The organism is Bradyrhizobium sp. AZCC 2176, assembly GCF_036924645.1.
GTDB lineage: Bacteria > Pseudomonadota > Alphaproteobacteria > Rhizobiales > Xanthobacteraceae > Bradyrhizobium.
In genome coordinates, this window is sequence record NZ_JAZHRX010000001.1 from 1 (window position 1) to 461,373 (window position 461,373).

A 461,373-nucleotide genomic window follows, 5' to 3' on the forward strand; every position below is an offset into this window, starting at 1 on the left:
CGCCGACAACGCGCGCGGCTTTGCGCTGGCGCCGTTTCCGGCCTCGTTTCCGCACATGAAAGCGGGTTGGCTCAGGCCCGGCCCCGAGGTGTTATATTGGGTGCCGCGCCATGTGGCCAAACTATGGAACGTGAAGTCGATCTACATCACCGAGAACGGAACATCGGCGAGCGACCAACCGGCCGCGGACGGTACCATCTACGACGTCGATCGCATCATGTATCTGCGCAACTATCTGACGCAGTTGCAGCGCGCGACCGCCGAGGGCTTGCCCGTGCTCGGATACTTCCTATGGAGCCTGATGGACAATTTCGAATGGTCGGACGGATACGAACAGCGCTTCGGCATCTATCACGTCGACTTCGAGACCAGGCGTCGGACGCCCAAGCTGAGCGCGTCGTTCTATCGCGAGACGATCGCGCGAAACACCGTGGCGTGATCAGGCGATCCTCAATCCTTTATCAATCCTTGCGCAGGCCCTTGCCCAGCGCCTCAAACATCATCGTCTTCAGCGCCAGTTGGATCCGGCCGCCTTGCGTCGGGGCCTGCACCATGAAGACAACGAGCAGGTCGTCCTGGGGATCGACAAAATAGAAGCTGCCGCCCGCGCCGTCCCAGCGGTATTCGCCCAGCGGCCATGTCGTATTCGGCGGCGGCGAGGTGCGCACGGCGAAGCCAAGGCCAAAGCCGCTGCTCGGGCCCGGAAAATAGAAGGGGTCATGGATGATCCCGGTCTCCGGCCCGATCTGATCCGACGTCATCAGCGCGACGGTCTCGGGCTTGAGGTACCGCTTGCCGTCGAGCTCGCCTCCATTCAGCAGCATTTGCAGGAAGCGGGCGTAGTCGGCGGTCGTCGAGACCAGACCCGCTCCGCCGGATTCCCAGCGCCGTGCCACTGTCGGCTCGTTGATTCCGGCCACCCGAAGACGATCGACGGGAAATGGCTGGGCGACGCGCGGCCACTTCGACTTATCCGCAACGTAGTACGCGGTCTCGGACATGCCGAGCGGATCGAACAATCTTTGCTTCTCGAATTGCAACAACGTTTGCCCCGACGCCACCTCGACGACACGGCCGAGCACGTCGGTTGAATGGCTGTAGTTCCAGCGTGTTGCGGGCTGGTCGGCGAGCGGCAGTGTAGCTATCCGGTCGGCGAATTCGGCGTTGTCGAAATCGCCGGCGTATAGTTTGGGATCGGCATAGAGCTTCTGCACCGCGGTTTCGCCGAAGAAGCCATAGGTAATACCCGACGTGTGCCGCAGCAGGTCCCTGATCGTGATCGGGCGCTTCAACGGCTCGAGCTTGAGCGGATACTGTCCGGCTTCATCGGAAAGATCGACGCCGACTTTTGCATCGGCAAAGGCATGAATGTATTTCGACACGGGATCGTCGAGGGCCAGCTTGCCGTCGTCGAGCAGCATCATCGCGGCCACCGAGGTGACGGCCTTCGACATCGAATAGATCTGGAAAATCGCGTCCGGCGGCATCGGCTGGCCCGTCGCCGGATCCCGGACGCCAAAACACTCGAGATAGACCGGCTTGCCGTGCTGCTGGATCAGCAGGATTGCGCCGGGAATCTTGCCGGCAGAGACTTCATTGCGAACCTGGTCCCCGATCCGGTCAAGCGCCGCGCGTGAGAAAGTGGGCGCGTTCGGCGCTTTCGGCTCGGCTCGCACCTCATGCAGCCGTGCCGCGGCCAGGAGAATGGCCAGCGCCGCTACAACAAGGCAGCGCTCTGCGGCGCCGCTAGTTCTCCAGCGCTTCATAGACCAACTGCTTCAGCGTCCGCTGGACGCGCTGGCGCTCCGTCGGCGTCTGCTCCAGCACCACGAAGAACATGTCCTGCTTGCGGTCGACCACCATATAGCAGCCGGCGGCGCCGTCCCATTTGAGTTCGCCGAGCGATCCCGGCGGCGGCGGCTTGGCGTTGCCGGGATCGGTGCGCACGGCCAGCCCGAGCCCCATGCCGAAGCCGTCACCGGGAAAATAGTAATGATCCCGCGCAACACCGGAGTCCTTGCCGATGTGGTCCGATGCCATCAGCTCGAACGTCTTCGGGCTGAGATAGGTCTTGCCCTCGAACGTCCCACCATTGAGCAGCATTTGCGCAAATTTCGAGAAGTCCGACATGGTCGAAACCATGCCGCCGCTGGCGGATTCCCATTTCTGGCGAACTTCAGTCCTGTACAAGCGGCCGACCCGGAAATCACTGTCGTTCGGCACCGGCTGGGCGAGCCGGTTGAGCCGCTCCGGTTCGGTAACGAAGAAGCCGGTGTCGGTCATGCCGAGCGGATCGAGCAGCTTTTCCTTTTCGATCTCGAACAATGATTTTCCGGACACGATCTCCATAATCCGCGCCAGGATGTCGGTGGAATGGCCGTATTGCCAGAGAGCGCCCGGCTGGTTGTGCAGCGGCAGCTTGGCGATCCGCTCGGCAAATTCGGCAAGGTCGAATTCGCCCGCGTAGAGATTGGCCTCCTTGTAAGCCTTGCGCACCAGGCTGTCGCCATAGAAGCCATAGGTGATCCCGGAGGTATGACGCATCAGGTCGAGAATGGTAATAGGCCGGGTCAGCGGCGCCAGTTCGAGCGTCCTGGTGCCGTCCTCGGCCTTTTTCTCCACACCGACCTTCATATTGGCGAAGGAGGGAATGTACTTCGAGACGGGATCGTCGAGCTTGATCTTGCCGTCCTGGACCAACTGCATCGCCACAACGGAGGTGATCGCCTTGGTCAGCGAAGAGAGGCGGAAGATGGTCTTGTCCGATATCGGCGTCTTGGACACGACGTCCTGGACGCCGAAGGTTTCGTGATAGACCGGCTTGCCGTGCTGCTGGATCAGGACGTTGGCGCCGGCGATCTTCCCCGTCGCCACCTCGTTCTTGAAGAACTCGGTGATCTTCGCAAGCTTGTCCTTGCTGAAATGCGCGCCCGCTGGAATATCGAAGGCGCCTTCGGCGCGGGCGGACGACAGCGTGGCAAGCATCAGCGCGCCGAAAACCAGCGCGCGCAGCATTCCTGATGAATTCATTGGATCGTACCCCTCTCCCCGGAATTCGCAGGGGAGTGTAGCGGTGGCCTGTCAGTCGGCACAAGGCCTACCGAAGGTGTTCAATGCCGCCTGATGCAACTCCGCGCTGGCGTCGGAGAAGCAGCAGAAGATCACCCGCTCCAGTGCGGGCGCAGCCGAGAGCGTATCAACGACGGTCTGAACGGCGATGCCGGCCGCGCGTTCGGCGGGGAAGCGATAGACGCCCGTTGAGATCGCGGGAAAGGCCACCGAAACAAGGCCGTGCGTCGCGCACAGTTCGATCGAGCGGCGATAGCAGGAAGCGAGCAGTTCATCCTCGCGATGGTTGCCGCCGTGCCAGACCGGCCCGACGGCGTGGATCACATGCCTCGCCGCCAACAGGTATCCCCGGGTGATCTTGGCGTCGCCCGTTGCGCAGCCATTTAGCGTGCGGCACTCCGCGAGCAACTCCGGCCCCGCCGCCCGATGGATCGCGCCATCGACGCCGCCCCCGCCAAGGAGCGACGAATTCGCGGCGTTGACGATGGCGTCAACGCGCAGCGTGGTGATGTCGGCAACGATGACTTCCAGCCGCGCTCTGCCGATCTGGCGCGCGGGCCCGCTCAGGCCGAGGCCGCCGCGCCGACGGTGACGCCCTTGTCGGCGAGCATCTGCTGCAACTCGCCGGCCTGGAACATCTCGCGGATGATGTCGCAGCCGCCGATGAACTCGCCCTTGACGTAAAGCTGCGGGATCGTCGGCCAGTTCGAATATTCCTTGATTCCGTTGCGAAGTTCGGCCGATTCCAGGACGTTCAGGCCTTTGTAGCCGACGCCGACGTGGTCGAGGATCTGCACCACCTGGCCGGAGAAACCGCACTGCGGAAACTGCGGCGTCCCCTTCATGAACAGCACGACGTCGTTCGACTTCACTTCGTTGTCGATGAATTGCTCGATGTTCATATTGCTTCCTTTTGGGGCTTTGGCCCCTGGCGGCTTTCTTCTCACGGGCCGGCTCGTCCCGTTTAACCCGATTACTTGTCATATATGTAGCCCAAACCGTTGTGCATCCAAAGTAAAATGGCGAGGAGCCGGCATGGGCAGGGCCAATCGGGGGCCCCCCGGGCGACCAGCGCCCATAGTCTGACGACATCAATATCATAGCGGGCGAAGGCTTTTTTCCCGGATCGGAACCCCTATCTAGGACGGACCGCCCGTCGGGAACCAGTTTGCCGGACTAACGTTCTCCCCGCTCACCGGAGACACCTGTGACGAAATCAGTATCCGCCGCGTCGCTTTCCAGCCCTACCCCGTCACTTTTCTCCGATTCAGGCACCCTCGCCCAGAATTTGGTGGAAGCCTATCTGGCCGTCCGCGGCGAGACCGAGCGCCGGGCCGCACCCTTGAGCCCCGAGGATCAGCTCATCCAGTCGATGCCCGACGCCAGCCCGGCCAAATGGCATCGCGCCCATACCACCTGGTTCTTCGAGCAATTCCTGCTCGGCGAGCACTGCGAGGGTTACCAGCCCTTCCACCCTGACTACGCGTTTTTGTTCAATTCCTACTATGTCAGCGCCGGTCCCCGGCACGCCCGTCACCAGCGCGGCCATTTGACCCGCCCGAGCGCCGACGAAGTCACCGCCTATCGCCGGCATGTCGATGCGGCTGTGGTCAAATTCTTCCAGACCGCCGGCGAAGAGCGCCTCGCCCAGCTCGCCCCCCTGGTCGAGGTTGGCCTCAACCACGAGCAGCAGCATCAGGAATTGATGCTGACCGACATCCTGCACGCCTTTGCGCAGAACCCGATTCCGCCGGCCTATGATCCATCCTGGCGCTTCCCGGCATCGCAGCGTTCGGCAGAGGAATGGGTCACCCTCAACGAGGGCATCCACACGGTCGGGCACACCGACGACAGCTTCCATTTCGACAATGAAAAGCCCGCGCACCGCGCGCTGGTCGGCCCGGTCAGGCTCGCCCGCAATCTCGTCACCAATGCCGAATGGCTGGCCTTCATGAAGGATGGCGGCTACGGCACGGCCACGCTGTGGCTGATGGACGGCTTTGCCACCGTCGCCAATGAGGGCTGGCAGGCGCCCGGCCACTGGCGCCAGATCGACGGCGAATGGCGGATCATGACGCTCGGCGGATTGCAGCCGGTCGACCCGTCCGCCCCGGTCAGCCATGTCAGCTATTACGAGGCGGACGCGTTTGCACGCTGGGCCGGCCGCCATCTGCCGACCGAGATGGAATGGGAAGTCGCCGCCCGCGCCGGCCAGCTCAACGATGCCTTCGGCATCGTCTGGCAGTGGACCCGCAGCGCCTACTCCCCCTACCCCGGCTACCGCGCCATCGAGGGTGCGCTGGGCGAATATAACGGCAAGTTCATGGTCAACCAGTTGGTGCTGCGCGGCTCCTCGCTTGCAACCCCACCCGGCCACAGCCGTATCACCTACCGCAACTTCTTCTATCCGCACCACCGCTGGCAATTCACGGGGTTACGCCTCGCCGATTACGCCTGACCCAACATGGATCACAGCGCGCCGGAAAGCGCGTTCAGGAGAGTATCATGAATGTGCACGCCGCCGCTTTGGCCCAAAGCTACCCGTTCGATGAGCAGACCTCCGTCTTTGCCGGCGACGTGATCGGCGACCTCTCGCAATTTCCCAAGCGCCTGTCGCCGAAATATTTCTACGACGCCGCAGGTTCCGAGCTGTTCGAGCAGATCACGGTCCTGCCGGAATATTATCCGACCCGCACCGAGCTCGGCATTCTGCGCAGCCGCGGCGACGAAATCGCTGCCATCATCCCCAAGGGCGCAGCGCTGGTGGAATTCGGCGCCGGCGCGACCACCAAGGTCCGCCTGCTGCTGGAGCGCTGCGATTTCAGCGCCTATGTCCCGGTCGACATTTCCGGCGACTTCCTGAATGCGCAGGCCAGCGCCTTGCGCAAGGATTTTCCCGAGCTCGGCGTTTATCCGGTTGCCGCCGATTTCACCGCGCCATTTGCCCTGCCGGCCGAGATCGAAGGGATGCCCAAGGTCGGGTTCTTTCCGGGATCGACGCTCGGCAATTTCGAGCCGCATGAAGCGCGCGCCTTCCTGCGCAGCGCGCGCGAGATTCTCGGCGAAGGCGCGCAGATGATCATCGGCGTCGACCTCGAAAAGAACGAGCGTGTGCTTTATGATGCCTACAACGACGCTGCCGGCGTCACCGCGCGATTCAATCTCAACGTTCTGGTCCGCATCAACCGCGAGCTCGGCGGCAATTTCGACGTTTCCGCCTTCATGCACCGCTCGGTCTATAATCGCGAACGCCATCGCATCGAGATGCACCTGATCGCCAAGAAGGCGCAGACCGTGCGCATCCTCGGACGAAATTTTTCATTCCGGCCGGGTGAGAGCATCCATACCGAGTCGAGCTACAAATACAGCCTCGACCGCTTCACCGTACTGGCGCGCGACTCCGGCTGGGCGGTGCGGGAATCCTGGACCGATCGTGACCGGATGTTTTCGGTTCACGCGCTGGTGGCGTCAGACTGAGGAGTGGTCCGTGACCTTGCAGTTCAGGTCTGTGCATTTCAGATCCTGATTTCAAGGCCTGGCAATTCACGTCTTGCAGTCCGATCGCCTGCGGTCCGGTCGCAGCCTGCGTGCTGGGGCGATCCGGGGCGCAACAGATATCCAGTCATCGGACAATCGGTCTGCACCCAGCAACCATGCATGAATGATCCGCCACTTGTCCTGCCCGCGAGACTGGAAATCCAACAGCGGAGATCCAGCGTCCTGCAATTCGTGGAAGAACTTCAACGAGTCTTTTCCAGTTGGTCCGTCCTGCTCGATCGACTGCGTCAAGATCCAGCGGTCCCACTCCTGAATGATGCGTACTCTTGCTTCACTTTGTTTCATAGGCGCGTATTCCCACCACGGATCCCCGTGGGCACTGAGTGAATCGCGCTGGTCAAGGTCTGATGGAAAGTGCTACGCCGCCGCGCGTCCCCGCACCTTCCGCGCTCACTATAGACAAACTTCTTAACAAATCTTCATCTTTATCGACCCGCCCGCAAAACGCTCCATCTACGCTGTCGTTTGCCCTTCGAAAGGTCCAACTTTTGACGCGGACTCAGTTGAATTTCCACGGCAGGCTCGGCTAGGGGTGAGTTCGTGCCAGGGGATGTCAGTCATGGGAAATGCGTATCCAGCGTCCGGCAATCGGAAGGAATTTTCCAGCTCGTCGTCCGTTCACGGGGACCATGCCTGGGATCAAGAGGTGGACACCGAACGGGCGTCCCTTATTGAAGAGAACGCCAGACTGCGGGCGCTCGTCGTGCAATTGTCAACTCTCGTTCTTCGAAACGTCGTCGATCAGCACAGCACCTCGCCAATGATGCCGGTCAGGCGATCGCTGCCTGATTAAAGGTGCTACCCTCCCGGATCGGGTTGCAGCGAGATCGTTTCCCACACCGCGACCACGATCATGATCGCGGTGGTCAGGGTCGACAGCATCAGCGGCGACAGCTCGCTTGCGAACCAGGCAAGCATGCAGAGCGCGATGATGCCGGCCCCGTGCGAGAGCTGAAGGAAGCCGCGAAAGCTGTACTTGAACAGGACGGTCCCGAACAGAAACAGCAAGGGACCGCCGATCGCGCTTATTACTGTCTTGAGATCGGAATGACCGCCCGGGTGCTTCAGCACCAGTTCGTCCGCTACTGCCGAAACGATGATGCCGGCGACGATCGGCATGTGCAGATAGGTATAGGCGAGCCGCGCCAGCCTTCCCGGCTCGCTCGATTTTGATATCTGCTCGGAGCCGGCTTCCGCACCGATGTGGAAATAGATCCACCACATGGCGATGCTGCCGGCCGACACCGAAACGAACGCGGCAAGGCTTTCGGCCGACCAGGCCAGCTCGGCAAATGTTGCGCCCGTTACGACGACGGATTCGCCGAGCGCGATGATGACGAACAGCGCGCAGCGCTCGGCCATATGGCCGCCTTCGATCACCCAGTCCGCGACGGAAGATGCGCCATATCGGGGTATCCAGAACCGCACCGCCGGTGAGATATATTCGATGGCAAGCGCGATCGTCCAAAACACGAGGCGCGACTGGCCCTGCGCCAATCCGCCCGCGATCCAGAAGATCGCCGACATCGACAGCCACGCTGCGATCCGGATTGCATTCATGCGTGTCCGCGGGCGCGACGGCGGCGTGGACAACCACAGAAATATCGTCTTGCCGACCTGCATCGCCGCATAGGCAATGGCAAACCACAAACCGCGCCCGTCAAACGCCGCCGGAATCGAGGTCGACAACACCAGCCCGCCCAGCATCATCGCAAACAGCAGGAGGCGAACCGGGGTCTTTTCGGGATCGAGCCAATTGGTGATCCAGGAGGTGAAGACCCACACCCACCATACCGCAAGAAACAGCAGCGTGACCTGCACTACGCCTAGCGGCGTAAAGTGCGCCAGCAGCGTGTGCGAGATCTGGGTAACCGCAAAGACGAAGACGAGATCGAAGAACAGCTCGGCATACGTCACGCGGTGATGCTGGTGCGGCGCGATCTGGCGAAACATCGCGCCGTGTGGACTGTCCGTCATCGATGTGCCCCCGCTGCCGCCCGTCGGGGCTAGCTTTCCGGCACTCCGGGTCCCCCAGGTACCCCGGTTTGCAGCGCCAGCGCGTGCAGCACGCCGCCCATCTGTCCCTTGAGCGACTGGTAGACGATCTGGTGCTGCTGCACGCGCGACTTGCCGCGGAAGGATTCCGAAATCACGGTCGCGGCGTAATGGTCGCCGTCGCCTGCGAGATCGCGGATCGTCACCTCGGCATCGGGGATAGCTGCCTTGATCATCGATTCGATATCGTGGGCGTCCATCGGCATTCCAGCATGTCTCCGTCAGGTGCTTCGAATCACGGCCGGCTCGCGCGACCGTGACGGCCGAACCTAGCGCGTAGGCTCTTCTAGGTCACGCCTGGCGGCACTATATCCCGGGCCCGAACCGTTTGACACCGCGAGATCCCGTCGCGCCCTATCATTTCGGGCTGACAGAAAAAGAGGCTCAAAATCATGAAATTGCCCGGTCCCGACCATCCGATCACGATTACGGCAAACCCCAAGCGCGTCCGGGTCTCGGCCGGCGGCGTGGTCATCGCCGAGACCACCCGCGCGCTGACCCTCAAGGAAGCCAGCTATCCGGCGGTGCAATATGTGCCGCGCGAGGATGCCAATATGGCGCTCCTGGCCCGCACCGAACGGACCACGCACTGCCCCTACAAGGGGGATGCGAACTACTTCAGCATCAATGCCGACGGCAGGAGCATCGAAAATTCGATCTGGACCTATGAGACGCCCTTCCCGGCCATGGCCGAGATCGCAGGCCATCTGGCGTTCTATCCGGACAAGGTGACGATCGAGGAAGTGGCGTAGTAGGAGGCAACCTCATTCCGGAGCGATGCGAAAAGCATCGAACCCGGAATGCTGCGTGGAGCTAAGCCCTGAAGATCGTAAGCCCGAGGACCAGGAGTACCAGGAAGATCACGACGAAGACATAGAACAGGAAGCGGGCGATGTCGGCAGAAGCCGCCGAAATGCCGGTGAAGCCGAGAATGCCGGCAACGATCGACACCAGAAAGAAGATCAGCGCCCATTTGAGAATTGTCATTGCTTGCTCCGCGACCCCATGGCCGCGCCAATGGCGGCCGATCATCCACTTGGTTCTAACTGCGGGTTGCGTCGCGGGTTCCTCAGCAACCCGGCCGGGCACAATTCGTCCTTGCTGAATCAAGTTCCCGGCTGCAACATTTGACCACATAGCCTGGCCGGGAGGCCTGCATGACATCGATTTCCACCATGGGGCATGCCGACGTCAGCGCAGTGCCCAAAGCCAAATCGCGAAACCTTTCGCTTGATCGCGCCCGGACCTTCCTGACGCTGGTAGTGCTGCTCCACCATGCCGTCATCCCCTATACTTACTTCGGCCACACCGATCCGAAGTACTTCTTCGGCTTCGACATGGTCGTGCTCGCCACCGACAGTTTCTTCATGGCGATGTTCTTCTTCCTGTCGGGACTGTTCGCCTGGTCTGGTATCGCCCGGAAGGGACCGCTGAGCTATTTGACCGATCGCCTGCTTCGGCTTGGCCTACCCTTCGTGATCTGCGCCTTCACGGTCATTCCGCTCGCCTATTACGCTATCTCGCTGCGGCACCAGCCCGAGATCGGCTTTTCGGAATACTGGTGGAATATGGTCACGAAGGGCCCGTGGCCGAGCGGGCCGATCTGGTTCCTCTGGGTCCTGCTCAGTTTCGACGTGGTGGCCTGCATCTTGTACCGGCTATCACCCAACCTGCTCGATCCGATCAACCGCCTCTCGCTGCACGGTCGTCGCCGGCCCGCAGTGTTCTTCGCGATCATGCTTGCCGTCACCGCTGCGTTCTATGTTCCAGGGCTGGTTCACTACGGACCAAGCAGTTGGTTCGAGTTCGGGCCGTTCTCAGTGCAGCACGGACGCGTGATGCTCTATGCGAGCTACTTCTTTTTCGGTGCCGGCATCGGCGTTGCGCAAATGGATCGCGGGCTGCTCGCTGCAGACGGCCGGATGGCGAAAGTCAGCTGGGACTGGCTGGTGCTGGCGATCGTTCCGTATTGCCTCTTGTGGGTGCTGATCTTCATCAAGCGCGAAATACTCGGCAACCCGTCGCCGTTGCCGGACTGGTATGAGGGGCTCTATGCCATCTGCTTCACTGTCTTCAGCGTGGCCATCATGTTTCTGATCCTGGCGTTTTTCCAGAGGTTCAGGCAATCAGGCTCAGCCAAGCTGCTCGATCCGATGCAGGCGGACGCCTACGGGATGTTCCTGGTGCACTACCCGATCGCACTGTGGCTGCAATACTGGCTGTTCGACTATGACCTTCCAGCGATCGTCAAGGCCACGATCGGGCTGGTGCTGACAATCGCGGCGAGCTGGGCGCTGACGCGAGCGTTGCGGCAGATCCCGGGCGCGACGAGAGTGCTTTGACAGTCCGTAACCCGGGTGGAGCGCAGCGCAACCCGGGATTCACGGAGAGACCGTCCCGGATTTCGCGGAGCCTGTCATCGGGCGCGCATTCGCGCGACCCGTTGGCTACTCCGGGCTACAAGAGCCTACGCCTTGCCGCTCATATAGGCCGGCAGCCAGTGCTCGAACGCTGACTTGAGCGCATTCACCGCAACCTGTGCCTCGCCCGCAACCGCAATCGCGTCGCCGCCGGTGGTGCCGATCCGCGCGCAGGGCACGCCCGCGCCCTTCATCTTGGCCAGCACCAGGCCGGCATCCGCCGCCGGCACCGTGACGATGTAGCGCGCCTGGTCTTCGCCGAACCAGTAGGCGTGCGGCACGATCGAGGCCGGCCCCGCCAATAGCTGCGCGCCGATGCCGCTGGCAATCGCCATCTCGGCGAGCGCGATCAGCAAGCCGCCGTCGGAAACGTCATGTACCGCGGTTGCGGTGCCGGCGTGGATCATGCCGCGCACCACGTCGCCATTGCGCTTTTCGGCGGCGAGATCAACCGGCGGCGGCGCGCCCTCTTCGCGGCCGCAGATATCGCGCAGGTATACCGATTGCCCGAGCCAGCCCTGGACGTCGCCGATCAGCAGGATCGCCTCATTGGAAGCCTTGAAGGCCAGCGTGGCGGATTTGGCGAAATCGTCGAGCAGGCCGACGCCGCCGATTGACGGCGTCGGCAAAATGCCGCGGCCATTGGTTTCGTTGTAGAGCGAGACGTTGCCGGAGACGACCGGGAAATCGAGCGCACTGCAGGCCTCGGAAATACCTTTCAGGCAGCCGACGAACTGGCCCATGATCTCGGGCCGCTCCGGATTGCCGAAATTCAGATTGTCGGTGATCGCCAGCGGACGGCCGCCGACCGCCGTGATGTTGCGCCAGGCTTCCGCCACCGCCTGCTTGCCGCCTTCGAACGGATCGGCTTCGCAATAGCGCGGCGTCACGTCGACGGTGAGTGCGAGCCCCTTCGGCCCATCCTCGACGCGCACCACCGCCGCGTCGCCGCCGGGACGCTGCACGGTATTGCCGAGAATGACGTGATCGTATTGCTCCCAGACCCAGCGCTTCGAGCACAGCTCGGGCGTCGCGATCAGCTTTTCCAGCGCCGCGGAAATACCGATCGGCGGGTTTACCTCGCGCGCCTGCACCACCGGCAATGCCACAGACGGGACATGCGGGCGGTCATAGACCGGCGCCTCGTCGCCCAATTCCTTGATCGGCAGATCGGCCATGACGTCGCCGCCATGCTTGACCACGAAGCGCTTGCTCGGCGTGGTGTAGCCGACCACGGCAAAGTCGAGCCCCCACTTCTTGAAGATCGCCTCGGCCTCTTTTTCCTTCTCGGGCTTGAGCACCATCAGCATGCGCTCCTGGCTTTCCGAGAGCATCATCTCGTAGGCGCTCATGCCGGTTTCGCGCGTCGGCACCGCGTCGAGATTGAGATCGACGCCGAGATCGCCCTTGGCGCCCATCTCGACCGCCGAGCACGTCAAGCCGGCCGCGCCCATGTCCTGGATCGCGATCACGCAATCGGCTTCCATGATTTCGAGGCAGGCCTCCAGCAAGAGCTTTTCCGCAAAGGGATCGCCGACCTGCACGGTCGGCCGCTTCTCGGCGGAATCGTCGTCGAACTCGGCCGACGCCATTGAGGCGCCGTGAATGCCGTCGCGGCCGGTCTTGGAGCCGAGATAAACGATCGGCATGTTCACGCCGGACGCCGCGGCGTAGAAAATTTTGTCGGTCTCGGCCAGCCCAACCGCCATTGCGTTGACCAGGATGTTGCCGTCATAGCGGGTGTGGAAACGCATCTGGCCGCCAACCGTCGGCACGCCGAACGAATTGCCATAGCCGCCGACGCCGGCCACCACGCCCGACACCAGATGGCGCGTCTTGGGATGTTCCGGCGCGCCGAACGAGAGCGCATTGAGGCAGGCGATAGGCCGCGCGCCCATCGTGAACACATCGCGCAGAATGCCGCCGACGCCGGTGGTCGCGCCCTGATAGGGCTCGATGTAGCTCGGGTGGTTGTGGCTCTCCATCTTGAACACGACCGCCTGGCCGTCGCCGATGTCGATCACGCCGGCGTTCTCGCCGGGGCCCTGGATCACCCACGGTGCCTTGGTCGGCAGGCCCCGCAGATGAATGCGCGAGGACTTGTACGAGCAGTGCTCGTTCCACATTGCCGAGAAAATCCCGAGCTCAGTGAATGTCGGCACCCGCCCGATCAGCTTGAGGATGCGCTCATACTCGTCGGGTTTCAGGCCATGGCTGGCGACGAGTTCGGGGGTGATCTGGGGCTCGTTCATGGGTGCCTTAATAGGAAGATCGAGGCGGTGCGAAAAGGCCTTTTATGGCGCATTTTCGCCCTGTCCAGAGCTTTGCGGGGGGAGGTTTGCGGGATCGGCGTTTGCACATCGTTCCCGGATCGGATTTAAGGGCGGAAATACTCAATTGAAGGGCCATTTTTAGTGAACGAACTCCCCAAAAATGCATTCCAACAGCGCCCCGACCTGCATGTCGAAACCGAGGGCGAATTCAAGGGCTGGCGGACCTGGACCCGCGACAGTTTTGAGACCCATAACGGCCCGTTCTGGCACCGGATGGACGAAAACGGGCGCGTCCAATGCGCGTTCCGGGTCGAGAGGAAGCACCTCAACGGCATGCGCAACGTCCATGGCGGCTGCTTCATGTCGTTCGCCGATTACTGCCTGTTTGCGATCGCCTCCTCCGTGCTGGAGGGACCCGGTGTTACGGTATCGTTCGCCTGCGAGTTTCTCGATGCGGCGCGCGAGGGTGAAATGGTCGAATGCGAGGGCGAGATCACCCGCGCCGGCGGCTCGCTGATCTTCCTGCGCGGCGTGCTGAAATCCGGCGAACGGTCGCTGTTCACGTTCTCAGGCACCATCAAGCGGGTGAAGTGGAAGAAGCCATTAGGCACAGGCGCCGTTGCCACCTGACGCGCCACGGGCCTGCCGCGGCTGGCGCGCCTGTGCCTTGCTGCTCGCGCTGGCGCGCTGCTGGAGTTCGACCGGGATGCGAAATATCGCTGGCGACAGATAGCGCTGCCGCAGAGAGCTGACCGACGCGCCGTTAGCGATTTCAATTGTGGCCAGTGAAAATCTTCATCGGAACAGCAACGAACTGTGATCGGCAGGCGGGAACGCAGGCTGACGGATCTCGTTTGGCGTTCATGTAGCAAGAAGAGGAGCAATCATGAAACTTGCGACAATGGGATTGGCAACAGCGCTGGCAGTCACCGGCACTTGCGCGCTCGCGCAATCCACTGGCGGCTCTGCAGGCGGAAGTTCGGCTACGGGAGGCGCGGCAACAAGCGGCACGGCGACGGGATCTTCCACCAGCGGGACGGGAACGACTACGGGCAATGCGACGGGCAGCCCCGCTGATGCCGGCATGAGCAACAGCGCCGGCAGCGCCGCGGCCGGACGGAACAGTGCAGCGAACCCGTCGGGGAATACGCTCATCAATCCATCGCCCAGCGGCTCGACGCTGGCACCGACAGGACCCGGCTCGCCGACCGGTAGATAACAAGAAGCCCCGCATCGCGGGGCTTTTTCGTACACGTTGCTGAGCGCTATTTCTTCTCTTCCAGCAGCTTCCTGTATTTCTCGACGTCGCGCGTTACCAATTGGCCGAGCACGTCGCTGGCGTGCTCGTTGGCGTCTGGCGCGACGGTGGAAAGATCGTGAAAGCGCTTCTTCACCGCCTCGCTCTCGACGGCGGTCTTGGCCGCGGCGTTCAGCTTCGCGATGACCGCAGGCGGCGTGCCCTTCGGCGCGAACAGGCCGTTCCAGCCCTGCGCTTCGAAATCGGGAAGGCCGGCTTCCGCCGATGTCGGCAACTCGGGCAAGGTCGCAAGCCGCACCGTCGAGCCGACGACGAGACCCCTCACCAGCTTGTCGTCGATCGCCTGCGATACCGAGGCGGCCGAATCGCAGACGCCGTCGATCTGGCCGCCGATCGCATCCGTCAGGGCCGGCGCCGCGCCGCGATAGCCGACCAGCGTCACGTCGATGCCGGCGGCCTGCGCAAAGCTCTTGCAGATCAGGAAATTCGACGAGCCGACGCCGGCATGGCCGAGATTGACCTTGCCGGGATTTTTCTTCGCATAGGTGATGAAATCCTGCAGGTTCTTCGCCGGAAAATCCTTACGCAGCGCGACGATGCCGAAGGTTTTCGCAACCACCGCAATCGGCACAAAGGATTCCGGCGTGAACGGCAGTTTCGGATAGATCGTATAGGTCGCGGCACTCGTGCCGGCGTTGCCGATCGCGATGGTGTAGCCATCAGGCTCGGCGCGCGCCGCCCGCGTCAGCGCGGTCGAGCCGCCGGCACCCGCGACATTCTCGATCACGATCGGCTGCCCGAGCGACTTGGTCATCTCCTCGGCGACCACGCGCGCGATCACGTCGGACGTTCCCCCGGCCGCAAACGGCACGATCATGCTGATGGGACGCTTGGGATAGTCCTGGGCGTGGGCGACGGTGGCAAGCGAGAAGGCCGCAGCGGCAACGGCCAGGCGCATCATCAAGCGCATCATGAAGAATTTCACGCCGCTTTTTCCAGATGGGCGGCGAGGCCGGCGAACAGGCCGCGGCCGTCGGTGCAGCCCATGATGTCTTCGACGTGGTTTTCCGGATGCGGCATCATGCCGAGCACGTTGCCGCGCTCGTTGACGATGCCGGCGATCGACTGCGCGGCGCCGTTGATGTTGGATTCCTCGTCGACCACACCGTCAGCGGAGCAATAGCGATAGAGCACCCGCCCCCCGCCTTCGAGCCGCTTCACCGTCTCCTCGTCGGCTTCGTAATTGCCCTCGCCATGCGCGACCGGCACGCGAATGACCTGGCCGGCGTTGTAGCCGCGCGTGAACGGCGTATCCGAGCGCTCGACCCGCAGGTGCACATCCTTGCAGATGAATTTCAGCCGCGCGTTGCGCATCAGGACACCGGGCAGAAGTCCCGCTTCACAAAGAATCTGAAAACCGTTGCAGACGCCGAGCACGAGGCCGCCATCGCCCGCAAACTTGCGCACGGCATCCATCACGGGCGCCCGCGCGGCAATCGCGCCGCAGCGCAGATAATCGCCGTACGAGAAACCGCCGGGCACGACCACGAGATCGGTCCCCTTCGGTAACTCGGTCTCGGCATGCCACACCATCGCTGCCTCCTGGCCGGAGGCGAGTTTCAGCGCACGCGCCATATCGCGCTCGCGGTTGATTCCGGGAAAGACGAGAACGGCTGATTTCATGGAAGGCGCGCCTAGAGAAGTTCGACCCGATAATTCTCGATCACGGTATTCGCCAGCAGCTTGTCGGCGGCGTCCTTCAACGCCGCCTCGGCCTTGGCCCTGTCGGCGCCCGACAGTTCGATGTCGAATACCTTGCCCTGACGGACGCTGGCGACGCCATCGACGCCGAGCGATTTCAGCGCGCCTTCGATGGCCTTGCCCTGCGGATCGAGAATGCCCGATTTCAACGTAACGGTAACGCGTGCCTTCACGATCTCGACCTCAGCTCTTCACCAGCACCGGACCGGTACCGGCCGGACGCTCGTTCTCCATCAGGATGCCCAGCCGTTTTGCCACCTCGGTATAGGCCTCCAGGAGGCCGCCGAGGTCGCGGCGGAAACGGTCCTTGTCGAGCTTCTCGTTCGACTTGATATCCCACAGCCGGCATGAGTCGGGCGAGATTTCGTCGGCGACGATGATCCGCATCATCTCGTTCTCGAACAGCCGGCCGCATTCCATCTTGAAATCGACCAGACGGATGCCGATGCCCAGGAACAGCCCGGTCAGGAAGTCGTTGACGCGGATGGCGAGCGCCATGATGTCGTCGATTTCCTGCGGCGTCGCCCAGCCGAACGCGGTGATGTGCTCTTCCGACACCATGGGGTCGTTGAGCTGGTCATTCTTGTAATAGAATTCGATGATCGAGCGCGGCAGTTGGGTGCCCTCCTCGATGCCGAGGCGCTGCGACAGCGAGCCGGCCGCGACGTTCCGCACCACGACTTCCAGCGGCACGATCTCGACTTCGCGGATCAACTGCTCGCGCATGTTGAGACGGCGGATGAAATGGGTCGGCACCCCGATGTCGTTGAGGTGCTGAAACAGGTACTCCGAAATCCGGTTGTTGAGGACGCCCTTGCCCTCGATCACCTGGTGTTTCTTGGCATTGAACGCGGTCGCATCATCCTTGAAGTGCTGGATCAGGGTTCCCGGCTCCGGGCCTTCATACAGGACCTTGGCCTTGCCTTCATAAATACGGCGTCGACGGCTCATTGGGATGTACCGTGTTTTGTTGAAATCCATGAAATTGGTGTGCTCCGGATGACAAGGGTTTGCGACCACGACGGAGCTGCCGTGAAGGCCAGATCCCGACAGAACGACCGGAAACAGAACAAGAACCTCGCCTGATGGCAACCTATCCGATTGGCCCATCCAGCACAATCGACCCGGCCCAATTGGGGCCAACTTATCCCGGTTGCCTGCGGCCGAACGGCCTGTTGTTTTACCGATTCGCCCCCTCTATCTAGGTAGGCGATCGGGCCGCGACAACGCGGCCTTATTTACCTTTTGCGGGGATTGGAACCGAAGAATGACCACTTTCGACAAGCGCGAGGAAGGTTTTGAGAAGAAATTCGCCCTCGACGAGGAGCAGAAGTTCAAGGCCGAGGTTCGCCGCAACAAGCTGCTCGGTCTTTGGGCAGCCGAGAAGCTCGGCATGTCCGGCGACGACGCCAATGCCTACGCCAAGGAAGTGGTTTCGGCCGACTTCGAGGAAGCCGGCGACCGGGACGTCCAGAACAAGGTCGTCAAGGATCTTGCCGCCAAGGGCGTCGCCATCACCGCTGCCGAGGTGCGCGTCAAGATGGACGAGTTGATGGCGCAGGCCGCCGCGCAGGTGAAGGCGGGGACGTAAGCGCCCTCCAAGCCGTCATTCCGGGGCGTGCGAAGCACGAACCCGGAATCTCGAGATTCCGGTCTGGTCCTTCGGACCATCCCGGAATGACCGTGCTAATGTTTAAGCGTCTTCGTCCCGCGATACTCCTTCCGCACAATCTCCATCAAGCGCCGCGCCGCAGCGCTCAAAAATCCGCCGCGGCGCGTTACCGTGACGACGTCGTGGCTCGCCTTGAGATCACGCACGCCGATGGTCGAGATAGTCCCGTAGCGCAGTTCTTCGGCCGCATTCCTCTCCGACAGCAGCGCGATGCCGAAGCCGGCTTCAACCAGGCGCTTCTGCGCGGTCAGGCTGTCGACCGGCGTCCAGTCGATTTCACCGAGGCCATGGGTCTGAAACAGCGCAAACACATGTGACGCCGTGATCTCGCGCCGTCCCGGCACCACGGGAAAGGCGATCCAGCGCTCGCCGCGCAGATCGGCGAGTTTTGCGACCCGGCGGCCGGCGCGCGGATGGTCGCCCGCACACACCACCTGCAGCCGTTCGGCAAACAGCAATTCGCAATCGAGATCACGCGAGCGGTCGAGGTCATAGCGCAGGCCGATGGTCGCCTCGCCGCGCCGTATCATGTCGCTGACCTCCGCGCTGGTCGCGGTGCGCAGGCTCAATTCGACCTCGGGGTGTTCCGCCGCGAAACGTTTCAGGATCGCCGACAGCCGCCCACCGGCCAGCGTGCCGACCACCGCAAGCGCAATCGGCCCTGAATTCGGCCGCGCCAGCGCACGAACCGCGTTCTCAGCATCCTGCGCGGCGGCGACCGCGCGCTCGGCATAGGGCACCATCACCCTTCCCGCATCGCTCAGCATCGTACGCCCCGCGATCCGCTCGAACAGCGGCACACCGAGCTCCTGCTCGAGCAACGCAATGCGCCGCGAGATCGCCGGCTGCGAGCGGTGCAGCGCCTTCGCCGCGCTCGAAATACCGCCTCGGCGATGAACGGTCAGGAAGGTGAGAAGCGCATCGCTGTCCATGTTTCGTCCATGCAAAAAGCTGATGATATCTAGAGAAATAACAAATTTGGCTGATGGGAGATAGCCCGCTAGTTTCGCCGCCAGCCAGAACAGGCCAACAAACCAAGCGGAGCTCACCGATGCGAACCCAAAAAGAAAAAGCCGAAGCGTTCCGCGCGCTGCATGCGCACCCCGGCGCCTTCATCATTCCCAATCCGTGGGACGCCGGCACCGCAAAGCTGCTCGCCGCGATGGGCTTTGAGGCGCTCGCGACCACGAGCCTCGGCTTGGCCAATACGCTCGGCAGCGCCACCGTCAGCCTTGATGCCATCATCGAGAACTGCCGGATGATCGCTGACGCCACCGACCTGCCCGTCAACGCCGACCTGGAGAATTGCGGCGCCGACGATCCGAAGACCGCGGCGAAAGCGATCGCGCGCGCGGCTGAGGCAGGCTGCGTCGGCGGCTCAATCGAGGATTTTTCCGGCGATCCGCGCCAGCCGATCTACGCTTTTTCGCTTGCGGTCGAGCGCGTGCAGGCGGCCGTCGAAGCGGCACGCGCACTGCCCTTCCCGTTCACGCTGACGGCGCGCGCCGAGAACTTCCTGCACGGCCGCACAGATCTCGACGACACGATCAAGCGCCTGCAGGCGTTCGAGGCGGCTGGCGCCGATGTGCTGTATTCGCCCGGCCTGCACGACATCGACACCATCCGCAACGTTGTGGCGTCGGTCGGCAAGCCGTTCAATCTGGTGATGGGCTTTGCCGATCCGACGCTGACCGTCGATCAACTCTCGAAAGCCGGCGTCAAGCGCATCAGCGTTGGTGGCGCGATGGCCCGCTATGCGCTGGCCGCGTTCCTAAAGAGCGCCCGCGAGATGAAGGATCACGGCGCGTTCACCTATGTGCGCGAGATGGCGCCGATCAGGGAGGTACGGGCGGCGTTCAGGTAATAGTCACGCCTGCCGACAAGAAGATCAGCGATGTGACGCCGCTGTTCCAGATCGACGACGGGCGGCTGTTGAACCAGCTTCCGGTGTGGGCGCCGGACGCGGCGATCCGCAAAAAGATCCTGGTCGACAACCCGGCACAGCTTTACGGGTTCTGAAGCCCGGCGCTCGACATCGCGGCCTGCTCAAGTCCGAGCAGGTCGTGGTCGCAAGTGCGCAGCCAGTCGCCGGCCTTGCGCAGGCCGCCGAACGGGAACAGGTGAAATCCCGCGATCGGCGCGGTCGTGGCTGCAGGCGCGCAACGCAATCCCCTGACCACGTCGTCCGGCCCGGTGTCCGTCAGCAGGCGGCCGAACCGGCCGATCTGGGCCCGCACCGCGCGCATCGAATTGCCGATGCCGCAGCGGAGCGCGAATTTTGTCAATGTCGCCGGCGTGGCGGGCCCGGCAAGGCCGACGATGACAGGTAGATCGACGCCGGCGCGATCAAGGGCGCCGATCCATTGCAGAATCGGCGTGCTCTCGAAGCAGAATTGCGTGACGACATCGACCCGCGTTCCAGTCCGCCGCCCCCAGTCGCGCCACGCCTTCAAGCCGTTCAGTGCATCCAGCAGTTCGAGATAAGGATGGCCTTCGGGATGACCGGCCACGCTGACGGATGCAATCCCGTGCGCCTCGAGTAAGCCGCTGCTGCAGACATCGCGCGTCGATTTGAACGGGCCCTTGGCCGCCGCGACATCGCCCGCGATCAGGAGGATCCGCGACACCGCGGCCTCGCCACGCGCCCGCGTCAGGAAATCGTCGAGCGCCTCCCGCGAGGCCATTTCGCGCGCCGCGATATGGGGCACCGGATTGTAGCCGGCGCGGCGCAGCGCCGTGGCGGTCTCGACATTGTGGCGATAATTGTCGCCGGGCAGGAACGTGATGGTGACGTCGGTGCCTTCAGCGAAATGGTCACGCAGTTCGGCGATCTGATGCCCGCGCGAGGAGATTTCGACTGAGGCCGACGACAGCAGCGCGGCCAGTCTGGGAGATGCCTGATCGGAGACGGTCATGGGCGCCTCCCAAGGTCATGCCGGCGCGCGGCGGCGCGAGATCACATAGGTTTCATCGTTGAACCACAGGCCGCCATGCTTCTTCAGCACGCGGTCGGTGGCCTCGAGGTAACGGCCGTCGCGGACCACCTCCGACAATCTGTTGTCCTCGATCTGCGCGACATAGATCGCGGCGTTCCAGGCCGCGAACAGCGTCGAGGTCCCGATCGGGCCGCTGACCTCGTCCGGCAGCGTGTGCATGCGGTAACGGAAGATCGATCGCGCGTCGGAGGAGGCGTTGAAATTGTAGTGCCGGGCCGCCGCGCCAAGCTCGTGCTTGACCTGACGCAGGATCGCGTAGCGGTCGGTCTTGAAGGGATCATCGCCCGGCCAGACCTGGTCGATGATCTCGATGCCGGGATCTCTTCCATGTGAATGGATGCCGATCAGCCGCCCGCCCGGCCGCAGCGACTTGACCAGCGGCGTCACCACTTTCGAGGCCTTGAACTCGACGCTCGCCCGCGCCCGATAGGGCTGCGAAGCGATGACGAGATCGTAGTCGGCCATCACCCGGCCGGGCCGCGGCATGATCGGGTCAAGCAGGAACGAATGATCCTCGCGCCGCAGCGTCAGGATGACCGGACGCTGGTAGACCGGATTGCCCGTGGTCGGGCTGATACCCGCGCGCCAGTTCTCGGCCAGGAAGCCTTCGAGCTCGCCGATCTGCTCGGCGAAGCCGTGCGCGCTGTTGCCGGTCAGCGTGACATCCTTCCAGATCAGGCCTTGTGCTGATGTCACCGAGCGCGGCGTCAGCCATGGCGCCTCGGCGTAATAGAGGTTGGTGACGACCAGCACGGTGGCGGGATGCTCGAACAGGCGATCCGCCATCTTCTCCAGCATCAGGCGGACGTCTTCGTAGCTGATCTCCTTTGCCACGACATAGAGCGGCATGGTGGGGAAGCGCGCATGCACCGCCCGCATCACCCGCGACAGCACGGTGCCGTCGCCGACACCGGCGTCGAAGATGCGAAGCGCCGGCGGCGCCGGCTGCAGATTGCCAAGCTCTAGCGAGATGCGGTTGCCGACCTCGGTCTTCTCACTGCAGGTGGAGACGAACAGCAGGTATTTCTGGCGATTGTCGAAGAATCGGAAGCCCGGCGGCGCTACGGCGTTGGCGGCGGCCGCGCCGTTCAGCGGCTTGGCTGACGGCGACGGTTGGCCTTCCGCTGCGCTCGAAGCGGGCCGGTGCTCGGCGAGATACGCGCGGACCTTGTCGAGCGTGCCCGTCGTGATCCTGGCACCGTCGCGCAGCCGCGACACAAGCTTGCCGTCATTGACCACCAGCCGCCCGAAAGTCGATTCAGCGGTCTGCGTCTCGCGGCAGAAGTCGCGGATTTCGCCGAGAATCTGCTCGGCGGTCGGCGGCGATTTCGCCGGCTGCGCATGGCCGTTCTGTTGGCCTGTAGATCCCTGGCTTTCCTCGATCCGCATGGTGTTCTCCCGCGGTTGTCCCTGCCGACATCTGGGGACGGCCGCTGGATTGGGTCAACCACAAACCGAGTGGGCAGGAAACATGGGCACATGCCCACAGGGAGTTTACCGCGCGCGGCGCGAGAACACCGAGATCAGCACCGGCAACGTCACCAGAATCACGATCGGCGCCAGCATCATGCCGGTGACAACCACGATCGCCAGCGGCTTTTGCACCTGCGAACCGATCCCCTCCGAGACCGCCGCCGGCAACAACCCGACGCCCGCGACCACGCAGGTCATCAGCACCGGCCGCAATTGCAATTCGCCTGTGCGGACCACCGCGCGCACCCGCTCATAGCCTTCGTCGATGAGCTGGTTGTACTGCGACAGGATGATGATGCCGTCCATCACGGCGATGCCGAACAGCGCGATGAAGCCGATCGCCGCCGACACGCTGAAGGGAATGCCCGTGATCAGCAGTCCGAGCACGCCGCCGAAGATCGCCATCGGGATCACGCTCATCGCCAGCAACGTGTCGACCATCGAGCCGAAATTGAAGAACAGCAGCACGCCGATCAGCGCGAGGCTGATTGGGACCACGATCGAGAGCCGCTTGATGGCGTCCTGCAGATTGCCGAACTCGCCGACCCATTCGATGCGCGACCCCGGCGGAAGTTCGACCTGGGCGGCGACCTTGTCCTGTGCTTCCTGGATCGCGCTGCCGAGGTCACGGTTGCGAACCGAGAACTTGATCGGCAGATAGCGTTCCTGCCCTTCGCGGTAGATATAGGCCGCGCCCGAGATCAGGTTGATCGAGGCGACCTCGCTGAGCGGAATCTGGGTGATCGATCCGCCCGGCCCGGCCACGCCGATCCGCAAGTTATGGATCGCTTCCGCGCTCTTGCGGTATTCCGGGGCAAGGCGAACGATGATCGGGAAATGCCGGTCGCTGCCGGGCTCATAGAGGTCGCCGGCGCTGTCGCCGCCGACCGCGACCTTGATGGTGGCGTTGATATCGCCGGGCGACAAGCCGTAGCGCGCCGCACGGGCACGGTCGATATCGATCTGGATGGTCGGCTGGCCGAGCGAGGTGAACACCGCAAGGTCGGTGACGCCCTGCACGGTGCCGAGCACGGATTTGATCTTGTTGGCCGTATCAGTCAGCGCCTGCAGATCGTTGCCGTAGAGCTTGATCGAGTTCTCGCCCTTGACGCCGGAGACCGCCTCCGAGACGTTGTCCTGCAGATACTGCGAGAAGTTGAATTCGACGCCCGGGAATTTGTCCTGCAACTGGCCGAGCAATTGCGCGGTCAGTTCGTCCTTGTCGCGGGTGTCGGGCCATTCGCTGTTGGGCTTCAGGGGCGCGAAGAACTCGGCGTTGAAGAGACCGGCGGCGTCGGTGCCGTCGTCGGGGCGCCCGTGCTGCGACACCACCGATTCCACTTCGGGGCGCGCGCGGATCATCTTGCGCATCTCGTTGACGTAGGCGTTGCCTTCCTGCAGCGAGATGGTCGGCGGCAGCGTGGCGCGGATCCACAGGTTGCCTTCTTCCAGCTTGGGCAGGAATTCCAGGCCCAGCAGCCGTGCGAACGCCATCGTCATCAGGACGAGTACGGCAGCGCCGGTCAGCACGATCCTGCGGTTTGCGATCGCCCAGTTCAGCACCGGCACATACAGCCGGTCGAGCCGTTTCACGACCCAGGTTTCGGCTTCATCCAGGTGCGAGGGCAGGATGATTGCGCTGAGCGCCGGCGTCACCGTAAAGGTCGCGATCAGTCCGCCCGCCAAAGCGTAAGCATAGGTCCGCGCCATCGGCCCGAAGATATTGCCCTCGACGCCGCTCAGCGTGAACAGCGGCAGGAAGGCGGCGATGATGATGGCGGCGGCGAAGAAGATCGAGCGCGACACGTCGGCGGCCGCGGACAGGATGGCGTGGCTCTTCATCCCCATCGTAGTCTCGAAGGAGATGTGGCTCTGCTCGGCCGCGGAAAGCGCGGTGGTCTGCGTCAGCCGCCGGAAGATCGCCTCCACCATGATCACGGTGGCGTCGACGATCAGGCCGAAATCGATCGCGCCGACCGACAGCAGATTGGCGGACTCGCCGCGCATCACCAGGATGATGACGGCGAAAAACAGCGCGAACGGAATCGTCGCGCCGACGATCAGCGCGCTGCGGAGGTCGCCGAGAAACACCCACTGCAGCAGCACGATCAGGATGATGCCGACCACCATGTTGTGCAGCACGGTGTGGGTGGTGATGTCGATCAGGTCCTTGCGGTCGTAGATCCGCTCGATCTTCACACCGGGCGGCAGGATCGAGGAATTGTTGATGCTGCGGACGAGCTGCTCGACGCGGGCAATGGTCGGCGAGCTCTGTTCGCCGCGCCGCATCAGCACGATGCCCTGCACGATATCGTCGTCCTGGTCGAGGCCGGCAATACCGAGCCGCGGCTTCTCGCCGATCGTGACCTGCGCGATGTCGCGGACCAGCACCGGATTGCCGGCCGATTGCGACACCATGGTATTGTTGAGGTCGTCGATCGAGCGGATCAGGCCGACGCCGCGCACCACAGCGGATTGCGCGCCGATATTGACGGTGTTGCCGCCGACATTGATGTTGGCATTGCCGACCGCCTGCAGCACCTGCGGCAGCGTCAGCCCGTTGGCGACCAGTTTGTTGAAATCGACCTGCAATTCGTAGGTCTTGGTCTTGCCGCCCCAGCCGGTGACGTCGACGACGCCGGGCACGGCGCGAAAGCGGCGCTGCAATACCCAGTCCTGCAGCGTCTTGAGGTCGAGCACGCTGTAGTTCGGCGGGCCTTTCAGGCGGTAACGAAAAATCTCGCCGGTCGGGCTGAGCGGCGAGATGGTCGGCTGGGCATTGCCCGGCAACGGCGCAAGTTGCGACAGCCGGTTCAGCACCTGCTGCAGCGCCTCCTCATAGGTGTAGTCGAACGAGAACTGCAGTTTGACGTCGGACAATCCGTACAGCGAGATGGTGCGGATGGTGCGCAGGTTCTTGATGCCGGCGACCTGGGTCTCGATCGGGATCGTGATGTAGCGCTCGATTTCCTCCGACGACAGCCCCGGGCTCTGCGTCACGATGTCGACCATCGGCGGGGTCGGATCGGGATAGGCCTCGATGTTGAGCTGCTTGAACGCGATCAGGCCGCCGACCAGCACGGCGACGAACATGCCGACCATCAAGTAGCGGCGGCTGACGGCTAGGGCGACCAGGCGATCCATTCAGATCGAAGCTTTCAATGAGCGGGGCATCAGCTTCCGGATGCAGCCCGGTCGATGAACAGCGCGCCCTTGGTCACAATCCGCTCGCCGGGCTTCAAATTGCCGACCACCTCGACGAGGTCGCCATTGCTGAGGCCGGGCTTGATCTGGCGCAGTTCGATCGTCTTGTCCGCATGCGCGACCCAGATCCGCACCTGGTCGCCTTCATAGATCAACGCCTGCTTCGGCACGCCGACCGCCGGATGGTCGCTCGCCGAATAGATCGTGACGTTGGCGAACATTTCCGGCTTTAGCAGGAAGTCCTTGTTGTCGATGGTGGCGCGGACCAAGAGCCGGCGCGTCGCCGGGTCGATCGCGGTAGCGACATAGTTGAGCCGCGCCGACAGCGGCTGGCCGGGCAACGCCAGCACGTTGAAGGTCACGTCCTGCCCGATCGCGACGTTTGCGCAATCGCTCTCGCGGACGAAGGCCGTCATCCAGACGGTGGAGAGATCGCCGATCACGTAGACGGGATCGCTGGCGCCGGCATTGACATACTGGCCGGGGCCGATCTTGCGCTGGACCACGGTGCCGGCGAGCGGTGCGAAGATGGTGATCTCCGGATTGATGCGGCCCTTCTCCTGGAAGGTCGCGATGTCTTCATCGGTGAGGCCGAGAATGCGCAGCTTGTTGCGTGCGGCTTCCATCGCCGTCTGCGATGCGCGCATGTCGTTTTGCGCCTGGATCAGCGTCGCCTGGCTCTGCTGATAGTCCTTCAGCGGAACCGCCTTGCCTTCGAAGAGGTCCTTGGCGCGCTGGCCCTGCAACTCCGCCAGATCGAGCACGGACTTCGCCTTGTTCATGGCGCTCATCGCGGCGATGAAATCGTTCTGCGCCTGAACATTGTCGGCGGCCTCGATCACGAACAGCGGCTGGCCCTTGGCGACGCGATCGCCCGGGCGGGCCAAAAGTCTGGTGACGCGGCCGGCATAGGGCGAGAACACCGGCGTCGACCGATCCTCGTCGATCGCGATTTTGCCTTCGGTGACGTGTTCGGCGCGGAACCCGCGTTCGGTGACGGGCTGAATGGTCAGGCTGGCCCATTCGGCGGCGCTCGGCGTGTAGCGCTGCAATCCTCCCTTGCGGGACTGGCTCGAGACTTCCGAATGGCCGCGCTTTGGAGTGCCGATCTGGGCGTAGCCGTACGCGCCCGCACCAACAAGCGCCAGCAGGCCGACAGAAACGGCCAGCCGCTGCCGGGTAACGGTCTGCAATCGCTTGGTAAACACGTTATGCATCCGGCCCGGAACCACTCAGCGACGATTTGCCTCACCCTGCGCTAATAGTGCCCAATTCACATTCCAACAACATGAAAAACGAAAATAGCCCCGGCGGGAGGGATTAAAGTTTGGAGAGCCGGCCCGAACGCCGGCAGGGTCCTACGCCGGTGGCGGCCATTGCGGCGGGTGGCTGCCGAGCGGCATGGCCGGACGGGCCCAAAATGCAGGGGTTTTCGACAGGATCGCCGAATGCCGGACTGACCGCAGCGCACCAAAGCCTGACGGAAGCTCCCCGATAAAGGGCATCACCGCCTCCCCCGTAAGATCACGGGTACCGAGGCCGTCGGCGAGCCGGCCGAGATTCCACAGCCAGCCTCCGGTCTGCGCCAGCGATACCTGAACGTGCCAGCTTCCACCTTCACGCGCCTGGCGCGCTTTGGCCATCATGGCGCCGAACGCCATGATGTAGCCGGTGGCGTGATCGAGCATCTGTGCCGGGAATTCCTTCGGTCCGTCGACGCCGGCGGCCTGCCCCTCGGCATGGTTGAATCCGGTCGCGGTCTGCACCAGCGAGTCGAAGCCGCGCCGCTCGGCCCACGGACCTGCGGCACCATAGGCCGACAGCGTGACGTAAATGATGCCAGGATTGATGTGCGCGGCATCCTCCGGCGAGAAGCCGAGGGCGGCGATCGCGCGCGGCCGGTAGCCTTGCGAAAAAATATCCGCCTCGGCCAGCAGTTCGCGCAGCACGCCGCGCCCCTGCTCGCTCTTGAGTTCGACAAAACTCGTCAGCTTGCCGCGGCCGGTGTCGATGGTGAGCCACGGGATCGCCGGCAGCTCGGGCCCCGAGATCAGCAGCACGTCGGCGCCATGCGCGGCGAGCGTTCGCCCCGCCACGGGACCTGCGATCACCCGCGACAGATCGAGCACGCGAATGCCTGCGAGCGGCCGATCACCCCTGGGCCACGGCTTTGGCGGTGCTTCGCCGATCTTCGTGATCGAGATCAGCGGTAATCCGGCAAGCGCCTTGGCGTGCGGCGTCGCCGACCATTGATCATGGGAGCGCATGAAGGCGACGACGCAGCCGCCGGCATAGGCCGCGGTCTCGAACGCTTCGCCGTCCCATTGCATCAGAGCGGCCTGCACCGTGTCACGCTCCGGCCTGCAGTTCAGCACCTTGCAGACGGCGTCGCGGTGGTGCGGAAAATTGGTGTGCAGGCGCACGAAGCCATCGCGGGTCTTGTAGACGCCGGCGATCGCGTCCCAGGCCGGCGGCGGCGGATTGCCGTCGACGCGCAGATAGCGTTCGCTCCGGCATTCGACCACAGCGTGGCGCATGTCGACCGCAACCTTCTGCGCCTCACCGCTGCGCATCTTCCAGAGCCTGGCCGCCGCCAGTCCGGTTGCGGCGACACTGACCTGAGCGGCGGCGGCGACACGGAACGAGGACGGCAGTTGCGGCTCATCGCCGGTCAGCGTGAGCGCGTCGAGCGCGGAAGCTTCGCCGCCGGCAGAGGTCCAGATATCGGAGAGGATTTCCCTGGGGCTTTGCATCGGCTTTCTCCTCCGTAACGCTTTCTTTTTAATCGCACGCAACGTAGCAACGTAGCCCGGATCGAGCGTAGCGCAATCCGGGTAGACATCAATGCCGGTGCGTGTGGCGAGTGACGATGGGTTTCGCTTCGCTCTACCCATCCTACGGCAGACATACTTTCACGATCTCGCGGCGCATTGCGTCCGAGGTTTGATCTTCGTTTGCCCTCTTCGAAATTAGAGAGGGCGCAGGGAAGACCGGGTGCTTGCTGCACCCGCGGTCTCGCGTGCGATTTGCGCAAACAAAACTGCACACGAGCATACAGGGCAGCGGGAGCATTCCGGCCTTCCCTGCGCAATGGCTTTACGGCTTACTTCGTGCTCTTCCCGGAGAACGGCTCTGTTGCCTCCGTCGCCAGCGAGACACTTCCCGCCAACTTAACGCCAGCACCGCGGCGCCCGAACCACACGACTTCACCGTACGCGTCCGGCGCGTACGTCTAGCGCGCCATCAGCGTCCATCGCATCTCACCGCGCGTTCGTGACGATCGCGAGCCGCCCCTCATCTGCCGCGAGACGGGCGGAGTCATGCCGCTGATTTGGGTGACATGTTAAGCGGAATATTTTTGCGCGAAGGGCTGGACGACCCAAATCAGCTTGATCCGCCTTGCAAAATCGGCGTTTTGGCGCAACCGTCCGGGAGGTCATTCCGCGTCATGGCCGCTACAATGCGTGCGGATCAACAAAGGAAGAACAATATGGATTTGGGTTTGAAGGGCAGAAACGCGGTCGTGCTCGGCGGCACGCGCGGCATCGGACGGGCGATTGCCGACACACTGGCCGGCGAAGGTTCAGGCGTCGCGGTGTGTGCCCGCAACGCGGATCAGGTCGCCGGCACCGTTACTGAGCTGAACGCGGCGGGCGTGCGCGCAACCGGCGCTCCGGTCGACGTCACCGACGCCGCCGCGCTGAAATCGTGGATATCGGATGCGGCCAGAGAGCTCGGCAGCATCGACATGCTGTTTTCCAATGCCGGCGCCATGGCGCAAGGCGGTGATCCCGCTTCATGGGAGCAGAACTTCCGGCTCGACGTGCTCGGCGCCGTGAACGCGTTCGAGGCTGCGCGGCCCTGGCTCGAAGCCAGCGGCGACAAGACCGGCGACGCGGCCTTTGTCATTATCTCTTCGGTCTCGGCGGCGCAGGCCGATACCGCCAGTTCATACGGCCCGATCAAAGCGGCGCTGATCCACATGGCCAAGGGACTGGCGCGGCAATACGCGCCCAAGAAAATCCGCGTCAACGTGGTGTCGCCGGGCACGGTCTATTTCAGGGGCGGCATCTGGAACATGGTCGAGCAGAACATGCCGAAGCGCTATCAGGACGCGCTGGCGCGCAACCCGACCGGCCGCATGGCAACGCCGCAGGAAATCGCCAACGCCGCCGTATTCCTGGCGAGCCCGGCCTCCTCCTTCACGACGGGCTCCAACCTCGTCGTCGACGGCGCGATCTCGAACCGGGTAAATTTCTGAGAAGCTAGTCTGGCGCGTGCCGTCGGGGTGTAGGGTGGGCAAAGGCGCGCTTGCGCCGTGCCCACCACCTATCGGCAGCGGTGCTTGAATGGTGGGCACGCTGCGCTTTGCCCACCCTACCAGCCCGACTACTTCACCGTGTCCGCGCCGGCCTTGCAGGCGACAGCGTCCTGGTCGCCGGTCGCGCCGCTGCAACCGACCGCGCCGATGATCTTGCCGCCCTCGACAAGCGGAATTCCGCCGGGAGATGCCGTCGGCGAAGGCGACTCCAGCGTGGCGATATAGGCGCCGGCGGGCGTCTGCATCGCGTTGTTGAAGATCTGCGTCGGGCGCCGATAGCGCGCCGCAGTACGCGCCTTGTTCTGCGAGATCACCACCGACCCGTGCTGCGTGCTGTCCATCTTGTAGAAATAGACGAGCTCGCCGTGCGTATCGGCGACGGAAATGGCGAGCTTCCAGTTGCGGGGCGATTTCGTGGCCTCGGCAACGATCGCCTTCACGACATCGGCGGCGCGATCGGCGGTGATCGAATTTCCGTACGGGATATCGAACGGCATCTGGTCGGGCACCGCCGCCGGGGCGGCTGCCGGTTGCTGGGCCTGAGCCCGGCTGCAGATCGTAACGGCCACGCAAGCCGCAAGAATCGCCAAAACATTCCGACGCATGTCTTCCTCCCAAGTATATTGATTTGAGGGTATTGCTTGTGTTGCGGCCGGGTTTCCCCTGCGCTGCCCGGCTAACATCAACCGTAGGCGTTTTCCGAACTGGTTGAAACTCAATTTGGGCGTGCGTATCGCGGGCTACGCCCGGTTTTGCTGCGGCCGCGAAGACAATGGCTGATGCCCGAAAGCGCAGGACGATGCAGGCAAGTTGCGAGAGCTCGCCTTACAACTCGCGAACCAAACCAGTAAATTTGAAACGATAAGCTAAGGGAACTTTACGAAATTACCTTCATTCTGATGGCCTGTTTCGAAGACCCGGACGACTGGGTCCAACGACGGATGGTCACGATGATTGTCGACGAGCAAAGGACAAAAGTGCAACGCGAACCGCGGCGCGAGCTGCGCAAACGGCCGACATGGATGACGATCGACAACGGGATGACGAAGATTGAATGCGTCGTCCTGGACGTCTCACCGGGCGGCGCCAAGGTCGCGACCGACGCCGCGCTCGATATCAGGGACAGCTTTGAATTGGCGCTGGTGCCCGAACATGCGACGCGCCAGTCGTGCGAAGTCGTCTGGCGCCGGGGCAAGACCTACGGCGTGAAATTCCTGTCCTGAGGAGCGGCATCTTCGCCGCGTCTCGAAGGATGCAGGCCCGGCTGTCACAATCGTGGCCCTCCTCACGACCGGAGGGCCATCCCCGTCTCCTGCCCCTGCCCCACGGACATACTGCCGTCGTGATTGGCCTTGACGTATGACTGTATTATTACAGTCAGATGTCAGTTCGATTACGGCGGAGCGACAAATGAGCTTGGAATGGCAGGCGCGGTCAGGTTCCCTGGCCTGGTCAAATCCCGTGTCCTGGTGGTGGGGTCTGCTGACCCTGGTGAGCGGCGTCAATATCGCCGTCTGGTTCGTGCTGTATCGCGAGCTTCCGCTCCAGCCGGCCGGCGCTACCGGCAGCGCGGCCGGCGTCGGAGCCATGCTGCTGTTCTGTGCGGCCTATGTTTTCGGCTGCGCCTTCAGGTCGTTTCTGCCGCGCGCGGACGTTCAGCGGATCTGCCTGTTCGACACCTGGTGGTCGAGCGTCCTGGTCGGACGGACGGTGGCGACCGTGGCCGAGATCTGTTTTGTGGCGCAATGGGCGATCCTCCTGCACCAGCTCGGCACGATGACCGGGGCGGAAACGACCGTGAATGCCGCATGGGTGATCGTACCGCTGATCCTGATCGCGGAATGCCTCTCATGGTATGCGGTGCTGACCAGGAATTATCTCGGCAACGCCATCGAAAATTCGCTATGGGCGGTTGCCTTCTTCGTCGTCGGCGTCGGCCTTTGCCGCCTGCTGCCGGAATTCCATGGTGCGGTTCGCGTGGTCCTGGCCATGGCCATCGCAGGCATTGCGGGTTTTCTGGCGTTTCTGATGACGATCGACGTCCCGATGTACCTGAACCGCTGGCGGACCGGAGATGCCGATGGCGACAAGCGCCTGACGCCCCGCGAGGGCCTGCGCGACGTCAGCACGCGCTGGGTGGTGACGCACGACCTTGCCGAGTGGAAGGACGAGATCACCTGGATGTCGCTTTATTTCAGCCTGGCGGTCTGGTCTAGCCTCGCACTGTGCGTTTTCTACTCGCTCGAAAATCATCTGCCGCAGTATCGGACTGAAGCTGCGATCGTGAGCGTGTCGCCTGACGCAGTGGCCGGTCGTGGTGCGCACGTGCCGATGGTGAACGTTTCCACGGCGAATGCATTGAGGAAGAACGCGGCGCCGTAGTTCCATCGCGGTTGCCCGCCAAAGCCTTAACTCGCATGTCGCGTGACGGTGCTCGTTCGCCAGCAAGAGCAATCCAGCGCACGATGCATAGCAGTCACCGCACCGTGAGGGTGTTTCGCCGCTCGCGAATGGCATGAAATATTCCGCGCCTTGCACGAAGCCATTTTCCCGGCCGAAGAAGGAATCCCGAAACGATATCGTCGTAACGTGATCCTCAGACAAGGAGTCGATCATGTGGATGATCATCGACCTGCTCTACCGGGAATATTGCCTCGCTCGGTTGCATGAGATGCGCAAGATCACCCTTGCTCGCTGAAGCTTAGGGCCTCTTCCGTTCCGATGGAATCGGAACGGGGCCCTAGATTTTTAATTTGACGCGTTTTCTTGACGCGAACCGGTCCCCACTTCGCTGGAAAACGCTCTAACGAAGCGCGAGCAATCTGTCGCAGGCCGCATTTGCGATTGCGCTGGTTTGCCGACTTGCGGTGGACCGAAATCAGGAATCATCTGGCCTAACCGTGATCGAAGGAGAAGGTCATGCAGCCATCGACAGACGATCTGCTGATACGCCAAATCAGCGCGCTGATATCCGCGACCGCCGAAGCCGCGTCGACCAGCAGGGAACACGCACCCTTCATCGAGGCAAGGCTATACGAGACCCTGGCTGCACATTGCGCCGAAAAGCAAAGGCTCGCGGCGGCATTTGCCAGAAGCGGCGCCGAAAAGACAAAACGAGGATTGATCTACTGGTAGACCGGAACCAGCGGATCGGGGCGCGCACCTCAAAGGTCTCCACGGGATACCCTTTTGATTCCCTTCACGCCGTGCCCGAGGGAATGCCGGTTGGTCCGTCGCCTCCAACCAGGTCCAATCGGGCGCAGGATCGCTGGAATTGGCCCCTGAATTCTCCTGGCGGAACGCCGAACTCGCGCTTGAACGCCCGATTGAACGCCGCTTCCGAGTCGTAGCCTACCTCGGAGGCTATCTGGATCACAGCCTCCCGCGTGGTTTGCAGCATCCTTGCGGCGAGTTGCAATCGCCAGCGCGCAAGATAGGTCAGTGGCGGCTCGCCAAGAAACCGGGAGAACCTCTCGGCAAGGACCGAGCGTGAAACGCCGGTCTCGGCGGCAAGTTGCTCCACGGTCCAATGATGACAGGGTTTTCGGTGCAGCAGCGCCAGCGCACCACCGACGACCGCATCCCGCGCACCTGCAAGCCAACCGGTCTGTTCCGGCGGCAGCGCCTCCATGTAGCGGCGAATGGTTTCGATGAAGAGCGCCTCCGCCATCTTGGATAGCAGGACCGACTGTCCCGGTCGCACGGATCCAGCCTGGGAGACGAGATGGCGAACCGAACTCTCCAGCCATTCGCCGGCCGGGTCGCCCCGCAGGTTGATCTTGATCATCAGCGGCAGGCCGGCAAGGAAGAGCCGATCGGCATGACGTTCGCAGCCGAAATAGCCACAGACAAACCTCGTCACCTCGCCTCCGCCACCCAATCGCATCGTGGTCAGATGGCCGACCAGGAACTCGCCGAGCGAAGCTCCGCTGTCGTGGTAGGTCGATGGCGAGCCGTTCGAAACGGTATGGGCATCGCCGTGGGGGATGATCAGGATGTCGCCCGCAGCGACGGCGATGTCCCGTTCGCCCTGGAAGCGCACGATCGCCTTCCCGTCCGTGACCAGATGATAGCTGACCAGGCGCTCGGTTCCGGGGGCAAGCACATGGGCGACGTCTTGCAGGGGCGGCACCCGGAACCCCCAGGGAGCGGTGCACTCGGCGTGATAGAAGATGGCGCCGGTCATGCGCACAGACGTCAGCGCCTCCGATAGAGCATCCATTTCCGTGCTCCGCCGAACGTGGACCCTGGACAACCTGCAAAGAACCACGGAGTTTCGGCAAAGTTGCGGCTTCGGCTTCCCGCTAGCCTCGAATGTCATGGGTCCGGCCACCGCGACCAGTCAGCCTGGCTGCCATGAACCGCGGAAGAATTTTGCTGGGAGATTTCGATGGGCAAGACATTCGACGTGATCGTCGTGGGCGCGCGCTGCGCCGGTTCGCCGACCGCGATGTTGCTGGCGCGCAAGAGTTACCGGGTGCTGGCGGTCGACCGTGCTTCATTCCCGAGCGACACCGTGTCGACGCATCTCGTGCATCCTCCCGCCGTGAATGCGCTGGCGCGATGGGGGCTGCTCGACCGCCTGGTGGCGACCGGATGCCCGCCGATCCATACCTACTCCTTCGACTTCGGCGCGTTCACCATTGCCGGCGCCCCCGGCACCGACAAGGATCCCGTTGCCTACTGCCCGCGGCGAACCTTCCTCGACAAGCTGCTGGTCGACGCCGCGGCCCAATCCGGCGCGGAGATCCGTCAGGGTTTTGTCGTCGAGGAAATCATGACCGAAGGAGCGCGCGTCGTCGGCATCAAGGGCCGATCGAAGCACGGCGGCACCGTCACGGAATATGCCGACGTTGTCGTGGGCGCTGACGGCCGGCACTCCATGCTGAGCGAGGCGGTTCATCCCGAGCAGTACCGCGACAAGCCGCCTTTGCTGGTGGGCTATTACAGCTATTGGCGAGGGCTGCCCACCGACGGCCGCTTTGAAACCTTTGTCCGCGACAGGCGCGCATTTGCGGCGATGCCGACCCATGACGATTTGACGCTCGTCATTGCCGGATGGCCTTACGCAGAGTTTGCGGATAACAAGAGAGATATCGAGGGCAACTACCTGAAGGCCATCGAACAGGCGCCGGACTTTGCCAAAAGGGTGCGCAGCGCCACGCGCGAAGCGCCGTTCGCCGGCGCAGCGGTGCCGAACTATTTCCGCAAGCCTTACGGCCCCGGCTGGGCGCTCGTGGGAGACGCCGGCTATAACAGGGACTTCATAACGGCGCAGGGAATCCTCGATGCCTTCCGGGACGCCGAACTCTGCGCCGGGGCGATCGACCAATCATTGTCGGGCGCGCGGCCATTCGAGGAGGCCATGGGCGGGTACCAGCGCACCCGTGATGCGCAAGTTGGGGCGATGTACGATTTCACTTGCGAACTCGCAACGCTCGAACCGCCGCCACCCGAGTTACAACGGATCCTTGAGGCGGTTCACGGCAACCAGGCCGCCATGGACGGCTTTGCGCGTATGAACGCCGCGACGATATCGCCGACGGAATTTTTTGCACCTGACAATGTCGAAGCGATTTTTGCTGCCGCAGCCTCGGGAAATCAAAGGACGAGCATATCGTGAAAGCAGCGTCGGCTCCGATACTCCGATGGCGCCCGCAAGAAATCTGCTCAGTGAAAATCCCGTGACGGCGGCAGAATGCGGACGTTGCGCGGATGGCGGATTTTTTGCGCGGGAGCGTCCGGGTGCTCGCGGCGGTCGTCGTTGAGCGGCTCGACCAGCGCGGGGCCTGCCGGGACCGGATGCTTGCGGCTCGACCCATCATTGGCGAGGCCGATCAGGTCGTGGGAGCGGTCGAACATCCGCTGCGCCACCAGATGCGTCACCTGTTCCGGGCTGCTCTGGATATAGCCCTCGACCAGGATGAGGCGGGCGCCCATCACTTCTTTGCGGTACTGCTCCATCACCTTGGGCCACACCACGATATTGGCGATGCCGGTTTCGTCCTCCAGCGTCATGAAGACGACGCCATTGGCGCTGCCCGGCCGCTGCCGCACCAGCACCACGCCGGCGCAGCGGATACGGCGCCTGTCGTTTTTGTGGTTGACGTCCTTGCAGGCGACGACGCGTTCTTTGGTAAACCTCTCGCGCAAGAATTCCATCGGGTGGCCCTTCAGCGACAGCCGCACCGTCTGATAATCGGCGACCACCTGCTCCGGCAGCGGCATTAACGGCAGCGGCTTGGCGTTCTCGTCGGGCTGCTCGCGGGCGATCGCGGCCTGAAACAGCGGCAGTGGCACGTCATCGGGCAACCGCCGCACCGCCCACAGCGCCGCGCGGCGGTCGAGCCCGATCGAGCGGAACGCATCGGCATCGGCGAGCAGGATCAGCGCGCGCTTCGGCAGGCCGGTGTCGCGGGCGAATTCTTCCAGCGAGGTGAAGGGACGGCGGTTTCGGGCAGCGACGATGCGGTCGGCCCAGTCGGTGGCTTTCTCGTCGTCGTCATTCCGGGGCACGCGAAGCGTGAACCCGGAATCTCGAGGTTCCGGGTCTCGTGCTTGCGCACCATCCCGGAACGACATCTGCATTCGTTTCAACCGCTCCTCATCCTCATCAACCCAGCTAAACCCGTCGATCTGGCGGAAGCCGAGCCGCACCGCGCAGTATTTTCCACTCCCCTGCTCCAGCGTGTTCTGCGCAAAACTGTAGGACACATCGATCTCGCGCACCTCGACGCCGTTCTTGCGGGCGTCGCCGACGATCTGCGCGGGGGCGTAAAAGCCCATCGGCTGCGAATTGAGCAAGCCGCAGCAGAACGCATCCGGGTGGTAATGCTTCAGCCATGACGAGATATAGACGAGCTGGGCAAAACTCGCGGCGTGGCTTTCGGGAAAGCCGTAAGAGCCGAATCCCTTGATCTGGTCAAAACATCCTTTGGCGAATTCGGGGTCATAGCCGCGCGCGATCATGTTGCCGATCAGCTTGGTTTCGTACGTGCCGATGGTGCCGAGGTTGCGGAAGGTCGCCATCGAACGGCGCAGGCCATTGGCCTCTTCGGAGGAGAACTTGGCCGCCTCGATCGCGATCCGCATCGCCTGCTCCTGAAACAAGGGCACGCCGAGCGTCTTGTGCAGCACGCGATACAATTCATCCGCCGGGCCGCGGTCGGGCGACGGTGACGGATAGCTGACCTTTTCCTGGCCGTTTCGTCGGCGCAGATAGGGATGCACCATGTCGCCCTGGATCGGACCGGGGCGCACGATCGCCACTTCAATGACGAGGTCGTAGAAGGTGCGCGGCTTCAGCCGCGGCAGCATGTTCATCTGCGCACGGCTCTCGACCTGGAACACACCGAGCGATTCGCCGCGGCACAGCATGTCGTAGACCGGCGTGTCATCCTGCGGGACGGTGGCGAGCTCCCAGCGCGCGCCCTTGTGGTCGGCGATCAGGTCAAAGCATTTGCGGATGCAGGTCAGCATGCCCAAGGCCAGCACGTCGACCTTCATCATATGAAGCGCGTCGACGTCGTCCTTGTCCCATTCGATGAAGGTGCGGTCGTCCATCGCGGCATTGCCGATCGGCACATAAGTGTCGAGCCGGTCCTGCGTCAGCACGTAGCCGCCGACATGCTGCGACAAATGGCGGGGAAACTCGATCAGTTCGGTGGCAAGCTCAACCGCGAGCTCGACCATCGCATTGGCAGGGTCCAGCCCGGCCTGGCGAACCTGCATCTCGTTGAGGCCCTTGCCCCAGCTTCCCCACACGGTATCGGCGAGCGCCGCGGTGACGTCTTCCGTCAGCCCCAGTGCCTTGCCGACATCGCGGATCGCGCTGCGCGGACGGTAGTGGATGACGGTTGCAATGATCGCGGCGCGGTGGCGGCCGTAGCGGCGGTAGACATATTGCATCACCTCCTCGCGCCGCGAATGTTCGAAATCGACGTCGATGTCGGGCGGCTCCAGCCGCTCCTTGGAGATGAAGCGCTCGAACAGCAAATCGACCTTGGTCGGATCAACCGAGGTGATGCCGAGCACGTAGCAGACGGCGGAGTTAGCCGCCGAGCCCCGGCCCTGGCACAGGATGTTCTGGCTGCGCGCATAATGCACGATGTCGTGCACGGTGAGGAAATAATGCGCGTATTTCAGCTCGGCGATCAGCGCGAGTTCTTTCCGCAAGGTGGCGCGCAGCGTATCAGAAATCTCGCCGCCGAAATATCGGTCGACGCCGGCCCAGGTTAGATCCTCCAAATGCTGCTGCGCGGTCTTGCCCGGCGGCACCGGCTCGTCCGGATACTGGTATTTGAGCTGGTCGAGCGAAAAGCTGATGCGGGAAGCAAAGCGCATGGTCTCGGCGATCGCCTCCGGCAGGTCGCGAAACAACCGCACCATTTCGTGGGGCGGTTTCAGGTAACGCTCGGCATTGACCTCGAGCCGCCGGCCGATGGCGTCGATGGTGGTCTTTTCTCTGATACAGGTGAGCACGTCCTGCAGCGGACGGCGGGCGGGATGGTGATACAGCACCTCGTTGGTCGCGAGCAGCGGGACCTTTGCGGCCAGCGCCAGCCGATGCAGCCGCGCCAGCCGGCGTTTGTCGTCGCCGCGGTAGAGCAGGCTTGCGGCGAGCCAGATGCCGTCCGCCCGGCTCTGCTTCAGACGCTGCAGAATTTCCTGCGCGCTCGCCGCGTCGAAGCGATGCGGCAGCGCCAGCACCAGAAGCTGGCCCTCGGCGAATTCCAGGAGGTCATCGAACCGCAGATGGCATTCGCCCTTTTCGATCCGCGTGATGTCGTCGCCGCGCTTGCCGCGGGTCAGCAACTGGCAGAGCCGGCCATAGGCGGCGCGGTCGCGCGGATAGACCAGGATGTCGGGCGTGCCGTCGATGAAGACGAGGCGCGCGCCGATCAGGAGCTTTGGCCTGTATTTGACCTCGGGATTATCCAGTTCCTTGTAGGCGCGCACCACGCCGGCCAGCGTATTGTGGTCGGCGATGCCGATGGCGGGGATGCCGAGCAGGCTTGCCTGATGCACGTAGGCGCGCGGATCGGAGCCGCCGCGCAGGAACGAGAAATTGGTGGTGATGCCGATTTCGGCATAATCGTTGATGGGGCTTTTCATGCGAACAGCCCATGCACGAACCATCTGACAGGCGCGGGCTCGCCTTCCGCATCGGCCAACTCGCTTTCATAGAGCCCGTCGCGAAAGATCCAGAAGCGCAAGCCCGCTTCGTCCTCGATGCGGAAATAATCCCGCGTCGGGCCATCGCCGTTCTGCTTCCACCATTCCATGGCGATGCGTTCGGGCCCCTCCACCCGCACCACCGCATGCGTCACACGCCGCCAGGTGAACTGATGCGGCGGGCCGTCGGGCACGGTTGCAAACGGCACTTTGATCGGTTCCGGCCTGTCGAACAGCCGCAACGGCCGCAGCGGCGGCTCGCTTTCGATGCGCTCCGGCCATGCCGCCTGCGCGGCGGCCGTCAGATGATGCTGTGCTGCTACGGCCAGCACAGCGCGTTCGGGAATGTGGGTATCCTGCGGCAGATGCACGACGACGCGTTTTCCCCCGATGCGCGCAGCGATGCGGTCGATCAGCGCGGCCAGTTCGTCATTGTCATGCACATTGGCGTCGAGATCGCGCTGCTGCTGCACCACGATTTCGGTGCGGCTGGCGGACAGCCTGATGAGATCGAAGCCGAAGCCGGGATCGAGGGGATCGTTGAGCGCATCGAGCCGTTCGCGAAACAGGCGGTCGATCACCTCTGGCTTCGTCACCGGACGGCCGGTATCGACCGAGATGGTGCGCACCGCGCCGTCGGTGCGGAAGAAACTCGCGTCCAGCCGTCGCGCGCCCTTGCCCTGTCTGTCCATCGCCGTGACCAGCATGGCAGCGAGCGCAGACAAGTTCATCGCGATCACGGTGTCGGTGGCGACCGGTTCGGGAAAGCGTTTCTCGACGATGTAATCCGGCAGCGGCTTTCGGGGACTGATCGGCGCATCGCCCTCGCCCAGCGCCTGCTCCAATAGCGTCGTGAAGCCGGCGCCGAAACGCGCCGTGATCTCGTGACGTCCGCGCGAGGCAACGTCGCCGATGGTTTTCAGGCCGGCGCGGCGCAGGCCGCCGGTGATGGCCTCACCGGCGCCGAGCGCGGAGACCGGCAGCGGACCGACGGCGCAGGCCTCCTCGCCATCGGCAACGATCTTTCCGGAAGTCTGGCGCGTCAGCGTACGGGCGCAGATCGCGGTGCTCGCGATCGCGGCGCTGACGGCAAAGCCGCGACGGCTCAGCGCGCCGCACACAATCTGCAGCAGCGCGCGCTCGCCGCCGAACAGATGGGCGCAGCCGGTGATGTCGAGATAGAGTCCATGCGGCAGATCGAGCGCCACCAGCGGCGTGAAGCGGTCGCACCAGTCGGCGATGTCTTCGAGCGTCTTGCGGTCGGCGACTTCGTCGGCGTCGAACACCGTCAGCTCAGGACAGATCGCGCGGGCATTGGCGAGCGGCAGGCCGATCGAGAGGCCGGCATGCACGGCTGTTTCGTCGAGCGCGTAAATCAGAATGGCGTTGTGCTGCTTGGCGACGACGACGCTGGGGGTTTTATCCAGCTCTTCGTTGTCGCCCGACCTTTTTTTTGACGCGTTTTCTTCACGCGAACCGGTACCCACTTCGCTTGAAAACGCTATGTGCTTGCGCTTGATGCGGTCGATGGGCAGGCGTGGCAGCCACAGGCTGAGGATACGCCGACGGTTCTCTGAAAAGGCACTCATCACATTTCCATTCCATGATCCAGCGGCCGACCGGGCCATGACGGTTACGAACAAGCTGCGCGTCGAACACGGGCGCGCCCCAGGCGTGCCAGGGTACAGACGGCGGCGAATGCGCCGCGCGCACGATCCATCTGGTTTCCGCGGTCGAAGGCCGCGGCTCCGCCGCCATCCGCAGCAGCAGCGCGGTGACGCCGGAGGCTTGCGCGGCCAGCGTGAGCTTGCGGCTGGCGACGAGATCGAGCTGACGCGCCTGCCCCCAGACTTCCAGCACGACGGCGCCGAGCGCATCGCAGGCCAGCGCATCCGCGGCGGTCCGCAACGCGGCGTCGGTATCGGGCGCGCGCACGGTCACGAGCAGCCGCGGATCGAGACCCAGCTCGCAAAGCCCGCTCATCGACAGCGCACCCGATTCAATTTCCGAAAAGTCCTGCCGCACCCAGACCAGCGGCCGGCGCGGCGATACCCTTCCCGCGAGCCCTGCGATGAATCCGGTCGCCGCCGCGCTCTGGTGGCCCTCGGCGAACACTTCATGCACCACGGCGAGCGCAAACCCGCCGTGCAGCACAGAATCCGCTGCCGCATGGCCAAGAGCGACCTTGTTGAGATCATGCGCATCGCCATGCGTCTCGATCCGCTCGATGCTCCCGCGCAAAGTTGCAAGCGTGCTTGTGCGTGCGGTGCTCATGCCCCGCTCCTTAGAAATTTTGGCCTTTACCGCTTCTTCCCGAGTGAACCCGCGGCTGGCTCATTTGTTCATGATATGTTCTAATATAAAGCTAACCGGCCCGGCGGAGTCAATCAGGATCGACACTTTGGCGATTCATGAACGGAATCAAAGGGATTCAATGATGGATGTGCAATTTGAAATAGAAATCATGGTGGATGCCAACCTCGTACGCGGCATCCGCAGAACGAGAATGGAGAGTGCCGCATGCACCACATCACCCTCGATAGCGAAACCGATTTCGATGGCTGGCGCAAAGCCGCCCGCGCGCTGGCACTGAACAATGTAAACCCCTCCGACGTGACGTGGCGCGTGGCTGATGATGCGCCCGAACTGTTCGAGCCGGCGGCGCCGCCGCTCGATCCGCCACATGGCACCTTCAACGTATCGGCCAGGTTCGTCGAACTGGCAGAGATCGCGATCCTGCACCGCAACCCTGAACGGTTCGCCCTGCTCTACCGCCTGCTATGGCGGTTGCGGCACAACCACGATCTGCTCGATCTCGCGACCGATCCTGACGTGGCCGAGGTCGCCGCCATGGCCAAAGCCGTGCGTCGCGACGAGCACAAGATGCATGCCTTTGTCCGCTTCCGCGAAGTCGGCCGCGAGAAGTCTCACTTCGTCGCCTGGTTCGAGCCGGAGCACCACATCGTCGAACTGGCCGCGCCGTTTTTCGCGCGCCGTTTCGCCGACATGCCCTGGTCGATCCTGACGCCGGATGTCTGCGCGCATTGGGACGGCCATGCCGTCTCGATCACGCCGGGGGTCGCCAAGAGCGAGAAGCCGACCCAAGACCGGCTGGAGGAAACCTGGCGGCGCTACTACGCCAGCACTTTCAATCCTGTGCGACTGAAAGTGCAGGCCATGCGTAAGGAGATGCCCCGGAAATACTGGCGGAACCTCCCGGAGGCCTCATTGATTAAACCCCTGATCGAAGGCGCCGGACGTACCGCCAGCGCGATGACCGCGAACGCGGCGACCGAACCGCACAGGCCGCCGAAGCGGCTGGAACCGCCCAAGGAAAGCGACAGGGAAAGCGACAAGGAAAACAAAATGGCCCGCAAACAGGCAGACGATCTTGAAACGCTGCGTGAGGAAGCCGCCGATTGCCGCGCCTGTCATCTTTACAAGCATGCGACCCAGACCGTGTTCGGCGAAGGCCGGCAAACAGCACGGATCATGCTGGTCGGCGAGCAGCCCGGCGACAAGGAAGATCTCGCCGGAAAACCTTTCGTAGGGCCCGCGGGGTCGATGCTCGACCGCGCGCTGGAAGAAGCCGGGATCGATCGCCGTACAGTCTACGTCACCAATGCGGTCAAGCATTTCAAGTTCGTGCCGCGCGGAAAGATCCGCCTGCACCAGAAGCCGAACACGCCGGAGATCAAGGCATGCCGGCAGTGGTACGAACGCGAACTTGCCGCGATCAAACCCGAACTGGTGGTGGCGATGGGGGCCACCGCGGCGCAAAGCGTGTTCGGGAAAATTACGCCGATCAACAAGAACCGCGGCCATCCAATCGATCTCGATGATGGAACCAGGGCGCTGGTGACGGTGCACCCGTCCTATCTGTTGCGATTGCCGGACGCAGAAGCCAAGGAACGCGAATACCGGCGCTTCGTCCAGGACCTCAAAATAGCCGCCGACGTGCTGCGAAAATCAGCCCATGCGGCCTGAATTCCGCCAATCCGGCAGCCGCAACTTCTAGTGAAATATGCAGCCGCAATTTCTGGTGAAATATGACGGGAAAAATTGACAATCGCGTTTGCAACCATTAATTGATAAATGACACAATCGCATTCTCAAGGGAATGTGGGACGTCTGGTACGGCATGATGTCCCATACGGTCGACGCGCTGCGCGGGTCCCCTTCAGCCCCGGCACCGTGCAGCGCGCGACCTTTCTTCAAGATCAAGCCGAAGCGGTCCACCTGGGCTACTCAACTTTTTCGAAGTGATCGCGCAACGATCGCCGCCGGCCTGTCCATCCGCTGAACCGACAAATCAGTTGAAGCGGCAAGCACTCGCTTCAGGCGAGACATCTTCACGTCCCTGCTGAGCGGCAAATAAAGAAGGCCTGTATTGGGGATACAGACCTTCGTTGATGTGCATTCGAACTTCACGTGCGATGGAAGTTCAAGAGAGAAGCAAGGTGAGTTACGCCGCCGCCAGCTTGTTCTCGACCAGCTTGATCCAGTACGAGGTGCCGTACACGATCGCCTCGTCGTTGAAATCATAGGCGGGGTGATGGAGCCCGGCGCTGTCGCCGTTGCCGCAGAAGATGAAGGCGCCCGGCCGCGCCTCCAGCATATAGGAAAAATCTTCGGCGCCCATCAGCGGCGGCATCTCGTGGACGTTCTGGGCGCCGGCCACTTCCTTGGCCACCTGCGTGGCGAAGTCGGTCTGCTCGGCATGGTTCTTGGTCACGGGATAGCCGCGCTCGTAAACCAGATCGACTTTGGCGCCGGTCATTTTGGCTACGCCCTCACACACCTCGCGTACCCGCTTCTCGACCGTTTCGCGAACTTCCGGCGTCAGCGTCCGCACCGTGCCCCTGAGTTCGGCGGTTTGCGGGATCACGTTGCGAGCGTTGCCGGCATGGAATTCGCAGATTGAGATCACAGCCGACTCCAGCGGATCGATGGTCCGCGAGACGATCGATTGCAGGGCGGTGATCAACTGCGAGCCGACCAGCACGGAATCGATGCACTTGTTCGGGCGCGCGGCGTGGCCGCCGAGGCCCTCGATCTTGATGTCGATCGAGTCGGTCGCCGCCATGACAGGACCGGACCGGATGGCAAAGGAGCCGACCGGAATCCCCGGGCCGTTATGCATGCCGTAGACCTGCTCGATGCCGAACCGGTCCATCAGTCCGTCCTTGATCATGGCGTCGGCGCCCGCACCGCCCTCCTCGGCCGGCTGAAAGATCACGACCGCGTCGCCGGCGAAATTCCGGGTCTCGGCGAGATAGCGCGCTGCACCCAAAAGCATCGCGGTGTGGCCGTCATGGCCGCAGGCGTGCATCAGGCCCGGCGTCTTGGAGGCATGGGGCAGATTGGTCGCCTCCTCGATAGGCAGCGCGTCCATGTCGGCGCGAAGCCCGATTACCCTGATCTCGCCTCTGCCAGGCTGCTTGCCCTTGATGACGCCGACGACGCCGGTGCGGCCAAGGCCGGTCGCCACCTCGTCGCAGCCGAATTCGCGCAAGCGGTCCGCCACGAATGCTGCAGTGCGGTGGACATCGTACAGCAATTCGGGATGTTCATGGATGTCACGGCGCCAGGCCTGGATATCGGATTGCAGATCGGCGACGCGGTTGACGATGGGCATGGGAATTCTCTGGCCTCAAAGGTTGGAACGCTAGGGCTTCTGTAGCATGCAAGCGGCGGTCCACCCAGCACTCTGCCGCAGAGCCCCCATCCAGGTGCGTTGGCCGACCAGGGCTGGGAAAGCCCGGTGAAGCCTTAGCCCGGCAAAGCTTTGGGCGGTTACGCGGCCAGCGTGTTCTCGACCAGCTTGATCCAGTAAGAGGTGCCGAACACGATCGCCTCGTCGTTGAAATTGTAGGCGGGGTGATGGAGCCCTGCGCTGTCGCCGTTGCCGCAGAAGATCAGCGCACCCGGCCGCTGCTCCAGCATGAAGGCGAAATCCTCGCCGGCCATCAGCGGTGGCATCACATGCACATTGGCATCGCCGGCGATGTCTCTGGCTGCCCGCGTCGCGACATCCGTCTGCTGGCTATGGTTGACCGTTACCGGATAGCCGTGGGTGTACTCCAGATCGATCCTGGCGCCCGTGATCTGCGCCACGCCGGCGACGACCTCGCGGACCCGCCTTTCCACCATTTTCCGCACTTCGCCGTTCAGGGTGCGGACGGTACCCTTCAGCTCAGCGGTTTGCGGAATCACATTACGGGCGCAGCCGGCGTGAAATTCGCACATCGAAATGACCGCCGATTCCAGCGGATCGACGCTGCGCGACACGATCGACTGCAGCGCCGTGATCAACTGCGCGCCGACCAGAACGGAATCGATGGATTTGTGCGGCTGTGCGGCGTGGCCACCGCGCCCCTCGATCTTGATGATGACGGCATCGCCTCCGGCCATGATCGGACCGGGCCGAAGCGCAAACGCGCCGACCGGAATGCCCGGGCCGTTATGCATGCCGTAGACCTGCTCGATGCCGAAACGGTCCATCAGCCCGTCCTTGATCATTGCGACGGCGCCCGCGCCGCCCTCTTCGGCCGGCTGGAAGATCACGACTGCATCGCCTGCGAAATTGCGGGTCTCGGCGAGATAGCGCGCCGCCCCCAGCAGCATGGCGGTGTGGCCGTCATGGCCGCAGGCATGCATCAGGCCCTTCGTTTTGGAAACGTAAGGCAGATTGGTCGCCTCCTCGATCGGCAGCGCGTCCATATCCGCCCGCAGCCCGATGACCTTCACGTCACCCGTGCCGGCGGGCCGGTTGCCCTTGATGACGCCGACGACGCCGGTGCGGCCGATACCGGTAATAACCTCGTCGCAGCCGAATTCCCGCAGACGAGCCGCCACCAATGCCGCAGTGCGGTGCACGTCGTAGAGCAGTTCCGGGTGTTGATGAATATCCCGGCGCCAGGCCTGGATATCGGGTTGGAACTCGGCGACGCGGTTGACAATGGGCATGGAGATAACAGGCTTTCCGGGGTTGAATGCTTCTGCTCCTGTAGCATGCAAGGGACGGTCCAACCAACGCACCGCGCGGTCTCCCCGCCCAGCCGTCAGGGCCGGGCTTGTCCCGGCCAGCCGCGTCTGACTAATAGGCGAAAAGACGTGGATGCCCGGCACATCTGGCGCGAAGACGCGCTTCGCGCTTTTGCCCGGGCATGACGATAACTGACGAACGGGCGGATAATGCCGAAGCGGCTTGAAGGTGATTTCGACTATATCGTGGTTGGCGCAGGGACAGCCGGCTGCATCATGGCCAACCGGCTGTCGGCCGATCCGAAAAACCGCGTGCTGCTGCTGGAAGCCGGCGGCAACGACAACTGGATCTGGTTTCACATCCCGGTCGGCTATCTCTTTGCGATCGGCAATCCCCGTTCGGACTGGATGTTCAGGACCGAGCCGGAGCCCGGGCTCAATGGCCGGTCGCTCGCCTATCCCCGCGGCAAGGTGATCGGCGGCTCCTCCGCCATCAACGCCATGATCTCGATGCGGGGGCAGGCAGCCGATTACGACCACTGGCGGCAACTCGGCCTGGCCGGCTGGGGCTATGACGACGTGCGGCCGCTGTTCAAGCGGCTCGAGGACCATTTCCTCGGGGAAAGCGAACATCACGGCACCGGCGGCGGCTGGCGCATCGAGGCGCCGCGGCTATCCTGGGCCATTCTCGACGCGGTCGGCGACGCCGCCGAGGAAATGGGCATCAAGCGCATTGCCGATTTCAACACCGGCGACAATGAGGGCGTGAGCTATTTCCACGTCAACCAGAAGCGCGGCCGGCGCTGGTCTTCGGCGCGCGGTTTCCTCAAGCCGGTGCTGAACCGCAGCAATTTGCGGCTGGAAAAGAACGTGCTGGTCGACCGGCTCATCGTCGAGAACCGCCGTGCGGTCGGCGTGCGCTTCCAGCAAGGCAATGAAGTGGTCGAGGCCCGCACCAAGGGCGAAGTGGTTTTGTGCGCGGGATCAATTGGATCGACGCAGGTGCTGCACCGGTCCGGCATCGGGCCGGCCGACTGGCTGTCGCCGCTCGGCATCGATGTCGTGCTCGACAGACCGGGCGTCGGGCGCAATTTGCAGGACCATCTGCAGCAGCGCGCAATCTACAAGGTCGAGGGCGTGCGTACGCTGAACGAGACCTATTACAACCTGGTCCGGCGCGGCATGATGGGGCTCGACTACGCGTTCCGCCGCCGCGGGCCGCTGACCATGGCGCCATCGCAGCTCGGCATCTTCACCCGCTCCGATTCACGCCGCGCGCGCGCCAACATCCAGTTCCACGTGCAGCCGCTGTCGCTCGACAAGTTCGGCGATCCCCTGCATCGTTTTCCCGCCATCACCGTCAGCGCCTGCAATCTGCAGCCGACCTCGCGCGGCACCGTGCGCATCCGCTCGGCAAAGCCGGATGAGGCGCCCTCGATCGCGCCGAATTATCTCTCGACCGACGACGACCGCCAGGTCGCGGCCGACGCCATCCGCACCACGCGGCGGCTGATGAAGCAGAAGCGGCTCGAACGCTATCGCCCGCTAGAATACCTGCCCGGTCCCAGCGTCGGCGACGACGACGCTTCGCTGGCGAAAGCCGCCGGCGATATCGGCACCACGATCTTCCATCCGGTGGGGACGGCGAAGATGGGCATGGCGAACGATCCGATGGCGGTCGTCGACGAACGGCTGCGCTTCTACGGCATCGCCGGGCTGCGCGTGGCGGATGCGTCGGTGATGCCGACGATCACATCCGGTAACACCAATACGCCTACCGCGATGATCGCGGAGAAAGGTGCTGCAATGATTCTGGAGGATGCGCGCTGACGTGCGAGCGAACAAGTCCAGGGTGCGACCAAGTAGGCCAACCTCGCCGACTGCAGCCAACCAATGAGACCCAGAGCTGACACCGCACTCGCACGGACGGGAACGGCCGAACGCGAAGCGATGGTCCAACGCGCCGATCCGTCAATCGACATCGATCCCGTCGTAGAGGCTCAGGCTGCCGCGGCCGGCAGGCTGGTTATTTCGCCGCGCGCCGGATAGTCCTTTCCGATGACATAGTCGATCGCGCCGAGAATATCGGCGAAGTGCGGCCGCGCGAACGGCATCGTCTGTACGCTGGCGAAATAGAGCGTGTGGTCCGCACGCACCAGAAACAGCCCGGGCTCCGAAAACAAAGCCGGTTCGTCGACTCCGGCAGACGTCATTCCGCGGCCCGTCGAGACGTACAATCCCCATGCGCGAGCGATCCGGAGATCAAGGCCAAATCCCAGCCTTAGGTTCGGCAGCTTCCATTCTCGTTTGCTGCGTTCCGCGCGCTCGGCACTGTCGGATGATATCGCAACGACGCCAACGCCCCGCTTAGCGAAATCCGCCAGCTTTGCTTCCAAATCACCTAGCTGCGTCCGGCAAATCGGGCAGTGCAGACCACGGTAAAATACGACCATGGTGAAACGCTCCGGATTTTCGGCGGCAATATCGAAACGCCCGCCACCAACCAGGCTTACCGTAAGAGTCGGAACGAGCTGGCGCGGAACAAGCGGCTTGATGTCAGTCATCGGTCGGCTCCATTGCTTCTCAGCCCGCAAATAGGCAGGCCCCCCTGCATTTGGAATCCGCCATCGATCACGCTCAGGTGAACGAACAGCGCTGGTCGTTGCGCACGACGCTGCAACCGACGATCACCACGGACAATACCGACACGCCGATGGCGATGATCGCCGAGAAGAGAGCCGCCTGCCTCGCTTCATGTCTCACCACCGAGACTTTGTCTCGCGACGAGTGAGACATGCGCCCTGCGCGCCACCCCCGGCGGTGGGCCATGCGCCCAACAAAACCGGCCATTTCAGCGACAATTGAGCCCGATCCCGGCTGGCACACCGCTTGCTCCATTGCCGGAACCGCGCATCAAGACGCGTCCGCACGCAAGTAGACACTATCGAGGAGAAACGCCATGGAGATCGGATATTTCACGATGCCTTCGCATCCGCCGGAGTGCGGGTTGAAGGAAGGGCAGGACTGGGACCTCCAGGTCCTGCGCTGGCTCGACGAACTCGGCTATCAGGAAGCCTGGATCGGCGAACATCACACCGCGCCCTGGGAGCCCCACCCCGCGCCGGACCTGTTGATCGCGCAGGCCCTGCTGCAGACCAAGAACATCCGCATCGGTCCCGGCGGATTCCTGCTGCCCTATCATCATCCCGCCGAACTCGCCAACCGCGTCGCGATGCTCGATCATCTCTCCGAGGGAAGGCTGAATTTCGGCGTCGCGGCCAGCGGCCTGCCGAGCGACTGGGCGATGTTCAATGTCGACGGCATGAGCGGCCAGAACCGCGACATGACGCGGGAGGCGCTGGAGATCATCCTGAAGCTCTGGAGCGAGCCCGCGCCCTTTACCCACAAGGGCAAGTTCTGGACAGTGACGAAGCCGGACACGATGTTCGATTTTCTCAAGCCCCACATCAAGCCGGTGCAGGCCCCGCACCCGCCGATCGGGGTCGCCGGGCTCTCCAAGAACTCGGATACGCTAAAACTTGCCGGCGAGCGCGGTTTCATCCCGATGAGCCTCAACCTCAATCCGGCCTATGTCGGCAGCCATTGGGACTCGGTGGAAGCGGGTGCCGCGAAAGCCGGACGCAAGCCGAACCGGCAGGACTGGCGGCTGGTGCGCGAGGTGTTCGTCGCCGATACCGACGAGGAAGCCTGGAAGCTCTCGGCCGGCGACATGATGGGCCGGATGATGGGCGAGTACTTCCTGCCGCTGCTCGGGCATTTCGGTTTCAAGGATTATTTGAAGCACGCGCCTGATGTACCGGATAGCGACGTGACGGTCGACTATTGCGCCCGCCGCAACTGGATCGTCGGCTCGCCTGCCACCGTCGCCGAAAAGATCGAGACCATCTATCAGGAGGTCGGCGGCTTCGGCGTGCTGCTGGTGTTCGGCTTCGACTACAAGCACAAGCCCGAGGCATGGCGCCATTCGCTCGAGCTGTTGCGACATGAGGTGATGCCGCGGCTGAAACATCTCGGCGCCGATCGCATCAAGGCGGCGTGACAGCGAAAACAGCGGGTGCGGGACGATTGTTTCGCACCCGCTGGTCTGCGTTTGATCACAACCGTCAGCATCATCTCTGGAATCGAGGCATGAACATCGACGCGCCAAGTTTCAAGCAGGCCATGCGCGAATGTGCCGGCGCCGTTGCGCTGGTGACGGTGGGCACGGCGCCAGGGCAGCGCACCGGTCTGACGGTGACATCCGCCTGTTCGCTGTCCGACAAGCCTCCGTCGCTGCTTGCCTGCGTCAACCGCAATGCGAGCGCGCATGCGCGTATCTGCGAGGAGCGCGCCTTCGCGGTCAACTTCCTGCATGAGGAGCACGCGCTGCTGGCGCTGACCTTCAGCGGGCAGAAGGGCATCAACGGCGACGACCGCTTCGCCTTCGGGCGCTGGATCACCGGCGTCACCGGCACACCGATCCTGGAAGATGCCGTTGCCGCCTTCGACTGCGTGCTGACGCAGGAATTCGAAACAGCAACCCATTCGATCTTCATAGGTGAGGTACGAAACGTGTCCGTGTCCGCGCAGAATACGCCCCTGCTCTATCTCCGCGGAAGCTTTCACGGCGCGCACGAGATCAGGGATGCGCTCTCGCTCGGCGATGTCGATGCGAGGCGGCTGAGCTGGAGCGATTTTTCCTGACGCCCGCCCCGTGATCTCTGAGATTAACCCCAGACCGGACATGACGCGGACAATCGCGGTTGCGATTGACCCTGAAGAAAAACAAGAGCCCCGCCGAAGCGGGGCTCAGGGTGATCTCAATACTTGCGACCTGAACCGCCCTGATCAGACTGGCTCTTGGTCGCAGGTGCCGGCGCATTGTTGTTCTGGTTGGTCTGTCCGGACGGCTGGTTGGAGCTCGGCTGATTGCCGCCTCGCGCCGGGGCCTGTCCAGTCGTCTGACCAGCCGGAGGCTTTTGCGTGCCGGCCTGGCCGGTAGTTGCCGGCTGGTTTTGTCCAGCCTGACCGGTTGTCGCAGGCTCGTTCTGCCGGGCAGGCGCATTAGCCTGACCGGTGTTCTGGCCGGTCGCGTTCTGCTGCGCCGATGGCTGCTGGCCGGCCGTCGTCGGCTGGTTCTGAGTGGCACTTATCTTGTTGGACACTCCGAGCGCGGCAACAGTGCGTGTATCAATCGTGCCGCTGGCCTGCAGGCCCTGCTGCCGCTGGAAGACCATCAAAGCCTCGCGCGTCCGGACGCTGAACACACCATCCGCTCTGCCAGTCAGCAAACCGCGCTGGATAAGCACCCGCTGCACCACGCGGATTTCGTCGGGGCTGAGATCGAGCGCGGCGACGCTGCCACCGCCGATGCGGCCACGACCCGTGAACCGCGTCCTCGGTCCGGCCGGGATAACGTCCACGATCCTCCGGCCCCGATCCACGAACACGATCTCGTCCTCCACGACGAAGAAGCTGTAGTCGCGGTAGTCCGGGAACGTGTCGATCAATACGGGAAATGCCGTGACTGACACGAAGGAGACATGCCGCGGCACCACGACGCCCGTGTTGATCCGGAAGTTGATCGAACTGGCGTTGACCCGCGCGACGTTGCGCGAGCTGAGCACCGACTGCTGCAGCGTTGTCTGCTGTTGCGCAGTCACTGACACGCGGCCCGACATGCTCTGGGCGGCCGCGCCCTGGTTTTGTGCAGGCGCATTGGCCTGTCCCTGGGTGTTGGCGCCGGTCGTTGCGCCCTGACCTTGCTGCGCCTGACCTTGGGAAGGAGCGCTTGGCCTGGTGTTGGCGCCGGTCGTCGTACCCGGCCTTGCATTCGGACGCTCCGTTGCCGCACCGGTCTGGTCACGGCGCTGCTGGGTTGTCTCTGCGGTTGCCGGCTTCTGCTTTTGCTGCGCCTTTTGTTCGGACTGACGCGTCTGGTCGCGCTCGCCACGGCCTTGCCCCACGGTCTGGTCCTTTTGCCTGCCATGGGACTGGTCCTGCGCCTTTCGTTCGGACTGACGCAGTTGATCGCGCTCGCCACGGCCTTGCCCCACGGTCTGATCCTTTTGCCCGCGCTGCGACCGATCCGCGCCGATCTGTCGCTCGCCCCTGTCCATCGCGCGGCCGCCCTCTCTCATTCCTTCGCTACGCTGTGCGCGCGATGGCGCAACAGCAGGGCTTTCCACGCGGCCGCCTGCTCGGCCTTGCGTCATCCCTTCACTGCGGGATGCGCCGCCTGCGCCCTGCGAAATTCCACCTCCCGACTGCCTCTGTTCGGCGGCACCGCCGCCAGCTCCTCCGCCGGCACCCATTCCACCACCGCCGCCACCATCGCGCATGCCTTGTGCCGCCGCCAGACTGACGCCGGCGAGCAGCGCTGCTGTGGTCAGCAGGAACCTGCTCTTGCTAATGCTGTGCATGTGGAACCTCCTCCGTTTGCTCGCAGCATTTTTTCGACGCGGCACTTTCGAACGGCGCAGTTCAAGGCTCCGTTATGAGTGACGGACCTGCTGCAAACGAGCGCTCGTCCGAGTTTCCGATCTGCTGGGAAAACGAAAGCCCGTTGCCATTCGTTCCCATTCACGCCTGTTGCGTCAGCGGGACACAGACGGGTTCCGGTGCGAAACTGGGCTGCGCTGGCCGCCACGCCGAGGCGACCACGGTCGACGTCGAATTTTTGGGGTCATGCTCTAGCGCTAGTGCGGATCGATCTTCAGCAGCTTGATCTTGCGGTAGAGCGTGGCGCGGCTGACATGCAGCGCCCGCGCGGCATCAGTGACGCGCCCGCCATGGCGGCGCAGCGCTTCGGTGATTTCTGCGCGTTCGGCCGCAGCGGAATCAGGCTGCGCGGCGCAGCCGCCGAACGGCGGCAGATCGAGATCGGCATCCGTGATGACGCCGTCCTCGGCCGTGCAGCCGGCGAGCCGCAACGCGTGGCGTAGCTGCCGCATGTTTCCTGGGAACGGATAGGCCAGCAGCATCGACCACGCCGCGGGCGCAAGCCGGCAATCCGGCGCCTCCTCGCCTGCGATCAGCGCGATCAGGTCGGACCTGTCGGCGCGCTCGCGCAACGCGGGCAGCCTGATTTCCAGGCCCCGCAGCCTGTAGTAGAGGTCGGCGCGAAAGCTGCCGGCCTCCGCCATGCGGCCGAGATCGCGATGGGTTGCGCTGATGAGGCGGATGTCGACGGCCACCGGCTTCAGCGCCCCGAGCGGCCAGACCTCGCGATTTTCCAGGACGCGCAACAGGCGCGTTTGCAGCGCTATCGGCATGTCGCCGATCTCGTCGAGGAACAACGTTCCGCCGTCGGCCTGTACAATCAGGCCTTTCGATCCGTCGCGCCGTGCGCCGGTGAAAGCGCCGGCTTCATAACCGAACAATTCGGCATCGATCAGGCTTTCCGGCATCGCCGCGCAATTGAGCGCCACATAGTTTTGCCGCGCACGACTGCTCGAAGCATGAATGGCGCGCGCGAACACGTCCTTGCCAACGCCGGTCTCGCCGCGCAGCAGGATCGGTAGATTGTGATCGCCGATGCTCTTCAAGCGGTTCACGCCCCTGACCAGCACCGGATCACTGCCGGCGAGCTGGTTCAGGCGGTCAAACCGGCCTGCCGGGACTTCGGGGCGCCGTGCCGGTGGAAGTTTTGTCGGTTTCGCGCGCAGCGGCGGCGCAACGTGCCCTTCTCCCAACGGGCTGCCGTCGTCGGCACGATGAAGGTTGACACGGCCGTCCGCCATGCTTGCGGCTTGATTATCGAACCTGACGACATCGGACAATGCGATGCCGGATTCGAGCAGGCCGTCGGTCAGCGTCAGCATCGATCGCGCCGACCGGCAGGCGCCGACCACCCGCCGGTCGTCGTCATAGGCAATCAGGCCGCTGCCGCCTTCGCCCGGCACCGTCGCAATCCAGGCGTTGCGAAAACGCCGGCGGAAGATCGACCGCTCGATCCGGCGCGTGGCGTCCATGGTGACCGCCAGTGCGAGCTGGTGCGCGGCGCGGCTGAGGTCGTCGCGGCAGGACGTGATGTTGACCGCGCCGGCGAGGCGGCCGCCATGATCGAACAGCGGCGCCACCGCGCAACTGAAGATGCCCCATTGCTCGCGAAAATGTTCATCACGATGCACCAGGATCGGCTTCTGCTCGGCGAGCGCGGTGCCGAGCCCGTTGGTCCCCTCAAACGACTCCGAAAAATTCGACCCCGTGTAGACCTTCCATTGCAGGAACATCCGGTCATCGGTGCCGCCGGGAAGGCGGCTGATCAACATGGTCGCGTTGGGATCGGCCAGGTTGACGCAATATCCGGCGTCGCGCAGCACACGCGCGAGGTCCTCCAGTTCGGGGACCGCGGCCCGGATCAATTCCTCCATCGGTTCGGCGACGTGTCTGACTTCGGCTTCAGTGAATGTCTGCGGTGGCCCGCGGCGGGCGGGATCGAGCTTGTGATCGATCAGGCAGCGCCGCCAGGAGTTCGCGATCCGCGAACCATTATCGATGTCGGCCACCTGATCGGCGACGGACAAAACGCGGGCGACATGGTTCGAGGCCGAAAGGCTGGCCATGCGGACGTCTCCACCCCTGTAGTGCTCTGCAAAGTCTGGCACCGCAGGCGTGGAAGTCAATCGTCAAGCGAGACGCTGTGAGAGGCGGGCTGACCAGCCCGCATGGCGTGATGCGGTCACGGTCCCGCCCGCGACGCGGAACTGACCTGCGTCTGCAGGCGAGCCACTCGCGTTACTGCGCCCTGCGATAATGCTTTGGCGCGACTGACCGCTGCCGCAGCCGCGGTTCGGGCACAGCCTCGTTGTAATAGGCGTTGGAATTGTAATAGGCATTCGATCGATCGAACGATCGATACGCCGGCCGCCCGCCGAGCACGTCCGCGTTGGGATAAGCGAAGGAGTAGGCGCCGGGCTCCTGGATCGCGGCCTGCGCGAACACGGGTGTTGCGATCGCGGTCATCAGAAACGCGGCGGCGAGTGTCGGGATGGACCTGGTCATCGGGGACGATCCTTTTGTTATGAAGTCACTCCGTCCAATTGGGTATCGCACCGCAAAAGCGGAGAGCTGTACGATGGTTTCACCGCGATTTGAAAAGCCGTGCGCAAAAGTCCCGACGGCGTGAATGCGAAGACTATCTGCACCAGCAGATCCAGACTGCTGCAAGCCGCTACGCCTGCGGCGGAAAGCGCTCGAAGGTCGGCAGTTCGTGCGCGCGCTCCATCCAGCGAATGCGCTCTGCGGTCTGGATATGCATCATCGGCGGAACGGCATCGGGGTCGTCGTAGGTCGCGCTCTGGATGTCGACGATGCCGGGCAACACATTCGCATTGGTGTAGAAGAGACCTGTGCCGCAGTCGGCACAAAACTGCCGCCGGCCATGCTCGGAGGATTGGTAGACCTTCGGCGTCCCCTTCGTCACCTTGAGCGCGTCTTCCGCATACATCGACCAGCCGACAACAGGCGCGCCGGCGTGGCGTCTGCAATCAGCGCAGTGACACAAGGCATGAACGATGAGTTCGCCCTCGATCTCATAGCGAATCGCGCCGCAATGACAGCCGCCGGTGATGTTGACCATGCGGTTCTCCCGAAAAACGATGATGTGTAGCCCGGATCGAGCGCAGCGTAATCCGGGACATCCATCAACCAGCGGGACGCTTCCGGATTGCGCTTCGCTTCATCCGGGCTTCGAGGATTTACGCCGACTTCCTGACCGCGTTGTCGACCAGCGTCTTGCCGAGCGACCAGATCGCGCCGGGGACCTTGTGGCTGGCGGCGATGACGTCGTCGAACGACTTTTCGATCCAGGCGCAATCTTCTTCCGTGACCACGAGCGGCGGCAGCAGCTTGATGGTGTGGCTGCCGTGGCCGGAGACCTGCGTCAGGATCTTGTGATCCTTGAACAGCGGCACGGTGATGAGCTGGCAGAACAGGCCTTTATTCGCAGTCTCCAGCAGATTCCAGGAAGCCTTCAGCCGCAACGATTTCGGCGGACCGAACTCGATGCCGATCATCAACCCCTTGCCGCGTACTTCCTTCAGCAGTTCATAGCCGGGCACCATCCGCGTGAGCGCGAGGCGAAGCTCGGCGCCGCGCTTGGCGGCCTGCTCGACCAGCTTTTCCTGCTTGATCACATCAAGCGTTGCGATGCCGGCGGCCATCGCCAGATCGTTCTTCGCAAAGGTCGAGCCGTGCACGACCGCGCGGTCCATCTGGTTGAAGATTTTGTCGAAGATCGACTTGCGCGTCAGCAGCGCGCCGACCGGGACGTGGCCGCCCGACAGCGCCTTCGACAGCAGCACCATGTCCGGCTCGACATTCCAGTGCTCGACCGCGAGGAATTTTCCGGTGCGACCGATGCCGGTCTGGATTTCGTCGGCGATGAAGATAGAGCCGTATTTCTTGCAGAGCGCGGCGACGCCCGGCAGGAACTCATCCGTGGGCAGGTTGACGCCCTTGCCCTGGATCGGCTCGACGATGAAGGCCGCGACCTGGCGCGAGGACAGCGCCTGCTCCAGCGCGGCGAGATCGTTGAACGGAATCTGCGTGCATCCCGGCAGCAGCGGTTCGAATCCGCTACGGAAGTTCGCATCGTCCATCAGCGAGAGCGCGCCGTAGGACAGGCCGTGGAAGGAATGCGAGCAGGAGACGATGCCGGGGCGGCCGGTCGCGCCGCGCGCGAACTTGATCGCGGCCTCGACGGTCTCGGCGCCGGAATTGGCGAAGAACACCTTGTCCAGATATGGAACATGTTCGAGCAGGCGTTCCGCCAGCACGCCGGCGAGCGTCGAGACGTCAAGCTGCACCAGATTGGGAAAATCGCTGTCGAGCACGCTCTTGAGCGCCTCGCGCAGCGCCGGATGATTGCGGCCAATCGCAAAAACGCCAAATCCGCTGAGTAGATCAAGATAGCGGGCCCCATCGCGATCGAACAGGTATTGACCTTGACCCTTCTGAAAGCCCACATCGTAGCCGATGGTCTTCAGCACCCGGACGAGCTGTTCGTTCAGGTGGCGCGCATGCAGGGAACTGCGCTGCGCCTGCCGCTCAACAAACAGCTCGGAAACATCTAGATATGAATCTGGCATTGGCTACATACGTCGGTTGATGGCCGTTTCGTCAACTGAAAACACTCAATGCGGCGTTTTGACCCCCGCTTTGGATCATCTACTTAAACACAGGTCTGAACCATGTTGCACTGCCCAAGAACGATCGCGCGCACAATAGTTTATTCGGGAGTTTTTTTAGCCACAGGTCTTAATGCGGCGCTTGCCGCCGATCCCACCGGTGACTGGAAAGTGGCCGACGGTGTGGCCAACATTCGCGTCGCTCAATGCAACGGCAATATGTGGGGCGTCGTCGCCTGGGAAAAGACGCCGGGCGGCAAGGACAAGAATAATCCCGATGCCGCCAAGCAGAGCCGGCCGACCTTGGGCATGCCGATCCTGATCGACATGAAGAAAAAGCCCGGCGTCGATGCCTGGGAAGGCCAAGTCTACAATGCCAAGGACGGACAGCTCTACAGCTCGACGATCAAGCCTGCCGGCACCGACCAACTCGAGATTCAAGGCTGCGTGCTGGGCTTCCTCTGCGGCGGAGAGACCTGGACGCGTGTCGGACCGCCGATTCCCTCGAGCCCTGCCAACAGCATGGCCAAGGGCGCGCCGAAGGGGCCGGCCGGCGCTCCGCCCAAAACCGCCGCGCCAGCACCCGCACCGTCGGCGCCGAAGACCACGGGTGCAGTGAATCCGGCGCCGGCGCCGAAAGCCGCGCCCGGTCAGAAGCAGGCGGCAGCCGCCCAGCCCGCCGATATCGGCGATATCTGCCTACTTCCCGACATCGCGCGGTTTGCCCATTAGCGCCGGCTGGAACAGCAGCACCGCGGCAAGCGTGATGACAAATGACAGCGCCAGCAATTTGCCCATGCTGGCGGTGCCGGGATGACTGGATAGCCACAGGCTTCCGAATGCGGTCGCCGTCGTCAGCGCAGAGAAAAAGATCGCGCGCGTCAGGCTCGACTGCAGCAGATTCGTTCTGCCCTCACGCCAGGCCGTCACGTAATAGATCTTGAAGGCGACGCCGACGCCGAGCAGCAGCGGCAATGCGACGATGTTGGCGAAGTTGAGCGGCAGCTCGATCAGCACGCAGAGTTCCAGCGTCACCGCGCCGGCCACCAGCAACGGCACCATCGTCATCAGCACGTCGGTGATCCGCCGCAGCGTCAGCCAGAGCAACAGGCTGATCACCAGAAGCGCCCAGATGCCGGCATGGATGAACGCCTTCACGATGGTATCGCCGGATTTGAGGATCGACACCGGCCCGCCGATCGCATTCGGCTCGGCGGCCAGCACCGCGTCGGCAAAGCGGCGCAGGTTGTCATTGTCGTTGGGGTCGCCCTTCGGGAGCGCCTCGACGCGGATCAACCCGTCCTTCGACTTCCAGCTATTCAACAGCTCCGGCGGCAGCGTCTTCAACGTGACAGGGCCTGCCTGCATCGTGTTCCTGAGCTGATCGAACACGATCTTGAGCGGAGTAACGAAGATGTTCTGCGCCTTGTCGCGCGTCGCCCGGTTGCTGCCGGCAAGTTTCGACAGCGCATCCGCCAGCCTTCGCGAGGCAACCGCGCCCGGCCCCTTGCCGTCGCCGGCGGTTCTGCGCAGGCTGTCGACCGAACTCTTCAGCGCATCGACATTCTCCTCATCGGTGGGCGCCGCATCGACAGAATCGGGATTGAGCGCAGGCCCCACCACCCTCGCCGCCTTCCCGATCAGTTGCAGCTTCGCCGGCTGATCCTCCGGCACGAAACTGTCGATCGACATCACGCGCAGGACTTCCGGCAGCTTTTCCAGCCGCGCCTCGATCTTCTTCGCTTCCGCTTCCGAATTGGTCAGCACGTTGATGGCGTTGGCGCCGGTGTTGGGGTCTTTGCGCAGGTCGAGGAAGGTCGCGATCGACTCAGCCTTCGGATTACGCAGGTTGATCGGGTTGAAGTCGAATTTCATGAAATAGAGCAGCGGCAGGCCGGCCACGACCAGCAGCAGCGTGCCAACGACGATGATGACGCGATGCCGTTCGAGGAATTCGTCCACCGGCGCCAGGAACGCGTAGCCGACCGCCTCGCTTTCGCCGGGCGGGTGAAGCAGCTTCAGCATGGCCGGCAGGGCGGTGATGCTGGTGATGAACGCGATCAGCATGCCGGCGCCGGCGATCTTGCCGAGTTCAGAAATGCCCTTGTAGTCGGTCGGCAGGAAGCACAGGAAGCCGGCGGCGGTCGCCATCGCGGCGAGCGACAGTGGCACCGCACAGCGCCTGGCCGCGCTCTCCAGCGCCAGCGCCAGATCTTCGTTCTTGAAACGCTCGGAACGGTAGCGAACGCTGAACTGGATGCCGAAATCGACGCCGAGGCCGACGAACAGCACGGCAAAGGCGATCGACAGCAGGTTCAGCGATCCTACCATCATCAGGCCCACGGCGGTCGTCAGCGAAAGGCCGATGAACAGGTTCACGAACACCGCGAAGATGATCTTCGACGAGTGCAGCGCCAACCAGAGAATCACGAGGACGATGAGGACGGTCGCGATACCGTTGAGGATCGCGCCGTCCTGCACCGTCGAATATTCCTCGTTCGCGATCGGAACCGGGCCGGTCAGCCGCACGCGCGCGCTGTATTGGCCCGCAAAATTGAGGTCGGTCGCGGCCTGGCGGATCGCGTCGGTCGCGTCCTTGCCGGGTTCGAGCGCATTGTAGTCGAGCTTCGGCTTGAACTCGATGAAGGCGCGCCGGTCGGCGTCGGTCAAAGGCTTGTCGCTGACGAGTTCGCGCCAGGAGAACGTCGCCGTTCCCTTGTTCAGGATGTCTTCGACCGTCTGGCTGATCAGGTTGAAGGGCCGTTCGGTATTGTCGAGCTTGACCTGCCCGCGTTTGACGCCGGCAAGCCCGGTTTCGAGCGCGCCGGTCAGGCCGCGGATCGAGGGATCGCCGGCCATGATCTCGATCAGGGGGGCGGCGGCTTCGAGCTGGCCCGCGACTTTGCCGACTTCTGCCATCGGCAGGAACAGCAGCCCGTTCTTTTCGAAGAACTCACCGGAACCCAGCGGCTGCACCGATTCGAAGTGCTTGTCGCTGGCGAGTTTCGTGGCCAGCGCCTTGCTCGCGGCGCTGGCGAGCTCCGGCGTCGGCGCCTCGATCACGGCAAGAATCAGTTTTTCGCGGTCGAACGCGTGCTCGAACTGATTGTCGCGCTTGCGCCAATCGAGGTCCGGCGAAATCAGCGTGTTGATGTCGGTGTTGATGGCGAAATGCCGGGCCGCGTAATAGCACCCCCCGACCGCCAGAAGCAGCGAGACGATGACGACGAGAGTGGCAAACCGCGTACAGGTTCTGACAACGGAGACAACAATACTGGTCAGCACTTCGTTTCTTTCTAAATCTCAAGGAGAGCTGGGCGAAAAACGCCCGCTGTCTAGCGGAGTTCCCGGAGCCGATCTAATGTTGTTTTTGGTTACTTGCACGAGGGTTCAAGCGAAGCGCCAAAACCGACGGGACGGGGTGTTCGGGGCCGGTATAGCCCGTCCTAAAGGGCGATAAAGTGACGAACCGGTGAGGAACAACGGTTTGTGCAAAGCGCTTTTAGGTATCTAATTACCTGAAACTCAGTAACCATTGCGCGATGCACCTTTTCCAGCCGCACAATTTTTGACACATAGTCCTGCGCTTCCATCTACTTGGGTGGGGATTACCTACGGGTTCCGGTCATGGTGCGGATATTGCACATATCCGAATGTGACCGGCTGCACGGAGACCTTCGGGTGAATTTGCGAATTCAGTACCTGGTGCAACAAGCGTAATGGACGTCCCATGGAAGTGTATCTAGCGCAGCCCCGCGGATTTTGTGCGGGCGTCGTGCGTGCCATTGAAATCGTTGAGCGTGCGCTCGAGAAATACGGTCCGCCGGTCTATGTTCGGCACGAGATCGTGCACAACAAGTACGTGGTCGAAAGCCTAAAGGCCAAGGGCGCGATCTTCGTCGAGGACCTGTCGGAGGTTCCGCCGCTGGCGGTAACCGTGTTCAGCGCCCATGGCGTGGCCCGCAGTGTCGAGGAAGAGGCCGCCGCCCGTGGCCTGCCCGTCCTCAATGCCACCTGCCCGCTGGTCACCAAGGTCCATAACCAGGGCAAGCGGTATATGTCCAAGGGCCGCACCCTGGTACTGATCGGCCATGCCGGCCACCCCGAGGTCGAGGGCACCATGGGCCAGGTTCCAGGACCGGTTCTGCTGGTCCAGAACGTCGATGACGTGGCGGCGCTACCGCTGCCGGTCGATGCGCCGGTGGCCTATATCACCCAGACGACCCTCAGCGTGGACGACACAAAGGACATAATTGCGGCCCTTCAGGCCAAATTTACAGATATTCAAGGCCCCGACATCCGGGATATCTGCTATGCGACACAGAACCGCCAATCTGCGGTAAGGGACCTGAGCAAGCTGGTGGACGTCATCTTGGTGGTGGGGGCCGCCAATAGTTCCAACTCGAACAGGCTTCGCGAAATCGGCACCGAGGTCGGGGTCGCGAGTTATCTCATTGCCGATGGCAGTGAGCTGAACCCTGATTGGCTGAAGGATGCAAAGGCAGTCGGCATTACCGCGGGCGCATCGGCGCCCGAAGTTTTGGTCGACGACGTGATCGAGGCTTTGAGACGTATCGGACCCGTCAAGGTATCGGTGCTTCCCGGCCGGGAGGAGAATATCGAGTTCCGGCTTCCGGCCGAACTGACTACGGGCTGATCTACTTCACGATTCCAAGTCTGGGCTCCAGGCCCAGACCCAAGTCCAGAAAGAAATCTCTCAAATGGCAATACCGTTCTTCAAGGAAATGCGTATCGGCGGCTATCTGATCAAGCAGAAGCTGCTTGGCCGGAAGCGCTATCCGCTCGTGCTGATGCTGGAGCCGTTGTTCCGCTGCAACCTCGCCTGCGTCGGCTGCGGCAAGATCGACTATCCCGATGCAATCCTGAACCGCCGCATGTCGGCGCAGGAATGCTGGGATGCGGCCGACGAATGCGGCGCGCCGATGGTGGCGATCCCCGGCGGCGAGCCGCTGATTCACAAGGAGATCGGCGAGATCGTGCGCGGCCTCGTAGCGCGCAAGAAGTTCGTCTCGCTGTGCACCAACGCGCTGCTGCTGGAAAAGAAGCTCGATCTGTTCGAGCCCTCGCCGTACCTGTTCTTCTCGGTGCACCTCGACGGGTTGAAGGACCACCACGACAAGGCGGTGTCGCAGAAGGGCGTGTTCGACCGCGCGGTTTCCGCGATCAAGGCCGCCAAGGCCCGCGGCTTCACCGTCAACGTCAATGCCACCATCTTCGACGGCCACGCCGCCGAGGACATCGCAAAGTTCCTCGACTTCACCACCGAACTCGGTGTCGGCGTCTCGATGTCGCCGGGCTACGCCTATGAGCGCGCCCCGGACCAGGACCACTTCCTCAACCGCACCAAGACCAAGAAGCTGTTCCGCGACGTGTTCGCGCTCGGCAAGGGCAAGAAGTGGAATTTTATGCATTCCGGCCTGTTCCTCGACTTCCTCGCCGGTAATCAGAACTATGAATGCACGCCCTGGGGCATGCCGGCGCGCAACATCTTCGGCTGGCAAAAGCCCTGCTATCTGCTCGGCGAAGGCTACACCAAGACCTTCAAGGAATTGATGGAAACCACGGACTGGGAGACTTACGGCACCGGCAAGTACGAGAAGTGCGCCGACTGCATGGCGCATTGCGGCTACGAGCCGACCGCAGCCAACGCCGCCCTGGTCAATCCCTTGAAGGCGATGTGGGTCGCGCTGCGCGGCGTCCGCACCACGGGTCCGATGGCGCCCGAGATCGATCTCACCAAGCAGCGCCCGGCGCAGTACATCTTCTCCGAACAGGTCCAGAAGAAGCTTTCGGAAATCCGCCGCGACGAGGCCACTGCCGCTGCCGCTAAGCAGCAGGAAAAGGCCTCCACCGCTGCTTGAGCGGGATGGCGAAAAGATCAGGGCCTCGGTTCCTGAGGGAACCGGGGCCCTTTCTTTTTGTTTAACGCCCTTCGAAAATCCAGAAGTCAGAAAATCTTGAAGCTGCTTTGTCGCGAGCTGCGGCTCAGATATTCGCCGTGGCGAGACCTTCCTCGCCGTGCAGGAAGCCGCGGCAGCCACGCAAGGAGCGCAGCGCGCGATTGAAATCAAGTCCCGTCGAGACCAGCGCGCGCAGCGTGGTGGGATTGCGCGCAACCCCGCGGAGCACCTTGCGGAGGTCGATGTCGCCGTTCGGCTTGATGACGCTCTTGGCCAGCGCCGGCAGCGCCCGGCTAGCCGGATCGGAGATGACCCGCAGCGCCGCGAATGGCAACCCGGCCTCGGCCGCATAGGCTGCGGCAATATGGCTCTCCATATCGACCGCTGCCGCGCCCGTCTCCGAATGCAGCGCGGCCTTGCAGGCGGTCGCCGCAATCACCTGTTCCACCCCGGCCAGGCCGCCGCGGACAACGCGCCGACGCCGCAGCGCCGCTCTAGCGATCAATTCCTCGTTCAGCGCCAGACCTGCCAGAAAACGGGTATCGCCCGCCAGAACCTCGGTCGCCACCACCACGTCGCCCGATTTCAGCGACGGATCGAGCCCGCCGGCGACGCCAAACGAGATGACACCCCTGAAAGTGGTGGAATCGAGCGTTGCCAGCAATGCGCGCAACTGCTGCGGATCGCTGGAACTGCAGATGACGATCATGCCGGGCCCGGCCGCTATGCGGGCCTCCTGCACCAATCCTGTTACGATCAACACCGGCCGTGGATCATTCGAATTGCGATCAACCGAACTGTCCACGATCGCGGCGGCCCCCGCCCCCAAAGTCACATCCCGACCCCTACCACCCTGCTGTTGGTGCTTCTCAAATTCCGATACCGCGCCAGCGCCCAGAGCGGAAAGAACTTCGAGTAGCCATGATACCGCAAATAAAACACCCGCGGAAAGCCCGTAGCCGTGTAACGCGCCTCGTCCCAAAGCCCTTTTTCGGTCTGTGTGGTTTTTAGGTACTCCACGCCCCGGACGACGGCTGGATTCTCGACCTCGCCGGCCGCCATCAGTCCAAGCAAGGACCATGCCGTCTGCGACGAGGTCGACGGGGCGTCCTCGAATCCCTTGTAATCCAGGCGATAGCTGACGGCATCTTCACCCCAGCCGCCATCTTTGTTCTGGATCGAAACCAGCCAATCCACAGCCTTGCGAATCATCGGGTCCTGGTGGTCCACGCCAGCGGCGTTGAGCGCACTCAGCACCGACCAGGTTCCGTAGATGTAGTTGAGGCCCCAGCGGCCGTACCATGACCCTTCCGCGAGCTGGGTGCGGCGCAAATAGGCGATCCCGTCCGCGACCGCCTTGCTGGTTTTCGCGGTCTCGCCGAGCTGCGCCAGCATCGAAATGCAGCGTGCGGTCACGTCCTCGGTCGGCGGATCGAGCAGCGCGCCGTGGTCGGAGAACGGGATGTTGTTGAGGTAATATTCGAGATTGTTGACGTCGAAGGCGGCCCAGCCGCCATCGCGGCTCTGCAGGCCCTCGATCCACTCGCGGCCGCGCGCAATGGCCTGATCGTACTCCTCGCTGCCGGACGCCCGCCGAGCACGGTCCATCGCCATCACCACCACGGCGGTGTCGTCGAGATCGGGATAGTAGTCGTTGTTGTACTGGAACGCCCAGCCGCCCGGGCGGACGTCGGGCGCCTTCGCTGCCCAGTCGCCCTTGAGATCGAGCACCTGCCGCGGCTTCAGCCAGTCGAGGCCCTGCTCCATCTTCTTGATCGTATCTTCGCCGCCCGTCTCCGCCAGCGCGTGGCAGGTCAGCGCGGTGTCCCACACCGGGGAGACGCAGGGCTGGCAATAGGCCTCGTGCTCGCCGATCACGAGCAACTTTTCGATGCCCCTGCGGGTGACCGCACGCGGCGGAAAATCCGGCCCCTTGCCGAGCGCGTCATACATCATGACGATGTTGGCCATCGGCGGATAGATCGCGCCCATGCCGTCTTCGCCGTTGATCCGCTCTTCGATGAACGCAAGCGCCGCATCGATCGCGCGCTGCCGCAGCTTTTTCGGAAATAACGGTTCGACGACGCGCAGGATCTTGTCGAGTGCGCTGAAGAGGGTGAACCAGCCCCAGCTTTGGTGGGGCGCCTTCGGCGTCATTCCGACCGATTTGGGATCCTGCAGGAACAGTTCGTCGATGCCGACGCCCTTGGGATTCTTCGCCAGTGGCTTCAACGCCGCCATCACCATCAACGGCACGATCGTGGTGCGCGCCCAGTAGGAAATCTTGTTGAGGTGGAACGGCGACCACATTGGCAGCAGCATGATCTCGATCGGCAGCACCGGCACCGCGCGCCAGGTCAGCACGCCGTAGAAGGCAAGCAGGAACCGCGTGAAGACGTTGACACGGGCAGCGCCGCCGTGGCTGCGGATCGCCTCGCGCGCGCGCACCATATGCGGGGCGTCAACGGAATCGCCGATCATCTTCAGCGCGAAATAGGATTTGACGCTGGCGCTCATGTCGAACGGGCCGTCCTGCACCAGCGGCCAGCCGCCATGGTTGCCTTGCGCGCGGCGCAGATAGTTCGCGATCTTGGCCTCGAGGGCGGCGTCGACGGGCTCGGCGAGATAATGCCGCAGCAGGATATATTCCGACGGGATGGTGCTGTCGGCTTCCAGCTCGAACACAAAGTGTCCATCGGATTGCCGGTAACCAAGCAACGCTTCGGTCGCCGACGAGATGCTCTTCTCCAGCGCGACGGGGTCGACTGTCGCGACGTCGACTGTCGCGACGGGATCGACTGCAATTTTTTTGTCTACGGAAAGCATAGCGCTAGACATCCCTCTATTCGCGACCGGGTTCTGTGAAGCCGGTCACGCAACGTCCGTTGGGCTTTTAACGCCCCGCCAGGATCAGATCGGCGGCGCGGTCACCCGACCGCACCGATCCCTCGATGGTTGCCGGCAATCCCGTATCAGTCCAGTCACCGGCGAGAAACAGGTTTTTGAACGATGTCACCGGCCCCGGGCGCAGCGCGTTCTGCTCCGGCGTGGCCTCGAACGTCGCGCGGCGCTCGCGCACGATCTGCCAGGGCGGCAACGGCAAATCACCCTGCAGGCTGGCTGCCTTGCAGACATCGCGCCAGATCGCCAGCGCGAGTTCTTCGCGCGGCATGTCGACGAGCCGGTCGCCATTGCTGATGGTGACCGACAGCCGCTGCGGGAATGCGAACAGCCATTCCACGAGGCCACCGACCACGCCGAGGATCGGCACGGCATCGCGGGGCGGATCGAACCGGAAATGCGCGTTGACGATGGCACGGAATTTCGACGGCGTCTTCAGACCCGGCAACAGCCCCGCCGCAGGGCGCGGCGGCACCGCGAGCACCACGACGTCGTCGGGACCGAGCGCTATCGCGTCGCTGCCGAATTTCAGCTCGCCGACAGCGTTGCCTGTCGTCGCGAATTCGCGCAGCTCATGGCCGAGCTGGATCGAGGCTCCCTTGTCCTGCAACAGCTTGATCGCCGGCTCGACCAGAACCGCGCTCAAGCCGTCGCGCGCGATCAGCGGCCGGCAGGCCTGCCCGCCCGCCAGCAGCGTTTCCCGCACGATCGCGCCGGCCAGGCCGGCCGAGCCCTCGGGCGGATCGACATTGAGCGCCGCCAGCAGCAGCGGCTGCACCAGCCGCTGGTACAGCGTGCCTTTGCAGGGGATGGTGTCGCCGACCAGCTTTGCGGTGCCTGCCCAGACCAGCGGCATCAATGCGAGGTAATCGAGCAACTTGGTATCGGGGACGCGGCGCGCTTCGTCGAACACCCATAGCGGCAATTTGCCGTCGCCGAGATCGAGCTGCCAGCGCTGGCCGGTCATGATGTCGACAAAAGGAAACTGCGCAACCTTCGGTCCGACCAGTCCCGCCTCGGTGCCAATCGACCGGGCATAGGCCAGCGCATGGCGGTTGCCGGACAACAGCAAATGGTTGCCGTTGTCGATGGTGAGATTGGTGGCCGCATCGAAATAGGACCGGCAACGGCCGCCGACCTGCTGCGTGGCCTCGTGGACATGCACCCGGTAATTGGCGTTGGCCAGCCGCACGGCGGCCGAGAGGCCGGAAATGCCGGCGCCGACGATATGAGCGTTTTTCTGCATCAGATGATCGCGTAACGGAGAAGGATGGCAATCTTCGCCCATTTGTGGACGCGGACCGGCTCGCGCGGGGCGGCAAAGCCCCGAGCCAGCAGTAGGTCCAGTATCGCGCGGTAATATTTCGACATGATCCGCGGCGCGCGCACCACGCGCCGCGAATTGCGTTTCATGATCTCGTCGGACTTCTCGAAATGTTTCTTGGCCCGCTCGGCCAGCGGCAGGCAGACTTTAGGAAGTGCGCGATCGGCAGTCACCTTCTGCGGATTGTCGCTGGTGATGCCGGCGAGCAGCAGGCCTTCGCGCGGCAGATAGAGGCGGCCGAGGCCGGCGTCTTCGTCGATGTCGCGCAGGATATTGGTCAATTGCAGCGCGCGGCCGAGATGGTGGGCGAGCAGGATGCCGTCTTCCTCCGGCATACCGAACACCCTGACCGACAGACGCCCGACGGCGCTGGCAACACGATCGCAATAGAGATCGAGCGTGGCAAGATCCGGGGCACGAATATCCTGTGGCACGTCCATCTCCATGCCGTCGACGACCGCGAGAAAATCCTCGCGCTTGAGGCCGAAGGTTTTCACCGAGGCGGCGTAATCCTGCACGCGCGGCGGCGGATGACCGTGATATAGCGCATTGATGTCGTCGCGCCATTGCTGCAGCGCGGCCAGCCGCTCGGGCCGCGGCCCGTCGGAATCGGCGATGTCGTCGACCTGCCGGCAGAAGCTGTAGATCTGGAACATTGCCTCGCGCTGCCTGCGCGGCAGGATGCGCATCGCCGCGTAGAACGAACTGCCCGACGCGGTGGTGCCGTAATCTGCGTTGGCCGCTGCCGTCTGTACCGTCATGCGCCGGCCGCCGGTTTTGTCAGGGGACGGCGTCGCGCGGCGCGCCTGATCATTTCGCCAGTGATGGCGCCGATGCTCTGCACGAGCAATTCGGGCTTGCTCAGGTGCACGCGCTCGCTCAGCGGATCGCGCACCTTCAGCATGCCGACGATCTTGTCGGCAAAGGCCTGGATCACGGCGACCTCGAGCCCGAGCCGGAAATCCTTCACCTCGGCGCTGAGCGACCTGCTTTCATTGAGCAGGGTTTCGGTGCGCACCGCGAGCGCATGAAGGCATTGCAGCAGCGCCGGCTGCGACTTCGCCTCGCCCAGCATCTCGACGGTGGCGCCGCTGGCAGCCAGCGCGTCGCGCGGCAGATAAACGCGGTTGAGGTTTTTGTAGTCCTTGGCGCAGTCCTGCAAATGGTTGTTGATCTGCAAGCCCGCGCACAGCGCGTCCGACGCGGCCCAGGTCGAGGTGCTCTCGCCATGGACGTCGAGCATGAAGCGCCCGACCGGCATCGCCGAATAGCGGCAATAGTGGATGACGTCGTCCCAGTTCTCGTAGCGCAGCTTGGTGACATCCATCCGGAACGCGACCAACACGTCGAGCGCGTGGCGCGGCGCCATCGAACGCTCGGCAAAAGCGCGGCGCAGATTGACCGCCTCCGGTTGCGTATCGCCCGTGCCCAGCAGCTCCGCCTCGAGCAGGTCGAGATAGCGCAGCTTCTCGTCAGCGCCGAGGGTTGCGTGGTCGGCGATATCGTCGGCGGTCCTGACGAAATTATAGAATGAGAGGATCAGCGCCCGGTGACGCGGATGAATGATCCATGACGCGACCGGAAAATTCTCGTCGCGGTGGGTCTTTCCGGATCGCAGGTCGCTCGCGCTGGTCATCAGGAACTGGCTACATTCATCGGAATTGACGGCATGCGCTGATGCTCAGCGCACGCGAGGAGATCGCGAGCCCCATATAGGGGAATACGCCGCCAAAACCAATGCTCTATGGGCTGATCAGCTCCACCCGTCGTAGCCGCGATTCCGTCGAAAAATGGGCTTTCCGCGACGGTTAACGGATGTGCGTGCGGCTATTGGCCGTTGTTCTTCAGAACCTGGTCGCAGGCGGCACTGATCTTGGAACGATGCTCCTTGAGGCACGCCAGGATGGTGAAGTCGCCCTGGTCGATGACCGGACGGCAGTGCTTCTGAACGTCGCGGGAACAGGCCTTCTGCTCCTCCGGCGTTCCGCTGCGTTGTTGCTGTTGCTGCTGGGCAAAGGCTCCGGACGAAGCCGAGAGCGACAACAGGGTGAGTGCGAGGAGAAATTTACGCATCGTATTCCTTCATTTCGGCGGCAAGAAATCCTGTTCCTCGATCTGCGCCGGAACGGATTTGTTGGGATGGCAGGCGCGCCGCGTAACGCAGCAACGAACCGATGACAAGCATGGTAAATGCGGACAAATTTACGGCGAGCTTTGCAGCGACCTGAGCACCTTCAATAACCGACTGATATCTAAAGTGTATTTCGGCCACACTTTCCCGACAATTGGATGTTGCAGACAATGCGGTGCAAAGCTAGATGCTGCGCCGACGGAGTCGGTGTGAATGCTTCGAATCCACTCGGCCGAGCGTGCACTTTTTCGTGCCGAGAGCGCCGGAAACCGCACTCTGTCATTTGAACCTAAGATACTGCGGGAACACTAAATCTTCGATGCGGCGAGACGTATCTTGCAAGAGAAGCGTCTATTTTATGGGAAAACTCACGATGAAACTGTTTGGTTCCAGCTTGTTCGGTCAGGCTCTCGCAGCGGCCGGCGTCGGCGCCGCGATCATGTTGTCGGTTACCGCAAGCCATGCCCAGGCGGGAGGCCCGTTCGCCGGTTTTGACGGCAACTGGAGCGGCACCGGCACCGTCGCGCTCTCCAACGGCACCACCGAGAACATCCGCTGCAAGGCCGACTACAAGGTCAACGCCAGCGGGCTCGGCCTGAAGCAGAATCTGCACTGCGCCAGCGACAGCTACAAATTCGACCTGTCGAGCGACGTAACCAGCCAGGGTGACCGCATCTCCGGCAACTGGAGCGAAAAGAGCCGGAATATCTTCGGCAATCTGCAGGGTACCGCGGGCGGCGGCCAGATCGAGGTGTTCGTCGAAGCGTCGGGCTTTGCGGCCAACCTGAACCTGCGCACCACCGGCAACAAGCAGAGCGTGCAGATCGACTCCAAGGGCGAAATCCGCGGCGTCAAGATCACGATGACGAAGACCTGACGCTGCCCTTCGAAACAGCGTGAGAGGCAGCGCTCCGGCGCTGCCTTTTCTATTTTTACGACCAGCTACACTGGATCAGCCAAATTTCCAGCGCCAGCAGGCGTCGCCGCGGTCACGGCGCTCGGCCACTTCGACGCGCATGAAGCGATCATGCGCAAGCGCTGCCCCCACCCACAATTCGTTCCAGGCATCGAACACTTCAGGCGATAGCGCTTCGCGCTCCGCCATCAGGCGCCACGACGTCTGGCGCACGGTCACGCCCGAACCTTCCACCTGCAGTTCCGCATCGTCGTCCTGCCCGCGGGCCAGACGGGCGAAGGCCTTGGCGAAACCCCCAGCGCCCGCGTCCACGCCGCCCAACAGCCGAGCGACCTCGTCGAAGGTATTCATCCCGACAAGCCGCGCCGCGGCGCCGGCGAGATGGCCGCCCTCTTCCGGGCCGAGCACCCTGATCGTCTCCGGCACGATCGAGGTGACGTACTCCATCGCATAATTGCGCAGCACCTTCTGCAGCCGTTCCTCCGGCCAAGTGTTCTCGGGAAGGCGCGGCGCGAGATCGGCCCGGAACGGCGGACAGCGCTCGCCGGGAGAAAACTGCAGCCGCTCCTCGGACGCGAGATCGTGATCCCACTCCTTGTAGTAACCCTCCAGCCCCGGCTGGCCGTCGACGGTCTGCCCCGTGCAGACGAAGCCGAGCCTGGGATTGCCGAGGACTACGCCGTTGTTGGCGTGCCATCCGCGCAGCATCGCCCGCGAGACTTCGGAAGGGATGCCGCAGATCGCGGTGCCGGACCAGATCCAGCGCGGCGGCGGATAGCGCACCCAGGCCTTGGTGTCGCTCTCGTAGACATACTCGACCTTCACGCCGCCGACCTGGTTCGACAGAAAATGATATTGGGCGCACGCCACCGCATGCGGGAGCCGGTCGAGGCCAAGTTTCTTCAATCCGGGAAGAAAGCGCGCCAGTTGCTGCCGCCGAAAGGTGCGAAACACCACCTCGGCCGCGCGCGGCGCGCCGGCCCGCGACGCCAGCATCAGGATCAGCCCGGTGAGATAGGAATGATAGATGTGTTCGACCGCGCGATAGGCGGCAGCGTCCGCCGCAGCGCGAGCAGCTAGTCCCGCTGACGTCATTCCTCAGCCTCTCTTCGGCACGCCGTTGCCCGGCAGACCTCGTTTTCAGTAGCGCTTGTTATTATTCCGCCGGCATTATTCCGCCGGCTTGGCGTGACTGACGCCGCGAATCTTTTCCGACAGGTTGATCAGGAACATCGAGGTCGGACGCAGGATGAAGAGATCCGCGACCAGGGCTGCGATCATCGAGAATGCGCTGAGCCAGCCGAACAGCCGCAGCGACGGCAGGTCGGAGAACACGGTGACGACGAGGCCGCAGGCCAGCACCACGGTGGTCAGGATCAGCGCCGGACCAACCAGCACGGTGGCACGCTCGACCGCCAGCGCCGAGCCGACGCCCGGCTTGCTCTCCAGCCGCAACCGGTTGAGGAAGTGGATGGTGGCGCTCAGCCCCAGGCCGAACGAGACCGTCAGCGCGACCACGCTGGCGAATTGCAGCCCCTCGCCCATTATCCATAGCACCGTGCCCGATGCCACCACCGGGAAGATGCCCGGCAGGATGCAGGAGAACATCACCACGACCGAGCGGAATGCCAGGCCGATGAATATCGCGACCAGCAGGAATTCGATCGTCAGGCCGTGATTGAGCTTCTCGATCATGTTGGCGCTGTTGCGCGCGGCAATCGCCGACAGGCCGGTGACCGCGATCTCGAAGCCGGGATGCTCTGATCGCACCTTGTCGAGCGCCTTGTCGAGCTTGTCGACCACGGGAAGGATTTCGCTGGAATCGAGATCGGGAACGCGTCCCGAAACCACCACGGCATCCTGATCGGCCGAGATAAAGCGACGGACCAGATGCTCCGGAATGACGCTGACATATTCCTTCAGCGTCGCGACATCGGTCGCGCCGGCTTTGTCGGCGAGCCAGCGGCGCAGCGTTTCCAGCGACCAGACATTGCCGACGCCGGCCGACTTCTCAACCATCGCGTGAACGTCGGCGATCGTCTTCAACGTATCCGGCGCGTAGAGCGAGGCGCCCTTGGGGAATTCGATCAGCACGTCGATCGGATTGGCGCCGGTGAGCTTGGCGTCGAGGCGGCCCGAAGCCGCCACCGCCTGCCGCTTGTCCGGCACCTGATCGGCGAGCCGATAGCGCGGCTCCAGCGTGGCGTAGATGAAGCCGAGGCCGGCGACGAGGGTCAACGCGAGCAGGCTGAACAGCCCGGGGCGGCCGACCATGCGCACCGCGATCCAGTAGCAGAAATTGCGCAGCGCCTGCACGCCGGCGTCGGCGCTCTGGAACTTGACCGCGAAGATCTTCTCATTGCGGACGAACAGCACGCCGAACACCGGAACCAGCGAAAGCACGGCGATCAACGCGATGATGGTGGCGGCAAGTCCGGCCTCGCCGAATTTGCGGATCAGCTCGGAATCGGAGAATTGCAGCGCGATGAACGAGATCCCGGCGGTGCCGTGGGTCAGCACGCAGGCCGGGCCCACCACCAGCACGGCGTTCCTGAAGGCGGTGGCCTTGTCCTGGCCTGCGATCAGGCGGTCGCGCGCCGCGAACGTGAGCTGCATCGAGTCCGAGAAGCTGATCACCATGATCAGCGGCGTCATCACGTTCAGGAACATGTTGAGATTGAAACCGGCCCAGCCGAGGCCGCCGAGCGCGAGCAGGATCGCGATGATCGGCGGAAAGGCCGCAACCACCATGAACGATATCTTGCGGAAGAAGATGATCGCGATGATGCAGCCGGCCAGAATGCCGAGAATGTTGTAGGTCAGCCCGTCGCGTTTGACTGCGTTGCGGATCTCGAGCTGCATGACGGGAACGCCGGAGAGCTGGGCGTTGAGACCGCTGCCGGCGAGATCCTCCGCCATGATCTTCCGCATTTCGCCGACCACCTTGCCGAGATCGTTTGAGGAAACGACCTTCGGCTCCAGCGACAATACGATCAGCGCCAGCGTGCCGTCCTCCGACAACAGCTTGCCGCGAATGATCTCGTTGGCTTTGACGGTCTCGACGAACTTGTCGTAGGCAGCACCCTCCGGCAGTTCGGGCGGGAACAGCGCGGCCGGCAGCTTGCCGGGCTCCGGCGCCTGACGCGCCGAAAACAGCGAGACCAGACCGCGCACGCCCTCGACCAGTTGCAGGTCGGTGACCATGTCGCGGATCTTTTCGAGGTTCTCGCGGGCCATCAGCGTCTTGCCTTCGACCACGACCAGCACGTCGAATTCGGTCGCCGGGAAGCGCTTGGTCACGGCCTCGTATTGCTTGTAGTCCTTGGAATCGGAGCGGAACAACTGGCTCAGGGAGTCATCGATCTTGATCCGCTCGATGCCGAACAGCGCCGCCACGATCAGTGCGGCGAGAATGATCATCGACAGGATCGGCGCCTTGACCGCAATCAGCCCCATGCGCTCGAGCCCGAAGGCGATGCTCTTGCCCGGCGGCGGCTCCTCGATGGCTGCGACGTGGACGCGACTTTCGGAGTTCTTGTCGAGCATACCCTGTCCAGTTCTCACGTCGGCCTGTTTGTGCAGCTTGGTTTTTTATGCAGCTTGGTGGCGCGAATGCGGCTTTGAAGGCCCCATCCGATCAGCGCTAGCCATTGAAATCACGCGGTAAATTAACCGGCGCCGTTTTACAGGGCCGAACCCCATCCGGCAAGCGCGCGGGGCGGGGCAAATCGGCGCGCAAATGACGAAAATGCGCGTTAAGTCTCTGATTTGCCACACCCGCCGGCACGCCCCTGGGGCGTTCCGACAGTTAACGCCAACGCCGGTCCGGACGGCGCGGCGCGACCACCTCCGGTCAATTTTTCGGGAAGCGGCTCAGCCAAGGAAATCGCGCGGCAAGTGACACGGCGCTCAGTCCTTTTTCTTCTCCGCAGCCCCGGCGATGAGTGCGGTTCCGCTTTCGTCCTTCAGCGCCACGCCGGTGACCTGGCGCGCGATGCCCTGACGCACCAGCCACGCGATCTTGAAGGCGGCCTCGTCGTAGCTCAGGCCTGCGGCGTGGATGTTGGACACGCAATTGCGCTTGTCGTCGGTGAGGCCGATGCGGGGCGCAAAGGTCAGATACGCGCCGAGGCTGTCGGGCGCCGACAGGCCGGGCCGCTCGCCGATCAGCACCACCACCATTCGCGCGCCGAGCACGGCGCCGATCTCGTCGCCCAGCGCCACCCGCGCGCCCGATGCGACCACGACATGGCCCAACGAGATTCCCGCCTCCGTCAGGCGCGGTGCCAGGTGGCGAACCAGTTCGACCGCGTGAACGTTGACCGCTGCCGGCGACAGCCCGTCGCCGATCACGATCACGATCTCGCTTGCGCTGCCGCTTTGCTTTTCCAGTGCGCGCCGCGAATCCGGATTGAGCATGCGTCCGAGATCGGGACGGCGCAGATAGTCCCGCCGGTTCTGCGCCTGGCTGGAAACCTCGCCGACCTGCAGGCCGAGGCCGGCCAATCCGGCAACCAGATGCTGCGCATCGAAAGCGCTGTGAACGGCATCGCGCGCACGCGCGTGGTCGAGGGTGAAGGCGAGAAGTGCGTCAGTCGGCAGGCTTGCGCCGGAGCGGCCAAGCCCGACGCGCGCCGGCGTCAATTCCCGCAAATCCTCAAGCGAGCGGGACGGCGGCGCCGGCGTTTTCATCGCATGCTACTCGGCAGGAACCGAGGCCTCGCGCAGCCGGATCGAATAATTCGACGCGTTTTGCCGGCCACTGGTGGCGGCGCGCGCAAATTCGATCAGGTGGTGCGCAATCGTCGCCGAGCCAATCAGCCCCTCGATATCGCCGCGACGTAGGCGCCCCAGCGCAAATTTCCAGAACACTTTTCTGTAGTCGCCGAGCACGCCGACCTTCCAGAAGATGTTCCGGAGCATGATCAGGGCGCGCTTGATGTTGGCCCAGCTCTTCTGCTCGGGCGCGACCGGCACCTTGATCCGCTGCGCATAGGTGTAGTCGCACTGATACTGGTAGCGCGCGTACAGCTTCTCCGGCTGGTAGGCAACTTCCATGCATTTGCGCCAGGAATCGACCACCTGATCATAGGGCAGCAGGAACTCGACGTTGGAATCGCGGCTGTCGTCATGATTGAGCCGGCCTTCGCGCTCCAGCCGGTCCCACAGCGGCGTCTTCGGCAGCGCCTGCAACAGATTGATCGTCAGCAGCGGAATTCGGGATTCATCGACAAAGTGGAGCAGCGCGTCGGCAGTCCCCGGCTTGTCGGTATCAAGCCCCATGATAATGCCGGAGACAACCTCCATGCCGTAGGAGTTGATGGTGTGGATGCCTTCCTGGATCGGGACCATCATGTTGTGGTCCTTGTGCATCGCCTTCAGCGCATCGGGATCTGGCGTCTCGATACCGCAGAAGACGGTAACGAACATCGCCTCGCGCATCAACGAGAGGATTTCAGGCCGCTTCGCGATGTTGAGCGTTGCCTCGCAGGCGAGCCGCGTGACGTAGCCGGTTCGCTTCTGCCATTCGACGAGGTGCGGCAGCAGATCCAGCGCCGCTTTCCGGTTGCCGATGAAATTGTCGTCGACGAAATAGATCGTGTCGGTCATGCCGCATTCGCGCAGCCTGTCCAGTTCGGCGATGATCTGCTGAGGGGTCTTCAGCCGCGGATTGCGGCCATACAGACCCGGGATATCGCAGAACTCGCACTGGTAGGGGCAACCGCTCGAATACTGGATGCTGCCGAGCAGATATTTCTTCACTTCCGCCAGCTCGTAGGCCGGAATCGGAAACTCGCTCATGGCGATCCGGTCGTTGGTTGTCAGCACCACCTGCTGCTCGGGGCGCGACGGATCACGCGCCAGCCGCGCGATCAGCTCATTGGTGGCGTCGCCGAGCTCGCCGACATGCAGATAGTCGAACGAGGGATAGTAATCCGGGCAAGCGCTCACCGACGGTCCGCCGATCGCCACCGCCAGATCGAAGGCATGCGCGCGGCGGCAGATGTCGTTCATCTGCTGGCGCTGGATGTGCATGCCGCTGACGAACACCGCTTCCGCCCATTCGAAATCTTCTTTTGTAGCGGGGCGGATGTTCTCGTCGACGAAACGGACCGGCCAGTTTTCCGGAAGATAGGCCGCGATCAGCAACAGGCCCTGGGGCGGCATGAAGGCCTGGACGCCGGCGGTCAGGGGATAGGCGTATTCGAATGTACCAAAAGAGGAGGTATAGCGCGGGAAGACGCACAGGATACGCCGTACCGTTCCGATGCCTTCAGCTCTCATCAAATTTCCTCAAGGCTTCCATGAATTTAAGCACGACATTGAAAACTGGGCCAGAAATTCTTCAACATTGTGACAGCAATTCTAACTCTTTGCGGGTTCAATTGGTTGCAAGAAAATCTGCGGGTCGCGGGCCGCGGCGCTGCAGGCCGGCGTTCAGGCGATCAGCCGCGCGGCAAATTCGGGCAGCGGAGCCGCATTGCCCGCAAGCCGGAAATCGCCATCCGCGAGGCCTGAGCGAACCAGCCAATCGTCGAACTCCGGCGCCCGCTTCAATCCGAACAGGTCGCGGATATACAGCGCGTCGTGGAACGAGGTCGACTGATAATTCAGCATGACGTCGTCGGCGCCCGGCACGCCCATGATGAAGGTGACGCCGGCGGCGGCCAACAGCGTCAAGAGATTATCCATGTCGTCCTGGTCGGCTTCGGCATGGTTGGTGTAGCAGACGTCGACGCCGAGCGGCAGGCCGAGCAGCTTGCCGCAGAAATGATCCTCGAGGCCGGCGCGGATGATTTCCTTGCCATCATACAGATATTCCGGACCGATGAAGCCGACCACGCTGTTGACAAGCAGCGGATCGAAGGCGCGCGCCACCGCATAGGCTCGCGCTTCGAGAGTCTGCTGGTCGACATTGTGATGGGCGTTGGCCGACAGCGCCGAGCCCTGCCCGGTCTCGAAATACATCACATTGTCGCCGACCGTGCCGCGGCGAAGCGACAGCCCGGCCTCCCGCGCCTCGCGCAACAGCGCGAGATCGACGCCAAAGCTGCGGTTGGCGGCCTGCGTTCCCGCGATCGACTGGAATACCAGATCGACCGGGGCGCCCTGCCCGATCAATCCGAGCGTCGTGGTGACGTGGGTGAGCACGCAGCCCTGTGTCGGGATCTGCAACCGCGAGATGATGCCGTCGAGCAACCGCAGCAGCTCTCCGATCACAGCCGGATCGTCGCTGGCCGGATTGATGCCGATGCAGGCGTCGCCCGATCCGAGCAGAATGCCATCGAGGATCGAGGCGGTGATGCCTTTTGCGTCGTCAAAAGGATGATTGGGCTGCAGCCGCACGCTCATCCGCCCCTTCAGGCCGATGGTGTTGCGGAACGCCGACGTCACGGCGCACTTCTTCGCGACCAGGATCAGATCCTGGTTGCGCATCAGCTTGCAGACTCCGGCGGCCATTTCCGGCGTGATCCCGCGCGAAACGCCGCTAAGCGTTTCGCTGGTTGCGGCATCGGACAACAGCCAGTCGCGGAAGCCGCCGACGGTCAGCGAAGAGATCAGCGCAAAAGCCTGCGCCGCATGGGTATCGAGGATCAGCCGGGTGACCTCGTCGTCCTCGTAGGGGATCACGGCCTCGTTGAGGAATTGCTTGAGCGGCACGTCGGCGAGCGCCATCCGCGCCGCGATCATCGCTTCCGCGCTTTCGGCAGCAATGCCGGCAAGCCGGTCGCCGGACCGCGGCGGCGTCGCCTTGGCGAGCAGCTCGCGCAAATCGGCGAATACGTAGGAGGTGGCACCGATGATCTGGCGATAGACCATGCTGACTTTCCTCGAGCCTGTACCTGCCTGCTCAGTTGCCGCACTATCCTATCATCATGCGCGCGACCGTGCGGAAGAGGATTTTTTCGAGGGCGGCGTGGCCGCTCCAGCCGACCCGCCTCCAGCTAGTTCAGCGTCGTGTAGTAGCGAGCGAAAAAGCTTAGCTCATAAGCGAACGCGGCGAATACGAACAGCGCATGGAACCTGAGATTACGTGTTGTCGCGGCCACCGCGCACAACAATATGAATACGCCGATCCGGGGCAGATATTCCGGTCCCAGCGATTGCAGATGGCCATCGCCCTTTATCAGAGTATCGACCACATCGAACGCTTCTGTCAGGGCCACAAAGCCGAAGAACCAGCGGCGGCGCGAGAGAAAGTAGTCCTGAAAACCCTTATATTCCTCGAGGTCCTGAGGAAAAAGCAGGGCGCTCAGGAAATAGTACATCGACGCGTAAACGCAGACGAAGATGTACAGCGCAAACGTCCAGTGCTGGACGAAGCTCAGACGAAACTCCCACCACCAGAACGTGACCACGTTCAGAAGCGCCCAGGCAACCCAGCCCAGATGAACAGACCAGATCGGGGAACGGCCGGGATGCTGGATCAATCCCGCGACACCGCTGATCAACCGCGTGACGCTGAGCCCGAGGATGATGGCGATCAGTACGCGGATGTGAAGATAGAGATCGACGTTGGCCGGCAAGGCAGCACTTTGAACCATTAAGTCCCCGTTCTCACGCACAATCAAAGCAGCGCGGCGCCTTTCAACAGGCGTCACGTGGTGGATCGAGCGATGGCTCAGGGGTTGCGCGCTTGCCGCCCCGACAAGACGTGTTCGACCAATTTCCGTCGCCGCCGCTCGCTGTCTAGCTTGATTCGTGCGACAAGTGTTTGCCGATGCGGACCGCCCTCAGGAGCGCCAGGCGATCGCGGGATTCGGGCGCCCGACCGCGAAAATGGCCACCTCCAATTGCACAGGCTCACCAAGGCCCGCTCCAGTCGCGCGGAATTGCCAAATTTTCCAGTCAACGGCGCGAGCGATTCGATCGTAACTTGTTGCAATAACGTTGTAATTTCCATTGGTTGCAGATTTTACAGTTTCTCGGATTAAGAAATTATCCATCTAGATTCCGCACAAATGCGGGATGGCCAACGGTGCCCGCTCGCCCTCATTCTGGAGTGCCGATATGGCTCAAATTGCAAAATCCCCTAGCTCAATTTCTGGTGGCGTCATGGCATCCCGGTTTTCGCTCGCAGCCAAATTGTACTCCATCTTCGCGCTGTTCGCGGTGCTCGTCGCCGCCATCACCGCCTTGTCCGATTACAACACCCGCCAGAATGCCGAACTCACCGAAGCGGTCTCGACCGCCAGCCGCGCCGCGCTCAATGTCGAGCGCGTCAATTCGCTGGTCTATGCGGTCGTGATGGAATCCCGCGGCGTCTACATGTCGACGGATCCGAAGGTGGTGAAGAAATACGGTGACGGGCTGCTCAAGTTCAACGAGCGCATTCTCGAGGTCGTCAAGAACTGGCAGGCGCTGGTCCAGGCCGACGACGCCCAGCAGTTCGCCACTTTCAAGCAGCGCATCGAACAGTTCGTCGACTTTCGCAAGGAGCTGGTCCGCCGCGGCGTCGAGATCAACGCCGCTGCGGGGCGCGAATGGGGCGACAACGACGCCAACCGTGAAGTGCGCACCGCGCTGAACAAGGACCTCGAGGCGCTTTCCAAGGTCTACGCCGAACGCAGCAAGAAGCTGGCACAGCAGACCGACACCAACCACACCATGGCCTTTGTGCTGACCTGCCTCGGCGTCATGGCGCTGGCAGTGGTCGTCATCGGCGTGCTGATCATCGCCCGCTCGATCGCGCGGCCGCTTTCGGTCATCACCGCAACCATCAAGAAGGTCGCCGACGGCGCCGAAGGCGTCGAGGTTCCGCATACCGGCCGCGCCGACGAAATCGGCGCGCTCGCCCGTGCCATCAATATCTTCCAGGAGGCGATGGACCGCAACCGCAACCTCAATTCACAGGTATTGGAAGATTCGAAAGCGCGCGACGAGCGCACCCGCCACATCGAAGCCTCGGTCGACGCTTTCCGCGAAGCGATCGGCGGCGTGCTGCGCGCCGTCACCGACAATGCGACCTCGATGCGCGGCACCGCCCAGACCATCGCGAGCGTTTCATCTGACGCCAGCGGACGCGCGGTGGCTGCTTCCAGCGCGACGGAGCAGGCGTCCAGCAACGTTTCCGCCGTCGCCAGCGCCGCTGAAGAACTCTCCGCTTCGGTCGAGGAAATCGGCCGCCAGGTGCGCCAATCGGCCAGCGCCGTCGAGCAGGCGGGCCATCGCACCGAGAAATCGGTCGCCGAAATCGAGGGGCTTGCGGCTGCGACCCAGCGCATCGACGGCGTCCTCAACCTGATCCAGGCGATCGCCGAGCAGACCAATCTTCTCGCGCTCAACGCGACCATCGAAGCCGCGCGCGCCGGCGATGCCGGCCGCGGCTTCGCCGTAGTCGCCCACGAGGTCAAGGCGCTGGCCGAGCAGACCGCGAAGGCGACCGCCGAAATCGGCCAGAACGTCGGCTTGATCCAGACGTCGACCAAAACCTCCGTCGAAGCGGTTCGCGAGATCGGCAACGCGGTGCGCGACATCAACGAGGTGACTTCCATCATTGCCAGCGCGATCGAGCAGCAGGATGCGGCGACCCGCGAGATATCGTCGAATGCGCAACTGGCGGCGCAGGGCAACGGAACGCTCGTCGTCAATATCGGCTCGCTCAGTGACGCGATCGGCACGACGAGCACGGCAGCAGCCTCCGTCCTCACCGCATCCAGCGAACTGACGGCGACGGCCGAGACGCTGTCACGTGAGGTCGAGAAATTCTTCCGCAACCTGCGCGCGGATTCCTCCGAGCAGCCGCGCAAGACCGGGACGTAAGCGAACAACATCTCCCGGTTCGCGCCAGATCGGCACTGAATCCGCCGACACGCCCTCACGCCATGGGATTGTTCGGCAAGAACGGCCTGATGGCAGTCGATAAAGCGTGAGTCATATCTCATGATTTGACGCGCCGGTTTGGGAGCTTGAATTTTGCCCATCTCGCCTTTCGCAACGTCGAATTGGCAGGTCGCCCCGACAGGAGGCAATACGGCAGAAATTCCAATATCGATTTTGGGCGAACCGCCTAGGCCGACCGGACGGTGGCGAGGAACTTGCCGACCTCGGCCTTGAGGCGCTTGTTTTCGCTGGAGAGCAATTGCGCGGAGGCCAGCACCTGTGACGACGCCGTGCCGATTTCGCCGGCGCCACGGTTGACGTCGGCGATGCTGGTCGCGACCTGGGTGGAGCCCACCGCCGCCTGCTGCACGTTGCGGGCGATTTCCTGGGTCGCCGCGCCCTGCTCTTCGACGGCAGCCGCAATCGCTGCCGCGATTTCGGAAACCCTGCCGATGGTGCCGCTGATCTCCTTGATGGCCAGCACTGAATCCTGTGTCGCGGCCTGCATCTCGGCAATCTGGCTGGAAATCTCGCTGGTCGCCCTGGCGGTCTGCGTGGCGAGCGCCTTGACCTCCTGGGCGACCACCGCAAAGCCGCGACCGGCGTCGCCGGCACGCGCCGCCTCGATGGTCGCATTGAGCGCGAGCAAATTGGTCTGCTCGGCAATCGTGGTGATCAATTTGGTAACGTCGCCGATGCGGTTCGCCGCATCGGACAATTCGGCGATCCGGACGTCGGTCTTTTGCGCCTGAACCACCGCCTCGTTGGCGATCCTGTTGGAGTTCGCGACTTGCCTGCCGATTTCATTGACGGAGCTGGCCATTTCCTCCGTGGCTGACGCCACCGACTGCACGTTGGTGGAGGTTTCCTCCGAAGCCGCGGCGACGACGGTAGAGAGCTGCTGGGTGTCCGCGCTGCTGTTGGTCAGAAAGGCGGCGGAATTTTCCAGCTCAGCCGATGCCGAGCCGACGTTTTCGACGATATTGCCGACGGCGACCTCGAAGCTCTCGGCCAGATTGTGCAGCTCGGCGCGGCGGGCGGCTGCCAGCTCGCGGAGCTTCTCTTCGCGCTCCGCCGTCTCGCGTTCGGCCTTGGCGATCGCCTGCACCTTGAATTCCTGGATCGCATGGGCCATCTGGCCGACTTCGTCGCGGCGCTCGAGGCCGGGCAACTGGACCTCGAAATGCCCGGCGGCGAGTTCGCGCATCGCACCCGACATCGCCACGACGGGGCGGGATATGCTGCGGCCGATCAGAAACGAAACGAGGATACCGGCAATTGCGACCACCAGAAGGGCCGCCATCAGCGTCATCTGCTGCTGCTCGAGCTTGATTCCGGCACGGGCAATCTCGCGATCCTTGCTCTCGCTGCTATGCGTGATCAGGTCGTCGGCCAGCTTTTCGATGACGGCAAAGTTGCGTTCCGCGCCCTTGATGAAGATCAGCGCCGAACCGGCGTCGCCGTCGGCCATCTCGATCGCGTTTTTCGATTGCTTGAGATAGCCTGCGACTGCGGCTTTCAGCTTGTCGAAAATCTCCGCGCCGACCCCATCCTTGATGCCTTCGACGGCTTTCAGCGCGTCGGAAATCTTGCTCGCCGCTACGGAAGCTTCCTTGGCGACCGCTGCAATTTTCTTCTCGTCCTTTTCATTGGCTGCGGTGGCAGCAAGACGATAGAGCTTGGCGTGCGCCGTCCACACCGTGGTGGTGAGATCATTGGCCAGTTCCGATTGCCGGACCGGTCCGGATACCAGCGCGTCGACGGCGGCCTGATTCGACCGCAACGTCTGCAACGCATAAGCGCCGAGCCCGATCAGGACGACGATCAGGAAAGCCGGCGCGAGCTGGACTTTCCAAGAAAGACCAATGTGCCTGATCCAGCCGAGCATATCACCCCTTCGGTGCGGCGATCGCCGCACGACAACGCAAGACGCTTGATCGGCGTCAGAGCTTGTAAACGCCCGCGCAGACCGCCGTGTTGTCCAGCTTCTCGCAGTACATTTCCTTCGGCTCGACCTTCTTGCTGACCGGATTGACAAACTTGTAGTCCTGCCAGAACGAGGCCTGCTTGCCAGCGAGTTCGACGCGCTCCTTGACGTAGAGCTTGCCGTCGACGTCCTGTGCATCGATCAGGTCCTTGCCGACGAACTTTTCATTGGAGCCGTGCGCCAGCACTTTGCCGTCGAGCTGGTAGACCACGACATAGAGGTCGCGGTCGTGGAACTTGCTCGCCTTGTTGGTGATCTCGGGATACGCCTTTTCGGCCCCCTGATCCTTGATGAAGGCAACGGCCTGCTTGACCATGGCGACCGCTTCATCCTTGTTTGCGCCGCCGTTCGCGCTGGCGGCGCCGCCGAAAACGAGCATGGCTGCCACGGCGGAAACGAAAGGCTTTGTTGACCAATTGTTCACGATTGTCTCCCGGCTAGGTGGAAATCGATTGCAAGCGCAGTCCCGCTGCACGTCATGATGGCAACAAAGAGCAAACCGTCCGTTAAAATGCCTATCCGTAAGGCAGCGGGGATCGATGCGACTTAAGCCGCATATGAGATCCGGCGCCTGATCAGGGGATAGCGGTCCGGAAGAGGCGCCAGCCGCCTCACTCCACCAGCAGCACGTCCACGGCGACGGTGAGTTTCTGCTTGCGCGATCCGACGATGATGCCGTCGACCGGGGAGACGTCGGAGAAGTCCCTGCCCACCGCCAGGATGATGTGGTCGTTCTCGACCAGAAGGTCGTTGGTCGGATCGAGCCCGATCCAGCCAAGCTCGGCGCCGCACCACACCGAAACCCAGGCGTGGCTGGCGTCGGCGCCCTGCAGGCGCGGCTGGCCGGCGGGCGGAATGGTGCGCAGATAACCGCTAACATAGGCCGCCGGCAGGCCAAGCCCGCGCAGGCCCGCAATCATCACATGGGCAAAGTCCTGGCAGACGCCATGACGCTTTTCGAATACTTCCCTGAGCGGCGTCGAAATCACGGTGGCCTTGGGGTCGTACCTGAAATCACGGCGGATCCGGTACATCAAATCGGCGGCGCCCGAGAGGATGCCGCCGCCCGGCGGAAAGCTTGGCGCAGCATAGGCAGTCAGCGGTGCCAGCACCGGCACCAGCGAACTCGCAAAGACGTAGCCGACCGGCGAAGCGGGGCCGAGGCTGGTGGCTTCAAAAGCCACGTCGCGAATATCTTCCCATGACGGGCTCGGCGCAGTGCGCGCCGGCGCCTGGCGCGACACCGAAACCCGAGCGCGGGAATCGATCCGCAAATTGCGATGTGCAGCCTCGATCAGCACGCTCTCGGTATGGGTTCCGTAAAAATCGCGCCGCACCGTGCGTTCGGCCGGCCGCGGCCGGATCTCGACCGTGTGCGAGATCAATTGCTGTCCGTCGCCGCTCCGCGGCTCCAGCCGCAGCGAGCACCGCGCAAAACTCACCGGGCTTTCGTAAGCGTAGGTCGTGACGTGACGGATGTCGTAGATCACGCGAGGCCCGTGAGCTTCTCCGGCCGGCTCGCATTGGGCCCGTGCGGGAAGTAATGCAGGCCGATGGCGTCGGCGAGATTGAGCAGATCCTGCTCCAGCGCGAACAGGGTTTTCACATCCAGCGCGGCGGCCTCCGCCGTTGTCAGCGTCGCCTGCAATGCCACCGCCAGCCGCTGCGGCCGCTCGATCAAACCGTGCTCCTTCAGGCTTGGCAGTGCGGCGATGTGATCATTCAGCGCGGCCACCTGAAACGCCACCGAGCGCGGGTTATACGGATCGAGCACCGCGAGATCGCGCACCGGCGCCAAGGCCGGGCCGACCAGATAGCGCGAACGATAGGTGATCTGACAATCCACCAGCGTCAGCAGAACGTCGAGATCATCATCGCCCGCTTCGTCATAGGCGAACTGCCGCGCAAATCGCACGGTGTTGATGGCGCGCTCGGCGCGGCGGCCTATGTCGAGGAAGCGCCAGCCGGCGGCCCGGTTCATATTCTCCTGCGCCAGGCCGGCAAGACCAGCCAGTTCCTGCAGCGTCAATTCGGCGGCGCTGACGATGCTGTCGTCGTCGTCGACCTGCAAAGCCAGGCGGTCCACCATCTCGGTGATGATCTGCCAGGCGTCGGGCGAAAGCCGCTCGCGCAAGGAGCTCGCGGTCCGCTGCACTGATCGCACCAACGAAAGCGCCGAGCCGAACTTCTCCGCGCTTTGCAGCGCTTCGGCGATCACCCGCGCGGGGTTCGTCCGCGTCGCATGCGAGGTGGCGCCCCATGTCACGAGAATTCGCTGGATGCGCTCGACCGAATGCAGCGCGGTGGAAGGCCCCCTGTCCGGATCGCGCGTCGACGTTCCGAGCACACGGATCAGACGCAGCGTCGCCTCGGCGCGTTCGAGATAGCGGCCGAGCCAAAACAGGTTATCCGCAGCACGGCTGGGCACGACGCCCGCGATCCGCCTGATCCGCACGGTGTCAGCCCCGGGCAGCAGCGTCGAAGCCGATACCGCCTTGTCCGACACCACCCAGACATCCGCCGATCGCGCCCCGTCGCCCATCGATACCGCCCGGGCATCCGCCTGTTCGGCGATCCGGCAAAAGCCGCCGGGCAGGATGATCCAGCCCTGGGGCGTTGCTGCGGCAAACACGCGGAGTACGAATGGGCGCGGCGTGATCCGGCCCTGCTCCCACACCGGCGTCGTCGATAGCCGCACCAGCTCCTGTCCGACATAATCGATGCCGCGATCAGTAATCGCCCGCCGGAGCTGGTCGCGTTCGGCGGGCGCCAGTTCACCGGCGAGCACGGGGCCGTGGCTGGAAAAGCCCGGAACAGCGCGGCCATAGGCGCCCTCGATCGCAAAATCCTCCAGCCGCGACAACACTTCTTCGCGCGCCGATTTCTGGCCGCACCACCAGGTCGCGATGTGCGGCATGATCAGATTCTCGCCGAGCAGACGTCGGCACAGGCTCGGCAGGAAGCCAAGCAGCGCCCGCGCCTCCAATATGCCGGAGCCCGGCATGTTGGCGACGACGACGCCGCCCTTGCGCAGCACGTCGATCAGACCGGGCACGCCGAGATGCGACGACGCATCGAGCTCCAGCGGATCGAGGAAGTTGGAATCGACCCGGCGCAGCAGCACATCGAGCCGCTTCAAGCCTGCGACGGTGCGAATATGAATCCGATCGCCGCTGACGGCGAGGTCGTCGCCCTCGACCAGCAGGAAGCCGAGATAGCGCGCCAGCGTCGCATGCTCGAAATAGGTTTCGCTGAACGCGCCCGGCGTCAGCAATCCGATCCGCGGCTCGTCGCGGTCGGCACTGGCGCGAAGTGCATCGCGGAACGCCTCAAAGAACGGCGCCACACGCTCGACGTTCATGGACTTGTAGAGGCTGGAAAAGGCGCGGGACAGCACCAGCCGATTTTCCAGCGCGTAGCCGGCACCTGACGGCGCCTGGGTGCGGTCGTTCAACACCCACCAGCGACCGTCGGGACCGCGGCCGACATCGGCGGCATAGAAATGCAAATAGCGGTTGCCCGGCGGTTTGACGCCGCACACCGCACGCAGATATTCGTTGCTGCCGGCGATCGCGGCCGCGGGTACCGCGCCATCGGTGACCAGCCGGCCCTCGCCGTAGAGATCGCGCAGCACCATTTCGAACAATTGGGCGCGTTGCGCGATGCCGGTGGTCAGTTGCTGCCAATCGGCCTCGTCGATGATGAGCGGCAGATGGCTGAGCGGCCACAGCCGGTCGGCGGTCTCGCCAGGCGCGCGATAGGTGACGCCGGCCTCGCGCAGATGGCGGTCGGCGGACGCGAAACGCCGCTCGATATCAACAGGCGAAAGTGCGGCAAAGGCATCGAAGAACCGGCTCCACGCCGCGCGCGGCGCGCCGTCCGGTCCGATATATTCGTCGGGGATTCCGGGCAGCCGCGCATAGTCGCGCGTCCATTGCGCCATCCGGCGCTGGCCCGGGCGGGCCTTGCTTTCCTGACTGTTGCCTTGACTGCTGCCTTGGCCTGCCATTCCGATTCCCCGAGAGCGTCGCTCCCGATTAGATCAGGAGCGGCGTCCTCAAGTCGAGCGTCAAAGGGAATTCAATTGTGCGTTCCTCGGGCGGCGGGTCGATTCTGCCCGGGGTGTGGCCGTGGTCCTGAAACCGGGCCAACCGCCGGGCTTCCGCCTCATAGGAATTGACCGGCTTGGTATCATAGCTGCGGCCGCCGGGATGGGCGACGTGGTAGACGCAGCCGCCGAGCGAGCGGCCATTCCAGCTATCAATCAAGTCAAATGTCAGCGGCGCGTGCACCGGAATGGTCGGATGCAACCCCGAGGCCGGCTGCCAGGCCTTGAAACGGACGGCGGCAACGGCCTCTCCGGAGCGGCCGGTCGGCGTCATCGGCATCCGCCGGCCGTTGCAGGTCACGACGTGGCGGCCTTCGACGAAGCCGGTTGCCTTGACCTGCAGCCGCTCCACCGAACTATCGACATAGCGCACGGTGCCGCCGGCCGAGCCCTCTTCGCCGAGCACATGCCAGGGCTCTAGCGCCTGCCGCAATTCCAGCGCGACACCGCCATGATGGACGCGGCCGAACACAGGAAAACGAAACTCGAGCTGGGCTGAGTACCATTCCGGCGAAAATTCGTAGCCGGATAGCCTGATATCATCGAGCACGCCGAGAAAATCCTCCCAGAGGAAATGCGGCAGCATGAAGCGATCGTGCAGCGTGGTGCCCCAGCGGACGAACTTGCCTTGTTGTGGCTCGCGCCAGAGCTTTGCGATCAGCGCGCGGATCAGCAATTGCTGCGCCAGCGACATCCTGGGGTCGGGCGGCATTTCGAGCGCGCGAAATTCGACCAGTCCGAGGCGGCCGGTCGGGCCGTCGGGCGAATAGAGCTTATCGATACAGATTTCGGCGCGATGGGTATTGCCTGTTATGTCGACCAGGATATGCCGGAATAGCCGGTCCACCAGCCATAGCGGCGCTTCGACATCAGGCGGCGGCACATGAGCCAGCGCGATTTCCAGTTCATAGAGCCCGTCATGCCGCGCCTCGTCGATGCGCGGCGCCTGGCTGGTCGGGCCGATGAACATGCCGGAGAACAAATAAGACAGCGACGGATGCCGCTGCCAGTACAGCACCAGGCTCCTGAGCAAATCGGGGCGGCGCAGGAACGGCGAATCCTGCGGCGTCGAGCCGCCGACCACGATGTGATTGCCGCCGCCGGTGCCGGTGTGGCGGCCGTCGACCAGAAAGCGATTGGCACCGAGGCGAACTTTCGCGGCGTCTTCATACAGGCCGAAAGTGATGTCGACCGCCTCGCGCCAGTCTTGCGCCGGCTGGACGTTGATCTCGATGACACCAGGATCGGGCGTCACCTTGATCACCTCGACGCGCGGATCGTAAGGCGGCCCATAGCCCTCGACATGAACCTGGACTTGCAGTTCCTCGGCGGCCGCTTCAAGCGCCGCGCTCAGTTCGAGATAATCCTCGAGCCTCTCCACCGGCGGCATGAACGCGCACAAGACGCCGTCGCGGACTTCAACTGACGTCGCCGTGCGAACCGGCTTCGGTTTTGGCTTGGGCTTCTGCGCCAGTTTTGTTGATACGCCGTCGGCGACCGCGTCCGTCTCTTCGGCCGCGAGTTCGAGCCGCGGCTCCATTGGATCCTGCTCGACGACGTAGGGATATTCTTCCGGCGGAACATGCGGCAGTGACGCCATCGGCAGCCGCAGCCCGAGCGGGGAATCCCCCGGGATCAGGAACAGGTGGCTGCGCCGAAGCTGCCAGCATTCGCTGATCCAGCCCTTCATCCATCCTTGGGTGTCTCCTCGGGTGTCTCCTTGGGCGTCGTCGCCCGCGTGCTGGATCGGCAGCACGTATCCCTTCGGTCCGTCGAGTCCCTCGTCGAACACCCGCGCCATTCGCGCGCGTTCCTCCGGATCGGACAATTTGGAATCGGCGGGATCAACGTTAACGGGAAGCGCGGCTTCCTTCTGCAGCCAGTGCACGGGGTCTTCATAGGCCGGCATCACGTAGGCCGGATCGAGCCCGAGCCGCCTGGCGATGCCTTCCATCAGCTTTTGAGCGTCGGCGATGCCGGCCTTGCGCGGGTCGTCGATCTCAGCGATCAACTCGGCATTCTTCCAGATCGGGACGCCATCCTTGCGCCAATAGAGGCCGAACGCCCAGCGCGGCAGGCTTTCGCCCGGATACCATTTGCCCTGCCCGTAATGCAGCAAGCCGCCCGGCGCAAAGCGGGCGTGCAGCTTGCGGATCAGTTCATCGGCCAGCGCCTGCTTGGTCGGACCAATGGCGGCGATGTTCCATTCAGCCGATTCCAGGTCGTCGACGGAGACAAAGGTCGGCTCGCCGCCCATGGTCAGGCGCACATCATCGCGCTTGAGATCGGCGTCGACCTGTTCGCCCAGGCGATCGAGACGCGCCCAGGATTCATCGGAGAACGGCCGCGTGATGCGCGGCGCTTCGCGGATGCGCTTGACGCTCATTTCGAAGCCGAAATCGACATTGGCGAAGCCGGCGCTGCCCGAGATCGGCACCGCCGAACGGTAGTGTGGCGTGGCGGCGACGGGGATGTGCCCCTCGCCCGTCAGCATGCCCGAGGTGACGTCGAACCCGATCCAGCCGGCGCCGGGCAGATAGACCTCGGCCCAGGCATGCAGATCGGTAAAATCGCTTTCGACCTCGCGCGGGCCTTCGACCGGATCGATGTCGGGCCGCAACTGCATGAGGTAGCCGGAGACGAAGCGCGCGGCGAGACCTAGGTGGCGGAAGATCTGGATCAACAGCCACGCCGAGTCGCGGCACGAGCCGGAGCCAGAGGCCAGCGTCTCCTCCGGCGTCTGAATGCCCGGCTCCATGCGGATGACGTAGCCGATCTTTTTCTGCAATTGCGCGTTCAGCCCGACCAGGAAATTGACGGTACTGTCAGCCTCGCGCGGAATCTCTTTCAAGTAAGCTGCGAACAGTGGTCCCTGCTCCGTTGCGGCGAGATAGGGAGCGAGTTCGGTCTTGAGGTCGTTGGTGTACTGAAACGGGAAGGAATTGGCGTAAGGCTCGACAAAGAAATCGAAAGGATTGACCACCGTCATCTGCGCAGTGAAGTCGACTTCGATCTTCAGCTCAGACGCCTTCTCCGGAAACACGAACCGCGCCAGCCAGTTGCCCTGCGGATCCTGTTGCCAGTTCACGAAATGGTTTGCGGGCGTGACTTTGAGCGAATAGCTCAGGATCGGCGTGCGCGTATGCGGCGCCGGGCGCAGGCGAACGGTTTGCGGGCCGAGATCGATCGGTCGGTCATATTTGTAATGCGTGACGTGATGTAGTGCGACGAAGATCGACACGGACCGAAAGCTCCAGCGGCTTTTTTAAGCAGAACACCGGTTCCGGGTGGGATCAAGCACTAACAACGGGCACGGGGTGCCTATGGGAAGTGCGGAACGCTGTCGTCCCTGCGGAACGAAGGGACCCATACCGCGTGATATCTCGGGTGAAACAAGATCGCTGACACCGCCTCAAACAACAAACGCCCGTGGTTATGGGCCCCTGCGTTCCGCAGGGGCGACGCGAGAGCGGAGCGAGAACTACATCGTCGCCCCAAGCACCCAGGGTGCGAACTCGGCGCCGCCGAAATCAAAACTTTCGCTCTTGGTCGGCTGGCCCGATGCCGTTTTCAGCATCAGTTCGAAAATGCGCTGGCCGCATTGCTGCACGGTTTCCTCACCGTCGAGGATGGTGCCGCAATTGACGTCCATGTCGTCTTTCATGCGCTGGTACATCGGCGTGTTGGTGGCGAGCTTGATCGAGGGCGCGGGCTTGCAGCCGAACACGCTGCCGCGCCCTGTGGTGAAGCACACCATGTTGGCGCCGCCGGCCACCTGGCCCGTGGCCGCGACCGGGTCGTAGCCGGGCGTGTCCATAAAGACAAAACCCTTCTTGGTGATGGGCTCGGCGTAGTTGAGCACGTCGACCAGATTGGTGCTGCCGGCCTTGGCCATCGCGCCCAATGATTTTTCCAGGATCGTGGTGAGGCCGCCGGCCTTGTTGCCGGGGCTCGGGTTGGCGTTCATCTCGGCGCCTTCGCGCTTGGTATATTCTTCCCACCAGCGCATCAGGCCGACGAGCTTTTCGCCGACCTCGCGGCTGACCGCGCGCCGCGTCAGCAGATGCTCGGCGCCATAGGTCTCGGGCGTCTCCGAGAGGATCACGGTGCCGCCATGGGCAACCAGCAGATCGCTTGCCGCACCCAGCGCCGGATTGGCTGATACGCCGGAGTAACCGTCGGAGCCACCGCATTGCAGCGCCACCGTTAATTCGCTGGCCGGCACGGGTTCGCGCTTGACCTTGTTGGCGTCCGTCAACGCCTCCTTCACAAAGGCGATGCCGGCCTCGACCGTCTTGCGGGTGCCGCCGACTTCCTGGATGTCCATCGCGCGCAGCCGGCCGGCGAGTTTCTGTTCCTGCATCAGCCCGCCGATCTGGTTGACCTCGCAGCCGAGCCCCAGCACCACGACGGCGGAGAAGTTCACATGCCGCGCGTAACCGCCGAGCGTCCTCCGCAGCAGCGCCAGCGGCTCATCCTGCGTCATGCCGCAGCCGGTCTTGTGGGTCAGCGCCACCACGCCGTCGACATTCGGGAAATCGGCCAGCGGGTTATTGCCGGTAAATGGATTCTTCTTGAACATGTCGGCGACGATGCCGGCGACATGGGCGCTGCAGTTCACCGAAGTGAGGATGCCGATATAGTTGCGGGTCGCGACCCGGCCGTCTGCGCGGCGGATGCCTTCGAAGGTCGCGGGCAGATCGAAATTCGGCACCGGCTTGACGTCGACGCCATACGCATAGTCCTTGGCGAAATCGCCCATGCCGCAGTTTTGCGTGTGCACGTGCTGGCCCGGCGCAATCGGCGCGGTGGCAAAGCCGATGATCTGGCCGTAGCGGCGCACCGGCTCACCCACGGCGATCGGCCTGATCGCGACCTTGTGGCCGGCTGGAATCCGCTCGACCGTGGTGACGCCATCAGCCACCACCATGCCCGGCGGCAGGCTCGCGCGCGCGATCAGCACGCCATCGTCGGGATGCAGGCGGATCACGGGTGCCGGGGTCATGGGGGTGTCTCCTCTAAAATTGGCGGGTAGCGAGTAGCGAATGGCAAATAGAAACTCTACTCGCTATTCGCCACTCGCCATTCGCATCTTACGCCTTCCCGCCCGAATCCTTCCGGGTCTGGTTCACCTGCATCTTGGCGTAGGTCATCATCAAGCCGCTCTCGTTCGAGAGCGTTACCAGCTTGAAGCCCATGTTGATCGCGCGCACCGCGCCGTCGGCGCCGGAGCAGTGGATGCCGGGATTGAGGCCGCGCTTGCCGCATTCCTTGACGATCTTCTCGTAGATCTTGAGGATTTCCGGCTCGTCGCGGTCGAGCTTCGGCACCAGGCCGTAGGAGAAGCCGAGGTCGGACGGGCCGATATAGACGCCGTCGATGCCCTCGACGTCGAGGATCGCTTCCATGTTCTCGACCGCGGTCCTGGTCTCCATCATCGGCAACAGCACGATCTCGTCGTTGGCCGTCTGCTGGTAGGAACCGGCGGAGCCGTACATGCCCGAGCGGATCGGGCCGTTCGAGCGGGTGCCCTTCGGCGGATACTTGGCGTACTGAACGAGGTTCTTGGCTTCCTGCGGGGTGTTGATCATCGGGCAGATCACGCCATAGGCGCCGCCGTCGAGCACCTTGCCGATGATGCCGGGCTCGTTCCAGGGCACGCGGACCATCGGCGTCACCGGATGGCCGTTCATCGCCTGAAAGCACTGAACCATCGAGAGGTAATCCTGCACGCCGTGCTGCATGTCGACGGTGACGCTGTCGAAGCCGCATTGCGCGATCACTTCGGCGGAGAAGCCGGACGGAATCGCGAGCCACGCGTTCACCACGGCCTTGCCGGAGGCCCATACTTTCTTGACGTTGTTGGTTGCCATTGATCGCTTTCCCTTTGTGATCGTTACAATTGTTGGAGTTCGCGGAGTTGATTAGCTGGCGGCGCGCTGGATGCTGGCTTCGCTCACGCCGACCTCGCGGGCGGTGTTGACGATGGCAGCCCAGGTATCGTCCGGCAGCGGCACGCCGTTCCTGGTGCGCTCGGCGCGCATCTTGCGTTCGGGGTCTCCGGGGACCAGCACGCTCTCGACGCCGGCGATCGGCTTGGTTTGCCGGATGAAATCAGTGTAGCGCGAGATTTCGCTGTCGAAGTAGTTGCTGGTGTCGATCACCTTGGGATCGACATAGAAGGCGAGCATGCCGTTGGCAAACTGGCGCCCGCCCGAGGTGGCGCCGGTGCCGGTCAGCGCGCCGCCGAGCAGTTCGCAGATGAAGGCAAGCCCCGAACCCTTGTGCTCGCCGAAGGCGCGGATCGCGCCGGTGCCCTTGGTGTGGTCACGCGGCCCGTCAGGCGTGTAGGGACCATAGAGCACGGACGGTTCTTCGCTCAGCGTGCCGTCGGCGTCAACGAGAGCGCCGGTCGGCAGCTTCTTGCCGCCGCGGCTCGCCACCAGCACCTTGCCCTCGGCGACAATGGAGGTGGCGAAATCCAGCACGATCGGGTCCTGCCCCTGCCGCGGAATGCCGACGCAATAGGGGGCGGTTGAAAGCCGCTTCTGCACGCCACCGAACGGCGCCACCAGCAGCGAGCCCGCGGCATTGACGAAATGGACCGACACCAGCCCTTCGGCGGCGGCCATTTCGGCCCAGTCGCCGACGCGGCCGATATGCCCGGCATTGCGCAGCGCGATCGCCGATAGCCCCGCCTTCTTGCACTTCTCAATGCCGGTCCGCACCGCGAACGGCGTCACGGTCTGGCCGTAGCCGAACTTGCCATCGACCACGGCGAGCGAGGGCGTATCGACAACGATCTCGGGGGTCTGGTTGGGGATGACGTTGCCCGTCTTCTTCCAGCGGATATAGACCGGCACCCGGATCACGCCGTGGCTATCATGGCCGGTGAGATTGGCTGTCGTCAGGTAGGTCGCGATGCGCCTCGCTTCCTCGGGCGAGGACTCCGAATGCGAAAAAACCTCGGCGACAAAATCGATCAGGTTGTTGACTTTTATTGTGACCATATCCGGATTTCAGCCCTGTCCTTGCACCGGGAACCCTGCATGTCAGCAGCTAAACCCGAGAACTCCCACACCGGTTTTGATGACCGGCTTGGCCGGCACTTTGAGCGAAAAACTGCGTGCGTGTCTACCGCCCTCACTCGCATTAGCCAATGATTGCAATCATTTGCCCGGCCGGTATGCATCGGGCCGCTAGCATCATGCAAATTTGCGCTTACTCGTCGGGCTCGGCGTCGCCCTCACCGGCCACCTCCATCGCGGCAAGGCTGCGCTCCAGTTCGCCCAGCATGTCCTGCAGTTCGGCGAGCTTGCGCGCGCCGTAGCGATTGGTGATCTCGGCATAGATCGCTTCCGACGTCGGCGCGACGGCCTCGATCAGCTTCAGCCCCTTGGACGAAATCGACACCTCGCCGCGGCGGAGGTCGGCCTTGGCGGTCCGCCGCTCGATCAGATCGCGTGCTTCAAGATCGCGCAGGATTCGCGACAGGCTCGGACCCAGCAAAAAGGCGACACGCGCCAGCTCAGTCACCTCGATGGTATCAACCGTCGTCAGTGCGCGCAGGATCCGCCACTGCTGTTCGGTCAGCCCATGAGTGCGCAAGGACGGGCGGAACTGGCGCATCACGGCTTCGCGGGCGCGCAGAAGCGACATCGGTAGCGAACGGGAGAATTCGCGCATCGGTGCGCGCCGGAGCTCGAGCGTTCCCTCGGGGTCCGAACGCGATCCGTTCGGCGATTTCTTGCCTGCCATCTTCAGTGGTCCGCCATCAGGAATCCTCGATTGCGCGAAGGATAAAGTTTTGCGGCGCAACAAGCACCAAATCAGTTTGCGCCGGATAACTTAACATGTTAAACAAATTTCAGCCTCTTTTTTTGCTGAGCCGCCGGACGCCCATGGCCCTTTCCAGAGACGAAATCCGAAGTGCCGCCGAGCGGCTCGATCAGGCCGAAAAAACCCGCCAGCAGATCCGGCAGCTTTCGCTCGAACATCCCGGCATAACGATCGAAGATGCCTACGCTATTCAGAAAGCCTGGGTCGAGATGAAAGTCGCAGGGGGGCGCGTCGTAAGGGGCCACAAGATCGGCCTGACCTCGAAGGCGATGCAGAGCGCGCTCAACATCGACGAGCCGGATTCCGGCATCCTGCTCGACGACATGTTCTTTGCCGATGGCGGGCTGGTGCCGTCGAACCGCTTCATCGCCACCCGCGTCGAAGCCGAACTCGCCTTCGTGATGAAGTCGCGGCTTTCGGGGCCGGACTGCACGATGTTCGACGTGCTGAACGCCACCGATTTTGTGGTGCCCGCGCTGGAGATTCTGGATACGCGGGTTGAACGGGTCGATCCGCAGACCAAATCCACCCGCAAGATCTTCGACACCATCGCCGACAACGCGGCGAATGCCGGCATCGTGCTCGGCGGCCGCCCGATCCGGCCGATGGATGCCGACCTGCGCTGGATCGGCGCGCTGTGTTTCCGTAACGGCCAACTCGAGGAAACCGGGCTTGCAGCCGGCGTTCTCAACCATCCCGCGACATCGGTAGCCTGGCTGGCCAACAAGATCGCGCCGAACGGGCTGGCGCTGGAAGCCGGACAGGTGGTGCTGGCGGGATCGTTCATCCGCCCGATCGAGACCCGCAAGGGCGACACGATCCAGGCGGACTATGGACCTTACGGTTCCGTGAGCTGCTACTTCGCTTGATGCGTTAGGAAAGCGGGAGTCATCGCAACATGCCGCACTTCACGATTGAATATTCAGGCAATCTCGATCGCAGCGTCGACATGGGCGCGGTCGTGGAGCTGGTTCGCAAGGCCGCGGCCGAGACCGGCATATTCCCGCTCGGAGGTATTCGCGTCCGCGCTGTCAGGTGCGAGCATTATGCGATCGCCGATGGCCGCCAGAATTATGGCTTCCTCGACATGGTGCTGCGGCTCGGCGAAGGCCGCGACCTCGCTACGCGCAAAAAGGCCGGTGAACATATTTTCAAGGCGCTGTCGGCCTGCCTTGATCCGGTGTTCGCGAACCAAAAGTTCGCGCTGTCGTTCGACATGCAGATCAACGACAAGGAAACAAGCTGGAAACGCAACAACATCCACGAAGCTCTGAAAGTGGAGGCTCTCAATGGATAAGGCGACACCCAAGGACCTGTTTCAGGCCAACCGTGACCGAGCCGTGCCCCTGCTCGCCAAACTAAAGAGTGAGGGCATCGGGCACCTGATCGACGGCAGGACCGTGTCGTCGATCTCGGGCCAGACGTTCGAGACGAGGTCCCCGGTCGACGGCGCGGTGCTGGCGTCGGTGGCGCGCGGCAATGCCGAAGACATCGACCGTGCCGCAACCGCAGCCGCGACAGCCTTCAAATCCTGGCGCGAGATGTCTGCGGCTGCGCGGAAGAAATTGCTGCATCGCGTGGCGGATGCGATCGAGGATCACGCTGACGACATCGCGGTACTGGAATGCATCGACACCGGCCAGGCCCACCGCTTCATGGCCAAGGCCGCGATCCGGGCGGCGGAGAATTTTCGCTTCTTTGCCGACAGGTGCGCCGAGGCCCGGGACGGCCTCAACATGCCCTCCGAAGAGCACTGGAACATCTCGACCCGGGTGCCGATCGGTCCGGTTGGCGTGATCACGCCGTGGAACACGCCGTTCATGCTGTCGACCTGGAAGATCGCCCCTGCCTTGGCCGCCGGCTGCACCGTCGTGCACAAGCCGGCAGAATGGTCGCCGGTAACGGCGGACCTGCTGGCAAAACTCGCGAAGCAGGCTGGCCTGCCCGACGGCGTGCTCAACACCGTGCACGGCATGGGCGAGGAAGCCGGCAAGGCGCTGACCGAGCACCCCGCGATCAAGGCGATCGGCTTTGTCGGCGAAAGTTCAACCGGCTCGGCGATCATGGCGCAGGGGGCCCCTACCCTGAAGCGCGTCCATTTCGAGCTCGGCGGCAAGAACCCGGTGATCGTGTTCGAGGACGCCGACCTCGACCGGGCGCTGGATGCGGTGGTCTTCATGATCTACTCGCTCAACGGCGAACGCTGCACTTCCTCCAGCCGGCTGCTGGTTCAGCAAGGCATCGCCGACAAGTTCATCGAAAAGCTGACAACCCGGGTGAAGGCGCTGAAGGTCGGCCATCCGCTCGACCCCGCTACCGAAATCGGGCCGCTGATCCACGAGCGGCATCTGGCGAAAGTCTGCAGCTATTTCGACGTCGCGCGGAAGGACGGCGCCACCATTGCCGTCGGCGGCAAGCTACATGACGGCCCCGGCGGCGGCCACTACGTGCAGCCGACGCTGGTTACCGGCGCCCATTCAAAGATGCGGGTGGCGCAGGAGGAAGTGTTCGGCCCGTTCCTGACCGTGATCCCGTTCAAGGACGAAAGGGACGCCATCGAAATCGCAAACGGCGTGCAGTATGGCCTCACCGGCTATGTCTGGACCGGCGACATGGGCCGCGCATTGCGTGTGGCCGACGCGCTGGAGGCCGGCATGATCTGGCTCAACTCCGAAAACGTCCGCCATCTGCCGACGCCATTCGGCGGCATGAAATCATCTGGCATCGGCCGCGACGGCGGCGACTACTCGTTCGACTTCTACATGGAGACCAAGCACGTCTCGCTCGCGCGCGGGACGCACAAGATTCAGAGACTGGGAATCTAGAACTCACCGTCGTTCCGGGGCCCGAAGCGAACCCGGAACCTCGAGATTCCGGGTTCGGTCCTCCGGACCGCCCCGGAATGACAGAGAATCCGAGGAAACGCTCATGCCCGTTCCGACACACATCTTCGATCCCCCCTTCAACATCATCCGCTGCAGCCATGCCGTGCTTGATGTCGTCGACCTCAACAAGAGCCGCGCCTTTTACGAGAACACCGTCGGCCTCCATGTCGAGGACAGCGACACCACGGCGGTCTACTTACGTGGCAGCGAGGAGCATCAGCATCATTCGCTGGTGCTGCGGAAGGCGCCAGTCGCGGCCTGCAGCCGGCTCGGCTTCAAGGTCGGCAATGACGGCGATCTCGACAGGGCCGCCACCTTCTTTTCCGAGAACGGCATCGCTTACGCTTTCGCCGATCAGCCGTTCCAGGGCCGCACGCTGCAATTCACCGATCCCGCCGGCTTTCAGCTCGAACTCTATGCGACGATGGACAAGCGCCCGCATCTGCTGCGGCGCTACGACCTCTACAAGGGTTGTCACCCGCAGCGGCTCGACCATTTCAACGTCTTCTCGCCCGAGGTTCAGGGAACCGTCGATTTCTACGCCCGGCTCGGCTTCCGCCTGACCGAATATGGCGAGGAAGACGGCCCGAACGGGCGCATCGCGGCGGCCTGGATGCACCGCAAGGGCAATGTCCATGACTTAGCCATCACCAACGGCCGCGGCCCTCGCCTGCACCACATCGCCTATTGGACGCCGACTGCGATGAACATCCTGCATCTGTGCGACGTCATGGCCTCCAGCGGCTATCTAAAGAACATCGAGCGCGGCCCGGGCCGCCACGGCATCTCGAATGCGTTCTTCCTCTATGTCCGGGATCCTGACGGGCATCGCCTCGAGCTCTATACCAGCGATTACTTCACCGGTGATCACGACCACGAGCCGCTGCGCTGGTCGCTGAAGGACCCGCGCCGGCAGACGCTGTGGGGCGCGCCCGCGCCGCGCTCCTGGTTCGAGGAAGGTACGCCCTTCGCGGGCCAGGCCGTGCGCGAACCGGCCTTCGTCGCCGACGTCACGATTGCGGATTGATCGGATTGCCAATGACTCATTCCCGCCTCGCTACCTACACCGTCAACGGCGCGAACAAATACGGCGCCGTGACCGATGCCGGCATCGTCGATCTCTCCGCGCGTTTCGGCAAAGACTACCCGACGCTGCGCGAAGCGATCGCCGCTGGCGCGCTGATGAAACTTGCCGAAGATGCCGCGAAGCGCACGCCGGACCATCCGCTTGATGCGATCGCATGGCAGCCGCCGATCCCTTCGCCGGAAAAGATCATCTGCATCGGCGTGAACTATCCGGACCGCAATGCGGAATACAAGGACGGGCAGGAGGCGCCGAAATATCCGAGCATGTTCATGCGGACGCCGCGCTCCTTTGTCGGCCACAACACGCCGCTGGTGCGCCCGCGCGCCTCGGCCCAGCTCGACTATGAGGGCGAACTGGTGCTTGTTATCGGCAAGGGCGGCCGGCACATCAAGGAGAGCGACGCGTTGGACCATATCGCCGCGGTCACGCTGTGCAACGAAGGCACCATCCGCGACTGGGTGCGCCACGCCAAGTTCAACGTCACCCAGGGCAAGAATTTCGATTCCACCGGCAGCCTCGGCCCGTGGCTCGTCCCCTACACAGACGAAAGCCAGATTGCCGACATCCGCCTCACCACGCGGGTCAACGGCGAGACCCGGCAGGACGACCGCACCGGCCGATTGATTTTCGGCTTCCGCTATTTGATCAACTATCTCTCGACCTTTACAACGCTGGTGCCCGGCGACGTCATCGTGACGGGAACGCCGACCGGCGCCGGCGCGCGGTTCGACCCGCCGCGCTATCTCAAGCCCGGCGACGTCATCGAGGTTGAAGCCGAGGGCGTGGGCGTGTTGAAGAACGGCGTGGTCGACGAAGCCTGATCAATCCTGAGAAGCGAGTGGATAGTGCAATGACCTCAACTTCCGGCGGCGAAGCGATCGTCAATGGCCTCGTCGCGCATGGCGTCGACACCGTGTTCGGCCTGCCCGGCGCGCAGATCTACGGCCTGTTCGACGCGTTCCATCAGGCGCAATTGAAGGTGATCGGCGCGCGGCACGAGCAGGCCTGCGGCTACATGGCCTACGGTTATGCGCGGTCGACCGGCCGCCCCGGCGTGTTCAGCGTGGTGCCCGGCCCCGGCGTGCTCAACGCCGGCGCAGCATTGCTCACCGCGTTCGGATCGAACGAGCCGGTGCTGTGCCTCACCGGCCAGGTGCCGACGCAATTCCTGGGTAAAGGCCGCGGCCATCTGCACGAGATGCCGGATCAGCTCACAACGCTGCGCACGTTTGTAAAATGGGCCGACCGCATCGAATATCCCGACGTCGCACCGGCCATGGTCTCGCGTGCTTTCCAGGAAATGATGTCCGGTCGTCGCGGGCCGGTGTCGCTGGAAATGCCGTGGGACGTGTTTACGCAGCGCGCGGAGGTCGGACCCGCCAGAGTGTTCGATACCCTCCCCGCCCCGCAGCCGGATCCTGATCGCATCAAGGCCGCCGCTGATCTCATCAAGGCCAGCAAGCGGCCGATGATCTTCGTCGGCAGCGGCGCGATCCATGCGCGCGAGGAAATCCTCGAACTTGCAGAGATGATCGATGCGCCGGTGGTGGCGTTCCGCAGCGGGCGCGGCATCGTCTCCAATGCGCATGAGCTTGGGCTGACCATGGCGGCGGCTTACAGGCTGTGGCCGACCACCGATCTGATGATCGGGATCGGCACGAGGCTGGAATTGCCGACGATGTCGCGCTGGCCTTATCGGCCGGACGGCCTGAAATCGGTTCGCATCGACATCGATCCCGTCGAGATGCGGCGGTTCACGCCCGACGCAGCCGTGATCGCGGATGCCAAGGCCGGCACGGCCGATCTGGCGGCGGCCGTGAAAAAGGCCGGCTACAGCAAGACCAGCGGCCGGCGTGCCGAAATCCGCGAGGCCACCGCGGCGGCGCATCAGGAGATCCAGAAGGTTCAGCCGCAAATGGCCTACCTGAACATCCTGAGGGAGGTGCTGCCGGCGAATGCGATCGTCACCGACGAGCTGTCGCAGGTCGGCTTCGCCTCCTGGTACGGCTTTCCGATCTACGAACCGCGTACCTTCATTACCTCGGGCTACCAGGGCACGCTCGGATCGGGATTTCCCACCGCCCTAGGCGCCAAGGTCGCCAATCCGGATCGGCCGGTGGTCGCCATCACCGGCGACGGCGGCTTCATGTTCGGCGTGCAGGAACTATCCACCGCCGTGCAATTCAAGATCGGCGTCGTGACGCTGGTCTTCAACAACAACGCCTACGGCAATGTCCGCCGCGACCAGCGCGAACGCTTTGACGGCCGCGTGGTGGCGTCCGACCTGGTCAATCCGGATTTCGTGAAACTGGCGGAATCCTTCGGCGTTGGCGCGGCACGGGTTACCTCGCCCGATCACTTCCGCCCCGCGCTTGAGAAGGCGCTGGCCGATGGCGGGCCTTACGTAATTTCGGTGGAGGTGCCGACGGATTCGGAAATCTCACCCTGGGCGTTCATCCACCCGGCGAAACCGTAGCCACCGTCATTCCGGGGCGCGCAGCGAACCTCGGATGCGCAATCGGGGAATCTCGAGATTCCGGGTCTGGTGCTAACGCACCATCCCGGAATGACAGCCGAGGGCGTTAGCCGCTTTCCGCCGCCACGCTCCGCTGCATCCGCGAGGCCGCGATTACCAGCAGGCCCGCACCAGCGACTGACCAGCACGCCACCGGCGCCCATTGCAGCAGCGGCGCGTATTCCGGCAGTTTTTGCAGGCCGCCGGCAACCGCCGCCATCCGCGCAAAGGTCGCGAGCGCCAGCGCGGAAAACACCAGCCCGACGATCTTGCCCTCGGCGCCGCTCTCCCCGATCGCGAGCGCCGCGGAGACCGCGGCCATCAGCATGCAGCCCCACGCAGCACCAGCGACGAACTGCGCCGCGATCAGCATGTTGAGATTGCCGGCCGTTTCAGCGCCCAGCACCGCCAGCGCGCCGAGCAGGCCTGCCGCGCCCATCACGACCAGCCCGCCGCGGTGCTTGACCACGACGCTCGCCGGAAACATCGCGATGTTGAAGCCGATCCAGAACACCGGCATCAGCCATGGCAACTCATCCGGTTTTGCGAACCGCAGATAAAACGGCGTGCTGTTGATGGAAAAATGCAGTTGATAGCCGAGCGAGAGAATGACCATCGAGGCGATGAAGAACATCGGCACCTGGCCGAGCGGTTTTGCGGGCGCGGCTGGTGGTTTCGCGGCGGAAGGCGCCTGCGCCAGGTCCCGTTCGACCTTCGACAAGGCAAGTGTCGTGATCAGCAGCACCACGCCCGAGATCACGAAGGGGAGTCGCGGGTCATGATTGCGCAGCACCACGCCGAGATAGGGCGACACCGCGCCCGCCAGACCATAGCCGAGCATCGCCAGTGCCGACAGGAACGGAATCGCCGGCCGCGCGGCATATTTGCCGAGTAACGTCAGCGGCGGCGCGCGCAGCGCCGATGACGTTACGACCCAGATCAGGATCAGAGCGATGAACGAGACCTGCGCACCCGGCCCGGTGCCCGCCACGAACGGCAGCGCGACAAAGGCCGCGCAGGAGATCGCGGTCAGAGTGCCCACGAACACGCCGAGCCTGCCGACGAACGGCGCGATTCTGTCGGCGGCAATTCCCATCGCGGTATCGGTGATGGTGAAGATCGCCTGATCCAGCATCAGGATCAGGATCACGGCCGATGGCGCGATCCCGACATCGGCGCACAGTTTCGGCAGGTAGATGACGTAAGTGGTCCAGCCCAGCGTGAACACCAGTTGCAGCACGGCAAGATAGACACCGGTGCGGTTGGCGCTGGTGTTGTTCTCGGACGTTGCCTCTGATGTGGTCATGTCAGCCCCCCGGCAGATCGAGCATAGACCAAGGTAGAATCACCGCGCTTTTCGAAAAGTCAGATTGATGCGCTGGCGACCCATGACGGCGTGTTCGCCCTCGGCGAGCGGGGCCACACCATGAAAGAACAGCCGCGACGGACCGCCCCAGACCACGACGTCGCCATGCTCCAGCCGGTAGCGGTTCGGCTTGTCGGCACGCTTCGGGCCGCCAAACAGGAAGATGACGGGCAGCCCCAGCGACACCGACACGATCGGCGCAGCAAAATCCTGCTCGTCCCTGTCCTGGTGCAGCGACATCCGCGCGCCCGGCGTATAGCGATTGATCAGGCAGGCGTCCGGCGCAAAGCTTTCGAAGCCGCCGGCAGTGGCCGCCCGCGCGGCAAGTTCACGAAACGCCAGCGGCATCGCAGGCCAAGGCTGCCCGGAATCGGGATCGATGCCGTCATAGCGATAACCGCTGTGGTCCGTGACCCAGCCGGCGCTGCCGCAATTGGTCATCGCCACCGACATCTGGTGACCGCCGGGCGTGAACATGCGCCGGAACGGCGCTTGGGCGATGATCTCGTGCAGCGCCGCGATCCCGTCGCTTTCAAAGGACTTGGCAAATCCGCGCAGCAACACGGCGCCATCAGCCATCACTTCGCGCGATGGCCGCACATCCGGAACGGTTTCGAACAAATCAGCGGTCAACGCAGCCTGCACTCACTCGTCACTTGGCATCATGGAAGATCACGCCGACGGTGTGGCGGTGGCCGGAGCGGATCCGGCTGACGCCATGGCGCAGATTAACCCGATAGGGCCCGCGCGTCCCCTGCACCGGCCGGTGATGCACAGCAAAGGCGACCGCGTCGCCCTGCGCCAGCGGAACCACCTCGGGCCGCGACTGCATCCGCGGCCGCTGCTCCGTCAGCACGAACTCGCCGCCTTCGAAATCGCGGCCCGGCTGCGACAGCAGGATCGCGACCTGCAGCGGAAACACGTGCTCGCCATAGAGGTCCTGGTGCAGGCAGTTGTAATCGCCCTCACCATACTGCAGCAGCAGCGGTGTTGGCCGCGTCTGCCCGGCGGCGTGGCAACGCTTCAGAAACGCCTCGTGACGCTCGGGATAGCGGATGTCGATCCCCATGGTCTCGTTCCAGCGATTGGCGACGGGATGAAGCCGCGCGTAAAGCGCCGGCCGCAGCTCTGCGATCGGGTCGGGCAGCGGGTAAGCGAAATATTTGTACTCGCCGCGGCCAAGCCCGTGCCGCCCCATCACGATCGTGCTGCGAAAATTCTTGTCATCCGGATAGAGCGCCGCCAGCGCGGCGCATTCTTCCGGCGACAGCAGGCCCTTCAGAACGGCGCAGCCCTGCGCGTCGAGATCGGCGGTCGCCTGCGCCCAGTCGATGGTAGCGACGCGGGCGGCAATGGTGGGCGAACGGTCTAGATTTCTTGCGGTTGCTTTCATGGCATCAATATCGCAATCAAGCCTCGCCGAAACCACCCGATTTCCGATCGACGTCGTCCCTACGAACGCAAGTACGCATATCCGCAGGTCATCGCGGTTTGCCGAGCTGTGGCTCCAGCCAACTGGAACAACGAACAGCGGTGGTTATGGGTCCCGGCTCGCGCGGAGCCTGTCATCGGGCGGCGCTTCGCGCCGACCCGTTGGCTTGGCCGGAACGACGTAGAGGGCTTACCCCAACACCGGCATCGTGATCACATCATACCCGTGACTGATCTTGCGCTTCAGCACGGGATCCTCCAGCTCGAACTCGAAACGATCTGCCGGACGGATGCCGCCCTTGGCGGCGAAGGTGCCGCCGAACATGGCGCAGCCGTCGGGCAGGCCCTTGCCGCCAAAGCCGCGGTCAATCAGGTCCTTGACCGGCAGCATCGCATCGAGCGTGCCTTCCTGGTAGAGGACGCGGGCGCCGCCAATGACGGACCAGGATCGCAGGATCATCCGGTCCCAATGCGCGATGACCTCCTCCAGTTCCCACAGCACGGAGGCTACCGGCTTGTCGCACATCTGCTTGGAGACGGTGACGCTGTAGCTCTCCACCTTGCGGTCGGTATGGTCGGAACCGCAGCCGACGAAGATGCGGCCCTGCCAGCCGATCAGCACGAACTCGACCTCGCCGCTGGAATTTTCACCGGAAACCTCGATGCGATCGGCCTGCGTGATCCGCCGGGCCGAGCAGCGGTAGTAGATCGGCGTTGAAGCCGGCCGCGCGATGCCGATCGCTTCGAGTTCGGCGATGTGCTTGTCGCGCGCCACCGGATCGCGGCCGGTCCAGCCGGCGATGACGGCCTGATCGATCGCGAGCGTCAGCGGCGTCAACATACCCTTGTCGTCGACATTGAAGGTCAGATCAAACACGGATGATGTCCTCCATTCCGGCGGCCAGTTCGAAGATGCGGCGGTCCGCTCCGCCCGCTGCCGCGAGCATCAGCCCGACCGGCACCGCGCCTTCGCGATGCACCGGCAGCGAAATCGCGCAGCCGTCGAGCATGTTGATCAGCGTGCAATTGCGCAACGCGCGCAAATTCTGCGTAGCGAAGGCCTGGTCATCGGCGAGATCGGCGATCTTGGGCGGCGTGTTGGCGGTGGTCGGCAGCACCAGTGCGTCATAGGGCGCGATACGCGTCTCTGTTCGCGCAATGAACGAGCGGCGGGCATTGACGATATCGATATAGTCAGCCGCGCTGATGCCTTCGCCGCGCAGGATGCGGACGCGAACGCGGGGGTCGTAGACGTCTCCCTTGCTGGTAAGCAGATAGCGGTGCCAGGCATAGCTCTCCGCGGCAGCAAAACCGCCCTTGCTGTTCATGACGCCGACATCGTGAAATTCCGGCACCTCGATCCGCTCGATCGACGCGCCCTGCCGCGACAGCATCGCTAGCGCGCGTTCAAATGTGTTTGCGACGTCAGCGTCGAGGTCATCCAGCGCGATCGTGGTCGGCACCGCCAACCGCATGCCCTTGATCGGACGCGGCTGCAATGGCTGTACGGCTTCGCCCGCAAGCACGGCGTCAAGCACCGCGCAGCAATCGACACTGCGTGCGAGCGGGCCGAAACTATCGAGCGAGAACGACAGCGGCACACCGCCGTCAAGCGGCACGCGGCGTTGCGTCGGCTTGTAGCCGACGATGCCGTTAAAGGCTGCCGGAATCCGGCAGGAGCCGCCGGTATCGGTGCCGAGTGCGCCATAGGCCATGCGATCGGCGATCGAGACCGCCGCGCCCGAGGACGAGCCGCCAGGCACGTGGCCGACGCTGCGATTGAAGACGCTTTTCGGCGTGCCGTAATGCGGATTGATGCCGATGCCGGAATAGGCGAATTCGGTCATGTTGGTGCGGCCGATGACGATGAAGCCCGCCCGGCGCAGCCGCGCCACGACAGGCGCATCGGCTTCCGCCGGCGCGGAGTCTTCCAGCGCGCGCGAGCCGGCGCGGGTCACCTGCCCCCTGATGTCGTAGAGATCCTTGATCGACACGGGAATGCCGGCATAGGGCGACGGCATGGCGCGCGCCTTGCGCAGCTGATCCATTGCGTCGGCGGCGACGATCGCCGCATCCTTGTCGACGTGGATGAAGGTCCGCGCGCCTTCGCCGGCGGGATCGGCAATCCTTGCAAGACATTCCTCGACCAGTTTGCGCGCGGTGGTGCGCCCAGTGTCGAGATCGGCGGCGAGGCTCGCAAGCGTCGGATGGTTCGGCATGGCTTCTTGATTACTTCCTGTGCGATTTACCGTGGCGCGGACTATCTCCGATGACGGGCTGGCATACAAGCGCTCTCACGCGCCGGGAATGCGGCCATGCGACAGCACCGCTGCTCGGACCGTTGACGGAGATCGGTCAATATCGCATCAAGACCGCAACAAGCGGGTGGACGCCCGCACTCTCAAGGAGAAGAGCCGATATGGCGGAGCCTGCGCGCGCGAAACCAAAACCCACGCCTGAAACGCAACATTTCTGGGATGGAACGCAGGCCGGCGAATTGCGCCTGCAACGCTGCGATGCCTGCGCCAATGTCTATTTCCCGCCGCGGCCGTTCTGCCCCTCCTGCGCCTCGCGCAAGGTCTCGGTCTTCAAGGCGAGCGGCAAGGGCAAGCTCTACAGCTATGTCATCAACCACCGCCCGGCGGCGCCCGGCTTCACGCCACCTTATGCAATCGCCGTCGTCGAACTCGACGAAGGTCCGCGCATGATGAGCAACATCATCGATTGCCCGCAGACGCCGGAGGCGCTCGAGCTCGACATGAAGCTCGAAGTCGCGTTCGAGAAGCTCGACGACAAGATCACCCTTCCCCTGTTTCGTCCGGCGAAGGGCTAAGCACCATGCGCAGAAATCAGGTCGCCGTCGTCGGCGCAGCCGAGACCACCGAACTCGGCGTCATCCCCAACATGTCGCAGATCCAGTTGCACGCGGATGCGGCGCTCAACGCCATCGCCGATGCCGGGCTGAAACTGTCCGATATCGATGGTATCGCCACCGCGGTGGAAACCCCGCAGCAGATCGCCCATTACCTCGGCATCACGCCGACCTGGGTTGACGGCACCTCCGTCGGCGGCTGCTCGTTCATGCTGCATGTTCGCCACGCGGCTGCGGCGATCGAGGCCGGCCTCTGCAAGACCGTGCTGATCACGCATGCCGAAAGCGGCAAGTCGATGATCGGCAAGCTGCCCCGCTCGACGCCGGCAGACAGCCTCAACGGCCAGTTCGAAGCTCCCTTCGGCGTCTACGGGCCGCCCAGCATGTTCCCGATCCCGGTGCTGCGCTACATGAAGACCTATGGCATCACCCACGAGCAGATCGCAATGGTCGCGGTCGCCCAGCGGGAATGGGCGGCGAAGAATCCGCGTGCCACCATGAAGGCGCCCATCACGGTCGAGGACGTGCTGAATTCGCGGATGATCGCCTACCCGTTCCGCATCCTGCAATGCTGCCTCGTCACCGACGGCGGCGGCGCACTGATCCTCACCTCTGCCGACCGCGCCAAGGATTTTCCGAACAAGCCGGTCTATATTCTCGGCACCGGCGAGAGCGTGGAAACGCCGATGGTCAGCCAGATGGAAACGTTCAACTCCTCGCGCGCCTTCAAGGTCGCAGGCCCCACCGCGTTTCGCGAAGCTGGCATCGCCCACAAGGACGTCGATCATTTGATGATCTACGACGCCTTTGCGCATCTGCCGCTCTATGGCCTCGGCGATCTCGGCTTCATGCCGCATGAGGAGACCGGCAGGTTCATCGCCGAGGGTAATACCCGCCCCGGCGGCAAGCTGCCGCTCAACACCAATGGCGGCGGCCTGAGCTACATGCATTCCGGCATGTACGGCATGTACGCGCTGCAGGAGAGCGTGCGGCAAATGCGCGGCATCGCGCCAGCGCAGGTCAAGGACGCAAAGATTTCGGTCTGCCACGGCGTCGGCGGCATGTTCGCAGCATCAGGCACGATCATCTTTACGAACGAGAAGTAACAACCTCCGTCATTCCGGGATGGTCCGAAGGACCAGACCCGGAATCTCGAGATTCCGGGTTCGCGCTCTGCGCGCCCCGGAATGACGGAGGACAACAGGAGAACTCCCAATGGCAAAATCACTGCAAGACAAGGTCATCATCGTCACCGGCGCAGGCCGCGGCATTGGCCGCGAGATCGCGCTGCTCTGCGCCGCGGAAGGCGCCAAGGTCGTGGTCAACGATCCCGGCGTCGCCGCCGACGGCGCCGGTTCGAGCGCTGCGCCCGCCGAGGAGGTGGTCGAGGAGATCAAGAAGCGCGGCGGCACCGCAGTCGCCAATTTCGAGTCGGTTGCTGAAGCGATTCCCGCGAGCAAGATCGTGAAGACGGCGACCGACCATTTCGGCCGGCTCGACGGCGTCGTCAACAATGCCGGCATTTTGCGCGACATGATCTTCCACAAGATGAGCGTGGAGGCGTTCGAGGCCGTCATCAAGGTGCACCTGATGGGCTCGTTCTACGTCTCTCATGCGGCGGCGCGACTGTACCGCGAACAGGAGAGCGGCTCCTTCGTGCACTTCACTTCGACCTCGGGCCTGATCGGCAATTTCGGCCAGGCCAACTACGCCGCCGCCAAGCTCGGCATCGTCGGCTTGTCGAAGTCGATCGCGCTCGACATGGGCCGCTTCAACGTGCGCTCGAACTGCGTCTCGCCGTTCGCCTGGACCCGCATGATCGGCACCATCCCGACCGAGACCGAGGCCGAGAAGGCGCGCGTGGCGAAAATCCAGCAGATGGGACCGGAGAAGATCGCGCCGGTCTGCGCCTATCTGCTCAGCGACGCCGCCAGGGACGTGACCGGACAGATTTTTGGGGTGCGCATGAACGAGATCTTCCTGATGAGCCAGTCGCGCCCGATCCGCTCGGTGCACCGCGGCGAAGGCTGGACGCCGGAAACCATCGCCGAGCACGGCATGCCGGCGCTCAAGGGATCGTTCTACAAGCTCGACCGATCTGCAGACATTTTCCCCTGGGATCCGATCTGACGGCTTTATCAAAATGGTCGTCCCGGCTGGTTGCTGGGACGACTATCTTCGATTACTCAGCGCGCCCCGCCCGCTTTATGCCGGATTGCGGGCCGATGTTTTTCTTCCAAACAAAAACTGGGAGGAAATCATGACAACATCGCTGACCTTTCGCGATCTCCAACATAAAGGCGGTTTCGACCGCCGCAAGATGCTGACAGGCGCAGCCGCGTTTGCCGCCTCGGCCGTGACGATGAAATCGGCCTCTGCGGCGACCGTAGCGCCATTCGGCCAAACGGGTGCGCCAACCTTGCAAACCCCGCTACCCTTGGGCCCGCTTCCCGGCGCGCGCTATCCGGATGCTCGCTTGGAATCGATGAAGAAGCCAAAGGTTTCGTTCGGGCCCACCGGTTTCCCGGCCTTCGCCGGCACCATGGCCGTCGAGCGCGTCGCAACCGGTTTCCGCTGGGCCGAAGGCCCTGTCTACTTTCCGGCTGGGCGATATGTTCTGTTTAGCGACATTCCCAACAACCGCATCATGCGCTTCTCGGAGGATGACGGTCACGTCAGCGTATACCGCCATCCGTCGATGAACTCGAACGGCAACACCATCGACCGCGAAGGGCGCCTGATCAGCTGCGAGCATAGCGGCCGACGGGTGACCCGGACCGAACTCGATGGCTCGATCACGATCATCGCCGACAAGTACAATGGCAAGAAACTGAACTCGCCGAATGACGCGGTCGTCGCGGCCGACGGTTCGATCTGGTTCTGCGACCCAGGCTACGGTATCGGCGGCTATTACGAGGGCATCAAGGCCGAGCCCGAGCAGGAAAAGAAAAACGTCTACCGGGTGGATCCGAAATCCGGCGACATCAAGGTGGTGGTCGATGACTTCGTAGAGCCGAACGGCCTTTGCTTCTCGCCTGACGAGAAGAAGCTCTATATCTGCGATACCGGCTTCACCGACGGGCCGGATAACCCGTCGCATATCCGCGTGTTCGACGTCGATCTCGGGGCCGGAAAGCTTTCGAACAGCAAGGTCTTTGCGGACATGCCCAAGCCCAGCATTACCGACGGGCTGCGCTGCGACACCGCCGGGCGCCTTTGGTGCTCCGTGGGTTGGGGCGATCCGAATGAGGACGGCGTGCGCTGCTACACGCCTGACGGCGATCTCCTCGGCAAGATCCACATACCGGAAACTGTCGCCAATTTGTGCTTCGGTGGCCAGCAGCGAAACAGACTTTATATCTGCGGCTCGTCATCGCTCTATGCAGTCTACACCAGTGCGCAGGGCGCCATGAAGCCGTAACTGGCGCCGAGGGCGCGAATAATTGCTGAATCTGCGATTCCACCACGAGTCGTCCCCGCGCACGCGGGGACCCATAACCACAGGGTCCCGTTGCTGAAGGATGGTGTCTCCCACCCCGCTTTACTGAGAGATCACGCGGTATGGGTCCCGGCGTTCGCCGGGACGACGGTGGAGGGAGTAGCGCCCCTCACCCGCTATTCCTCAACCCCGCCGAAATGCCGTTGATGGTAAGCTGAATCCCGCGCAGCACCTGCTCGTCCGGGTTCTGCGCGCGGTGCTCCTTCAGCAATTCCACCTGCACGTGATTGAGCGGATCGAGATAGGGGAAGCGGTTGCGGATCGAGCGTTCCAGCAGCGGGTTACCTTGCAGAAGTCGCTCGTGGCCCATGATGTCGAGCAGCGTCTCGATCGAGGAATGCCATTCGCGCCGGATGCGGCCAAAGATGCTTTCGCGCAAAGCCACGTCAGGCACCAGCTCGGCATAGCGCGAGGCGATCGCGATCGAGCTCTTGGCGAGCACCATGTCCATATTCGACAACAGCATGCGGAAGAACGGCCACTCACGGTAGAGTTCCTGCAGGAACGGCATGCCCTGCTCCGGATGCTCCGCAATCCAGGTCTCGACCGCCGAGCCAAAGCCGTACCAGCCCGGCAACATCAGCCGGCATTGCGCCCAACTGAACACCCAGGGAATCGCTCGGAGGTCTTCGATCTCACGGGTTTTCTTGCGCGACGCCGGACGGCTGCCGATGTTAAGCGTCGAGATTTCGGTGATGACGGTGGAGCCCCAGAAATAATCGGCAAAGCCTTCGGTCTCGTAGACCAGCCCGCGATAGGCCTTGAAGGCGAGCGCGGACAGTTGCTCCATCGCGGTGAGATATTCCTTGCGCGGCGCGCTCTGCCGGGGATGCAAGAGGCTTGCCTCCAGCGTCGCGGCGGCCAGGATTTCCAGATTGCTGCGGCCGACTTCGGGGTTGGAATATTTGCTGGAAATGATCTCGCCCTGCTCGGTGATACGGATCTGGCCGTTCACGGCACCGCCGGGCTGCGCGATGATGGCGTCATAGCTTGGCCCGCCGCCGCGGCCGACCGATCCGCCGCGACCGTGGAACAGCCGCAGCCGCACGCCGTGACGCTCGAACACATCGACCAGTTCGATCTCGGCCTTGTAGAGCTCCCAGCCCGAGGTGACGAAGCCGCCATCCTTGTTGCTGTCGGAATAGCCGAGCATCACCTCCTGAACACTGCCGCGACTGTCCACCAGCCGGCGGTAATCATGCAGCGCCAGCATCCGGTCCATGATGCCGGATGACGCCTGCAAATCCTCGATGGTCTCGAACAGCGGCACGATATTGATGGCGCTGCGGCCGGAAGGGTTGACGAGGCCGACCTCCTTCAGCAGCAGCGCCACCTCCAGCATGTCGGACATGCCCTTGCACATGGAGATGATGCATTGGGGAATCACATCGGCGCCGAATTTGGCGTGCGCCTCGGCGGCGGCGCGAAAAACCGCGAGCTCACCCAGTGTTTCCTCGCTGTATTTGACGAATGGCGACGCCAGCGGCCGGGGGTTGCGCAGCTCGTTCGCCAGCAGCGCCACGCGCGCTTCCTCGCCAAGCGCGAGATAGGACATCCCGGGCGTCGCAGCATCGAGCAGTTCGGCCACCGTGCGTTCATGCACGGCCGAATTCTGCCGCATGTCGAGCCGGGCGAGATGGAAGCCGAAACAATCCACCGCCCGCCGTAATAACCGCAGCCGTCCGCGCGCGATCACGCCGGAATTGTTCGCAATCAGCGAGCGATCGAGCACGTCGAGATCGGCCTTGAACTCCTGCACGCTTGCATAAGGCGCGGCCTCGCCGACCGGCCGGCGGGTGGTTTCAACCTCCAGCCGCACCGCGGTCGCCGTCAGTCGGGCATAAATGCCGGACACCGCCAGCCGATAGGGTTCGCCGCTCCGGTGCGGCGAGGTGTCCGGCGAGCGTCCGGCCAGGGCGCGCAGCTCGTCGGAAACGTCGGCAAGATGCGCCGCCAGCGACAGTTCCGAGCCGAGGACGTGCAATTCCTCGAGATAGAAGTTCATCACCCGGCTCGACTGCAGGCGCAGTGTGCCGCGCATGACGTCGGCCGTGACAAACGGATTACCGTCGCGATCGCCGCCGATCCAGCTTCCCATGGTCAGGAACGAGGCCAGCTCGCCCGGCGTGCCGCCCTCCTCCTGGTTCAGCCGGTCTTCCAGCGCGCAATGCAGCCGCGGCACCTCGTGCAGGAAGGTGTAGTCGTAGAATGACAGGCCGTTGGCGACCTCGTCGAGCACGGTCAGCTTGGTCCGGCGCAACAGATTGGTCTGCCACAGCGTCAGCACGGCGCGGCGCAATTGCTCGTCGCTGGCCTCGATTTCTTCAGGCGTGAGCTGAACGCGCTCGCGACGGTCGAGCAGCGCCGCGATCTCCATCTCGCGGTCGATCGTGCTCTTGCGGCGGACCTCCGTCGGGTGCGCGGTCAATACCGGGCTGACGAGCGAATCCTTGAAAAAACGCCGCAACTCGGCCGCACTGAAGCCGGCCGTCTTGGCATGTGACAACGTCTGCGTCAGCAGGCTCGGCCGCGGCCCGCCGGGACCTCGACCGCGCATCTGGCGGATGTTGTTCTGGTCCTCGGCGATATTGGCGAGATGCGAGAAATAGCTGAAGGCGCGGACGATCTGCACGGTGTCGCTGGTCGACATGCCGTCGAGAATGGTCTCGAGTTCCCGCCGCGCCAGCTTGTCTTCGTCGCGGTGGAACCGGATCGAGGTCTGCCGGATGCGCTCGACGAGGTCGAACACCTCGGCGCCCTCCTGGTCGCGGACGGTATCGCCGAGAATGCGCCCGAGCAGGCGGATATCCGTCCGCAGCCGCGCGTCTTCCTCCAAAGCCAGCGCCTCGTCGCTGCGATTGGACCGGACCTCGATCTCGGAAGGCATGGTCTGGGAAGACACTATCTGGGAAGACATGGCTGGCTACCTCAGAAATTGCCCGGCAATTCCGAGTGTGCAAGTTTTTTGCCGCAGTGCAAGATAAAGATGCGGGACGGTGCAGGTCCGTGTCCCGGACGCGGTGCGGCGCCCTTCGCGCTGCTTCGCAGAGCCGGGACCTACACCGCCGCAGCCGTGGGCCCCGGATCAGCAGCGCACCACGCCGCAAGAGCGGCGCGTTGCGCAGCATCCGGGGCACGCCGCCGTCGATCGGGTCAAATCCTCCGCCCCGCCCGTTCCCAATACGGATCGCGCAGGCGGCGCTTGAAGATTTTGCCGGAATCTTCCCGCGGCAGGTTGGACTGGATTTCGATATGTTTTGGCACCTTGTAATCGGCCAGCGATATCTTGAGCTGTGCGCGGACGAAGGCGATCTCGAGCGTCGCGCCCGGCTGCGGCTCCACCACAGCCATCAGCGCCTCGCCGAATTCGGCGTCGGGAATGCCGAACACCGCGCAATCATGTACTCCGGGAATCGCGTGCAGCGCGGCCTCGATCTCTGCCGGATAGATGTTGACGCCGCCGGAAATCACCATGTCGCGCTTGCGGTCGCAGATGAAGACATAGCCATCGGCGTCGATGTAACCGACATCGCCCGAGGTGATGAAGCCTTCACGATCGATCTCGGCGCGCTTTTCCGGCTTGTTGTGATAGGTGAAATCAGGGTTGCCTGATATGCGCGAATAGATTTCGCCGATCTCGCCCTGCGGCAATTCCCTTCCGTCGTCGCCGATGAAACGCAGCTCCGCACCCGGCGCGATCTTGCCGACGGTGCCAGGCTTTCTCAGCGCGTCCCCGGAAGTGGCGAAGGTGACGGCGCCCGACTCGGTCGAGCCGTAGAATTCGTAGATGATCGGCCCCCACCATTCGATCATCGCGCGCTTGACGTCCGCCGGACAGGGCGCGGCGGCATGGATGATGTGGCGCAGCGACGACACGTCGTACTTCTTGCGGATCTCCTCCGACAGCTTCATCAGGCGGATGAACATGGTCGGCACCATGAAGATGGTGTCGATCTTCTCGGTCTCGATCACCCGCAAAAATTCTTCCGCGTCGAAGCGCGGCATGATTACCAGTGCGCCGCCGAGACGGCCGGCGCGCAGGCCGAACGAGTTCGGGGCGGAATGATACAGCGGCCCCGGCAGCAGCGCGCGGGCGCCCGGCTTGAGGCCGTAGATCAGGCTGCGCATGCGCTCGGCGTTGGCGGTCTGCTCCGGCGTCGGCGCAAAGCGGCGCACGCCCTTCGGATGGCCCGTCGTGCCGGAGGTGTAGATCATGTTTTGCGGCTGCGGTACCGCAGGCCCGTCATAGCGCGGGTGCCGCTTCAGCCAGGATTCGAAATCGATTGCGAAATCGGGCGTGGTAAGGTGATCGGGATTGATCTTGTAGCTGGCGATAATTTCCGGCGGCGTCGGCACGCTGTGCGCGGTGACATCAGGCGGAATCGCCTCGCGCAACTGATGCAGCAAGTCGGCGTGCGCGATCAGCACCGAGGTGCCGGAATCCTTCAGCACATAGTTGATCTCTTCCGGCTTGAAGTGCCAGTTGACAGGTACGCCATAGGCGCCAAGCCGCATCGCCGCATAGGCCGCCTCGATGAAGGCGATGTCGTTGCGCATCAGCATGGCGACGCTGTCGCCCTGTTTGACGCCGAGTTTTTGCAAGCCGCTGGCGATGCGGTCGGTGCGATCGGCGACCTCGTCGTGATCGCGTCGGCGCGGGCCGCTGATGATGCCGAGGAAGGGGGATGAAGTTTCGGTCATTGCCTTGTTCTTTTTACAGCAAATTTCACTCGTCATTCCGGGATGCGCCGCAAGGCGTAGGCCCGGAATCCATCCAACCATAGGAGCGTGTGTCGCGATGGATTCCGGGTTCGATGCTTTGCATCGCCCCGGAATGACGGTGAAATTTATCCCACATCCGCGAACCTTGGCGCGCGTTTTTCCATATTGGCGCGCACCGCCTCGGTCTGGTTGGCGCTGCCGAGCAGCTTCTGCTGTTCGACGGATTCGGCGAGCAACGCCGGAGCCGGATCGACCGACAGTTTGTTCAGCATGCGCTTGGCGGCGCGGATCGCATCGGGACTCTTGCCGGCGATTTCGCGCGCGACCTCGAAGGCCACAGCAAGCGGGTCGTCGCAGATCCGCGTCGCGAGACCATAGCCCATGGCTTCCTGTGCCGAGAAGATGCGGCCGGTATAGGTGAGTTCGCGCAAAATATCGTCGCGGACGAGGCTTGCGAGAATCGGCGTGCCGGCCATGTCGGGCACCAGCCCCCATTTGATTTCCATGATCGACATCCGCGCGTCGGGCGTGAGGAAGCGCATGTCCGCGCCGAGCGCGAGCTGAAAGCCGCCGCCGAACGCCACGCCCTGGATCGCGGCAATCACAGGCACCGGAAGCTGACGCCAGCCCCAGACCGCCTGCTGCGGAAAGTTCGCGAGCCCATGCGTGCGTGCAGTGAGGTCACGTTTCTCGCCACCGGCGACCCCGTTACCGCCGTTCTCTTTCATGGCTGCAAAGCGTCCCATATCAAGACCGGCGCAGAACGCCCGCCCTTCCCCGGACAATACGACCACCCGGAGCCCCTTTTCGTGGGCAAGCCGTTCGGTCGCGGCCACCAGCGCCTCAAACATCGCGGCATCGAGCGCGTTCATCTTGTCCGCCCGCACCAGCCGGACGTCAGCGATGCCGTCTGAAATCGATATCGAGACGCGTTGTTCCATGAGAATTCCTCCACTCTTTCATCTCTTGACGCTTTACAGAACGGCGTCGTCCGGTTTTAGTCAATCGACCAATTAACAGACAATCCCCGTGGGTGGAAACGATGTTCAACGATCAGCTTCTCGCCGGGCGGCGCATTCTCGTGACCGGAGGTGGCACCGGCCTCGGCAAGTCCATGGCCGCGCGGTTTCTCCAACTGGGAGCCGAGGTCCACATCTGCGGCCGCCGCAAAATCGTGTGCGACGAGACCGCGACCGAATTGATGGACCTTCATGGCGGGCGCGCCATCAGCCACGGCGTCGACATCCGCAATGCGATGGCCGTCGACGAAATGATCGAACAGATCTGGACCGAAGGTCCCCTCACCGATCTCATCAACAACGCCGCCGGTAATTTCATCTCGCGGTCGGAAGAGCTCTCGCCGCGCGGCTTCGATGCCGTCGCCAATATCGTGATGCATGGCACCTTCTACGTCACGCACGCGGTGGGACGGCGCTGGATCGCCGAAAAACTGCGCGGCAATGTGGTGTCGATCACGGTGACCTGGGTGCGCAACGGCTCGCCCTATGTGGTGCCGTCGGCGATGAGCAAATCGGCGATCCACGCCATGACGATGTCGCTTGCGGTCGAATGGGGCAAGCATGGCATCCGCCTCAACACCATTGCACCCGGCGAAATCCCGACCGAGGGCATGAGCAAGCGCATCAAGCCCGGCGACGAGGCCGGCGCGCGCACGCGGGCGCAGAACCCGATGGGCCGGGTCGGCACCATGGAGGAATTGCAGAACCTTGCGGTGTTCCTGATCTCCGGTGGCTGCGACTGGATCAACGGCGAGACCATCGCCATGGACGGCGCGCAGGCGCTCGCGATGGGCGGCAATTTCTACCAGTTGCGCGACTGGAGCGACGACGACTGGAACAAGGCGCGCGACTCGATCAAGGCGCAGAACGAAAAGGACCGCGCGTCGCGAGGGTAACCTCTGCTGTCGTTCCTGCGAACGCAGGAACCCATCACCACCAGCGTCAATTGGTACGAAGGTAACTAGCCCCATCGCCTCACCGATAGGCCGCGGCGACGCGATGAGCGCAATTGCGCTCACGCTCGGGGTCACTGCGTTCGCAGGGACGACAGTGCCGTATTGTCTTTGTCGCGCGATGACGCCAAACTCGGCGCAACGATAACAAGACGATACGGGAGAGACATGTCCGCTTCGCAGCAATTGACGAACCTTGCCGACATGGTGCGCGAACGCGCCAGGACGCGCGGCGACGCCATCGCGTATGAGTTTGAAGGACGCCAGACCAGCTTCGCCGAGTTCGACATCAAGACCAACCGCGTTGCGAACGCGCTGATCGCGCAGGGCGTCAAGCCGGGCCAGCGGATCGCCTATCTCGGCAAGAACAGCGACTTCTATTTCGAGCTTTTGATGGGCGCCATGAAGGCCAAAGCGGTGATGGCGCCGGTCAACTGGCGTCTCGCCGGCCCCGAGGTCGCCGTCATCGTCGCCGACTGCAAGGCGCCGGTGCTGTTCGTGGGACCCGAGTTCATCACGCAGGTCCGCAATATCAAGGCGCAACTGCCAGACGTACGCCATGTGATCACCACCGAGGGCGGCGCACCGGAATGGCGAGATTTTATGGCCTGGCGCGATGCCGCCAGTGGTGACGATCCGAAGGTTCCGATCAGCCCGAAGGACATCGCGATCCAGCTCTATACGTCGGGCACCACGGGCAAGCCGAAGGGGGCGATGCTGTCGCATGCCAACTTCTTCAACCTGGTGCACGCCGGCAACGAGGCCGAGAAACCCGAATGGAACAAGTGGTCGGCCGATGACGTCTCGCTGGTGGCGATGCCAATCTTTCACATCGGCGGCTCCGGTTGGGGCGTGATGGGGCTCTATCACGGCGCCAAGGGCGTGATCGCGCGCGAATTCGATCCGACCAAGGTTTTGGATTTCTTCGAGCAGTCCGGAATTACAAAACTGTTCATGGTGCCGGCGGCGATGCAGTTCGTGGTGCGGCAACCACGGGCGCGGCAGGTCGATTTCTCCCGCCTGAAATACATGCTCTACGGCGCCTCGCCGATTCCCGCGGCGCTCTTGAAGGAGTGCATCGAGGTGTTCAAGTGCGGTTTCGTGCAGTTGTACGGCATGACCGAAACGACAGGCACTATTGTCGCGCTTCCGCCCGAGGACCATGTCGAGGGGCTGGAGCGCATGCGCTCCGCCGGCAAGGCGCTGCCGGGCATCGAGCTTGCGATCCTCGATGCCGACGGCAAGCGGTTGCCACCCCGCCAGGTCGGCGAAATCGCTACCCGCTCCGGCTCCAACATGGCGGGCTACTGGAACCTGCCCGAGGCGACCGCGAAGACCCTCGGCAGCGATGGCTGGTTGCGCACGGGCGATGCCGGCTACATGGATGAGGACGGCTACCTCTACATCCACGACCGCATCAAGGACATGATCATCTCCGGCGGCGAGAACATCTATCCGGCCGAAGTCGAAAGCGCGATCTGCGATCACCCAGACGTCGCCGAAGCCGCCGTGATCGGCATCCCCGACGACAAATGGGGCGAAGCGGTCAAGGCGGTCGTGGTGATGAAGCCCGGCAAGCAGGCTGACGCCACCGACATCATCAATTTTACCCGCGAGCGCATCGCGGGCTTCAAGACGCCGAAATCGGTCGACTTTTTGGAGGCGCTGCCGCGCAATCCGTCGGGCAAGATTTTGCGGCGGAATCTGCGCGAACCGTATTGGGCGGGCAAGGATCGTCAGGTGAATTGATCTCGCCTCGTAGGGTGGGCAAAGCGAAGCGTGCCCACCATCCGCTATCGTGGTTTGGATAGATGGTGGGCACGGCGCAAGGGCGCCTTTGCCCACCCTACAATTCCGAAATCGCTAATGCTTCCCCGCCCCCATATAGCCAAACAGGAATCCCGCCACTTTCCGCTTCTGGATTTCCTCGCTGCCTTCGGTGATGCGGTAGCGGCGGTGATGGCGGTAGATGTGTTCGAACGGCTTGTGGCGCGAATAGCCCATGCCGCCATGCACCTGCATGGCGCGGTCGGCGGCTTCGCAGCACAGGCGGTTGGCCCAGTAGTTGCACATCGACACGCGGTCGGAGAGCGTGTGCTCGACCTGCGCTTGCGTGAGTTGGTCCATCTCCCACGCGGTCTTGCGGATCAATAGCCGGAGCATCTCGGCCTGCGTCGCCAACTCTACCAGCGGCCATTGGATCGCCTGGTTCTCGGCTAGCGCCTTGCCGAACGGCTTTCGCTCGCGAGCGTATTTGACGCTTTCGTTGATGCAGTAGACCGCCGCGCCGAGCGAACTCGCGGCCTGCCGGATGCGGTTCTCATGCACGAAGCATTGCGCCAGCGATAGTCCCCGGCCGATCTCGCCGAACAGCGCATCCTCAGGCACGAACACATCCGTGAAGCTGACGCGCGGATGATCCGTCGGCATGTTGAAAGTCCACATGTATTCCTCGACCTTCACCCCCGGGCTCTTGGCCGGCACCAGCAGGCACGTGATGCCGCGCGCATCGCCGTCATTGCCCGAGGTGCGGGCAAACAGCGCGCAATGGGTCGCGACATGCATGCCTGTCGTCCACATCTTCTGGCCGTTGATGATCCAGCCCTTGACGTTGTCGCGGGTCGCCTGCACCGCCCTGGTTTCCATATGGGTCGCATCCGAGCCGTGCTCGGGCTCAGTCAGACCAAACGTGATGCGGTATTTTCCGGTGATCGAGCCCTCGATCATCGCCTTCTGCGCGTCGGTGCCGTAACGGTCGAGCATGGTGACGAGCGGCAGATTGCCGACGATCGAATGCTCGTTCTGCAGGTCGTTGTGCAGGCCGAGGCCCTTCGCGGCAAAATGCTCGCGGATGACAGCCATCCAGAGATTGGAACCATCCTTGCCGCCATAGCGCTTCGGGATAGCGAAGCGCAGATGGCCGGCGGCGTCGGCGAGGGTCTTCGCCTTGCGCAGCAGCGCTTCCCACTCATGACGCGGCAGGCCGCCGTTTTCGAAATCGGTGCGCGCCCATTCGCGGCGATGGTCGAAGAAGCGGATGTTGTCGTCGGCCTCCTCCAGCGGCTTGATCTCGCGCGCGATGAAGCGGTCGAGCTCGTCGAGATAGGCGACAAGGTCAGCAGGCAGGTTGAAATCCAAGGCAGTCTCTCCCGGAAATGTCGTTTGTTTTGATTTGCGTTTAGGCGCTACGCAGCGCTCCTGCTCGGATCGATTTAGGTTGGAAGACCACCGCCAAGTCAAGCGAGGCAATATCGCTTGGCACGCGCGGGGGCCTTGCGTAATTGGATGGTATCGGACGCCGGCGGCGCGCTACACTCACGGCATATTCTTCGCGGCAGAAAATCAACACGGGAGCAAACATGGACCTGAAATTCTCCAAGGTGACGCGCAAGGGACCGGTCACGATCATCACGCTGTCGCGGCCCGAAGTGTACAATGCGTTGCATATCGACGCGCATTTCGAACTCAACAAGGTGTTCGACGAGTTTGCCGCGGACCCTGCGCAATGGGTTGCGATCGTCACCGGCGCCGGCGACAAGGCGTTCTGCGCCGGCAACGATCTGAAATGGCAGGCCGCCGGCGGCAAGCGTGGCTGGGACAAGGGCGGTTTTGCCGGCCTCACCTCGCGGTTCGACTGCGACAAGCCGATCATCGCCGCGGTCAATGGCGTCGCGATGGGCGGCGGCTTTGAGATTGCGCTGGCCTGCGACCTCATCATCGCCTCGGAGAACGCCACCTTTGCGCTGCCCGAGCCGCGCGTCGGCCTCGCCGCATTGGCCGGCGGCGTGCACCGGCTGCCGCGCCAGATCGGGCTGAAGCGCGCCATGGGCATGATCCTCACCGCGCGCCACGTCTCCGCCAGGGAGGGGCTTGAACTGGGCTTCGTCAACGAGGTGGTTCCGGCCGGTGAAGCGCTGGCCGCGGCCGAGCGCTGGGCGGAGACGATCTGCAAGAACTCGCCGATGTCGATCCGCGCTTCCAAGCAGGCGATCCAGCGGGGACTTGACGGATCGCTCGAGCAGGCTATCGCCGAGCAGCGCGAGTACCCGGCCGTGAAGGCGATGGCGGCCTCGCAGGACTACATCGAGGGACCGAAAGCGTTTGCGGAGAAGCGCCCGCCGAAATGGCTGGGACGGTAGCAATTGACTCGCCATCGTCGTCCCTGCGGAAAGCAGGGGCCCATACCGCGTGATCTCTCTTGGCGGCGCGGTGGCAGAAACTTTTCGTCATTACCAACGCCTGTGGTTATGGGTCCCTGCGGTTCGCAGGGACGACGCCGAACTAGCTACCCTTGCCTCCAAGCTCCCGCCTGTACGAGGCATAGTTCGGCTGATCGACGGCGAGCTTGTCCATCGTGGTCTGCCAGAGATGTTCTGATAGTCCCGGCGTCTGCAGATCGACCTCGCCCTTTGCAATTTTCTCCGACAGCGCGCGATTCAACTCGATCAATGAACCGTCCAGTCCAAGCAGTTGCTTCAGCCGCGCGACTTCCGCGGCGTCACTCCCCTGCTCCAACGCCAATTGCCGGGCAACCAGATCCAGCGCATTGATGCCGACGCGAAGCTTGAAGGCGTTGTGTCCCTCGATCTGAGGGGCGATCTCGTTGCGGAGGAAATCCGCGACCGCCTTGATCAATTCGGTGGGTGTCGGTTCGTCCTGCATGTTATTTCCCCCGCGGGGCTAGCAGCCGTAGCAAATCGATTTCCGTCTCCGACGAGCGCCTTCCGATCATCGCGCGCTCCATCGAATGGTCGGGGCCTTGCCGGAACCGCTGCATCATGCCGCAGCACATGATGCCCCAGCGCAGCGTGCCCATCACTTCCCAGAACATCACGCGATCAGGGTCAGCCTTGCGGCCGGCTTCCTCGTAGCCCGCGAACAGTTCCTCGCGCGTTCCAAAGCCGCCGACCGGCTTGTCGATCCCGCCGAATCGCCAGGAGTTGACACAGATCCAGCCGAGATCTTCCATCGGGTCGCCGACATGCGCGAGCTCCCAGTCCAGCACCGCGCGGACGCCATCGGGGCCGATGATGAGATTGCCGTGGCGGAAATCGCCGTGCACCAGTGTCACCTCCTTCGACGGCCCGGGATCGCGCTCGGCCAGCCAGCGCAGCGCCAGCTCGAACACCGGACGCGGCCAGCCAAAACTGCGGTATTCGCGATCGAGGTCGGCGATTTCCTTTGTCGCAGTCATCTCGCGCAGTTTTGGCAGCTTCAAAGCCGGCAAGCCGTGAATGCCGGCGATCACGCGGCCAAGCTGCCGCGCCAGGATCGGACGCGCTGTTGCAAACTGTTCATCGCGAAGAATCTTGCGCGCGATGGTCTCGCCCTCGATGCGCTGCATGATGAATCCGCTGCCGAGTTCGTCCTGCGGCTGCAACACATGCATCACCCGCGGCGACGGCAGGCCGGCGTCGTGCGCGAGCTGCATCAACGCCGCCTCGGCATCGAGCCCGGCGGCCCGCCCCGGCGACGCGCCATAGCCCGGCGGGGCGCGGCGCAGGATCGCGCCGATATTGCCGTCCGGATGCACGATGTCGAACGTCCAGGTTTCCTGGCTGGCGCCGCCGGAGAGTTTGGCGGCGCCGGTGACGCCGGTCGCTCCCGGATACCAGGAGGCGACGCAACGTGCGAGCAGGTCCTCGATCATTTGCCCCTGAACTTGGCGGGGCGCTTTTCGAGGAATGCGGTGACGCCTTCCTTGAAATCTTCCGCGGCGCCCGCGATGCGTTGCGATTCGAATTCGAGGTTGAGCTGTTCCTCGAAGGAATTTTCCGGGCTGTCCCAATAGAGTTTTCGGATCAAGGACAGCGCGATCGTCGGTCCATTGGCGAGGTCATGCGCGAGCTTCATCGCTTCTTCCATCAATACCGCATCGTCGTAGACGCGGTTGACGAGGCCCCACTCCAGCGCCTTCTCCGCCGGCAGCCGCTCTCCCATCAAGGACAGTTCGACCGAACGTGCTTTCCCGATCATGCGCGGCAACAGCCAGGTCGAGCCGCAATCCGGCACCAGGCCGATGCGGCGGAACGCCTGCAGGAAATAGGACGAGCGCGCGCACAGGATCATGTCGCCCATCAAGGCAAAGCTCATCCCGGCACCGGCGGCGGGGCCATTGACGGCCGACACGATCGGGCAATGCAGCCGGCGCAGCCGCCGCAGGAACGGATGAAAGCCGATCTCCAGCGATTGCCCAGCATTGCTCTTGCCGGGCTTCTGGTTGTTGCGGCCCTGCAGGTTGGCGCCGGTGCAGAACGCGCGTCCGGCGCCGGTCAGCACCAGGCAGCGCACCTCATCCCGCTTCTCCTCGATCGCGTCGAGCGCCTCGCCAAGACCGCCCAGCATGTCCATCGAGACCGCGTTCATGACCTCCTGATGGTCGAGCTTGAGAATGGCGACCGGGCCATCGAAATCGAGCGTGACGTGCTTGAACTGCATTGCTTCCTCATGACTTGTGTTTACGCGCTATTTCGCTGCGCGGAAGATCTGACATCTCGACCCATATTTGATTTTCCGGGCGCGCTTGTCCATGCTTGCGCCAGAGCATCTGCCCGCCACCGGGCGCACGGCTTGATGTTTGAGCATGATCTCCGGGCAAACGCTTCGCGTTTTTCCCGAGGGAGAACCGGTGTCCACTTTTCCGGATCATGCTGTAACCCGTGCCAAACAAATGGAAACGTCCCATGAGCATTTTCGATCTCTCCGGCCGCACCGCCGTCATCACCGGCGGCAATGGCGGCATCGGTCTTGGCATCGCGCAGGCGCTCAACGCGCAAGGTTGCAACGTTTCGATCTGGGGTCGCAACGCCGAGAAGAACAAGAGTGCGGCGGCGACCATGTCGGCCGGGCCTGGCAAGGTGCATACACAGGTCTGCGACGTCAGCGACCCCGCCTCCGTGAAGGCGGCGATGAAGGCGACCCTCGATACATTCGGCCGGGTCGATGGCTGCTTTGCCAATGCCGGCATCGGCGGCGGCGGACGGCGCGCCTTCATCGACCGCACCGAGGAGGAATGGCGGCGCATGTTCGCGACCAATCTCGACGGCGTCTTCCACGTGTTTCAGGCGGCCGCCCGCCACATGACCGAACGCGCCGAGGCCGGCGACAAGTTCGGCCGGCTGGTCGCAACCTCGAGCCTCGCCTCGCTGTTCGGTACCGCGCGCAACGAGCATTACGCCGGCACCAAAGCCGCGCTGAACGCGCTGTGCCGGGCACTCGCGGTCGAACTGGCGCGCCACTGCGTCACCGCGAATGCGATCCTGCCCGGCTGGATCAAGAGCGACATGACCTCCGGCCTCATGGCCAACGACAAGTTCGTCGCCAACGTGATGCCGCGCATCCCGGTGCGCCGGTTCGGCGAGCCCACGGATTTCGGCGGCATCGCGGTGTACATCATGAGCAAGGCGTCGTCGTATCATACAGCGGACTGCTTTGTGATCGATGGCGGGTACACGGCGTTTTGAGATTGGGTGACGTAGGCGATCGCACCCATAACCATCGATGCCAGCAACGCTGTAGCTACAACTTCGCAGAACATGAACATTAGTGGTTATGGGCCCCTGCGTTTGCAGGAACGACAGCGAATGTGCGTTCGCGATCTCGCCACATCATCTGTGCGAGTTTTGCCTGATAACTTCCCGCCCTCTTGTTCAGAGGGCACAGGGAAGACCGATGGATTCTCTGATGTGCAATTGCACATCAGAACTCGCGCTACGCACACCCCCGGAATGACGGGCGAGCTTTAACCCCACGGTCCGCGCGAGGGTGAAGTCCGGCCCCACGGGCTGCGGCGCGGGTAGTTGCCGCGGGCGCTGACGGAGGCCGTTGCGCCGCTCGCGCCGATCTCCGCCGCAAGCTGCTGCAATGCGGCGATGCGGTTCTCCGTGGACGGGTGCGTCGTGAACAGATTGTCCATGCCGTGGCCCGACAGCGGGTTGATGATGAACATGTGCGCCGTCGCCGGATTGCGCTCGGCTTCCGGGTTCGGCACCACATGCGCGGCGTTCGCGATCTTGGACAGCGCCGAGGCAAGCCACATCGGCTGGCCGCAGATGCGCGCACCGAGATCGTCGGCGGCGTATTCGCGGGTCCGGCTGATCGCCATCTGCACCAGCATGGCGCCGAGCGGCGCCAGGATCATCATGGCGATCGAGCCGATGATGCCGGGGCCATGGTTGCTGTCGCGGTTGCCGCCGAAGAACATGCCGAACTGCGCCAGCATCGAGATCGCACCGGCAATCGTCGCGGTGATGGTCATCAGCAGCGTGTCGTGGTTTTTGACGTGCGCGAGCTCATGCGCGATCACGCCGGCGAGCTCCTCGCGGCTCAGCGACTGCATCAGGCCCGTGGTCACGGCGACCGCGGCGTTCTGCGGATTGCGGCCGGTGGCAAATGCATTCGGCTGCGCCTCATCCATCACGAACACGCGCGGCATCGGCAGGCCGGCACGGCCGGCCAACTCGGCCACGAGGTTGACGAGGTCGGGCGCGCTGCTCCCGTCGACCTCATGGGCGCCGTACATCGACAGCACCATGCGGTCCGAATTCCAGTAGGCGAATATGTTCGTCGCAGCCGCAATCACGAGCGCGATCAAGGCACCGCCGGCGCCGCCAATCAGATAGCCGACACCCATGAAGAGGCCGGTGAGACCGGCCAGAAGAATGGCAGTCTTCAGATAGCTCATTGTCGTCTCCCTGCCGCCCACAGCCGGACGCCTGAGCTGGCCTCCCAAAGGTAGGAATTGCTCTGGCTGCGCTGCAAGATGCCCGCGGTGCGTCGAGGCGCCGCGCTCGGGCGTGGAAACCAGTCTTCCGGGCTGGATTACCGAAACGTAATCTGACGGCCCCCGCGGGCTACCACTCGGCCAGCTTGTACAACGCCAATGACGGCGTCTACATTGCACGGCAACGGGCACCGCGCGGGGTTGTTCCGCCACGCGAAAAACAAGGGCGGGTGCTCATCCGAAACACTGGGGAGGAATTGAAGAAATGTTTTCGCATGTGATGATCGGCACCAACGACCTCGAAAAGGCCAAGGCGTTCTACGACGCGCTGCTCGGCACGCTTGGCGTCCGGCCGGCCAAAGTCGATGGCCACCGCATTTTCTACTTCACCAAGACCGGCGTGTTCTCGGTGACGAAGCCGATCAACGGCCAGGCGGCGACGCCGGCGAATGGCGGCACCATCGGCTTTGCGGCGGACTCTCCCGAGCAGGCCGACGCCTGGCACGCGGTTGGCATCGCCAATGGCGGCACCACGTGCGAAAATCCGCCGGGCATTCGCGAGGGCTCAGCGGGCAAACTCTATCTGGCCTATTTGCGCGATCTCGACGGCAACAAGATCTGCGCAATGCATCGGATGCCAGCATAGCTGCGGCTCCCTCCTCATGGCCGGGTAATAGCGCAAAGCGCTTCTTCGCGCTGGATGTCCCGGCCATCCACTCTTCGTCGCAAAGGAAAGACGTGGATACCCAAGACAAGCCCGGGCATAACGAGCTGGATGCCGAAGCGGCTGCTCACTGTTGATCACCGCTTTTGCAACGTGCCATGAGGCGGAAAATCGTGCCTCCAAGGCGCGCTTGTACAAGCCCCTTCCCGCCGTCTACATTGCCGGCCAACGAGCCGAGTGCGCCCGCAAGATGAACGTTCTTGCGCAAATGGGAGGGAATAATCCATGAAACACGCCTACATCCCGCGAACGACGACCTACAATCTCAATCCGGGCGAAGAACTCAACGATCTCAGGATGTCGGACGAGGTCCGTCCGCTGTACGAGCACGTCAAGAAGTTCATCCGCGAGACCGTCGATCCGATGTCGGTCGAGTTCATGCGGCTTGGCGAAAGCAAGAAGGACCGCTGGAGCTTTACGCCCGAGCAACTCGCGGTGCTGCAGAAGGCCAAGGACAAGGCCAAGGAAGAAGGGCTGTGGAATTTCTTCCTGCCCGACGACGAGACCGGCCAGGGCCTGAAGAACCTGGACTACGCCTATATCGCGGTTGAGCTGGCGAAAAATCCGCTCGCTTCGGAAACCATGAACTGCTCGGCGCCGGATACCGGCAACATGGAGGTGCTGGAGCGCGTCGGCACCAAGGAACAGAAGGAGAAGTGGCTGAAGCCGCTGCTCGCGGGCGAGATCCGCTCGGCCTACGCGATGACCGAACCGAATGTCGCCTCCTCCGATGCCAAGAATATTTCGACCACCGCAAAGCTGGTCGGCGACGAATGGGTGATCAACGGCGAAAAATATTACATTTCCGGCGCCGGCGATCCGCGCTGCAAGATCATGATCGTGATGGTGAAGACCAACCCGGATGCGCCGCCGAGCAAGCAGCAGTCGCAGATCCTGGTGCCGATCGATACCCCTGGCGTGGAAATCCTCGGGCCCATGCATGTGTTCGGCCACGACCACGCGCCGCGCGGGCACATGCACCTGCGCTTCAACAATTGCCGGGTACCGAAGGAGAACATGCTGCTCGGCGAAGGCCGCGGCTTTGAAATCTCGCAAGTCCGCCTCGGGCCGGGCCGCATCCATCACTGCATGCGCACCATCGGCAAGGCGGAAAAGGCGCTCGACCTGATGGTGTCGCGCGGTCTGACCCGCGAGGCCTTCGGCAAGAAGATCGCCCATCTCGGCGGCAATCTACAGATCATTGCCCAAGCGCGCTGCGAGATCGAGGCGATGCGGCTGATGGTGCTGAAGGCGGCCAAGGCGATGGACGTGCTCGGCAACAAGGAGGCGCGGATCTGGGTCAGCATGGTGAAAGCCATGGTGCCGGAACGCACCTGCAAGATCATCGACCAGGCGATCCAGATGCACGGCGCCACCGGCATTTCGCAATGGAGCCCGCTCGGCGAGATGTACCAGGACGTCCGCCACCTGCGCTTCGCCGATGGTCCTGATGAAGTGCACTGGATGGTGGTCGGAAGGCACGAGCTGAGCATGCCGTAGGCTGAGCTGTCGTAGGCAAAGGCGCGCAAGCGCCGTGCCCACCGCTACTTGCGCCCGCGCTGAATGGTGGGCACGCTGCGCTTTGCCCACCCTACGCGGAGCCCCCTACATGCAATACGACCCCAGCGACCTGAAACCCCGCGAGCGCTACAAGGTGCTCACATCCTTCGTGCTGCCGCGGCCGATTGCGTGGGTGACGTCGATGGGACCTGCCGGCGTGGTCAACGCGGCGCCGTTCAGCTTCTTCAACGTGTTCTGCGAGGATCCGCCGCTCTGCATGTTCGCCGCCAATCTGCGTCCCGACGGCCGCATCAAGGATACCGTGATCAACATCCGCGCCACGAACGAGTTCGTGGTCAACATGACCGACGAGCCGCTGGCGCAGGCGATGCATGAGAGCAGCGGCGACTTTCCCCCTGATATCGGCGAGCCGGATTACCTAAAACTCAAACTGGCGCCCTCGACCAAGATCGCCGTGCCGCGGCTGACGGATGCGCCGTTTGCGATGGAATGCAGGACCTGGAAGGAAATCGACGTCAACGGCGACCGGTTGCTGGTGATGGGCGAAGGCATCCATTTCCACATTCGCGACGAATTGTGGGATCACGCCGCGATGCGCGTGCATATGGAGCGCTATCACCCGATCGGCCGCATGTTCGCGGACCGTTATTGCCGGACGGATGATCGCGTGATGTTTCCGCCGGCCGAGGGGGCGAAGACGGCGGTTTAAGCTGACGGGTTTCGTAGGGTGGGCAAATCGGGATAGGGGGGAGCCTCTCGGCTCCTCCCCTCCCACACCACCGTACGTACGGGTCCGTATACGGCGGTTCGGTGGATTATGCATGTCGTAGTTCTGTGATGGAAGTCAGGCCGAGTGAACCGAAGAAAGCAATTGGCATTGCAGTGGTGAGCGCGGGGCTGCTTGCGAGCCGCCAAGGGCCACGCGGGCTTCCGGCGGTTCGCGCCGCCAGGTCCCGGCCGACGCCGCAGCGTCGCAGCTCGGCAAAGCGAGCAGGTCCACACTTCCATTGCTTCCAGGCGATGGCGCGCAACCGCCGCCTGATCCATTCCTCAAGCGCGCGCAACACCGACGGGGTTTGGCAGAAGCCGAAGTAACCCCGCCACCCGATGAGGTAGACCGACAGCTCCTTGACGATCTGCGCAAGGCTTCGTCCACGCGTGCGCCGCGTCAGCTCCCGAATTCTCGCCTTGAAGCGGGCGATGGCCTGCGGCGCAACGCGCCGTCGCGGCTTTCGTCCACTCGTGTAGCTGAAGCCCAGGAACTTGCGAACGCTCGGTTTGGCAACCGCACTCTTGGCTTTGTTGACCTTGAGCTTGAGGCGCTTCTCGATGAACCGCTCGATCCCGGCCAGCACCCGCTCGCCCGCCTTCTGACTGCGCACATAGATGTTGCAATCGTCGGCGTAGCGCACGAAGCGATGGCCGCGTTTCTCCAGTTCCTTGTCCAGCACATCCAGCATCAGGTTCGACAACAGCGGCGAGAGCGGCCCACCCTGCGGCGTGCCTTCCTCCGTCGGGCTGACAAGGCCTCCTTCCATCGCACCCGCGGTCAGAAAGCCGCGGATCAGCTTCAGGATGCGTTTGTCGGCAACCCGCTTGGCAACAAGCCCCATCAGGATATCGTGGTTGACCCGGTCGAAGAACTTCTCCAGGTCGATGTCCACGACGATGGCGTGTCCGGACGCAATATACGTCTGCGCCCGCTCTACCGCCTGATGCGCCGAGCGCTTCGGCCGGAAGCCGAAGCTCGTCTCGGAGAACGTTCCGTCCCAGTCGGCTTGCAGCACCTGCATCACCGCCTGCTGGATAAAGCGGTCGAGCACCGTCGGAATGCCGAGCAGCCGCATGCCACCCGACGGCTTCGGTATCTCGACGCGCCACACCGGCTGCGGCTTGTAGATGCCTTCAAGCAACTGGACCCGAACCGTAGGCCAGTGCTCCTTCAGGTAGGCCGACAAGTCATCGACATTCATACCGTCAATGCCTGCCGTACCTTTGTTGCGCTTCACTCGCGCCAACGCTTTCTTCAGGTTCTCACGCTCAACCACGTCTTCCATCGACGGTCCCGCAACCGCCGGGCGTTCGGGACAGGCTCTCGCCGGGCGCGCTTCGGGCTCTCGGGCGGCGGCGCTTCGGGCTTCACCCTCCGCTCCGGTGCCCAAGTTCAGCTCGACCTGGTTCTTCTGCCGCATGGCTCGCACGAGATCGCCGCTCTACTAACCGCTTCCACCGTTCAGGCCTTCGGCGGCGCGCTGCCGCCTACTACGCCCTCTGCTGACTTCTGCGCTGCGGTCAGGCCGCCTTGCGGCGGCCTCAGTCCCAAAGCTGGGACGCAGCGCAGACCTCCCGAGGTAAGACCGACCGCCTTCACCGCACGCCCCGCCGGATCTACCACCCCGACCTTTGATGACCATGGACTTCGCGATTGGCTGCTCGCTCGTCCGGCCGGGCAGGCCTCGTTATCCGGTGTTTGTCCATCGGGCCGCGGCTTTGCTCCACGCTTTCTTCAGACCCCACCTCGCGGTGACGCCCTTGCGCTTCGCTAGTCCTTCGCCGTCATCAGGCTAGACAGAGGACTTCCACCTCCAAGCTGTCGTTCATACTCGGCACACAGCCGCCGGGTCGCGCGAATGCGCGCCCGATGACAGGCTCCGCCTGCCCACCCTTCCGACCACGCATGAAGACGGTGGGCACGGCGCAAGAGCGCCTTTGCCCACCCTACAAATTTCAGGTTGGCCGGTGCGCGCGGAGGAAGGACCGGATCTGGCGCACCGCGAGCGTCACGCGCTCTTTCGGCTCCTTCCACGGAAATAGACTCACTTCCGCATTCGGCGCCAGCATCGCGCTCTCCATCGCGACGGCGTAAGGATGCGCGGGGATATCGTCGGGCAGGATCAAGACCGGCGTCCGGCACTGGCGGACGAAGTCACGGGTCACGGTGAAGACGAAATCCGGATTGGTGCGATACATCCGCGTCAGGAATTTCTCGGCCTGCTCCATCGTGATGTCGGGCCGGCGCTTTGTCAGTTCCGGCGCCCAGCCGGTCATGTTGTTATTGTAGAACAGATCGCGCATCTCGGGGCGCGAACCTGACGGCATCGCCAGCACGCCCGCAACGACGCGGTCCGGTGCGCGCTTGATCAGATTCCAGATCAAGGGGCCGCCGATGCAGAAGCCCAGCACCATGAACTTGTCGAAGCCCAGATGATCCATCAGCGCAAGCTGATCGTCGGTATGGGAATCCCAGGGACGGTCGATCTCGAGCGGGCCTGACGACTGACCGGGCGGCGCGTTGCGCAGGTCGTAGGCGATGCAGCAATATTCGTTGCCGAATTCCTTGATCGCGTTGAACGGCGGATAGTCGCCGGTGATCCCTGAGATGTTCGAATTCAATCCGCCGCCGGCGATCAAGAGCAGCGGGAAGCCGGAGCCGGCCTCTTCATAGTGGATGCGGACGGCGCCCTTTTCGAAAAAGCTCATCGCGTTCCCCCTCGCCTCACGCCTTCACGGGCTCGCCGATTTTGTCCTGCGTCTTGGTGTCGAAATCAGAGGCCTCGTGCCGCTCGTGCAACTGGCTGGCCGGATCGCCCGAGATACGGTTGACCATGCGGCCGCGCTTTACCGCCGGGCGTTTGGCGATCGCATCGGTCCAGCGCTGCACGTTCTTGTACTCATGTACGGACAGGAATTCACCGGCGCCGTAGACCAGGCCTTTCGCCAGTGCGCCGTACCATGGCCAAGTCGCCATGTCGGCGATCGTGTATTCGCTGCCTGCGAGAAATTCATTGTCGGCCAGACGCCGATCGAGGACGTCGAGCTGGCGCTTCACCTCCATGGCGTAGCGGTCGATGGCGTATTCGATCTTGGTCGGCGCGTAGGCGTAGAAGTGGCCAAAGCCGCCGCCGAGAAACGGCGCGCTGCCCATCTGCCAGAATAGCCATGACAGGCATTCGGCCCGCGACGCACCTCCGGCTGGCAGAAACGCGCCGAACTTTTCAGCGAGATGCATCAAGATCGCACCGGACTCGAACACGCGGATCGGCGTCGGCCCGCTGCGGTCCATCAGCGCCGGGATTTTCGAGTTCGGATTGACCGCGACAAAGCCGCTGCCGAACTGGTTGCCGTCGATCTTGATCAGCCAGGCGTCGTATTCGGCGCCGCTGTGGCCGGCGGCCAACAGCTCCTCGAACATGACGGTGACCTTGACGCCGTTCGGCGTCGCCAGCGAATAGAGCTGAAACGGATGCCGGCCGACCGGAAGCTCCGCCTCATGCGTGAGGCCTGCAATCGGGCGGTTGATGGCGGCGAAGCGGCCGCCGCTTTCCTTGTTCCAGGTCCAGACTTTTGGCGGGACGTAAGCTGTGGGATCGGTAACGGGGGCGTCGGTCATTCGGGTTGGCTCCAGGCTCCTTCGAGCCGTCTCGCGATTTGCGTGATCTGTCGCGCGGCGGCCGGCGCAATCCATGTAAGGCTTCGTATCAGCACTGCAACCAAACAAAAAGCGCGCAAAAGTCAGGGGAGGAATGCGCCATGCCGCGCCTGCCCTGATTGCACGAGGCAAGTGTACTCGGAGCAATGCTGCTGTGGCTGGCGTAGTCGAGATCGGCCATAATGGAGGTGTCGCCAGCAAAGAGACCATCCACATGCTCCCATCACAGCGCGCCCTGTTCGAGATACCGCGGCAGATCTGCTACCTGAACGCTGCCTCTTACAGCCCGCTGCCGCTTCGAACGCTGGAGGCCGGCCGCGCCGCGGTGCTCCGCAAGGGCACGCCGTGGACGCTCGAGGCCTCGTTCGCCAACCAACAGCATGAACGCGCGCGCATTGCCGCCGCCCGGCTGATCAATGTCGACGCCGCCGATATCGCGCTGATTCCCTCGATCAGTTACGGCGTTGCGACCGCGGCGAAGATGCTGCCGATCGCCCGCGGCACGCGCGTGATCGTGCTGGAGAACGATCATTCCTCGCCGGTGCTTGAATGGCAGACCCGGGCCGAGGCGGAAGGCTTTACCGTCGAGACGGTTCGGCAGCCGGACGACGGCGACTGGACATCGGCGGTCCTCGAAAACATCGAGCGATCCGGCGCCCATCCGCTCAGCCTGGCCTCGATCTCCTCGGTGCACTGGTCGGACGGCGGGTTGATCGATGTCGACAAGGTCGGCGCGGCGCTGCGGCTGCGGGGCGCCGCCTTCCTCGTCGACGCGACGCACAGCGTTGGCGTGCTGACGACCGACGTGAAGCGGCTCGACCCGGATTTTGTGATCTTCCCGACCTACAAATGGCTGCTCGGCCCCTACGGCCGCGCCTTTCTCTATGTCGCAAAACGCCATCAAGGCGGTCTCCCGCTTGAGCAGACCGCGTCCGGCCGCCGCAACGTGCGCGGCCGATAACGCGGTCTATTTCACCGATCTCAGTTACGTTCCCGATGCGCGGCGCTTCGACATGGGCGAGCGCGATCATTTCATCTCGATGGAGATGGCCTCGATCGGCATGGAGATGATGGCTGACTGGGGCGCGCCCGCCATTGTGCAACGTCTCACGATGCTGACGGAGCGGATCGCGCAAGCCGTGCGCGGCATCGGCGTCCACGTTCCCGAACCTCATCTGCGGGCGCCGCATGTATTGAGCCTCGCCTTCAAGGGCGGAATGCCGGCGGGATTGATCGAGAAAATGGCAAGCGAGGGCGTCTACGTCGCGCCGCGCCTGGGGCGGATGCGTGTGTCGCCGCACGTCTATAATGACGAAGCCGATGTCGATCGCTTTGCTGAGGTTTTGACGCGGCGGCTGCGAGACTTGTAGGGTGGGCAACGGCGCACTTGCGCCGTGCCCGCCACCTATTCCGATCGCGAAACCGAATGGTGGGCACGCTTCGCTTTGCCCAGCCTACGGAAGCGGATTACGACGCCGCCACCTTCCGCGGCGCCTCCGCCCGCTCCATCACGAACCCTTCATAGCCTTTCGCCGCAACATCGTTGCAGATCTGCCGGTAGGGCCCGACACCGCCGATATAGGGCATGAAGATGCGCGGCTTGCCGGGGACATTGGCGCCCATGTACCAGGAATTGGCCTGCGGATAGAGCGTCGTGTAGGCGACCTCGTTGACGTGGGCGACCCATTTGTCCTCGGCATCGACAGCCGCCTCCATGGTGTCGAGGTCGCGGTCGCGCATATAGGCCATGCAATCGGTGATCCAGTCGACGTGCTGCTCGATCGAGACGATCATGTTCGACAGCACCGACGGGCTGCCAGGACCGGTGATGACGAAGAGGTTGGGAAAGCCCGCGCTCATCAGGCCGAGATAGGTGCGCGGGCCCGCGGCCCATTTCTGGTTCAGCGTCTGGCCGTTGCGGCTCCGGATATCGATTTTCGCCACCGACCCCGTCATGGCGTCAAAACCGGTCGCCAGCACCAGCGCGTCGACCTCGTAGTCCTTCGCACCGACGCGCACCGCGTTATCGGTGATCTCCTCGATCGGACTGGACCTGATGTCGACCAGCGTCACGTTGGGACGGTTGAAGGTCGCGAAATAATCGGTGTCGATGCAGATGCGTTTTGAGCCGATCGGATGATTGTTCGGCTGCAGCAGTTTTGCGGTTTCCGGGTCCTTCACGATCTCGGCGATTTTTTCGCGGACGAAATTCGCGGCGGTGTCGTTGGCCGCCTGGTCGAGCGCGAGATTGTTGTAGACGGACATGAAAGTCAGCCCGCCGCGACTCCAGCGTGCTTCATATTTGGCGCGGCGTTCGTTATCGCCGTCGTCGAGCGCGCCGCGGTCGGGCATTTCGGTATAGATGCCGTTCTTCGCGACCTCGCGCGCAAAGCGTCTGATCTCGGGATAGTTGTCGCGAAACTTCTGCCGTTCCGCTTCCGAGAGTTGCGCATTGCGGGCCGGAATCGAGAAGTTCGCCGTGCGCTGAAACACGGTGAGCTGGCTGGCCTGCTCGGCAATGACCGGCACCGACTGGATCCCCGACGATCCGGTGCCGATCACGCCGACGCGCTGACCGGTGAAATCGACTTCTTCATGCGGCCAGTGGCCGGTGTGGTAGACCTTGCCCTTGAAGCGATCGAGACCCTTGATGTCGGGCATCCGCGCGTTCGACAGGCAGCCGGTGGCGAGCACGACAAATTTTGCTGACACCATCTTGCCGTCGGACGTCGTGACCGACCACAGCGACGTCGTCTCGTCGAACACGGCGCGATCGACGCGGGCGTTGAACTGGATGTCCGGCCGCAGGTTGAAGCGGTCGGCGACGTGGTTGGCGTATTTCAGAATCTCCGGCTGCGGCGCGTAGCGTTCGCTCCAGTCCCATTCCTGCTGCAGCTCTTCGGAGAACGAATAGGAATACTGCATGCTCTCGACGTCGCAGCGCGCACCGGGGTAGCGGTTCCAGTACCAGGTGCCGCCGACGCCGTTGCCCTGCTCGTAGACCCGCGCCGTCATCCCCTGCCCGCGTAACCGGTGCAGCATGTACATGCCGGCAAAACCTGCGCCGACCACAACGACGTCGTAGGTCCCGGTGGATTTGGCGGCGGTGGACGGCATCGCGGACATGAAGACTGGCTCCCTGATATTCTCTTTGATTTGGCAGGCAGCATTCCTCGCGTAGCGCCAAAGCGCAAGACGCAAATCGGCGGGCTGGCCTTGCATATTTTGCGAGGTGGAATGTCTGCTCCTCGGGACGGCCGTCCCGCTTGGCACGCATGCCCCCGATGGGCTAGCGTTCAACACCGCAATCAAAACCAACAATGAGCGGCTGGCCCAGCGGCCGCCACAGGGAGTGACACCGCCATGAAATCGCCGATCTGCGACATGCTGGGAATCGAGTTTCCGCTGCTCGCCTTCAGCCATTGCCGCGACGTGGTCGCGGCCGTCAGCCGCGCCGGCGGCTTTGGCGTGCTGGGCGCGACCGCGCATTCGCCGGAGACGATCGAGCAGGAATTGAAATGGATCGACGATCACACCGATGGCAAGCCGTACGGGCTCGACGTGCTGATCCCGGAAAACATCTCGACCGCGGGTGAAAAGGACGTCACCTGGAAAAGCCTGGAGCGAAGGATCTCGCCGCAGCATCGCGACTTCACCCGCAACCTGCTGAAGAAATACGGCGTCGAGTTGACGACGACCAACGTCGCCGACGACCAGCCGCAGCCGTTCGATGCGCAGCGCGCGCTCGACGTGCTTGACGTCTCGTTCCGACATCCGATCAAGCTGATCGCGAATGCGCTCGGCGTGCCGCCGAAGCAGATGATCGACATGGGCCGCAAGCACGGTGTGCCGGTCGCCGCGCTGGTCGGCTCCAAAGAGCATGCGCTGCGGCAGGTCGCAGCCGGGATCGATATCCTCGTGGCGCAGGGCACCGAGGCCGGCGGCCATTGCGGCGAAGTCTCGACCATGGTGCTGGTGCCCGAGGTGATCAAGGCGATCAAGCCGGTCCGCGACGTGCCGGTGCTGGCCGCGGGCGGCATCATGACCGGCCGGCAGATGGCGGCGTGCATGGCGATGGGCGCGGCGGGCGCGTGGACCGGCTCGGTGTGGCTGGCGACGGTGGAATCGGAGACGACGGAGATTTTTCGCGAGAAGATGATCGCAGCCTCGTCGCGCGATGCGGTCCGCTCCAAGGGCCGCACCGGCAAGCCGGCGCGGCAATTGCGTTCGGTGTGGACCGATGCCTGGGACCGCGGGCCTGACAGCCCCGGCGCGCTGCCGATGCCGCTGCAAAGCATCATCAGCCGCGACGCCTTCAACTCGATCGACCGCGCCGCCGCCGCAGGGAATGCGCAGGCACGCGACCTCGTGACGTATTTTGTCGGCCAGGGCGTCGGCCTGATCGACAGCGTGAAATCGGCCGGCGCGGTGGTGCAGGAATTCAAGGAAGATTTTGCCGACGCGGTGGAGCATATGAATATGCTGATGGAGGAGTGAGCGCGAACCTCCCGTAGGGTGGGCAAAGCGAAGCGTGCCCACCACTTCCGGGCAGGAAATTAGATGGTGGGCACGGCGCTGGCGCGCCTTTGCCCACCCTACGAGTCCTGCGATGACGAACTAACAATTCGAAAGCGAAACAAGAAGAAATGTCGAACAACAACTCCCCCCTCCCCGCAGATCGCATTCCCGTCATCGTCGGCGTCGGCGAAATCGTCGACCGGCCAACGGACATAGCCGCCGGCCTCGAGCCGCTGGCGCTGCTTGAGCAGGCCGTGCAGTGCGCGGAGGCGGACAGCGGAGCAAAACTGCTTGGTGAGCTCGGCTCGCTCGACGTCGTCAATTTCCTGAGCTGGCGCTACCGCGATCCCGAGAAGCAGTTGGCCGCGCGGCTCGGCGCCAGCCCGGCGCATTGCTATTACGGCCCGGTCGGCGGCGAGAGCCCGATCCGTTACATTCACGAAGCGGCCAAGCGCATCGCGCGCGGCGAATGCAGCGTGGCCGTGGTCTGCGGCGCGGAGGCGCAATCCACCGCAACCAAGGCCGAGCGCGGCGGCATCGCGCTGCCGTGGACGCCGTTCACCCACGACGTCGAGGAGCCGAAGCGCGGCGCGGCGTTCCAGAAGCCGATGGCGGTGAAGCTCGGCGTGTTCCGCCCGATCACGGTCTATCCGCTGTATGAATCCGCCACCTCAGCGCATTGGGGCCAGACCCCGCGCGAGGCGCTCGCCGAATCCGGCGCGCTGTGGTCCACCTACTCGAAGGTCGCGTCCGAGAATCCGAATTCGTGGCTGAAGAAGCGCTTTGCGCCCGAGGAAATCACTACGCCCACACCCGACAATCGGCTGATCGCCTGGCCGTACACAAAACTGATGGTGGCCAATCCGACCGTGAACATGGGCGGAGCCGTCCTGCTGACGTCGCTCGCGAAAGCGCGCGCGGCCGGCGTGCCTGAAGATCGCCTGATCTATCCGATCGGTGGTGCCTCGGCGGAAGAGCCGCGCGATTATCTCGTGCGCGACCAGTTCTATGAGAGCCATCCGCAGAACGCCGTGCTGAAGGCCGTCATGGACCTCGTCGATGGCGACGGCAAAAAATTCGACGTCATCGAGCTGTATAGCTGCTTTCCCTGCGTGCCCAAGATGGCGCGACGAACGCTCGGCCTTGGGCCTGACGTGCAGCCGACGGTAACCGGCGGCCTCACCTTCTTCGGCGCGCCGCTCAACACGTATATGACGCACGCCGCCGTCGCGATGGTGCGAGCCTTGCGTGAACGCGGCAAGCTCGGCCTGCTCTACGGCCAGGGCGGCTTTGTCACCAAGCATCACGCCCTGGTGCTGTCGCGCGAGGCGCCGAAGGAGGCGCTGGCGCAGGAGACCAGCGTACAGGCCGAAGCCGATCGCAACCGCAGCAAGGTGCCGGACTTCGTCACCGAGGCCTCAGACAAGGGCAAGGTCGAGAGCTTTACCGTGATCTACCTGGGCAAGGGCGAGGTCGAGCACGGCGTGGTGATGATGCGCACCGAAGGCGACGCGCGGGCGTTGGCTCGTGTCCCTGCCAGTGACGCAGCGACGCTGGCGCATTTGCTGAACATGGATAGAACGCCGGTGGGCTCGGTCGGCGATATCGTTACCGCAGACGATGGCGTGCTGGAGTGGCGTGTGGGGTAGTGTCTTGCTTCCCCTCTCCCCTTGTGGGAGAGGGTGGATCAATCGCGCGGAAAGCGCGATTGAGACGGGTGAGGGGTCTGTCTCCACGGAGAGAACCCCTCATCCGGCACGGACTTCGTCCGCGCCACCTTCTCCCACAAGGGGAGAAGGGAAAAGAATTCAAGCCGCCCGCACCGTATCCAGGAACTTGCCGACCTCGAGCTTGAGGCGGTTGGAGTCCGCCGACAGCGACTGTGCCGCTGAAAGCACCTGCGCGGAGGCCGAGCCGGTCTCGCCGGCCCCGCGCTGCACGTCGGTGATGTTGGCGGAAACCTGCTGGGTGCCCTGGGCCGCCTGCTGCACGTTGCGGGAGATCTCCTGCGTCGCAGCCCCCTGCTCTTCCACGGCGGCCGCAATCGTTGAGGCGATCTCGGCCAGCCGTTCGATGGTGCCGCTGATCCCCTTGATCGCGCCGACCGATTCCTGGGTGGCGCCCTGGATGCCGGTGATCTGCTGGCCGATCTCGCCGGTCGCCTTCGCCGTCTGTTCGGCGAGCGCCTTCACTTCGGAGGCCACGACCGCAAAACCACGGCCGGCTTCGCCGGCGCGCGCCGCCTCGATGGTGGCGTTGAGCGCGAGCAGATTGGTCTGGCCTGCGATAGTGTTGATGAGTTCGACGACATCCCCGATACGGCTGGCGGCCTTGGACAGCTCACTGACGCGGTCGTTGGTGATGCGGGCCTGATCGACCGCCTCGCCGGCCATCCGCGCCGATTCCTGCACCTGTCGGCTGATCTCGTTGACGGAAGAAGTCAGCTCTTCCGTCGCTGACGCAACCGATTGCACGTTGGTGGATGCTTCTTCCGAGGCAGCGGCCACCATCGTGGTCACCTGCTGGGCGCGCTCGGCGGTTGCCGTCAGCGTGCCGGCGGACGCTTCGAGTTCGGTAGACGCCGACGATACGGTTTCGACGATCTCGCCGACGGCTGCCTCGAAGGAATCCGCCAGCCTGACCATTTCGGTCTTGCGCTGCTGGGCCGCGATCTGGTCCTGCTTCGTCTTGGTTTCCGCATCCTCGCGCGCCTTCTGTTCCGAGACGACCTTGAACTTCTCGACGGCGCCCGCGACGGCGCCGAGTTCGTCCTTGCGGCCTAGGCCCGGCAGCACCACGGCGAAATTGCCGCCGGCAAGCTCGTCCATCGACACGCTCAATGCCCGCATCGGACGGGCGATCGTGAAGAAAGAAAATATGCTGGTTCCGATCAGCAACAGCATGGTACCGATACCCAGCGCCATGGATTCCCATTCCGCCGAAGCCATCTCCCGCGCGGCCTGGGCGGCCTGCTCCTCCACGCCGTGCTTGGCAAACTCGGTGATCTGGTTGGCAAGCGGCTCAAGTTCGTCGGCGATCGGCAGTGTGACTTCGCGGGCGATGCGAACGGCGTCTTCGTTCAGCTTCGTAATCCGTGCTGCGGCGTCGGCGCCGCCGCCTGCCGCGGCGATCGCTTCGGCGCGAATAGCCGCGATCTGCTGAGCCCCCTTCGAATAATCGCTCGCCTTCGCCTTCAGCTTCTCGATGCGCGCACGGTTTTCGGCGGACTTGGACAAGCTGAGCATCGCGTCGCCAAAATGGTTCACCGACTTCAGTCGGGCCGCAAGATAGCCGCTGGCCATTTGCAGGTCCGCCGGATTGTTGACGAGACGAAGGTCACGCACGCCGATCTGCATGCCGCGAATCGACGCTTTCGCGTCTACCGCGTCACGCGCAATCGATTGCTGCGCGGACTTACGCATATCGGCTTCGCGCATCGCCGCGTTGGACCGGATCTGGACGGTCACCATCGTGGCGACGAGCAGAACGCCGAGGCCGGAGGCGATGCCGAGCTTGGCGCCGATGGATAGATTCAGAACGAAGCGGGTGATGCTCGACATGATGGGCGTCCTTGAAAGCAGCAGCGTCAGTGAAATCGCGGTGATGCCGTTGTTTCCCGCGCGGCGGGATCACGGTTGAAAAGCGCCGGGCCGGATAATCGGACGAGCCGGTTCGTTGCGAACGAAGGGCTCCTGCGGCGGCTTCGCCACAGAGCGACACTCATGCCGCTAAGGTTTCATACGATGGTTAATCAGGGACTAAGCGGAGATACTTGGGGAAATCGTAGAACTACGGTATCGCCGCTCGCTTCGCCGCTATCAGGGCTGACTGTCCGTATTCCTACGTGCCGCCGACAAGGTCTGCTGCGGCGTTTCGCCAAACAACTCGCGATACAGCGCAGTAAACTCGCCCATGTGCCAGAATCCGTTCACGAGCGCGACCGCTTTCACCGACTGCACCGACGCGCCCCGCACCAGTTGTTGTCGTACGTTCCACATCCGCCGCAGCCGCATGTAGCGATGCATGCTCATGCCGCGAATGGCAACCACCGCGTTATGCAGCGTTCGCACCGAGACCCCGAGTTGCCGCGCCACGTCGGCGCTGTACAGCGTCTTGCCGGCGCTTTCGGCCACGAACTCGTCGAGCTTTCGAACCAGCGCCAGATAGTGGCTCAGGCTCAGGCGCTTGGCGTCGGGTGTGGGCGACGCCGCAGCTATCGCCAGATCGCACGCCTGCAGGATCGATTCTTCAACGTGCTCGATGACGTTCGGCTGTGCGAAAGTGTCGGGCGAATGCGAAGCGAGCGTCAGGACATCGCGAACTGTCGCCCGCAGCGTCTCGGATTTGTCCGGCAGCGTCACTATCAGTTGAGCGCTATCAGCATCGCCCGGCCAGCCGCGATCGTCGATGGAAGCGAAATTCACAAGCGCCACCAGATTGGCCTGCTGCTCCACGATCTCGCACGTTGCGGTACCCTTGACCAGGAGCAAGGTCGGTGCGCGGGCTTCGACGCCGTCGATGATCAACGAAGCCGCATCGTCCATCGTGAAGCCGACGATCGCCCCGGTCGTGGAATACTGCATCTGCAGAATTCGCGGGAACGTCCTCTGCAGATGGACCGAACAGGACTTCAGCTTCAACGTGGCGAAAGCGGCATCGAAGTCCTTGGCGTCGATCGGCATGCTCTTGGCATCGCCCAGCCCGTCGATGCTCCGGAAACGATCGACGTTCAGAGACCGGCTGACCTTTACGAACTCGGACTCAACTAGTTCATCAAGCAACGACACGCGGCGGTCATCCGAGCCGTCGGCAGCGATCGTTGCAACAACGACAAGGAACGCTAGCCGGGATTGAGAGGGATCGTTTGCGCAACTTGACCATGGCGGATGGGTGCCTCGATGCGCCCGGGCCATCGGATGAAGCGTCTTGAGTCCTGGCGCGTCTTCATTGACGCAGAACACTTGGCATCAGAACTTGATATCAGAACTTGGTATCAGATCATCACGATGCCTTTTTATATTACCAAGTTTTCCCGATTTCGGAACTGCATTGGCCACATTCGGCATCAGTTTCGCTCAGGGCGATTGATCGGCGCATGCCGCAATCGCAATTTTTCGATCTAGGGATGTCTCCTGCTTCTCGTGCAGCCGAAACAGGCTGCCTGCGGCAGTCGCGTTTCTGATTCGGATCATCGGCGATCGCGAAGCCGGCATGCGGAACTGGCTTCGGACGTAATAGTCAGTACGAAATCAGGCCGCCCGCACCGAGTCGAGGAACCGGCCGACCTCGAGCTTGAGGCGGTTAGAGTCGCCTGACAACGATTGCGCCGCTGCCAGCACCTGCGAGGACGCCGATCCGGTATCGCTGGCGCCGCGTTGCACGTCGCCAATATTGGAGGACACCTGCTGGGTACCCATGGCCGCCTGCTGCACGTTGCGGGAGATCTCCTGCGTCGCCGCGCCCTGCTCTTCCACGGCGGCTGCGATGGTCGACGAAATCTCCGACAGTCTTTCAATCGTGCCGCTGATGGCCTGGATCGCGTTCACCGACTCCTGCGTTGCCGCCTGGATGCCGGTAATCTGTTGTCCGATCTCGCCGGTTGCCTTCGCGGTCTGTTCCGCCAGTGCCTTCACTTCGGAAGCCACGACGGCGAAACCGCGTCCGGCCTCGCCGGCGCGCGCCGCCTCGATGGTGGCGTTGAGCGCCAACAGGTTGGTCTGGCCGGCGATGGTGTTGATCAGCTCGACGACGTCGCCGATGCGGGTTGCCGCCTTCGACAATTCGCTGACGCGGTCGTTGGTGGTGCGAGCCTGGTCCACCGCATCATTGGCCATCCGCGCCGATTCCTGGACCTGGCGGCTGATCTCGGTGACGGACGATGCCATCTCTTCGGTGGCCGATGCCACCGACTGCACGTTGGTCGAAGCCTCTCCCGAGGCCGCCGCGACCGTGGTCGCGAGTTGCTGCGCACGCTCCGCGGTCGCAGTCAGCGTACCCGCCGAGACCTCGAGTTGACTCGAGGCCGAAGACACGGCGTCGACGATCTGGCCGACCGCCGCCTCGAAATCGTTGGCCATCTTGTTCATGTCCGACTTGCGGCCCGCGACGGCGCGGGCCTCGGCCGCGCGTTGCTCGGCCTCCAGCGACTGGCGAGCCACGGCATTGCTCTTGAACACCTCGACCGCCTTGGCCATCTCGCCAACCTCGTCGCCGCGCCCGATGCCGGGTACCTCGACGTCGAGGTTGCCGCCGGCAAGGTCGTTCATCGCGACGGTCATCCGCTGCAACGGCGCGGTGATGCTCCGCGCCACGAAGATCGATACCGCAAGCATCAATAGCAGGATCACGCCGGCAATTATCAGGGAGCGCTGGGTCGATACCCAGGCCTGCGCCTTCAGGTCGTCGATGTAGACACCGGTGCCGATGACCCAGTTCCACGGCGCAAAACCAACCACATAGGACAATTTCGGCTGCGGCTTGTCGAAGCCCGGCTTGGGCCACTCGTAGGGAACGAAGCCGGAGCCGTCCTTTTTTACGGTGTCGACGAAGTCGACGAACAACAGCTTGCCGTTCGGATCCTTGTAGGTCGAGAGATCGCTGCCGTTCATTTCCGGCTTGATCGGATGCATCACCATTTTGGGATGCATGTCGTTGATCCAGTAATAGTCGTTATTGCCGTAGCGAAGCGCCGCAATCCGCGCCATCGCCCGCTTCTGCGCGTCGGCGTCCGGAGCACCGCCCTTCTGCGCCGCCGCATGCTCTTCCTTGACGATGCCGAGCGCGAGTTCGCCGAGGTGCCGCAGTTCGATCTGCTTCTGCTGATTGAGGCTCGACGCCAGTTCGCGCGACTCGAGGAAGGTCGCGCCCAGCAGCCCGACAAAGCTGAGAAAGATGAGGGCATAGATCTTTCGGCCAACCGTCATCCTGGCCTGACGAATCACTCCAAACATGCTCGATCTCCACGCAAAGGACGGGGCGCCCGTCTCATTGCACGGAATCGTATATGTCAGCCGCTTTCTTCCCGTTAATTTTCTACTCGGTAGATATACGGAATTTTATTAACCGGGGCGGCAGCAGCCTTATGCCGCCCGTACCGAGTTCAGGAACTTGCCGACCTCGAGCTTGAGGCGGCTCGAGTCCGACGACAGCGACTGGGCCGACGAGAGCACCTGCGTCGAGGCCGAGCCGGTCTCGCCAGCCCCGCGCTGCACATCCGTGATATTGGCGGATACCTGCTGGGTGCCGCGGGCCGCCTGCTGCACATTGCGGGAGATTTCCTGGGTTGCGGCACCCTGCTCTTCCACGGCCGCTGCGATGGTCGAAGATATTTCCGACAGCTTCTCGATCGTGGTGCTGATCGCCTGGATCGCGCCGACGGACTCCTCGGTCGCGGCCTGGATGCCGGTGATCTGCTGGCCGATCTCACCCGTCGCCTTCGAGGTCTGTTCCGCCAGCGCCTTCACTTCGGACGCCACGACCGCGAAACCGCGGCCGGCGTCGCCGGCGCGGGCCGCCTCGATGGTGGCGTTGAGCGCCAGCAGATTGGTCTGTTCGGCGATGGTGTTGATGAGTTCGACCACCGCGCCGATACGGGCCGCCGCCTTCGCCAATTCGCTGACCCGGCCATTGGTGGTGCGGGCCTGGTCGACGGCCTCGTTGGCCATCCGCGCCGATTCCTGGACCTGGCGGCCGATTTCGGTGATCGACGAGGCCATCTCCTCGGTGGAGGAAGCGACCGACTGCACATTGGTGGAGGCTTCCTCGGAAGCCGCGGCCACCATCGTGGTCAGCTCCTGGGCGCGTTCGGCAGTTGCCGTCAGCGTGCCGGCGGCGGCTTCGAGTTCGGTCGAAGCCGACGACACGGTCTCCACGATCTCGCCGACCGCACCTTCGAAATCATCGGCCAGTTTGATCATTTCCTGCTTGCGCCGCTGCGCCGCGACCTGGTCCTGCTGGACCTTGGCCTCGGCTTCCTCGCGCGCCTTGTGCTCGGCGTTCTCGCGAATGACAGTCACCGTCTTGGCGAGGTCGCCGATTTCGTCGCCGCGGCCGGCACCGGGAATTTCGACATCGAGATTGCCGCCGGCCATCTTGCCCAACGCGCCGTTCAGGCGCGTCATCGGACGTGCGACCCCGAGGAAAGAAAACACGACCGAGGCGATCAACGACACGACGACGACGATCGCCATGATCAGGTTGATCTGGTTGGCACGCTCGGTGTCGGCCATGACTTCGTCCTTGGAGGTCGTCGCATCCTTTTGCGCGCCAGCGACGGTGGCTTCCATCAGATCGACGACATCTGCGGCGGCCTTGACAGTGCGATTGGCGATGATGTCGTTCTTTACCTGCTCGGTCTTTACGGCGTCCTCGTTGGCGGCCAGGAAGCGCTTGACGATCGAAGACAGGTTGCTGACCACGACCAGCAACTCGCGGTCGTCGGCCTCACCGCGCAGCTTGTTGAAGACATCCTTCAGCGAGGCCTCGGTCTTGCCCATCTCGGTGACCAGGTTGGCATCGCCGGTGGCGCCGAGTTTCCAGGCCGCCGCCCGCAGCGCGTTCACCTTGGCATCGGCCTGAAACAGCAAACGTTCGATCTCGAGGCGGTTGTCCAGCTTCGCCATGGTCGGCGAACCCAACTGGGCTGCGACGGCCTTGGTCCATTCATCCGAGACGACCGAGCGCTTGTCGATCTGCGCCAGCAGCGTGATCTGCGCCTTCGCGAGATCTTCGACGGCGGCGGTAAAGCCGTCCATCAAGGCCTTGATCTTCTGCAGCCGTTCCCTGGCATCAGGCCGCTGGGCGGTTGCGAGCGCAGCTTCCAGTTCCTTCGCTGCGCTCGCCTTGTAGCGCTGCAAATCGGCAATGGTCTTTTCGACCTCGCCGGCGGCTCTCGACAGCCTTACGGCGCCGGCGGCAAGCTGAATCTTGCGCAGGTCGATATGTGCCGAGAGCGAGTTGTCGGCCACCTGCTGCGATCGGCCGGCGCGCCCGCTGGCTTCTTCAATTCTCGATTCAGTGACCATCTGGTTGGCCACCATGCCGATCGCCAGCAAGACGCCGACCGCCCCGGCCAAGCCCAGTTTGTTTCCGATACGGTTGAGCTTGATCATGTCGACGACCCCAAATTCTTCTGACGCGGTTTTTCCGGAGGCGGAATTTGCGGCGCAAAGGAACCGGCAACCTTCGCGCGCGAATTCCGAAGATGCGGCGCAGCGTAGCGGGGACCGGTTAATTTCCGCTTGCGTGAAACTACGGAAGACCCAGCCGGTTGTGGCGCCATCGATTTCGCGCCGAACGCGAAAAGGCCCGGCCCCCTTGCCGGCGGCCGGTTGTCAGGCTGCCCGGACCGACTCCAGAAACTTGCCGACCTCGAGCCGGAGGCGCTGGCTGTCGCCCGACAGCGACTGCGCCGCCGAAAGCACCTGTGAAGAGGCCGCACCGGTCTCGCCGGCGCCGCGCTGCACATCGGTGATATTAGTCGAGACCTGGTGGGTACCCCGGGCCGCCTGCTGCACATTGCGGGAGATTTCCTGGGTTGCCGCGCCCTGTTCTTCCACGGCAGCTGCGATCGCCGAGGAGATTTCCGCCAGCCTTTCGATGGTGCCGCTGATTTCCTTGATCGCGCTCACCGACTCCTGGGTCGCGCCCTGGATGCCGGTAATCTGCTGGCTGATTTCGCCGGTGGCCTTGGCCGTCTGTTCGGCGAGCGCCTTGACTTCCGAGGCCACGACCGCAAAGCCGCGACCGGCATCACCGGCGCGCGCCGCTTCGATGGTGGCATTGAGCGCGAGCAAATTGGTCTGGCCGGCGATGGTGTTGATGAGTTCGACCACGTCGCCGATCCGGCTCGCCGCCTTGGACAATTCGCTGACCCGGTCGTTGGTGACGCGGGCCTGACCGACCGCGTCGGTCGCCATCCGCGCCGATTCCTGTACCTGGCGGCCGATCTCGGTGACCGAGGAAGAAAGCTCTTCGGTCGCCGATGCCACCGACTGCACGTTGGCGGAGGCTTCTCCGGAAGCCGAGGCCACGGCTGACGTCAGCGTCTGCGAGCGTTCGGCGGTTGCCGACAACGTGCCGGCGGAGGCCTCGAGTTGCGTCGAAGCCGACGACACCGTCTGCACGATCTCGCCGATCACGTTCTCGAAATTGCGGGTGATGCCGTCTACCCGCCGGCCGCGCTCGATCTTGGCTTCGGCGTCGGCGGCTGCGGCCTCGTCGACGGCTTTCTTGGCAATCAGCGCCTGCTTGAATACCTGCAAGGTGTCCGCCATCGCGCCGATTTCGGTCTTCTCGCCCTGATGCGGCACATCCGCGCTCAAATCGCCTTTGCCGAGCGCCTGCATCGGCGTGACGATCGAGGCAATGCCACTCGAGACGTCGCGAACCAGATAGGTGCTGACGGCGATGCCGACGATGACGGCTGTGCCAAGAATCAGGCCAAGCATCACGAGCGCCGAGGTGTAGCTGTCGGCGGCGTCCCGCGCCGCCTTGTCGGCGCCCGTATTGTTGAGGTCGACGCTCTTCTTCAGGACCGCATCGGCCTCCAGACCGATCTTGTTGACAGTCGTCGTATTGAGGTCGTGAGCTTCAGTCGGAATCTGGCCCGCCGCCTTGCGGGATAGCGCCATCACTTCCTGCGTTCCCTTGCGGTACTTGTCCCAGAGCTGCGCCCACTCGTTATACAGAGCGCGCTCTTCGGACGAGGTGATTATCGGCTCATAGGCGGCGCGGATCTTGGTGTTGCTCTCAATGACGGTGGCGAGCGTCTTCTCCATCGCCAGTTTCTCTTCCAGCGTCTCGGACAGCATATGCTCGCGGATCACGTTACGGTAAGTGATGACGCCGGCGCGCAGGTCACCCAGCACGCGGATGCTCGGCAGCCAGTTGGTCGAGATGTCCACCGTGTTGGCGTCGATGGCCCGCATATTCCGGACCGCGAGCAGGCCCATGCCCGTCATCGCGGCGAGCAGGAAGGCGACTACGGCGATGATCTTGGTGCGGATCGAATAGCGGGCGAGCATGGCGCGGAATCTCTTGGTTTTGGGCGCGTGGGACGCGCCGGGTGGCAAAAGGCAGAGAGGTTGGAAAAGAGAAAAGGATTCGTTGCGGATATCAAACCCGACACGTCCTCAGGTTGAGTTAATGCGCGTCGGTACAAATACCTACGCGACAGTTCTCACCAGGAAATAAATGGCGGGCGAAGCGGTCAGCGCATCAGCTTCAGTGCATCGGAGAAGAACTCCGCGCCGCCGAAATTGCCCGATTTCAGGGCAAGCAGCATTTCGCCCGTGCCGGCGCCGACGGAGCGCAAAACCGGCACTCCTGCAGCGATTTCCTCGCCTACGAGGAATCCGGGAATGCGCAGGCGATCGACGACGGCGCCCGAAGTTTCACCGCCCGCGACCACCAGCCGCCGCACGCCTGAGCGCACCAGGCCTTCGGCGATATCGGCCATCGCCTGCTCGATGGCATGCCCGGCTGCATCGCGGCCATGCCGAGATTGCAGAGCTGAGACCTGATCCGGCGTCGAACTGCTGGCAATCAGGACCGGGCCGTCGGTGATTCGCGCAGTCGCCCAGGCCAGCGCCCGGCGGGCTTCAGCGGGACCGGCGATGATCTGCTCGGGGTCGAGATGCAGGACGGCCATGGCCTTCTCGGCGTTGGCGATCTGCGCCAGCGTCGCCTGCGAGCAGCTTCCCGCAAGGCATGCCGCCGGTCCGCCGACCGGCGCGCCGGTCGGCGCGCCCGTGGAAGCCGACGCCACCTTACCGGAGGCGACCAGCGCCCGTGCGAGACCGAGGCCGATTCCGGATGCGCCGACCGACAGGCGATGATCGAGCGCGACGCCGCCGATGGTCTCCAGATCGTGGTCGAACACGGCGTCGATGATGGCAGCGCCAATGCCCTTCCCGGCGAGATCGGCGAGGCGTCCGCGAACCGCGTCCGCGCCGCGCGAAAGCGTGGCGAGATCGACCAGCCCGACCTTGGTCTGGCTCTGGCGCGTCAGCACCCGCACCAGATTGGAATCGTGCATCGGGTTGAGCGGATGGTCCTTCAGCGGACTTTCGTTCAGTGGTACGGAACCGACGAACAGATTGCCCTGGTAGACGGTACGGCCGGTTTCCGGAAAGGCCGGCGTCACCAGCACGATCGCATCGCCGGAATCGGCGCGCAACGCATCCATGACCGGGCCGATATTGCCGGCGTCTGTGGAATCGAAGGTCGAGCAGATCTTGAACAGCACGTGACCGGCGCCGCGGCCGCGCAGCCATTTATCGGCGGCGCGCGACCGATCAACCGCAACGTCAGCCTCGATCGAGCGGCTCTTGAGCGACACCACCACCGCATCGACCTCGGGCAGCGCAAGATCGTCGGAAGGTACGCCGATGGTCTGCACCGTGCGCAGGCCCTGACGGGTCAGCGTGTTGGCGAGATCGGACGCGCCGGTGTAGTCGTCGGCGATGCAGCCCAAGGACAATTTCACGGCTTTACTCCGGCATAGGGCTTGAACCAGCCGAGGCCGTCGGTGGTCTTGCCGCGCGGGTTATATTCGCAGCCGACGAAGCCGCCATAGCCGAGCCGGTCGAGTTCTGCGAACAGGAACGGATAGTTCAGTTCCTCGCCGTCGGGTTCGTTGCGCGAGGGAATGCTTGCGATCTGGACATGGCCTGTGATCGGCATCATTTCGCGCAGCCGCATGGTGACGTCGCCGTGGATGATCTGGCAGTGATAAATGTCGAACTGCAGTTTCAGGTTCGGGATCTTCAACTCGGCGATCAGGTCGCGCGCGAAGCCAAAATCGTTGAGGAAGTAGCCGGGCACGTTGCGGGCATTGATCGGCTCGATCACGACGTCGAGACCGTGGGGCGCGAAGAACTCCGCGGCCCACGTCACCGATTTATAGAACTGCTCGACGGCTTTCGGTTCGCTGCGATTGGCGATGCCGGCCATCAGATGCAGCCGCTTGACGCCGGTCGCCTTCGCGTAAGGAAGTGCCGTCTCAAGGCTGCGCTTCAGATCGTCAAAGCGCTCCGGCAGTGCGGCAAATCCCTTTTCACCGGCGTCCCAATTGCCCGGCGGCAGGTTGAACAGCGCCTGCGTCAGGCCGTTCTGCTTCAACCGCTCACCGACGGCTTCTGCCGGATGATCATAGGGAAACAGGAACTCGACGGCGGTGAAGCCCGCTCTGGCCGCCGCCTCGAAGCGATCGAGGAACGGCACGTCGGTGAACATCATGGAGAGATTGGCGGCAAAACGCGGCATCGAGCGTCCCCTTCTTGATCTTGCTGTTACTTCGGCTCGCCGGGCAGATGCGTGCCGGTGACCTTGGCATACATCCGCGCCACCGAGGCGTCGTCGTCGCGGCCCATGCCGGATGCGGCCGTCATCAAGAACATCTGCAGCGCGGCAGCGGCCACCGGCACCGGGAACTTTTGCGAGCGCGCCATGTCCTGGATGATGCCGAGGTCTTTGACGAAGATCTCTACCGCGCTGCGCGGCGAATAATCACCGTCGAGCACATGCGGCATGCGGTTCTCGAACATCCAGGAATTGCCGGCGGACGCCGTGATCACCTCGTAGACCTTGCGGATGTCGAGGCCCTGCTTGGCGGCGAACGCGATCGCCTCCGACGCAGCGGCGATGTGCACGCCGGCGAGGAGCTGGTTGATCATCTTGAACGCGGCGCCTTGGCCGGCATCGTCGCCAAGTTCGTAAAGTTTTGCGGCCATCGCATCGAGCGCCGGGCGGGCTTTTTCAAAAGCGGCCGGGCTGCCGGAGGCGAGGATGGTGAGTTCGCCCTGCGCCGCCCGCTGCGCGCCGCCGGAAATCGGCGCGTCGAGGTAGTGCCGCCCGGTGGCTTCCAACTGCTTGGCGAGCCGGCGCGCGACGTCGGGGTCCATGGTCGCCGAGGAGATGAACACCGCGCCCTTCCCCAGAGTTTCGGCGACACCATTGGGACCGAACAGGATGGCCTCGGTCTGGGCTGCGTTGACGACCACGCTGACGACGATGTCGGCAGTTTTGGCGGCGTCCGCCGGCGTTTCGGCGCCCTTGCCGCCGTCGGCCACGAACCGTGCCACGGAGTCCGCCGAGACGTCGCAGCCCGTCACTTCGAGCCCGGCCCGGCGCAGCGAAGTCGCCATGCCGAACCCCATCGAGCCCAGCCCGACGACGGCAACGCGCAGTTTTGCGGATTCTGGCATGCGGCGGTCCCTCAATGCTTCATTTTAGCCGCCATCCGGTCGGCGGCTTTGCCTCTGGGTATCACGGCTTGGCCGCGCTGCCAAAGCGTGGGACAACACAAAAAACGAGACACCGCCGGAATACTGACATGAGCGAAACCAGAATCCGTGAGGAAATCTGTCGCCTCGGCCGCTCGCTGTTCGAGCGCGGGCTGACGCCGGGCTCCTCGGGCAATATCAGCGTGAAACTCGACGACGGCGGCTGGCTGGTGACGCCGACCAATGCCTCGCTCGGCTCGCTCGATCCGGCGCGGATGTCGCGGCTCGGTTCCGACGGACGGCTGGTGTCCGGCGACGCGCCAACCAAGGAAGTGCCCCTGCACACGGCGCTCTACCAGACCCGCAGCGCGGCGCACGCAGTCGTGCATCTGCATTCGACCCATTCGGTGGCCCTGTCGATGCTCCCGGAGATCGACCCTCGCGCCGCGCTGCCGCCGATGACGCCGTACTATCTGATGAAATGCGGCCACACTGCGCTGCTGCCGTATTATCGCCCCGGCGATCCTGATGTGGCCGACGCCATCAAGGGGCTTGCCGGCAAATACTCGTCCGTGCTGCTCGCCAACCATGGGCCGGTGGTATCGGGCGATACGCTGGAAGCCGCGGTGTATGCAATCGAGGAACTGGAAGAGACGGCGAAATTATATCTGCTGCTGCGCGGGCTGAACCCGAGGTTTCTGTCACCGGCACAGGTGGAGGATTTGACTGACACCTTCGGGCTGACGCTACCGGAGCATGGGGAGCATACATAGCGATTATATGCCAAACTCTCTCCACGTCATTGCCTGCGACAAACGCGAAGCGTTTGCGCAAGGGAGCGTAGCGACGAAGCAATCCAGACTGCCGTCGCGGAGGGATTCTGGATTGCTTCGCTTCGCTCGACAGCAATGACGTGGAGAGAGCTTGCCTCCCCCGATAAGGCTTACAATCCCAGATACGCCTTGCGCACATCCGGATTGACGCTGATGTCCGCCGCGCTCCCCTGCATCAACACCCGCCCCGTCTGCAGGATATAGGCGCGGTCGGCAATCTCCAGGCATTCGGCCATGCGCTGCTCGACGATCAGCACGGTCATGCCGGCGTCGCGGATGCGTTTGACCGCTTGGAAGATCTCATCGACCAGTTTCGGCATGATGCCCTGCGACGGCTCGTCCAGCATCAAAAGCCGCGGCCGCGTCATCAGCGCGCGGCCGATCGCCAGCATCTGCTGCTCGCCGCCGGAGAGCGTTTCGGCGCGCTGCTCCAGCCGCTCCTGCAGGCGCGGAAACAGCTTGAAGACCAGATCGAGCGGCGCCTCGCGGTTGGCCTCGCTGCGGTAGAGGTAGCTGCCGAGCCTGAGATTGTCGCGCACCGACAGGCGCGGAAACAGCCGCCGGTTTTCCGGCACATAGGCGATGCCGCGCGAGGTGATGACGTGCTGCGCCATGCCGTCGATCCGGGTGCCGTCGAACGACACGGTGCCGGAACGCGGACGCTCCGCGCCGGCGATCGATTTCAACAGCGTCGACTTGCCGGCGCCGTTGGCGCCGGCGACGCAGACGATCTCGCCCTTTGCGACTTCGATCGAGACCGCCGAGATCGCGACCAGGCCCTGATAGGCGGTGGTGATTTCATGCACCGACAGCATGACGGTCTCCCAGATAGGCGGTGATGACTTTCGGATCGCGGACCACCTCGGAAGGCTTGCCCTCGACCAGCACCTTGCCGAGATCGAGCACGATGGCGCGGTCGACCAGCGGCATCACGATTTCCATGACGTGCTCGACCATCAGCACGGTGACGCCGGTGTCGCGCACCTTGCGCACCAGCTCAACGCCGGTCTTGGCTTCGACCGGCGTCAGCCCCGTGAGCACCTCGTCGAGCAGCAGCAATTTCGGCTCGGTTGCGAGCGCCCGCGCCACCTCGAGGCGGCGCTTTTCGGAAGGCACGAGATCGCTGGCCAGCACGTTGGCGCGCGGGCTGAGGCCGCAAAATTCCAGCACCTCATGCGCCTTGCGGCGGGCATCGCGCATCACGGTCGATCGCACCAGCGCGCCGACGATGACGTTGTCGACGACGGTCATGGTCTCAAAACTCTTCACGACCTGAAAGGTGCGGCCAACGCCGCGCTGGCAGCGTTCCGCCGCCGGCAGCGCGGTGACGTCCTCACCGTCAAAGATGATCGAGCCCTGGGTCGGCGGCAGCACGCCGGCGATCAGGTTGAACAGCGTCGACTTGCCGGCGCCGTTCGGGCCGATCAGGCCGACGATTTCACCGCGCCCGACCGAGATCGAGACGTCGCTGTTGGCAATCAGGCCGCCAAAGCGTTGCCAGACGCCACGGGTTTCGAGGAGTGGCGTCGTCATCGGGCCGCCTCCTTGCGCCTGGGAGAGAACAGGCCGACCAACCCTTGCGGCCGAGCCAGCGAGATCGCGACAATCAGGCCGCCATAGACGATCAGGTCGACGCCGCGGCCGGAACCGCCGATGAAGGAGCGCGTCAGTTCCGTGAGTGGAATCAGGATCACCGCGCCCAGCAGCGGACCCCAGAGCGTTCCGATGCCCCCGAGCACGGCCGGCAGCGCCATCAGCAGCGAGAACTGAAAACCCATCACGCTCTCAGGATCGATGTAGGAGACGAACTGCCCATAGAAGCTGCCGCCGACCGCGACCAGGAACGCCGACACTGCGGCCGCCCCCATCTTGGAATTGAACACGACGACGCCGAGGCTTTCGGCCGCGTCCGGATTGTCCTTCACCGCGCGCCACCAGTAGCCCCACTTGGAATCTTCCAGCCACCAGGTGACGAACCAGGCGACGCAGGCCAGCGCCAGCGCGAAGTAGAAATACGGCAGCTTGCTGCGCGTGAACTGGAATTTCAGCCAGCTATCGCCGCGTACCGGGATATCGATACCCATGGCCGCGCCCGCCCAATCCCAGTTGTGGAACAAGAGCAGCACGATCTCGGCGATGACGATGGTGGCGATGACGAAATAGTGGCCGCGCAGCCGGAAGCACGGATATCCGAGCGCCATTGCAATGACGGCAGAGATGATGCCGCCGCCGAGCATACCGAACCAGGGCAGCACGCCAAACTTGGTGAACAACAGCGCAGTGGTGTAGGCGCCGATCCCGAAATACATCGCGTGGCCCAGCGAAATCTGGCCGCAGTAGCCGGAAAGAATATTCCAACTCTGCGACAGCGCGCCCCACATCAGCGTCAGCACCATGATGTTCTGGACATAAACGTCCTTGACGAACAGCGGCACGACGGCGGCGATTGCGGCGAGAACAAATGCGACGATGAGGTCGCGGCGCCGGCGTTCTGCGAAAGCGGTATCCATCACATCGATCCGAACAGGCCGCGCGGCCGGACAAAGACGACCAGGAGATAGACCGCATAGATGCCGACCGCTTTGAGCGAAGGCGGCAGCAGCAACGCGGTCGTGGCCTCGACGAGACCGACGATGATGCCGCCGGCGAAGGCGCCGAACACGCTGCCGAAGCCGCCGAGCGCCACCGTCACATAGGCGATCAGCGCGAATGAAGCCCCGACGTCGGGATAGACGTAGAAGAAGATCGCCATGATTGCGCCGGACAGACCGACCAGCGCCGCGCCCAGACCCCAGCCCAGCGCGAACACCTTGTTCTTGTCGATGCCGACCAGCGCCACGGCGCCGGCGTCCTCGCGGGTCGCTTCGAGCGCGCGGCCGAAGTCGGTGCGATTGATGAAGAGATAGAGTCCTCCGAATGCGGCGATCGCCACCAAGGCGCCTACCAGTTGCGGTACGGGCAAGAAGATGCCGGCCACCGAAACGGTCTTGCCGCCGAGCCATGAATGCGTGACGCTGCGGTAGTCCGGCGTGAAGAAGTATTGCGCCAGGCCGCGCATGACGATCGCCAGCCCAAACGTGGAAAAGATCTGCACCATGCCGGCGTTGGCTTTTGCGCGCACGGCAAAGCGCACAATTAACAGATAGACGACCGCCCCGAACACGAACAGTGCCGCCGCGACCAACGGCGCTGATAGTAGTGGATCGATCGCGAAGAACGCGAACAGGAAGAATGTCGCGTACATCGCGATCATCAGGAATTCGCCATGGGCGAAATTCACGACGTCCATCAGGCCGAAGATCAGCGCGAGGCCGACCGCGATGAGGCCGTAGAGCAGCCCCATGAGGAGGCCGCTTGCGAGGCTCTGGATGATGGTCTCGGCGGTCACCGGCATACCCCCATCGCTCGTCGTCCCTGCCTGGTGCGCGGTTGCGCACGGAGCAGGAACCCATTGCCACCGGAGTTGCATGTGAAGGAAGGATGTGAGGCCACGATGAAACCGATGCTCCTCGGCGTATGGGTCCCTGGGTTCGCAGGGACGACGCTGCGTTTGTGATGCGCCTCCAGAATACGATGCCCTACTTCATCGGCCAGACGGCTTCAGCAATCGCAGCCTGCGGCGGGAAGATGGTGACGAACTTGCCGCCGATATATTGCAGCAGCACCGGGTCGGCGTCGTTGTTCTGGCCCATCTCGTCGAACTTGACGCGCTTCCAGGGCATGATGGTCTGCTCGCCCGGAATGTCGGTCGCGACCAGCGCCTCGCGGATCTTCTCGCCGTCGGTCGACTTGGCGCGGTTGATGGCTTCCGCCATCACCAGGAGGCCCATGAACTGCCGTGACGTCAGGTCGTTGAAGTCCTTGCCCGACTTCTCCTTGAACATGGCGTTGACCTTGCCGACCATCGGCCGCTTGGCGGCGAGATCGAGCGAGAAGCTGCCGCGCGAGATCACGCCTTCCAGCTTGTCGCCGACCGCGTCATAGAGCGCCTTTTCGGAGAAGCCGGCGTCCTGCGCCACGATCGCGTTCGGCTTGTAGCCGAGTTCGGCCATCGTCTTGACCAGCAGGATGCCGTCGGTGGTGTAGCTCGAGGGCATCAGCACGTCGGCGTTCGCGGTCTTGAGCTGCTGCACTTCCGCCGAGAGTGACGGCGAGTTGGAGCGATACTTGATGTCGGTGGCGATCTTGTAACCGCGATCGGCCGCCAGCTTGAGCTGGGTATTGGCGGAGTCGGTGCCGAAGATGGTGTCCTCGTGGAACAGCGACAGCGTGTCGATCTTGGCGCCCTTCTTCTTCATCGCGTCGAAGAAATTGAACATGGCGGCCGAGAACATCTCGTCATGGGGAGCGGCGCGGAAATAGAATTTGAGGCCGCGGCGATGCAGGCTCGGCGATGAGTTATCCGCCGAGATGAACGGGATCTGATAGCGCTCGCAGATCTGGCTGACGGTGACGGCGACCGCGCTCTGATAGGTGCCGATGACGGCGCAGACCTTTTCCTGGGTGATCAGGCGTTCGGTCTCGGCGCGGCCCTTCTGCGGATCGGCCTGATGGTCGGCGAACACGAGGCGGATCTTGGCGCCGCCGAGGCCGGGCAGGCCTTCGCCTTTTGCCAGCGGCAGATCGAAATCGTGATTCTTGTTGATGATGTCGAGCGCGGTCTCGAACGATTTCTGCGCATCGACGCCCATCTGGGCGCTGGCGCCGGAGAACGGATAGATCACACCGATCACCACCTCGGAAGTCTGGGCGCGGGCCGCGATGGGTCCGAGCGCTGCGGCGGCGGTAGCTCCAAGCAGCACATTTCGGCGCGTGATGTTCATGGCGATATCCTCTGTTGGTCCGCAACTGTCGATGAAACGGGCGAAGGGTTAGGTAAAGCCTCAATGATCAGCAAGCGCTGCATCAAAGCACGGCAAGCGCTTTATTCCTGAGATCGGTCACAAGCATCAATCCGGGCGCGTGCGTGATCGCGAACGGCACCTTGGCGGCTTGGATGACCGATTGCGGGGTCACGCCGCAGGCCCAGAACACCGGAATTTCGTCCGCCTCGACCGGTACTGGATCGCCGTAGTCGGGTTTGGCGAGGTCAGCAATGCCGATCGACTCGGGAAGGCCGATATGAACCGGCGCACCGTGCACCGAGGGGAAGCGCGAGGTGATCTGCACCGCGCGGATCGCCTCCGCCGGCTTGAACGGCCGCATCGTCACCACCATCGGACCGGCAAACGGGCCCGCGGGGCTGCAGGCGATGTTGGTGCGGAACATCGGCACGCGCACATCGCGCTCGATATGACGGATCGGCAGACCTTCCTCCAACAGCGCCTCCTCGAAGGAGAACGAGCAGCCGAGCACGAAGGCGACGAGATCGTCGCGCCAGTGCGCCATGATGTCGGTCGGCTCCTCCACGATTTCGCCGTCGCGCCAGACGCGATAGCGCGGCAGGTCGGTGCGGATGTCGAGATCGATGCCGAGGGCGGGAATGCGGGGATCGCCGACGTCGGACATGCCGATGATCGGGCAGGGTTTGGGATTGAGCTGGCAGAAGCGATGAAAAGCGCCTGCGAGTTTTTCCGGCAGAATTGCAAGATTGCCCTGGACGAAGCCGTTGGCGACGCCCGCCGTGTGATGGGCCATGCCAGTGCGGCAGGCGTGCCGGGCCGCGACGCTCGGCGATAAATCCGCCGTATCGTGGCCGCGTGTTTCCGTCCTCGCCAAGCTGGTCATCGTTGTCCCCGCTTCCATTCTTGTCGACATCCACTCCCGCATACGACTATGATAATGTCTAATCGTCTTTTTTAATCAAGTTAAATAAATACAGCTTATCAATCTGCGGGCAGAGAGTGCATGACTGATTTCAAGGCAATTGAGACTTTCATGTGGGTGGTGACGCTCGGCAGCTTCCGCGGCGCCGCCCAGAAGCTCAACACCACGCAGCCTGCGATCTCACAACGGATCGCGCAGCTCGAACGCGAAGTAGGCGTGAAGCTGTTACAGCGCGATCGCCGCATGGTGCTGCCGACGCCGAGCGGGCGGCAATTGATGGTCTATGCCGAGAAGCTGATCGGGCTGCGCTCGGAAATGATGGCGGTCGTGGGGGATCATTCCGCGATGCGCGGCGTGCTGCGGCTCGGCGTAGCCGAAACCATCGTGCACACCTGGCTGCCGCAACTGATCAAGAGCGTCAACCATGCCTACCCGAACCTCTCGCTCGAAATCGAAGTCGACATCACCTCGAATTTGCGGACGCGGCTACTTGCGCAGGAAATCGAGCTTGCATTCGTACTCGGGCCGCTGACGGCGCCGATGGTCAACAACCGGACACTGTGTGATTATCCCGTGGGCTTTTTGGCGAGTCCCTCGCTTGGCCTCGGCAAGCATGAGTTGACCCTGCACGATCTGGCAAAATTTCCGATCATCACATTTTCGCGCCGCACCCAGCCCTATGAGATCGTGCGCTCCCTGTTCAACCGCCCTGACCTGCCGCCGATACGCCTGCATGCCAGTGCATCGCTCGCAACCATTATCCACATGGCGATCGAAGGTCTCGGCATCGCCCTGATACCGACCGCGATCGTCGAGAGCGAAATGGCGAGCGGGCGGCTTCAATTGCTGCCGACCGATCTGCAGATGGCTCCGCTGACGTTTTCGGCAAGCTGGCTGGCCTCCCCCGATACGGTCGCAGTCGAGCGCGTGGTCGAACTCGCCGCCAGCCTTGCGCGCGGCGGCGTCATTGTTGACGCGCCGCCGCAGGCGCGTCATTGAAAGCGATCTCTCGCGCGTACCGCCTGATGTCCGGAAGCACCCCATGACAAAAATCGCGTCCAACCTGCAAATCGATTCCGCCCGGCTGTGGGACACGATTCACGAAACTGCCAAATTCGGCGCGACGCCGAAAGGCGGTGTGCGGCGGCTGACGCTGGGGCCTGAGGACAAGCAGGTGCGCGACTGGTTCCGCAACGCCTGCGAAGCCGCGGGGCTCGAAGTCCATGTCGATGCGCTGGGTTCGATGTTCGGCCTGCGCAAGGGCCGCGACATGTCGAAGGCTCCTGTTGGCCTCGGCTCCCACCTCGATACCCAACCAACCGGCGGCAAATATGACGGCGTGCTCGGCACGCTGGCGGCACTCGAAGTGGTCCGCACGCTCAACGATGCCGGGATCGAAACCGAGATGCCGATCTGCGTCTGCAACTGGACCAACGAGGAAGGCTCGCGGTTTGCGCCGGCGATGATGGCTTCCGCTGCCTATGTCGGCGATTTCACCACCGACGACATTTTGTCGCGCCGGGATGCCGAGGGCGTCACGGTGGCGCAGGCGCTCGACAGCATCGGTTACCGCGGCGACCGACCGGTGGGGACGCAGAAATTCTCTGGGTTTGTCGAACTGCACATCGAACAGGGGCCGATCCTGGAAGCCGAAAACAAGACCATCGGCGTGGTCGATTCCGGCCAGGGCGTGCTGTGGTACGACGGCAAGATCACCGGTTTCGAGAGCCATGCCGGCTCGACGCCGATGCCGCTGCGACGCGACGCGCTGGCGACGCTCTCGGAAATCGTGCTGGCGATGGAGGCCATTGCGAAGAAGCACGGGCCGAAGGCCGTCGGCACCGTCGGCGAGGCCGTGATTGCCAACCCCTCGCGCAACGTCATTCCTGGCGAGATCGCCTTCACGGTCGACTGCCGCAGCGCGGATGCCGCCATCATGGATGCGCTGGATAAGGATTTGCGTGCCGCGATTGCCGAGATCGCGGCGCGGCGCAGGGTCGAGGTCCAGTTCGACCTGATCTGGCGGAAACCGCCGACGCATTTCGATCCCAAACTCGTGGACGCGGTGGAGAATGCCGCGAAGATGCTTGGGCTTTCCCATCGCCGCATCACCTCCGGCGCCGGCCACGATGCCTGCAACCTCAACACCGTGATGCCGGCGGCGATGGTGTTCGTACCCTGCAAGGACGGCATCAGCCACAACGAGCTGGAAGACGCCACGCAGGCCGATTGCGCGGCTGGCGCCAATGTGCTGATGCATACCGTGTTGGCGCTGGCCGGTGTCGTATCCTGATAATAGAACTTGATAAACAGAACTTGATAAACAGAACTTGGGGAAATGCCATGCGTGGAGTTTTCGTCGACGCCAACGAATCGCTGGCCGTGATCTTCGAGCGGCTGGAGAAACCAGGCGATCCCAAGGTGCTGATCCACCGTAACCCCGACATCACCTCGGATCAGTATCCCGCGATACTCGATGGCGCCGAAATCGCGATCGTCGATCACACCGCGCTGCCGACCGACGTCGCAAGGAAATGCACCGGACTGAAGCACGTCGTGTTTCTCGGCACCGGCGCCCGCAGCTACATGAACCCGGAAGAGCTTGCCGAGCTCGGCATTTCCGTACATCTGATCAAAGGCTATGGCGACACGGCGGTCGCAGAATGCGCTGTCGCGCTGATGTGGGAAGGCGCGCGCGGCCTCGCCAAGATGGATCGCGGGATCCGCGCCGGCAACTGGCTGCGCGACGACGGCATGCAACTGACCGGCAAGACGCTCGGACTGATCGGCTTCGGCGGCATCGCAGCCGAGGTCGCCCGGATCGCGATCGGTTCGGGCATGCGGGTGATTGCCTGGAACCGGTCGCCGAAGAAATATCCGAAGGTCGAATTCGTCGACCTCGACGAATTGCTGACCGAGAGCGACGTCATTTCGATCCATCTGCTGTTGAACGACGAGACGCGCGGCCTGGTCTCGCGCGCCTGCATCGAGGCGATGAAGTCCGGCGTCATCCTCGTCAACACCGCACGTGGCGCGATCGTCGACGAGGAAGCCATGATCGACGCCCTGAAATCAGGCCAGATCCGCCATGCCGGTCTCGACGTCTTCAACATCGAACCGCTGCCGGCGGATCATCCCTTGACGAAACTGGAGAACGTGACGCTGTCGGCGCATTCCGCCTTTCGCACGCCGGAGGCAAGCGAGAATTTGATGCGCGCGGCGTGGGAACATTGTCGACGGATCGTGAAGAAGTGATGCCGCTTCTTCCTTCTCCCCTTGTGGGAGAAGGTGCCGGAGCGAAGCGTAGGCGGATGAGGGGTCTCTATCCGCGGAGACAAACCCCTCATCCGGCTCGCTGTCGCTGCGCGCCAGCGATCCACCTTCTCCCACAAGGGGAGAAGGAATAACTCAATCCACCATCTCTGCGACCGCCTTGCCGCATGCCACAGTGTCGGCATTGCCACCGAGATCCCTTGTCCGCAGCGTGCGTTCACCCAGCGTGCGCTCGATGGCGCCGACGATCGATTGAGCCGCCTGCTTCTCGCCGAGATGCTCCAGCATCATCGCGCCGGACCAGATCATGCCGATCGGGTTGGCGATGCCCTGGCCTGCGATATCGGGCGCGGAACCGTGCACCGGCTCGAACACCGACGGGAAATTGCCTTCCGGATTGATATTGCCCGACGGCGCAATGCCGATGGTGCCGGTGCAGGCGGGGCCGAGATCAGAGAGGATGTCGCCGAACAGATTGGAGCCGACCACGACGTCGAACCAGTCCGGATGCAGCACGAAATTCGCGGTGAGAATGTCGATGTGGTACTTGTCCCACTTCACACCTGGATATTTCTTCGCCATCGCCTCCACGCGCTCGTCCCAATATGGCATCGTGATCGAGATGCCGTTGGACTTGGTGGCCGAGGTCAGGTGCTTCTTCGGCCGCGACTGCGCGAGGTCGAACGCGAATTTCAGGATGCGGTCGACGCCGGTGCGCGTCATCACGGTTTGCTGCGTCACGAATTCACGGTCGGTATCCGGGAACATACGCCCGCCGACGGAGGAATACTCACCTTCGGTATTCTCGCGCACCACCCAGAAATCGATATCGCCGGGCTTGCGGCCCGCGAGCGGCGACGGCACGCCGGGCATCAGCCGCACCGGGCGCAGATTGACGTATTGATCGAACTCGCGCCGGAATTTGATCAGCGAGCCCCACAGAGAAATGTGATCGGGGATTTTCGCCGGCCAGCCGACGGCGCCGAAATAGATCGCGTCGTGCTTGCCAATCTTCGCCTTCCAGTCCTCCGGCATCATCTCGCCGTGCTTTTCGTAATAGTCCCAGGACGCAAAGTCGAAATGGTCGAAATGCACGGCCACGCCGTGCTTTTTCGCGGCCGCCTCGAGCACGCGCAAGCCTTCCGGGACCACTTCCTTGCCGATGCCGTCACCGGGAATGACCGCGATCCGATATTGCTTTTTGGCGCTGCTCATCGAGAGTTTCCTTGGCTGTCTGTCAGGCGGCTAATGCCGGTTATTTGATTGCCTTGCAATGGACCAAACCTGCCGCCTGCGCAACACTGCACTGCAATGTTGACCGCCATGGCGCCACAAGCCTAACAATTTGCGGGCCCCTCTTCCTGCCTCCCTCACCCAAGCGAGTATTTCCATGGATCTGCATCTGCGCGGCAAGCGCGTCCTGATCACCGGCGCTTCCAAGGGCATTGGCGCGGCCGCGGCCGAAGTCTTTGCCGAAGAAGGCTGCGACATCATGCTGGCCGCCCGCAGCGGCGAGGAGTTGAAAGTACTCGCCGAGCGGCTGCGCTCAGCGCATCAGATCAGCGCGACCGCCCATGTCGTCGACTTGCGCAAGTCCGAGGACATCACAAGGCTCGCCAAGGATGCCGCCGACATCGACATCCTCGTCAACAACGCCGGCGACATTCCGGGCGGCTCGATCGACAAGATCGACGAGCCGACCTGGCGTCACGCGTGGGAGCTGAAAGTGTTCGGTTACATCAACCTCACCCGTGCGATCTATGCGCAGATGAAGGCGCGTGGGCACGGCGTCATCGTCAACGACATCGGGGCTGCCGGCGAAAAGTTCGACGCCAATTACATCTGCGGCAGCGCCGGCAACGCGGCGCTGATGGCGTTCACCCGCGCGCTCGGAGGCAAAAGCCTTGCCGATAATATTCGCGTGGTCGGCATCAATCCCGGTCCCGTCGGCACCGATCGCCACGTCACGCTGCTCAAGACGCGGGCGAAGAACCAGTTTGGCGACGAAAACCGCTACAAGGAATTCCAGAAGAACATGCCGCTCGGCCGCCCCGCCCACGCGCGCGAGATCGGCGACCTCATGGCGTTTCTGGCGTCGGACCGGTCGGGCTACACGTCGGGGGTGATCTATACGGTTGACGGTGGATATACGGCGGGGTGGGGTTGAGCGCCTCGCCACGCACACCGACCTCATCCTGAGGAGCCGCGCATTTGCGCGGTGTCTCGAAGGATGGGCCACGGGCCTCGTGGTTCGAGACGGCGCTATCGCGCCTCCTCACCATGAGGGTCTGACGTCAACCGGTCGTCCGGTCAAACAACTGCCGGATCAGCGTCGTGATCCTCCCCTTCGGCGACATCATCTCGTATATGATGGTGAAATGGTTCGCATCGGGAATTTCCTCGTACGTCACCGGCAATCCGTATCTGGCGCGGTGGCCGGCGAAATCGGCAGTCTGCTTGCGCAATAGCGGCAGCTCGGCGCTGCCGACCACCAGCGACAGTGGTTTTGGCGGACCGCCTTCCTGCATCATCGGCGAGTTGCGGCGAGAGGTTGCCTCATCGGCTCTCAGCTTTTCGTTGAGGTAGCTGTGGCGGATCGGCGCGAGATCGTAGATGCCTGATATGGCCATCCCCCCTCTCACCTTCGGATGCGACAGCGCCATCGAGGTCAGATGCCCGCCGGCCGACCAGCCGGACACCACGATGCCCCCGGCCGCAGCACCCAGCGCAGGCAATTGTCCGCTGAGGAAATCAATGCCAGCGTGGATTTCGGCGACGATTTCGTCCAGCGCAGCCTCAGGCGCCAGCGTGTAGCCGATCAGCGCGACATTGATGCCAATGCGCCATCGGTCCCTCGGCAACGATAGTGAAGACTTCCTTGGCCCGCGCCTGCCAGTAGCCGCCGTGAATGAACAGCAGCGTCGGCGCGTTGTCGGCGGCCTTCAGGAAATCGATCCGGTTGCGCTCGCCCGGGCCATATCGCAGATCGAGATGGTCGGGATAGCGCTTGCGCATCTCGCCGGACCGCCGCTCCCAGCCCGCGACCATCTCGGCGCTGCCGGGTACGGCGATGCCATTGTTGAGGCCGAGGTCGCGCGCCTCCTGGCTCATCGCACGCCAGTCCAGCGCAGAAAACAATGTCGTCATGCAATATCTCCGGCCGGCCACAATCTCGTGGCGTTTCCACTTTGCTGGAAAATGTTCTACAGCACCATCTGCGACTAAGAAACGGAAACGAACGGAGATAGCGAAGTGGCTGATCAGGGGCTGGTGCGTGAGACGGCGTGTGCCGTCGTCGGCAAACTAAAGTCGGGCGAAGTCACCCCGCTCGACCTGCTCGACGTACTGGAGAACCGCATCGCCGAGGTCGACGGTAAAGTCAACGCGCTGCCGACGCTGTGCTTCGATCGCGCCCGCAAGCACGCCGCCGCGCTGATGAAGAAGCCGGCTAGCGAGCGCGGGCTGCTCGCCGGCCTTCCGATCCCGATCAAGGACCTGACCAATGTCGCCGGCGTCCTCACCACGCAGGGCTCGCCGATCTACAAGGATAATATCCCCGCGAAATCGGACATTCTGGTCGAGCACCTCGAGAACAATGGCGGGGTGATCTACGCCAAGTCGAACACGCCGGAATTCGGCGCCGGCGCCAACACCTTCAACGAAGTTTTTGGCCCAACGCGCAATCCATGGGACACGTCCCGCTCCGCCGCCGGCTCCTCGGGTGGCGCGGCGGTGGCGCTCGCCACCGGCACGGCATGGCTGGCGCACGGCTCCGACATGGGCGGTAGCTTACGCAACCCCGCGAGTTTCTGCGGCATCGTCGGATTGAGGCCGAGTATCGGCCGCGTCGCGCACACGGTAGCTGCGGCGATCGATCGCAATCTCGGTGTCCAGGGCCCGATGGCGCGCAACGTGGAGGACTTGGCCCTGTTGCTCGATGCCATGAGCGGCGAGCATCCCGCCGATCCGCTGTCGCTGCCTATGCTGCCGACGTCGTTTCTTTCCGCCGCCCGTTCGGGCAGCAAGCCGAAGCGCGTCGCCTATTCGCCGGATCTCGGCATCACGCCGGTCGATCCTGAAGTCGCCGCCGTCACCCGTAAGGCCGCGCAGCGTTTTGCGGAAGCGGGCGCCATCGTCGAGGAAGCCCATCCCGACCTGCGCGAGGCCCATGAATGTTTCCATGTGCTGCGCGCGTTCGACTTTGCACTCTCCAAGGCGGCGCTCCTGCGCACCAAACGCGACCTGCTCAAGCCCGAGGTGATCTGGAACATCGAGGAAGGCCTGAAGCTGACGGTCGAGCAACTCGAACGCGCCGAGGCGCAGCGCGTCGCCATGACCGCGCGGACACTGGAATTTTTCGACAAATACGATCTGTTGCTGGCACCCGCCACCATCGTGCCGCCGTTCCCGGTCGAGAACCGCTACGTCGCCGAATGCGCCGGCAAGAAATTCGACAACTACGTCGAATGGCTCGGCATCGTGTACGCGATCACGCTGGTGTGTTGTCCCGCGCTGTCGCTGCCGTGCGGCTTTACCGCCTCGGGCCTGCCGGTCGGGCTGCAAGTGGTGGCACCGCCGCGCGGCGAGGCGCAGTTGCTCGCGGGAGCCAAGGTGCTGGAGGATATTCTGGGCGTGCGCGGCACGACGCCGATCGATCCAAGACCTCCGAAATAGATGGCACCTAAATAGTCACGATCGTCAGAACAACGTCTCCATCTGGTACAGCGTTCTCCGGTTCATGATCGGGGAACCCAGCGCGGCCGCCGTCGTTACCTGCTGTTGCGCACGGCGAACTGATCCGGACAAAGGGATCGTACATCGCCCCCTTGGAGACGGATCATGACCGATCAAGCCATCAAGCCCGCCGACGATCGTTTCGACATCCAGGACGTGGAGCGGCGGGTCAAGGCGATCTTCATCGGCTCGATCGGCAATCTCGTCGAATGGTACGATTTCTACGCCTACACCGCGTTCGCGCTGTATTTCGCACCGGCATTCTTTCCGAACAGCGACCCCGTGGTGCAGCAGCTCAACGCCGCGGTGCTGTTCGCGGCGACGTTCCTGATGCGCCCGCTCGGCGGCTGGCTGTTCGGCTTCATCGCCGACCGCTACGGCAGGCGGCTGTCACTGACGCTGTCGGTCGTCTGCATGTGCTTCGGCTCGCTGATCATCGCGGTGACGCCGACCTATGCCACGATCGGCATCGCGGCGCCCGCCATCCTGGCGCTGGCGCGCATCATCGAAGGCTTGAGCCTCGGCGGCGAATATGGCGCCAGCGCGACCTACCTGACCGAAGTCGCCGACCCCAGGCACCGCGGATTCTATTCAAGCTTTCAGTATGTCACCCTGATCGGCGGTCAGCTTACCGCAATCATGGTGTTGCTCCTGCTGCAGAAGGTATTTCTCACGCCGGAAGCACTGAAGGACTGGGGCTGGCGAATCCCCTTCGTGATCGGCGCCCTGCTCGCGATCTTCGCCGCCGTCATGCGGCGCAACCTGCATGAGACCGAGGCGTTCGAGGAAGCCAGGAAGGTGACAAAACCTACCGGCTCGATCCGCGGGCTTCTGAAGTACCCGCGCGAGTTGCTGCTGGTGGTCGGCCTCACCGCCGGCGGCACCGCAGCGTTCTATACTTTCACCACCTACATGCAGACCTTCGTCAAACTGTCTGTAGGCCTCACCGAAGACCAGACCACCTTCGTGATCTTCGGCTCGCTGATCTTCGCGACCCTGCTGCAGCCGATCTATGGCGGCCTTTCCGACCGTATCGGCCGCAAGCCGTTGCTGATTTTCTTCGGCGTCATGGGCACGCTGGCGACGGTCCCGATCCTGACCACGCTGAAAGGCGCCAAATCACCGTTCACAGCCTTCCTGCTGATCTGCGCCGCCTGGCTCTTCGTGGCCGGCTACACCTCGATCAATGCGGTCGTGAAGGCGGAATTATTCCCGACCAACGTACGCGCGCTCGGCGTCGGCCTGCCCTATGCCATCACGGTATCGCTGTTCGGCGGCACCGCGCCCGCGATCGCGCTCTATTTCAAGACGCTGGGGCATGAGGACTGGTTCTATTATTATCTCAGCGGCATGATCTTTATCTCGCTGATCATCTATGCGACGATGCGCGACACCAAACATACATCCGCAATGCATCGCCACGAGTGACTGGTCCCGATATGGCCGACGAGAACGAGCCGCCGCCGGAGAGCAAGCTGACGCGCAGCAAGGCGCGCTGGGCGCGCGAGGGAAAATTCCTTACCGGCAAGATTTCGCGGCCTGAGGAAGCGCGGCTGCCGCCGGGCCAGCACCTGACCAGGGATTGGCCGACGCTCGATCTGGGATTGACGCCGAACATCTCGCGCGAGCACTGGCGGCTCGATGTATACGGCGCGGTTGAGAATCCGATCTTCTGGGATTTTGCACAGTTTTTTGCGCAGCCGCAGAGCAAGTTCATCTCGGACATTCACTGCGTCACCACCTGGTCGCGCTACGACAATCAGTGGGAAGGGCTTGCAACCCGCGACCTCCTCGTTGCCTGTCGGCCGCGCGAGGAGGCGCGGTTCGTGGTGCTGCATTCGCATGACGGCTACAGCACCAACCTGACGCTGGAAGATTTTGCGGCCGAGGATGCAATCCTTGTCCATAGCTGGTCGGGTGCGCCGCTCGAGCTGGAGCACGGCGGCCCGGTACGGCTCGTCGTGCCCCATCTCTATTTCTGGAAAAGCGCGAAATGGCTGCAGAGCATCGAATTCCTCGCTGAGGACAAGCCCGGCTATTGGGAGGTGCGCGGCTATCACAACCGCGGCGACCCGTGGCAGGAACAGCGATATTCCGGAGACTAGAGCCGCAACATTGACCGGGGAGAACGTCCGTGCCGACCGAACGCTTCCAATTCACCGGCGAAGGCGGCCATCAGCTTGCCGCCGCGCTGGACACACCGGATGGACCGGTGCAGGCCTGCGCGCTGTTTGCGCATTGCTTTACCTGCGGCAAGGACGTACTGGCGGCAAAACGCATCGCGACTGCGCTGGCCGCAAAGGGCATCGCCGTACTGCGTTTCGATTTCACCGGCCTCGGCTCCAGCGAGGGCGAATTTGCAAATTCGACCTTCTCCTCCAACGTGGCCGATCTCGTCCGCGCTGCGGCACATCTACGTGACACCCGCGAAGCCCCCACGCTCCTGATCGGGCACAGCCTTGGCGGCGCGGCGATCCTTGCCGCCGCCGGGCAGATCCCGGAGGCGAAGGCAGTCGTGACAATCGCGGCACCGTCCGATCCCGTTCACGTCACCCATCTGTTCAGGGATCGCATCGAGGACATCCGCAAGCATGGCGAGGTCGAGGTTCAACTCGCCGGCCGGCCGTTTCACATCAAGCGCGAATTCCTCGACGACATCGCCGAACACAGCCTGATGTCGCACGTCGCAAAGCTGCGCAAGGCGCTACTGATCATGCATGCGCCCACCGACGACACGGTCGGGATCGACAATGCCACGAATATCTTCGTCGCGGCCAGGCATCCCAAGAGCTTTGTGTCACTGGCGGGCTCGGATCATCTGTTGAGCGACAAGCGCGACGCGAGCTATGTCGCCAACGTCATCGCCGCCTGGGCCGGGCGCTACATCGAGTCTGCCGTCATCGAGCCGCCCGTTGAGCTCGGCGAAGTCCCGCGCAAGGTCGTGGTTAGGGAAACCCGCAGCGGCAAGTTCCAGCAAACCGTCGCAACGGGACCGCATCGGATGCTGGCAGATGAGCCGGTTGCCGTCGGCGGCCAGGACAGCGGGGCCGGGCCGTACGATTTCCTGCTGGCGGGCCTCGGCGCCTGTACCTCGATGACGATGCGGATGTATGCCGACCGCAAGTCGCTGCCGCTCGATCGCGTCACCGTAACGCTCAAGCACAGCAAAATTCACGCGGCGGACTGCGCCGAATGCGAAACCCGCGAAGGCATGCTGGACCAGATCGATCGTGTCATCTCGATCGAAGGCGCGCTCGATGCCGATCAGCGCCAGCGCCTGATGGAGATTGCCGACAAGTGTCCGGTGCATCGTACGTTGACGTCGGAGGTGCGGATTGTGACGAAGGCCGCGGATTAGGCGGCCGCCAGCGGGCGGACGCGCAGCACGCCGCGCAGGCCGGCGGCGGTGCCGACCAGAATGCCGGCGAACGCAATCAGCGACGCCAGTGCGAGGGTGGAAAATCCGGTCAGGCCCTGCCCGATCGAGCAGCCGAACGCCATCACGCCGCCGATACCCATCAGCGCAGCCCCGCCGCCGGAGCGAAGCATGTGGCGCGGCGACTGATAGCCTTCGAGCTGAAAGCGGCCGGTCAGCAACGCGGTCGCGCGAGGCTGCCGGCGAACACGCCGAACACGGTGACGATGCCGAAATTCAGCGTCGATCCCGTCGACAGCATGACGTATTGCAGCGCATCCGCGATCGGTGCGATGAAGGTAAGCGAGGTCACCGGCGTCGGGTTGAAATCGTCGGCGCCGAGATAGCCGGTGGCAAACCAGCCGGCCACGACGAGCAGGCCGATCACCAAGCCTGCGGCGATCTGGCCCGGCGAGCGCCGGAACGCCGGATGGGCAAAGGCGAAGATGATCAGCGCCGCAGAGATGATCGAGGCCGCCAGCATGCGCGCGGCCGTTGGGCTCAAGCCTGCGGCGGCGAGCAGCGCCGGCACCGAGTTTGCGGTTGCCGTGGTCTGCGAAGCGCCGACCATCGCGATACGCGTCGGCGCGATCAGGCCTTTCAGCGTCATCTGGGCAAAGATTGCGAGGACGACGACCACGACGAAAGAACGGAGATTGCCGCGCCCGAGCAGCACCAGCGCGCGCGACCCGCAGCCGTTCGACAGCACCATGCCGTAGCCGAACAAGAGGCCACCGAAGAACATCACCGGCGCGGAGAAAGCAGGCTGCAGGTAGATCGATTTGCCGATATCGGCGAGACCTGCCGCCGCCAGCAATTGTGTACCGGCAACAGCCACGCCGATCGCCAGCGCATAGGTGCGGACCAGCCGGCCATCGCCTTCCGCCCAGAAACCACGAAGACTGCTGAGCAGGCAAAACCCGCTGAGCAATCCGACCGATCCATAAACAAGACCGATCAGCAATCCGCCCATCACGATAATATTGCCACTGTCCAGCACGGTTCTTCCCTGTTCCCTTGCACGGCCGCCCAGGCCGCCACCGCTCAAATAGGAAGCAATTTCCGTGCTGCTAATACGTTGGAAGCATGGGCCCGTCCACGGCCGGCGATGCAGAGAATGAATCTCTCGTTCCGTCAGGGCAGCGAAGGAATAAAAGCGCTGCCGGCGAGGGGAATAAGGGAGATTTGTTTTCCGCGCAAAAATAGGGAGACGGCGTGCGGCCAGCCTACGCCCAAGGCCGCAGGATCACGCGATCGCGCGACGAACCGGCCACCGCGATGAAAGCAGCCTTGGCCTGCTCCAGCGGATAGATCGCGTTCGACTTGATCGGAAACGGCTTGAGATGCCCGCTGGCGAAGCCCGGGCCGAGTTCCCTTAAGACCGCGCCGGTCGCAACCGAGGACAGGCCGAGCGTATCGATGCCCACGTAAGTGTGCTGGCCGCGATAGAACTCCAGGATGTTGAACGGCACGATGCGGTCGACCGCGGCGATCAGGATTTGCCGCCCGCGCAACGCCAGCGATTTGTGCGCGGCCTCGAAATAGGGATCGCCGACCGTATTGAACACGATGTCGGCGCCCTTGCCGCCGGTGAATTCGCGCATGCGCGGCGCGACGTCGGTTGCTGACGCGTCGATGACTTCCACGTTTGAATTGGCGTGGCCTTCGTAAGCCTCGCGCTTGCGCACCACGCCGATTACCCGGGCACCGTGCCAGCTCGCGATCTGTACGGCGGCCTGCCCGACCTTGCCGTTGACGCCCATCACGAGCACAGTCTCACCGGCTTTCGGGATGCCGGCGCGGCGCAGGCCTTCCATCGCGGTGACGAACGGCACACCGATGCCGGCGGCCTCCTCCCAGGAAATGCCGCTCGGCTTCTCCACCACGGCGTCGGCTTCGACCACCAGATGCGTGGCGTGGGTGCCATCGCGGCGGATGCCGAGATCGCCTGACGAGCCGAACACTTCGCGCCCGATCCAGCCCGTCGGACCATCGACCACGACGCCCGCATAGTCGCGGCCCGGCGTCCGCGGAAACACCGCATAAGGCATCAGCCCGGTCGCAGCCTTCACGTCAGATGGATTGACGGCGGCGGCCTTGATCTCGATCAGCAGGTCGGTTTCGCCGCGCGACATCGCGTGCGTCTCGACGACCGGCATGAGCGAAGCGGCATCGGCGGCCATTGCCGACAGGCGCACGCAACGGGCCTGGATGGCAACGGGGCTAACTTTGGCAACCAACATCACGGCCTTCCTGCTGTCTCATTCAATCAGGAGTTACCCTTTCGGCCGCTTGTCGTAAACACGTTTCGCCTTGCCGAGTGAACGTTCCAGCGTATCGGGGGCGACCGCCTTGATGCGCGCGGTGATGCCGATGGTGTTCTTGATGAAGACCGCGACCTTTTCGGCGTGCGTGGGCAGCCCGCTGCCGTCCCAGCGTTCCGGGCGGACTTCGGCGAGCACGGTCATTTCGTCCATCCGCCCCTCCCGCGTCAGTTCGATGATGAAATGGCCGCCGCACCAGTCGGTCGCAAGCAGCGCTTCCTCGATCTGGGTCGGAAATACGTTGACGCCGCGCAGGATGATCATGTCATCGGAACGCCCCGTCACCTTCTCCATACGCCGCATGCCCGGCCGGGCGGTTCCCGGCAGCAGCCGCGTCAGGTCGCGGGTGCGGTAGCGGATGATTGGAAAAGCTTGCTTGGTCAGCGAGGTGAAGACCAGTTCGCCCTTTTCGCCGTCGGGCAGCACCACGCCGGTCTCCGGATCGATCACCTCGGGATAGAAATGATCCTCCCAGATGTGCAGGCCGTCCTTGGTCTCCACGCATTCCTGCGCCACGCCGGGGCCGATCACTTCCGACAGGCCGTAAATATCAGTCGCATCCATGTCGAACGCCTGCTCGATCTCGACGCGCATCGCATTGGTCCAGGGCTCGGCGCCGAAGATGCCGAACTTCAGCGACGATTGGCGCGGATCGAGGCCCTGCCTTTTGAACTCGTCGAGAATGGCGAGCATGTAGCTTGGCGTGACCGTGATGATATCAGGCTTGAAGTCGTTGATCAGTTGCACCTGGCGCTCGGTCATGCCGCCGGAAACCGGCACCACCGTGCAACCGAGCTTCTCGGCGCCGTAATGCACGCCAAGCCCGCCGGTGAACAGGCCATAGCCATAGGCATTGTGAATGATCATGCCGCTGCGGCCGCCGGCGGCGCGGATCGAGCGCGCCATCACGTCCGACCAGATGTCGATATCTGCTTGCGTGTAGCCGACCACGATCGGCTTGCCGGTCGTGCCCGAGGATGCGTGGACGCGAACCAGCTTTTCGCGCGGCACCGCGAACATGTTGAAGGGATAGTTGTCGCGGAGATCAGTCTTCACCGTGAACGGGAACCTGGCGAGATCGGCGAGCTGTTTGAAATCGGATGGATGCACGCCGGCCGCATCAAACGCGTTCTTGTAATGCGCGACGTTGTCATAGGCGTGCTTGAGCGACCAGGCGAGGCGCCTGGTCTGCAACGCCATGATCTCGTCGCGCGAGGCGCGCTCGGCCTCGTCCAATTCAGCGCTGTAACCGCTTCCGCTGGATTTCAATCTTGCCATGGCCATGGCGCGTTCCCCTTGCTTTCTATTCTTGTGTGGCCTCGTTGTCCGCAACCGGCAGCCACGTTCCCGCTATGGTGCGGGAGTGGCCACGGAATTCCGCGATCACGACATCGCCTGATGTGACGCGAACGTCATAGATGCCAGACCGGCCGTTGCGCGAGATTTCCCGGGCGGTGGCGATCAGAACGTCGCCGAGCTTGCCCGGCCGGATAAAGGTGATGTCGCATTGCGCGGCGACGGCGCGCTCGTTGCGGGAATTGCAGGCAAAGGCGAAGGTGGAATCCGCCAGCAGGAAGATAAAGCCGCCATGGACGATGCGCTGGCCGTTGACCATGTGCGGCGCTACCGTCATCGTCAGCGTCGCCTGCCCGGGCTTGACCTCGACAATCTTCATGCCGAGGCCCTTGCTGGCGTCATCTTCCTTCCACATCGCATCCGCGCAGGCGCGGGCGATCTCGTCGGGCGAAAGCGCGACGTTCATGGCGGGTTGCCCGCTCTGCGAGACGGTTCCACGACGTTCTCTCCCTTTGCGTACGGGCCTGTTGTCAGGCCTCGTTAGTCTGTTCACCTTGAGACCAAGCACCTGGGTTGTCGAGATCCCAGGTTCTTTGCCCCGTCATTCCGGGATGGTGCGCGAGCACCAGACCCGGAATCTCGAGATTCCGGGTCTGGTCCTTCGGACCATCCCGGAATGACGACTTCACTCACACGTGATCGTAGTCCACCACCACCTTGTCCGAACACGGCCGCGCCTGGCAGGTCAGGATGAATCCCGCCTTCAGCTCCCATGGCTCCAGCGAATAGTTGACTTCCATCTTGGCGTCGCCCTCGACCAGCTTGGCGCGGCAGGTCGAGCACATGCCGCCCTTGCAGGCGAACGGCAGATCCATGCCGGCGCGCAACGCGGCGTCGAGGATCGATTCCTCCTCGGCGACCGGCACATCGCGCCGCTTGCCGTCGATGATCAGCGACGCCATCGCCTTGGGCGGCGCAGATGCTTCGATAATTTTCTTCGGACGCGGCTTGCCGCCGAACTCGGAAACGAAGCGCTCGACGTGAATGCGATCCTCGGCGATGCCGATCTCGCGACAGGTCGCCTCGATGTCCTCACTCATGCCCATCGGGCCGCAGATGAGGACATGATCGACGCTTGCCGCCGGCACCAGCGAGCGCAGCAGCACCCGCACCTTCTCGCCGTCGAGCCGGCCGTGCAGGATCGGAATGTCCTGCTCTTCGCCCGAAATGACGTGGAACAGCGACAGCCGCTGCATGAAGCGGTCCTTTAATTCCTCCAGCTCTTCGAGGAACAGCATGCCCGATGTCGAGCGGTTGCCGTAGAACAGGAAGAACCGGCTGTTCGGTTCGCGCGCGAGCACGCCCTTGACGATCGACAGGATCGGCGTGATGCCGCTTCCCGCGGCAAAGCCGACATAGACCCGCGCCTCATCAGGCGCATGGGCGACACCAAAACGGCCGGTCGGCGTCATGACGTCGAGCTCGTCGCCGGCCTTCAATTCGTCCGCGGCCCAGTTCGAGAACGCGCCGCCATCGACCTTTTTCACGGCGATGCGCAGTTCGCCGTCATCGGGCCCCGAACAGATCGAATAGGAGCGGCGCACTTCCTCGCCGTCCATGGTGGTGCGCAGCGTGAGGTATTGCCCGGGGGTGAAGCCGTAGTCGCCTTCCAGTTCCTTCGGGATCGTAAACGTCATCGACACCGCATCCGCAGCTTCGCGGCGCAGATCGTTGACGGCGAGACGGTGAAAGCGCGGGGCGTGGGACACTAGCGACCTCCCACAGTCATTGCGAGGAGCAAAGCGACGAAGCAATCCATTGTTTCTTTTCGCGGTGACATGGATTGCTTCGCTTCGCTCGCAATGACGGACATAACGACGGCCTCAATGACACTTGAAATAATCAAACGGTTCGCGGCAGGTCTTGCAGCGCCACATCGCCTTGCAGGAGGTCGAGCCGAATTCGGACAGCAGTTCGGTTTTTTCAGAACCGCATTGCGGGCACGCCACCTGCTGCTCCCCGAACAGCGCGCGGCGGGAAGTTGAGGCCTGCGGCGGAGCGATGCCGTAGGCCTGGAGCTTGTTGCGGCCGTCCTCGCTCATCCAGTCCGTGGTCCAGGCCGGCGACAGCACGGTGCGGACGGTCGGCCGGCCGATGCCCGCGCGCTCCAGCGCCAGCTCGATCTCGACTGCGATCATGTTCATGGCCGGGCAGCCCGAGTATGTCGGCGTGATCGCGACCTCGACCCGGCCGTCGTGGATCTGGACGTCGCGCAGCACGCCGAGATCGGCGATGGTGAGCACTGGTATCTCGGGATCGACCACTTGCGCTGCCGCCTCCCAGGCGCGACGGCGCAGATCGGTATCGTTGACGGCGCTTACCATGTCGCCCCCGGAAAGGTGCGTTGCATCGATTGCAGCTCGCTGAGGAGATGGCCGAGATGCTCGCTATGCCGGCCGCTGCGGCCGCCCTGTTGCATCCAGTCGTTCTTCGGCAACGCGAGCGTCGCTTCGTCGACCACGCCGGATACCGTCTTCAGCCATTGCGATTGCAGCGGCGCCGGATCGATCGCGATGCCGGTATCGATCAGCCCGCGCTCGCTGTCATCGACGGCGAACATTTCGCCGGTGAAGGCCCAGAGTTCGTCGATCGCGGCTTGCGCACGGGCGTGGCTCTCCTCGGTGCCGTCGCCGAGGCGGACGATCCATTCCGAGCAATGCCTGACATGATAGGCACTTTCCTTTTCCGACTTCGCCGCGATTGCCGCCAGCGTCGCATCAGTAGAGCGCATCATGGCGCGCCAGTAGAGATCAGCGAAGGTCGCACAAAAGAATTGCCGCACCATGGTGCGGGCGAAATCGCCGTTCGGCTGTTCCAGCAGCAGCAGATTGCGGTACTGTCTGACATCCCGCAGATAGGCGAACTTGTCCTCGTCGTTATCCCTGCCCTCGACCTTGGCCGCATAGGCATAGAGCTCGCGCGCCTGGCCGAGCAGATCGAGGCCCATATTGGCGAGCGCCATGTCCTCTTCCAGCATCGGCGCATGGCCGCACCATTCCGACAGCCGGTGCCCGAGGATCAGCGCATCGTCGGCGCGGCGCAGGGTGTAGAGCACCAGCGGCGTTTCGGAGACGGTGATGTTGGCTGCGGTCATGCCTGATTCCTGCCTATTCACATTCCGACCTCATCCTGAGGAGCGCGGAACGCGCGTCTCGAAGGATGGGCCACGGTCCCTTTGCCGCCATCCTTCGAGACGCTTGCTTCGCAAGCTCCTCAGGATGAGGTCTGAATTCCTGGCCACGGGCCTCGTGGTTCTCCCGGCGATGCGAAGCATCGTCCGGAGACGCCGCTCACGCGCCTCCTCACCATGACGGCTACATATGCCCTACTTCATCCGGCACATCGTAAAACGTCGGATGCCGGTAAATCTTGGATTCCGCCGGCTCGAACATCATGCCCTTCTCGGACGGATCGGACGCGGTGATCGCGCTCGACGGCACCACCCAGATCGAGAGGCCCTCGCCGCGGCGGGTGTAGATGTCGCGTGCGGCCTGCAGCGCCAGCGTCGCGTCGGCCGCGTGCAGCGAGCCGACATGCTTGTGCGCCAAGCCGTTGCGGCTGCGAATGAAAACCTCCCAGAGCGGAATGTTCGGCGTTGCCATTGCGGTCTCCCTACTCTGCGGCCTGCAGGGCGGTGCGCTGCCGGCGCTTCTCGGCATAGGCCATCGCTGCCTCACGCACCCAGGCGCCTTCGTCATGCGCCTTGCGGCGCGCGGCGAGGCGATCGCGGTTGCAGGGGCCATTGCCTGCCAGCACCTGCTTGAACTCTTCCCAGTCGATGGCGCTGTACTCCCAGTTGCCCGCTTCATTCTGCTTCATGCCGGGATCGGGAATCGAAAGTCCCAGGAAATGTGCCTGCGGCACGGTGGCGTCGACGAATTTCTGGCGCAGCTCGTCATTGGAAAAACGCTTGATCTTCCATCTGGTCGAGGTGTCGCTGTGCTGGCTGGCCTGATCGGGCGGACCGAACATCATCAGCACCGGCCACCACCAGCGGTTCAGCGCCTCCTGCGCCATCGCCTTCTGCTCTTCCGTGCCGCGGCACAGCGTCAGCATGATCTCAAAACCCTGGCGCTGATGAAAGGATTCCTCCTTGCAGACGCGGATCATCGCCCGCGCGTAAGGCCCGTAGGAACAGCGGCACAGCGGGATCTGGTTCATGATCGCGGCGCCATCGACCAGCCAGCCGATGGTGCCGATGTCGGCCCATGTCAGTGTCGGGTAGTTGAAGATCGAGGAGTACTTCGCCTTCCCGGCCAGCATCAGGTCGACCAGCTCTTCGCGCGAAGAGCCAAGCGTTTCGGCGGCGGCGTAGAGATAGAGCCCGTGGCCGCATTCGTCCTGCACTTTGGCGAGCAGCGCCGCCTTGCGGCGCAGCGACGGCGCACGCGTGATCCAGTTGCCCTCGGGCAGCATGCCGACGATTTCGGAATGCGCGTGCTGGGAAATCTGCCGCGTCAGCGTCTTGCGGTAGGCCGCCGGCATCCAGTCGTTCGGCTCGATGCGTTCGTTAGCGTCGATGCGCGCCTGAAACTGCGCAGCCCGCGCGGCGTCCTCAATGTTGCGGTCTTCGCCGTCGGACGAATTGAGCGCCTGCGTGTACATGGCGGACCTCCCGATATTTGTTGGGAGACAACATATAACAAAATTTAAGATATGCAATATATTTCTGTAACATATTCACGCGCCGTCGAACCGCCGAAACAGTTCCGCGCCGGGCTTCGGCAGCGGCCCGTTTTCGTTCGTCGCATGGCGGTCAAGCCATTGTTCGGACGCGGGAAGTAGCGCGCGATAGATTTCGCCACAGAGCGTTCGGGCCGGCCTGCCCGGCCAGTCTGCCGGTAACAGTGAGGTCGGCAACAAGGGATCGCGGAGCACGACGCGGCGGTAATGGTGGATCAGCAGCACGCGCGCTGTGAAGGCGTCGGCGTCCACCAGCCGCTCGCCCTTGGTGATCCAGCCGTGCAGCGGTTCGAAGGTCTTCATGAATTTTTGATAGGCGTCGGCGGTCCGGTGCAGCGGCCAGCTTTCGCTGAGCAGGCGTCGCCCGCTGTCGTCCTCGGCCGAGACTTCGAGGCGTATGGCCCCTGAGGCTTCGTTAGGGATGGGCACGCCCGACGGCGCGACCCACACGCCCGGCAGCGGGCTGCCGAAGCCCGCATTCTTCAGCCCCTCGCGCGCGGCGTCGCGGTCCCCGCCATTGCCGATCAGCAGCAGTTCGAACCGCCCGGTCCAGTCGGACGCGGGCGGCCCATAGATGTGTTTCGTTGCGATATCAAAAGTTTGCCGCCCGCTCTGCAGCAGACGATAGAAGCTGTTGCGGCCGATTTTATTGCGCTCGAACCAGCCATCGGCGGTCAGCCGCGACATCGCGGTGCGCACCACGCTGGCGTCGATGTCGAGTTGCTCGAAGAATTCAAGCAGCGTGCCCAGCCAGACCGAGCCGCCGCGCGGCACGATGGCATCGCCGAACACGGTGATGACGATCGAGCCGGTGCGCGACGGTTCGCGCTTCAACTGCTGGACGATGCGGGCAAGCGGCGGCGGCATGCGTCAAGGCATAGCGCGTTTTTCGTGATCGCGACAATGTCGGCAAGAGTCGGGCTTCATCCTTCGAGACGCGGCCAAGCGGCCGCTCCTCAGGATGAGGTCTTAGACCCTCATGGTGAGGAGCGCGGCAACGCCGCGCGTCTCGAACCATGCGGCCCCGATACACCCAATCGGGACTTCTGCCGGCTCTACCGATGCGGGTTCGGATACACCAGGCTGCGCCAGCCGCTTCGATCGAACGGCGCCCATTCGCCCTCCGGCTGCGCCAGGCGATCGGCGACCGCGTAGACCGCGGCGGGGTGATGGCCCATGCCGCAATGGCTGCTTTCGACCTCGATGCTCTCAGAGGTCGCTGACGTCTTTTCCATGCAGCCCTGCCAGGCGCAGATGCCGTCGGTGCGGCTGAAGATCGCGGTGGTCGGCACCGGCGGCGTGCCGGACAGCGCTCCGCCGAAACGGGCGTCCTCCTCGTCGGCGCGGCGGCCGCTCGCCATCTCGTAAACGCGCCAGGCGTTGGTCGCCTTCGGTCCCGCGGCAAACGGGCTGCCGAGCGTGATCACCGAGCGCACGCGCTCCGGCATCATCTTGGCGAGCTGGCGGGCGTAGAGACCGCCGAGGCTCCAGCCGACCAGCGAGACCTTGCGGCCATGCGTGTCGTTCAACTCGTGGACGAGATCGACCATCGCGTTCTGGACGCCGTGGCGCAGTCCGAGATTGCGGCCCTGGCGCCAGCCGCTGGCGGCGTAGCCGCGGCTCTTCAGAAAGCTGCGCAGTGGACGCGTCGAGGTATCGGACGCAACAAGCCCGGGCAGCACTAATACCGGATGGCCGTCACCACGCGGGGCGAGGCTCAGCAGCGGCAACGCGCCGAGAAACGCTCCCAGTTCGGAAATCGCACGCCCCTCCAGAAACATCAGGGTTCTGGACGGCGGCGAAAGCGTCTGTGTAGCAACGGACATCATGTCTCCTCTCGGGCTGGCCCCTTACGTCTCGGCAGCCATGCCACTGGTTCAGTTGAGTAGACGCAAGCGCAGCAGAATCGTTCGCAGTGCAATATAGTTCCACAAAAAGCTAAGGAACCGGTTTTGCTCTTGCAAGCGGTCGAGGTCACACCTGGGATAGTTAAAGACGTTGACGTGATTAATTAGTCACAGCAGCCGCAGCAGGTATTCGAGGGTGTAGAGCGCCAGCCCTGCAAGCCCGCCGATCAGCGAACCGTTGAAGCGGATGTATTGCAGGTCGCGGCCGATATTGATCTCGATCAGCGCAATCAGTTGTCCCATGTCCCACGACTTCACTTGATCCGAGATGAAGGTCGAGACGCCGCTCTTCTGTTCGGCGACGACCGTTCGCAGCACCGCCACGAGCCCCTGATTGATTTCGGTGCGCAGCTCAGTGTCGCCGGCCAGCGCCTCGCCTGCCGTCACGAACATGCGCACCAGATATTGCTCCAGCACCTGGGTCTCGCCGGAGGCGCTGCGCTCGAAGAATGCGCGCGCGTTCGCCCATATGTGGCGCGCGAGATCGGACAGTTCAGGCCGCGCCAGGAGATCGCGCTTCAGGCTCTGGATGCGTTCGGCGTAGGCCGGATCTGTGCCGAGCCGGTCGACAAAGGTCAGCACCATGCGATCGAACTCGCCGCGGAACGGATGTGCAGGATCGTTGCGGACTTCCTCGAAGAAGGCGGTGGCGGAGGCAACGATCTTGTTCACCAGAAACTTGTCGGCGCGATAGAGTTTCAACAACGTCGGCAATTCCGCGCGGATCTTTTCGCGGATCATCGCCATGGTTTCGGCCTGCGTCATCGTCTGATGCACGCCGCGCAGGAGATCATCGAGCAGACCTTGATGGCGTCCTTCCTTCACGAACGCGCGCAACGTTCCGGCGGCGAGCGGCGCGAGATCGATCGCCATCAGTTGCGCGGTGATGCGGCGGCTGACGAAGGTCATCAGCCCCGAGTTCTCGGTCGCCGCCACCGCCTCGGGCAACAGCCGCAGCGCAAAGCGCGCGAGATCCTCGCTGCGCTTGCGGTCGCGCAGCCAGTCGGCAATGAACGAGCCGAAATCGATCTGCCCCAGTTTTGCTTCGACCGGAGCAGATTCGAGGAAATGCAGCTCGATGAATTCGCCAAGCTTGTCGGCGATGCGGTGCTGGTTGCTCTGGATGATCGCGGTGTGCGGGATCGGCAGTCCCAGCGGCCTTTTGAACAAGGCGACCACGGCGTACCAATCGGCGAGACCGCCGATGGTGGCGGCCTCCGCAAACGCCGCGATGAAGCCGAAGACGGGATGCAGGGGCAGCAGTGCCCTCGCGCCAAGGAAAATTACAAACGTCGCCGCCAGCACCAGCGTCGCCAATAGCTTCACGCGCCGCAGTTCGGCGGCGCGTGCGGCGTCGACGGGAGCGTCGATGACGAAGGTGGCGGGAAGGGTCATGACGGCTTTCGGATGGACGACGACCCTCATCCTGAGGAGCGGCGTCTTCGCCGCGTCTCGAAGGATGCAGGCCCCATCGTGGCCTCATGGTTCGAGACGGCGCAAGGGCGCCTCCTCACCATGAAGGTCCAGACTGATGTATGAGGAGACCCGACAAAAAGAAGGCCCGCTAAGCGGGCCTTCGAAAATGCAGTTGTCAGGCGGATCGCGATCAGGCGGTCTTGGAGTAGACCTTGGCGAAGTTGTCCTGCGCGTTCTTGGCACCCTCGGTGACGAGCTTGCCGAGATATTCGGTGCTGGCCTTCGCCCGCGATACGAGCACTTCGCCACGCGCACGGACCAGGTCCGACTGGATCTGGGCGGCTTCGCTCAGCGACGTGGCCGACGCGAGCTTGTCGATGCCGGCGAAGAACGCTTCCGCGTCCTGGTAGAACGCCTGCTGGATGTTGCGGCTGATCTTGGCGGCCTCGGAAACCGAACCGGCAACGGCGGTCTCGATGGCAGCAGTAACCTTCTCGGAACCGGCATGCATGTCGGCGGCGCGAACCTTGGCGGTCTCGGCCTGCTTCTTCACGAACTCACGGGCAGCTTCCGGAACTTCCAGGTTCTGGAGCTTGGTGAACGCCTCGGTGACGGGCGCGAAGGCTTCCTTGGCGGTATTCAGCACGGAATTGGTTTCGGTGGTCATGGGGGTCTCTCCATCCTCAGGTTTGAGCTATGGGCTCACCCCGTCCGGATTGGCCCGGGGCACGAGTGTTGTGCCATAGTTAATGGTGCGGCGCAACATCAATGTTGCAGCGCGATATCACGAATTCGTGAAGAGCCTGATGGATAAGCGGTTCGCCCAGAGAACCGGCAAAAGTTCCACTTTAGGCTAATGCCGGAGCCGGCCCCATTTACTTTGCATGGGGTTGTTTTCGCGATTTTGTATCTGGCTAGTGCTGGACCGCCCCTGGCAACCCGTAGGCTTCCAACTGTGCCCGAACCTGCGCCACATTGTGTCCGAGCACGACGATGTCGTGCTTCTTGCCGTCGACGTCCCGGACGTGGTCCCGCAGCAGGGCCTCGGCCTTGAAGCCAAGGCTTTCGAACAGCGTGATCGCCGCCTGCTGATCGACCGTCATCTGCACCGACAGCTTTTCCAGGCCGGCGCCCAAGGCGAGCGCGAAGGTCTCCTGGGACAGCGCCCGGCCAACCCCGTGCCCACGGACGTCCAGCGACACCACCATCCGGATCTCGCCGACATGGGGCGACCACGAATGGGGATCGCGCACCAGCGTGCCGCAGCCGACCACCGTCCCGTTTTTCACCGCCAGCAGGCTGACGATGGCGCCGCGCTCGATCTCGTTGACCCAGGCCGACAGCACTTTGGGCTGGCTGATATTGCGCGGCAGGAACAGCAAATCATGCGTCGGAAGTTTTTGCGCGAACGCCAGCACGGCGGGCTCGTCGGCACGCGCCATCATGCGGAATTCGATGTCGCCGGCGTCGGTCTTGACGTGGCGCGGATAGGAACGTGTTTCGCTCATGTTGATCTCTTACCTAGCCAGGAGTCCAGTTTCGGCCACAGCCGCTTGATGGCATTGGCGCCGGCGACAAGGCTGACGTGACCGCCCTTCAGCATCACCTCTTCCTTGTCCGTCGAGCCGACCTTGGTGATCAGGTGTTTCGCCGCGTCGTAGGGCACGATGTGATCGTGCTCGGCGACCGCATGCAGGATCGGCACTTTGATCTTGGAAATATCCGCCGCCCGCCCGCCGACCGACATGGTGTCGTTGTAGAGCTTGTTGTCCCACATCAGGTCCTTGGTAATGGTGCGAAAGTATTCGCCGGCCAGCGGCAAGGTATCCGTGCCCCAGCGGTCCATCATCCGGTAAGCTTTGACATATTCGTCGTTCCAGATGTTCTCCCACAATTGCACCTGGCTGACGGTGCGCGAGGCCGGCCGCAGCATCTCGAACGAGGACAGGATCATTTCCGGCGGCACGTTGCCGACGCTGTCGACCAGCTTGTCGACATCGAAATAGCGGCGGTCCGAAAAATTCTGAAACAGCTTCATCTCGCGAAAATCGATCGGCGTGGTGAAACAGATCAAATTCTTCATCGGCCCGTCGTTGAAAATCGAGCCGTACAGCAGCGACAGCACGCCGCCGAAGCAATAGCCGATCACGGTGACGTCGTGCTCGCCGGAATCCTGCTGCACGCGGCGGACGCAATCGGGGATGAAGTCGAGGACGTAGTCCTCCATCCGCAGGGATTTTTCCTCCGGCTTCGGCGCGGTCCAGTCCAGCATGTAGACGTCGTAGCCGCTCTTTAAGAGAAACTCGATGAAGCTTTGGCCAGGCACCATGTCGAGGATGTAGCCGCGGTTGGTGGTGGCCATCACGATCAGGATCGGCACGCGATAGATTTCGTCCGCGATCGGCCGGTAGTGATAGAGGTTCATGGTGCCGCGGGCGGCCAGGATGTCCTTTGGCGTCGAGCCGAGCGACGGGCCGGACGAGGAAAAATATTCGACCCCCTTGATGCTGCGCTGGATCGCGCGCTGCACCTCGGACTGGACCCGCTCCGAGATCGAGGCGAAATCGACACCCGCGGGAGCGTTCATTTCTGCTCTCCCTCCGATGGCGGACGCTTGGTGCGCGGCGGTCGCGGCGTGCCATGGCCGCTCTCCGGCGACAGCGAGTTATGGTGCACCTGATGCAGCAGCGCCTTGATCTCGTTGAGCTGGCCCTCGATCGACTGCAGCCGCTCGGCCATGCCGACCATCTGCGCCCGGCTCGGCAGGTTCATCGCCAGCAGGTATTTCTCCATCAGCTCGCCGAGCTGCTTCTGCGCGCCCGCCGTCACGCCGCCGACCTGGTTCATCACCTTGGAGAATTCCGGCGACGTCATCGCCTGATTGGCGAAGGAGTTGAAGCCTTTCTCCATTTCCCCGATCATGGTCTGCCAGATCACGGCAGGATCGTTGCCTTTGTCGGCCATAGGCGCCCTCTCCCGAAAGGTTACGAGCGCTTGCCACGCTTCGCTTGTGTTGACCCCATACCACACCGTTGCGGCGGGGCGGTCAACCACTGCGAAGTCTTCTGCGGTGCGGGAAACCATGCCATAGTTACTCAAAGCTCAGGTCACCTAAGGGAAGACACACGCGATGCTCGCCCATCAGCCGCCACAGATTGCTCGCGCCAACGGCATCGACATTTGCTACGAGATTTTCGGCGATCCGGCCGCGGAACCGCTGGTGCTGATCATGGGGCTCGGCGCCCAGATGATCCATTGGGATGACGATTTCTGCCGCCAGCTCGCAGCGCGCGGCTTTCGTGTCGTCCGCTTCGACAACCGCGACATCGGCAAGTCCTCCCATCTTTCCGGCGGCAAGCGGCTGACGCCGTTCGAACTGCTGAAGCTGCGGTTCCTGAAGATTCCGGTCGCGGCAACCTATAAATTGATCGACATGGCCAAGGACACGGTCGGCCTGATGGATGTGCTCGGCATCAAGTCGGCACATCTGGTCGGCGCCTCGATGGGCGGCATGATTGCCCAGGAAATCGCGCTGTCGTTTCCGCAGCGGGTGCGTTCGCTGACCTCGATCATGTCGACGACGGGCAATCCCAAAATACCGCCGCCGACGCGCGAAGCCGCCGCAGTGCTGATGGCACCGCCGCCGCGAACGAAGGAGGAATATTTCGAGCGGTTCGCCAAGACCTGGAAAGTGCTGCGCGTCGGCTCGTTTCCTGAAGATGAGGCACTCGATCCTGCGCGCGCCGCGCGCACGTACGAGCGCGGCCTCAATCCAGCCGGTGTCGGCCGGCAGTTGCGGGCGGTGTTGGCTTCCGGCAGCCGCAAGGAACGGCTGGCTCAAGTGAAGGTGCCGACACTCGTCATTCACGGCACGGTCGATCCGCTGGTGCGTCCCGAAGGCGGCAAAGACACCGCAGCGTCGATTCCCGGCGCAAAGCTACTGATGATCGAAGGCATGGGCCACGCACTGCCGATCCCGATGTGGCCGCAGATTATCGGCGCGATCGACGAGCACGCGCATCGCGCGGCGGCGAAGGCGGCCTAACCTCTCTCGTCGTTCCTGCGAAAGCAGGAACCCATAGCCACAGGCCGCCGTGAGTTAAGCAAGGCGTCAACCACCGCGCTTCATCAGTCCTGCCGCGGCGTATGGGTCCCTGCTCCCGTGCGCAATTGCGCACTAGGCAGGGACGACGGCGAGAGTTATCACCACGCAACTTAACTCTTCGTGGCGATCCAGATGACGTGACGCGCACCGCCACCCCTTCCGGTGGCGCGGACGTTGACTTCGTTGACGTCGAAGTTTGCACCACGAAGACGCTTTGCGAACGCTGGATTGGGTCCGGACGACCAGACAGCCAGCACGCCGCCGGGCCGCAGCGCCGTCTGCGCCGCTTTCAATCCAGTTAAACTGTAGAGCGCATCATTGGCCTTGCGGGTCAGCCCTTCCGGCCCGTTATCGACGTCGAGGAGAACGGCATCGAAGGCTCCGCGATGCGACCGGATGATTTCGGCGACATCCCCCTCCCGAATGTTCACGCGGGGATCGCCGAGGCTGTCCCCAAAAATTTCCGCCATCGGGCCGCGTGCCCATGCAACGACAGCGGGGACCAGTTCGACTTGCACGATCTGCGCTTTGCTTCCGAACGCGCCAAGCGCCGCGCGCAACGTAAAGCCCATGCCTAATCCGCCGATCAGTACGCGGGGGTCTGTGACGTCAATCTTCTTTGCCGCAAGCGTGGCAAGCGCAGCCTCAGAACCTGACAGACGGCTGTTCATCAGCTCGTTGGTGCCGAGCATGATGGAGAACTCCTTGCCGCGGCGCATCAGGCGGAGTTCATCGTCGGTGCCGGGAATACGGGCGGTGTCGATCTTTTCCCAGGGAATCATCGATGGCTTTTAGCATGCTGTCTCAATGGTCGTCGTCCCTGCGTTCGCACGCGTTCGCGGGGACGACGGATAGGCGTTACCCGCCAGCCCACACATCAAGCACGTAGCGGTTCTTGGTGCCGAGATCGTCGATCCAGCGCAGCCCGGCGTCGGCGTCCGCACCTGACTTTTCGCGATAGATCGCAACCAGCGCGGCCTTGACGTCCGGCTCCATCTTGCCGCCGTCACCGCAGACATAGACGATTGCGCCCTGCTCGATCAGGCTCCAGACGCGGTCCTTCTGCGCCGCCACCTGATGCTGCACATAGGTCTTCGGCCCGTCGGCGCGAGAGAATGCGGTGTGCAGCTCGGCGATGCCGTCGGCGGCGAAGCCTTTCAGCTCTTGCGCATAGAGAAAATCCTGTTCGGGGTGCCGGCAGCCGAAGAACAGCATCGCGGGGCCAAGCTTCGCGCCTTGCGCCTTGCGATGTGCGCGTTCCTGCAGGAAGCCGCGGAAGGGTGCCAGCCCCGTGCCGGGGCCGATCATGATCACGGGTTGGGCCGCATCGTCCGGCAGGCGGAAGCCGGCCTTGGTCTCGCGTACCGTCGCATGCACGTTGTCGCCGACGCGGCGGCCGGCAAGATAGTTCGAGCAGACGCCCTTGTAGACGCCGCGGCCCGAGCTGGCGGGCGCTTCCACCACCCCGACGGTGACGCTGCAGCGCGCGGGATCGCCAGACGGCGACGACGAGATCGAATAGTAGCGCGGCGCCAGCAGCGACAGCATTTCCAGATAGGCGTGGAACGGCAATTCGCAGGCCGGATGCTCCTCCAGCAGATCGAATACCGATTTGCGCCGGGCCAGCACGTCCGAGCGGTAACGCTCCGCGGAAGCGTCATCGTCGCCGGTATAGGCGAGCAGTTTTGGCTTGGTGACGGGACAGCGCGTGTGTTCCGACATGATCTGGATCTGCTTGCGGGTCGCGACCTGCTGCAGCTCCACGAACTCGGTCAGCAAGCGGCCGACCGAGACGGCATCACCCACCGGCAATTGTGCGCGGCGGCCTTCCGCGACCTGCAGCCGGATCTGGTCGGCCGGCAGGAAGCCAAAGCGGCGCGCGACGGAATCGACCAGCGCCGGATCATTGCGCGGCACGACGCTGAGATGGTCGCCGACGCGGTAAGTAGTACCCGGCGGCAGTTGCACCTCGACATGGCGGGTCGACCGGTCGGAACCATTGGCGCCCGTCTTGTTCTGCAGCTCGGAATTGACCAGCACCTTCATCGGCGCGACGCCACCCTGCGCAACGAGTATGTTGACGGCGGACGGCGCCACCGGTTCGATCGAATAAAGCGGGGCGTCGTCGGCGCTGCGGGCGAAGCCGGAATCGACGCCCAGTTCCTTCATCGCCGCGGGCGCCGCCTTCGCGAACCATTTCTCGAACTGGCCGTCGAGATCGCTGCGGGCGTCGCCCTCGCCGCGGGCGTATAGGCTACGCGCGCCATGCGCCGCCAACTGTTCGTCGATCATGCGCGGCACGGATTGATAGGTCGCCGCCCAGTCGCTGTTGCCGCAGCCGAACACGGCGTAACGTACCTTGGCGAGCGCATCCTTCGGCAGCCCGCCGTCCAGCCATTTGACGAATTGCGTGGCGTTGTCGGGCGCCGCGCCATTGTACGAAGCGCAGAAGATCAGGAGCCCGCCCTCTTCCGGCAGCTTGCCGACATAATCGTCGAGCGCGCCGAGCCTGGTCGCGAAGCCGTTGACCTCGGCGAGATCGGCGACCCGCGTTGCCAGTTCTTCCGCGGTGCCGAGGTTAGAGCCGTAGAGCACCAATAGCGGCGTGTTGTGGCCCGGACGGGTCCGCGCCTGCGGCACCGCCGCGTTCGAAGCGGCTGCCGCCACCGCAGCAGGGCCGGCGAAGGCGCCGCGATCCTTGTCGGCGCGCGGCCGCACCTTGATCTTGAAGCCGTCGGGCTTGATCGTCAGCGTTTCCTTCAGGTGCATTTGGTAGCGGTGCACATCGAGCAGCTTGAAGCGCTGCAGGATCATGCCGATCGCCAGCGCCGCCTCGTGCATCGCAAAACCGCGGCCGATGCAGGCGCGCTGGCCGTTGCCGAAAGGCTTCCAGGCGTTGAGCGGCCGCTTGGCCTCGGCCTCGCGGCTGAAATTCTCGGGATCGAACGCGTCCGGGTTCGGACCCCAGACGCTGGGATCACGATGCAGCGCCATCACCAGCACCGTGACGAAGGTGTTCTTCTTCAGTCTGTACTTGCCGCCGATGGTCTCGTCCTGAAGCGGCGCGATGCCGTAGGCGGGCGCCGGCGGCCACAGCCGCAGCGCCTCCTTCAAAATCTGCGTGATGTAGGTGAGCTGCGTGACCTGCTGATAGGTCGGCCTTGCGTCGATATCGGGCCCGAGCACCCGGTCGACCTCTTCATACGCCTTCTTGAGCACTTCCGGATGCTTGAGCAGCGCATAGATCGTGCACGACAAGAGCCCGCTGGTGGTCTCGTGGCCCGCGATCAGGAATGTGTTGATCTGGTAACGGATGTTGACGTCGTCGAGCTGCTCGCCAGTGGTACGGTCGACACCGGTCATCATGGCGCCGAGCATGTCCTTCTTGGCATCAGTGGCTTCCGCATTGCTGCGGCGCTCGGCGATGATCTCGTCGACCATCCTGTTCATGAACATGACGTCTTCGGCCAGCGTCTTGCGCCGCTTCTGCATCCAAAGATTTTCCAGCGGCAGGCCGCGGGTCATCATGATGGTCTCGAGCGAGCGTACCAGCGATTCGACGAACGGGTGATAGTCGCGGCGGTAGAACGAATTGAAGCGGTAATCGAAGCCGCAGAGACCAATAGTGTCGAGCGTCAGCGCCGTCATGTCGTGGACGACGTCGATCTCCTCGTCGGCGTTGAGCCGCTCCCATTTCTTCACGAGCTGATCGGCAATGTCGACCATGCTCGGGTGATAGGATTGCATGGCGCGGTTGCCGAACGGCTGCAGCAGGATGTTGTGCGCCTTGCTCCAGTTCGGCTCTGACGTGTCGGCGGTGAACAAGCCGTCGCCGCCAACGGCGCGAACCCGTCGCAGCGAGCCGCGCACCGCCTTGTCGAAACGCTTCTCGTCCGAGAGTTCGTCGATGAGATCGTGGCCGCCAACAATAACGAGCGGCGCACCCATCATGTCCAGCCAGAAGATCGGCCCCAGTTCCTTGGTGAGTCGCACCAGATGCTGCACCGGCGCATTGGGATCCAGCGACAGCATATTGCCGACGACAGGCTTTTTCGGCGGATGCGGGATTGGACTAAGTTTATTGGGGGACGCCATTGTCGAAGTATCTCCTGCTCCGCTGCCGTCATCCCTGCATAACGGCTTCGCCGCTATTGCCGGAGGAGCGCGCCTCAGCGCGCGTCTCGAAGGATGCCCATTTGCACCACTACCTCTCATCCTTCGAGGCGCGCCGAACGCGGCGCGCCCCTCAGGATGACGTCTATCCGAATCGTCGCTTACGCCATTCGATCAGCTTGGCGCTGACCTCGTCCGGCTTTTCCTGCTGCGTCCAATGGCCGCTGTCGCGTACAAGATACTTCTCGAGATCCGGCACGAGCTTCTCCATTCCGTCCGCGGACGATGGCGGCAGTACCGCATCATTCTCGGCCATGATCATCAGCGACGGCACGTGCACCGTATGGTCGAGTCCTTCGGAGCGTCGCCAGTTGCGCGAAAAATTGCGGTACCAGTTGATGCCGCCGGTGAAGCCGGTCCTGGTGAAAGTATCGACGAAGACCTTCTTTTCCTCCGGCGACAGGATCGGCGTGCGCGGATCGTGCTTGGCATCGTAATTCGCGATCATCTGCGGAAACGCCAGATTGAGCCGCGGCGACGCGCCGACGCCGGCAATCGGCTGTTCCTCCGGCGTACCTTCGGGGCGCGCCACCGGCTTGCGCATGAACGCATCAAAGGTTTGCTCGACGCGGCTTGCGAAAATCCTGTCTGGCTCGCGGCCAGGGTCCTGAAATTGCACAATGTACATCTTGTCGCCGAACCGCTTTCGAAACAGCTCGATCGGGTCGGCCGGCAGGCGATCGTAATGCGGCGTGTTGACCCCGATCACGCCGGCGACGCGGTTGATGTGGCGCAGCGGCATCTGCCAGACGATGAAGCCGCCCCAGTCGTGGCCGACGAAGATCGCCTTGTCGATCTTGAGGTGATCGAGCAGCCCGACGAGGTCGCCGGTCAGATGCTCCATGTCGTAGGCCTCGACCGGCTCCGGTCGATCGGTCGCGCCATAGCCGCGCTGGTCCGGCGCGATTACCCGGATGCCGGCCTCGCTCAAGGCCTTGATCTGGTGACGCCAGGAAAACGCGAGCTCCGGCCAACCGTGGCAGAGAATGAGCGGCGGCGCGTCGGACTTGGGCCCCGCCTCGTAATAGCCCATGCGAATGCCGTTCACCTGGGCGAACTGCAGCGGTGGCATTTCAATCATCACCAGACCCCTATTCAGCCGCGCTGGTCATGCTCGGCGGCGGCGCGAACGCTGCCTCCAGCGCCTCAAACTCTACCGGCAGCATGTCGCACATGACCTGGACATGGGGAATGATGTTGGCGCCGGCGATGAAGCCGAAATCGAGCTTGGTCGCGGTAGCTCTGCACGGTAATGTTGAGCGCAATTCCGTGGGTCGAGATCGACACCGGGAAGATGTGCAGCAATTCCGCGCCCGCGGCATAAAGCGTCTGCCGCGGTCCGGGCACATTGGACACCGTGATGTTGGCCGATGGCGGCAACACGTTCGACAGGTCCGAGCGGCTGTAGAGCAGCGCCATAATCTGCACCAGAATCGGCGCTCCCAGCATTGAGACGTTCGAGACCTGCGGCATGAAGGCCCGCAGCGGATGCGACATCTCCTTCGATTTGGTGGATTGCGCGATGATCGCTTCCAGCCGTTCCTTCGGATCCTCGATATTGGTGGCGATCGAGCAGATCATGCCGAACACCTGGTTGTTGGCCTCGGTGTTGCCCTCCTCGCGCAGCGAGATCGGCACCGCCGCTGTCATCGACTTGGCCGGCAAGGCGCCGCGCTCCAAGAGATAGCGCCGCACCACGCCGGAGGAGAGCGCCAGCACCACGTCGTTGAGCTTGCCGCCGGATTGCTTGGCGACCGCCTTGGCCCGCGACAGCGAAATCGAGGTGCCGGCAAAACTGCGCTCGGACGAAATCGCCTTGTTCAAAATGGTCGGCGGCGAGACCATGCTGGCGATACTATCGCGCGACTTCGGATCGGAGATCTTGCCGACCACATCCGAGACGCTCTTGAGCATCGCCGGAATGCTGCCGGCGAACTTCACCGCGCTCTCGATCTGGAACATGGCGTTGTCGAACAGGATCGATCCGAGATCGCTCTTGCCCGAGCGCGGCAGATCAAGGCTCTTTGGTGTCGAGGAGCCATCGAACGGCTGGCGCCAGAGCTGCTGGTAGGAATCGATCAGGTTGGCGGCGATATCGCGCGGCTCGTTGCCGCCCTTCGCCTGCGGAACCGGTTTCTCGACCACGCGCGGCACGGGGGTGACGTCGTAGATCATGTTGGTCAGCGCAGCACCTGCACCGCCGTCGATGCAGGCGTGATGCATCTTGGAATAGAGCCCGATCTCGTTGTCCTTCATGCCCTCGAAGACATAGAACTCCCAGAGCGGCCGGGCGCGGTTGAGGAGCTTGGCATGCATCCAGCCGACGATTCGCTCGAGCGTGGCGCGGTCGTATGGCGCCGGAAGGCTGCCGCGGAAGATGTGACGATCGATGTCGAACTGGTCGTCCTCGACCCAGGACGGATGATCGATGTCGAGCGGCGCCTTTTCCAGGCGCGCTTTGAGGATCGGCGCAATGTGCAGCCGCGAGGCGATCATCGCCTTGAAATCCTCGAAGAAGTTGCCGTTGTAATTCTCGGGCAGGCGGAAGATCGCCATGCTGCCGACATGCATCGGCATCTCCGGCGTTTCCAGATACAGAAACGACGCGTCCATCGAAGACAGCTTCTTGGCGTCCGCCATGTTATTTTCCTCCCGCAGTAGAAAACGCGGCGCCTTGGCGGCGCTTCTGGCGTCTAGAATGTCTTTATTATTGGAGCATATCCGAAAACCTCTCACCATCCCGCATCAATTGCAGGGCGGGATCTTTCGGGGTCATGCCCTTAAGCTCAGGACGTTGGGCTCAGGATTGTGCATTTTCAGGGGGGCCGTAGGCAATGGCAAATGGTCCTGATCGGTCAAAATGCTTGAATTCGCCCTCGGGCTGCGCCAGCCGGTCGGCCACCGCCCATAATGCTGCGGGGTTGACGCCGAGTCCGATATGGCTGGCGAAGTGCACCTCGATGTTTTCGGCGGTCTCGGAGGGCCGCAACAGGCTCGTGTGCCAGTTCACGATGCCGTCGGTACGGGAATAGATCGAGGTTGCCGGCACCGGCAGGTCACCGGCGATCGCCTCCCGGATTTCCAGATTGTCGTCGACCGCCTCCCCCGACAGCGCCTCATAGAGTCGCGTGGCGTTGGTCGCGCGGATATCGTTGGCAAATGGACTGCCGAGCGTAATCACCGAGCGCACCATGTCCGGCATCTGCAATGCCAGATCGCGCGCATAGACGCCGCCGAGACTCCAGCCGACCAGACTGACCTTGCGGCCGGTCTCATCGTGAATGCGCCGCAGAAGGTCGCGCAATGCTCCGCGCTTGGAAGCGACGCCGCCGAAATTGCGGCCCATGCTCCACGCATGGGTATCGTAGCCGAGTTCTTTCAGATAGCGCCGCATCGGCGCCATCGACAGATCGCTGGCGAGAAAGCCTGGCAGCGCCAGCACCGGATGCCCGTCGCCCTTCGGCGCGCGCAACAATAGTGGCGACAACAGCAAGCTCGAATTCAGCTCGAACAATGCCCTCGCTTCGGCGAGCATCAGAAACAGGCTCGGCGGCCGCAGCCTTTGCTCGCCCATTGCTGCCTCGCCCTCCGCGACGGCCACTTACTTTTTGTCCTTCTGGCCCATGCCGCCGAGGCCGGCCATGGTCACGAACATATCCTGAAACCGCTCGGCGATCTTGGGATCGAACGTGAACCAGCTCTGGATCAGCGATTCCGGAGAAACCTTTTCGATATTGGCCATCACCTGCTGCTGCATCTTGTCCATCACGGCGGTCTGCATCGGCGAGACGTCGGGCAATCCGAAAAACTGTCTGGCTTCCAGCGGCGTGCAATCGATTTCGACGTTAACTTTCATGACCGCTCCTTTTGCTGGCTTGCTGCAGTATCGCCACGATGACCTCCGTCACGCAAGGACAAGACCGCTGCCTTATCCCCCTCAATCGTCCGATATGGTCAACCAAAACGTTCGACGGCAAAAGGCCTTGTATCGGCAAACGGGGTCTCGCCGGTCATCATTTCGGCCAGCAGGCGGCCGGTTGCAGGTCCGAGCGTCAGGCCGTGGTGCTGGTGGCCGAAATCGAACCATAGGCCGCCATGGCGGGGGGCCTTGCCGATGACCGGCAGCATATCGGGCAGACAGGGGCGCGCGCCCTTCCACGGCACGGCGTCGACCGGCGCCCCCAGCGGGAACAATTTATGCGCCCGCGGCAGCGCCCGCTCGACCTGAACCGGCGTGGGCGGCGCATCACGGTGGGCGAACTCGGCGCCCGTGGTGAGACGAATGCCGCGGTTCATGGGCGCCAGCAGATAGCCGAGATCGGTGTCCAGCACGGGGTGGTTCAAAACCGCATTGCCGCGCGGCTTGAGGTGCAAATGGTAACCACGCTTGACCTGAAGCGGGATCGAATAGCCGAGCGGCGCAAAAATCTGATCGGACCACGGTCCCATCGCCACCACGACCTCGCGCGCGGTGATCGTGCCTTCCAGCGTCGCCACCCGCCACCGACCGCCGGATTGTTCGAGCGTTCGTGCGTCACCGACAAGATATCGCCCGCCCTTGCGGCCGAACAGCGCTGAGTAGGCTTTGGCCAGGCCGCCGGGATCCGGCACAAATCCCGGCGCCGGAAAATGGATTGCACCGCTGAAATCGCCGGTTAGATGCGGCTCGCGGGCCATGATCGCCGCCCTGTCCAGGATTTCGCCCGCGACCCCATACTGCTTGGCACGCTCCAGCTCCCCCACCGCGCCTGCAAGCGTCGCCTCGGAGCGAAACAGCTTGATCCAGCCGCTCCGCCGCAGCAGATCCGGCACGCCTGCTTCCGCAATCAGCGCCTCATGCTCGATCAGGCTGCGCTGGATCAGCGGCAATTCCGCCATCGCGCTGTGCAGTGCACGCTCCGGCGACGAGGCGAGGAAATAGCGCACCAGCCACGGCAGGAAGGCTGGCAAATCCCTGAAATGGTAACGCACCTGCGGCGCGCGAAGCAACGCGTAACGCAGGATCTGACCCAGGTCCCGTGGAAACATGTAGGGAAAGACAGAGGCGCATTCTATCAATCCGCCATTGCCGTGACTGGTTTCTTCGCCGGCAACCTCGTGCCGGTCGATCAGAACCACGTTCCGGCCGCGCTTCTGCAGGTGCAAAGCGGCGCTCACACCGACCATGCCCGCACCCAGGACGAGCACGTCGGCCTTCAGTTCCGCCATCTGGCACTCCGAAAGTTCAATGTAACGTGCTTGCGCGCACGGCTTATGGTGAAACTAGTCAATACTGCACCGCCGCGCAAACCGGCACGCGGTGCGGGATAATGATGCTTGCGCGGTGGCTGGACTCTGGCAACATGGCTCGGCAATATCCGGCGTGACTTGCGGAAGTTGCTGATCAGAGTGGGGAAATCCAACAATGTCGGTACGTCAGAGTTTGCTTGCAGCGGCCACGGCTTCGATCCTCGCCCTGGCAATGGCGCCGGCATCGGCCCAGACCCTGCGCTACGCCAACCAAGGCGATCTCAAATCGCTCGACCCGTACACGCTTAACGAGAGCACCACCCATGCCCATCTCGGACATGTCTTCGAAGGCCTGGTGGCGCGCGACAGGGACCTGAAGATCATCCCGGCGCTAGCGGAAAGCTGGGAAATTCCGGAGCCGACCCGCTGGCGCTTCCATTTGCGCAAGGGTGTGAAATTCCAGAACGGCGACCCCTTCACTGCCGACGACGTGGTTTTCTCGGCGGATCGCGTTCGTAAAAAAGGCTCGAACCTGCAGACCCGCATTCCGACCGACGCCAAGGTCGTCAAGGTTGACGACTACACGGTGGACTTCGTTCTGACCTCGCCTAATCCCATTCTCAATTCGCAATGGGATACCTGGTACATCATGAGCAAGAAATGGGCCGAGGCGAACAATTCGGTCGACCCGACGCCCGCCGCGGCGACGACGCCGAGCTTTGCCTCGCTCAACGCCAACGGCACCGGCGCCTTCAGCGTCGAGAGCCATCAGCCCGGCGTCAAGACCGTGTACAAGGCCAATCCAAACTGGTGGCGCAAGCCAGAGCATAATCTCAAGGAAATCATCTTCACGCCGATCGGCTCGGACGCCACGCGCGTCGCCGCATTGCTGTCGGGCGAAGTCGACGTCATCGAGCCGGTTCCGATCCAGGATATTACGCGCGTTGATTCCAGCGCGAACGCCCAGGTGCTGAAGGGACCGGAACTTCGCACCATCTTCCTCGGCATGGATCAGGTGCGCGACGAACTGCTCTATTCCAACGTCAAGGGCAAGAACCCGTTCAAGGACATCAAGGTGCGCGAGGCCTTCTTCAAGGCCATCGACGTCGAACTGATCAAGACCCGCGTCATGCGTGGGCTGTCGACGCCCTCGGCGCTGATGATCGCGCCGCAACTTTTCAAGCTGTCCGGTGACTTCACCCGCCCGAAATTCGATCCCGACGGCGCCAAGAAACTTTTGGCCGAAGCCGGCTACCCTGACGGTTTCGAAGTCACGATGGACTGCCCGAATGATCGCTACGTCAACGACGCGGCGATCTGTCAGGCTGTCGTCGGCATGCTCGCCCGTATCGGCGTCAAGGTGACGCTCTTGGCCCAGCCCAAGGCGCAGTATTTCGCCAAGGTGCTGAAGCCCGGTGGCTACCAGACCTCCTTCTTCCTGCTCGGCTGGACACCCGGCACACTCGACTCCCATAACGTGCTGTTCGACATTATGGGTTGCCGCGACGACCCGAAATCGGCGCGCGGCGAAGCCAATCTGGGCGGCTACTGCAACAAGAAGCTCGACGAACTCACCGACAAGGTGCTGCAGGAATCCGACATGGCCAAGCGCGATCTTCTGATCAAGCAAGCGTACGAAATCGGCGCCAAGGACTTTGGATATATCCCGCTGCACCAGCAGGCGCTGGCGTGGGGCGTATCGAAGAAGGTGAAGCTGAGCCAGCGCGCCGACAACCAGGTCCTGCTGTACTGGGCGACCAAACAGGACTAGCCAGGCTGCAACACAGGTCCCGGCGGCTTGGCACTTCCGGGACTTTTCGCTTTCAGGCGACAGCGACGTCCGCCGCCGTACCGAAAGAGCAGTGAAAGGAATACATGCTCGCTTTCACTCTTCGCCGCGCTATTCAGGCCATCGGCGTCATGATCGCGGTCGGCGTCATCGCGTTCTCGATGTTCCGCTTCGCCGGCGACCCGGTCAACCAGATCGTCTCATTGGATACGCCTGCCGCCGAGCGCGAGGCGGTGCGCAAGTCGCTCGGCCTCGACGATCCCGTGCCGGTGCAGTTCGCCCGCTACTTCGCCAACGCCGCGCAATTCAAGTTCGGCGTCTCCTATCAATTCCGCCAGCCGGTTTCGAACCTGTTGATGGAGCGGATGCCAGCAACGCTGGAACTGGCCGCCTGCGCCACCGTTTTCGCCATGGTGTTCGGCATCCTGATGGGGGTCTATTCGGCGCTGCGGCGTGACACCATTCTCACGAAATTCTTCCAGGCGGTGTCGCTGATCGGAATCTCGCTGCCGACGTTCCTGATCGGTATACTCCTGATCTATCTGTTCTCGGTGACGCTGGGCTGGCTGCCTTCCTTCGGGCGCGGCGACGTGGTGCGGATCGGCTGGTGGACGACCGGACTGCTGACGGTTTCCGGGCTGAAGGCGCTGATCATGCCGTCGATCACGCTCGGCCTGTTCCAGATGACCCTGATCATGCGGCTGGTGCGCGCCGAAATGCTCGAAGTTCTCCGCACCGATTACATCCGCTTCGCTCGCGCCCGCGGCCTGACCACGCGCGCCATCCATTTCGGCCACGCGCTGAAGAACACGCTGGTTCCTGTCATCACCGTTGCAGGGCTGCAGTTTGGCTCGGTAATTGCTTTCGCCATCATTACCGAGACCGTCTTCCAGTGGCCGGGTATGGGATTGTTGTTCGTGCAGGCGGTGCAAAATGTCGATATCCCGATCATGGCCGCCTACCTGCTGATGGTCTCGCTGATCTTCGTCACCATCAATCTGGTGGTCGACATCCTCTACACCATCGTCGATCCGCGCCTGCGCTCGACCATCAGCCGTCCGGCCTGAAGCGAGACATAAGATGTCCGATGCCGTGGTCCCACATCGAGTAGAGCCCAGCGCGCCAGTGGCGCGTTCCGGCGCGAGCTGGCCGAAGCGCGCGCTCGACAGCGACATCTTCTATTCGTTCCGCCGTTCCCGGATGACCATGGTTGCGGCGGCCGTCACCGTGCTGTTCTTTCTGCTGGCACTCTTTGCATCGCAGCTGGCGGTGCAGAATCCGTTCGATCCGGCGCAACTGCAGTTGATGAATTCGCGGATCTCGCCGCTGTGGACGGCCGACGGCCAGAGCCCGTTCCTGCTCGGCACCGACGAACAGGGGCGCGACGTGTTTTCGGCCATTCTGTACGGTTTGCGGATTTCGCTCGTGGTCGGCGTGCTCGGCGTCATCTTTGCCGGCGCGCTCGGCATCACGCTTGGCCTGATCGCGGGCTATGTCGGCGGCGCGGTCGACGGGCTGATCATGCGCATCGCCGACGTGCAGCTCACCTTCCCCGCGATCCTGATCGCGTTATTGGTCAATGGCGTTGCCAAATCCGTGTTCGGCGACCGATTGGACGCTATGAGCACGCTGGCGGTGCTGGTGGTCGCGATCGGCCTGAGTTTCTGGGTGCAGTATGCCCGCACCGTGCGCGGCTCGGTCATGGTTGAGAAGAACAAGGACTATGTCGCGGCGGCCCAATTGATCGGCCTTCCCGCGCCCAAGATCATTTTCCGGCACGTGCTGCCGAATACGACGGGCCCGATCCTCGTGATCGCCACCATCAACCTCGCGCTCGCCATCATCACCGAGGCGACGCTGTCGTTCCTCGGCGCCGGCATGCCCGACACCATGCCCTCGCTCGGCACGCTGATCCGGATCGGCAACAACTACCTGTTCGCCGGCGAATGGTGGATCGTCGCCTTCCCCGGCATTGCGCTGGCGGGCCTGATCCTCTCCATCAACCTGCTCGGCGACTGGCTGCGCGACGCGCTGAATCCAAAGCTCCGATGACCGTTCCCGTCCTCTCCGTGCGCAATCTCGAGGTGGAATTCCTCACCCGCCGTAGCACGCTGCGCGCGATCAACGGCGTGTCATTCGACATCGCCAAGGGCGAAGTGCTTGGCGTGGTCGGCGAGTCCGGCGCCGGCAAATCGGTCACGGGCCTTGCCGTGATCGGGCTGATCGATCCGCCCGGCCGGATCGCCGGCGGCGAGATCTATCTGTCAGGGACGCGGATCGACCATCTGCCGCCGGAAGACATCCGCCGCATCAGGGGCAAGCGGATCGGCATGATTTTTCAGGATCCGCTGACCAGCCTCAATCCGCTCTACCGGATCGGCGACCAGATCGTGGAGACGATCCGGACCCACCTGAATCTGTCGGAGACCGCGGCGCGCAAGCGCGCGATCGACCTGCTCGCCGAGGTCGGAATCCCCGCGCCGGAAAAGCGCATCGACGCCTACCCGCATGAATTCTCAGGTGGTATGCGCCAGCGCGTCGTGATCGCGCTTGCGATCTGCGCCGAGCCGGAACTGATCATCGCCGACGAGCCGACCACGGCGCTCGACGTCTCCGTGCAGGCGCAGATCATCTCGCTGATCAAGCGCCTCGGGCGCGATCACGGCACCGCGGTGATGCTGGTGACCCACGACATGGGCGTGATTGCCGAGACCTCCGACCGGGTCGCGGTGATGTATTCGGGGCGGATCGCCGAGATCGGCCCGGTGCAGGACGTGGTACAGAATCCGCTGCATCCCTACGCCAAAGGACTGATGGGCGCGATCCCGACGCTTGCCGGCGAAGGCAAGCGGCTGGTGCAAATTCCGGGTTCGATGCCGCGGCTGTCGGCGATCCCGCCGGGCTGTTCGTTCAATCCGCGCTGCGCCTTCGCGTTCGACCGCTGCCGCGTCGAACGGCCGGAACCGCTCAAGCAAGGTTCGCATGCGGTGGCCTGCCATCTCTTCGATACCGCGCCCAACGAAGCCGCAAAGGAGACCGCGGCATGACGGCCTCCTTTGTCGATGTGCGAAATCTGCGCCGCGTGTTCGACGTCTCAAAACCGTGGCTCAACCGTGTGCTGGAAGGCGGCCATCTGGAATTCCTGAAAGCCGTCGACGGGGTCACCTTCGATATCAGGAGGGGCGAAACCTTCGCGCTCGTCGGCGAGTCCGGTTCGGGCAAGACCACCGTGGCGCGGATGGTGGTGGGATTGCTGCCGCCGAGTTCGGGCGAGGTCGTGATCGACGGCGTGTCGATGACCAACGCCCGTCAGGCGCAAGCGCGCCAGCGGCTGCGCCGCCGTATCCAGATGATTTTTCAGGATCCCTATGCAAGCCTCAATCCCCGCTTCCGCGTCGATGCCATCGTCTCCGAGCCGATCCGCGCCTTCGACCTGATCCAGGGCGAGCGCGATATCCGCTCGCGGGTCGGCGAATTGTTGAGCCTCGTCGGCCTGCATCCCGACGACGGGCTCAAATATCCGCATGAATTTTCCGGCGGCCAACGCCAGCGCATCGCGATCGCACGCGCTCTCGCTTCGGAGGCCGAATTCATCGTCTGCGACGAGCCGACCTCGGCGCTGGACGTTTCCGTGCAGGCGCAGATCCTCAATCTGATGCGCGACCTGCAGGACAAGTTCGGGCTGACCTATCTGTTCATCAGCCACAACCTCGCCGTGGTCCGCCACATGGCGACCCGGATCGGCGTGATGTATCTCGGCCGCATCGTCGAGATTGCGGAAGGGCGCGAGCTGTTCGCCAATCCGCGGATGCCTTACACCAGGATGCTGCTGGGCGCGGTTCCGGATCTCGCGATGTCCGGCCGCCAGCGGATTCCGGTCAAGGGCGAAATCCCTAATCCGATCGATCCGCCGCCCGGTTGCGCCTTCAACCCGCGCTGCCCGCTGGCGTTCGATCTCTGCCGCAGGGAAGCGCCTGTCCTGATCGACGGCGTCGCCTGCCATGCCGTCAACCATCCGGTTGAGACCGCAGCCTTGGTATGATCACGGAGATGGGTGCAATGCGTGGCATCCCAGCGGTTGGCATCCAGCCTCGCCTGTGGTCAAGTGCGTCCGCCTCGCAATACCACCAGCGCATCGGACTCCCATGAGCAACATCAATCCCGATCCATTCACCACAAGGCCGGAAATCGAAGGCACCTTTGGCGTGGTCACCTCGACCCACTGGATCGCGACCGCGGTCGGCATGGGCATCCTGGAAAAAGGCGGCAACGCGTTCGATGCCGGCGTCGCCACGGCCTTCACGCTGCAGGTGGTGGAGCCGCATCTCAACGGCCCCGGCGGCGACGTGCCGATCATCGTCCACGACACCAAGCGCGGCCGCACCGAGGTGATCTGCGGCCAGGGTCCCGCACCTGCGAAGGCCACCATCGCGCACTACAAAAGCGAAGGCCTCGAAATGGTGCCCGGCACCGGATTGCTCGCCGCCTGCGTGCCCGGCACGTTTGAATCCTGGATGCTGCTGCTTCGCGATTACGGCACGATGCGGCTGCGTGATGTGCTGGAGCCGGCGATTGCCTACGCTCGCGATGGCTATCCGCTGGTCGAGCGCGCGTCCGCGACCATTCAGGTCGTCGAGCAATTGTTCCGGAAGCACTGGACGACGTCGGCCGCCGTCTACCTGCCGAACAACGAGGTGCCGAGGCCCGGCACGCTGTTCACCAACAAAGCACTCTCGGAAACCTACGCCCGCATCCTCAAGGAAGCCGAAAGCGCCGGCGGCGATCGTGTCGCGCAGATCGAGCGTGCGCGAAAGTCCTGGTCGCAGGGATTTGTGGCAGAAGCGATCGACAAGTTCTGCCGCACGCAGGAAGTAATGGACGTCTCAGGCTCACCGCATCGCGGCGTGCTAAGCGCCGACGATATGGCGCGCTGGCAGCCGACGGTCGAGGCGCCGCTGACCTACGACTACGGCCGCTACACCGTTTGCAAGCCCGGCGTCTGGAGCCAGGGCCCGGTCATGCTGCAGCAGCTCGCGTTGCTGAAAGGCTTCGAACTCGACGGGCTCGATCCTGCCGGCCCCGAATTCATCCATCTGCAGATCGAGTGCGCAAAACTCGCATTCGCCGATCGTGAGAAGTTTTATGGCGACCCAAAGTTCACCGACATCCCGATCGCGACCTTGCTGTCGGACGCCTACAATGACGAACGCCGCAAGCTGATCTCCAGCGACAAGGCCTCGCTCGATTTCATCCCGGGCTCGGTGGAAGGTTTTGGCTCGATCGTAAAACTGCGCCGCGCCGAAGGGCATCGCGAGGCGGTCGGTGCCATGGGCGCAGGCGAGCCAACCGTCGGCCGGTTCGGCGAGGTGCGCGGCGATACCGTGCATTTCGATATCATCGACCAGGCCGGCAACATGGTCTCGGCGACGCCGTCCGGCGGCTGGCTGCAATCCTCGCCGGTCATTCCGGAACTCGGCTTCTGCCTCGGCAGCCGCGCGCAGATGTTCTGGCTGGAAGAAGATCACCCGGCGGCGCTCGCGCCGGGCAAGCGCCCGCGCACCACGCTCTCGCCGACCATGTGCTATCGCGACGGCGAGCCGTACATGGCGTGGGGCTCGCCCGGTGGTGACCAGCAGGATCAATGGACCACGCAATTCTTCCTGCGCCATGTGCACGCCAAGCTGAACCTGCAGGAAGCGATCGACGCGCCCGCTTGGCACTCCGAACATTTCCCGATCTCGTTCTGGCCGCGCACCGCGCGCCCCGGCGTGCTGGTGGTCGAGAACCGCGTGCCGAAGGCAACCGTTGACACCCTGAAGAGCCGCGGCCATGTCGTCGAGATCGGCCCCGACTGGTCGGAAGGCCGCCTCACCGCGGCCTCCAGGGTCGGCCGTCGCCGCCGCGCCGCTGCCAACCCAAGGGGCATGCAGGGCTACGCGGCCGGACGCTAGTTAGAGAAGACACAAGATGACCTGGTCGATCATCGCCCGCGATCCTTCAACCGGCCAAATCGGCATTGCGGTTGCGACCCGGTTTTTCGCGGTCGGCGCGCGCGTGCCGCATATCGCCCCCGGTATCGGCGGCGTCGCGACGCAGGCGCTGGTCAATCCATATTACGGCATCGACGGCGTGAAGCTGTTGCGCGAAGGGCGCAGCCCCCGCGAAGTGGTGGAGGCGTTGATTGCCACCGACGACGGCCGCGAGGCCCGGCAGCTTCATGTCATGGATATCAAGGGCCGGATCGCCGCGCATACCGGCAGCGAATGCGTCGACTGGTGCGGACATATTCAGGGCGACGGATTCTCGCTCGCCGGCAACATGCTGGCGGGCGCCGCCGTGCTGGACGATACCGCGCAAGCCTTTGTCGCCAATGCCAGCCTGCCCTTTGCGCAGCGGCTGATCACCGCCATGAAGGCCGGCGAAGCCGCCGGCGGCGACAAGCGCGGCAAGCAATCGGCCGCGCTGGTGATCCAGGGCGAGGAGGAATGGTCCGATCTCGACCTGCGCGTCGACGACCACACCGATCCACTCGCCGAGCTTGAACGGCTGGAACAGGTCAGCCGCGAGCGCTGGGTGCATTTCCGCCCGTTCCTGCCGACGCGGAAGAACCCGGCCGGAGTAACCGACCGCGCGGTCATCGACGCTAGCGTTCAAGCGGCGACGGCGGGCAAGGCATGACCGCGAGCCCGCTGATCGAAATCGAGGGCCTGCGCGTCGTCTTCCACGGCGATGATGGCCGCACCACGCACGCAGTGGACAGCGTCGATCTCAGCGTGGCCAATGGCGCGACGCTCGGCCTGGTCGGCGAATCCGGCTGCGGCAAGAGCGTGACGTCACTCGCCATCATGGGGCTGTTGTCAAAAAACTCGGCCGAAGTCTCCGGTTCGATCCGCTTCGACGGTTTTGATCTGCTCGATGTCCCTGACCAAACGCTGCGCGATCTCCGCGGTAATCGCCTTGCGATGATCTTCCAGGAACCGATGACCTCGCTCAATCCGAGCTTTACCATCGGCGACCAGATCATCGAGACAATTTTGCGCCATCGCGGCGGGTCGCGGCGGCAGGCGCGCGAGCGCGCCATCGAACTGCTGCGCCGCGTCCACCTCGCCTCACCCGACAAGCGGATCGACGAATATCCGCACAAGCTTTCCGGCGGCATGCGCCAGCGGGTGATGATCGCGATGGCGCTGGCCTGCGACCCGCGCCTCCTGATCGCGGACGAGCCGACCACCGCGCTCGACGTTACCTTGCAGGCGCAGATTCTCGACCTGATGCGCGAGCTCAAGGCCGCCAGCGGCGCCGCGATCATCCTGATCACCCATGATCTCGGCGTCGTCGCCGAGGTCTGCGACGAGGTCGCGGTGATGTATGCCGGTGAAATCGTCGAGCGCGCGCCGGTCGACGAACTGTTTGCCAATCCGCAGCATCCCTACACCGTCGGTCTGCTCGGCTCGATCCCTCGGCTCGGCCGCCGCACCGCGCATCTGGCGACGATCGAGGGCATGGTGCCGAACATGGCAAACCCGCCGGCCGGCTGCCGCTTCGCCGCGCGCTGCCCCTTTGTCATTGAAAACTGCGTCGCCGCACCACCGCCGCTCGCAATGGTCCTTCCCGGCCACGCCTCGCGCTGCATCCGTGCACCGCTGGAGCGGCTGGTGTCATGACCGCCCTTCTCGAGGTCGAAGGCCTGGTGAAGCATTTCGTCGCCGCGCGTTCGGTGTTCGGAACGCCCACCGCCTACGTCAAGGCGGTCGACGGCGTCAGCTTCACCGTCGAGGCCGGCAAGACGCTGGCGCTGGTCGGCGAATCCGGTTGCGGCAAATCCACCGTGAGCCGGCTGGTGCTGCGGTTGATCGAGCCGGATGCGGGTACTGTTCGCTTCGAAGGTCGCGACCTCGGCGCGCTCGGCGCCAACGAGTTGCGCGCCTTCCGCCGCGACGCGCAGATCATTTTTCAGGATCCCTATGCGTCGCTCAACCCGCGCATGACCGTCAGCCAGATTCTGACCGAGCCGCTGGCGCTGCACGATCTGGTGTCGGCTGCGCGCCGCCCCGAGCGGGTTGCAGAGCTGCTGCGACTGGTCGGGCTCGAGCCGCGCTTTGCCCGCCGCTATCCGCATGAATTTTCCGGCGGCCAGCGCCAGCGCATTGCAATTGCGCGAGCGCTGGCGGTCGAGCCGAAACTCATTATCTGCGACGAGCCGGTGTCCGCGCTCGACGTCTCGATCCGTTCGCAGATCCTCAATTTGTTGCGCGATCTGCAGGACCGGCTTGGTCTCGCCTATATCTTCGTCAGCCACGATCTCGCGGTCGTAAAACACATCGCCGACCGCGTCGCTGTGATGAATCTCGGCGGCATTGTCGAGACCGCGGACGCCGAAAGCTTGTTCGCCGCGCCCCGGCACCCCTACAGCCGCGCGCTGTTGTCGGCTATTCCGGTGCCCAAACCGCAGGCGAAGCGCAGCCGCATCGTGCTGGAGGGCGAGATGCCGAGCGCGCTCAATCCGCCCTCCGGCTGCCGCTTCCATACCCGCTGCCCCTACGTCATCGAGCGCTGCCGCACCGAAATCCCGCTGCTACTTGCCGACGGCACGGGACACGCCACCGCCTGTCACCGCACGGCGGAATTGCCGGCGCCCGAAAGCATCGTTCCCGCCGATGGCGGCTTTTCGCCGGTGCTGGAAAAATTGGTCGCCGCCTTCAGCGGCGGCACGGAAGGTGCAGACCGCGCCGGGGTTGATATATCAGGGACACGGCCAACAGCGTAATCGTGAATAAGGGGATGGCAGCATGAAAATCTTTCGTTTGGCAGTCACGGCGGCGGCGCTGCTGCTGTCGCTTCCGGCAACCGTTCAGGCCCAGACCACGCTGCGGATCGGGCTCGCCGAGGATCCTGACATCCTCGACCCGACCATGGCGCGCACCTATGTCGGCCGCATCGTGTTCGCCTCGTTCTGCGACAAGCTGTTCGACATCGACGAAAAGCTCAACATCGTGCCGCAGCTCGCGCTGAGCCACGAGACGTCGGCCGACGGCAAGGAAGTCACCATCAAGCTCCGGCCCGGCGTCAAGTTTCACGACGGCGAGGCCTTCAACGCCGAGGCTGCAAAGTTTTCGCTGGAGCGGCACCTGACATTTCCGGGCTCATTCCGGAAACCGGAACTGGCAGCCGTCGACCATATCGATGTCGTCGATCCCCTCACCATCAAGCTGACATTGAAGGCGCCCTATTCGCCCCTGGTCGCACAGCTCACCGATCGCGCCGGGATGATGGTGTCGCCCAAGGCAGCAAAGGAGGCCGGCGACAAGTTTGGACTGCGCCCGGTCTGCGCCGGCCCCTACAAATTCGTCGAACGCGTGCAGCAGGACCGCATGGTGTTCGAGAAATTCGCCGATTACTGGAACAAGGACAATATCCATATCGACCGCATCGTCTATCTGCCGCTGGTGGATGCGACGGTTCGCCTGGCCAATCTGAAGTCCGGCGGCCTTGATCTGATCGAACGCCTGCTCGCGACCGACCTCAAGGAAGTGCAGTCGGACTCGAAGCTGAAATTGTCCAGCGCGATCGAGCTGGGCTATCAGGGCGTGACGTTGAACGTCGGCAAGGACAAGGCCAAGGGACCGCTCAGCCAGTCCGCCAAGGTGCGGCAGGCGCTCGACCTCTCGCTCGACCGCGACGCGATCAGCCAGGTGGTATCCAACGGCGAGTTCAAGCCCGGCAACCAGTGGGTCAACCCCGATCATCCCTATTATCAGAAGGCCTTTCCGATACCGAAGCGCGACGTCGCCAAGGCCAAGGCGCTGTTGAAGGAAGCCGGCGTCACCCCGCCGGTCAGCGTCGACTTCATGGTTTCGAAAGGCGCGGAAACCGAAGCGGCAGCACAGGTGATCCAGTCGATGGCAGCGGAAGCCGGCTTCGACATGAAGCTCAGGGTCACCGAGTTCGCGACGTCGCTGAAGCAGGCCGAAGCCGGAGAATACCAGGCCTATCTTTTGGCCTGGAGCGGCCGGATCGATCCGGACGGCAATTCCTACATCTTCCAGAAGACCGACGCGCCGCAGAACTACAGTGACTGGTCCAACAAGGAGGCCGACAAGGCGCTCGATGACGGCCGCCTTGTGACGGATCAGGCGCAGCGCAAGGCGATCTATGAGAAGCTGGCCAAGATCGTGCTCGAAGAGAAACCGCTCCTCTACATCTACCACCGGCGCATCCTGATCGCGCATACCACCAAACTCGAGGGCTACAAGCAGATGCCGGACGGCCTGGTGCGCGTGGTCGGGCTGAAGCTGAAGTGAGCGCTGCAAACAGATCCTCGCGTCCCGGACGCGCTGCAGCGCGAAGCGGTGCAACGCTGCGCCGGGACCAACTTCTCTCGCGTGGGTCCCGGTTCTGCGGCGCACCGTTGCACGCTGCGCTGCGACCGGGACACGGATGACACCATGCTGAATTTCCTCGCGCGGCGCGTGATCCAGCTCATCCCGACGCTGTTCTTCGTGTCGGTACTGATCTTCTCGCTGCAGCAATTGCTGCCAGGTGATCCGGCGCTTGTCATGGCGGGCGAGGAACGCGACCCTGATGTCATCGCGCAGATCCGCCAGCAGTACCGGCTCGATCAGCCGGTGCCGGTGCAGTATGTCTATTGGGTCAAGGGCGTGCTGTCGGGCGATTTTGGCGAGTCGCTGCGCAACAAGGTGCCGGTGCGCGAGCTGATCGCGCAGAAACTGCCGGTGACAATGCAACTGGCGTCGATGGCGATCGTCATCGCCTTCCTGATCGGCATCCCCGCGGGAATCATCTCGGCGGTAAAGAAAGGCACGGCCTGGGACTATGGCGCCAATTTCTTCGCGCTGTGGGGAATCTCGACGCCCAACTTCTGGCTTGGCATCATGCTGATCTTCCTGTTCTCGATCAAGCTCGGCTGGCTGCCGGCGTCGGGCTATGTGCCGCTGACCGAGAACTGGCGCGCCAGCATCGCCTCCACCATCATGCCGGCTTTCGTGCTCGGCAATGCGATTGCCGCGATCCTGATGCGCCATACCCGCAGCGCCATGCTGCAGGTCTTGGAAAGCGATTACGTCCGCACCGCCCGCGCCAAGGGTCTCCTTGAGCGCTCAGTCATCCTCAAGCACGCCATGCGCAACGCGCTGACGCCGGTCATTACTCTTGGCGCGCTCGAACTCGGCACGCTGCTGTCCGGCGCGGTTCTGACCGAGCAGATCTTTTCAATTCCGGGCTTTGGCAAGCTGATCGTCGACGCGGTCTTCAACCGCGATTATGCGGTCGTTCAAGGCGTCGTACTGACGACGGCGACGATCTACATCACACTCAATCTCATAGCCGATATCGCCTATGTCCTCGTCAATCCGCGGCTGAGGGCTTGAGCCATGACCGACACGGCCCTCGGCACGATCAGGATGACCGCTTCCGACGAACTGGAGAGCCCGGCGCGGCGCGCGCTGCGGCGTCTGTTCAAGCGCAAGGGCGCGGTGGCGGGCCTTGTCGTGATCGCAGCCTTCATCCTGCTCGCGCTGTTTGCACCTCTGATCTCGCCTTACGAGCCGATCGCGACGAGTTGGTCGCTGGTACGCAAGCCGCCTTCCGCCCTGCATTGGTTCGGAACCGACGAGCTGGGCCGCGACATTCTTGCGCGTGTGATCTACGGCGCGCGGGCTTCGCTCTTGGCCGGCGCAATCTCGGTCGGGATCGCGCTTTCGATCGGCGTGCCGCTCGGCCTGTTGTCGGGCTACCGCGGCGGCTTCATCGACGCGCTGATCAGCCGCATCACCGATGCGATGCTGGCCTGCCCGTTTCTGATCCTCGCGATTGCGCTGGCCGCATTCCTAGGCCCCAGCCTCGGCAATGCCATGATCGCAATCGGCATATCGGCGACGCCGATCTTCGTGCGGCTGACCCGCGGCCAGGTGATGAGCGTCAAGGTCGAGGACTATGTCGAGGCCGCGCGCGCGATGGGTAATCCGCGCTGGCGCATCGCGCTGTTTCACATCCTGCCCAACATCATGCCGGCGCTATTGGTGCAGGCGACGCTGTCGATTGCGGCTGCGATCATTGCAGAGGCCGCGCTGTCCTTTCTCGGCCTTGGCCAGCAGCCGCCGGCGCCATCCTGGGGCAGCATGCTCAATGCCGCGCAACGCTTTCTCACCAACGCGCCCTGGATGGCGGTCTGGCCGGGCCTCGCGATCTTCCTCGTGGTGCTGTCGTTCAATCTGGTCGGCGACGGCCTGCGCGACGCGCTGGACCCGAGGGAGCGGTAGCCGCCGGAGCCGTCATTGCGAGCAGCGAAGCAATCCATCGCGCCGCAGGAAAGGTGGACTGCTTCGTCGCTTCGCTCCTCGCAATGATGGGCAATTCGCAGCCGCTAAATCACCACTTCCCGCAGCACTCTCCGGCAATCCATCTCGTATTCGAGATCGATCACCGGCGGCCGCGCGAAATGCCAGGTCAGGCCCGAATGCGCGGCGCCACGGCGAATCAGCGCATCGGCAAAGACGTGGTGAAAATCGTGGATGGTGTAGGTCTGCACATCGGTCGCATCCTTCCAGCCAAAGCCAAACTCGCCCATGCGCCGCTCCATCACGCTCGCGACATAACGGACTTTCTCCGCAATGCCCTCCGGACTCGTGTCGCGATAGCGCACCGTCCGCTCCGCATAGCTCGCGTTGCCTTCCTGCGATTCACCGCTGCCAGCGATGATGAAACTCGGCGCCGTGCCCTGGCTCGGCCGCGTGAACGAAAACGCATGGAACGAAGGCTCGGCCGGCGGGTCGATCTCCGGACAGACATTGCTGCGCGCGACCGGATTGGTCTTGCCGTCATAGATACCCCACTCCGCCAGCGTCTTGACGTAGTGCAGGTTGAAGTTGCGAAATCCCTTGTCAGTGAAGGCGGCCGGCGAGCGCAGCTCGCAGGCGCAGAACGATGTGAGCGGCCTTCCCGCCGCCTGAATGTAGTTTGCGATTTGCGCGAATCCCTCGGCCAGCGGCACCCATTTGTCGAACCGCACCCGCTCGATCTCGTATCCGGGATCGGCGGCCACCCCGCCGGAATACTGAAACACGGCCGGAATGAAGCGGTAGTTGCCAGCGGCAAAGTCGCTCGTCATGTTGGCTCCCTGTTTTTTTCTTTCCTAGCATGGAGCGCCGCCGGCGTCGCCCAGCTGCGTGATCCCCGGGCACACAAAAGCGACGGCAGCGGTGTCCGCTGCCGTCGCCCGTAACTTCTACCTCTGGAAAGACTCAAGTCGGCCTGAGCGCCTTCCCTCCGAGATCGAAATCGGCGATCTCCTTGGTCCGCTGCGAACCGGCTTTGGCCTGATGGTCGGTGGCCAGCCAGACATAGACCGCCGGCAGCACAAACAGCGTGAACAGCGTGCCGATCGACATGCCCGCGACCACCACGAGACCGATCGAGAAGCGGCTCGCCGCGCCCGCGCCCGTTGCTGTCAGCAGCGGGATCAGGCCGGTGACCATCGCCGCCGTCGTCATCAGGATCGGACGCAGCCGGATGCGGGCCGCCATTTCGATCGCCGAACGCTTGTCGAGACCTTCGTTGAGCTGCAATTCGTTGGCAAACTCGACCATCAGAATGCCGTGCTTGGTGATAAGGCCGACCAGCGTCAGCAACCCGACCTGGGTATAGATGTTGATGGTGGCCACGCCGAAGAACAGCGGGATCAACGCACCGACGATCGCCATGGGAACGCTGATCATGATCACCAGCGGATCCCGCAAGCTTTCGAACTGCGCCGCCAGCACCAGGAAGATGATGATCAGCGCGAAGCCGAAGGTGATCGCGAGTTGGTTGCCTTCCTGCACATATTGGCGGGAATCGGCCAGATAGTCGTGGCCGAAACCGGCGGGCAACTTTTTCGCTTCACCCTCCAGGAACTCCACCGCCTGCCCAACAGTTACACCCGGCATCGGCACCGCCTGGAAGGTCGCGGAGTTGAGCTGATTATAATGCGTCAGCGAATTCGGATCGGTAGCGGTCTCGATCGACACGATGGTCGAAAGCGGCACCAGCTGCCCGGTATTGGTCGGGACGTAGTAGCCGCCGAGCGATTCCGGCGACAGCCGCTTGTCCCGCGACACCTGCGGGATGACCTGATACGAACGTCCCTCGAGATTGAAGCGATTGACGTAATTGCCGCCCAGCAGCGTCTGCAAGGTGGCGCCGACCTGCGACATGTTGATGCCGAGATCACTCGCCTTGGAACGGTCGATGGAGACGCGCACCACCGGCTGGTTGAACTCGAGATCGCTGTCGGACACGATGAACAGCCCGCTCTTGCGCGCGGCGTCTTTCAGCTTCGCCATCTCGTCATAAACGGCCCGGAAGCCGGCGGTGGAATTGATCACCATCTGTATCGGCAGCCCGCCGGGTCCGCCCGGGAGCGGCGGCAGGTTGAACGCGAACGCCTGGACGCCTTCGATCTTGCTGATCTCCGCCTGCACCAGCGGCTTCAGTTTGATCGAGGAACGCTCGCGCTCATCCCACGGCTTGAGCAGCATGCCGGCAATGCCGCCCTGCGGGCCGGTGATGCCGTTCAGGACGAAGCGCAGGTCGGTTTCCGGAAATTTGGCAAATGCCTTGTCGAGCTTGTCGCCGTAGAAGTCGACATAGTCGATGTTGGCGTATTTCGGCGCCTTGGTCACCGAGAACACGATGCCCTGGTCCTCTTCGGGCGCGAGTTCCTTGGAAGTGTTCATATAGAGGAAGCCGACCAGACCGAGGATCGTCAGCGCGAACAGCCCGGTGATCGGACGGTAGTCGAGCGAGCGGTCGAGCTGACGTCCGTACCAGCGCGTCATCGCGCCGAACACCCGGTTGACCAGCCTGGAGAATCGCCCCTCGTCCGCGCTCTTCAGGAGGACCGAGCACATCATCGGCGACAGCGTCAGCGCGATCACGCCGGAAACGATCACGGAACCCGCGAGCGTGAAGGCGAATTCGCGGAACAGCGAACCGGTCAGGCCACCGAGGAAGCCGATCGGCGCATACACCGCCGCCAGCGTGATCGTCATCGAGATCACGGGGCCGACGATTTCGCGCGCGCCCTGCAGTGACGCTTGCACCGGGGTTTTTCCCTCCTCCAGATGACGGTGGATGTTCTCGACCACCACGATGGCGTCGTCGACCACGAGCCCGATCGCGAGCACCATCGCCAGCAGCGTCAGCAGGTTGAAGCTAAAGCCCATCGCCAGCATCAGGCTGCAAACGCCGATCAGCGACAGTGGAATCGTAACCACGGGAATGATGACCGAGCGGAACGAGGCCAGGAACAGGAAGATCACGACCACGACGATCAGCACGGCCTCGATCAGCGTGTTCTTCACCTCGTCGATCGATGACTGAATGAACTTGGTGGAATCGTAGGCCACCTTCATCTTCATCGATGGCGGCAGGTTGCGTTCCAGCTCCGGAAACAGCGCGCGCACGCCCTTGACCAGCGTCAGCGGATTGCCTTGCGGGGTCGCCTGCACGCCGATGAAGATCGCGCGCTCGCCGCTGAACGCGACGCTCGCGTCGGTGCTTTGGGCAGCAAGTTCGACGGTCGCGATATCCTCGACCCGCACGAAGCCGCCGTCCTTGGATTTGACGATCATCTTCTTGAACTGATCGAGGTTCCGAAGGTCGGTATTGGTCTGGACGTTCGAGACGATAAAATAGCCCTTGGACTGACCGGCCGCTGCCTGGAAGTTGTTGGCGGCGATCGCCGCGGAAACATCGCTCGGCGACACGCCGCGGCCCGCCATTCGTATCGGATCGAGCCACAGCCGCATCGCAAAAGTCTGGCCGCCGAGAATGTCGGCCGACGCCACACCATCGACCGTCGACAGCACCGGCTGCACCACGCGTGTCAGATAGTCTGAAATCGCCGACCCCGAGAGTTCTTCGCTGGAGAAGCCCAGATACATCACGGCCGTGGTTTGGCCGGTCGTCTTGGTTATGACCGGGTCGTTCGATTCCTTCGGGATCAGGTATTTGACCGAGTTCACCTTGGCGAGAACTTCGGTCAGCGCCTGATTCGGATCGAAATTCAGCTTGATGTAGACCTGGATCGTGCTGGTACCCTGCACGGACGACGAGGTGATGTAGTCGACGCCCTCGGCGGAGGCGACCGCCTGCTCGATCGGCGTGGTGATGAAGCCCTGAATGAGGTTGGCCGACGCGCCCGGATAAGAGGTGGTGATGTTGACCAGCGTGTTCGACAGCTTCGGATATTGCCGGATCGGCAATACGCTGGCGGCCCTGAGACCGATCAGGAGGATCAGCAGGCTGACGACGACCGAGAGGACCGGACGCTTGATGAAAATATCGGTTAAGGCCATCGCAAAATTATCCCGCTGAGTTCAGCATTTTTCGGGCGCGGTCAAGACCGCTGCCCGTCTTTCGTGAGCGCGGCCCCTTTGGGGCCGCATCACGTGTCAGTAGCGCGGCGGCTTCGCCGGAATTGGCGGCACCGCATCGTTCGAGATCGTCACGGCCGCTCCCGATTGCAGCTTGAGCTGGCCCACGGCCACGACACGGTCACCATCCTTCAACCCTTTGAGGATTTCGGCGCGTCCACCGATACGGTTGCCGGTCTGCACGAAGGTCCGCGTCACCGTGAGGCTGGTCTTGCCGTCCTCTTCCTTCTTCTCGTTGATGAGGTAGACCGAGTCGCCATAGAGCGTGTAGTCGACCGCAGTTTCGGGCACGGTGATGACCGGCGGCTTGTCCGGCAGCACCACGGTGGTGGTCACGAACATGCCGGGCTTGAGGATCTTGTCCGGATTCTGGATCGTTGCCTGCACGCGGATGTTGCGCGTCTCGGTCGCGATCTGCGGCTCGATGGTGGTGATCTTGCCCTCGAAGCTACGGCCCGGATAGGCATCGACCGCGATGCGAACGATCTGGCCGACCTTGAGCTGGCCGGAATCCTTTTCCGTCACGGTGAAGTTCGCATACAGCGCCGACAGATCGGTCAGCGAGACGATCTGCGTGCCTGCCGTGAGATATTGTCCAACCTCGACCTTGCGAACGCCGAGTTCGCCATCGAACGGCGCCCGCACCAGCTTCTGCGAGATGATGGCTTCCGTTTTTGCGATGCCGGCGCTGGCCTGATCGAACGCGGCCTGCGCGGAATCCACCGTCGCCTGCGGCCCGAACTGGCGTTCAGCCAGTTGCTTGGCGCGATCCAGCGAAAGCTGCGCCACCCGCTGCTGCGCCTTATAGTTTGCGAGGTCGCCCTGCTCCGGACCGTCGAACATCTGCACCAGCGGCGTGCCCGCCTTCACGCTTGCACCAGCGGTAAATTGGATGTCGGTGATGCGGCCGTTCACGTCGGAAGTGACGTTGACCTGATGCACGGCGGCGAGATCACCGACCGCGGTCAGGAGGTTCGGAATGGTCTCGGACTTCGCCGTGGCAACGTTGACGCTCATCGCCGGCGGCTTGTTGTTCGCGAAGAACTGCGCGATCATCTTGCCGCGGAAGTAATTGAACCAGACGAGGCCACCGACCAGCAAGGCCAGCAGCAGCCCCACGACCATGAACCAGCGCACCAACCGGACCGGCCGCTTGTGCGGCTTGTCGGAAATCGGCTTGCCCGAAATTTTGGGTTCAGTCACGATGTTCATGTCATGCACTTTCTGCAGTTACCGATTGTCCCGAATTCGGTGACAGCTCGCCGTCCAAATGAGAAGCAATTGCGGCGTCGGTAAGTCCGATGCCACGCAGGATGAATTGAGATAGCTGCCGCTCCAGATCGGCGGCGTTGCCGTAGGCAAGACAGGGCACGGCCGGAAGCCGCGTGAGCGCCGACATCAGCACGGTGTGGTGAGCGAACCAGAACAGGTTGAGCGGATCGCTACCGATCCGCGCCGCGTCACCGGCCCTTACAGCGCGTTCGATCGATGCGGTGAATACCGGCCCGATCAGACCGCTGATTTTGTCGTAGAGCAGTCGCGCGAACTCGCCATCGTCGAGATGGCTCGTCGTCATCAGCCGCAGCCGCTGCGCTTCCTCCTGATCCGATCCGTCGGATACTTCCATGAAATGGCCGACCATGCCCTTGACCAATTCGACCAGTGTGGCAGTTGAAGGCTCCTGGCCGAGCAGGTGCGCGAAGTCCGGATCGGCCTCGCACTCCTCGGCGAGGATCTCCGCATAGAGCGCAGCCTTGGAGGGGAAGTGCTTGAACAACAGCCCTTCCGAAATGGCAGCGGCCGCCGCCACGCTCTTGGTCGTGGTGCCGGCAAAGCCGTTGCGGGCAAAGCATCGCTTGGCGGCGCTCAAGATCAATTGCCGCCGCAAGTCACTGGTCATGCGCAGGGTAGACATGGGCGCGTGAGTAATTACTCACCTTGACGAAGTCAAGGATCTATTGCAGCGCACCAAGCGGATTCTGTTGCGGGGTGACGTCAAAGACACAGCCTCATCGCCTTGTTCGACCACGATTTTTCCAGGAATCGAGCACTCACCTTTTCGGTACATTCTAAATCGGCCGCAACCCCAGGGCGCCCGCGCGCCGTTTGGACGGCCGACTGTGCGGCTTGACGCCTCCGCGCCGGCATTTAAGATAGTTGCAAATGCGACTAATTTGATGTTCGTGTTTTCCAGAGCATATGGCGAGCCATGGATTTGAATGCGCACGAACTGGCGGCGACCTTCGATCTCGAAAAGCTGACGCCGGAGTTCTATGCCAACCCCTACCCGACCTACCGCGCGCTGCGTGAGACCGCGCCGGTCAAGCAGCTACCGAACGGGTCGTATTTCCTGACCCGCTACGACGATCTGGTTGCGGCCTACAAGAACACCAAAGCCTTCTCCTCGGACAAGAAGAAGGAGTTCTCGCCGAAATACGGTGCCTCCCTGCTCTACGAGCATCACACCACGAGCCTCGTCTTCAACGATCCCCCCGCTCACACCCGCGTCCGGCGGCTGATCATGGGGGCGCTCTCGCCGCGGGCGATTGCGAGCATGGAGCCAGACCTGATCCGCCTGGTCGACCGCCTGCTCGACGGCATCGCCGCCAAGGGCAAGGTGGACCTGATCGACGACTTCGCCGCCGCGATCCCGATCGAGGTGATCGGCAATCTGCTTGACGTGCCCGGGGACGAGCGTGAGCCCTTGCGCGACTGGTCGCTGGCCATCCTCGGCGCGCTGGAGCCGGTGATCGGCCCGGACGCCTTCGCCCGCGGCAACAGGGCGGTACAGGACTTCCTGTCGTACCTCGAAGGGCTGGTGGCGCGGCGACGTGCCAAACCCGGCAATCCCGACCGCGACGTGCTGACCCGGCTCATTCAGGGCGAAGATAATGGCGAGCGACTGACCGAAAAGGAGCTGCTGCACAACTGCATCTTCCTGCTCAATGCCGGCCACGAGACCACCACCAATCTGATCGGCAACGGGCTGGTGGCGTTGTCGAATCACGCCAGCGAGAAACGGCGGTTGATCGAGAACCCTTCGCTGATCAAGACCGCGGTCGAGGAAATGCTGCGGTTCGAGAGCTCCAACCAGCTCGGCAACCGCATGACGGTCGAGCCGTTCGAACTCGGCGGCATCGTGATGCCACCGGGCACGCCGGTGACGCTGTGCATCGGCGCCGCCAACCGCGACCCCGCGCAGTTCGCCGACCCCGAACGTTTCGACATCGGCCGTTCGCCGAACCGGCATCTGGCGTTCGGCACTGGCGCGCATCAATGCGCCGGCATGGCCCTGGCGCGGCTCGAGGGCACAATCGCGATCTCGCGCTTCCTCGCGCGCTTTCCGGATTATTCGCTCGACGGCGAACCGGTGCGCGGTGGCCGCGTGCGTTTCCGCGGATATTTGAGCGTGCCTTGCACGGTCGGCTAGCGCCTAGGCGAATTGCACCGGTCCTGCGTCGCAACATCGCAATCTAAGCCACGGACTCCAGGCGAACGATTTCTGCGCTTGCGCGTTGACATTTCCGGGCGATGAAGCACGAGGGAGTTGAGATCATGCTTCCGCGCGTCGCTCGCGTTGCAGCGCTTTTTCTCGGTGTCTCCGCGATCGCGGTGAGCACCGGCTCGTTTGCCCAAGTGGGAAGAGGTCACGGCCCGGGTGGCGTGGCTGCGCCAGCAGCCCGTCCGGCAGCACCACCTGCCATGTCCCGTCCAGCGGGACCACCACCTGCCATGTCCCGTCCAGCGGGACCACCGCCGGCGATGGCCCGCCCAGCAGCACCGCCCGCGATGGCTCGTCCTGCAGCGCCTCCGGCCATGGCGCGGCCCGCCGCACCAGCAATCCGTGCGGCTCCCGCGCCGCAGCGTCCAGCCATGATCCCGCATGCGGCGCCGCGTATCGCCGCGCCATCGCGACCGGAGATCCATCGTGCCGCGCCGCCGCAGCGACCAGCCATGACGGGGCGCCCGGGACCGCGCATCACCGCACCATCCAGCCCACGCACATCGCCCGCCGTGGGCGCGGGGCCGTCGCGCAAGGAACAAATCGAAACGCGTGCCCAGCAGCGTGAGCAGCGCATCCAGCAGCGGCAGCAAATCGTGCAGGAGCGGCAGCGTGACATGCTGTCGCGCCAGAGCACAGAGCGGCAGAGCCGCATCGATCGCCTGCAGCAGCGCGTGCAGCAATTGCAGTCGCAAAAACCGGAAGGTCTGCGGGCACAGCGCGCGCAGCAAAGGCTGCTGCAGACACAGAACCGCCTGCTCCAGCGCGAGCAGCGTATGCAGCAGACCGATCAGGCGCGCCTGCAGCGGCTCGCACCACCGCCTTCGGCTGAACGATCCGCCGCTGCTGCCGCCGCGCAGGCTGCGGCCCGCGGACGGTTTGCCGCGCACTTCCGCAGCAATGATGCAATGCAAGCCCGAACCGCGCTCATGGCCCGCGAGAACCGCTGGGCTCCCCGCCACGCTTGGCGGCACGGGCACCGCGCCGCGTTTGTGGCCTGGCTGGGCCCGGTATTCTGGCCCTACGCCTATTCCGACATCTTCGAGTATACGTTCTGGCCCACCGCCTACGACCCCGGCTATTGGGCCTACGCTTATGACGACTTCGTCGACACGGTGTTCTGGGGTACCGACAGCCCGTATTCCGCTTACGCCCGATATCCGGACCCCGGCGCGGCGATCACCGATTTTCGAGCGCGCGGACGCGCAAGTGTGAGCCCGCGGACTCTCCGGCAATTGTGCGCAGATCCGGATAAGGGCGTGACCGCCTGGCCGATCGCGGAGATCACGCGGGCCGTACGGCCGACGCCCAAGCAGCGCACCCTGCTCGACGAATTGAAGGCCGCTGCGGCAAAGGCCGCCAACGTGTTCAGGGAATCCTGCGCCGATTCCTATGCGATGACGCCGCCCGGTCGCTTGCGGGCAATGACGAACCGCGTCAGCGCAACGCTCGACGCGGTAAGGATCGTGCGTCCGGCACTCGAGCAGTTCTATAATTCGCTGAACGACGAACAAAAGGCGCGCTTCAACGCGCTCGGCCCGAATGTCGGCGACCGTTCGCAACAACAGCCCCAGCAGGAAGCGAACGCGCAAGCCGAGCGCTGCGGCGAGCCGAAATCCAGCCTCACGCAGCTTCCGATCGAGCGGATCGAGGCCGTGATTCATCCGGCAGGCAAGCAAAAGGAAGCGCTCGACCGCTTGAGCACGGCGACGAGGAGTGCAGTTGAGAAATTGCAAGCCGCCTGCCCGGACGAGGTACCGCTCACCCCGCTCGGACGTCTGGAGGCAATGGAAAGGCGGCTCGACGCCATGCTGGAGGCGGCCGCGCTGGTGCAGCCGGCATTGGATGAGTTTTATGCCGCGCTGGGCAACGAGCAGAAGGCGCGATTCAACACGCTGCCGCAGATCGCGGGCCCCTCAACGCAACCTTGACCCAGCCCGTCAGCTCACGAGGTGATCGAATGAAGCAATGGCACTTCACCACGCTCCGCGCCCCGCCAGCGTCCAGCCGGCGAGACGTATCCGTGCGACACCGCGACCGGGCGTTCTTGATCCTGGCATTGAGCGGAATGGCGTATGTGCTTTCGTCGCCTTCCGCCCTGCCCCAGGCATCGCAGGGCACCGAGGGCGTTTCAGGACAGCAGGCGTTCAACAATGCCTGTCGAACGTGCCACATGGTAAGGCAGGGCGACAATCGGCTGGGGCCCAACCTGCACGGCATTATCGGACGGAAAGCAGGATCGCTGCCGGATTACGCGTTTTCCAGCGCGATGAAGGAGGCAGGTTTCGTCTGGGACGAGGAGAAGCTCGATCGCTTCATCGCAAACCCGGATGAGGTCGTGCCGGGCAACGGCATGAAGCCGTATGGCGGCCTCCCATCGAGCGACGAGCGAAAGAAGATCATCGCCTTCCTTGCCCAACCGCGATAACGCTGCGGCCTCGAGCAGTGCAGATCGTGCCGGCACTTTTTGAGCCGCACGAGAGCTATCCGGAACAATGCTTCCCTACTTCCCCGCGCGCACCGATGCAACCGGACTGCCGGTTCGCAGCAGGCCGCCAGATTCCGCCCTAATGTGCGGCTGGTTTAATTGCCGGCGGTGTTGAAGCGGGAGAGATCGCAATCCCGTTCGGCATATCTCACGCGGCGCAAACCCTCGCGGTCTTCGACCACGGTCGGCCGGCAGCGTTCGTTCCAGGCGGCCTGGGCGGCTTCATCGGCCTTCAGTTCTTCCGCGGTCCGGGGCGCGATCTTCACGGTGCCGCCGCTGCCGACGTAGAAGTTGGTTTGCTGGCTCGGAAGCAGCGGCGCGCCGGAGGCGATGGCCGCGGCCTTGGCATCCGCGGCAGCCCGCGCCGTGCGGGCGGCCTGGGCGGCGTCTGCGGCGTGGCCGTGATCCATCGCGAATTGCGCGGACGCGGACGATACCGAAGCGACGACAATCGAGATTGCGATGAAGACGCGCATTGACACTGCCTCTTGAAATGAATGCCGAACGTCAGGAATGACCGACAAGCATTGAGGCGCCGTAAAGCGGCGTGACTAACCGGGTCGCAATTTGGTCGATAAAGATTTAGCGGTCTTTCGGGCGCGACAAGGCGCCGGAATTCGTCGAGCCAGCGAGCTCCGAATGCTCCTCGCTGGTTGCGAGAAGCGAAAGCGCGTTATTCGCTGCGGCCGAACTCGCAGCCCTTGCGCGCGTAAATCAAGCGGACGACGCCTTCGTCATCGTAGGTGCGCCTCGGCTTGCAGAACGCTTCCCACTTCTCGATGCTGGCGCGTCGTGCCCGTTCGTCTTCCTGCTCCTGCGCGGTGTTGCGCACAGGGTCGTCCAGGTAGGAGGTCGTGCACACCCTGCCATAGAACTTGCTGTAGGTGCAGCGTTCCACGATCTGCCACGCCTGTGCCGACGTCGACAGCAGGGCGAGGGTCGCAATTGCGTAAAGGATTTTCATGTTTGTCGCTCATCGCTCGCGGAGACGTCCTCCGTGCGGTGTAGCTAGCGCCGGAGTTCGCGGGGGCGCAACGGTAACCCTTTGTTAAGCTAAATACCCTCAACAAAGGTTAAATCTGGAACCTGCATACTGTCGCGTTCTGCTACGCCATTCGAAAAATGGCGCGCACCAGTTCGACAACGAGACAACATCGTCCGTCGATGACACAGCGAGCATGCGACTAACGCACGCCCTTGCTACACCACAGTCCGGTGCCGCTCGATGCAAGTCTTCAAGACCGCATCCATCGACTTGTTCCACCAGTCGTTGGAAAAAATTTCGATCTCGGAATAGCCGGCAAACCCCTGTGCCTCGACCGCCGATCGCACAGAGGTGATGTCGATGACGCCGTCGCCCATCATGCCGCGGTCGTTGAGAATGTCCTTGGTCGGCACCAGCCAGTCGCAGACGTGAAACGCCAGCAAGCGATCCTTTCCCGCGCGCGCGATCTGCGGCATCAATTCCGGATCCCACCAGATGTGATAGACGTCGAGCGCGACGCCGAGCGCGCCGGTGCGCTGTGGATCGAGCTGGTCGCAAATATCCAGCGCCTGCTTCGTCGTGTTCACGCAGGCGCGATCGGCGGCATAGACCGGGTGCAGCGGCTCGATCGCCAGCGGCATGCTGGCCTGCTTCGCATATTCGAGCATTTCGGCGATGCCGTCATGCACCTGCGTACGCGCAGCCGCGATGTCTTTCGAGGTTGCGCTTCCCGGCCGCGAATATTGCGGCAGGCCGCCGACGACCAGCACGATGCACGGCGCGCCCAGCGCCTTGGCTTCGTCGACGGCGCGGCGATTGTCGTCGCGCGCCTCGATGCGGTGCGCCGCATCGGCGGTGAACATCCCGCCGCGGCAGTAGCCCGACAGCTCGAGCCCGGCGTCGTGCACGGCCCTCACCGCACGCTCAAGGCCAACGGCAGCGACCTGATCGCGCCAGGGATCGATGGCGCGGATGCCATGGCGCGCGCAGGCCTCGATGATGGCTGTAAGATCGCCCTGCTTGCGGACGGTTGCCGTATTCAGCGACAGCCACCGATGATCGGAAGAAAAATCGCGCATCAGGACTCGATGCCGCGCGTTGCCAGCACCGTCTTCATGCGCCATGTCGCCCGTTCGGGGTTGGAGAGCAGCCCGGCCTTGTCGGCGAGGCGAAACAGTTCGGCCAGATGCAGCGTGGAGCGCGTGCTCTCCTGCCCGCCGACCATGGTGAAATGATCCTGGTGGCCGTTGAGATAGGCCATGAACACGATACCGGTCTTGTAGAACCGCGTCGGTGCCCGGAAGATATGCCGCGACAGCGGCACCGTCGGCCCCAGCACGTCGTGGAAGCCGGCCTCGTCGCCGGCGGCCAGCCGCGACAGCGCATAGGACGCCGCCGGCGCGATGGCGTCGAAGATGCCGAGCAGTGCGTGCGAAAATCCGCTGTCGTCACCGGCGATCAGTTCGGCATAATTGAAATCGTCGCCGGTATACATCTTGACGTTCTTGTCCAGCCGCCGGCGCATGTCGATCTCGCGCTGCTTGTCGAGCAGCGAAACTTTTACGCCATCGACCTTGGCGGCGTTGGCGTTGATGATGGCAACAGCCGTGTCCATCGCCTTGTCGAGGTTGCTGGTGCCCCAATAGCCAGCCAGCGCCGGGTCGAACATGTCGCCCAGCCAGTGGATGACCACGGGTTCGCGGACCTGTGACAGCACGCGGTTATAGACTTTTGCGTAGTCGTCGGCACTGCGGCCGAGCTTTGCCAGCGCGCGCGAGGCCATCAGGATGATGCGGCCGCCCGCCTTCTCCACCGCCGCGATCTGTTCCTCATAGGCGTGAATGACGTCATCAATCGTCCTGGCATCTTCCACCGCGAGATGATCGGTGCCGGCGCCGGAAAACACCAGCGCGTTGCCCTTTGCCTTGGCGGCCTTCACCGAACGCTGGATCAATTCCAGCGAAGTCGGCCAGTCCAGCCCCATGCCGCGCTGCGCGGTGTCCATCGCTTCGGCGACGCCGAGGCCGAGATCCCAGACATGCTCGCGGAACGCAATGGTGCGGTCCCAGTCGATCGCGGATGACAGCCACGGGTCGTTATCGGCAAGAGGATCCGCCACGACATGCGCGGCCGAGAAAGCCACGCGGTTGAGCGTGCCGTCAAGCCTTGCCGGAAACGTCCGCGACGCCGCCAGGCGATAGGTTTCGATCGAACGATCCGCGGTCGGCAGCCTCAAGGACAGCGATGACATCGGCAGGACGGGCTTGTTCATGGCTAGGCCTCCTCACACCTTGATCGGGGCAACGTCGATCCAGCGCCGCTCGCGCCAGCTCTGCAGCGCGCATTCGGCAAGCTGCACGCCCTTGGCACCCTCCAGCAGCGTGTATTTATAGGGCGCATCCTCGCAGACATGGCGGATGAACATTTCCCACTGCTCCTTGAAACCGTTGTCGTAGACGACGTTCTCCGGAACTTTCTGCCAGTCAGCATAGAAATCATGGGTGCGCTTCTCGTCCGGATTCCAGACCGGGCGCGGCGTCGCCTGGCGTGCCTGGATCACGCAATCGGTCAGGCCCGCCACGGCCGAGCCGAGCGTGCCGTCGACCTGGAAAGTGACGAGGTCGTCGCGGTAGACCCGCGTCACCCAGCTCATGTTGATGTGCGCGATCACGCCGCCCTTGAGGCGGAAGGTGGCATAGGCGGAGTCATCGGCGGTCGCCGTGTATTTCTTGCCCTTCTCGTCGAAACGCTCGGGGATATCGGTCGTGCCGAGGCAGGAGATGCTTTCGACCTCGCCGAAGAGATTGTCCAGCACGTAGCGCCAGTGGCAGACCATGTCGAGAATGATGCCGCCGCCGTCCTCGCTGCGGTAATTCCACGACGGCCGCTGCGCCTCCTGCCAGCCCCCTTCGAACACCCAATAGCCGAACTCGCCGCGCACCGAGAGCATGCGGCCGAAGAAGCCGGAATCGCGCAGGAAAGCCAGCTTCTTCAGGCCCGGCAGGAACAGCTTGTCCTGCACCGTGCCGTGCTTGACGCCCCTGGAATTGGCGAGTTTGAGCACCGCGACCGCCTCATCGAGATTGGTCGCGATCGGCTTCTCGCAATAGACGTGCTTGCCCGCATTGATCGCCTTGGTCAGCAATGACGGACGGGCCTGCGTCGTGGCGGCGTCGAAGAAGATCGTATCGTTCTTGTCGGCCAGCGCCTTGTCGAGATCGGTCGACCAGCGCTCGACGTTGAAGCTCCTGGCGAGGCGCTCGACCTTTTCTGCGTCGCGGCCGATCAGGATCGGGTCGGGCAGCATGCGGTCGCCGTTGGACAGCAGCACGCCGCCCTGGTCGCGGATCGCGATGATAGAGCGGATCAGGTGCTGGTTGAGCCCCATGCGGCCGGTCACGCCGTTCATGATCAGGCCGAGGCGTTTGGTCGTCATACTGCTTTCTCCAAGGGAATTCTGGCTGTGGGCTGCGCGAGCGGCGACATCGCCGACCAATCCGGATGAACTGAGGTGGCGAAGCCCGGTGTGGTCAGCGACCCCGTCAGGAGATCGCCGTCATGAATCGCGAGCCGGACCTTGCCGCTGTCGCCGACATAGAGATCGGGATGCGCCGATAAAAACGCGTCCGCCTCGGCAGCGGGCGTATCGCCGAAGCCGTCGACATAGTGATGGCCGTTGCGCTCGGCATGGGTAACGCCGATCAGCGCGCCGAGCGCGAGATCCTGCTGCACCGCCAGTCCCGCCTGGCAGGTGAGATCCTCGCCGGCGATGAAGCACTTTTCGCCGGCTGCGCTCCACTTGACCGCGCGCGTAGCGTTGATGGCCGACTTGTAGATGCCCTTGCAGGATTTCGAGGAAATGCCGCGATAACCGAGCGCCCGGGCCACCGGGAATGCCTCATAGGAATCGTCAGCCTCGTCGACGATGAAGTCGCGCCGAGCCAGTGCGCCGAGCGGTGTTTGACGCGTGATGTCGCGCGGCATCGGCTGCTCGATGTAGAGCAATTTTTCCGCGATCGGCCGCAGCGTGGCGTCGCGATCGAGCCGCTCGACCAGCGAGTTCAAGCCAGCAAGATCGGCATACTGCTCATTGGCATCGAGCGTGACGCGGTAGTCATAGGGCAGCGTGGCGAGCTCCTTGCCGATCCTTATCAGGCGATCCGCATCATGTGCGGGATCGCCGTTGAGCTTGAGCTTGAAGTAGCGTGCGCAAGCGTTTTCCTTCTGGTCGGCGACGCCGCCCTTGCCTTCGACCTTGTCATCCATCCCGACCGTGTGCCGGATCGCCACGCGCTCCAGCCGCTTGCGGCCTGCAAGAAACTGCGACACGTCGGCATCGGCCAGATCGCGCGACAGCCGCGCATCGACGCCAGCGATATTGGCCGCCATGCCATCGAAGAAATTGGTCCCGGTACAGCGCAGCAGTGCATCCAGGATCGCCTTGTCGATTTCAGCCGGCCCATAAGCCGCGGCCAGCGGCGGAATGTCTTCCCTGGCGCAGGCCGCCACCTGCGCGCCGATACACGCCGTGTGTAGACCGAATGCGGTCTCGAAGGTGGAATGCGCCAGATAGAGCTCGCGCGCGATCATCAGCGAGCGCCGCAATTCCGTGACTGTTTCCTCCGGCGAGAGGTGCGGCCGCTTGTCGAACCATTTTGCGACCAGGAATTCGGCGCTGGCGCCCGTCGCCCTGCCCTTGCCTTCGACCTCGATCTCGACGCGCACGAAAGCCTGCGGCGTCGCGTTGATAACGACCGCGCCGAACCGGAACGGCCGGGCGAAGCGCACCGGACGTTCAAAGAAGGAAATGTCCTTTACGGTCAAGCGATAAGGCATCGAGCCAGCTTTCAGTCCAGCGCGCTTTGGGTGAAAAAGTGCTTGCGAATCCGCTGCACCAGTTCGGTGAAGGCGGGATCCGCCATCGCATCCAGCGAGCGCGGGCGCGGCAGCGGCACGTCGTAGATCGCCGCGATCGCGCCGGGACGTTCGGTCATGACCAGCACGCGGTCGGCGAGAAACACGGCTTCCGGGATAGAATGCGTGATCAGCAGCACGGTCTTGCCGGTTTCGCGCTGGATCCGCATCAGCTCGACATTCATCTTCTCGCGCGTCATGGCGTCGAGCGCGCCGAACGGCTCGTCCATCAGCATGATCTTGGGGTCATGCACCAGCGCGCGGCAGATCGAGGCGCGTTGCTGCATGCCGCCGGACAATTGCCACGGCAGTTTCTTTTCGAAGCCTTCGAGGCCGACCAGCTTCAGCAGCGCTTTCGCCCGCGGCAGATACTCGTCGCGCGGCAACTTCTTCATGTCGATCGGCAACATCACGTTGGACAGAATGTTGCGCCAGGGCAGCAACAGCGCGTTCTGGAACACGATGCCGACATTGCCGTGCGGCTTCGTCACCTGCTCGCCTTCGACCAGGATTTCACCGGTCGACGGCGCCAGCAGCCCGGAGATCATTTTCAACAGCGTGGACTTGCCGCAGCCGGACGGCCCGACCACGACAAAGAACTCGCCCTCGTTGATGTGGAAATCCAGCGGCCGCAGCGACGGCACGTCGCCATCGCGCGAGCGATAGGTTTTTGAGACGCCGGACAGCGTGATGCCCGGCGCCGCGGCGCCGGCGCGATCGGACACCAGGCGCAGATGCGCGCCTGGCTGATCGATCTCGATTGGTTTGGTCGCCGGGTTCATTTAGCTCATTCCGTTGTCGAGATGCCCGTCATTCCGGGATGGTCCGAAGGACCAGACCCGGAATCTCGAGATTCCGGGTTCGATGCTGCGCATCGCCCCGGAATGACCGCTTGTGTTCACGAACCGCCCTGCGGCAGGTAGTCGTTGGTATAAAACGCCTTCGGGTTATCCTTGGCCTTGGCATCCAACCCGCCATACTCAACCATCAGATTGACGGTGTCGGTCATGTTCTGGTCCGTCACCTGGAACGGCCGCTTGGCCTTGGTTTCAGCCGTGCGGTAGAGCGGGATCGTCAACTCAAAGCCCTGCGTCAGCGTTTCGATCTTGCCGCCCTTCGGGTTGGCGTCGAGGATCGACTGCGCCGCGCCCTTCGGGTCCTTCTCGGCGGCTTCGACCGCTTTCGTCGTTGCCGACATGAAGCGCTTGACGAGATCGGCATTTGCCTTGACGAACTCGGTGTTGGCGACGACGCCCGAGCAGACCATGTTGATGCCGTAGTCGGCGAACTTGATCGCGTTGACGTCCTTGCCGGTGGCGTCCTTGATCTTCATCGACTGGTCCATGACGTAGCCGAGCAACAGGTCAGCCTGGCCGTTGATGACGGCGTTCAGCTTGGTCTGGCCGTCGCCCGCCACGGTCTGGAAATCGCTTTCCTTCAGGCCGGTCTTCTTCAGGAACAGCGGCCAGATCTGCGTCATCGAGTCGGCCGGCGTGATCGCCACCGTCTTGCCCTTGATGTCCTCGGGCTTCTTGATGTTCTTTTCGACAAAGCCCATCGCCGACATCGGGCTGGTCTGCAGCAATACGCCGGTGGCAACGATCGGTGCGCCCTTCACGGCCGCGCGCATCATGGTGGGCACGTCGACATAGCCGAAATTGGCGGTCTTGGCCGCAACGGCCTGCGTGGTCGCCGCCGAACCGCGGCCTTCCTGGATTTCGAGATCGATGCCCTCGGCGGCATAGATGCCCTTGGCCTTGCCGTAATAGAACGGCGCGTGCTCGCCATAGACGTACCAGTTCAGCATCAGCACCACCTTGTCAGCGGCCGATGCCGGCAGCACTGAAAGCGCGGTCCAGATCAAGGCGGCGGAAATCGCCGCTATCGTTCGTATCATGGTCATCCTCCCGTTGGTGTTGATGCGGCCCTTGAGGCGGGCCGATTTCTGGTTTGGCTTACGAAGCAAATATGACGTCGTCGCGCTGGCTGACGTGCCAGGGAATCACGAGGCGTTCGATACGGTCGACGACCCAGAACAGGATCACGCCGAGTAGCGCCAGAATCACCAGTGCGGCAAACATCGTCGGCAGGTCGAACGTTCCGATCGAGCGCTGCATCACATAGCCGATGCCGGAATTGGAGCCGACGAATTCACCGACCACGGCGCCGACGACGGCGAGCGTCACCGACACTTTCAGACCGGAAAAGATCGCGGGCATCGCATGCGGCAGATTGACCGCGCAAAATACCTGGAAGCGGCTGCCCTGCATCGCGCGCGCCAGATCGACCATGTCAGGATCGACCGATTTGAACCCCTGAACGGCCGACACGACGACGGGGAAGAATCCGAGCAGAAACGCCGAAATCACCTTCGGAATGATGCCGAAACCGAACCACACCACGAACAGCGGCGCGATCGCGATCTTCGGCACGGACTGCGAAAACACCAGCAGCGGATAGACATAGCTTTCCACCGTCTTCGATCCCGCGATCAGCATGGCAATGGGAATGCCGAACACGGCCGACAGCAGAAAGCCGCAAATGGTCGCGTAGGTGGTGGGCCAGGCCTGCCGCAACAGTTCCGGCCACTCCGTCCGCAGCACTGCCACGACATCGCCGGGCGCGGGGATCTGATAGGCCGGAATCTGGAACAGGCGAATGGTGACGTCCCAGGCCACCACGATGAACAGCAGGAACAGAAACGGCCGCACCCACGCTGCATTCAGCGCTTTCGACACGCCACTCTCGCGCTTCAACTCCGCCACGTCCCGCTCCCTGGTGATCCTCTCTTGGGGAGAATTTAACCCGTTGGATAAATACTGGCAAGCGGGTTTTCGTGCGGCAACTTGTGACTCGGTCGTCGTTCCTGCGAACGCAGGAACCCATAACCATCGGCGTCAATTGTTACTGCAGGATCAAAGGCTACCGCCTGACATCGAGGGGCCGCGGCGTATGGGTCCCTGCTTCGCAGGGACGACAAAATTAGACCGGCTGATGCGCCGGCGACCGCACGGCCGGCGCCTCGGCCTTGCCGAAATCCGCGGTCGATTTGCCCGTCAGCGCCGCCAGTACCAGCGCCACCATGTGGGCGAGGCGCTCGTCCCGCGCCTCCTTTTTCAGAAGATCGCGGCCGAAGATCACCGAGAGGGTCGCACTGTTGGAAAGATAGAAGAAGCATAGCCCGGCGATCGAAATGTAGAGCTGCACCGGATCGACCGCGACGCGAAAATCGCCGCTTTCGACGCCGCGCGTCACCACCGTGCGGATCATCTCGACGAACGGCGAGTGCATCGATTTAACCTTGGTCGAGCGCTTAAGATGGCGCGCTTTCGCAAGATTTTCGGTGTTTAGCAGGGCCAGAAACTCCGGGTTGCGGAGGAAATAGTTCCAGGTGAAGTCGATCAGCCGCTCGATCGCCTCGGGCGGATCGAGATGTTCGAGGTCTAGGCCGCGCTCTTCGGAGCGGATCTTTTCATAAGCACCTTCCAGCACCGCAAGGTAGAGATTTTCCTTGTTGCCGACGTGATAGTACAGCATGCGCTTGTTGGCACCGGCATTGACCGCGATGCGGTCGACGCGCGCGCCGGCCAGGCCATGGGCGGCGAACTCCTGCTTGGCGGCCTCGAGAATGCGGATCCGCATCCCCTCAGGGTCGCGCTGCCATTTCTGAACGTGTTTTGCCTTTGCCAAATCAATCGCCCGATGGTCGTACGAAGCAAGCTGTAGCACGCAAGGTGCGGTTTGAGAATGAAGGTTGTTCACCCTCCCCTGGAGGGGGAGGGTCGGCTCACGTTGAGCGAAGCGAAATGTGAGACCGGGTGGGGTGATCTCTCCACTCGCACCACCGCCTCAATGGAGAGACTGTCACCCCACCCCGTATCGCATCTTGCTTCGTGCGATACGATACGACCCTCCCCCTCCAGGGGAGGGTGAACTTCGCCTCACGCATCCTTCCCCGCCGACGGCTGCACCAGTAGCGTCGGGACGCCGCTGGTGCCGCTGCGTACCGTCATGACCCGCGTTCCCGGCTTGCGGCCGGTGCGGACTTCCGAGACATCGGCCCCTGCCTGAACGAGCCGCGCATGGGTGGCGTCGATGTCGGAGACGCGCCAGCACAGGCCGCGCAGCCAGTCCTGTGACGTATCCGTCTCCTTGCCCGGCCGGTGCGTCACCTCGACAATGAGATCGCCGCAGCGGAAGAACATCAGCCGGCCCCAATCGGGGTGCGAACGGTCGAGCGCCATGTCGAGGCCGAGCCGCGCGCCATAGAGCGCTGCGGCCCGTTCGGGATCCGACGTCGAAACCACGACATGGTCCATCGCCGTGATCGATCCGGGCGTGGTTCGCACCGACAGCGGCCGCTCCTTGTCGCGCTCGAGGAAGAACATGCGGACGCCGCGCGTGGCCTCTGTTGCGGCGCGCGTGCGCTTCCATGACAGCGTCGCGCCTGAGATCGCGTCCTGGCTTTCGACGTCGGCAATGGCATCGGGCTTCAGCGTCAGCCGGTCGAGCCTGCGATGCATCCTGGCGATGTCGCTGGTTCGGAAGCAGATGCTTGCGAGCCCCTCGCCCTGTGCGGCCAGCACGGCGCGAATGCGCTCCGCACTGGCGCCCTCGCCGCTCGGCGCCATCAATTCCAGCGTCGTGTTGTCGAGTGTGAACAGGACGCGGTCGGCGCCCTCGCCGCTGTTCCGCCAAGCCGGCATGCGGGCAAACAAGGTCTGGTAAGCGGCGGCGGCTGCGTTGATGTCGCCGGTGAGAACGACGACGTGATCGAGGCCGGTGATCACGGAAAAAGCCCCCGCACGTTCTTGGCGGCGCGCACCTTCTCGACGCCGATCGCCATCGCAGCCGTGCGGTGCGGAACCTTGTCGGCCCTGGCCCGCTGCAGCATCTGGTCGAAGGCGCGATCTAGGATCGCATACTCGCGCCGCGTCACCTCCTCTTCCTCCCAGAACAATTGCTGCAGGTCCTGCACCCATTCGAAGTAGCTGACCACGACGCCGCCGGAATTGCAGAGAATGTCGGGGATCAGGAACAATTCATCTTGACGCTTCTCCAGCACCAGATCGGCTTCCGGCGTGGTCGGCCCATTGGCGCCCTCGGCCAGCACGCGGCACTTGAGATTTTCGGCGACCTTGGCGTCGATCACGCGCTCCATCGCCGCCGGCACCAGCACTTCGCAAGGCAGCGTGAGAATCTGTTCGGGGTCGAAGGCGAGCTCGTTGGAGAATCCGGCGATGCTGCCATGCTTGCCGGCATGCCGCATCAGCGCAGGAATATCGAGCCCGGCCGGATCATGCAGTGCGCCAGTGTGATCGCTGACGGCGATGATCTTCAGGCCATATTGTTGTAGTTCCAGCGCGGCGTAGGAGCCGACATTGCCAAAGCCCTGGATCACGGCGGTCGCGGTGCCGGGATTGATCGACAACTCCTTCAACACGCGCTTGGCGAGATAGGCGACACCGCGGCCGGTTGCTTCGCGCCGGCCGAGCGTGCCGCCGGATGAGACCGGCTTGCCGGTGACGATCTCGGTCACGGTTTGGCCCTGATACATCGAATAGGTATCCATGAACCAGGCCATCACCTGCTCGTTGGTGCCCATGTCGGGCGCCATCACATCGGTGTGCGGACCGACGAACGGGATCATCTCCTGCATATAGCGCCGCGACAGCCCTTCCAACTCGCGCTTGGAAATGGTGGAGAGATCGACATTGACGCCGCCCTTGGCACCGCCATAGGGCAAACCGACAAGGGCACATTTCCAGCTCATCCAGATCGCGAGCGCCGCGACCTCGCCGATGTCGACCGAGGGTGCAAACCGCGTGCCGCCTTTGGTCGGACCGAGGGTGAGGTGGTGCTGGACACGATAGCCTTCGAACACCGCGACGGTACCGTCGTCGCGGTGGATCGGGCAAGAGACAGTCACTGCCCGCTTCGGCATCAGGATGCGGTCGCGCTCGTCCATCGGGATTTCGAGATGGTTGGCGATGACACCAAACTGGTTAACCGCCATGTCGAACACCGGACCGGAATAAACCGTCATCATTTCCTCCACTTTTGTCGCGCCGCTGGGGAAACCCGGGCAGCCGTCAGCCGTTATACGACGGTATGCCCAAGCCCCCCTTAAGGACGGTCGCAGTTTCCTCTATACTCCCATCTCAAGCTGCAAAGACGGCACGGTTGCGAATAATTTCAGCGAATGCATCCGATAACCGGTGCTAATGTACGCGCGCCGGGCCGGGACCACCCCTAAAGCTCATGACGGAAAACGAATGCAGGCTCTCTTCATCGGACAGACCTATATCGACGTTACCTTCATCACCGACCACATGCCGACCGGCGACGAAAAACATGTGGCGTCCGCCTATGCGGTGTCGTTTGGCGGCAACGCCGTCACGGCGGCATTCTGCTGCGCCAAGCTCGGCATCGTGCCGGACCTGATCGCGACTATGGCCAACGACTGGCTCGGCCGCATGTTTCAGGACATGGCCGCGAAATACGGAATCTCGATCCATCCGCGCAAGGTCAACTCCTCGTCACTGTCCTTCATCATGCCGAAGGAGGGCAAGCGCGCCATCGTGCGCTGTCGCGACGACGAGCACATTCATCCTTTCCCGATGCTGAATTTGAAGGGCTGCCGCGCTCTGCATATCGACGGCCACCAGCCGGACGCCGCAATCCACTACGCAAAGCTCTGCCGCGAGGACGGCATTCTGACATCGCTCGACGGTGGCGGCCTGCGCACCAATACCCACGAGCTGTTGGAGTTCATAGATGTCGCCATCGTTGCCGAGCGGCTGTGCGAGCAGATGGACAAGACGCCGGAGGCCATGCTCGACTATCTCAAGAGCCGCGGCTGCAGGGTCGGCGGCGTCACCATGGGAGAGCAAGGCCTGCTCTGGTATGACGAGACCGGCGCGGTCCGCAAGCTGCCCGCGCTGCCAATGGCGCCCGAGCGCGTGATCGATACCAACGGCGCCGGTGACGTATTTCATGGCGCTTACGTGTTTTCGTATCTCAACAATCCCGCGAAAGGCTGGCACGACCATTTCGAGTTTGCGCGCGCCGCCTCGACCTATAAGATCCAGCGCCTCGGCAACGAGGCCGGATTGCCGACGCTTGCCGATATCGAAGCCGTCAAGCAGGAGTTCCAGACCGGGCGTAAGAAGGAGTTTTGGGATTAGGCAATCCTTGAGAAGTAATTTGGGGCGCGTCTTCATCGCCGGCAGCATCAATATGGATGTGGTGGCGACAGCCAGCCGGCATCCCAGGGTCGGCGAAACCGTCGCAGGCCAAGCCGTGCATTATTTTCCGGGCGGCAAGGGCGCAAACCAGGCGGTGGCCGCCGCGAAGCTCGGCGCGACAGCCACGCTGATCGGCCGGCTCGGCACGGATGCTTTTGGGCAGCAGTTGCGCACGTTTCTTAGCCTGCAAGGCGTCGACCTCGCTCTGGTCAAGGACACCGCGGACATTCACACCGGAACGGCCATCATCACCATCGCCGATGCCGACAACACCATCGTGGTCGTTCCCGGCGCCAATGCACTTGTCAGTGCCGAGGATGTCGCGCTTGCCGCCCTTACAAAGGGCGACGTCGCCGTCAGCCAATTCGAAATCCCCTTGCCCACGATCGGCGCCTTCTTCAGACAGGCGCGCGCGGCAGGTGCCACCACGATCCTCAACCCGGCGCCGGCCATCGCCTGTGGGCCCGAGTTGCTCGACCTCGTTGACATCCTGATCCTCAACGAGACGGAGTTGGGGTTTCTCGCGCAGACCGAGCTTCACGATACCGACGAGCCCGCCCGTTTCATTGAAGCAGCGCGACGCCTGCCAACCGCTTCAGACAAGATCATCTGCGTCACGCTGGGCAAGCGCGGAGTGCTCGCGCTTGTAGGCGGCGAGCCTTCGCTGATTGCGGGACGTGCCGTGAAGGCGGTGGACACCACCGGTGCCGGCGATTGCCTCGTCGGCGCGCTCGCCGCGCAGCTCGCCAATGGAAAGGCGATCCGCGACGCGCTCGAATACGCCAATGCCGCCGCATCGATCTGCGTGCAGCGCATGGGCGCCGCACCATCGATGCCGACAGCGGCCGAGGTGGCGAGCGTCGTCGATTCGTAGCCCGGATAGAGCGAAGCGCAATCCGGGCTACGTGCTCGCGCTCCGCTTGTCAATTTAAGCCAGCGCGCTCTTCAGATCGAAGCTGCTATCAGCCGCCTGCTCAGGCGTGATCGACCCGTGGGCGGCGAGCAGTCTCCGGCCGAACATGTGGTCGCCAGCGCGGTTGACCGACTCGATACCGACGAGTTGCCCGGCCTTGTAGCAGAAGGCGGAGAACGCTCCCTGCGCGCGATCGCCACGCACCACCACGCGGTCGTAGCCGGTGGTCAGTCCCACCATCTGCAGCTTGTCGGGCCCCTGATCGCTCCAGAACCAGGGCAAGCCGTCGTAGGGCTTGGCATCGCCGGTCAGCCGGGCCGCAACGCAACGCGCGTGGTCGGTGGCGTTCTGCACTGACTCCAGCCGCAACGAGCCGCCGAACCGTGGGCTCGCATACAGCGCGCAATCGCCTATCGCCGAGATGTTCGGATCGGAGGTCAGCAAATGCTCGTCGACCACGATGCCGGCCGCAACCTTCAGCCCAGCCTCCGCCGCCAGTTCGACATTGGGCAGGACGCCGACGCCGACTACGATCAGATCGGCTTTGATATGCCGCCCGTCGCTGAGGCTCACACCGGTGACCTTGCTGCCGTCGCTCTCGATGCTGGTGACCTGGACGCCGAGATGAATCCGGATGCCGGCCGCGGTGTGCCGCGATTGAAAGTATTCCGAGATTTCCGCCGTCACCGCGCGTGCCATTACCCGCGGGGCGAGTTCGATGACGTCGACTTCAAGGCCTTTGGCCCGGGCGGTCGCCGCGAACTCCAGGCCGATGAATCCGGCACCGATGACGACGACGCGCTGGCCCGCCGTGATGTAGTCGCGCAGGGATTGGCTTTCGTCGAGCGTGCGCAGATAGCGCACGCTGTCGAGATTGGCGTTCGGGATATCGAGCAGGCGATTGCGCGCGCCGGTCGCCAGCACCAGGTGGCCGTAGTCGAGCGAAGCGCCGGAGGCGAGCGACACCTTGCGCGCGGCGCGGTCGATCGATACCGCGCGATCGGACATCAGGTCGAGGTTCTGGTCATGATAAAATTTTTCCGGCCGGAACATCAGGCTGTCGGGTCCGCCGGTACCCTTCAGATAAGCCTTCGAGAGCGGCGGCCGCTGATACGGCAGATGGCCTTCGTCGTTCAGCAGCGAGATGCGTTCGCAAAACCCGTGCTGACGCAGCGACATCGCAAGCTGAAAGCCCGCGTGGCCCGCGCCAATGATGACAACCGGTCCTGTCGTCATGGGAACATCCTACGTTCGAGCACACGGGAATGACCCATGTCGTTTCCTCTCCGCTGATTTTGGCTTGCCTGTCTCGTCCTTTGGGCGCGGCGCTCGTGTCCGTCCCGAACGATGACAGGCCCTATCTGACCTCATGGCGCGAGCAGACGCAAGAGCGCCGTGGCCCAGGAGGGAAGATCGCGGCGCATTTTGCGGGCCTTGCCGGGGATTGTCACCTCTTGCCTTCTGCTATTTAAATGCTGGGCCCGTTCAGAGCCGAGGCCCAGCCATGCCGACCTCCGATGATACCGCCGCCAGCGACCCTGCCCTGCTCCGGATCGAGGGTCCGATTGCCACCATCACCCTGAACCGGCCTGCGGCCTTCAATTCCATCAACCTGTCGATCGCGCAAAAGCTCGAGCAGCTCGGCGCGGAGGTCGAGGGCAACGACGATATCCGCGTGCTTGTCATCGAGGGCGAGGGCCGCGCCTTCTCCGCCGGCGGCGATCTGCAAACCATCGGCGCGGCCGCCGCCAATGATGCCATCGCGCCCGTGGTCGGCGAGTTGCTGAAGCACTACCACGCCTTTATCGAGACGGTGCGGCGGATGCCAAAGATCGTTCTGTCCAGCGTCCACGGCTCCGCCGCCGGCGCCGGGATGGGGCTGGCCTTCGTTGCCGACCTCTGCATTGCCGCCGACGACGCCCGCTTCACGCCGGCCTATGCCAAGATCGGCGTCTCGCCGGATGGCGGCAGCACGGTCGGCATGGTCGGCACCGTCGGCACGCGCCGCGCGCTGCAGCTATTCTTGGCCGAAGACAGTTTTACCGCGCAACAGGCCTATGAATGGGGCCTGGTCGCCCGCGTCGTTCCGGCAGCAGAGTTGAAAGCAGAAACGCGCAAATTCGCCGAGCGGCTGGCGCAGAACCCGCCCGCGGCGATCGCAGGCACCAAGTCGCTGGTCTATCAGGCAGCGGTCACGCCGACCAGGCAGCAACTCGATGCCGAGGAAGCGAAGATCATCGACGCCATGCAGACCGAGGATTTTCGCGTCGCGGTGAAGAAGTTCACCAGCAAGTCGAAGTGACCGGTGGCGGCGCCATCGGGCTCTTTCATCACGGCGCACCGTTTAGATTTGAAGCACCGGCGATGTGTGGACTGTCGATGAGTGGGTTAGTGGCGCCCACCCTCGGTGTCGTCGCTGCGAGCTCGCAGGGACGACATTGACCTACCCCTTGCCCTGCCCGCGCATGAAATCGAAGTCGCAGCCCTCGTCGGCCTGCAAAATCGTCTCGTTGAACAGGTGGGCGTAGCCGCGCCTGGCCCAATCGGGCGTCACAGCCGGCGCCAGCGCCGCGCGGCGTTTTTCCAACTCCGCGTTGTCGACGAGCAGATCGATGCTGCGCTTCGCGACATCGAGGCGGATCATGTCCCCGTTCTTGACCAGCGCCAGCGGACCGCCCACGGCGGATTCAGGCGTGATGTGCAGCACGATGGTGCCGAACGCCGTGCCACTCATGCGCGCGTCCGAGATCCGCACCATGTCCTTGGTGCCGCCGCGTGCGAGCTTCTTCGGGATCGGGAGATAGCCCGCCTCCGGCATGCCGGGCGCGCCCTTGGGACCGGCATTGCGCAGCACCAGCACGTCATCGGCGTTGACGTCGAGATCGGGATCGTCGACCCGCAGCGTCATGTCTTCGACGGATTCGAACACCACGGCACGGCCGGTATGCTGCAGCAGTTTCGGGCTCGCCGCCGATTGCTTGATGACGGCGCCGCGCGGCGCAAGGTTGCCATGCAGCACCGCCATCGCACCTTCGCTCTTGATCGGATTGTTGCGCGGACGGATGGCGTCCTGTCCCGGCACCTCCTCGGCGAGGGCTACGACATCGCGCAGCGTTTGCCCCGTAATGGTCTTGGCATCGAGGTCGACAAGATCGCCAAGCTGCGCCATCAGTTTGGGCACGCCGCCGGCATGATGGAAATGCTCCATGTAGTGCTCGCCTGAGGGCTTCAGGTCGATCAGCACGGGCACCTCGCGGCCGAGCTTGTCGAACGCTTCGAGATCGATGCGGTGTTTGGTGCGGTTGGCGATTGCCGTCAGATGAATGAGCCCGTTGGTCGAGCCGCCGATCGCCTGCAGCACCACTTGCGCGTTTTGGAATGAGGCCGCCGTGAGCAATTCGCTCGGCTTTGGCCCCTTCGCCTTGGCCATCGCGGCTGCGACCTTGCCGCTCGCCTCCGCCGAGCGAAAACGCTCGGCATGCGGCGCGGGAATCGTCGCGCTCATCGGCAGCGACAGGCCGAGCGCCTCGGTGATGCACGCCATGGTCGAGGCCGTACCCATCACCATGCAGGTGCCGACCGAAGGCGCAAGCCGGCCGTTGACGGCTTCGATCTCGACATCGTCTATTTCGCCGGCGCGATATTTTCCCCACAGCCTCCGGCAATCCGTGCATGCCCCGAGCACCTCGCCCTTGTGATGCCCGACCACCATCGGCCCCACCGGAATGACGACGGTCGGCAGATCGGCGCTGACCGCCGCCATGATCTGTGCCGGCAAGGTCTTGTCGCAGCCGCCGATCACGACCACGGCGTCCATCGGCTGCGCGCGGATCATCTCCTCGGTATCCATCGCCATCAGATTGCGCAGATACATCGAGGTCGGAAACGCAAAGCTCTCGGCGATCGAGATGGTCGGGAACACCATCGGCATGGCGCCCGACAGCATCACGCCGCGCTTCACCGCTTCGATGATCTGCGGAACGTTGCCGTGACAGGGATTGTAGTCGCTGTAGGTATTGGTGATGCCGACGATCGGCCTGTTCAGCGCATCGTCCGAATATCCCATCGCCTTGATGAAGGCCTTGCGCAGGAACAGCGAGAAGCCAGCGTCGCCATAACTCGTCAGTCCCTTGCGAAGTCCGTCGGCCATTTTTTCTTCCTGTCGTTGTGGATGGCACTTAAGGAGGCGGTCGAATTATTGTCAATGCTTGATTATTGTGCGCAGAAATAACTCATTTCGCCGCATCTGGCGCGATATTATTGACAATAATGCGAGTGCGTGCTGACTTTCGCCCATGATCGGAACGCGCCCATGAACCAACCTTTGCGCATTGGCCTGATCGGCGCCGGCATGGTGAGCCGCCACCATCTGATCGCCTGGGCGACTATACCAGATCAAGCCCGCGTCGTGGCGATCGCCGATCCCTCCGCCGAAAACGCGGCGCGGCGCGCGACCGAGTTCGGGATTTCGCAAACCTATGCCGACGCCGAGGCGATGCTCGCGGCCGTGGCGCTCGACGCCATCGATATCGCAGCTCCCCGCGAGATGCACGCGCCACTGGTGCGCCTCGCCGCCAAGCACCGGCTGCCGGTGCTTTGCCAGAAGCCGCTCGCGTCCAACCTGCACGAGGCAATCGAACTCGCCGCCGAGGTCGAGGGTTCAACGCGGCTGATGGTGCACGAGAACTGGCGCTTCCGCGGCTATTACCGTGACGCGGCGGCATGGCTGCGCGAGGGTCGCATCGGCCAAGTCAAACAGGCGCATCTCACGCTTTTGACATCGGGCGTGCTGCCGGGGTCGGACGGGCTTTGCCCGGCGCTGGAGCGGCAGCCCTTCATGCGCCGTGAGCGGCGCATGCTCCTCGCGGAAGTGTTGATCCATCATCTCGATGCGCTGCGCATGCTGCTCGGGCCGCTGCAGGTGACTGCGGCGCAACTCTCCCGTTCGAGTGAGCAACTCGTCGGCGAGGACGGCGCGGTGATTCAGCTTCGGACCGGCAGCGGCGCGGGCGTTGCGGTCTTTGCAAGCTTCGCCGCCCACGGGCATCCGGCCGTTCAGGTCGACCGGCTGGAGATTCTCGGCGACAAGGGCGCCATCAGGCTCGACGGGCCATCGCTGACTTGCTCGGGGGCGTCTGCCGGCGAGCACACCTACGATCTCGCGACCGAATATCAGGGCTCCTATAACCGGACGATCGCGCATTTCGTGAAATCGCTCCGCGACGTCTCGCCCTTCGAGACGGCACCGCAGGACAACCTCGAGACCTTGCGCCTGGTCGAGGATTGCTATCGGCTGTCGGGCTGGGAGGCTTCGCGATGAAGCCACAGGAATCATCGACCGAAACTCCCGCGCTGACGCGTGAGGAGGAGCAGGCCGAGGTCATCCGCCGGCTGGAGGAGGACATCATCTTCGGCCGCTTCGCGCCGGGTTCGCGGCTGGTCGAAGACACGCTGATGCAGCGCTACGGCGCCAGCCGGCATTTCGTGCGGCAGGCGCTGTTCCAGCTCGAGCGCCAGGGCATCGTGCTGCGCGAGAAAAACATCGGCGCCACGGTGCGGTTCTATTCGGCCGAGGAGGTGCGCCAGATCTACGAGGTGCGGGAAATGCTGACGCGGCAGGCGGCGTTGATGATCGCCCTGCCCGCCCCCGCCGGCCTGATCGCGCAGTTGAACGAATTGCAGCGGCAATACTGCGCCAGGGCCGACGCGCAGGATCTGCGCGGCATCCACGAGACCAATGACGCCTTCCACGTCGCGCTGTTTTCCGCCTGCGGCAACCCGTATCTGGTCCGCTCGCTGCAGGACTACATGAACCTGACGCTGCCGATGCGCGCCAAGAATCTCGCCGACCGAGAGGGGCTGACGCTATCCTGGCGCCAGCACGAACTCATGATCGAACTTTTGAAGGGCCGCGACAGTTGGGCGCTGGCGCAGCTCTGCGTCGATCACATGCAGTACAGCAAGTCTGACTATCTCGCCCGCATCGCCGGGGATGAGGACAAGCGCTAGCGCTTGCTCCAGTCCACGATGCGGTCCTTGTCGCCATCGAACTCCATGCTGCAGAACGTGCCGCCCTGGTAGTAATCGCCGACCGGATCCGGCTTCAGCTTGGCCTGCTCGGCCATGGCGTGTTCGCGGAAATCCTCGCCGCGGCCGGTCGGCCGATAGCCGAGCTCGTAGGCGCGATGATTGTCCCACCAGGCGCGCTCATTGTGGGAGGCGCCGTAGAAGATTTCGAAGTGAATATCGGGATGGTCGAGCCCGATGCGGCAGAGCTGCACCAGATCCTCCGGTTTCAGCCAGATCGACAGGCGGCGGTGGTCGAGCGGCATCTCGCCGAAATTGCCGATCCGGATGCAGGTGACGCCAAGCCCGTGCTTGTCGGCATAGAGCGCGCCGACCGCCTCGCCGAACACCTTGCTGACACCATAGCGGCTGTCGGGGCGCGCGGTGACGTCGGTGCCGATGCGGTGATGGCGCGGGTAGAAGCCGACCGCATGGTTCGAGGAGGCGAACACCACGCGCTTGACGCCCTTTTTGCGTGCGGCCTCAAACAGATTGTAGCCGCCGATGATGTTGGACTGCAGGATCGAATCCCAGGGCCCTTCCACCGAATAGCCGCCAAAATGCAGGATGCCGTCGACGCCTTCGCAGATCGCCTCGACCTGGGCGAGATCGGCGAGATCGGCCGCCTTGAACTTCTCGTCCTTGCCGAGATCGGCCGGCGCCTTCAGATCGCTCAGCAGCAGGTCCGGATAGATCGGCGGCAGCAGCTTGCGCAAGGACGTGCCGATCCCGCCGGCGGCGCCAGTCATCAATATGCGTGGCATTTCGTTCCTCTTAATCTCACGACCGATTTGCGGTCAATACCCGGGAATGATAGCAAACTCAAACGCTCAGGGAACGCAACAACGAGAACAGCAAATGTCCGATGCAGCATCGCATTCAGCCGGCTGGCGCCCGGCGACGTATTACCCCGATCCAGCCATCCGTGCACTCGATCCGCGCTTCGAGAAATACTGGCTGAAGCTGTCGGCGGTCGAACGGCTGACCACCGGCCTGCGCTGGGCCGAGGGCCCGGTGTGGTTCGGCGACGGGCGATATCTGTTGTGCAGCGACATTCCGAACCAGCGCATCCTCAAGTGGGAAGAGGAGACCGGCGCGGTCAGCATCTTCCGCAAGCCGTCGAACTTCGCCAACGGCAACACCCGCGACCGCCAGGGACGGCTGGTCACCTGCGAGCACGGCGGCCGCCGCGTCACCCGTACCGAATATGACGGATCGATCACGGTGCTGATCGACTCTTTCGACGGCAAGCGGCTGAATTCGCCGAACGACATCGTCGTGAAGTCCGACGGCTCGATCTGGTTCACCGATCCCGTGTTCGGCCTGCTCGGCAATTACGAGGGCTACAAGGCCGAGCCCGAGATCGATGCCAACGTCTATCGGATCGATGGCGCGACCGGCAAAGCGACTATCGTCGCCGAGGGCGTGCTCGGCCCGAATGGCCTGTGTTTCTCGCCGGATGAGAAGATCCTCTATATCATCGAATCCCGCGGCATACCGAACCGCAAGATTCTTGCCTACGACGTTTCCCCTGGCGGCGACACTATTTCCAACAAGCGCGTCCTGGTCGACGCCGGCCCCGGCACGCCCGACGGCATGCGCTGCGACATTGACGGCAATCTGTGGTGCGGCTGGGGCATGGGCGATCCCGAGCTCGACGGCGTCGTGGTGTTCGCTCCCGACGGCGTGATGATCGGCCGCATCGCGCTGCCCGAGCGTTGCGCCAATCTCTGCTTCGGCGGCCTGAAGCGCAACCGCTTGTTCATGGCCGCCAGCCAGTCGATCTACGCGCTTTACGTCAACACGCAAGGCGCGCCGGGCGGATAGGTCAGCGCCGACCAGCGCCAGTTCACCCCTTCTTCTCCTGTGCGGCGGCGGTTTGCTTGACCAGCGCGTCTTCGAACGCCTTCTCCAGCGTCGCCGCGTAGGCGTTGAACTCGCCGGGATTGACGAACGGATTGGGCGCGCCATCCGAGATCAAGGCTCGCTTGTCCTGCATCCTGTACATCTCCGGATGCGGCGCAAGCAGCACGTCCACCTTCATGTCCTTCGCCCGTGCGAACGTCTTCCTGTAATCGGTAACGATCCCGGGATAGGTCGGGTTGGGGACGAGCCGGTTCAGCGCGACGGTGCCGCTGCAGAAGATGAGCACGGAGCGCGTTGCGTCGCCATCCTTCACGGAGAATTCCCAACTCGTGCAGCCCGGCGAATGACCGGGGGTTTCGCGGGCGATCAGCGTGACATCCCCCACGGTGACCTTATCGCCTTCGCGCACCGTGCGATCCACCTTCACTGGCGGAAAATTGAGCGCGGTATCTTCCTTCGCGCCCGGATAGTAGCCGCCTTCGAGCAGCGGCTTGTCGGCTTCGCCGGCCACGAGCTGACCACCGCTGGCCTGCTTCAATTCGGCAAGACCGCCGGTGTGATCGATATGCGCGTGGGTGTTGAGGAGATATTTGATGTCGGTGACCTTGAAGCCGAGTTTCTCGATGCTCGCCTTGATCTGCGAGGTTGCTTCCGGCATCACCGTGTCCACCAGGATGTGGCCCTGTGGCGACGTGATCAGGTAGGACGCCAGACCGTCGGTTCCGACATAATAGACGTTGCCGATCATCTTGAACGGCTCTGTTGGCGTGTTCCACTTTACCTTGAGGGTCTCAAGCAGATCCTTGACGGTCTGGGCCTGCACTGTCCCGGCAAGCGGCAGCAGCGCGACAAGCGCAGCGACGATTTTCTTCATCTCCACCCTCTATTCTTCTTGCGACTTCACGTCGATGCGATCGTAAGGTGGGCAAAGCGAAGCATGCCCACCATTTCCTTGCGATGCGCGTGATGGTGGGCACGGCGCAAGCGCGCCTTTGCCCACCCTGCGAAGCTACGTCATTGCGGCGGAGGCTTTACGCCGCGTTGTAGCCGGCGACGGCCTTCACCTCGAGATATTCCTCGAGGCCATACTTGCCCCACTCGCGGCCGTTGCCGGACTGCTTGTAGCCGCCGAACGGCGCGGTGCGGTCGTTCGGCACGCCCTGCAGGTTGACGTTGCCGGCGCGGATCTGGCGGGCCACGCGGCGCGCGCTTTCCACCGTATCGCCCGAGACATAACCGGCGAGACCATAGGGCGTGTCGTTGGCGATCTTCACCGCATCGGCTTCATCCTTGGCACCGATGATCGTCAGCACCGGCCCGAAGATTTCCTCCCGCGCAATCGTCATGTCGTTGGTGACGTCGGCGAAGATGGTCGGGCGGACATAGAAGCCCTTGTTGACGCCTTCGGGGAGCCCAGGACCGCCGGCGACCAAGGTTGCGCCTTCATCGATGCCTTTCTTGATCAGCGCCTGGATCTTGTCCCACTGGATGCGCGACACCACCGGGCCGATGGTGGTGCCTTCGGCGCGGGGATCGCCCGCCTTGGTCTTGTCGGCGACGCCCTTGGCGATGGCTGCGACTTCCTTCATCTTCGACAGCGGCACGATCATTCGCGACGGCGCGTTGCAGGACTGTCCGGAGTTGTTGAACATGTGCATCACGCCGCCAGTGACGGCCTTGGTCAGGTCGGCGCCTTCGAGGATGACGTTCGGCGACTTGCCGCCCAGTTCCTGGCTGACGCGCTTCACGGTCGGCGCGGCGCGCTTGGCGACGTCGACGCCGGCGCGGGTCGAGCCGGTGAACGAGATCATGTCGATATCAGGGTGTTCGCTCATGGCGGCGCCGACTTCCGGGCCGAGGCCGTTGACGAGGTTGAACACGCCCTTCGGCACGCCGGCTTCATGGAGGATTTCCGCGAAAATCAGCGCCGAGCTCGGCGTGAATTCCGAGGGCTTGAGGATCATGGTGCAGCCGGCGGCGAGCGCGGGCGCGACCTTGCAGGCGATCTGGTTCAGCGGCCAGTTCCAGGGCGTGATCATGCCGATGACGCCGACTGGCTCGCGCACGACCACGGCCGAGGGGAGCGTCTCTTCGAAGTGATAGTTCTTCAAGACTTCCAGCGTCGACATGATGTGGCCCAGGCCGGCACCGGCCTGCAGCTTTTCCGCCATCGGCAGCGGCGCGCCCATCTCGTCGGATACGGCAGCGCCGATGTCCTTCATGCGGCCCTTGTAGATCGCAATGATCTTTTCCAGCAGCGCAACGCGCTCTTCGCGGCTGGTCTGCGAGAAGGTCACGAAGGCGCGCTTGGCGGCGGCCACTGCCTTGTCGACGTCGGCCTTGGAGCCGAGCGCAACTTCATACATCGCCTCTTCGGTCGCCGGATTGACGACGGGCGTGGACTTCTTGACGGCGGGATCGACCCAGGCGCCGTCGATGTAGAATTGCATGCGGTTGACCATCGTAAACCTCTTTATTTCGGGGCGAATGAAGGGGAACGGAAGCGTTCTGCAGGCATCCTTGCACGAAAGCCCTGACAAATGAACCCGCCATATGCGGGATGCCGCGATGCGGCAGGCGCTGCATATAAGGTCGGGGAGGTGAAGGTGGCAAGGCTCCTCCCTTCACCGTCGTCCCTGCCTAGTGCGCAATTGCGCACGGGCGCAGAGACCCATACGCCGGGTCCTCTCTTGGGGCACGCGGGCAGACACTTCCTTGAACAACTACTCCCTGTGATTATGGGTTCCTGCGGTTCGCAAGGACGACGGCTATACCGCCATCTTGCGGTGCCGCACCGGGGCGCCGACGGTCAGGGCTTCGGCCGCATCGATGATGGCGTTGGCGTCGACGCCGTGGTGGCGGTAGAGGTCGCCGATCGTGCCGGTCTGGCCGAACTGCTCGACGCCGAGCGCCTCGACCCGGTGACCGCGCACGCTGCCAAGCCAGCCCAGCGCCGCCGGGTGGCCGTCGATCACGGTCACAATGCCGCAGTCGCGCGACAGCGGCGCCAGCAATCTTTCGACATGGCTGAGATGCGCCACGCCGCGGCGGTCGCGGCGCAAATTCCGTGCGGCGGTCCATCCGGCATGCAGCCGGTCGGCGGAGGTTACCGCCAGGAGACCGACGTCGCGATGGCTTTCGCCGATGAAGCCTGTTGCCTCGATCGCTTCCGGCGCGACCGCGCCGGTATAGGCGATCACGAGATCGCAATTCGCCCCCGGCTCCCGCAGCCAATAGGCGCCCCCGGTGATATTCTTTTGCAGGTCCGGCGTCATGATCCGCTGCGGCTGGTCCAGCGTGCGGGTCGAGAGCCGCAAATAAACCGAACCGCCCTCGCCGCCTTCGCGCTGCATGTGGCGAAAGCCGAACGCCATGATCACGGCGAGTTCATCGACGAACGCCGGCTCGAACGAGGCCAGCCCGTCCTGCGCCATGCCGATCAGGGGCGTCGCGATCGATTGATGCGCGCCGCCTTCCGGCGCCAGCGTGATGCCCGACGGCGTCGCCACCACCATGAAGCGGGCGTCCTGGTAGCAGGCATAATTCAGCGCATCGAGGCCGCGCTCGATGAAGGGATCGTACAGCGTGCCGACCGGCAGCAGCCTTTCGCCGTTGATCTGATGCGACAGGCCGAGCGCCGATAGCATAATGAACAGGTTCATCTCGGCGATGCCGAGTTCGAGGTGCTGCCCCTTCGGCGAGAACTCCCAGGTGTAGGCGGACGGGATCTTCTCCTGGCGGAACAGGTCGTGGTTCTCGGCTTTGGCGAACAGCCCGCGGCGGTTGACCCAGGCGCCGAGATTGGTCGAGACGGTGACATCAGGCGACGCGGTGACGATCCGCGCGGCCAGTTCGGTATCGCCGCGCGCGAGTTCGTTGAGCACCAGCCCAAAGCCCTGCTGCGTCGACATCTGCGCCGCCGGCTTGAAGGTGAGCTGTTGCGGAACGTCGATCACCGGCGCGGTCAGGCGACGGCGGCCCTCCTGGTTGAACGGCGCTGCCGCGAGAAACGCTTCGAGCTCGGCCGGCGCCTGCGACAGGCCTTCGAACTTGTCCCACTCATGGCCCGGGCGGATGTTCTGCGCACCGCGCCACTTCTCCATCTGCGCAACCGTCATCAGGCCCGCATGGTTATCCTTGTGACCCTGCATCGGCAGGCCGACGCCCTTGATGGTGTAGGCGATGAAGCACACCGGGCGATCATGATCGATCGCCTCGAAAGCTTCGATCATGCTGGCCATGTCGTGGCCGCCGAGATTGGACATCAACGCCAGCAGTTCGTCATCGCTGCGGCGTTCGATCAGTTGTGACACCTGCCCCTGATCGCCGATGTCGTCCTGCAGATGCTTGCGGAAGGCGGCGCCGCCCTGGAAGCACAGCGCCGCATACATCTGGTTCGGGCAGTTATCGATCCAGCGCCGCAAGGCTTCGCCGCCGGGTTCGGCGAACGCCGCCTGCATCAGGCGGCCGTATTTCACGATCACCACGTCCCAGCCGAAATTGCGGAACATGGTCTCAAATTTCTCCCACAGCCCTTCCCGCACGACGGCATCGAGGCTCTGGCGGTTGTAATCGACCACCCACCAGGTGTTGCGCAGTGCGTGCTTCCACCCCTCCAGCAGCGCCTCGAAAATGTTGCCCTCGTCCATCTCGGCATCGCCGACCAGCGCGATCATCCGCCCCTCGGGGCGGTCCTTCATCCAGCCATGCGCGGTGACGTAGTCCTGCACCAGCGAGGAGAACAGGGTTTGCGCGACACCGAGGCCGACCGAGCCGGTGGAGAAGTCGACGTCGTCGGCATCCTTGGTGCGCGACGGATAGGACTGCGCGCCCTTGTAGCCGCGAAAATTCTCCAGCTTCTCGCGGGTCTGATGCCCGAACAGATACTGGATGGCGTGAAACACCGGGCTTGCGTGCGGCTTCACCGCGACGCGATCCTGCGGCCGCAGCACGGAGAAATACAGCGCCGACATGATGTTGGCGAGCGAGGCGGACGAGGCCTGATGGCCGCCGACCTTCAGCCCATCCGCGTTGGAGCGGATGTGGTTGGCGTGATGAATCGTCCACGACGACAGCCAGAGAACCTTAGCCGCCAGCGCGGACAACAGCTCAAGGCGTGCGGGCTCGATGGGCATGGCCATGCTCCGGACAGAGTCAGTATGCGCCGATTTTAGCGGGCGGTGGGGCGCCAAAATTCTCAATTTCCTGCAACATACCACCTAATATTGGGATAATTTACTACGCTGCGCCCCAAAACTATGAGTTCATCCCAATGCCTACTCTCGACGCTATCGACCGCAAGATCCTCAGCCTGCTGCAGACCGACAGCCGCATGACCATGCAGGAGTTGGCCGACAAGGTCGGCTTGTCTGTCTCGCCCTGCCATCGCCGGGTCAAGCTGCTGGAAGAGCGCGGCGTCATCACGCGCTACATCGCGACCGTCGACCAGAAATCGTTGGGGCTCCATGTCAGCGTCTTCATCTCGATCAAGCTGGCGCGGCAGAAGGAAGAGGACCTCAATCGCTTTGCCAAAGCGATTTCGAAATGGGACGAGGTGCTGGAATGCTATCTGATGACCGGCAACCGCGATTATCTCCTGCGCGTCGTCGCCGCCGACCTCTCCTCCTACGAAGCGTTCCTGAAGAACAAGCTGACGCGGCTCGACGGCATCGCCTCGATCGAGTCGAGTTTTGCGTTGAGCCAGGTGAAGTATTCGATCGCGCTGCCGGTGTAACCGTCGTTCCTGCGAACGCAGGGACGACGGAAGAATTTCAGATTCATCGTCAGAGCTGCCGCGCCTTCGCGTTCTCGCGGCGCATCTCGCCCGAGGTGTGCATCTTCGTTTGCCCTCTTCGAAATAGAGGGCGCAGGGAAGACCGGGTGCTTGCTGCACCCGCGGTCTCGCGTGCGATTTGCGCAAACAAAACTGCACACGAGCATACAGGGCAGCGGGAGCATTCCGGCCTTCCCTGCGCAATGGCTTTACGGCTTACTTCGTGCTCTCCCTGGTGAACGGCTCTTTTGCCACCATCGTTACGCAGAACTTCCGCGCAACTTAACGCCAGCACCGCGGCGTCCAGACCACACGACTTCGCCGTACGCGTCCGGCGCGTACGTCTAGCGCGCCATCAGCGTCCATCGCATCTCACCGCACGTTCGTGACGATCGCGAGCGCCCCTCTTCTTACGGTGAGACGAGCGGAGTTATGCGACTGATTTGGGTGAGAACGAAAGCAGAATATTTTTGCAAAGGAGACTGGACAGGTTTTGACTGATTTGCCCGACAAGTGGTTTTTGTCGCATCCACTGGCCTCCACATCGTCATTGCGAGCCACACCTGCCGGCCTTGCAATTGGCTGCATGTTCGATACAGCATCGCAAGGGGCGGTATATCAGAAGCGGTATATCGAATTGGAACGGTTGGACGATCTCGAAGCCTTTCTGGCAGTCATCGAGAAGGGCAGCCAGGCGGCGGCCTCACGTCATCTTCGGCGCCCGTTGCAATCGCTCAACCGGTCGCTGCTGGCGCTGGAGCGCGCCCTCGGCGTCGAGCTCGTGAAACGCACCACGCGGCGATCGGAACCAACCCAGGCCGGGCGGATGTTCTACGAGCGCATCAAGCCGGCGGTTGCAGCGATCATCGAGGCTCGGGCCGAGGCAGCCAATCTGCGCGGCGAAGTTCTGGGCTCGCTGAAAGTCGGCGCGCCAATTCTGTTTGCGTCATCCTACGTCGCGCCGATCGTCAGCCGCTTTCTAAAACTCTATCCCAATGTAGACGTCGAACTCCGCGCCTCCGATGAACAGGCCGATCTCGTGGCGGAGGGACTCGATATCGCCGTGCGGATCGGCGACACGATCGATGAGTCCCTGACTGCCCGGCGGTTGCATACGCTGCGCGTCGTTATCGTTGGCGCGCCGTCCTATTTCGCCGAACATGGCCGGCCGAAGCATCCAGGCGATCTCGAACAGCACGCCTGCATCCTGCGGGCCGCCACTGATGTGATCGACAAATGGCCGTTTCGCATCGACGGCCGGCTCGAGTCGGTCAGGGTACACGGCCGCTTTCGCTCAAACAGCGCGGCTTCGATCCGCGCGGCCGCGAGCGAAGGCTCGGGCCTTGCCCGGCTGCCGCTATGGCAAGTCGGCGATCTCGTCGCGCAGGGCGCGCTTGCAATCGTTCTGCCGGAATTCGAAGCCGAGGGCATGCCGATTCGGCTCGTCTGGCCGCCGACGCGGGCGCCGCTGGAACGCGTCCGGCGGTTCGGCGATTTTCTGACGAGCAGCCTGAAGACCGACCTGCTCTAGCACCTCGTAAGACACTTGCACGTCAGACTACATTATAGCCGGGCGTCAGCAGATGTCCGGGATCATAACGCCGTTTGGCGTCGCGAAGCTGTGGCCAGCCAGACTCAAAATGAATCTCCCAGTCGGCGGGCGACATGGCAAAGGCACCGACCGGATACTGAACGCCGCCGGCTTCTCGAATACGATCGAACAGCGTGCGGTTTTCCGCGACCATCCGCTCCGCCGTTGCCGCATCGTTCGGTGCCGGAATCCGAATGAGATTGAAGACAAAGACGATGTCTTCCGCCGGCAGGCGAACCAGCGGGGTATGAAATGCCTTCGTCAGCAAAGGATACAACGTTATCCGCCCGAACGGACCAACCGCATCGCCCTTCAGGCCGGCGAGGATGTCGCCGGCGACCCGTTCGGCATTGCTGCCGCGCAGGAACGTCAAAAGCCAGGGCTGCGGGTTGAACCACTGGCCTTTCGAGCGGAGCAGACTTTCGAACTTTCCAAACGCCAGGGCATCCTCGTGATAGGTCAGGTCGGCGATCACGGCGGCGCCGCGCTCATCCGACAACCCGGAAAGCACGGCCTTGTCGTCGGGAGCCGAGCCGTTCGCGTGATATACCGCGCCGTCGAGTTGATACCGCCAACCGCCGCTTCCGTCGGGAAGAACGGCGCCCTGCAACTGCTCGAAGCGTCCTTCCGTCAGCACGCGCCGCTGGTCTGCCATCAGCGATGGCAAATCGCGGTAGAAAAGCTGAAAGCGCCTGATACGCTCGGGCGCGCGCGTCAGGCGCAGCGTCGCCCGCGTGACAATGCCGCATTGGCCGAGGCCGGCGCGGACAGCGTTAAAGAGATCGGGATTTTCGGCCGCCGAGCAGCTTACCTCGTTCCCGTCACCGGTCACCACGTCCAGCGCGATGACGTTGTCGGTTTGCATGCCATGCCGGGATGATGTCGCGCCGATGCCGCCCACCGCGATCGTTCCGCCGATCGAGAGACCGAGATAGTTGGTCAGCACCGGCGGCGTGAGCGCTGGCGCCAATGTCGCATCCAGCAGATCTCGCCACGTCGCTCCGGCGTCGACCACGACGCGATCCGGCTTGATATCGCGGATCGCGCTCATTGCGCTCATGTCGACCACGACGCCGTCCTCAGCCAAGGCACGGCCATAGATCGAATGGCCCTGCCCGCGCGCTGCGACCTTGACGCCCTGCACTTTGGCCCAGCGCATCAGGCTCGCAATGTCCGCGCTCGACGCGGGCTTTAGTACGCCGCGCGGTTGCCTGTGAATGAGGCGGCCAAAATCGTTGGCCGCTGCGGCGCGAACCTCCGCGTCAGGGCTGACGTGGCCAGGGAGCGGCGGGCTTTCGGACGAGACCGCTTGCGCCGCGGTCGTGAGCCCAGTGGCGCGCGAAGCGAGCGTGGCGGTGGCGCCGAGGCCTGCGCTCAAAAACATTCGCCTGTCCGATGGCATGAAACCCCTCCTTGTCCAGAGGCCGTGATGCTTGGCCGTAAAGCTGCGGTGTCGCATGGCATGGGACAATGGGTGCCGCGCCGGATGGACATTCCCGCAAACCGGGAGGATCCCGGTGGCGGCGGTTGCCGCTCATAAGCGGGAGCGTAAACGACGCCCTCGCCGTGGAACCCGGGCTTCCGACAGATGGCCGTTTTCGCCGGATCTACGTCATTTCAGATCGATCATGGCAGCAGTAAAATTGGAATCGATTGATGATGAGGTGAGGCGAGCCGGCACACCATGAATTCACGACGTGTATTGTGGAGCGCGCTCGGCGTGGTCGTGCTTGCCGCCGTGAGCGGCGGCGCCTGGATTTTCTCGCTGCCGCCGACGCCCTCCGTCGCGGCGCCGCCGGCGATCGCGCAGGACGAGCGCGATGCGACGATCGCGGCACTGAAGCCGCCGAAGCGCCAGCGACCGCTGATCGCTGTCATCGGCATCAACAATGCTACCGAAACCACCGACTACCTCATGCCCTACGGCATCCTCAAGCGCGCCGATGTCGCCGATGTCGTCACGCTGGCAACCCGGCCCGGCCCTGTGACGCTGTTTCCGGCGCTGAAGGTCGAACCGCAGGCGACCACCGCGGAGTTCGATGCGCGGCATTCCGATGGCGCCGACTATGTCATCGTGCCCGCCATGAGCCGCGACGACGATCCCGAGGCGCTGCAATGGATCCGGGACCAGTCGGCCAAGGGCGCCATCGTCATCGGCGTCTGCGTCGGCGCCAAGGTGGTCGGCGATGCCGGACTGCTGCATGGCAAGCGGGCGACCACGCACTGGTATTCGATCAAGGAGTTGCGCGGCAAGCATCCGACGATGCGCTACGTCAGGGATCGGCGGCTGGTGGTCGATGACGGCGTGGCGACCACGACGGGCATCTCAGCGTCGATGCCGATGTCGCTCACGCTGATCGAGGCCGTTGCCGGTCGTGACAAGGCCAAGGCGGTCGGCCGCGATATCGGCCTCGCCGATTGGGACGCGCGCCACCAGAGCGACGCGTTCAAGTTCACGCGGCCGTTTGCGCTGACGGCGATCGGCAATACGGCCGCGTTCTGGAGCCACGAGCGGCTCGGCATCGAGCTTAAGGAAGGTGTCGACGAAGTGTCGCTGGCGCTGGTGACTGACGCGTGGTCACGCACCTATCGCTCGCAGGCGGTGACCTTCGCGCGCGCCGCCGGCGCCCAGCAAACCCGCAACGGCATGCGCATCCTGCCCGATCAGGTCGCGACGAGTTGGCCGGCGGAACGGTTGCTGCCATCCGTCGGGGATCGGAGACCAGCGGAAGCGCTGGACAACGCGTTAGAGGAAATTGCGGCCCGCTATGGCACGCACACGACCGACTTCGTCGCAATGCAACTCGAATATCCGCGGCACCGGGCGACGCAGTGAGGACTGCTCGATATCACCGCCACGGCTCGATGATGATCTTGGTGTGCGCTTCCGGGTTGGCGAGATCGGCAAAGGCTTTTGCGACACCGTCGATGCCGACGGTGGCCGTCACCATCGACGCCGCATCGACCAGCCCTTCCGCGATCAGGCGCAAGGAATAGGCGAACTCCTCCGGCGTGTAGCCCAGCACATATTGAACGTTGAGCTCCTTGAGAATGCCGAGCATCGGCTCGAAGCGGTCGGTTTCCATGCAGACGCCGACCACGACGATACGGGCATCGCGCGGCGCGCCTTCGAACACCTGCTGAATCAGGCCCGGAACGCCGACGCATTCGAAGATCAGCGCGGGTTTCAGCGCCGGCAACAGCGCCTGCAGCGGCGGGCGTGCGGCTTTTTCTTCCGGCGACATCTGGGCGTGCTCGGCCCAGGTGGCATAAGGCTGTGTGCGCGCGGGGTCGACGACGACGCCGGCGCCGAGCTTTTTGGCAAGCGCGGCGCGCCGGCGAATAATCGGCAGCGACGATCGGGTGCAATCCCCTGATCTTCAACGCCGCGATGACCGCGAGCCCGACCGGCCCGCAACCGATCACCAGCGGAACCTCGCCGCCTTTGATATTGGCTTTTGCTACCGCGTGTACGCCGACCGCGAGCGGTTCGGTCAGCGCGGCGTGCTCGGCCGCGAGGCCGTTGGGGACTTCGAGCAGCAAGGCCTCGCTGAGCAGCATGCGCTCGGCATAGGCGCCGATATTGTCGTTGGAGTAGCCGATGCCCCGCGGGCCTTCCGTCGTCAGCAGCGCCGGCAGCGAGCAGACTTTGGTGCCGGGCTTGAACTTGCCCGTCGTGCCCGGACCATAGTCCAGCACCTCGCAGCAGAATTCATGGCCGAACACGACGTCGCGCGAGAGATCCATCGCCTTGCGGTCGGGGAAGTGTTTTGCCAATTCGACCATGCGGTGGGCGTGCTTGCGCGCGTGCAGGTCCGAGCCGCAGATGCCGCAGGCGAGCGACTTCACCAGCACCATTCCCGGGCCTGGCTTGGGCTCCGGCATCTCGTCGACGACGATTTCCCCGTTGCGGAAAATGGCTGCGCGCATGGTTCCTCCCATGGTTTCCTTCACCTTAACACGGAGAATCACCACGAATAGCGAACAACGCCCTTGCCGGCGTAGGAATTGGTAACGCTGGAGAACTGGCCTTCGAAGATGGCCGCCGCCGACCAGCCGTTCAGCCGTCTCATTTCGGCCGCGCCCGTCATCAGCGCGGAGTCATGCGCCTGCGCCGCCTCGCCGCCAGGATCACACGTTCGGTGACGGTTCGCCCGAAAGAGCCAGAAGCTGCGAGCGGCGGACCCGCTCGCGATGGGCGGTGTAGAGCCCTGAGGCGACGATGAAGGCGGCGCCGGTGATGGTGTAGGCGTCAGGGACTTCGCCGAAGACCAGGAAGCCGAGCACGCTGACCCACAGCAATTGCGTGTAGGAAAACGGCGCCAGCACGGACGCATCCGCGTAGCGGAACGCCAGCACCACGATCCACTGCCCCGCGGTTGAGGCGACGCCGATCAGGATGCCGAAGGCGATGTCGTGCCAGGTCGGCGTCACCCAGACGAACGGCACCAGTGCGGAGAGAATGAGCAGGCCCGCGATCGACGAATAAGTCATGGTGGTGATGGCGCGCTCGGTGCCGCTCATCATCCGCGTCATGATCAGCGTGCAGGCCCAGGCCAGCGCCGAGACCAGCGGAAAGAATGCTGCGGGATGAAACGCGCCGGTGCCTGGGCGCAGGATGATGAGCACACCGATCAGGCCTACTGCCGTGGCGATCCAGCGGCGCAGGCCGACCTTCTCGCCGAGAAAGATGATCGACAGCGCCGTGACGAACAGCGGCGCGACGAAGCCGGTGGCGGAAGCTTCCGCAATCGGGAGGAACCGCAGGCCGGAGATGAAGAATAGCGACGAACCCAACAGCGCCGCACCGCGCATCAGATGCAGGCCGAGCCGGTTGGTCTGCAGCGCATAGAGCGGGGAACCCGGCATCATCGCCGGCGTCATGATCATCGCGAACACCAGGAAGCGGATCCAGGCGATCTCGATCGAGGGCAGCGTCGCCGAAAGATATTTCGCCGTCACGTCGGAGGTGCCGAGAAAGATCGTCGAGGCCAGCACCAGCGCGATGCCCTTGAACGGTCGGTCAGCGCGCGCAGGCGCCTTGCGAACGGCGGACGTCTTCTCGGGCAAAGGTAAAGGAGCGCTGTCCAGCCTCGCGGCTGCGGCGGGGGGCGGTGTCACGGCAATCTCGAAGGCAGTAATTGTCGAATCGGGCGAGGCTTCAAAAAACACCAATTGCCGCGATGCGACTAGGTCCGAAAACAGGATGCGGATATGCGCTGAGGGCGCGATTGCAACACTTTGTTAAGGACGGTGTTCCGGGTCGACGATCCGTCATCCTGAGGAGCCGCGGAGCGGCGTCTCGAAGGATGAGCGGCCCGGACGGTGGCCGTGCATCCTTCGAGGCTCGCTGCGCTCGCGCCTCAGGATGACGGGATACGCAACCCTATAGCATCGGCAGGCCGCGCGGCTTGGGTCCGCGCGGAAAGATCTTGTCGAGCGCGGCGATCTCGGCGTCGCTGAGCGACAATTTTCCGGCGCCGGCGTTCTCCGCGGCGTGTTCCGCGCTGGATGCTTTCGGAATCGCGAGCACCGAAGCCGCGCGCGTGAGGAACGCCAGCGCGACCTGATGCGGGCTCACCCTGTGCGCGTCGGCGATCGCCTGCAGCACCTCGCCGCCCTTGCTGCGCGGTGACGGAAAATCATTGTGGCCGAACGGCGAATAGGCGACGACGGCAACACCGTGTTTCTCGCACCATGGGATGACCGCGTGCTCGATCGCGCGTTCCTGAAGATGGTAGAGCACCTGGTTGCAGGCGATCTTCCCCTCGCCCGCGACATTGAGCAACTCGCTGAGATCGTCTTCGTCGAAATTGCTGACGCCCCAGGAGCGAATTTTTCCAGCCGCCACCAGTTCGTCGAAAGCCGCAACCGTCTCCTCGAATGGATATGAGCCGCGCCAGTGCAGGAGATAGCAATCGAGATGATCGGTCTTCAGCCGCTTCAGCGAGCGCTCGCAGGCGGTGATGGTGCCGCGCCGCGAGGCGTTGCTCGGCAGCACTTTGGAGACCAGAAATAGTTTTTCACGCGGCAGCCCCGCAATCGCATCCGCGATCACGAGCTCGGCGTCGCCATACATCTCGGCGGTGTCGATATGGGTCATGCCGGTTTCGATGCCCCGGCGGAGTGCGGCGATCGCCGCTCTCCGGTCGCCGCGGTCGAGATACCAGGTGCCCTGCCCGATCACGGAAACGTCGCGGTTATTGGTGCCGAATTTTTTCTGCTTCAAGATCACCTCAACTTCTGACGATGCCGACCAAACGACGACGATGCGGCGCGAGCGCGTTCTCGGCCGGCAGACCGCGTAGCCAATCGCGGAAGCTTGATATCTCGGGACAATCCGCCGTGCCGGCAGGCGCGATCAACCAATCGCCGAGTCCGGACCCTTCCGTCACGCGGTCGCAGCGGTAGCCCGGATGGTGGCCGAGCCCGCGGGCTATCAGCACATCGACCTTGCCCTCGATCAACTCGCGCAAGCCCGCGGGCTGCAGCACCCGCAAGCCGATTTCCGCGTGGCTTGCGCGAAACTGCTCCAGCTCCAGACGGCGCAGATCGAAGCTGCCGTGCACGCCGAGCTGCAGCAGCACCGCGCCCACCGGCTTCAATTGTGCGGTCGCATCGGCGATGCGACGAAAGCCGTCGGAAATTTCCGGCAGATAGGCATGGCCGGCCGCGGTCAGGATAAGTTGCTTATGCAGCCGTTCGAACAGGCGTACGCCCAGGCGCGCTTCCAGCGCTTTCACCTGCTGCCCCACGGCGGCAGGCGTCACATGCAGCTCATGCGCGGCCAGCTTGAAGCTGAGATGCCGCGCTGCGGCTTCAAACGCGCGGAGCGCATTTAGCGGTGGAAGGATGTAGGTCATCACCGTCCAGTTTGTCACTGATACGCGCTGGCCTTGCAATAGATTTTCTTGAGCTGGCCCGCAGCAACAATGCTTTGCCCCGTCGTGATGTCGCCGATTACGCTCCGTCCGCAGCATCCGGAGATCCCCATGCCACGCCTGATCGATCATCTCGTCATTTGCGTCCACGATTTGGCGCAGGCTGCGCAGGATTGGCAAACGCTAGGCTTTAACCTCACGCCGACCGGCGTGCATCCGTTCGGAACCAGCAACCGCCTGGCGATGTTCGGGAACAATTTTCTGGAATTGCTGGCCGTCACCGATGCGGCGGCGGTGCCGGCGGCCGCGCCGGGTCGCTTCAGCTTCGCCGCCCACAACCGGGATTTTCTTGCTACCGCGGCAGGAATGTCGATGCTGGCTTTGCACAGCGACGACGCCCATGCCGATGCGGCGCGCTTCAAGGCCAATCACATCGGTGCCTACGCGCCGTTTGATTTTGGCCGTGATGCGGTGCTTCCGGGCGGAGGCACGGCACGCATTGAATTCTCACTGGCCTTCGCCACCGATCCCGCCATGCCCGGGATCGCCTTCTTCACCTGCCAGCAGCGTCACCCGCCGGAACGGTTCTGGAAGCCCGACTATCAGCGCCATCCCAACGGCGCGTTGCGCGTGATCGAGGTCGTGATGTCGGCGCCGGAGCCGGCGGCGCATCGCGGATTCCTCGAGCACTTCACGGAAAGCGCAGCCGAGCGTTGGAGCTGGTCACTGACGGTCGGCGAGCGTGGGAATCGGATCACCGTGCTCGGCCCGTCCGAGATGGCGCACCGGCTGCCGGGCCTTCCCGTCGAACCTTCGGCGCGCTTTTGCGCAGCGCGTCTGGCGGTCACTGATCTGGATGCGACAAAGCAGGTATTGAAAAACAACGGCGCCACCTTCGAGGTTATCGGCGCCGTGCTGCTGATCCCGCCCACGGCGCCGCATGGTCTGGCGCTGGAATTCATCCAACAGGAGACAATCTGACATGGCTCAAATCGTCAGCCATAATCCCGCAAGCGTCCACGCGCCCTCCAGCGGCTACAGCATGGGGCTGGAACTTGGCCAGCATCGCCGGCTGCTGTTCGTCAGTGGCCAGGTACCGGAAAAACCTGATGGCAGCGTGCCGGAAGGTTTCGAGGCGCAATGCGAGCAAGCCTGGCGCAACGTCATCGAGGTGCTCAGCGCCGCCGGCCTCGGCGTCGAGCATCTGGTCAAGATCAATACGTTCCTGACCGATCGAAGCCAGGTCACGGCCAACCGCGCTATTCGCAGCAAGATGCTGCAGGGACATGAGCCCGCATCGACGGTGATGATTGCTGAAACCGTCGACGGAAAATGGCTTCTGGAGATCGAGGCGATCGCTGCGGAATGAAAGGTGGCCGCAGAGGCTGATCCTGTTGGAGTTGGCCGAGCGTATCGGCAGCCCGACTCAAATTGGAAAAGGAGCCCTCGCAGAGGGTGTTCGCTGATTTCAGCTGACATTCGCAGCATGGTGTCCGGTTTGTCGTGTACTAGGTCCGCTTGCGCACGCCAGCGGAAACGGTCTCGTGTGCACGCACCGGGGTGCAGGTCGTGACTACGAGCGCAAACCGGCTGCACTGCCAGTCAGCGTCGAGCGCGGCGCTGGTGGGTGATGTCAGGTTGGCCGACAGTAATGCCGCTACGCAGGCAAACATCACGTACGCCGCGATCAGCACCGCTACCTTGCGGGTCCTTGGGTGGGAAATCATGGCCTTGGCTCCTGTACGATGGCCCCCTTGTGATCTAATTCGCGTCCTGACCCACATTTCTCGCCGGTGGCAAGGCGTGCGCGATTGCTGGCGCTGGATCAGCACCGCAGCCGGACTCGCGCACCGGAGCAAACAGCATCTTTATTCGATCAACCTCGTCGGCACGGGCAAGCAGCGTGGGCGGAATGTCAACGCCGAGCGCCTTGGCTGTCTTGAGATTGATGACCAGCTCAAACTTGGTTGGCTGCTCGACGGGCAGGTCGGCGGGCTTCGCGTGCGGCTGCTGCCTGGGTTTGATCTTGATCAAGTTCAGCAGCGTCGCCGCCAGAATCATCACCAGGACGCCACCAACACTGAGCGCGATCTGCATCGTCAGCCCCTCCGAGATGTCGAGCAGCGCCAGGTGGCTGGCGAACGTCAGCAGAACGCCGAGGCAGTAGATTGGCAGCGAATTCTGGCCACAGCGGATCGCGCCGCGCATCACCGCCGTCGTCAGCCCTCGCCAATTGTGAGGCACGAACCATGCCGCCAAAGCCGCAAGGGCCAAAAAATGCAGCAGTCGCAATGGATCGAGATTCGATTTGTCCATCGGGTAAAGCAGCGTCAGCAGCGCCTGCGGGACCAACGCTTCCAGCGGTTTGATGCTCCAGCTCAATGCGATGATGAGGCTGAATACCAGATAGAGAACGGCAGCCACAAGCGCGGTGCGTGAGGTCACCCACGGCCGGAATCTCTTGCCCTCGATCATCCACCACGCGCCAAGCACGACCAGCAGCTGCCAAGCCAGCGGATTGAAGGCCCAGTGGCCGTTCGGCCACGCCGGGACGGTCCAGCCGAAGGCATGCACCAGCGCATAAAGCGCCAGCGAGGCGCCAAGCGCCACATTCGGCACTCGCAGCAGCAGCCACAGCAGCGGCGCGAACAACAGGTGAAGAAACACGAAGACCGGCAACACGTCGGCATTGACTGGACGGTATTGCAGGACCGCTGCGCGCGCGAGCGTCGCGCCCGGATGGTCCAGCAAGATGCGCGTATTGCTCTCGTCAGCAAGACGGCCACCGCCTGCGAGGTGAACCATGATGGCGCAGGCGAGCGTGAGCAGCAGAAATGCGACATAAATGTCCCAGCTTCGCTGCAGCGTCCGGCTGACCACTCCGGTCCAGCCCTCGCAGCGCCACGCCTTGCCGTAGGCCAGTGCGCAGGTTACGCCCGAGACGAACATGAATACTTCCGCGGCATCGCTGAAGCCGTAGTTCCGCAGTGTCAGCCAAGTTCCGATGTTGTTGGGGACATGGTCAAGAAAGATGCACCACAGCGCGATGCCGCGGCAGGCGTCAATGCGCAGGTCGCGGCCCTGGCCTTTCAGCTCCGGCAGCTCGCCGATCAATAGCTTTGGGGTGGCGATTCGATCGTGCATCTGGTTGCCCCGTCCGACGTGCGAGCACGCTTCAAGAGGGACCGAATTTGATAAAAAACATCGCCGCCGTACTGCCGGATCGTACCAACGTCACAGTCTAGAGCTGCCTCACGCCGAACCCGGCGACGAAAGCTGCGACAACGATCATATGGCGGCGCTTGGTAGAACATCCCAGCGCGTGAGGCTATCCGTTGACGATCATCGTGCAACGGCACAGCGCGTCAATCAGCCGGAGGTCCACACAGAGAGGTTCCTAGGTCCTATGATCAAGGTACCGTACAGATCTCGGCATCAATTGACATCCGTCAGACGCATCATGGACGTTCACCATTGCGCATGGACGAAGGAGACTCTGAGTGCCGCGAGTCTCGTCGTCCGCACTCGCTTTTTCGGTGTCCTACCGTGAGGTGATTACAATTGCAGCACACAACGGCATTCGGCTCCTACCTTGAGTGGCTGACGGTGGACCGCTGGTTGGGCCAAGGATGGAGGATGGATGGTTTCGGGAGCCAGCCTTCCGACAGCCTCTTCCTCGCCAACGACCCGAAGGTGGGTGTATGATTTTCTTTTATTTGGATCTCCGTGCAATGGGATGACGGAGAACTTTTCATGAAAGTTCTTATTGTCGACGACCATGCATTGATTCGCGAGGCGTTGCACGCTGTCCTGAAACAACTGAAGCAAGAAGCCGTCATATTTGAAGCTTCGAACAGCCGTCAGGCAATGCACATAGTCGAGGAACATCCCGACATCAGCCTTATTTTACTTGATATCAATTTGCCTGATCGAGATGGCTTCTCTGTCCTCCGCGAACTGCGAGACCGCTATCCGACCATTGCTATCATCATTCTTTCGTCCTCGGATGATCAAGACACAGTCAAGCGCGCTTTCAAACTTGGCGCTCTGGGTTTCATCCCGAAAACTACCGAACGAGAGGTCATGCTCAACGCCATTAAGTTAGTGTTCTCCGGCGGTATCTACATTCCCTCGGAAATTCTGGAGGAAACAACGACTCCGCGGCTTACAAACAAGCTAGCGACGCGCGACTCTCTTAAAGGTCTCGGGTTGACCGATCGGCAGATTGAAGTGCTTGCGCTCCTGATGAAGGGAAAAAGCAACAAGGTCATTGCCAAGACCCTCAATATGGCAGTGCCGACAGTGAAGAATCACATCACGGTCGTTCTCAAGGCGCTCGGCGTAACGAGCCGCACCGAGGCAGTAATAAAAGTAGGAAAAATGGGCTGGGAATCGTCGCCGAAATCTGAGTCATAAAGCCGGCCCGGTATCTCTCCTATCGTCATGATCCATAAAGAGCTCTTGCATGACAGCGCGGAGCCGCATTGGGTCGACAGGCTTGTGCAGTAAAGTGTATCCTCTATCCTTAGCGTCACGTAATGGTTCAGGTGCCGTATCGCCGCTGATGAGAATAGCTGGAATTGATGAACCAAACGCCGCATTGATTTGTTCAATTGCTCGGATCCCCGTCTTTCCGCTCGCAAGATGATAATCCGAGATTATAAGATCGGGGCGTTGTTGGCGCTCAGCAAGTTGGATAAGTGCCGCTTCGTCGGATCCGGCGGTAAGGACGGAGTATCCCCATTTGCCAAGCAATCCGCCCGTTCCCTCCTGCACAATTGGGGCATCGGCAATAACAAGAATTACCCTGCCTTCGACCGCAAAGGCTACGGGGTGAGGTGAGTCGATGGGCTCGGTGGACGTGACGCATTCATCGGCCATCGGAACCAGGATTGCGAATCGCGAACCTCGGCCCACAGTCGAAGCTAAGTCGATTTGATGGTTGAGAAGTAGGCGAAGCCTGTCGACAATAGCCAAGCCGAGCCCCAGGCCGCCGTACCGGTACCGTTCTGGGGCAGCAAGTTGAAAAAACTCGCCAAAGATATTCTGCTTCTGATCCTCAGGAATGCCGGGACCGCTATCCCATACTTCGATACGCAACATTTCACCGCGCCGACGACAGCCGACAATGATCCCGCCGCGCAATGTATAGCGCACAGCATTGGATACCAAGTTGAGAAGTATGCGTTCGAGCAGCATGGCGTCGCTCCTCACCCAGGAGTCACTTCGCCTAACGCGTAGACGCAAGCCCTTCGCTAGCGTTGCCTGATCAAACGTCGTCTCAATTTTTTGCAACAGGCGCGCGATCGGGAATTCAGTCAGTTTGGGTGTAAGGATCCCAGCATCGAGTCTGGACATATCCAGCAGCGAATTGAACATTTCATCCATTTCCTTGCGCGTTGCATCGACCAGATCGATCGTCCTTGTCCTTTCCCCCGATCTGAGCGGCGTGCGCAGCTGTGCAATAAACAAGCCTAGTGCATGTAATGGCTGCCGCAAATCGTGGCTTGCCATGGCAAGAAAGCGCGATTTTGCTGCATTTGCGAGCTCAAGCTCTTGCGTGCGCTCTGCGACCTTCCGTTCCAGTTCGATCTGCGCGCGGCGCAGACGTTTCTCCCCCTTCTTGCGCACCTCGACGTCGGCGCTCAACAGCAAGCTTGGAACGGTAATACTGATCAAGAACATCAACACCAGCAGGAATGAAGCGTTGAGATCCGCGGTCGTGAAGGGGCCGCCGCCCGTGAGTGTCCCCCAAATCGTGATGCCGGAAAGCACCAGCGCAACCGTTGCGGTGTCACGTGGACCGCGGCGCAGCGCCGCCCACAACATTGGCAGGATCGCAAGAAAACCCAGCGGATCTCGGCTCGGCGTTTGCTCGATCAGGGGACTGAAAGCAATGAGTCCAACGGCCGCCGCCGTTGCGAGGACGCCGACCGTCTCCAAAAAATCATTGCGGTTGAAAGCATGGAAGTGGCTTGATGCCCAAAGCACGATAACGGGGGCAATGACCAGCGCGCCGGTCACATCTCCCAGCCACCATGTGACCCAGGCGTTCGCGAAATTCGTCCGTTCGATGTACCCGGCAGTTGCCAGGCTGGTCAGTCCAATGCTGGCGCTGATCGGCGTCGCGATCACGAAGCAAATCAGAGCAAACTTCGCGACAGAATTTGGCGTCGAAAAAGTATTACATCCGCTCGACCATCGATTGATCAGGTAAGCACCAACAACCGCTTCAAGAGAGTTGCCGGTAGCAATCGCAATTGCGGTGGCAACCGAGCCGGCGGTCATCGCATTGGCAATCACCGCCGCCGCGAAAATTGCGGGCCAAGTCCGATATCCCCACAACAGCACCGCCGCCAGCGCGACACCCGTCGGTGGCCAAATTGGCGTTGCACTGGGATGAAGAGAGGCGAGAGCAAGGCCGGCTTTTGCCAGGGCGAAATAGATCACTCCAATTGCGAGCAGACCGCCGGCATAGCTAATGCCTCGGCGGAAATTTAACCCGGACCAACCCATCTGATTTGCTCGTGAGGCACGCGGCGTCACCGACGACGCGTGGCAGGAATTGTCAGGACGGCGGCGTTCGCGAGATAAGGATTGACCCCGCAATAGGCCGTGCGGCCCGATGCGGTGGCCTGACATTGCTGGTAGCTAGTGAATCCACAATCGCCCGCGCCAGCATAGTCGTCGCCTTGCAGGCAATACCGGTACTTGCTGGCTACGACCGGGGCGACGCCAGTTGCGAAGATGGTTGCAGACGTCGCGAGGGCAAGAAAGAGGGTACGCATTTTTCTTTCCCACATTGAAGTGCCCCAGTTGACGCTGGGACCAACCGTGCGGTGCCGATGTGAACCGGCTCACATCGGCGGATGCAAATTTTTGAGATCGACCGCAGATTGGTAAGGAAGCCTGTCAAGCTCGAGTTGGGTCAATCGTTACGATGTCCGGTTAGCGGGCATCTTCCAACATCGTGCAGTCAACAGCAGCCCCCTTCAGAACTGTCGATTGAGCGTCACCGTCACGGACTGATTGGTGACCTGCATCCTTGCGTTGAGATAGGCAATACCGCCACTCGTGAGCGGTCCATTCTGATTTGAGAAGCTCACCACGTCCGAGCGCTATGGGGTGGGCAAAGGCGCGTAGCGCCGTGCTCACCATCTCACAGCGACGTTCATCGCGAATGGTGGGCACGCGGAGCCTGTCATCGGGCGCGCGTTCGCGCGACCCGTTGGCTTTGCCCACCCCACAAACTCTAGGAAGCCTCAGTAATTCGTCGCCGTCGCCCCGTTCGGAATGCCGTCGATCGGGCATTCGTCGGTGCCCGCGGTCGGCCGCGTCATCGCCTCGACCATTTCGCGGGTGCCTTCGGGATCGGCAATCCACTTGGCATAGAAATCATAAGGACAGGCTGCGACACCGCGCGCGCTTTCGCCGGAATTGATCATGCCGGTGTAGCCACGATGCAAGAGCTTGAAGAGATGGTTCTGCGACTGGCCGTTGCGGCGCGCATCGCGGATCAGGCTCTTCGATAGCGCCGCGTACTGGATGCCGTATTCCTCCTCGCCGGTCTCACCCAGTGTGCGGCCGTCGAAGCCGATGATCGCGGAGTGGCCAAAATAGGAATAGACGCCGTCGAAGCCCGCGGCATTGGCGACCGCCACATAGACATTGTTGGCCCAGGCCATCGCCTTGGAAATCAGGATCTGCTGTTCCTTGGCAGGATACATGTAGCCCTGGCAGCGCACGATCAGCTCGGCGCCCTTCATGGCACAGTCGCGCCAGATCTCCGGAAAATTACCGTCGTCGCAGATGATCAGGCTGACCTTCAGCCCCTTGGGGCCTTCGGAAACGTAAGTGCAATTGCCGGGATACCAGCCTTCGATCGGCACCCATGGCATGATCTTGCGATACTTCTGGACGATCACGCCCTGGTCGTTCATCAGGATCAAGGTGTTATACGGCGCCTTGTGCGGATGCTCCTCGTGGCGCTCGCCGGTGAGCGAGAACACGCCCCAGACTTTTGCCTTGCGACAGGCTTCGGCGAAGATGTCGGTCTCAGCCCCCGGGATCTGCGAGGCGGTATCGTACATCTCCTTCGAGTCGTACATGATGCCGTGGGTGGAGTATTCCGGGAAGATCACGAGATCCATGCCCGGCAGGCCAGTCTTCATGCCGACGACCATGTCGGCGATCTTGCGGGCGTTGTCGAGCACCTCGGCCTTGGTGTGCAGGCGCGGCATCTTGTAATTGACGACCGCAACGCCGACTGTGTCGTTGCTGGAAGAAATGTCACCGTGGAGCATTGGATCGCCTCTTGTTCCGGTTTGAGTTCGATGAATCGCGCCTCAATGGCTGATCATCCAGGGCCGCGCGGTGGGAAAGCCCTTGGCGCCACTTCTGGTCTTGGTCATCAGCCGGGCCGGCTTCTTCTTGCCGGTTGAACAGCAGCCACAGCCGGGACCATGCGAGGCCTTGTATTCGGCTGATGTCTTCGGCGCATGGGCGCTGCGCTCGTTAGTGGCGTGCGCTTTCCGCTTGTCTGACGCCATGCAGAAGAACGCCGGCGCGGTCAGGATCACGCGCGGCGATTCGGACAAGCATTGCGGACAGTCCTGCGGATCGTCGCATTCGGCCATCGGCCGCATATCCGTGAACGGGCCGCAATCGTTGCAGAGATATTCGTAGACGGGCATCTGGTTTCCTTGAAGGCGAATGGCGAGTAGTGGATGGATTCTACTCACTGCGACCGCGGATGCGGGGCGACCGGCACGCTTGAGCCGTCCCGCATCCCTCTCGCGCCGAGATCACTTGTCCGGCGAGATCGGCATCTGGATGTCGCCGGTGATATGTTTGATCGGGCCCGCCGACGACGGCATGATGTCGAAGTCGAAGATTTCCGTCGGCAGCCACAGCGTGGCGCAGGCGTTCGGCACATCGACCACGCCCGAGATGTGGCCTTGGCACGGCGCGGTGCCGAGAATCGAATAGGCCTGTGCGCCGGAATAGCCGAACTTCTTCAGGTATTCGATCGCGTTCAGACAGGCCTGCCGATAGGCGATATGGACGTCGAGGTAATGCTGCTTGCCGGCTTCGTCGACCGAGATGCCCTCGAAGATCAGATAGTCCTTGTAGTTCGGCGTGATCGGAGACGGCTTGAACACCGGATTCTTGATGCCGTACTTTGCCACCCCGTCCTTGATGATATCGACCTTCAGATGCAGCCAACCCGCCATCTCGATCGCGCCGCAGAAGGTGATCTCGCCGTCGCCCTGGCTGAAATGCAGGTCGCCCATCGAGAGGCCGCCGCCCGGCACATAGACCGGGAAGAAGATCTTCGAGCCGCGCGACAGATCCTTGATGTCGCAATTGCCGCCATGCTCGCGCGGCGGCACGGTGCGCGCGCCTTCCGCGCCGACCTTGGCCTTCGCATCGCCCTTGGCGCGGCCGGCATGGGCGGTCGCGGCAAACGGCGGATTGGCGAGGCCCGGCACGCGGGTCGGATTGGTTGCGATCAGCGCGGTTTCGCGCTCGTTCCAGGTCGCCAGCAATTTCGGATCGGGCAGACAGCCGATCAGGCCGGGATGGATCAGGCCGGCAAAGTTCACGCCGGGCACATGGCGCGAGGACGTATAGAGACCCTTGATGTCCCAGATCGATTTCTGCGCCAGCGGGAAATGATCGGTCAGGAAGCCGCCGCCATTTTGTTTGGAAAAGAAGCCGTTAAAACCCCAGAGGCTTTCCTTGAGCGGGCCGACGTCAAGCAGATCGACCACCAGCAAGTCGCCGGGCTCGGCGCCCTTGACGCCGATCGGGCCGGACAGAAAGTGCACGATCGAGAGATCGATGTCGCGCACGTCGTCGGCGGAATCGTTGTTCTTGATGAAGCCGCCGGTCCAGTCATAGGTCTCGATGATGAAATCATCGCCCGGATTGACCCACGCCACGATCGGAATATCGGGATGCCAGCGATTGTGGATCATGTCGTTGTCGTAGGCCGACTTCGATAGATCGACCTTGATCAGTGTCTCTGGCATCGATAGCTCCCCTTTTTGACGGCACAGGTTGGTCTTCAGACGGACAGGAATTTCGAAACTTGCGCGGCATCGACGCTGTCGCGCGGGTCGTCGCGGACGATCTCGCCGTTCTCGATGACGAGCACGCGGTCGGCGATCTCGAGCGCAAAGCTCAACACCTGCTCGGAGACCACGATCGACAGGCCGCGCTCGTCGCGAATCCGCTTCAGGGTCCGCGCCATGTCCTTGATGATCGATGGCTGGATGCCCTCGGTCGGCTCGTCCAGCAGCAGCACTTTTGGCTTGGTGGCGAGCGCACGCGCGATCGCCAATTGCTGCTGTTGGCCGCCGGACAAATTGCCACCACGGCGGCCCTTCATTTCCAGCAGGACCGGAAACAGCTCGTAGATGTCTTCGGGTACCTCGGATCCGCCTGATACCACGAGGCCGGTCTCGATGTTTTCTTTCACCGTCATGGTCGAGAAGATCATGCGGCCCTGCGGCACATAGGCGAGGCCCTTGGCGACGCGCTCGTAGCTCGGCAACGCGCTGAGCTCGGCGCCGTCCATACTGACAGAGCCGCTCTTGGTCGGCAGAATGCCCATCAGCGACTTCATCAGCGTGGTCTTGCCCATGCCGTTGCGGCCCATGATCGCGACGATCTCGTTGGGCGCGACCGAGACATTGAGACCGTGCAGCACCTCGCTCTGGCCGTACGCGACGTGAAGGTCCGAGATAGCCAGCATGCCCTGCTCCTTATTCCTTGCGCATGATCTTGTCCGGAAACCGGACGCCACTTTCCGGGATCATGCGCTAATGACCCAGATAGACTTCAATGACCTTCGGATCGTTCTTGACCTTCTCCATCGTGCCCTCCGAGAGGATCTGGCCCTGATGCAGCACCGTGACCTTGTGGGCGATGTCCTCGACGAACTTCATGTCGTGCTCGATGACCAGCACCGAGCGGTCCTTGATGATGCGATTGAGCAGTTCAGCGGTCTTGGCGCGCTCGCTGACGCTCATGCCGGCGACTGGCTCATCGAGCATCAAGAGCTCTGGGTCCTGGATCAGCAGCATGCCGATCTCGAGCCATTGCTTCTGGCCGTGGCTGAGCTGATCGGCATAGGTATCGAGGCGATCCTTCAGGAAGATCATCTCGGCGACCTCCTCGACGCGCTGCTTGACGGCATCATCGCGCTGGAAGGCGAGCGATCCGAACACGGTGCGGCCGCGCGGGTAGGAAATCTCCAGATTCTCGAACACGGTGAGGTCTTCGAACACCGACGGCGTCTGGAACTTGCGCCCGACGCCGGTCTGCACGATCTGGTTCTCCTTCAGCTTCGTCAGTTCCTTGCCGCGAAACTGGATCGATCCCGAGGTCGCCTTGGTCTTTCCGCAGATCAGATCGAGTACCGTGGTCTTGCCGGCGCCGTTGGGACCGATGATGACGCGGATTTCGTTCTCCTCGACATAGAAGGAGAGATTGTTCACGGCCTTGAAGCCGTCGAATGACACCGTGAGTGCCTCGACCGCGAGCAGGAAGGGTTTGGGCTGGTGACCGATGAGCATGATCTATCTCCTTATTCCGCTGGTGGGGCATCGGCAATCGAGATGACCGATGAGCATGCTTGCGGACTCACTCTGCCGGTGCGCCGTCGGCGACGGAATTGTCGGCCCACGCGCCCGGCTTTGATTTGCGTGATGCCAGCAGCCGGTCGATACGTGGCTGAACGTAATCAGCCCAGATTCCCGACAGGCCGTTCGGGAATGCCAGCACGACTGCGATGAACAGCGCGCCGAGGCCGAACAGCCAAAGCTGCGGGAAGGATTCCGAAAGGCTGGTCTTGGCAAAATTGACCAGCAGCGCACCCCACACCGCGCCGAAAATCGACGTCCGTCCGCCGACCGCGGTGTAGATCACCATTTCGATCGATGGCACGATGCCTACAAAGGACGGCGACATGAACCCAACATTGAGCGCAAACATGGCGCCGCCCATCGCGGCGAAGATCGCCGCCATGCAGAAGGCAAAGATCTTGAAGTTGGCGACGCTGTAGCCGGAGAAGCGGACGCGATCTTCCTGTTCGCGCATCGCCACCAGGATGCGGCCAAGCTTTGTCAGCCGGATGAACTGCGCGATGAGGATGCAGCCGAACAGCAGGAACACTTCAAAGAAGTAAAGGACGACCTTGGCGTGGTCCGGCCTGATGTCCCATCCCTTCAGGGTACGCAGATCGGTCATGCCATTGATGCCGCCGGTGTAGCCCTGCTGTCCCACGATCAGGATGGTCAGGATCGCGGCGACGGCCTGGGTGATGATCGCAAAGTAGGTGCCGCCGACGCGGCGCTTGAACATCGCTGTGCCGATGATCAGGGCGAACAGCCCGGGCACCAGGATGATTGCAGCGATGGTAAAGGTCAGACTGTGGAACGGCTGCCAGAACAGCGGCAGCGCGGTGATCTGATTCCAGTCCATGAAATCGGGAATGCCGGGGGTCGACTGGATCTTGGTGTTCTCGACGCTGGATGCTTCCAGCTTGAGGAACATCGCCATGCAGTAGCCGCCGAGGCCGAAGAACACGCCCTGCCCCAGGCTCAGGATGCCGCCATATCCCCAGCACAGGACGAGGCCGATCGCGACAAAGGCGTAGGTCAGATACTTCGCGACCAGGTTGAGACGAAACACATCCAGCGACAGCGGCAGGATCACGAACAGGATCAGGGCCAGTGCAACGAAACCAATGAGCTCGGATCGATTGAAGAAGCGTGAGTTGATGATCATGACCGTGCCTGCTTTCGTTATTTGCGGACCTTGAGGGCGAACAGACCCTGCGGCCGCAGCATCAGAATTCCGACGACGGCGAGAAGCGTGAGCACCTTGGCCATCGAGCCCGACATGAAGAACTCCAGCGTCGACTGGGTCTGCGAGATCGAGAAGGCGGAAGCGATGGTGCCGAGCAGGCTGGCTGCGCCACCGAACACGACCACCAGGAAGGTGTCGACGATGTAGAGCTGGCCTGACGTCGGTCCGGTCGAACCAATCATCGTAAAGGCGCTGCCCGCGACGCCGGCGATGCCGCAACCGAGTCCGAAGGTGTAACGGTCGACCTTCTCGGTATTGATGCCGACGGCGCCGGCCATGATGCGGTTCTGCACGACGGCACGCACCTGGCGGCCCCAGCGCGATTTGTACAGGACATAGGCGACCACGACGGTGATCAGCACGGTCAGGCCCATCACGAACACGCCGTTGATCGGGACCTCGATGCTGTCGGTAACCTTGAGCGAGCCCAGCATCCATTGCGGCAGGTCGACGCCGACTTCGCGGGCGCCGAATACCGAACGATAGGTTTGCTGGAGGATGAGGCTGAGGCCCCAGGTGGCGAGCAGTGTATCGAGCGGGCGCTTGTAGAGATGACGGATCAACGCCCATTCGACCAGCATCCCCAGCGCGCCCGACGCCAGAAACGCCAGCAGCATCGCGAGGAAGAAATATCCGGAGAACAGTGAAGGCAAATAGTGCTGGAACGTGTTCGACGTCATCCAGGTGACGTAGGCGCCCAGGATCATGAATTCGCCATGCGCCATGTTGATGACGCCCATCTGGCCGAAGATGATCGCAAGACCGAGCGCCATCAGCACGTAGACGGAAAACAGGATCAGGCCCGCAAAGCCCTGCATGACGAAGATGGAGCCGAGATCGCCAATCGAATAGTCGCCGAACATCTGACTTCTCCGTCGGGGAAAGGGGCCCGCGCCGCGAGCAGAAGTCGCGACGCGGGGTCGTGAAGCGCGGATTGACGGTCCACGCCAGGGAGCTCGGGAAAGCTGCGGGACGTTTCGCGCGCTTACTGGTAGCCCTTCGGGAACGGGTCGGGCTCGATCAGGTCGGCGGTCTCGAAGATCAGTTCGAACTGGCCGTCGAGCTTGGCCTTGCCGACGCGGGTCTTCGACCAGAGGTGATGGTTTTCATGGATGCGCACGTACCCTTCGGGCGCTTCCTTGAATTCGACGCCGGGCGAAGCGGCGGCGATCTTGTCGACATCGAAGCTGCCCGCCTTCTCGCAGGTCAATTTCCACAGCCACGGACCGAGATAGCCGGCCTGCGTCACGTCGCCGATCACGGTCTTCTCGCCCCACAACTTCTTGAAGGCCGGAACGAACGCCTTGTTGTTGGCATTGTCGAGCGACTGGAAGTACTTCATGCAGGCATAGGCGCCGGCGATGTTTTCGCCGCCGATGCCGTCGATTTCGTCTTCAGTCACCGAGATCGTCAACAGCGCCTGCTTGGAGAGGTCGACGCCGGCGGCCTTGAGCTGCTTGTAGAAGGCGACGTTCGAACCGCCGACCACGTCGGTGAAGATCACGTCGGGCTTGGTCAGCTTGATCTTGTTGATGACTGAATTGAACTGGGTGCTGCCGAGCGCGTAATATTCCTCGCCGACGACCTTGCCCTTCAGCACGTTCTCGACGTGCTTGCGCGCGATCTTGTTCGAGGTGCGCGGCCAGATGTAATCCGAACCGATGAAGAAGAATGATTTGGCGCCCTTCTCCTTGGCGATCCAGTTCAACCCGGCGAGAATCTGCTGGGTCGCTTCCTGGCCGGTGTAGATGACGTTTTTGGACTGCTCGAGACCTTCATAGAAGGTCGGGTAATAGAGCATGCCGTTGTACTGCTCGACGACCGGCAACACGGCCTTGCGCGATGCCGAGGTCCAGCAGCCCATGATCGCCGCGACCTTGTCGTTGACGAGAAGCTTCTTGGCCTTTTCCGCAAATGTCGGCCAGTCGCTGGCGCCGTCTTCCTGGATGAACTTGATCTTGCGTCCGAGTACGCCGCCGGCGGCGTTGATCTGTTCGATCGCGAGCTTTTCGGCCTGGATCGAGCCGGTCTCCGAGATCGCCATCGTGCCGGTGGCGGAGTGCAGGATGCCGACGGTGACTTCTGTATCGGTTACCGCCAGCCCCGTGGTGTTGACCGTAGCGGTTGCGGGACCGGCCCCGAAGGAAGGTCTGGGAAGGATCGAAATGAGCGGCAACGCCGCCGCGCCCATCAGCAGTTTGCGGCGAAGCGGCGACTGCAGGCCCTTGTTTGGTTCGTCTGACATGAGCACCCCATTTTTGTTCGAGAACGCGTCTGGTCAGACGAGGATGGCTCGGATTTGTGCACTGCACAGATACGTGGGATTGCGTATATTGCACCGCAAAATAGCGACGTAGATTTTGGTACGGAGTTTGCTGGCTACACGGGGGTCGGTTGAACTGGGCAGGAGCAGCAAGTGGCAGGGCGGCAGCGGATAGACCGCGTCAGGCGCCAATATAATCAATGGGTTGCCAACCAGACGCTGGAAGACTACGCGCTGCGCTTCACCGCCAAAAGCGCGCGGCGGTGGTCGGCCGCCCGTGTCGCCAATACCGCGCTCGGCGCGATCTCTTTTCTGGCCCTGGAGGCAATCGGCGGCACCATCACGCTCAATTACGGCGCCACCAATGCCACCATTGCCATCCTGGTGGTCAGCGTCATCATTTTCTTCTGCGGCCTGCCGATTGCCTATCATGCCGCCAAATGCGGCATCGATATCGATCTGCTGACCCGCGGCGCAGGCTTCGGCTATATCGGCTCGACCATCACCTCGCTGATCTATGCCTCCTTCACCTTCATCTTCTTTGCGATCGAGGCGGTCATTCTCGCCTCTGCGCTGGAGATGTGCTTCGGCATCCCACGGCCGATCGGCTATCTCATCAGCGCCGTCGTCATCATTCCGCTGGTGACCTACGGCATTACGCTGATCAGCCGCTTTCAATTGTGGACGCAGCCGCTCTGGATCATCCTGCACATCCTCCCTTTCGTGGCGATCGCCTACGCCAACCCGCATTCGTTCACGGAATGGCGGAAATTCGCCGGCGAGCACGGCGATCCCGCGGGCCATCTCGATCTGCTGCTGTTCGGCACCGCCGCCTCGGTGGTGTTCTCGCTGGTGGCGCAGATCGGCGAACAGGTCGACTTCCTGCGCTTTTTGCCGCGCGACCGCCGCACGTCGCGGACGTCGTGGTGGATCGCCCTGCTGATCGCCGGCCCCGGCTGGATCATCTTCGGCGCGCTGAAATTATTGCTGGGCTCGTTTCTCGCCTTCTTTGCGTTGAGCCACGGCCTCTCCACCGAGCAGGCCGCCGAGCCTGCTCATATGTATCTCGAAGCGTTCCGTTACGTGCTATCGCAGCCCGATATGGCGCTGGCGCTGACCGGCCTGTTCGTCATTCTCTCGCAGATCAAGATCAACGTCACCAATGCCTATGCCGGCTCGATCGCCTGGTCGAACTTCTTCTCGCGGCTGACGCACAGCCATCCCGGCCGCGTGGTGTGGCTGGTGTTCAACGTCCTGGTCGCACTACTGTTGATGGAAATCGGCGTCTACAAGGCGCTGGAGCAGACGCTGGCGCTCTACTCCAACGTGGCAATTGCCTGGGTCGGCGCGCTGGTCGCCGATCTCGTCGTCAACAAGCCGCTGGGCCTGCGGCCGCAGCACATCGAGTTCAAGCGCGCGCATCTCTGCGACATCAATCCGGTCGGCGTCGGCGCGATGACGATCGCGACCATCGTCTCGATCTCGGCGTTCTACGGCCTGTTCGGGCCAACGGCGAAGGCGCTGTCGGCATTCGTCGCACTCGCGGCCGCCTTCGTGACCGCGCCCCTGATCGCATGGGCGACCGACGGCAAATACTACATCGCGCGCAAACCGAAACGAAGCTGGCAGAACCTCGAGGCAATCCAGTGCTGTATCTGCGAGCATTCGTTCGAGCCGGAGGACATGGCCTCCTGCCCCGCCTATGCCGGGCCGATCTGCTCGCTGTGCTGTTCGCTTGATGCGCGCTGCCATGATCTCTGCAAGCCGCATGCGCGCGCCGGGGCGCAGATCTCCGACATGCTTGGGAAGCTGTTGCCGGAGACGATCTACACCCGGATCAACTCGCAGTTCGGGCATTATCTCGGCGTGTTCGTGGTGTCCGCCGGCCTCGTCGGGCTGACGCTCGGGCTGATCTATCTGCAGACCTCGGCGACGATGCCCGTCGAGGACTTCGCGCTATCGGACGTGCTGTGGAAGGTATTCTTCGCGCTCACCATCATCATCGGCGTGGTGGCGTGGCTGTTCGTGCTGGCGCAACAGAGCCGCCGCGCGGCGGAAGCCGAGACGCGGCGGCAGACGGCGCTCCTGATCCAGGAAATCGACGCGCACAAGCGCACCGATGCCGAGTTGCAGCGCGCCAAGGAAGTGGCTGAGTCCGCCAATCTCGCCAAGAGCCGCTATGTGGTGGGCCTGAGCCACGAACTGCGCTCGCCGCTGAACGCCATCAGCGGCTATGCGCAGTTGCTGGAGCAGGATTCCAGCCTCGCCACCAAACCGCGCGATCAGGTGCGCGTGGTCCGCCGCAGCGCCGACCACCTGTCGGGACTGATCGACGGCATTTTGGACATTTCCAAGATCGAGGCTGGGCGGCTTTACCTGTCGCGCGACGAGGTTCGCCTGAGCGAATTCCTCGATCAGCTCGTCGGCATGTTTCGCGTTCAGGCCGCCGCCAAGGGCACCGACTTCGTCTTCAAGCGGCCGGCGGTGCTGCCCGTCGTGGTCTATGCCGATGAAAAGCGGCTGCGGCAGGTCCTGATCAACCTGCTGTCGAATGCGCTGAAATTCACGCAGACCGGCAGCGTGCAGTTCGTTGTGCACTACCGTAGCCCGGTCGCGGAGTTCGAGGTGATCGATACCGGCCCCGGCATTCAGGCCGACGATCTCGAGCGCATCTTCGCGCCGTTCGAACGCGGCGCGCTCGGCGTGTCGCAGCCGCAGACCGGCACCGGGCTTGGACTGACCATCAGCCGCCTGCTCGCCGGCGTGATGGGCGGCGACATCAGGGTGACGAGCGAGGTCGGCAGCGGCAGCACGTTCCGGGTGAAAATTCTGCTGTCGGAAGTCACCAATCCGACAAGGATCGCGCCGGTGGAGGCGCCGATCTTCGGCTATCACGGCCCGCGCAAGACGATTTTGATCACCGACGACGATCCGACCCACCGCGACCTCTTGCGCGAGGTGCTGGCGCCGCTTGGCTTCATCCTGCTCAGCGCACCCGATGGGCCCGGCTGTCTTGCGCTGGCGCAGCATTGCCGGCCGGATTTGTTTCTGCTCGATATCTCGATGGCTGCGATGGACGGATGGACGGTTGCGGAAACGCTGCGCGCCAGCGGCCATCACCAGGCGCGCATCCTCATGATATCGGCGAGTGCGATAGAAGCCCACGGCGCGCCGCTGGCGCAGCCGTTCCATGACGGCTACCTGATGAAGCCGATCGATATTCCGAGACTGCTGGAAACGATCAGGAAGTTGCTCAAGCTCGAATGGCAATACGAGGCCGACCAAGTTGCCGTGCCGCGCTGGAAACCGGACACCGGCTCGCGGCCGCCCGTAAAGCACGTCGAGGAACTGATCGGGCTCGGCCAACTGGGTTACATCCGCGCCATCCAGGTCAAGCTGGACGAGATCGGAATCGATTACCCCGAACATGCCGATTTCGTGTCGCAAATGCGCATGCTGGTCGACCGGTTCGATCTCGACCAGTACATGGCGACGTTAAAGACCTTGCACAGCTATGATCACTGAACAAAAAAAGCGCGACGTTGCCTTAGTCGTCGACGATTCACCGGAGACGCTGCGGCTGCTCACTGACGCACTCGACGGCGCGGGCATGACGGTCATGGTCGCGCTTGACGGTGCAGCCGCGATGCGGATCGTCGACCAGATCACGCCCGACATCGTGCTGCTCGATGCGGTGATGCCCGGCATGGACGGTTTTGAGACCTGCAGGCGGCTGAAGCGGGATGCCGGACTGGACCATGTGCCGATCATCTTCATGACGGGGCTGGCCGAAACCGAACATATCGTTCGCGGGCTGGAAGCCGGCGGCGTTGACTATGTGACCAAACCGATCGCTGTCGAGGAGATGCTGGCGCGCATCCGCGTTCACCTCGCCAACGCCCGGCTGACCCAGAGCGCGCGCGCCGCGCTCGACGTCTCCGGCCGCTATCTGCTCGCCGTGAACAGTCTGGGCAAGATCATGTGGGCGACGCCGCAGGCCCAGAAGCTTTTGTCGGATACGCTTAGCCCCGGCAGCGACGACGATGTCGTGCTGCCGGACCCGATCCCGCAATGGCTCGACCAGGCCCGCAAGGGCAAGGCCGGCTCGAAGGTCGCCATCATGGCCGCGCTTCCCGGCAACGAGCAGCTCCGGCTGCAGTACATGGGCAGGCTGGGCGCGAACGAGTTCCTGCTGCGGCTTGCGAAGGATTCCGGCTCCGAGACCCCGGCGGAATTCTCCAGCGAGCTTGGTCTGACAACGCGCGAGGGCGAAGTGCTGTCGTGGCTGTCCAAGGGCAAGACCAACCGCGACATCGCGCAGATCCTGGGCCTCTCCCCGCGCACCGTCGACAAGCATCTCGAGCAGATCTATTCCAAGCTCGGGGTGGAGAACCGCACCGCGGCGGCGGCGATTGCGGTGAATGCGAAAAACCGGAAGGGGTGAGGCCGTTCTTCTCCTTCTCCCCGCAAGAGCGGGGCGAGGGAGAGGATACACGGCCCAACGCTTCGTCATTGCGAGCGAAGCGAAGCAATCCATAGCTCCACAAATGGAGACGTGGATTGCTTCGTCGCTTTGCTCCTCGCAATGACGGTGCGGCCGGGGGCGTCAGTTCGCCGCCAACAGCTTCCGCTGCGCGGCATCACCCGGCCCCGCCTGCACGATCAGCCGCTTCAGCTCCGGAATGCAGGAGCCGCAATTGGTGCCGGCCTTCAGTTTCGTCCCGATATCGACAGCGGAACGCGCGCCGGCTGCGATCGCGTCGCAGATCGTGTTGCGGCCGACGCCGAAGCAGGCGCAGACGATCGGGCCGGCATTGGCGAGGCCGTCGATCGATTTGCCCGACAGCAGCATGCGGCGCTGGTCGGCACTGAGCGTATCGGCGGCAAACAATCCCTTCACCACATCCCAGTCGCCGGCATCCCGCGCCGGCCCGATGAACAGGCAGGTTTCGATGCGGTCGCCGCTAAAGGACGCCGCGCGATAGACACCGCCGCCGAAATCATTGTATTCGGCGAGATCGTCCGTCGCGAATGATTTCAGCCAGGATTGCCAGCCCGCCAGATCGGCATTGTCGGCAAACAGGTAGCCGTGACCGCCACTGACGGCGACGCGCGCGACCCACGCGTGACCAGGCAGCGCGAGCGGCTTGCGCGACAGCGCAAAGCCGCGGAACACATATTCGTAAGGCGCGATCGATGCCGGCGTCGCCTTGTTCTCGGGCTGGCCGGAGAACGGATCGGTCGCCGGCACCACCAGCGAGCCGATACGCGCGCCGGTCGCATTGGCTTCGCTCCAATGGATCGGCGCGAACAGCATGCCGCGCTGCTGGCGTTCGCTGATGACGACCCGAAGCGTACATTGCCCGTAGTCGGTCGTAACCCGCGCGAAGTCGCCGTGGTCGACGCCGTAACGCGCGGCATCGTCGGGATGAATCTCAACGAACGGCTCCGGCAGATGCTGGCCGAGCCGCGGGCTCATCCCCGTGCGGGTCATGGTGTGCCACTGGTCACGGATGCGGCCGGTATTCAGCCGCAGCGGACGTGCGGACGTGGTCTCGGTTCGCAGTGCCGGTATTTCCGGCGCGATGAAGCGGGCCTTGAAATCGTTGGCGAAGAAGCCGCCTTCGGCGAAGAAGCGCGCTTGTGGCTCACTGCCCTGCCGGACCGGCCACTGCACCGGCGCCATCGCGTCGAAATCGCTGTCCGACAGCGATTGCAGCGCACCGATGTCGAAGTCGCGCGCGCCCTCGTTCTCGAATGCCGAGAGCGCGGCATGTTCGCGAAAAATATCCGCCGCCGAGGTGAAGCCGAAGGCCGCGCCGACACCGAGGCGCCTGGCAACCTCGCCGATGATCCACCAATCGGGCTTGGCTTCACCGGGGGAAGCAAGGAACGCACGTTGTCGCGAGATGCACCGTTCCGAATTGGTCACGGTGCCGGATTTCTCGCCCCACGCCTGCGCCGGCAGCAGCACATGCGCGCCGGCCTCCACCGTGTCGTTGGAAACCACGTTCTCGGAAACCACGAACAGTTCGAGCTTCTTCAGGGCGTCGCGAACGCCATCGGCATTCGGCAGCGACACCGCCGGGTTGGTGCCCATCACCCACAACGCCTTGATCTCGCCGCGCGCGATGGCGTCGAACATCTGGACCGCCTTCAGGCCCTCATGGGTGGCGATGCGGGGTGCCTTCCAGAACCGGCGCACGCGATCGATGTCGGGCGGCGTAAATCCCATATGGGCGGCGAGCTGGTTGGCGAGCCCGCCAACCTCCCGGCCGCCCATCGCGTTGGGCTGCCCGGTAAGCGAGAACGGCGACGCACCCGGCAGGCCGATCCGCCCGGTCGCGAGGTGGCAGTTGAGGATGGCATTGACCTTGTCGGTGCCCTGCGCCGACTGATTGACGCCCTGCGAATACAGCGTCACCACGCGCGGCGTATTGGCAAACACCTGGAAGAACGCCGCGACGTCCTGCTCAGAGAGGCCGGTCGCCAGCGCAGTGGCTCCGGCGCTGCCCGCGATGTTGCGCGCGCGGGCGATGGCGTCGCCGAATCCGATGGTATGGAGTTCGATGTAGTCGCGATCGAGCGCGCCGCTATCGGCAAGATGCACCAGCAACCCGCTGAACAGCGCCGCATCGGTGCCTGGCTTCAATCCCAGGAACAGATCGTCGTCACCGACGGTATCGGTCCGGCGCGGATCGATGACCACCATGCGCGCGCCGCGCTTCTGCTTGTTAACGAGCATGCGCTGGTACAGCACCGGATGGCACCAGGCCGCGTTGGAACCGACCAGCACCAGAAGATCGGCCTCGTCGAGATCTTCATAGCAGCCCGGCACCGTGTCGGCGCCGAAGGCGCGGCGGTGGCCGGCAACCGAAGAAGCCATACACAGCCGCGAATTGGTATCGACATTGGCGCTGCCGATAAAACCCTTCATCAGCTTGTTGGCGACGTAGTAATCCTCGGTCAGCAACTGGCCGGAGAGATAGAACGCGACCGCGGCCGGACCGTCGCGCGCGATGATGTGCTGGAAGCGGTGCGCGACATGGTCGAGCGCGTCGCTCCAGGCGACCTGCTCCATGGTCCCCTTGCCGCAGCGGATCATCGGGTAGAGCAAGCGGTTAGTCAGGCCGAGCGTCTCGCCGAGCGCCGAGCCTTTGGAACACAGCCGGCCGAAATTGGCGGGGTGCTCAGGGTCGCCCGATATCGCCGCCCCGCCCCGCCCGTCCGGCGTCGCCAGGATGCCGCAGCCGACGCCGCAATAGGCGCAGGTGGTGCTGATAGCGCGCAGGTCAGGATCGATGGCAGTCATGGCAGCAACCGGGTCACGCAGCTTCGGAACGGATCGCGAGCGAGCGGCCGAACATCATGTCGGCGCGAATTCTTTGCGTCGGCTGCCGCGTACGGATCAGTTCGAGATACCAGAGCGCGTCGGCGACATCGCCGATCAGGACCGCGCCGGTCAATCGCCCGTCCGCGATCACGAGCTTCTTGTAGGTGCCATGATTGAGGTCGGACAGCACGATGGTCTCGCTGCCGTCACCGCCCATGAAATCGCCTGCCGAAAACACGCTGACGCCGGACACTTTCAAATTGGTCGCAACAACGCTGCCGGCATAGAAGGCTTCCCGCCCGGCCAGATGCCGCGCCAGCACCCGCGCCTGCTCATAGGCCGGCTCGACCAGTCCGTAGCAGATGCCGCGATGCTCGGCGCATTCACCGATCGCAAACACATCCGAAGCGACGGTTTGCAGATGGTCATCGACCATGATGCCGCGGTTGACGGCAATGCCGGCTCCCCTTGCCAGCGCGATGTTCGGCCGGATGCCGGCGGCAAAGATCACCGCGTCGGCGTCGATCCGGCGTCCATCGACGAGTTCGACGCCTTCGACGCGCGTCACGCCATGGATCTGCGCTGTGTTCGCGTCGAGCAGGATTTCGATCCCCTTGCGCGCGACGAGCGATTTCAAAAGTTCGGCTGCGGGCGCATCCAACTGGCGCTCCATCAGGCGGTCCATCAGATGCACCAGCGTCACCGGCGCGCCGGCCTTGGCGAGCCCGTAAGCTGCTTCGAGGCCGAGCAATCCGCCGCCGACCACCACCACGCGCTTCTTCTGCGCAGCCAGCGTCAGAAGAAGATCGACGTCCCGGCTGTCGCGAAAGGTATGCACGCCGGCGAGGTCGGCACCCGGCACGTTGAGCCGCAACGGCGACGAGCCTGTGGCGAGCACCAGTTTCGAGAACGGAACGCTTTCCTCGTTCTCGATCTTGAGTTCGCGGCGGCCGACATCGATCTCGGTGGCGACGCAGCCATATTTCAGGGTGACGCCACGGTCGCGCCACCAGGAGGCCGGCCGCAGCTCGATGTCCTGCGAGGTGGTCTCGCCGGCGAGCACCGACGACAACAGCACGCGATTATAGGCGAGCCGCGGCTCGTCGCCGATCACGGCGATGGCGTAGCGGCCAAGCGCTACTTTCGCCAGCTCGTCGACCAGACGCACGGCGGCCATTCCATTGCCGACAATGACCAGCGGCTCACTCACATGGCGCTTCCTTACTCTGCAGCCAGAGGCTGGCCGTAGGCTTCCGAAATCATGAAGCCGGACAGCGTGCCGTAGGCTGCCGTCCATGCAGCAGCGACTTCGGGCGTCCATGCCGCGCCAAGTCCCTTCTCCAGGGTCCACAGCAATGCGCCGCCGACGACCGGATAATGCTCGGCTTTAGCGCCATAGCTGACATGGCGCTTTGCCAATGCGCTCGCCGCGGGCAACACGGATTCAAGATTGCTCAACCCGTTCACGACCACGGCCAGGGTCGTCATCAGCTTCTTGCGCTGATCTTTCATGTCGGCAGGAAACATCGCCTTCACCGTTGGCGCGACTTCGAATAGGCGATCGTAGAATAAAACGGCGGCCTGCTCTGAAATCGGCGCGACTTTGGCGAAACTCTCCTGAACCAGATTGATTTGTGTTGGATTCACCGAAACTCTCCTGGCGTGTTAAGGGCAATCCAGTTGGTCGCGCGGCGGGAACAATAGTTCATCGCCAGAACTCCATAAGAGAAGGCCTACGCCGCTTCGACGAACCGATGCCGCTCGTAGAGGAATTCGAGCACGCGCTGCCGGCACTTCAGGTAGCCGGGATTGGTCGCGAGCTCGAGCCGCTTGCGCGGCCGCGCCAGCGGCACTTCCAGCACTTCGCCGATCCGTGCGCTGGGCCCGTTGGTCATCATCACGATGCGGTCCGACAGCAGCACGGCCTCGTCGACATCGTGGGTGATCATCAGGATGGTATTGCCGAGCTTCTGGTGCAGTGCCATCACCGAGTCCTGCAGATGCGCACGGGTCAGCGCGTCGAGCGCACCGAAGGGCTCATCGAGCAAAAGTACCTTCGGTTCCATCGCGAGCGCGCGGGCGATGCCGACGCGCTGCTTCATACCGCCGGAAATTTCAGATGGACGCTTGTCCTTGGCGTGGGCCATCTGCACCAGATTGAGATTGTGCATGGTCCAGCCATCGCGTTCCGCTCGCGTCTTGCTCGATGAGAACACCTTGTCGACGCCGAGCCGGACGTTCTCGTAGACCGTCAGCCACGGCAGCAGGCTGTGGTTCTGGAACACCACCGCGCGGTCCGGTCCCGGCGAATTGACCTCGCGGTTCTCCAGGAGCACGCAGCCCTGTGTCGTGTCGGTGAGGCCGGCGACGATGTTGAGCAGCGTGGACTTGCCGCAGCCGGAATGACCGATGATCGAGACATATTCGCCCTTCTCGATCGTCAGATTGATATCCTTCAGCACCTCGGTGGTGGCGTTGCCGCGGGTGAAGGTCTTGTCGATGTGGTCGAGCTTCAGATAGGCCTGCATGACATGTTTCCTTCAGTTCAGTGCGGTGCCGCGGGTCACGATCCTCGCCAGTCCCGCGATCAGGCGATCGAGGACGAAGCCGATGATGCCGACATAGAACAGCGCCAGGATGATTTCGCTGATGTGCGAGGAGTTCCAGGCGTCCCAGATGAAGAAACCGATGCCGACGCCGCCGATCAGCATCTCTGCTGCTACGATCGCCAGCCACGACAGGCCGATGCCGATGCGCAGGCCCGTGAAGATGTAGGGCGCCGCCGCCGGGATCATGATCTTGGAGAAGAACTCCAGCGGATTGAGCTGCACCACGGCAGCGACGTTGCGATAGTCCTGCGGGATGTTGCGGATGCCGACCGCGGTGTTGATGATGATCGGCCAGACCGAGGTGATAAAGATGACGAAGATCGCCGAGGGCTGGCCGTCGCGGAACGCGGCGAGCGACAGCGGCAACCATGCCAATGGCGGAATGGTGCGAAGCACCTGAAAGAGCGGATCGAGCCCGCGCATCGCCCAGACCGATTGCCCGACCAGCGTGCCGAGCGCGATGCCGACGATGGCGGCAATCGAGTAACCATACGCGACGCGCTGAAGCGAGGCGGACAAGTGCCAGAACAGACCCTTGTCGATGCCGCCATTATCGAAGAACGGATCGAGGATCAGCTCCTTGGTGTCCTTGAAGACTTTCGAGGGCGGCGGCAGCGTCGAGCCGGTGCGGCGGCAGACCAGTTCCCAGAACAGCAGCAGCAGCGCAAGCACGACCAGCGGCGGCACGATGCGCACCGCGGCCTCTTTCGCCATCTTGACGTACTTCTCGGCACGCGGCGCCTGCTTCGGCGTCATCGTGACGACTGGCGCCGCCGCGGTCGGAATGGCCACCGCGGTGGCTTCGGCTTTGATCGCAGGCATCGACATTGAAATTGTATCTCCGCGTTTCAATGAGCGGGCCGCCCGCGCTGGCGCGCGGCCCGGGCTTGATCAGACATCAACACGCTTGATCGACAGGGACTTCAAATACGCAGCCGGGTTTTCCGGATCGAACACCTTGCCGTCGAAGAAGGTCTCCTTGCCGCGCGACTTGGAGGTCGGAATCTCGGCAGCGGAAACGCCCATCTCCTTGGCCGCGTCGCGCCACATATCCTCACGGTTGACCTTGGCGATCAGCGCCTTGCTGTCGAAGCCCGCGTCATACTTGCCCCAGCGGATGTCTTCGGTGAGGAACCAGAGATCATGGCTCTGGAACGGATAGGACGCATGATCGCGCCAGTATTTCATGATGTGCGGCGAGTTCTCGGCGACCTTGCCGGGAATGCCGTAGTCGAACTTGCCCGCCGAACGGTCATAGACGTCCTCGACCGGGCAATTCATCCACTGCCGCTTGCCCATGATGGTCGCGAGTTCTTTCTTGTTCTCCGCCTTATCGGCCCATTGCTGCGCCTCCATGACAGCCATCAAGACCGCCTGTGCTGCCTTCGGATATTTGTCGACCCAGGCCGCGCGCATGCCCAATGATTTCTCCGGATGCTTGGCCCAGATTTCGCCTGTCGTGACCGCGGTGTAGCCGATCTTCTGATTGATCAACTGCAGGTTCCACGGCTCGCCGACGCAGAAGCAATCCATGGTGCCGACCTTCATGTTCGCGACCATTTGCGGCGGCGGCACCACGATGGTTTCGATATCCTTGTCGGGATCAATGCCGCCGGCAGCGAGCCAATAGCGGAGCCACAGATCGTGGGTGCCGCCCGGGAATGTCATCGCGGCCTTGATCGCCTTGCCGGAGGCCTTCTTCTTTTCAAGCGCGACCTTGAACGGCGCGGTGTCGACGCCGAGCCTGAGATCGGCATATTCGTTGGAAACGGAAATGCACTGGCTGTCGAGATTGAGCCGCGCCAGGATGTACATCGGCGTCGGCTGATTGTTCTGCGTCACCTTGCCGGCCGAGATCAGATACGGCATCGGCGTCAGGATGTGCGCGCCGTCGATGCCGTTGCCTTCGCTGCCGAGCACCAGGTTATCGCGCGTCGTGCCCCACGATGCCTGCTTGGCGACTTCGACATCCGGCATGCCGTATTTGGCGAACAGCCCCTTGTCCTTGGCGACGAACAACGGCCCGGCGTCACTTAGCGCGATGAACCCGAGCGTCGCCTTGGTGACCTCCGGACCCGCACCTTGCGCGAACGCGCCGGCGGGGAAGTTCAGCCTGGCCGCGGCGAGCAATGCCGCCGTGCCGCCGGTCGCCTTCAGAAGCTGGCGGCGGCTCAGACCACGGCGTGAGGTCGGATGGGTGGGCTTCGTCATGGGTATCGCGCTCCTTTGCGTTTGAATGGGGCCGTCCGACTGGTGTCACACGCGAGGCGCACGAGGGCGCGTTCCAGGGAGGCCCCGGAATGGCGGCGTCACAATTCGGATGAGTGGTCTCAAGGGACGGCATCAATGGCGTCGGCACAAACTATTCAAGCTTCGTGCCAAGCCTCCCGCATTGCAAAAATATTATAAGAATCAATTGATTGTTGGACTGTTGCCGCAAAAATCGGCAGCGGTCAGGAACCAGTCACCGCATTCCAAACTTGCGATTCGCTCAATTCTTGTGCGGCGCACAAGGATTGAGCAGAGGCCACCAAGGCCTGTGTTACGCGTCCTCGCTGGTCGCCGCCATCATCGGTTTCGGCGCGCTTCCCTCGCCCGGTTTCATCCTGAATTCGTAGGTCATGAGGTGCCAAGGCGCGGCCGCCGGCTTGCCGTCCGGCATTGTTGGATCGGTACGCTTTTCGATCTTGGCGACAAGCTCGTTCTTGACCCCGAACACCACATCGGAATCGAGATATTTGTCGCCCTCGATGAAGACATGCGTGATCAGCGGCTGGTGGCCGGGCGCGTCGACGAGGAAATGCACATGCGCCGGCCGCATCGGGTGGCGGGCTGTCTGCACGATCATCTCACCCACCGGACCGTCGGTCGGGATCGGATAGCTGCACGGAAGGATGGTGCGGAAGAAGAACCGCCCATCGGCATCGGTAACGAAGCGCGCCCGCGATGACGGCCCCTCCGTCGCGTAAGAAGCCTTCTGGGAATCATAAAAGCCATCATCATCGGCATGCCAGACGTCGACCGGCACGCCCGCCAGCGGCTTGCCCGCGAGGTCGGTGACGCGGCTCTGCACGAACATCCGCTCACCCGGCAGCGTGGCGGAGATGTCGGTGCCATGCGGCATCACCTTGTGTTCGCCGACGTAGAACGGGCCGAGCACCGTGGTTTCGGTGGCGCCCTCGCGCTCCCGATGGTTGACGGCATCGACCAACATCGAGACGCCGAGCACGTCGGACAGCAAAATGAACTCCTGCCGGATCGGGGTGCATTTCTGGCCGGTCCGGGTCAGGAAGTCGATCGCGTATTCCCACTCCTCGAAGGTAAGGTCGGTCTTGCGGACATAGTCGTGGAGCGACTTCACCAGTTCCTGCAGCAGGAATTTGGCGCGCGGATCCGGCGTATCGTCAAAACTGCGGATCACGGCGGCGGTCAGTTCGGTTTCGCTGAATTGGCGCATTTTTGCTGTCCTGCGGGATAGACGAAGGCTGGCGTCAGCCTATACCAGCGCTCCGCGCCGGTTAAGCGCGGCCGGTTGGAACAGAGCACACTTTTCGGCTATCAAGGCCGCATCGCCAGCCGGAGATCAGTGCCGATGTTAGCCCCCGCCTCGCCCGAGCAAGCCGGAATGTCCAAGGCGGCGCTCGACCGCCTCGAAAATCACCTGAAGCAGCGCTATGTCGACGCCGGCCGCTTCCCGGGGACGCAGCTCCTGATCTATCGCCGCGGCAAGGTCGTCCATTCGACCGCGCAGGGCTTTGCCGACCTCGAGCGCAAGGTGCCGGTCAAGGACGATACGATCTTCCGTATCTATTCGATGACCAAGCCGCTCACGAGCGTCGCCTTCATGATGCTGGTCGAGGAAGGCCGCGTCGCACTGGACGAGCCCGTGCACAAATACATTCCGGCATGGAAGAACCTCGGCGTGTTCGTGGCCGGAACGCATCCGGCCTTCCTGACCCGTCCGCCGTCGCGGCCGATGCTGATCGTGGACCTGCTGCGCCACACCTCGGGCTTGACCTATGGCTTCCAGCAACGCGGCAATGTCGATGCCGCCTATCGCGAGAACAAGATCGGCGAAGTGATCAAAGCCGGCACGCTGCAAGGCATGATCGATGATCTGGCAAAAATCCCGCTGGAATTTTCGCCGGGCGAGGCCTGGAACTACTCCGTCGCCACCGACGTGATCGGCTATCTCATCGGCCTGATCAGCGGCAAGCCGTTCGAGCAATTCCTTAAGGAGCGTATCCTCGATCCGCTCGGCATGAACGATACCGATTTCTTCGTGCCGAGGGACAAGGCGCATCGTTTCGCTGCGTGTTATTCGGCCGATCCGCAAGGCGGCTTCAACCCGCTCGCCGCCGAGCGCAAGGGTACGCTGACGCTGCAGGACGATCCGGCGACGAGTTCATTTCTGGAGCCGCCCTCCTTCATCTCCGGCGGCGGCGGCCTGTGCTCGACCGCGGCCGACTACCTCACCTTCTGCCGGGCCCTGCTCAATGGCGGCGAGCTTGGCGGCGTCCGGCTGCTGGGCCCAAAGACCTTGAAGCTGATGACGTCGAACCACCTGCCCGGCGGCGCCGATCTGCCGGCGATGTCGCGCTCGCTGTTCTCGGAAGCCGCCTATAACGGCATCGGATTTGGTCTCGGCTTCGCCGTCACCATGAACCCGGCGCAGACGCTGATTGCCGGCAGTCCCGGCGAATTCAACTGGGGCGGCGCGGCGACGACCTCGTTCTTCATCGATCCCGCGGAAGAGCTGATCACGATCTTCATGACGCAGGTGCTGCCGTCGAGCGCCTATCCGTTGCGGCGCGAGCTGCGCACCATGGTGTATGCTGCCATCACCGACAGCAATCTCTGAGACCGAACTGCCCCGGGGTCCGCGGCGCCAAGGCGATCGCCCCGGAACCCGGCCGCGTTGCCGCGAGCGGGATTCCATCCCTCTAATATCCTTGGCGAAATTCGGCGGCTTCTCCTATGCTTCGGCCGATTGGCGCCGACCCGGGGCTTGCGTTGCCGAAACTTTCATTGCCAGTGCGTCTCGCCCTGCTGGTCGCGGGAACCACGCTGCCGCTGATTATTTTCGCGGCCGGCATCGTCTACAACAATTACAAGCAGGACCGGCAGACCGCGACCCAACGGGTGCTTGAGACGGTGCGCAGCATTCGCCTCGTGCTCGACGCGGAGATGCAGCGGATCACCGGCGCCCTCCAAGTGTTGTCACTGACAAATGCATTGCGCGACGGGGATTTTGAGGCATTCCGCCGCATCTGCCAGGGTTTCCTCGACCAGTATGGCCAAGGCGGCGTCGTGCTGGTGGCGGACCGCGAAGGCCGCCAGTTGTTCTCCTCGCTCACATCGGACACGGCAAGCCTGCCATTGCGCAACAACCTTGCCATGGTCGACAAGGTCTTCGCGGAAAAGAAGCCGGTCTATTCCAACCTGTTCTTCGGGACCGTCAAGAAGCGCCTGATCGTGACGGTCGAAGTACCCGTCATCCAGGACGACCAGGTGCTTTACGACATCTCCTTCAGCCCGCCGATCGAGATCTTCCAGGCGATGGTCGAGCAGCAGCGGCCGAGCAAGGACTGGACGATCTCGATCTTCGACGGCGAAGGCACCAATTTCGCGCGCGTGCCGAACCCGCAGGAGACCATCGGCAAACGTGCGTCGCCCTCGCTCTATGCGGAGATGGCCCACAATCCCGAAGCCACCGTGCCGACGGTATCGCTCGAGGGCGTGCCGCTGATCACGAGCTTTGCCCGCTCCTCGCTCACCGGCTGGACGGTTGCCGCCGGCATCGCCGAAAGCTCGCTGGTCGCGCCGCTGTGGCGCAACCTTGCGATAACCAGCGTGATGGGCTCCGTTCTTTTGATGGTCGGCCTCGCCTTTGCGGTGCGGATGGCGACCCAGATCGCCCGCGGCGAGATGCTGCACAATCTTCTGATCGAGGAGCTCAACCACCGCGTCAAGAATACGCTTGCGGTTCTGCAGTCGATCGCCACCCAGACGTTCCGCAGCGCCAGCCGGGCGGAGCGCGAAAAGTTCGAGGGAAGGCTCGGTGCGCTGGCGGAGGCGCACAATTTGCTGAGCCAGGAAAAGTGGCAGGGCGCGGAGTTGCGGGAGGTGATTGCACGGGTGCTGCAGCCCTATCTGCTCAACAATCCGGAGCGGGTGCGGATGTTCGGGCCGCAGGTCCCGCTGTCGCCGCGGCTTGCCGTGGTGCTGTCGATGATCGTGCACGAGATCGCAACCAATGCCGCCAAATACGGCGCGCTGTCGAACGACACCGGCACCGTCGCGGTCGATTGGGAGATCCTTGAGGAAAGCGACGGGCGCAAGCTGCGGCTGATCTGGACCGAGACCGGCGGCCCACCCGTCACGGAGCCGGTGCAGCGCGGCTTCGGCTCGCGGCTAATCGAGCGCAGCGCGCGCGACCAGCTCGGCGGCGAAGCGACCGTCGACTTCCTGCCGCGCGGCGTCGTCTACACGCTGACCTGCGCGCTCGACAGCGACGAGTAATTATTTGAGCATCTGCGGCACGATCAACCGCGGCAGAAACAGCGAGACCTCGGGCCAGATGATCAGCGCAGCCAGCACCAGCAGCATCGGTACCAGCATGATGGCCGTGTCTTTGAGCGCATAGCGCAACCGAACGCCCGCGATCGAGCAGGCGATCATCAGGCACAGGCCATACGGCGGCGTCACCAGCCCGAACGCCAGCGAGACGATGGAGATAATCGCGAACTGAACGGGGTGCAGATCGACCGACTTCGCCAACGGCTCCAGCACCGTGCCGACAATGATGATCGCCGGAATGGCGTCGAGGAAGCAGCCCACGACCAGGAAGCAGAACGAGATGAAGAACCCTGCCGTGATCGCCCCCATGCCCCAGGTCGAGACGTTTGCCAGCAATTCCTGCGGAATCCTGTAGTAGGCCAGCAGCCAGCCGAACGCGCTCGCGGTACCGACGCAGAACAGCGCTACGCCGGCCAGACGTCCGGTATCCAGCAAGGCCTTGTAGAGTTCGCGCGCGCCGGTTTCGCGATAAAAGAATGCCGACAGCACGACAGAATAGAGCACCGCGACGCAGGCGGACTCGGTGGCGGTGAACCATCCCAGCAGGATGCCGCCGACGATGATGAACGGCGTCACCAGCGCCGGTATCGAGCGCCAGATGGCGTAGGCGATGTCGACCCAACTGGATTTCGGGTAGGTCGGGTAGCCGCGGCGTACGGCATAGACATGCACCGTCGCCATCTGCGCTCCGGCGATCAGCAATCCCGGCACGATGCCGGCCAGATACATTGCCGCGATCGAGGTCGAGATCAGCCCACCCCACACGATCATCAGGATCGAGGGCGGGATGATGACGGCGAGCACGGCGGAGACCGCGGTGATGGCGATGGAGAACGAGAGGTCGTAGCCCTCTTTGGTCTGGGCATCGATGAAGATTTTCGACTGGCTCGCGGCATCCGCGGTGGACGAGCCTGAGATGCCCGCGAAGAACACCGACAGCACGACGTTGATCTGCGCCAGCGACCCTGGCCAATGCCCAACCATCGAGCGCGACAGCGCGACCAGCCGGTCGGTGATGCCGCCGATGCTCATCAGGTTGGCGGTCAGGAGGAAGAACGGCACGGCGAGCAGGATGAACGAATTGTAGGCGTTGAAGGTCTCCTGCGCGAGCGTCATGATCGACAGGCGCGGCTCGATCAAAAGGATCGGCACACAGGCAAGGCCGAGCGCAAAGGCGACCGGCACGCGAATGATGAGCAGGCCGACGAAGACACCGAACAGGACCATGGCGGCCTGTCCGGCAGAAAGAACATTGCCGCTCATCGTTTTGCCCCAAGCAGAATCCGCAGCTCGTCGAGGATCTGTTCACCCGCAAACACGATCCACGTCACGCCGGCCACCAGCCATGCGACGTGGATCATCCAGAGCGGCAGATCCGCCAGCTCCGAGGTTCGGTTCCAGGCGAACCGCGTGAATTCGAGCCCGGCCCACACGAACACCAACGCCATCGCCAGCACGCCCAGCCGCGCGAGAATCCGTACCGCCGCCTCGCTTCGGCGCGACAGGTCAGGCCAGACGTCGACCTCGAAATGCTGCGACTCTCTGATGCCGACCATGGCGCCGATCATGATCGTCCAGATGAACAGGAAGCGCGCCATCTCCTCGGTCCAGATGTAGGACGGAATGAACGGCGTATAGCGCGAGATGATTTGCAGCGTGACCGGGATGACCAGAATGCCGACGCAGGCGGCGAGCAGGATTTCCAGCAGTTTCGCATAGGCCGCCGTCGCTCGGCGCCACAGCGACGGGTTAGGCGGCATCGATATTTCGGTCATCACGGCTCCGGGGATCACAATCACGAAATGGGGCAAGCCATCTGGCTTGCCCCGACTTCCTGCCGCGCAGGCAGCGACAATTCTCAGGCGACGTTGATCTTCTCGAAGATGCCCTCGGCGCCGATTTCCTTGGCGTAGGTCGCCATCACGGGATCGGCGAGCTTCTTCATGGCGTCGCGCTCCTCGAAGGGAACACGCTTGAGCTTGCCGGCCTTCTCCAGCGTGTCGAGCTTGACGACCTCCTCGCTCGACTCCAGTTGGCGGCCATAGTCGCCGGCTTCCTTGCCAGCCTTCATGATCGCATCCTGCAAATCCTTCGGCAGGGTCTTCAGCGTCTTCACCGAGAAACAGATCGGCCGGATCGATACCGCGTGTTGCGTCAGGTTGAGATGGGGCGCGACTTCGTAGAACTTCATCGCCTCGACACCGGCCGCCTCGTTCTCGCCAGCGGAAATCACGCCGTTCTGGATGGCGTTGTAGACTTCGTTGTAGGCGATCACGGTCGGGCTCATGCCGACGGCCGCAAATGTCTTCGACCAGATCGGCGCGCCCTGCACGCGCACCTTGAGGCCCTTGAGATCGGCGAGGTTCTTGAGCGGCTTGTTGGCGAAGATGTTGCGGATGCCACCTCCGGCATAGCCGATCAGAACCACCTCGGCCTTGGCCGCGACCTCATCGGCGACCGGCGCCAGAATGTTCGCTTCGACGACCTTGTTCATGTGCTCGATGCCCTTGAACACAAAGGGTGCATCGATAAACGGCGCCGCCTTGGCAAAGGTCGACATGTGGGCCGGCGAGACAATGCCGTAATCGACTGCCTTGCCCTGGGACATGTACTCGAAATACTGCTTTTCGAGCCCGAGTGATGAGTTCCTGTGCAGCGTGAAATTGATCGGCTTGCCGTAGTATTTCTTCACCAGCTCTTCAAAGCGCAGCAGCGCCCTGTTGAAGGCGTGATCGTCGTTGAACTGCACAGCCCCGTTGAGCGTGATGGGCGCTTGCGCCCTGAGGATCGATGGCATGCCCAAGACGCCGGCAGCCGCCGTCGCACCAAGGCCCGCAAGTACGGTTCTTCGCTTCATGGCGTTCCTCCCCTGTATGCCCGTCCCTTGTAAGCGGGACTTTGGCCTGGCCGACAACGCGGCCACTACCGCAAAGCGTATGCAAAACGGCGCGGCTGTGGAAGCCGATTTAAGTAGTATCCTCGGCAAATAGGCCGCAGACGGCCCAAGCGATGATTGCAATCATTCGGCCCCGCCCCGGCGGCGAGGGCCCAGCCGGTGTCCTTTTTTCGCAAATAGCCGCAAGCGCTCGTCAGGGCTTCGCCGCCCTATCAGTTGCCGAGGCAACGTCCTGCAATTCCGTCTGAAGCCGGCGGCGGTGCTCATGGCGCAGGCAACCGACACGCTACAACTGTTGCGCGACGTGAGGTCCGGTCCGCTCCGTCATGGTGCGCATGACGTGCGAGTACGCGGCTTGCCGCAATTTCCCATCACGCCTTATCTGAAAACCGGAATCTGAAGACCGGAGCTGAACTCTGCTGCATTTCATCAGGCGTCACCGCGTTACGGAAAATTCACGCGATCCATGCCGACATCCGGGCGGCACGTACCGCGAGCAATCGCATCATCTGTCGCCAAACCCCGTAGAAATCCGGTGCCTAGGCGCTGCACAGCAAGCATGCGAGCCAAAATCTGTGGCCATTGAACTCGCGGTGGTTGTGGTTTATCGAATATTTTGCCAAATGTAGAGGGCGGGGTTTTGCCAGGTACACCCCGGGTGTCGACAGCTTTAAGTGGTTGGCGATGCCGGTATCAGGATGCTTCCCATACGCGTGGTGCGTTTGGCTAGCCATCCCGCAAATCTCAGGATTCCCGTGGTTCCCTCTACTGACTCACGGTCCGACTGACTTTAACGCGGTAAAAATGGCTGAACCCCTGACCTACTTTTGCCAGGGTTTCCCGATTGAAGGACGGTAAAACCAGAATGAACAGATCAGCAGCGAAGAAGATGAAACAGCGCAGCGCCGGCAAACCCGATATCGAGTTGGGCAAGCGGATTCGCCTCCGGCGTGTGGAACAGAAAATCTCGCAAGCGGAGCTCGGCGACAAGCTCGGCGTCAGCTTCCAGCAGGTCCAGAAGTACGAGAAGGGCGTCAACCGTGTCGGCGCAGCTCGTCTTCAGCAAATCGCGACCGCGCTCGACGTGCCGGTGACGTTCTTCTACGACGGCGACGGCAAGGCGCGCGAAGTCGAGAGCCTGCTCTTCCTGGACAGCGCGTTCAGCCTGAGGCTGTTGCGTGCCTACAGCAAGATCAAGGACCAGACTGTACAACGTCAACTGGTGTCCTTGATGGAATCGATCGCCGCCAACGAGGGCTAGGCAATATCGCGCCTGGATCGCAGCACCGCGGACCCGATCAATCGACGCGAGAAATCGCCGGGTAGCCTGTTGCTGCGCTAGGCCTGATCTTGATCTGGGCCGGGACAAGATCGGTTCGCGCTAAATGGCGGAATCCGGCCGCATCGCAGCACGAAGCCTGTGCGGCACGTTCCGGCGAATAGTCGCGGGCTAAAGCTTGCGCAAAATCCCAACCACCGTCATGCCCATGCCCGCCACGCCGCCACCGCGTAAGCTTGGCCGGCCCCCTACACCAACGATCTCGGCTTCCCTCCCCGCACCCGTTCCGTCTCGACGCAACGCAAGATGCGACGATTGACCTCGGCGCGAAGCTTGTCCGACAATGGACCACGCCCCATGACCGGAAGCTGCAACCCAATGCTCGACATCGCCAAACCTGCCGAAATATCCCATGCCGACGGCAAGATCCTGCAAAGCGTCAGCGATGGCGTCGGCGTCATCACCTTCAACAATCCCGACAAGCGCAACGCGATGTCGCTGGAGATGTGGGAAGGGCTGGGCCACGCGCTGACCAGCTTGCGCGACAATCCCGACGTTCGCGTCGTAATCCTGGTCGGCGCCGGCGACAAGGCTTTTGTCTCGGGCGCCGACATCAGCCAGTTCGAGAAGACCCGGCACAACGCGGCGGCCTCGGAGGAATATTCGAAGCGGAGCGAGGCGCAGCGTGCGCTGCTCGCGAGCTACCCGAAGCCGACGATCGCCTGCATCCGCGGCTTCTGCCTCGGCGGCGGCATGCAGGTGGCGATGCTCACGGACATCCGTATCGCCTCCGACAACAGCCAGTTCGGCATTCCCGCGGCAAAACTTGGCATCGCCTATGGCTATGACGGTCTCAAACATCTGGTCTCGCTGGTCGGGCCATCCTGGGCGCGGCTCATCATGTATACGGGCATGCGCATCGACTCCGCTGAAGCGCTGCGCATCGGGCTGGTCGATCGCGTGCTGCCCGATGCGGAATTATCGGACGCCACTATGGAGATCGCACGCACCATCTCCGGCAACGCGCCGCTGGCGATCAAAGCCGCCAAGATCACCATTGCCGAAGTGCTGAAGGACGAAAGCAAGCGCGACATGGATGCGATCAAACAGATCGGCATGGCCTGCATGGATAGCGAAGATTTTCGCGAAGGCCGGACGGCCTTCATGGAAAAGCGCAAGCCTCAGTTCAAGGGGAGGTAATCTGTCGGGCGAACCGAGACGGCACGCACTGCAGCCTGGGGCGCAACCATCTTCCCGTCGTCCCGGCCTTGAGCCGGGATCCATACTCCGCGGCCCATCGGTGACACGCAGGCGTCCGATACCTTCCGCAACAACAAGCGCCGCAGGGTATGGGTGGCGGCTCAAGGCCGGGACGACGGGTGAAGGTTGTCCTACAGCGCAGCCAGTACCGCCTTCGTAATATCCGCCGTGCCGTTGCTGCCGCCGAATTCCATCGGCTTGATTCCGCCGGCATAGGCCTTGTCCACCGCGCGCTCGATGCGCTCGCTGGCTTCTGCCGCGCTTTCGAGGCCGTGCTTGTCGGCGAGCCAGTCCATCATCATCGCGGCCGACAGGATCATCGCGGTGGGATTGGCCTTGCCCTGCCCCATGATATCGGGCGCGGTGCCGTGGCACGGCTGGAACACGGCGTAGCGGTCGCCGATATCGGCTGAGGGGGCCATGCCCAGCCCTCCGATCAGACCGGCGGCGAGGTCGGAGAGAATGTCGCCGAACATGTTCTCCGTCACCATGACGTCGAAGTCCCAGGGCCGTTTCACCAGCATCAGCGAACAGGCGTCGACATAAAGCCGATCGGCCTTGACGCCGGGATGGCGGTTGGCGGCGTCATCGAACATCTCGCGAAAGAACGCGAACGCCCTGAACACGTTTGCCTTGTCGACGCAGGTCAGGCCGCCGTTCGTCTTGCCGCGCGCCTTGCGGCGTTCGGCGAGGCGGAACGAGAATTCAAACAGCCGCTCCGAGGTCTTGCGGGTGATGACGAGCGTCTCGCGCGCCTCGGTATCCGTCACGACGCCCTTGCCCATCGAGGCGAACAGGCCTTCAGTGGATTCCCGGATCAGCACGAGATCGATGCCGCGCTGGTCGGCGCCGACGATCGGGCTCGGCACGCCCGGAACGAGCCGCGCCGGGCGCACACCGGCATAGAGATCGAAATGGAAGCGCAATTCAATCTGCGGGGCGATCTCGGTGTTATCAGGATAGCGCACCGATGGCAGGCCGCAGGCGCCGAGCAGGATGGCGTCCGCCTCTTCGCACAGCCGCACCGTGCTGTCAGGCATCGATTTGCCGGTCGCCAGATAATTGTTGGCGCCGGCCGGGGCGTCGGTGAAGCGAAACTTCAGATCGCTGGTCGCCTCGATCTTGCGCAGCACGTCGATCGCCGGCGCCATCACTTCAGGGCCAATGCCATCGCCGCCGAGCACGGCGATGTGGAGGGCGTTATTTGCGGACATGGGGTTCCTTCGTCGCTCATTTGCGCCAAACTTTGAAAGTTCGTCATGCCCGGGCAAAAGCGCGAAGCGCGTCTTCGCGCTTTTGCCCGGCCATGACGGAGAAAGACGACGCGCTTCTACGGCGTCAGCACCGCGCGGCCGACCAGTTTGCCTTTCTGCAAATCGGTGAGCGCTTCATTGGCTTTGGCGAGCGGCATCGTCGTCACCGGGATCGGCGCGATCATCTTGTTGCGGACGAGTTCGAGCAGCTCCTGGGTTTCGCGCAGATTGCCGACATAGCTGCCCTGGATCGTGATCGCCTTGATCGGGATCAGCGGCAAGGCCCAGGGCGCGCCGCCGCCGAACAGGCCGACGATGACAAGCTTGCCGCCCTTGGTCAGGCAATCGAAGCCTAGTTGCGTAGTCTGGGCATTGCCGACGAGATCGATCACGGCGCGAATGGGTCCGCCGGCCGCCTTCGCCAGTTGCTCCAGCGCGTCCGGCGCCCTGCCGTCAACGGTGGCGAGCGCGCCGGCCGCTTCGGCGGCTTCGCGCTTGCGCGCATCGATGTCGACGACGATGGCGCCCTTGCCGCCCATCGCCTTCAACAACGACAGCGCCATCAGGCCGAGCCCGCCGGCGCCGAAGATGACGATCGGCGAGCTGAAGGCGAATTCGACCTTCTTCAATGCGCTATAAGTCGTGACGCCGGAGCAGGCATAGGGCGCCGCGGTGACGGGATCGAGTCCCTTCAGGTTCAGGAGATACTTCGGATTCGGCACCGTCATGTGGTCGGCATAGCCGCCGTCGCAATAGACGCCGAGCGAGTTCGGCTTGACGACGCACATGTTCTCATCGCCGCCGACACACGTCGCGCATTTGCCGCAGCCGAGCCAGGGGTAGACCAGCGCCGTGTCGCCCACTTTGAGATCGCCCTTGTCGGCGGCGCTGACCTCAGGCCCGAACGCCACCACCTCGCCGACCGTCTCGTGCCCCATCGTGCGCGGCAGCGACACGCCACGGTCCTTCAGCGACAGCGGCTTGCGGCCGTGGCCGAGATCATAGCCGCCTTCCCAGATATGGAGGTCGCTGTGACAGACGCCGGCCGCCTTCACCTTGATCAGCACCTGCGTGCCTGTGGGCTGCGGCGTCTCCTGATCCACCTCTTTCAGAGGTGCGTTGAACTCGGCGACCTGAAAACTCTTCATCGCTTCTCTCCCGTCGATGGTTCTTGATCTTATACAGGCTCTTGGCACAGGTATTTCTTGCGCGGACATTGCCACGTCCGCCCCATCGAGACAAATGTAGGCGACGCTCACCCGGTATTCAGATCAGCGGGTGATGGCAAGCCGCGAACTGGCCCGGCGCCACGGCGCGCAGTTCCGGCATTTCGTCGCTGCATCGCTGATCCGCACGGGGACAGCGGGTGCGAAAGCGGCAGCCGGACGGCGGCGCGATCGGCGATGGCGGCTCGCCCACCGGCACGGTCTCGGTGGGGCGAACGTCCGGATCGGGCACCGGAATCGCCTCGATCAGCAGCGCGGTATAGGGATGCGCCGGCTTCGCGAAGAGCTGCTCGGAAGGGCCGACTTCGCACAACCGGCCGAGATACATCACCGCAACACGGTCGCTGACGGCTTTCACCACCGCGAGATCGTGTGCGATGAACAACAGCGTCAAGCCGAACCGGGCCTTCATCTCTTCCAGCAGGTTGAGGATCTGGGCGCGAATGGAAACGTCGAGCGCGGAGACCGGCTCGTCGCAGACGATGAACTCCGGATTGAGAATGAGCGCGCGCGCGATGCAGATGCGCTGGCACTGCCCGCCGGAGAATTCATGCGGCAGCCGCCCCACCACCAGGGTCGGGTCGAGCCCGACCGCGCTCAACACCTCGTCGACGAGTTGCCTGCGCTTCTCCGGATCCTTGACGCCAGCGATCACCAGCGGCTCGGCGACGATGTCGCCGATCTTGCGGCGCGGATTGAGCGAGGCAATCGGATCTTGAAAGATCAATTGCACGCGCCGGCGCATCAGCCGCAAGGCGTCGCCCTGCATCGTCGTGAGATCGTGACCGTCGAACAGAACCCGCCCCGCTGTCGGCCGGCGCAACTGCAAGACCGCGCGCCCAAACGTCGATTTTCCGCAGCCGGATTCGCCGACCAGACCCAGCGTTTCGCCGCGGGCGATCTGCAAGGACACGCCGGACACGGCATGAACGACCTTGGTGCCGACGGGATATTCCACGACCAGATCGTCAACCGCGAGCAGCGGTTCGCCTGAAGCGGCCGACACGGCTTGCTGCATCATGCGCTGGCCCCCGCATGGATTTCGATCGGGTGGAAGCAGGCGTATTGATGTTCCCGCGATTCGGCTTCCGTCAATGCCGGCTTCTCGGTCCGGCAGCGGGCCACCACATAGCGGCAGCGCGGCGAGAACGAGCAGCCCTGCAGCGGCCGGGTTGGATCGGGCGGACGCCCCGAGATCGCCGGAAGCGGCGTGTGGGGCGCGGCATCCAGTTTGGGAAGCGCCGCCAGCAGCGCTTCGGTATAGGGCATCCGCATCTTCTTGAACAACGCAGGCGTCGGGGCGCGCTCGACCACGCGGCCGGCATACATCACGGCAACCTCATCGGTGCGACCGGCAACGACGCCGAGATCATGGGTGATCAGGATCATCGCCATGTGGCGGCGGCGCTGCTCGCGCGCCAGGAGGTCGAGAATTTGCGCCTGGATCGTCACGTCGAGCGCGGTGGTCGGCTCATCGGCGATCAGGAGCTTTGGTTCGCACGACAGCGCAATCGCGATCGCAACGCGTTGGCGCATGCCGCCGGAAAGCTGGTGTGGATACTGCGCCAGCCGCTGCTCGGGCGCGGGGATGCCGACGGCTGCGAGCAGTTCGATGCTACGTTTGGTGGCGGCGGCCACATCCAGTTCGAGATGCTCCTGCAGCGTCTCGATCAACTGGGTGCCGATCGTGAGCACCGGGTTGAGCGAGGTCATCGGGTCCTGGAATACGACCGCCAGCGACCGGCCGCGCAGCTTGCGCAATTTCTCCGGCGGGATCTGCAGCAGGTCCTGCCCGTCGAACATCACCCGGCCGGAGAGCTTTGCTTTCTTCGGCAGCAACTGCAGGATCGCCCGCGACAGCATGGTCTTGCCGCAGCCGGACTCGCCGACGATGCCAAGCGTCTGGCCGCCGCCGACGGTGAGGTCGACACGATCTACCGCGCGCAGATTGCCGCGCGGGGTCGGCAGGTCGACAGAAACGTCCTCAACGGAAAGCAGCGTACTATCGGTCACAGCGCGCCCTGACGTGGATCGGTGAGCGCCCGCAGCGTGTCACCGACGAGATTGAAGGACAGCACGGTCAGGAACATCGCGATCGCCGGCAGGAAGGCCAGCCTCGGCGCCACGTCGAGGCTCTCACGCCCCTCCCCGATCATGCTGCCCCAGCTCGAGATTGGCGGCGGCACGCCAAGGCCGAGGAATGACAAGGCGCCCTCAACCACGATGGTGACCGCAACGGCGAGCAGGAAGAAGGCCAGGAGCGGCAGCATGACATTGGGCAGCAACTCGCGCAGCAGGATGCGCGCATCGGTCGCGCCAAGCGCCTGTGCCGCGATCACGAATTCACGCCGCGCCAGCGTCAACGTCGCCGCCCGCGCCACCCGCATAAAGGCGGGAACGCCGAGGAAGCCAAGAATGAGAGTGAGATTGAGAATCGACTGGCCAAGAAAGGCGGTCACGGCCAGCGCCAGGATCAGCGGCGGAAACGCCAGCAGCACGTCCATGCTGCCGACCACCGTCGACTCGAACCGGCCGCGGAAATAGCCGGCGAGCATGCCGAGCGCCCCGCCGATCGTGAGCCCGATCACCGGCGCGCACAGCCCAACCACAAGCGAGATCCGCGCGCCGTAGATGAGCCGGGACAGTTCGTCGCGCCCAAGGCCATCCGTTCCGAGCCAATGCTCCATGGAAAACGGGGCGCGCCGCTCCAGCATATCCATGTCGGTCGGGCTCGGCAGCGGCAGCACGGCGGCAAAGATCGCCACGGCAAACATGAAGGTCATCCAGCCGATCGCCGTCCAGAACAGCAGCCCCAGCCTGCGGCCGCGCTTTGCCGGTTGCGCTGCAACGCCTTCGTCGATCGTGAGTTCAAGCGTGGCCATGACGGATCCTGGGATCGAGGACGGCATAGAGAAGATCGACGATGAAGTTCATAATCACGAAACCGGCGGCAACCAGCAGCACCACGCCCTGCAGGATGATGAGGTCGCGGGTATAAATCGCGCCGATCAGGAGCCGGCCGATCCCCGGAAGCGCGAAGATCGTCTCCACGATGACCGTGCCGCCGATCAATCGCCCGATATTGATGCCGGTGACCGTGACCAGCGTGAGCGACGAGGGCTTCAGCGCGTGTACGAACAGGATGCGTGAGGCCTTCAATCCCTTGGCTTTCGCCAGCGCAATATAATCTTCCTGCAGCGTTGCGATCATGTCGGAGCGCAGCACCCGCATGATGCCCGGCCATTCCGCCAGCGCCAGCGTCAGCGACGGCAGCACCATGAAGCGCAGATTTGCGACGGGGTCTTCGGTAAACGGAACGTAGCCCGTCGCCGGCAGCCAGCGCAGCTCCACCGCGAACAAATAGATCAGCAGGATCGCCGACAGGAAGGCCGGCACGGAGAGCATGGCAAACGCGCTGCCGGTCATGAAGCGATCGAAGGCGCTGCCGCTGCGGGCCGCGCACACGATCGCCAGGGGAACGCCGATGACGAGGCCCATGATCTCGGCCAGGAGCATCAGCTCGATCGATACCGGCAGCCGTTCAGTCACCGCCTGCAGCACCGTTTGCCCGGTGCGGAACGACCGGCCGAAGTCACCCTGCAGGATGTTGCCGAGCCAGCCGAAATAACGGATCCAGACCGGTTGATCGAGCCCCATATCCTTGCGAAGCGCTGCAACGTTTTCGGGCGTCGCCTGATCGCCGAGAATCGTATAGGCGAGATCGCCCGGCAGCAGCGACGCGATGAAGAACGTCAACAGCGATACGGCGATCAGGACCGGTGTCAGGTACAGAAGCCTACGCGCGACAAAGAACAGCATGGAAGGTCATTCCAGCCAGGCGTCCGATACGTCGATCACCCCATGATAGATTTTTGGCAGGCCCTTCAGCTTGGACGTGGAAATTGCGTAATAGGTGTTCTGGAAAGTCCAGAACCAGATCGCCTCCTTGTTCACGATGCGGCTGACCGCGCAATAATCTTCGATCCGCTTCTCCAGATCGGCCGTGACCCGTGCATGATCCAGTAGCCGGTCGAGCTCCGGATTGGAATAGTTTGCAAGTGCAACCGGACTGCCGGTACGGAAATTGGCATACATCTGCGGATCGGGATCGGCGAGATCGACGATCCGCCACCCTATCACCTGAAACTGGCGCATGAAGGCGCGTGGCGGGAACGTAGCTTGATCGACCTGCTCGATCTCCGCATTGGCGCCAGCCCGTTTCCAGAACTGCTGCAGCACCTGACCGATGGCGCGGCCGCGCGGCGTCGCGGTGACCAGCACCTTGAACTCGACCGGCTTGCCATAGTCCTTGATCAGCGCCTTTGCCTTCTCGAGGTCTTCGGGAAGCGCACCATCGTCCTTGCACTTGACCCAGGAACCGTCGCCATAGGGATTGCTCGCGGGGCGCGCGAGGCCATTGGTGATCGCCTGCGACATCTTCTTGCGGTCGAGCGCCATCACCAACGCCTGGCGCACGCGGACATCATCGAACGGTGCGACCTTGGTGTTGAAGGCGTAAACCTGCGCGCCGGAGCCAGCGTAGGTGTGCACCTTCATCTTTGGGTCTTTCTGCGCCTTCATGATGTTGTCGGCGTCGTATTCGTCGTCCCAGACGATATCGGCTTCGCCCGACTGCAGGCTGGCAAAGCGCGACTGCGCATCCGGCAGCGGTTTCAAAATGATGCGGTCGAGATAGGGATGGCCCTTGTTCCAGTAATCGGGATTCTTTTCCAGCACCATGCGGTCGCCCGCGGTCCATGACTTCAGAATATAGGGACCGGTGCCGACCGGGTTGCGGTTGTAGTCGTCGCCCTTGGTCTTCCATGCCGTCGGCGAGTGGACAACATTGTTTGAACTCTGAATGGTCATCAGTGCAGGCTGGTTCACCTGCGGATCATTCAGATTGTAGACCACCGTCAATTCATCAGGCGCCTGCACGTTATTAACGTAGGCGATGTAGAAAGCGCAGCGGCATTTGTTGGCCGGATCCTTCTGCCGGTCAAAGTTCTCCTTGACCGCTTGCGCATTGAACGGCGTGCCGTCGTGAAACTTGACGCCCGGGCGCAACTTGAAGGTCCAGGTCTTGTAGTCGTCCGAATGCGTCCAGGACAACGCCAGCTTCGGTACCGCCTTGCCGTTGTCGTCGAGCGCGACGAGCGTGTCGAAGATCGCAGCGGCCGCGGTTTCCACCGCCGTATCGTAAACACCAACCTTCAGCGGATCGAAACCGGGAATATCCAATTCGAGGCCGACCGTGATGCTGCCGCCCGGCTTCTGCGCGTTGGCGGGCATTGCCGACAACGCCACGCCAAATCCCGCCACAAGGAATATTCGCGCGAGCGCGCTCGAACGGATCGCCGCTTTCATGGATGTTCCCTCCGATATGTCGTTCGTCCGGTATTCCGGATCGTCGATGGCTGCCCGCAAGATTGTCTGGAAACGCAGTGGCGGGCAAGGCTGTTCACACGCCGCGGATGAAACGCCGCAGGTTGATGTTTCGCTATGCGGACCGTGCTGTCAGACGCGCGCGGTCGCCTGCGCCTTGCCGGCAAAGGCTGCGATTTCATCCTCTGACAGGCCGGTCTCCTTCAGGTAGGCGCGCGTGTGCTCGCCGAGCGTCGACATGCGCCGCGCCGCCGACACGTTGGCGCCCGACATGCGGAACGGCAGATTGAGCACTTTGAAGGTGCCGCCACCGTCCTCGACCTCGGCCAATGCGCCGCGGTGGGCAATCTGCGGATCGCGCAGCGCCTCGGCGACGGTGCGATAGGCCGATGAGGGAACGCCGCGCGCATTGAGAGCCGCGAGGCACTGCTCGGTCGTCACGGTGCGTGACCACGCCTCGACGCCGTCGATCAGGCTCGTCCAGTTTTCCCGCCGATCGGAATATTTGGCGAAGCGCTGATCGCTCACCCACTCGGGGTGACCGATCACCTGCATCAGGCTCTGAAAAGTTTTCTCGCTGGCGATCGCCATCATCACATAGCCGTCCGTCGTCTCGATCGGGCCGAACATCGGCCGCTGCGTCGGCTTCACTTCGAATTGCGACCATTGCAGTTCGTTCAACGTCAGGCTCAGCATGGATTCGAGCATCGAGACGTCGATATGCTGGCCCTGCCCGGTTGCCGCGCGCTGATACAGCGCCGCCGAAATGGCGCCGAACGCATAGACACCGGTGAGCACGTCGGCATGATAGATGCCGCAATAATCCGGCCGGCTTCGTCCCGGCTGGTAGGCCAGATGCGCCATCTCATAGCCCGAGGCTGCGTGAATCACCGGCGCATAGGCCGGCAGCTCCGCCGACGGCCCGGTCTGGCCGTATCCCGAGATCGAGCAATAAACCAGCTTCGGGTTGAGCCCATGCAGCGAGGCGTAGTCGAGCTTCAGTCGCCGCATCACGCCCGGACGGAAATTCTCCACCAGCGCATCCGCGGTCGCGACCAGCCGGCGGACGGCCTCCAATCCCTTTGGCGACTTCAAATCCAGAACCAGGCTGTTCTTGCCGACATTGAGCTGGCCGAAGGCGGTTGAGCAATTATTCCGCAGCGGCGGGCGGGTCCGCATCGTCTCGCCTTCCTCGGTCTCGATCTTGATAACCTCCGCTCCCATATCGGCGAGCATTCGTGTACAGTGGGGGCCGGCAATCGTGGTTGAGAAATCGAGGACCCGCAGGCCTGCGAAGCTGCCTGTCAAATTCCTCTGATCATTGCCGGCTATGGTCATTGCGTGAAGCTCCTTCGGCCTTTTGCGGCCGTTCGTTTTGGTTGGCGGCCGTGACCCTAAATTGTGCAGCGTCGACAGGAAAGTAGTTCGGTTAGGAACGACCGCCCCCTGCGCGCGTTGTAACAGGTAAGGAAATTGGACCCATTCTTGCATAAGTGACATTGCGGCAGGTACGAGGACGCTTGTCTTGAAGGTCTTGTTCGTCACCACTGAAATGGATGACTTCGTCCGGGTGGGCGGTCTCGCCGCCGTATCCGCCGCCCTGCCCCGGGCGCTGCGCCGCTGGAGCGACGTCCGGGTCATGCTGCCCGGTTATCGGGACATCATCGAACAGTTCACCCACATTGAAATCGTTGGGGAATGCCCCGCTCTGGCGGAGATGCCGGCCTGTTTGCTCGGGCGGGCGTCGACCAAGGATGACCTGCCGGTTTACGTCCTGCTCTGCCCGCAGCTTTACGACCGGCCGGGCAATCCCTATGGCGACGAATCGGGGCGCGACTGGCCGGACAACGACATCAGGTTCGGCCGCTTCGCATCCGCCGCCGCCGAGCTTGCCGCGGGCACCCTGGACAAGAATTGGGCAGCGGACCTGATCCATGCCAACGACTGGCAGGCCGCGCTGGCGCCGGCCTATCTGGCATGGAGAGGCTCAAAGCTCCCCTCGATACTGACCATCCATAACCTCGCCTATCAGGGACTGTTCCCGCCGGACTCGCTGCGCCGGATCGGCGCGCCCGAAAGTTCCTTCCACATCGACGGGCTCGAGTTCTACGACCATGTCTCGTTCCTCAAGGGCGGCCTGGTCTACGCCTCGCATCTGACCACCGTCAGCGCCACCTATGCCAAGGAAATCACGACGCGCGAACTCGGCTGCGGGCTCGAAGGCCTGCTGCAGCGCCGCTCGAACGCGGCGCAACTGACCGGCATCTTGAACGGCATCGACGAAAGCTGGGATCCCAGCGCCTGCGCGCATCTGGCGCAGACCTTCGCCCCCGGCGACTGGGAAGGCAAGCAGGCGAATGCCGATTACGTCCGCAAGCAGTTCGGCCTGGCATTGTCGCGCGGTCCGCTGTTCGGCCTTGTGGCCCGCCTGGTTCACCAGAAGGGCGTCGACCTCGTCCTGTCCGCCGCCGACGAAATCATCGGGGCCGGCGGGCAGATCGTGGTGACCGGCAGCGGCGAGGCCCAGATCGAACAGGCGCTGGTCAACGCGCACCGCCGCAGGCCGGATGCAATCGGCGTCGTCATCGGCTTCAACGACGCCCAGGCGCGGCGGATTTTTGCCGGCAGCGATTTCACGCTGATGCCGTCGCGGTTCGAACCGTGCGGGCTGAGCCAGATGTATGCGCAGCGCTTTGGTTCGCTGCCGATCGGTCACCAAACCGGCGGGCTGGCGGAAACCATCAAGGACGGCGAAACCGGATTCCTGTTTCCGAAGCCGTCCGCGGAATCCTTCCTCGGCGGTGTCAAGCGCGCATTCGATGCGTTCCGCGCCAAGGACCGCCTCGACGCGATGCGGCGCAGCGCAATGGCGCGGTCGTTTAGCTGGGATCTGTCGGCCGCCTGCTACAGCGCGCTGTATCGCAAGACGATCGCGCCTTCCATCATCGCGTAACTCGCGACTATTCCGCCGCTTCCGGCATGACTTCCATCTGCTCGTGAAGAATGACGCCGGAGAGCGGATCGAACTCGCCGACCCACGGCTTCTTCTCGAGTACCGACCTGGTGTGGCGGTAACCGGCGTCCCATCGCTGCGTGATTCCGGACGGACTGAAATCGATGTCCTTGGTGTGGTCCTCGCGGCTGAGCTGCGGGGCGAGCAGCCGCACGACATGCATCCGGGTCGGGCAGCCGTAACCCGTGAGCTCCCTCACCGCCTCGCTGCTGCGCTCGGATTCCGGCAGGCGCGCCGCGAGCTGGTTGATGACATGGCGCAGCCGATGCGCCTGCTGCTGCCGCGCAATGTGGCTGGCGATACGGCTCGAATACTGCACGTCCTTGTGGCGGTTGAGCACCTCCGCCATCGTGGTCGGCTCGGTGCCCGACGGATTCCACAGATGCACGGCGAAGATCAGCGAGTTCTTGCGCGGATTGTCGTCAAACACGGCCTCTGTCGGCGTGTTCGATAAGATACCGCCATCCCAATAAAGCTCGCCGTCGATACGTATCGCCGGGAAGGCCGGCGGCAGCGCGCCCGACGCCATGATGTGCCTGACGCCAAGTTCGCCATCGCGGCTGTCGAAATAGCGCATCTGGCTGGTGCGGACGTGGGCGGCGCCGACCGTCAGGCGTGGCGTGCACTGATTGACCAGATTGAAATCCACCAGCTCCGTCAGCGTCCGCTCCAGCGGCGAGGTCGAGTAATAGCCGGCATTGTCGGCGCCGAGCGGATAGCTGTCGCCGGCATGGGCCAGCGGGTTGGGCCGGAAGAAGCCGGGAATGCCGTTGGTCACCGTCGACCAGTAAGAGAGCTTTTCGTTGAAGCCCGGAAAGATGTCGCGAAAGCTCCAGATCGGATTCTGCTCCATCTTCTTCCAGAATTCGCGCAGGCGCGACAGCCGGTTCTGCGGCGCGTTGCCAGCGATCAGGCTGGCGTTGATGGCGCCGATCGAGGTGCCGATGATCCAGTCCGGCTCGATGCCGGCCTCATGCAGCGCCTGGTAGACGCCGGCCTGATAGGAGCCGAGCGCGCCGCCGCCCTGCAGCACCAGCACGACCTGGCCCGGCTCGGACCTGGCCAGCGATCGCAAGTTCGAAGAACCGACATTCTGAATATCTTCCATGGCACGCTCCCTCGGATGTTTTGTGGCCTAGTGTGAGGTCCAGCCGCCATCGACCGGCAATGCCGTGCCGGTGATCGATGCTGCTGCATCGCTGGCGAGAAAAACCGTCAGCGCACCCAATTCCTCAACGCTCGCAAAATGCTTGTTGGGCTGCTGGGCCAGCAGCACGTCGTGAATGACTTTCTCGCGGGAAATCCCGTGCGCCTTGGCCTGGCCGTCGATCTGCGCCTCGACCAGCGGCGTATAGACGTAACCCGGACAGATCGCATTGCAGGTGATGCCGTCCTCGGCGGTCTCCAGCGCAGTCACCTTGGTCAGGCCGACGATGCCGTGCTTGGCCGCGACATAGGCCGCCTTGAACGGCGAGCCGACCAATCCGTGGGCGGAAGCGATGTTGATGATCCGCCCGAACTTGTTCTGGCGCATCGCCGGCAGCGCCAGCCGCGTGGTGTGAAACGCCGACGACAGGTTGATCGCCAGGATCGCATTCCATTTCTCGACCGGAAACTTATCGAGCGGCGCGACGTATTGAATGCCGGCATTGTTGACCAGGATATCCAGCCGCCCGTGGCTGGCGACGGTCGCCGCGATCATCTCGGCGATCGCATCGCTGCTGGTCATGTCGGCCGCGGAATAGCTGACCTCGACGCCGAAATCGGCGGCCAACTGGTCTTTGGTCCTGTCGATCTCGGCCGCGGCGCCAAGGCCGTTCAGCACGACCGTGGAGCCTGCTTCCGCCAGCGCGCGGGCAATCCCGAGCCCGATACCACTGGTCGAACCCGTGACCAGTGAGACCTTGCCGGCCAGCGCTCGCGGAGCCGCGGCATCTTGCGTTTTGAGCTGGATAGTCATGGCCGTCCTTTCGGGTGGGATTCAGCGCCTTACGCTGACCATCTCCGCTCCACCCTGCCCGGCCGCCTTCAATTAAGGAAATGCCGTCTGGCTTCCGAAACCATACGCCGGCGCTATCGCGGTTATGTTGTCATCGGACGCCGCGATCGGGTACGTTCTCCGCACCATAGACCGAGGCACGACCATGGAGATGCATCAGGTTCGCTACTTCCTCGCGGTCGCGCGTGTACTCAACTTCACACGCGCCGCCGACGAGTGTAATGTCACGCAACCGTCGCTGACGCGGGCCATCAAGCAACTGGAGGCCGAACTCGGCGGCGATCTGTTTCGCCGCGAGCGCCCTGCCGCGCAATTGACCGAACTCGGCCAGCGCATGCATCCGCTGCTCAAGCAATGCTACGAGGCAGCGACCGGCGCGCGCGAACTTGCCTCATCCTTCAAAAGCGGCGAAGTCGGCGCGCTCCGGATTGCGCTGACCCATTCCGTCGACCTGTCGCTTTTGATTCCGCATCTCGACCAGATCAAGCGGATGTTCAATCGCCTGGAGTTCCGCTTTCTGCGCGGCAACGCCCGCGAGGTCGCCGAGTTTCTTAAGAAAGGCGAAGCCGAACTTGGCATTGCCGCCGAAATCAGCGAAGAGTGGGACCGCCTCGACACCTGGCCGCTGTTCACGGAAAACTTCCAGCTTGTCGTCAACAAGAACCATCCGCTGGCGGCCCGCGAGAAAATCGACTTCGGCGATCTTCGCGCCGAGCAATTGCTGTCGCGAAACTACTGCGAACATGCGGCGCGCGTGAACACTTCGCTGCGCGAGCACGGGCTCGACGTGGATCGCAGCCATGAAATCGCGTGTGAACGCGATTTGATCGAACTCCTGGAAGCCGATATCGGCGTCGCCGTAGTGCCCGATACCGCCTCGATCCCGCCGACGCTGAAGCGTGCCAATGTCGAGGGGCTGGATGCGCGGCGGACTGTGAACCTCTATGGCGTTGCCGGGCGTGAGCGGACGGCCGTGGCGTCCGCCGTGATGCGCATGCTGCGCGGTGCCGACTGGCAGCAATTTATGCACAAGGACGGAATCGCATAAGAAAGATTTCCTGCACGTCGGCCTCTGCGCGCGAGGCCGGATCGAGCCTTCGGCTGATGCTCCGGAACCGTCTCCCATTTCGGGAATTTCCTTAGTTGACGCGAGACCGCCGCGGCCAACAAGGGAAATCAGCCATGCCGCAGATCCATACCGACAAGCAGCCCGTTACCCAGATCACGATCATCGAGTCAGAGCCCGAGAAGCAGGCCGAGGCATTATCCGTCATGACCGAGCGCGCCCGCTTCATGGCGACTCAGCCGGGTTTCGTCTCCATCAGCCTGCATCGCAGTCTCGATGGCCGCCGCATCGTCAACTATGTGCAATGGCAGAATCGCGATCTGCTGCGATCGGCCCATCAATCGCCGGAATTTCGCAAACGGTGGGGTCATTTCGACGAGATAACGAGCGAGATCGATCCTCATCTGTACGAGGTTTCTGCGATCATGGACAGCGGACGTTAAGCATCGCAGCTCGATCCATGCCCCTTTGACTCGCTCAATAAGGAACGAGCGAAGATGCTGCGGGCATTGATGTAGAACATTGAGAAGGCTGCCGTCCGGCCCGAAAGATTCTGAAACTTCTCGGCACACCGCGGCGCCATCTTTCCGGTGACCGCTTCAAGGCAACGGATCGGCCCAATGTGCCCGAGCGCCGCCAAACCGACGCCGGCCATGCGGCGGGCACGGACACGCAACATCCGCAAGGCCCAGACGGCGAAACGCAAGCGCGCCTCCCGCTAAGCACAGTGCGAGGTTGGCGAGGAGTTACCGCTCGTCGCTTGCGCTCTTCAGCGCGGCAATCAGATCGTCGATTTCCATACGCTTGCGAAAATCCGGATCGACGAAGCGCGCCTTCACCAATCCGTCGCGGCCGACTACGAAGGTCGCCGGGATCGGCAGCACCCAGCCGTCATTGCCCTGGAAGCTCGCCATATCCTGGTATGACAAGAGCCGCTGGATTTCGCTGCCGAGCCAAATCGCAAGATTGAGCGACAGCGCGTAGCCGTTGTCGAGGTCTGTCAGCACCGGAAACGGCGCTTCCGCCTCGGATTTGAACTTCTCGGCATAGGCCTGCGTCTCCGGCATGATCGCAACCGTTTGCGCGCCCAAGGCCTTAATCCGGTCCTGGGCCTGGATCACCGCCCGCACGTTCAGCCGGCAATAAGGGCACCAGTGACCGCGATAAAACATCACCGCGACCGGGCCGCGCTCGGTCAGTGATTTCAGGCTAACCAGCCGCCCGGTTTCGTCCGGCAGCAGGAACGGCGGCATCACCTCGCCCGGTCGCGGCGCGTTTTCGCCGCCGCCATTTTCATTGACGCGCGCCACCAGCCGGTCGACCGCCTCGCCATAGGCCGGAAAGATCTCCCGCCCCGCCGCGGCATAGGCCTCGAGTTGCTCGCGCAAGGTGCCTTCCATGTCGCGGCACTGCAGGAACGCCAGCTTGAGGCGTTCGGCGTTCGCGGGCGATAGCGTTGTCGTCATGGTGGGCTCCGGCATATCAGCATTATTTTCCGGTCCGGGCCGCCCCGCAAGGGCGGCCCAAACGTTTCAGCGCCCAAAGGCTCAGGGCAGATAGAAGTTACCGGTCGGGTCGAGCATGCCCGAGGTCGAATAGAGCTGGCCCTTGTCCATGAAGAATACAGTGTTGCTCGGCACCTTCCTGGCGTTCTTCATCATCGCATCGTGGTTCTTCGGCGTCGCTGCCATGGCCATCGCCGACATTTTGCCGGGGCCGGCATACATATAGGCCATGCCCGGATTGAATTCCCAGGGAACTTGCGAGAAGGCCGTGGTGGCAATGGCGGCAAACGCCGCGGCGGCGATCAGGGTCTTGGAAAAGGTTTTCATGGGGATTCCTCCGGAGGATGAATGGTGACGCCCGCCAATCGGGCGCTGTCCCATCAGAGTGCCGCCTGACCTGAATGAGAAATGCCGTTGCACAATCGGTTCGATAGCTGCGACGTATCGAGAGGTGGCCAATAGCCCAGCGCTATCGACTTCAGAGCAAATGCGCATTTCATATTGGCCGGCTGAGCTTTCATCCTGTCCTCGAAGGCATGCGCCCAACGACAGGAGATTTCCGATGACAGCTCAATTGACGAACCGCCTTGCAAATTTCTGTGCCTCGCTACTGCTGGCCCTGCTGATCCTTTCCGTCGTCTCCACTGCACGCGCTGACAGCGACGATGGTATCGTTCGCGTCAAGAGTGCGGTGCCGATGGCAGAAGCGATCATCCGTATCAAGGCTGACATCGCCAGTAAGGGCATCAAGTTCTTCAGCGAGATCGACCAGTCGAAGCTCGCGACCGAAGCCGGCATCAAGCTGCGTCCCTCGACCCTATTGGTGTTCGGCAATCCGCCGCTCGGGACGCAATTCATCACCTCAAACCCGAATGCCGGACTCGACTGGCCGGTCCGGCTGCTGCTGACGCAGGACGATAATGGCGATGTCTGGGCGGTGTGGACCGATTTCGGATGGATCGCCAGGCGCCACAACATCAGGGATCGCACAGCGCAGTTCGAGATGGCGACCAAGGTGGTGGACTCGATCACGTCGACCATCACGACCAGGTAACGGTGCCGGCCTGCTTCCCGTAACGTCATCGGGCTGCGCCGCCGGGCGCAGCCTGATCGCATCAAGGGCTGCCAACTGAGGGGATAATTCGATGGTACCGGAAAAATTCGACGTGGTCATTCTGGGTGGGGGCAACGCCGGCATCGGTGTCACCGGTCCGGTCCGGCGCGCCGGGATGTCGGTCGCGATAATCGAGGCGGACCTGCTTGGCGGCACCTGCCCGAACCGTGGCTGCACGCCGAAGAAGGTGCTGGTCGCCGCCGGCCACGCGCTGCACGAAATCGAACGCGCCCCCATCCATCACATCGCCGTCGGCAAGCCGAGGCTCGATTGGGCGGCGCTGATCGACCGCGAGAAGGCCATGATCAAGGACATCCCGGCCAACCTCGCCCGCTCGATGGCCAAGCGCAACGTGGAGGTCATCAAGGGCCATGCCGCTTTTACTGGTCCGAATAGCATCCGCGTCGGAGACCGCAGGCTTGAGGCGAATCACATCGTGATCGCGACAGGATCGAAGCCGCGGCCGCTGCCGATTCCTGGAGCCGAACTGATGATCACTTCTGACGAGATGCTGAGCGAACGGGAACTACCCGCTTCGGTGATTTTCGTCGGCGGCGGCGTGATCGCGCTGGAATTCGGCCATGTCTATGCGCGTGCCGGCTCAAGGGTGACGATACTCGAAGCATTGCCGCAGCTATTGCCGGCCATGGACGCCGATGCGGTCGCGCGCCTGCAGGCCGAGAGCGAGCGGATCGGCATCCAGGTCAGGACCGCCGTCAGTGTCAAGCGAATCGAAACGGCAAACGGCCGCCTGCGGATCGTCTTCAGCCATGACGGCGCTGAGCACGCGGCCGAGGCCGACCATGTCGTCAACGGCGCGGGCCGCGTCGCCAATGTCGATACGCTTGATCTCGCCGCGGGCCAGGTCGAGCACGCCAATGGCCGCGTCGCGATCGACCGCCATCTGCGCTCCATTTCCAATCCCGGCGTTTATGTCTGCGGTGACGCGGTGCCAACCTCGCCGCAACTGTCGCCGATCGCGACCTATGAGGGCGATATCGTCGGCCGCAACATCGTGGAAGGCCCGAAATACACCCCGGACTACGCCAGCATGGCGACATCCGTCTACACTGTGCCGCCGCTCGCCTCGGTCGGCCTGACGGAGGCCGCCGCCAGCCAAAACGGCTTTTCCATCGACGTTCATACCAACGACATGCTCGACTGGTTCTCCGCCAAAACCTATGCCGAAACCGTGGCGTGGTCGAAGGTGATCGTCGATCAATCGACCGACCGCATCCTCGGTGCTCATTTCGTCGGGCATGCCGGCCAGGAGCTCGTGAACATCTTCGGACTGGCGATGCGCTTCGGCATCACGGCCGGCCAGATCCGGGAAAATGTCTACGCCTATCCGACGTTCTCCTCCGACATCAAGCACATGCTCGGCCACGGCTAGCCGCATAGCGCCGCGCTATGGATTCAAAAGCCAACCGGCATTTCCTCTCGTGCGCGATTTACCTGATGGTGGTGACGTCAGAAACAGAGGAGCACAACATGTCCACATCCAACGTCGCGTCACGCACAATCTGGCAAGGCCTCGCACTCGCCGGACTGATCGCAGGTTCGGTTGCGACCGCCTCGACTGCCATTGCAGGCGAATGCCCCGCCGGCAAGATGCAGCCAAATGTCCGCCCAATGGTCGACACCAAGCCGGTCGGCGTTACCGATGTTACGCTTGGCGCGATCAACCTCGAGAAACAGCCGGCCAATATCAGGGATCGCGAGCTGCGCTTCCGCAAGCTAACGATCGAGCCCGGCGGCATCGTGCCCTGGCACAGCCATGACGACCGTCCCGCGTTGATCTATGTCCAACAGGGCGAGATCGTCGAATATGCCAGCAACTGCGCCGATCCGATCCTGCACAAGGCAGGCGAGATCAGGCCGGAAGTCGCCGGCACTTCGCACTGGTGGAAGAACCTCGGCAAGGAAACCGTCATTCTCTATGTCGGCGATGTCCGCAAGGATCCGCACGACCACAACATGTAACGAGCGGTGACGAGCGCCATCCGACGTTCGTTGCCGGATGTGACGGCCTGGGATCCCGCGTGTCGCCCCACACGCCCGGCCGTCACATCCTTCTTTCAAGCGTAACATCGAGAAGCGCCATGACCGGCATTTCCGCGCACATGAAATCGGAAGCGATGGAAATGCAGGGTCATTCGTCCGGCGTGGTGCTGCGGTCCCTCGTCATCGGCCTCACGGCATTCCTGACCGTGGTCGATCTGTTCGCTACGCAGGCGATCCTTCCGTCTCTGGCCCGGCACTACAACGTAACCCCCGCCGCGATGGGCTTTGCGGTCAATGCGAGTACCATGGGCATGGCAGTCGCGGGGCTCGTGGTCGGCTTCCTGAGCCCGCATATCGACCGCCGGCTCGGCATCCTCGTCAGTCTGGTCCTGCTCGCGATCCCTACCGCACTGCTGGCCGGCGCACCCGACCTCACCGTGTTCACGGTCCTTCGTGTCGCGCAGGGCCTCTGCATGGCGTCGGCCTTTGCGCTGACGCTGGCCTATCTCGGCGAGCAATGCAATCAGATGGATGCGGGCGGCGCTTTCGCCGCGTATATCACAGGCAACGTCGCCAGCAATCTGATCGGGCGGCTGGTGTCGGCCGCCGTCGTCGATACGCTCGGGCTGGCCTCGAACTTCTATTTCTTCGCACTGCTCAATCTCGCCGGCGCGGTGCTGGTCTATTTCACCATCCGGCGCGTCAAGCCGATGCACGCGATGCCGACGGCGCAGTCGCCGTTCGCGGCGACGGTCGAGCATTGGCGCAACCCGGCGCTGCGCTCGGCCTTCGCCATCGGCTTCTGCATCCTGTTTGCGTTTATCGGCACCTTCACCTTCGTGAATTTTGTGCTGGTGCGCCCGCCGCTGTCGCTCGGGCGGATGGATCTCGGCGTCGTCTATTTCGTGTTCGCGCCGTCCGTCGTTACCACGCTGTTCGCCGGCAGGGCGGTGGCGCGTTTCGGCACGCGGCCGGCGATATGGGGCGCGCTTGCGGTCGCTGCTCTGGGCCTGCCGCTGATGCTGTCGTCGCATCTGCCGGAGGTGCTGGCGGGCATGGTGCTGGTCGGCATCGGCACGTTCTTCGCACAGGCCTGCGCCACCGGCTTCGTAGGCCAAGCCGCCCGCGACAACCGCGGCGTTGCCAGCGGAACCTACCTTGCTTGCTATTTTCTCGGCGGCCTCGTCGGCAGCGCCGTGCTGGGCCAGTTGTTCGACCGCTTCGGATGGACCGCCTGCGTCACCGGCATCACTGCCTCGCTGGCCATCGCGGCGCTATTGACCGCGCGCCTCACGCTCACTCGGTCCGCCGGGTCTCCGGCATGAGCAACCAGATCACCGTCAGGCCAAGGGCTGCGATCCCGGCCAGTCCCGTGAAGGCGACGCTGCTGCCAAAGGTATCGCTGATATAGCCCGCCAGCACCGTGCTCAACGACGCGCCGATGCCGGTCGCAGTCCCGACCACGCCTAGCGCGAGATTGAAGTGGCCACTTCCGAAGGCAACATCGGCCACGATCAGCGGCACCATCACGCTGAGCACCGCCGCAGTGATGCCGTCGAACACCTGCACCGCGACCAGGAGGTAGGGATCCCTGACGACCGCAAACAACAGGCCGCGGATCGCCAGCGCTCCGAACGCCAGCAGCAGCAGCGGCCGCCTGCCCCACGCCTGCGCCTTGCGCCCGACCGAGGGCGAGGTCAGCGCGACGATGGCCTGCGGCACGATGATGCAGGCTGCGATCAGCACCGGCGCCCATTGGCTCGACCGCGTGGTGACGACGCCGGCCATCAGCGGCAGCATGGCGGCGTTCGCGAGCTGAAACAGCAGCACGCCGCCGGCAAAGATCAGCAGCGGGCGCTGGCGCAGCAGATGGAAGACGCTGGTGGCCTCTTTATCGGGAACCTCCCGCACGACGGCGCCGTGGCTCTGAGCGACGTCGATCTCCCGCCCGCGGATACTGGAGAGCGCCAGCAATGTCGGGATCGCGAGCATGAAGGTCACGAGAAACACCGACCGGCTCGACAGCAGGTATCCGCACGCACCCATCAGGGCCGCCGCCGAGCCGTTGCCCAGCGAAGCGAAGCGGGCGTTGCGCCCAAGCCGTTCCCCCATGGCGAGCGGCCCGACCAGGCCAAGACTGATCGCCGCAATCGCAGGCCCCAGCACGCAGCTCGCCAGCGCGTGCAGAACGGCCGCCGCCGTCACCACTGGAAAGATCGGCCATAACGCATAGGCCAGTGCGGCGCTGCCGATGGTAGCGACCGCCAGGCCCGCGACCAGCCGCTCGGAACGCGCGGCGTCGACGATGGCACCGCCCGGCATCTGCCCGAGCAGGCCGATGATGCCGCCGATCGACAGCACAAAGCCGATCTCGACCTGCGTCCATTTCTGCGTGGTCAGATAGACCGCAATGAACGGACCGAAACCGGTCTGCACGTCGGCGAGAAAGAAGATGAACCAGTCGAGGCCGCGCTGGCTTTCACGCGACGGTTTTGGCCTGCCGCCCGGCGCAGGCGGCAGCGGCACAACGTTGCCCCCACCGGCGGATCGCCCATGGCGATCGCCGTCAATTCGCTCAATCGATTGGGATGGACGCGCGGCCAGGCTGCTCCTCCTTATTTAGGCATGAATCTCTCGAAAAAACGGTGCCGACTGTTCCGGATCATGCGCTAGTGATCGACATCCCACGGCTGCAGACGGCCGGCCGCACCAAGAACGATCACCGGCGCGTCCTCCTTGTATTCGGGCGCCGCCGCCACCTGAGCCTTGGTCAACTCGAGCGTGATGCTGTCACGCTTATTGGCTACGCGCCAAAAACCCAGCGCGCCCCAGTCGACGACGATCTTCCGGCTGCCGACGCCGAGAAAACCGCCGAAATCGATCACCGCGGCGCGCACGGTGCCCTCGCGGTCCACGATCACATCGACGACACGCCCCATGTCTTCATTCGCCGCGCTGCGAACTTCGCGGCCGAGAATGCCATGGGCGTCTCTGGCGCCAATCACGGTCACCGACGGCGGCGGGGGTTCCTTTGCGGCATCCGGCGGCGTGGTGCGGCTACCCTGCGTCGCGCCGGGGTCCTCCGCCGCAAAAGCCGCCGGGCTGCCGGCTAATCCGGCGACCAGAAACAGAATGAGAATACCGATGCGCATGTGGCCCTCCTGACTCTTCGCCGCATGAGCCGCGCATGGCTCTTAATGCGTCAATACGATCGACACCTGAATCTGGCCGCGGGTTCGCACGACCTCGAGCGACACTTCGTCGCCGTGGCGGCGGACCCTCAAATCGACGCTGGACGGTCCGAGCCGAAGATCGCGCAACAGCACCTCGTTGAGGAATTCCGGCAATCGCGGATCGCGCAGACGGATCTCGCCGCGCGCGGCATCGAATTCGAGGCCGAGCGCCGCTTCCAGCAGCGTGAACGGCGTCGCGCTGGCCCAGGCCTGCGGCGCGCAGGCGACGGGATAGAGCACCGGCCCGCGCCGCCTCTCGCGCTGGAATCCGCAGAACAATTCCGGCAGCCGCCGCAGATCCATGTAGCTCGCGGCATCAAACAGGCCCTTGAACAGATGCGCCACCGAATGTTTCAGGCCGTAGCGCGCGAGGCCGAGCGCGATCAGCGCATTGTCGTGCGGCCAGATCGATCCATCGTGATAGGACATCGGGTTGTAGCGGGCCTCGCCGCGCGCAACCGTGCGGATGCCCCATCCCGAAAAGAACTTCTGGCTCATCAGATCGGCCGCGACCCGCCGTGCGCGCTCGGTTCGAACGATACCGGTGAATAGAAGCTGGCCGGCATTCGACGTTCGCACCTTGCACGGCTGCTTGGCGCCGTCGAGCGCCAGCGCGTAGGTGCCGAGTTCCTCGCACCAGAACGCCCGCTCGAAGCGCTCGGCAAGCAGCAGGGCCTCAGATTCGAGCTTCGCCGCCTGATCGATCAACCCCAGGCGTCGGGCGCAGCGTGCCGCCAGCCGCTTGCCGGCAAAGACATATCCCTGCACCTCCGCCAGCGCGATATAGCCTTCGGCGAGTTGTCCGTCGGCATGGAAGATCGCATCGTAGGAATCCTTCCAGCCCTGGTTGGCAAGCCCCTGCTCGGTGGCGCGCTGATATTCGACGAAGCCGTCCTTGTCGGGATCGCCGGGGCCGTCGATCCATTGCAACGCCGCTTCGATCGCAGGCCACAACTCGGCCAGCGTCGCCTCGTCGCCGGTACGTTCGACATAGAGGCCGGCCAGCAGAACGAACAGCGACGTCGAATCGACGCTGCCGTAATATTGTGCGAACGGCACCTCGCGCAGCGCAGCCATCTCGCCGCCGCGCATTTCGTGCAGGATCTTGCCGGGCTCAGCGTCAGCGAGCGGATCGGTGGTCTTGGCCTGGAAGTAAGCGAGCCGCCGCAGCACGCCTTGGGCAATGCGCGGATCGACCCACAGCATTTGCAGCGCGGTGATCAGACCGTCGCGGCCGAACGTGGTCGAATACCAGGGAATGCCCGCATAGGGGTACCGCCCCTGCGGCGTTTCGGTCATCAACATGTTGAGGTCGGCCATCGCCTGGCACAGCACCTCGTTGAAGATTTGATTTGACGTCTCTATGCTCGCCGCACCTGATGTCGAGCGCCGCATCTCGCGGCGGTGCGCCAACAGGCCGCGGAAGAACGGCACCTGCTTCTGCATGATCGGCCTGTTGCAGGATACCGCGACGAACAACGCGATCACTTCCTTCGGCGCCAGCTCGAAATGATAAGTTGCCGCATTGACGGCGAGCCGCGTCGGCCGCGGCTCGAAATGCAACGCGGTAATGCGGGCCTGACCGTCGAGCCCGCTATACTCCAGCACGACATCGGCAGGGCCGAGCAACCGGCTGGAGCCTACTCCCCGGCGCGGCCGCCGTTCGCCGCGCACCTCGAACAAATCGGCGAAATCACTGTCGAACAGCAGCGTCAGGTCGAAACTTGCCGGCCGGTCGCCGTGATTTTGCAGGGCGATGCGCTGGTAGGCCGTGCCGCGCCACAGGAAAATCGAGCGCACGATGTGCAGCGTGTCCTTTTGCAGCGCCAGCCTGCCGTTGCGGTAGACATCGGAATTGGTCAGGTCGACGGTCAGCGCCGAATTGTCGTCACGCAGATTGGACCCGAGCAATAGCGGCTGAACTTCGTCAAGCACCATTTCCAGCCGGGCGAGATAGCGCGTATCGGCGTTGAACAGACCGTCGGGCCCGCCGGCGGAGGCGCCGATATCGCCATGGCTGTCCAACACGATAAAGGTGTCGTCGTGCTTGAGCGAGCAACGCGGCCGCGTCGCCGGGCCCGTCATCGGGATGTAGAATGGCGATTCCGCGACGTGTTCGGCAGCCTCAATGGTGATGAGTTGAGTGACTTCGGCTGTCATTTTCACCTCAAGCGATTTCCTTGCGTGGCAATGGACGCATCGGAACGCAAACGCTACTGCAGCAGATCAGGCCGCATGGCTGGCGAGACGACCCAGTTCGCGCGCAACCAATTCGCGGTAAGGGCCCCTTCCCTGCACGAGAATATCCGGCGGTCCGTCCTCGATGATCCGCCCCCCCTGCAGCACCACCACGCGGTCGAAATGGCGCAAAGTGGCGAGACGATGGGCGATGGCAATCACAGTGCGTCCGCGCATCAGCCGCGACAGCGCCTCGCGGATCGCCTCTTCGGACTCGCTGTCCAGCGAGGCGGTCGCTTCGTCCAGCAGCAGGATCGGCGCGTCCTTCAGGAAGGCGCGCGCGATGGCGATCCGCTGCCGCTGTCCGCCGGAGACCTTGATACCACGATCGCCGACCATGGTCGCCATGCCTTCGGGGAGATTTTCGATAAAGTCGCAACGCGCCGCGATTGCCGCGCGCAACACCTCGTCGTCGGTCGCGTTCGGCCGTCCGTAGCGGATGTTTTCCATGATCGAGCGGTGGAACAGCGAGATGTCCTGCGGCACCACCGAGATCGCCTCGCGCAGGCTTTGCTGCGTCACCCGCGAGATGTCCTGGCCGTCGATCGTGATGCTGCCGCGCTGGATGTCGTAGAACCGCTGCAACAGCGCGAACAGGCTGGATTTTCCGCCGCCGGAATGGCCGACCAGCCCGACCCGTTGCCCGGGCTGAATGCGCAAGGAGAATTTCTCGAACACCTGAACGCCGCCGGGATAGTGGAAGCCGACGTTGTTGAAGGCGACGGCGGCACCGCTGCGGACCAGCGCCTCGGCCTCCGGATGATCCTTCAATTCGTGCGGCAGCAACAGGGTGGCGATCGCTTCGGTCAGGCGGGCGACGTGCTGCGTCACGTCGACGAGCGCCACCGCGAGGTCGCGCGTCGCGCTCAGGATCGAAAGCCCGAGCGTACAGACCAGCACCACGTCGCCGGTGGTTGCGGCGCCCTGCTGCCAGAGCGTGATGACCCATGCCAAGAGCGCGATCGTCAGTGCGATGGTCACGACAGCGTGAAGGAGGCGCAGCTTCTCGAGATAACGCAGGCTGCGTCCACGGGCGTCGAGTTCCCGCTCGACGGTGGCGTCGAAGCGGTCGTGTTCGTAGCTGAGGCCGCAGAAGGCGCGGACCAGCGGCAGGTTGCTGATGACGTCGACCATCTCGCCGTCCACCGCAGCCGCCTTGTCGGCGAAGTCGTCATGCAGCGGCTTGCCGGCCGCAGCGAGGTGGAACATCGCCATCAGCATGATACCTGCAATGACGATCAATCCGGCGGACATAGCCAGGCTGACGGTTCCGATCAGCAGTATCGCCGAAACGGTTGCAATACACGGCGGCAACACGTTCCAGACAAACATGTTTTCAACGGTGAACACCGCGTTGGACGTCGCCGTGATGCGGCTGGTCAGCATGCCCGGCAGCCGATCGGAGAAATAGCTGGGGGCGTGACCGGTCAGATGGCGGAACATGTCGCGGCGAAGATCGCCGGTGACGCCGACGAAGGTAAAGCTCGCCGTCCAACTCGCGACCCGCCATAGCAGATTATCTGCCGCAATCAGCGACATGAGAAAACCGAATGCCAGCCATACGCTGCTTGCGTGCGACGAACCGGCCGTCAGGCTGTCGACCAGATTCTTCACGCCATATTGCGTGCCCACCGAGCAGGCAACCGCTGCAACGACGGCGGACACGATGACCACATGGGCCGCGCGACGCCGGCGCAAATAGCGCAGGACGAATGGAAACGGCCGTCGCACATACCCTGAAAGATTGTCCATGAGCTCCGCAAACCTGTTGAGAGTGAACGAGAATCCCTAGCGCGTATCGCACACGAGGACGTGAAGAATGCCGCTTCGGGTTTGCCCCCGCATGGCCATCACCGCGCAACAATTTTGCAGCATCGAGACGGCTGTAAATTTGTTTGTGTCAGATGGCATCAGCAAGACAGCCGTGTGGAAGAAGCAAGATGTGCTGATCAAGGGAACTTCGCAGATACGGGAACGTTCCCGCTATTGGCACGCCGGTGTCGACCGTGGGCTGAGGGCTTCGTTCAACCACCATTCGAAACAGGAGACGCAAATATGCGCATCGCGCAGGTCGCCCCGCTGACGGAGGCTGTCCCCCCCAAATTGTACGGCGGCACCGAGCGGGTGGTGCACTGGCTGACCGAGGAACTTGTGGCATTGGGGCACGATGTCACGCTGTTCGCCAGCGGCGATTCCCGCACGTCGGCGAAACTCGATGCGGCGTGGCCGAAAGCGTTGCGGCTCGACGGTTCGGTCCGGGATCCCAACGCGCTGCATATGGTGATGCTCGAGCGCGTGCGGCAGAAATGCGACGATGAAGAGTTCGATTTTCTGCACTTTCATCTCGACTATTATCCATTCTCGCTGTTCTACCGGCAGCCGACGCCGTTCCTGACGACGCTGCACGGCAGGCTCGACCTGCCGGAGCATCAGCCGGTGTTCACCACCTTCACCAAGATTCCGGTGATTTCGATCTCCAATGCGCAGCGCCGCCCGGTACCGCAGGCCAACTGGGTGCGCACCATTCACCATGGGCTGCCGGAGGACTTGCTGACGCCGCAGCCAGTGCAGCCATCCTATCTCGCCGTGCTCGGGCGGATCGCGCCCGAGAAGGGCGTGGATCGCGCCATCCGGATCGCGACACGATGCGGGATTCCGCTCAAGATCGCGGCCAAGGTCGACCGCGCCGACCAGGAGTATTACGATGAGTTGATCGCCCCGCTCATCAAGGCCAACCCGCTGGTCGACTACATCGGCGAGATCAGCGACCGCGAGAAATCCGATTTCCTCAGCGGCGCGATCGGCCTGCTGGTTCCGATCGACTGGCCGGAACCGTTCGGGCTCGTGATGATCGAAGCCATGGCCTGCGGCACGCCCGTGCTCGCCTATAACCGCGGGTCGGTCCCGGAGATCATCGACCCCGGTCTCACCGGCTTCGTCGTCGAAGATGAGACCAGCGCGGTTGCCGTGCTCGATCGTCTTGCCGGGCTGGACCGGGCCGCCATTCGCAAGCAGTTCGAGATGCGCTTCACCGCCCGCCGCATGGCGCTCGACTATCTCGCCGCCTATCGCGGCCTGATGGAAGAAGCCGAGCCGCGGATCAAGCTGGTGAGCAGCGCGGAGTAGCGGTCCGCGACATTCGATGGAATTCGGGTGGGCAATGTGACAGCGTGCCCACCCTTTCCAGGCAATATGGCGATGCATGGTGTGCATCGCGGAGCCTGTCATCGGGCGCGTTCGCGCGACCCGGCGGCTTTACCTGCCCTGCGCGTTCATCAGTTCACCACCGTCCGTTTCGGCTCGACGATTTCGAACATCCGCGGAAACTCGTCCATCAGCGACATCAGTTCGCCGAGCCGCATCAGATTGCCGCTGACCGTGATCCTCCCGGAGCCGACTGCTTCCGGAAATGTCGTCACCTTCGCGATCACTTCGTCGAGCACGCCGCGCGGAAGCGTGAAGCTGGCGTCGGCATCGGCGGCTTGCGTGCCCGCGATATAGGTCAGCGCGCAGTTTTCCAGGTTGAGGGCAAACGTCTCACCAGTGTCGGTGAAATTCCAGTTCAGCACGATACGCTTGCCTTCGGCCTTGGGGCCGTTGAGGCGCACGCCGAGCACGTCCCACAATTGTTCAGTGCGCAGCGCCGCCAGCGTTTCGCGCGGCATCGCCGATCGCGCCGGCACCTTGGGCATGCCCTGTCGCAATTCCTGCGCGCCGAACAGATAGGCGTTGCGCCAGGTCGAGCTCTCCGAGGCATAGCCGAGCTGCTCGAACGTATCGGCCAGCATCGCGCGTGCGGCCTGGTTGTCCGGCTCGGCAAACACCAGATGGCCGACCGCCTGCGCGACGAAGCGGAATTCGCCCTTGGCAAAATCCTTCTGGGCGCGCGCGAGAATCGCATCCGCGCCACCCATGTACTCGACATATTTCTTTCCGGACTCGACCGGCGGCAGCGGATCGAGATTGACCGGATTGGCATCGTACCAGCCGAGATACTTTTGGTAGATCGCCTTCACATTATGCCTGATGTGCCCATAGTAGCCGCGCCCATGCCAGGCCCCCTCGAGGCCCGCCGGCAAGCGGATGGTTTCCGCTATTTCGGCCGCGGTGAGCCCGTGGTTCATCAGGCGGATGGTCTGGTCATGCGCGAATTTGTAGAGGTCGCGCTGTTGCCGGATCATGGTGTCGATCCGTTCCTGCCCCCACACCGGCCAGTGATGCTGGCCACACATCGCATCCGCCTTGCCGCCCCACATCTGCAAGGCTTCGCCGAGATATTTTGACCAGGCCAGCGCATCGCGCACATCAGCGCCGCGGAACGGCAGCAGATTGTGGAAATTATGCGTGCAGTTCTCGGCGAGGTTCAAAAGCTTGTAGCGCGGGATAAAGAAATGCATTTCCGCCGGCGCTTCGCTGTTCGGCGCCATCTGGAATTCGAATTCGACGCCGTCGATGGTTCGCCTGTCACCGGTCGCGATGATGAGGTCGGTCGGGCGCAGCAGCGCGACCGCACCCGCCGCCATCGTCTTGCCGAGCCCGCAATCGACATGCCCGCGCACGCCCTTCGCCAGCAACGGCCCGAACTGGTACATCGCGCGGCGCAGCATCGCCGGCCCCGCGATGATGTTTTCGGAGACCGCGTGCTCCATGAACAGATTGGGCGCCATAATTGGCACCTTGCCGCCGGCAAGCGTTGCGTCGTCGAGCACGCCGCGCGCACCGCCCCAATGGTCAGTATGGGTATGCGTGAAGATGACGGCGCTGACCTGCCGCTTGCCGCGGTGCTGGAAGTAGAGCTCCATCGCGGCCCGCGCGCCCTCGATCGAGGTCAGCGTATCCACCACGATCACGCCGCTGTCGCCCTCGATCAGCGTCATGTTGGCGATGTCGAGCCCGCGCACCTGGTAGACACCGGGCACGACCTCGAACAGGCCGTGATGCATGTTGAGCCGCGATTGCCGCCATAGGCTCGGATCGACGGTCGGTGGGGCTTCCTCCGCCGACAGGAAGCCGTAGGGCTCAAGACTCCAGACCACTCTTCCCTGTGGCGATGTGATCCTGGCGTTCTCCACGGTGCCGAGGAAGCCGCGCGCTGCGTCGTCAAAATCTCGTACGTCCGAGAACGGCAGAGCCTTCAACGTCGCTGCATGCTGCGCGATGACAGGCGCAGAAGCGTCCTTCGGCGATTCCTTGGACATCTCCATCGTGGCCGGTTGGCTCATTGTTGTGTACTCCCTTGCGCAAACAAAAAAGCGGAACGCCGTCAGCGAAACTGCAGCCCCTCGAATCAGGTGCCGCCGAAGTCGCCGCCCTTCTCGATGATCCTGACATCTCTGATGCCGGCTTCGGACAGGCGCGCGGCGGTGGCGAGCCCGGCAAAGCCGCCGCCAACGAAGGCGAAGGTGACGTGGTCGGTTTTCGGATCGCGCGGCGTGACCGGCGTATAGGGATCGTCGAGATAATGCGCGAGTTGCCCCGCAACACGGAGATACTGGTCGTTGCCATCACGGCGGAGCCGCTTGTTGCGCTCCTCCAGATATTTCTGGCGCAGCCGCTCCCTGTCGATCGCAGTGCTCTGCGAGGCCCGGGGTTGATCAGTGATCGTCATCCCAAGATGCCTTTCAAAAAATTACCAGACGTTTCTGCCCTACCATCGCTCAGGACGGATGTGCGGACAGATAGGGCGAGTTGGCAATCGACCAGGACGGCATCGGCTCCATGCGGAAGATCTGCCGCAGATGGACTTCATCGGGACCGTCGCCGATGCGCAGCAGGCGGCCCCAGGCCAGCGCCTGATGGATCGGCGCATCGTCGGAGCCGCCCATGGCGCCGAACACCTGCATGGCGCGATCGGCGATCCGCTGCAGCATCGCGGGCATCGCTACTTTGATCAGCGACACGTCGCGCCACGCGTCCTGATGGCCGGCGTGATCGAGCCGCCACGCGCAGCGATAGGCGAGTAGCCGCGCTTGTTCGAGCTCGACGCGGGATTCGGCGATCCAGCGCTGCACCGTGTCATACTGGATCACGGTGCGCCCGAAGGCAGAGCGTTCGGACGAGCGCACCATCATCAGTTCGATCAACAGCTCGCAGAGTCCGATCGAGCGCATGCAATGATGGATGCGGGCCGGACCGAGCCTGAGCTGCGCGACCCTGAAACCTTCGCCCTCGGCGCCGAGCAGGTTCGCGCGAGGTACGCGCACATTGTCGAACGTGAGTTCGCCGATCGGGGCGACGTGATCCTCACATCCCATCCAGCGCAGCCGCCGCACCAGGCGGACGCCCGGCGTATCCATCGGCACGATGATGCAGGAATGGCGGCTGGTGCGGTCGGCACCGGAATCGGTCACGCCCATCACGATCAGGAAACTGCATCGTGGGTGCGCCGCGCCGGTGATGAACCATTTCCGTCCGTTGATGACGTAGTCGGCGCCGTCGCGGACCATGCGCGTGGCGATGTTCGTCGCATCGGATGAGGCCACATCAGGTTCGGTCATACCGAATGCCGAGCGGGTGCGGGCTTCCAGCAGCGGCTGCAGCCAGCGCGCCTTCTGTTCAGAAGTGGCGCAATTCTGCAGCGCGATCATGTTGGGCACGTCGGGCGCCTGGCAGTTGAAGACCTCGGGCGCCCAGGACAGCCGGCCCATGATTTCGGCCAGCGGCGCATATTCGAGGTTGGAAAGACGCGCGCCGGGCTCGTCGTCGGCCAGTTCGGGAAGGCCGAGATTCCACAGCCCGGCCGCGCGCGCCTTGCGCTGCAAGTCCCCCATGAAAGGCGCAGCCTCGCCTCTGGCCGCGTGATCGACCCAGGCGCGATGGCGCGGCAACACTTCGGCGTCGAAGAACGTCTGAAGTTTGTCGCGCCAAGCTTCCGATCGCCCGGAAAGATCGAAATCCATACCGCCCTCCCCCGACTTTTCTGGAACCTAAGCGTATATCGACACGATTTGCAAATTCATTTCGATATATTGACAAAAATGGGGACCATGGCCAAATTCCGGTCATGGCAGCGATCTCAAGCATCGATCCCCTAAAGCCGCGGGCGGCGGAGGACCAGGCCGATCCCGCCTTCGCGACCACGCTGGCGCATGGGCTCGACGTGCTGGCTGCCTTTCGCAATCGCAGCGGCTCGCTCTCGAACGCCGAACTCGCGCTGCATACCGGCCTGTCGCGGCCGACGGTGTCGCGGCTGACCTACACGCTGGCGCAACTCGGCTACCTCAAGCGCGATGCCAAAGGACGCTTCCAGCTCGGGCTCGGTATTCTGGCCGCCGCCTACCCCGTACTGTCGGCGCTGAAGGTGCGGCAACTGGCGCGGCCCCTGATGCGCGATTACGCCGCGTACACCGGCGGCACGGTTTCCATCGCGATGCCGTTCGGGCTCGACTTCATCTATGTCGAAACGGTGCGCACGACCGACGCCGTGACGCATTTGCCGGATGTCGGCTTTGCCAGCTCGCTGGCGCCGACCGCCGTCGGCCGCGCACTGCTATCGCTCTTCACCAGGGACGAGCTCGACGCCTATGTGGCGAACGTGAAGGCCGAGCGTCCGGAAGAAGCTGACTACGTGCAGGCACGGACGCTTCCGGACGTCGAGCTTTGCAAGGAGCGCGGCTTTGCGATCTCGCTCGGCGAATGGCGGCGCGAAATTTTTGGCGTCGCCGCACCGCTGTACCGCACGCCGTCGGGCGACTGCCTTTCCGTCAATTGCGGCATTCCCTCGTTTCGTTTCAACGCCGAACAGATCGAGCGTGAGTGCGGGCCGCGCATGCTGGGCCTGGCGCGCAGCATCCGCTCGCTGGTGGCCAACGACTGAATTCCCCCGACAGAGGGGCAAAGGCGCACCGTTCGACCGGTGCATGACATATGGGGAGGGAAGAATGAGCCCGGTCAAAACCGCGCTGGGCTTCGCCGTGGGATTTGCTTTGGGCGCAGCCATGCTGCTCGCCAATGCAGCGCAGGCGCAGGGCAATTACCCGAACCGTCCGATCCGCATCATCGTGCCCTATCCCGCCGGCGGCATTGTCGACATCGTCGCCCGCGCCGTGACCGAACAGGTGGGGCGCGACTGGAAACAGACCGTCGTCGTCGAGGCAAGGCCGGGCGGCAACAGCAATATCGGCACGGCCTCAGTGGCGCGCAGCGAACCCGACGGCTACACTTGGCTGGTCACCGGCCCGGCGGCGCTCGTCAACCCGACGCTCTACAAGGACGCCGGCTGGGACGCGCTGAAGGACCTCAGATGCGTCGGCCTCGCGGTCTGGAATCAAAGCGTGGCGCTGGTCCACCCATCGATGCCGGCCAGCACCGTCAAGGAATTCGTCGAGATCGCGCGCAGGAAGCCGGGCGAACTCAATTTCGGCAATCCCGGCACAGGCTCCTCCATCGATTTGAGCGCGCAAAAACTGTTTCAGGCGGCAAACATCAAGCTCACCAATGTCGGGTACAAGGGCCAACCGCAAGCTTTGATTGACCTGATGACGAACCTGATGCATTTCGAGATCGTCTCTCTCGAACTGGCATTGCCGCACATCAAGGCAGGAAGCGTAAAGCCGCTGGCTGTGATGACCGACAAGCGTGTCGCCGATCTGCCTGACGTGCCGACGATTGCTGAAGCCGGATTTCCGGAAGCCACTTACATGCCCTGGTATGGCATCTATGTTCAGGCGGGAACGCCCGACGGCATCGTTGGCAAGATCAACGAGGGCATCAGCAAAGCGCTGCAAAATCCGCAAGTGCAGCGCCAGCTCTCCGTCGCCAATATCCCGGGCAAGCCGATGCCGCTCACGGACCTCGCGGCGCTGATGAAGACGGATCACGAGAAGCTGACGAAAGTTATAGCGACCTCGGGCATGGCGCTGCAGTGATGCGGCGCTAGTTCAGCGCCCAGAGATAGGACAGCGTCGCCGCGAGCCCGAGGCCTGTCCTGACCGCGTGCAGGCCTCCCCACTTCACGATCAGGGCGCGCGATTGCGGGCCGGCATCGTCCTCGGCAATCGCCTTCAAGGCGTGATTGGTCGGCATGATACCAAACAGCGTATAGGGCCAGTTGGCGACAATGAGCACCGCGCCGACGATCCAGCGCCAATCCCCGGTCGCCCAGGCCGCGATCAGGCCGAGCACGCCCGAAATGACCGCGCAACTCGCCTGCATCGCAAGGCCGCGGTCGTAGCTTGGCTTCCATTGCTTCAAGAGGGCTCGATCATCAAGGCCGAGACGCGCCGGCTGCTCTGCGAAGTTGATGTAGAACGCGGCCCCGGCGAACGCGGCGGCGACGATCGTCGCAAGCTGTCCTGCAAACATGACTCACTCCAGTATCGCTTCGACAAGGCTTCGGCGGAAGTCGCTTCGCTCGCAATAACGGCTGTGTCTCCCTACTTCTTCACCTTGCTGGCATCCATCTTGATCGACGTATCCAGCATCTTGACCGAGAACGCCGTGTTCACGTCAAACGGCTTTTCCATGCCGAGATAGGTCTGCACCAGCTCGTAGTCCTTTTTCATGCGCTCGGCGTCAATCCAACCCAGCGCCTTGGTCGTCGTGAATTCGTCAGTCATCAGGAATTTGATCCGTTCCCACTGGCGCTGCTGGTTTTCCTTGTCGAGACCGGAAGCCTGGTCGAGCAGCGCCTTGAGGCACGGCGCGACGTCGGCGACGCAGGCCGCGTAGGCCTTCTGGCTGACCTTGACGAATTCCTCGACCAGCTTCGGGTTCTTCGCGAGGTACGCGCCGTTGACGATCAGCGAATTGCCGTAAGGATTGAGCCCGATATCCTTCCAGTTGACGTAGCCGAGATCGGCGCCGAATTCGATCACCTTGAGATCGTGCTCATTGTAGAAATCGCTGATGATATCGACGGTGTGGCTCTTCAGCGCTGCGATCTTGGCGGTCGGGCCGACATTGACGAAGCTCACGGAGTCAGGCGCGATGCCGGCAGCCTTGGCAAAGGCCGGCCACATCACCCGTGACGCATCGCCCGGCGGATTGCCGATCTTGTGGCTCGGGAAATCCTTCGGGCCGTTCACGCCGTAGCTCTTCAGCCAGTAGAAGGTCTGTCCGGTATTGGCGTAGATGCTCATCAGCGCCACCACATCGGCGCCCTTGCTCTTGGCCACCAGCATGGTCGCGAGGTCCGCGATGCCGAACGGCGAGCCGCCGGAGCCGACCTTCAGCGAGGAGACGCCCGAGCCCTTGCCGACCTCGATCGTCAGGTCGATGCCGGCCTTCTCGTACCAGCCTTGCGACTTGGCGTAATAGAACGGCGAATGATCCGCCGTCGGCGTCCAGTTCAGGATCAAATTGACGGCCTCGCCGGCCCCGCAGGGCACAGCCGGCATGGCAAGCGCAAGTGCCAAACCCGCAATTCGCAAAGCCTTCATTGTACCCTCCTCGTTCTGCAACCCGATCTTGTCGCCGCGTTCCCGTGACGCTACCAATGCAACAAGGGACCGGACGACTTGTCAACTATTTGGTTGGAAATGCCCAAAAAGCGCATCGACGATACCAAGCCGCAGCGACGCGATCCGGCTGCTACGCGCAAAAAATTGCTAACTGCGGCGCGGCGGGAGTTCGCCAGCAGCGGCCTTGCCGGGGCGCGGGTCGACGAGATCGCCGCGCGCGCAGGCGTCAACAAGCAACTCGTCTATCATTACTTCGGCGACAAGGACGCGCTGTATCTGGCGGTCCTCGAATGGGTTTACGAGGAGATCCGCGCCCAGGAGCGCAAGCTCAATCTCGAGGGGCTACCGCCTGAACAGGCGATAAAGAAGTTGATCGAAAGTTCCTTCGATCATCTCGCCGCGCACCCCGACTTCATCGTGCTGCTGAACGACGAAAACCGCGGCGGCGCCCGGCACGTCCGCGGCTCGCGCAAACTCGAGGCGATGCATTCGCCACTGGTCAGCCTGGTCTCGACCATTCTCGGCGAGGGCGTCAGGGCAGGCATATTCCGCAAAGGTATCAACCCGGTACATCTCTATATCTCGATTGCCGGGCTCAGCTATTTCTACTTTTCGAACACGCCGACCCTGTCGGCGATCTTCGGAAAGGACCTGTCGAGCCGGGCCGCCAGGCAGGCCCGCCGCAGGCATGTGGTCGATCTGGTGATGCATTCGCTGCGACCCTAATCAACCAGATGGTTGATTACCGGAAGAGGCCGCGATAGGATTGCCGCCACGCGGCCGGGAACCGGACGCGAGACCCAAGGGAGCGTGCGGTGTTCAGCGGTGACGGCGGATCGGCACGGTCTTTCGCGATCATCCTGGTCGTGCATCTGGCCGTGATCGTGCTCTGGCAGGTATTGGTCGACACCTTCCAGGTGCCGAAATTCATCCTGCCCTCGCCGCTTGCCACCGTCGCGACGCTCGGGTCGCCCAGCTACGCCTGGCTTTCCAATCTCGCGGTGACGGCGATCGAAATTCTCGGTGGGTTCTGCCTCGGCGCGCTGGTCGGCATCATGCTGGCCGTGATGTTCACCTGGTCGCCGCTGGTCAGCCTGCTGCTGCTGCCGCTGTTCGTGACGCTGAACATGATTCCGAAGGTGGCGCTGGGACCACTGTTCATCGTCTGGTTCTCCTACGGCATCTTTCCGAATATCCTGATCGCGTTTTCCATCTGTTTCTTTCCGATTTTGCTGACGACTGCGCGCGGGTTGAGCGAGGTCGAGCCTGATTTGCTTGATCTCGTGAAGTCGCTGCGCGGCTCGCGCTGGACGCTATTCCGGAAAATCCAGTTGCCGGGCGCGCTGCCTTACGTGTTTTCGGGGATGAAGGTCGGCGCGATCCTGGCGGTGGCCGGCGCGATCGTCGGCGAGTTCATCGCCTCCGAGCGGGGGCTGGGTTATCTCATGATCCAGGTGCAGTCCTCGCTCGATACCCCGGCGATGGTGATGGCCGTGGTGCTTCTGACGCTGCTGGGCGTAGCGCTGTATGGGCTCGTGCTCGGCTTAGAGCGGATGTTCGTCGTCCGCGATATCCGCTTGCAGTAACAAGACCAAGGAAGAAACATGCTGCTGACCCGCGACACCCTGCCGGCGACGATTGCCGATATTGCAGCCCTCGACGACTTGCTGTGCCGTCCGAGCCAGGCGCTGATCGACGATCTCCGCAAGGTCGACGGCGACATCATGATTTTGGGTGTTGCCGGCAAGATGGGGCCAACCCTGGCCGGCCTTGCGAAAGCCGCCGTGCCGGATCGCCGGGTCATCGGCGTCGCGCGCTTCAGCGATGCCGGCGTACGAGGCTGGCTGCAGGCCCGCGGTGTCGAGACCATCAGTTGCGATCTGCTCGACGAAGCCGCCATCAAGGCGCTGCCGAAGGTTCCCAATGTCGTGTTCATGGCCGGACGCAAGTTCGGCGCCGAGGGCGATCTTTCGCTGACCTGGGCGATGAATTCGCACGTCCCTGCGCTGGTCGCGCAGGCCTTTGCCGCTTCGCGCATCGTCGCGTTCTCGACCGGCTGCGTTTATCCGTTCGTGCCTGTCAGCGGCAAAGGCTCGGCTGAGGGCATGGCTCCCAACCCGCCCGGCGAGTACGCGCAATCCTGCGTCGGGCGCGAGCGCATGTTCGAGTATTTCTCGAAAAAGTATTCGACGCCCGGGCGCCTGTTCCGGCTCAACTACGCGATCGACATGCGCTACGGCGTGCTGCACGACATCGCCAGCAAAGTCTTGCTGGGCAAGCCGATCGACGTCAGCCTCGGCCATGTCAATTTCATCTGGCAGGGCGACGCATCGTCGCAGGCGCTGCGCTGTTTGGCGCATTGCGACATGCCGACTTCGCCGATCAATGTCAGCGGCCATGAAATCCTGGCGGTGCGCGACCTCGCCGCGAAATTCGGCCAGCGTTTTGGCCGCGCGCCCGTCATCACCGGCAAGGAGGAGCCGACGGCGTGGCTGACCGACACGTCGCAAGCCGTGAGATTGTTCGGCCTGCCGATCGTCGATACCGAGCAGCTCATCAGTTGGACCGCTGACTGGGTATCGCGATCGATGCCGAGCCTCGGCAAGCCCACCAAATACGAGGTGCGCGATGGCCGCTATTGAGCCGATCAACATCGTCGAGCTCGGCGTTGGCGACGCGCTGGCCGGGCTTGTCTTGTCGACCGAAGCGGGCTGGAACCAGAATGAGGCCGACTGGCGATTTTTCCTGAGCAAGGGAATCGTGCTCGGCGTGCGGGACGGCGCACGGCTGGTCGCAACTGCTGCGCTACTGCCCTACTCGGCGGGCAATGCCTGGATCAGCATGGTGCTGGTGACCGCGGAGTTTCGCCGCCGCGGCATTGCGAGCAGGCTCGTCGATGCCTGTCTCGACGTGGCGAGGCGACGCGGCCTGACGAGCTGGCTGGACGCGACCCCGGCCGGTGCCGCCGTCTACGGTCCTCTCGGCTTCATGCCGACGCTGCAGTTGCGGAGGCTGCGACTGCAGAAGCGGCAAGGCATGACGGCCACACGCCCATTATTGGCCGGCAACCTCGACGGCTTGGCCGTACGCGATGGCAGCGCCATGGGATTCGACCGCAGCACATTGCTGTCGGAATTTTCCGCGCGTCCGGGCTCTCGTATCGTGTCTGACGATGGAGCCATGGCCCTCGTCCGCAATGGACGCGCCGCGCGCCAGATCGGTCCGCTGCTGGCCGATCGCGCCGATCAGGCGCTCGCGCTGGTGGATGCCATCGTCCGCTCCGAGACCGGGCCCTGGCTGATCGACGCCGTCCATTCTCAGGAAGAGTTTCTGAACGGGCTTGTTCAGTCGGGCTGGAACATCGAGCGGCCGTTTCAGCGCATGCGCTTCGGCCGCCCCACCGCGCCGCCTGCGCAACTGCCGTTCGCGGTCGCCGGGCCAGAATTTGGATAGGAAGCGCGCTCATGCATCATAGCGAAATCAAAGCCGAAGTTCGCAAGCTGATCGCCGACGGCACGGTGCTTCCGGCGCATCCGCTCGCGCTTAATGCCAACCGCGCGCTCGACCTGCGGCACCAGCGCGCGTTGACGCGCTATTATCTCGATGCCGGCGCCGGAGGATTGGCCGTCGGTGTCCACACCACGCAGTTTGCGATCCGCGATGTCGGCCTGTATCGGCCAGTGCTGGAACTGGCGGCGGAGACCGCGGCCTCGTGGACCACGCGGCCGGTCGCGATGGTCGCCGGGCTCGCCGGCCCGATCCAGCAAGCCATGGCAGAGGCGCAGACTGCACGCGGCATCGGCTATCACGCCGGCCTGCTCAGCCTTGCCGCGATGAAGTCGGCATCCGAGGACGAGATCATCGCCCATTGCGAGGCGGTGGCGCGCGAAATCCCGCTGGTCGGCTTCTACCTGCAGCCGGCGGTCGGCGGCGTCATCCTCAGCGCTGATTTCTGGCGCCGCTTTGCCGCCATCGACAACGTCATTGCCATCAAGATCGCGCCGTTCAACCGCTATCGGACGCTCGACGTCCTGCGCGGGGTGGCCGCCGCCGGCGCGCTCGACCGCGTCGCGCTCTATACCGGCAATGACGATCACATCCTGCTGGATCTCACCCTCCCCTTCGACCTCCGCGACAAGGGCGTTACCACCCGCGCCTACTTCAAGGGCGGCCTGCTCGGACACTGGTCAGTATGGACCGCGAGCGCCATCAAGCATTTCGAGATGTGCAAGGCGGCACGTGGCAAGGACACCGTGCCGGCGGACCTGCTGGCGCTCGATGCCCGCGTCACCGATTGCAACGGCGCGTTCTTCGATGTCGCCAACAATTTCCACGGCTGCATCACCGGTTGTCATGAAATCCTGCGGCGGCAAGGGCTAATGCAGGGGCTGTGGTGCCTCGACCCTGACGAGGGGCTCAGCCCCGGCCAGATGGCGGAGATCGATCGCGTCTGCCGCGAGCATGCCGATCTGTCCGACGACGCTTTCGTGAAGGCGAACCTGCAGAAATGGCTGGCATGAGCGCCAACGAGCCTTTCATCAGCCTGAAGAACGTCCGCAAGGTCTATCGGTCCAAGGGCGCGGAATTCCTCGCCGTCTCCGACGTCACCATGGACGTGCAGGAAGGCGAACTGGTTTCGCTGGTCGGCCCCTCCGGCTGCGGTAAGACTACGGTGCTGAAAATCCTGGCCGGCCTTCATGACGCCGACGGCGGAACGATCACAATCGGCAGTTCGAAAACACCGTTCGACCCCGGCCGCGACATCGGCATGGTGTTCCAGCAGGCGCTATTGCTGAAATGGCGAACCATTTTGGACAACGTGCTGCTGCCGGCTGAAATCGTCGGCCTGCCGATGAAAGCCGCGCGGAGCCGCGCCCGCGAACTGCTCAACCTCGTTGGCCTGGCCGGCTACGAAGACAAATATCCGCAGCAATTGTCCGGCGGCATGCAGCAGCGCACGGCGATTGCGCGCGCCTTCATCCATGATCCAAAACTGATCCTGATGGACGAGCCGTTCGGCGCGCTCGACGCGCTGACCCGCGAACAGATGAACCTTGAAATGCTGCGGATCTGGCGCGAGAGCGGCAAGACCATCCTGTTCGTGACCCACAGCATCCAGGAAGCGGTGTTCCTCGCCTCGCACTGCGCCGTGCTCACCGCAAGCCCGGCGCGGATGGCCGAATATTTCCCGATTGAATTGCCGTTTCCGCGCGCCTTGCCGATCAAGACCACCGACGAATTCGGCGCCTATGCGCGGCGGATTTATGCGCGGCTGGGATTGAGCCCAAGCGCTTAGGTCGACGGGTTCCGCTAATTCCGCATTTTGCGGACTACTCAAACGCCACAGGTCCGGTATCGCGATAGGCCCAGCAACTCTCGCGCGGCAGCGAAACCTGGGTCTCGACACCCACCTGATGCCGGGCCGCGGTGCCGAGTTCAACCACCTCCAGCCGCCGGCCGAACAGTTCGATGCCGTAGGCCGTCTGCGTGCCCTGATAGCGGCGGTCGAGGACGCGAGCAGGAAAAATGTTGGCGCCGTTATGTTGGCCGATGGAGATATTTTCAGGTCGCAGCGCGATTCGCACCTTCTCTTCCGGACCAACCGCATGCAGCAAGGCCACCTCGCCCCGCCGCCCGTCGCCGAAATCGACCGTGCCGAACGCGCCGTTGCGCGACACCAGCGTGCCCGCAAGTTCGTTGGTCGCGCCGGTGAAGTTGGCAACGAACAAATCCGCCGGACGGTTATAGATTGCGTCAGGCGTATCCATCTGCAGCAACTTGCCGTCCCGCATCACGCCGATGCGGTCGCCCAGCACGACCGCTTCAGCCTGGTCGTGGGTAACATACAGCGCGGTCATCCCGGTCTGCTTGAGGATGACCCGAAGATCGTCGCGCAACCGCAGGCGCAGCTTGGCATCGAGGTTCGACAGGGGCTCGTCGAGCAGCAGCAATTGCGGCCGGTAGACGATGCTGCGCGCCAGCGCCACGCGCTGCATCTGGCCGCCGGACAACGCCACCACCGGCCGCTCGGCATATTCCGACAACCCGACCAGTTCGAGCGCCTCGTCAACCTTGCGGCGGGCATCGCTGCGCGAAAGCTTGCGGTGCTTGAGCGGATAGACCACGTTCTGCCGCACCGTCATGTGCGGCCAGACCGCATAGGACTGAAAAACCATGCCGAGGTCGCGCAACCGCGGCGGCACCAGAATGCCGCGCTCGGGCGACGAGACCACCCTGCCGGCGATGCTGATCTCACCCGAGGACGGGTGCTCCAGTCCGGCAACGCAGCGCAGCGTCGTGGTCTTGCCGCAGCCGGAGGGGCCAAGCAGGACCACGATCTCGCCGGCCGGCACGCCAAAACTGACGCCGTCGATCGCCGGCCGGCCGATCGAAAACTGCTTGCGCAGGTCGGTGACTTCGAGGGTCGCCGTCATCGGTTCGATCGTTTCCCTGATCTGACGATCATTGCCCATAGCCGTAGGTCTTGTTCCACTCTGCCACCCAGGGTGCGTGCAACTTCACATACTCGTCGAACTTGGGAAACCACACCTTGACCAATTTGGGATCAAAGCCTTCCGGATAGGCCGGCGGCACCTTCAGTGATGTAAGGTTGCCGAGTTCCTTGATCATGAACGTCTGCCCTTCCTTCGACAGGCACCAGTTCAGAAACAGTTTTGCAGCATTCGGGTGCGCCGCGGTCTTGGGAATGCCCGTCGCATAGGGATTGACCGGCGCACCTTCCGGCGGAAAGAATATCTGGATCGGCGCGCCGTCCTTCTGCTTCGGATAGATCGCGTTGTACAGCAAAGGCCCCATCGCGATTTCGCCGCGTACCAGCGAATCCGACATTGGCGCACCCGATGGATACAGCACCGGATGGGTCGCAGCCTGCTTGGCCCAGTAATCCTCGCCAAGCACCTGGCGCTCGAACATCACCCGGGTCCATGTAGTGCCGCCCGACGGAGCGATCACCTGCCCGGTCAATTTGTTGTATTCGGGCTTGGTGAGGTCCATCCAGGTCCTTGGGCGGATTCTTCACCAGCTCGGTGTTGTAGGCGATCGACCATACCAGTGTGGCGCGCGGCCAGAGCTGGGGTGCGATCTGCGCATCGGGATTGTAGTCGGCGGCATTCGGCGGCGCGTAGTCCTGGAACATGTCGGCCATCGGCTGCATCAGCGCGCGGTCGGAATGATCGACCACGTCGGCGATCAATTTTCCGGCCGCGGCTTCCGTCTTCACACGGGTGATGAGTTGGCCGCCCGGCGCGCGCACCATCTCGACCTTGATCTCGGGGAAACGCTTGTTGAAGGCCTTGATGACCTGCTGCTCGACCTCGGCGAAATTCGCGGTGTAGAAGACTAGCTTGCCCTCGGCCTTTGCGGCGGCAATCAATTCGGGCGAGCCGAACTCCTGCGCCTGCGCCGCGGCGCTCCATGTCAGCGCAAGACCGGCGATGCCGGCGATTGCAATTTTGGTGAAGATCCTTCCAGTCATAGCCAATCCTCCCCTTCGTCTTATTATCCGGTTCGGGCGATACTGCCTTGCGCCGCACCGCGCGACAGCCAGTTGGCGCCGCCGATGAGAACGCCGAGCAGAACGGTCTGGACCAGGCTGAAGGCTGCGGTCTTTCCAAGATTTCCGCCTTCGTAGTAGTCGAGCAACAGCACCGACATCACCATGGTATCGCTGGTGTAGAGAAACAGCGACGAGCCGAGTTCGCGGATCGCAAGCACGAACAACAGCGTCATCGAAGCGATCACGCCCGGCCGCGCCAAAGGCAGCACGATGGTCCGGATGGTGCCAAGCATGCCCTTACCGCACACCCAGGCCGCCTCCTCGAGCTCGCGATGAATCTGTAGGAACGAGGTCGACAGCGACTTGACCGTATCCGGCATGAAGCGCGCGATGAACGCCAGCGCCAGGATCCAGATCGTGCCGTAGAGCCCGCCGGGAATGCCGATCCATGCCCAGAGATAGGCGACGCCGACGACGAGGCCGGGGATCGCGACTGGTAAGGTCGAGATCACGTCGATCCAACGCCGGCCCGTCACCGGGGTGCGGTGAATGGTGTAGCCGATCGCAAACGCCAGCACGCCGCCGACCACGGCGGTGATCAGCCCGACCTCGACCGCGTTGTAGATCGAGCGCAGGGTCAGCGGATTGTCGAAGATGCTTTGGAAATGCATCAGCGAATACTGCCTGGCATCGAACAGGCTACTGACGTCGCGGATGAACATGAACTTGCGGAACGCGGCAACGATCAGCGCGAGCAACGGCAGCACCACCACGACCAGCAGATAGACAATGCCGAGACCGAAGGTGAACCAGCGCCAGCGCCCGAGATCGAGGCTGCGTGGACGGAATGCCTTGCCGGCGACGGTGGTGTAGCTGCGGCCGCTCAGAACCTTGTGCTGCAGGAACACAAGCAGCCCTGTGACGACCATCAGGATGATCGCCACCGCTGCGGCGGTGTTGTAGAGCGGCGGTGACCAGTTGGTGAGCTTGAAGATATAGGTGGTCAGCACGGCGAGGTTGGTCGGCGCGCCCAGCACCGCAGGGATGCCGTAGATGCCGAGCATGACGATGAACGACAGCAGCATGCCCGAGACGATCGCCGGCATGATCAGCGGAAACGTCACCGTGAACAGCGTCGCGAACGCGCTGGCGCCGGAAATCTCGGCGGCCTCCTCCAGGCTCGGATCCATGTTGCGCAGCGCCGACGAAGTGAACATGTAGACGTAGGGCGCGTAGTAGATGCCGAACACGAACACCAATCCCCACATCGAGTAGAAATCGACGCGCCAGTCCAGCCCCACCCATTTGAACATGGTGTTGATCAGGCCCGTCTTCGGCGAACCCAGAATGGCCCATGCAACGCCGGCGACCAATGGCGGCGCAAACAACGGCAGGATGCTGGCTGCCGCGATGAAACCCTTGAACGGCGTGTTGGTGCGGACGACGATCCAGGAAAACAGCAATCCGACCGCGACCGCAATCAATGTGCCGCCGCCGCAGGCGATCAGCGTATTGGCCAACGCCTCGACGACATTCGGGTTCGCCAGCACGGTGAGGAAGTTCGTGACCGAGAGATGACTGAGGCTGATGCCGTCGACCACCGGATTGGTATCGGTGAGCGCGCCGAGCAGCAGCATCAGGATCGGGTAGATGACGAGAAAGCCGAGGATCGCCAGCAGGAGCGAAACCCACAAGCCCGGCCATACGCGCCCACGCCTGGCCTCACCCGCGCTACGCATGACTTCGCTGTACCGGCTCGCCAGTCCGTTCAAAGCGCTTCCTCTCGCCGGCGACCGTCTTTTTATTGAATTACGGTCGCTGTGCGCCTCAAGCCTAGTCGATCACCCGGCGGGCGGAAAGGTATCCGAAAGTCGGCGCGCGGATATGGCGCGGAAGGGGCTTTTTCCCATACCGGCGGTCGCTTCGCATACGCATCATGCAGCGGCGTGCCTGTGGCTCGTGCCAGGTCCGTAGTACACGCCGCAGAGGGCGCGACCGCCCCTGGCGTGGAGAGCCCGATAGAATGTCACTGGATACAACTGCAAAGTCGCACGCCCCCGCGCCGATCGACGGCTTGCCCCCGGAACTCCGGCGCTGGGCGGTCGCGGCGATCTTTACCGCGCTGGCGCTGGCCTCGCTGGATACGGCGATCGCCAACGTGGCCCTGCCCGCCATTGCCGCCGATCTCCATGTCAGCCCGGCCGATGTGGTCTGGGTGGTCAACATCTATCAGATCGCACTGGTTGCGACGCTGCTGCCGCTCGGCGCGCTCGGTGAAATCGTCGGCCATCAGCGGATCTATCTCGGCGGCCTGCTGCTGTTCACGCTGGCCTCGCTCGGATGCGCTTTCGCATGGTCGCTGCCCAGCCTGACGGCGGCGCGGGCCCTGCAAGGGTTGGGCGCCAGCGGCATCATGAGCGTGAATGCGGCACTGGTCCGCTTCGTCTATCCGACCCACATGCTGGGCCGTGGCTTCGGCCACAACGCGCTGGTGGTCGGAACGGCGTTCACGTTCGGCCCGACGATCGCCTCCGCGATCCTTGCGATCGGAACATGGCCGTGGCTGTTCGCGATCAACATCCCCTTCGGCGTGATCGCCATCTGGATCGGCCTGAAGACTTTGCCGAAAACGCCGCGCGCGAAGCACCCGTTCGATTTTGCGAGCGCGGCGCTGACCGCAAGCTGCCTCGGGCTTTTCATTGTCGGAATTGGCAGCGCGGCGCATCAGGCGCCTCCGGCCCTGGTCGGACTGGCGCTTGGCGCAGCCTTGCTGCTCGGCTGGATGATGACCCGCAGAGATGCGGACCACCCGGCGCCGATGTTGCCGATCGACTTGTTTCGACGGCCGATCTTCGCGCTGTCGGCAGCCACGTCGGTCTGTTCATTTGCGGTACAGGGGCTGGCCTTCGTCTCGCTGCCCTTTTACTTCGAGGACGTGCTGCACAGGTCTCAGGTGGAAACCGGGTTCTTCATGACGCCCTGGCCGCTGGTGGTGGCGATCATGGCGCCGATCGGAGGCCGACTCTCCGATCGCTATCCGGTCGGCATCCTTGGCGGCATCGGGCTGGTGCTGCTCGGCATCGGCATGGTGCTGCTGGCGACGCTGCCACCAGATCCCGGCATTGCCAACATCGTCTGGCGCACGGTGATCTGCGGGATCGGATTCGGCTTCTTTCAAACGCCCAATTTGCGGGCGCTGATGTCAAGCGCGCCGCCGCATCGCAGTGGCAGCGCAAGCGGCATCGTTGCGACCGCACGCCTGACCGGACAAACCCTGGGCGCTGCGCTGGCTGCCCTGTGTTTTGCCCTTGCCGGCCATGATGGCGCGACGGTGGCGCTGATGCTCGGGGCCGGATTTGCCGCGCTTGGGAGCCTGATGAGTTTCCTGCGACTGGCGGTGGGCGCAGAACGGACATAACTGCTATGCAGGGGGCGCGTGCCCACGCAACACCGGTAGATCGGCTTTCTTCCCTAACGCCACCACGCATTTTCTTGATTTGAACGATTCCAGGTTGCAGGCCATCTTCCCGCGCGCAGCTCACTCGGTGGATTGAGCGAACAGGGGATACGCGATGGCAAATCTCACAATCAACGGCAAATCAATCAACGTGGACGTCGAAGACGACACGCCGCTGCTTTGGGCAATCCGGGAAAACGTTGGGTTGACCGGCACCAAATATGGATGCGGCATCGCACAATGCGGCGCCTGCACCGTTCACGTCGATGGGGTCGCAATGCGCTCCTGCGGCATGTCGGTCAGCGAAGCCGCCGGCAAGCAGATCACGACGATCGAGGGGCTCGCCAGCAACGGCGCCCTGCACAAGGTGCAGCAGGCCTGGGTGGCGAATGACGTGCCGCAATGCGGCTATTGCCAGAGCGGAATGATCATGGCGGTTGCCGCCCTTCTCAAGGAGAAACCGAAGCCGACCGACGAGGACATCAACGAGGCCATCACCAATATCTGCCGCTGCGGGACCTTCCAGCAGGTCCGCGAGGCGATCCACGCCGCCGCGAACGCTTGAGGAGGACGCCATGAACCAACACGTCATGCCCAAACTCAATCGCCGTGCCTTCGTGATCGGCACTGCCGCTGCCGGCGCCGGCCTGGCAATCGGTCTCGATATTCCGTTCGGTGGACCGACGGTCGTCCGCGCCGCCGACGGCTCACCCGAGGTTAATGTCTGGGTGGTGATCCGCCCCGACGACACGACCGTGATTCGCATTGCCCGGTCGGAGATGGGCCAAGGCACCCTCACCGGCCTCGCCCAACTCGTCGCCGAAGAACTCGAATGCGACTGGTCCAAGGTCATCACTGAATATCCGACGCCGGGTCAAAGTGTCGCACGCAAGCGCGCCTGGGGCGATTTCTCCACCGGCGGCAGCCGCGGCATCCGCTCCAGCCAGGACTACGTCCGCAAGGGCGGCGCCACCGCGCGCGTAATGCTGGTGCAGGCCGCCGCTAATGAATGGAAGGTACCGGCCTCGGAATGCACCGCTTCCAACAGCGTCATCACGCATACGCCGTCGGGCAGGACCACGACCTACGGCAAGGTCGTCGAAGCCGCCGCGAAGCTTGAACCGCCGGCGGACGTCAAGCTGAAGGATCCCAAGGACTGGAAGATCGCCGGCAAGGGCGTGAAGCGGCTCGATACGGTGGACAAGACCACCGGCGCGATGATCTACGGCTCCGACGTCAAGCTGCCCGGCATGCTCAACGCCGCGATCAAGGATTGCCCCGTCTTCGGCGGCAAGCTGAAGAGTTTTGACGAAGCCAAGATCACGGGCATGAAGGGCGTGAAGAAGGTGGTCCGTGTCGGTGACAGCGCGGTCGCCGTCATCGCCGATACCTGGTGGCACGCCAAGACCGCGCTAGATGCGCTGCCGATCGTCTGGGACGAAGGCGAGAATGCCAAAGTCTCCAGCGAGTCGATCGCCAAATGGCTGGCTGAAGGCCTCGACAATGCCCAGCCGGCGTACGTCGGCAACCAGAACGGCGACGCCAAGGCCGCAATTGCAAGCGCCGCCAAGAAGGTCGAGGCGGTCTACAACTATCCCTACCAGAACCACGCCACCATGGAGCCGCTGAATGCCACCGCGCTCTATACGCCGGACAAATGCGAGGTCTGGTGCGGCACGCAGAACGGCGAAGCGGCATTTGCCGCCACGCTCGAAGCTTCGGGATTGCCGGCCGAAAAATGCGAGGTACACAAGCTCATCCTCGGCGGCGGCTTCGGCCGGCGCGGCATGACGGACTATGTCCGGCAGGCGGTTCTGATCGCCAAGCAGATGCCGGGCACGCCGGTCAAGCTGTTGTGGTCGCGCGAAGAGGACATGGCGCAAGGCAAGTTTCATCCGGTCACGCAATGTAAGCTCACCGGGGCCTTCGATGCCGACAACAATCTTACAGCGCTGCACGTCAGATTGTCCGGCCAATCGATCCTGTTCTCGGTGCGCCCGGCGGCGTTGGTGAACGGCATGGATACGGCTGCGTTCCAGGGCCTCAGTCCTTCCGGCGATGCAGCGATCGGCTACTCGGTGCCGAATCTGCTGGTCGAGCATTCCATGCGCAACCCGCACGTTCCGCCCGGCTTCTGGCGCGGCGTGAACGTGAACCAGAACGCGATCTACATGGAATGCTTCATGGATGAACTGGCGCAGTCGGTGGGCCAGGATCCGGTTGAATTCCGCCGCAAGCTGATGAGCAAGCATCCGAAGCATCTCGCCGTGCTCAACGCCGTGGCGGAGAAAATCGGCTGGGGCAAGCCCGCGCCGCAAGGCGTCTATCGCGGGATTGCGCAGGTGATGGGCTATGGCAGCTATGTCGCGGGTGCCGCCGAAATCTCCGTCACCGAGGGCAGCAAGATCAAGGTGCATCGCATCGTCGCCTCGACCGATCCGGGCTATGTCGTCAACCCAGCGCAGGTCGAGCGGCAGATCGCAGGCTCTTTCGTCTATGGCCTGTCCGCCCTGTTCTATGGCGGCTGCACGGTGAAGGATGGCAAGATCGAGCAGACCAACTTCGACACCTACAACTCGATGCGCATCAACGAGATGCCGAAGGTGGAATGCGTCATGGTGCCGAGCGGCGGTTTCTGGGGCGGCGTCGGCGAGCCGACGATCGGTGTCGCGGCGCCCGCAGTGCTCAACGCCTACTTCGCGGCGACCGGCAAACGCATTCGCTCGGTGCCGCTGAGGGACCAGAACATCACGTTCGCCTGACGACAGCGGGCGGCGGCCTCAACGCGAGTGCCGCCGCTCTCCATCGGGAGATCAGCTAGATGAAAGCGCTGCGTGTCGCCGTCGCGATTGCGATGGTCATGGCGTCGGGCCTGCCGGTGCTTGCGGCTTCCGAGCCCCCGCCCGGCGCGGCATCCTGCTCCGGTTGCCACACCTCCGGAGCGGCGACAGCCTCCCCTGTGTCGCGGCTGTACAGCCGCGACGCCGGCGAGATCATGACTGCGATGACTGGATTTCGCGACGGCTCGCTTCCCGCCACCGTCATGAACCGCATCGCCAAGGGCTTCTCCGATGACGAACTGCGCGCGATTGCGACGTGGCTCGCGGCACAGAAGTAAAGGGGCGCCGGCATGAGTACCAGCCTTCGCATGACCCGCCGGGAATTCGTGGGCGCAAGCGCGGTCACCGTCACGGCCCTGACGTTTCCCTCGGCGTTTCCGCTGCCCGCGTTCGCGCAATCCGCGCCACGCGTGGTCGTGATCGGCGGCGGATTCGGCGGCGCGAGTTGCGCACGCGCGCTGAAAGCGATCGATCCGAAACTGCAGATCACGCTGGTCGAGCCGAACAAGACCTTCGTCGCCTGCCCGTTCAGCAACAATGTCATTGCCGGACTACGTTCGATCGAGGCGCAACAGTTCGGCTATGACAAGATCGCCGCCGGCGGGGTGACCGTGGCGGCGCAGGCGGCAACGGCGGTCAATGCAGCGGCGCGGACCGTCGGCCTCGCCGACGGCACGACGCTTTCCTACGACCGGCTGGTACTGTCTCCCGGCGTCGACCTGCGTTTCGACGCGTTGCAGGGCTACGACGAGGCCGCCGCGGCGAAGATGCCGCATGCCTGGAAAGCCGGTGACCAAACGCTGTTGCTGCGCAGGCAACTCGACGCCATGGACGATGGCGGCCTGGTGGTGATCGCAGCGCCCGCCAATCCCTTCCGCTGCCCGCCGGGACCTTACGAACGCGCCTGCCTGATTGCGCATTATTTGAAGACCAAAAAGCCACGCTCGAAGCTGCTCATCCTCGACGCCAAGGACACCTTTTCCAAGCAGCGTCTGTTTCAGAATGCCTGGAAGGAGCTCTATCCGGGGATGATAGAATGGGTATCGCTGTCACAGGGCGGCAAGGTGAACGCCGTCGACCCCGCGACCAACACGCTGATCACCGATTTCGGCAACCACACCGCCCAGGTGGCCAACGTCATTCCGCCGCAGCGGGCCGGCCGCATCGCCACCATTGCCGGCGCGACTGATAACACCGGCTGGTGCGCGATCGATCCGGTTACCTTCGAGTCCAAATCGGCGCCGAACATCCATGTCATCGGCGACGCCTGTCTCGCCGGCGGCATGCCAAAATCCGCATTCTCGGCTAATGCGCAGGCCAAGGTTTGCGCGGCCGCCATTGCCACACTGCTGTCAGGCGGATCGCCGGCCACGCCAAAACTGATCAATACCTGCTACAGTCTGGCGGCCCCGGACTACGGCATCTCAATCGCCGGCGTCTACCAGCCGAAGAACGGAGTGTTGGCCGACGTCGAAGGCGCCGGCGGCGTCAGTCCGGCGGATGCGCCACGCGAGTTCCGCGCGCGCGAGGCCGACTATGCGCAATCCTGGTTTTCGACCGTAACGGCGGAAGTCTTTGGCTAAGCACACCCATCGCATCTCGGGTCCGATCCTTGCCGGCGCCCTCTTGGCGCTGCCCGGTTTGACAGCCGCGGAAGACCTCCGCAGCCATGCTGTCATCGGCGATGCCATTCCGCAGTCGCTGACGGGCGCGGCCGGCGATGCGACGCGCGGGCGCGCGCTCGTCGTCGAACGTTCCAGCACTTGCATCCTCTGCCACAGCGGCCCATTTCCCGAGCAGAAGTTTCAGGGCGACCTGGCGCCCGATCTTTCCGGTTCCGGCAGCCGCGCGTCCGAGGGTCAGCTTCGGCTCCGGCTGGTGGATGCGTCTCGCCTCAATGGTGCGACCATCATGCCGTCTTATTACCGCGTGGACGGCCTCAACCGCGTCGGGACGCCATGGCGCGGCAAGCCGATCCTGTCGGCCGAACAGATCGAGGATATCGTGGCGTATCTCGGAAGCTTGCGCGAATAGGAAGCAATGATGCAGCAACCACCAAATTCATCACGCCGCCAGTTCCTCGGCCTCGCCGGCGGCGCGGCCGTGCTCGGCGCACTCCCGATCGTGATTGTTCGCCCCGCGGAAGCGACGCCCGCGATGCTGGCGTCAGCGATCCAGAACGTCACCGGCGGCGCGGCGGTGCGGACCGGCAAGGTCAAGCTCGACATCCCGCCGCTGGTCGAGAACGGCAACACGGTACCGATGACGGTGAGCGTCGACAACCCGATGGCCCCGGAGGATCATGTCCGGAGCATCCACGTCTTCAACGAAAAGAATCCGCAGCCGAACTTCGCCAATTTCCATCTCGGTCCGCATAACGGCCGCGCGCAGGTTTCGACCCGCGTCCGTCTCGCCGACAGCCAGAAGATCGTCGCGATCGCAAAGCTCTCGGACGGGTCGTTCTGGTCGACCAGCGTTGACGTCGTGGTGACGCTGGCGGCCTGCACCGAGGAGGTGATCTGATGGCTACAGCCCTGATCAACGTTCCAGCGAAAGCCAAACGCGGCGACATTATCGAGATCAAGACGCTGATGTCGCACATTATGGAAACCGGCTATCGCCATAAAGCGTCAGGTGAAGTCGTGCCGCGCAACATCATCACGAGCTTTACGTGCCGCTTCAACGGCGGCGAGATTTTCCGCGCCGACCTGTTTCCGGCGATCGCCGCCAACCCGTTCATTACCTTCTTCACCACCGCGACCGAAAGCGGCAAGTTCGAGTTCGAATGGATCGGCGACCAGGGGTTTTCAGAAACCGCTTCCGCCTCGATCATGGTCGAATGAGACTTTTCGGCGCCATAGCTGTTGCGCTGCTGATCGCGGGCTCTGCTTTCGCCGCTGAAATCCCGCAAGCCGAACGTCGCTCCGGCTACGACTTCATGAAGCCGGACACCAAGGCGATGCAGGACGAGGATACCGCCAATCCCGGCATGCTCTGGGTGCTCGACGGCGAAGGGTTGTGGAAGCGCAAGCTAGGCGCCGCCAACAAGGCCTGCGCCGATTGTCACGACGATGCGCGTACCAGCATGAAGGGCGTGGCCGCCCGCTACCCCGCCTTCGACAAGGCAACCGGCCGTCCCGTCGATCTGGAGCAGCGCATCAATTCGTGCCGCAGCAGCCATCAGCAGGCGACGCCGCTGCCCTTCGAGAGCCGCGAGTTGCTGGCGCTCACGGCCTTCATCGCGCGGCAGTCGCAAGGCATACGAATCGAAACCGGCGCCGACCCGCAGCTCGCGCCGTTCATCGCCAAAGGGCGCGAATTCTACATGCAGCGGCAGGGCCAGCTCAATCTCGGCTGCGCCAATTGCCATGATGATAACTGGGACAAGCGGCTCGCCGGCTCCCCGATCACACAAGGGCACCCGACCGGCTACCCGCTCTACCGGCTGGAATGGCAGTCCCTGGGATCACTGCAGCGGCGCCTGCGCGCCTGCATCACCGGGATCAGGGCGCAGGCCTATGATTATGGCGCACCGGAACTGGTGGAACTCGAGCTGTATCTGATGTCGCGGGCGCGTGGGATGCCGATCGAGGCGCCGGGGGTCAGGCCTTAGCTGTCGGCGTTCAGCGCTCCGCGAACGCTTTCTCGACCACGAACTGCGCCGGCTCGCCGTGATTGCCTTCGACGAAACCCTTGCCGTTGAGCAGCGCGCGCGTATCGGCCACCAGCGCCGGGCTGCCGCAGATCATGACGCGGTCATGCGCGGCGTCGAGCGAGGCCAGCCCGATATCAGCGAACAGCTTGCCGGAGTTGATCAGGTCGGTGATCCGGCCGCGATTGCGGAAGGGATCGCGCGTTACGGTCGGGTAATAGACCAACTGGTTACGGACATATTCGCCGATCAGTTCGTCGTTCGGCAGCTTTTCGGTGATCATCTCGCCATAGGCGAGTTCTTTCACGCGGCGGCAGCCGTGCAGCAACACCACCTTCTCGAACCGCTCGTAAGTCTCGGGATCCTTGATCACGCTGAGGAACGGGGCCAAGCCCGTGCCGGTCCCGATCAGATAGAGGTTGCGGCCGTCTTCGAGGTTGTCGATGACCAACGTGCCGGTGGCCTTGCGGCTGACGATGATCTCGTCGCCCTGCTTCAGGTGCTGGAGGCGTGAGGTCAGCGGGCCGTCCGGCACCTTGATCGAGAAGAATTCGAGCCGGTCCTCGTAGTTGGCGCTGGCGACTGAGTAGGCGCGGAGCAGCGGCTTCTCGCCGATCTTCAGCCCGATCATGGTGAATTCGCCGTTGCGGAAACGGAACGAGGGATCGCGGGTGGTAGTGAAGCTGAACAGCGTATCGGTCCAGTGATGGACGCTCAGCACGCTTTCCTGGTTGAAATTGCTCATCTTGCCGATCCCGTCGCTGGAGGCCGATTGCGATGCTCAAATCATTTGTATACGATCATTCGTATACAAATGAATAATCCTTCTTGATCCGGGCGTCAAGCCACGGGCAAGATGGTGTTCCGCGTTCCGAAGGCATTGAACCAAAAGGAAAAACCATGGCCCACGATGCGCCCCAGGCAGCCGGCCCGAGCAAGCTGGTGATCCGCAATATCGGGCTGCTGCTGTCGGGGGCCTTGGAGAAGCCGATCCTGGACGGCGACACGATCGTGGCCGAGAACGGCAGGATCACAGCCATCGGCCGCTTCAAGGACGTCAACACCGAGGGCGCAACCACCGTGGTCGATGCCAACGGCACCACCGTTGCCCCGGGCCTGATCGACAGCCATGTCCATCCCGTCGCCGGCGACTGGACGCCGCGGCAGAACCAGATCAACTGGATCGACAGCTATCTGCATGGCGGCGTCACCACCATGATCTCCGCGGGCGAGGTCCACATGCCCGGCCGTCCGCGTGATGTCGTGGGCCTGAAGGCGATGGCGATCTTTGCGCAGCGCGCGTTCTGGACACTGCGTCCGGGCGGGGTGAAAGTTCACGCCGGCGCGCCGGTGATCGAATGCGAAATGGTCGAGGACGATTTCAAGGAATTGGCCGCGGCGGGCGTCAAGCTGCTCGGCGAAGTGGGCCTGGGCGGCGTCAAGGACGGACCTACCGCGCGGAAAATGGTGGGGTGGGCGCGCAAGTATGGCATCCAGAGTACGATCCACACCGGTGGTCCCTCGATTCCCGGCTCCGGCCTGATCGACAAGGACGTGGTGCTGGAAGCCGACACCGACGTCGTCGGCCACATCAATGGCGGCCACACGGCGCTGCCCGACGACCAAATCCGCTGCATTTGCGAGGGCTGCAAGCGCGGGCTGGAACTGGTTCACAATGGCAACGAGCGCTCGGCGCTGTTCACGCTGCGCATCGCGCGCGAGATGGGCGACCTCAACCGCGTCATCCTCGGCACCGATGCGCCGGCCGGCTCCGGCGTGCAACCGCTCGGCATTTTGCGCATGGTGTCGATGCTGTCTTCGCTCGGCGACCTGCCCGCCGAACTGGCCTTCTGCCTCGCGACCGGCAACACCGCCCGCATGCGGGAGCTGGATTGCGGCATCATCGAAGTCGGCCGTTCCGCGGATTTCGTCCTGATGGACAAGGCGCAGCATTCGCCCGGCCGGAATATCCTGGAAAGCGTTCAGCTCGGCGACCTGCCGGGCATCGGCATGACCATCATCGACGGCATCGTCCGCACCCAGCGCAGCCGCAACACGCCGCCGGCCGGAAAAGTGCCGGAGATCGTCAGCGGGCATTGATGCCGGCGGGCCGTCGCTCCCAGGCGCGTCTGAAAAAGAAAGCGGCGAACGAATTGCCGGCCAGCCCCGTCAAGTGCGGGCTGCCTTGGTGGCGGACTGCCCTGCTCTGGTCATCGAAAGTTTTGATCTGAATACGTGCCGGGCGATCCGCCTCATTCTTGTGGACGTGATTGCGCTCACACTCAGCCCCGCCAGCCAGCGTGGAACCCTCGTACGGCTACTTTGCGGCGAACCGGCCAGCGTGGTACGCTGTCGGTGCTGGAAAGATTGTTTGCCTAACGCTGAGATTGCAGCAGTTCAAGGAAACCAATCTGAACCATGGCCCAGATTCGTGACATCAAGACAGGCCGAGTTGGCACGCCACCGCGCGAACCGACACCGCGTCGCCTTGCGGCCATCGTGGCAGGCGATATCTCCGGTTACAGCCGCCTGATGCAAATCGACGAAGAAGGCACGCACAACCGTGTCAAGCGCATCGAGCGCGATCTCATCGAACCCAGCATCATAGAACATCACGGCAGACTCGTTAAAACCACCGGCGACGGGTTCATTGCGATTTTCGACAGCCCTGTCGAAGCCGTCCGCTGCAGCATCGTAATTCAGCAAAATCTGGTGGGACGCAACGCGGCACTGCCGAAGCATCATTGGATCGAGTATCGCATTGGCGTCAATCTCGGCGATGTCATCATCGAAACCGACGACGTTTATGGCGACGGCGTCAATATTGCCACGCGACTTGAAGGCATAGCTCAGCCCGGCGAAGTCTATATCTCCGGCGGCATCTACGAGCAGATAAAGCATAAGCTGGTTTGCGGATACGAATCGCTCGGTGATCGCCATGTCAAGAACATCACCGACCCGGTGCGAGTCTATCGCGTGCTTTCCGATCCGGCTGCGCTTCTGCAAAGCCGGAAGCGGCGCGAGGGCATTCTGATCTTTTTGCTGAGCCTTGCCGTGCTGCTCATTGCGGCCGGCGCTCTCTGGTACATGCTCCTGCAAGCCGGCAAGCTGCCAAATCTGGTTTCGGCTCCCGTCTCACGTCCGGCTGAAGTGCAGAAGGCGCCCGCACGATCAGCGCCGCCCGCCCAGCCTGCGCCGACGGTCGCGCCAACCCAGCAGCAGGCGGCGCCGCAGTCTGAGCCCTCTCCGGCATCCAAACAGGCCGCGCCGCTACCGCCGTCCACTTCACCGGCCGCGCCTGCAGGTCAACCCGCCACGCCGGCGGCCGCGTCGATTCGAGAACCCGAGATGGTCTCGCTTCGGGGTGGCAGCTTCGCGATGGGCAGTAACGAAGACGCTTCGGAAAAACCCGTCCGTCAGGTATCCGTCAAGCCGTTTGCGATGGGGAAATTTCCTGTCTCCGTACAGGAATGGAACGCATGCGCCGCCGCAAAGGCATGCGGATTCACGGCGAGCGGAAAGGGCGATGCGCCGGTTTCAAACGTGAGTTGGAGCGACGCCAAGCAATATGTCGCGTGGCTCGCGGAAACCACCCGCAAGCCGTATCGGCTGCCGAGCGAAGCCGAATGGGAATATGCGGCGCGCGGCGGCACGCAGACCAGATTTTGGTGGGGCGATCAGCTTCAGCCCGGCATGGTCAATTGCAAGAACTGCAGTGACATTCCAGCCATCGACCAGCCGGTCAAGGTCGGCAGCCTGAAGCCAAATCCGTTTGGGCTGTTTGATATGGGCGGCAGCGTCGATCAATGGGTCGAAGACTGCTGGCACAGAAATTATCAAGGCGCTCCGGCGGACGGATCAGCGTGGGTTGAGAATGCATGTCCCTCGCACGTCATCCGTTCCGGCTCCTGGAGGAAAGACTCAGACTATGCCCGGACGTCAAGCCGCGGCAGCTATGACACCAACGTGCGATATCCCACACACGGGTTCCGCGTCGCACTGTCCCCCTAGGAAGCGTGAGAGACAGTCATGAAGGTGATGCAGTGGATCGCTCTGTCAGCAGCGCTCACTTGCCTGCCGTTTGCCGCGTGCGCTCAGGGAAAGCCCGCGCCGAAGGATGCCCTTCTTTATTTCGTGTGGCCGCAGAACGGCGCCGTCATCAAAGGTGCATTCTGGTGCCGCTTTGGTCTGCGCAACATGGGCGTAACCCACGCCGGCGACAACTACCCAAACAGCGGCCATCATCATCTTCTTGTCAATGTGAACGAGCCGCTCAATCCGAAAGAACCGATCCCGCAAGACAAGTCACATCTTCATTTTGGGGCGGGTCAGACCGAAGCCCGGATCGAACTTCCACCCGGCAAGTACACGCTTCAGCTCGTGCTCGGCGATGCCGAACACTACCCGCACGTTCCTCCGGTGGTCTCGCAGAAAATTACCGTCACGGTCAGATAGCGGAACTCTCTCCGCCGCCCTGAATCCTTGCGTTTCGAATTACCTGTTTTGCGTGATCGGCTGATTGGTCGTCCAGTCGAAGGTGCCCTGGTCACGCTCGTCGACGGCACGCTTCCAACCCATCTCCTCCGACCGCCGCTTGAAGTTCAGCCCCTCGGGGGAGTGCCGGGTGATGCCGTCGAATACGGTGGCGATCATCTGCGTGCCCATCAGGCCCATATTGTAGAGCGCTTGGTTGACCATCAGCTTCTGCATCATGAGCTGGTTCTGCGGCACCGTCGCAATCCGGTGCGCGAGCGCGTCGACCTCATCGTCCAGCCGATCGGCCGGAACGGCTTTCAGTACGAGGCCGAGCGCCGCCGCCTCAATGCCGGTGATCTTGTCGCCGGTGAACAGCATGCGCTTGGCCTTTTCGGCCCCTAACCGGTAGACCCACATCGCCGTGGTCGGACAACCCCAGACCCGAACCGGCGGATAGCCGATACGGGCGTCCTCCGCCATGACGATCATGTCCGAGCACAACGCAATGTCGGAGCCGCCGGCCACCGCAAACCCATGAACCTTGCAGATCACCGGCCGCTTCGAGCGGAACAGGCTCATGAACTTGTTGGTATTGTCGGACATCGCAGCGTAATCCCTCATCGGATCCCACGGCATTTCCTGCGTATAGCGATTGGCCTTATCGCCGGAGGCGTAGGCCGTCAGGTCATATCCGGCGCAGAAGGCCCGACCGGCGCCGGCAAGTACGATCACATGCGCGCCCGGATCGTTATCGGCACGCGCCACCGCGTCCGCGAGCGCGCCCGGCAACTCGTCGTCGATTGCATTCATGACTTCCGGCCGGTTCAGCGTAATGCGCGCGATGCGGCCGTCGCGCTCGTACAGGACTTTGGCCATGACGGGCTCCCTGGATCGAAGAATTCAGATCTTGGCAAAATCGCCGTGGCGACCCCTGCCGCCGGCAAAGCGCGCGGCGCCGCTGGCGCCTTCCTTAAAGATGGCTTCAACGCCGTTGGTCCATTCCTGGCGCAAGGCATCGCGGACCGGCAGGCCGTAGGTCTCGACCACCGAACGACGATCGGCACGAACTGCCGCTTGCGGAAACCGTGCGATCTCGCGCGCCATCGCCTCGGCCGCGGCACGCGCGCCACCGGTCTCGACTACTTGTTCGCACATGCCGATGCGCAGCGCTTCGTCGGCCGGGACCTTGCGCCCGGTGAGGATGATTTCCATCGCCCGTCCCTGCCCGACCAGCCGCGCCAGACGAACGCTGCCGCCGTCCAACAGCGGGATTCCCCAGCGCCGGCAATAGACGCCGAAATAGGCGCTCTCGGCCATCACGCGGATATCGCACCACAGCGCAAGCTCCATGCCGCCGGCAACCGCCGCTCCCTCCACCGCGGCGATCACCGGCTTCGACAATTCCAGCCGCGTCGGCCCGAGCGGACCGCGCGGCGCAGGATTTGCGCCGGTGGGGAACGCCAGGCCATCGACGACATGGCGCTGAAAGGCGTCGCGATCACCAAGCGTGCTGGCGAATTTGAGATCCCAGCCGGCGCAGAACCCGCCGCCCTCGCCCCACAGCACCGCGACGCTTGCGGAATCGTCGGCGTCGAATTCCCTGAAGGCCGCTGCCAGCGCGTCCGCGCTGTCGGGATCCATCGCGTTGCGCGCTTCTGCAAACCGGCTGTGGATGACGGTCCACACCGCGCCCTGCTTTTCGACCCGGACCATTTCGCTTACTCCCTTACTGTCTTGATTTGCGTGCGGCCTTTACGTTCTTCGACATCGTCGGGGCAAGGCATTGCGCCAGCATCATGCGAAGCAGTGCCTGCGCGCCGGTTTGGAGAAAATCCAGCCGGCCCGCGATCTGCAGCACGAGAGCCCCTATCATCTGGCTGGTGAGCAGCGCCACCCACGGCCGAACGTCTGAAGCCTTGAGGCCGCGCACTTTAGTTAGCGGCAAGGCGATGCGTTCGAGCACCTTCCATAGCGCCTGGTTGAGTTCCTCATCCGACGGCTTGCCGATGCCCAACCGCTTGAGGCCGCGGAATGCATAGAGGCCCAGATTTATCTCGAACCGGTGGTCGAGGTAGTAGTTCAGGAAGGCGCCGCAGGCGGCCTCGACCCGCGCCTCCGGCGTCCGCGCTTTAGCCACGGCCTTGGCAACACAGGCATCGAGCGCCGCCAGCGACTGCTTCAGCAGTTCGGCATAGATCGCCTCCTTGCTGTCGAACAGCGGATAGATCGCGCCCGTCGTGCAGCCGGCACGAACCGCGATGCCGCGCATGGTGGCGCCTTCCAATCCCTGCTCGGCGAATTCGTCGCGCGCCGCGCGCAGCAGAAGCTCGCGCTTCGCTCCCCTCACGACGTCCGACCAGTCCTTTGCAGCGGTTGCGGTCCTGCTCACGATAACATCGTTATCAAACAGTTCTGCATGCTGTCAATGGTAACAACAATTTCTACAGGGCACGCAAATCTGACGCCGTAGATCAAGGCATCGATTGCACGGGGAACGAGCGCGGGCGACGTCACATTTCCTCGCCGGACGCTGCTGAGCGATGACGAGCCCAGAGATGCCGCTGGGATTTTGCGGGCGCCATCGCTGGCGCCACCCCTGCGTCGCGAGCGGAACGGCGATGATCGAAGCTGCGCTGGCGCGTATTCCGGGCCCTTTGCGTCGCGCGGCGGATTGGTCGCACCATCGTTATTTTCGCTTGCCGTATTGCGGTGTATTGTCGATGGGGCAAACCTCGGCCGGCGGCACTCGCGAGAGGAACTCAACGCGCCGGGTCATTTCTTGCTGCTGCATGCCGCTGAGCCGTGTTGCTATCCATCGAGGCAAACAGGGAGGCAGTACGATGAACATTCGGCCCGACCCCACGTTTCACGCTTCGCCAAAGCTTGCCATGGAAGCTCCGCCGGAGAGCTTCGCCTACACTGTGCTGCTCAGCCCGGACTCTTCGAAGCCAGACGCATTGGCCGTCATCGACGTCAATCCAGGCTCCCAGAGCTACAGCCAGGTCGTTCACACCGTGACGATGCCGAACAAGGGCGACGAGTTTCACCATTTCGGCTGGAACGCCTGCTCGTCAGCGCTATCGCCGCTCACCGGACACGCCTTCCTCGAACGCCGCTATCTCATCATCCCCGGCATGCGGTCATCCCGCATTTACATCGTCGATACCAAGCCGGATCCCACCAAGGCGGCGATACACAAGATCATCGAGCCGGAGGAAATCTTCAGGAAGACCGGATACTCGCGGCCCCACACGGTTCATTGCGGGCCGGAAGGCATCTACGTCTCTACACTCGGCGGCGGTGGCAAGAACGGCACCGACGGACCGCCCGGCGTCTTCATCATGGATTGCGAGACGTTCGACGTGCTCGGACGGTGGGAGATCGATCGCGGTCCGCAAACACTGCACTATGACTTCTGGTGGAACCTGCCGCGTGACTACATGGTGACGAGCGAGTGGGCGTTGCCGCCACAGTTCGAGAACGGCATCGTGCCCGAGGATCTCCTCTCCAACAAATATGGCCATCGGATCCACTTCTGGGATCTGCGCGCTCGGCGGAATGTCCAGACCATCGATCTCGGCGCCAACCATCAGATGGCGCTGGAAGTGCGCCCCGCACACGATCCGGTTCGCGAATACGGCTTCCTCGGCGTCGTGGTCGACACCACAAATCTCGAAGGCTCGATCTGGACCTGGTGGCGCGAGGGCGGCAAGTTTCGTATCGAGAAGACGGCGACGATTTCCCCCGAGCCCGCGCCGAAGGAGCAACTGCCGCCGCTTCTGCAGGGCTTCGGTGCGGTGCCGCCATTGGTATCTGATATCGACCTGTCGATGGATGACAAATTCCTCTACGTCGCCTGCTGGGGCACCGGCGAGATGCGTCAATACAATGTCAGCGAACCGCGAAGGCCGAAGCTTGCCGGCTCGGTACGCATCGGCGGCATCGCGCGGCGCACGCCGCACCCGAACGGCAAGGCCTTTGGCGGCGGTCCGCAAATGGTCGAGATCAGCCGCGACGGCAAGCGGGTGTACTGGACCAACTCGCTTTACTCGACGTGGGATGACCAGTTCTATCCTGACGGTGTCCCGGGCGCCATGGTGATGGCCGATACGAAACCGGACGGCGGCCTCGAACTGGCACGAGACTACTGGGTCAGTTTCCCCGACGGATACCGCGCGCATCAAGTCCGGCTCGACGGCGGTGACTGTTCGACGGATTCGTTCTGTTATCCGTCGGTTTGAATTTGAGCGCAGCCGACTGGACACCTGCCTGGCTCTGGCTGGCAGTGATCGCAAGCGGCCTCTACCATGGCGTCAACCCGGGCATGGGGTGGCCGCTCGCCGTTTCGGCCGGATTGATGGAAAGGAATCCGCGGGCGCTGGTGGCTGCGCTTGGACCGCTCACGGCCGGCCATCTGCTCGCGATGCTGCTGGTGATCCTGCCCTTCGCGCTGCTGGTTGCCGTGGTCGAATGGCAACGCACGATACAGATCGGTGCCAGCCTCCTCGTCATCGCCTTCGGTCTTTACCGGCTTGCCAACCGGCGCCATCCGAAAGTGCTGGCGAGGATATCACCGGCGCAATTAGGACTTTGGTCGTTCGCCGTGGCGCTCGCGCATGGCGCCGCGCTGATGCTGGTGCCGATCTATCTCGGGCTCTGCCGGGAAGCCCAACTCGACAGCGGCCACGCCGCCGCCGGCACGCTCATCAATGCCAATCTCGGCATGGCCGTGCTGGTTGCCGCCGTCCACGCCGCCGCGATGATCGCCGCCGGCGGATGTTGTGCGTGGCTGGCTTACCGCTATCTCGGTCTCAAATTCATATCGCAGAGCTGGTTCAATCTCGATACGACCTGGGCCGTGAGCCTCGTTCTGGTGGGCGCGATCGCGCTGATGCTGAACCTGAGCTGATGCGGAAGCCGCCCGTTCAGCGCAACTTGTTCAACAGCTCGATCAGGGTTTCGCGCTCCTTTGCATCGAGCGGCGCCAGTGTCTCCCTCGTTATCGCGAGCGCGTTCGGCGCGGCCTTCTCGGCGAGTTGCTGGCCGGCGCGCGTCAGACTCACCAGCAGGCGGCGGCCGTCCTCGGGATCCGGGCTGGTCTCGGTAAGTCCTCGAGCGGTGAGGCGGTCGATCACGCCCTTGATGGTCGCGACGTCCATCGCCGTCAGCCGTCCGAGCAGGTTTTGCGAGCACGGCCCGGTCTCGGTCAATTTGGCAACTGCGGCCCATTGCGTCGGCGTCAGGTTGATGCCGATTTCGCGCGCGAAGATGGTGGCGTGGCGCTGCCAGACCTGGCGCAGGATGAAGCCGATCTGCTCGTCGAGGATGTAGGACGGCCGTGCGGGCTTGACCGCTCGTCTTGGCGAAACACTCCTTGCCATCTGCGCCCCGCCCTTCCCTTGCCAGTCGCCTACAGCGACAGATGCGCGTCCCGGATGTCCGGCCGCGCGTCGAGTTCCGCCATCGTGCCGCCGAAGCAGATCTTGCCCCGCTCGATGATGTAGGCGCGGTCGGAGATCAACCGCGCGAAATGCAGGTTCTGCTCCGAGACCACGATGCTGACGCCTTCTCGCTTCATCGCGAGAATGGCTTCGACCATCTGTTCGACGATCTTCGGCGACAATCCTTCCGACGGCTCGTCGAGCAGTACCAGCGACGGATTGCCCATCAACGTCCGCGCGATGGTCAACATCTGTTGTTCGCCGCCGCTCATGCGCCCGCCCGGGCGGTTGCGCATTTCGCCGAGGTTCGGAAACAGCGTGAACAGCTTTTCGCGCGTCCACTGCGGCGCGTTCGGCCGCTTCGGCTGACGGCCGACTTCGAGATTTTCCTCGACCGTCAGGTCGGTGAAGATGCGCCGCTCCTCCGGCACGTAGCCGAGCCCGCCGCGCACGATCGCGTGCGTCGGCTCGCGGGAGACGTCCTTGCCTTCGAATACAATCCTCCCCGAGCGGTTCTCGACCAGCCCGACGATGGAACGGAACGTCGTCGACTTTCCGGCGCCGTTGCGCCCGAGCAGCGCCACGACCTCGCCTTGGCCTACTTCCAGCGCGATATCGAACAAGATGTGCGCCGGGCCATAGAAACTGTTGAGATCGGCGACCTGCAGCTTCATGCGCCAGCCCCCTCGCGGTGGCGCGCGTCGTAGACAAGGCCCTCGCCGAGATAGATGGCGCGTACCTGCGGATTGCCGCGGACTTCCTCGGGCGACCCTTCGGCGATCAGGCTGCCGCGGTTGAGCACCAGGATGCGGTCGGCGTGTTCGAACACCACATCCATGTCGTGTTCGGTGAAGAGCACGCCGATCGATTGCTCGCGGGCGATGCGCGCGGTGAGCCGCATCAACTCGATCCGCTCGCGCGGCGCCATGCCGGCGGTCGGCTCGTCCATCAGCAAGAGTTTCGGCTGGTTGGCGAGCGCGATCGCGAGTTCCAGCCGCTTGAGATCGCCATAGGCGAGTTCGCCGCAGGGACGCCCCGCATAGGCGCCCATGCCGACGAGATCGAGCAGCCGGCCGGCTTCGTCGCGCGCGTAGCTTGCGGTCGAGCCCCAGAGATTGAACAATTGCCTGCCATAGGATACCAGCGCGACCTGCACGTTCTCGCGCACGGTCATGGTCGGGAACGTCGCCGTGATCTGAAACGTGCGCCCGACGCCGAGCCGCCAGATCGCGCGCGGCTTCCGGCCCACCGTGTCCTCGCCGAGCAGATTGATCCGGCCGCTGTCCGGGATGTTCTGGCCGTTGAGCATATCGAAGCAGGTGCTCTTGCCGGCGCCGTTGGGGCCGATCAGCGCCAGGATTTCGCCCGCGCGCAATTCGAACGACACGCTGCGCACGGCATGCACGCCGCCATAGGATTTGCTTAAACCCTCGACCGACAGCAATGTGGGGACCATGCTCATTCGGCAGTCTCGATCCGTGAGGTGGCAAGCCCGGATTTTCTCTCAGGGGATCGCCGGCGATTCCTGATGGCCTCCAGCGTGCCGACGATTCCCTTCGGGAAGGCCACTACCATCAGCACGATGAAGCCGCCCAGCACCAGTTTCGAGAGATCGGTCTGGCTGACCAGCCAGATGTTGGCCGCCTTGAAGACGATGGCGCCGATCACCGCGCCGGAAACTGTCTCGACGCCGCCGAGCAGCACCATGACCAGCGCGTCGACCGACAGCGAGATGCCGAGGCTGTCAGGAAAAACGCTCCCCTTCAGATAGGCGAACAGCGCGCCGCCGATCCCCGCGACCGTGCCCGATATGACGAAGGCCGTCCACTGCACGCGCTTGCCGTTGATGCCGATCGCTTCGCTGCGCAGCGGCGAATCCCGCGTCGCGCGCAACGCAAACCCGAACGGCGAGAATACGATGACGCGCAACACCATGACCGCGAGCGCGGCGATCGCGAGCGACAGCCAGTAAAAACCGGCCGGGCCCGCGGCCCACTTGTCCGGCCAGACGCCCAAAATGCCGTTGTCGCCGCCGGTCACCGTCACCCACTGGAATGCGATCGACCAGACGATCTGCGCAAAGGCCAGCGTCAGCATCGCGAAATAGACACCGGAGAGTTGCACGGCGAAGAAGCCGAACACGGCCGCGCCGAGCAGGCCCAGCAGCGGGCCGAGCAGCAGCGAGATGATCATCGGCAGTCCCGCCGCCTTGGCGAGGAACGCGACGCCATAGGCGCCAAGCCCAAAATAGGCGGCATGGCCGAACGAGGCGAGCCCGCCGACCGACATCAGGAAATGCAGGCTGGCGGCGAAGATAACATAGATCGCGATTTCCGAGCCAACCGTGAGCGCATAGTTGCCGGCGAACAGCGGCAGCATCGCCGCAAGGACCAGCGCGCCGAGCGACATCAGCCGCTCACCCGAGGTGAGCGGTCGCCACGGAGTGACGGTCAGCCCAGGCGTGCGGCGCGCGGCGGCTTCCGGCTTGCCGAACAGGCCCCACGGCCGCACGATCAGCACGACCGCCATTACCAAAAACACCAGGATGATGGAGATCTTCGGGAAAATGAGAATGCCGAAGGCATTGAGTTCGGACACCAGCACGGCGGCAACGAAAGCGCCGATGATGCTGCCGAGGCCGCCGATCACCACCACCACGAACACTTCGACGATGATGCGAAGGTCGAGCGCGTGATGCACGGCATCGCGCGGGATCTGCAGCGCGCCGCCGAGTGCCGCGAGGAAGACGCCGAGTGCAAACACGCTGGTGAACAGCCATTTCTGATTGACGCCGAGCGCCGCCACCATGTCGCGGTCCTGCGTCGCCGCGCGCACCAGCACGCCCCAGCGCGTGCGCTGGAACAATAGCCAGAGTACGCCGAGCACGACGGGGCTGAGCGCGATCAGGAACAGATCATAGCTCGGGATATTCTGGCCGAAGAAATCGACCGCGCCCCTGAAGCCCGGCGCGCGGCGGCCGAGCAGATCGTCGGGTCCCCAGATCAGCACGACGATATCCTGCACCATCAGGGTCAGGCCGAAGGTCGCGAGCAACTGGAACAATTCCGGCGCGTGGTAGATCCGCCGCAGCAGCACCATCTCGACCAGCACGCCGACAACGGCCACCACCAGTGCTGCGACGACGATGCCGCTCCAGAAGCCGAACGCGCTGGAGAACCGTTCGGTCAGCGTGAACGCGACGTAGGCGCCGAGCATGTAAAACGCGCCATGGGCAAAATTCACGATCCGCGTCACGCCGAAGATGATCGATAGCCCCGACGCGACCAGAAACAGCGATGCCGCGCTGGCGAGACCGGTCAGGAACTGAACGAAGTAAAAGGCCATCGGCGGTCCGGATTGGTGCGTGATCGCGTCGAATTAGATTCGCGTTGCAGGGCTCAACTCAACCTCGCCCCGCTTGCGGGGAGAGGTCGAAATTCAAGCGCCAGCTTGAATTTCGGGTGAGGGGTACAGGTCTATCAACCGACATACGGCTCGTGGAGAGAGCCCCTCACCCCAACCCTCCAAGAGCGAGCTTCGCTCGTCTCGACCCCGCGAAGGGCGGGGAGAGGGAGAGAGAGAAGATCAATCCTTCGGACGGAGCTTGGCCACTTCCGCATCGCCAGGGAGATAGTCCGCGCCCTTTCGATAGACCGAGTTCACCATCACGCCTTTGCCATCCTTCAGCGCGGTCTTGCCGACATAGGCCCCGAGCGTCGACTGGTGATCGATCTTGCGGAAGGTAATCTCGCCGAACGGCGACGGCATCGACAGGCCTTCGGTCGCGGCGATCAGCTTCTCCGGATCGGTCGAATTGGCTTTGGCGAGGATCGCCGCTGCCGCCTTGATGGTCTGGTAGCCGACGATCGAGCCGAGGCGCGGATAGTCGTTGTACTTGGCCTGATAGGCTTTCAGGAATTTGTCATGGTCCGGCGTCTTGATGTCGTACCAGGGGTAACCCGTGACGATCCAGCCCTCCGGCGTCTCTTCCTTCAACGGATCGAGATATTCCGGCTCGCCGGTGAGGAAGGACACCACCGAGCGTCCCTTGAACAGCCCGCGGGTGTTGCCCTCGCGCACGAGTTTTACCAGATCGGCGCCGAAGGTGACGTTGAGGATTGCTTCGGGATTGGCTGCAGCAACCGCCTGCACCACCGGACCGGCGTCGATCTTGCCCTGCGGCGGCCACTGCTCGTCGACCCACTGGATGTCCGGACGTTTCTCCGACATCAGCTTCTTGAACACCGCGACCGCGGACTGGCCGTATTCGTAGTTCGGCGCAATCGTCGCCCAGCGCTTGGCCGGCAGCTTTGCGGCTTCCTCCACCAGCATCGCCGCCTGCATGTAGTTGGAGGGGCGCAGGCGGAAGGTGTAGCGATTACCCTTGGACCAGGTGACGGCGTCGGTCAGCGGCTCCGCCGCCAGGAAGAAGACTTTCTTCTGGTTGGCGAAGTCAGAGACGGCGAGACCAATGTTGGACAGGAACGTGCCCGTCAGCATCGCAACGTTCTCGCTGGACACCAGTTCGTTGGCCGCCGTCTGCGCATCCGCAGGCTTGCCCCCGTCGTCCTTGGAGATGACCACGAGCTTCTTGCCGTTGATGCCGCCAGCCGCATTGACTTCCTCGACCGCAAGCTGCCAGCCCTTGCGATAGGGTTCGGTGAAGGCGGGCAACAGCGAATAGCTGTTGATCTCTCCGATCTTGATCTCGCTCTGCGCCATGGCGCTGCCCGCCATGCCCGCAACCGCGATCGCCAAACCTGCTCCCAGTACGTGTCTACGTCGCATCCCTACCTCCAATACCCTTGTTAAATTATCGCAAACCATCTTCGCCTTTGACTTCCGAAACCGTCAGTCCGCCGACCCGCGGCAACGGCCTGCCGCTGTCCGTGACCGCAACCGCGACCATGATCTCGTTGGCGCGCGGCGCATCGTTGATCTGCACTTCCATGCCGTCGAAATGGCTGCGCACAAACGCCGCATCCTTATGACCCAGCGGAATATCCAGCGTCGTCCCCGGGCCGCTGCGCTTCTTCGATGACGGGATCAGCGCCGCGCCCTTGCTCAGGACCTTGCGCACCGGCGCGCCCATCTTCGGATGCAGGATCGCTGCTGCATGTTCCAGTTCGCCGTTTTCGCCGACGGCTGCAGCCTTGCCATAGCTGTGCGCCTTGGCGCCGTCGATGCCGAGCGCCGCCACCGCTCTCTTCGAAAGCAGATCGCCTAGCTCTTCGCCGATTTCGATCAGGGGCGAGAGATCCTCGACATAGCGGCCCGCGAAGGGATTCTCGATGACAGCGATCGCTGCGGCCCGCCGCGTCGGCGGCGCAACCTTTTGTCCCATCTCCAGATGGGTCTCTTCGACCACCGTAACGATCTTGCGAATGATCGCGCTCATTGTCAGTCTCGCTCCCGATCAAACATGCATCGCTCTTTCTAGCGCGCTTCCATGAAGCGCCGGCAACGCTTGCTTCCCGATCCCTGTTGCACCCACCACAGCCATCTCGCCTAGTAGACGCAAGGCCGCACCTTCGATCAATCCCGCCGCAAGCAATTGCTGTGCCCGGCTAACCCCGGCCCTCAACGCGTCGTCGATCTCGCCTTGCCGGAGCACGCCGACGTCACGGGTGACAAGCCGCGTTCCGAGGTCGCTGTCGGGCTGCAACTCGTTCGCGGGGCAGCGGATCACGGCGGGATGGCCGGGCAGATCGACGGCGTTTGCGATGATGGTGGCCGCGGCATCCGCCTGCGACGCCGTTCTCGCCAGCACGGTGACGGCGTCGGCAATCCCAAGCGAAAAACTGCGGCCGTGCCGCCCGCTGGTCGCGACGCCCCGCGCCGAATCATCCGCGTCAATCGCCACCGTTCGCATCAGGCCATGCCGGTCGGGCCGATCCATCAGACCAACGGTGAATTGCTCGCCGCCGGCGAGATGCAGCGCGATGTCGCCGCCATTATTGACGTAAGCGCGGTCGAGCCGTGCCGCGGCAAGCATCGCGCCGAGGATCTCCTCCGCAACGCTGCCGGCCACGGCTGCCATCGGCGTGATGAAGGCAGCCGCTGCGAACGGCGCGACAGCCGCATGCATGCGGCGTGCGACTCCCCCCTTCAGTGGGCATCGGACCGGATCCGCGGCCCTCCGAAGTTCAACCAACTCCTCGCAGAGTTCATCGAGCAGGCCGGTAAAGCGTCGTGCCGCCGCCTCATACACAGCGCGCACTTCCCCATCCCTGCCCTTTGCCTCGATAATCAGGTCGATCGGACCGTCCTGCAAATGCAGCCGCTTGCCATCTGGAAGAAGTGCGATTTGCGGAAGCCGTTTCATGCGCGCCGTCCCGGTATGTAAGGCATCGGGCGGGTTTCAGTGTTGTCCCGCAGCGACGCCAGCGGACGGACGTGATCCATGTGGCCGCCAAGCGCGGCATAATCAGAAAGCCGCAGCGTGAATTCGATCGGCGCCACCAGTGCCGGCGTCGGCACATAGCCAAACGCGCCGGCCGGCATCTGTGTGACGTCGACCATGAAGGTGATGCCGCCGCCCGGCCAGACATAAACCGGCGCACCGCCGCTGGTGACCCGCGTCAACGCGTCCTTGACCGAGCGCGTCAGCCGCACCGGATTGTCGGTGACGCCGGCGCGCAGCGAGCCGCCAGCGCCGCCCATGAACAGCACCGTGCACAGCGCCGGCTCGCAATTCTCCTGAATACGCTCGACCGAGAACCGGAGATCGGGTGGCATCTGCTTTTCGATCGGCCGCAGCGCTTCATCAAGCTCGTAATAGGCCGCGTGCTCGCCCGTGGTCGAGACCATCAGCATGGTCAGGCCGGGCCGCGCCTCCTTCGGATTGAATGGCCCCAGCACAGACAGCGGATCGGAAATATTGGTGCCGCCCCAGCCGGTGCCGGGATCGGCGACCTGGAAGTAACGGCCGGGCGTCGAGCGCCGTCCCTTCATCTTGATCCCGGTATCGGGAATATCGAGCAGCTTGCCGGCCTGGTGTTCACTGAGAACACCGGTGATATGGTCGTCCACGACAACCACCTCATCGACCTTGCCATGCCATTGTTTGGCGAACATGCCGATCGTTGCCGAGCCGCAACCCACCCGCATGCGCTCTTCGGCGACCCCATTGACGATCGGGGGATGACCGGCCTGCACCACGACGGTAGCGCCGCCGTCGATCGTCAGTTCCACCGGCTTGCAGTTCGAGAGATCCATCAGCGCGTCGCAGGTGACGCGGCCCTCCTTCTTGGAACCGCCGGTCAGATGATGCACGCCGCCCAGGGAGAGCATCTGCGAGCCGTATTCGCTGGTCGTCACATGGCCGATCGCCTCGCCTTCCGCGCGGACGGTTGCCGTCTCCGGGCCGAGATAGCGGTCGGTGTCGATCTTCACCTTGACGCCGCAATAGCTGAAAATGCCCTCGGTCACGACGGTGACCATGTCGACGCCGTCGATCTCCGACGACACGATGAAGGGCGCCGGCTTGTAGTCAGGATAGGTGGTGCCGGCGCCAATGGCGGTGACGAATACGTTCGGCTCGTGGACGATCTTGCCGTCCCAATCGCCGCCGGCCTGGAACGGCACCAGCCGTCCGCCATGCGATACCGTCTGCTCCAGCACGATATGCGGATCGACGCGCACCAGTTCGCCGTTGTGATTGGCATAGCGATCGCAAGCGCCGGCCGCGCCCGGCTTGATGTAGCACATCACCGGACAGGCATCGCAGCGGATCTTGTCGCCACCGGCGACGGTCGCATCGGTCATGAACAAGCCTGCAGTCGAGAAGGCGCCGACCGGAGCCGCTTCCTCACGGCCCGATCACTTTGTTCGTATACGAATGATGTTGCGCGCGGACGGAAACACTGTCAAGCCGCCCCTGCCGCGAAAGGTACGACTTGCCGCATAATACCTCATTTGCCTCGCCGCTCTGTTCATAAAGCGAGCAGCACGCTGCAGCGCGGGATCGCACGGCTTGCACGTTTGTACACAAACGGTATCTTTCGGAAGCGTCCAGCGCGTAGTTTGCAGCGCAACGAAGGCTTAGGGGAGCATGACGCAGAGCACGATGCGCCTGACCGTCAACGGCAAGACTCACGATGTCGACGCCGCGCCCGACACTGCATTGCTTTACGTCCTGCGCAACGACCTTGCCTTGAACGGACCGAAATATGGCTGCGGGCTCGGCGAATGCGGCGCCTGCGCGGTGCTGATCGACGGCGTCGCCGCACGCTCCTGCGTGATCCCGATCGAGGGCTGTACCGGGCGCGACATCGTGACGCTCGAAGGTCTCGGCTCGCGCGAGCATCCCGACCCCGTGCAGCAGGCGTTCATCCGCGAACAGGCCGCGCAATGCGGCTACTGCCTCAACGGCATGATCATCGCGACCAAGGCGCTGCTCTTGCGTTCCCCTCACCCGTCGGATGACGAGGTGCTCGAAGCGCTGCGTCATCATCTCTGCCGCTGCGGTGCGCATGTCGAAATCATGCGGGCGGCAATGCGCGCGGCAGGCCGTGTCGTCGAGGCGCAGGCGTGATGGCGGCGCCCGATACGCCCGAGGATCGCGACCGGCTGCAAGGCACGCTCTCCGTCGTTCGTCTCGCTTCCCCCGTCGAGGCCGTCAAGTTCGAGACCTTCATCAGGATCACCGCCGACGGATCGGTCACCGCCTATAACGGCCATGTCGATCTCGGCACCGGCATCCGTACCGCGCTCGGCCAGATCGTCGCCGAGGAACTCGACGTATCCTTTGCGCGCGTCGTCGTCGTGCTTGGTGATACCTCGCTTGTTCCCAATCAGGGCGCGACGATCGCGAGCGAAACGATCCAGATCACGGCCGTGCCGTTGCGCGAGGCCGCAGCGCAGGCGCGACAGTTTCTGGTCGCACGCGCCGCGGCGCGACTGGAACTCCCGGTCGAGGATCTCCTCGTTGAAGACGGCCTGGTCCGCGGCAAGGACAATCGCAGCATCAGCTATGGCGAGTTGATCGCGGGCGAGACCATCCAGCTTGAACTTGTTGATGATGTCGCCGTGAAGTCTGCCGACAACTACACCATCGTCGGACAATCGGTGCCGCGCGTCGATCTGCCGGCGAAGGCGACGGGTGAACTGGTTTACGTTCACGACATGCGCGTTACCGGCATGCTGCATGGCCGCGTCGTCCGTCCGCCCTATGCCGGCGTCGATGTCGGCGACTTCATCGGCAATAGCCTGATCGCGGTGGATGAGGCTTCGGTACGCGACATCCCCGGGCTGGTCGCCGTCGTCAGGATCGGCGACTTCGTCGGTGTCGTCGCCGAGCGCGAGGAGAATGCGATCAAGGCCGCGGCGCAGCTCAAGATCACCTGGAAGCCGGTGCCGACGCTCCCCGACCTGAAGGACATCGAAACCGCGCTGCGCGCCAATCCGTCGACGCCGCGAACACTGATCGACAAGGGTAATGTCGACGCAGCGATTGCCGGCGCCGCGAAGCCGATGCCGCGCACCTATGTCTGGCCCTATCAGATGCACGCCTCGATCGGCCCGTCCTGCGCGGTCGCTGATTATCAGGAAGACCAGACCAGGGTCTGGTCGGGCACTCAGAATCCGCATCATCTGCGCACCGAGTTGGCGCGGTTGATCCATCGCCGCGAAGCCGAGATCGAGGTGATCCGGATGGAGGCTGCCGGCTGCTACGGCCGCAACTGCGCCGATGACGTTTCCGCCGACGCGGTGCTGCTGTCGCGCGCCGTCGGCCGCCCTGTGCGCGTGCAGTTGACGCGCGAGCAGGAGCATGCGTGGGAGCCCAAGGGCACTGCGCAGTTGATGGATGTGAACGGCGGATTGAACGCGGACGGCAGCGTTGCGGGTTATGATTTTGCCACGCGCTATCCATCGAACGGCGCGCCGACGCTGGCGCTGCTGCTGACCGGCACCATCCCGCACGCGCCCGCCATCTTCGAGATGGGTGACCGCACCGCGATCCCGCCCTACGACTACGAGAATCTGCGCGTGGTGGCCAACGACATGCCGCCGATCGTGCGCGCCTCGTGGCTGCGCGGTGTCTCGGCGCTGCCCAACACCTTCGCGCATGAATCCTGGATCGACGAATGCGCTGATGAAGCCGGCGTCGATCCGATCGAATATCGCCTGCGCTATCTGAAGGACCCGCGCGCGGTCGATCTCGTCAATGCGGTGGCGGAGCGCGCCGGCTGGAAGCCGCGGCCGGCCCGGCAGGAACGGGAATCCGAAGGAGATATCGTGCGCGGCCGCGGTTTTGCCTACGCGCTCTATGTGCACAGCAAGTTTCCCGGCTACGGCGCGGCGTGGTCGGCCTGGATCGCGGACGTTGCGGTCAACAAGGCGACCGGCGACGTCAGCGTGACGCGCGTGGTCGCCGGGCAGGATTCCGGCCTGATGATCAATCCGGACGGCGTGCGCCACCAGATCCACGGCAACGTCATCCAGTCGACCAGCCGCGCGCTGATGGAGGAAGTGTCGTTCGACCGCACCTCCGTGACGGCGCGCGAATGGGGCGCTTACCCCATCATCAAATTTCCAGAGGTGCCCGAGATCGACGTGTTGATGCTGCCGCGACAGGATCAGCCGCCGCTCGGCGTCGGTGAGTCCGCCTCTGTCCCGAGCGCGGCTGCCATCGCCAATGCGATCTATGATGCAACCGGCGTGCGCTTTCGCGAATTGCCGTTCACGCCGGAGCGCATCTTGCGGGGATTGCGCGGCGAGGAGCAGGTGGCGGCGGAGGCGCTGCCACCGCCGTCCGCGCCGCAGCCTGACACGAACCGATGGCGGAATCCATTCGCCGGGCGACGCGGTGCATTCGCGACTGCCGCCGCGCTGTGCGCGGCCGTGGTTGGCATCGGCGCTGCGGTATTGCCGTGGCGCGCGATCGCGCCAATCGCGCGGCCCGATGCTTCGGTCTATTCGGCGGCGACCATTGCGCGCGGCCAGCAACTCGCCGCGCTCGGCGACTGTGCGGTCTGCCACACCGCGGCGAGCGGGATCCTCAACGCCGGCGGCAAGCCGCTGCCTACGCCGTTCGGTACGATCTACTCCACCAATATCACCCCCGATGTCGAAACCGGCATCGGCGGGTGGTCCTATCCCGCCTTCGAGCGCGCGATGCGCGAGGGCATTCATCGCGACGGCCGGCATCTCTACCCGGCATTTCCCTATACGCATTTCGCCAGGACGACCGACGCCGACATGCAGGCGCTCTACGCCTATCTGATGGCGCAGCCGGCGGTGCGAACGGAGACGCCGACAAACGCGCTCGCATTTCCGTTCAACCTGCGTCCGCTGATGGCGGGATGGAACGCGCTGTTCCACACGCCGAGTACGTTCCAGCCTGATCCGACCAGGTCCGCGACTTGGAATCGCGGCGCCTATCTGGTGGAGGGTCTCGGCCATTGCAGCGCATGCCATTCGCCGCGCAACGCACTCGGCGCGGAAAAGGCGAACGCCTATCTCGCCGGCGGATTTGCCGAGAGTTGGGAAGCGCCTGCGCTGACGTCGTTGTCGCAGGCGCCGATCCCGTGGAGCGAGGACGAGCTTTACGCTTACCTGCGAACCGGCGAGTCGCGCTTTCACGGCGTCGCCGCCGGCCCGATGGCGCCCGTGGTGAAGGAGCTCGCGGCGTTGCCGGAATCCGACATTCGCGCCATGGCGGTCTATCTCGCTTCGTTCAACGAGACCTCCGTGGATCGAGCAGCACAGGAAGCGCTCGCCGCGCGACTGGAATCCTCGACCGGCACGCGCACGTCGGCCGCATCCGGCATCGGCGCACGGATCTACCAGGGCGCCTGCGCCGTGTGTCACGAGGTGGGCGGCGCACCGCTGTTCGGCAGCCGGCCGTCGCTGGCGCTGAACAGCAATCTGCACAGCGCGGTACCTGACAACCTGATCCAGCTCATCCTGCACGGCATCGCGAAGCCGGCCGCAACCGACCTCGGCTATATGCCGGCCTTCAAGGACAGCCTGACCGATGGCCAGGTCGCGGAACTGGCCGCCTACCTGCGGCGGCAATTTGCCCCGGACAAGCCCGCCTGGACCGATATTCACGCCGCGGTCGAGCGCATTCGGCAGGAATAGCGCGCTGAGCTGCCATGCCACGGCCAAAACCCACTGGTTGGGCGGCCTTCGGCACGATAGAGTTCCACCATGGCAGTTACAGACATTGCATCCCGGACCTATAACCACGGCTGGCGGCTCGACCCGATCGTGCGCAGCCTGCTCGATACCGACTTTTACAAGCTGCTGATGCTGCAGATGATCCGCGAATTCTATCCGGATCAGCGCGTCACCTTTTCGGTCATCAATCGCACCCGACAGGTCCGCCTTGCCGAGATCGTCGATGAGGGCGAGCTGCGCGCGCAACTCGACCATGCCCGCACCATCCGCTTCACCAAGAAGGAGCTGATCTGGCTCGCCGGTAATACGTTCTACGGCAAGACCCAGATGTTCTCGCCCGACTTCATCCACTGGCTCGCCAACTTCCGCCTGCCCGAATATGAGCTCAACAAGGTCGACGGCCAGTACGAACTGCACTTCCACGGGCCGTGGACCCACACCACGATGTGGGAAATCCCGGCGCTCGCGATCATGAACGAGCTGCGCTCGCGACAGGCGACCAAGGGACAGGGCCGCTTCGTGCTCGACGTGCTCTATGCCCGCGCCAAGGCCAAGCTGTGGTCCAAGGTCGAACGGCTGCGCAAGCTCGAAGGCTTGCGCCTTTCCGACTTCGGCACGCGGCGCCGCCATGGCCATCTGTGGCAGCGCTGGTGCGTCGAGGCCGTCAAGGAAGGGCTCGGTCCCTCCTTCACCGGAACCTCCAACGTGCTGCTGGCGATGGACAACGATCTCGAAGCGATCGGCACCAACGCGCATGAACTGCCGATGGTCGCAGCGGCGCTGGCGAACTCGGACGAGGAATTGCGCTGGGCGCCCTATCGCATTCTCGACCAGTGGCGCCACACCTACGGCGGCAACCTCCTGATCGCCCTGCCCGATGCCTTCGGCACCAAGGTGTTTTTGCGCGACGCGCCGGACTGGGTGGCTGACTGGACCGGCTTTCGCCCGGACAGCGCGCCGCCGATCACGGCCGGCGAGGAGATCATCAAGTGGTGGAAGCAGAAGGGCCGCGATCCCCGGGAGAAGCTGCTGGTGTTTTCCGACGGCATGGACGTCGATTCGATCGAGGAGACGTATCGCCACTTCGCCGGGCGCGTGCGCATCTCGTTCGGCTGGGGCACCAACCTCACCAATGATTTCGTCGGCTGTGCACCGGATGGATCCGCCGATCTCGATCCAATCTCGCTGGTCTGCAAGGTAACGTCGGTCGACGGACGGCCCGCGGTCAAGCTGTCCGACAATCCCGAGAAGGCCACTGGCACGCAATCCGAGATTGAACGCTATTTGCGCGTGTTCGGCAATGCCGGGCGCGTCCGCACCGCCGTGCACGTCTGAACTATCGAACACCTTCCTGCCAACCGTTGATCCGACGAGCCTCGCATGCCTGCACCCAAGCCGCCTGCTTTCGAAACCCTGAGCCTGCATGCCGGCCAGCGCCCGGATCCCGCGACCGGAGCCCGCGCTGTTCCGATCTATCAGACCACGTCCTACGTGTTCCAGGATTCCGATCACGCCGCCGCACTGTTCAATCTGGAACGCGCCGGGCACATCTACACGCGCATTTCCAACCCGACGACGGCCGTGCTCGAGGAGCGGCTGGCGGCGCTCGAAGCCGGCGTCGGCGCGATCTGCACGGCAAGCGGCATGGCCGCAATGCATCTGGCGATCGCAACGATCCTGAACGCCGGCGACCACATCGTCGCCTCCGCCTCGCTCTATGGCGGCACGATCAACCTGCTGGCGCACACGCTGCCGCGCTTCGGCATCACCACCACCTTCGTCAAGCCGCGCGCGCTCGATGAATTCCGCGCGGCGATCAAGCCGAACACGCGGCTCGTGATCGGCGAGACCATCGGCAATCCCGGGCTTGAGGTGCTGGATATTCCTGATGTCGCGCAGATCGCGCATGACGCCAGGATTCCGCTTTTGATCGACAACACTTTTGCGACGCCGTTCCTGAGCCGCCCGATCGAGTTCGGCGCTGATCTCGTGATGAATTCCGCCACCAAATGGATCGGCGGCCACGGCATTGCGATCGGCGGCGTCATCGTCGATGGCGGCCGGTTCGACTGGCATGGCTCCGGCAAATTCCCTCAGCTCACCGAACCCTATGCCGGCTATCACGGCATCGTCTTCGACGAGCAGTTCGGCCAGGCGGCCTTCATCATGCGCGCACGCACCGAGGGCCTGCGCGACTTCGGGGCGTGTCTCTCGCCGACCAACGCGTTCCAATTGTTGCAGGGCGTCGAGACGCTGGGTGTCCGCATGGAGCGTCACATGAGCAATACGCTCGCCGTCCTCGAAGCGCTTACCGCCAACAAGGCCGTCGACTGGGTGCTGCATCCGGCGCTGGAAAATCATCCCGATTATCAACTCGCGAAGCGACTGCTGCCGCGCGGTGCCGGATCGATTGTCTCTTTCGGCATCAAGGGCGGCCGTGCGGCCGGCAAAAAATTTATCGAGTCACTGCGGATGATCAGCCACCTCGCCAATGTCGGCGACGCCAAGACGCTGGTGATTCATCCCGCCAGCACCACGCATCAGCAGATGGACGCGGCACAATTGAAGGCGGCAGGGGTCGGCGAAGAGCTGGTGCGGCTGTCGGTCGGCATCGAAACCGTTTCCGACATTATCGACGATCTCGGCCAGGCGCTTCGCGCATCCCAGAAGGTTTGAACCATGCAGCTTTCCGTCAATGGTGCCGATGTCTTCGTTGCCACCGGCGGCCGTCCGTTCGATCCGGCGCTGCCCGCGGTGGTGATGCTGCACGGCGCGGGTTTTGATCATTCGACCTGGGCGCTGCACAGCCGCTGGTTCGCGCATCACGGCTATTCGGTGCTGGCGCCGGACTTGCCGGCGCACGGCCGCTCTTCGGGCGCGCCGCTTCCGACCATCGCCGACATGGCCGATTGGACCGCCGATCTGCTCAGTGCCGCCGGCGCACCGAAGGCGAAGCTGGTCGGTCACTCCATGGGATCGCTGATCGCGCTCGAGACTTCCGCGCGGCATCCGGAGAAGGTTTCCGGCCTCAGCCTGATCGGCACCGCCGCCACGATGACCGTCGGCCCGGATCTGCTCAAGGCCGCTGAGGTCAACAATCCCGATGCCATCGACATGGTCTCGATCTGGGGCCTTGGCTTCAAGGCCGAACTCGGCGGCAGCCTCGCGCCGGGACTGTGGATGCATCAGGGCGCGCAACGCGTGCTGCAGCAGACGCGGCCGGGCGTGCTGTACAATGACCTCAACGCCTGCAACGCCTATCAGAACGCGCTCGCGGCGGCCGCGCAGGTCAAGGTGCCCGCGACCTTCATTCTCGGCGAGCGTGACATGATGACGCCCGCGAAGGCCGGCAAGACGCTGGCGGCAGCGATACCGAATTCGCGTACCGTCATCGTTCCGGGCGCCGGCCATATGATCATGGCCGAAGCGCCGGATGAATTGCTCGCGGCATTGCAGCAGTAGCTACACTTGTCATTGCCGGGCTTGACCCGGCAATCCATCCCAAGAAGTGACTCTTGCGAAGATTGATGGATGCGCGGGTCAAGCCCCGCGCATGACGAGTTGAGGACATTACTGCCTCACCGCCGGCTTCCGCTCCACCGGATGAATATCGATCGCTCGCAGTCGGCCCAACCGCAACACGTCCATCGCAAGCGTGCGGCCGATGCGGTCGCGGTCGAGGGCGCGGATCAGGTCGTCGACGCCGTTGATCTCGACGCCATCGAGTTTGATCACGACGTCGCCCGGCAATAGTCCCGCCTTCGCCGCCGGACTGTCCGGCTCGATCTGCGCCAGCAGCGCGCCCATCTTGTTGTCGACACCGGCGACCACCGCGTGACGCCGCGGGATCGGCGCGGTCTGGCCGGCGACGCCGATATAGGCGCGGCGGACATAGCCGTGGCGGATGATCTCCGACAGCACGAATTGCGCGGTGTTGCTGGCGACCGCAAAGCAGATGCCCTGCGCGCCATTGATGATCGCGGTGTTGATGCCGATCACCTCGGATGCCGATGACACCAGCGGCCCGCCAGAATTGCCGGGGTTGAGCGCGGCGTCGGTCTGGATCACGTCCTCGATGGTCCGCCCGCTCACCGAGCGGATCGAGCGGCCAAGCGCGGACACTACGCCGGCCGTCACCGTCGATTCGAATCCGAGCGGGTTGCCGATCGCGACCACGAGTTGGCCGCGGCGCAGGCTCTTGGAATTGCCGAGCGAGGCGTAGTGCAGATCGCGCGCGCCGTCGGCCCGCAGCAGCGCGAGGTCGGTGTCGGGATCGACGCCAAGCACATGGGCATCGGTGACGAACCCTTCGATGTCGCGCAGCCGGATCTCTTTCGACGATCCGACCACGTGGCTGTTGGTCAGCACGAGACCATCGGGCGAAATGACGATGCCCGAGCCAAGTCCGCCGCGCTCACGCATGCTGCGCACTTTAGGTCCGGTTTCGACGCGCACGACGGCTGGGCCGACGCGTTCGGTCACGTCGATCACGGTATTGGAATAGGCATCGAGCAAAACCCGGTCATTGTCCCGGGCAGGCTCGGCCGTTCGCGATGACGGCCCGTCATCGGCGATATCTGAGGTAAAGTCCAACATGGCGAGATTCCTTCGGCTTCATCAGATGGTGGCCGGGAACCGCCTGCGCAAGATGCCCGCATCGGGGCGCAGGGCTGGCCTGCTAGGGCGCCCGCCTGAGCTGACCCGACCTCGCCTTGACCGGATCGAGCAGCGACCAGTCGCCCTGCTCCAGCGTGTAGCCCTTCGGGAACGGCGCGCGAAGTTCAAGCCCGAGCGAGCGCAGCACGCGGTCGTCGCGGTAGTAGCATTGCAGGACGACGCGAACGAGCGTTGCCGCCGCAGCGCCACCCGTGGCGCGGAACTCCTGCGACACGGCATCGCGTTTGGCCGTATCGAGTTCGGCCAGCGGCTGGCCGGCCAGACGCGCGAGATGATCGAGCGCCTGCGCCACCTGCGCGGTGTCGCGGCCGAGCGTCGCCAGCATGTCGGCCTGGATCGCGGGATCGTCTGCCCCCGGCACCTTGTACTCGTCGCTGGCGGGAACGATCATGGCGGCGACGGTGCGGAGGTCGTCGCGTTGGGCCGGGGCCAATTCATTGGCTGCGGACATGGCGATCTCAATCGAAGAGGTTGGCAAGGCGTTGCTTCATCTGGTCGGCGACATAGAGCGCGATCGCCTGGATGGTCGAAGTCGGGTTCACGCCGCCCGAGGTCACGAACACGCTGCCGTCGACGATGAACAGATTCTTCACATCGTGCGAGCGGCCCCATTCGTTGACCACGGAGCGCGCCGGATCGGTGCCCATCCGCGCGGTGCCGAGCAGATGCCAGCCGCCCCAGGGTATCGGGTTGTTGATGCAGATGTCGGTCGCGCCGGCGGCTTCGAGAATCTCCCGGCCGCGCGCCAAGCCGTGCTCCATCATCTTCCGGCTGTTCTCGCTGATCGTGTAGTCGATCTTTGGCGCGGGGATTCCGTGGCTGTCCTTGAGCACGGGATCGAGCGTGACGCGGTTGTGCTCCTCGGGCAGGTCCTCGCAGATCGCGGAGACCGCGAGCCGATGGCCGTTGAGCTTGCGGAACACGCGGTGATGATCCGCGCCCCACGGCAGAATGCCCTTCTGCTCGCTGGCCACCGCTTCGAACACGGGCCCTGCCCCGCGGCCGAACTGGATGCCGTAGCCGCGGACGAAGCCGCGTGACAGATCGGTGTCGTAAAACTCCTTGCTCCAGAGGCAGGTCGGCGGCGCGCGGTTACTATCGGTCGGCTCCTTCACGTAGCCGTAGATCTGCGCATAGGGATGGAACATCAGGTTCTTGCCGACCAGGCCAGACGAATTGGCGAGCCCATTCGGGAAGCGGCCGGAGACCGAGTTCAAGAGCAGCCGCGGCGTGCCAACGCCATTGCAGGCGATGATGACGACCTCGGCCGGCTGAAACTGCTCGACGCCATCCTGGTCGTAGTACACGACGCCCGAGGCCATGCCGTGCTCGTTGGTCAGGATCTCGCGCACGCGGCAATGGGTCTTGAGCTCGACGCCGGCGCGGATCGCCTGCGGCCAATAGGTGATGTCGGTCGAGGCCTTGGCGCCTTGCGCGCAGGCCGGCGTGCAATGGCCGAGATTGATGCAGCGCGCCCGGCCCTCGTAATCCATCGTCGCGACCGTAGTATCCGACGGCCACCAGTGCCAGCCGAGCTTGTTCATGGCCTTGCCGATCAACGGGCCGGAAAGTCCGAGCGGCTGCGGCGGCATCGGCGGGTGCGTCAGCGGCGACAGCGGATCGCCCGACAGACCCGATACGCCCATCATCCGGTCGTTCTCCTCGAAGAACGGCGTGAGTGCATCGTAGTCGATCGGCCAGTCGTCGGCGACGCCGTCGAGCGTCTTCACCTTGAAGTCAGAGGGATGCAGCCGCGGCCAGTGCGCGGTGTACATCACCGTCGAGCCGCCGACGCCGTTGAAGTTCACCACCTTGATCGGCGAATTGTCGTCGTTAACAGGATAGTCCTCGGGCCGGCCACGAATGTTCGGACTGGTCGACCAGTCGCCATAAAACTTCGCTTCCCAGTCGCGCCCCGTGCTCGGATATTCCGACGGCTTCATCCAGCCGCCCTGGTCGAGACAGAGGATGTGCATCTTGGTTTCAGCCAGGCTCCACGCCACCGCCGCGCCGGATGCGCCGGCTCCGATGATTAGGACGTCAACGGGATCGTTCTTCATTGTTTCTCAACTCTCTCGTCCGTCATTGCGAGCGAAGCGAAGCAATCCATGCCTTCGCAAGTGGCGACATGGATTGCTTCGTCGCTACGCTCCTCGCAATGACGGGGATAGGTTCGGGACAGCGTCATGCCAGCGACTCGTAGAGGTCGTTCCAATCCGGATTCAGCGCCTCGATCAGCGCCAGCTTCTTCGCCCGGCTGCCCGCCTTGATCTGCTTTTCCCGAGTGATTGCCTCGATCATGCTCTCGTGCACTTCGTACCAGACCAGTATCTTGCAGCCATACTTCTTCGAGAAGCCCTTCATCAGTCCTTCCCGATGCTCAAAAGCGCGCTTTGGCAGATTCGCGGTTACGCCTGTGTAAAGCGTACCGTGGCGTTTGCTCGCCATGATGTACACGCACGGCTGTTTCATGACTCTTTCTCAGCCCTCACTTCTCACCACCGTCATTGCGAGGAGCGCAGCGACGAAGCAATCCATGTCTCCGCAAGTAGCGACATGGATTGCTTCGCTGCGCTCGCAATGACGGGACAAATATCGCAAGGACGGTCCCAACTCACAATCCTCGCCGGCCGGAGCCATCGCTTCCCTCCCCATCCACCGTCGCCGCTTGCCGGGCGATCTGATCCCCGACGATAGAGGCAGATGCGGTCGTGAGTAAAGCCGACAGGCCGCAGGCAAACCTGCAACCCTGCCACGCGTCCATATGGGGTTTGTCTGGAGATGTGGATGCGGATAGCTTTGCTCCCAAACATGCGCTTGGGAGCGACGCCAATTCCGGACTACGACGCCATCATCATCGGCGCGGGCATGTCGGGCCTGTACCAGCTCTACCGGCTGCGCGAGCAGGGCTTTCGCGTGCGTGTGTTCGAGGCCGGCACCGATGTCGGCGGTACCTGGTACTGGAACCGATATCCGGGCGCCCGCTTCGATTCCGAAAGCTATTCCTACGGCTATTCGTTTTCCAAGGAGCTGTTGGAGGAATGGGAATGGTCGGAGCATTTTGCCGGCCAGCCGGAGACGCTGCGCTATCTCAATTACGTCGCCGACACGTTCGACCTGCGCCGCGATATCCAGTTTCGCAGCCGGGTGATGGCGGCGGCTTACGACGAGGACTCGCGGAGCTGGAGCATTTCCCTCGAAGACGGCAGCCGCTTCGACACGCGTTTCCTGATCACGGCGATCGGGCCGTTGTCGACCCCCACGCTGCCGCGAATCGACGGACGTGACGATTTCAAGGGCGCATCCTTTCACACCGCACGATGGCCGAAGGAGCCAGTCGATTTCACCGGCAAGTGCGTCGCCGTGATCGGCACCGGCGCGACGGGCGTGCAGACGATCCAGACCATCGCCGGATACGTCGGCCACCTCACCGTGTTTCAGCGCACGCCGAACTGGTGCGCGCCGTTGCACAACGGCAAGATCGACGCGGCGACGCAGGAGAAGATCAAGGCGGGCTACCCCGAGATGTTCGCCCGCTGTCAGGAGACCTTTGCCTGCTTCCTGCATACGCCGGACCCGCGCGGCGCGTTCGAGGTTTCGGACGAGGAGCGCGAGGCGTTTTATGAAAAGCTCTATGGCGAGCGCGGCTTCGGCATCTGGCAGGGCAATTTCCGCGACATCCTGATCGATCGCAAGGCGAACGCGACGATTTCCGATTTCGTGGCACGCAAGATCCGGCAGCGCGTGAAGAACCAGGCGATCGCCGAAAAACTGATCCCCAGGAATCACGGTTTTGGCACGCGGCGGCTGCCGCTCGAGACCTTCTATTACGAGGTCTACAACCAAAATAATGTCGAGTTGGTCGACATCAGTGAAACGCCGATCGAGCGGATCACGCCTGCGGGCATCAAGACCAGCGACAGGACATACGAATTCGACATCATCATCTATGCGACCGGCTTCGACGCCATCACCGGCAGTTTTGACAAGATCGATTTTCGCGGCGCAGGTGGGGTGCGTCTCAAGGACACATGGAGAAAAGGCCCGGAGACCTATCTCGGCATCATGGTTCACGAGTTTCCCAACATGCTGATGCTGATGGGGCCGCACACCGCGCTCGGCAATATTCCCCGCAGTATCGAATACAGCGTCGATTGGGTCACGGGGTTGATCCGCTTTGCGATGGACAACAAGCTGACACAGCTGGAGGCGACACCGGAGGGCGTGAAATCCTGGACCGATCACGTCAAGGCGCTCGGCGAAGGATTGCTGTCCAACGAAGTCGATTCCTGGATGACCGGCATCAATTCCAATGTCGAGGGCAAGCAAAGGCGCATCATCGCCCGCTACAGCGGCAGCGCGCCGGCGTATCGCGCAAGGTGCGATGAGGTGGCGGCGAAGGAGTATGAGGAGTTGCGGCTGGGTTGAACTGCCTTCGTCGTCCCTGCGAACGCAGGGACCCATACTCCGCGGCTTTTGTTGTGAAAAAGACAAGATACAACCACCCCACAAGACAATTGCGGTCGGTGGTTATGGGTCTCTGCGTTCGCAGGGACGACGAAGGAGTTTCGGATTCAATCTTCAAAGCGCTGACGCACCTTCACCTTCTCGCGGCGCATTGCGTCCGAGGTTTGCACTTGAACTGTACCCTCTCGTTCAGAGGGCGCAGGGAAGACCGGGTGCTTGCTGCACCCGCGGTCTCGCGTGCGATTTGCGCAAACAAAACTGCACACGAGCATACAGGGCAGCGGGAGCATTCCGGCCTTCCCTGCGCAATGGCTTTACGGCTTACTTCGTGCTCTTGTGTGAGCAAAATCTGCCAGAATGCGCGAACGGGCGGTTCTGAGCAACCGCCCGTCGCTGGATCTGATCCCGTGCGTGCTCAAAGGCGTGAGAGCCTGTCGGGAAGCGAGGGACAGATCCGGTGTCTTCCTCAACCCGAACAGTTGCATGGGCTTCGAGCCCGAACCGAGCAAGGAAGGGAGTGGATGATGGCACAAAACGAGCGTGTTGTCGCCGGTATCGACGTGGCCAAGGACAAGGTGGATGCGTGCATTCGCTCGTTGTCTCAACGGCGGACGTTCCCGAGTACCGCAGATGGACGGCGGGCACTGGTCCGTTGGCTTCGCAAGCACAAGGTCAGCAAAACGGCGATGGAGGCTTCCGGCGGCTACGAGCGGGGCTGGGCCAAGGCCTTGCGCGAGGCCGGGATCGAAGTCCGGATCGTCGACCCGAAGCGGGTGCGCAGCTTCGCCCAATCAGCCGGACGGCTCGCCAAGAACGATCCGATCGATGCGGAGATGATCGCCTGGTTCGCCGAGACCTTCGTCGAGGCGCCGGCCCAGGCCTTTGACGCGGAACGGGAGAAGCTGGCGCAGATCGTGAATGCGCGTCAAGCCCTGCTCGACCTGCAAACGAGCCTGCAAAACAGGAGCGAGCATTCCACACCGGACGTCGTGCAGAAGATGCAGCGGCGGCTGTTGAAGAACATCGCCCTTGAAGTTGCCAAGCTCGAGGCGGCGATCGCAGCCATGGTCAAGGCGACAACGCCTTTTGCCGAACTCGCCGGGATCATCGAGAGCGTGCCGGGGCTCGGCAGGATCACGTCCGCTGGTCTGATTGCGGCGATGCCGGAACTCGGCCAGGTCAGCAACGAGATCGCCGCGGCCCTGTTGGGGGTGGCCCCTTATGATGACGATAGCGGCCGACGTCATGGGCAGCGCCAGATCAAGGGCGGACGCCGCAAGGTCCGCAATCTCTTCTACATGGCCTGCGTTGGAGCCGCGACCCTGCACAACCCCGTGCTCAAGGCGTTCTATGCCCGCCTGATCGCGAAGGGAAAGGAGCCCAAAGTTGCGCTCACCGCCTGCATGCGCAAGCTCATCGTCATCGTCAACACCATGATCGCGCGGCGCCAGAAATGGGACACTAACCGTTACAACGTGAGCGATCCCGCTCGGCTTCCGCCGAGCGCATGCCCAGCCCAATGACCTGTGAGCGGACGGGGTCAAGGCCGTCAGCCGCCGGAGGCGGTGGCGCGCAGCGCCAGCCTTGAGCCCGGCCGATCACGGGTCTACGAAAACACAGTTGCTTCCCGGAGAACGGCTCTGTTGCCTCCGTCGCCAGCGGGACACTTCCCGCCAACTTAACGCCAGCACCGCGGCGCCCGAACCACACGACTTCGCCGTACGCGTCCGGCGCGTACGTCTAGCGCGCCATCAGCGTCCATCGCATCTCACCGCGCGTTCGTGACGATGGCCAACGCCCCTCATCTGCCGCGAGACGGGCGGAGTCATGCCGCTGATTTGGGTGAGAACGAAAGCAGAATATTTTTGCTGGGAGGGCTGGACAGGTTTTGACTGATTTGCCCGACAAGTGGTTTTGTCGCAGTTTGCCGCCGTCATTCCGGGGCGATGCGCAGCATCGAGCCCGGAATCCATCGGGCCACATGCTCTGCGGTGAAATAGATTCCAGGCTCGCGCTTCGCGCGCCCCGGAATGACGGAGCGGCCCTTCACCACGCGTCGATGCACGGCCGCTTCTTGGTCGTGCGCGCTTCCGGCTTCGGCACCGAGCGCAGGCCCGACATGATCCAGTGGCGCGTCTCGGCGGGATCGATCACTTCGTCAATCTCCAGCACGGAGGCGATCGAGACCGCCTTGCCGTTGGCGTAGAGTTCGGCGACCTTGGCCTGGTAGTACTCCTCGCGCTCGGCCGGGTCGTCGATCGCTTCCATCTCCTTGCGGAAGCCGAGGCGGACATAACCTTCCAGCCCCATGCCGCCGAACTCACCGGTCGGCCAAGCCACTGTGAAGAAGGAGGCGTGGAAGCCACCGCCGATCATCGACTGCGCGCCAAGACCATAGCCCTTGCGCAGGACGATGCCGAACAGCGGCACGGTGAGGCTCGCGCCGGTCACGAACATGCGCGCGACATGGCGCACGATCGCGGTCTTTTCGGCTTCGGGACCTACCATGAAGCCCGGCGTATCGCACAGCGACAGCAGCGGGATGTCGAAGGCATCGCAGAGCTGCATGAAGCGCGCGGCCTTGTCGCCGGCCGGGGCATCAATCGCGCCGCCCAGATGCTTCGGGTTGTTGGCGATCAGGCCGAACGGTTTTCCTTCAATACGGATGAAGGCGGTGATCATGCCGACGCCAAAGTCGCGGCGGATCTCCAGCACCGAGCCTTCGTCGGCGAGGAGATCGATGACGGTCCGGATGTCGTAAACCCGCAGCCGGTTTTCCGGGATGGCCCGCCGCAACAGGCGCTGGTCCGGCGCCTTCCAGTCGGCGACCGTGCCCTGGAAGTACGACAGATATTTCTGCGCGGCAGCCGTCGCTTCCGCCTCGTCCTCGACCAGGATGTCGATCACGCCGTTCGGCGACTGGAACGACACCGGGCCCACTTCGGCGGGATGATAGACGCCGAGGCCGCCGCCTTCGATCATCGCGGGACCGCCCATGCCGATCGAGGCGTTTTTCGTCGCGATGATGACATCGCAGCAGCCGAGCATCGCGGCGTTGCCGGCGAAGCAATAGCCGGAGACTACGCCGATGACCGGCACCAATCCTGAGAGTTTTGCGAACTGCACGAAGGACGGCCCGTCGAGGCCGGTCATGCCCAACCGGTCAGTGTCGCCGGGGCGGCCGCCGCCGCCTTCGGCATAGAACACCAGCGGCATCCGCCATTGCTCGGCAAGGCCCAGCATGCGGTCGATCTTCTTGTGGTTCATGTGGCCCTGGGTGCCGGCCAGCACGGTGTAGTCGTAGGCGATCACCATGCAGCGGGCGGTGTCCGCGCCGAATTTTTCGGCGTTCACGGTAGCGACGCCGGAGATCAGGCCATCGGCCGGGGTGTTGCGGATGAGGTCGTCGACGGTGCGGCGGCGGCGCTGGGCGGCGATGGCGAGCGAGCCGTATTCGACAAACGATCCTTCATCGACGAGTTGGGCAATGTTCTCGCGCGCGGTGCGCTGGTTGGTCTTGCGGCGGCGCTCGACCGAAGCCGGGCGGTTTTCATCCAGCGTGATGGCGTGGCGCTCAATCAGCTCGGCCAGATCGGCGCGGATGTGATCAAGATCGACATCCTCCTCTTCGGTCACATCATGGGCGTCGATCTCGGCAGGCTCCAGATAGAGGATCGCCTCGTCCTGCATCAGCGTGACGCCGGCTTCCGCGGCGACCTTCGTCACCCTGCCGCCATGCGGCGCGGTCACCAGATGCTCCATCTTCATGGATTCGAGCACGGCGATCTGCTGGCCGGGGCGGACGAGGTCCCCTTCCCTGACGTCAACAGCCACGATCGTGCCCTGCAGCGGCGCGGGAACGGGCTCCGAGCCTGCCGGTCCGGGACCGCTGACCGCAGCTTCCGTCATGGGTGGGCCGTCGTCGGCCGCGACGCCGGATTCGATCAGCGCCGTCTCGGCGGTGGCTTTGGCTTCGCCGACCAGATCAGCGACGTGGGCCTCGATGAAGCCGGTGCTGACGCGGTTTTCGATAAAATCCGGATGCGCCAGGATCGCAGCCAGGAACGGGATGTTGGTCGCGACGCCGCCGATCCGGAATTCGCGCAGCGTGCGCGAGGCCTTGTGCACGACGTCGGTCCAGTTGCCACCCGGCGAATGCACGATGACCTTGGCGAGCAGGGAATCGAAGGCGGTGCTGGTGCGGTAGCCCGAATAGCCGAACGTATCGACGCGAACGCCGGGGCCGGACGGCAGGTCGAACATCGCCAGCGTTCCACCGGTGGGCTTGGTTCCGCCGGTTTCGTCCATCACCTCCATGTTGACGCGAAGCTGCATCGCGAAGCCGCGCGGCCGCGGGATATAGCCTTGCGCGAGACCGAGCGAGCCGAGTGTCGCGCCGGCCGCCACCGCAAGCTGCGACTGCACCAGATCGAGGCCGAGCACCTGCTCGGTGACGGTATGCTCGACCTGCAGCCGCGGATTGGCCTCGATGAAGGCAAAGGCCTTGTCGCTGGTCCTGGCGTCGTTATCGACGAGAAATTCGAAAGTCCCGAGATTGTCGTAGTTGGCGGCGGCAGCCAGATCCTTGGCGGCATCGATGATGCGTGCGCGCAGGGCGTCGTTCAGGGATGGGCTCGGTGCGATCTCGATCAGCTTCTGGTTACGGCGCTGGATCGTGCATTCGCGTTCCCAGAGATGGCTGATCGCGCCGTAATGGTCGCAGATGATCTGCACCTCGATGTGGCGGGCGTTCCGGATCAGGCGCTCGACATAGACGTCGTCGCTGCCGAAAGCGGCCATGGCCTCGGACTGGCAGCGCGCATAGGCCTGTTCCAGCTCGTTGGCGTCGTCGACGATGCGCATGCCGCGGCCGCCGCCGCCGGCGATGGCCTTGATCATGATGGCGCCGCCGGGCCCCAAGGATTCCAGGAAGGCCCTTGCCTCTTCCAGGCTGGTCGGCCCGCTGGTGCCCTCGATAACAGGCACGCCGCACTTTCTTGCCAGCGCCTTGGCCTGCGCCTTGTCGCCGAACAGGTCGAGCGCTTCGGGCGATGGCCCGACGAAGACGATGCTTTCCTCGATGCAGCGCCGGGCGAGCGTGGCATTCTCGCTGAGGAAGCCATAGCCCGGATGCACGGCCTCGCAGCCGGTCGCCTTGGCGGCCGATATCACGGCCTCGATATCGAGATAGGCCCGCGCGCCGCGGCCCGGGATTTCGCAGGCCGCGTCGGCGGCGCGGACATGCAGCGATTGCGCATCGTCGGCGGAATGGATCGCGACCGTGGCAAGCCCGGCATCGCCCGCCGCGCGCGCGATGCGGATGGCGATCTCGCCGCGGTTGGCGATCAGCAGCTTGTGGAAGGACATCGACGTTTCCGTTCAGGCACCGGAGCGAAACGAACGGGTGACCGGCTCACCTCGCCCCGCGTGCTTCCCCATACGCCAACGGCAGTACGATACGGCCGCCGGCGCGTTTCTCGTTGCTGAACATGAAACCTTTGCCGGGATTCTGTGCAAGCGGAATTTCCTTCCATTGCACGGAATTCACACAGCAGGATGAGGCGGTTAGCGTGTCACCGGCAATCGAGCTGCGCTTCGAACCAGTTCTGCAGCGATGCCGACAGCGGCGGCCAGGCGCGTTGAAAGCCGGAGAGCTTGCTTGCGTTGGTCCGGTAAATCCCGCGCAATTCCGCGTCGATCGCGGGGAGATCGACGCCGGTGCAGCGGCCTTCGCTGACGATCTTCCGGCCATCCACGACCACGTCGCGCAACAACGACGCATTGCCGCGCGCGAACAGGAGGTCGACGGGATCGACCGGCATGATCTGGTCCCGGTCGAGCCGGTCGAGATCGATCGTGACGAAGTCGGCCGGCGCTCCAGGGACGAGCGCGCCGGTTCCGGGCGCGCCCGTCGCCTTCCGGCCATTGGCGATCGCAAGTGCAAGGAATTCGGAGCAGGTCCAGGTTCGCCTGAAGCCGAGCCCACCGTGCGTCATCTGCACCAGCCGCATCTCGCGCAGGACGTCGTCGTCCTCGTCGAGCGCCAGCCCGTCGACGCCGACCGCGATGGCGCAGCCGCATTTGTGCGCGGCGGCGATCGGCGCCAGCCCGGAGCGCAAATGGAGGTTGGAGGAGAAATTGGTGACGATGCGCGCGCCGGAGGCCGCGATCATCTCGATCTCATCGGGTCGGGCATGGATGCAATGCGCCAGCGTCAGCCGGTCCGACAGGAAGCCGATGTCGCGGAGGTAGCGGACGATACCGTCCGGAAAATGCCGGTCCGCCCAAGCGCGCTGATAGATGGTTTCCAGCAGATGCATGTGGATGTGGCGGCCGGTCTGCGCGGAGTTCTCCGCAACCGCCTCCAACAGTGGCTTTGAGCACCACTGCACGCCGGCCGGACCGAGCTGTACGTCGACCTTGGGGCCAGCGATAGCTGCGGCAATCGAGTCCGTCAGCTCGATATAGGCTCTGGGCGACATCGGTGCGCGGACGAACATCTGCTCGATCGTGCTGCGATCGTCTTTCGAAAGGTTGGAGAGAATCGGTTCATCATCGCCATACACGACCGGATTCTGGTCGCGCACGGCAAGTGCAAAGGCGATGCGAATGCCGACGTCGGATGCCGCCCGCGCGATGCCGCTGGCTTCGTCGACCAGCGGCATCGTGCCGCTCGGCCGGGTGTAATGGATCATCATCGCCGCGCAGCCGGCGCGCGCCGAACGCGCCAGCGCGGAAGCTGCGGTCAGATAGGGATCGACCGGCGCGCCCAGCGCGGAGCGGAGGATCCAGCTTTCCAGGGGCATGCCGACCGCACCGAACGAAGACGCCGGCGCGCGCGCATGGTCGTGGGCATTGACGAAGGCGGGAACGATGAGGGAGCGCGGGCTTGTGGCGGGAGGCGCTCCGGCGGAGATATCGGTGATAACGCCGTTGTCGTGCCGCAGCACGACGTTGTCGAGCAGGCCGCGGTCGGGACCGGAGAATAACGTGCTGGCTGTGACTTCTCCGGACATCATTGTCTCCCCGTCATTGCCTGCGACAAACGCGAAGCATTTGAAGGGAGCGCAGCGACGAAGCAATCCATCTTTCCCCGCGTTGAGGCATGGATTGCTTCCGCCTGCGCTCTTTGAGCTAAGGCGGACAAGTCGCTACGCTCGCAATGACGATGTGATACACCGCCGTCAGTTCGCCGTATACACCAGCTCCCGCTCCGCGCGCGGCGGCAAAAACTCGCGCGAAAAAATCTCCGCGGGCGTCGGCGCGCGGGCGAGCTGATAGCCTTCGACGATGATGCCGATGGCGCGGGCCATGCGGTCGTCCTTGACGTCGCCGACGCCGATTTCCTTCATCTCGGGCGACACGATCAGCTTGTCGAAGGAATATTGCAGGCGGCGCTTTTCGACCTCGACATTGATCAGATTGTCGTAGTTGACCGCGGCTTTCATCCCGGCATTCTGATCCCTGGCGATCGCGATCATGCCCTTGTTGACGGCGCGGACGAGACCGGCGACGGCCTTCGGGTTGGACGCCAAGAGCTTGCGCGAGACCATCACGCCGTTGGAATAGAGATCGAGGCCATAATCGCCGAACTGGAACCATTTGTAGTCCTTGTCGGGATCCTGGCGGTTCAGCACGAGGTTAAAGTAGCTCGTGATGTTGAACACCAGCGCGGCGTCGATGTCGCCCTTGATCAGCATCGGCTCCTGCAGGTTCGGCGCCATGTTGGAAATCTTGATCTTCTCGCCTTCGAGCTTGTTCTTCTGCGCAAACACCGGCAGCAGCCGTGTCGTCGGCGTTCCCTGCGCGCCGCCGAGCGTATGGCCCTCGAAATCCTTGATGGTGTTGATGCCGCTGGTCCTCTTGGTGACGATCGCAAACGGCGGCTGGTTCCAGATCATGTAGACCATGACGGGCGCATCCTGCGGCTTGGTCGAGGCGTTCTGGATGATGGCGTTGACGTCGCCGAAGCCCGCGTCATAGGCGCCGGACATGATGCGCGTCACCGTCGCGCCGGAGCCCTCGCCCTGGTCGATCACGACATTGAGGCCTTCCTCTTTGAAATAGCCGTGGTCCTTGGCGTAGAAGAACGCGGCGTCGGAGCCTTGCGTCTTCCAGCCGAGAGTGAACTTGATCGTCGTTTCCTGGGCACCGGCGGCGCCGGCGAACAAGGCAACTCCCAACAGCGCGGCGCTTATTCTGGCTAACATCGTGGTCTCCTGGATTAAGGGTTGGATGGCATCGGCGAAAACGTCTCTCATGTCGCGATCACGTCGTTCTTGCGGGTGGCCCAGCCGGTGACGCGCCCCTCGATCACCGAGAAGATCACGTAGAGCGCGACGCCGAGGCCGGCGAGCACGAACAGGCCGGCGAACACCAGTGGCACGTTGAAATTCGAGGACGCGGTCATCATGACGTTGCCGATGCCGCGGTTCGAGGCGACGGTTTCCGACAGCACCGCGCCGACAAAGGCGTAGGAGATTGCGACCTTCAGCGAGGCAAAGAAGAACGGCATGGCGCGGGGCAGACCGACGTTCCAGAGGATGTCGAGCTTGCTGGCGCCGAGCGCCTTCAGCACGTCCTCGAGTTCGGGTTCGGTGGTCGCGAGCCCCGTCGCAATGTTGACCACGATCGGGAAGAAGCAGATCGAGAGCGCGGTCAACACTGCCGGCACCGTGCCGGAGCCGAACCACAACACGAAGATCGGCACCACGGCGACTTTCGGAATCGAGGAGAAGCCGACCAGCAGCGGATAGGCGGTGTCATAAGCGGTCTTCGAAACGCCGATCACCGCGCCGAGGACTACGCCAAGGCCGACGCCGAGCACGAAACCGATCATCGTGGTCGCCAGCGTCTGCAGGATATGCGGCCACAGGATCGGCAACTTCTCGAACAGCGTGACGAACACCTGCGACGGGCGCGGCAGCACCAGATCGGACATCCCCGTCATCAGGCAGAACAATTCCCAGGCGACGAAGAACAGCACGATCAATGCCGCCGACCAGGCCTTCTGGCGATAATCGAGATCGGGCATGTCAGGCCGCTCCCTGTGCTGGCGAAGCCTCTTTTGACGCCGTCCGGGCATCCTCGATGAAGGCGCGCAGTTTTTGATTGAGCGCGACGAAGTCCGGCTCAAACGTCATCGCGACCGTGCGCGGCCGGGCGAAGGTGACGCGGCTGTCGTCGAGAATGCGGCCGGGCCGCGCGCTCATCACGCAGATGCGGCTGCCGAGAAACGCGGCCTCGCGCAGATCATGCGTCACCAGCAACACAGTCGGCTGGTGGGCGATCCAGAGGTCCTGCAGGATCGACCATAGCTCTTCCCGCGTGAACTGGTCGAGCGCGCCGAAGGGCTCGTCGAGCAATAGCATGCGCGGCTCATGGATCAGCGCGCGGCACAGATTGGCGCGCTGAAGCATGCCGCCGGAGAGCTGCCAGGGATAGCGATTGCCAAAGCCCTTGAGGCCGACCTGCTCCAGCAGCGCGTTGGCCTTGTCGCGGAATTCGGTCTTGCGCAGCCTGCGGAATTGCGAACGAAAGGGTTCGACGATCTTGAGCGGCAGCATGATGTTCCGCTCGATCGTCATCCAGGGCAGCATGGTCGGATTCTGGAACGCCATGCCAACCCGCAAGGCCCGCGCCGCCACTTCCCGGCCGCCGACGATCACGACGCCGGTGGATGGCTGCACCAGCCCGCTCACCAGCCGCAGGATGGTCGACTTGCCGCATCCGGACGGTCCGACCAACGCGACGAACTCGCCATCGGCGATCCGCAGCGTCGTGGTGGAAAGGGCCGGCACCGCGCGGGCGCCGCGGCCGAAGGTGACCGAGGCCTCCGACAGTTCGATGGCAATGGGCGCGGCGGAAGCCGGAACCGGCGATCCCAAGAATTCGGAATGTGGTTGCATGCGCATCATGGCTGGAAGTGCATGCAAGCCGAATGCCAGCCAAACTCGCGTTGGAAATCAAGGGGATCGCAAGTGAACCGCCAAACCCGGCGGATTCCTTTTGTGTTGTGCAATCCGGCCCTCAAACTGCATGCAATTGAGGCGCTCAATCCGTGCGCAATTGTGATAAGAGAGCGCCATTCGAAGCACACGTCCAAGGATTCGCCGATGGCGCCTCGCGCCGCCAGCAAAACCGCTGAATCATCCGACAAGGTCGGCGTGATCTGCCGCGCGCTCCGGCGCGCCATCATCGAGCAGGCGCTGGAGCCCGGCGCGAAACTGCCGGAGGATTCGCTCGGAGAACGGTTCGGCGTCAGCCGCACGATTGCGCGGCATGCGCTGGGCCAACTGGCGGCGGAAGGCCTCGTCGAGCTTCGCCGTAACCGGATTGCGGTGGTAGCGACGCCGAGCTGGCAGGAGGCGCGCGACGCCTTCGATATCCGGATCGAACTCGAACGTCTGGTGGTGCGCCAACTCGCCGGCAAGCTGACCAAGAGCCAGATCGCCGAACTCAACGCCCATGTCGATGCCGAGGACCGCGCCCGCGACGGCACGGACGCGGTGTCGATCAGGCTCGCGACGGAATTTCACATCCTGCTCGCCAACATGACTAACAGCCCGATCCTGGTTCGCTACGTCAGCGAGGTCGCCTACCGCTGCTGCCTGACGCTGTCGCTCTACAGCCGTCCGCATTCGTCGGAATGCGCGATCAACGAGCATCGCGCGATCATCGCAGCACTGGTCAAGGGCGACGAAGCCAAGGTGATGAGCCTGATGCACAGCCACCTGGATTCGGTAGCCAACCGCGCGCTGGTGGCCCCTGCCCCGCAGCGCGGCCGGGATCTGCTGGATATTCTGGCGCCTTATGCCGAGCAAGGCGACGGCGAGCGCGTGGTGAAGATGCCGAAGGTGGTGCGGGCGCGGTAGATTCGCTCCCTCGCCCCGCACTTGCGAACCACTACGCCTCGATCCCCATCTGCACCAGGATGCGCTCGGCGCTGTCGTTCCAGACGTCCATCTTCACGATCTGTCCGCCCCTGACGACGAAGCGGTCGACGTAGCGGTTGCCTTCGAACGGCGTGCCGTCGAGCCATTCGCCGTAGAGCGTGCCGATGCTGTAGACGACGGTCTCGTCCGCGCCCGAGCAGACATCGAAGCGGTCCATCTTCTTCTTGACCCAGCGATAGCGCCGCGCGTTGAAGCCGGTCGGCCCGCGCGGATGATCGAACTCCCGGCCGCCGGTGAAGGTGATGACCGTGCCGGGCTTCATATAGGCGGCGGCCGCCTCCGGATCCGGGATCATCGACGCCGTCAGATAGGCCTCGACCACCTCGGCATCGGACATTCCCTTACGTTCGGCTTTGGCGGCAACGGACATGGCGGTTCTCCTGACCGGAGAATACTACAATCGGTCGACCAAACTGCATGCACATATTTTGGACAATCCGGCCTCAAAACTGCACACAATCTGGAGCTGTCTGGCGCGCGCGCTTCCGCTAGGTTCAGGTTTTCCTCCAGCCTGCCGGTCCCATGAACGCCAAAACCGCCTTCGATCTCATCTTCCGCAACGCCAGGACGCGGTCCTCGGCAGCGGTCGATATCGGCGTCGCCGGCGGGCGTATCGTCGCCATCGAACCCCGCCTCGCCTGCGAGGCGGCCGAAATCGATGTCGGCGGCAAGCTCGTGCTATCAGGTTTTGTCGACACCCATATTCATCTGGATAAAGCCTGCCTGCTCGGCCGCTGCGGCCACGACCATGGCAGCGTCGCCGAGGCCATCGCCGCGGTCGCGGCCATGAAGCGCGATTTCACGGTCGAGGATATCCATGCGCGCGGCGCGCGGGTGATCGAGCGCGCCATCGTGCATGGCACCACCCGCATGCGCACCCACGTGGAGATCGATCCGCGCGTCGCCCTGCGTGGCTTTGAGGCGGTCAAGGCGCTGAAGCGCGACTATGCCTGGGCGCTCGATCTCTCGATCTGCGTGTTTCCGCAGGAAGGCCTGACCAACGATCCCGGCGCCGAAGAGCTCCTGATTGCGGCCTTGCGCGACGGCGGCGACGCGATCGGCGGTTGTCCCTATATGGACACCGACCCGAACGCGCATCTCGAAAAAGTTTTCGACCTGGCCCACGAGTTCGACGTCGATATCGATCTGCATCTCGATTTCGACCTCGATCCGTCGTGGTGGCATCTCGAAGAGGTCTGCCGGCAGACCGAGCGCCGCAACTACCAGGGCCGCGTCGCGATCGGCCATGCCACCAAATTGTCGGCGCTACCGCCGGACCGGCTGGAGGCAGCCGCAGCGCGACTGGCCAAATCAGGCGTCGCCGTGACCGTGCTGCCGGCGACCGATCTCTATCTGATGGGCCGCGACGCCACGCACAACGCGCCACGCGGATTGACGGTGGCGCACAAGCTCGTCGAAAACGGCGTCGTGTGTTCGGTCGCGACCAACAACGTGCTCAATCCGTTTACGCCGTTCGGCGACGCCTCGCTGCTGCGGATGGCGAATTTCTACGCCAATGTCGCACATGCCGGGATCAGCGAGTTCGACGCTTGCCTCGATCTGGTGACGGACCTTCCTGCACGCCTGATGAACCTCAGTGATTACGGCATCACGCCGGGCAATCCGGCCGACTTGATTATCCTCGATACCGACAGCGGGACAAACGCAATTGCGGAACTGCCCGACGTGCTGATGGGATTCAAGAACGGGCGGCAGGTGTTCGAGCGGCGGAAGCCGACGCTGTTTCCGCCGGCTTAGAAAATCTCTCCGTCGTGCTCGGGCAGAAGCGCGAAGCGCGTCTTCGCGCTAGATGTCCCGGGCATCCACGTCCTTTCTCCAACGCAATCAAGAAAGGCGTGGATGGCCGGGTCAAGCCCGGCCATGACGAGGAGCACGGCGACACGAAGAGACGCGTCGCCGGGCGAACCATGCAGGCCGTGCTCTGCCTTATGCGCTGCCCTGCAATTGACGGCCCCGCCGTTCCGTTGTTGTTATCGGCCAACCACAACAACAAGCCCCGGGGCAGGAAATCATGAAAAAAGCCACTCAAATCAGAAGCGTCGAAACGCTCGCCTGCGACGCCGGCTGGCGTAACTACCACTTCGTCAAGATCATGACCGAGGACGGCATCGTCGGCTGGAGCGAATATGACGAGGGTTTTGGCGCGCCGGGCGTAACGGCAGCAATCGAGCGGCTTGGCGCGCGCGTGGTCGGCAAGAACGCCTTCCAGCATGAGCGGATCTATGCGGAGCTGTTCGCGGCGACGCGGCCGGCCGCGGGCGGCGTGGTGGCGCTGGCGCTCGGCGCCATCGAGAACGCGCTGCTCGACGTCAAGGCCAGGGCGCTGGGCGTGCCCTGCTATGAACTGCTCGGCGGCAAGATCCGCGACCGCATCCGGGTCTACTGGTCACACTGCGCGACCTGGCGCATCAACCATCCCGACTGGTTCAAGCCCGCCATCACCAGCCTCGATGGCGTCAAATCGATCGGCAACGAGGTGCGCGAAAAAGGCTTTACGGCGATGAAGACCAACATCTTCGTCTACACCGACGGCAAGCCGCAGGGCTGGCGGCCGGGCTTCGGCGCGCCGTTCGAGCCCGAGATCAATGTCGACCGCAAGGTGCTGCGAAACCTCTGCATGCATCTCGAGGCGATCCGCGACGGCGCCGGGCCCGATGTCGACCTGCTGCTCGACCTGAACTTCAACGCCAAGACGGAAGGCTATCTGAAGATACTCCGGGCAATAAAGGACATGGACCTGTTCTGGGTGGAGATCGACACCTTCAACCCGCAAGCGCTGGGCTACATCCGCCGCCAGAGCCCGCACCCGGTCTCATCCTGCGAGACGCTCTTGGGCCTGCGCGAATTCCTGCCCTACTTCAACGAACAGGCGATGGATGTCGCCATCATCGACACGCCCTGGAACGGGGTCTGGCAATCGATGAAGATCGCCGCAGCCGCCGAGCACTTTGAGGTCAACGTCGCCCCGCATAATTTCTACGGCCACCTCTGCACCATGCAGAACGCGCACTTCTCCGCCGCGGTGCCGAATTTGCGCATCATGGAAACCGACATCGATCGCCTGGCGTGGGACCATGAACTGTTCACGCATGTGCCCGAGATCGTCGACGGCCATCTCGTGATGCCGGACCGCCCGGGCTGGGGCACCGAGCCCAACGAGGAAGGCCTGCGCGCCCATCCGCCGAAGAGCAAGGGCGGGCTGTTGAATTACGGGCAGGCTGGGAAGAGGTAGACGCTCGGTCTGCAGTCAGTCGTCATGCCCGGGCTTGTCCCGGGCATCCACGTCTTGACCGTCCATCGGCAAGAAAAGTCGTGGATGGCGGGGTCAAGCCCGGCCATGACGGAGAGTGAGTGACATCAATTATCATTCGGCCTACTCGCGAACGCGCTTTCGATCACGTCGCCGATCGGCTGCCAGGAATTGCCGTCGAACTGCACCAGCCGCATCTGCTCGATCGGATGGAAATCGGCCGGCCCGGTGTTGATCGCAATGCCCGGCAACGCGATCGGACTCTGGTAATTCCTGAGCGACGCCGCCTGCCGCATGATGTTCTCGCGCGACAGGTCGTCGCCGCACTGAGTCAACACCTTGACCAGGGTTTCGGCCGCCGCGTAGCCGAAGATGGCATAGCCATCTTCCCTGTCGCCATCGGGATAGTATCTGTCCATGAAGGCAAGCCATTCCTTGATGGCAGGGTCATCCTTCCAGGTGGTGTCGCTGGCATCCTTCAGGAACGTGGTCGAGATCACGCCGACGGAATTCTGAAGCCCGGCCGGCCTCAGCGCATTCGCGATCGAAGCCGCCGCATTGACCAGCAACAACACGGGATGCCAGCCCAGTTCGGCGGCCCTGCGGATCGCACGCGCCGAGATCGGCGGCGCGCAATTGAGCACGAGCACGTCAGCGCCGGAGTTCTTGAGGATGTCGACCTGGTCATCGATTGACATGTCCGCATCGATGGCGATGTCGGCCACGATCATGTTGGCGGTGAGGCCGAGCCCCTCCTGCAATCCCCGGAACAGATCACGGCCGAACTGGTCGTTCTGCCACAGCACGGCAATCTTCTTGCTGGGATAGGCGGCCTGGATGTAATTGGCGTAGATCCGGCCCTCGGCACGAAACGTCGGCTGCCAGCCCATCGTCCATGGAAATCGCTTCGGATGCCCCCACTCCTCGTCGCCGGAGGCGACAAAGAGCTGGGGGATGCTCCTCTCATTGAGATAGGTTCGCGTCGCCAGATTGCTCGGCGTGCCGAACGATCCGAACATCAGGTGCACGCGCTCCTGCTCGACCAGTTCACGCGTGTGCTCGACTGCCGTTCGCGGATTTGAGCTGTCGTCGCGGGAGATGAATTTGATCTTGCGGCCATTGATGCCGCCGCGCTCGTTGATCATGTCGAAATAGGCGGCCTCCGCCCTGCCGATCGAAGCGAACGCGGCCAGCGGGCCGGTATAGGGCATGATATTGCCGATGCGGATTTCGGTGTCGGTCACGCCAGCAGCCTGGGCCGGCTGCGGGGCGGCCAACAACAATGCGGCGAAGAAGGCTGGTAGCAGCCATTTTATTGTCATCAACCCGGCCTCGAACGCCAAGCTCGCGGGAGCCTGTGACGCCTACCCCCAGCGACCGCGATGATAGCGCCGCAAATGAGGTTGTGAAATCAAATGTTGGCCGCGTAGGGTGGGCAAAGGCGCTTAGCGCCGTGCCACCATCGGTCAGCGTGGACGGACAAATGGTGGGCACGCTTCGCTTTGCCCACCCTACACGCCTCATCGCATCAACGCAGCGCAACATCAAGCCACCCCAACGCATTGACGGTGACTTGATCGCCGGTATCGACCAGCACGGTCGTGGTTTCAGCCTCGATGATCGCGGGACCGGTCAGGGTGTGACCGGGCTGCAGGTCGTCGAGCGCAAAAACCGGGACTTCGCGCCAGCTGCCGAAGAAGGCCTGCCGTTGGCCGCGTGGCGCACAAACGCTGGACGTCGCGGCCGCCCGCGCGCGCTCATCCTGCCGCGCAACTTCGCCGACGGCGGCGACGCGGGCGTTGACGAAGACGACTTCCTGGCCGCGCGAGGCATAGGTGTACAATTCCTCGTGCCTGACGTGAAAGCGGTCCTCGATCCGGTCGACGAGATCGGCGGCGTTCCAGTCGAGACCGTCGAGCGAAACGTCGATTTCAAAGATCTGTTCGCCGTAGCGCATCTCCGCGGAGCGCTCGATCGAAACCGGGCCGTTGAACCATGAGCGCAGCCGGCCGGCGGCCTGCTGTTCAAGTCCGGCAAAGAGCTCGCGCACTTCATCGGCGGTAATGTGCGTCCCGGCACCGTAATGCGTGCGGCTGACTTCGTAGCGAAGATCGCTGGTCAGCATGCCCCAGGCCGACAGCACCGAGGCCACCGTCGGCACGATGATGCGCTTGATCTCGAGCTCACGCGCCACTTCCGCCGCATGCAGGCCCGCCGCGCCGCCAAAACTCAACAGTGCGAACTTTCTGGGATCGACGCCGCGACGCAGTGTCATCAGGCGGATGCCGTCGGCCATGTTGAGATTGATCATTCGGTAGATGCCGGCGGCGGCCTCGACGCGCGACAGCTCCATCGCCTTCGCGATGCGGTCGACGGCGGCTTCCGAGGCGGCACGATCGAGCGGGCGTTTGCCGCCCATGAAGGCGGCTGCATCGAGATAGCCGAGCACGACATTGGCGTCGGTGACGGTCGCGGCCAAGCCGCCATTGCCGTAACAGGCCGGGCCCGGCACCGAGCCGGCACTTTCCGGCCCCACCCGTAGCGTGCGGCTGGCATCGACGCTGGCGATCGAACCGCCGCCCGCGGCGATGCTCGCAATGTCGAGGCTGCGCAGCGCGATCCGCTGGCCCGCGAGCATGCCGTCTGCGGACAGCGAGGCCTGCCCACCCGCGATCAGCGAGATATCCGTGGAGGTGCCGCCCATGTCGAACGGCACGAGATCGGGAATGCCGACCAGATCGGCGCAGCGCCGGCCGCCCGACATGCCACCCGCGGGACCGGACAGCACGGTGCCCGCGGCAAGCCGCGAGGCTTCCTCGACCGGCGCCATGCCGCCATGCGACAGCACAACGAAGAGGCCGCCCTTGAAGCCGGCCTCGATGAGGCGCGCTTCGAGATTGGTCAGATAGTGCCGCACGATCGGTTCGACATAGGCGTTCACGATCGTGGTCGAGACGCGCTCATACTCCTTGATCTGCGGCAGTACGTCGCTGGAGCGCGAGATGCTGATATCAGGCAGCGCCTGCTTCAGCCGTTCGACGGTGGCGAGTTCATGCACGGGATTGAGGTAGGAATGCAGAAAACACACGGCGACCGAGGTCGCGCCTGACTGCTTGATCGCGGCAATCGCCTGATCGAGGGAAGCAGTATCCAGCGGAATCAGAACGTCACCGCTGGCCTTCAGCCTTTCCTTGACACCAAAACGCCGTTCGCGCGGCACCAGGGGTTCCGGTGGCGGCGAGCGCAGATCGTAGCGATCGGGCTTGAGGCCCTCGCGCATCTCGATGACGTCGCGATGGCCTTCAGTGGTCAAGAGCGCAACCTTGGCGCCCTTGCGCTCCAGTAGCGCATTGGTCGCAACCGTGGTGCCGTGAACCAGTCGGTCGGTCGCAGCGAGCATGTCCGCGCGCGTCACGTTCAGCCGCCGCGCCAGTTCTTCCAGGCCCGCCATCACGCCGATGGATTGATCCGCCGGGGTCGACGGCGATTTTGCAAACATCGTCCGCCCGCTCTCGTCCGTGGCCACGAGATCGGTGTAGGTTCCGCCGACGTCAACGCCTATCCTGAACTTCATGAGGACGCTTGCTCCGCCGATGCTTCCGTCAGGCCCTGCTCGCGGTCGCGTTGGCGCGCCTCTGCCGATCGCTTTGCAGGCGGTCCCCACCCGCCGCCACCGGACGAACGTATCTCGAGGCAATCGCCGGGGCGCAGGTCGATGCCGACTTCCTTGGTGAGCAGCACACGCGGCTCGCGGCCCTCGGACAGCAATCGATAGTGATGCGGCTTGCCGTCCTCGCCGCCGAGCATGCCGCAGGGACCGTGGCGCGCGCCATCTCCCGCGGTGTTACCCTTCGCGATCTTTTCAGTCTCCAGCACCAGATCGAGCGCCACGCCGAGGCCGCCGCGATGCTGGCCGTCGCCGCCGGAGCCGGCGCGGAATTCGTGGCGGCGGAAATGCAGGGGGAAGCGCCCTTCGGCGACTTCGAGGCTGCCGAACTTCAGTCCGCCGACCGAGTGCCACTCGCCGATCGACGACCAGCCGTCGCCACCCGACGACGCGCCGCCGCCGGGGCGCGCCTGGAACAGGTGCCAGATGAAATTCCTTCCCGTGCGCGGGTCCTCGCCCTGGATCGCGATCCGGAATCTTCGGCTCCAGCCCGCCATCGCACGCTCCGGACAGGACGCCGACAACGCCTTCACGATGGCTTCGACGACTTCGTTGGAGGGATGGCTGGTGCACAGCGTCACCGGCCGGCCTGGGTCGGCCCACACCACCGTGCCTTGCTTCGCGATCACCTTCAGCGGCCGCAGCGCGCCGGTATTCTTGGGGATTTCGGCATCGATCAGATAGGCAAAGGCCATCGCGACTGCCGCCTGCATATTGGCGTGCGAGGAGTTCACAAAGCTGGTGGATTGCGGATCGGAGTCGGACAGGTCGACCTCGACGTCGCTGCCGTTCTTGGTGACTTTCGCGGCGATGCGGATGTCGGTGCGGCCATGGCCGTCATCGTCGAGAAAGGCCTCGCCGTAAAACACGCCGTCCTTCCAGGTCGAGACGACAGCCCTCGTCTGCTGCTCCGTCGCGTCGAGGATCGCTTCCATGGCGGCTTCCACCACAGGCGCACCGAACTCGGCAAACAATCGCGACAGCCGCCGCTCGCCGAGATGCGCCGCGCCCAGCATGGCGGCAAGGTCGCCGCGGAATTCGCGGGGGTTGCGAATGTTGAGCGCCAGGAGATCGAGCAGATCGTCGCGTAACTTTCCAGCCTCATAGAGCTTGATCGGCGGGACGCGCAGTCCCTCCTGATAGATCTCGGTGGCGGCGGGATTATAGGCGCCATGGGTGGCGCCGCCGATGTCGCTCTGGTGCGCGCGCACGATGGTCCAGAGCAGGCGCTTGTCGCCGGCGAAGACCGGCACGAAGGCGGTGAGATCGGGCAGATGGCTGCCGCCGTAATAGGGATCGTTGAGCAGGATGACGTCGCCCCGCTGCACGTCCTTGAACCGTTCCTCGACCGCGAGCGTTGCCCACGGCAGCGCGCCGACATGGACCGGCAGGTGGTCCGCCTGCGCGATCAGGCGACTGTTCGTGTCGCAGATCGCCAGCGAAAAATCGCGGCTGGAATTGAGTATCTGCGAATAGGAGGTGCGAAGCATGGCTTCGCCCATCTCTTTTACGATCGAGCTGAGCCGGTGCTGGACGACGGAACGCGTGATGGGATCGATGTTGGCGGACATTCGTGGCCGTTTTTGTTGTGGCGCTATCGGAAAGGTCGAGAGCTACGTATACATCAAAAACACAATCGTCCCGACGATCAAGGTCGCAGCCATGAATAGCAGCACTGCGGGCAGGCCGAAGATCGTCGCGACCACGCCGGTCGACGATTGCATCAGCGCTGCGCCGAGGAAAAACGCGAGATTGATTGCCGACAGCGCTTTGCCGGCATTCTGCGCGTCCACGAGTTGCCGCGTCATGCCGTAGAGCAAGGGCTGCGTCGATATCGCGATGCCGATCAGGACGAACAGGGCGGCGTCGATCTGGGCGGGCACCGCTTTCACGCCGAGCAGCTCGGACAGCGGATAATGCGGCGCACCGGCCGCCATCAGAGCGAGCAGCACTGCGGCAAAACAATGCGTGGCGGCCAGCACTTCGCGGCGATGGCCGATCGTACGATCGAGGATTCCCATCAGCACCGGCCCCGCGATCAGCGCGAGCGTGAACAGGCCGAGCATATTGCCCGCCTCGATGCGGCCGAGCGCCTTGATTTCCATCAGCCACGGACCGCCCCATAATCCCCGCAGCACCAGCGAGGCGGCGAGCGACACCAGCGACAGCGCAATCAGGCCGCGAAGTGGTCGCGACAGGCCGATGCGCAGCACTTCGGCCATCTGCGACAATGGTGACGAATGATCGGCATGCGCGGCCGGCTGCTTCGGGACCAGCAGGACGACCGCAATCGCCACCACCGCGCCGAAGCCTGCGGAGATCCAGAATCCCGCGCGCCATCCCCAAAGCTCGACGACAAAGGCCAGCGGGCTCGCCGACAGCAGCATGCCGATATTGCCGATCGACAGGATGATCCCGGACCACAGGCCAAAGCGCGAGGCGGACATCTGTTTTGCCGCCAGCGTCATCGGGCACATCAGCATGCCCGATGTGGCGACGCCGAGCAGGAACTGGCCGAACACAAAACTCTCCGGCCCGGTGGCGAGTCCCGACGCCAGCGCGCCGACGATGGTTCCTGCGAGCAGGCTTAGGGAAACCGGGCGGACGCCGAAGCGATCCATCGCGGCGCCGACCGGAATCTGCGAGGCGGCGAAGGCGAAATGATAGATCGAGGTGAGGCTCGCCAGCGTCTGCGGAGCGGTGCGGAAATCGGCCGCCATCACGTCGAGGCTGATGGCCGGAATGGTTCGCAGCAACGTCGACAGCATGTGGCCGCAGGCCAGCGCCAGCAGCGCAAAAATCAGGACGCGGATGTTGACATCCGCGCCATCGGTCTTGCCGTCCATGATCCGTCTCGCCCCAAAATTGTCTTGGGGCGAGGTATCACCAATATGACGGGAACGCGAATCCGTCCGTTACGCGATCAGCGCTTGTGGAACACCAGTGTCCTGAGCTCGATGCTCTCGCGCGGAGCTGCATCGGCCGGCGTGGTCGGATCGGTGAAGGCAGTGTGCGGCCCAAACCGCGTGCGGCCGTCGGTTGCGGAATCGTAGCACTTCAGCAGCAGCGCCTCGTCGGTCCTCATTTCCGGAATGTAGTACCAGCGATGGTTCGGATTGTACCTGACGGAGTAGGTCTCGCCGCTGCGGTTCGGATAGATCAGGTCGGAGGCGACGAGATCGCCAGCCTCGACGGTCTGCCCGTCGCACATGGCAAGCGGCGCATCGCGCAGCGGCTCCCGGATCGGCCGCCACACATTGATGACCTGCACGCGCCCTTTCAGGAGTTCGTCAGCCTCGGCGGGCAGATGCTCGCGAACGCGATTGGCGCCCGAGACGTCGGTCTGGTCGACATGGACCCGCGTGGCCGGCTGACGCGGACCGGCACCCCTGATATCGGCGGCGCCCTCGACGCGCTTGCGTACGGTGTGATCGAAGATGAAGACGCGGTCCGCCTTTAGCGTTGCCTTCAGGAAGGCCTCCACCGCCGGATAGTAGACGCCTCTCACTTCCTTATCGTCGTAGAAATTTTTGACGATAGTGGGATGGCGGACCAGCGCGAAACCTTCACGGTCCAGCGAGAGGTTGCCGGCGATCAGACGCGCGTCGAAGATCGGGACGTTGTGCGGTTCAGGCAACGCGGTGGATTTGGGTTCGCCTGGCGGCGGATCGAAAGCGTAGGTGCGCGGCTTTCCTGGGGTAGGCGCGAGATAGTTCAGCTCGGCGGTGACGAAGGGAAGCGATTCGAGTTTTGCTTGTTGCAGGCCCATGGTGGTCTCCTGGACTCCATTGTTTGTTCTGTTTGATGTTGGCGGGACCGCCGAGCCTCGCAAGGCGCGTTAGAAAATAGCAAATTTGCCGTTCCCGACCGCGGCAAACGGGAAAAATCCTTGTCTGAAGCGCCGCCCGAACCGCAAGATATTTCGAGCCTTCACGCGCTCGTCATAGGACGCGAGCGCGCGTTACAGGGCGAGCTTGATCATGGCGGCGCTCGGAACCATGATGCCTTTCGAGCCGATAACGTTGCTCAACACCGCCTTGCTGGTCGGCCTGATCATGAGCGATCGATGGGGTGACGCGGCGCAGGCCCCGGACATGGATTTCGAGGTATTTGGATTTCGAGGTATTTGCCAAGAACTGACGGAGGAATTCGCCAACCTGGCGTGCTTCCTCGCCACCGAGCGGGGATCGTTCCTCACCGGCGCCGCCATCAATATCGACGGCGGCTGTTCGCCGGTGGTGTAAGGCGGATTTGACGCCGAAGGTGCGCCGCGCTCAGGTCATCTCGCCCCGCGTGCGGGGAGAGGTCGAAATTTGCGCTAGCGAATTTCGGGTGAGGGGGACTCTCCGCGAGTACCCCTGTTAGCGAGGTTGCGGAGGCAGCCCCTCACCCCAACCCTCCAAGAGCGAGCTTTCGCCCGTCTCGACCCCGTGAAGACCGGGGAGAGGGATTCTTACACCGCGTCCTTGGCGGCCTTGACCGGGCGGGCCCGGACGATCTTGCGGGCCGGCTTGGCCTTGAACATCATTTCCTCGCCCGTGAAGGGGTTGGTGCCCTTCCGAGCCTTGGTCGCCGGCTTCTTGACCACGACGAACTTCGCGAAGCCGGGGACGAGGAACACCCCGTTCTTCTTGAGCTCCTTGTGGCCAACGTCAACGAGCGTGTCCATCACGTTCTTGACTTCCTTCTTCGAAACTTCGGTGGTGGTCGCGATCTTTTCGATCAGCTGCGACTTAGACATTTGGGTAGCCATGGTTGCTCCATTGATTCTGGCACAGGCGACGATATGGCGGAAAACGCCTAAAAAACAGGGTTTCCGACATTCTGCACAACTATCTCGCTAGTCGAGTTGCAGTGATTCGTCCAATTTTTCGCTGGTTTTTTGGCCTCGGAAGCGGTCCGGAGCCTATTTTTATGGGGGTTTAGCTCGTCTACCCGCCCCATTTTCGAACAATCCCAGACTGCCGGGCGGCTTCTGCTTCTATTCAGGCGAGCCGCAATCGCCTGCGCCTGCGCAAAAATAAGCAGACCGATTACGCGCTGAGCACGTTGTTTTCAGGAAGGATTTTCCGCTCCGCGCGGCGATTAGAAAATGACTCGCGTTCCCGTTCCATCGTAACATCCCTCTCAAGGCGGGCGCCCGAACGGTTCGCCATCAATAGTATGTCCGGAGACTTCGCATGGATTTGACGCGCCTTGAGATCAATCGCCGCACCGCGCTGCTGACGTCGGCAGCCATCGCGGCCAACGTGATCAATCCGATGCGGGCTTTCGCGCAGGAAACGCCGCGCAAGGGCGGCGTGTTTACCGTGCATTACGCCGCCGAGCAGCGCCAGCTCAACCCGAGCATCCAGGCTTCCACCGGCGTCTACATCATCGGCGGCAAGATCCAGGAGAACCTGGTCGATCTCGACGCCAACGGCCAGCCGGTCGGCGTGCTCGCCGAAAGCTGGGAAGCCTCGCCCGACGGCAAGACCGTGACCTTCAAGCTGCGCAAGGGCATCACCTGGCACGACGGCAAGCCGTTCACCTCGGCCGACGTCGAATTCACCGCCATGAACATGTGGAAGAAGATCCTCAACTACGGATCGACGTTGCAGTTGTTCCTGACCGAGGTCGAGACGCCGGACGCGCAGACCGCGATCTTCAAGTACGAGCGGCCGATGCCGCTGAACCTGCTGCTTCGCGCCCTGCCCGACCTCGGCTACATCTCGGCCAAGCATCTCTATGAGAGCGGCGACATCCGCCAGAACCCGACAAATCTTTCGCCGGTCGGCACCGGCCCGTTCAAGTTCGTCAAATACGAGCGCGGACAATACATCATCGCCGACCGCAATCCGGACTACTGGCGTCCCAACGCGCCCTATCTCGATCGCATCGTCTGGCGCGTCATCACCGACCGCGCCTCGGCCGCGGCGCAAATGGAAGCCGGCGAACTTCATTACGCTCCATTCTCAAGCCTGACGATTTCGGATCTGGCGCGGCTCGGCAAGGACAAGCGCTTCATCGTCTCGACCAAGGGCAATGAAGGCAACGCCCGCACCAATACGCTCGAGTTCAACTTTCGCCGCAAGGAGCTGTCCGACATCAAGGTTCGCCGCGCCATCGCGCATGCGATCAACGTGCCGTTCTTCATCGACAATTTTCTCGGCGACTTCGCCAAATTGGGTACCGGGCCGATCCCCTCGACCTCGACCGATTTCTATCCGGGGCCGAACACACCGCAATATCCGTACGACAAGGCCAAGGCCACAGCCCTGCTCGACGAAGCCGGCTTCAAGGCGGGCCGCGGCGGCACGCGCTTCTCGCTGAAGCTGTTGCCCGCCCCCTGGGGCGAGGACATCTCGCTGTGGTCGACCTTCATCCAGCAATCGCTCGGCGAGATCGGCATTCCCGTCGAGATCGTGCGCAACGATGGCGGCGGCTTTCTCAAGCAGGTCTATGACGAGCATGCTTTCGATATCGCGACCGGCTGGCACCAGTACCGCAACGACCCCGCCGTCTCGACCACGGTCTGGTACCGCTCGGGGCAGCCCAAGGGCGCGCCCTGGACCAACCAATGGGGCTGGGAGGACAAGAACGTCGACAAGACCATCGACGATGCCGCGACCGAAGTGGACCCGGCCAAGCGCAAGGCGCTGTACGCCCAGTTCGTCAAGGAAGTGAATACCGAGCTGCCGGTCTGGATGCCGATCGAGCAGATCTTCGTCACCACGATCACGGCGAAGGCACGCAACCACTCCAACACCCCGCGCTGGGGTTCGACAAGCTGGCACGATCTTTGGCTTACAGCATGATCCGGAAAAGTGGGCTCCGGTTTTACGAAGAGATCATGCTCAGACAAAAAAGAAAGCGGGATGACAAAAGTCATCGCGCGCTGACGCTATCTCCGCCAGTATAGGCGCATGCGCATCCTTGGCCTTGCGGGGCGACGGCTTGCCGCCTCGATTCCGACTCTGGTTCTGATTCTGATCGGCGTGTTCCTGCTGCTGCAGTTCGCGCCGGGCGACACCGTTGACGCGATGATGGCGCAGATGGGCGGCGGCGATGCCGCGACCGCCAGGGAGCTGCGAAAATTCTACGGGCTCGACCTCTCGATCCCGGCGCAGCTTGGCCACTATCTCTGGCGGCTGGTGCGGCTCGATCTCGGCTTCTCCTCGATCTACGGCAAGCCGGTGGCGTCGGTCATCCTGGAGCGGCTGCCGCCGACTATCCTTCTGATGACCGCGTCGCTGTCGTTTGCGTTCTTCTTCGGGCTCGTGTTCGGGGTGATCGCCGCCCGCGGCGTCAACCGCTGGCCGGACACGCTAATCTCGACGCTTGGCCTGATCTTCTATGCGACGCCCTCGTTCTGGTTCGGGCTGATGGCGATCGTGGTGTTTTCCGTTTATCTGCAATGGCTGCCGCCCGGCGGGTTTGAGGACATCGGCACGGTGCGAACCGGCATCTGGCGCGTGTTCGATATTGCAAGCCATCTGGTGCTGCCGACACTGACGCTGGGGCTGATCTTTCTAGCAATTTACCTGCGCATCATGCGCGCCTCGATGCTGGAAGTGCTCAATCTCGACTATGTCCGCACCGCGCGGGCAAAAGGCCTCGACGAGACGCGCGTGGTGACGCGGCACGTGCTGCGCAACGCGCTGCTACCGATGGTGACGCTGATCGGGCTGCAGGCCGGCACCATGCTCGGCGGATCCGTCGTCGTGGAAAGCGTGTTCTCACTGCCGGGCCTCGGGCGGCTCGCCTATGAATCGGTGGTGCAGCGCGACCTCAACACGCTGCTCGGCATCGTGTTCGTCTCGGCGCTGCTCGTCATCACCGTAAACTTCGTCGTCGATCTGATCTATGCGCGGCTAGATCCACGCATCACGGCGGGTTAAGGCGATGGATGCGGTCAAGCGCTATTTCCGAAGTCCCGCCGCCGTCGCCGGCCTGATCCTGCTGTTGATCGTGATCGCGATGGCGATCTCGGCCGGCTGGTTCTTTCCACGCGATCCGTTGGCGCTGGCCGGCCGTCCCCTGATCTGGCCGTTCTCCAATCCGCGCTTCCTGCTCGGCACCGACAATTCGGGCCGCGATATCGCCGCTCAGATCTTCTACGGTGCGCGGATATCGCTGCTGATCGGTGGCGTCGCCACCGCGATTGCGATCCTGATCGGCATCCTCGTCGGCGCCTTCGCCGGCTATTACGGCGGCTGGGCTGACAATGTGCTGATGCGGATCACCGAAGCGTTCCAGACGCTGCCGAACTTCGTGCTGCTGCTGGTGCTGGTCGCCGTGTTCGGCTCGACGCTGACCACCGTCACCATCGCGGTCGGCGTGGTGTCATGGCCGGCGCCGGCGCGGCTGACCCGCGCCGAGTTCCTGTCCTTGCGCAACCGCGAATTCGTCCAGGCCGGGCGGACGCTCGGCATGAAAAACGTCCAGCTCATCTTTGGCGAGATCCTGCCCAATGCGCTGCCGCCGGTCATCGTCTACGCCAGCGTGGTGATGGCGGTCGCGATCCTGCTTGAAAGCGCGCTCGCGTTCCTGCGGCTGTCCGATCCCAACGTAGCGTCCTGGGGCAATCTGATTGGGCTGGGCCGCGACGTGTTGCGGGTGCAGTGGTACGTCTCGGCGATCCCCGGGATCGCCATTTTGGTCACCGTGCTGGCGGTGTCGCTGGTCGGCCAAGGGCTCAACGACGCACTCAATCCGAGGCTGAAGGGGCGATGAGCGAGCAAGACTCCATCCTCTCGCTCGAGCAGTTGAGCGTCCGCCTGCCCCGCGGCGCGGACCGGGCGCATGCGCTTCGGGATGTGTCGCTGGAGATCGCGTCCAACGAAATCCTCTGCGTGGTCGGCGAATCCGGCTCCGGCAAGTCGATGATGGCGAATGCCGTCATGCGGCTGCTGCCCAATGAGGTGACGATCGACGGCGGCCGGATGATGTTCGAAGGCCGCGACCTCTGCGCGGCTTCGGTTGGCAAAATGCGCGAGGTGCGCGGCGCCGGCATTGCGATGATCTTCCAGGAGCCGATGACCGCGCTCAACCCGCTACGCACCATCGGCGACCAGATCGCCGAGATGTTTTCGATCCATACCGAATTATCGAAGGCCGAAATCAACGCGCGGGTGCTGGCACTGCTGGCGGATGTGCGGATTCCCGAGCCGAAGGTGGCGGCAAAGGCCTATCCGCACGAGTTGTCCGGCGGACAACGCCAGCGCGCCATGATCGCGATGGCGCTGGCGCTCGATCCAAAACTTTTGATCGCGGACGAGCCGACCACCGCGCTCGACGTCACCACGCAGGCGCAGATCCTGAAACTGATCCGTGACCTGCAGCAGCGACGCAGGACCGCGGTCATGTTCATCACCCATGATTTCGGCGTAGTCGCCGAGATCGCCGACCGCGTGGTGGTGATGCAGCACGGCATCATCGTCGAACAGGGTACGGCCGCCGACGTCCTGCACCATCCACAGCATGCCTACACAAAACAGCTCATCGCCGCCGTCCCGCCGCTGAAGGCGCCGCCGCCGCGGGCGCTCGCGGCCGACAATATCCTGACGATTGCAGATGTCTCGAAAACCTATCGCACCGGCGGCTTTCTGGGACGTGGCGCGCGGGTGACGCCGGCCGTGAGGAATGTCTCACTCAACCTGCCGCGCGGCGCCACGCTCGGCATCGTCGGCGAGTCCGGCTCGGGCAAGTCGACGCTGGCACGCTGCATCGTGCGGCTGATCGATCCGGATACTGGCGCAATCGTGCTCGACGGCAGCGACTGGGCGAAGATGCCACGTGAAAAAGTGCGCCGCGAGACGCGGCATATCCAGATGGTGTTTCAGGACCCGTTCGCTTCCCTCAATCCGCGCCGCAAGGCGGCCGAACTGGTGGCGCAAGGACCGATCGTGCACGGCACGCCGCGCGCGCAGGCGATTGCAAACGCCAAAGAACTGTTTTCCCTGGTCGGTCTCGATCCTTCCTCCGCCGATCGCTATCCGCATGAATTCTCCGGCGGCCAGCGGCAGCGCATCGGGCTGGCGCGGGCGCTGGCGCTGAAGCCGGACGTGCTGGTCGCCGACGAGCCGGTGTCGGCGTTGGATGTCTCCGTGCAGGCGCAGGTGTTGAAGCTGCTCGCGGAATTGCGCGCACGGCTGGGGCTTTCGATCGTCTTCATCACACATGATCTGCGCGTGGCCGCACAAATCTGCGACCTCGTGGCCGTGATGAAGGATGGTGAAGTAGTGGAACATGGGCCGGCGGCGGAGGTGTTCGGCAATCCGCAGCATCCGTATACGCAGGCGCTGCTCGACTCGATCCCCGGCGGGGAATTTGCGAGAGAGCATGCGACGGAAGCGGTGTAGGTGCACTCCCTCTCCCCGCCCTTTGCGGGGAGAGGGAGAAGTGGCACCTCCCTTGCTCACATCACGCCATCTCGCGTGCATCTCTGCGGCGGTAGACCAGCAGCATCAGCGGCGCCAGCTTGCGCAGAATGCCGTGGGCCACAATGGGCACCGGCTCGGTGAACGGCAGCGCCAGTTCGTTTACGGGCACGCCGCGGACGGCTTTTGCCAGTTCATTGCCGAGCGGAATCGTCAGCGCCACCGCACGGCCGTTGCAGCCGGTCCAGCCATAGGCGTTGGGGCCGAGCTTGTGGATGCGCGGCAGGAAATCCGTGGTCATGCCGACATAGCCGTTCCAGACATAATCGAACGAGACCTCGCCGATCTGCGGCCATAGCCGCTGCAGCCGCTCGGTGACGCGCGCCTTGATGCGTTCCACCTTGTTGCCGGGGCCGATCACCGCGCCGCCGGTGACGAGACGGTTTCGGGCGTCGTAGCGCGCGAAATAAAGCTCGCCATGGGTATCCGACATCGCCTGCCGGCCGGGAATGATGGTTTTGCGAACGTTGTCGGACAAGGGCTGCGTCGCCATCTGCCAGGACAGCACCGGCATCACCTCGTGCGCAATCTGCGGCACCAGCGATTTGGAGAACTCGCCGCTATAGGCATTGGTCGCTACGACCAGCGCGCGGCCACTAATTTCGCCCTTGGCGGTCCTGACCACCCAGCGGTCGTTGCGCCGTTCAAAGCTTTCTGCCGGCGAGCGCACATAGATGCGCGCGCCGAGATCGAGCACGGTGTGCGCGAGGCCGCGGGCCAGCGCCAGCGGATTGATGTGGCCGCCGGTCCTGTTCCAGAAACCGCCGAACCATGCATCGGACCCGAGCATGTCCCGCGTCTGCTCGCGCGACAGCAGTTCGACCGGCGCGCCGAATTTCGACCATTGCCGCACGCGACGTTCGGCGATCTTGATGCGGCCGGGCGAATGCACCGGCTGAACCCAGCCGGCCTGTTCCGCCTCGCCATCGATGTTGTAGCGCCTTGTCACGTCGAAAAGATATGAGGCGCTGTCGCGTAGCATGCCGACAAAACGTTCTCCCGCCTCGCCGTGTTTTGCGACAATGTCCTCCGGATCGGGCCGCGACAGTGTCGGAATCACCTGGCCGTTGTTGCGCCCCGAGGCGCCCCAGCCCGGCTCCGCTGCCTCGACGATCGCAACGTCGACGCCGGCCTCGCGCAGATGCAACGCTGCGGAAAGGCCGGTAAAGCCGCCGCCGATCACAATCACGTCCGCCTGCTGTGTTCCGGTCAGTTCGGGCAGTTCAGGTCCCGATGGAGTCATCGCGGACCATAGGGAATCGGGCCAGCGGACGTTGCTCGTGTTCATCGTGATCCTTTCTTGCGGGCGCCTTATCCTTGCAGAGGCCTTGTCTCCTTGCAGGGGCTTTGTCGTTCTGCTTAGTTTAGCCCCCTGACATGCCCAGAGGAAATAAAAGAGTGGCACTCAAAAACGTCATCGGAATCGATCACGCCGTGGTCATGGTGAAGGACCTCGACAAGGCTGCCGAGAATTACAAGCGGCTGGGCTTCACCGTATCGCCGCGCGGCACCCACAGCGCGCATATGGGATCGGGCAACTACACCATCATGTTCGACCCTGATTATATGGAATTGCTCGGCGTGCTGACGCCGACAGAACATAATGCTCCGGCGCGGGCGCATCTTGAAAAGAATGGCGAAGGCATCGAGCGCATCGCGTTCACGGCGGTGGATTCCGCCGAGGGCGCCGAAGAGATTCGCGCGCGCGGCTATCCGCCGATTGGCCCGACCGACTTCGAGCGGCCGGTGACGATGCCGGACGGCACGATATCCGCGGCCAAATTCAGGACCTTTCAATGGCCGACGGCGGAAGCTCCGGGCGGCGTGCGCATCTTCGCTTGCCAGCACAAGACGCGGGAGACGGTGTGGATTCCCGAACTGATGAAGCACGCCAACGGTGCCAAGCGGTTGAAGCAGGTGCTGATCGTCACCCCGGAGCCGGCAGACGACGCCGCACAACTCGCGAGCATGATCGATCGTGAGGCAAGGATCGAACCTGACGGCGTCATTGCAGTCCCCTCGGGCGGCGACCGCGCCGATTTCGTATTCCTGACAAAGAGCCAACTCGGCATCCGCTATCCCGGCGTCCCGCTGGCCGGCCTGCCCGAGCGCGGTGGTGCGGGGCTCGTGATCGCGGCCGATGTCGCGGCGGCGGAGAAGGCGCTCGGTGCTGTCGGCGTGAAAAGCGCTGATGGCGTTGTAGTGCCGCCGGCGCAAGGCAACGGCACGATGCTGGCGTTTGTGAAGGCGTAAGGGGCTCGTATCCGTTCTGAGTTTGCGGAGGCAGCCCCTCACCCGACCCTCTAAGAGCGAGCTTCGCTCGTCTCGACCCCGCAAGAGCGGGGCGAGGGAGAAGGAAGCTCACTCCGCCGGCGTCGCGGCCGCCACCGCCGGGTGCGCGCTGTAGTCGACGCTCAGACTGGTCTTCGCCAGCGCGAACAGCCCGGTCGCCATCACCACATAAGCCAGCGCCACCCCCGGCGTGACGCCGAGGCCACCACCGATGCCGACGGCTTCGCCGTGCATGAAACCGAAATAGGTCATGACCGCCCCGGCCAGCGCAAAGGCTGAAGCTTTAAGAAAATCGCGTTCGATCACAAACACGCCGATCGCGCCCAGCACGAGGCCCGCGAGGATCGAGCCGCCGCCCATCACTTCGAGACCGTGATAGAGCACGCCCTGCTGCGGCAGCGCTGCAATCGCGGCCGCCCTCACCGCATCCGCCTTGTCGGCGGCAAGTCCGCCAACCGTCTGCGCCGCGGTCATGGTCGACGCGAGCATGGTGTCGACCTGCAGCTTCGCCCATGCGGCAAGATGCGGCGTCAGCGCCAGCACGATCGCGGGTGCATGCTTGACCGGCGTGGTCTGGAACGCCTGCGCGCCGATCAGCATGCCGATATAGAGCAGGATCGGCGAGATCGCGACCACCGGCACCAGCGCCAGCAGCACCGAGATGACGCCGAACCAGCTTAGCAGCACCACCATGATGCCGGTCGCCGCCGAATAGCCGATCCGCCCGCCCATCGCCTTCCAGCCGGGATGGCCGATATAGACCGCGTTGATGAAGGGATTGCCCATCAGGCAGCCGATCAGGCTGACGACGCCGTCTGCAGTGAGCACGCGCGTGGTCGGATATTCGTCGCCGGCCGCTTCCGCGCTTTCGACGTTATCCATGGCCTCGACGAGATCGTAGATGCCGAACGGGATTGCGGTCACGAGAATGACGCCGAGAAATTCAAAGCCGGAGAAGACGTGGCCGAAGGCCGGCAACGGCACCGAGAAGCCGAAATTCGCAAAGGCATCGCCGACGCCCTTCAGGCTCAGCCCGCCGAGGCCGAGACCGAACAGGTTCGATCCCCAGGCGATGATCATGCCGACCGCAATGGCGACGAGGCCGGCCGGCATGCCCCTCCAATATTTCACGCCGCCGAACCAGCTCACCAGGATGATAGCGAAGCAGACGAGGCCGATCTGCGGCGTCATGTACATTTCCAGCGCCGGGCGCATCGAGATGAAGGTGACAGAGACGCCGGCCAGCGTGCCGAGCAGCGCCGCACGCGGGGTGATCTTCCTGATGTAGGGTGCGATGAAGCCGCCGATCATCAGGATAAAACTCTGGAAGAACACCCAGACCAGGCCGGCCGACCAGCCCTTGATGGGATCGCCGGTCTTGAGCGTGATCGGCAGCATGATCACGAAGGTGACGATGAACATATGCGGGACGCTGACGCCTGACGGCAGCGCGCAGACGTCGCTGCGGCCGGTCTTCTGCGCCAGTCTGTAGGCGAGATAGGCGTAGTAGAAGGTGGAGAGGCACATCATCAGGCCGAGCGCCGGCAGGATGCGGCCGAACACGATGCTGTCAGGCATCTTCAGTACGAAGCGCAACAGCCCGGTCAGCACCAGCATGTTGACGAGAATGTTGGTGCCGAAACCGAACAGCGCGTTCCAGTCGCCCGGCGTCCACAAGGCCGGCTTGAAAGTGGATGTTCCTGCAGTCCCCGTCGTGCCCGTGCTCATCGCAATCCCCCTGCTACTGCCGCCCTTGGAATCTCCAGTGAAAGCGCTTGCAGCACCGCGGCCGAGTCGGAGACCCAGCCGAAGATGCCGCCCTGGGCCTTGATCATCTTCAGGCCCATCTCGTGGAATTCGGGAAAGTAGGATGCGCAGCCATCGGCCAGCACCACGCAGCGATAGCCGCGGTCGTTGGCCTCGCGCACGGTGGTATTGACGCAGACTTCTGTTGTGACGCCGCAGACCAGCAAATTCTCGATGCCGTAACGCTGCAGCACGTCGCCGAGCTCGGTGGCGTAGAAGGCGCCCTTGCCCGGCTTGTCGATCACGATCTCGCTGTCGAGCGGATACAATTCGGGAATAATGTCGTGGCCGGCTTCGCCGCGAACGAGAATGCGCCCCATCGGCCCGGGATCCCCGATCCGCAATGACGGCGCGCCGCGCTCGACCTTCGCGGGCGGCGCGTCCGACAAATCGGGCAGATGGCCCTCGCGGGTGTGAATAACCAGCATGCCGGCCGCGCGCGCCGCATCCAGCACCGACGCGATCGGCTGCACCGCCCGCGCGAGCCGGCTGACGTCATTGCCGAGCGTCTCGCCAAAGCCGCCCGGCTCCATGAAATCGCGCTGCATGTCGATGATGAGAAGCGCAGTCGCCGCCCAGTCGAGCGCGATCGGCTCCGGCTCCGCTCTGAGCTTTGCTGAGTTCGCCATGACGTACGCGCCCCCGAACGAGAGAACTCTCAAGGCGAAGTCAAGCAAGGCGCGTGCCATTGTGTACAATGGCGCCAGGCGGTCGGGCTGGGGAAAATCAATTGTATTGTCAGCCCGTTATTCGCTAATGCTGATCTCAGCCCGCCTTTATCGAACGCACGACAAGCGAGCAGTTGCCCATTAGCTGTGCATGCTGCGATTGCGCTTGCCCGAACGACGAACGAACGATCTGGCATTTCCTGTTTCTACCTGTCCCAACAACTGGACCATCCAGGCAAGGCCGGCATCCATCATCGCCACTTTCGGAAGGACGATATTGATCGAGAAGCGCGGCAGCGGCAGCGGCGCCTTGACGGCAACGACGTTGAAGCGGGCGCCATGGATCTCGATAAACCGTCGCGGCAGCGCGGAGACCATCTCGGTCTCGGCCAGCACCGAAAGGGCAAAACTGAAGTTTGGCACGGTCAGGGCCACGCGCCGTGTCAGGCCTTTCCCGGCGAGTTCAACATCCACGAATCCGGTAACATCACCGGTATGCGAAACAACGAGATGCTCCATCTCGCAGTAGCGCTTGAGGGTCGGATTACGCTGGAACGAATGCCCTTTTCTGACGGCGATGACGAACTCTTCCTCGTAGAGCTTCTGTTTATGGAAACGGACCGGAATATCGTCGAAGGGAATGATCGCGATATCTATTGCCCGATCTTCGAGCTCCTTCAACGCATCCCTCCACGCCAGATGAAGCGCGGTGAAGCCTTGCACCGGAAGGAGCTGCCGGATGCCTACATCGACACCCGGCGCCAGCCCATGCAACGTCTCCAGCAGCGAAGGCAGGATGACCGACGACACGCCATCCGGCGCTCCAATGACGAAACGGCGCGTCGAATGCAGCGGATCAAATGGCGCAGCCGTTGAGACGACGCCGCGGATGCCCGCGAGAATTTCACCCACTGATGTCGCGAGCTGAAGTGCGCGGTCCGTCGGAACGACGCCTTTCGGGGTCTTGAGAAACAAGGGGTCGCCCAGCAGCGTGCGCAGGCGGCCGAGTCCATGGCTGATGGCAGACGGCGAAAGATGTAGCCGCTCCGCCGACCGGCCGACGTGCCGCTCCTGAAAGACGATCTCGAACAGTACGAGAAGGTTGAGATCGATCCGCGAGAGGTCAATTTGGTTCAGCATAATGCTGAAATCATATCACTGGATTCATCATGATTGAAATGGGATTCGGGCAGCATCGCCGGTAGGTCGCCGGCCGCACGCGAATGGAAAGGTACGGAAAATGCTCAAATCAAACCGCTGGATGCGTTTGGCGCTGAAGGCCGCTCTCGCAATGCCGCTGTCGGCGAGCGCCGCACAGCAGCCGATGTCGACAAGTCCGGAGCAGGAAATTGCTGATCTGGTCAGGAAGACCGAGGCGCGGGCTTCGGCTTTCATGCGCGGCGACATGGATAAATGGTCCGGCCTGATGCGCATCGCGGATGATTTTACGCTGATGCAGCCGTTTGGCGGTGAACCCAGCCGCGGTTTTGACGCGAGTCCCGAGCGGCTGGCGCGGCTCGCCAGCTATTTCAGAAACGGCGACGCCAAAGTCGAACTGGTCCAATCCTACGCGTCAGGCGATCTGGTCGTCCTTGCCGTGATCGAGCGTGAGCACGGCGAAGTCGGCGGCCTGCCCGATCAGGACTGGTCGCTGCGGGTGACGCTGGTCTATCGCAGGCAAGGCACGGAGTGGTGGCTGGTTCACCGCCATGCCGACCCGCTCGTGCGCAACGTCGGGCTTGAGACCGCAGCCGCATTGGCCCGCAGCGCAAATCCCGACAAGAAATGAGGCGGTCTAATTCCCGTTAAGCAGCGGGGTCCCGAATGCCCGCCGCCAGACCGACAGAAAACGCGGAAACCAGGAGTGAGCGACTGCGCCCTGATAGGCCCATGTGCGATACTTCTGCCCCTCTTCGGACAGAAGCTCCTGATATCCGCCGTGCCTTTCGGTCGCGGCACGAATGTCGCTCAAAATATCCTGCGCGCAGGACCTGTACCTATCGGTGCCGGAGTGTTCGTCGTACTCCAGCATGCGATCGGCGAATTCGACGTTGAACGTCGGCCATGACGAACGCCCCTGGTAGGCGGGCGCTGCGATCTTGTGGATCATCTTGTTCAACGGGTTATCCGCGGACACCAGGAAGTGAGACGTGCCCGGTATTCGAAACCGCGGTTCGGCGAGTATCAAATCCGTCGTTGCGGCGAACAACGCACGTTCACCCTCGTCGCTCAAATCCCAAAATCCCCGCTGCACGTTGACGAAATCGAGCGCGATGGAAGACGCCGGCGGCTCGCTGCTGTGCAAGGCATGCCTGATGTAGCCAGGCTTGCCGAACAACCGGAGCAGCTCCTTTTTGTATTGCGAGAGTTCGCGTCCGAGCACGGCTTCCAGCTCGATCCGGTCGATCACCCCGAGGTCTATCCCGCGAATAAAAGTCGCGTAAACGCATGCATTGGTGACAAATCGCCGGCGTTCGGCGCGGGTATCGGTTGCGGCGGAACGCGGTGCGGTGACGTCACACAGCAAAACGGCGACGCCGCCGTCCTCAAACGGCTCCAACGCTGCCGCAAGTTGAAGTATCGCGTTCTTCAGATCCTTGCGATACTCGGCAAGCAACAAACGGCCGGCATGCGCGCCTTGCGACATCGCCAGATACGGCGATGCCCTTTGGTCCGCCCGGATGATTTGCTCCAGACCCGCGAGGACGCCCAATAGCGTATCCGATGGCAGCGAGAAATAATTGACGCCGATATACCGATCGCGTCCTGCGGGAACGATGGTCGTCGTGACGACATTGGCGCGGACAGCCTCCAGCAGCAGCCGGACGCTTTTTTCGAGCAAGCGAACCCGGCGGATGGCATCGTCGGAATCCATGATGGTCTCGGGATCGAGAACATCGGGATAAAACCAGGCGAAATCCCGCGGGTAATAGGCGGTTGCGTGCGGTGCCCCCGTGACGAGAAAAGCTTCCCGCGGCGAAAATGCGCTGTCGACCGCATGCCGGTACAGTTCATCGATTCCCAGCGACAGGCGATGCGCTCTTCTCAGGAACCGATCGCTGAGAAAATTGACCGCCTGAATACCGTTGGCGATGCAGCTTGCAATCAGTCCCTGATAAAATCGGTATGCGCGATGTGACGGAAATGAAATATCACTATTCATAGGTTTGGATGATCGATGTCCGGGGCTTCGAGGTCACGCGTTGGTACCCAAACATGATTGATTCGTCTCTCCGCGAAAGCGCGGTGATTTGTCATCGAATTGTCATGTTCGGTCTTGGCATTTGAGCATATTCCGCTCCAAGCCAATAGCTACGCCTGCACCGCTTCGCCTGTCTGGCTCCTTGGCCGGAAATTCTCGATCAGCCGCAGCAGCACTCGCGCACCGGCATCGGCGTCGGCGGGCTCGACATGCTCGGCCGGGTTATGGCTGACGCCGCCGCGACAGCGTACGAACAGCATGGCGACGTCGGCGATGTCGATCATCGCCATGCCGTCATGCCCCGCCCCGCTCGGCAGTTCGAACACGGGATAATTTTCGGCTGCAACGGCCTCCGCGACTTGCGTTTTCAGCCATGGCGCACAGGGCACGGTGCGGTTTTCGTGGGTGACGTCGATCTGCAGCGACAGTTCTCGACGTTTTGCAATCGCCTCGATCCGTCGCACGATCTCCGCCACCGCAAGCTTGCGGTGGCTGTCCGCCGGCGCGCGAATGTCCAGTGTAAACGATACCCGCCCCGGAATGACGTTGGTGGCGCCGGGCATCGCGCTGATGACGCCGACGGTGCTGACCAGGCCGGCGCTATCGGCCTTGCAGAATTGCTCGACCGCGACGATGCATTCGGCGGCGCCCGCCAGCGCGTCGCGCCGCAGCGCCATCGGCACCGTGCCGGCGTGACCGGCCATGCCGGAGAGGTTCGCCGCCAGCCGAGTGGCGCCTGATATCGCCGTGACCACGCCGACGGGCAGGTTCTGCTGCTCCAGCACCGGCCCCTGCTCGATGTGCAGTTCGACATAGGCATGCAGTTCGCCGCGGGCGCGCGCCGCCGCGGCGATTTTGGCCGGGTCCAGCCCGAACTGCACCATGGCCTCGCGCATGGTGAGCCCGCTTGAATCGCGCGTGTCGAGCACGCTTTGGTCAAACGTTCCGGCGATGGCCCGGCTGCCGAGCAGCGTGGAGGAAAACCGCACGCCCTCCTCGTCGGCGAAACCGACGACTTCGATCGCAAAGGGCAGCCGCACACCCCGCCGGTTCAGATCGGCGACGCAGGCAATCGCCGTGATGACCCCGAGTGGCCCGTCCCATTTGCCGGCGTCGCGCACGGTGTCGTAGTGCGAGCCCAGCATCAGGCATGGCAACCCGGGACGTTCGCCCTCATAGCGGCCGCAGACATTGCCGATGGCGTCGAGATGCGCGGTCATTCCGGCATCCTTCATCCAGGACATCAGCAGATCAGCCGCGATGCGATGCTCGGGCGAAAGGAATATCCGCGCCAGATGCGCCGGTGTCTCGGAAATCGTCCCGAGCTGATTGATCCGGCTTACGATTTCGTCGCCGAGCCGTGATCCTGTGGTCGCGCCGATGGCCGCCTTCGTCTCGCTCATGCCGTTCCAGGTAGCGCGCTTCGATCGGCGCTTCTCGATGGGTGGGCGTGCCTTTTAGCCCCTTCCCACCGTGCACTCAATCTGGCCGTGGGGCTCGTCGGTCGGCAGGAAAACGTCATTGTTGTTATCCAGCCCGAACGCCGAGAGGTTCATCGGGATGAAGTGCATGTTCGGGCAGGCCATGCTGATTTCCGAGATTTCCGGCACCGCCGCCAGCGCCGCCTCGCCCATCCGGTACAGGCTGTCTTGCACGCTCATGCTGTAGGTCGTGCCGAATACTTCGAGCACGGTGTCGAGGATCTTCGCATTGGCCGCGGGATAATTCGACGGCTTCGCCGACCATTTCCAGGACGCCACCATGCTGGTTGCGCACATCCGGTCGGCGGTCGGCGGCAGCGTGGTGTAACGATCCCTGGGATAATTCTCCCACCCGGACTCCGTCGACTTCATGAAGGCAAAGCCGTCGATGCCGGACGTCAATGCCATTGGTCCCCCACGCGTAGCGGCGACCTCGACGAACGGCTTGCCGTTACTGTCGAGCACGAAGCTGTGGGGATGCGGCTTGCCGCCGAAACTCAGGCGGCGCCATTTGGTTTCATGGGCTGATATCGCAACCGAGGCGATCTGCGGATAGGTATCGAGATATCGTTTCGCCAGCACCTGGCAGAATTCCTCGGTGCACAGCCCGGTGTTCTCGCGGGCGACGACATTGACGATGTTCTTGATCGTATCCGTCGCCACCGAGGTGGAATTGTCGGCATGGGTATAGGCGCGCGCAAAGTCCCCCTCGATCATCGCCTTGACGCTGAGCTGGCTGACTTCGTGCTGGTCGCCGGTCCGGTGAATCCGCATGACCCGGACGCGGCCCTTCCCGTACCTGTTCTTGATCAGCGGCATGCTGGCGCTCCCGTGAGACCGGACAATTTGCGGAGGTGACGTTCGCCCGGTATGGTTCCGATATTGAGCAACCTTCGTGCCAGAGGGCAAGGCTTCCGGGGAAAGCTTCTGGCACGAGCCTTGTATCGGTTCATCGGGCCCTGGTGGCCCGTATCAGGGGGAATCCGATTATGAGCGAAGTCCATCCAGTCGACCAGATCCTGCCGACGCCGCGATTGCTGGCGCTCGGCCTGCAGCATGTGCTTGTGATGTATGCCGGCGCGGTCGCCGTTCCGTTGATCATCGGGCGGGCATTGAAGCTGCCGCCGGAAGACGTCGCCTTCCTGATCAGCGCGGATTTGTTTGCCTGCGGTATTGCTACGCTAGTGCAATGTATCGGCTTTGCCGGGGTCGGTATCCGGCTGCCGGTGATGATGGGCGTCACGTTTGCATCCGTTGGCCCGATGCTGTCGATGGCCGCGGCACCGGACATCGGCCTGCTCGGCATCTACGGCTCGGTGATATCAGCCGGACTCTTTGCCATTGTTGCCGCGCCCTTCATCAGCCGGCTGCTGCCGCTGTTTCCACCCGTCGTCACCGGAACCATCATCCTGGTGATCGGCATTTCCCTGATGCGGGTCGGCATCAATTGGGCCGGTGGCGGCCTGCCCACCCTGACCAAAATGATCGATGGCGTGCCTCACGCTTTCCCGAATCCGGGCTACGGCCAGTTGCAGGGCCTTGGGCTGGCGTTGTTCGTACTGCTGGTGATCCTTGGCCTGATCAAATGGGGCTCCGGCTTCGTCGCCAACGTCGCCGTGCTGCTCGGCATTGTCGCCGGCGCCATCCTGGCGGCTGCGCTGGGCGTGATGCACTTCGAGAAGGTCGCCGCGGCGTCATGGGCGGCGATCGTGCTGCCGCTGCATTTCGGGCTGCCGAAATTTCAGCTCGTCCCGATCCTCACCATGTGCATCGTGATGATTGTGGTGATGATCGAATCGCTGGGCATGTTTCTGGCGCTCGGCGATATCACCGGCAAGACCGTGAGCCGCGATGCGCTGACGCGTGGACTGCGTGCCGACGGCGTCGGCACGTTCCTGGGCGGGCTGTTCAACACCTTTCCCTACACGTCGTTCTCGCAGAATGTCGGCCTTGTCGGCGTCACCGGCGTGCGTTCGCGCTGGGTCACGGTTGCCGGCGGCGGCATCCTGCTGCTGCTCGGGCTCGTGCCCAAGATGGCGGCGCTGGTCGAAGCGGTGCCGCTGGTGGTGCTCGGCGGCGCCGGCCTCGTGATGTTCGGCATGGTCGCCGCCACTGGCGCGCGGATCCTCACCGCGGTGGACTTCAGGAACAACCGCTACAATCTGTTCATCGTCGCGATATCGGTCGGCTTCGGCATGATCCCGCTGGTTTCGCCCAACTTCTTCAAGAACTTGCCGCACGACCTGCACCCGCTACTGGAGTCCGGCATCCTGCTCAGCGCGCTGGTGGCGGTGACGCTGAACGCGTTCTTCAACGGCGTCGGCAGCAAGACGGTCGCCGAAGCTGACGCCGCAGCGGCTGCGGCATCGGCGACGCACTAAGCTGGGAGCCGTAGGGTGGGCAAAGGCGCACTTGCGCCGTGCCCACCATCGATCAACGGCATCGTCTTGAAATGGTGGGCACGCTGCGCTTTGCCCACCCTACGGTTCTACGGCTTCTAGCTCCCGCGGTAGGTCGCGTAGCTCCACGGCGTCACCAAGAGCGGCACGTGGAGATGGCCTTCCGGATCACTCACCGAAAAGTGCAAGGGAATGCGATCCAGAAACGGAGGGTCGGACATCGGCACGTCGCGATCGGCAAAATAGGCGCCGACCCGAAACGTCAGTTCGTAGCGACCGATCGGCACCGGCCGGCCGCCGATCAACGGCTGATCGGTACGGCCGTCGCTGTTGGTGATGGCGCGCGCCACCACGCGGGGCTGGCCAAGATCGGACAGTTCCGTCAGCTCGACCGGTATCCCCGCCGCGGGCCTGCCGCTGTGGGTATCCAGCACATGGGTCGACAGGCGCCCATGGACGGAAAGCCTGTCGTCGGAGGTAACGAGCTGATCGAGACGCAGCGCCGCGATCCGGCAGATTTCCCCTATCGAGGTCTGTGCCTCGGCCCTGGCATCATTCGGCAGCCGGCGTTCGAAATCGCGCAGGATCGAATCGCGGGTGTGGCGCCGAACGCAGACGATATAGGGAAAGCCAAATTTGGCGCGGTAGGCGTTGTTGACGCGCTCGAACGCTTGATATTCGGCATCCGACAGCCGATCGAGGCCGGCGCTGTTCTGCTCGGCGGAGGATTCCGCGGTGAGGCCCGCGGCGCGCTGGGTTTTGCTGGCAAGATCGGGATGCGCCCTGATCAACGCGAGCCGCAATTCCTCGGGGGCACGATCGACCGCCGACCTCATCCCGGCGAACAGCTCGTTGACGCCTGCAAACGGCCGCAGCACCGCTGCCTGATCGGCGATCCATGGCGAGTATTCAAAGACATTTGCCAGCGCGGCGACGAAATCATCCTTGCTGCAAACGTTTAGATCGGAAAGCTTCAACATCGCTTTCGACCTCATCCGATATCGAAAGCGTTGTCGGCGAGATGCGCCAGATTGGCGTGCCAGTGCTGCGCGATCTCGAGCCGCGTCGGCACCCAGACCCGCTCGTGCTGTCCGATGTAGTCGAGAAACCGCATCAGCGAGGCCGCGCGGCCGGGACGGCCAACGACCCGGCAATGCAGGCCGACCGACATCATCTTCGGCGCGTTTTCGCCCTCCCTGTAAAGAACGTCAAAGCTGTCCTTGAGATAGGTGAAGAATTCATCCCCGCCGCCAAAGCCTTGCGCGTTCACAAAGCGCATGTCGTTGGCGTCGAGCGTATAGGGAATGACCAGATGCGGCTTCGACCCGCGCGCCTTGATCCAGTATGGCAGGTCATCGGCATAGGAGTCGCAGAGATAAAGCAGACCGCCGGCTTCCATCAGAAGCCTGAGCGTGTTGATCGAGGAGCGCCCGGTGTACCAGCCGAGCGGGCGGGCGCCGGTGGCCTCGGTGTGGACGCGGATCGCCGCCGCGATCTCGGTCCGCTCCTCGCTCTCCGACATGTCCTTGTGCTCGATCCATCGCAAGCTATGGCTGGCGATGTCCCAGCCGGCCTCCTTCATGGCGGCGACCACATCAGGATTTCGCTTCAACGCCTTCGCGACACCGAACACGGTGGCCGGCAAATTGCGTTCGGTAAAAATCCGCCACAGCCGCCAGAAGCCGGCGCGCGAGCCATATTCGAACATCGATTCGATATTGGCGTGGCGCTGGCCGGGCCAGGGCTGCGCACCCAATACGTCGGACAGGAAGGCCTCCGACGCGCGATCGCCGTCGAGAATATTGTTCTCGCCGCCCTCTTCGAAATTTACCACGAACTGGACCGCGATCCGCGCCTTGCCCGGCCATTGCGGATCGGGCGGGTTGCGCCCGTAGCCGCGGAGATCGCGCGGGTAAGCCGGCTCGGCCATGCTAGACTTCCTCGAAGCGGATCTTTTGCGCGCCCTTCCACAGCACGGTCTTGCCGAACGCGGTCAGGTTCTCCAGCCCCGAGGTCAGGGTGATGAAGTGATTGCCGGCGAGCTGGCCCATCTTGCTCGCAAAGTGCACGCCGCCATAGGCGAGCAGGATTTCGGTTTCGCTGATGCCGCCGGGATAGAGAATGATCTGGCCGGGCGCGGGATAGCTGGTGTGGTTCTCGTAGGAGACGCCAAAATCGAGATCGCCGAGCGGCATCCAGACGCCCTCGCCGCTCCAGCGAACATGGATAGCCTGGCTCTCGAACGGCATCGCCTTGCGGAAGGCGGCGACCGTCTTCGGCGCCAGTTGCTCCTCGAAACGGGCCTCGAAGGTAAATTCACCGGCACGGACAATTAGTTGGCTCATCGATCTCTTCTTCCGGATGTAGCTAAAGGACGTAGTTCAGCCGTATCCATTACAGCCGGAATAAGCGGAAGCAAGGCCGATTCCGGCCTCGTCGGGCTTGAGTTGGAGCGGCATGGACCGAACTGCCTGAGATCGGTGTTGTTGGAGACGCCAGATTTCAACCTCGGGGAACGACCGATGCAAAACGCTGTAAAGAAGCTATTCGAGCGATATGAGAGCTTTTTCAGACGGTCCCTCGACGGGAACTCGGACATGGATGAGGTCGCGTCGCTGTATGCCTCCCATTTCATCGCGGCCTCGCCTGCCGGGGTTATGACCGGAAAGAACGACGATGAGCTAAAGCAGATCATGGCACAAGGATACGCGCACTACCGCGCGATCGGGACCAAAGGGATGCGGATTCGTCATATTCGTCTCTCACCGATCGATGAGCATCACTGCGTGTCCCATGTCTCTTGGACCGCGACTTATCGCAAGGATCAGGAGGACACAACTATAGATTTCGATGTTCACTACCTGGTCCAGAAGCTGGATGGCGACGCAAAGGCCTTCGGCTGGGTGTCAGGCGATGAGCAGGCGCTTCTGAAGCAGCATGGCATCGTCTAGACGATGCTCAGTCAGCTATGGGTCCGTGCCGGCACCGGCTGCGACGGGGCATTGCGATGCTCGAAAGCGCCTTCGAAATCAGCGCGCGGCGGCGATATCAGCGCGCGTTCGCGCGGGAACGCTTCGGGCATCTCCTCGCGAATGAAGGCGAGCACCTTCTCCCTGATCTCGCAGCGGAGATCCCAGGATTGTGGCGCGGACCGCGCGCTGACGAGGGCGCGAAGCTCGATCGCCCGTGGGCTGGCCTCGATCACCTGGAGATTAACGACGGCGCCATCCCACAATCTGGACTCGCGCACGGCCTGCTCTAACCGCTGCCTGATCCGCGAGACATCGGTGCAGTAATCGACATGAAAGGCGATGGCGCCGATCAGCGACTGGGTGTCGCGGGTCCAGTTCTGGAACGGGCGCTCGATGAAATAGGACAGCGGGACCACCATCCTGCGCCAGTCCCACAGTCGGATCACGACATAGGTCGAGGCGATGTCTTCGACCCAGCCCCATTCGTTCTCGATGATGACGGCGTCCTCGATCCGGATCGGCTGGGTGATCGCGATCTGAACGCCGGCGATCAGGTTTGAGAGCAGCGGCCGGGCGGCAAGGCCGAGGATCAGGCCGGCAGCGCCAGCGGAGGCAAACAGGCTGACGCCGTATTGCTTGACCGATTCGAAGGTCATCAGCGCCGTCGAGACCGCAATGATGACGATCAAGGTATCGATCACACGCTTGAAGACACGAACCTGGGTGACGTGCTTGCGGGCGAGAAAATTCTCGTCGGTATCGAGGCGGAAGCGCTGGAGGTAGCGCGCGGCCCCCATGTCCACCGCGCGAACCGTGATCCATCCGATCAGCGCGATGACGGCGACGATGAAAAAGTGCCGGAGCTGCTCACGAAGCACGTCGTTCAACGGCGCCAACGGCAGCACCAGCGCCACAGCCATGAGACAAAGCGCCAGCCGGGCCGGGCCGGCTACCCTTTGCACAAGCAACGTCACCGCCGGCCAGCGCGTCCCAAGCGCCCGCTTGATGATGCGCGCCGCGATACCGTGCACGAACAGCGCAATGACGATGGCTCCAACGACGAGGCAGAGACCCACCAGCCATTGCGGCACAAAGCCAAACATCTGTTCGAACCATGACAGGATATCGTCCATGCAAATGCCCGCTGCGTAGCACACGATCCGCCGCTAACGCGGGGCTGCAGCGGATAGGTCCCGTATCTGACGCAGCGCAGCAATTCACTGAGCGCATTCCCAAATCCGATGGGAAACGCGGGTTCCGGCGTTAGCTGATATTCAAGCGTCGTCGCGCCAGAATGCGGTCTGCAGCGGCAGTTGGTGTTTGATCATCGCCACGCCATCGACCACCTTCAAGCCACGCGCGGCGGAAGCCTGCATGAACTCCGTCCGGCGGGCGGCGATAATATCGAACACGGCACAATCAATGGGCAACCGCGCTGGATCCATCGGGAGAGCGTCCGTCTCGCGAAGCCCGAGCGAAGTGGCATTGACCAGCAGGCCGGCGTCATCGAATTCTTCGTCCAGGCTGATCTCAAGATCGGCGAAACGGCTGCGGAGCTTCGCGGCGAGGGTTTCGGCCGGCCCAGGCGTCTCGTTCAGGATTCGCAGCCGCCGCGCGCCTGCGGCCGCCAGCGCGTGACAGATCGCCCGGCCCGCCCCGCCCGCTCCGATCACGACGCAGCGGCGGTCGGGATCGAAGATCCCCGCCTCGCGCGCCGCATTCAGAAAACCGCCACCGTCAAAGGATTCGCCGACCAGCCGTCCACCCGGCTCGATCCGGATCGTGTTGACCACGCCTTCGAACTCAGCGGCAGGGCCGACCGCGTCGCACAGTTCGAACGCTGCCGGCTTGTGCGGCATGGTGAGGTTGAAGCCGGCGACGCTCGGCGATTTCGCCAGCGCGCGGATCGTTTCGGACAGATGCGCCGGCGCGATATCGAGCGGCACCATGTGCCAGTCCAGCCCTGCGCCTTGAAAGTAAGGCGTGTAGTGGCGCGGCGCGCCGACATGCCCGGCCGGGTGGGCGAAGATGAACACGAACCGCGAGGCACCGGTCGGAAGCCGCATCACCCTCACCCCTTCACGGCGCCCGCCGTCAGCCCGCTCACCAGATAGCGGCGGACCGCGAGAGAAAAAATCAGAACCGGCGCCATCACCAGCGATCCGCCGGCGGCGATCTTGCCCCACTCCCAGCCCTCGTAGTTCATGAAATTGACCACGGCAACGGGCGCAGTGCGCGCATTGGTGCGCGTCAGGATCAGCGCGAAGAAGAAGTCGTTCCAGGCGTACAGAAAGCACAGGATCGCGGTGGCGGCGATGCCGGGTGCCACCATCGGCAGCACGATTTCGAGGAAAACGACGCGGGTCGGCGCGCCGTCGACAAGCGCTGCCTCTTCCAGCGACGGCGGCACCGTCTCGAAAAACGGCTGCATCATCCAGATCACCAGCGGCAGGTTGAAGCTGGTGTAGACCAGCACCAGTCCGGTGACGGTGTCGAGCAGTCCGATCCAGCGATAGAACAGGAAGAACGGAATCGTGAACGCGATCGGCGGCGCCATCCGCGTCACCAGGATCGCAAAGCTCAGCGCGTGCTTGCCCCGCCCGGCCCAGCGCGACAGCGCGTAGGCTGCGGGTACGCCTAGAATGAGCGCCAGTACGGTCGAGAACGAGGCGCTCATCAGGCTGTTGACGAAGGAGGCCGGGAACGCGCCCTGCCAGAGGGAAACGTAGTTCTGCAGCGTCGGCGTGAAGATCAACGGCGGCGGAAACTGCAGGATCAGGTCGTTGGACTTGAAACTCATCTGCAGCAGCCAGAGGAACGGCGACAGCAACACGATCAGCGTCACGCCGATCGCCACGAGCCGACGAACGCTGGCTGAACGGCGGATCGGCCCGCTCATGCCCCCACTCATTCCATGGCCTCCCGGCGGCGGCCCATCCACACCACGCCGAGACTGCGGCCACGACGAGCAGCAACATCACGATGGTGACCGCGCTGGAATAGCCGATCTCGTTGAAATCAAACGCCAGCAAATAAGCGTAATAGTTTGTCACCTCGGTGACGCTGCCCGGCCCGCCGCCGGTCAAGAGGAACACCAGCGGGAACGCCTTGACGCTGTCGATCAGGCGAAACATGACCGAGATTACCAGGATCGGCGTGATGAAGGGCAACGTGATGTAGAAGAAGATCTGCAGCCGGTTGGCGCCGTCGACCAGCGCTGCCTCGGAAAATTCATCCGGAATGGTCTGCAGCGCGGCCAGCACCATCAGGAAGGTGAACGGCAGCCATTCCCAGGTATCGGCGATGATGATCGCGGTCAGCGCAAAATCGACGCTGGAGGTGAGCGACGGCATCGCGATGTTGAGCAGGCCAGCGGCGTAGTAGAGCGGGCTGATGTCGGGCGTATAGATCAGCTTCCAGATGATCGCCACCACGATCGGCGGCAGCACCATCGGGATCAGAAAGAAGGTGCGGGCGAATTCCACGACGCGCGACTGCGTATGCAGCAACAGCGCCAGCAGCATGCCGAGCAGCACCTGAAACAGCACGCCCCAGAACGATAGCTTGGCCTGCACCCACAGCGAATTGACAAAGCGCGGGTCACCCGGCAGCAGCCGATAGTTGCGCAACGGCGAGCTGAAATCGGTCGACGAGCCCGGATTGACCAACTGGAACGGCGTCAGGCTGGTCACGACCAGATAGATCGCGGGCAGGCCCGCGATCATGAACAACACGATCAGGCTCGGCGCCAGCGCCCGGCGGTTGAAGCGGCGACGCTCGGCGTCAACCAGTCCCTTTCCGCTCAAAGCGCAGTCCCGGCCCGGCGCATATTGGCAATCGCCTGCTCCTGCGCGGCGTTCATCGCGGCCGACGCGGCGAGTTGCCCGGTCGCCACCTGTTCGAAGGCCTTGTTGAGGACATCGCCGACGATCGGGAATTCCTTCACGGTGCGATAGGCCATGTAGTTCTCGCCCTTGGCCGGCAGCCCCAGCACCTCGAGATAGAGCGCGCCGAGGTCCTGGCCGTTCACCGTGTTGAGCTTGCGATACTCCTCGCTCTCGATCACGGATTTGCGGCAGACCGAGGAATGGCCGTGCTCTTTCACTAGCCGCATCGAAATTTCCGGGCTGAGCGCCCATTTGATGAATTCCCAGGCCGCCTTCTTGTTCTTGGCGTTCTTGGGAATGCCAAGGCCCTGGCTATTGGCTGCCGGGAAATCGCGCACCGGGCCGGCCGGCATCCGCACGACGCGCGAGGTGTCCTTGACCTTGCTATCGCCGGACATCAGGATCGGCGTGATCCACGCGCTGGAATGAATGAAGATGTTGGAGCGGCCGGTGAGCAGGGCCTGGCGCGCCTGGTCTTCGGTGTATGTCAGCACGCCCTTCGGCGCGTAGTTCTTCAGGAGGTTCGCGTAGAATTCGATCGCCTGGATCGCTTGCGGCGAATTCAGCGCCGGCATGATGTCGGAAGGCGGATTGCGGAAAATGTTGCCGCCAAAACCTTGGATGTAAGGCGGCAGGCACCAGTGATGGAGCTGAAAGCTCACGATGCCGGTGACGTTCTCGACACCGTTCATCGCGGCGCAAACCTGCTCCAGTTCGGCAAAGGTTTTTGGTATTTTGAGCCCCCGCTTTTCCATCAGATCCATGCGGGAGAGGCCCATTACCATGGCGCCGCCTTCCCATGAATAGCCGTAGGTAGCGCCCTTGGTGTCGCGGTAAGGCACCTGCGCGCCCTCGACGAAGTCCTTCGGCTTCCATTCCGCCGGCGTCAGGTTGGGATCGCCAGTGAACTCGTCGAGATTGGCGAGCAGCCCCGCCGCGACCCAGCGCGCGGCGAGAATGAAGGTGACGTTGACGAAATCGAACGCCGAGCCGCCCGATGACAGTTCGAGATTGGCTTGCTGGTTGTAGACCGGAAACGCCGAGAGCTGCAGATCGACCTTCATGCCGGTCTGCGCCTCGAACTCCGGAATGTAGTTCTGCAGCAGGGTGAAGAAGCGGTGCTGGAACGACGCGCCGCGCAATGTGACGCCGGCAAAGGGTTTGGTCTGGGCGATGACTGGCATCGGAAATGCCGCCGCGCCGATTGTGGCGGCGGCCTGAAGCAGCGTTCGGCGGCTTAAGGCCGCGGATTTATGGCCCGAATTCTTCTTGGTCATGGCGCCCTCCCTGACGAGCTTTTCGATAATATGACCGACATAAAATAGACTGTCAAAAGGAGGCTTCTCTCAAATTTGCTCTTTTTACGGTATCAATTGACATCGCATCGCAATAAAGCAGACAATATTATTTCAAGGCTTGAGGGTCACGATTTGCTCAGGGACGTCGAACTCCGCCAATCCAACACCCATGTCGCGCGCGAAATCGCAAAACTCATCGTCTCCGGCGCATGGCACGAGGGCGGGACGCTGCCGCGCGAGATCGAGCTGGCTTCGCAATTTGGCGTTAGCCGCACCTCGATCCGGGAATCGTTGTCCATCCTCAAGGCGAAAGGCCTGATCGCGGCGCGGCAGAAGGCCGGCACGCATGTACGCGACCGGATCAACTGGAACATGCTGGACGCAGAGCTCCTGGAGTGGACATGGGCGCTGCGTCCCACGGAAGAGTTCGCCCGGCAGCTCACGCAGGTGCGGTGGATTGTCGAGCCGGAGGCCTGCGCGATCTGCGCCGAGCGTGGCTCCGATGCCGACCTCGCCCGCATCGAACGGGCCTATCGCGAGATGGACGCCGCCGGCATGGACAGCCGCGCCTATTCCGAGCCTGACCTGCGCTTCCACCGCGGCATCCTGACCGCGACCGGCAATGATTTTCTGGTCGCCTTCGGCGCCACCGTCGAAGCGGCGCTGCGGATGTCCTTCGATCTCTCGACGCTGAACCCAGGTGCGCCGCGCAAGAGCCTGCCCTATCACCGCGCCATCCTCGACGAGATCTGGGCGCGCAATCCCGATGGCGCGCGGCGCGCGATGCATCGTCTGATGGACCTGACCGAGCGCAATATTACCTCGGCGCTGTCACGCCGGCATGGCGAAGCGATGGCGGCAGCGGATGCCAGCCGTGAGCACGACGCGTAACGGAACGGCCCTGGGGTCTTTTTTGACGCGTTTTCTTCACGCGAACCGGTATCCACTTCGCTTGAAAACGCTGCGGAACGCTTGCTTTCCCTCGGTGTTGTGCGTTTCATTCCGGTCAAACGTCCACGACCGGGGAAGCGCCCATGCCCGCAAGAATCATTGGAATGATCGGCACCCAGCAGGAAGGCGTCGCGGTTCACCTGATCAAGGGACAGATATCCAGGGAGTGGGTGATCGACTTCACCCGTCTGCACGAGCAGTGGAACTATGATTCTGTTCTGGTTGGATATTACGCGTCCGCCGCCGAAGGTTTTGCGATTGCGCTCTATGCGGCCGACCACACCGAGCGGATCAAGTTCCTGATCGCGCACCGGCCGGGTTCGGTGGCGCCGGCGCTTGCCGCGCGGCAGGTCGCGACCTTCGACCAGCTCACGCAGGGCCGGATGGCGCTGCATATCATCGCCGGCACCAGCGACGCGGACCAGGCCAGCGAAGGCGACTTCCTGCCCAAGAACGACCGCTACCGCCGCGCCGGCGAATACCTTGACGTAATGCGGAAGCTCTGGACCAACGACAATCCGATCGACCACAAGGGCGAGTTCTACCGCGTCGAGGGCGGCTATTCCGACATCAAGCCGTATCAGCAGCCCTGCCCGCCGCTGTTCTTCGGCGGCTCGTCGGAAGGCGCGCTGGAGATGGGCGCGAAGCATTGCGACGTGTTCGCGATCTTCGGCGAGCCGCTCAAGGAGACGCGGGAGCGGATCCAGGATTTCCGAAGGCGCGCCGCCGCCTTCGGGCGCCGCGCCGGCTTCAACATGTCGCTGCGGCCGATCATGGCGGCGACCGAGGGCGCAGCGTGGGACAAGGCCAACGCCCTGCTGGCGGATGTCGAGCGCAAGACCGGCGCCGCGCCGCAGCCGACCAACCATTCCGCAGAGCGCCTGCTCGGCTACGCCGCGCGCGGCGACGTCCATGACGAGCGGCTGTGGATGGGGATCGCACGCGCCACCGGCGCGCCGGGCAACACATCATGCCTGGTCGGAACGCCGGAGCAGATTGCGGCGGCGGTGCTGCAGTATTACCGGCTCGGCATTCATTCCTTCCTGCTGCGCGGCTTTGAGAACCCGCACGACACGGTGGCAATCGGCCGTGACCTCATTCCACTCATCAAGGCGGGCGCGCTTGCGATCGACCAGCAGGCCGAAGCGGCCGAATAAGACTTCACCCGAAGGGTTTGCAGACGCCTCAAGATGCCGGCGTAATGCATTGGAGCTCAAGAAGAAAACGCATGAAAGAATTTGCATGAAGGCCGTGGTTGTCGAGAACTACGATTCGATCGACGGCGTCTCGATCAAGGAGATCGATACGCCCGGCATTTCCAACGGCGGCGTCCGCGTCAAGGTCGGCGCCGCGGCGGTCGGCTTCGTCGATGGATTGAAGGTACAGGGACTCTATCAGACCAAGGACCCGCTGCCGTTCGTGCCGGGCACGGAGTTTGCCGGCACGGTCGACGCCGTTGCCGATGATGTCGCCGCGTTCAAACCTGGTATGCCGGTGATCGGCATGACCCGTTCGGGCGCGCTCGCTGAATACATCTCGGTACCGTCAGCGGCACTCAAGCACCTGCCGCCGCAGGTTCCGTTCGAGGCCGGCGCATCGTTTCAGGCCAACTATCTGACCGGGCTTTACGCGCTGGATGCCCGTGCGTCGCTGCGCGACGGCGAGATATTGCTGGTCTTGGGTGCGGCCGGCGGCGTCGGTATCGCCGCCGTTCAGATCGGCAAACTGATGGGTGCGCGGGTGATCGCCGCCGCCTCGACGGCGGAGAAGCGCGCCTTTGCGGTGCAGTTCGGCGCCGATCAGACCATCGACTACACCCGCGCGGATTGGCGGGATAGGCTCAAGGAGCTGACTGGCGGGCATGGGCCGGACGTGATTTTCGACCCCGTCGGCGGCGAAGTCGCGCTGCAGGCGTTTCGCTCGATCGCCTGGCGCGGACGACATCTGGTCGTCGGATTCGCCTCTGGCACCATCCCGGCGCTGGCGTTCAACCTGCCGCTGCTCAAGGGCGGCGCTCTGCTCGGCGTCGATCTCGCCCAGATCCAGCGGCGGGAGCCGGAGACGCATGCGCGCCTGATGGCGCAGTTGTTCGACTGGCTGGCATCGGGAAAATTGCAGCCCGTGGTCGGCAAGGTCGTGCCGTTCGAGAATTTCCGCGAGGCGTTCAAGACCATGCAGTCGCGATCGGCGCTCGGCAAGATGATCGTCAAATTCGGCTGAAGCGCAGACATTTGGCAGCTTCGGCGTCGAAACAGGGCAAACCCCTGCTGCTCGTTCATGCCCAGATGAGAAAGCAGCCGCTGCCGCATGGATCGCGCGCGCCTTGTTGCCGAGAACCCTGCGTCGTCCCCTGCGGGATGGCCGCGACGCGCGCGTTCCGGTCGTGGGCAGGCACGAGCCATCCGCAGACGACATCCCTCAGAATAGATATCTGAGATATCATTTATTGACATATTAACATCAATACTTAGGATGCAGGAATGACGTCCAAAATCGGCCCGAGCCTCGCCGGTGAGGCAGACTGATGATCACTGCGGCTCAACTGCGGGCTGCCAGGGTGCTTCTCGGCATCGATCAGCGTCGGCTCGCGGAATTATCGGGGCTTTCGGTGCCGACCATCCAGCGCATGGAAGCGAGTGAGACAATGGTTCGGGGCAACGTCGATTCGCTGGTGAAGCTGATCACCGCGCTCGAGGATGCCGGCATCGAATTGATCGACGATGGGGCGAACAGCGACGGCTGCGGGCGCGGCGTGCGGTTCAGGGCCGGCTCGGGAGATCGCGTGGAGGAGACTTCGAGCGGGGCGAGGACGCGCAAATAATGTCGGCCGTCGCCCTGCAAATGGTCTGTGTCGCCGGATTACTCGGACTATCCGTGCTGGCGATCGTTCTGAGCCGGTCGAAGATCGCCACCGCCGTCATCTACGCCGCGACACTGGCCGTATCGGCGATAGCGCTGATCGGCGCGTTGCGCAGCCTGCTCGGCGGCGCCGACACCACCGTGCTCACCCTGCCGGTCGGGTTGCCGTGGCTCGGCGCGCATTTTCGCCTCGACGCGTTGGCCTCATTCTTCCTTGTCGTCATCAACCTGGGCGGGGCGTCGGCAAGTCTGTACGGCCTCGGTTATGGCCATCATGACCCCGCGCCGCACCGCGTGCTGCCGTTCTTCCCAGCCTTTCTGGCCGGTATGAACCTCGTGGTGCTGGCGGACGATGCCTTCTCCTATCTGCTGTGCTGGGAGTTCATGTCGCTGGCATCGTGGGCGCTGGTCATGGCGCATCATCGCGAGCCGGGCAATGCCAGGGCGGGTTATGTCTATCTGGTGATGGCAAGCTTCGGCACGCTCGCGCTGCTGCTCGCGTTCGGCCTGCTGGCGGGGCCGGCGGGAGACTACGGATTTGCAGCCATTCGCTCCGCGCAGCACTCGCCCTATGCCGCGACGCTGGTGCTGGTCCTGATGCTGCTCGGCGCCGGCTCCAAGGCCGGCCTGGTGCCGTTGCATGTCTGGCTGCCGCTCGCCCACCCGGCCGCGCCGAGCCACGTGTCCGCGCTGATGAGCGGCGTCATGACCAAGGTCGCGATTTACGGCTTCATTCGCGTCATGTTCGATCTGCTGGGACAGCCGAGCTGGCCGGCCAGCGTGATCGTGCTGTTCCTCGGCAGCATCACCGCCGTCATGGGGATTCTTTATGCCATGATGGAGAAGGACCTGAAGCGCCTCCTGGCCTACTCCACCATCGAGAATATCGGCATCGTCTTCGTGAGCCTCGGCCTCGCCATGGCATTCCAGGCCAACGGACTGAAGGCAGCGGCCGCGGTCGCCTTTACCGCCGCGTTGTTTCACGCGCTCAACCACTCCTTCTTCAAGAGCCTGCTGTTCTTCGGCGCCGGCGCCGTTCTCACCGCGACGGGCGAGCGCGACATGGACAAGCTCGGCGGCCTCATTCACCGCATGCCGTTCACGAGCTTCGCTGTTCTCGTCGGCTGCGTCGCGATCTCGGCGCTGCCGCCGTTCAACGGATTCGTGTCGGAGTGGCTGATCTTCCAGGCCGTGCTGCAAAGTCCGGAACTGCCGCAATGGGCGCTGAAGATCATGGTGCCCGCGGTTGGCGCGATGCTCGCTCTCGCTGCCGCGCTGGCTGCGGCCTGTTTCGTCAAGACCTACGGCGTGACGTTTCTCGGCCGGCCGCGCGGCACGTCGGCGGAAGCCGCGCATGAAGTCGATCGCTTCTCGCTTGCGGCCATGTCTATCCTCGCCGTGCTCTGCCTGCTGGCCGGAATCCTGCCGGGACTCGCGATCGACGCCCTTGCGCCGGTCGCGACCCAGATTCTCGGCAGCCGAATGCCGGTGCAGACGGGTCAACCCTGGCTTTCGATCGTACCGATTGCGGAGGGCCGCAGCTCCTACAATGGATTGCTGGTGATGGTGTTCATCACGGCCGCTGCGTCGTTGGCGGTTTTTTTTATCCATCGCTTCGCCTCCCACGCGCTGCGACGGGGGCCAGCCTGGGGATGTGGTTTCTCCGACGCGACGCCCGCAGCGCAATATTCGGGCGTCAGCTTTGCGCAACCGATCCGCCGCGTATTCGGCACGCTGGTGTTCCACGCCCGCGATCACGTCATAATGCCGCCGCCGGGAGACCTCCGGCCGGCGCGGCTGCGGATCGAACTGCATGACCTGGTCTGGAACGGAATCTATGCGCCGATTGCCGGCGCCGTCGCCTTCTCTTCCAGGCGGCTCAATCGCCTGCAGTTCCTGACCATCCGGCGATATCTCAGCCTGGTCTTTGCCACCCTCGTCACGCTGCTGCTAGTGCTCGCGATATGGTCGTGATCTCGGACATCATCGTGCAAGGCGTGCAGATGCTGCTCGTGCTGCTGCTCGCCCCGCTGCTGACCGGCTACGTGCGCAAGATCAAGGCCCGGCTGGTGCGCCGCCAGGGCGCCTCCGTCTTTCAGCCCTATCGCGATCTGCTGCGGCTCCTGCGCAAGGAAGTGGTGCTGGCCGACAACGCATCATGGCTGTTCCGCGTCACGCCCTACATCACCTTCGCGGCGATCTGGGTCGCCGCCGCCCTGGTGCCGACCTTCGCGACCGGCCTGCTGTTCAACTGGACCGCCGATCTCATTGCCATCGTCGCACTTTTGGGAAGCGCACGCTTCTTTCTCGCGCTTGCTGGGATGGACGTCGGAACCAGTTTCGGCGGCATCGGCTCCAGCCGCGAGGTGATGATTGCGGCGCTTGCCGAGCCCGCGATGCTGCTGATCGTATTCTGTCTGGCGCTGGTCGCCGGCTCGACGCAACTCTCGACCGTCTCGCACTTCCTGGCGTCGTCCTATGTGGGCTTGCGGGTATCGCTCGGAATGGCGCTGGTTGCGCTGTTCATGGTCGCGATCGCAGAGAACGCGCGGATCCCGGTCGACAATCCGGCGACGCACCTCGAACTCACCATGGTGCACGAGGCGATGATCCTGGAATATTCCGGACGCCATCTCGCGATGATCGAACTCGGCGCATTCCTCAAGCTGTTGCTCTACGTCTCGCTGATCGCCTGCGTGTTCTTCCCCTGGCAGATCGCGCTGTATGGCGGCGGCGCGCTGTCATACACGATCGGCGCCGGCGCCTACATCGTCAAGCTCGCGCTGGCCGGCTTCCTGCTGGCGCTGTTTGAGACCGCCACGGCGAAGATGCGGGTGTTTCGCGTCCCGCAATTCCTCGGCGCGGCCTTCATGCTGGGCTTGCTCGGCACCTTGCTGCTGTTCGTCTCGAGGAGTTTCTGATGCAGATGCAGAGCCTCGCCTTCGACATCTCGCATACGCTGGCCGGCGGGCTGGTGCTGATCAGCCTGATGATGCTGTATCAGGACCGTCTCTATTCGCTGCTCAACGTGTTCGCGCTCCACGCCCTGGTGCTGTCGCTCTCGGTCGCCTGGCAGGCCTTTATCCAGGATGCGCCCCATCTCTACGTCACCGCGGTCATCGCCCTGGTCTTCAAGGCGATCGTCATTCCGGTGGCGCTGCACCGCATCGTCAAGCAGCTCGGGATTCACCGCGACATCGAATCCGCCGTCGGAATCGGCCCGACCATGCTGGCCGGGATGGGGCTGGTCGCCCTCTCGCTGGTTCTGATGCTGCGGGTGACGAGCGACGCCGACCCGCTGGCGCGTGAAGATCTCGCCTTTGCGCTGTCGGTGGTGCTGCTCGGGCTTCTGGTCATGGTGACCCGCCGCAATGCGGTCAGCCAGGTTGTCGGGTTTATGTCGCTTGAAAACGGACTGGTGCTGGCGGCGACCGGCGCCAAAGGCATGCCGCTGGTCGTCGAGATCAGCGTCGCCTTCTCGATCCTGATCGCGTTCATCGTGATCGGCATCTTCCTGTTCCGAATCCGCGAGCGCTTCGATTCGGTGGATGTCTCCGCGCTCGATGACTTCCGGGGCGAGCGCCGATGAACCTTGCTTTCTTCGACCCCGTCACAGCCGTCCTGCTGATCCCGATCTGCTCGGCGGCGCTGCTGGCCGCCATGCCCGGCTACTGGCTGACGGCACGGCTGAACGTCGTTGCCAGTCTGGCGACATTCCTGGCCGCGCTCTCCCTGTTCGTGGTCGAACGTGCCTCCCCCGGGCCTTACGTGCTGATCGACGACCTGAACATCGTCTTCATCGTACTCAATACCTTCGTGGGATTTACCACCAGCATCTTCAGCGCGAGCTATATCGCGCATGAGCTCGAAACCAGCCGGCTGACGCCGGTCTACCTGCGCTTCTACCACGCCATGTATCAAACCATGATGTTCGGCATGAATCTCGCGTTCGTGTCGAACAATATCGGCCTGATGTGGGTGGCGGTCGAACTCGCGACGCTGACGACGGTGCTGATGGTCGGCATCTATCGCACCCATGCGGCGCTCGAAGCCGCCTGGAAGTATTTCATCCTGGGCAGCGTCGGAATTGCGCTCGCTCTGTTCGGCACCATCCTGGTCTACATGGCGGCCCGCCCGGTGATGGGTGAGGGCCAGGACGGCATGGTCTGGACGCTGCTGGTCGAGCGCGCCGCGAACTTCGACGCGGCCCTTCTCAACGTCGCTTTCGTATTCCTGTTTCTCGGTTACGGCACCAAGGTCGGCCTCGCGCCGCTGCATGCCTGGTTGCCCGATGCGCACGCCGAAGGTCCGACGCCGATATCGGCTGTGTTGTCGGGCCTCTTGCTGAACGTTGCGCTCTATGCGTTGCTGCGCTTCAAGATATTGCTCGCCGCCAACCCGGCTTCGATCGCCCCCGGCCCCCTGATGGTGACGATGGGGCTGGTCTCGCTGATCTTCGCAGCCTTCATGCTGTACCGGCGGCGCGACATCAAACGGCTGTTCGCCTATTCGTCGATCGAGCACATGGGCATCATCGTGTTTGCGTTCGGCATGGGCGGTCCGCTTGCCAATTTTGCCGGGCTGCTGCACATGGTGATGCACAGCCTGACCAAGTCAGCAATCTTCTACGCCGTCGGGCATATCTCGCAGATCAAGGGCACTCAGCGGATTTCGAAGATCCGCGGCCTGACCGTGACCCATCCGGCGCTCGGCTGGGGGCTGGTCGTAGGCGTCGTCGCGATCGCCGGGCTGCCGCCGCTCGGGATCTTCATGAGCGAGTTCCTGGTCGTGAGCTCGACCTTTGCAAGGCAGCCGTTGCTTGCGATCGTGCTGGTATTCGGGCTGTTGCTGGCGTTCGGCGCACTAACGTTGCGCCTGACCAGCGTCGCCTTCGGCGAGCCGCGCGGCAGCACGGCCCCGGCCGACGCCTCGTACATTCCGATGTTTGCGCATCTTGCGCTGGTGTTGGGCGCAGGGATTTATCTTCCCGCCCCGCTGGTGGTCTGGTTCCAGCACGTGGCTCAGCTCCTTGGATAGGAACGCAATGACATGCCGTCGCTGATCGATCTGACGCTGGAGGGCCGCAAGGTCGCGCAATACGGCCCGTGGCCGCGCGTGGTGGTCGACGCATCGGTCTGGACATTTGCGGCGAGCGAACTGGCGCATGGACGCTGGAACCTGCTCGGCCTGTGGGGCGAACCCGCAACAGTTCACATGGCGATCATGGATGGACAGACCGCAGAGATCGCGGTCGTCAGCCTGGATTGCCCCGACCGCACGTTTCCTTCCGTCGGCAAACATCATCCGCCGGCGCTGCGGCTGGAACGGACCATCAACGATCTGTTCGGATTGTCCGCTCAGGGCTCGTCCGACGCCCGTCCCTGGCTCGATCACAACCGCTGGGACGTGCGCTTTCCATTGGGAGAGCGCATCGATGCCTTGCCGAACGCGGCGCCGTACCGATTCCTCGCTGCGGAAGGCGACGGCCTGCACCAGATTGCGGTTGGCCCGGTGCACGCGGGCATTATCGAGCCCGGACATTTCCGCTTTACCGCCAGCGGCGAAACCGTGGTCCGGCTGGAGCAGCGGCTCGGATATGTCCACAAGGGAATCGACGGACTGATGACCGGCGCCAGCCTCGCGCGCGGTGTTCAACTCGCCGGCCGCACGTCGGGCGACAGCACCGTGGCCTACGCCTACGCGTATTCGCGCGCGGCCGAAGCAGCTCTCGACCTCGTCGTGCCTGACCGGGCCGTGTTCCTGCGCGCGCTGCTGGCAGAACTCGAGCGGCTCGCCAACCATCTCGGCGACATCGGCGCGATCTGCAACGATGCGTCCTTTGCATTGATGCACGCGCATTGCGGCGTATTGCGCGAGAGCGTGCTGCGCGCGGCCGCCGCGGCCTCCGGCCATCGCCTGATGCGCGACATCATCGTGCCCGGCGGTGTCAGCCGCGACATCGGCGATGGCGGGGCGGAAGCCATCCAGGCCACGCTGGACAATATTCGCCTGCGCTTTCCCGCGCTTGTCGAACTCTATGACAACACCGCTTCGCTGCAGGATCGCACCGTCGATACCGGAACGCTCAAGCCGCCGCTCGCCCGACAATATGCCGTCGGCGGCTATGTCGGGCGCGCCTCGGGCCGCTCGTTCGACGCGCGCCGAACGCTGGCCTATCCGCCTTATGACAGCCTGCGTTTCGACGTGCCCGTACTCAACGAGGGTGACGTCAATGCACGCGTCTGGATAAGGGTGCGCGAAGTCGAGCAAAGTCTGTCGCTGATCGAGCAGATTCTGAGCCGGCTGCCCGAAGGCCCGATATGCAGGGAAGTCCCGCTTGGAGGCGAGGTGCGCGAGGGCATGGCGATCGTGGAGGGATTCCGTGGCGACGTCCTGGTCTGGCTGCGCCTGCGCAATGGCCTGATCGAACGATGCCACATGCGCGACCCGTCCTGGTTTCAATGGCCGCTGCTCGAAGCTGTGATCGAGAACAACATCGTCGCTGACTTTCCGCTCTGCAACAAGTCGTTCAACTGTTCCTATTCGGGCCACGATCTCTAAAGCATGATCCCGGAAAAATGGGTACCGGTTTTCCGAGAGGATCATGCTCAAACAAGGGAAGCCACGCGATGCGCAAGCTGCTCTTCGAAAGCGTGTTTCGCCAGCCGCTCACCGAGCGGGCGCCATCGCCCGATGACGCTGCCATGGCGGAGCTTGCAACCGCGCTCGGACAGGCCGGGCGGCGGCGGCTCGGCCGGAGCCTGTCGATCCGCGAGGTCGATGCCGGATCCTGCAACGGATGCGAGCTGGAAATTCACGCGCTCAACAACGCCTATTACGACGTCGAGCGGTTCGGCCTGCGGTTCGTCGCCTCACCGCGTCATGCCGACGTCCTGATGGTGACGGGACCGGTGACGAAGAACATGCGCGGGGCACTCGAACGCACCTATGACGCGACGCCGAATCCGAAATGGGTCGTCGCGGTCGGAGATTGTGCACGGAACGGCGGATGCTTTGCCGGCAGCTATGCAGTCGTCGGCGGCGTCTCCGAGGTCATCCCGGTCGACCTGCACATTCCCGGCTGCCCGCCCGCCCCCACGGCCATGCTGCAAGGATTGCTGGCGCTGCTCGAACGCGCGGACGCGGGCGCCGTTACGTCGTGAGGAACGCTATCGAACCCGCTCCGGCATCCTCTTCGGTTGGCGGACGGTCTTGCTCTTTGTCTTGAGATTTGCCTTTGGATTTGCCTTGAGATTTGTGAGATGTTCGCGCAGGCGCACCCCTCGCCCGCCGGTCGCGCTCGCGGCACCCGGATTGATCAGCTCGATCCCGGCGCTCTCGAGCGCGGAAACCAGCTTCATCAGGGAATCGACGTTGGCGCGGATCACACCGTCGCTGGCTTCCATGCGCTGGATGGTCGGCACCGAGAGATCAGCCAGCTCGGCCATTTGCCGCTGATCGATGCTCAGAAGCGCGCGCGCTGCCCTGAGTTGATTGGCGGTAATCATGGGCAGTTCTCCCGGTTCGGAAGCGTATATATTTATCCCATCTGAATTACCGTCTCAAGCATCAACTCAGAGGTTCAGAATATCAATCAGGACGCTGCAAAATGATCTCTGCGTGATTGGCATCCGATTCACAACATGATAAGCGATGTCTCAAACATCCTATTTGATGCATGGTGATGTCAGGTGCGGTTGCTGGGGCGCTATCAGGGCAGGAACGGTGCAATCGAGATCGTCGAATGCTCCGCGGATGGAACGCGGATCTATTTCGAGGAGGGCATCAGGCAGAGTCAGGCCACGCCCGACGGCGAGAGCGTCTTCAGCTATGTGAGGCTCATGGATGAGCTCCTGCATCGCGCAACGAACATTCTGGTCCTGGGATGCGGCGGCGGGAATCTCGCCACCAGGCTGGCGCGTCTCGGAAAAGAGCTAACGATTGTCGACAACAATCCGATCAGCTTCGTGATCGCTCAGAGATATTTCGGGCTACCGGACGGATTGCCGCTGATGGTGTCCGATTTCCGGAAATTCATTCTCGATGGCGACCTGCTTTACGATGGGATCGCCATCGATGTCGGAGGTCCGGACTTTCGCTTTGATGATGAATTCGACGTTGAGACCTGCGACGCCATTCGTGCGCGGCTGACGCCCGGCGGCCGCATCGTCATGAACGTGTTGGTCGCGAACGACATCGACCCGGTACCCGATCGCATCGCCGCGCGGCTTGCCGGCGACCGGCTGGCAACGTGGATCATCGACGAGCAAGGCGTCCAGGATCGAAATGCGATCATTGCATGCGTGCCGGAAAAGCAGTTGAACGCGCATCCGGCACTCACCGAGGTGATGCAAAACAGTCTCGAGCGATGGTCGATCCGGCGAGGCAGATTGCGCGGTCGCGACTTCGGCGCGATGTATTCCACCGCTGACAGGTAATCAGCCGCGCCGAGAAACGCTCGCTTCAGTTTAAGTAGCGTCACTGCGTTCGACGTGCTGCGCCAGTTTATCGAGGGTCTGATAACCGAATTCGACCGCGCCGAATCCGATCCCCGCGTCGCGCTGAGCCTTCGTCGGGTGCAACTGCCGCAAAGTGATGACGGTCTTGCCGTCGCTCTGCTCATCCAGCGTGATGGTGGTGCGGAATATGCCAGGATCGTTGTCCTTGTCGGCGCCATGATCGATCTCGATCAGGTGCGGCCTCTCGATGCGCCGGAATTGCATCCGATTCGTATATCGCTTACCGTCGGGAGCGATCATATCGAACCGCCATTCGCCGTTGACGCGAATATCCATTGACTTTGTCTCGACCCTAAAACCGGCCGGACCAAACCATTGGGGGAGATGGCGCGGATCAACCCAGGCGGAGAAAACCAACTCTCGTGGCGCGTTGATCACGCGCGAGAGGACGATCTCTCGATCGAGCGCCCAAGTGGACAGGGGCGTTTCATTTTGACTTGCGTTTGCGGGCATTCGACTTTTCCTTTTTCTTCAGTTTCTCAACGTACATTTCCAGTCGATCCAGTCGTTGCTCCCAGATCTCCCTTTGGGCCGCCAACCAAACCTCGACGGTTGCGAGAGCTTCCGTCTGCAATGAGCACATCCTGACGCGACCGGTCTTCTCGGACGCAACGAGGCCGCTGCTCTCTAGAATGCGGATGTGTTTCATCAGGCTCGGCAGCGCCATTTTGAACGGCTTCGCCAGCTCTCCGACGGATGCCTCGCCATCACATAATCGCATGACGATCGCACGACGGGTCGCGTCGGACAGGGCCCCGAAAACGTGGTCGAGTTGCTTTGATTGCTTAGCCATAAAGCTAACTATAGCGGAGATACAAACGTGTGTCAATCACAGTTAGCCAGACGGCTAACTAATAGGAGCATAGCGTCGTCGATCGAGTTCGCCAACTTATGAAGAGAGAGTGCGTCGCTGCGGAAGTGTCAGTCGCGATCGAACCGAAGATGGAACTTCAAGAGATCTCTACGTCCGTTGTTGGGCTCAAATTTTCAATCGAATTTCGGCCGCAGGTGTGCACATCGCGTCATTGCGCGGCGGCGCCGCAATTCAGTCGCTTTCGGAGCGAAGCGGACATGGGCAAGCCTTTTGCAGAACCGAATTTATGAGTACGCGCCTAGCTAGCCGGCGTGTTCGATGGCGCGGATGGCGCCGCGCAGTTCGGCGAGCCCGCGCAACCGGCCGATCGCGGTATAGCCGGGATTGGTCCGCTTGGTTTCCGCGAGATCGTCGAGCATGCGATGGCCGTGATCGGGCCGGAACACGATCTGCTTTTCCGGCGAACGCTTGCGGTTTTCGGTAAGCAACACCTTGAGCACCGCGATCATATCGACGTCACCGTCGAGATGATCGGACTCGAAGAACGACAAGCCATCGCCTTCGCGCTTGGTTGCGCGCAGATGGGCAAAACCGATCCGCGGCGCGAAGCGCTTGGCCATTGCGGGCAGATCGTTCTCCGCGCGCACGCCGAGCGAGCCGGTGCAGAAGCAGATGCCGTTCGCCTTCGAGGGCACCGCATCGAACAGCGCCTGATAGTCTTCCGCCGAGGATGCAATGCGCGGCAGGCCGAACAGCGGGCGCGGCGGATCGTCCGGATGCAGCGTCAGCGTCACGCCGAGGGATTCGGCAACCGGCGTCACACGCGCGAGGAATTCGCTGAGGTGTTTCCGCAACACGACGGAGTTAATCCCGCGATATTGCTGCAGCCGGTCACGGAACTGCGGAATGGTCAGCGGATCAGTGGTGGAGCCCGGCAGCGCGCTGGCAATGTTGGTGACGAGGACATCGATATCGGCCTGCGTCATCCCTGAATAGACCTCCTTGGCGCGACGCCGCGCGGCCTCGGAATATTCGGCCGGCGCCTCGGGGCGCTGCAGGATATGCAGATCGAACGCCGCGAACCGCTCCTGGTCGAAGCGCATCGCCTTGGCGCCGTTCGGCAGTTCCCATTCGAGATCGGTGCGGCACCAGTCCACGACCGGCATGAAGTTGTAGCAGATGATCTTGATGCCGGCGGAAGCTACCGCCTCCAGGCTCGCGATCCAGGCCTCGATCGACCGGGTAGCGCCACCCCCGAGCCGCTTGACGTCGTCGGGGATTGGAATCGATTCCACCACCGACCAGGTCAGCGGCGAACGGCCGGGCTGGCCGTTCTCGATCAGGTTCTTGCGCTCCTCGACGGCTGCGCGCGTCCAGGCCTCGCCGATCGGCAGTTGATGCAGCGCCGTCACCACGTCGGTTGCGCCGGCCTGACGGATATCGTCGAGCGACACGGGATCATTGGGCCCGTACCACCGCCATCCCTGCAGCATCATGCGAGATCTCCTGAAACGAAATGCGATCAAGCCGTCAGCACGACCTTGACGCTCTGCGAGCGGTCGAGCGCCAGCCGCACAGCATCGGGTGCGACCGCGAGCGGGCGTTGCGCAGTCACCAGCGACAGCACGTCCACACTGCCATCAGCGATCAGTTCGACCGCCGTGAAGAATTCCGTCCCGAAGCGGAACGAGCCACGGAGGTCGATCTCCTTGGCCATGACCGCATTCGCCGGCACCGGGATCTGCCCGCCCGGCAAATTGCCGACCTGGACCACGACGCCGCCGCGCCGGACGGCGCCGATCGCGCTGGCCAGGCCAGCGGCCGTGCCCGAGACTTCAAATGCAACATCGAACGGGCGCGCCGCAGCCTCGGCCTTCAGCGTCTCCTCGCCGCCGGAGATATCGACGACGTGGTTAGCGCCAAGCTTCGTGGCAAATGCCAGCGGCGCCGCCGCGATATCGACGACCGTCGTTTCCGCAATCCCTGCGCGCTGCGCCGCCAGCATGGTCAGCAAGCCGATGGGACCGGCACCGAATAGCACGGCGCGCTTGCCGGTGACGTCACCGGCGCGAGCGACCGCATGCAAGCACACGGCCAGCGGCTCGGCAAGCGCCGCCGCCTGATAGGTCACGTGATCCGGAATCTTGACGCATTGCGCCGGGATGGCGTCGAAGTAGGACGCAAAGCCACCCTGCATATGCGGGGTCTTCGAGGCCGAGCCCATGAAGAAGATGTTCTCGCACAGATTGGGCCGGTTCTCGCGGCACGGCTTGCAGTGGCCGCACCAGCGCGACGGATTGAGGGCGACGCGATCGCCGACCTTCACATCAGGTGCGGAGCCTGCGATCTCCACGACTTCGCCCGCGATCTCATGGCCGAGTACGAGCGGCGAGGTCACCACGAAATCGCCGGTGCGGGCATGGCGATAGTAGTGCATGTCCGAGCCGCAAATGCCGCCGGCGCCGAAACGGATGCGGACCATGCCTGATGCGAGCGGATCGAGCGGGCGCTCGACCATGCGCAGATCTTCCGGGCCGAACAGCGTTGCGGCCAAAGCCATCGATGTCATTTTGAGAGTCCCATGTATTTAGGCAGCCAGAGCGTCAGCTCCGGGATGTAGGTGATGGCGACAAGCGCCAGCAGCAGCGGTACCAGCCACGGCAGGATCGCCATGGTCGTACGCTCGACCGACAGTTTCGCCACGCGCGCGAGCACGAACAACACCATGCCGAGCGGCGGGTGCAGCAGCCCGATCATCAGGTTCAGCGTCATGATCAGGCCGAAATGAATGGGGTCGATGCCAAGCTTGAGCACGATCGGCAGCAGGATCGGCACCAGAATGGTGATCGCGGCGATGGTATCGATGAAGCAGCCGACGAACAGGATCAGGATGTTTGCCAGCAGTAGGAACACCCATTTGTTCTGGGTGATCCCGAGCATCGCGTCGGTCAGCGTCTGCGCCGCCTGCGACACTGTCAGCAGCCAGGCGAAGATCGAAGCCGCGGTCACGATGAACAGCACCGATGCCGTGGTCTCGATGGTATCGAAGGTTGCTTTCGCCACCGTCTGCAGCGTCATCGAGCGGTAACGCACCAGCCCCAGAAACAGCGACCAGATCACGGCGGCAACCGCGGCCTCCGTCGGCGTGAACCAGCCAAGCGTCATGCCGCCGATCAGGATGACGGGGGCCATCAACGCCATCACGGCGGAGAAATCGAAGTACCAGTCGAGCGCCAAAAGCGCCACGAGACCGATGCCGACCGCCATGTTCACCGACATCCCGCCGACAACCAGCAGCCAGACAACCAGCGGGAACGCCAGGACGATGAAGATCTCGAGGGCGGCCGAACCGATCTGCGGCCAGGAGAACGGCGTGTCGCTGCCCCAGCCGTTGCGGTGGGCGAAATAGGCCACCGTCGCCATCATGGCCAACGTCATGACAACACCGGGGATCACGCCACCCAGGAACAGCGCGCCGATCGAGACGTTCGCCATCATGCCGTAGATCACGAACGGCAGCGACGGCGGGATGATCGGGCCGAGCGTGGCGGACGCCGCGGTCACGCCGACGGCGAACTCGGTGGAATAGCCGTGATCCTTCATCGCCTTGATTTCGATGGTGCCGAGCCCTGCAGCGTCCGCAATCGCGGTGCCGGACATGCCGGAGAAGATCACGGAACCCACGATATTGACGTGGCCGAGCCCGCCGCGCATCCAGCCCACCAGCGCGACCGCGAATTTGTAGATGCGGCCTGTCACGCCCGCGATGTTCATGAGGTTGCCGGCCAGGATGAAGAACGGCACCGCGAGCAGCGGAAAGCTTTCGACGCCGGCGATCATGCGCTGCGCCAGCGTCACGTCCGGCGTGATGCCGGTGACGAGAATGTAGACCAGCGACGATGCCGCCATGGACAGCGCGACCGGCAGGCCGAGCAGCATCAGCAGCAGAAATCCCCCGAGCAGCAGCAGCATCGCCCTATCCTTCCGTTCCGTCGAAGGCGCCGGGGCGCTCCAGGATGGAGTAGCCCCGCCGCCAGTTCTCGACCGCGATCTGGATCGAGCGCGCAAACATCAGCACGAAGCCGAGCAGCACGGCGTAATAGACAAAACCTTTTTGAAACTTGATCGTGGTCATCCGCTCGTCGCCGATGATCTGGATGAATTGCCACACCAGCTTGATCGCATAACCGAAGAACGCGATCCGGATTACATCGATCACGGTCGACAGCGCGCGCGCCGGCAGATGAGGCAGATAGCGGAACAAGAGATCGACCTGGATGTGCCGCGACAGCCGCACGCACATCGCCGAGCCGATGAAGACCACGCCGATCAGGCAATAGGTCGCAATCTCCTCGGTCCAGGCGTAGCTGTCGTTGAGGACATAGCGGGTGAAGAACTGCAGGAACACGGACAGCGCCATGACCCAGAAGATCGCGAGCGCCAGCCAGTCCTCCGTAGCATATTGGCTGAGGTCGGCGCCCTTGGGGACCTCCTCCTCGAACGTGTGGGCGATCTCGTCCGCCGTGATCTGCTTGTGCACTTCAACCGCAGGCATGCGTTTATTCCCCTGGTAGCTCCCACGTCATTCCGGGGCGGCTCTAAGAGCCGAACCCGGAATCTCGAGATCCCGGGTTCGACGCTTACGCGTCGCCCCGGGATGACGACTTCGTCGTTACTTCACCGCCTGGATGCGTTCCCAGTCGGCCTTGCGGTAGTCGAAGCTCTCGAAGCTGACGGTCTTGAGGACGGTGTCGCGGAACTCAGACTTGTTGACCTCGGTCACCGTCAGGCCCTTCTGCTTGAAGAAATCGACCAGCTTGGCTTCGTTGGTCTTGATCTCGGCGGTCGCCTTCGCCGCCGCTTCCTGGGCGACGTCGGTGAAGATCTTGCGGTCTTCCTCGGACAACTTTTTCCAGAGCGCGCCGGAAACCACGGTGTTGAGATGATCGACAATGTGGCCTGTCAGCACGATGTGCTTCTGCACTTCGTAGAATTTCTTGGCCTCGATGGTCGTGAGCGGATTTTCCTGGGCTTCAACGGTGCCGTTCTGCAGGGCGAGATAGACCTCGGCAAACGCGATCGGCGCAGTGTTGGCGCCGCAGGCGCGCGGCATCGCGAGATAGGCCGGCACATCAGGCACGCGAATCTTGAGGCCCTTCATGTCGGCGCAGGTCTTGATTGGCTTGTTCGACGAGGTGTGACGCACGCCGTAGTAAGTCACCGCCACGATGCGATGGCCGGTCTTGTCCTCGTAGCCCTTGGTAAGCTCCTTGAAGACGTCGCTCTTGGTATAGGCAAGGAGATGGTCTGCATCGCGGAAAGTGTAGGGATAATAGGTCACGCCGATCGGCGGAAAGCTCTTGGCCGCAAAGCTCGAGCCGGAAATGATCATGTCGACCGAGCCCAGCGAAAGGCCCTGGTTGATATCGGTTTCCTTGCCGAGCTGCGAGGCCGGATAGACGTCGATCTGGTAACGGCCATTGGTGCGCTTGTTGATTTCGCCCGCGGCCCAGACCGAAGCGGTGTGGAACGGCTCCGAGGTTTCGTAAACGTGGGCCCATTTCAGCTTGGTCTGCGCCATGCCCGATGTGGTCGCGGCCAACAGCGCCGCAGCAGACGCCGCGAATGCAATCGTCAATTTCTTCAACACGTGAATTCCTCCCTTGCTACAATTTGCTTTTGTTACTCAACCGGCCCGGCATTTCGCCGAACCGTTCGAATTCCTGGTCGTTTTCTTGGTCGTTCAGCCACTCCTCGCACGGACGCGGGACGCGGACGAAGCTTCGGTTCCGAAATTTTGCGCAAAGCGGGCCTGCGAACGCGCCAGGTGCTCGCGCATCGTCACGCGCGCCGCGTCCGGATCATGTGCGGCAACGGCATCGCGGATCGCCCGGTGCTCGGCCAGCGCCGCGCTCCACGATTGCGGATTCTCGAAATAGTGCGCGAGCTTGGCGAAGTAGGGATTGAGCCGCTGGTCGAACAACTCGCCGACCACGCGGACCAGCACGGCGTTGTCGAGACAGCCGGCCACAGCTACATGAAACGCGCGGTCATGGATCATTGAGGCTTCGCCGGGATGCTGCACCGTGGCCATCGCTTCCAGCGACGCGTCGATGCGCGCGATGTCCTCAGGTGTCGCCACCCGCGCGGCCTGTTCTGCAATGGCGCCCTCGAGGAATTCGCGCGCGCGCAGCAGTTCGAACGGGCCTTCGATCTCGGTCGCCGCCGGCAAGGGCTGCGCGAGCGCCGCCGGTTCACTGACATAAATTCCGGAGCCGACGCGAATCCGGACCCGGCCCTCGACTTCCAGGGCGATCAGCGCCTCGCGCACCGTCGGCCGCGACACCTTCAACTGTTCGGCAAGATCGCGCTCGGTCGGAAGACGGCTGCCCACGGCATATTCGCCGCTGTCGATCAAGGCACGGAGTTGATCGGCAACCTGGCGATAAAGGCGTCGCGCTTCCACGGCTTCGAGCGGCACGCTCGGCTCTCCCTGACGATCCCCTGATGAATCGATTTTTCTTGCTTTGATCGGGCCAAGGCCAATAAATCGGGAATATTGGCCTTACCAATTGACCAAAGTTTGATAGATCGAGCCTCCCATGTCAAGCGAAACGGCGAAAACCCCGCCTTCCGGCCCGAAAAACGGCGATTTGCGCCTGTCCGACGCCAACCTCGACCGACTTCCCGGCCCGATCCGCCGTCCGGCCTATGACCGCGTCCGCGTCACGCCGGGTATCGTTCATCTCGGAATCGGCGCGTTCCACCGGGCACACCAGGCGGTGGTGATCGACGACCTCCTTGCAAGCGGCGCGACGGATTGGGGAATCGTCGGAGCCAGCCTGCGCAGTTCGGAGACGCGCGATGCGCTGGCTCCGCAGGGCTGCCTCTACACCCTCGCCGTTCGCTCCGGCGCGGGCACCGATCACCGGATCATCGGCTCGGTTGTCGCATGCGAAGTCGCCACCGAGAAACCCGCCCCCCTGATCGCGCGCCTCACCCACCCGGCCACGCGCATCGTCTCACTGACGGTTACCGAGAAGGGCTATTGTCATACGCCGCAGACCGGCGATCTCGACGAGCATCATCCCGACATCGTTCATGACCTGCAGAATCCGGGCACGCCGCGCTCGGCCGTCGGATTTCTCGTCGCCGCGCTGGCGCGCCGGCGGATTGCGGGCGCAGCCCCTTTCACCGTTTTGTCCTGCGACAATCTCTCCGCCAACGGCCAGACCGTCGGGCGCTTAGTGACGCAGTTCGCCGCCTTGCGATCGCGCAATCTCGCCAAATGGATTGAGGCTGAGGTGGCCTTCCCTTCGACCATGGTGGACCGGATCGTGCCGGAGACCACCGACCTCGACCGGGCCGAGGTTTCCTCCGCGCTCGGCCTGACCGACGCGTGGCCCGTGGTGACGGAGCCATTCACGCAATGGATCGTTGAAGATCGCTTTCCGGCAGGACGGCCGGATTTCGCGGCCGCAGGCGTGCAAATGGTCTCGGATGTGACGCCGTTCGAGCACATGAAACTGCGGCTGCTCAACGCCAGCCATTCGGCGCTGGCCTATCTCGGCTATCTCGCCGGCCATGAGACCATCGCTTCCACCATGACCGACCATCGCTTCGCGGCGTTTGCCCAGCGGGTAATGCAGGATGCAGCGCCAACGCTGACGATGCCTGAAGGTACCGACCTTGCCGCCTACAGCACATCGCTGCTGCAGCGCTTTTCCAACGCCGCCCTGCACCACCGCACCTGGCAGATCGCGATGGACGGCTCGCAGAAACTGCCGCAGCGGCTGCTCGCGACCATGCAGGACCGGCTGCGGCTGGGCCTTTCGATCGACACGCACGCACTCGCCGTTGCCGGTTGGATGCGCTACGTCACGGCAAAGGACGAACAGGGACGCGCCATCGACGTGCGCGATCCGCTCGCGAAGGAATTGGCTGATATCGCCGAGCGCGCCGGACCGGTCGCGGAGCGGCTTGTGCCCGCGCTGCTTGAGGTGCACTCCATTTTCGGCAACCTCGGCAGCGATCCTCGCATGCGCAGCACCGTCACCGAGGCGCTCTCAAAACTCTATGCCATGGGTGCACGACAGACGGTGCAGACGTTTCAGCCAAGATAGCGCCTTATAGGTTCCGATTAGATCAGAACCCATAAGGCTCTTGCTTTTTGTTGTGACTTGTTGTGACGCGTTTTCTTTATGCGAACCGGAATCCACTTCGCGCGAAAACCCTATGACTCAACGCGGCACCACTGCGGTAGCTTCGATCTCGACACGGGCGGCTTTCTCGACCAGGCGCACCACCTGAACCAGCGCCATCGCCGGATAATGCGCGCCAAAAATCTCGCGATAGGCGCGGCCGAGCTGTTTGAGGCTCGCGAGATATTCCTCGATGTCGACGACATACCAGGTCAGACGCACGAGATGCTCGGGCCTGGCGCCGCCTGCGGCAAGAATCTCGGAAATGTTGGAGAGCGTCTGGCGTGCCTGCACGACGAAGTCCGGCGCCAGATGCCCTTGCGTATCCCAGCCGATCACGCCGCCGGTCACCACCAGCCGGCCATCGGCGGCCATGCCGTTGGCGTATCCCTTCGGCATCGGCCAGCCGCTGGGCTGCAGCACTTGCGAGCCCGGCAACGATGTATCGGTCTTGGAATTAGGCACCACGCTCAGCGTGGGGCCTTTGGGGGCGGTCACCGGCTTTCTCCATCAGGTTAGGCGTTATTCCGCGGCGACGCTTGGAGACGCCGGGCCGGCAGCGGCCATCTGCCGGAGCGCAAAGCGCCTCAGCTTGCCGGTCTCGGTCTTCGGCAGTTGCGCGACATATTCGATCGCACGCGGATATTTGTACGGCGCAATGGTCTGCTTGACGTGATCCTGCAACGCCTGTGTCAGCGCGGCATCGGCAGCCGCGCCGCCCGCCAGAACCACATAGGCCTTGACGATCATGCCGCGTGCCTCGTCGGGTGCGCCGACCACGCCGCATTCGGCCACCGCTGGATGCGACAGTAGCGCCGCTTCGACTTCGGGACCCGCGATGTTGTAGCCGGATGAGACGATCATGTCGTCCGAACGGGCGACAAAGGAGAGCCGTCCGGTCGCGTCGCGGACGAAGGAGTCGCCCGTCAGATTCCAGCCGTCGCGTACATAGTTCGATTGCCTCTTGTCGGCGAGATAGCGGCATCCGGTCGGCCCGCGCACCGCAAGCTTGCCGACAGTATCAGGCGGCAATTCGTTCATGTCGTCGTCGACGATTTTGGCCTCGTAGCCCGTGACCGGATGTCCCGTCGTTCCCGCGACCGCGTCGCCGACCCGGTTGGTGATGAAGATGTGCAGCAGCTCAGTCGATCCGATGCCGTCGAGAATGGTCTTGCCGGTCTTGCGGGTCCAGCTTTCGAACACCGGCGCGGGCAAGGTTTCGCCGGCGGAGACCGCGATCCGCAACGACGACAGATCGGCGCCATTGTCCATCGCCGCCATCATCGCGCGATACGCCGTCGGCGAGGTGAAGCAGATCGTCGCCTTGTAGGTTTCGATGATCCTGACCATCTCGGGCGGCGCCGCGTTTTCCAGCAGCGTTGCGGTCGCGCCGAACCGCAAGGGGAAGATCGCCAGTCCGCCGAGCCCGAACGTAAAGGCCAGCGGCGGCGAGCCGACGAAAACATCGTCTTCAGTTACGTTGAGGACTTCCTTGGCGTAACCGTCCGCAACAATCATGAGGTCGCGATGGAAATGCATCGTCGCCTTCGGTTCGCCCGTGGTGCCCGAGGTGAATCCAAGCAGCGCGACGTCGTCGCGTCCTGTCTTCACGGCGTCGAACTTCACCGGTTTGTTCAGCGCTACCCGATCGAGCTCGGCATCATGGTTGGACGTGCCGTCGAAATTCACTACCTGCTTTAGGAACCGGCTGTTCTTCGCGCACGCGACCAACTCGTCGGCGATGCGGCTGTCGGTCAGCGCCAGCGCAATCTCGGCCTTGTCGACGATCTTGCCCAGTTCGCCGGCGCGCAGCATCGGCATGGTGTTGACGACAACGGCGCCGGCCTTGGTGGCCGCAAGCCAGGCCGCGACCAGCGCCGGGTTGTTGCCGGAACGGATCAGGACGCGGTTGCCTGGCTTGACGCCGTAATTCTCCACCAGCGCATGCGCGAGGCGGTTGGACCAGTCAGCCAGCTCCTTGTAGGTGCGCTGGCGGCCGTTGCCGATCAGCGCGATCCGGTCGCCCCAGCCTTTTTCGACGATACGGTCGGTCAGTTCGACCGCGGCATTCAGATATTCCGGATACTGAAACTCGGCCCGGTCGAGCAGCAGGTCCGGCCATTGTTCGGACGGCGGCAGATTTCGCCGCGCAAAGTCATCGACATGGGCCGATGGGCCAAGGGTCCGACCAAGGGTCTGGCTGGGAGTTCTACCTGACATTTTCGTCTCCCCTCGCTTCGATCAATGAAAGGCTCGAGATCAATATCGAGGACGCCCTGGCAACGCCGTCTCGCAAATCATTTTAGGCTTAAAGCAATTTTTCGCAAGGGGTAGAATCGTGGGCGGAATCACGCCTCTCCGCCGCCGAGATTGACCTGACGGCGGCAGCGCCATGGAACCCATCCTCAAGCTGCGCGGTAAGCCGGCGCCGAGGCCAGGAAGCGGCCATAGGCCGCGGCATCGGGCGGGGTAAATTTCTCCACGAGCGGATTGGTCCGGCGTCCGGATACGCCGATATCGGCCAGTAATTCGTCGAAATGCTTGAAGTGATAGGGCGCGACGCATAACCCGCCATAGACGCCAGCCGCCGGCCGCTCGACGCGCTTGAAATGCAGCATCATCTCGATGTTGTCCCTCATCTCCTGAGGCGTGGGCTGACGGACGAGTTGGCCATCGGCGTAGCGCACCAGCCAGTTCGCGGCGAGGTCTGCGCACAACACCGTGCAGAAGCTCGAATTGAAACCGACGAATCCCATCTCGGGCAGATCCGGATTGGCGATCAGCCGATAGAGCCGGTACTGCCCGTCGGGATCGACCAGCCTGTCGCGGTACGCCTGCGGCAGGAACGGCACGCCCAGTTTGTAGCCGATCGCGAGCACGGCCGCGTCGGCCTGGACGCGCTGTCCGCCGGTCATCACAATCGAATTGCCGTCGTAGCACTCGAAGCTGCCGCGAATGGCCTTGATGCGGCCGTCGGCGACCATCGGAAAGAATCCCGGCGTGGCAATCGGCACCGAGCAGTTGACGCCATCCTCGATCCTCTCTTTCGGCACCATGTCGCATTTGCCGAGCTTGAGCTGAACCTTCAGCAGGCTCTCCAGTCCGCGCCAGTTGGCCCAGACGAGCGGCTTTGCAACCGCATGCGCGAACCGCGACATCGCGCCGATGCCCCAGCTCCGGAACATCTCTTCCTGCGCGCGGATGTAGAGAATGCGTTTGAAATTGACCAGGCCACCGATGAAATACGGAATCCGCCACACCGGCTCGCGGTACACCAGCGTCACTTCCGCCGCGCCGGAATTCACCGCATTGACCGCAATATCTGTCGCCGATTTCGATCCGCCGAGCACGACGATCCTGCGGCCTTTGGCGATCGCCGGATCGTTGTATTGCGAGGAGTGCAGGATGCGCCCGCCCTGCCCCTTGAAAGATTCTTCGCCGGGCAGGTTGAGCGTCTGGGGCTCGTTGAACTGCCCGGTACAAACAGCGACAAAATCGAAATCCTCGTGACTGATACCACCGTCCGGCCCCCGCAACTCGAGCCGCCAGCCGGGCGCCGAATCGGGACGGCGGTCCATCTGCACCACGGACGTGTTGAAGCGGATGGCCCCGAGGAGATCGTTGTCTTTGGCGTAGTCAGTTAGATAGGCATGGACCTGCGGCCCCTTCGGCCATTCCGGATAGGAATCCGGCATCGCCTTGTCGGTGTAACGATAGAGATCCTTCGGGCTTTGCGTCTGCACCTCGGGATAGGAGCGCGATGGCTCCCAGACGCCACCGAGATCGCCGCTGCGCTCGACAACCGTGATCTGATGTCCGCGCGCGGCGAAGGCTTTTGCTGCGGCCAGCCCGGATACACCGGCGCCGATGATGCAAACCTGTTTTTGCGTGACCATGACAATTCTCCAGCAGGGATCGGCCCCAGAACTGAGGGCTCAACGCGTTGCGGTTTCCGGCGCAGTTGCCCGGCGGTTGTGAAGCTATTCGTTGGCTTCGGGCGGCAGGAAGTTCACTTCATGTTGCGCGGATATCCGGACTACCTCTTCGGGATCCGTCAGATTGTGAAGCTGGTTGAACAGCGCTTCGAGCTTCTGCATCGGCGACACCCAGAACAGCGCGCGCGCCGGCTTGTCGGACTTGTTGAAATAGCCATGCGGAATGCCGCGTGGCATTCGAACGAGGTCGCCGGCCTTGGCCTGCACCCAGACGCCGTCGAGCTTGAGGTCGAGCGTGCCCTCCTGCACCAGGATGAATTCATCCTGCGTCGGATGGATATGCACCGGCACGAACTGGCCAGGCTCGCTGTTTGTCTCGAAGGCAAAGGTTGAATCGGTCACGGCTTTGGGGAAGTAGACTTGACCCAGGATGTTCCAGGTCTTGCCGCCGTAGCCCGTGCCATTGGCAGTGACGCCTTTTTCGAGTGCTGCCATGTCGCCATCTCCTGTGTCGCGGTTGGGTTGGTTGCGAAGGTCAGAATGGTTCGCGCAGGCTCTGCCGCGGCGGGCCGGCCGTCTAGCCGGAAAACGAATCCCGTCCGCGTGACATGAGAAGTTTCGGATTGCTGCGGCGCGGAAATATCTGGCGTCGTCATTCCGGGACGATGCGAAGCATCGAGCCCGGAATCCATTTCACAGCAGCGCATACCGCCCGATGGACTCTCTGATGTGCAAGTGCACATCAGAGCTCGCGCTACGCGCGCCCCGGAATGACTGCGACTGCCCTCCAATCAGGCAACCAATGGCCATCAAACCGCCTTCCCAACCACCGCCCCGCCAGATATTATAGGCTTCAAATAATGCGAGGGGCCGGGCCGTGGCGAGAGCTACCAGCATTCCCCAGCATGACCCCGCCGCCCGGCTGGCGGCGTTCAACCGCGTTTCGACCGACAGTGTCGACGATGCCGCCGACGCGGTAGGACGGATATTCTGCCCGCATCGCCTTACGCCCGAGCACAGGACATCGCCCGACTTTTTTGCGCTGCATAACAGCGCGGTCTTTGGCGGATTCTCCGTCAACTACGTCGCCTATGGCGGGTCAGTGTCGATCGACCCCGGCTGTCTCGAGCGCTTCTTCCTGTTGCAAATTCCCGTGCACGGTTCGGCGCGGATCCAAACGGCCTCGCGCGACATTGCAACCGATCCTGGCACCAGCGCTTCGCTATTGTCGCCGACGATTCCCACCCGAATGACCTGGCAGAACAATTGCGCCCAGATCATTCTGCTGGTCGAGCGCCGTGTGCTGGAACAACGGGCTGCGGCGCTCTCAGGCCGGCCTGCAGGCGCGGTCGAGTTCGAGCCCGTGGTCGATCTCTCCTCCATGGGCGGCCGGGCGCTTCAATCGCAGATTTTGGAATTAGTCGATCTCGCCGAACGTCTCGGACCGCAACGGCAGCTTTCGCCGACAGCGGCGGCCGCCATGCGCGAGACGCTGCTGGGTGCCTTGCTCCACGGCCAGCGCCATAGCGCCAGTGACGCGGTCGACCGATTTGGCGGTCGGGCCGAAGCACTGCCACCGTCGTTACGGCGGGCACGCGAGTTTCTCCATGCGCATGCAGACGAGCCGCTCGACCTTGCGCAACTGGCCAGAACCGCAGGCACGGGCATTCGTGCGCTGCAGCTCGGCTTTCAGCGGCACTTCGGAACGTCGATTTCGGAAATGCTGCGCGACATCCGGCTCGCGCATCTCAATATCAGATTGGCCGCCGCCTCCCCCGACGAAAGCATCACCGATATCGCATTCGAACTCGGGTTTACCCATCTCAGCCGAATGGCAAGCGCCTATCGCGCCAAATTCGGTGAAACGCCCTCGGCGACCCTGCGCGGCATGAACTAGAGCGCGGTTCTGATTGAATCAGAACCGGACTCTAGATTCTCGTTTTGACGCGTTTTCTTGACGCGAACCGGCGTCCACTTCGCTTGAAAACGCTCTACCGCCCGGCGAGTTGCTTCAGCCGCAGCGTCATCGGCGAGTTGGGATCGGCGAGCGGCGCAATGGCTGTAAAATGGTTGGCGTCGGGAACCGTCGCAAATCGCGTCGCGATGCCGGCCGCATTCCAGGCGTCGACAATGGTGTGGCTCTGCCGGAGATATTCGGCGCTCTCTTGGCCTCCGACCACCGCGTCCAGGGTGCCGTGCGACGGCGATTTCCAGAACAGGGGGCTTACCGCTCTCGCGGATGCATCGTCGAGCTTCAAGGCCGAGTTGATGGATGTCGCGACCAGCGGACGAAGATCAAACAGGCCCGAAATGGCGTAGGCTGCGGTCACGAGTGGGTCAGGCAGCGACGCATCGAAGGCGCGCCAGTCGGTCGCCAGCATGCAGGCGGCGAGATGGCCACCCGCGGAGTGTCCGCTGACGACGAGCGGCCGCCCGAGTTTTGCCAGTTCCCGCAAGGCCGCTCGCATCTCGCCGATGATCTCGGCTATCGAAACAGCGGGACACAAATCGTAGCTCGGCACGGCGACGTCGATGCCGTGGGCGTTCAGCCCACAGGCGAGATGACTGAAGAACGAGCCATCCAGCGCCTGCCAGTAGCCGCCGTGAATGAAGACGACCATCGCGCCCGCACCGTCGCCGGAAAACAGATCGATCCGGTTGCGTTGGCCTGTCCCGTAAGCAATCACCTCGAGACGCGCCTGATGCGCCTCGCGATAGGCCGCTGCATCGCGCGACCAGCCGACGATGATCGCGGGGTTTTCCGGAACCCGCACGCGATTGTTGTATTCGGTTTCGTAGTCCACATCCGCGCTCAACGGATCACCCTTCCCGCTACCGCGTCAGCCCGTCCGTGCCTTCGCGGACTTCTGCGCCGACGCCTTGGTCTTGGCCAATAGACGCATCAATTCGCGGACGTCCTTCGGCGTCAGGTCCCCGAAGACATCGGCAATCCACAATTCGTGCTCCGCCGCCATCTTGCGGAATTCGGCCCGCCCCGCCTTGGTCAGGCGGATCACCTGCACACGGCGATCGGCATCCGACGTGCGGCGGTCGAGATGCCCGGATTCGACCAGGCGCTCGACCAGCCCGGTGACGTTGCCGTTCGAGACCATCATCCGCTTGGAAACATCGGACAGCGTCATGCCCTCCGGTACCTTGTCGAGTTGGGCCATCAGATCGAACCGCGGCAGTGTGACGTCGAAACGCTCGCGCAGGCGGCTGCGCACCTCACCCTCGATCAGGGTCGTGCAGGTCAGGAGGCGAAGCCACAGCCTGAGTTCGTCGCCATGATGTTCCGGGAGCTCGACGGCCTTGGTTTCTGAATCAAGGATCATGATGCAAATCTTGTCCGGCTTGGGCGTTCGGTGATCCGAACAGACCACAGCTTGCGATCATTGCCCAGATTTCTTTAGGTTTCAAGTAATTGGCGCGTGGCTTGCATGGAGGCGATGTGCTTGCAGGTGCCGTCACCATCAGAATAAGCTGCATCCCGAGCATTTGGTGCGACCTGGGTTTCGGCTGCAGAGGCCGAACGGAGAATAATCATGAAGCAGTCGTTGAAGCTGAGCGGACTTGCCGTTTTGCTGGGTGTTGCCACAGCTCCAGCCGCAGCGCAGGAGAAAATCAAGATCGGCGTGATCACGACCTTGTCCGGCCCGGCCGCCGTCCTCGGCCAGCAATCGCGCGATGGCCTGCAACTCGGAATCAAGGATCTCGGCGGCAAGATGGCGGGCAAGGACGTCGAGGTCGTCGTCGTCGACGACGAACTCAAACCCGACGGCGCCGTGACCAAGGCCAAGGGCCTGCTCGAGCGCGAGAAGGTCGATTTCGTGGTCGGGCCGATCTTCTCCAACATCCTGCAGGCCATTCACCGGCCGGTGACCGAGAACAAGACGTTCCTGATCAGCCCGAACGCGGGGCCATCGAGCTATGCCGGCAAGGAGTGCAGCCCGTTCTTCTACGTGACCTCGTACCAGAACGACCAGGTTCACGAGATCCTCGGCAAGGTCGCCCAGGATCGCGGCTACAAGCGCATGTACGTGCTGGTGCCGAACTATCAGGCCGGCAAGGATTCGGCAGCCGGATTCAAGCTCGACTACAAGGGCGAGATCGCAGAGGAAAGCTACACGCCGCTGGGTACGCTGGATTTCCAGGTCGAGCTGACCAAGATCGCATCTTCCAAGGTCGATGCGCTGTTCACCTTCATGCCGGGCGGCATGGGCGTCGGCCTCGTCAAGCAATACCGGCAGGCCGGCCTCGCGGACAAGATTCCGGTGCTGTCGGCATTCACGGTCGATGAATCGACCCTGCCGGCGCAGCAGGACGCCGCCGTCGGCATGTTCGGCGGCGCCAATTGGGCGCCGAACATGGACAATCCCCAGAGCAAGAAGTTCGTAGCCAGCTATGAAGCTGCCTACAACAGCGTGCCCGGCACCTACGCCATGCAGGGCTATGATACGGCCATGCTGATCGACAGCGCAGTGAAGGCGGTGAGGGGCGACCTCAAGAACAAGGACGCCGTTGCCGCCGCGCTGAAAAAGGCCGAGTTCACCTCGCTGCGCGGCGACTTCAAGTTCAACGTCAACGGATATCCGATCCAGAATTTCTATCTGACCAAGGTTGCCAAGCGTCCGGACGGAAAATTCCAGACCGAGATCGTCGAGAAGGTGTTTTCGAACTACGGCGACCGCTACGCCAAGGATTGCACGGCGGCCAAATAATAATTGAGGAGGGAGTGACACCATGAAGACCGAAATCGCCGGCATCACCCGCGCCAATGAAGGCATCCAGGGAATTTCCTGGAGCATCCTCGGCCAGACCTACGTGCCGAAAAACGTCACCGAGCATTCCTTCTCATGGCATGCGACCTTCCCGCCCGAAACCTTCGTGCCGCCACATATTCATCCCGACCAGGACGAATATCTCTATATCCTCGAGGGCCAGCTCGACTTCTTCCTCGACGGCGCCGACACGCAGGCTACGCCCGGCGATCTGGTGCGGCTGCCGATGGGCAAGCCGCACGGCATCTTCAACAAGTCGGGCCGCACCGCGAAGACGCTGTTCTGGGTGTCGCCGACGCGGCGGCTCTACGATCTGTTCTGGGCGATCCACAACATGAAGGAGCAGACGCCGGACGCGGTGGTGGCGCTCGCGGCCGAGCACAACATCCACTTCCTGCCGCCACCTCCGGGGGCGTGAGGCTACCGGACTTTTACCGCACCGCCGCCAGTCCGAGCGGCGGCGACGCGAAGCCGGCCTTGGAGGCGTAGCCGCGCACGATCGCCTCGCGCTGGGCGTGGCTCAGCACCTTCTCGATGTCAGTAAAGCCATCCGGCGCCAGTTGCTCGACCGCGTCGATCACCCCTTCCGGCCCGCCGCGGCGGTTCGCGCGCACGATCTCCGCTGTCATCGGCAGACGCTTCTTTTCATAGGCCACCAGCGCCTGACGCGGATGCTCGGCACGCGCCAGTTCGTCGGCGAGCGCTCGCGCATCGAGGATTGCCTGCGACGCGCCGTTCGATCCGACCGGATACATCGGATGCGCGGCGTCGCCGAGCAGCGTCACCCGCCCCCAGCTCCAGTACGGCAGCGGATCGCGGTCGCAGCACGGATATTCGTAGAATTCCGGCGTCGCCGAGATCAGGCTGCGCACATCGACATACGGCACCTTGAACCGCTCGACGTGCGGCATCAGTTCTTCGCGCTTGCCGGGCCGCGACCAGTCCTCGCGGCGCGGCGGCGGCACATTGCCCTCGCCGATCTTCACCATGACCGCCCAATTGGTCAGCCGGCTCGCGGGGTTCGATCCTTCCGCGATCGGATACACCACGACCTTGGCGTTCAGCCCGCCCGCCACGATCATCGAGCGGCCGGTCAGGAAGGCCGGCCAGTCGCGCGCGCCGCGCCACAGCATGTGTCCGTTCCAGCACGGCGGCCCTTCGTCCGGAAATAGCATCTCGCGCACCCGCGAATGAATGCCGTCGGCGCCGATCAGGATATCGCCGCGCGCGGTTTTGACATGGGCGCCGGTGCGATCGAAGAAATGCGCGACCACGCCGCCCTCGTGCTGCGCGAACGCGCCGAGACGGCAGCCGGTGTGGATCGCCTCAGGCCCGAGCCGTTCCTCGACGGCGCGATGGATCACGCTTTGCAGGCGGCCGCGATGAACCGAGAATTGCGGCACGTCGTGACCGGCATCGAGCCCGCGCGGTTCGCTCCAGACTTCCTGGCCATGGCGGTTGAGATAGTACAATTGATCGGTGCGAACGGCGGCAGCATCCAGCCGGTCCAGCAGCCCGAGGCCGGTCAATTCTCTGATCGCATGTGGCAGCGTGTTGATGCCGACACCGAGCTCGCGGATACTTTCGGACTGCTCGAACAACTCGCAGTCGATGCCGCGCGCCCGCAACATGAGCGCAGTGGTGAGACCTCCGATGCCGCCTCCGGCGATGATCGCTTTCATGCGCGCTACTCCAAACTCTCTCCTTCAACCTCGCCCCGCTTGCGGGAGAGGGAGGGATCGAGCAAGCCTGCCATCCGGCCTATTCGGCTGCAAGTGGCTTTGTCGCTTCGGCTTTCAGCTCGGCGCGGGTTTTCGGCTTACCCTTGATTTTGAGGTCCTCGAAATCCTGCCGGTCGCGCACACTGTTGCGGAAGATTTGTTCCTTGCCCGGCAGATATTGCGGCGGACAGGCGATATCGGCGCCGTACCAGGCGGCCGCCCGCATCGTGAACGACGGATCGACCAGATGCGGACGGGCGAGCGCCACCAGGTCGGCGCGGCCAGCGGCCAAAATCGTGTTCACCTGGTCCGCCGTCGTGATGTTCCCGACGCACATGGTCGCGACCCGGGCTTCGTTGCGAACCTGATCGGAGAACGGCGTCTGGAACATGCGGCCATAGATCGGTTGCGCGTCGCGCACGGTCTGTCCTGTCGAGACATCGACCAGATCGACGCCGGCTTCGCCGAACGCGCGTGCAACCGCCACCGCGTCGTCGCCGGTGATGCCGCCCGCCGCCCAGTCGGTGGCGGAGATGCGAACCGACATCGGCTTGTGCGCCGGCCATGCCGCGCGCATCGCCTCGAACACTTCGAGCGGATAACGCAGCCGGTTGGCGAGCGTGCCGCCATATTCGTCGGTGCGCTGGTTGGTCAGCGGCGAAATGAAACTCGCCAGCAGGTAGCCATGGGCGCAGTGCAATTCCAGCATGTCGAAGCCGCAGGCCTCGCCGCGCAGCGCTGCCGACACGAACTCCTGCTTGACGCGGTCCATCGCGGCGCGATCCATCTCGCGCGGCACCTGGCTATCGGGGAAGTAAGGCAGCGGCGACGCCGAGATCGTATCCCAGCCGCCCTGCTCGAGCGGCCGGTCCATGCCCTCCCACATCAATTTGGTCGCGCCCTTGCGGCCGGCGTGTCCAAGCTGCAGGCAGATTTTGGCGGCCGAATTGGCGTGGACGAAATCGACGATGCGCGTCCATGCCGCCTGCTGCTCGTCGTTCCACAGACCGGTACAGCCGGGCGTGATGCGGGCGTCGCGGCCGACGCAGGTCATCTCCGTGAAGATCAGGCCGGCGCCGCCGATGGCGCGCGAGCCGTAATGCACCAGATGGAAATCGCCGGGCACGCCTTCCTTCGCGGAGTACATGCACATCGGCGATACCACCGCGCGGTTTCTGATTTCCATCTCACGCAGCCTGAGCGGCTGGAACATCGGCGCTACTGGCTTGTCGATATCGACATCGAAGCCCTTTGAACGGACCTGCTTTGCAAAGGCCGTGTCGACCTCGCGGACGAACTCGGGCGCGCGCAGCGTGAGGTTATCGTAGGTGATCGCCTTGGCGCGAGTCATGACGCCGAACGCGAACTGCACGGGATCGAAGTTCCAGAAGCGGTCGACATGCTCGAACCAGACCAGCGACACGTCGGCAGCATGCTGGGTCTTCTCGACCTCCTCGCGCCGGCCGTGCTCATAGGTCTGCAACGCGGCATCGACTGTCGGCGCCTGTGCCATGGCATCGGCAAGCGCGATTGCGTCTTCCATGGCGAGCTTGGTGCCGGAGCCGATCGAGAAATGCGCGGTCGCCTTGGCATCGCCAAGCAGCACCATATTGTCCTTGACCCAGCGCTGGCTGCGGATCATCGGGAAATTGCGCCACATCGAGCGGTTGATCAGCAGGCGATGGCCGTCGAGGAACCAGCCGAAAATCTCGGCCATCCGATCGGCCGATTGCTGTTCGTTCAAGCCTTCGAGCCCGGCGCGTTGGAAGGTTTCGGCGTCGGTTTCGAAAATCCAGGTCGAGCGGCCGGCCTCGTACTGATAGGCATGCGCGATGAACGGACCCCACTCGGTCTCCTGGAAGATGAAGGTGAAGGCGTCGAGCGGCTTGGTCGAGCCCATCCAGGCGAACTTGTTGGAGCGCAGGTCGATCTGCGGCTGGAAGTGCTCGATATATTTGTCGCGGAAGCGGCTGTTGATGCCGTCGGCGAGCACGATCAGATCGGCATCGGCAAATCGCGCCTCGTCGTCGATATCGGTTTCGAACAGCAGCGTCACGCCCAGTTCGCGGGCGCGCTCCTGCAGGATCAGCAGCAGCGTCCGGCGCGAGCAGCCGCAAAAACCGTTGCCGCCGACGCGGTGCACGGTGCCGCGGAAATGCACGGCGATGTCGTCCCAATAGGCGAATTCCTGGGTGATGCGGCGGTAGCTCGGCGGATCGTATTTCTCGAAATTGTCCAGCGTCGCATCGGAGAACACCACGCCGAAGCCGAAGGTGTCGTCGGCGCGGTTGCGCTCATGGACCGTGATCTCGGCCTGGGGCCGCTGTTTCTTCAAGAGGATCGCGGCGTAGAGACCGGCCGGTCCGCCGCCGATAATCGCGACCTTCATCTACCGCCTCCGAAACAGGCTGTCGGGCTAGTTCGAAATTACTTTAAGCCTAAAATAATTTTCCGGCAAGGGGGCTTGGCCGGTTCGTAGCCCGAATGGAGCGTAGTGCAATCCGGGATTCTCGCGAGATCAGGCAGCGGTCCCCGGGTTTCGCTTCGCTGCACCCGGGCTACGACCCCCCTCAGTTCCCTTGAAAAACCGGGGTCCGCTTGTTCGAAAAAGCCTCGAAAGCGCGGGCGAAATCTTCCGTGGTCATGCAGAGCGCCTGCGCCACCGCTTCGGCCTCGATCGCCTCTTCCACCGACATCGCCCATTCCATCGCCAGCATACGCTTGGTCATGGTGTTGGCGAAGGTCGGCCCATCCGAAATCTGCTTGGCCAGCAACTGCGCCTGCGGCAGCACCGCGTCCGGTGTGACGATGCGGCTGAAGAAGCCCCAGCGCTCGCCCTCCTCCGCGGTCATGAAACGGCCGGTATAGAGCAACTCGGATGCCCGCGATTGGCCGATGATGCGCGGCAGGATCGCGCAGGCGCCCATGTCGCAGCCGGCGAGGCCGACCTTGTTGAACAGGAACGCGACCTTGGCGCCGGTGGCAGCCAGACGCAGGTCGGAGGCCATCGCGACGATCGCGCCCGCGCCGGCGCAAATGCCCTCGACGGCGGCGACGATCGGCTGCGGGCACGCCCGCATCGCCTTCACGAGATCACCGGTCATCCGGGTGAAGGCGGTCAGCCCCTTGGTGTCCATCTGTATCAAGGGACCGATAATCTCGAACACGTCGCCGCCCGACGAGAAGTTTCCGCCCGCGCCGGTCACGACGATGGTCTTGACCTCGTCATCCATCGCGCAGGCGCGGAAGAAATCGGTGAGCTCGCGGTAGCTTTCGAAGGTCAGCGGATTCTTTCGATCGGGACGATTGAGCGTCACCGTGGCGACGCGATCGACGACGGCCAGCAGAAAATGCTTCGGCGAATAGTCAGCCAGCGGCAGCGTGACGGGATTGGCGGGCTTGCTCATGGGATCTCCCTGAATTTAATCGTTATCGATGTAGCAGCCGATCAGACTTCGCCGCCCGCCACCGCAATGGCCTGTCCGGTGATGGCGCCGGCGCCCTCGCCGCACAGCCACAGCACGGCGTCGGCTACTTCCGACGGCGCCACGAGGCGTCCTTGCGGATTGTGCTTCGATAGCTCCGCGATCGCCTGCTCGCGGCTGCGGCCGGTCTTCTTGATGATGTTCTCGATCGAGCCTTCCAAGAGATCGGTCTCGGTGAAGCCCGGACAGACGGCGTTGACGGTGATGCCGCTTTTCGCGGTCTCCAGCGCCAGCGAACGGACGAGGCCGATCACGGCATGTTTCGCCGCGCTATAGGCCGAGACATAGGCGTAGCCCTTGAGGCCGGCGGTGGAAGCGACGGCAACGATCCGCCCGTGGCGGCGCTCCACCATTCCAGGCAATACCGCCTGCGTGGCGTGGACTACGCCCATGAAATTGACGTCCATCATCCGCTGGAACAGCGCCGGATCGGAGCGGCCGAAGGGTGCGGATTCCGCCGCGCCGGCATTGGCAATCAGCCAATCGATCGGCTGCCGCGCGGCGGCTTCCGCAACGGCCGATTTGACCGACGCCTGATCGGCGACATCGGCTACGGCTGCGAACTGCGCCGCGCCGGATGCGACGGCTTCGTCGAGCGTTGCGCGGTTGCGGCCGAGCACCGTTACCGTTGCGCCCGCTTTCGACAGCGCCGCCGATATCGCAAGCCCGATGCCGCGCCCGCCACCGGTGACGAGCGCATGGGAGGAACGCGACAATGGGGACATGGTCAAGCCTCCTGGATGAGGGTTCAGCATATATTTTAAACTTCAAGCTTTTGCAAGGAAGCGGCGGGGGAACGTGGTTACGGCGGTGCGGTCGTCCCTGCCTAGTGCGCAATTGCGCACTAGGCAGGGACGACGTGAGGATGGATTTCGGGTTCGACCGTCAAACAGCTCGCCCGCAATGAAGTAGATATGGTTTCACGATCTCGCGGCGCATTGCGCCCGAGGTTTGCCTGAAAACTTCCGGCCCTCGTTGTCAGAGGGCGCAGGGAAGACCGGGTGCTTGCTGCACCCGCGGTCTCGCGTGCGATTTGCGCAAACAAAACTGCACACGAGCATACAGGGCAGCGGGAGCATTCCGGCCTTCCCTGCGCAATGGCTTTACGGCTTACTTCGTGCTCTTCCCGGAGAACGGCTCTATTGCCTCCGTCGCCAGCGGGATACTTCCCGCCAACTTAGCGCCAGCACCGCGGCGCCCGAACCACACGACTTCACCGTACGCGTCCGGCGCGTACGTCTAGCGCGCCATCTGCGTCCATCGCATCTCACCGCACGTTCGTGACGATCGCGAGCCGCCCCTCTTCTTACGGTGAGACGAGCGGAGTTATCCGACTGATTTGGGTTAGAACGAAAGCGGAATATTTTTGATTCCGGGTCTTGACGCGATTTCTGAAAATCAGAAGTGATTTGCCCGTCGCGTTATCGTGTCGCAGGCCGCTGCATGAATTGCGCTTGCGCGCGAAGCAAATCAGTTCACGGTCCGTAAGGTGGGCAAAGCGCAAGCGCGCCCGCCTTGCTTGTTCATAAGCGATCGGACTTTGGTTGCAATCATCCCGCTGCAGCGCCTAATTCATATCGGTCAACCAGTTGTATTTGACGATTGTCGATCGAATAGCTCCCCGCTCCGCGAACGAAGAAATGAATTAAGCCGCCGAGGATGGCAGTATTTTTGAGGAGTGGGCCGACATGGCCCGGGGCGAGATGAACTGAAATCGTTACTGGCACAAGCGTGACGAGAAGAGCCAAAGCTGACAGTCGCGTCAGATAACAACCTAACGCGAAATCCCCCGATCATCTGGTCAATGCAGATTTTGATGCATCTGGAATTGGCACCTTTGAAAAAGTCTGCTTTTCGCAGGGTCGGTTGGAAGTGATCGGCGCAAGGTCAAAATGACGTGATTGTGAGGGGCTTCGGATGCCGGCCCACCGTGACGGCGCTACGGACTCCAGGGCTGGCGTCCGAAACCCTTCACAACAGCGGAAGTCACGGGACGTCACTCCGGAAGTCCGGAGGTACGCTCGTAGAGCGGCTGACGAGATGGAACAGGAGCCGCCAGGTTGTGCGAAGGGAAGCCCCGCTCGTCGAGGCTGAACATGAACGGAAGCCGGGCCTTCTGTTCATGGTGAATTCAGTTTCGCCGGCTAACGT

399 protein-coding genes and 7 pseudogenes are annotated in these 461,373 nt (G+C 63.2%); 152 read left to right on the forward strand and 254 right to left on the reverse strand.

Annotation, left to right across the window (positions count from 1 at the left end):
• Positions 1-439: family 1 glycosylhydrolase (locus V1288_RS00005; RefSeq protein WP_334355123.1), on the forward strand; the 439-nt coding region annotated here is incomplete at its 5' end.
• A gap of 22 nt (positions 440-461) precedes the next feature.
• On the opposite strand, the gene V1288_RS00010 is transcribed toward V1288_RS00005, so the two are convergent.
• Genes V1288_RS00010 through grxD form a run of 4 tightly spaced genes read right to left on the reverse strand, consistent with a single transcriptional unit; the run spans position 462 to position 3,971 of the window.
• On the reverse strand, positions 462-1,766 hold the full coding sequence (locus V1288_RS00010) for a serine hydrolase domain-containing protein (RefSeq protein ID WP_334355124.1): 1,305 nt from the start codon (positions 1,764-1,766) through the stop codon (positions 462-464).
• Positions 1,747-3,030, reverse strand: a complete 1,284-nt coding sequence (locus tag V1288_RS00015) for a serine hydrolase domain-containing protein (RefSeq protein ID WP_334355125.1) — start codon at positions 3,028-3,030, stop codon at positions 1,747-1,749. Before V1288_RS00015 ends, V1288_RS00010 begins: the two co-directional genes overlap by 20 nt.
• A gap of 51 nt (positions 3,031-3,081) precedes the next feature.
• On the reverse strand, positions 3,082-3,636 hold the full coding sequence (locus V1288_RS00020) for an O-acetyl-ADP-ribose deacetylase (RefSeq protein ID WP_334361149.1): 555 nt from the start codon (positions 3,634-3,636) through the stop codon (positions 3,082-3,084).
• Positions 3,633-3,971 (reverse strand): Grx4 family monothiol glutaredoxin, encoded by a 339-nt coding sequence (gene grxD / locus V1288_RS00025; protein ID WP_334355126.1) that lies wholly within the window; start codon positions 3,969-3,971, stop codon positions 3,633-3,635. The genes V1288_RS00020 and grxD overlap by 4 nt, the downstream gene beginning before the upstream one ends.
• 305 nt (positions 3,972-4,276) lie before the next feature.
• Between grxD and egtB the strand changes: the two genes are divergently transcribed.
• Complete coding sequence (gene egtB / locus V1288_RS00030) at positions 4,277-5,527, forward strand: ergothioneine biosynthesis protein EgtB (protein ID WP_334355127.1); 1,251 nt, start codon at positions 4,277-4,279, stop codon at positions 5,525-5,527.
• A 47-nt stretch (positions 5,528-5,574) separates the two neighbouring features.
• Positions 5,575-6,546 (forward strand): L-histidine N(alpha)-methyltransferase, encoded by a 972-nt coding sequence (gene egtD, locus V1288_RS00035; protein ID WP_334355128.1) that lies wholly within the window; start codon positions 5,575-5,577, stop codon positions 6,544-6,546.
• A 66-nt stretch (positions 6,547-6,612) separates the two neighbouring features.
• On the opposite strand, the gene V1288_RS00040 is transcribed toward egtD, so the two are convergent.
• The 3 genes from V1288_RS00040 to V1288_RS00050 all read right to left on the reverse strand — a co-directional run bounded on the left by V1288_RS00040 (position 6,613) and on the right by V1288_RS00050 (position 8,888).
• Positions 6,613-6,912, reverse strand: a complete 300-nt coding sequence (locus tag V1288_RS00040; protein WP_334355129.1) for a hypothetical protein — start codon at positions 6,910-6,912, stop codon at positions 6,613-6,615.
• Positions 6,913-7,425: 513 nt separating this feature from the next.
• The gene (locus tag V1288_RS00045) at positions 7,426-8,604 is read right to left on the reverse strand and encodes a low temperature requirement protein A (RefSeq protein WP_334355130.1); all 1,179 of its coding nucleotides are present in this window, start codon (positions 8,602-8,604) and stop codon (positions 7,426-7,428) included.
• A gap of 29 nt (positions 8,605-8,633) precedes the next feature.
• A complete protein-coding gene (locus V1288_RS00050; protein WP_334355131.1) occupies positions 8,634-8,888 on the reverse strand; it encodes a BolA family protein in 255 nt (84 codons plus the stop codon).
• Positions 8,889-9,074: 186 nt separating this feature from the next.
• On the opposite strand from V1288_RS00050, the gene V1288_RS00055 reads away from it, so the two are divergent.
• Positions 9,075-9,434, forward strand: a complete 360-nt coding sequence (locus V1288_RS00055) for a DUF427 domain-containing protein (protein WP_334355132.1) — start codon at positions 9,075-9,077, stop codon at positions 9,432-9,434.
• A gap of 61 nt (positions 9,435-9,495) precedes the next feature.
• Here V1288_RS00055 and V1288_RS00060 read toward each other — a convergent pair whose 3' ends face one another.
• Positions 9,496-9,669, reverse strand: coding sequence for a DUF1328 domain-containing protein (locus V1288_RS00060; protein WP_334355133.1), 174 nt, complete (start codon positions 9,667-9,669; stop codon positions 9,496-9,498).
• Between the two features lie 170 nt (positions 9,670-9,839).
• Between V1288_RS00060 and V1288_RS00065 the strand changes: the two genes are divergently transcribed.
• Complete coding sequence (locus tag V1288_RS00065) at positions 9,840-11,024, forward strand: acyltransferase family protein (protein WP_334355134.1); 1,185 nt, start codon at positions 9,840-9,842, stop codon at positions 11,022-11,024.
• Between the two features lie 125 nt (positions 11,025-11,149).
• On the opposite strand, the gene purL is transcribed toward V1288_RS00065, so the two are convergent.
• Positions 11,150-13,354, reverse strand: coding sequence for a phosphoribosylformylglycinamidine synthase subunit PurL (gene purL, locus V1288_RS00070; protein ID WP_334355135.1), 2,205 nt, complete (start codon positions 13,352-13,354; stop codon positions 11,150-11,152).
• 162 nt (positions 13,355-13,516) lie between these two features.
• Between purL and V1288_RS00075 the strand changes: the two genes are divergently transcribed.
• Positions 13,517-14,005: a PaaI family thioesterase gene (locus tag V1288_RS00075; RefSeq protein WP_334355136.1), complete on the forward strand. Its 489-nt coding sequence runs from the start codon at positions 13,517-13,519 to the stop codon at positions 14,003-14,005.
• Between the two features lie 231 nt (positions 14,006-14,236).
• Here the strand turns inward: V1288_RS00075 and V1288_RS00080 are convergent, their stop codons facing one another.
• The 5 genes from V1288_RS00080 to purC all read right to left on the reverse strand — a co-directional run bounded on the left by V1288_RS00080 (position 14,237) and on the right by purC (position 17,345).
• On the reverse strand, positions 14,237-14,530 hold the full coding sequence (locus V1288_RS00080) for a hypothetical protein (protein ID WP_334355137.1): 294 nt from the start codon (positions 14,528-14,530) through the stop codon (positions 14,237-14,239).
• Positions 14,531-14,640: 110 nt separating this feature from the next.
• Complete coding sequence (locus V1288_RS00085; RefSeq protein ID WP_334361150.1) at positions 14,641-15,606, reverse strand: tripartite tricarboxylate transporter substrate binding protein BugD; 966 nt, start codon at positions 15,604-15,606, stop codon at positions 14,641-14,643.
• A gap of 8 nt (positions 15,607-15,614) precedes the next feature.
• The gene (gene purQ, locus V1288_RS00090) at positions 15,615-16,316 is read right to left on the reverse strand and encodes a phosphoribosylformylglycinamidine synthase subunit PurQ (RefSeq protein ID WP_334355138.1); all 702 of its coding nucleotides are present in this window, start codon (positions 16,314-16,316) and stop codon (positions 15,615-15,617) included.
• 11 nt (positions 16,317-16,327) lie between these two features.
• Positions 16,328-16,567: a phosphoribosylformylglycinamidine synthase subunit PurS gene (purS, locus tag V1288_RS00095; RefSeq protein WP_247516393.1), complete on the reverse strand. Its 240-nt coding sequence runs from the start codon at positions 16,565-16,567 to the stop codon at positions 16,328-16,330.
• A gap of 10 nt (positions 16,568-16,577) precedes the next feature.
• Positions 16,578-17,345, reverse strand: coding sequence for a phosphoribosylaminoimidazolesuccinocarboxamide synthase (gene purC, locus V1288_RS00100; RefSeq protein WP_171708996.1), 768 nt, complete (start codon positions 17,343-17,345; stop codon positions 16,578-16,580).
• A gap of 316 nt (positions 17,346-17,661) precedes the next feature.
• Here purC and V1288_RS00105 point away from each other — a divergent pair, with 316 nt between their 5' ends.
• Positions 17,662-17,985: a DUF1476 domain-containing protein gene (locus V1288_RS00105; protein ID WP_334355139.1), complete on the forward strand. Its 324-nt coding sequence runs from the start codon at positions 17,662-17,664 to the stop codon at positions 17,983-17,985.
• 95 nt (positions 17,986-18,080) lie between these two features.
• On the opposite strand, the gene V1288_RS00110 is transcribed toward V1288_RS00105, so the two are convergent.
• A complete protein-coding gene (locus tag V1288_RS00110) occupies positions 18,081-18,998 on the reverse strand; it encodes a LysR family transcriptional regulator (protein WP_334355140.1) in 918 nt (305 codons plus the stop codon).
• A gap of 119 nt (positions 18,999-19,117) precedes the next feature.
• Here V1288_RS00110 and V1288_RS00115 point away from each other — a divergent pair, with 119 nt between their 5' ends.
• Together V1288_RS00115 and V1288_RS00120 are read left to right on the forward strand one after the other, a co-directional pair.
• Positions 19,118-19,930 carry an isocitrate lyase/PEP mutase family protein gene (locus V1288_RS00115; protein ID WP_334355141.1) on the forward strand — a complete coding sequence of 271 codons (813 nt, stop codon included), beginning with the start codon at positions 19,118-19,120 and terminating at the stop codon, positions 19,928-19,930.
• A 29-nt stretch (positions 19,931-19,959) separates the two neighbouring features.
• A pseudogene (locus V1288_RS00120) lies at positions 19,960-20,085 on the forward strand (amidohydrolase family protein); the annotation flags it as partial.
• Here V1288_RS00120 and V1288_RS00125 read toward each other — a convergent pair.
• The 5 genes from V1288_RS00125 to V1288_RS00145 form a co-directional block, all read right to left on the reverse strand.
• On the reverse strand, positions 20,073-20,981 hold the full coding sequence (locus V1288_RS00125; RefSeq protein WP_334355142.1) for a hypothetical protein: 909 nt from the start codon (positions 20,979-20,981) through the stop codon (positions 20,073-20,075). The pseudogene V1288_RS00120 and the gene V1288_RS00125 sit on opposite strands and share 13 nt — an antisense overlap.
• A gap of 15 nt (positions 20,982-20,996) precedes the next feature.
• Positions 20,997-22,451, reverse strand: coding sequence for a hypothetical protein (locus V1288_RS00130; RefSeq protein WP_334355143.1), 1,455 nt, complete (start codon positions 22,449-22,451; stop codon positions 20,997-20,999).
• Positions 22,452-22,556: 105 nt separating this feature from the next.
• Positions 22,557-25,679 carry an efflux RND transporter permease subunit gene (locus tag V1288_RS00135; protein WP_334355144.1) on the reverse strand — a complete coding sequence of 1,041 codons (3,123 nt, stop codon included), beginning with the start codon at positions 25,677-25,679 and terminating at the stop codon, positions 22,557-22,559.
• 29 nt (positions 25,680-25,708) lie between these two features.
• Positions 25,709-26,947, reverse strand: a complete 1,239-nt coding sequence (locus tag V1288_RS00140) for an efflux RND transporter periplasmic adaptor subunit (RefSeq protein WP_442893894.1) — start codon at positions 26,945-26,947, stop codon at positions 25,709-25,711.
• 150 nt (positions 26,948-27,097) lie between these two features.
• Positions 27,098-28,492, reverse strand: a complete 1,395-nt coding sequence (locus tag V1288_RS00145) for a CoA transferase (RefSeq protein ID WP_334355146.1) — start codon at positions 28,490-28,492, stop codon at positions 27,098-27,100.
• Between the two features lie 737 nt (positions 28,493-29,229).
• Here V1288_RS00145 and V1288_RS00150 point away from each other — a divergent pair.
• On the forward strand, positions 29,230-30,000 hold the full coding sequence (locus V1288_RS00150) for an SDR family NAD(P)-dependent oxidoreductase (protein ID WP_334355147.1): 771 nt from the start codon (positions 29,230-29,232) through the stop codon (positions 29,998-30,000).
• 128 nt (positions 30,001-30,128) lie between these two features.
• Here the strand turns inward: V1288_RS00150 and V1288_RS00155 are convergent, their stop codons facing one another.
• Positions 30,129-30,665 (reverse strand): GlcG/HbpS family heme-binding protein, encoded by a 537-nt coding sequence (locus tag V1288_RS00155; protein ID WP_334355148.1) that lies wholly within the window; start codon positions 30,663-30,665, stop codon positions 30,129-30,131.
• Between the two features lie 294 nt (positions 30,666-30,959).
• Between V1288_RS00155 and V1288_RS00160 the strand changes: the two genes are divergently transcribed.
• The 3 genes from V1288_RS00160 to V1288_RS00170 all read left to right on the forward strand — a co-directional run bounded on the left by V1288_RS00160 (position 30,960) and on the right by V1288_RS00170 (position 33,195).
• Positions 30,960-31,283, forward strand: coding sequence for a PilZ domain-containing protein (locus V1288_RS00160; protein ID WP_334355149.1), 324 nt, complete (start codon positions 30,960-30,962; stop codon positions 31,281-31,283).
• 187 nt (positions 31,284-31,470) lie between these two features.
• Positions 31,471-32,442: a hypothetical protein gene (locus V1288_RS00165; RefSeq protein ID WP_334355150.1), complete on the forward strand. Its 972-nt coding sequence runs from the start codon at positions 31,471-31,473 to the stop codon at positions 32,440-32,442.
• 537 nt (positions 32,443-32,979) lie between these two features.
• Positions 32,980-33,195, forward strand: a complete 216-nt coding sequence (locus V1288_RS00170) for a hypothetical protein (RefSeq protein WP_334355151.1) — start codon at positions 32,980-32,982, stop codon at positions 33,193-33,195.
• Between the two features lie 64 nt (positions 33,196-33,259).
• Here the strand turns inward: V1288_RS00170 and V1288_RS00175 are convergent, their stop codons facing one another.
• Positions 33,260-34,282 (reverse strand): AraC family transcriptional regulator, encoded by a 1,023-nt coding sequence (locus V1288_RS00175; protein WP_334355152.1) that lies wholly within the window; start codon positions 34,280-34,282, stop codon positions 33,260-33,262.
• Between the two features lie 168 nt (positions 34,283-34,450).
• On the opposite strand from V1288_RS00175, the gene V1288_RS00180 reads away from it, so the two are divergent.
• A complete protein-coding gene (locus V1288_RS00180; RefSeq protein ID WP_334355153.1) occupies positions 34,451-35,683 on the forward strand; it encodes an NAD(P)/FAD-dependent oxidoreductase in 1,233 nt (410 codons plus the stop codon).
• Positions 35,684-35,730: 47 nt separating this feature from the next.
• On the opposite strand, the gene V1288_RS00185 is transcribed toward V1288_RS00180, so the two are convergent.
• The 3 genes from V1288_RS00185 to V1288_RS00195 are packed head-to-tail and all read right to left on the reverse strand — an operon-like array spanning position 35,731 to position 41,508.
• Entirely contained in the window at positions 35,731-39,174 is a 3,444-nt protein-coding gene (locus V1288_RS00185; RefSeq protein WP_334355154.1) for an error-prone DNA polymerase, read from the reverse strand.
• Complete coding sequence (locus V1288_RS00190) at positions 39,171-40,793, reverse strand: Y-family DNA polymerase (RefSeq protein WP_442894003.1); 1,623 nt, start codon at positions 40,791-40,793, stop codon at positions 39,171-39,173. The genes V1288_RS00185 and V1288_RS00190 overlap by 4 nt, the downstream gene beginning before the upstream one ends.
• Complete coding sequence (locus V1288_RS00195) at positions 40,702-41,508, reverse strand: ImuA family protein (protein ID WP_334355155.1); 807 nt, start codon at positions 41,506-41,508, stop codon at positions 40,702-40,704. Before V1288_RS00195 ends, V1288_RS00190 begins: the two co-directional genes overlap by 92 nt.
• Before the next feature lie 246 nt (positions 41,509-41,754).
• Between V1288_RS00195 and V1288_RS00200 the strand changes: the two genes are divergently transcribed.
• Entirely contained in the window at positions 41,755-43,221 is a 1,467-nt protein-coding gene (locus tag V1288_RS00200; RefSeq protein WP_334355156.1) for a UdgX family uracil-DNA binding protein, read from the forward strand.
• A gap of 478 nt (positions 43,222-43,699) precedes the next feature.
• Here the strand turns inward: V1288_RS00200 and V1288_RS00205 are convergent, their stop codons facing one another.
• A complete protein-coding gene (locus V1288_RS00205) occupies positions 43,700-44,872 on the reverse strand; it encodes a M20 aminoacylase family protein (protein ID WP_334355157.1) in 1,173 nt (390 codons plus the stop codon).
• 158 nt (positions 44,873-45,030) lie between these two features.
• On the reverse strand, positions 45,031-46,203 hold the full coding sequence (locus V1288_RS00210; protein WP_334355158.1) for a M20 aminoacylase family protein: 1,173 nt from the start codon (positions 46,201-46,203) through the stop codon (positions 45,031-45,033).
• A gap of 228 nt (positions 46,204-46,431) precedes the next feature.
• Between V1288_RS00210 and V1288_RS00215 the strand changes: the two genes are divergently transcribed.
• A complete protein-coding gene (locus V1288_RS00215) occupies positions 46,432-48,051 on the forward strand; it encodes a GMC family oxidoreductase (RefSeq protein ID WP_334355159.1) in 1,620 nt (539 codons plus the stop codon).
• A gap of 170 nt (positions 48,052-48,221) precedes the next feature.
• Here V1288_RS00215 and V1288_RS00220 read toward each other — a convergent pair whose 3' ends face one another.
• On the reverse strand, positions 48,222-48,785 hold the full coding sequence (locus V1288_RS00220; RefSeq protein WP_334355160.1) for a peroxiredoxin-like family protein: 564 nt from the start codon (positions 48,783-48,785) through the stop codon (positions 48,222-48,224).
• Positions 48,786-48,835: 50 nt separating this feature from the next.
• Here V1288_RS00220 and V1288_RS00225 point away from each other — a divergent pair, with 50 nt between their 5' ends.
• The 3 genes from V1288_RS00225 (at position 48,836) to V1288_RS00235 (ending at position 50,925) form a co-directional block, all read left to right on the forward strand.
• The gene (locus V1288_RS00225; RefSeq protein WP_334355161.1) at positions 48,836-49,012 is read left to right on the forward strand and encodes a hypothetical protein; all 177 of its coding nucleotides are present in this window, start codon (positions 48,836-48,838) and stop codon (positions 49,010-49,012) included.
• Between the two features lie 168 nt (positions 49,013-49,180).
• Complete coding sequence (locus tag V1288_RS00230; protein ID WP_334355162.1) at positions 49,181-50,281, forward strand: LLM class flavin-dependent oxidoreductase; 1,101 nt, start codon at positions 49,181-49,183, stop codon at positions 50,279-50,281.
• A gap of 89 nt (positions 50,282-50,370) precedes the next feature.
• Positions 50,371-50,925 (forward strand): flavin reductase family protein, encoded by a 555-nt coding sequence (locus tag V1288_RS00235; protein ID WP_334355163.1) that lies wholly within the window; start codon positions 50,371-50,373, stop codon positions 50,923-50,925.
• 116 nt (positions 50,926-51,041) lie between these two features.
• Here the strand turns inward: V1288_RS00235 and V1288_RS00240 are convergent, their stop codons facing one another.
• The 5 genes from V1288_RS00240 to hpnO form a co-directional block, all read right to left on the reverse strand.
• Positions 51,042-52,643, reverse strand: coding sequence for a peptidoglycan-binding protein (locus V1288_RS00240; protein ID WP_334355164.1), 1,602 nt, complete (start codon positions 52,641-52,643; stop codon positions 51,042-51,044).
• A 276-nt stretch (positions 52,644-52,919) separates the two neighbouring features.
• On the reverse strand, positions 52,920-54,788 hold the full coding sequence (locus V1288_RS00245) for a sigma-54-dependent Fis family transcriptional regulator (RefSeq protein ID WP_334355165.1): 1,869 nt from the start codon (positions 54,786-54,788) through the stop codon (positions 52,920-52,922).
• A gap of 172 nt (positions 54,789-54,960) precedes the next feature.
• Complete coding sequence (locus tag V1288_RS00250) at positions 54,961-55,227, reverse strand: hypothetical protein (protein WP_334355166.1); 267 nt, start codon at positions 55,225-55,227, stop codon at positions 54,961-54,963.
• 169 nt (positions 55,228-55,396) lie between these two features.
• Positions 55,397-55,804 (reverse strand): GFA family protein, encoded by a 408-nt coding sequence (locus tag V1288_RS00255; protein WP_334355167.1) that lies wholly within the window; start codon positions 55,802-55,804, stop codon positions 55,397-55,399.
• A gap of 118 nt (positions 55,805-55,922) precedes the next feature.
• The gene (gene hpnO / locus V1288_RS00260) at positions 55,923-57,314 is read right to left on the reverse strand and encodes an aminobacteriohopanetriol synthase HpnO (protein WP_334355168.1); all 1,392 of its coding nucleotides are present in this window, start codon (positions 57,312-57,314) and stop codon (positions 55,923-55,925) included.
• Positions 57,315-57,416: 102 nt separating this feature from the next.
• On the opposite strand from hpnO, the gene V1288_RS00265 reads away from it, so the two are divergent.
• On the forward strand, positions 57,417-58,085 hold the full coding sequence (locus V1288_RS00265; protein WP_334355169.1) for a DUF2147 domain-containing protein: 669 nt from the start codon (positions 57,417-57,419) through the stop codon (positions 58,083-58,085).
• Here V1288_RS00265 and V1288_RS00270 read toward each other — a convergent pair.
• A complete protein-coding gene (locus V1288_RS00270; protein ID WP_334355170.1) occupies positions 58,053-60,638 on the reverse strand; it encodes an MMPL family transporter in 2,586 nt (861 codons plus the stop codon). The genes V1288_RS00265 and V1288_RS00270 overlap by 33 nt on opposite strands.
• A gap of 445 nt (positions 60,639-61,083) precedes the next feature.
• On the opposite strand from V1288_RS00270, the gene ispH reads away from it, so the two are divergent.
• Together ispH and hpnH are read left to right on the forward strand one after the other, a co-directional pair.
• Positions 61,084-62,010, forward strand: coding sequence for a 4-hydroxy-3-methylbut-2-enyl diphosphate reductase (gene ispH, locus V1288_RS00275; protein ID WP_334355171.1), 927 nt, complete (start codon positions 61,084-61,086; stop codon positions 62,008-62,010).
• 64 nt (positions 62,011-62,074) lie between these two features.
• Positions 62,075-63,235, forward strand: coding sequence for an adenosyl-hopene transferase HpnH (gene hpnH, locus V1288_RS00280; protein ID WP_334355172.1), 1,161 nt, complete (start codon positions 62,075-62,077; stop codon positions 63,233-63,235).
• Positions 63,236-63,359: 124 nt separating this feature from the next.
• Here the strand turns inward: hpnH and V1288_RS00285 are convergent, their stop codons facing one another.
• The 7 genes from V1288_RS00285 to V1288_RS00315 all read right to left on the reverse strand — a co-directional run bounded on the left by V1288_RS00285 (position 63,360) and on the right by V1288_RS00315 (position 69,771).
• The gene (locus V1288_RS00285) at positions 63,360-64,109 is read right to left on the reverse strand and encodes a phosphorylase (RefSeq protein ID WP_442893895.1); all 750 of its coding nucleotides are present in this window, start codon (positions 64,107-64,109) and stop codon (positions 63,360-63,362) included.
• Positions 64,106-66,100, reverse strand: coding sequence for a squalene--hopene cyclase (gene shc / locus V1288_RS00290; RefSeq protein WP_334355173.1), 1,995 nt, complete (start codon positions 66,098-66,100; stop codon positions 64,106-64,108). Before shc ends, V1288_RS00285 begins: the two co-directional genes overlap by 4 nt.
• Positions 66,101-66,167: 67 nt before the next feature.
• Positions 66,168-67,421, reverse strand: a complete 1,254-nt coding sequence (hpnE, locus tag V1288_RS00295; protein ID WP_334355174.1) for a hydroxysqualene dehydroxylase HpnE — start codon at positions 67,419-67,421, stop codon at positions 66,168-66,170.
• Positions 67,421-68,260: a presqualene diphosphate synthase HpnD gene (hpnD, locus tag V1288_RS00300; protein ID WP_334355175.1), complete on the reverse strand. Its 840-nt coding sequence runs from the start codon at positions 68,258-68,260 to the stop codon at positions 67,421-67,423. The genes hpnE and hpnD overlap by 1 nt, the downstream gene beginning before the upstream one ends.
• Entirely contained in the window at positions 68,257-69,135 is an 879-nt protein-coding gene (hpnC, locus tag V1288_RS00305) for a squalene synthase HpnC (RefSeq protein WP_334355176.1), read from the reverse strand. The genes hpnD and hpnC overlap by 4 nt, the downstream gene beginning before the upstream one ends.
• Positions 69,136-69,326: 191 nt before the next feature.
• Positions 69,327-69,572 carry a hypothetical protein gene (locus V1288_RS00310; protein WP_334355177.1) on the reverse strand — a complete coding sequence of 82 codons (246 nt, stop codon included), beginning with the start codon at positions 69,570-69,572 and terminating at the stop codon, positions 69,327-69,329.
• Entirely contained in the window at positions 69,565-69,771 is a 207-nt protein-coding gene (locus V1288_RS00315; protein WP_334355178.1) for a hypothetical protein, read from the reverse strand. The genes V1288_RS00310 and V1288_RS00315 overlap by 8 nt, the downstream gene beginning before the upstream one ends.
• Positions 69,772-70,003: 232 nt before the next feature.
• Between V1288_RS00315 and V1288_RS00320 the strand changes: the two genes are divergently transcribed.
• Complete coding sequence (locus V1288_RS00320; RefSeq protein WP_334355179.1) at positions 70,004-70,507, forward strand: hypothetical protein; 504 nt, start codon at positions 70,004-70,006, stop codon at positions 70,505-70,507.
• Positions 70,508-70,582: 75 nt separating this feature from the next.
• On the opposite strand, the gene V1288_RS00325 is transcribed toward V1288_RS00320, so the two are convergent.
• From V1288_RS00325 to V1288_RS00355, 7 genes are all read right to left on the reverse strand, one after another.
• Positions 70,583-71,641: a hypothetical protein gene (locus V1288_RS00325; protein WP_334355180.1), complete on the reverse strand. Its 1,059-nt coding sequence runs from the start codon at positions 71,639-71,641 to the stop codon at positions 70,583-70,585.
• Positions 71,642-71,716: 75 nt separating this feature from the next.
• Positions 71,717-74,092: an efflux RND transporter permease subunit gene (locus V1288_RS00330; protein ID WP_334355181.1), complete on the reverse strand. Its 2,376-nt coding sequence runs from the start codon at positions 74,090-74,092 to the stop codon at positions 71,717-71,719.
• Positions 74,093-74,455: 363 nt separating this feature from the next.
• A complete protein-coding gene (gene eutC, locus V1288_RS00335; RefSeq protein WP_334355182.1) occupies positions 74,456-75,238 on the reverse strand; it encodes an ethanolamine ammonia-lyase subunit EutC in 783 nt (260 codons plus the stop codon).
• Between the two features lie 6 nt (positions 75,239-75,244).
• Positions 75,245-76,831 (reverse strand): B12-binding domain-containing radical SAM protein, encoded by a 1,587-nt coding sequence (locus tag V1288_RS00340; RefSeq protein WP_334355183.1) that lies wholly within the window; start codon positions 76,829-76,831, stop codon positions 75,245-75,247.
• A gap of 153 nt (positions 76,832-76,984) precedes the next feature.
• Positions 76,985-78,367 carry an ethanolamine ammonia-lyase subunit EutB gene (locus V1288_RS00345; RefSeq protein ID WP_334355184.1) on the reverse strand — a complete coding sequence of 461 codons (1,383 nt, stop codon included), beginning with the start codon at positions 78,365-78,367 and terminating at the stop codon, positions 76,985-76,987.
• 125 nt (positions 78,368-78,492) lie between these two features.
• The gene (locus V1288_RS00350; protein ID WP_334355185.1) at positions 78,493-79,149 is read right to left on the reverse strand and encodes a hypothetical protein; all 657 of its coding nucleotides are present in this window, start codon (positions 79,147-79,149) and stop codon (positions 78,493-78,495) included.
• Between the two features lie 132 nt (positions 79,150-79,281).
• Positions 79,282-79,494, reverse strand: coding sequence for a hypothetical protein (locus V1288_RS00355; protein WP_334355186.1), 213 nt, complete (start codon positions 79,492-79,494; stop codon positions 79,282-79,284).
• Positions 79,495-79,603: 109 nt separating this feature from the next.
• Here V1288_RS00355 and V1288_RS00360 point away from each other — a divergent pair, with 109 nt between their 5' ends.
• Positions 79,604-81,310 carry a methyl-accepting chemotaxis protein gene (locus V1288_RS00360; RefSeq protein ID WP_334355187.1) on the forward strand — a complete coding sequence of 569 codons (1,707 nt, stop codon included), beginning with the start codon at positions 79,604-79,606 and terminating at the stop codon, positions 81,308-81,310.
• Between the two features lie 247 nt (positions 81,311-81,557).
• Here the strand turns inward: V1288_RS00360 and V1288_RS00365 are convergent, their stop codons facing one another.
• The 9 genes from V1288_RS00365 to hpaR form a co-directional block, all read right to left on the reverse strand.
• Positions 81,558-83,258, reverse strand: coding sequence for a methyl-accepting chemotaxis protein (locus V1288_RS00365; RefSeq protein WP_334355188.1), 1,701 nt, complete (start codon positions 83,256-83,258; stop codon positions 81,558-81,560).
• Between the two features lie 55 nt (positions 83,259-83,313).
• Positions 83,314-83,736 (reverse strand): cache domain-containing protein, encoded by a 423-nt coding sequence (locus V1288_RS00370; protein ID WP_334361153.1) that lies wholly within the window; start codon positions 83,734-83,736, stop codon positions 83,314-83,316.
• 232 nt (positions 83,737-83,968) lie between these two features.
• Entirely contained in the window at positions 83,969-84,847 is an 879-nt protein-coding gene (locus tag V1288_RS00375) for a transglutaminase family protein (RefSeq protein ID WP_334355189.1), read from the reverse strand.
• Entirely contained in the window at positions 84,844-87,366 is a 2,523-nt protein-coding gene (locus V1288_RS00380) for a circularly permuted type 2 ATP-grasp protein (protein ID WP_334355190.1), read from the reverse strand. Before V1288_RS00380 ends, V1288_RS00375 begins: the two co-directional genes overlap by 4 nt.
• A 28-nt stretch (positions 87,367-87,394) precedes the next feature.
• Positions 87,395-90,706: a transglutaminase family protein gene (locus V1288_RS00385; protein ID WP_334355191.1), complete on the reverse strand. Its 3,312-nt coding sequence runs from the start codon at positions 90,704-90,706 to the stop codon at positions 87,395-87,397.
• A gap of 240 nt (positions 90,707-90,946) precedes the next feature.
• Entirely contained in the window at positions 90,947-92,470 is a 1,524-nt protein-coding gene (locus V1288_RS00390; RefSeq protein ID WP_334355192.1) for a UxaA family hydrolase, read from the reverse strand.
• 88 nt (positions 92,471-92,558) lie between these two features.
• Positions 92,559-93,338: an HpcH/HpaI aldolase family protein gene (locus tag V1288_RS00395; protein WP_334355193.1), complete on the reverse strand. Its 780-nt coding sequence runs from the start codon at positions 93,336-93,338 to the stop codon at positions 92,559-92,561.
• 51 nt (positions 93,339-93,389) lie between these two features.
• Positions 93,390-94,475, reverse strand: a complete 1,086-nt coding sequence (locus tag V1288_RS00400) for a malate/lactate/ureidoglycolate dehydrogenase (RefSeq protein WP_334355194.1) — start codon at positions 94,473-94,475, stop codon at positions 93,390-93,392.
• 211 nt (positions 94,476-94,686) lie between these two features.
• The gene (gene hpaR / locus V1288_RS00405) at positions 94,687-95,151 is read right to left on the reverse strand and encodes a homoprotocatechuate degradation operon regulator HpaR (RefSeq protein ID WP_442894004.1); all 465 of its coding nucleotides are present in this window, start codon (positions 95,149-95,151) and stop codon (positions 94,687-94,689) included.
• 215 nt (positions 95,152-95,366) lie between these two features.
• Between hpaR and hpaH the strand changes: the two genes are divergently transcribed.
• The 6 genes from hpaH to V1288_RS00435 all read left to right on the forward strand — a co-directional run bounded on the left by hpaH (position 95,367) and on the right by V1288_RS00435 (position 101,752).
• Positions 95,367-96,173, forward strand: coding sequence for a 2-oxo-hept-4-ene-1,7-dioate hydratase (gene hpaH, locus V1288_RS00410; RefSeq protein ID WP_334355196.1), 807 nt, complete (start codon positions 95,367-95,369; stop codon positions 96,171-96,173).
• Positions 96,174-96,202: 29 nt separating this feature from the next.
• Positions 96,203-96,601 carry a 5-carboxymethyl-2-hydroxymuconate Delta-isomerase gene (locus tag V1288_RS00415; protein ID WP_334355197.1) on the forward strand — a complete coding sequence of 133 codons (399 nt, stop codon included), beginning with the start codon at positions 96,203-96,205 and terminating at the stop codon, positions 96,599-96,601.
• Positions 96,594-98,129: a 5-carboxymethyl-2-hydroxymuconate semialdehyde dehydrogenase gene (gene hpaE / locus V1288_RS00420; RefSeq protein ID WP_334355198.1), complete on the forward strand. Its 1,536-nt coding sequence runs from the start codon at positions 96,594-96,596 to the stop codon at positions 98,127-98,129. The genes V1288_RS00415 and hpaE overlap by 8 nt, the downstream gene beginning before the upstream one ends.
• Positions 98,130-98,232: 103 nt before the next feature.
• Positions 98,233-99,216, forward strand: a complete 984-nt coding sequence (gene hpaD / locus V1288_RS00425; RefSeq protein WP_334355199.1) for a 3,4-dihydroxyphenylacetate 2,3-dioxygenase — start codon at positions 98,233-98,235, stop codon at positions 99,214-99,216.
• Between the two features lie 11 nt (positions 99,217-99,227).
• Positions 99,228-100,097: a fumarylacetoacetate hydrolase family protein gene (locus V1288_RS00430; protein ID WP_334355200.1), complete on the forward strand. Its 870-nt coding sequence runs from the start codon at positions 99,228-99,230 to the stop codon at positions 100,095-100,097.
• Positions 100,098-100,126: 29 nt separating this feature from the next.
• On the forward strand, positions 100,127-101,752 hold the full coding sequence (locus V1288_RS00435) for a thiamine pyrophosphate-dependent enzyme (protein ID WP_334355201.1): 1,626 nt from the start codon (positions 100,127-100,129) through the stop codon (positions 101,750-101,752).
• A 106-nt stretch (positions 101,753-101,858) separates the two neighbouring features.
• Here the strand turns inward: V1288_RS00435 and V1288_RS00440 are convergent, their stop codons facing one another.
• From V1288_RS00440 to V1288_RS00460, 5 genes are all read right to left on the reverse strand, one after another.
• Positions 101,859-103,097: an MFS transporter gene (locus V1288_RS00440; protein ID WP_334355202.1), complete on the reverse strand. Its 1,239-nt coding sequence runs from the start codon at positions 103,095-103,097 to the stop codon at positions 101,859-101,861.
• A gap of 39 nt (positions 103,098-103,136) precedes the next feature.
• Complete coding sequence (gene alkB / locus V1288_RS00445) at positions 103,137-103,790, reverse strand: DNA oxidative demethylase AlkB (protein ID WP_334355203.1); 654 nt, start codon at positions 103,788-103,790, stop codon at positions 103,137-103,139.
• A gap of 19 nt (positions 103,791-103,809) precedes the next feature.
• Positions 103,810-104,550 (reverse strand): 2OG-Fe(II) oxygenase, encoded by a 741-nt coding sequence (locus tag V1288_RS00450; RefSeq protein WP_334355204.1) that lies wholly within the window; start codon positions 104,548-104,550, stop codon positions 103,810-103,812.
• A 228-nt stretch (positions 104,551-104,778) separates the two neighbouring features.
• Positions 104,779-105,465, reverse strand: coding sequence for a DUF2848 domain-containing protein (locus V1288_RS00455; protein ID WP_334355205.1), 687 nt, complete (start codon positions 105,463-105,465; stop codon positions 104,779-104,781).
• Positions 105,458-106,807, reverse strand: coding sequence for an amidase (locus V1288_RS00460; RefSeq protein ID WP_334355206.1), 1,350 nt, complete (start codon positions 106,805-106,807; stop codon positions 105,458-105,460). The genes V1288_RS00455 and V1288_RS00460 overlap by 8 nt, the downstream gene beginning before the upstream one ends.
• Before the next feature lie 200 nt (positions 106,808-107,007).
• Between V1288_RS00460 and V1288_RS00465 the strand changes: the two genes are divergently transcribed.
• From V1288_RS00465 to V1288_RS00480, 4 genes are all read left to right on the forward strand, one after another.
• On the forward strand, positions 107,008-107,421 hold the full coding sequence (locus V1288_RS00465) for a Zn-ribbon domain-containing OB-fold protein (protein ID WP_057863339.1): 414 nt from the start codon (positions 107,008-107,010) through the stop codon (positions 107,419-107,421).
• A 5-nt stretch (positions 107,422-107,426) separates the two neighbouring features.
• Entirely contained in the window at positions 107,427-108,566 is a 1,140-nt protein-coding gene (locus V1288_RS00470) for a thiolase C-terminal domain-containing protein (RefSeq protein WP_334355207.1), read from the forward strand.
• Between the two features lie 109 nt (positions 108,567-108,675).
• Positions 108,676-109,590, forward strand: coding sequence for an SDR family oxidoreductase (locus V1288_RS00475; protein WP_334355208.1), 915 nt, complete (start codon positions 108,676-108,678; stop codon positions 109,588-109,590).
• Positions 109,591-109,945: 355 nt separating this feature from the next.
• Positions 109,946-110,881: an SMP-30/gluconolactonase/LRE family protein gene (locus V1288_RS00480; protein ID WP_442894005.1), complete on the forward strand. Its 936-nt coding sequence runs from the start codon at positions 109,946-109,948 to the stop codon at positions 110,879-110,881.
• Positions 110,882-111,068: 187 nt separating this feature from the next.
• On the opposite strand, the gene ppc is transcribed toward V1288_RS00480, so the two are convergent.
• The 3 genes from ppc to V1288_RS00495 all read right to left on the reverse strand — a co-directional run bounded on the left by ppc (position 111,069) and on the right by V1288_RS00495 (position 116,622).
• Entirely contained in the window at positions 111,069-113,861 is a 2,793-nt protein-coding gene (ppc, locus tag V1288_RS00485) for a phosphoenolpyruvate carboxylase (RefSeq protein ID WP_334361154.1), read from the reverse strand.
• Between the two features lie 251 nt (positions 113,862-114,112).
• Positions 114,113-115,660: an acyl-CoA synthetase gene (locus tag V1288_RS00490; RefSeq protein ID WP_334355210.1), complete on the reverse strand. Its 1,548-nt coding sequence runs from the start codon at positions 115,658-115,660 to the stop codon at positions 114,113-114,115.
• A gap of 146 nt (positions 115,661-115,806) precedes the next feature.
• Positions 115,807-116,622 (reverse strand): crotonase/enoyl-CoA hydratase family protein, encoded by an 816-nt coding sequence (locus V1288_RS00495; RefSeq protein ID WP_334355211.1) that lies wholly within the window; start codon positions 116,620-116,622, stop codon positions 115,807-115,809.
• Between the two features lie 101 nt (positions 116,623-116,723).
• Between V1288_RS00495 and V1288_RS00500 the strand changes: the two genes are divergently transcribed.
• Positions 116,724-117,596 (forward strand): SDR family oxidoreductase, encoded by an 873-nt coding sequence (locus tag V1288_RS00500; RefSeq protein ID WP_334355212.1) that lies wholly within the window; start codon positions 116,724-116,726, stop codon positions 117,594-117,596.
• 225 nt (positions 117,597-117,821) lie between these two features.
• On the forward strand, positions 117,822-119,402 hold the full coding sequence (locus V1288_RS00505; RefSeq protein ID WP_334355213.1) for a fatty acid--CoA ligase: 1,581 nt from the start codon (positions 117,822-117,824) through the stop codon (positions 119,400-119,402).
• A 114-nt stretch (positions 119,403-119,516) separates the two neighbouring features.
• Here the strand turns inward: V1288_RS00505 and V1288_RS00510 are convergent, their stop codons facing one another.
• Complete coding sequence (locus tag V1288_RS00510; RefSeq protein WP_334355214.1) at positions 119,517-120,791, reverse strand: acyl-CoA dehydrogenase family protein; 1,275 nt, start codon at positions 120,789-120,791, stop codon at positions 119,517-119,519.
• Positions 120,792-121,012: 221 nt separating this feature from the next.
• Between V1288_RS00510 and V1288_RS00515 the strand changes: the two genes are divergently transcribed.
• On the forward strand, positions 121,013-121,792 hold the full coding sequence (locus tag V1288_RS00515) for an enoyl-CoA hydratase-related protein (RefSeq protein ID WP_334355215.1): 780 nt from the start codon (positions 121,013-121,015) through the stop codon (positions 121,790-121,792).
• 142 nt (positions 121,793-121,934) lie between these two features.
• Here V1288_RS00515 and V1288_RS00520 read toward each other — a convergent pair whose 3' ends face one another.
• Genes V1288_RS00520 through V1288_RS00535 form a run of 4 tightly spaced genes read right to left on the reverse strand, consistent with a single transcriptional unit; the run spans position 121,935 to position 124,344 of the window.
• Positions 121,935-122,315: a DUF6285 domain-containing protein gene (locus tag V1288_RS00520; protein WP_334355216.1), complete on the reverse strand. Its 381-nt coding sequence runs from the start codon at positions 122,313-122,315 to the stop codon at positions 121,935-121,937.
• Between the two features lies 1 nt (position 122,316).
• Complete coding sequence (locus V1288_RS00525; RefSeq protein WP_334355217.1) at positions 122,317-123,303, reverse strand: phosphotransferase family protein; 987 nt, start codon at positions 123,301-123,303, stop codon at positions 122,317-122,319.
• Positions 123,300-124,091 carry an enoyl-CoA hydratase/isomerase gene (locus tag V1288_RS00530; protein ID WP_334355218.1) on the reverse strand — a complete coding sequence of 264 codons (792 nt, stop codon included), beginning with the start codon at positions 124,089-124,091 and terminating at the stop codon, positions 123,300-123,302. The genes V1288_RS00525 and V1288_RS00530 overlap by 4 nt, the downstream gene beginning before the upstream one ends.
• Positions 124,092-124,098: 7 nt before the next feature.
• Positions 124,099-124,344 (reverse strand): hypothetical protein, encoded by a 246-nt coding sequence (locus tag V1288_RS00535; protein ID WP_334355219.1) that lies wholly within the window; start codon positions 124,342-124,344, stop codon positions 124,099-124,101.
• Here V1288_RS00535 and V1288_RS00540 point away from each other — a divergent pair.
• The gene (locus tag V1288_RS00540) at positions 124,337-125,116 is read left to right on the forward strand and encodes an SDR family NAD(P)-dependent oxidoreductase (RefSeq protein WP_334355220.1); all 780 of its coding nucleotides are present in this window, start codon (positions 124,337-124,339) and stop codon (positions 125,114-125,116) included. The two genes, V1288_RS00535 and V1288_RS00540, sit on opposite strands and share 8 nt — an antisense overlap.
• A 278-nt stretch (positions 125,117-125,394) precedes the next feature.
• Here V1288_RS00540 and htpX read toward each other — a convergent pair whose 3' ends face one another.
• Positions 125,395-126,336, reverse strand: coding sequence for a zinc metalloprotease HtpX (gene htpX, locus V1288_RS00545; protein WP_334355221.1), 942 nt, complete (start codon positions 126,334-126,336; stop codon positions 125,395-125,397).
• Positions 126,337-126,640: 304 nt separating this feature from the next.
• On the opposite strand from htpX, the gene V1288_RS00550 reads away from it, so the two are divergent.
• The 3 genes from V1288_RS00550 (at position 126,641) to V1288_RS00560 (ending at position 129,329) form a co-directional block, all read left to right on the forward strand.
• The gene (locus V1288_RS00550) at positions 126,641-127,021 is read left to right on the forward strand and encodes a VOC family protein (RefSeq protein ID WP_334355222.1); all 381 of its coding nucleotides are present in this window, start codon (positions 126,641-126,643) and stop codon (positions 127,019-127,021) included.
• 303 nt (positions 127,022-127,324) lie between these two features.
• Positions 127,325-128,599: an acyl-CoA dehydrogenase family protein gene (locus V1288_RS00555; RefSeq protein WP_334355223.1), complete on the forward strand. Its 1,275-nt coding sequence runs from the start codon at positions 127,325-127,327 to the stop codon at positions 128,597-128,599.
• Between the two features lie 109 nt (positions 128,600-128,708).
• A complete protein-coding gene (locus tag V1288_RS00560; protein ID WP_334355224.1) occupies positions 128,709-129,329 on the forward strand; it encodes a flavin reductase family protein in 621 nt (206 codons plus the stop codon).
• 106 nt (positions 129,330-129,435) lie between these two features.
• Here V1288_RS00560 and ltrA read toward each other — a convergent pair whose 3' ends face one another.
• The 3 genes from ltrA to yghU all read right to left on the reverse strand — a co-directional run bounded on the left by ltrA (position 129,436) and on the right by yghU (position 133,010).
• Complete coding sequence (ltrA, locus tag V1288_RS00565) at positions 129,436-130,812, reverse strand: group II intron reverse transcriptase/maturase (RefSeq protein WP_334355225.1); 1,377 nt, start codon at positions 130,810-130,812, stop codon at positions 129,436-129,438.
• Between the two features lie 535 nt (positions 130,813-131,347).
• Positions 131,348-132,100 carry an alpha/beta fold hydrolase gene (locus tag V1288_RS00570; protein ID WP_334355226.1) on the reverse strand — a complete coding sequence of 251 codons (753 nt, stop codon included), beginning with the start codon at positions 132,098-132,100 and terminating at the stop codon, positions 131,348-131,350.
• 16 nt (positions 132,101-132,116) lie between these two features.
• On the reverse strand, positions 132,117-133,010 hold the full coding sequence (gene yghU / locus V1288_RS00575) for a glutathione-dependent disulfide-bond oxidoreductase (RefSeq protein ID WP_334355227.1): 894 nt from the start codon (positions 133,008-133,010) through the stop codon (positions 132,117-132,119).
• 253 nt (positions 133,011-133,263) lie between these two features.
• Between yghU and V1288_RS00580 the strand changes: the two genes are divergently transcribed.
• Both V1288_RS00580 and V1288_RS00585 read left to right on the forward strand, forming a co-directional pair.
• Positions 133,264-134,010 carry an aminotransferase class V-fold PLP-dependent enzyme gene (locus V1288_RS00580; RefSeq protein ID WP_334355228.1) on the forward strand — a complete coding sequence of 249 codons (747 nt, stop codon included), beginning with the start codon at positions 133,264-133,266 and terminating at the stop codon, positions 134,008-134,010.
• Entirely contained in the window at positions 133,967-134,419 is a 453-nt protein-coding gene (locus V1288_RS00585; protein WP_334355229.1) for a hypothetical protein, read from the forward strand. The genes V1288_RS00580 and V1288_RS00585 overlap by 44 nt, the downstream gene beginning before the upstream one ends.
• Before the next feature lie 97 nt (positions 134,420-134,516).
• Here V1288_RS00585 and V1288_RS00590 read toward each other — a convergent pair whose 3' ends face one another.
• Entirely contained in the window at positions 134,517-136,175 is a 1,659-nt protein-coding gene (locus tag V1288_RS00590; protein ID WP_334355230.1) for a flavin-containing monooxygenase, read from the reverse strand.
• Between the two features lie 237 nt (positions 136,176-136,412).
• On the opposite strand from V1288_RS00590, the gene V1288_RS00595 reads away from it, so the two are divergent.
• Positions 136,413-137,546, forward strand: a complete 1,134-nt coding sequence (locus V1288_RS00595) for a nitronate monooxygenase (RefSeq protein WP_334355231.1) — start codon at positions 136,413-136,415, stop codon at positions 137,544-137,546.
• Between the two features lie 149 nt (positions 137,547-137,695).
• Positions 137,696-139,216 (forward strand): acetyl-CoA acetyltransferase, encoded by a 1,521-nt coding sequence (locus tag V1288_RS00600; protein WP_334355232.1) that lies wholly within the window; start codon positions 137,696-137,698, stop codon positions 139,214-139,216.
• A gap of 159 nt (positions 139,217-139,375) precedes the next feature.
• Here V1288_RS00600 and V1288_RS00605 read toward each other — a convergent pair whose 3' ends face one another.
• The 8 genes from V1288_RS00605 to ltnD all read right to left on the reverse strand — a co-directional run bounded on the left by V1288_RS00605 (position 139,376) and on the right by ltnD (position 151,774).
• Entirely contained in the window at positions 139,376-141,127 is a 1,752-nt protein-coding gene (locus V1288_RS00605) for a methyl-accepting chemotaxis protein (protein ID WP_334355233.1), read from the reverse strand.
• Between the two features lie 258 nt (positions 141,128-141,385).
• Complete coding sequence (locus V1288_RS00610; protein ID WP_334355234.1) at positions 141,386-142,354, reverse strand: helix-turn-helix domain-containing protein; 969 nt, start codon at positions 142,352-142,354, stop codon at positions 141,386-141,388.
• Positions 142,355-142,816: 462 nt separating this feature from the next.
• Positions 142,817-144,517, reverse strand: a complete 1,701-nt coding sequence (locus V1288_RS00615; protein ID WP_334355235.1) for a methyl-accepting chemotaxis protein — start codon at positions 144,515-144,517, stop codon at positions 142,817-142,819.
• 129 nt (positions 144,518-144,646) lie between these two features.
• Positions 144,647-146,677 (reverse strand): methyl-accepting chemotaxis protein, encoded by a 2,031-nt coding sequence (locus V1288_RS00620; RefSeq protein WP_334355236.1) that lies wholly within the window; start codon positions 146,675-146,677, stop codon positions 144,647-144,649.
• Between the two features lie 222 nt (positions 146,678-146,899).
• Positions 146,900-148,591 carry a methyl-accepting chemotaxis protein gene (locus V1288_RS00625; RefSeq protein ID WP_334355237.1) on the reverse strand — a complete coding sequence of 564 codons (1,692 nt, stop codon included), beginning with the start codon at positions 148,589-148,591 and terminating at the stop codon, positions 146,900-146,902.
• A 185-nt stretch (positions 148,592-148,776) separates the two neighbouring features.
• Entirely contained in the window at positions 148,777-150,054 is a 1,278-nt protein-coding gene (otnK, locus tag V1288_RS00630; protein ID WP_334355238.1) for a 3-oxo-tetronate kinase, read from the reverse strand.
• A complete protein-coding gene (gene otnI / locus V1288_RS00635) occupies positions 150,051-150,833 on the reverse strand; it encodes a 2-oxo-tetronate isomerase (protein ID WP_334355239.1) in 783 nt (260 codons plus the stop codon). The genes otnK and otnI overlap by 4 nt, the downstream gene beginning before the upstream one ends.
• Before the next feature lie 26 nt (positions 150,834-150,859).
• Entirely contained in the window at positions 150,860-151,774 is a 915-nt protein-coding gene (ltnD, locus tag V1288_RS00640; protein ID WP_334355240.1) for an L-threonate dehydrogenase, read from the reverse strand.
• A gap of 128 nt (positions 151,775-151,902) precedes the next feature.
• On the opposite strand from ltnD, the gene otnC reads away from it, so the two are divergent.
• Positions 151,903-152,565 (forward strand): 3-oxo-tetronate 4-phosphate decarboxylase, encoded by a 663-nt coding sequence (gene otnC / locus V1288_RS00645; protein WP_334355241.1) that lies wholly within the window; start codon positions 151,903-151,905, stop codon positions 152,563-152,565.
• A 170-nt stretch (positions 152,566-152,735) separates the two neighbouring features.
• Here otnC and V1288_RS00650 read toward each other — a convergent pair whose 3' ends face one another.
• From V1288_RS00650 to V1288_RS00675, 6 genes are all read right to left on the reverse strand, one after another.
• Complete coding sequence (locus tag V1288_RS00650; RefSeq protein WP_334355242.1) at positions 152,736-153,440, reverse strand: ABC transporter ATP-binding protein; 705 nt, start codon at positions 153,438-153,440, stop codon at positions 152,736-152,738.
• Entirely contained in the window at positions 153,424-154,158 is a 735-nt protein-coding gene (locus V1288_RS00655) for an ABC transporter ATP-binding protein (RefSeq protein WP_334355243.1), read from the reverse strand. The genes V1288_RS00650 and V1288_RS00655 overlap by 17 nt, the downstream gene beginning before the upstream one ends.
• On the reverse strand, positions 154,155-155,135 hold the full coding sequence (locus V1288_RS00660; RefSeq protein WP_334355244.1) for a branched-chain amino acid ABC transporter permease: 981 nt from the start codon (positions 155,133-155,135) through the stop codon (positions 154,155-154,157). The genes V1288_RS00655 and V1288_RS00660 overlap by 4 nt, the downstream gene beginning before the upstream one ends.
• Positions 155,135-156,019, reverse strand: coding sequence for a branched-chain amino acid ABC transporter permease (locus tag V1288_RS00665; protein WP_442893896.1), 885 nt, complete (start codon positions 156,017-156,019; stop codon positions 155,135-155,137). Before V1288_RS00665 ends, V1288_RS00660 begins: the two co-directional genes overlap by 1 nt.
• Before the next feature lie 184 nt (positions 156,020-156,203).
• Positions 156,204-157,448, reverse strand: a complete 1,245-nt coding sequence (locus V1288_RS00670) for an ABC transporter substrate-binding protein (RefSeq protein WP_334355245.1) — start codon at positions 157,446-157,448, stop codon at positions 156,204-156,206.
• A gap of 82 nt (positions 157,449-157,530) precedes the next feature.
• Positions 157,531-158,352 (reverse strand): putative hydro-lyase, encoded by an 822-nt coding sequence (locus V1288_RS00675; RefSeq protein WP_334355246.1) that lies wholly within the window; start codon positions 158,350-158,352, stop codon positions 157,531-157,533.
• A gap of 120 nt (positions 158,353-158,472) precedes the next feature.
• On the opposite strand from V1288_RS00675, the gene V1288_RS00680 reads away from it, so the two are divergent.
• Genes V1288_RS00680 through V1288_RS00690 form a run of 3 tightly spaced genes read left to right on the forward strand, consistent with a single transcriptional unit; the run spans position 158,473 to position 161,646 of the window.
• Positions 158,473-159,390 carry a LysR family transcriptional regulator gene (locus tag V1288_RS00680; RefSeq protein ID WP_334355247.1) on the forward strand — a complete coding sequence of 306 codons (918 nt, stop codon included), beginning with the start codon at positions 158,473-158,475 and terminating at the stop codon, positions 159,388-159,390.
• A gap of 43 nt (positions 159,391-159,433) precedes the next feature.
• The gene (locus V1288_RS00685; protein ID WP_334355248.1) at positions 159,434-160,684 is read left to right on the forward strand and encodes a Zn-dependent hydrolase; all 1,251 of its coding nucleotides are present in this window, start codon (positions 159,434-159,436) and stop codon (positions 160,682-160,684) included.
• 50 nt (positions 160,685-160,734) lie between these two features.
• The gene (locus V1288_RS00690) at positions 160,735-161,646 is read left to right on the forward strand and encodes an NAD(P)-dependent oxidoreductase (protein WP_334355249.1); all 912 of its coding nucleotides are present in this window, start codon (positions 160,735-160,737) and stop codon (positions 161,644-161,646) included.
• Positions 161,647-161,799: 153 nt separating this feature from the next.
• Here V1288_RS00690 and V1288_RS00695 read toward each other — a convergent pair whose 3' ends face one another.
• A complete protein-coding gene (locus V1288_RS00695; RefSeq protein WP_334355250.1) occupies positions 161,800-162,879 on the reverse strand; it encodes a tartrate dehydrogenase in 1,080 nt (359 codons plus the stop codon).
• A gap of 175 nt (positions 162,880-163,054) precedes the next feature.
• On the opposite strand from V1288_RS00695, the gene V1288_RS00700 reads away from it, so the two are divergent.
• Entirely contained in the window at positions 163,055-163,831 is a 777-nt protein-coding gene (locus tag V1288_RS00700) for an SDR family oxidoreductase (protein ID WP_334355251.1), read from the forward strand.
• A gap of 127 nt (positions 163,832-163,958) precedes the next feature.
• Here V1288_RS00700 and V1288_RS00705 read toward each other — a convergent pair whose 3' ends face one another.
• Together V1288_RS00705 and V1288_RS00710 are read right to left on the reverse strand one after the other, a co-directional pair.
• A complete protein-coding gene (locus tag V1288_RS00705) occupies positions 163,959-164,525 on the reverse strand; it encodes an alpha/beta hydrolase (RefSeq protein ID WP_334355252.1) in 567 nt (188 codons plus the stop codon).
• Positions 164,461-164,811, reverse strand: coding sequence for a hypothetical protein (locus tag V1288_RS00710; RefSeq protein ID WP_334355253.1), 351 nt, complete (start codon positions 164,809-164,811; stop codon positions 164,461-164,463). Before V1288_RS00710 ends, V1288_RS00705 begins: the two co-directional genes overlap by 65 nt.
• A gap of 105 nt (positions 164,812-164,916) precedes the next feature.
• Between V1288_RS00710 and V1288_RS00715 the strand changes: the two genes are divergently transcribed.
• From V1288_RS00715 to V1288_RS00730, 4 genes are all read left to right on the forward strand, one after another.
• Positions 164,917-166,338: an amidase gene (locus tag V1288_RS00715; protein ID WP_334355254.1), complete on the forward strand. Its 1,422-nt coding sequence runs from the start codon at positions 164,917-164,919 to the stop codon at positions 166,336-166,338.
• A gap of 165 nt (positions 166,339-166,503) precedes the next feature.
• The gene (locus tag V1288_RS00720) at positions 166,504-167,826 is read left to right on the forward strand and encodes an MFS transporter (RefSeq protein WP_334355255.1); all 1,323 of its coding nucleotides are present in this window, start codon (positions 166,504-166,506) and stop codon (positions 167,824-167,826) included.
• An 11-nt stretch (positions 167,827-167,837) separates the two neighbouring features.
• Entirely contained in the window at positions 167,838-168,503 is a 666-nt protein-coding gene (locus tag V1288_RS00725; RefSeq protein ID WP_334361156.1) for a sulfite oxidase-like oxidoreductase, read from the forward strand.
• Positions 168,504-168,532: 29 nt separating this feature from the next.
• Complete coding sequence (locus tag V1288_RS00730; protein WP_334355256.1) at positions 168,533-169,756, forward strand: bifunctional alpha/beta hydrolase/OsmC family protein; 1,224 nt, start codon at positions 168,533-168,535, stop codon at positions 169,754-169,756.
• Here V1288_RS00730 and V1288_RS00735 read toward each other — a convergent pair.
• From V1288_RS00735 to V1288_RS00810, 16 genes and pseudogenes are all read right to left on the reverse strand, one after another.
• A pseudogene (locus V1288_RS00735) lies at positions 169,753-170,786 on the reverse strand (YeeE/YedE family protein). The gene V1288_RS00730 and the pseudogene V1288_RS00735 sit on opposite strands and share 4 nt — an antisense overlap.
• 253 nt (positions 170,787-171,039) lie before the next feature.
• Complete coding sequence (locus tag V1288_RS00740; protein WP_334355257.1) at positions 171,040-172,056, reverse strand: quinone oxidoreductase family protein; 1,017 nt, start codon at positions 172,054-172,056, stop codon at positions 171,040-171,042.
• 33 nt (positions 172,057-172,089) lie between these two features.
• Complete coding sequence (gene paaK / locus V1288_RS00745) at positions 172,090-173,421, reverse strand: phenylacetate--CoA ligase PaaK (protein WP_334355258.1); 1,332 nt, start codon at positions 173,419-173,421, stop codon at positions 172,090-172,092.
• Positions 173,422-173,440: 19 nt separating this feature from the next.
• Positions 173,441-173,899 (reverse strand): hydroxyphenylacetyl-CoA thioesterase PaaI, encoded by a 459-nt coding sequence (paaI, locus tag V1288_RS00750; RefSeq protein ID WP_334355259.1) that lies wholly within the window; start codon positions 173,897-173,899, stop codon positions 173,441-173,443.
• A gap of 223 nt (positions 173,900-174,122) precedes the next feature.
• A complete protein-coding gene (paaE, locus tag V1288_RS00755; RefSeq protein ID WP_334355260.1) occupies positions 174,123-175,202 on the reverse strand; it encodes a 1,2-phenylacetyl-CoA epoxidase subunit PaaE in 1,080 nt (359 codons plus the stop codon).
• Positions 175,203-175,316: 114 nt separating this feature from the next.
• Positions 175,317-175,817, reverse strand: coding sequence for a 1,2-phenylacetyl-CoA epoxidase subunit PaaD (paaD, locus tag V1288_RS00760; protein ID WP_334355261.1), 501 nt, complete (start codon positions 175,815-175,817; stop codon positions 175,317-175,319).
• Positions 175,811-176,587 (reverse strand): 1,2-phenylacetyl-CoA epoxidase subunit PaaC, encoded by a 777-nt coding sequence (paaC, locus tag V1288_RS00765; RefSeq protein ID WP_334355262.1) that lies wholly within the window; start codon positions 176,585-176,587, stop codon positions 175,811-175,813. Before paaC ends, paaD begins: the two co-directional genes overlap by 7 nt.
• Positions 176,588-176,807: 220 nt before the next feature.
• Entirely contained in the window at positions 176,808-177,095 is a 288-nt protein-coding gene (paaB, locus tag V1288_RS00770; RefSeq protein ID WP_213252119.1) for a 1,2-phenylacetyl-CoA epoxidase subunit PaaB, read from the reverse strand.
• A gap of 10 nt (positions 177,096-177,105) precedes the next feature.
• On the reverse strand, positions 177,106-178,098 hold the full coding sequence (gene paaA / locus V1288_RS00775) for a 1,2-phenylacetyl-CoA epoxidase subunit PaaA (protein ID WP_334355263.1): 993 nt from the start codon (positions 178,096-178,098) through the stop codon (positions 177,106-177,108).
• Between the two features lie 75 nt (positions 178,099-178,173).
• Positions 178,174-179,043 carry a phenylacetic acid degradation operon negative regulatory protein PaaX gene (gene paaX, locus V1288_RS00780; RefSeq protein ID WP_334355264.1) on the reverse strand — a complete coding sequence of 290 codons (870 nt, stop codon included), beginning with the start codon at positions 179,041-179,043 and terminating at the stop codon, positions 178,174-178,176.
• Positions 179,044-179,231: 188 nt separating this feature from the next.
• Complete coding sequence (locus V1288_RS00785; protein WP_334355265.1) at positions 179,232-180,002, reverse strand: esterase/lipase family protein; 771 nt, start codon at positions 180,000-180,002, stop codon at positions 179,232-179,234.
• Positions 180,003-180,191: 189 nt separating this feature from the next.
• Positions 180,192-181,478, reverse strand: coding sequence for a DUF445 domain-containing protein (locus V1288_RS00790; RefSeq protein ID WP_334355266.1), 1,287 nt, complete (start codon positions 181,476-181,478; stop codon positions 180,192-180,194).
• A gap of 211 nt (positions 181,479-181,689) precedes the next feature.
• Positions 181,690-182,166 carry a phasin gene (locus V1288_RS00795; protein ID WP_334355267.1) on the reverse strand — a complete coding sequence of 159 codons (477 nt, stop codon included), beginning with the start codon at positions 182,164-182,166 and terminating at the stop codon, positions 181,690-181,692.
• Between the two features lie 247 nt (positions 182,167-182,413).
• Complete coding sequence (locus V1288_RS00800) at positions 182,414-183,007, reverse strand: GNAT family N-acetyltransferase (RefSeq protein ID WP_334355268.1); 594 nt, start codon at positions 183,005-183,007, stop codon at positions 182,414-182,416.
• Complete coding sequence (locus V1288_RS00805; RefSeq protein ID WP_334355269.1) at positions 183,004-184,086, reverse strand: alpha/beta fold hydrolase; 1,083 nt, start codon at positions 184,084-184,086, stop codon at positions 183,004-183,006. The genes V1288_RS00800 and V1288_RS00805 overlap by 4 nt, the downstream gene beginning before the upstream one ends.
• Positions 184,083-184,463, reverse strand: coding sequence for a hypothetical protein (locus tag V1288_RS00810; RefSeq protein WP_334355270.1), 381 nt, complete (start codon positions 184,461-184,463; stop codon positions 184,083-184,085). Before V1288_RS00810 ends, V1288_RS00805 begins: the two co-directional genes overlap by 4 nt.
• A 166-nt stretch (positions 184,464-184,629) precedes the next feature.
• On the opposite strand from V1288_RS00810, the gene V1288_RS00815 reads away from it, so the two are divergent.
• Positions 184,630-185,544 carry an alpha/beta fold hydrolase gene (locus V1288_RS00815; protein ID WP_334355271.1) on the forward strand — a complete coding sequence of 305 codons (915 nt, stop codon included), beginning with the start codon at positions 184,630-184,632 and terminating at the stop codon, positions 185,542-185,544.
• A gap of 170 nt (positions 185,545-185,714) precedes the next feature.
• Here V1288_RS00815 and V1288_RS00820 read toward each other — a convergent pair whose 3' ends face one another.
• From V1288_RS00820 to V1288_RS00850, 7 genes and pseudogenes are all read right to left on the reverse strand, one after another.
• Entirely contained in the window at positions 185,715-186,386 is a 672-nt protein-coding gene (locus V1288_RS00820; RefSeq protein WP_334355272.1) for a spermidine synthase, read from the reverse strand.
• A gap of 76 nt (positions 186,387-186,462) precedes the next feature.
• Entirely contained in the window at positions 186,463-189,699 is a 3,237-nt protein-coding gene (locus tag V1288_RS00825; protein ID WP_334355273.1) for a bifunctional cytochrome P450/NADPH--P450 reductase, read from the reverse strand.
• Positions 189,700-189,862: 163 nt separating this feature from the next.
• Positions 189,863-190,858 carry an alpha/beta fold hydrolase gene (locus V1288_RS00830; RefSeq protein ID WP_334355274.1) on the reverse strand — a complete coding sequence of 332 codons (996 nt, stop codon included), beginning with the start codon at positions 190,856-190,858 and terminating at the stop codon, positions 189,863-189,865.
• Between the two features lie 10 nt (positions 190,859-190,868).
• A pseudogene (locus tag V1288_RS00835) lies at positions 190,869-192,417 on the reverse strand (WS/DGAT/MGAT family O-acyltransferase).
• Between the two features lie 160 nt (positions 192,418-192,577).
• Positions 192,578-193,351 carry an esterase/lipase family protein gene (locus V1288_RS00840; RefSeq protein ID WP_334361157.1) on the reverse strand — a complete coding sequence of 258 codons (774 nt, stop codon included), beginning with the start codon at positions 193,349-193,351 and terminating at the stop codon, positions 192,578-192,580.
• 27 nt (positions 193,352-193,378) lie between these two features.
• Positions 193,379-193,633 carry a DUF6489 family protein gene (locus tag V1288_RS00845; RefSeq protein WP_247830213.1) on the reverse strand — a complete coding sequence of 85 codons (255 nt, stop codon included), beginning with the start codon at positions 193,631-193,633 and terminating at the stop codon, positions 193,379-193,381.
• Between the two features lie 98 nt (positions 193,634-193,731).
• Complete coding sequence (locus V1288_RS00850; protein ID WP_334355275.1) at positions 193,732-194,985, reverse strand: NAD(P)/FAD-dependent oxidoreductase; 1,254 nt, start codon at positions 194,983-194,985, stop codon at positions 193,732-193,734.
• 196 nt (positions 194,986-195,181) lie between these two features.
• Between V1288_RS00850 and V1288_RS00855 the strand changes: the two genes are divergently transcribed.
• The 12 genes from V1288_RS00855 (at position 195,182) to V1288_RS00910 (ending at position 209,073) form a co-directional block, all read left to right on the forward strand.
• Positions 195,182-196,777 carry an ABC transporter substrate-binding protein gene (locus V1288_RS00855; protein WP_334355276.1) on the forward strand — a complete coding sequence of 532 codons (1,596 nt, stop codon included), beginning with the start codon at positions 195,182-195,184 and terminating at the stop codon, positions 196,775-196,777.
• A gap of 104 nt (positions 196,778-196,881) precedes the next feature.
• Positions 196,882-197,862 (forward strand): ABC transporter permease, encoded by a 981-nt coding sequence (locus V1288_RS00860; RefSeq protein WP_334355277.1) that lies wholly within the window; start codon positions 196,882-196,884, stop codon positions 197,860-197,862.
• A 13-nt stretch (positions 197,863-197,875) separates the two neighbouring features.
• The gene (locus V1288_RS00865; protein ID WP_334355278.1) at positions 197,876-198,847 is read left to right on the forward strand and encodes an ABC transporter permease; all 972 of its coding nucleotides are present in this window, start codon (positions 197,876-197,878) and stop codon (positions 198,845-198,847) included.
• Positions 198,844-199,842 carry an ABC transporter ATP-binding protein gene (locus V1288_RS00870; RefSeq protein ID WP_334355279.1) on the forward strand — a complete coding sequence of 333 codons (999 nt, stop codon included), beginning with the start codon at positions 198,844-198,846 and terminating at the stop codon, positions 199,840-199,842. The genes V1288_RS00865 and V1288_RS00870 overlap by 4 nt, the downstream gene beginning before the upstream one ends.
• Entirely contained in the window at positions 199,839-200,837 is a 999-nt protein-coding gene (locus V1288_RS00875) for an ABC transporter ATP-binding protein (RefSeq protein WP_334355280.1), read from the forward strand. The genes V1288_RS00870 and V1288_RS00875 overlap by 4 nt, the downstream gene beginning before the upstream one ends.
• 103 nt (positions 200,838-200,940) lie before the next feature.
• Positions 200,941-202,746, forward strand: coding sequence for a gamma-glutamyltransferase family protein (locus V1288_RS00880; protein ID WP_334355281.1), 1,806 nt, complete (start codon positions 200,941-200,943; stop codon positions 202,744-202,746).
• Positions 202,747-202,762: 16 nt separating this feature from the next.
• Positions 202,763-203,473, forward strand: coding sequence for a DUF1028 domain-containing protein (locus V1288_RS00885; protein ID WP_334355282.1), 711 nt, complete (start codon positions 202,763-202,765; stop codon positions 203,471-203,473).
• Entirely contained in the window at positions 203,470-204,459 is a 990-nt protein-coding gene (locus tag V1288_RS00890; protein ID WP_334355283.1) for an ABC transporter ATP-binding protein, read from the forward strand. Before V1288_RS00885 ends, V1288_RS00890 begins: the two co-directional genes overlap by 4 nt.
• Positions 204,456-205,562 (forward strand): ABC transporter ATP-binding protein, encoded by a 1,107-nt coding sequence (locus V1288_RS00895; RefSeq protein ID WP_334355284.1) that lies wholly within the window; start codon positions 204,456-204,458, stop codon positions 205,560-205,562. The genes V1288_RS00890 and V1288_RS00895 overlap by 4 nt, the downstream gene beginning before the upstream one ends.
• Before the next feature lie 22 nt (positions 205,563-205,584).
• Positions 205,585-207,096: an ABC transporter substrate-binding protein gene (locus V1288_RS00900; protein ID WP_334355285.1), complete on the forward strand. Its 1,512-nt coding sequence runs from the start codon at positions 205,585-205,587 to the stop codon at positions 207,094-207,096.
• 144 nt (positions 207,097-207,240) lie between these two features.
• A complete protein-coding gene (locus V1288_RS00905; protein WP_334355286.1) occupies positions 207,241-208,182 on the forward strand; it encodes an ABC transporter permease in 942 nt (313 codons plus the stop codon).
• Between the two features lie 3 nt (positions 208,183-208,185).
• Positions 208,186-209,073, forward strand: a complete 888-nt coding sequence (locus V1288_RS00910) for an ABC transporter permease (protein WP_442893897.1) — start codon at positions 208,186-208,188, stop codon at positions 209,071-209,073.
• A 104-nt stretch (positions 209,074-209,177) separates the two neighbouring features.
• On the opposite strand, the gene cnbZ is transcribed toward V1288_RS00910, so the two are convergent.
• From cnbZ to V1288_RS00930, 4 genes are all read right to left on the reverse strand, one after another.
• Positions 209,178-209,921: a 2-amino-5-chloromuconate deaminase CnbZ gene (gene cnbZ, locus V1288_RS00915; protein WP_334355287.1), complete on the reverse strand. Its 744-nt coding sequence runs from the start codon at positions 209,919-209,921 to the stop codon at positions 209,178-209,180.
• Between the two features lie 133 nt (positions 209,922-210,054).
• The gene (locus tag V1288_RS00920; protein WP_334355288.1) at positions 210,055-213,150 is read right to left on the reverse strand and encodes a MexW/MexI family multidrug efflux RND transporter permease subunit; all 3,096 of its coding nucleotides are present in this window, start codon (positions 213,148-213,150) and stop codon (positions 210,055-210,057) included.
• Between the two features lie 96 nt (positions 213,151-213,246).
• Positions 213,247-214,440, reverse strand: coding sequence for an efflux RND transporter periplasmic adaptor subunit (locus V1288_RS00925; protein ID WP_334355289.1), 1,194 nt, complete (start codon positions 214,438-214,440; stop codon positions 213,247-213,249).
• A gap of 1 nt (position 214,441) precedes the next feature.
• Positions 214,442-215,128 (reverse strand): TetR/AcrR family transcriptional regulator, encoded by a 687-nt coding sequence (locus tag V1288_RS00930; RefSeq protein ID WP_334361159.1) that lies wholly within the window; start codon positions 215,126-215,128, stop codon positions 214,442-214,444.
• A 309-nt stretch (positions 215,129-215,437) separates the two neighbouring features.
• Here V1288_RS00930 and V1288_RS00935 point away from each other — a divergent pair, with 309 nt between their 5' ends.
• The 3 genes from V1288_RS00935 (at position 215,438) to V1288_RS00945 (ending at position 219,158) form a co-directional block, all read left to right on the forward strand.
• Positions 215,438-216,658, forward strand: a complete 1,221-nt coding sequence (locus V1288_RS00935) for a cytochrome P450 (protein WP_334355290.1) — start codon at positions 215,438-215,440, stop codon at positions 216,656-216,658.
• A gap of 386 nt (positions 216,659-217,044) precedes the next feature.
• Complete coding sequence (locus V1288_RS00940; protein ID WP_334355291.1) at positions 217,045-218,661, forward strand: Spy/CpxP family protein refolding chaperone; 1,617 nt, start codon at positions 217,045-217,047, stop codon at positions 218,659-218,661.
• Positions 218,662-218,753: 92 nt separating this feature from the next.
• Entirely contained in the window at positions 218,754-219,158 is a 405-nt protein-coding gene (locus V1288_RS00945) for a c-type cytochrome (protein ID WP_442893898.1), read from the forward strand.
• A 155-nt stretch (positions 219,159-219,313) separates the two neighbouring features.
• Here the strand turns inward: V1288_RS00945 and V1288_RS00950 are convergent, their stop codons facing one another.
• The 12 genes from V1288_RS00950 to V1288_RS01005 all read right to left on the reverse strand — a co-directional run bounded on the left by V1288_RS00950 (position 219,314) and on the right by V1288_RS01005 (position 231,163).
• Positions 219,314-219,694 carry a hypothetical protein gene (locus V1288_RS00950; RefSeq protein WP_334355292.1) on the reverse strand — a complete coding sequence of 127 codons (381 nt, stop codon included), beginning with the start codon at positions 219,692-219,694 and terminating at the stop codon, positions 219,314-219,316.
• A gap of 197 nt (positions 219,695-219,891) precedes the next feature.
• Complete coding sequence (locus V1288_RS00955) at positions 219,892-220,182, reverse strand: hypothetical protein (RefSeq protein WP_334355293.1); 291 nt, start codon at positions 220,180-220,182, stop codon at positions 219,892-219,894.
• A gap of 236 nt (positions 220,183-220,418) precedes the next feature.
• On the reverse strand, positions 220,419-221,282 hold the full coding sequence (locus V1288_RS00960) for a sugar phosphate isomerase/epimerase family protein (protein ID WP_334355294.1): 864 nt from the start codon (positions 221,280-221,282) through the stop codon (positions 220,419-220,421).
• Positions 221,282-222,475, reverse strand: coding sequence for a dihydrodipicolinate synthase family protein (locus V1288_RS00965; RefSeq protein ID WP_334355295.1), 1,194 nt, complete (start codon positions 222,473-222,475; stop codon positions 221,282-221,284). The genes V1288_RS00960 and V1288_RS00965 overlap by 1 nt, the downstream gene beginning before the upstream one ends.
• Positions 222,476-222,487: 12 nt before the next feature.
• On the reverse strand, positions 222,488-223,639 hold the full coding sequence (locus tag V1288_RS00970; protein WP_334355296.1) for a Gfo/Idh/MocA family protein: 1,152 nt from the start codon (positions 223,637-223,639) through the stop codon (positions 222,488-222,490).
• A complete protein-coding gene (locus tag V1288_RS00975; protein ID WP_334355297.1) occupies positions 223,636-225,039 on the reverse strand; it encodes a hypothetical protein in 1,404 nt (467 codons plus the stop codon). Before V1288_RS00975 ends, V1288_RS00970 begins: the two co-directional genes overlap by 4 nt.
• Positions 225,040-225,050: 11 nt before the next feature.
• Entirely contained in the window at positions 225,051-225,899 is an 849-nt protein-coding gene (locus V1288_RS00980) for an ABC transporter ATP-binding protein (protein ID WP_334355298.1), read from the reverse strand.
• Positions 225,900-226,015: 116 nt separating this feature from the next.
• Complete coding sequence (locus V1288_RS00985; protein WP_334355299.1) at positions 226,016-227,014, reverse strand: ABC transporter substrate-binding protein; 999 nt, start codon at positions 227,012-227,014, stop codon at positions 226,016-226,018.
• Positions 227,015-227,072: 58 nt separating this feature from the next.
• Positions 227,073-227,882, reverse strand: a complete 810-nt coding sequence (locus V1288_RS00990; RefSeq protein ID WP_334355300.1) for an ABC transporter permease — start codon at positions 227,880-227,882, stop codon at positions 227,073-227,075.
• 217 nt (positions 227,883-228,099) lie between these two features.
• Entirely contained in the window at positions 228,100-228,807 is a 708-nt protein-coding gene (locus V1288_RS00995) for a TetR/AcrR family transcriptional regulator (protein ID WP_334355301.1), read from the reverse strand.
• A 251-nt stretch (positions 228,808-229,058) separates the two neighbouring features.
• Positions 229,059-229,907 (reverse strand): VOC family protein, encoded by an 849-nt coding sequence (locus V1288_RS01000; RefSeq protein WP_334355302.1) that lies wholly within the window; start codon positions 229,905-229,907, stop codon positions 229,059-229,061.
• Positions 229,904-231,163, reverse strand: a complete 1,260-nt coding sequence (locus V1288_RS01005; RefSeq protein WP_334355303.1) for a Glu/Leu/Phe/Val family dehydrogenase — start codon at positions 231,161-231,163, stop codon at positions 229,904-229,906. Before V1288_RS01005 ends, V1288_RS01000 begins: the two co-directional genes overlap by 4 nt.
• Positions 231,164-231,392: 229 nt before the next feature.
• On the opposite strand from V1288_RS01005, the gene V1288_RS01010 reads away from it, so the two are divergent.
• On the forward strand, positions 231,393-232,304 hold the full coding sequence (locus V1288_RS01010; RefSeq protein WP_334355304.1) for a sugar kinase: 912 nt from the start codon (positions 231,393-231,395) through the stop codon (positions 232,302-232,304).
• A 19-nt stretch (positions 232,305-232,323) separates the two neighbouring features.
• Positions 232,324-233,238: a ribokinase gene (locus tag V1288_RS01015; protein ID WP_334361161.1), complete on the forward strand. Its 915-nt coding sequence runs from the start codon at positions 232,324-232,326 to the stop codon at positions 233,236-233,238.
• Positions 233,239-233,292: 54 nt separating this feature from the next.
• Here V1288_RS01015 and V1288_RS01020 read toward each other — a convergent pair whose 3' ends face one another.
• Positions 233,293-234,513 carry an NAD(P)/FAD-dependent oxidoreductase gene (locus V1288_RS01020; protein WP_334355305.1) on the reverse strand — a complete coding sequence of 407 codons (1,221 nt, stop codon included), beginning with the start codon at positions 234,511-234,513 and terminating at the stop codon, positions 233,293-233,295.
• Between the two features lie 268 nt (positions 234,514-234,781).
• Between V1288_RS01020 and V1288_RS01025 the strand changes: the two genes are divergently transcribed.
• Positions 234,782-235,579, forward strand: coding sequence for an enoyl-CoA hydratase/isomerase family protein (locus V1288_RS01025; protein ID WP_334355306.1), 798 nt, complete (start codon positions 234,782-234,784; stop codon positions 235,577-235,579).
• 141 nt (positions 235,580-235,720) lie between these two features.
• Here V1288_RS01025 and V1288_RS01030 read toward each other — a convergent pair whose 3' ends face one another.
• On the reverse strand, positions 235,721-237,427 hold the full coding sequence (locus tag V1288_RS01030) for an IlvD/Edd family dehydratase (protein WP_334355307.1): 1,707 nt from the start codon (positions 237,425-237,427) through the stop codon (positions 235,721-235,723).
• 162 nt (positions 237,428-237,589) lie between these two features.
• Between V1288_RS01030 and V1288_RS01035 the strand changes: the two genes are divergently transcribed.
• On the forward strand, positions 237,590-238,597 hold the full coding sequence (locus tag V1288_RS01035; RefSeq protein ID WP_334355308.1) for a Gfo/Idh/MocA family protein: 1,008 nt from the start codon (positions 237,590-237,592) through the stop codon (positions 238,595-238,597).
• Positions 238,594-239,286, forward strand: coding sequence for a GntR family transcriptional regulator (locus tag V1288_RS01040; RefSeq protein WP_334355309.1), 693 nt, complete (start codon positions 238,594-238,596; stop codon positions 239,284-239,286). Before V1288_RS01035 ends, V1288_RS01040 begins: the two co-directional genes overlap by 4 nt.
• On the opposite strand, the gene V1288_RS01045 is transcribed toward V1288_RS01040, so the two are convergent.
• Positions 239,283-240,107 carry an NAD-dependent epimerase/dehydratase family protein gene (locus tag V1288_RS01045; protein WP_334355310.1) on the reverse strand — a complete coding sequence of 275 codons (825 nt, stop codon included), beginning with the start codon at positions 240,105-240,107 and terminating at the stop codon, positions 239,283-239,285. The two genes, V1288_RS01040 and V1288_RS01045, sit on opposite strands and share 4 nt — an antisense overlap.
• Positions 240,108-240,201: 94 nt before the next feature.
• Between V1288_RS01045 and V1288_RS01050 the strand changes: the two genes are divergently transcribed.
• Positions 240,202-241,170 carry an SMP-30/gluconolactonase/LRE family protein gene (locus V1288_RS01050; RefSeq protein WP_334355311.1) on the forward strand — a complete coding sequence of 323 codons (969 nt, stop codon included), beginning with the start codon at positions 240,202-240,204 and terminating at the stop codon, positions 241,168-241,170.
• Between the two features lie 22 nt (positions 241,171-241,192).
• Here the strand turns inward: V1288_RS01050 and bla are convergent, their stop codons facing one another.
• The 3 genes from bla to V1288_RS01065 form a co-directional block, all read right to left on the reverse strand.
• Positions 241,193-242,083 (reverse strand): subclass B3 metallo-beta-lactamase, encoded by an 891-nt coding sequence (gene bla / locus V1288_RS01055; RefSeq protein ID WP_334355312.1) that lies wholly within the window; start codon positions 242,081-242,083, stop codon positions 241,193-241,195.
• A gap of 157 nt (positions 242,084-242,240) precedes the next feature.
• Positions 242,241-243,671, reverse strand: a complete 1,431-nt coding sequence (locus V1288_RS01060) for an aldehyde dehydrogenase family protein (protein WP_334355313.1) — start codon at positions 243,669-243,671, stop codon at positions 242,241-242,243.
• A gap of 306 nt (positions 243,672-243,977) precedes the next feature.
• The gene (locus tag V1288_RS01065) at positions 243,978-246,344 is read right to left on the reverse strand and encodes a transketolase (protein ID WP_334355314.1); all 2,367 of its coding nucleotides are present in this window, start codon (positions 246,342-246,344) and stop codon (positions 243,978-243,980) included.
• Positions 246,345-246,481: 137 nt separating this feature from the next.
• Between V1288_RS01065 and V1288_RS01070 the strand changes: the two genes are divergently transcribed.
• Positions 246,482-246,943: an Lrp/AsnC family transcriptional regulator gene (locus V1288_RS01070; RefSeq protein ID WP_212422469.1), complete on the forward strand. Its 462-nt coding sequence runs from the start codon at positions 246,482-246,484 to the stop codon at positions 246,941-246,943.
• A 625-nt stretch (positions 246,944-247,568) separates the two neighbouring features.
• Entirely contained in the window at positions 247,569-248,513 is a 945-nt protein-coding gene (locus tag V1288_RS01075; RefSeq protein WP_334355315.1) for a LysR family transcriptional regulator, read from the forward strand.
• A 22-nt stretch (positions 248,514-248,535) separates the two neighbouring features.
• Here V1288_RS01075 and V1288_RS01080 read toward each other — a convergent pair whose 3' ends face one another.
• Positions 248,536-249,957: an FAD-binding protein gene (locus tag V1288_RS01080; RefSeq protein ID WP_334355316.1), complete on the reverse strand. Its 1,422-nt coding sequence runs from the start codon at positions 249,955-249,957 to the stop codon at positions 248,536-248,538.
• A 300-nt stretch (positions 249,958-250,257) separates the two neighbouring features.
• On the opposite strand from V1288_RS01080, the gene V1288_RS01085 reads away from it, so the two are divergent.
• A complete protein-coding gene (locus V1288_RS01085) occupies positions 250,258-251,409 on the forward strand; it encodes a DJ-1/PfpI family protein (protein ID WP_334355317.1) in 1,152 nt (383 codons plus the stop codon).
• 13 nt (positions 251,410-251,422) lie between these two features.
• Here the strand turns inward: V1288_RS01085 and V1288_RS01090 are convergent, their stop codons facing one another.
• The 6 genes and pseudogenes from V1288_RS01090 to V1288_RS01110 form a co-directional block, all read right to left on the reverse strand.
• Complete coding sequence (locus V1288_RS01090) at positions 251,423-251,926, reverse strand: zinc-binding dehydrogenase (protein WP_334361162.1); 504 nt, start codon at positions 251,924-251,926, stop codon at positions 251,423-251,425.
• A gap of 232 nt (positions 251,927-252,158) precedes the next feature.
• Positions 252,159-252,515: pseudogene (locus V1288_RS01095) on the reverse strand (alcohol dehydrogenase catalytic domain-containing protein); the annotation flags it as partial.
• A gap of 26 nt (positions 252,516-252,541) precedes the next feature.
• Positions 252,542-252,691 (reverse strand): annotated as a pseudogene (locus V1288_RS34015) (autotransporter outer membrane beta-barrel domain-containing protein); the annotation flags it as partial.
• A 13-nt stretch (positions 252,692-252,704) separates the two neighbouring features.
• A complete protein-coding gene (locus V1288_RS01100) occupies positions 252,705-253,694 on the reverse strand; it encodes a DMT family transporter (RefSeq protein ID WP_334355318.1) in 990 nt (329 codons plus the stop codon).
• Between the two features lie 265 nt (positions 253,695-253,959).
• Entirely contained in the window at positions 253,960-254,802 is an 843-nt protein-coding gene (locus tag V1288_RS01105) for an aldo/keto reductase (RefSeq protein ID WP_334355319.1), read from the reverse strand.
• A 7-nt stretch (positions 254,803-254,809) separates the two neighbouring features.
• On the reverse strand, positions 254,810-255,436 hold the full coding sequence (locus V1288_RS01110; protein WP_334355320.1) for a LysR family transcriptional regulator: 627 nt from the start codon (positions 255,434-255,436) through the stop codon (positions 254,810-254,812).
• Between the two features lie 129 nt (positions 255,437-255,565).
• On the opposite strand from V1288_RS01110, the gene V1288_RS01115 reads away from it, so the two are divergent.
• Together V1288_RS01115 and V1288_RS01120 are read left to right on the forward strand one after the other, a co-directional pair.
• Positions 255,566-256,435: a VOC family protein gene (locus tag V1288_RS01115; RefSeq protein WP_334355321.1), complete on the forward strand. Its 870-nt coding sequence runs from the start codon at positions 255,566-255,568 to the stop codon at positions 256,433-256,435.
• Between the two features lies 1 nt (position 256,436).
• Positions 256,437-256,823, forward strand: a complete 387-nt coding sequence (locus V1288_RS01120) for a RidA family protein (protein WP_334355322.1) — start codon at positions 256,437-256,439, stop codon at positions 256,821-256,823.
• A 139-nt stretch (positions 256,824-256,962) separates the two neighbouring features.
• Here the strand turns inward: V1288_RS01120 and V1288_RS01125 are convergent, their stop codons facing one another.
• Entirely contained in the window at positions 256,963-257,181 is a 219-nt protein-coding gene (locus V1288_RS01125) for a hypothetical protein (RefSeq protein ID WP_334355323.1), read from the reverse strand.
• A 34-nt stretch (positions 257,182-257,215) separates the two neighbouring features.
• Positions 257,216-258,568 carry an OpgC domain-containing protein gene (gene opgC, locus V1288_RS01130; RefSeq protein WP_334355324.1) on the reverse strand — a complete coding sequence of 451 codons (1,353 nt, stop codon included), beginning with the start codon at positions 258,566-258,568 and terminating at the stop codon, positions 257,216-257,218.
• Positions 258,569-259,207: 639 nt separating this feature from the next.
• Between opgC and V1288_RS01135 the strand changes: the two genes are divergently transcribed.
• Positions 259,208-259,870 (forward strand): response regulator transcription factor, encoded by a 663-nt coding sequence (locus tag V1288_RS01135; RefSeq protein ID WP_334355325.1) that lies wholly within the window; start codon positions 259,208-259,210, stop codon positions 259,868-259,870.
• Here V1288_RS01135 and V1288_RS01140 read toward each other — a convergent pair.
• The 10 genes from V1288_RS01140 to urtA all read right to left on the reverse strand — a co-directional run bounded on the left by V1288_RS01140 (position 259,865) and on the right by urtA (position 270,575).
• Positions 259,865-261,970, reverse strand: a complete 2,106-nt coding sequence (locus tag V1288_RS01140) for an MASE1 domain-containing protein (protein WP_334355326.1) — start codon at positions 261,968-261,970, stop codon at positions 259,865-259,867. The two genes, V1288_RS01135 and V1288_RS01140, sit on opposite strands and share 6 nt — an antisense overlap.
• Before the next feature lie 26 nt (positions 261,971-261,996).
• Positions 261,997-262,242, reverse strand: a complete 246-nt coding sequence (locus V1288_RS01145; RefSeq protein ID WP_334355327.1) for a DUF3551 domain-containing protein — start codon at positions 262,240-262,242, stop codon at positions 261,997-261,999.
• Between the two features lie 474 nt (positions 262,243-262,716).
• A complete protein-coding gene (locus tag V1288_RS01150; protein WP_334355328.1) occupies positions 262,717-263,757 on the reverse strand; it encodes an aliphatic amidase in 1,041 nt (346 codons plus the stop codon).
• 42 nt (positions 263,758-263,799) lie between these two features.
• A complete protein-coding gene (locus V1288_RS01155) occupies positions 263,800-264,147 on the reverse strand; it encodes an FmdB family zinc ribbon protein (protein ID WP_334355329.1) in 348 nt (115 codons plus the stop codon).
• A gap of 111 nt (positions 264,148-264,258) precedes the next feature.
• A complete protein-coding gene (gene fmdA, locus V1288_RS01160) occupies positions 264,259-265,488 on the reverse strand; it encodes a formamidase (protein ID WP_334355330.1) in 1,230 nt (409 codons plus the stop codon).
• 35 nt (positions 265,489-265,523) lie between these two features.
• On the reverse strand, positions 265,524-266,213 hold the full coding sequence (gene urtE / locus V1288_RS01165) for an urea ABC transporter ATP-binding subunit UrtE (RefSeq protein ID WP_334355331.1): 690 nt from the start codon (positions 266,211-266,213) through the stop codon (positions 265,524-265,526).
• Between the two features lie 67 nt (positions 266,214-266,280).
• Positions 266,281-267,036 carry an urea ABC transporter ATP-binding protein UrtD gene (gene urtD, locus V1288_RS01170; RefSeq protein WP_065730776.1) on the reverse strand — a complete coding sequence of 252 codons (756 nt, stop codon included), beginning with the start codon at positions 267,034-267,036 and terminating at the stop codon, positions 266,281-266,283.
• Between the two features lie 67 nt (positions 267,037-267,103).
• A complete protein-coding gene (gene urtC / locus V1288_RS01175) occupies positions 267,104-268,249 on the reverse strand; it encodes an urea ABC transporter permease subunit UrtC (protein ID WP_334355332.1) in 1,146 nt (381 codons plus the stop codon).
• 17 nt (positions 268,250-268,266) lie between these two features.
• On the reverse strand, positions 268,267-269,193 hold the full coding sequence (urtB, locus tag V1288_RS01180) for an urea ABC transporter permease subunit UrtB (RefSeq protein ID WP_334355333.1): 927 nt from the start codon (positions 269,191-269,193) through the stop codon (positions 268,267-268,269).
• A 122-nt stretch (positions 269,194-269,315) separates the two neighbouring features.
• Positions 269,316-270,575, reverse strand: coding sequence for an urea ABC transporter substrate-binding protein (gene urtA, locus V1288_RS01185; protein ID WP_334355334.1), 1,260 nt, complete (start codon positions 270,573-270,575; stop codon positions 269,316-269,318).
• A 171-nt stretch (positions 270,576-270,746) separates the two neighbouring features.
• Here urtA and V1288_RS01190 point away from each other — a divergent pair, with 171 nt between their 5' ends.
• Both V1288_RS01190 and V1288_RS01195 read left to right on the forward strand, forming a co-directional pair.
• Entirely contained in the window at positions 270,747-274,118 is a 3,372-nt protein-coding gene (locus V1288_RS01190) for a hybrid sensor histidine kinase/response regulator (RefSeq protein ID WP_334355335.1), read from the forward strand.
• Positions 274,108-275,037 carry a response regulator gene (locus tag V1288_RS01195; RefSeq protein ID WP_334355336.1) on the forward strand — a complete coding sequence of 310 codons (930 nt, stop codon included), beginning with the start codon at positions 274,108-274,110 and terminating at the stop codon, positions 275,035-275,037. Before V1288_RS01190 ends, V1288_RS01195 begins: the two co-directional genes overlap by 11 nt.
• A 162-nt stretch (positions 275,038-275,199) precedes the next feature.
• Here the strand turns inward: V1288_RS01195 and V1288_RS01200 are convergent, their stop codons facing one another.
• The 7 genes from V1288_RS01200 to V1288_RS01230 all read right to left on the reverse strand — a co-directional run bounded on the left by V1288_RS01200 (position 275,200) and on the right by V1288_RS01230 (position 283,992).
• Positions 275,200-277,905, reverse strand: coding sequence for a molybdopterin-dependent oxidoreductase (locus tag V1288_RS01200; RefSeq protein ID WP_334355337.1), 2,706 nt, complete (start codon positions 277,903-277,905; stop codon positions 275,200-275,202).
• A 13-nt stretch (positions 277,906-277,918) separates the two neighbouring features.
• Positions 277,919-279,136, reverse strand: a complete 1,218-nt coding sequence (locus V1288_RS01205) for an NAD(P)/FAD-dependent oxidoreductase (RefSeq protein ID WP_334355338.1) — start codon at positions 279,134-279,136, stop codon at positions 277,919-277,921.
• Positions 279,137-279,147: 11 nt separating this feature from the next.
• Positions 279,148-279,573, reverse strand: a complete 426-nt coding sequence (locus V1288_RS01210; RefSeq protein ID WP_334355339.1) for a globin family protein — start codon at positions 279,571-279,573, stop codon at positions 279,148-279,150.
• 86 nt (positions 279,574-279,659) lie between these two features.
• Positions 279,660-280,454: an ABC transporter ATP-binding protein gene (locus V1288_RS01215; protein ID WP_334355340.1), complete on the reverse strand. Its 795-nt coding sequence runs from the start codon at positions 280,452-280,454 to the stop codon at positions 279,660-279,662.
• A gap of 12 nt (positions 280,455-280,466) precedes the next feature.
• On the reverse strand, positions 280,467-281,363 hold the full coding sequence (ntrB, locus tag V1288_RS01220) for a nitrate ABC transporter permease (RefSeq protein ID WP_334355341.1): 897 nt from the start codon (positions 281,361-281,363) through the stop codon (positions 280,467-280,469).
• Between the two features lie 63 nt (positions 281,364-281,426).
• On the reverse strand, positions 281,427-282,746 hold the full coding sequence (locus V1288_RS01225; RefSeq protein ID WP_334355342.1) for a CmpA/NrtA family ABC transporter substrate-binding protein: 1,320 nt from the start codon (positions 282,744-282,746) through the stop codon (positions 281,427-281,429).
• A gap of 331 nt (positions 282,747-283,077) precedes the next feature.
• Entirely contained in the window at positions 283,078-283,992 is a 915-nt protein-coding gene (locus V1288_RS01230) for an intradiol ring-cleavage dioxygenase (RefSeq protein WP_334355343.1), read from the reverse strand.
• 135 nt (positions 283,993-284,127) lie between these two features.
• On the opposite strand from V1288_RS01230, the gene V1288_RS01235 reads away from it, so the two are divergent.
• Together V1288_RS01235 and V1288_RS01240 are read left to right on the forward strand one after the other, a co-directional pair.
• A complete protein-coding gene (locus tag V1288_RS01235) occupies positions 284,128-285,396 on the forward strand; it encodes a serine hydrolase domain-containing protein (protein WP_334355344.1) in 1,269 nt (422 codons plus the stop codon).
• Positions 285,397-285,548: 152 nt separating this feature from the next.
• Positions 285,549-287,057, forward strand: coding sequence for a sensor histidine kinase (locus V1288_RS01240; protein ID WP_334355345.1), 1,509 nt, complete (start codon positions 285,549-285,551; stop codon positions 287,055-287,057).
• Here V1288_RS01240 and V1288_RS01245 read toward each other — a convergent pair whose 3' ends face one another.
• The 3 genes from V1288_RS01245 to V1288_RS01255 form a co-directional block, all read right to left on the reverse strand.
• Complete coding sequence (locus V1288_RS01245; RefSeq protein ID WP_334355346.1) at positions 287,058-288,377, reverse strand: TRAP transporter large permease; 1,320 nt, start codon at positions 288,375-288,377, stop codon at positions 287,058-287,060.
• On the reverse strand, positions 288,374-288,889 hold the full coding sequence (locus tag V1288_RS01250) for a TRAP transporter small permease (protein ID WP_334355347.1): 516 nt from the start codon (positions 288,887-288,889) through the stop codon (positions 288,374-288,376). Before V1288_RS01250 ends, V1288_RS01245 begins: the two co-directional genes overlap by 4 nt.
• Before the next feature lie 83 nt (positions 288,890-288,972).
• Positions 288,973-289,971, reverse strand: a complete 999-nt coding sequence (locus tag V1288_RS01255; protein WP_334355348.1) for a TRAP transporter substrate-binding protein — start codon at positions 289,969-289,971, stop codon at positions 288,973-288,975.
• Positions 289,972-290,875: 904 nt separating this feature from the next.
• Between V1288_RS01255 and V1288_RS01260 the strand changes: the two genes are divergently transcribed.
• A complete protein-coding gene (locus V1288_RS01260; protein WP_028347342.1) occupies positions 290,876-291,271 on the forward strand; it encodes a helix-turn-helix domain-containing protein in 396 nt (131 codons plus the stop codon).
• Positions 291,272-291,646: 375 nt separating this feature from the next.
• Entirely contained in the window at positions 291,647-292,489 is an 843-nt protein-coding gene (locus V1288_RS01265) for an enoyl-CoA hydratase (RefSeq protein WP_442893899.1), read from the forward strand.
• A 191-nt stretch (positions 292,490-292,680) separates the two neighbouring features.
• Here the strand turns inward: V1288_RS01265 and V1288_RS01270 are convergent, their stop codons facing one another.
• From V1288_RS01270 to V1288_RS01305, 8 genes are all read right to left on the reverse strand, one after another.
• The gene (locus tag V1288_RS01270; RefSeq protein ID WP_334355349.1) at positions 292,681-293,763 is read right to left on the reverse strand and encodes an isocitrate/isopropylmalate dehydrogenase family protein; all 1,083 of its coding nucleotides are present in this window, start codon (positions 293,761-293,763) and stop codon (positions 292,681-292,683) included.
• Between the two features lie 116 nt (positions 293,764-293,879).
• Positions 293,880-294,950 carry an alcohol dehydrogenase gene (locus tag V1288_RS01275; RefSeq protein WP_334355350.1) on the reverse strand — a complete coding sequence of 357 codons (1,071 nt, stop codon included), beginning with the start codon at positions 294,948-294,950 and terminating at the stop codon, positions 293,880-293,882.
• A gap of 118 nt (positions 294,951-295,068) precedes the next feature.
• Positions 295,069-296,049 (reverse strand): ABC transporter ATP-binding protein, encoded by a 981-nt coding sequence (locus V1288_RS01280; RefSeq protein WP_334355351.1) that lies wholly within the window; start codon positions 296,047-296,049, stop codon positions 295,069-295,071.
• Positions 296,046-297,041: an ABC transporter ATP-binding protein gene (locus V1288_RS01285; protein ID WP_334355352.1), complete on the reverse strand. Its 996-nt coding sequence runs from the start codon at positions 297,039-297,041 to the stop codon at positions 296,046-296,048. Before V1288_RS01285 ends, V1288_RS01280 begins: the two co-directional genes overlap by 4 nt.
• Entirely contained in the window at positions 297,038-297,910 is an 873-nt protein-coding gene (locus tag V1288_RS01290) for an ABC transporter permease (protein WP_334355353.1), read from the reverse strand. Before V1288_RS01290 ends, V1288_RS01285 begins: the two co-directional genes overlap by 4 nt.
• On the reverse strand, positions 297,897-298,847 hold the full coding sequence (locus V1288_RS01295) for an ABC transporter permease (protein WP_334355354.1): 951 nt from the start codon (positions 298,845-298,847) through the stop codon (positions 297,897-297,899). The genes V1288_RS01290 and V1288_RS01295 overlap by 14 nt, the downstream gene beginning before the upstream one ends.
• 6 nt (positions 298,848-298,853) lie before the next feature.
• Positions 298,854-300,395 carry an ABC transporter substrate-binding protein gene (locus tag V1288_RS01300; protein ID WP_334355355.1) on the reverse strand — a complete coding sequence of 514 codons (1,542 nt, stop codon included), beginning with the start codon at positions 300,393-300,395 and terminating at the stop codon, positions 298,854-298,856.
• A gap of 150 nt (positions 300,396-300,545) precedes the next feature.
• Positions 300,546-301,751, reverse strand: coding sequence for a CaiB/BaiF CoA transferase family protein (locus tag V1288_RS01305; RefSeq protein WP_334355356.1), 1,206 nt, complete (start codon positions 301,749-301,751; stop codon positions 300,546-300,548).
• Between the two features lie 187 nt (positions 301,752-301,938).
• On the opposite strand from V1288_RS01305, the gene glgA reads away from it, so the two are divergent.
• Positions 301,939-303,366 carry a glycogen synthase GlgA gene (gene glgA, locus V1288_RS01310; protein ID WP_334355357.1) on the forward strand — a complete coding sequence of 476 codons (1,428 nt, stop codon included), beginning with the start codon at positions 301,939-301,941 and terminating at the stop codon, positions 303,364-303,366.
• Positions 303,367-303,373: 7 nt separating this feature from the next.
• On the opposite strand, the gene V1288_RS01315 is transcribed toward glgA, so the two are convergent.
• Together V1288_RS01315 and V1288_RS01320 are read right to left on the reverse strand one after the other, a co-directional pair.
• Positions 303,374-304,534: a patatin-like phospholipase family protein gene (locus tag V1288_RS01315; RefSeq protein WP_334355358.1), complete on the reverse strand. Its 1,161-nt coding sequence runs from the start codon at positions 304,532-304,534 to the stop codon at positions 303,374-303,376.
• Positions 304,535-304,561: 27 nt separating this feature from the next.
• A complete protein-coding gene (locus V1288_RS01320) occupies positions 304,562-305,386 on the reverse strand; it encodes a 3-hydroxybutyrate dehydrogenase (protein ID WP_334355359.1) in 825 nt (274 codons plus the stop codon).
• Between the two features lie 184 nt (positions 305,387-305,570).
• On the opposite strand from V1288_RS01320, the gene V1288_RS01325 reads away from it, so the two are divergent.
• Positions 305,571-306,473 (forward strand): LysR family transcriptional regulator, encoded by a 903-nt coding sequence (locus V1288_RS01325; RefSeq protein WP_334355360.1) that lies wholly within the window; start codon positions 305,571-305,573, stop codon positions 306,471-306,473.
• 134 nt (positions 306,474-306,607) lie between these two features.
• A complete protein-coding gene (locus tag V1288_RS01330) occupies positions 306,608-306,934 on the forward strand; it encodes an antibiotic biosynthesis monooxygenase family protein (protein ID WP_334355361.1) in 327 nt (108 codons plus the stop codon).
• Here V1288_RS01330 and V1288_RS01335 read toward each other — a convergent pair.
• From V1288_RS01335 to V1288_RS01345, 3 genes are all read right to left on the reverse strand, one after another.
• Positions 306,931-307,197: a hypothetical protein gene (locus V1288_RS01335; RefSeq protein ID WP_334355362.1), complete on the reverse strand. Its 267-nt coding sequence runs from the start codon at positions 307,195-307,197 to the stop codon at positions 306,931-306,933. The two genes, V1288_RS01330 and V1288_RS01335, sit on opposite strands and share 4 nt — an antisense overlap.
• A 40-nt stretch (positions 307,198-307,237) precedes the next feature.
• On the reverse strand, positions 307,238-307,957 hold the full coding sequence (locus V1288_RS01340; protein WP_334355363.1) for a peroxiredoxin-like family protein: 720 nt from the start codon (positions 307,955-307,957) through the stop codon (positions 307,238-307,240).
• An 81-nt stretch (positions 307,958-308,038) separates the two neighbouring features.
• A complete protein-coding gene (locus tag V1288_RS01345) occupies positions 308,039-308,323 on the reverse strand; it encodes a hypothetical protein (RefSeq protein WP_334355364.1) in 285 nt (94 codons plus the stop codon).
• A 235-nt stretch (positions 308,324-308,558) separates the two neighbouring features.
• Here V1288_RS01345 and V1288_RS01350 point away from each other — a divergent pair, with 235 nt between their 5' ends.
• The 4 genes from V1288_RS01350 (at position 308,559) to V1288_RS01365 (ending at position 312,439) form a co-directional block, all read left to right on the forward strand.
• Positions 308,559-309,050, forward strand: a complete 492-nt coding sequence (locus V1288_RS01350) for a DUF302 domain-containing protein (protein WP_334355365.1) — start codon at positions 308,559-308,561, stop codon at positions 309,048-309,050.
• Between the two features lie 91 nt (positions 309,051-309,141).
• Positions 309,142-310,503, forward strand: a complete 1,362-nt coding sequence (locus tag V1288_RS01355) for a dihydrolipoyl dehydrogenase family protein (protein WP_334355366.1) — start codon at positions 309,142-309,144, stop codon at positions 310,501-310,503.
• A gap of 98 nt (positions 310,504-310,601) precedes the next feature.
• A complete protein-coding gene (locus V1288_RS01360) occupies positions 310,602-311,093 on the forward strand; it encodes a cupin domain-containing protein (RefSeq protein ID WP_334355367.1) in 492 nt (163 codons plus the stop codon).
• Between the two features lie 119 nt (positions 311,094-311,212).
• Complete coding sequence (locus V1288_RS01365; protein ID WP_334355368.1) at positions 311,213-312,439, forward strand: MFS transporter; 1,227 nt, start codon at positions 311,213-311,215, stop codon at positions 312,437-312,439.
• Here the strand turns inward: V1288_RS01365 and V1288_RS01370 are convergent.
• The 4 genes from V1288_RS01370 to V1288_RS01385 form a co-directional block, all read right to left on the reverse strand.
• The gene (locus tag V1288_RS01370; protein ID WP_334355369.1) at positions 312,411-313,640 is read right to left on the reverse strand and encodes an MFS transporter; all 1,230 of its coding nucleotides are present in this window, start codon (positions 313,638-313,640) and stop codon (positions 312,411-312,413) included. The genes V1288_RS01365 and V1288_RS01370 overlap by 29 nt on opposite strands.
• Before the next feature lie 143 nt (positions 313,641-313,783).
• The gene (locus tag V1288_RS01375) at positions 313,784-314,266 is read right to left on the reverse strand and encodes a PRC-barrel domain-containing protein (RefSeq protein WP_334355370.1); all 483 of its coding nucleotides are present in this window, start codon (positions 314,264-314,266) and stop codon (positions 313,784-313,786) included.
• Positions 314,267-314,308: 42 nt separating this feature from the next.
• Entirely contained in the window at positions 314,309-316,507 is a 2,199-nt protein-coding gene (locus V1288_RS01380; RefSeq protein WP_334355371.1) for an amylo-alpha-1,6-glucosidase, read from the reverse strand.
• 66 nt (positions 316,508-316,573) lie between these two features.
• A complete protein-coding gene (locus V1288_RS01385) occupies positions 316,574-318,337 on the reverse strand; it encodes an ABC transporter ATP-binding protein (RefSeq protein ID WP_334355372.1) in 1,764 nt (587 codons plus the stop codon).
• A 303-nt stretch (positions 318,338-318,640) separates the two neighbouring features.
• Here V1288_RS01385 and V1288_RS01390 point away from each other — a divergent pair, with 303 nt between their 5' ends.
• Positions 318,641-319,711: a glycosyltransferase family 4 protein gene (locus tag V1288_RS01390; protein ID WP_334355373.1), complete on the forward strand. Its 1,071-nt coding sequence runs from the start codon at positions 318,641-318,643 to the stop codon at positions 319,709-319,711.
• Positions 319,712-319,860: 149 nt separating this feature from the next.
• Here the strand turns inward: V1288_RS01390 and V1288_RS01395 are convergent, their stop codons facing one another.
• The 3 genes from V1288_RS01395 to V1288_RS01405 form a co-directional block, all read right to left on the reverse strand.
• Positions 319,861-321,807: an alkyl/aryl-sulfatase gene (locus V1288_RS01395; RefSeq protein ID WP_334355374.1), complete on the reverse strand. Its 1,947-nt coding sequence runs from the start codon at positions 321,805-321,807 to the stop codon at positions 319,861-319,863.
• Positions 321,808-321,872: 65 nt separating this feature from the next.
• Entirely contained in the window at positions 321,873-322,193 is a 321-nt protein-coding gene (locus V1288_RS01400; protein WP_334355375.1) for an NAD(P)-binding protein, read from the reverse strand.
• Positions 322,194-322,242: 49 nt separating this feature from the next.
• Positions 322,243-323,484: an acyl-CoA dehydrogenase family protein gene (locus V1288_RS01405; RefSeq protein WP_334355376.1), complete on the reverse strand. Its 1,242-nt coding sequence runs from the start codon at positions 323,482-323,484 to the stop codon at positions 322,243-322,245.
• A 104-nt stretch (positions 323,485-323,588) separates the two neighbouring features.
• Here V1288_RS01405 and V1288_RS01410 point away from each other — a divergent pair, with 104 nt between their 5' ends.
• Both V1288_RS01410 and V1288_RS01415 read left to right on the forward strand, forming a co-directional pair.
• Positions 323,589-324,401 (forward strand): IclR family transcriptional regulator, encoded by an 813-nt coding sequence (locus V1288_RS01410; RefSeq protein ID WP_334355377.1) that lies wholly within the window; start codon positions 323,589-323,591, stop codon positions 324,399-324,401.
• Between the two features lie 64 nt (positions 324,402-324,465).
• Positions 324,466-325,452: a Bug family tripartite tricarboxylate transporter substrate binding protein gene (locus tag V1288_RS01415; protein WP_334355378.1), complete on the forward strand. Its 987-nt coding sequence runs from the start codon at positions 324,466-324,468 to the stop codon at positions 325,450-325,452.
• Positions 325,453-325,459: 7 nt separating this feature from the next.
• Here the strand turns inward: V1288_RS01415 and V1288_RS01420 are convergent, their stop codons facing one another.
• Positions 325,460-325,888 (reverse strand): DUF1772 domain-containing protein, encoded by a 429-nt coding sequence (locus tag V1288_RS01420; protein WP_334355379.1) that lies wholly within the window; start codon positions 325,886-325,888, stop codon positions 325,460-325,462.
• Positions 325,889-325,959: 71 nt separating this feature from the next.
• The gene (locus V1288_RS01425) at positions 325,960-326,964 is read right to left on the reverse strand and encodes an ABC transporter substrate-binding protein (protein WP_334355380.1); all 1,005 of its coding nucleotides are present in this window, start codon (positions 326,962-326,964) and stop codon (positions 325,960-325,962) included.
• Between the two features lie 99 nt (positions 326,965-327,063).
• Here V1288_RS01425 and V1288_RS01430 point away from each other — a divergent pair, with 99 nt between their 5' ends.
• The 6 genes from V1288_RS01430 (at position 327,064) to V1288_RS01455 (ending at position 332,281) form a co-directional block, all read left to right on the forward strand.
• Complete coding sequence (locus V1288_RS01430) at positions 327,064-327,711, forward strand: TetR/AcrR family transcriptional regulator (RefSeq protein WP_334355381.1); 648 nt, start codon at positions 327,064-327,066, stop codon at positions 327,709-327,711.
• Positions 327,712-327,800: 89 nt separating this feature from the next.
• Positions 327,801-328,571 carry an ABC transporter permease gene (locus tag V1288_RS01435; protein WP_334355382.1) on the forward strand — a complete coding sequence of 257 codons (771 nt, stop codon included), beginning with the start codon at positions 327,801-327,803 and terminating at the stop codon, positions 328,569-328,571.
• Between the two features lie 18 nt (positions 328,572-328,589).
• On the forward strand, positions 328,590-329,627 hold the full coding sequence (locus V1288_RS01440) for an NAD-dependent epimerase/dehydratase family protein (RefSeq protein ID WP_334355383.1): 1,038 nt from the start codon (positions 328,590-328,592) through the stop codon (positions 329,625-329,627).
• Positions 329,614-330,438 carry a GNAT family N-acetyltransferase gene (locus tag V1288_RS01445; protein ID WP_334355384.1) on the forward strand — a complete coding sequence of 275 codons (825 nt, stop codon included), beginning with the start codon at positions 329,614-329,616 and terminating at the stop codon, positions 330,436-330,438. Before V1288_RS01440 ends, V1288_RS01445 begins: the two co-directional genes overlap by 14 nt.
• Before the next feature lie 11 nt (positions 330,439-330,449).
• Positions 330,450-331,505 (forward strand): dihydrodipicolinate synthase family protein, encoded by a 1,056-nt coding sequence (locus tag V1288_RS01450; RefSeq protein WP_334355385.1) that lies wholly within the window; start codon positions 330,450-330,452, stop codon positions 331,503-331,505.
• The gene (locus V1288_RS01455; RefSeq protein ID WP_334355386.1) at positions 331,493-332,281 is read left to right on the forward strand and encodes an ABC transporter ATP-binding protein; all 789 of its coding nucleotides are present in this window, start codon (positions 331,493-331,495) and stop codon (positions 332,279-332,281) included. Before V1288_RS01450 ends, V1288_RS01455 begins: the two co-directional genes overlap by 13 nt.
• 34 nt (positions 332,282-332,315) lie before the next feature.
• On the opposite strand, the gene V1288_RS01460 is transcribed toward V1288_RS01455, so the two are convergent.
• From V1288_RS01460 to V1288_RS01475, 4 genes and pseudogenes are all read right to left on the reverse strand, one after another.
• Positions 332,316-333,419 carry an ABC transporter ATP-binding protein gene (locus V1288_RS01460; RefSeq protein WP_334355387.1) on the reverse strand — a complete coding sequence of 368 codons (1,104 nt, stop codon included), beginning with the start codon at positions 333,417-333,419 and terminating at the stop codon, positions 332,316-332,318.
• A gap of 28 nt (positions 333,420-333,447) precedes the next feature.
• A complete protein-coding gene (locus V1288_RS01465) occupies positions 333,448-333,999 on the reverse strand; it encodes an ABC transporter substrate-binding protein (protein WP_334355388.1) in 552 nt (183 codons plus the stop codon).
• A gap of 73 nt (positions 334,000-334,072) precedes the next feature.
• Positions 334,073-334,480: pseudogene (locus V1288_RS01470) on the reverse strand (extracellular solute-binding protein); the annotation flags it as partial.
• 23 nt (positions 334,481-334,503) lie between these two features.
• The gene (locus tag V1288_RS01475) at positions 334,504-336,273 is read right to left on the reverse strand and encodes an ABC transporter permease (RefSeq protein ID WP_334355389.1); all 1,770 of its coding nucleotides are present in this window, start codon (positions 336,271-336,273) and stop codon (positions 334,504-334,506) included.
• A 251-nt stretch (positions 336,274-336,524) separates the two neighbouring features.
• Here V1288_RS01475 and V1288_RS01480 point away from each other — a divergent pair, with 251 nt between their 5' ends.
• The 9 genes from V1288_RS01480 to soxA all read left to right on the forward strand — a co-directional run bounded on the left by V1288_RS01480 (position 336,525) and on the right by soxA (position 344,411).
• Entirely contained in the window at positions 336,525-337,919 is a 1,395-nt protein-coding gene (locus V1288_RS01480; RefSeq protein ID WP_334355390.1) for an MFS transporter, read from the forward strand.
• Positions 337,920-338,073: 154 nt separating this feature from the next.
• Positions 338,074-338,523: a (2Fe-2S)-binding protein gene (locus V1288_RS01485; protein ID WP_334355391.1), complete on the forward strand. Its 450-nt coding sequence runs from the start codon at positions 338,074-338,076 to the stop codon at positions 338,521-338,523.
• 10 nt (positions 338,524-338,533) lie between these two features.
• Entirely contained in the window at positions 338,534-340,720 is a 2,187-nt protein-coding gene (locus tag V1288_RS01490) for a xanthine dehydrogenase family protein molybdopterin-binding subunit (RefSeq protein WP_334355392.1), read from the forward strand.
• Between the two features lie 59 nt (positions 340,721-340,779).
• On the forward strand, positions 340,780-341,076 hold the full coding sequence (locus V1288_RS01495) for a c-type cytochrome (protein WP_334355393.1): 297 nt from the start codon (positions 340,780-340,782) through the stop codon (positions 341,074-341,076).
• A 12-nt stretch (positions 341,077-341,088) separates the two neighbouring features.
• Complete coding sequence (locus tag V1288_RS01500; RefSeq protein WP_334355394.1) at positions 341,089-342,381, forward strand: FCSD flavin-binding domain-containing protein; 1,293 nt, start codon at positions 341,089-341,091, stop codon at positions 342,379-342,381.
• Positions 342,374-342,832 (forward strand): sulfur oxidation c-type cytochrome SoxX, encoded by a 459-nt coding sequence (gene soxX, locus V1288_RS01505; RefSeq protein WP_442893900.1) that lies wholly within the window; start codon positions 342,374-342,376, stop codon positions 342,830-342,832. Before V1288_RS01500 ends, soxX begins: the two co-directional genes overlap by 8 nt.
• 9 nt (positions 342,833-342,841) lie before the next feature.
• Positions 342,842-343,321, forward strand: a complete 480-nt coding sequence (locus V1288_RS01510) for a SoxY-related AACIE arm protein (RefSeq protein WP_334355395.1) — start codon at positions 342,842-342,844, stop codon at positions 343,319-343,321.
• Positions 343,321-343,641, forward strand: a complete 321-nt coding sequence (gene soxZ / locus V1288_RS01515) for a thiosulfate oxidation carrier complex protein SoxZ (protein WP_334355396.1) — start codon at positions 343,321-343,323, stop codon at positions 343,639-343,641. The genes V1288_RS01510 and soxZ overlap by 1 nt, the downstream gene beginning before the upstream one ends.
• Positions 343,638-344,411, forward strand: coding sequence for a sulfur oxidation c-type cytochrome SoxA (gene soxA / locus V1288_RS01520; protein ID WP_334355397.1), 774 nt, complete (start codon positions 343,638-343,640; stop codon positions 344,409-344,411). Before soxZ ends, soxA begins: the two co-directional genes overlap by 4 nt.
• A gap of 10 nt (positions 344,412-344,421) precedes the next feature.
• On the opposite strand, the gene V1288_RS01525 is transcribed toward soxA, so the two are convergent.
• On the reverse strand, positions 344,422-345,195 hold the full coding sequence (locus tag V1288_RS01525; protein ID WP_334355398.1) for a ferredoxin--NADP reductase: 774 nt from the start codon (positions 345,193-345,195) through the stop codon (positions 344,422-344,424).
• A 155-nt stretch (positions 345,196-345,350) separates the two neighbouring features.
• Between V1288_RS01525 and V1288_RS01530 the strand changes: the two genes are divergently transcribed.
• From V1288_RS01530 to V1288_RS01540, 3 genes are all read left to right on the forward strand, one after another.
• Positions 345,351-346,550: an amidohydrolase family protein gene (locus V1288_RS01530; protein ID WP_334355399.1), complete on the forward strand. Its 1,200-nt coding sequence runs from the start codon at positions 345,351-345,353 to the stop codon at positions 346,548-346,550.
• Positions 346,551-346,868: 318 nt separating this feature from the next.
• Positions 346,869-348,461 carry an SUMF1/EgtB/PvdO family nonheme iron enzyme gene (locus V1288_RS01535; RefSeq protein ID WP_334355400.1) on the forward strand — a complete coding sequence of 531 codons (1,593 nt, stop codon included), beginning with the start codon at positions 346,869-346,871 and terminating at the stop codon, positions 348,459-348,461.
• A gap of 18 nt (positions 348,462-348,479) precedes the next feature.
• On the forward strand, positions 348,480-348,905 hold the full coding sequence (locus tag V1288_RS01540) for a DUF4399 domain-containing protein (RefSeq protein WP_334355401.1): 426 nt from the start codon (positions 348,480-348,482) through the stop codon (positions 348,903-348,905).
• A 39-nt stretch (positions 348,906-348,944) separates the two neighbouring features.
• Here V1288_RS01540 and V1288_RS01545 read toward each other — a convergent pair whose 3' ends face one another.
• From V1288_RS01545 to V1288_RS01555, 3 genes are read right to left on the reverse strand one after another with little or no spacing between them, the layout of a single operon-like run.
• A complete protein-coding gene (locus V1288_RS01545) occupies positions 348,945-349,802 on the reverse strand; it encodes a crotonase/enoyl-CoA hydratase family protein (RefSeq protein WP_334355402.1) in 858 nt (285 codons plus the stop codon).
• Between the two features lie 24 nt (positions 349,803-349,826).
• On the reverse strand, positions 349,827-350,639 hold the full coding sequence (locus V1288_RS01550) for a crotonase/enoyl-CoA hydratase family protein (protein ID WP_334355403.1): 813 nt from the start codon (positions 350,637-350,639) through the stop codon (positions 349,827-349,829).
• Between the two features lie 13 nt (positions 350,640-350,652).
• Positions 350,653-351,315 carry a TetR/AcrR family transcriptional regulator gene (locus V1288_RS01555; protein WP_334355404.1) on the reverse strand — a complete coding sequence of 221 codons (663 nt, stop codon included), beginning with the start codon at positions 351,313-351,315 and terminating at the stop codon, positions 350,653-350,655.
• Between the two features lie 451 nt (positions 351,316-351,766).
• Here V1288_RS01555 and V1288_RS01560 point away from each other — a divergent pair, with 451 nt between their 5' ends.
• A complete protein-coding gene (locus V1288_RS01560) occupies positions 351,767-353,167 on the forward strand; it encodes a selenium-binding protein SBP56-related protein (RefSeq protein ID WP_334355405.1) in 1,401 nt (466 codons plus the stop codon).
• 2 nt (positions 353,168-353,169) lie between these two features.
• On the forward strand, positions 353,170-353,835 hold the full coding sequence (locus V1288_RS01565) for a hypothetical protein (RefSeq protein ID WP_334355406.1): 666 nt from the start codon (positions 353,170-353,172) through the stop codon (positions 353,833-353,835).
• A 16-nt stretch (positions 353,836-353,851) separates the two neighbouring features.
• Here the strand turns inward: V1288_RS01565 and V1288_RS01570 are convergent, their stop codons facing one another.
• The 8 genes from V1288_RS01570 to V1288_RS01605 all read right to left on the reverse strand — a co-directional run bounded on the left by V1288_RS01570 (position 353,852) and on the right by V1288_RS01605 (position 362,134).
• On the reverse strand, positions 353,852-354,307 hold the full coding sequence (locus V1288_RS01570) for a MarR family winged helix-turn-helix transcriptional regulator (RefSeq protein WP_334355407.1): 456 nt from the start codon (positions 354,305-354,307) through the stop codon (positions 353,852-353,854).
• Positions 354,308-354,336: 29 nt separating this feature from the next.
• A complete protein-coding gene (locus V1288_RS01575) occupies positions 354,337-355,041 on the reverse strand; it encodes an ABC transporter ATP-binding protein (RefSeq protein ID WP_334355408.1) in 705 nt (234 codons plus the stop codon).
• The gene (locus V1288_RS01580) at positions 355,038-355,829 is read right to left on the reverse strand and encodes an ABC transporter ATP-binding protein (RefSeq protein WP_334355409.1); all 792 of its coding nucleotides are present in this window, start codon (positions 355,827-355,829) and stop codon (positions 355,038-355,040) included. Before V1288_RS01580 ends, V1288_RS01575 begins: the two co-directional genes overlap by 4 nt.
• A complete protein-coding gene (locus tag V1288_RS01585; protein WP_334355410.1) occupies positions 355,826-357,712 on the reverse strand; it encodes an ABC transporter permease in 1,887 nt (628 codons plus the stop codon). The genes V1288_RS01580 and V1288_RS01585 overlap by 4 nt, the downstream gene beginning before the upstream one ends.
• Before the next feature lie 240 nt (positions 357,713-357,952).
• Entirely contained in the window at positions 357,953-359,155 is a 1,203-nt protein-coding gene (locus tag V1288_RS01590) for an ABC transporter substrate-binding protein (RefSeq protein ID WP_334355411.1), read from the reverse strand.
• Between the two features lie 25 nt (positions 359,156-359,180).
• Positions 359,181-359,765: an amino acid synthesis family protein gene (locus V1288_RS01595; RefSeq protein WP_057833511.1), complete on the reverse strand. Its 585-nt coding sequence runs from the start codon at positions 359,763-359,765 to the stop codon at positions 359,181-359,183.
• Between the two features lie 18 nt (positions 359,766-359,783).
• Positions 359,784-360,692 (reverse strand): UPF0280 family protein, encoded by a 909-nt coding sequence (locus V1288_RS01600; RefSeq protein WP_334355412.1) that lies wholly within the window; start codon positions 360,690-360,692, stop codon positions 359,784-359,786.
• Positions 360,689-362,134, reverse strand: coding sequence for a 6-hydroxynicotinate reductase (locus V1288_RS01605; protein WP_334355413.1), 1,446 nt, complete (start codon positions 362,132-362,134; stop codon positions 360,689-360,691). Before V1288_RS01605 ends, V1288_RS01600 begins: the two co-directional genes overlap by 4 nt.
• Positions 362,135-362,420: 286 nt before the next feature.
• Between V1288_RS01605 and V1288_RS01610 the strand changes: the two genes are divergently transcribed.
• The 5 genes from V1288_RS01610 (at position 362,421) to V1288_RS01630 (ending at position 369,955) form a co-directional block, all read left to right on the forward strand.
• Entirely contained in the window at positions 362,421-362,903 is a 483-nt protein-coding gene (locus V1288_RS01610) for a (2Fe-2S)-binding protein (RefSeq protein ID WP_334355414.1), read from the forward strand.
• On the forward strand, positions 362,903-366,454 hold the full coding sequence (locus tag V1288_RS01615) for a molybdopterin cofactor-binding domain-containing protein (RefSeq protein WP_334355415.1): 3,552 nt from the start codon (positions 362,903-362,905) through the stop codon (positions 366,452-366,454). The genes V1288_RS01610 and V1288_RS01615 overlap by 1 nt, the downstream gene beginning before the upstream one ends.
• Positions 366,455-366,523: 69 nt before the next feature.
• Positions 366,524-367,828 carry a nicotinate phosphoribosyltransferase gene (pncB, locus tag V1288_RS01620; protein ID WP_334355416.1) on the forward strand — a complete coding sequence of 435 codons (1,305 nt, stop codon included), beginning with the start codon at positions 366,524-366,526 and terminating at the stop codon, positions 367,826-367,828.
• A gap of 45 nt (positions 367,829-367,873) precedes the next feature.
• Positions 367,874-369,169: an O-acetylhomoserine aminocarboxypropyltransferase gene (locus V1288_RS01625; RefSeq protein WP_334355417.1), complete on the forward strand. Its 1,296-nt coding sequence runs from the start codon at positions 367,874-367,876 to the stop codon at positions 369,167-369,169.
• 3 nt (positions 369,170-369,172) lie between these two features.
• On the forward strand, positions 369,173-369,955 hold the full coding sequence (locus tag V1288_RS01630) for an alpha/beta fold hydrolase (RefSeq protein ID WP_334355418.1): 783 nt from the start codon (positions 369,173-369,175) through the stop codon (positions 369,953-369,955).
• A 108-nt stretch (positions 369,956-370,063) separates the two neighbouring features.
• Here the strand turns inward: V1288_RS01630 and V1288_RS01635 are convergent, their stop codons facing one another.
• The 4 genes from V1288_RS01635 to V1288_RS01650 all read right to left on the reverse strand — a co-directional run bounded on the left by V1288_RS01635 (position 370,064) and on the right by V1288_RS01650 (position 373,642).
• Positions 370,064-371,089: a S1C family serine protease gene (locus V1288_RS01635; protein WP_334355419.1), complete on the reverse strand. Its 1,026-nt coding sequence runs from the start codon at positions 371,087-371,089 to the stop codon at positions 370,064-370,066.
• An 82-nt stretch (positions 371,090-371,171) separates the two neighbouring features.
• Positions 371,172-371,621 carry a hypothetical protein gene (locus V1288_RS01640; RefSeq protein ID WP_334355420.1) on the reverse strand — a complete coding sequence of 150 codons (450 nt, stop codon included), beginning with the start codon at positions 371,619-371,621 and terminating at the stop codon, positions 371,172-371,174.
• 7 nt (positions 371,622-371,628) lie between these two features.
• Positions 371,629-373,230 carry a GMC family oxidoreductase gene (locus V1288_RS01645; protein WP_334355421.1) on the reverse strand — a complete coding sequence of 534 codons (1,602 nt, stop codon included), beginning with the start codon at positions 373,228-373,230 and terminating at the stop codon, positions 371,629-371,631.
• A 124-nt stretch (positions 373,231-373,354) separates the two neighbouring features.
• Positions 373,355-373,642, reverse strand: coding sequence for a GIY-YIG nuclease family protein (locus tag V1288_RS01650; protein WP_334355422.1), 288 nt, complete (start codon positions 373,640-373,642; stop codon positions 373,355-373,357).
• Between the two features lie 315 nt (positions 373,643-373,957).
• Between V1288_RS01650 and V1288_RS01655 the strand changes: the two genes are divergently transcribed.
• Together V1288_RS01655 and V1288_RS01660 are read left to right on the forward strand one after the other, a co-directional pair.
• Positions 373,958-375,598 carry a flavin-containing monooxygenase gene (locus V1288_RS01655; protein WP_334355423.1) on the forward strand — a complete coding sequence of 547 codons (1,641 nt, stop codon included), beginning with the start codon at positions 373,958-373,960 and terminating at the stop codon, positions 375,596-375,598.
• A gap of 563 nt (positions 375,599-376,161) precedes the next feature.
• Complete coding sequence (locus V1288_RS01660; RefSeq protein WP_334355424.1) at positions 376,162-377,160, forward strand: IS110 family transposase; 999 nt, start codon at positions 376,162-376,164, stop codon at positions 377,158-377,160.
• 523 nt (positions 377,161-377,683) lie between these two features.
• Here V1288_RS01660 and V1288_RS01665 read toward each other — a convergent pair.
• The 5 genes from V1288_RS01665 to V1288_RS01685 form a co-directional block, all read right to left on the reverse strand.
• Positions 377,684-381,004 carry a carboxyl transferase domain-containing protein gene (locus V1288_RS01665; protein ID WP_334355425.1) on the reverse strand — a complete coding sequence of 1,107 codons (3,321 nt, stop codon included), beginning with the start codon at positions 381,002-381,004 and terminating at the stop codon, positions 377,684-377,686.
• Between the two features lie 206 nt (positions 381,005-381,210).
• The gene (locus V1288_RS01670; RefSeq protein WP_334355426.1) at positions 381,211-382,653 is read right to left on the reverse strand and encodes an amidohydrolase family protein; all 1,443 of its coding nucleotides are present in this window, start codon (positions 382,651-382,653) and stop codon (positions 381,211-381,213) included.
• A 168-nt stretch (positions 382,654-382,821) separates the two neighbouring features.
• Positions 382,822-383,847 carry an ABC transporter substrate-binding protein gene (locus V1288_RS01675; protein WP_334355427.1) on the reverse strand — a complete coding sequence of 342 codons (1,026 nt, stop codon included), beginning with the start codon at positions 383,845-383,847 and terminating at the stop codon, positions 382,822-382,824.
• A 47-nt stretch (positions 383,848-383,894) separates the two neighbouring features.
• On the reverse strand, positions 383,895-384,671 hold the full coding sequence (locus V1288_RS01680) for an ABC transporter permease (protein ID WP_334355428.1): 777 nt from the start codon (positions 384,669-384,671) through the stop codon (positions 383,895-383,897).
• Position 384,672: 1 nt separating this feature from the next.
• Positions 384,673-385,551 carry an ABC transporter ATP-binding protein gene (locus tag V1288_RS01685; RefSeq protein WP_442893903.1) on the reverse strand — a complete coding sequence of 293 codons (879 nt, stop codon included), beginning with the start codon at positions 385,549-385,551 and terminating at the stop codon, positions 384,673-384,675.
• Positions 385,552-385,752: 201 nt separating this feature from the next.
• On the opposite strand from V1288_RS01685, the gene V1288_RS01690 reads away from it, so the two are divergent.
• Positions 385,753-386,511, forward strand: coding sequence for a GntR family transcriptional regulator (locus tag V1288_RS01690; protein WP_334355430.1), 759 nt, complete (start codon positions 385,753-385,755; stop codon positions 386,509-386,511).
• Between the two features lie 31 nt (positions 386,512-386,542).
• Here the strand turns inward: V1288_RS01690 and V1288_RS01695 are convergent, their stop codons facing one another.
• Positions 386,543-386,962 (reverse strand): nuclear transport factor 2 family protein, encoded by a 420-nt coding sequence (locus V1288_RS01695; RefSeq protein ID WP_334355431.1) that lies wholly within the window; start codon positions 386,960-386,962, stop codon positions 386,543-386,545.
• 152 nt (positions 386,963-387,114) lie between these two features.
• Between V1288_RS01695 and V1288_RS01700 the strand changes: the two genes are divergently transcribed.
• Entirely contained in the window at positions 387,115-388,350 is a 1,236-nt protein-coding gene (locus tag V1288_RS01700; RefSeq protein WP_334355432.1) for an amidohydrolase family protein, read from the forward strand.
• A gap of 274 nt (positions 388,351-388,624) precedes the next feature.
• The gene (locus tag V1288_RS01705) at positions 388,625-389,845 is read left to right on the forward strand and encodes a mandelate racemase/muconate lactonizing enzyme family protein (protein WP_334355433.1); all 1,221 of its coding nucleotides are present in this window, start codon (positions 388,625-388,627) and stop codon (positions 389,843-389,845) included.
• Positions 389,846-389,970: 125 nt separating this feature from the next.
• On the opposite strand, the gene V1288_RS01710 is transcribed toward V1288_RS01705, so the two are convergent.
• The 5 genes from V1288_RS01710 to V1288_RS01730 all read right to left on the reverse strand — a co-directional run bounded on the left by V1288_RS01710 (position 389,971) and on the right by V1288_RS01730 (position 397,299).
• The gene (locus tag V1288_RS01710) at positions 389,971-391,185 is read right to left on the reverse strand and encodes an ABC transporter substrate-binding protein (RefSeq protein WP_334355434.1); all 1,215 of its coding nucleotides are present in this window, start codon (positions 391,183-391,185) and stop codon (positions 389,971-389,973) included.
• 206 nt (positions 391,186-391,391) lie between these two features.
• Positions 391,392-393,437 carry a hydantoinase/oxoprolinase family protein gene (locus tag V1288_RS01715; RefSeq protein WP_334355435.1) on the reverse strand — a complete coding sequence of 682 codons (2,046 nt, stop codon included), beginning with the start codon at positions 393,435-393,437 and terminating at the stop codon, positions 391,392-391,394.
• A complete protein-coding gene (locus V1288_RS01720) occupies positions 393,434-395,101 on the reverse strand; it encodes a hydantoinase B/oxoprolinase family protein (protein WP_334355436.1) in 1,668 nt (555 codons plus the stop codon). The genes V1288_RS01715 and V1288_RS01720 overlap by 4 nt, the downstream gene beginning before the upstream one ends.
• Positions 395,102-395,143: 42 nt before the next feature.
• Positions 395,144-396,376, reverse strand: coding sequence for an MFS transporter (locus V1288_RS01725; protein ID WP_334355437.1), 1,233 nt, complete (start codon positions 396,374-396,376; stop codon positions 395,144-395,146).
• A gap of 77 nt (positions 396,377-396,453) precedes the next feature.
• A complete protein-coding gene (locus V1288_RS01730; RefSeq protein ID WP_334355438.1) occupies positions 396,454-397,299 on the reverse strand; it encodes a CmcJ/NvfI family oxidoreductase in 846 nt (281 codons plus the stop codon).
• A gap of 205 nt (positions 397,300-397,504) precedes the next feature.
• Here V1288_RS01730 and V1288_RS01735 point away from each other — a divergent pair, with 205 nt between their 5' ends.
• Positions 397,505-397,774: a hypothetical protein gene (locus V1288_RS01735; RefSeq protein ID WP_334355439.1), complete on the forward strand. Its 270-nt coding sequence runs from the start codon at positions 397,505-397,507 to the stop codon at positions 397,772-397,774.
• Positions 397,775-397,983: 209 nt separating this feature from the next.
• Here the strand turns inward: V1288_RS01735 and V1288_RS01740 are convergent, their stop codons facing one another.
• Positions 397,984-398,283: an HU family DNA-binding protein gene (locus tag V1288_RS01740; RefSeq protein WP_057851696.1), complete on the reverse strand. Its 300-nt coding sequence runs from the start codon at positions 398,281-398,283 to the stop codon at positions 397,984-397,986.
• A 427-nt stretch (positions 398,284-398,710) separates the two neighbouring features.
• On the opposite strand from V1288_RS01740, the gene V1288_RS01745 reads away from it, so the two are divergent.
• From V1288_RS01745 to V1288_RS01760, 4 genes are all read left to right on the forward strand, one after another.
• Positions 398,711-400,327 carry an ABC transporter substrate-binding protein gene (locus tag V1288_RS01745; protein ID WP_334355440.1) on the forward strand — a complete coding sequence of 539 codons (1,617 nt, stop codon included), beginning with the start codon at positions 398,711-398,713 and terminating at the stop codon, positions 400,325-400,327.
• Positions 400,328-400,435: 108 nt separating this feature from the next.
• Positions 400,436-401,410: an ABC transporter permease gene (locus tag V1288_RS01750; RefSeq protein ID WP_334355441.1), complete on the forward strand. Its 975-nt coding sequence runs from the start codon at positions 400,436-400,438 to the stop codon at positions 401,408-401,410.
• A gap of 4 nt (positions 401,411-401,414) precedes the next feature.
• Positions 401,415-402,245, forward strand: coding sequence for an ABC transporter permease (locus tag V1288_RS01755; protein ID WP_334355442.1), 831 nt, complete (start codon positions 401,415-401,417; stop codon positions 402,243-402,245).
• Positions 402,242-403,873: an ABC transporter ATP-binding protein gene (locus tag V1288_RS01760; RefSeq protein WP_334355443.1), complete on the forward strand. Its 1,632-nt coding sequence runs from the start codon at positions 402,242-402,244 to the stop codon at positions 403,871-403,873. The genes V1288_RS01755 and V1288_RS01760 overlap by 4 nt, the downstream gene beginning before the upstream one ends.
• Positions 403,874-403,934: 61 nt before the next feature.
• Here V1288_RS01760 and V1288_RS01765 read toward each other — a convergent pair whose 3' ends face one another.
• Positions 403,935-405,239, reverse strand: coding sequence for an NAD(P)/FAD-dependent oxidoreductase (locus V1288_RS01765; protein WP_334355444.1), 1,305 nt, complete (start codon positions 405,237-405,239; stop codon positions 403,935-403,937).
• A gap of 110 nt (positions 405,240-405,349) precedes the next feature.
• On the opposite strand from V1288_RS01765, the gene V1288_RS01770 reads away from it, so the two are divergent.
• On the forward strand, positions 405,350-406,204 hold the full coding sequence (locus tag V1288_RS01770) for a VOC family protein (protein WP_334355445.1): 855 nt from the start codon (positions 405,350-405,352) through the stop codon (positions 406,202-406,204).
• A gap of 108 nt (positions 406,205-406,312) precedes the next feature.
• Here V1288_RS01770 and V1288_RS01775 read toward each other — a convergent pair whose 3' ends face one another.
• The 3 genes from V1288_RS01775 to V1288_RS01785 all read right to left on the reverse strand — a co-directional run bounded on the left by V1288_RS01775 (position 406,313) and on the right by V1288_RS01785 (position 409,857).
• The gene (locus tag V1288_RS01775; RefSeq protein ID WP_334355446.1) at positions 406,313-407,971 is read right to left on the reverse strand and encodes a regulator; all 1,659 of its coding nucleotides are present in this window, start codon (positions 407,969-407,971) and stop codon (positions 406,313-406,315) included.
• Positions 407,968-408,678: a cysteine hydrolase family protein gene (locus V1288_RS01780; protein ID WP_334355447.1), complete on the reverse strand. Its 711-nt coding sequence runs from the start codon at positions 408,676-408,678 to the stop codon at positions 407,968-407,970. The genes V1288_RS01775 and V1288_RS01780 overlap by 4 nt, the downstream gene beginning before the upstream one ends.
• A gap of 180 nt (positions 408,679-408,858) precedes the next feature.
• Positions 408,859-409,857 (reverse strand): LysR family transcriptional regulator, encoded by a 999-nt coding sequence (locus tag V1288_RS01785; protein ID WP_334355448.1) that lies wholly within the window; start codon positions 409,855-409,857, stop codon positions 408,859-408,861.
• A 100-nt stretch (positions 409,858-409,957) separates the two neighbouring features.
• On the opposite strand from V1288_RS01785, the gene V1288_RS01790 reads away from it, so the two are divergent.
• Positions 409,958-410,506 (forward strand): YybH family protein, encoded by a 549-nt coding sequence (locus tag V1288_RS01790; protein ID WP_334355449.1) that lies wholly within the window; start codon positions 409,958-409,960, stop codon positions 410,504-410,506.
• Between the two features lie 6 nt (positions 410,507-410,512).
• Here the strand turns inward: V1288_RS01790 and V1288_RS01795 are convergent, their stop codons facing one another.
• From V1288_RS01795 to pucL, 3 genes are all read right to left on the reverse strand, one after another.
• A complete protein-coding gene (locus tag V1288_RS01795) occupies positions 410,513-411,880 on the reverse strand; it encodes a hypothetical protein (RefSeq protein ID WP_334355450.1) in 1,368 nt (455 codons plus the stop codon).
• Between the two features lie 149 nt (positions 411,881-412,029).
• Positions 412,030-413,322, reverse strand: a complete 1,293-nt coding sequence (locus tag V1288_RS01800) for an allantoate amidohydrolase (RefSeq protein ID WP_334355451.1) — start codon at positions 413,320-413,322, stop codon at positions 412,030-412,032.
• Between the two features lie 54 nt (positions 413,323-413,376).
• Positions 413,377-414,219 carry a factor-independent urate hydroxylase gene (gene pucL / locus V1288_RS01805; RefSeq protein WP_334355452.1) on the reverse strand — a complete coding sequence of 281 codons (843 nt, stop codon included), beginning with the start codon at positions 414,217-414,219 and terminating at the stop codon, positions 413,377-413,379.
• 170 nt (positions 414,220-414,389) lie between these two features.
• On the opposite strand from pucL, the gene V1288_RS01810 reads away from it, so the two are divergent.
• A complete protein-coding gene (locus V1288_RS01810) occupies positions 414,390-415,781 on the forward strand; it encodes a nucleobase:cation symporter-2 family protein (protein ID WP_334355453.1) in 1,392 nt (463 codons plus the stop codon).
• A 116-nt stretch (positions 415,782-415,897) separates the two neighbouring features.
• On the opposite strand, the gene uraD is transcribed toward V1288_RS01810, so the two are convergent.
• The 3 genes from uraD to V1288_RS01825 are packed head-to-tail and all read right to left on the reverse strand — an operon-like array spanning position 415,898 to position 418,144.
• Entirely contained in the window at positions 415,898-416,779 is an 882-nt protein-coding gene (uraD, locus tag V1288_RS01815) for a 2-oxo-4-hydroxy-4-carboxy-5-ureidoimidazoline decarboxylase (protein ID WP_334355454.1), read from the reverse strand.
• 11 nt (positions 416,780-416,790) lie between these two features.
• Complete coding sequence (puuE, locus tag V1288_RS01820; protein ID WP_334355455.1) at positions 416,791-417,729, reverse strand: allantoinase PuuE; 939 nt, start codon at positions 417,727-417,729, stop codon at positions 416,791-416,793.
• Between the two features lies 1 nt (position 417,730).
• Complete coding sequence (locus tag V1288_RS01825) at positions 417,731-418,144, reverse strand: DUF3830 family protein (RefSeq protein ID WP_057833489.1); 414 nt, start codon at positions 418,142-418,144, stop codon at positions 417,731-417,733.
• Between the two features lie 177 nt (positions 418,145-418,321).
• Between V1288_RS01825 and V1288_RS01830 the strand changes: the two genes are divergently transcribed.
• Positions 418,322-418,750: a nuclear transport factor 2 family protein gene (locus V1288_RS01830; RefSeq protein WP_334355456.1), complete on the forward strand. Its 429-nt coding sequence runs from the start codon at positions 418,322-418,324 to the stop codon at positions 418,748-418,750.
• Between the two features lie 11 nt (positions 418,751-418,761).
• Here the strand turns inward: V1288_RS01830 and V1288_RS01835 are convergent, their stop codons facing one another.
• From V1288_RS01835 to V1288_RS01845, 5 genes and pseudogenes are all read right to left on the reverse strand, one after another.
• The gene (locus V1288_RS01835; protein ID WP_334355457.1) at positions 418,762-419,904 is read right to left on the reverse strand and encodes a mechanosensitive ion channel family protein; all 1,143 of its coding nucleotides are present in this window, start codon (positions 419,902-419,904) and stop codon (positions 418,762-418,764) included.
• A gap of 141 nt (positions 419,905-420,045) precedes the next feature.
• Complete coding sequence (locus tag V1288_RS34020) at positions 420,046-420,837, reverse strand: shikimate dehydrogenase family protein (RefSeq protein ID WP_334425469.1); 792 nt, start codon at positions 420,835-420,837, stop codon at positions 420,046-420,048.
• Positions 420,838-420,842: 5 nt separating this feature from the next.
• Positions 420,843-421,682 (reverse strand): carbohydrate ABC transporter permease, encoded by an 840-nt coding sequence (locus V1288_RS34025; RefSeq protein ID WP_334425470.1) that lies wholly within the window; start codon positions 421,680-421,682, stop codon positions 420,843-420,845.
• Positions 421,683-421,740: 58 nt separating this feature from the next.
• Positions 421,741-422,496: pseudogene (locus tag V1288_RS34030) on the reverse strand (carbohydrate ABC transporter permease); the annotation flags it as partial.
• 77 nt (positions 422,497-422,573) lie between these two features.
• A complete protein-coding gene (locus V1288_RS01845) occupies positions 422,574-423,935 on the reverse strand; it encodes an ABC transporter substrate-binding protein (RefSeq protein WP_334355459.1) in 1,362 nt (453 codons plus the stop codon).
• 153 nt (positions 423,936-424,088) lie between these two features.
• Between V1288_RS01845 and V1288_RS01850 the strand changes: the two genes are divergently transcribed.
• The 10 genes from V1288_RS01850 (at position 424,089) to V1288_RS01895 (ending at position 434,929) form a co-directional block, all read left to right on the forward strand.
• Complete coding sequence (locus V1288_RS01850; RefSeq protein ID WP_334355460.1) at positions 424,089-424,847, forward strand: FadR/GntR family transcriptional regulator; 759 nt, start codon at positions 424,089-424,091, stop codon at positions 424,845-424,847.
• Between the two features lie 143 nt (positions 424,848-424,990).
• Positions 424,991-426,064 (forward strand): LLM class flavin-dependent oxidoreductase, encoded by a 1,074-nt coding sequence (locus V1288_RS01855; protein WP_334355461.1) that lies wholly within the window; start codon positions 424,991-424,993, stop codon positions 426,062-426,064.
• 85 nt (positions 426,065-426,149) lie between these two features.
• Complete coding sequence (locus V1288_RS01860) at positions 426,150-427,127, forward strand: NADPH:quinone oxidoreductase family protein (protein ID WP_334355462.1); 978 nt, start codon at positions 426,150-426,152, stop codon at positions 427,125-427,127.
• A gap of 304 nt (positions 427,128-427,431) precedes the next feature.
• Positions 427,432-427,728, forward strand: coding sequence for a helix-turn-helix domain-containing protein (locus V1288_RS01865; RefSeq protein WP_334355463.1), 297 nt, complete (start codon positions 427,432-427,434; stop codon positions 427,726-427,728).
• Positions 427,728-429,740 (forward strand): hydrogenase 4 subunit B, encoded by a 2,013-nt coding sequence (gene hyfB, locus V1288_RS01870; protein WP_334355464.1) that lies wholly within the window; start codon positions 427,728-427,730, stop codon positions 429,738-429,740. The genes V1288_RS01865 and hyfB overlap by 1 nt, the downstream gene beginning before the upstream one ends.
• On the forward strand, positions 429,731-430,687 hold the full coding sequence (locus V1288_RS01875) for a respiratory chain complex I subunit 1 family protein (protein ID WP_334355465.1): 957 nt from the start codon (positions 429,731-429,733) through the stop codon (positions 430,685-430,687). The genes hyfB and V1288_RS01875 overlap by 10 nt, the downstream gene beginning before the upstream one ends.
• A 5-nt stretch (positions 430,688-430,692) precedes the next feature.
• A complete protein-coding gene (locus tag V1288_RS01880; RefSeq protein WP_334361165.1) occupies positions 430,693-431,355 on the forward strand; it encodes a hydrogenase-4 component E in 663 nt (220 codons plus the stop codon).
• Positions 431,352-432,803: a hydrogenase 4 subunit F gene (locus tag V1288_RS01885; RefSeq protein ID WP_334355466.1), complete on the forward strand. Its 1,452-nt coding sequence runs from the start codon at positions 431,352-431,354 to the stop codon at positions 432,801-432,803. The genes V1288_RS01880 and V1288_RS01885 overlap by 4 nt, the downstream gene beginning before the upstream one ends.
• Before the next feature lie 12 nt (positions 432,804-432,815).
• The gene (locus V1288_RS01890) at positions 432,816-434,327 is read left to right on the forward strand and encodes a hydrogenase large subunit (protein WP_334355467.1); all 1,512 of its coding nucleotides are present in this window, start codon (positions 432,816-432,818) and stop codon (positions 434,325-434,327) included.
• A 68-nt stretch (positions 434,328-434,395) separates the two neighbouring features.
• Positions 434,396-434,929 (forward strand): NADH-quinone oxidoreductase subunit B family protein, encoded by a 534-nt coding sequence (locus V1288_RS01895; RefSeq protein WP_334355468.1) that lies wholly within the window; start codon positions 434,396-434,398, stop codon positions 434,927-434,929.
• A gap of 6 nt (positions 434,930-434,935) precedes the next feature.
• Here V1288_RS01895 and V1288_RS01900 read toward each other — a convergent pair whose 3' ends face one another.
• Positions 434,936-435,274 (reverse strand): helix-turn-helix transcriptional regulator, encoded by a 339-nt coding sequence (locus tag V1288_RS01900; RefSeq protein ID WP_334355469.1) that lies wholly within the window; start codon positions 435,272-435,274, stop codon positions 434,936-434,938.
• 183 nt (positions 435,275-435,457) lie between these two features.
• Between V1288_RS01900 and V1288_RS01905 the strand changes: the two genes are divergently transcribed.
• On the forward strand, positions 435,458-436,204 hold the full coding sequence (locus tag V1288_RS01905) for a class I SAM-dependent methyltransferase (RefSeq protein ID WP_334355470.1): 747 nt from the start codon (positions 435,458-435,460) through the stop codon (positions 436,202-436,204).
• 30 nt (positions 436,205-436,234) lie between these two features.
• Here the strand turns inward: V1288_RS01905 and V1288_RS01910 are convergent, their stop codons facing one another.
• The 8 genes from V1288_RS01910 to V1288_RS01945 all read right to left on the reverse strand — a co-directional run bounded on the left by V1288_RS01910 (position 436,235) and on the right by V1288_RS01945 (position 443,580).
• Positions 436,235-436,738, reverse strand: a complete 504-nt coding sequence (locus V1288_RS01910; RefSeq protein WP_334355471.1) for an SRPBCC family protein — start codon at positions 436,736-436,738, stop codon at positions 436,235-436,237.
• Positions 436,713-437,078 (reverse strand): ArsR/SmtB family transcription factor, encoded by a 366-nt coding sequence (locus V1288_RS01915; protein ID WP_334355472.1) that lies wholly within the window; start codon positions 437,076-437,078, stop codon positions 436,713-436,715. Before V1288_RS01915 ends, V1288_RS01910 begins: the two co-directional genes overlap by 26 nt.
• 323 nt (positions 437,079-437,401) lie before the next feature.
• Entirely contained in the window at positions 437,402-438,592 is a 1,191-nt protein-coding gene (uxuA, locus tag V1288_RS01920; protein WP_334361166.1) for a mannonate dehydratase, read from the reverse strand.
• A 29-nt stretch (positions 438,593-438,621) separates the two neighbouring features.
• Positions 438,622-439,668, reverse strand: a complete 1,047-nt coding sequence (locus tag V1288_RS01925) for an L-idonate 5-dehydrogenase (protein WP_334355473.1) — start codon at positions 439,666-439,668, stop codon at positions 438,622-438,624.
• Positions 439,665-441,071 carry a TRAP transporter large permease gene (locus V1288_RS01930; protein WP_334355474.1) on the reverse strand — a complete coding sequence of 469 codons (1,407 nt, stop codon included), beginning with the start codon at positions 441,069-441,071 and terminating at the stop codon, positions 439,665-439,667. Before V1288_RS01930 ends, V1288_RS01925 begins: the two co-directional genes overlap by 4 nt.
• Before the next feature lie 4 nt (positions 441,072-441,075).
• Positions 441,076-441,654, reverse strand: a complete 579-nt coding sequence (locus V1288_RS01935; protein ID WP_334355475.1) for a TRAP transporter small permease — start codon at positions 441,652-441,654, stop codon at positions 441,076-441,078.
• A 117-nt stretch (positions 441,655-441,771) separates the two neighbouring features.
• A complete protein-coding gene (locus V1288_RS01940) occupies positions 441,772-442,680 on the reverse strand; it encodes a sialic acid TRAP transporter substrate-binding protein SiaP (protein WP_442894006.1) in 909 nt (302 codons plus the stop codon).
• A gap of 162 nt (positions 442,681-442,842) precedes the next feature.
• Positions 442,843-443,580, reverse strand: a complete 738-nt coding sequence (locus V1288_RS01945; protein ID WP_334355477.1) for a FadR/GntR family transcriptional regulator — start codon at positions 443,578-443,580, stop codon at positions 442,843-442,845.
• Positions 443,581-443,701: 121 nt separating this feature from the next.
• Here V1288_RS01945 and V1288_RS01950 point away from each other — a divergent pair, with 121 nt between their 5' ends.
• On the forward strand, positions 443,702-445,222 hold the full coding sequence (locus V1288_RS01950; protein WP_334355478.1) for a mannitol dehydrogenase family protein: 1,521 nt from the start codon (positions 443,702-443,704) through the stop codon (positions 445,220-445,222).
• A 117-nt stretch (positions 445,223-445,339) separates the two neighbouring features.
• Here V1288_RS01950 and V1288_RS01955 read toward each other — a convergent pair whose 3' ends face one another.
• From V1288_RS01955 to V1288_RS01970, 4 genes are all read right to left on the reverse strand, one after another.
• Entirely contained in the window at positions 445,340-445,798 is a 459-nt protein-coding gene (locus tag V1288_RS01955) for a RidA family protein (protein ID WP_334355479.1), read from the reverse strand.
• A 24-nt stretch (positions 445,799-445,822) separates the two neighbouring features.
• Positions 445,823-447,520, reverse strand: coding sequence for a benzoate-CoA ligase family protein (locus V1288_RS01960; RefSeq protein WP_334355480.1), 1,698 nt, complete (start codon positions 447,518-447,520; stop codon positions 445,823-445,825).
• A 185-nt stretch (positions 447,521-447,705) separates the two neighbouring features.
• Positions 447,706-449,196, reverse strand: a complete 1,491-nt coding sequence (locus tag V1288_RS01965) for a flavin-containing monooxygenase (RefSeq protein WP_334355481.1) — start codon at positions 449,194-449,196, stop codon at positions 447,706-447,708.
• An 84-nt stretch (positions 449,197-449,280) separates the two neighbouring features.
• Positions 449,281-449,730: a cupin domain-containing protein gene (locus V1288_RS01970; RefSeq protein ID WP_334355482.1), complete on the reverse strand. Its 450-nt coding sequence runs from the start codon at positions 449,728-449,730 to the stop codon at positions 449,281-449,283.
• A 382-nt stretch (positions 449,731-450,112) separates the two neighbouring features.
• Here V1288_RS01970 and V1288_RS01975 point away from each other — a divergent pair, with 382 nt between their 5' ends.
• On the forward strand, positions 450,113-451,132 hold the full coding sequence (locus V1288_RS01975; protein WP_334355483.1) for an AraC family transcriptional regulator: 1,020 nt from the start codon (positions 450,113-450,115) through the stop codon (positions 451,130-451,132).
• Positions 451,133-451,226: 94 nt separating this feature from the next.
• On the opposite strand, the gene V1288_RS01980 is transcribed toward V1288_RS01975, so the two are convergent.
• Positions 451,227-452,039 carry an alpha/beta hydrolase gene (locus tag V1288_RS01980; RefSeq protein ID WP_334355484.1) on the reverse strand — a complete coding sequence of 271 codons (813 nt, stop codon included), beginning with the start codon at positions 452,037-452,039 and terminating at the stop codon, positions 451,227-451,229.
• A 36-nt stretch (positions 452,040-452,075) separates the two neighbouring features.
• Entirely contained in the window at positions 452,076-452,570 is a 495-nt protein-coding gene (locus V1288_RS01985) for a MarR family winged helix-turn-helix transcriptional regulator (RefSeq protein WP_212423895.1), read from the reverse strand.
• A 210-nt stretch (positions 452,571-452,780) separates the two neighbouring features.
• Between V1288_RS01985 and V1288_RS01990 the strand changes: the two genes are divergently transcribed.
• Both V1288_RS01990 and V1288_RS01995 read left to right on the forward strand, forming a co-directional pair.
• Complete coding sequence (locus V1288_RS01990; RefSeq protein ID WP_334355485.1) at positions 452,781-453,956, forward strand: ABC transporter substrate-binding protein; 1,176 nt, start codon at positions 452,781-452,783, stop codon at positions 453,954-453,956.
• 22 nt (positions 453,957-453,978) lie between these two features.
• Positions 453,979-454,434: a cupin domain-containing protein gene (locus V1288_RS01995; protein WP_171577733.1), complete on the forward strand. Its 456-nt coding sequence runs from the start codon at positions 453,979-453,981 to the stop codon at positions 454,432-454,434.
• 13 nt (positions 454,435-454,447) lie between these two features.
• Here V1288_RS01995 and V1288_RS02000 read toward each other — a convergent pair whose 3' ends face one another.
• From V1288_RS02000 to V1288_RS02015, 4 genes are all read right to left on the reverse strand, one after another.
• Positions 454,448-455,698 (reverse strand): flavin-dependent oxidoreductase, encoded by a 1,251-nt coding sequence (locus V1288_RS02000; protein ID WP_334355486.1) that lies wholly within the window; start codon positions 455,696-455,698, stop codon positions 454,448-454,450.
• A gap of 79 nt (positions 455,699-455,777) precedes the next feature.
• Positions 455,778-458,126 carry a bifunctional salicylyl-CoA 5-hydroxylase/oxidoreductase gene (locus V1288_RS02005; RefSeq protein WP_334355487.1) on the reverse strand — a complete coding sequence of 783 codons (2,349 nt, stop codon included), beginning with the start codon at positions 458,124-458,126 and terminating at the stop codon, positions 455,778-455,780.
• A 181-nt stretch (positions 458,127-458,307) separates the two neighbouring features.
• On the reverse strand, positions 458,308-459,144 hold the full coding sequence (locus tag V1288_RS02010) for an enoyl-CoA hydratase family protein (RefSeq protein ID WP_334355488.1): 837 nt from the start codon (positions 459,142-459,144) through the stop codon (positions 458,308-458,310).
• Positions 459,145-459,185: 41 nt separating this feature from the next.
• Positions 459,186-459,947, reverse strand: a complete 762-nt coding sequence (locus V1288_RS02015) for an SDR family NAD(P)-dependent oxidoreductase (protein WP_334355489.1) — start codon at positions 459,945-459,947, stop codon at positions 459,186-459,188.
• Positions 459,948-461,373: the final 1,426 nt, after the last annotated feature.

Coding starts and splice junctions, on each gene's coding strand:
- V1288_RS00650 (WP_334355242.1), bottom strand. CDS start 153,440: ATGCTGTCGGTGCATGAAATCACCACCGCCTATCAGGGCCTGGTCGCG.
- paaD (WP_334355261.1), bottom strand. CDS start 175,817: ATGGTAAGCGCCGTCAACGATACCGATCTGCGCCGTCGCGCCTGGGAG.
- V1288_RS00170 (WP_334355151.1), top strand. CDS start 32,980: ATGCAGCCATCGACAGACGATCTGCTGATACGCCAAATCAGCGCGCTG.
- V1288_RS00960 (WP_334355294.1), bottom strand. CDS start 221,282: ATGCGCGATTTTTCTTCCGATCATCGGTGGCTGTCGCTGAATACGGCA.
- V1288_RS00825 (WP_334355273.1), bottom strand. CDS start 189,699: ATGGCGTCCCCCAATAAACTTAGTCCAATCCCGCATCCGCCGAAAAAG.
- V1288_RS01635 (WP_334355419.1), bottom strand. CDS start 371,089: ATGTTGGACTTTACCTCAGATATCGCCGATGACGGGCCGTCATCGCGA.
- V1288_RS01535 (WP_334355400.1), top strand. CDS start 346,869: ATGGCCCAGATTCGTGACATCAAGACAGGCCGAGTTGGCACGCCACCG.
- paaA (WP_334355263.1), bottom strand. CDS start 178,098: ATGTACACGCAGGCGCTCAATTCGTCCGACGGCGAAGACCGCAACATT.
- V1288_RS00235 (WP_334355163.1), top strand. CDS start 50,371: ATGAACATCGACGCGCCAAGTTTCAAGCAGGCCATGCGCGAATGTGCC.
- V1288_RS00840 (WP_334361157.1), bottom strand. CDS start 193,351: ATGGGCGAGCAAAGGCTGCGGCCGCCGAGCCTGTTTCTGATGCTCGCC.
- puuE (WP_334355455.1), bottom strand. CDS start 417,729: ATGGCCGAGCCGGCTTACCCGCGCGATCTCCGCGGCTACGGGCGCAAC.
- V1288_RS00555 (WP_334355223.1), top strand. CDS start 127,325: ATGAAACACGCCTACATCCCGCGAACGACGACCTACAATCTCAATCCG.
- V1288_RS00145 (WP_334355146.1), bottom strand. CDS start 28,492: ATGCAAAGCCCCAGGGAAATCCTCTCCGATATCTGGACCTCTGCCGGC.
- V1288_RS01625 (WP_334355417.1), top strand. CDS start 367,874: ATGCCTGCACCCAAGCCGCCTGCTTTCGAAACCCTGAGCCTGCATGCC.
- pucL (WP_334355452.1), bottom strand. CDS start 414,219: ATGCCGCTGATCAAGAACAGGTACGGGAAGGGCCGCGTCCGGGTCATG.
- hpaD (WP_334355199.1), top strand. CDS start 98,233: ATGCCCGTTCCGACACACATCTTCGATCCCCCCTTCAACATCATCCGC.
- paaB (WP_213252119.1), bottom strand. CDS start 177,095: ATGGCAACGCCGAACATTCCGCTCTGGGAGGTTTTCATTCGCAGCCGC.
- V1288_RS00105 (WP_334355139.1), top strand. CDS start 17,662: ATGACCACTTTCGACAAGCGCGAGGAAGGTTTTGAGAAGAAATTCGCC.
- V1288_RS00435 (WP_334355201.1), top strand. CDS start 100,127: ATGACCTCAACTTCCGGCGGCGAAGCGATCGTCAATGGCCTCGTCGCG.
- V1288_RS00525 (WP_334355217.1), bottom strand. CDS start 123,303: ATGATCGAGGACCTGCTCGCACGTTGCGTCGCCTCCTGGTATCCGGGA.
- V1288_RS01790 (WP_334355449.1), top strand. CDS start 409,958: ATGCTCAAATCAAACCGCTGGATGCGTTTGGCGCTGAAGGCCGCTCTC.
- V1288_RS00540 (WP_334355220.1), top strand. CDS start 124,337: ATGAGCATTTTCGATCTCTCCGGCCGCACCGCCGTCATCACCGGCGGC.
- V1288_RS00700 (WP_334355251.1), top strand. CDS start 163,055: ATGGATCTGCATCTGCGCGGCAAGCGCGTCCTGATCACCGGCGCTTCC.
- V1288_RS01425 (WP_334355380.1), bottom strand. CDS start 326,964: ATGAAGGCTTTGCGAATTGCGGGTTTGGCACTTGCGCTTGCCATGCCG.
- V1288_RS02000 (WP_334355486.1), bottom strand. CDS start 455,698: ATGAAAGCGATCATCGCCGGAGGCGGCATCGGAGGTCTCACCACTGCG.
- V1288_RS01595 (WP_057833511.1), bottom strand. CDS start 359,765: ATGAGCGCGATCATTCGCAAGATCGTTACGGTGGTCGAAGAGACCCAT.
- V1288_RS01030 (WP_334355307.1), bottom strand. CDS start 237,427: ATGGCCGACGGACTTCGCAAGGGACTGACGAGTTATGGCGACGCTGGC.
- V1288_RS00785 (WP_334355265.1), bottom strand. CDS start 180,002: ATGTCCGTTGCTACACAGACGCTTTCGCCGCCGTCCAGAACCCTGATG.
- V1288_RS01630 (WP_334355418.1), top strand. CDS start 369,173: ATGCAGCTTTCCGTCAATGGTGCCGATGTCTTCGTTGCCACCGGCGGC.
- V1288_RS01330 (WP_334355361.1), top strand. CDS start 306,608: ATGCCGCAGATCCATACCGACAAGCAGCCCGTTACCCAGATCACGATC.
- V1288_RS01785 (WP_334355448.1), bottom strand. CDS start 409,857: ATGCTGAACCAAATTGACCTCTCGCGGATCGATCTCAACCTTCTCGTA.
- V1288_RS01255 (WP_334355348.1), bottom strand. CDS start 289,971: ATGAAGCGAAGAACCGTACTTGCGGGCCTTGGTGCGACGGCGGCTGCC.
- V1288_RS00570 (WP_334355226.1), bottom strand. CDS start 132,100: ATGAGCTTTTTCGAAAAGGGCGCCGTCCGCATCCACTATGAAGAGGCC.
- ltnD (WP_334355240.1), bottom strand. CDS start 151,774: ATGCCAGAATCCGCAAAACTGCGCGTTGCCGTCGTCGGGCTGGGCTCG.
- V1288_RS01775 (WP_334355446.1), bottom strand. CDS start 407,971: ATGAGCACGGGCACGACGGGGACTGCAGGAACATCCACTTTCAAGCCG.
- V1288_RS00890 (WP_334355283.1), top strand. CDS start 203,470: ATGACCGCGAGCCCGCTGATCGAAATCGAGGGCCTGCGCGTCGTCTTC.
- V1288_RS01290 (WP_334355353.1), bottom strand. CDS start 297,910: ATGGCCACGCTTGAACTCACGATCGACGAAGGCGTTGCAGCGCAACCG.
- V1288_RS01010 (WP_334355304.1), top strand. CDS start 231,393: ATGCAGGCTCTCTTCATCGGACAGACCTATATCGACGTTACCTTCATC.
- V1288_RS00210 (WP_334355158.1), bottom strand. CDS start 46,203: ATGCCCATTGTCAACCGCGTCGCCGAGTTCCAACCCGATATCCAGGCC.
- V1288_RS00330 (WP_334355181.1), bottom strand. CDS start 74,092: ATGCTCGACAAGAACTCCGAAAGTCGCGTCCACGTCGCAGCCATCGAG.
- V1288_RS00975 (WP_334355297.1), bottom strand. CDS start 225,039: ATGCCTTATCGCTTGACCGTAAAGGACATTTCCTTCTTTGAACGTCCG.
- V1288_RS00605 (WP_334355233.1), bottom strand. CDS start 141,127: ATGTCGAGCATCACCCGCTTCGTTCTGAATCTATCCATCGGCGCCAAG.
- V1288_RS01995 (WP_171577733.1), top strand. CDS start 453,979: ATGAAGACCGAAATCGCCGGCATCACCCGCGCCAATGAAGGCATCCAG.
- V1288_RS00320 (WP_334355179.1), top strand. CDS start 70,004: ATGAAACTGTTTGGTTCCAGCTTGTTCGGTCAGGCTCTCGCAGCGGCC.
- V1288_RS00865 (WP_334355278.1), top strand. CDS start 197,876: ATGTCCGATGCCGTGGTCCCACATCGAGTAGAGCCCAGCGCGCCAGTG.
- paaC (WP_334355262.1), bottom strand. CDS start 176,587: ATGACCGCAGCCAACATCACCGTCTCCGAAACGCCGCTGGTGCTCTAC.
- V1288_RS00870 (WP_334355279.1), top strand. CDS start 198,844: ATGACCGTTCCCGTCCTCTCCGTGCGCAATCTCGAGGTGGAATTCCTC.
- V1288_RS01660 (WP_334355424.1), top strand. CDS start 376,162: ATGGCACAAAACGAGCGTGTTGTCGCCGGTATCGACGTGGCCAAGGAC.
- V1288_RS01495 (WP_334355393.1), top strand. CDS start 340,780: ATGAAAGCGCTGCGTGTCGCCGTCGCGATTGCGATGGTCATGGCGTCG.
- paaX (WP_334355264.1), bottom strand. CDS start 179,043: ATGCCGCCGCCGCTTGCCCGCATCGTCCAGCAGTTGAAGCGCGAACCG.
- V1288_RS00695 (WP_334355250.1), bottom strand. CDS start 162,879: ATGAGCAGCGCCAAAAAGCAATATCGGATCGCGGTCATTCCCGGTGAC.
- V1288_RS00600 (WP_334355232.1), top strand. CDS start 137,696: ATGTCGAACAACAACTCCCCCCTCCCCGCAGATCGCATTCCCGTCATC.
- V1288_RS00535 (WP_334355219.1), bottom strand. CDS start 124,344: ATGCTCATGGGACGTTTCCATTTGTTTGGCACGGGTTACAGCATGATC.
- V1288_RS00010 (WP_334355124.1), bottom strand. CDS start 1,766: ATGAAGCGCTGGAGAACTAGCGGCGCCGCAGAGCGCTGCCTTGTTGTA.
- V1288_RS01395 (WP_334355374.1), bottom strand. CDS start 321,807: ATGAGCCAACCGGCCACGATGGAGATGTCCAAGGAATCGCCGAAGGAC.
- urtC (WP_334355332.1), bottom strand. CDS start 268,249: ATGATCATCAACTCACGCTTCTTCAATCGATCCGAGCTCATTGGTTTC.
- bla (WP_334355312.1), bottom strand. CDS start 242,083: ATGAAGAAAATCGTCGCTGCGCTTGTCGCGCTGCTGCCGCTTGCCGGG.
- urtA (WP_334355334.1), bottom strand. CDS start 270,575: ATGTCAGACGAACCAAACAAGGGCCTGCAGTCGCCGCTTCGCCGCAAA.
- V1288_RS00110 (WP_334355140.1), bottom strand. CDS start 18,998: ATGGACAGCGATGCGCTTCTCACCTTCCTGACCGTTCATCGCCGAGGC.
- V1288_RS00200 (WP_334355156.1), top strand. CDS start 41,755: ATGCACCACATCACCCTCGATAGCGAAACCGATTTCGATGGCTGGCGC.
- V1288_RS00265 (WP_334355169.1), top strand. CDS start 57,417: ATGTTGCACTGCCCAAGAACGATCGCGCGCACAATAGTTTATTCGGGA.
- V1288_RS00310 (WP_334355177.1), bottom strand. CDS start 69,572: ATGCGTAAATTTCTCCTCGCACTCACCCTGTTGTCGCTCTCGGCTTCG.
- V1288_RS01075 (WP_334355315.1), top strand. CDS start 247,569: ATGTTCGATACAGCATCGCAAGGGGCGGTATATCAGAAGCGGTATATC.
- V1288_RS01455 (WP_334355386.1), top strand. CDS start 331,493: ATGGCTGGCATGAGCGCCAACGAGCCTTTCATCAGCCTGAAGAACGTC.
- hpnE (WP_334355174.1), bottom strand. CDS start 67,421: ATGCAGAAAAACGCTCATATCGTCGGCGCCGGCATTTCCGGCCTCTCG.
- V1288_RS02010 (WP_334355488.1), bottom strand. CDS start 459,144: ATGAGCAAGCCCGCCAATCCCGTCACGCTGCCGCTGGCTGACTATTCG.
- V1288_RS01930 (WP_334355474.1), bottom strand. CDS start 441,071: ATGCTGCTGCTGCTCGGGGGATTTCTGCTGCTGATGCTGCTCGGCCTG.
- V1288_RS00855 (WP_334355276.1), top strand. CDS start 195,182: ATGTCGGTACGTCAGAGTTTGCTTGCAGCGGCCACGGCTTCGATCCTC.
- V1288_RS01510 (WP_334355395.1), top strand. CDS start 342,842: ATGCAGCAACCACCAAATTCATCACGCCGCCAGTTCCTCGGCCTCGCC.
- V1288_RS01760 (WP_334355443.1), top strand. CDS start 402,242: ATGAGCGAGCAAGACTCCATCCTCTCGCTCGAGCAGTTGAGCGTCCGC.
- V1288_RS01430 (WP_334355381.1), top strand. CDS start 327,064: ATGCCCAAAAAGCGCATCGACGATACCAAGCCGCAGCGACGCGATCCG.
- V1288_RS01795 (WP_334355450.1), bottom strand. CDS start 411,880: ATGAATAGTGATATTTCATTTCCGTCACATCGCGCATACCGATTTTAT.
- V1288_RS00340 (WP_334355183.1), bottom strand. CDS start 76,831: ATGAGAGCTGAAGGCATCGGAACGGTACGGCGTATCCTGTGCGTCTTC.
- V1288_RS01110 (WP_334355320.1), bottom strand. CDS start 255,436: ATGACCTACATCCTTCCACCGCTAAATGCGCTCCGCGCGTTTGAAGCC.
- V1288_RS01835 (WP_334355457.1), bottom strand. CDS start 419,904: ATGGACGATATCCTGTCATGGTTCGAACAGATGTTTGGCTTTGTGCCG.
- V1288_RS01405 (WP_334355376.1), bottom strand. CDS start 323,484: ATGGATTTCGATCTTTCCGGGCGATCGGAAGCTTGGCGCGACAAACTT.
- V1288_RS00400 (WP_334355194.1), bottom strand. CDS start 94,475: ATGGTCACAATAAAAGTCAACAACCTGATCGATTTTGTCGCCGAGGTT.
- V1288_RS00480 (WP_442894005.1), top strand. CDS start 109,946: ATGAAGAAGCCAAAGGTTTCGTTCGGGCCCACCGGTTTCCCGGCCTTC.
- V1288_RS01060 (WP_334355313.1), bottom strand. CDS start 243,671: ATGGTCAACCGCATGCAATTCTACATCGACGGCGCCTGGGTCGATCCC.
- ispH (WP_334355171.1), top strand. CDS start 61,084: ATGGAAGTGTATCTAGCGCAGCCCCGCGGATTTTGTGCGGGCGTCGTG.
- V1288_RS01645 (WP_334355421.1), bottom strand. CDS start 373,230: ATGAAGAACGATCCCGTTGACGTCCTAATCATCGGAGCCGGCGCATCC.
- V1288_RS01490 (WP_334355392.1), top strand. CDS start 338,534: ATGAACCAACACGTCATGCCCAAACTCAATCGCCGTGCCTTCGTGATC.
- V1288_RS01970 (WP_334355482.1), bottom strand. CDS start 449,730: ATGGCAGCACTCGAAAAAGGCGTCACTGCCAATGGCACGGGCTACGGC.
- V1288_RS01575 (WP_334355408.1), bottom strand. CDS start 355,041: ATGAAGCTGCAGGTCGCCGATCTCAACAGTTTCTATGGCCCGGCGCAC.
- V1288_RS01270 (WP_334355349.1), bottom strand. CDS start 293,763: ATGTCCGCAAATAACGCCCTCCACATCGCCGTGCTCGGCGGCGATGGC.
- V1288_RS01865 (WP_334355463.1), top strand. CDS start 427,432: ATGATCACTGCGGCTCAACTGCGGGCTGCCAGGGTGCTTCTCGGCATC.
- V1288_RS00115 (WP_334355141.1), top strand. CDS start 19,118: ATGCGAACCCAAAAAGAAAAAGCCGAAGCGTTCCGCGCGCTGCATGCG.
- V1288_RS00595 (WP_334355231.1), top strand. CDS start 136,413: ATGAAATCGCCGATCTGCGACATGCTGGGAATCGAGTTTCCGCTGCTC.
- V1288_RS00205 (WP_334355157.1), bottom strand. CDS start 44,872: ATGCCCATCGTCAACCGCGTCGCCGATCTGCAATCCGATATCCAGGCC.
- purL (WP_334355135.1), bottom strand. CDS start 13,354: ATGAACGAGCCCCAGATCACCCCCGAACTCGTCGCCAGCCATGGCCTG.
- V1288_RS00985 (WP_334355299.1), bottom strand. CDS start 227,014: ATGATACGAACGATAGCGGCGATTTCCGCCGCCTTGATCTGGACCGCG.
- V1288_RS00450 (WP_334355204.1), bottom strand. CDS start 104,550: ATGAAAGCAACCGCAAGAAATCTAGACCGTTCGCCCACCATTGCCGCC.
- V1288_RS01670 (WP_334355426.1), bottom strand. CDS start 382,653: ATGTCCGGAGAAGTCACAGCCAGCACGTTATTCTCCGGTCCCGACCGC.
- V1288_RS00505 (WP_334355213.1), top strand. CDS start 117,822: ATGTCCGCTTCGCAGCAATTGACGAACCTTGCCGACATGGTGCGCGAA.
- V1288_RS00440 (WP_334355202.1), bottom strand. CDS start 103,097: ATGACCACATCAGAGGCAACGTCCGAGAACAACACCAGCGCCAACCGC.
- V1288_RS01280 (WP_334355351.1), bottom strand. CDS start 296,049: ATGATGCAGCAAGCCGTGTCGGCCGCTTCAGGCGAACCGCTGCTCGCG.
- soxZ (WP_334355396.1), top strand. CDS start 343,321: ATGGCTACAGCCCTGATCAACGTTCCAGCGAAAGCCAAACGCGGCGAC.
- V1288_RS00560 (WP_334355224.1), top strand. CDS start 128,709: ATGCAATACGACCCCAGCGACCTGAAACCCCGCGAGCGCTACAAGGTG.
- V1288_RS00470 (WP_334355207.1), top strand. CDS start 107,427: ATGCGCAGAAATCAGGTCGCCGTCGTCGGCGCAGCCGAGACCACCGAA.
- V1288_RS01315 (WP_334355358.1), bottom strand. CDS start 304,534: ATGGAAGATATTCAGAATGTCGGTTCTTCGAACTTGCGATCGCTGGCC.
- V1288_RS00180 (WP_334355153.1), top strand. CDS start 34,451: ATGGGCAAGACATTCGACGTGATCGTCGTGGGCGCGCGCTGCGCCGGT.
- V1288_RS01445 (WP_334355384.1), top strand. CDS start 329,614: ATGGCCGCTATTGAGCCGATCAACATCGTCGAGCTCGGCGTTGGCGAC.
- V1288_RS01120 (WP_334355322.1), top strand. CDS start 256,437: ATGGCTCAAATCGTCAGCCATAATCCCGCAAGCGTCCACGCGCCCTCC.
- V1288_RS01345 (WP_334355364.1), bottom strand. CDS start 308,323: ATGAAAACCTTTTCCAAGACCCTGATCGCCGCCGCGGCGTTTGCCGCC.
- V1288_RS00660 (WP_334355244.1), bottom strand. CDS start 155,135: ATGGATACCGCTTTCGCAGAACGCCGGCGCCGCGACCTCATCGTCGCA.
- V1288_RS01990 (WP_334355485.1), top strand. CDS start 452,781: ATGAAGCAGTCGTTGAAGCTGAGCGGACTTGCCGTTTTGCTGGGTGTT.
- V1288_RS00955 (WP_334355293.1), bottom strand. CDS start 220,182: ATGAAAATCCTTTACGCAATTGCGACCCTCGCCCTGCTGTCGACGTCG.
- otnC (WP_334355241.1), top strand. CDS start 151,903: ATGAGCGAAACCAGAATCCGTGAGGAAATCTGTCGCCTCGGCCGCTCG.
- V1288_RS01960 (WP_334355480.1), bottom strand. CDS start 447,520: ATGTCAGGTAGAACTCCCAGCCAGACCCTTGGTCGGACCCTTGGCCCA.
- grxD (WP_334355126.1), bottom strand. CDS start 3,971: ATGAACATCGAGCAATTCATCGACAACGAAGTGAAGTCGAACGACGTC.
- hyfB (WP_334355464.1), top strand. CDS start 427,728: ATGTCGGCCGTCGCCCTGCAAATGGTCTGTGTCGCCGGATTACTCGGA.
- V1288_RS01400 (WP_334355375.1), bottom strand. CDS start 322,193: ATGACGATCACTGATCAACCCCGGGCCTCGCAGAGCACTGCGATCGAC.
- V1288_RS01245 (WP_334355346.1), bottom strand. CDS start 288,377: ATGAGCGGCAATGTTCTTTCTGCCGGACAGGCCGCCATGGTCCTGTTC.
- V1288_RS00015 (WP_334355125.1), bottom strand. CDS start 3,030: ATGAATTCATCAGGAATGCTGCGCGCGCTGGTTTTCGGCGCGCTGATG.
- ntrB (WP_334355341.1), bottom strand. CDS start 281,363: ATGTCGATGCCTGCGATCAAAGCCGAAGCCACCGCGGTGGCCATTCCG.
- V1288_RS00550 (WP_334355222.1), top strand. CDS start 126,641: ATGTTTTCGCATGTGATGATCGGCACCAACGACCTCGAAAAGGCCAAG.
- V1288_RS01710 (WP_334355434.1), bottom strand. CDS start 391,185: ATGACAATAAAATGGCTGCTACCAGCCTTCTTCGCCGCATTGTTGTTG.
- hpnC (WP_334355176.1), bottom strand. CDS start 69,135: ATGACCAGCGCGAGCGACCTGCGATCCGGAAAGACCCACCGCGACGAG.
- V1288_RS00805 (WP_334355269.1), bottom strand. CDS start 184,086: ATGAACGCTCCCGCGGGTGTCGATTTCGCCTCGATCTCGGAGCGGGTC.
- V1288_RS01530 (WP_334355399.1), top strand. CDS start 345,351: ATGGCCCACGATGCGCCCCAGGCAGCCGGCCCGAGCAAGCTGGTGATC.
- V1288_RS01705 (WP_334355433.1), top strand. CDS start 388,625: ATGAAAAAAGCCACTCAAATCAGAAGCGTCGAAACGCTCGCCTGCGAC.
- V1288_RS00590 (WP_334355230.1), bottom strand. CDS start 136,175: ATGTCCGCGATGCCGTCCACCGCCGCCAAATCCACCGGGACCTACGAC.
- V1288_RS01360 (WP_334355367.1), top strand. CDS start 310,602: ATGTCCACATCCAACGTCGCGTCACGCACAATCTGGCAAGGCCTCGCA.
- V1288_RS01940 (WP_442894006.1), bottom strand. CDS start 442,680: ATGGCGCAGACCAAGCTGAAATGGGCCCACGTTTACGAAACCTCGGAG.
- V1288_RS01650 (WP_334355422.1), bottom strand. CDS start 373,642: ATGAAACAGCCGTGCGTGTACATCATGGCGAGCAAACGCCACGGTACG.
- V1288_RS00970 (WP_334355296.1), bottom strand. CDS start 223,639: ATGACGACCAAACGCCTCGGCCTGATCATGAACGGCGTGACCGGCCGC.
- V1288_RS01225 (WP_334355342.1), bottom strand. CDS start 282,746: ATGACGAAGCCCACCCATCCGACCTCACGCCGTGGTCTGAGCCGCCGC.
- V1288_RS00790 (WP_334355266.1), bottom strand. CDS start 181,478: ATGACCCTTCCCGCCACCTTCGTCATCGACGCTCCCGTCGACGCCGCA.
- V1288_RS01580 (WP_334355409.1), bottom strand. CDS start 355,829: ATGAGCATGGTCCCCACATTGCTGTCGGTCGAGGGTTTAAGCAAATCC.
- V1288_RS01985 (WP_212423895.1), bottom strand. CDS start 452,570: ATGATCCTTGATTCAGAAACCAAGGCCGTCGAGCTCCCGGAACATCAT.
- hpnO (WP_334355168.1), bottom strand. CDS start 57,314: ATGCCAGATTCATATCTAGATGTTTCCGAGCTGTTTGTTGAGCGGCAG.
- V1288_RS01035 (WP_334355308.1), top strand. CDS start 237,590: ATGAACCAACCTTTGCGCATTGGCCTGATCGGCGCCGGCATGGTGAGC.
- V1288_RS00195 (WP_334355155.1), bottom strand. CDS start 41,508: ATGAGCACCGCACGCACAAGCACGCTTGCAACTTTGCGCGGGAGCATC.
- hpnD (WP_334355175.1), bottom strand. CDS start 68,260: ATGACGGTACAGACGGCAGCGGCCAACGCAGATTACGGCACCACCGCG.
- V1288_RS01640 (WP_334355420.1), bottom strand. CDS start 371,621: ATGTCCGCAGCCAATGAATTGGCCCCGGCCCAACGCGACGACCTCCGC.
- V1288_RS01365 (WP_334355368.1), top strand. CDS start 311,213: ATGACCGGCATTTCCGCGCACATGAAATCGGAAGCGATGGAAATGCAG.
- V1288_RS00245 (WP_334355165.1), bottom strand. CDS start 54,788: ATGGCCAGCCTTTCGGCCTCGAACCATGTCGCCCGCGTTTTGTCCGTC.
- uraD (WP_334355454.1), bottom strand. CDS start 416,779: ATGTTGAAGCTTTCCGATCTAAACGTTTGCAGCAAGGATGATTTCGTC.
- V1288_RS34020 (WP_334425469.1), bottom strand. CDS start 420,837: ATGCGGCTTCCGACCGGTGCCTCGCGGTTCGTGTTCATCTTCGCCCAC.
- htpX (WP_334355221.1), bottom strand. CDS start 126,336: ATGAGCTATCTGAAGACTGCCATTCTTCTGGCCGGTCTCACCGGCCTC.
- V1288_RS01410 (WP_334355377.1), top strand. CDS start 323,589: ATGGCAGCGATCTCAAGCATCGATCCCCTAAAGCCGCGGGCGGCGGAG.
- V1288_RS01550 (WP_334355403.1), bottom strand. CDS start 350,639: ATGGTCCGGGTCGAAAAGCAGGGCGCGGTGTGGACCGTCATCCACAGC.
- V1288_RS00685 (WP_334355248.1), top strand. CDS start 159,434: ATGACAAAAATCGCGTCCAACCTGCAAATCGATTCCGCCCGGCTGTGG.
- V1288_RS01385 (WP_334355372.1), bottom strand. CDS start 318,337: ATGGACAATCTTTCAGGGTATGTGCGACGGCCGTTTCCATTCGTCCTG.
- pncB (WP_334355416.1), top strand. CDS start 366,524: ATGGCAGTTACAGACATTGCATCCCGGACCTATAACCACGGCTGGCGG.
- V1288_RS00415 (WP_334355197.1), top strand. CDS start 96,203: ATGCCGCACTTCACGATTGAATATTCAGGCAATCTCGATCGCAGCGTC.
- hpaH (WP_334355196.1), top strand. CDS start 95,367: ATGGCCCTTTCCAGAGACGAAATCCGAAGTGCCGCCGAGCGGCTCGAT.
- V1288_RS01830 (WP_334355456.1), top strand. CDS start 418,322: ATGCAAAACGCTGTAAAGAAGCTATTCGAGCGATATGAGAGCTTTTTC.
- V1288_RS01885 (WP_334355466.1), top strand. CDS start 431,352: ATGAACCTTGCTTTCTTCGACCCCGTCACAGCCGTCCTGCTGATCCCG.
- V1288_RS00130 (WP_334355143.1), bottom strand. CDS start 22,451: ATGCGGATCGAGGAAAGCCAGGGATCTACAGGCCAACAGAACGGCCAT.
- V1288_RS01715 (WP_334355435.1), bottom strand. CDS start 393,437: ATGAAGTTCAGGATAGGCGTTGACGTCGGCGGAACCTACACCGATCTC.
- V1288_RS01325 (WP_334355360.1), top strand. CDS start 305,571: ATGGAGATGCATCAGGTTCGCTACTTCCTCGCGGTCGCGCGTGTACTC.
- V1288_RS01525 (WP_334355398.1), bottom strand. CDS start 345,195: ATGAGCAATTTCAACCAGGAAAGCGTGCTGAGCGTCCATCACTGGACC.
- V1288_RS01150 (WP_334355328.1), bottom strand. CDS start 263,757: ATGCTCCACGGTGACATTTCTTCCAGCAACGACACAGTCGGCGTTGCG.
- V1288_RS00365 (WP_334355188.1), bottom strand. CDS start 83,258: ATGCTCGGCTGGATCAGGCACATTGGTCTTTCTTGGAAAGTCCAGCTC.
- V1288_RS01465 (WP_334355388.1), bottom strand. CDS start 333,999: ATGGACCTCACCAAGCCCGAATACAACAAATTGACCGGGCAGGTGATC.
- V1288_RS00900 (WP_334355285.1), top strand. CDS start 205,585: ATGAAAATCTTTCGTTTGGCAGTCACGGCGGCGGCGCTGCTGCTGTCG.
- V1288_RS00670 (WP_334355245.1), bottom strand. CDS start 157,448: ATGAACATCACGCGCCGAAATGTGCTGCTTGGAGCTACCGCCGCCGCA.
- paaK (WP_334355258.1), bottom strand. CDS start 173,421: ATGGCCATGGCAAGATTGAAATCCAGCGGAAGCGGTTACAGCGCTGAA.
- V1288_RS01915 (WP_334355472.1), bottom strand. CDS start 437,078: ATGGCTAAGCAATCAAAGCAACTCGACCACGTTTTCGGGGCCCTGTCC.
- V1288_RS01810 (WP_334355453.1), top strand. CDS start 414,390: ATGAGCGAAGTCCATCCAGTCGACCAGATCCTGCCGACGCCGCGATTG.
- V1288_RS01450 (WP_334355385.1), top strand. CDS start 330,450: ATGCATCATAGCGAAATCAAAGCCGAAGTTCGCAAGCTGATCGCCGAC.
- V1288_RS01855 (WP_334355461.1), top strand. CDS start 424,991: ATGCCCGCAAGAATCATTGGAATGATCGGCACCCAGCAGGAAGGCGTC.
- V1288_RS01115 (WP_334355321.1), top strand. CDS start 255,566: ATGCCACGCCTGATCGATCATCTCGTCATTTGCGTCCACGATTTGGCG.
- V1288_RS00165 (WP_334355150.1), top strand. CDS start 31,471: ATGAGCTTGGAATGGCAGGCGCGGTCAGGTTCCCTGGCCTGGTCAAAT.
- V1288_RS00175 (WP_334355152.1), bottom strand. CDS start 34,282: ATGGATGCTCTATCGGAGGCGCTGACGTCTGTGCGCATGACCGGCGCC.
- V1288_RS00040 (WP_334355129.1), bottom strand. CDS start 6,912: ATGAAACAAAGTGAAGCAAGAGTACGCATCATTCAGGAGTGGGACCGC.
- urtD (WP_065730776.1), bottom strand. CDS start 267,036: ATGCTCATCGGTCACCAGCCCAAACCCTTCCTGCTCGCGGTCGAGGCA.
- V1288_RS01845 (WP_334355459.1), bottom strand. CDS start 423,935: ATGACCAAGAAGAATTCGGGCCATAAATCCGCGGCCTTAAGCCGCCGA.
- V1288_RS00725 (WP_334361156.1), top strand. CDS start 167,838: ATGGCCGACGAGAACGAGCCGCCGCCGGAGAGCAAGCTGACGCGCAGC.
- V1288_RS01780 (WP_334355447.1), bottom strand. CDS start 408,678: ATGGCGAACTCAGCAAAGCTCAGAGCGGAGCCGGAGCCGATCGCGCTC.
- V1288_RS01875 (WP_334355465.1), top strand. CDS start 429,731: ATGGTCGTGATCTCGGACATCATCGTGCAAGGCGTGCAGATGCTGCTC.
- cnbZ (WP_334355287.1), bottom strand. CDS start 209,921: ATGACGAGCGACTTTGCCGCTGGCAACTACCGCTTCATTCCGGCCGTG.
- uxuA (WP_334361166.1), bottom strand. CDS start 438,592: ATGCTGCAGGGATGGCGGTGGTACGGGCCCAATGATCCCGTGTCGCTC.
- V1288_RS01145 (WP_334355327.1), bottom strand. CDS start 262,242: ATGCGTACCCTCTTTCTTGCCCTCGCGACGTCTGCAACCATCTTCGCA.
- fmdA (WP_334355330.1), bottom strand. CDS start 265,488: ATGCCAGAGACACTGATCAAGGTCGATCTATCGAAGTCGGCCTACGAC.
- V1288_RS01050 (WP_334355311.1), top strand. CDS start 240,202: ATGTCCGATGCAGCATCGCATTCAGCCGGCTGGCGCCCGGCGACGTAT.
- V1288_RS00250 (WP_334355166.1), bottom strand. CDS start 55,227: ATGACCAGGTCCATCCCGACACTCGCCGCCGCGTTTCTGATGACCGCG.
- V1288_RS00045 (WP_334355130.1), bottom strand. CDS start 8,604: ATGACGGACAGTCCACACGGCGCGATGTTTCGCCAGATCGCGCCGCAC.
- V1288_RS00980 (WP_334355298.1), bottom strand. CDS start 225,899: ATGAACCCGGCGACCAAACCAATCGAGATCGATCAGCCAGGCGCGCAT.
- soxA (WP_334355397.1), top strand. CDS start 343,638: ATGAGACTTTTCGGCGCCATAGCTGTTGCGCTGCTGATCGCGGGCTCT.
- V1288_RS01085 (WP_334355317.1), top strand. CDS start 250,258: ATGAATTCACGACGTGTATTGTGGAGCGCGCTCGGCGTGGTCGTGCTT.
- V1288_RS00710 (WP_334355253.1), bottom strand. CDS start 164,811: ATGACGACATTGTTTTCTGCGCTGGACTGGCGTGCGATGAGCCAGGAG.
- V1288_RS01560 (WP_334355405.1), top strand. CDS start 351,767: ATGAACATTCGGCCCGACCCCACGTTTCACGCTTCGCCAAAGCTTGCC.
- yghU (WP_334355227.1), bottom strand. CDS start 133,010: ATGACCGACGCCCCCGTTACCGATCCCACAGCTTACGTCCCGCCAAAA.
- V1288_RS02005 (WP_334355487.1), bottom strand. CDS start 458,126: ATGAAGGTCGCGATTATCGGCGGCGGACCGGCCGGTCTCTACGCCGCG.
- ltrA (WP_334355225.1), bottom strand. CDS start 130,812: ATGCGGCAGAAGAACCAGGTCGAGCTGAACTTGGGCACCGGAGCGGAG.
- V1288_RS00050 (WP_334355131.1), bottom strand. CDS start 8,888: ATGCCGATGGACGCCCACGATATCGAATCGATGATCAAGGCAGCTATC.
- V1288_RS01825 (WP_057833489.1), bottom strand. CDS start 418,144: ATGAGCCAACTAATTGTCCGTGCCGGTGAATTTACCTTCGAGGCCCGT.
- V1288_RS01460 (WP_334355387.1), bottom strand. CDS start 333,419: ATGACGGCGACCCTCGAAGTCACCGACCTGCGCAAGCAGTTTTCGATC.
- V1288_RS00620 (WP_334355236.1), bottom strand. CDS start 146,677: ATGATCAAGCTCAACCGTATCGGAAACAAACTGGGCTTGGCCGGGGCG.
- V1288_RS01480 (WP_334355390.1), top strand. CDS start 336,525: ATGTCACTGGATACAACTGCAAAGTCGCACGCCCCCGCGCCGATCGAC.
- hpaR (WP_442894004.1), bottom strand. CDS start 95,151: ATGCGCGAATTCTCCCGTTCGCTACCGATGTCGCTTCTGCGCGCCCGC.
- V1288_RS01045 (WP_334355310.1), bottom strand. CDS start 240,107: ATGCCACGCATATTGATGACTGGCGCCGCCGGCGGGATCGGCACGTCC.
- V1288_RS01900 (WP_334355469.1), bottom strand. CDS start 435,274: ATGATTACCGCCAATCAACTCAGGGCAGCGCGCGCGCTTCTGAGCATC.
- V1288_RS00830 (WP_334355274.1), bottom strand. CDS start 190,858: ATGATTGAAATGCCACCGCTGCAGTTCGCCCAGGTGAACGGCATTCGC.
- V1288_RS01910 (WP_334355471.1), bottom strand. CDS start 436,738: ATGCCCGCAAACGCAAGTCAAAATGAAACGCCCCTGTCCACTTGGGCG.
- V1288_RS00940 (WP_334355291.1), top strand. CDS start 217,045: ATGGCGCGGCCCGCCGCACCAGCAATCCGTGCGGCTCCCGCGCCGCAG.
- V1288_RS00150 (WP_334355147.1), top strand. CDS start 29,230: ATGGATTTGGGTTTGAAGGGCAGAAACGCGGTCGTGCTCGGCGGCACG.
- V1288_RS00665 (WP_442893896.1), bottom strand. CDS start 156,019: ATGCCGGTGACCGCCGAGACCATCATCCAGAGCCTCGCAAGCGGCCTC.
- V1288_RS01415 (WP_334355378.1), top strand. CDS start 324,466: ATGAGCCCGGTCAAAACCGCGCTGGGCTTCGCCGTGGGATTTGCTTTG.
- V1288_RS00370 (WP_334361153.1), bottom strand. CDS start 83,736: ATGCTCGTTTTCGGCGGCGCCGCCAGCGCGAACGGCGGCGCAAACAAG.
- V1288_RS00910 (WP_442893897.1), top strand. CDS start 208,186: ATGACCGACACGGCCCTCGGCACGATCAGGATGACCGCTTCCGACGAA.
- V1288_RS00875 (WP_334355280.1), top strand. CDS start 199,839: ATGACGGCCTCCTTTGTCGATGTGCGAAATCTGCGCCGCGTGTTCGAC.
- V1288_RS01540 (WP_334355401.1), top strand. CDS start 348,480: ATGAAGGTGATGCAGTGGATCGCTCTGTCAGCAGCGCTCACTTGCCTG.
- V1288_RS01935 (WP_334355475.1), bottom strand. CDS start 441,654: ATGCCTGCGGTTGAAGTGCACAAGCAGATCACGGCGGACGAGATCGCC.
- V1288_RS00065 (WP_334355134.1), top strand. CDS start 9,840: ATGACATCGATTTCCACCATGGGGCATGCCGACGTCAGCGCAGTGCCC.
- V1288_RS00395 (WP_334355193.1), bottom strand. CDS start 93,338: ATGGCAACCAACAACGTCAAGAAAGTATGGGCCTCCGGCAAGGCCGTG.
- urtE (WP_334355331.1), bottom strand. CDS start 266,213: ATGCTGGCTATCTCGGACCTTCACGTCGCGTACGGCCAGAGCGAGGTG.
- V1288_RS01745 (WP_334355440.1), top strand. CDS start 398,711: ATGGATTTGACGCGCCTTGAGATCAATCGCCGCACCGCGCTGCTGACG.
- V1288_RS01440 (WP_334355383.1), top strand. CDS start 328,590: ATGCTGCTGACCCGCGACACCCTGCCGGCGACGATTGCCGATATTGCA.
- V1288_RS01925 (WP_334355473.1), bottom strand. CDS start 439,668: ATGACATCGATGGCTTTGGCCGCAACGCTGTTCGGCCCGGAAGATCTG.
- V1288_RS00380 (WP_334355190.1), bottom strand. CDS start 87,366: ATGGCAGGCCAAGGCAGCAGTCAAGGCAACAGTCAGGAAAGCAAGGCC.
- V1288_RS00495 (WP_334355211.1), bottom strand. CDS start 116,622: ATGGAACAACGCGTCTCGATATCGATTTCAGACGGCATCGCTGACGTC.
- V1288_RS00860 (WP_334355277.1), top strand. CDS start 196,882: ATGCTCGCTTTCACTCTTCGCCGCGCTATTCAGGCCATCGGCGTCATG.
- V1288_RS00220 (WP_334355160.1), bottom strand. CDS start 48,785: ATGACTGACATCAAGCCGCTTGTTCCGCGCCAGCTCGTTCCGACTCTT.
- V1288_RS00880 (WP_334355281.1), top strand. CDS start 200,941: ATGAGCAACATCAATCCCGATCCATTCACCACAAGGCCGGAAATCGAA.
- V1288_RS00125 (WP_334355142.1), bottom strand. CDS start 20,981: ATGACCGTCTCCGATCAGGCATCTCCCAGACTGGCCGCGCTGCTGTCG.
- V1288_RS00135 (WP_334355144.1), bottom strand. CDS start 25,679: ATGGATCGCCTGGTCGCCCTAGCCGTCAGCCGCCGCTACTTGATGGTC.
- V1288_RS01070 (WP_212422469.1), top strand. CDS start 246,482: ATGCCTACTCTCGACGCTATCGACCGCAAGATCCTCAGCCTGCTGCAG.
- V1288_RS00675 (WP_334355246.1), bottom strand. CDS start 158,352: ATGACCAGCTTGGCGAGGACGGAAACACGCGGCCACGATACGGCGGAT.
- V1288_RS00580 (WP_334355228.1), top strand. CDS start 133,264: ATGCTCCCATCACAGCGCGCCCTGTTCGAGATACCGCGGCAGATCTGC.
- V1288_RS00230 (WP_334355162.1), top strand. CDS start 49,181: ATGGAGATCGGATATTTCACGATGCCTTCGCATCCGCCGGAGTGCGGG.
- V1288_RS00490 (WP_334355210.1), bottom strand. CDS start 115,660: ATGACCGAAACTTCATCCCCCTTCCTCGGCATCATCAGCGGCCCGCGC.
- V1288_RS01340 (WP_334355363.1), bottom strand. CDS start 307,957: ATGACGACAACGCTATCGCCCGCGAACGCCGAACGCCTCAAGCTGGCG.
- V1288_RS01700 (WP_334355432.1), top strand. CDS start 387,115: ATGAACGCCAAAACCGCCTTCGATCTCATCTTCCGCAACGCCAGGACG.
- V1288_RS01025 (WP_334355306.1), top strand. CDS start 234,782: ATGCCGACCTCCGATGATACCGCCGCCAGCGACCCTGCCCTGCTCCGG.
- V1288_RS01665 (WP_334355425.1), bottom strand. CDS start 381,004: ATGTCCTTCCACAAGCTGCTGATCGCCAACCGCGGCGAGATCGCCATC.
- V1288_RS01690 (WP_334355430.1), top strand. CDS start 385,753: ATGGCGCCTCGCGCCGCCAGCAAAACCGCTGAATCATCCGACAAGGTC.
- V1288_RS00820 (WP_334355272.1), bottom strand. CDS start 186,386: ATGATTCCCTGGGAAAAGATCGACACCGCCCGTATTCCCGGCACCGAC.
- V1288_RS02015 (WP_334355489.1), bottom strand. CDS start 459,947: ATGTCCCCATTGTCGCGTTCCTCCCATGCGCTCGTCACCGGTGGCGGG.
- V1288_RS01720 (WP_334355436.1), bottom strand. CDS start 395,101: ATGTCCGCCAACATCGATCCCATCACGCGTTCCGTCGTCCAGCACCGG.
- V1288_RS00810 (WP_334355270.1), bottom strand. CDS start 184,463: ATGGCCGACAAAGGCAACGATCCTGCCGTGATCTGGCAGACCATGATC.
- V1288_RS01890 (WP_334355467.1), top strand. CDS start 432,816: ATGCCGTCGCTGATCGATCTGACGCTGGAGGGCCGCAAGGTCGCGCAA.
- V1288_RS01320 (WP_334355359.1), bottom strand. CDS start 305,386: ATGACTATCCAGCTCAAAACGCAAGATGCCGCGGCTCCGCGAGCGCTG.
- V1288_RS01040 (WP_334355309.1), top strand. CDS start 238,594: ATGAAGCCACAGGAATCATCGACCGAAACTCCCGCGCTGACGCGTGAG.
- V1288_RS34025 (WP_334425470.1), bottom strand. CDS start 421,682: ATGAGTGGGGGCATGAGCGGGCCGATCCGCCGTTCAGCCAGCGTTCGT.
- V1288_RS01545 (WP_334355402.1), bottom strand. CDS start 349,802: ATGGCCAAAGTCCTGTACGAGCGCGACGGCCGCATCGCGCGCATTACG.
- V1288_RS01300 (WP_334355355.1), bottom strand. CDS start 300,395: ATGAAAGCGGCGATCCGTTCGAGCGCGCTCGCGCGAATATTCCTTGTG.
- hpaE (WP_334355198.1), top strand. CDS start 96,594: ATGGATAAGGCGACACCCAAGGACCTGTTTCAGGCCAACCGTGACCGA.
- V1288_RS00345 (WP_334355184.1), bottom strand. CDS start 78,367: ATGGTCTATCGCCAGATCATCGGTGCCACCTCCTACGTATTCGCCGAT.
- V1288_RS00160 (WP_334355149.1), top strand. CDS start 30,960: ATGGCCTGTTTCGAAGACCCGGACGACTGGGTCCAACGACGGATGGTC.
- V1288_RS01230 (WP_334355343.1), bottom strand. CDS start 283,992: ATGCGCCAATTCAGCGAAACCGAACTGACCGCCGCCGTGATCCGCAGT.
- V1288_RS00925 (WP_334355289.1), bottom strand. CDS start 214,440: ATGAACATCGTGACTGAACCCAAAATTTCGGGCAAGCCGATTTCCGAC.
- V1288_RS01065 (WP_334355314.1), bottom strand. CDS start 246,344: ATGCCCATCGAGCCCGCACGCCTTGAGCTGTTGTCCGCGCTGGCGGCT.
- V1288_RS01765 (WP_334355444.1), bottom strand. CDS start 405,239: ATGAACACGAGCAACGTCCGCTGGCCCGATTCCCTATGGTCCGCGATG.
- V1288_RS00615 (WP_334355235.1), bottom strand. CDS start 144,517: ATGTTTGGAGTGATTCGTCAGGCCAGGATGACGGTTGGCCGAAAGATC.
- V1288_RS01250 (WP_334355347.1), bottom strand. CDS start 288,889: ATGACCGAAATATCGATGCCGCCTAACCCGTCGCTGTGGCGCCGAGCG.
- V1288_RS01740 (WP_057851696.1), bottom strand. CDS start 398,283: ATGGCTACCCAAATGTCTAAGTCGCAGCTGATCGAAAAGATCGCGACC.
- V1288_RS01655 (WP_334355423.1), top strand. CDS start 373,958: ATGCGGATAGCTTTGCTCCCAAACATGCGCTTGGGAGCGACGCCAATT.
- V1288_RS01695 (WP_334355431.1), bottom strand. CDS start 386,962: ATGTCCGTTGCCGCCAAAGCCGAACGTAAGGGAATGTCCGATGCCGAG.
- V1288_RS00655 (WP_334355243.1), bottom strand. CDS start 154,158: ATGACGACGCCACTCCTCGAAACCCGTGGCGTCTGGCAACGCTTTGGC.
- V1288_RS01680 (WP_334355428.1), bottom strand. CDS start 384,671: ATGCCCGATCTCGATTATCGCCAGAAGGCCTGGTCGGCGGCATTGATC.
- V1288_RS01215 (WP_334355340.1), bottom strand. CDS start 280,454: ATGCAGGCCTATCTGAAGCTCGACCACATCGACAAGACCTTCACCCGC.
- V1288_RS00930 (WP_334361159.1), bottom strand. CDS start 215,128: ATGACCAGTGACTTGCGGCGGCAATTGATCTTGAGCGCCGCCAAGCGA.
- eutC (WP_334355182.1), bottom strand. CDS start 75,238: ATGAAAACGCCGGCGCCGCCGTCCCGCTCGCTTGAGGATTTGCGGGAA.
- V1288_RS01600 (WP_334355412.1), bottom strand. CDS start 360,692: ATGAAACGGCTTCCGCAAATCGCACTTCTTCCAGATGGCAAGCGGCTG.
- V1288_RS00935 (WP_334355290.1), top strand. CDS start 215,438: ATGGATTTGAATGCGCACGAACTGGCGGCGACCTTCGATCTCGAAAAG.
- V1288_RS01080 (WP_334355316.1), bottom strand. CDS start 249,957: ATGTTTTTGAGCGCAGGCCTCGGCGCCACCGCCACGCTCGCTTCGCGC.
- V1288_RS00390 (WP_334355192.1), bottom strand. CDS start 92,470: ATGACCCCGGCACCCGTGATCCGCCTGCATCCCGACGATGGCGTGCTG.
- V1288_RS00515 (WP_334355215.1), top strand. CDS start 121,013: ATGGACCTGAAATTCTCCAAGGTGACGCGCAAGGGACCGGTCACGATC.
- V1288_RS01860 (WP_334355462.1), top strand. CDS start 426,150: ATGAAGGCCGTGGTTGTCGAGAACTACGATTCGATCGACGGCGTCTCG.
- V1288_RS00255 (WP_334355167.1), bottom strand. CDS start 55,804: ATGGTCAACATCACCGGCGGCTGTCATTGCGGCGCGATTCGCTATGAG.
- V1288_RS01355 (WP_334355366.1), top strand. CDS start 309,142: ATGGTACCGGAAAAATTCGACGTGGTCATTCTGGGTGGGGGCAACGCC.
- V1288_RS01390 (WP_334355373.1), top strand. CDS start 318,641: ATGCGCATCGCGCAGGTCGCCCCGCTGACGGAGGCTGTCCCCCCCAAA.
- V1288_RS01420 (WP_334355379.1), bottom strand. CDS start 325,888: ATGTTTGCAGGACAGCTTGCGACGATCGTCGCCGCCGCGTTCGCCGGG.
- V1288_RS01140 (WP_334355326.1), bottom strand. CDS start 261,970: ATGGGTTGGTCCGGGTTAAATTTCCGCCGAGGCATTAGCTATGCCGGC.
- V1288_RS01725 (WP_334355437.1), bottom strand. CDS start 396,376: ATGGACGGCAAGACCGATGGCGCGGATGTCAACATCCGCGTCCTGATT.
- V1288_RS01605 (WP_334355413.1), bottom strand. CDS start 362,134: ATGACCGATGCGACCGTCGCCGGTGGCGACAAGATCCGCTGCGATGCC.
- urtB (WP_334355333.1), bottom strand. CDS start 269,193: ATGTTCGGCGACTATTCGATTGGCGATCTCGGCTCCATCTTCGTCATG.
- V1288_RS00815 (WP_334355271.1), top strand. CDS start 184,630: ATGCTCGCCCATCAGCCGCCACAGATTGCTCGCGCCAACGGCATCGAC.
- otnI (WP_334355239.1), bottom strand. CDS start 150,833: ATGCCGCGTTTTGCCGCCAATCTCTCCATGATGTTCACCGACGTGCCG.
- V1288_RS01155 (WP_334355329.1), bottom strand. CDS start 264,147: ATGCCCGTCTACGAATATCTCTGCAACGATTGCGGCCCGTTCACGGAT.
- V1288_RS00680 (WP_334355247.1), top strand. CDS start 158,473: ATGACTGATTTCAAGGCAATTGAGACTTTCATGTGGGTGGTGACGCTC.
- V1288_RS00085 (WP_334361150.1), bottom strand. CDS start 15,606: ATGATGCGCTTGATGATGCGCCTGGCCGTTGCCGCTGCGGCCTTCTCG.
- purQ (WP_334355138.1), bottom strand. CDS start 16,316: ATGAAATCAGCCGTTCTCGTCTTTCCCGGAATCAACCGCGAGCGCGAT.
- V1288_RS01020 (WP_334355305.1), bottom strand. CDS start 234,513: ATGACGACAGGACCGGTTGTCATCATTGGCGCGGGCCACGCGGGCTTT.
- V1288_RS01005 (WP_334355303.1), bottom strand. CDS start 231,163: ATGACGGTTTATTCCGGTCCGGTGTTCGACATGGCGGTTAACCAGTTT.
- V1288_RS01380 (WP_334355371.1), bottom strand. CDS start 316,507: ATGACAGCCGAAGTCACTCAACTCATCACCATTGAGGCTGCCGAACAC.
- V1288_RS00465 (WP_057863339.1), top strand. CDS start 107,008: ATGGCGGAGCCTGCGCGCGCGAAACCAAAACCCACGCCTGAAACGCAA.
- V1288_RS00965 (WP_334355295.1), bottom strand. CDS start 222,475: ATGAACAAGCCCGTCCTGCCGATGTCATCGCTGTCCTTGAGGCTGCCG.
- V1288_RS01265 (WP_442893899.1), top strand. CDS start 291,647: ATGACCGGAAGCTGCAACCCAATGCTCGACATCGCCAAACCTGCCGAA.
- V1288_RS01675 (WP_334355427.1), bottom strand. CDS start 383,847: ATGTTAGCCAGAATAAGCGCCGCGCTGTTGGGAGTTGCCTTGTTCGCC.
- V1288_RS00740 (WP_334355257.1), bottom strand. CDS start 172,056: ATGTTGGTTGCCAAAGTTAGCCCCGTTGCCATCCAGGCCCGTTGCGTG.
- V1288_RS00885 (WP_334355282.1), top strand. CDS start 202,763: ATGACCTGGTCGATCATCGCCCGCGATCCTTCAACCGGCCAAATCGGC.
- egtD (WP_334355128.1), top strand. CDS start 5,575: ATGAATGTGCACGCCGCCGCTTTGGCCCAAAGCTACCCGTTCGATGAG.
- V1288_RS00185 (WP_334355154.1), bottom strand. CDS start 39,174: ATGAAAAGCCCCATCAACGATTATGCCGAAATCGGCATCACCACCAAT.
- V1288_RS01350 (WP_334355365.1), top strand. CDS start 308,559: ATGACAGCTCAATTGACGAACCGCCTTGCAAATTTCTGTGCCTCGCTA.
- V1288_RS00625 (WP_334355237.1), bottom strand. CDS start 148,591: ATGCTCGCCCGCTATTCGATCCGCACCAAGATCATCGCCGTAGTCGCC.
- shc (WP_334355173.1), bottom strand. CDS start 66,100: ATGCTTTCCGTAGACAAAAAAATTGCAGTCGATCCCGTCGCGACAGTC.
- V1288_RS01195 (WP_334355336.1), top strand. CDS start 274,108: ATGATCACTGAACAAAAAAAGCGCGACGTTGCCTTAGTCGTCGACGAT.
- V1288_RS00360 (WP_334355187.1), top strand. CDS start 79,604: ATGGCATCCCGGTTTTCGCTCGCAGCCAAATTGTACTCCATCTTCGCG.
- V1288_RS01685 (WP_442893903.1), bottom strand. CDS start 385,551: ATGCGCATGCAACCACATTCCGAATTCTTGGGATCGCCGGTTCCGGCT.
- V1288_RS00460 (WP_334355206.1), bottom strand. CDS start 106,807: ATGCCGAACCATCCGACGCTTGCGAGCCTCGCCGCCGATCTCGACACT.
- V1288_RS01730 (WP_334355438.1), bottom strand. CDS start 397,299: ATGGGCCTGCAACAAGCAAAACTCGAATCGCTTCCCTTCGTCACCGCC.
- V1288_RS00850 (WP_334355275.1), bottom strand. CDS start 194,985: ATGGCGGAACTGAAGGCCGACGTGCTCGTCCTGGGTGCGGGCATGGTC.
- V1288_RS01750 (WP_334355441.1), top strand. CDS start 400,436: ATGCGCATCCTTGGCCTTGCGGGGCGACGGCTTGCCGCCTCGATTCCG.
- paaI (WP_334355259.1), bottom strand. CDS start 173,899: ATGAACGTCGCGCTTTCGCCCGACGAGATCGCCCGCGCCTGCGCGGAT.
- V1288_RS01950 (WP_334355478.1), top strand. CDS start 443,702: ATGTCAAGCGAAACGGCGAAAACCCCGCCTTCCGGCCCGAAAAACGGC.
- V1288_RS01295 (WP_334355354.1), bottom strand. CDS start 298,847: ATGCTGTTCTTTGTCGCGCGTAGGCTTCTGTACCTGACACCGGTCCTG.
- V1288_RS00920 (WP_334355288.1), bottom strand. CDS start 213,150: ATGGCCTTAACCGATATTTTCATCAAGCGTCCGGTCCTCTCGGTCGTC.
- V1288_RS00475 (WP_334355208.1), top strand. CDS start 108,676: ATGGCAAAATCACTGCAAGACAAGGTCATCATCGTCACCGGCGCAGGC.
- purC (WP_171708996.1), bottom strand. CDS start 17,345: ATGAGCCGTCGACGCCGTATTTATGAAGGCAAGGCCAAGGTCCTGTAT.
- V1288_RS00215 (WP_334355159.1), top strand. CDS start 46,432: ATGCCGAAGCGGCTTGAAGGTGATTTCGACTATATCGTGGTTGGCGCA.
- V1288_RS00500 (WP_334355212.1), top strand. CDS start 116,724: ATGTTCAACGATCAGCTTCTCGCCGGGCGGCGCATTCTCGTGACCGGA.
- V1288_RS01500 (WP_334355394.1), top strand. CDS start 341,089: ATGAGTACCAGCCTTCGCATGACCCGCCGGGAATTCGTGGGCGCAAGC.
- V1288_RS00720 (WP_334355255.1), top strand. CDS start 166,504: ATGACCGATCAAGCCATCAAGCCCGCCGACGATCGTTTCGACATCCAG.
- V1288_RS00530 (WP_334355218.1), bottom strand. CDS start 124,091: ATGCAGTTCAAGCACGTCACGCTCGATTTCGATGGCCCGGTCGCCATT.
- V1288_RS00895 (WP_334355284.1), top strand. CDS start 204,456: ATGACCGCCCTTCTCGAGGTCGAAGGCCTGGTGAAGCATTTCGTCGCC.
- V1288_RS01135 (WP_334355325.1), top strand. CDS start 259,208: ATGAAAGTTCTTATTGTCGACGACCATGCATTGATTCGCGAGGCGTTG.
- V1288_RS01570 (WP_334355407.1), bottom strand. CDS start 354,307: ATGGCAAGGAGTGTTTCGCCAAGACGAGCGGTCAAGCCCGCACGGCCG.
- V1288_RS00325 (WP_334355180.1), bottom strand. CDS start 71,641: ATGACGTCAGCGGGACTAGCTGCTCGCGCTGCGGCGGACGCTGCCGCC.
- V1288_RS01375 (WP_334355370.1), bottom strand. CDS start 314,266: ATGCGCATCGGTATTCTCATTCTGTTTCTGGTCGCCGGATTAGCCGGC.
- V1288_RS01125 (WP_334355323.1), bottom strand. CDS start 257,181: ATGATTTCCCACCCAAGGACCCGCAAGGTAGCGGTGCTGATCGCGGCG.
- V1288_RS00845 (WP_247830213.1), bottom strand. CDS start 193,633: ATGAAAGTTAACGTCGAAATCGATTGCACGCCGCTGGAAGCCAGACAG.
- V1288_RS00155 (WP_334355148.1), bottom strand. CDS start 30,665: ATGCGTCGGAATGTTTTGGCGATTCTTGCGGCTTGCGTGGCCGTTACG.
- V1288_RS00355 (WP_334355186.1), bottom strand. CDS start 79,494: ATGGATAATTTCTTAATCCGAGAAACTGTAAAATCTGCAACCAATGGA.
- V1288_RS01590 (WP_334355411.1), bottom strand. CDS start 359,155: ATGCGACGTAGACACGTACTGGGAGCAGGTTTGGCGATCGCGGTTGCG.
- V1288_RS00055 (WP_334355132.1), top strand. CDS start 9,075: ATGAAATTGCCCGGTCCCGACCATCCGATCACGATTACGGCAAACCCC.
- V1288_RS00240 (WP_334355164.1), bottom strand. CDS start 52,643: ATGCACAGCATTAGCAAGAGCAGGTTCCTGCTGACCACAGCAGCGCTG.
- V1288_RS01260 (WP_028347342.1), top strand. CDS start 290,876: ATGAACAGATCAGCAGCGAAGAAGATGAAACAGCGCAGCGCCGGCAAA.
- V1288_RS01800 (WP_334355451.1), bottom strand. CDS start 413,322: ATGAGCGAGACGAAGGCGGCCATCGGCGCGACCACAGGATCACGGCTC.
- V1288_RS01305 (WP_334355356.1), bottom strand. CDS start 301,751: ATGACCATAGCCGGCAATGATCAGAGGAATTTGACAGGCAGCTTCGCA.
- V1288_RS01200 (WP_334355337.1), bottom strand. CDS start 277,905: ATGACTGCCATCGATCCTGACCTGCGCGCTATCAGCACCACCTGCGCC.
- V1288_RS00080 (WP_334355137.1), bottom strand. CDS start 14,530: ATGAGCGTATTCCCCGACGGGTTCGCTGCACTGTTCCGTCCGGCCGCG.
- V1288_RS01275 (WP_334355350.1), bottom strand. CDS start 294,950: ATGAAGAGTTTTCAGGTCGCCGAGTTCAACGCACCTCTGAAAGAGGTG.
- V1288_RS00060 (WP_334355133.1), bottom strand. CDS start 9,669: ATGACAATTCTCAAATGGGCGCTGATCTTCTTTCTGGTGTCGATCGTT.
- V1288_RS01610 (WP_334355414.1), top strand. CDS start 362,421: ATGACGCAGAGCACGATGCGCCTGACCGTCAACGGCAAGACTCACGAT.
- V1288_RS00690 (WP_334355249.1), top strand. CDS start 160,735: ATGCGTGGAGTTTTCGTCGACGCCAACGAATCGCTGGCCGTGATCTTC.
- V1288_RS01235 (WP_334355344.1), top strand. CDS start 284,128: ATGTTAGCCCCCGCCTCGCCCGAGCAAGCCGGAATGTCCAAGGCGGCG.
- V1288_RS01615 (WP_334355415.1), top strand. CDS start 362,903: ATGGCGGCGCCCGATACGCCCGAGGATCGCGACCGGCTGCAAGGCACG.
- V1288_RS01755 (WP_334355442.1), top strand. CDS start 401,415: ATGGATGCGGTCAAGCGCTATTTCCGAAGTCCCGCCGCCGTCGCCGGC.
- V1288_RS00905 (WP_334355286.1), top strand. CDS start 207,241: ATGCTGAATTTCCTCGCGCGGCGCGTGATCCAGCTCATCCCGACGCTG.
- V1288_RS00795 (WP_334355267.1), bottom strand. CDS start 182,166: ATGACCACCGAAACCAATTCCGTGCTGAATACCGCCAAGGAAGCCTTC.
- hpnH (WP_334355172.1), top strand. CDS start 62,075: ATGGCAATACCGTTCTTCAAGGAAATGCGTATCGGCGGCTATCTGATC.
- V1288_RS01965 (WP_334355481.1), bottom strand. CDS start 449,196: ATGGTCACGCAAAAACAGGTTTGCATCATCGGCGCCGGTGTATCCGGG.
- V1288_RS01880 (WP_334361165.1), top strand. CDS start 430,693: ATGCAGAGCCTCGCCTTCGACATCTCGCATACGCTGGCCGGCGGGCTG.
- V1288_RS00800 (WP_334355268.1), bottom strand. CDS start 183,007: ATGAGCGAAACACGTTCCTATCCGCGCCACGTCAAGACCGACGCCGGC.
- V1288_RS00430 (WP_334355200.1), top strand. CDS start 99,228: ATGACTCATTCCCGCCTCGCTACCTACACCGTCAACGGCGCGAACAAA.
- V1288_RS00950 (WP_334355292.1), bottom strand. CDS start 219,694: ATGCGCGTCTTCATCGCAATCTCGATTGTCGTCGCTTCGGTATCGTCC.
- V1288_RS00520 (WP_334355216.1), bottom strand. CDS start 122,315: ATGCAGGACGAACCGACACCCACCGAATTGATCAAGGCGGTCGCGGAT.
- V1288_RS01895 (WP_334355468.1), top strand. CDS start 434,396: ATGCGCAAGCTGCTCTTCGAAAGCGTGTTTCGCCAGCCGCTCACCGAG.
- V1288_RS01585 (WP_334355410.1), bottom strand. CDS start 357,712: ATGGCCTTTTACTTCGTTCAGTTCCTGACCGGTCTCGCCAGCGCGGCA.
- V1288_RS01485 (WP_334355391.1), top strand. CDS start 338,074: ATGGCAAATCTCACAATCAACGGCAAATCAATCAACGTGGACGTCGAA.